This is a genomic window from Streptomyces capitiformicae (assembly GCF_002214185.1).
GTDB lineage: Bacteria > Actinomycetota > Actinomycetes > Streptomycetales > Streptomycetaceae > Streptomyces > Streptomyces capitiformicae.
In genome coordinates this window covers 8586944-9048316 of the sequence record NZ_CP022161.1, presented here as the reverse complement: position 1 = coordinate 9048316, position 461373 = coordinate 8586944, and the positions used below count along the sequence as shown (strand labels likewise).

Genomic DNA, 461373 nt, shown 5'->3' with positions numbered 1-461373 from the left:
CTGAGCTACGTCCGCATTGCATCCGATCGGCTCCCACCGATCGGCGCGGAGACCACTTTACCTGATCCGGAAGGATGCTCGGTAAGCGATCAGAGCGGGTGACAGGAATTGCACACTGCGCCTTCCCCCTGGAAGGGGGATGTTCTGCTACTGAACTACACCCGCGTGACTCCGTTGAGCTGGGCCTTTCGACCTTGCCCCTCGGCGTGCTCCAGACTCTAGCTGACCGGGAGGGGTGCAGCGCAAGTCGGTTCCTCCGAGGGGCGGGTGACCGGTCGTCGGCCCTTGGCTCACCGGGGACTCACTGCGCCTCGGCGAACGCCTCGTAGACCTTCTTCGGGATTCGGCCGCGCGCGGGGACCTCCATCTTGTTGGCCTGTGCCCAGGCGCGGACCGCCGCCGGGTCCGGGGCGACCTGGGTCTGCTTGTACGCCTTGCCCGACTTCGACCGCTTGCGGCCGGCCTCCACGTAGGGCGCGAGCGCCTTGCGCAGTTTCTTGGCATTGGCTTCGTTCAGGTCGATCTCGTACGACTTGCCGTCGAGTCCGAAGGCGATCGTCTCCGCCGCTTCCGAGCCGTCGATGTCGTCGGAGAGAGTGACCACGACACGCTGCGCCACGAATATCGGTCCCTTCGTGCGACATCTCTCCGTTGACGTGCCCTTACGTCCCGGGGATGTCGGTTGTCCGGCTGTTATTTGGGCAAAGTATCGGCTATTGCCAATTCATTTGTACAGGGCCCGGCAATGCAAAGTGAAGACCAGACTTAATCCGTCCGTGTGTCCTTCGCGCAATAGGGTGCGGGGATCTTTCCCTGAACTTTTCGCGAAGAGGATCACTTGATACCGGATCGTGACCGCCATCACGCGGATTCTCTGTAGATTCCTACGAATCTACTCGCGTAGAAATTTTGTGCGGGTAGTCTGAAGGAACCTGCTCAGCACCACACACCGGGAGTGCCAGTGGCACGCGTCGTAGTCGACGTCATGCTCAAGCCGGAGATCCTCGACCCCCAGGGCCAGGCGGTGCAGCGCGCGCTGCCGCGCCTCGGTTTCGAGGGTGTCTCCGACGTACGTCAGGGAAAGCGATTCGAACTGGAAGTGGATGGACCGGTGGACGACGCCGCGCTCGCCCGCATCCATGAGCTGGCGGAATCCTTCCTCGCCAACACCGTGATCGAGGACTTCACCGTGAAGGTGGAGGAAGTCGTGGAGGCAGGAAAGTGACCGCTCGTATTGGCGTCGTCACTTTTCCGGGCAGCCTCGACGACCGGGACACGCAGCGCGCGATCAGGCTCGCCGGTGCGGAACCCGTCGCGCTCTGGCACAAGGACAAGGACCTCAAGCAGGTCGACGCCGTGGTGCTGCCCGGTGGTTTCAGTTACGGCGACTATCTGCGCGCCGGTGCCATCTCCCGCTTCTCGCCGGTGATGGAGACGGTCATCGAGCAGGCGAAGGCCGGACTGCCGGTCCTCGGTATCTGCAACGGCTTCCAGATCCTCACGGAGGCCCACCTCCTCCCGGGCGGGATGCTCGGCAACGACCACCTCCACTTCATCTGCCGCGACCAGAAGCTGCGGGTGGAGAACGCGGAGACCTCCTGGACCGCCGACTACGAGGCCGGCCAGGAGATCCACATCCCGCTGAAGAACATGGACGGCCGGTACGTCGCCGACCAGTACACGCTGGACAAGCTGGAGGCCGAGGGCCGGGTCGCGTTCCGGTACCTGGACTTCAACCCCAACGGCTCGCTCAACGACATCGCCGGCATCACCAACGAGGCGGGCAACGTCGTCGGTCTGATGCCGCACCCGGAGCACGCCGTGGAGCCGCTCGTCGGCACCGGCCGCACCGACGGCCTCCCCTTCTTCACCTCGATCCTCAAGAAGCTGGTCAACGTATGAGCCGGACGCCTCTGGACACGGTCGAGCACGCGGCCGAGACCCCCGACGTCGAGCTGCCCTGGGCCGAACTCGGCCTGAAGAAGGACGAGTACGAGAGGGTCGTCGAGATCCTCGGCCGCCGGCCCACCGGTGCCGAGCTCGCCATGTACTCCGTCATGTGGTCCGAGCACTGCTCGTACAAGTCCTCGAAGGTCCACCTGCGCCAGTTCGGTGAGAAGGCGCCGCAGAGCGATGCGCTGCTGGTGGGCATCGGTGAGAACGCGGGCGTGGTGGACGTCGGCCAGGGTTACGCCGTGACCTTCAAGGTCGAGTCCCACAACCACCCCTCCTACGTCGAGCCGTACCAGGGCGCGGCCACGGGTGTCGGCGGCATCGTCCGCGACATCATCGCGATGGGCGCGCGCCCGGTCGCCGTGGTCGACCCCCTGCGCTTCGGCGCGGCGGACCACCCGGACACCAAGCGCGTCCTGCCGGGCGTCGTCGCCGGCATCGGCGGCTACGGCAACTGCCTGGGCCTGCCCAACATCGGCGGCGAGGTCGTCTTCGACTCCTGCTACCAGGGGAACCCGCTGGTCAACGCCGGTGCCATCGGCGTCATGCGGCACGAGGACATCCACCTCGCGAAGGCCTCCGGCGCGGGTAACAAGGTCATCCTCTACGGGGCCCGTACGGGCGGCGACGGCATCGGCGGCGCGTCCATCCTGGCCTCCGAGACCTTCGACGACGCCAAGCCCTCCAAGCGTCCGGCCGTCCAGGTCGGCGACCCCTTCCAGGAGAAGCTCCTCATCGAGTGCACCCTGGAGGCGTTCAAGGAGAAGCTGGTCGTCGGCATCCAGGACCTGGGTGCGGCCGGCCTGTCGTGTGCCACGTCCGAACTGGCCTCGAACGGCTCCGGCGGCATGCGCGTCACCCTCGACGACGTACCCCTCCGCGACTCCACGCTCTCGCCCGAGGAGATCCTCATGAGCGAGTCGCAGGAACGCATGTGCGCGGTGGTGGAGCCGGAGAAGGTCGACCGGTTCCTGGAGATCTGCGCGAAGTGGGACGTCATCGCCACGGTCATCGGTGAGGTGACCGACGGTGACCGCCTGGAGATCTACTGGCACGGCGGCAAGATCGTCGACGTCGACCCGCGGACCGTGGCTCACGAGGGCCCGGTCTACGAGCGCCCGTACGCCCGCCCGTCCTGGCAGGACGAGCTGCAGGCGGACGACGCGAACAAGCTGCCCCGCCCGGAGACGTCCGAGGAGCTGAAGGACCAGGTCCTGAAGCTGGTGGCGTCCCCCAACCAGGCCTCCAAGTCCTGGATCACCTCCCAGTACGACCACTTCGTGCAGGGCAACACGGTTCTCGCGCAGCCCGAGGACTCGGGCATGATCCGCGTCGACGAATCGACCGGCCTGGGTGTCGCCATCGCGACGGACGGCAACGGCCGCTACGCCAAGCTCGACCCGTACGCGGGCGCGCAGCTGGCGCTGGCGGAGGCGTACCGGAACGTGGCGACGACCGGCGCCAAGCCGCTCGCCGTCTCCGACTGCCTGAACTTCGGTTCCCCCGAGGACCCGGCGGTGATGTGGCAGTTCGCGGAGGCCGTACGCGGTCTCGCGGACGCCTGCCAGCAGCTGGGCACCCCGGTGACCGGCGGCAACGTGTCGCTGTACAACCAGACGGGCGAGGTGGCGATCCACCCCACCCCGGTGGTGGCGGTCCTGGGTGTCATCGACGACGTCGCTCGCCGCACGCCGGTCGCCTTCCAGGAGGAGGGGCAGCTGCTCTATCTCCTCGGCGACACGCGTGAGGAGTTCGGCGGTTCGGCCTGGTCGCAGGTTGTCCACGATCACCTGGGCGGGCTGCCCCCGCAGGTCGACCTGGAGCGCGAGCGTCTCCTCGCCGAGATCCTCATCTCCGCCTCCCGTGACGGCATGATCGACTCCGCGCACGACCTGTCCGACGGCGGCCTCATCCAGGCGGTCGTCGAGTCGGCCCTGCTGGGCGGCAAGGGCGCGCGTCTGATCGTCCCGGACGGTCTGGACGCGTTCACCTTCCTGCTGTCGGAGTCCGCGGGCCGCGCCGTCGTCGCCGTGCCGCGCTCCGAGGAGGTCCGCTTCAACGACATGTGCGGCGCGAGGGGCCTGCCCGTCACCCGTATCGGTGTCGTGGACGGTGACTCGGTGGATGTCCAGGGCGAGTTCACGCTGACGCTGGACGAGCTGCGCGAGGCGCACGAGGGCACCATCCCGGCGCTGCTGGCGTAAAGCCCGGTCGTACGACGGCGAAGGCCGCCGCTCCAGGTATCCCTCGTGTGCCTGGGGCGGCGGCCTCGCGTCATGTGGGGTGCGGGGTCAGCTGACGACCTTGAGCGTGCGGGGGAAGCCGACGCTCTTGGCTGTCTTGTAGACGCTCCGGATGTCCGACGGCTTCAGCTTGATGCAGCCGGCCGACTTGTAGTCGCTGTTGCCGTCCCAGCGCGTGGCCTCGGTGTTGCCCGCGTTGCCGTCCTTCTTCATCTCGCTGTGGATGAAGAGTTCGTTGCGCAGGGTGCCGCCGGGCTTGCACCTCTTGTCGGACAGCTGGAAGGCGTAGCCCTTGATGAGGGACCCGTTGTAGTTGGTGTTGTACCGCTTGATCTCGTACGTGCCGTTCGGCAGCCAGCCCTTGTTCTTCGCGCAGCTGTCCGTGGTGGTCCCCGAACCGGCCCGCCACGAGGCGACCTTCTTCGCGGGCTTGTTGGGCTGCGTCTTGACCAGAATGAGACGTGAGTCAGTGTTCGTCTTCTTGTCGAACACGAAGTGGTACTTGATCGCCTGAGCCCCGCTGGGCGCCGCCTGGGCGGGCGTCAGCCCGGCGATGAACCCGCCGAGCGCGAGAACGCCGCCCGCGACGGCAACTCGCTTGCTGATACGCATAGTTGCTCCTCCCGTTTTGTCTGCCTTGTGTAGATCCGTGCTGTTCCGCTCAGCACGACGTAACGGTCTCAGCGGCCGTGGAGGAGGGGCCATGACTTTCGACGCGCCTCAAAAGACCCTGCTCACCCCGGTCGGAGCCGAGCAGTGCCGCGCCGGTCGGGGTGAGGGTGTGCAGCATGGTGTTGGCGTTGCGGTGGCTGGTGACGAGGCCCGCGTCGCGCAGCACGGTCGTGTGGTGGGTGGCAGTGGCGGGCGAGATCCCCAGGATGCGGGCCAGCTCCGAGGTGGTGGCCCCGCAGGCGAGGGTGCGCAGTACGGCCGCCCTGGTTCGACCGAGCAGCGTGGCCAGGGGCGCGTCGTCGGCCGGGCGCTGGGGCGTGGGCGCCGGTGTGTGGTGCAGCGGGTAGACGAGGACTGGGGGCAGGTTCGGGTCGGCGAGTGAGGTCGGTGTGCGCCAGCAGAAGTACGAGGGGAGGAGGCGCAGCCCGCGTCCGTCGAGGTGCAGGTCGCGGTCGTCGCGGTAGTCGACCTCCAGTACCGGGGGCCGCCAGCGGATTCCGGGGGCGAGGCCGGTGAGCAGGCCGTCGACCCCGCCGTCGAGGAACGCGCGGGTGCGCAGGGCGCGTTCGTTGTCGACCCGGGCCTGGATGGTGTCGAGGTGCGGGGCGAGCACCGCCTCGTAGTAGGCGCGGAGGACCGCGGTGAACTCCCCACGGGACTTCGGCTCCGCGAGCCGGGTGACCCACGCGGGCGCTCCGACGACTCGACGGAGGGTCTCCGTCTCGTCCCGCACCCGGGCGGGCGGTGTGTCGAGGACGGCCGACAGGCCCTCGTCCAGGCCCCCGTCCCCCGCGTGCGGAGTCAGGAAGTCGGGGAAGTAGACCGCGCGTGGCAGTACGGGCATCAACAGCTTCTTCACCGCCGTACCCAGCGGGGTGCCGGCCAGCGCGGGCCGGGCGTCGTGGAACCAGTGGGCGTAGGCCCGGCGTCCTGTCCTGCTCTGCAGGCGGTGCAGGCTGTGTGTGATCTCCCAGAGTGGGTCGGGGCCCGCCGCTACGCGCAGCCGGGCCAGGTCCTCCGGTCCGAAGTGAATACGTAACACGCCGAACGTCCCCCGTTCGTCCCGTGCCGTGTGCCTGTGCTGTGGGCCGGCCCCCGTGGCCGGCCATGCACGCGACACCTGTTTCAGGACAGATCCTGTGGGTCACGACAGGGCGGACCAAAGCGGCGCGACAGGTGCATGGGGTTCGTTTCGGGCGTGTTGTGGAGGTTGCCGCGCCGAGTGTGGATGCCCTGGGGTGAGTGTGGTTTTCCTACGCCCGCACCCCCGCCCGGTGAAGGCGTAGCCCAAGGCCTCAGCACCTCATCGCGTCATCCCTGGAGCCCTCCACCTCCCGGCACGGCAGGAACCCCTGGCCCTCCAACAGCTTCGACACGCCCCGACTACGGAGGAAGCCGAGGAAGTTGCGGGGCAGGCCGGTCGCGCCGGGCTGGGTGTAGAGGACCTCGGAGGCCCAGAACCTGTAGTTGCCGTTGAGGACGTTCTCCGTGGTGGGGGCCGTGCTGTTGATCGGTACGGTCCGCACCTTGGGGAAGAAGGGGAGGGCGTCGGCCTCGGCGTACCCGATGGCGTTCGGGGTGCGGTTGACGTAGTCGAGCAGTTCCAGCGTGGAGCGGACCCAGCAGATCCGGGACGGGTTCTCGTTGCCGGTGTCCTCCCCTCCAGGGGCGGGGCGGGGGCAGGCGTCGGCGCCGGGCAGGGCGGGGACGGGGCCGAGTACCCGGTCCTCGAAGACGTTACGGGTACCCGAGCTGTTGGAGCGGATCACCGCCACGGGGGTCTCGGTGAAGCGGCCGTCGTCGTCGCTGACCGTGCCTCCGGAGAAGATCTGCCGGAGCTGCGGCTGGGTAAGGCCCTTCTCCCAGAGGGACTCGCCGTTGGTGAGGTCCTTGCCGAGCGATTCGTTGGCCACGACCGTGAAGACGAGGACGCCGACCCGGTGGGCGTCGTAGCCCTGCTCCGGTTTCTGACCGGCCACGGTGTCCGCCATGGCAATGATCTCGTCGGCGGGATGCGCCTCCAGTGCCCGCAGCCCCTCCTCGCTGCCGGTCGCCGACAGCACCACCTTGGTTCCGGGGCACTGCACCTCGTACGCCTCTTTGACCTGGTAGGCGAGCGGCGAGAACGCGGTCGAGCCCGTCAGGGTGAGGGTGCCGGGGGAACAGGTCGCGCGGAGTTCCAGGCTCTTCTGGTTGGCGTACACACCGGTGCCGACGCTGAGGGAAGCCACGAGGAGGATGACGATGGCGGTGGCGAGTCTGCGTCCGGCGCGCCCGACGCTCCGCTTGATGCGGCCGCCCCTCAGCTTGCCGGCGTGGGTGGTCTTGGGGGGCTTGCCCGCGGTGCCGTCGCTCTCGTCGTCCTCCTCCAGCAGGACCAGCTGCCGGAAGTGCTCATGCTTGTTGAGGGTGAACTGCGGCAGGGTTATCGAGTCGGTCGGCCGGGCCGTGCTCTGCCGTGTCGTGGTCTGCCGCTGGTCGCCGCCACCGTCGCCGTCGGCCTGCTCGGGCGTGACGGCGGCGCGTACGAAGGGGCGCAGGGCCGTCTCCAGTGGCTCCTCGGCGTCGCGCACCTTGAAGTGGACGACCTTCCTGCCCTCGAACCGGAAGCTCAGCGGGGCGGCGAAGTGCTCCTTCTCCAGCGTCTGCACCCCGGAGTTGCGCACCTCCAGGATGACCAGGCTGCCCTCGCTGATCTGCCGACCCTGCCAGTGGATCTCCCACATGCCGGGCGGTGGCTGGCTGTTGATGTGCTTGTTGATGGGGCCGTTGTAGACCTCGCTCCAACTGATCCGCCGCCACCCCTGGTACTTGTCCAGCCAGTACGCCGCGAGGCTCGCGGCCAGGGCGCACACCAGGACCCCCGCCCACATCTGCCCGTTGCTGAGCCCGTTGAAGAAGTCGGCGACCGTCTCGAGCACCTCTCGCCCCCTGATCGAGCATGCGTCCCAAGAGGAACGAATGGTCGACAGAAAAGGCTTACTCCGGCCACGTGCCCCTGACCTCCCCATGAACAGACTGAGCCGATCACGTGACAGTCTGTGCATGCCTGCCCTGAGTTCGTCGCCGGGCTACGCTCGCCCTCATGCCCCCGGCCAAGAAGCGCCCCCGTACCTACGACCCCGCCAAGACCCGCAAGGCCGTACTGGCCCAGTTCGGGAACGTACGAGACGCAGTCCGCACCCTCACCCCCGAGCAGCTCACGGATCCCACGCGCCTCGGTGACTGGACCGTGCGGGAACTGGCCGCGCATATCGCCATGGCCGTCGAGAGCGTCAGCCGGACCATCGACCTGGAGCCACCCGCGAAGGCCGAACTCTCCCTGTTCGACTGGCCGTTCGCGACCGCCGCTCTGGCAGCCGCGGGCGCCGACCTGGGCCGGGACTTCGCCCGCGAGCACCCTGACCTCGATGCGCTGTACGCCCGCACCGAGCAGCGGCTGACCGAGCGGCTGGCCGCCACCCCGGGCGAGCGGCTGCTCGCCACCCGTCCCGGCTTCATGACCCTGGCCGACTACCTGGTCACACGGACCGTCGAACTGGCCGTCCACACCGACGACCTGAACGCCGCCGTGCCGGGCCTCGACATCCCGTACGACCGTCAGGCCCTCGCCGCCTGCACCCGCCTGCTCGCGGACGCGCTCGCCGTGCGGGCGCCCGGCGCGGCCACGGAGGTGCGGATCCCGCCGTACGCCGTCGTGCAGTGCGTGGAGGGGCCGAGGCACACCCGGGGCACCCCGCCCAACGTCGTCGAGACCGACCCGCTGACCTGGCTCCGCCTCGCCACCGGCCGCCTGGACTGGGCCTTTGCCCTGGACGAGGCGAAGGTCAGCGCGAGCGGCGAACGGGCCGACCTCGGCGGGCTGCTCCCTCTCATGGGCTGAGCACCGGGCGCGAGAAGACCGGTGGAACCGCCCACGCACCCCACCCGTCCCACCGGCATGGACAAGCTGCGACTGACCCGCACCGCCCTCCCGGTGGCGGCCCTGACCCTGTTTCCGCTCCTCGTGGCCTGCGGCACCGAGTCGGCCGGCGACTCCGGCAGCGGCACCGTCGGCTCGGGTACGAACACGACGAAGTCGTCCGTCACCGGCGTCCGCTGGGCCGTGGACAGCCTCACCGTCGACGGCAGGACCGCCCAGGCCCCCGACGGCGCCTACCTGAAGATCGACGACAAGGGCGAGGTCGAGGGCAACTACGGCTGCAACACCTTCGGCAGCACCGCCACCTTCAAGGACGACGGCATCGACTTCGAGGTCGCCCGGTCCACCGAGATCGCCTGCGGGGACGTCTCGATGAAGTTCGAGGAGACCTTCGCCCGCGCACTCGACACCGGGACTTTCACCCCCGAGAAGACCAACGGCAAGCTCACCCTCAGCACCACCGAGGGCGACACCGTGAAGCTCAGCGAGGAGAAGCCCGCGGAGCTGTACGGCACCAAGTGGCAGGTCGAGTCGCTCCTCGACCACGACGTCGCCTCCTCGCTCCCCGAGGGCGCCGACGGCAAGGCCTGGTTCACGCTCGACGAGAAGGCCGGGACGATTCAAGGCAGCGCCGGGTGCAACGAGGTCTCGGCGAAGGCAACCGTGAGCGACGGGAAGATCACCCTCGGTCCGCCGCGCACCACCCGACGGATGTGCTCCGACTCACTCATGGCCGTCGAACGGAGCGTCCTGGAGCTCTTCAAGGGCACGGTGGAGTATCGAGTCGATCACCGCAGCATCACGCTGACCAGCGGAAACAACACGGGTATCGCCGCCGTCGCCGACAAGTGACATGCGACGTCCCGCAGTCGGGGACCGGGTCGGGCGAGATCACCGGATTCGGACCGGTGCACGATCTCGCCTACACTCGATGGCGTGCCACGTGGTGACGGACGACTCAACCACGACCTTCTCCCCGGTGAGAAAGGCCCCCAGGACGCGTGTGGCGTCTTCGGTGTCTGGGCCCCGGGCGAAGAGGTCGCCAAGCTCACATACTTCGGGCTGTACGCCCTCCAGCATCGGGGCCAGGAATCCGCGGGTATCGCGGTCAGCAACGGCTCCCAGATCCTCGTCTTCAAGGACATGGGCCTCGTTTCCCAGGTCTTCGACGAGACCTCCCTCGGCTCCCTCCAGGGTCACATCGCGGTCGGTCACGCCCGCTACTCGACCACCGGCGCCTCCGTATGGGAGAACGCCCAGCCCACGTTCCGTGCCACCGCGCACGGTTCCATCGCGCTCGGCCACAACGGCAACCTGGTCAACACGGCCCAGCTCGCCGAGATGGTCGCCGACCTGCCCAAGCAGGAGGGCCGTACGCCCCGCGTCGCGGCCACCAACGACACCGACCTGCTCACCGCGCTGCTCGCGGCCCAGGTCGACCCCGACGGCAAGCCGCTGACCATCGAGGAGGCCGCCCACGCGGTCTTCCCGCAGGTGCGCGGCGCCTTCTCCCTCGTCTTCATGGACGAGCACACCCTCTACGCCGCCCGTGACCCGCAGGGCATCCGCCCGCTGGTCCTCGGCCGGCTGGAGCGCGGCTGGGTCGTCGCCTCCGAGTCCGCCGCCCTCGACATCTGCGGTGCCTCCTACGTCCGCGAGATAGAGCCGGGCGAGTTCATCGCCATCGACGAGAACGGTCTGCGCAGTTCCCGGTTCGCGGAAGCGAAGCCCAAGGGCTGTGTCTTCGAGTATGTGTACCTGGCCCGCCCGGACACCGACATCGCCGGCCGGAACGTGTACCTCTCCCGCGTCGAGATGGGCCGCCGCCTCGCCAAGGAAGCCCCCGTCGAGGCCGACCTCGTCATAGCGACCCCGGAGTCCGGCACCCCGGCCGCCATCGGCTACGCGGAGGCGAGCGGCATTCCGTTCGGTGCGGGTCTGGTGAAGAACGCGTACGTCGGACGTACGTTCATCCAGCCCTCCCAGACGATCCGCCAGCTCGGCATCCGCCTGAAGCTGAACCCGCTGAAGGAAGTCATCAAGGGCAAGCGCCTGGTGGTCGTCGACGACTCGATCGTCCGCGGCAACACCCAGCGCGCCCTGGTCCGCATGCTCCGCGAGGCGGGAGCGGCGGAAGTCCACATCCGGATTTCCTCTCCCCCCGTGAAGTGGCCCTGCTTCTTCGGCATCGACTTCGCCACCCGCGCCGAGCTCATCGCCAACGGCATGACCGTCGACGAGATCGGCACCTCCCTGGGCGCCGACTCCCTGGCGTACATCTCCATCGACGGCATGATCGAGGCGACCACCATCGCCAAGCCGAACCTCTGCCGCGCCTGCTTCGACGGCGAGTACCCGATGGAGCTGCCCGACCCCGAGCTCCTCGGCAAGCAGCTCCTCGAGACCGAGCTGGCCGCCGGGCCCGCCGCCACGGCCGCGACCGACGCGATCCGTCGCCCGTAGCGGGCCCGCATCACCTGCTTATCTGCAGTACGACACGAAAGTTCTCACCGTCATGTCTGAGACAACTGGTGCCAGCTACGCAGCCGCGGGCGTCGACATCGAGGCGGGCGACCGCGCCGTAGAACTCATGAAGGAGTGGGTGAAGAAGACCCAGCGCCCCGAGGTCCTCGGCGGCCTCGGCGGTTTCGCCGGCCTCTTCGACGCCTCCGCCCTCAAGCGCTACGAGCGCCCGCTGCTCGCCTCCGCCACGGACGGCGTCGGCACGAAGGTCGACATCGCGCGTCAGCTCGGCGTCTACGACACCATCGGCCACGACCTGGTCGCGATGGTGATGGACGACATCGTGGTCTGCGGCGCCGAACCGCTGTTCATGACCGACTACATCTGCGTCGGCAAGGTCCACCCCGAGCGCGTGGCCGCCATCGTCAAGGGCATCGCCGAGGGCTGTGTCCTCGCCGGCTGCGCCCTCGTCGGCGGCGAGACCGCCGAGCACCCCGGCCTCCTCGGCCCGGACGACTTCGATGTCGCCGGCGCGGGCACGGGCGTGGTCGAGGCGGAGCACCTGCTGGGCCCGGATCGTATCCGGACGGGTGACGCGGTGATCGCCATGGCGGCCTCCGGCCTTCACTCGAACGGGTACTCGCTGGTCCGCCACGTCCTCCTCAACCAGGCCGGCCTCTCCCTGGACGCCGAGATCGCCGAACTTGCCCGCCCCCTCGGCGCGGAGCTCCTGGAGCCCACCAAGATCTACTCCCTGGACTGCCTGGCGCTCACCCGGACGACGGAAGTACACGCGTTCAGCCATGTGACGGGCGGCGGCCTGGCCGCCAACCTGGCCCGTGTGATCCCCGACACCCTCCACGCCACGGTCGACCGCTCCACCTGGACCCCGGCCCCGATCTTCGACCTGGTCGGCAAGACGGGCCAGGTAGAGCGCTTGGAGCTTGAGAAGACCCTGAACATGGGTGTGGGCATGATCGCGATCGTGCCCCAGGAATCCGCCGATGTGGCCCTGACCACATTGGCGGACCGCGGCGTGGACGCCTGGGTCGCAGGCGAAATCACCGACCGCGCCGACCACACGACAGGCGCAGAACTGGTGGGCGACTACGCACGAGGCTGAGCGGCAACGCGCCCCAAAGGGGCGCGCGGCTGTGACATGTGCGGCTCCGCCGCGTGGGCGTGAGCAACCTCAACGCACCCGCGGTGTGAAGGCATCGCAAAACCCGGTCCGGTGGTGGAACCACTCGGACCGGGTGAAGCGCAGCTAGAGCGTCAAGCGCCCCGACGATGCGACGCGGGACCGGACTGATCGTCCTCGTCGTCATCGTCGTCATCGTTGTAGAGATCCGCGTACTGGGCGTACGGGTTGTCGTCGTCTTCGTCGTCCTCGAACGGCTCGCCGTTCGGAGGCTGGCTCGAAGTCGATGCGCCCAGCTCGCTGGCCAGACGCGACAGGTCAGTCCCGCCGCTGTTGTACTTCAGCTGGCGGGCGACCTTCGTCTGCTTGGCCTTGGCCCGGCCGCGCCCCATGGCTCGACCCCCTCGGTGACGGGGCTCGACGGCCCCAGAGTCTTGACACGCGTTCATGATCTGGAACGGGCTCTCCGTGGAGAGACCGGTCCGTAGGGCTTCCACGGTACCTGAGCCCGCGCCCATACGGTACGTCGCCCGCAGCACGCGCCTGTGCCCAGAACCTGCGAGGAGCCCTGTCCCCGCTGGTCAACCGCGATTTTAACCGTTTCTCGGCGAGCGACCCGCCGGTCGAAGTGAGAGTTCTCTCCAAATCCACCGGCGGGTACCAGCCCAAGATGTGCGACCCTCGCGCGGAACGAGCGGAAACGATCAGCGTCCGCGTTTCGCGGCCGCCTCATGCATCCGCTGCTCGGCGATCCGGTCGGCCGCGGCGGCCGGCGGAACACCATCCGCCTTCGCACGTGCGAAGATCGCCAGCGTGGTGTCGTAGATCTTCGCGGCCTTCGCCTTGCACCGCTCGAAGTCGAACCCGTGGAGCTCGTCGGCGACCTGGATGACCCCGCCGGCGTTCACGACGTAGTCCGGCGCGTAGAGGATCCCGCGGTCGGCGAGGTCCTTCTCGACACCGGGGTGCGCGAGCTGGTTGTTGGCGGCGCCGCACACCACCTTGGCGGTGAGCACGGGCACGGAGTCGTCGTCGAGCGCGCCGCCCAGCGCGCAGGGGGCGTAGATGTCGAGCCCCTCCACCCGGATCAGCGCCTCGGTGTCGGCGACGGACGTGACGCCCACCGGATGGCGGTCGAGGATCCGCCGTACGGCCTCCTCGCGGACGTCCGTGATCACGACCTCGGCGCCCTCCGCCCGCAGATGCTCCACGAGGTGGTGGCCGACCTTGCCGACGCCCGCGATGCCGACTCTGCGGTCGCGCAGCGACGGGTCGCCCCACAGGTGCTGGGCGGAGGCCCGCATGCCCTGGTAGACGCCGAAGGCGGTCAGGACGGATGAGTCGCCGGCGCCGCCGTTCTCGGGGGACCGGCCCGTCGTCCAGCGGCACTCGCGTGCCACGACGTCCATGTCGGCGACGTACGTGCCGACGTCGCACGCGGTGACGTACCGGCCGCCCAGAGAGGCCACGAACCGCCCGTAGGCGAGCAGCAGCTCCTCGGTCTTGTCGCGGTCCGGATCCCCGATGATCACGGCTTTGCCGCCGCCGTGGTCGAGCCCGGCCATGGCGTTCTTGTACGACATTCCGCGCGCGAGGTTCAGCGCGTCGGCGACGGCCTCGGCCTCGGTCGCGTACGGGTAGAAGCGGGTGCCGCCGAGGGCGGGGCCCAGCGCGGTGGAGTGGATGGCGATGACGGCCTTGAGGCCGCTGGCCCGGTCCTGGCAGAGCACGACTTGCTCGTGACCGCCCTGGTCCGAGTGGAACAGGGTGTGCAGGACGCCGTCAGATACTTCGGTCACTGTGGTGACTCCTGGGTAAGAAGCGGCGGTTGAATACAGGCTCCCGTGCGGGTGGCGGGATCTGTGAGCATGAGACTAGAGCCTGCGCCCGCCCGACAGCGGCGCAGCTTCAGGATCACCCACTCCTGGAGTACGGCCGTGGTGCGATCCGTACAGTTTTCCGGCCCGCTCATGTGCGGGTTCCGCAGGTTTCCCCGGTAGCTGCCGGGGGAGGGAGCAGGCGTGCCCAAGGTGTCCTCGGTGATCGTCCCGTACGCGTCGTACCTCCGCGTGTACGAGCCGCTGGCGGCCTTCCCCGAGCCCGAGCGCACCCACTGGGCGCGCTACGCCCGGCGCACCGACCGGCCCTCGTACCAGGACGAGCTGCGCCGCTCGCTGGCCGATCTGCTGCCCACGCCGCCGGTGCCGGTGCCGGTGCACGAGAGCAGCGACGCCTTCGTGCTGGACGCCGACGGCGTGCTCTGCGTCTGCCCCTGGCGTACCCGGCTGCGCGGCTGGCAGGCGCTCGGCGACCTGGCCGAGGAGCTGCCCGCGCCGGTCCTCGACGCGGTGCTGCCGCCGCTGGTGCGGCGGCAGGCGAGCCAGGACTACGAGCGCTGGATGGCCCGCAACCCCGACGCCCGCCCGTGGATCCGCACCTCCACCTGGCACGTCCCGCTGAACTGGTTCGTCCTCGTCTCGGACGAGGAGCGGACGTATGAGAAGGGCTCGGGCGAGACCTCGCCCGTGCTTCGCTATCGCACGCCCATGGTGCAGGCCCGGCGGCGCGTGGCGCGCGGGCTGCGGGCGCTGCGGGACACCATCGACGAGGGGCCGCTGATCGACGGTCTCATCGACGTGGGCCGTTGGCTGGAGGAGTTCCACCCGCGCTCGTTCGTCGAGCTGGACTACGGCGGCCTCGTGCATGTGCTGCCCGCCGACGAACTGGACGGTGATCATTCGGCCGCCGATGTGGCCGAGGGCATCGAGGCACTTCGCAGCGGCGACGGGTTGGCAGCAGGGGAGGCGTACGGGCGTCTGGTCGAGCGGTGGCGGGCGGTGCGGGACCGGCGCTCGGCGAACTGAACCGCTTGAACCTCCCGCCCGAACGTTCCGGATGAACCACCCGAACCTTCCCTCCGTACCTGTGACTTGTGGGGCGGCTGGGAAAAGGCTTTCCACAAAGGCTGAAGCATGGTGAACTGTCCACCCTTGGCCCAGGCTTGACGCACTGAAGTTCCGTATGGGCGTCATCGTGGGACTTAGGCCCTGATCCGGGCTTTTGTATCAAGGTGGTGCCAAGCGTGACGGATTGCACTTACGCGGGCCTTGCCTCTTACGCATCTCCTCGTGTCAAAATAGGACAAGGAGTCCGGGGGAGGCTCCTTCTGCCCACCTGTGGGCGGAATCTCAGCATTGCGCGCTTTGGGGGGTCTGGTGACTCCTGCACGCCAGTGTGACTGATCGTCACACTGGCGTGACTGTCCGCTATGGCATGGTCCATCGGCATCCGTCGCTGATGAACACCTGGGAGGGCAATTCCATCGGTTTGGCCGACGCGGCTGGACAGATGGTGTAGTTGTAGTGCCGAGGACAAGCCGTTCGTCCTATAACCGACTCGACTCGCGTCCGCCATTTCGGGCAACGCGGGTCAAGGTGCAGAATTTAGAGGAAAGAACCGAGAAGGTTCGGTTCTCCCGAGGAGGCCGCTCATGACCGCTCGCACCCCTGATGCCGAGCCGCTGCTGACCCCGGCTGAGGTCGCCACCATGTTCCGCGTCGACCCCAAGACGGTCACGCGGTGGGCGAAGGCCGGCAAGCTCACGTCCATCCGTACGCTCGGCGGGCACCGCCGTTACCGCGAGGCTGAGGTCCGCGCACTGCTCGCGGGCATTCCGCAGCAGCGCAGCGAGGCCTGAACAGTCGCATAACAGGGCATTTCGGCTGGTCCCCCCATCGGCCGAACCGTCCGAAGCCACAGCTCAACCGCTCCAAGCGACGCGGGCCCTGCCCCAACAGGGACCCACGCCCAAGCCATACAGAGCCTTGCAGCAAGGGTGCGTCGTAGATCGCGCTGGACTCCGCCGGGTCCAGCGCGATCTTTTTGTGCCCCCGAGGACGCGGGCCTGTTCCTGCGGGGGTGCGGAACGCCGGCTTCCGAGTGAGCTTGTGCGCGCCCGTGTCAGAGTCTGGGGAGGGCTGTTGGATCTCCTGTGTGGGCCTTCCGGGACTGGTGCAATTGCACATATTAAATTGACCAGTTGTAGGAGCCCGGTAAGAGTCGACGCTCTGGAAACTTATACGGTGACACCCGTCACATGCCGAGACGCTTGTTGCCAGTGGCTCATCTGCGGTAATGGGGAAGGGAGTTGAGGAAGAAACGTTCCCCTGCGGGAGTGTGTTCCCCGATCCGCCCGTCTCACGCCTTGGGTCGTATGGCCGGGCTCTCCCCCGCCGCCGGGCCCTCGGAGCCGTCCTCGCCGCCCGCCACGGGCTCCGACGCCAGCCGCAACAGCCGGTGGCAGATCGGGCAGTGGCGGGTCGCGTGGCGATACGAGGAAGCGGCCGACAGGTGAGCACGGAGCAGTGCGCGGGTCTCGTGCCGAGCGGTCGCCGCCATATGCCACCTCCGGGGTCGTGGAGCCCTGTTTCCTGAGGTACCGGGGGAATGTGACGCCGTCAAGAGCCGCGGCGCTCCGCTTGGGGTCCGGGGGAGCTCGGGTGGGTGGGCTGCGTTGGCGGGTGCGGGTGAGTTGGGGTGCTGGTCGCGCCCACGCGGCGGAGCCGCATATGTCACAGCCCCGCGCCCCTGAAAGCACGACCCTGCGGGCCGCTGAAAAGACTGGGGCGCAGCCCTGTCTTTTCAGAGGCGCGGGGAACTGCGCGAGCAACCACACACCACCCGCACCCGCCAATGCGCCTCCACCCCCGAGCTCTTGGGCGGCTTCGGCGCACAGCGAAGAGGGCCCGCATCCTTCTCGGATGCGGGCCCTCTCGTCATCACTGCGGTCCTGACGGGATTTGAACCCGCGGCCTCCACCTTGACAGGGTGGCGAGCACTCCAAACTGCTCCACAGGACCAGGTTTCGCAGTCAGTGCCTTTCCGCGCTGGCCTGCGAGAAAAGACTGTACAGGAGCAGCGGCCCCCGGGTCGAACTCACCCAGCGTACAGACCCCGTTACCGGCCACCGCCTACGGCGCAAGCGCGTCGATCGCCTTCACGATCCGCTTGTCGGAGACCGGGTACGCCGTCCCCAGCGCGTGCGCGAAGTAGCTGACCCGCAGTTCCTCGATCATCCAGCGGATCTCCAGGACAGCGGAGGGGACGGGCCGTCCCTGCGGGAGCTGTTCCAGCAGCCAGGCGTACTCGTCGCGCATCTCGTGGACCTTCTCCATACGGGACGTGTCCCGCTGGACGCCGGTCGGCATCTGCTGGAGGCGCCGGTCGGCCGCCACCAGATAGCGCATCAGGTCCGGGAGGCGGCGCAGGCCCGCTTCCGTGACGAAGCCGGGCTTCACGAGGGCGTCCAGCTGCGTCCGTACGTCCGCGAGGTTGGCCACGAGGGCAGGGCTGCGCGTGGACTTCAGCCGGCGCTCACAGGCCTGCCAGGCGGCCAGCACCTGCTGCACCTGGCCCACCGTACGGACCGTCATGCCGACGATCTCGGCGCGGACCTTGTCGTACAGCTTGCGGTACGACGACTCGTCCCACGCCGGCCCGCCGAAGTCGGCGATCAGCTTGTCCGCCGCGGCCATCGCACAGTCGTCGAACAGGGCCTGGATCGAACCGTGCGGATTCGCCGACAGCGCCAGCTTCTGCGCGTTCGTCAGCTTTTCGCTCGCGAACTTCGCAGGGTTGACCGGAATGTTTCGGAGAATGAGCCTACGGGTGCCCTTCCACATGGCCTCCTGCTGCTCTGCCTCCGTGTCGAAGAGGCGTACGGAGACGGTGTTCGCCTTCGGTCCGTCGTCGACGAGCGCGGGGTACGCCTTCACCGGCTGGCCGGCGCGACGGGTCTCGAAGACGCGGGTGAGGGAGCCGATCGTCCAGTCCGTCAGGCCCGTCCGTTCGAGGGACTCGCCGCCCTGGCGTTCCGCGGTGGCCGCGGCCGCCTGGGAGAGGGCCTGGCGGGCCTTCGGCTTCAACTGCAGCCGAAGCGCCTCCAGATCCTTGTCCTCGGCCAGCTTCCGGCGCCGTTCGTCGACGATACGGAAGGTGATCTTCAGGTGATCGGGGATCCGGGACCAGTCGAAGTCCTCGGGCGCCACCGGTACGCCCACCATGCGCTTCAGTTCGCGGGCGAGGGTCACGGCCAGCGGCTCCTGCAGGGGCACCGCCGTGTCCAGGAACCGCTTGGCGAAGTTCGGGGCCGGTACGTAGTTCCTGCGGATCGGCTTGGGGAGGGAACGGATCAGTTCCGTCACCACGTCCTCCCGCAGGCCCGGGATCTGCCAGTCGAAGCCCTCGTCCGTGACCTGGTTCAGCACCTGCAGCGGGATGTGGACGGTCACGCCGTCCGCGTCCGCGCCCGGCTCGAACTGGTACGTCACACGGAACTTGAGCTGCCCCTGGCGCCACGAGTCCGGATAGTCGGCCTTCGTGACCGCCTCCGCCGACTCCCGGATGAGCATCTCCCGCTCGAAGTCCAGGAAGTCGGGCTGCTCGTGCCGCTTGCGCTTCCACCAGGAGTCGAAGTGGGCGCCGGAGACCACGTGTTCGGGAACCCGCTGGTCGTAGAAGTCGAAGAGGGTGTCGTCGTCGACCACGATGTCCCGGCGCCGGGCCCGGTGCTCCAACTCCTCGACCTCGCTGAGGAGTTTGCGGTTGTCGGCGAAGAACTTGTGGTGCGTACGCCAGTCGCCCTCGACAAGTGCGTTGCGAATGAAAAGCTCACGGCTGGCTTCCGGGTCGATCCGGCCGAAGTTGACCTTCCGCTGGGCGACGATCGGTACGCCGTAGAGCGTGACCTTCTCGTACGCCATCACGGCCGCCTGGTCCTTCTCCCAGTGCGGTTCGCTGTACGTCCGCTTGAGGAGGTGCTCGGCGAGCGGCTCGACCCACTCGGGCTCGATCTTGGCGTTGACGCGGGCCCAGAGTCGCGACGTTTCCACCAGCTCGGCGGACATGACGAAGCGCGGGGGTTTCTTGAAGAGGGCCGAGCCCGGGAAGATCGCGAACTTGGCGTTGCGGGCGCCCAGATACTCGTTCTTCGCTGTGTTTCTCCCGCCCTCTCCCGCTGTGTTTCTCCCGCTCTCCCTCCCGGCCTCCTTCACGTCCTTCATACCGATGTGGGAGAGCAGACCGGCCAGCAACGACACATGGACCTGCTGCTCCGGGGCGTCGTCCTCGTTCAGATGGATGCCCATCTGCTTGGCGACCGTGCGCAGCTGGCTGTAGATGTCCTGCCATTCGCGAATGCGCAGGAAGTTCAGGTACTCCTGCTTGCACATCCGGCGGAACGACGACGAGCCGCGCTCCTTCTGCTGCTCGCGGACGTACCGCCAGAGGTTGAGGAACGCGAGGAAGTCGGAGGACTCGTCCTTGAAGCGGGCGTGCTGCTGGTCCGCCTGGGTCTGCTTGTCGGCGGGTCGCTCGCGTGGATCCTGGATGGAGAGCGCGGCGGCGATCACCATGACCTCGCGGGCACAGCCGTTCTTGTCGGCCTCCACGACCATACGGGCCAGCCGCGGGTCGACAGGCAGCTGGGAGAGCTTGCGGCCCATCGGGGTCAGGCGCTTGCGTACGTCCTTCTGGGCCGGGTCCAGCGCACCGAGCTCCTGGAGGAGCTGAACACCGTCGCGGATGTTGCGATGGTCCGGCGGGTCGATGAACGGGAACTTCTCGATGTCGCCGAGGCCGGCCGCGGTCATCTGGAGGATGACGGAGGCGAGGTTCGTACGGAGGATCTCGGCGTCGGTGAATTCGGGCCGCGCGTTGAAGTCGTCCTCGCTGTACAGGCGGATGCAGACACCGTCGGAGGTACGGCCGCAGCGGCCCTTGCGCTGGTTGGCGCTGGCCTGGGAGATCGCCTCGATGGGCAGCCGCTGGACCTTGGTGCGGTGGCTGTAGCGGGAGATGCGCGCGAAGCCCGGGTCGATGACGTACTTGATGCCGGGGACGGTCAGTGAGGTCTCGGCGACGTTCGTGGCCAGAACGATCCTGCGGCCGGTGTGCGGCTGGAAGACGCGATGCTGCTCGGCGTGCGAGAGCCGGGCGTAGAGAGGGAGTACTTCCGTGAAGCGGTACTGCTTCTTGATCAGCGCGTCGGCGGTGTCACGGATCTCCCGCTCACCGGAGAGGAAGACGAGGATGTCGCCCTTGCCCTCGGCCTGGAGCTCCTCGACGGCGTCACAGATCGCGGTGATCTGGTCGCGGTCGGTGTCGTCGGAGTCCTCTTCGAGGAGGGGCCGATAGCGCACCTCGACCGGGTACGTACGGCCGCTGACCTCGACGATCGGCGCGTCCCCGAAGTGCCGGGAGAAGCGCTCCGGGTCGATGGTCGCCGAGGTGATGACGACCTTGAGGTCGGGGCGCTTGGGCAACAACTGGGCGAGGTAACCCAGCAGGAAGTCGATGTTGAGGGACCGCTCATGGGCCTCGTCGATGATGATCGTGTCGTACGCGCGCAGCTCGCGGTCCGTCTGGATCTCGGCGAGCAGGATGCCGTCCGTCATCAGCTTGACGAAGGTGGCGTCCTGGTCGACCTGATCGGTGAACCGGACCTTCCAGCCGACGGCCTCGCCGAGGGGAGTCCGCAGCTCTTCCGCCACGCGCTCGGCGACGGTACGGGCCGCGATTCTCCTCGGCTGCGTGTGCCCGATCATGCCGCGTACGCCACGCCCCAGCTCCATACAGATCTTCGGGATCTGGGTCGTCTTCCCGGAGCCGGTCTCACCCGCGACGATGACGACCTGGTGATCGCGGATGGCATCCGCGATCGCGTCCTTCTTCTGGCTGACGGGCAGTTGCTCGGGATACGTGACGGCCGGCACGCGCGCGGCGCGCTCGGCCATACGGGCCTCGCCCTTGGCGACCTCCGCCTCGATCTCGGCGAGCACGGCGGCCCGGGCCTCGGGCTTACGGATCTTGCGCGCACCTTCGAGCCTGCGCCCGAGCCGGTGCGCGTCGCGCAGGGACAGCTCGGCCAGACGGGGGGCGAGGGCGCCGAAGGCGGGGGCAGGTGGCGTAGACATACGGGACCCAGGATCTCACCTCGACGAAACGAGGGGCGAACGCTTTTGCGTCCGCCCCTCGTCGCATGTGTGTCGTGTGCGTCACCGCACGTCGACGTAGTCCTCCGCGCCGCTGCCGACGAAATGCCTGCTGTCGGGGTAGAGGAAGACCGGCACCCAGGTGCCGTCCTGCTGGGCCTTGAAGCCCTTGCTGAACGATCCGTTGGACTTCGAGGTGACCGTCGTCATCAGGTACCAGGTCTTCTTGCCCTTGGGCCGGAAGAGGATCTGGACCTTCTTGGCGCCGTACGCCTTCCAGGTCGACGTGTCGGCCTTGCGCTCCTGGAGCACGCCCTTGACGGTGATCGTCCGGCCCTTGCGAACCGGCTCCGGCGAGGCGTTCGCGTCCTTGATCCGGGTCAGGGCCCGGTTCTTGCGCAGGGCGCTGCTGGTGGTGCCCTTGACGTCGTACGTGGTGGAACCGGCGTACTTCAGTCGCCAGTAGCCGTCCGTGTATCCCGGCAGGGTGGTGTGGAACTGCGAGTCGAAGCCGGTCTTGACGGTCTTCTCGGTGGTCCAGCCGGTCTTGCCGTTCGGCGAGTACTGGATGGCGACGCTCACCCGCTCGCTGTGGTCGTCCCCGACGATCCCGAGGGTGCCGGAGACGCTGAGCTCGGCGTACTTGTCGAGCGAGGCCGTGAACTCCCGGAACTTGGTGGTCGCCGTGACCGCGACGGAGACGTCGGCGGTCGCGGTGCGCTGGATCCAGGGGTTGTACGGGTACGGCGGGAAGGCCACCTCGTACACGGTCTTCTGGTACGGACTGGCGACGAAGCTGAAGCGGCCGTCGGCGCCCGTGGTCGCCTCGATCGGGTTGACGGTGCTGCTGTTCTTGTGGTCCATCTCCAGCGGGATGCCGGACAGTGGCTTCCACTCCGAGCCGCTCTGGTACTGCAGCGTGCCGGAGACCGTGATCTTGTCGCCCGCGGTGGGGTGGAAGCTCGTCTTGTCGAGGACGAAGCGGGTCGGCGCGGCCTTGGGGTCGATGCTCACCCAGGGGACCGTGGCGTAGCCCAGGTCGCCGTTGTACGTGGCCCAGGCCCAGCCGCCCTCCTCCAGCTCACGGGAGACGGAGAAGTGGCCCTTCTCGTCCGAGGTGGTGGTCGTCTCGATCCGCTGGCCGATCCTGAGGTCCACGGAGGCGCCCGGAAGCGGCTCGGTCGCGCGGGTGCTCGGGTCGCGTACGACCATGTCACCGCTGACCGTGACGTTCTTGTCCTCGATGGTCGGCGCGGTGGGTGTGACGGCGAAGCCCTGGATGACCGGCTGCTTGCGGTACCGCAGTGTGCCCGCGCTCTTCTGGACGGTGGTCTCGCCCGCGCTGGTCGTGGCCTCGACGTCGATCGTGTAGTCGCCGAGGGTGTCCAGGTGGACGGGCGGGGAGGACCAGACGCCCTCCCAGGAGCTGACCCAGTACGTCTGCGTGAAGTCGGTGATCGTGGCCACCGGGGCGTCCGACTCGGAGCCGCCCAAGGGCCGGAGCGTCGCGGTGATCTTCGCGACGTCCTCGCCGATCGCGCTGCCGTGGTTGAGGCGTACGTCGATGACCGACCAGTCGGCCGAGTCGCTGGACGCCTCCTTGACGACGGGAGCGGCGGCGTGCGCTATGCCCGGTATCGCGAGTGTGGAGAACAGGACGGCCCCCGCCGTCACGAGTCCCCTGGCTATGTGTCTCAAGAACCCCCCATGGCTCTCGGCGAGCGGCCTTGGCCCATATGGCCTCGGCTCGCTGTGAGCGACGAAAACCCCCACCAGCTGCCCGGTGGGGGTTTTCGTGCGATGTGGCTGGGGCCGGGGTCGAACCGGCGACCTATCGCTTTTCAGGCGATCGCTCGTACCAACTGAGCTACCCAGCCGTGAGGTTTCACGTGAAACATGTAACCTCAGCGGTCCTGACGGGATTTGAACCCGCGGCCTCCACCTTGACAGGGTGGCGAGCACTCCAAACTGCTCCACAGGACCTAGCGTGCGTACGACAGTGTCGCACACGGTGTTGCGTGCCCCCAACGGGATTCGAACCCGTGCTACCGCCTTGAAAGGGCGGCGTCCTAGGCCGCTAGACGATGAGGGCTATCGGCCCGCCTGGGCGCTTCTCAGCGCGTCGGGGACGTGAGAAGCATATGGGATGGCGGGAGGTATCGCCAAAACGGTTTACGGGGCGCCGGGGGGTACGCCGGTTGACGTGCTCGGAGACCCGTTGGAGGACCCACGCGGGGACCTGCTGGTTGACGTGTTTCCCGAGGGAGACGGGGAGAGGTCGTCGTCGGGGGTGGCTCCCGGCTGGTTCTCCTTCGGCAGGTGGCGGCTGACCTCGGCGGTCGTCAGGCCCAGGCCGCCGAGTTTGATCTCGTCCCACGCCTGGAGGCGGTGGGTGTCACGGTCGAGGTAGAGGACCGAGGTCTCGATCGGGTCGGGGTACTGCCCTTCCAGCGCGCGCAGGCCGCTGCCGCCGGTGGAGCCCTCGATGCGCAGGCGGGTGCCCTTGTCCAGGATCTCCATCTCCGAGTGGTGCAGATGCCCGGCGAGGACGAGGGGGACCTGGCCGTCCGTCTCGCGGGCGGCGTCCGGGTTGTGGGCGATGGCGATGTCCACGGGGGTGCCGGCCGCCTTCTGGGCGCGCAGAGCGTCGGCCAGGCGCTGCCCGGCCGTCTCCTCCGAGGGGAGGTTCTCCTTGTCGCCCGAGCGGTCGGGGGTGAACTGCGGGTCCCCCATCCCGGCGAAGCGCAGGCCGCCCACGGTCACCGCCCGCCCCTCGTCGAGGACGTGGGCGTTGTCGATGCCCTCCAGATACCGCTGGGTCTCCCGTGAGTCGTGGTTGCCGCGCACCCAGACGTACGGCGCCCCGAGGTCGGCGATCGGGTCGAGGAAGCCGTTCTCGGCGGCGGAGCCGTGGTCCATGGTGTCGCCGGAGTCGACGATGACGTTGATCTCGTACTGCTCCACCAACGAGGCGATGATCTTCCAGCTCGCCGGGTTGAGGTGGATGTCGGAGACGTGCAGGACGCGGATGGTCGTCGGGTCCGGCTGGTACGCGGGGAGGGTGGACGTGGCGTCGTACAGCTTGGTCACGTTCGTCACCAGGCGCGCCAATTCCTGCTGGTAGACGTCGAACTCGGTGACGATGCTGCGTGCGTTGCCGACGAGGGAGGGCGCGGAGGAGAGCAGCCCGGAGAACTTCGGCTCCAGGACCGAGTTCGGGTTCCAGGTGGCGGCCGCCGCGCCGCCGGAGGCGGTGAGGAGGGCCAGGGCGAGGCCGCCGGCGGCCAGAGCGCGGCGGGGGCGGCGGTAGACGGCGAGGCCGAGGGCGGTGGCCCCGGAGACGACGGCGACGCCCGAGCGTACGGCCAGGTCCAGGGTGCCGTGCTGTACGTCGGAGGCGATCTCGTCCTGCAGGCCGGAGATCCGCTCCGGGTGGTCGACCAGGGCCTGGGCGCGTTCCGGGTCGAGCTGGTCGACGTTCACGTCCAGGCGTACGGGGGCGTTGTGGCTGCGCAGTTCCAGGGCGCCGAGCGGGGAGACGTTGATCTTCGTGCCGCCGGTGACGGACGGGCGGAGGGTCATCGTGGTGTTCATGGGGCCGACCGGGGTGCGTACGTTGCCCACGATCAGCAGACCGAGCCAGGCGCCGATCAGTACGACGGTCACCAGGCCGAGGGCGCGGGCCCAGGGGTGGGGGTGGTGGACCAGCTCGGCGGTCGGGTGCGGGTGCCGGGAGCGGTAGTGGCGGGCCAGGGCACGGGGGGTCAGGGCTCGGAGGGCTCGGGACATGGCTTGGCGGGGCATGGCTTGGCGGGGCATGGCTTGGCGGGCGCGGCGCAGGGGCGTACGGACGGCCATTGGTCCCGTATGCCCAGGGGCGGGGGTCGATATGCGACGGGGTGGGGTGCGGGAACTTCCATGGGGGCGGGTGCTGGAACTTCCTTGGGTGGGGAAGTCCAGATATCGCCCCTGGTCAAGGGGTGAGGGGGCCTCCGGGACGCCGGGAGGTCAGCCCCAGCCCAGTTCGTGGAGCCGCGCGTCCTCGATGCCGAAGTGGTGCGCCACCTCGTGGACGACCGTCACGGCCACCTCGTGCACCACGTCTTCCGGCGTCTCGCAGTAGCGCAGTGTCGGGCCCCGGTAGATCGTGATCCGGTCGGGGAGAACTCCGGCGTACCACTCCCCGCGTTCCGTGAGCGGGGTCCCCTCGTACAGGCCCAGTAGCTCGGGGTCGTCGGCGGGCGGTTCGTCCTCGACGAACACGGCCACGTTGTCCATCACCCGCGCCAGCTCAGGCGGGATCTGGTCCAGGGCCTCACTCACCAGTTCTTCGAACCTGTCACGCGTCATCTCCAGCACAGGGCCATTGTCCGTGAGAGGTCACGTAATCGGAGGAGAAAGGGAAGCCCCGTCTGTCCGCCACGGGGGAACGACGGACAGACGGGGCCGACAGGAGGCCGCTCGGATGGAGAACGTCCAGGGTCTGTCCAGTTGCTCGCGCCACGTGGCGGAGCCGTACCTCGATACCGCCGCGCGCCTCTGCAGGGCGCGTGTGGGCGCTGTTTAGGAACGGGCGGCGCGTGTCTTCTTGCGGGCGGCGGGAGTTGGGCAGGGGGACTTCCTTTCACGCCCCCTCGGAGGTGGCTGCCGTGCGCGCCTTGTACGTACCTGTCCGTCTGGCCGCCACGGTCATGGCCGTCGCCGCGGCCGCCGGCTGTATGAGCGTGGGGGACGACGGGCGGAAGCCTGGGCCCTCGCCCTCCGCCGCGCAGCGGGGTGGTGAGGCGCCGGACGGGGGTTCCGCGGTGGCGGGCGGCGGCGATACGGGGTACTCGGCCGGGAAGGGCGGGAAGGGGAAGCGGCGCGCTTCGGCCTCGCCCGACGCCTCCGCTTCCGGGGCGCCGTCCGCGTCGGCTTCGGCGTCCGGGCGGGCGAAGCCGTCCGGGAAGGCGGTGCCGCCGAAGGGCGGGAAGGGGGGCGGGAAGGGGGATGAGCGGCCGGAGGTGCCCGAGCCCACGAAGGAGCATCCGACTCCTACGCCGACTCCGACTCAGCCGGAGCAGCCGTCGCCTTCGAAGCCGGTGGAGTCGGCTACGCCGCCGACCTCGGCCGAGCCGTCGTCGTCCGCGCCCGGGCAGGGGGCGCAGTTGGTGGAGCGGGAGCCGGCGCCTGTGGCGGGGGATGCGGCCTAGGGCTTCGGCGGGGTGTCTGTTCGGTGGGGCTCGCCCTCAGGAGTTCCCCCCGCCGCCCCCACCCGTCCCATCCCCAGGGGCTCCGCCCCTTCGACCCCGCACCGACACGGGGCTCCGCCCCTTCGACCCCGCACCGACACGGGGCTCCGCCCCTTCGACCCCGCACCGACACGGGGCTCCGCCCCGGACCCCGCCAGGGGCGCTGCGCCCCCTGGATCCCCCGCTGAATTGCACGTGCTGCGCCCTCTGGAACCCCGCCCAGTGACCTTCCCTGACCTGCGGATACGAGCTCAGTTTGCCTTGGAGGGTGGTGGGTGCGTATGGTGGTAGATCGTTTGATCCCATTTGCCCGGCGCCATCGCAGAGCGCGCCGTGTGGCGCGTACTCTCCCTTGCCGTGGCGGACCGCATAGAGGCGGTCGTGTGCGAATCACGGAGTTGACGGGCGCGTGCCGACGAGACTCCGGAAGGTTTCGCATACGCATGTCCATTTCCAGTACTGATCACGTCGTCGTGCCCGAGAGCACGGAGGAGACCAGTTCCCCCGAGATCACCTTCGCGGACCTCGGTCTCCCCGAGGGCGTCGTGCGCAAGCTCGCGCAGAACGGCGTGACCGTCCCGTTCCCGATCCAGGCCGCGACCATCCCGGACGCGCTGGCCGGGAAGGACATCCTGGGGCGCGGTCGTACCGGCTCCGGCAAGACGCTGTCGTTCGGTCTGCCGACCCTGGCCACGCTGGCCGGCGGTCGCACCGAGAAGCACAAGCCGCGTGCCGTCATCCTCACGCCGACCCGTGAGCTCGCGATGCAGGTCGCGGACGCGCTGCAGCCGTACGGGGACGTCCTCGGGCTGAAGATGAAGGTCGTGTGCGGTGGTACGTCGATGGGGAACCAGATCTACGCCCTGGAGCGGGGCGTGGACATCCTCGTCGCCACGCCGGGGCGCCTGCGCGACATCATCAACCGCGGTGCCTGCTCGCTGGAGAACGTCCAGATCGCCGTGCTCGACGAGGCCGACCAGATGTCGGACCTGGGCTTCCTGCCCGAGGTGACCGAGCTGCTCGACCAGGTGCCGGCGGGCGGTCAGCGGATGCTGTTCTCCGCGACGATGGAGAACGAGATCAAGACCCTCGTCGACCGGTACCTGAACGACCCGGTCTCGCACGAGGTCGACGCCGCGCAGGGTGCCGTGACGACCATGTCGCACCACATCCTCATCGTGAAGCCGAAGGACAAGGCGCCGGTCACGGCCGCGATCGCCTCCCGCAAGGGCCGCACGATCATCTTCGTCCGTACGCAGCTGGGCGCCGACCGCGTCGCCGAGCAGCTGCGCGACGCCGGTGTGAAGGCCGACGCGCTGCACGGCGGTATGACGCAGGGGGCGCGGACGCGGACCCTCGCCGACTTCAAGGACGGATACGTCAACGTGCTCGTGGCCACCGACGTGGCCGCGCGCGGTATTCACGTCGACGGCATCGACCTCGTGCTGAACGTCGACCCCGCCGGTGACCACAAGGACTACCTGCACCGGTCCGGGCGTACGGCTCGTGCCGGGCGCTCCGGCACCGTCGTCTCCCTGTCGCTGCCGCACCAGCGCCGCCAGATCTTCCGGCTGATGGAGGACGCGGGCGTCGACGCCGGGCGTCACATCATCCAGGGCGGTACGACGTTCGACCCCGAGGTCGCCGAGATCACCGGCGCGCGGTCGATGACCGAGGTCCAGGCCGAGTCGGCCGGCAACGCCGCGCAGCAGGCCGAGCGTGAAGTCGCTCACCTCACCAAGCAGTTGGAGCGGGCCACCCGCCGTGCCGCCGAGCTCCGCGACGAGGCCGACCGGCTCACCGCCCGTGCGGCGCGCGAGCGGGGCGAGGACCCGGAGGCGGCCGTTGCCCAGGCGCGGGCCGAGGAGACGGGCGACGCTGCTCCCGCCGAGGCGACCGACGTTCCGGTGATCTCCGAGGTGTCCGTGCCGGAGCAGCCCGGCGCGCAGGACGTCGAGACGATCGAGAAGGCCCCTTCGTCTTCGTACGGTCGTTCCTCGTCGTACGAGCGTCGTGAGCGTCGGGACGACCGGGGTGGTTTCCGCCGGGACGACCGTCGGGACGACCGTCGGGACGGCGACCGGGGGTTCGACCGTCGGGATGACCGTGGTGGGCGTTCGTTCGAGCGCCGGGACGACCGGGGTGGATTCAACCGGGACAGCCGGGACAGCCGGGACAGCCGCGACGGCCGCGACCGGGACCGCGGGGACCGTGGCGGTTTCCGTCGGGACGAGCGTCGGGATGACCGTGGTGGGCGTTCGTTCGAGCGCCGGGACGACCGCGGTGGATTCAACCGGGACAACCGGGACAACCGCGACCGGGACCGTGGCGACCGTGGCGGGTTCCGTCGCGATGACCGTCGGGATGACCGTGGTGGGCGTTCGTTCGAGCGCCGGGACGACCGTGGCGGATTCAACCGGGACAACCGGGACCGCGGGTTCGACCGTGACCGCGGTGGGCGTTCCTTCGAGCGCCGGGACGACCGTGGCGGCCACCGCGGCAGCGACCGTCCGTTCAACCGTGACCGCCAGGGCGACCGTCCGGGTTTCCGCTCCGGCGGCCACGAGCGCCCGTACGGCCGTCGTGACGACCACCGAGGCTCCGGCACCGGCACCGGCACCGGCTCCTTCGGTCGCCGCGAGGACAAGCCCCGCTGGAAGCGCAACGGCTGACAAGCGCAACGGCTGACACCGGCCGGCGGGACGAGTGACCGCTGACGCCGACTGGCAGGGAAGGGTCCGTACGACTTCGGTCGTACGGACCCTTCCGGCGTTTGTGGCCGCGGTGACGCGCCGGAGTTGTTTTCCGGCCACGGTGTGGCGCATGTCACGCCCCCGGTGAGGGAATTGCTGGGGGCATGACAGATGACGACATAGCCCGTGGGGCGCCCGGGGTCTCGGCCCCGGTCTCGGTGTCGGTCCCGGTGTCTGACGAGGAACGGCTGGCCCAACTGGGCTACACGCAGGTCCTCGCCCGCCGGATGTCCGCGTTCTCGAACTACGCGGTCTCCTTCACGATCATCTCGGTGCTGTCGGGCTGTATGACGCTGTACCTCTTCGGCATGAACACCGGCGGGCCCGCGGTGATGACCTGGGGCTGGGTCGCGGTGGGCCTGATGACCCTCTTCGTGGGCCTGGCCATGGCCGAGATCTGTTCGGCGTATCCGACCTCGGCGGGCCTGTACTTCTGGGCGCACCGGCTGGCGCCGGAGCGGAGCGCGGCGGCCTGGGCGTGGTTCACGGGCTGGTTCAACGTGCTCGGACAGGTCGCGGTGACCGCCGGCATCGACTTCGGCGCGGCGTCGTTCCTGGCCGCGTATCTGAACCTCGAATTCGGCTTCGAGGTGGCCCCCGGCCGGACGATCCTCCTCTTCGCCGCGATCCTGCTGCTGCACGGCCTGCTGAACACGTTCGGCGTCCGGATCGTCGGCCTCCTCAACAGCATCAGCGTGTGGTGGCACGTGGTCGGTGTCGTGGTGATCGTCGGCGCGCTCGCGATCGTCCCCGACAGTCATCAGTCGGCGTCGTTCGTGTTCGGGGAGTTCGTCAACAACACGGGCTGGGGCAGCGGCGTGTACGTCGTCCTGCTGGGCCTGCTGATGGCGCAGTACACCTTCACCGGGTACGACGCCTCCGCCCACATGACCGAGGAGACCCACGACGCGTCCACGGCCGGCCCCAAGGGCATCGTGCGCTCGATCTGGACGTCCTGGGTCGCGGGCCTGGTCCTCCTGCTGGGCTTCACCTTCGCGATCCAGTCGTACGACGGTGCCCTCGGCTCGGCGACCGGCGTGCCGCCCGCGCAGATCCTGATGGACGCGCTCGGCGCGACGGCGGGCAAACTGCTGCTCCTCGTCATCATCGGCGCGCAGCTGTTCTGCGGCATGGCGTCCGTGACGGCCAACAGCCGCATGATCTACGCCTTCTCGCGCGACGGGGCCCTGCCGTTCTCCCACGTCTGGCACACGGTCAGCCCTCGTACGCGCACCCCCGTGGCGGCGGTCTGGCTGGCGGCTGGCGGCGCGCTGGTGCTCGGACTCCCGTACCTGATCAACGTCACGGCGTACGCGGCCGTGACGTCGATCGCCGTCATCGGCCTCTACATCGCCTACGTCATTCCGACCCTGCTACGGCTCCGCAAGGGCGACGCCTTCGAACGGGGGCCCTGGCACCTCGGCCGCTGGTCCCGGACGGTGGGCGTCGTATCCGTCGCCTGGGTCCTCACGATCACCGTCCTCTTCATGCTCCCCCAGGTCTCCCCGGTCACCTGGGAAACCTTCAACTACGCCCCCATCGCCGTCCTGGCGGTGCTCGGCTTCGCGGCGGCGTGGTGGGCCGCGTCCGCCCGCCACTGGTTCCTCAACCCCGAACACGAGCGGAACGTGGCCCGGGAGGCGGCCCGGAAGGGGGCGGCGGAGCCGGTTGATCCGTAGGGGAGGGGCGCGGGGACGGACGGTTGGAGTGGGGGGCGGATTCCCAGGCCCTCCGTCCCCTCCATTTCGCTCTCCTCCCGCCAATCTTCCGCCCGTTCTGTTCTGCGGCGGACCTTTTTGCGGCCTCCGACGCGGCCGGGTCACCGATACCCGATCGGACTCCCGGCCGCGTCCGGCTATGCTCGGGTAGGCAACATCGCCTGGGCCCTTAGCTCAATTGGCAGAGCAGTGGACTTTTAATCCATTGGTTGTGGGTTCGAGTCCCACAGGGCCTACCCGACGATCAGCCCCTCACCTGCGACGGAAGCCGTAGGAGAGGGGCTGATTCGCGTTCTGGGCCCCTTTGAAGATCGTTAGCTCAGCCGACGCTCAACCGAAGCGCAGGCGATCACGGATGGCTCAGCCGGTCGCCGGAGCTCATGGAGGGGCCCCGGCCAGGTGCGCCCACCGGCTCAGGCAACCCCAGTCTCTAGCCATGACGCCATTAGATGTTCGCCACGCGACGTAACGATCGGCGAGATGCGCGCCCGCGCATCGGCCGGAAGAGTGAGATCCATGGGACTGGCCGTTCGATGTGTCTGGTTTGTCAGAAACCTGGATTCGAAGTTGCTGCCGGGTCGTCTAGTGTCCGAACTCGTGAGGCGCTGGCCGTAAGAAAACGGCACTCCACCCCCCTTCAAAAGATCAGGGGTGACCCATGTCCAAAGAGGGGTCGGGGGCGCCCAGCAACGAAAGGTGCTGCCCGTTGAAGTGGCTTGTGGCCATGCATAGGGAGCGTGAGCGGACGATCCGGGATGCCTTGGGAGGGAATGCCCGGACCGCCCGCCTCATCGCCATCCTGCTGACCTACGCTGTGATCATCGGGATCATTGCGATCCTGGCGATCATCGCCTACGTCGTCTACCGCCTCGTTTGATCCCTGCCGGGATCTGACGGCGCTGCGGTGGCGAACCCACCATAGGCCGAGAGGACCCGAAGCCCCGCATCGGTTAACCCGTGCGGGGCTTCGAGCTGCCCGGAAAGCGGCGGCCCCGGCCGCGACGCGCTACGACCGGGGCCTGGTCCCCGCCCACCCTCAGAGCTCCGGGGTGTAGGGACTGTCGCCCCTTCCCGGTACGCCGGCACCGGGGGTTCAGGGGCTGAAGCGCGCGGCCTGTCTCTGTCAGCACTTCTTGTCGTTGATGTACTCGGCCAGGGCGTCCAAGTCCACCGACGGGTCGTCGAGGGTTTCGCGCAGCAGGGTACTGGCGGACTTCTGGTCGTCCGCTGCCAGCAGCTTGCACACCGTTGCCTGCATCCCGGGGCTCCGGGCGTTCCAGATCTCGTCGTACCGTGCTTCGTCCCCCGTGGGGGCCGTGCTGCTGGGCGTCGAGTTGGTCGTGTCGTCGCTGTTGCTGCAGGCGGCGAGGAGCAGGCTGGCGGCGATCAGGATGGTTGCGGTGCGGCGCACGGGTCCCCCTGTGATGCGGCTGTCAGGGAGCATCATGCGCGTCGCACGGGTGCGGCAACGGCTGTGTGGCCATGTTGTGACCCAGCGGGCGGCCCCGGCCGGGATCGGCGTCCGGCCGGGGGCCTGGTCCCGCCCGCCCCCGATGAGCTCTCAGGGAGGCGTGCGATGCCGTCGAGCGTGCCGACGTTCGATGAGTTGATGGCGAGCTGCCGGTCAGCCGTCCATCTGGAGATGCGTGACTCTTACGCCGTCGACTACGAGGAAGGTCCGTTTGCCCAGTGGCGGGCTGGCTTCCGCCACAACCGGGCCGACCGCGCATCCTGGTGGCGGCCGTGGCTCGACCTGATCCAGCACACCGTGGACCGCGGGGCCGTAGTGCGCCGGGCCCGCATCGTCTCCGAGCCGGTCAGCGAGTACACCCGGTTCCTGTACGACGGCACGTTCACGAACGTCGCCGTCGGCGAACAGGTGCGGTGGCTGCCTCGCCGCCGGGCCTCCGATATCGCCCTGCCGGGCAACGACTTCTGGCTGTTCGACGAGCAGTGGGTTCACTGGAACCACTTCGCCGGCGATGGCTCGTGGCTCGACGAAGAGATCACTGATGACCCGGCCGCAGCCAAACTGTGCGCCGACGCCTTCGAGGCGGTGTGGGCGCGAGCCACCCCGCACGACCAGTACGACATCCGCTGACAGGAAAGCATCGGTAGGCCAGTTCATGCCCGTCTCCCCGTCCTCGTCGGCTCAGTGGGCCGCGCGCAAGGTCGTTGCCTTGCGTCTGCGTGACCTTCGCAAGACGGTCGGGCTGACGGTCGTCGAGCTGGCCAGCCGGTGCGGCTGGCGTCACTCCAAGACGTCCCGCATCGAGAACGCCGTCACCGCGCCCTCGGCCAAGGACATTCGTGCCTGGGCAGCCGCCTGCGATGCGGTCGACCAGGCGGAAGACCTCGTCGTTCAGTCGCTGAACGCCGAGTCGATGTACAGCGAGTGGCGCCACCAGGTGCGCCGCGGTATGAAGCAACTCCAAGACAGCATGGTGCAGTTCTTCCACGACACCGAGCTGTTCCGGATCTACTCGTCGACGATGGTCCCTGGCCTGCTGCAGGCCGAGGGATACGCGGCCGCGCTGCTGAGCAACATCGCCGACTTCCGGGGTATCCCGTTCAACGACGGCGCGACGGCTGCAGCCGCCCGGGTCGAGCGGTCCCGCATCATTCATGAGCCCGGACACCGGTTCGTGATGCTCATCGAAGAAGCGGTCCTGTACTCCCAGTTGGGGGACGAGGACGCGATGGCTGCGCAGCTCGGGCACCTGCTCACCGCGGGGGCCCTGCCTCAGGTGTCGCTGGGCATCATTCCGATGTCGACGCGTGCGCGGCGGCAGTGGCCCGTGGAGACGTTCCACGCACGTGTACGACGACAGCCTCGTGTCGGTGGAGTTCCTCTCTGCGGAGGTCAACATCACCCAGCCCTCTGAGATCGCCGTCTACCTGAAGGCGTTCGAGCAGTTGCGAGGGATGGCCGTGTATGGGGCCGACGCCCGTGCTCTGATCCTGAAGGCCATCGAGGCGCTGAACTGATCCCGGGCATGACGAAACGCCCCCTGCACGGCCGCATGGACCGTGCAGGGGGCGTCGTCATATGTACAGGCGGCGCGTGGGGCCGAGGGCCGCGAGCGGGCCGTTGCCGTCGCTGTTGCCGGGCTCGTCGGGTGGCGGGGCGCCGTCTCGTCGGCAGATGAGGGCGTCGGGGTCGTCAGCCGGGGCCTGGAGGCTGTAGCCGTCCGGGCAGGTCTGCCCGTTCTTCCCGTCCTCTCCGGGCTCGCCCTGGGGCCCGGACGGTCCTGGAGGTCTGTCCTGCCGACTCAAGCCGGACCAGATGCCTGGCACAGCACTCCGCCGGGTCCGTGCCGACAGCCGCCACGAACCCGGGGTCTGTCCTGCCGACTCAAGCCGGACCAGGGAGTCGGGCACACACTTCCCTGGCCTCGTGCCGGCCGTCGGCGCGTGACACTACTCCCCCGCCTCTTCGAGCGGGGGCTCCAGGGCCGCCGCGCCGGGCATGGTCGCCGGCGTGCCGCGTCGTCCACCCCGGCAGAGGCCAGCGTCACGGCCTCCTCCGTCTCGCGGTCACCTGTGCCGGCCCCGCTCGGCCCGGCACAGAAGCCCCGTCGGCCGGAACCGGCCCGGTCCGAGGGGCAGGCCCCCCGGCGCTGCCGGGGTGTCAGCGCTTGAGCAGGCTCCGCAGATCGGTGCTCTCGTCGGCCAGTTCGGCCGGGTCGACGGCGACGCCCCGGTCGACGATCCTGCGGACCGCCTTGATGTCGCGGGTGCGGTCGATCGCCGCGGCGGCCACCATTCGGTCGCCGCGCAGGCCGAAGGCGAGGAAGGCTCCGCTTTCCACGGTTCCGCGCAGGACGGTCCGCTCGGCGTCCGCCATGGTGCCGATCGCCTCCAGCCGACTGCCGTACCGGTCGGACCAGAACCAGGGCGCGCCCGCGTCCACAGCGGGCAGACCGAGGATGCCGCGCCCCACGGCCTCGCCGTCCCGCAGGGCGGCCTCCCAGTGTTCGTGCCGTGTCCGTTGGCCGTCGCCGCGGGCGACGTCGCCGATGGCGTGGACGGCCGGGTGCGAGGTGCGCCGGTCCGCGTCCACGACGATGCCGTTGTCCACGCGCAGTCCTGCCGCCTCGGCGAGCTGCGTGGCGGGGCGGATGCCGATGCCGGCCACGACCGTGTCGGCGGTCACGGTCCCGCCGTACCCGGACAGGTGGATCAGGAATCGGCCCTGCCGACGCTCGATGCGTTCGACACCCGCGGTGATCACGTCGATGCCCTCGGCACGGTGGCGGTCGTGCAGCGCCGTCGCGATGTCGTCGCCGACGGCCGCGGCGAGCGGCACACCGACCGGGTCGACGAGGGTGACCCGGCAGCCGAGCGCCACGGCCACGGCGGCGGTCTCGGCGCCGATCAGCCCGGCGCCGACGACGAGCACCCGGGCACCGGGCAGCAGCCGTTCGCGCAGCCGCTGTGCGTCCTCCCAGGTGCGCAGCAGGCAGATCTCCGGGTCGGCGCCGCCGGGTACGGGCAGCGCGCGGGGCGTGCCGCCGGTGGCCAGCACGATCCGGTCGGCCGTCTCGACCACGCCACCGGCCAGTTCGACGCCGCCCGGCTGGGGACGGATCGCCTGGACGACGACGCCTTCGCGGAGTCGGACGCGCTGGTCGTCGTACCACTGCCCGGGGCGTAGCAGCACGTCCTCGCGACGGTCCTTGCCGAGCAGGACGTCCTTGCTGAGCGGGGGGCGGTCGTACGCCAGGCCGTGCTCGGCGGAGTACAGCACCAGATCGCCGTCGTAGCCGTGGGCGCGCAGGGCGTCGCACGCGGAGACCGCGGCGAGCCCGGCGCCGACGACGGCGATCCGCTGGGGCGTGTTCATCCGGTGGCCCCCTGACCGGGGTACACCCAGATGGCGTCGTCGCGGACCTCGACGCGGTGGGCGGCGACGGGGAGGGTGGCGGGCATGCACTGCGGTTCGCCGGACTTCAGGCAGAAGCGCGCGGCGTGCAGCGGGCATTCGACCTCGCCGTTCTCCACCCAGCCCTCCGCCAGCGACGCCTTGCCGTGGGAGCAGGTGTCGTCGAGGGCGAAATAGGCGCCACCGTCGTGGAAGACGGCGATGTCGGCGCCGTATCCGGTGGTCGCGGCAGGCACGCGCAGCCCCTCGCCGTCCTCGATGTCGCCGACGGAGGCGACCTGGATGCCGGTGGTGGTGTCGCTCATGAGGTGGTGTCCTTCCCTGGCTTCTCGTGCCAGGCGGGGGTGTTCATCAGGTCGCGCCAACGGGTGTAAAAGCCGCGGGCGGCACCGTCGGAGTAGAGGCGCCCGGTGGTGCCGGGGTGCACGCCGTCCTCGGCCTGAAGGTCCAGTCCCATCTGGTAGTTGAGGGTCATGGAACCGGACATGAAGCCGTGGGCGGTGGCCTGGCACTCCGACCAGTTCTCGCCGTCGTCCTGCTCGAAGATGCCGGTGGGTCCGAACGTCCGCAGGTTGTAGAGCCGTTGGGCGTCCTTGACCTCGTCGGGCATCGACCTGTCGACCAGGGTCCAGGCCCAAACCTCCATCCGGTTGGGCCCCTTGGGGTGCCAGACCCGGATGGAGCCGTTGACCGGGAGGTAGGAGAAGTTGGGGAAGACGGTGGCGTGGCCGGTGGTCATCGGTCCCTCGACCCGGGTGTCGCCCAACCGTTCGCGCAGCGCGTCGTAGTCGTACCAGTCGTGCACGACCCGGTCGTCGAAACGGCTCTTGGGGTGGGTCGGGAAGCCGTGGCCGTGGCCGAGCGGGTCGGAGTACTGCCGGCCCGGGGTCTGCACGATCTCGTCCTTGGGGCCCTTGCCGTTCGGGGACATGACCATCAGCGCGGAGGCGTGCGAGATGTTGACGTGGTACCAGTCGGAGGCGAACTGCTCGGCGGCGAGCTTCCAGTTGCCCTCCAGCGCCCACTTGTGGACACCGCCGACGACCTCGGTGCCCTCCGGGTCGCGGTCGAGCATGGCGTCCATGTACCAGGTCATGCCGCCCAGGGCCTCGGCGAGCGGGGGCGCCTCGGGGTTCCAGGTGGCGAAGATCAGGCCCTTGTAGGTGTCGAGCTGCGCGACCTCGACCAGACCCCAGCGGTCCTGCTCGAAGTGGTCCGGGTAGTCGCCCTGGTTGGGGACGTTGACGAGCTTGCCCGAGGTGTCGTACGACCAACCGTGGTAGCTGCACGTGAACGCCTTGGTGGCGCCCGCGTCGGCGCGGCAGATCCGCATGCCGCGGTGGCGGCAGGCGTTGAGGAAGGCGCGAATCCTGCGGTCGCGGCCCAGGGCGACGATGACCGGGTCCTCGCCCATGTACGTGGTGAAGAAGTCGCCGGGTCGCTTGAACTGGCTCTCGTGGGCGAGGAACAGCCAGCTCGGTGCGAAGACGCGGCGCAGTTCCTGCTGGTACAGGGACGGGTCGCTGAAGACGGTGCGGTCGACGAGCCCGTTGTCCAGGTCGAAGTGCGCGCTCACGTCGACGGACGGGTGCGGAACGCGGGCGAGACGATCCATCGGCCGCGCTGGCGTGGATGTCATCGATGGAACTCCTCGGCGTGGGTCGGGTCGAGGCGGCGGAGCGATCGGCTCGGTCGCACGGCGGCTTTCCGTTCTGTTCGTTCGTGGTCGAGGGGACGTTCGGACGGGCTCAGGCGGGTGTGCCGATCCGGCACGGCTACAGGAGACGCGGGGTGTGGGCGTTCGGCCCAGTCGGCGTGCCAGGGTGCGGCACGCCGAGATGTCCGATGGTGCTTCGTCCGGGCCGTTTACAACCTCGAAACGGTCTTCTATGTTGGACGCGCGTCTATTTTGATAGCAACTTCGGTACCATTCGGGAGCCCCCCATGTCTGCTCACTCCCTCGCGTTCGAGCGCCCCGTCACCCCCCCTCCCGGCACAGCCGCAGCCCTGTCCGACCAACAGACCGCGGTGGACAAGGCGCTCGTCCTCCTCAAGGCGCTCGCTGACCAGGACGGGGAGATCGGTGTGAGCGAGCTGGCCCGCCGCAGCGGCCTCACCAAGTCGACGGCCTTCCGGCTGCTCGGCATACTCCAGCGCAACGACATGGTCGAGCGCGTCGGCAGCGACTACCGGCTCGGCACCCGGCTCTTCGACATCGGCGCCCGTGTGTACGGCCCGGTCTCCCTGCAGTTGCGGGAACGGCTGCTGCCGCACCTCGCCGACCTGTACGTGCTGACGCGGGAGACCGTGCACCTCGCGGTGCTGCACGACACGGACATCGTGTACGTCAACAAGCTCCACGGGCACCGCGCGACCCGCTCCCCCTCCCGCATCGGCGCCCGGCTGCCCGCCTACTGCACTGCCGTCGGCAAGGCACTGCTGGCCTTCGACCACGACGCCGCGGAGGCCGCCGTCCTGGCGGGGCTGCCACAACTCACCGAGTACACCATCACCGACCCCACCACCTTCCGTGCCGAGCTGGACTACATTCGGCGCACCGGCATCGCCTACGACCGTCAGGAAGCCGCCCACGGCCTCACCTGCGTCGCCGTACCGATCATGGGGCCCGGCGGTCGACCGGTCGCCGCGTTCTCCGTCGCGGGTGCCGAGCACCGCTTCGACCGGGCCCGCTTCGCCCCGGCGCTGCGCCGAGTGGCCTACGAGGCAACGCGGGCCGTCGCGGCGCTCACCAGGGCGCAGCCGAGCACGGCCCTGGTCTGACCGAGGCGGGGCCGGTCAGCGCCGGGCGTCCGAGTGGGTGCGCTGAGAGGTCGACGTCCCGGGATGCGCGCGGGGCACGCTGACGACGATGTGCACCAGACTCTCACCCTCCAGGGACTCGAACACGTGTGGCCGGTCGCCCGGGTAGCGCACGAAGTCACCGGCGGACAGCTCCACCGGGCTGTCCGCCGGCCCGACCCGCACCCGGCCGGTGATGACGTAGAGGTGCTCCAGCGTGCCCACCGGGTGCGACTCGGCGGGCCGGTTCGCACCGCGTCGTTCCTCGATGCGCACCAGGTAGTTCTCGATGACGCCGGAGCCGTAGACGTGGTCGAGGGCCCGGGAGGCGTACCCGTTGCGTTCGTTCCAGACGACGTCAGCACCACGCTGGACCGTCATCACCTGCTCCCGCTCCGCCACCAGCCTGGTCACCGGCACGCCAAGCGCCGTCGAGATCGAAAACAAGGTGTCCACGGTGGGATTGCCCGCACCCTGCTCCAATTTGGACAACGTCTGCTTGGCGAGCCCGGCCTGGCGGGCCAGCTCGGCGAGGGAGAGACCCCGCTGCTCTCTGAGAAGCCGCACGTTCCGTGCGACCACATCGTTTCCTGAGGACACACCACCACTCTAAGTGGGCACCAGTACCCGGACACGGATTCGGGCGGCATCTCCACCCCGTCGTCGCCGTTAGAGCGGGTCAGGGCGCGTCCAGGGTTGGTGAGGATCAGCACCCGTAGGCGCGCACCTCGTACCGCCCTCACGCCCGCAGCCTGGCCTCGGTCGCTGTTTTCTCGATGATCACCCCGAAGCGCCCGCCGTCGGCCATAGTGACCACGACGCCGATCGCCCCGGCCTCGCCGGCCCCTCTCAGGCGGTCGAACCACCCGGGCCCTCCGCACGCGTACCGGCCGAACAACCGCCCGTCCCGCTCGCGGCGACCCGGGTCTTCCTGCCCCGGTGGTGATCTCCTTCCCGGCTTGGGCGGACGCCGCAGCGGTCCGTGCCGCTGGGTGTACGGACGACGTAACACCGCCGTCGGCAACACGCTCCGGCGGCCGCTCAGGTTCGTACGCTGACTCCCTCGCCGTCCGCCAACCACGCCTTGAGTTCACGCCCGTCGCCCCAAACTGGCGTGGATGCCGCCCTCGTCGTCCACGCGTTATGGTCACCAGCTCGTCCAGCGGCGCGGGTTCCCGCTCAGCGTCCAAGCCTGCGACCGGTCGGATTTCCGCACGTACGCCGTCCCGGCAGGCCCAGCCGGTGATCCGCACCGGCCTTCCCGCCGCCGCGCCCGCCACCAGGTGGACCCGCACCTCCACGGCCCCGTGTGCCGGCGCGAGGCCGGTCACCCGGGCTCCGTCGGCCGCCGAGTGCCGGGTGGCCGCCCAGCCCCCACCTTGACCGAGTCAAGGTGCGCTTCAGCCCAGCCAACTGCGCTGGCCCCCAACCGGTCCCCAAGAATGATCAAAAGGCCGTTTCAGATCTCCTCTGAAATGGCCTCTGACCTGCGACTTCGTAAAGTCGGGACGACAGGATTTGAACCTGCGACCCCTTGACCCCCAGTCAAGTGCGCTACCAAGCTGCGCCACGTCCCGTTGCGCTGTTCGCGGGTGGGCCGCGTGATCGCGCAGACACAACTTTACCGTACGTCGGGTGCTGCCTCGCAGCCGGTGAGGGGCGAGGGACAATCGGGGCATGAGCTCGACATCGGACGACGCGACGACGCAGGGGCGGGACCGGGACGCGGAAGGGCGGGCGCGGAACGCGCGACCACGGGACGGGCTGGGGCGGCCGCTGCCGTACGGGGCGCCGGGGGTGGAGCGGCAGCCGGAGGGGGTCGTCCGGAAGCCCGAGGAGACGGTCGCCGAGGCGCAGGCGCTGCTGGACGCGGGGAAGCCGTTCCATGCGCACGAGGTGTTCGAGGACGCCTGGAAGTCGGGGCCGGACGAAGAGCGCGCGCTGTGGCGCGGGCTCGCCCAGCTCGCGGTGGGGCTGACCCACTCGGCGCGCGGGAACGTCAGGGGTGGCGCCCGCCTGCTGCGGCGTGGGGCCGACGCGGTCGAGGAGTGGGCGGCCAGGAGCGGGCGCGGACGGCCGTACGGTGTCGATCTGGTGGCGGTGGGGGCCTGGGCCCGGGAGTTGGCCGATGTCGTGGAGTGGGAGAGGGCCGCGGTGGACGCGGGGGCCTGGGCGCCACGGTTGCGTGGGGGCACGTCGCCCGGCTGACCGACGGCCTGCCTGGCCTCCGCCCCCAGCCCACAGCCGGTGCGGGCATTGTCAGTGGTGTGCGGCAGACTCGGGGCGTGCGAAAGATTCATGTCATCGGTATCGGGGCGGGCGACCCGGAGCAGCTCACCCTGCAGGCGGTCAGGGCGCTGCGGAGCACGGACGTGTTCTTCATCCTCGACAAGGGCGAGGTGAAGTCGGACCTCACGCGGTTGCGCCGGGACATGCTGGACGCGCACATACCGGAGGGGTCGTACCGGCTGGTGGAGGCCCGTGACCCGGAGCGGGACCGCAAGGCGGGCGGGACCGCGTACTCGCCGGCCGTCGGGGACTGGCGCAGTGCGCGCGCGGACATCTATGAGCGGATGATCGCCGAGGAGTTGGGCGAGGAGGAGACCGGGGCGTTCCTGGTGTGGGGCGATCCCGCGCTGTACGACAGCACGATCGGGATCCTGGAGGAGGTCCTGGAGCGGGGCGCGGTGGACTTCGAGTACGACGTCGTGCCCGGGATCAGCAGTGTCTCGGCACTGGTCGCCCGGCACCGTACGGGGCTCAACCGGGTCGCCCGGCCGGTGCAGATCACCACGGGGCGGCGGCTCGCCGAGGGCTTCCCCGAAGGGGTCGACGACGTGGTCGTGATGCTCGACGCCCAACAGACCTTCCGGCAGTACGCCGATCAGGACATCGACATCTACTGGGGCGCCTACATAGGCACACCGGACGAGATCCTCGTCTCCGGCCCGATCGCCGAGACCGCACCGCGCATCGAGCGGCTGCGCGCCGAGGCCCGGGAGCGCAAGGGCTGGATCATGGACACGTACCTGCTGCGCAGGCATCCGGAGGGATGAGCCACCGCCGCGCGTCACCGTGAGTCCAGGTCCAGCCGGGCCAGTACCCCCGGCACGTCGGGCACCGCTGTCACGCCCTCGGGCAGCGGCGGACGTCGTACGACGACGACCGGCAGCCCCAGTTCCCGGGCGGCGACGAGCTTCGCGGCGGTCGCCTCTCCCCCGCTGTCCTTGGTGACGAGGACGTCGACGCGGTGCTCGCGCAGCACGGCCCGCTCGCCGGCGACCGTGAACGGGCCGCGTGCGAGCAGGACGTGCGTGTGCGGGGGCAGCGGCGGTTCGGGGGCTTCCACCGACCTTACGAGGAAGTGGAGTTCGGCCAGGTGCGCGAAGGCCGCGAGGCCCAGGCGGCCGGTCGTCAGGAAGATCCGACGGCCCAGCGCCGGCAACTGGGCCGCGGCTTCGGTGAGGGAGCCCGCGTCGTGCCAACGGTCGCCGGGGCCGGGCCGCCAGCCCGGTCGGCGCAGGACGACGGCAGGGGTGCCGGTGGCCCTCGCCGCCTCGGCCGCGTTCACGGTGATGGCCGTGGCGAAGGGGTGCGTGGCATCGACGACCGCGTCGACGTCGTGCTCGCGCAGCCAGTCCGCCAGCCCGTCCGCGCCGCCGAACCCACCGATCCGTACGTCCCCTTCGAGCGCCCCCGGCCGGGAGACCCGCCCGGCGAGGGACGTGGTCACCCGTATGTCGGGCCGGGCCACGAGCGTCGTGGCGAGTTCGCGGGCCTCGGTGGTGCCGCCGAGGACCAGGATGTGCGGGGCCATGACGTCGAGCGTACGGGGGCGGCCTGACGAGTAGGACGCCAGTGCGACGCGTCTGCCGTGGCTCCCGGGACCCCGTGGATATACGTGGGTATCGTCCGGGTATGGCCTCGAAACGTGCCGTCCTCATCGACATCGACGGAGTGCTCACCGTCTCGTGGAAGCCGCTGCCCGGCGCGGTCGAGGCGTTGGCGGAGATCCGCGGGGCCGGTCTGGCGGTCGCCCTGGTCACCAACACGACGTCCCGCACCCGTGCGTCGATCGCCGAGACGCTGGGCGGCGCGGGGTTCCCGGTGAGCGCCGAGGACATCCTGACCGCGCCCTCCGTGACCGCCGCGTACCTCGCCGCGCACTGTCCCGGGGCGCGCTGCGCGCTGCTGAACAGCGGTGACATCCGCGAGGACCTCGCCGAAGTGAACGTGGTCGACTCCCAGGACATGGACTTCGAGGACATCGACGTCAAGGACATCGACGTCGAAGACACCGACACCGTGCCGGATGTCGTGATCGTCGGTGGTGCCGGTCCCGAGTTCGACTACGCCTCGCTCAACCGGGCCTTCGGGCACCTTCAGCGCGGTGCCCGGCTGGTCGCGATGCACCGCAATCTCTACTGGCGGACGGACGAGGGGCTGCAACTGGACGCCGGTGCGTTCCTCGCAGGGCTGGAGCAGGCCGCCCGTACCGAGGCCGAGATCACCGGGAAGCCGGCGCCGGCGTTCTTCGAGGCGGCACTGGCGCACGTGGGCGTCGGCGCAGAGGAGGCGCTGATGGTGGGCGACGACATCGAGTCCGATGTGCTGGCGGCGCAGCGGGCCGGGGTCACCGGAGTCCTTGTGCGGACCGGCAAATATCTGCCGGAGACCCATCGGGCGGCGAGCGGCAGACCCGACCATGTGATCGATTCCTTCGCGGACCTGCCCGCCCTGCTGAGCGGCTCAGCGCAGCAGTAGCTGCAAGCCGCCCACGACCGTCGCGGCGATCACGATCTGCTCGAACAGCCGCTGGTTGATGCGGTCCACCGCCCACTTGCCGAGCAGCGCGCCCGGCAGGACGAACAGGGCGAGCGCCGCGTCCAGCAGCAGGGACGGGCCGTCGATGAGGCCGAGGCCCACGCTGAAGGGCACCTTGGAGACGTTGACGATCAGGAAGAAGAAGGCCGACGTGCCCAGGAAGCCGAGCTTCCGGAAGCCGGCCGAGAGCAGGTACATGGACATCACGGGGCCGCCGGCGTTGGCGACCATGGTGGTGAAGCCGCCGAGCACGCCGTACGAGCGGGCCTTCGCGCGGCCGGCGCGGGTCGTGACCGCGTCCGGTTCGTCCTCCTTGTCGGCGGTGCGGCGGCGCCAGACTGTGACGGCCGTCATCAGCAGCAGGATCGCGCCGATCGAGGTCCGTACGATCTGGTCGTCCGCCCACATCAGGAACAGCGTGCCGAACACGACGCCCGCGCCGACCGCCGGGAACAGCCGCCAGAGGGTGGGCCAGTGGGCGTGCCGGCGGTAGGTCAGCACGGCGAGGACGTCGCCGACGATCAGGAGCGGCAGCAGGACACCCGTCGAGGCGCGGGCGGGCAGGACCGCCGCGAAGATCGCGAGACTGACCGTGTTGGCACCGCTCACAGCGGTCTTCGAGAAGCCGACGAGCAGAGCGGCGAAGGCGAGGATCGCGAACTCGGCCGCGGACAGGTGCCAGAGAGTCATCGTGTTCATGCGGAGTCCGATGCTATGCCCACCTATCGGAGTGCGACAGGAGCGTCTCGCCTGGTGTCCCCTGCCACCGACGGTGCGGGATTCCGGCACCGGTTCCGGCCTGCGGCGCTCGGCACCATGGACCAGCGCCGGGCCGCCTGGCAAGATCCCCGGGGTACCTTCACCGACCCAGTGGGAGAAGCCATGGCCGACTCGCGCGAGCACACCTTCGCCGGTACCCGGGGCGGTGTCACCGCACGGGAGTGGCCGTGCGAGGACCCGAGGTACATCGCGCTCCTGGTCCACGGCTACGGCGAACACATCGGCCGGTACGAGCATGTGGCCGACACCCTGGTCGCCCACGGGGCGGCGGTGTTCGGCCCCGACCACATGGGGCACGGCAGGTCGGCCGGCGAGCGGGTGCTGATCGAGGACTTCGAGGACGTGGTCGCCGATGTGCACGCGGTGGAGCAGTTGGCCCGGACCGCGTACCCGGGGGTGCCGCTGGTGCTGATCGGCCACTCCATGGGTGGGCTGATCGCCGCACGGTACGCCCAGCGGTACGGTGCCGGGCTCACCGCGCTCGTCCTGTCCGGCCCGGTGATCGGCATCTGGGAGCCGCTGGGGGTGCTGTTGGCGCCGCCGGAGGTGCCCAACATCCCGCTCGATCCGAAGCAGCTCTCGCGCGACGCGGCGGTCGGGGCCGCGTACGCGAACGATCCGCTGGTGTGGCACGGCCCGTTCAAGCGGCCGACGTTGGAGGCCTGGGGCCGCATGCTGGAGACGATCTCCAAGGGCGGGAGCATCGGTTCGCTCCCGTTGCTGTGGATGCACGGCGACGACGACCGGATCGTGCCGCTGGCCGGCAGCCGTACGGGCATCGAGGAGTTCCGCGGCGTCGACTGGACCGAGCGGGTGTATCCGGGCGCCCGGCACGAGGTGTTCAACGAGACGAACAAGGACGAAGTCCTGTCGCACGTCAAGGAGTTCGTGGACGGCGTACTGGCCCGCTGACACTCCGGAGGGCTCGGCTCCGCCGGGCCCGGATGCCGTGTTTTCCCCCATCCGTCCTGGGCACCCGGCCCCGCATGGAGTGGTTGCGGGAAGCGGCCTGCGTGGGAGAGGACCCCGAACTGTTCTTCCCCGTGGGCACCACAGGACCGGCGCTCGACGACATCGCCGCCGCCAAGCGCGTCTGCGCCCGCTGCCCGGTGACGAGCGATTGCCTGAACTGGGCGCTCGGCAGCGGGCAGACGGCCGGCGTGTGGGGCGGCATGGGCGAGGACGAGCGCACCGCACTGCTCCGCAAGGACCGCGAACGCCGACGACGACGCCCGGCACATGACGATCGTCCGACGCACAGCGATCGTCCGACGCACAGCGATCGCGCGGCATGAGGCGATCGCGCGGCATGAGGCGATGAGGGAGTAAAGGGGAGTAACACGTCATGACGACGGTGAGGAGCACCCTGCCCGAGCCCGCCCGTAGGGTCGCCGGGGAGGCACTTCAGGAGAGTCTCGTGGACCTGCTGGGGCTCTCGCTGATCGGTAAGCAGGCCCACTGGAACATCGTGGGCCCTAGGTTCCGCTCGATCCACCTCCAGCTCGACGAGGTGGTCTCGACGGCACGGTCGTACGCCGACCAGGTCGCCGAACGCGCGGCCGCGCTCGGCGTCGCCCCCGACGGCCGCCCCGAGACCGTCGCGGCACGGTTCGCCCTGCAGGGGACGAAGGACGGCTGGCTGCGGGACACCGAGGTGGTACGGCTCCTGGTGGAGGCGCTGGAGACGGCCATCGGGCGGCTGCGCGGGCGTATCGACGCCACGGAGGACGCGGACAGGGTGACGCAGGACCTGCTGATCTCCCTCACCTATGAGTTGGAGAAGCAGCGGTGGATGTTCGATGCGGAGAACCAGCACGTGGAGGAGTAAGCGCTTCTGCGGGCCCGTCGCGGAGGATGGTGCGCCGCGTCGGCCCGGCGCTCGCCGAGCGCGGCTACCGGGTCGTCGCCGTGGACCTGCGCGGCGATGCCGAGCCGGCCGTCGCGCATTCGCTCGGCGCGCCGGCCCTCTCCCTCCCGGTGGCAGCGAGGCCTGGGTCCGAGCGTGTTCGTCGCCGCCAAGGACGCCGCCCGCGACGACTTCGCCGGCTTCGTGAAGTCACTGGACGGCTGGATCTGAGTCCGAGGGGTGGTCAGTTCCGGTCCTCCTCGCCACGGCTCGCGACCATCCGCTCCAGGCGGTCGAACCGCTCGTGCAGGGCGTGGGCGGTCTCGTCGCACAACTCATGGGCTCTGTGGGCGAGTTGGTGACGCTTCTGCTCCCGGCCCACGAACCACGCGGCAATGGCCGCCGTGACCATGCCGTACGTCGTGATGCCGACGACCATGACGACCGCGCCGACGACACGGCCCCAGAGGGTCACCGGGTAGAAGTCGCCGTAGCCGACGGTGGTGGCCGTCTCGATGGACCACCACAGGGCCTTCGGGTACGAGGTCAGGTTGGCGCCCCTGGCTCCGTGTTCGGCGGCGATCACCGCCCACGAGCCGAGGAGCATCACGACGACGAGGACGGCCGTGGCGCCGCCGGCCGCCTTCAGATGGAGCGGGCGGCCCCGGCCGTCCCGGCCGAGCAGCAACTCGACGGCCCTCGTGAGGAATCCGGGCACCACGGTCACTCCTCCGCCGCCCGCGACGGCGCCTCGGTGGGGCGGCCGCGGCGGGCGTGGGTGGCGTGGCGGTCGAGTTCGTAGGCGACCCGGATGAGCGGGACGTGGGTGAATGCCTGGGGAAAGTTGCCGAGTTGGCGGCGCGCGAGGGGGTCGTACTCCTCGGCGAGCAGTCCGACGTCGTTGCGCAGGCTCAGCAGCCGCTCGTACAGGGCGCGGGCCTCGTCCTCGCGGCCGAGCGGCAGCAGGGCGTCCGCGAGCCAGAAGGAACAGGCGAGGAACGCGCCCTCGCCGCCGGGCAGGCCGTCCGGGGAGTCGGCGCGGCCCGCCGAGTAGCGGGCCACGAGCCCGTCGGTGAGCAGCTCGCGCCGCACGGCATCGACGGTGCCGATCACCCGGGGGTCGTCCGGCGGCAGGAACCCGGTCTGCGGGATCTGGAGCAGCGCGGCGTCGAGTTCGCGGGAGCCGTACGACTGGGTGAAGGTGCCGCGTTCCGGGTCGAAGGCCCGCTCGCAGACATCCCGGTGGATGAGGTCCCGGACCTCCCGCCACCGCTCCACCGGGCCGGGGCGGGCGTGGTCCTCGGCCAGGCGCACCGCCCGGTCGAAGGCCACCCAGCACATCACCTTGGAGTGCGTGTAGTGGCGTGGGGCGCCCCGCGTCTCCCACAGGCCCTGGTCGGGCTCGCGCCACGCCTGTTCCAGGTGGTCGAGGAGGACCGCCTGCAGTTCGACCAGATGCCGGCGCGGGCGCAGTCCGCAGCCGACGGCCAGATGGATGGCGTCCATGACCTCGCCGGGTACGTCGAGCTGCCGCTGGGCGGCGGCCGCGTTGCCGATCCGTACCGGGCGCGAACCCTCGTAGCCCGGCAGCCAGTCCACCTCCCATTCGGTGAGCCGCCGCTCCCCCGCGATCCCGTACATGATCTGCACGTCCTCGGGCCGCCCCGCCACCGCCCGCTCCAGCCAGCCCCGCCAGGCGTCCGCCTCGGCGGTGAACCCGCTGCGCAGCAGCGCCTCCAGGGTCATCCCGGCGTCGCGCAGCCAGCAGTAGCGGTAGTCCCAGTTGCGGACTCCGCCGATCTCCTCCGGCAGGGACGTGGTCGGCGCGGCGACGATGCCGCCGGTCGGCTCGTAGGTGAGGGCCTTGAGCGTGATGAGCGAACGGGCGACGGCGTCGCGGTACGGGCCGTCGTATGTCAGCCGGCGCAGCCACAGCCTCCAGTACGCCTCCGTGGCGTGCAGCGCGTCGAAGGGGTCGACCGGGTCCGGGGTCGGCAGGTGGGAGGGGCGCCAGACGAGCACGAACGGGACGCGTTCGCCCGGGGTGACCCGGAAGGAGGAGATGTGGGCCGGGCCGTGTGCGGTCAGCCGGACGGGGGTGCTCAGCCACACCGCGTCGGGTCCGGCGATGCCGGTCAGCTGACCGTCCTTGTGCCGCATCCACGGCAGCAACCGGCCGTAGTCGAAGCGGAGGCGTAGCTCCATGCGCATGTCGACCGTGCCGGAGAGGCCCTCGACGATGCGGACGACGCAGGGGGCGTCCTCGCCTCTTGGGGGCATGAAGTCGGTGATCAGGACCTGGCCGGTGGATGTCTCCCATGCGGTGTCCAGGACGAGGGTGTCGTCCCGGTAGCGGCGGCGGGGGTACGGGCCGTCCTGCTCGGCCGGGGCGATGCGCCAGCGGCCGTTGTCCTCGTCGCCCAGGAGGGCGGCGAAGCAGGCGGGTGAGTCGAAGCGGGGGAGGCAGAGCCAGTCGATGCTGCCGTCTTTGCCGACCAGGGCCGCGGTCAATAGGTCGCCGATGAGGGCGTAGTCCTCGATGGCGGCGGGTTGTGCTGGCATGGGGTCAGTTTCGGGGGGACTTGGAATTCGGGCATTCGGGGTGGGGCGTTCGAGTTGTCGCCGTAGGGGTTTCCGTGGTTGGTCGGCTGCGGGTCGTCCGTGGCTTGTCGCGCCCACGCGGCGGAGCCGCATATCGGCACAGCCCCGCGCCCCTTAGGGGCGCTCCCCCCCTGGCCCTTGTTTGTTAGGGAACCCGGTACGGCAGGATCGTCACCGCCACCGATGGGAGTTGCTCCAGGGTGTGGACCAGGTGTTCGGCTGTGCCGCTGTGGAGGAGGCGGCCGAGGATCGTGCGGTAGGTGCGGTGTGGGATGAGGAGGGTCAGGGCCGTGCGGCCGTCGGCGGTGGTCTCGGTGGCGAGGCGGGTCAGGGTATGGGCGACTCGGCGGTCGGGGCAGTCGACGACTTCGAGGGGGACGTCTGTGGCGTGAGTGGCTCGCCAGCGCCGGGTCAGGTGGTGGGCGCGGGTGGTGTCGACGGCGACGTGGACGGCCCGTACCTCGTCCGGGCGTAGTTCGTGGGCGTAGCGCAGGGCGTGGAACGCCGCCGGGTCGAAGGCGTCGACGAGGACCAGGACCACGTGGTGTCGCCAGCGGGGGCGGTCGCTGTGTTCGGCCGGCGGGAGGGCCGCCAGGGCAGCCGATTCGGCGCGGTATTCGCGGTTGACGCGGACCAGGGCCCAGACGCCGACGGGGAAGACGACCACGACCAGCCAGGCGCCCTCGGTGAACTTGGTGACGGCGAAGATCAGGACGACTGCGGCGGAGACGGTCGCGGCGGTCGCGTTGACGGCGATCTTCCATGTGCGGCCCGGTTCGCGGCGCCGCAGATGGTGGGCGGTGAGTCCGGAGCCGGTCATGGTGAACGCGGTGAACACGCCGATGGCGTAGAGCGCGACGAGCTTGTCGACGTTCGCGTCGGTCACCAGCAGAAGGGCGAGCGCGACGGCGGAGAGGGTGATGATGCCGTTGGAGAAGGCCAGCCGGTGTCCCCGGCGGGTGAGCGGGCGGGGCAGGAAACGGTCCTCCGCCACGAAGCTGGCGAGGTACGGAAAGCCGGTGAAGGGGGTGTTGGCGCCGGTGTAGAGGATCACGGCCGTGGCCAGCTGGACGAAGACCAGGCCCGCGCTGCCCCACGAGTCGCCGCCGAAGACGAGGTGGGCCTCCTGGGCGATGACCGTGGGGGTGCCGTCCGTGTAGGGGGTCGCGTGGGTGAGGTGGGCGAGGCCCGAGACGCCCAGGACCAGGACGCCGAGCACGCAGCTCATGGTGATCAGTGTGCGGCGTGCGTTGCGGCCCTGTGGCTCCCGGAAGACGGAGATGCCGTTGGAGATCGCCTCCAGGCCGGTCAGGGACGAGCCGCCGTTGGCGAACGCCCGGAGCACCATGAACAGCGAGGCGCCGTACAGCCAGCCGTCCCCCGCCGTGCCGACGGGCACGGTGCCGCTCGCGTGGAGGTCGGCGTGCGGCAGGTCGCCGAAGGCCCAGCGGGCGATCCCGATGACGAGCATCAGCCCCACGGCCGCCATGAACAGGTAGGCGGGCAGGGCGAACATCCGGCCGGCCTCACGCAGTCCGCGCAGGTTGCCGTAGGCGAGAAGCAGGACGACGCCGATGCTGATGGGGAGTTGGAGGTGGTCGATGCCGGTCCAGTCGTCGCCGATCAGATGGGCGAGGGAGATGATCGCGTTCGTGCCCGCCGAGACCTGGACGGCGACCGTCACGACGTAGTCGACGAGGAGGGCGACCGCCGCGACCTGGGCGATGTCGGGTCCCAGGTTCTCGCGGGCGACGACGTAACTGCCGCCCGCCCGCGTGTAGATCATGACGACGTCGCTGTAGCAGAGCGTCAGCAGCACGAGGACGAACAGGATGGCGCCGGTCACCGGCATCAGCAGGGTGAAGGCGGCGACGCCGACCACCGGGACCAGCACCCGCAGCATCTCCTCGCTGCCGTACGCCGAGGAGCTGAGGCAGTCCGACGCCAGCACCCCGAGGGCGGTCCGGTTGTCCAGTTTCTCCTTGGCGATCCGCTCGGTGACCAGGGGCGGGCCCAGGACGAGGCACTTGAGGCGGTAGCCGTACGACTCGGGTGGATCGGGGGCGGGTGGCAGGGGGTCGCGGGCCACGGAGTCGGTCATGCGGCCATCACACCCGCGTACGGGGCGACTTCCCAGAGGCCACCCCGGTGCTCGGCCGAGCGGGTGATGTGGGGCGTGATGTGGGGCGGGATGTGGGTGCCGCTCGGGAGGGCGACTTCCGCCTTCCCATTCATCGTTGGTTAATCAGCCCGCATAACCAGGGTTGAAGCGGGATCGGACACTGTTGCGTCAACTGCGACACCGGCGGACGCGTCAGCCTTGGACGCCCCACGGAAAGGACCGGTCCATGAAAGCCTCGGAAACCACCCCGACCGACATCTCCGCAACCGACATCTCCTCTGCCGGTATCTCCCCCACCGGCTTCTTCCCGACCGGTGGAATCCTTGTTCTCGCGGACGTCCTCTCCGGCAGGCTCGCCGCGAGCCCGGCGGTGGCGTCGGCCGATCGAACCGCCGGCCCGCCCGACGTGGTGGCGCCCTCGCGGTCGGAGCGGCGGCCGCTGCCCCGGTGCCGGTTCGTCGTCGACGACATGGTCCAGGGGCTCGGACTCTGAGTACGCTCCTCGCCATGAGACTGCGCAGAACACACGTTCCCTGGACGTCGGTTCGACCCATGTGATCGTGACCGGCGGGTCGAGCGGCATCGGCCTGGCCACGGCCCGGCTGCTCGCGGCACGTGGTGCGAAGCTGTCGCTGATCGCACGGGGAGCGGAACGCCTGGAGGCGGCCGTGAAGACGGTCTCGGCCGCCTCGCGAGCGGTCGACGTGGCCGACCGGGTGGCCCTCACCCGTGCCATCACCGAACTGGAGGCGGAACAGGCGCAGCCCTGCGACATCCTGATCACCTCGGCGGGGCTCGCCCGCCCGGGGCACTTCCTGGAGCTGTCGGACGAGGTCTTCCGGTAGATGATGGAGGTCGACTACTTCGGCACGCTGTACGCCCTGCGGGCCGTCGCCCCCGGCATGGTGGAACGCGGTACGGCAGCGTGGTCGCGGTGTCGTCCGCCGCCGGACTGCTCGGCATCTTCGGCTACAGCGCGTACGCACCGGCCAAGTTCGCCGTGCGTGGGCTGATGGAGTCGCTGCGGGCCGAACTCGTACCGCACGGGGTGCACGTCGGTGTCGTCTTCCCGCCGGACGTGGACACCCCGCAGCTCGCCGAGGAGAACCGGTGGAAGCCGGAGGAGACCCGGGTGGTCGGCGGAACGAACAAGCCCCTCACGGCGGAACAGGTCGCGGCGGCGATCGTACGGGGTATCGATCAGCGGCGTTTCATGATCTGCCCGGCTCCGGGCCCGCGGGCGCTGGCCCGGTTCGGCGGCGTCCTCATGCCGTTCCTCAACCGCGAGTTCGACCGCAGGGTCAGGGCGGTCCACAGGTCGACGTCCACGACCAAGGCCTGACCCGCGCTCCCTCGGGCCGGTGAATCGGCGTTCGTCTGTTCAGACCGTCGTCTGTTCAGAGCTTCGTCTGTTCAGAGCGTCGCCGCGACGCGGAAGCCGATGTTGCCGGCCGAGCTGTCGGGGGTGTTGGAGGAGCGGGCGGCCACCCGGTAGCGATTGCAGTAGGAGGCGTGGCACATGTGGGAGCCGCCGCGCATGACGCGCGAGGGGCCGTCCGGGGGGCCGGTGGGGTCGGCGCGGGGGCCGGTCCGGTGGAAGTCGGGGCTGAAGTGGTCGGCGCACCACTCCCAGACGTTGCCGACGGTGTTGTGGAGGCCGTAGCCGTTGGGGGCGAAGGCGTCGGCGGGGGCTGTGGAGCGGTAGCCGTCGGCGGCGGTGTTGTGGGTGGGGAAGGTGCCGCGCCAGATGTTGCAGGTGGGGCGGCCGTCGGGGGCGAGGTCGTCGCCCCAGGGATAGCGCTTCTGTTCCAGGCCGCCGCGGGCCGCGTACTCCCACTCGGCCTCGGTGGGCAGCCGGGTCCCGGACCAGGCGCAGTAGGCCTGCGCGTCATTCCAGGAGACGTGCACGACGGGGTGGTCGAGGATCGCGTCGACGCAGGAGCCGGGGCCTTCCGGGTGCCGCCAGGTCGCGCCTCGGACGCCGCGCCACCACGGGGTGCCGGGGACGCGTGGGGAGAGGGCGAGCAGGTCGTCGGCGAGGAAGCCCTCGAAGACGAAGGAGAAGTCGAAGTGCTCGGCCTCCGTCACATGGCCGGTCGCGTCCACGAAGGCCGCGAACTGTTCGTTGGTGACGGTCGTCGCGGCGATCCGGAACGGGCTCAGCTCCACCTCGCGGACCGGGCCCTCGCCGTCCGCGGGGTAGCCGACCTCGTCCTCGGTGCCCATGAGGAAAAGGCCGCCGGGGAGTTCCAGCAGCCGTTCGGTGTGCCGCGCCTTCTGTGGTTCAGCCGAGGTCATGTCCCTCGGCACCTCCGACGGCACAGCCACCGGCTCCCGACCGGGGGCGCAGCAGGGCCTGTCGTGTGCCATCGCGTGGTCCTTCGAGGTGACTTGTGCCGGGGCGTGCAGGGTAGCCCGACGGCGCCGACGGCTCGCACGCCGGGGTTTCGCGGTATTCCCGTGCACAGCACCATGTGACATAGTACTGGCGTGACCGAGCGACTGACCTGCGACGTCGTGGTTGTCGGAGCGGGAATGGTGGGCGCGGCCTGCGCCCTGTACGCGGCCCGGGCGGGGCTGGCCGTCACCGTGGTGGACCGCGGCCCGGTGGCGGGCGGCACGACCGGCGCCGGCGAGGGCAACCTCCTGGTCTCCGACAAGGAACCGGGCCCGGAGCTCGAACTCGCCCTGCTGTCCAACCGGTTGTGGGCCGAGCTGGCCGCCGAGCCGGGTCTCGGCCCGGCGTTCGAGTACGAGGCGAAGGGCGGCCTCGTCGTCGCCTCCACCCCGGACGGGCTCGGCGCCCTGGAGGACTTCGCGGCCGGGCAGCGTTCCGCCGGGGTCACGGCGGAAAGCGTCGCCGCCCATCAACTCACCGACCTGGAGCCCCACTTGGCACCCGGCCTCGCGGGCGGCGTGCACTACCCGCAGGACGCCCAGGTCATGCCCACCCTGGCCGCCGCCCATCTCGTACGGGCCTCCGGCGCCCGTCTGCTCACCGGCCGCACCGTGACCGAGGTGCTGCGCGCGGCCGACGGCACCGTACGCGGCGTGAGAACCGACCGGGGCGACATCCACGCACCGGCCGTCGTGAACGCCGCCGGCACCTGGGGCGGCGAACTGGCCGCGCTCGCCGGAGTCGGTCTGCCCGTCCTCCCCCGGCGCGGCTTCGTCCTCGTCACCGAGCCGCTCCCGCCCCTGGTGCGGCACAAGGTGTACGCCGCCGACTACGTGGCCGACGTGGCCAGCGACTCGGCGGCACTCCAGACCTCCCCGGTCGTCGAGGGCACGGCCGCCGGGCCGGTGCTGATCGGGGCGAGCCGGGAGCGCGTCGGCTTCGACCGGTCGTTCTCGCTGCCCGTCGTAAGGGCGCTGGCGGCGGGCGCCACCCGGCTGTTCCCCTTCCTGGAACGGGTGCGGGCGATGCGGACGTACCTCGGCTTCCGGCCGTACATGCCCGATCATCTGCCCGCGATCGGGCCCGATCCCCGGGTACCGGGGCTGTTCCACGCCTGCGGCCACGAGGGCGCCGGGATCGGGCTCGCCACCGGCACCGGGCGGCTGATCGCCCAGGTACTCGGCGGGAAGACGCCCGATCTCGACCTGACGCCGTTCCGGCCGGACCGGTTCGAGGAGCACGAAGAGGACTACGAAGGTGACGAAGGTGACGAAGGTGACGAGGGGGACGAGGGGGACGCGGCATGAACCCGCTGGAACTCGCGGAAGCGGAACCGGGGCCCGCCTTCACCGTCACGTTGGACGGTCGTGAGATCGACGCGCTGCCCGGTCAGACGGTCGCCGCCGCGCTCTGGGCCGCCGGGGTCACGTCCTGGCGCACCACCCGGGGCGAGGGTCGGCCGCGCGGGGTCTTCTGCGGCATCGGTGTCTGCTTCGACTGCCTCGTCACGGTCAACGACCGCCCGGGTCAACGGGCTTGTCTGGTCCCGGTCCGGCCGGGAGACGCGATCCGCACCCAGGAGGGGACGGGCCATGAACGCTGAGGAACCCCGTCTCGCGGTGATCGGCGCGGGCCCCGCCGGGCTCGCAGCGGCGCTGGCGGCGGCCGGGCGCGGCGTACGGGTCACGCTGGTCGACTCCGCGGAGGCTCCCGGTGGCCAGTTCTACCGGCAGCCCTCGGCCGGGCTCGGCGCGCGGCGGCCGGAGGCCCTGCACCACCAGTGGCGGACCTGGCGGCGGCTGCGCGAGGGCCTGGATCAGTACATCGCCGCCGGACGCGTCGGCCACCGGGCGGACCACCACGTCTGGTGCGTCGAGCGGGAACCCGAGGGCTTCACCGTGCACGCGCTGCTCGGCCCCGAGCAGGAGAAGCCGGCCGTGGTTCACGCGGACGCCGTCCTCCTCGCGACGGGCGGCTACGAGAAGGTACTCCCCTTCCCCGGCTGGACCCTGCCCGGCGTCGTCACCGCTGGGGGCGCGCAGGCCATGCTCAAGGGCGGGCTCGTGGTGTCGGGCCGTACGGCGGTCGTCGCCGGGACCGGTCCGCTGCTGCTGCCGGTGGCGACGGGGCTCGCGGGGGCCGGTGTCACGGTGGCCGCGCTGGTGGAGTCGGCGGATCCGAAGGCGCTCGTACGACGGGCCGGGGCGCTGGCGGGCCGGGCGGACAAGCTGGCCGAAGGCGCCGGGTACGCGAGGGAGTTGCTGCGCCGCCGGGTGCGGACGCTGGTACGCCACACCGTGGTCGAGGCGCACGGCACGGACCGGCTGACGGCCGTGACCGTCGCCGCGCTCGACGCCGAGGGGCGCGTCCGGCCCGGCACCGAGCGGCGCACCCCCTGCGACACGCTCGCGGTCGGACACGGCATGCTGCCGCACACCGACCTCGCCGAGGCGCTCGGCTGCCGGATCATCGGGCCGAACGTCCACGTCGACGAGGAGCAGCGCACCGACGTGCCGGGCGTCTGGGCGGCGGGTGAGACCACCGGCATCGGCGGCGCGGCCCTCGCGCTCGCCGAGGGGCACATCGCCGGGCGGTCGGCGGCGGCCCGGCTGCGGGGCCGGGATCCCGACCCGCGGGAGTGGGCGGCGGCCGCCAAGTCCCGTGCGGCGCTACGGGGGTTCTTCGCCACGCTCGACTCCGTGTACGCGCCGCCGGCGCACTGGACCGAGCAGGTCACGGATGCCACCGTCGTCTGCCGGTGCGAGGAGGTCACCGCCGGGGCGGTCCGCGAGGCTGTCGGCGAGCTGGGCGCCGGGGACGTACGGACCGTGAAGCTGCTCACCCGGGCCGGAATGGGCTGGTGCCAGGGGCGCGTGTGCGGGCCCGCCGTCGCGGGGATCGCCGGGTGCCCGGAGAGCGTGGGCCGGAGGCCGTTCGCACGGCCGGTGCCGCTGGGGGTGCTGGCGGATCAGAACGGCGACCAGGCAGAGGCCCGGTAAGACCAGACAGAGGCCAGTAATATGTCACACCCTACTCAGATGGGATGCCCCTCATGACCGAGCACCGCCCGTGGCACGGCGTTCTCGTCGCCACCGCCCTCCCCCTGCGGGACGACCTGTCCGTCGACTACGACCGGTACGCCGAGCACTGCGCCTGGCTGGTCGAGAACGGCTGCGACGGTGTCGTACCGAACGGTTCGCTCGGCGAGTACCAGGTACTGACGCCCGAGGAACGGGCCAAGGTCGTCGAGACGGCGGTCGCGGCGATCGGCGGCTCGCGGGTGATGCCGGGGGTCGCCGCGTACGGGTCCGCCGAGTCCCGGCGCTGGGCCGAGCAGGCGCGGGACGCGGGCTGCGCGTCGGTGATGCTGCTGCCGCCGAACGCGTACCGCGCCGACGAACGCTCCGTGCTCGCCCACTACGCGGAGGTCGCGAAGGCGGGTGTGCCGATCGTGGCGTACAACAACCCCATCGACACCAAGGTCGACCTCGTCCCCGAGCTGCTGGCCAAGCTGTACGGCGAGGGGTACATCCAGGGTGTGAAGGAGTTCTCCGGGGACGTCCGCCGCGCCTACCAGCTCGCCGAACTCGCCCCGGAACTGGACCTGTTGATCGGGGCGGACGACGTCCTGCTGGAGCTCGCGCTGGCGGGCGCCAAGGGCTGGGTCGCCGGGTACCCGAACGCGCTGCCGGCCGCGACCGTGGAGCTGTACCACGCGGCGGTGGACGGCGACCTCTCGACCGCCAAACACCTCTACGCGCAGCTGCACCCGCTGCTGCGCTGGGACTCCAAGGTCGAGTTCGTGCAGGCCATCAAGTTGTCCATGGATGTCGTGGGCCGCCATGGCGGACGCTGTCGTCCACCCCGGGTGGAGCTGCTGCCGGAGCAGGAGGCCGCGATCCGCGCGGCCACCGAGAAGGCCGTCGCGACGGGGCTCGCGTAACTCGGGCGGGAAGGGAGACCGGCTCATGCGCAGCAAACTCGTCCTGCACGCCGTCGACTCGCACACCGAGGGCATGCCCACCCGGGTGATCACCGGCGGAATCGGCACGATCCCCGGCGCGACCATGAACGAGCGTCGGCTGTGGTTCCGTGAACACCGCGACGACGTCAAGCAGTTGCTGATGAACGAGCCGCGCGGGCACGCGGCGATGAGCGGCGCGATCCTGCAGCCGCCCACCCGCCCCGACTGCAACTACGGCGTCGTCTACATCGAGGTTTCCGGCTATCTGCCGATGTGCGGCCACGGCACGATCGGGGTCGCGACCGTGCTCGTCGAGACCGGCATGGTCGAGGTCGTCGAGCCGGTGACCACGATCCGCCTCGACACCCCGGCGGGGCTGGTCGTGGCCGAGGTGGCGGTGGAGGACGGCGCGGCGAAGGCGGTCACCCTGCAGAACGTGCCGTCCTTCGCGGTCGGCCTCGACCGCAAAATCGCACTCGCCGACGGGCGGACGGTGACATATGACCTCGCGTACGGCGGCAACTTCTACGCCATCCTGCCGCTGGAGCAGTTCGGGCTGCCCTTCGACCGCTCCCGCAAGGACGACATCCTCGAGGCGGGCCTGGCCCTGATGGACGCGATCAACGCCGAGGGGGAGCCCGTCCACCCCGAGGACCCGTCGATCCACGGCGTCCACCACGTCCACCTCCATGCCCCCGGCGCCACCGCCCGGCACTCCCGGCACGCGATGGCCATCCACCCCGGCTGGTTCGACCGCTCACCCTGCGGTACGGGCACCAGCGCACGTATGGCACAACTGCACGCGCGGGGCGAACTGCCGCTGCACACCGAGTTCGTGAACGAGTCCTTCATCGGCACCCGGTTCACGGGACGGCTGCTCGGCGAGACCGAGGTGGCCGGCGTACCGGCCGTGCTGCCCAGCTTCACCGGCCGCGCCTGGATCACCGGCACGGCCCAGTACCTGCTCGACCCGTCCGACCCGTTCCCGGCCGGCTTCGTCCTCTAGTCCGTCTTTCGGTTCGTTGTCTGGAGAGTCCCATGGCCTCGTCCGCCCTGGCCCTGCCCACGCTGGGCGGCAAGAAGCGCAGCTACCGCGAGCGGGTCGCCGACGCGCTGCGGGCCGCGCTGATCGCCGGTGAGCTGCGGCCGGGCGAGGTGTACTCCGCGCCGGCGCTCGCCGCCCGCTTCGGCGTCTCGGCGACACCGGTGCGCGAGGCCATGCTGGATCTGGCCAAGGAGGGACTGGTCGACACCGTGCCCAACAAGGGGTTCCGGGTCACCGAGGTCACCGAGAAGCAGCTCGACGAGTACACCCATCTCCGCTCGCTCATCGAGATCCCGACCACCGTCGGCCTGGCCGGGACCGCCGACCCGGTCTCCCTGGAGGCGCTGCGGCCCGCCGCCCGGGAGATCGTCGCCGCCGCGGCCGCCGGGGACCTCATCGCGTACGTCGAGGCCGACACCCGCTTCCACCTCGGTCTGCTCGCCCTCGCGGGCAACGCGCACCTCGTCGAGGTGGTCGGCGACCTGCGTAAACGCTCACGGCTCTACGGTCTCACCGCCCTCGTCGAGGCCGGCCGGCTGCTGTCCTCCGCCCAGGAGCACCTGGAACTCCTGGACGCACTCCTCGACCGCGACGAGGACGCCGTACGGGCGGTGATGACCCGGCATCTGGGTCATGTGCGGGGGATGTGGGCCGCCCACGACTGATCGTCGGCGGGGCGCATGTGATCGCCGAGAGCCGGGAATGTGTGATCGGAGCGACGCGCACACCCGATGACGATGAAAGTATGATCAGCCAATGTCTGACTTGACCGAAACCACGCCCGGCTGGCTGAGTTCCGACGAACTCGAATCGGCGCGCGCCCGGATGCCGATCCTGTACGTCGAGGCCGTGCCCGTGCGCGTCGACGACAGCGGCGAAGTCACCAGCATCGGCCTGCTGCTGCGCATCGGCCCGGACGGAACGGTCAGCCGCACGCTGGTCTCCGGCCGCGTGATGCACCACGAGCGGGTGCGCGACGCCCTGCTGCGTCATCTGGAGAAGGACCTCGGCCCGGTGGCGCTGCCCCGGGTCCCGGCCGCGCTCCAGCCCTTCACCGTCGCCGAGTACTTCCCGACGCTGGGCATCACGCCGTTCCACGACCCGCGCCAGCACGCGGTGTCCCTCGCGTACATCGTCCCGGTGTCCGGCGACTGCCGTCCCCGGCAGGACGCGCTCGACCTGGTGTGGTTCAGCCCGCAGGAGGCCGCGTCGGAGTCGGTCCAGAGCGAGATGCCGGGCGGCCAGGGAGTCCTGCTGAAGCAGGCCCTGGCACATGTGGGCTGCCTGTCGTAGGCCGCCGGGCCGGTTGACGGGTGAGGTGAGCGGGCGGCGCCTCCGCGTGCCGCCCGCCGGTCCGAAACGCCGGTCGTCGCGACGCCGCGAAGATCCATCAGGAACCCCCTACCCTCAACTCCGTTGCTCCGTAAGGAGATCGACGGTGTTGGGAGCGGGCCCCTCGTGGGCCGGGGAGGCGGCGACATGGAGCACGACGAGTTGATACGGCCGCTGCCGGAGCTGCTGAAGGCGCACGCCGCGGCAGCGCCCTCGCGGGTGGCGTTCGCCGACGACGTGCGCGGTGTCACGTATGCCGAGTTGGAGCGGCGTACCGGGCTGCTGGCCGCGTATCTCGCCCGTACGGGGCTGGCACGTGGTGACCGGGTCGCGATCTGCCTCGGCAATCGCGTCGAGATGGTGGAGAGCGTCCTCGCGGTCCTCCGTGCCGGAGCGATCGGGGTGCCCCTCAATCCCCGCTCCTCCGATGCCGAGCTCGCCCACTTCCTTCAGGACAGCGGTGCCTCGGTCGTCGTCACCGACTCCGCGCAGCTCGCGCGACTGCACCGCCTCGCCGCTCCCGGAGAGGCCCGTCCGCGTGTACTGCTGACCGGTACGGGGCCGGTTCCCGTGGACGCCCCCGAGGGCACGGTCCTCTTCCGGGCCGTGGCGGAGGGCGACGGGGCACCCGCCGACCCTATGGCTCCGGCGCCCCGGGACGACCTCGGCCTCGACGAGCCGGCCTGGATGCTCTACACGTCCGGCACCACGCACCGCCCCAAGGGCGTGCTGTCCACGCAGCGCGCCGCCCTGTGGTCGGTGGCCGCCTGCTACGCCCCGATCTTCGGGCTCTCGGCGGAGGACCGGCTGCTGTGGCCGCTGCCGCTGTTCCACAGTTTCGGGCACTCCCTCGTGATCCTGGGTGTCACCGCGGTCGGCGCGAGCGCCCGGATCACCGGCGAACTCCTCCCGCCGGACGGCCTGTGGCGGGAGCTGCGCGCCCCGCACGAGTCCCTCGGCGGTCCTTTCACCGTGCTCGCCGGGGTGCCCGCGACCTACCACCGGCTGGTGGCCGCGGCGGCCGAGGACTCCTCGGTCGCCTCGCCGCCACCGAGCATGCGGACCTGTCTCGTCGCCGGTGCGCCGAGTTCCCCGGAGTTGCGGCGGGCGGTGGAGGAGGCGCTGGGCGCGCCCCTGCTCGACGCGTACGGCAGCACCGAGACCTGCGGCATGATCGCGGTGAACCGGCCGGACGGCCCCAGGGTCGACGGTTCCTGCGGGCCCCCGGTCCCGGGTGTCGACGTACGGGTCGTCGATCCGCGTTCCGGCAACGATGTCGGGGACGGCGCCGAGGGCGAGATCTGGGTGCGGGGGCCGGGCCTCATGACCGGCTACCACAACCGGCCCGAGGCAACCGAGGCGGCGCTGAGGGACGGCTGGTACCGCACCGGCGACCTCGGCCGCCGCGTCGCACACGGCCATCTGATCCTCACCGGCCGGGTCAGTGAACTGATCAACCGCGGCGGCGAGAACATCCACCCCACCGAGGTCGAACAGGCCCTGCTGCACAGCCCCGGTGTGACGGACGCGGTCGTCGTGGGCCGGGCGCACGAGGTGCTCGGCGAGGTCCCGGTGGCCTTCGTCGTCCCCGGAGCGGAGGGGGTCGATCCGCAGCGTGTACTGGCCGCGTGCCGCACCCGGCTGGCCGAGTACAAGCTGCCGGTCGAGATCCATGAGATCGCCGCCGTCCCTCGTACGGCGTCCGGCAAGATCGCCCGGCACGCGGTGGTCCTGCCGGAGCCGTCCCGGCCCGTCGCCGGGCCCACCACCACGACCACTGCCGACGAGGGTGCCCTGCGGGGGCGGCTGCTGTCCCTGCCGCCGGAGGGACGGGAGCGGGCGCTGCGTGAGGCGGTGCTCGCCGAGACGGCCGAGGTGTGCGGCGGCGTCCCGTACGAACGGCTGGACGCCGAGAGCCCGTTCACCGATCTCGGACTGACGTCCGCCGGTGCCGTCGCGCTGATCGAGCGGCTCGGCGCGGCGACCGGACTGCGGCTGCCCTCGACGCTGGTGTACGACCGTCCCACCCCGGCGGAGCTCGCCCGGTACGTCCACAGCACCCTCTTCGGCACGATGCCCGACGCCGGGCTGCGGGCCGGGGCGGCGGGGTCCACGGACGACGACGATCCGGTGGTGATCGTCGCCATGGGCTGCCGCTACCCCGGTGACGTCCACTCCCCCGAGGACCTGTGGCGGCTGGTGTCGGAAGGCCGGGACGCCACCTCGGGCTTCCCCACCGACCGGGGCTGGGACCTGTCCGCCCTCCACGACCCCGACCCGGACCGGCCCGGCACGTCGTACACGAACCGCGGTGGATTCCTGCACCGGGCCGCGGAGTTCGACGCGGGGCTGTTCGGGATCTCGCCGCGCGAGGCACTGGCCATGGATCCGCAGCAGCGGCTGCTGCTGGAGACGTCGTGGGAGGTCTGGGAGCGGGCGGGCATCGACCCGGCCGCATTGCGGGAGAGCGACACCGGGGTGTTCGTCGGGGTGATGCACGGCGACTACTCCGCCCGCCTCGACCGCAGCGACCTGGAGGCGCATCTCGGGCTGGGCTCGGCGGGCAGTCTGGCCTCCGGCCGGATCTCCTACGTGTACGGGCTGCGCGGGCCCTCGATCACGCTCGACACGGCCTGCTCGTCCTCGCTGGTGGCGCTGCACTGGGCCGCGCGGGCGCTGCGCTCCGGCGAGTGCGCGCTGGCCCTGGCGGGCGGGGTCACCGTGATGGCGACGCCCAAGCCGTTCACCGCGTTCAGCCGGCTGCGGGGGCTGTCGCCCGACGGCCGCTGCAAGTCGTTCGCGGCCTCGGCGGACGGCACCGCCTGGGCGGAGGGCGCCGGACTGGTGCTGCTGGAGCGGCTCTCCGACGCCCGGCGAGGCGGTCACCCGGTGCTGGCCGTGCTGCGTGGCTCCGCCGTCAACTCCGACGGCGCGTCCAACGGGCTCACGGCCCCCAACGGCCAGGCCCAACAGCGCCTGATCACCTGGGCGTTGACCGAGGCCGGACTCCACCCCGACGAGGTGGACGCGGTGGAGGCGCACGGCACGGGCACCACGCTGGGCGACCCCATCGAGGCGGCTGCCCTGCTCGCCACGTACGGGCAGGGGCGGACCCCCGAGCGACCCCCGCTGTGGCTGGGGTCGGTCAAGTCCAACCTCGGGCACACCCAGGCGGCCGCCGGGGTCGCCGGGGTCATCAAGATGGTGCAGGCCATGCGGCACGGGGAACTGCCCCGGACCCTGCACTCCGAGACCCCCTCACCCCACGTCGACTGGGCCTCCGGCCGGGTGGAACTGCTCACCGCCGCCCGGCCATGGCCCTCGACGGCCGCCCGTCCGCGCCGGGCCGGGGTGTCGGCCTTCGGCATCGGCGGGACCAACGCGCACGTGATCCTGGAGGAGGCGCCGCAGCCGCCTTCCGGCACCGCGCCACCACCGCCTTCCCGCACCGCGCCACCACCGCCTTCCCGCACCGCGCCACCACCGCCTTCCGGCACCGCGCCACCACCGCCTTCCCGCACCGCGCCACCACCGCCTTCCCGCACCGCGCCACCACCGCCTTCCCGCACCGCGCCACCACCGCCTTCCGGCACCGCGCCGCAAGCCACGGCCCTGTCGATGCCCTGGCTGCTCTCCGGCGCCGATGAAGATGCCTTGCGTGCTCAGGCCAGGCGGCTGGCGGAGCATCTTGTGGCGCGGCCCGAACTGTCGTCGGCCGACGTCGGTTCCTCCCTGGCCGTGTCGCGGTCGGCGCTGACCCACCGGGCGATGGTGCCGACCGGCGACCGGGCGCGGATGCTCGCGTCACTGGAGGCGCTCGCCGGGGGCACCGGCAGCGTCGGCATCGAGCGGGCGGTCGCGGATCCGGGGCTCCGTACGGCCTTCCTCTTCACCGGCCAGGGAGCCCAACGCGCCCGTATGGGAGCCGGGTTGCGGGCGGCCTTCCCCGCCTTCGCCACGGCGTACGACGACGTCTGCCGGGCACTGGACGGCCGGCTCGAACGCCCGCTGGACGTGGCGCTCTCCGCCGAGCCGGGTTCGCCGGAGGCCGCCCTGCTCGACCGTACGGACTTCACCCAGGCGGGACTGTTCGCCTTCGAGGTGGCGCTGTTCCGGCTGCTGGAGTCCTGGGGAGTACGCGCCGACTTCCTGGCCGGGCACTCCGTGGGCGAACTCACGGCGGCCCACGTCGCCGGCGTTCTGGGCCTCGCCGACGCGGCGACGCTCGTCGCGGCCCGTGGCCGGCTGATGCACGCCCTGCCCGAGGGCGGCGCGATGGTGGCGCTGCACGCGATGGAGGAGGAGGTTCGCGCGGCGGTCACGGAAGCGGGGCCCCAGGTGGCGATCGCCTCGGTCAACGGGCCGCGCTCGGTGGTGATCTCCGGCGTACGGGACGCGGTACTCGCCGTCGCCGCCGGCTTCGAGGCGCGTGGCCGGAGGACGGTACGGCTGGCAGTCGGCCACGCCTTCCACTCACCGCTGATGGAGCCGATGCTCGACGACTTCCGCCGGGTCGCCGAGGGGCTCACCTTCCGGCCGCCCCGCATCCCGGTGATCTCCACGGTCACAGGCCGTCCCGCCGATGCCGAGGAGTTGTGCTCCCCGGAGTACTGGGTGCGGCACGTCCGGGTGCCGGTGCGGTTCGCCGACGCCGTGCGGTGGCTGGGCGGTAGTGGGGTGTCGGCGTTCCTGGAGATCGGCCCCCGTCCGGCGCTCATCGGCGCGGCCGAGGAGTGTGTGACCGGCGACCCGGACGACGGGCCCGGCCCTCTCTTCGCCGCCGCCTCCCGTGAGGGCGAGCGCGAGTCGGAGACCCTGCTGTCCGCCGTGGCGCGGCTCCATGTGCGCGGGGTGCGCGTCGACTGGCCCGTGGTGTGCGCGGACACCGGTACGCGACGCGTGGACCTGCCGACGTACGCCTTCCAACGGCAGCGGTACTGGCTCGACGGGCAGCGCCACCTGGGCGGCCCCACGGCGGACCCGCACAGTCATCCGCTGCTCGGGCCGGCCTTCACGGTGCCGGACACCGACCGGACCGTGTTCTCGGGCCGTCTCTCCCCCACGACCCATCCATGGCTCACCGACCATGTGATCGGCGGGTCGGTCCTCGTCCCCGCGACGGTGTTCGTGGAACTGGCCGTCCGTGCGGGCGACGAGACCGGCTGCGGCACGCTCGACGAACTCGTGATCCTCGCGCCGCTCGCCCTGCCCGCCGCCACAGGCGTGCATCTCCGGGTCGTGGTGGGCCCGGCGGACGGCTCCGGCCGACGACCGGTCGACATCCACTCCCGGCCCGAGACGCCCGTCGACGACGACACGGAACCCACGTGGACCCGGCACGCGACGGGGCAGCTGGTCGACGGGGCGGCACGGGCCTCGACACCTGAGCCGGATACGGGCCTCACGGTGTGGCCGCCCCAGGGCGCGACCGAAGTCGACCTCACCGACGCCTACGACACCCTCGCGGAGGACGGTCTCGCCTACGGCCCGGCCTTCCGGGGCGTACGGGCAGCATGGCGGCGCGGCGACGAACTGTTCGCGGAGGTACGGCTGCCCGAGGCGGCGGGCGCCGCCCGGTTCGGGATCCATCCGGCGCTGCTGGACGCGGCGGCACACGCCCCGCTGCTGATGGGCGCCGGGGCGGCGGGGCCCGAGGCCGACTCGATCCGGGTGCCGTTCTCCTGGAACGGCATGCGCCTGTACGCGTCAGGCGCGTCGGAGGTACGGGTACGGGTGGCCCCGGCCGGACCGGACAGGGTCGCGCTGACACTCGCCGACCCGGCGGGCCGCCCGGTGGCCCGGGTGGACTCGCTGACCACCCGTGAACTCCCCGCCGAAGCAGCCGAGTCCGCGCACGATGTGGTGCGACGGGGCCTGTTGCGCCTCGACTGGGAGGCCGTCGAGCCGTCGCTCGGGCACGAGCACCACGCGGAGAGCGGGCGGCGCTGGGAGCTGGTTGGCCCGGACGAGCTGAACCTCCGCGAGTCGCTGTCCGCGCTCACCGAGACGGTCACCCGCGATCCGGACACCGTCGTCGTCACCGCCGTCGGGCCGGCCACGCATGACGATCCGCCCGCCGCCGTACGCCTGCTGACCGACCGGGTACTGCGAACCCTCCAGGACTGGCAGGACGATCCACGGACGCCGGGTTCCCGCCTGGTCGTGGTGACGCGGGACGCCACCGCGCCGGAGCCGGACCTGGCCGGTGCCGCGGTGTGGGGGCTGGTGCGAGCGGCCCAGGCGGAGCTGCCCGGACGCGTCGTGCTGGTCGACGTGGACGGACAGCCCGAGTCCCTGCGGCTGCTCCCGGTGGCCCTGACCACCGGTGATCCCCAACTCCGTGTAGCCACAGGCCAGTTGGCTGCGCCTCGGCTGGCGGCGACCGATGGCCGCCGCCCCGCCTCCGGCACCTTCGACCCGCTCCGCACCGTGCTGATCACCGGCGGTACCGGCGCGTTGGGCGCGGAACTGGCCCGGCACCTCGTCACCTCGTACGGGGTACGCCATCTGCTGCTCACCTCACGCCGTGGACCAGAGGCGCCCGGCGCCGAGGAACTCCGCATCACGCTGGAGGAGTTGGGCGCCGAAGTCGGGATCGTCGCGTGCGACACGGCGGACCGGGCGGCGCTGGCCGAGGTGGTCAAGGGCTGTCGGCCCGAGCCGGGCGCCGTGGTGCACGCGGCCGGGGTGCTCGACGACGGCGTACTGGCGGCGCTGACCCCCGAGCGGATGGCGGCGGTGCTGCGGCCGAAGGTGGACACGGCCTGGCATCTGCATGAGCTGACCAGGGATCTGGAGCTGTCGGCGTTCGTCCTCTTCTCCTCGGCGTCGGGTCTGCTGGGCCGGGCGGGCCAAGCCAACTACGCGGCGGCGAACTCGTTCCTGGACGCCCTCGCCCACCACCGCACCGCACAGGGCCTGCCCGCGATCTCCCTGGCATGGGGCCCCTGGGAACACGGCGGGGGCATGGCGGCCCCCCACCTCCGTGAGCAGCCGCGGAGCCCCGAGACCGGCGGTGACCTGCTGCGGGCCCTCTCCACGGAGCAGGGCATGGCACTCTTCGACGCGGCGATGCGCGAGGGTGTGCCGGTGGCGGCACCGATCCTGGTGGACCGTGCCGCCCTGCGGGCCGCACAGAGCCCCCGGCCCCTGCCACCGCTGATGCGTGGGCCGGTCCGACGCCGCCGCCCGGTCGCCGAGGCCGGACAGACCGCCGTCGGCAGCGGTCCGGGCCAGCAGCCCGGTGAGCCAGAGCTCCTGGAGCCGGGAGCGTGGCGGCAGGTGCTGGCGGAGCTGCCCGCCGCGCGACGCGAAGGCGCGCTCGCGGAGCTGATGCGCGAGGACGTGGCCGCGGTGCTCGGGTATCCGAGTGCCGACGCGCTGCCGGTCGGCAAAACCTTCGACGAGTTGGGCTTCGACTCCCTGATGGCGGTCCAGATCCGCAACCGGCTGAGCCTCGCGCTACGGCTCAGGCTCTCCGCCGCCGTGATCTTCGAGCACAACACGGCGGACGGTCTGGCCCGGCACGTACTCGGTCTGCTCGACCTGCCGCAGTCGACGACAGCCGAGGACTCCACGGCGGAGCACGCCCCCGAGTCCCTCGGATCGATCGACGAGTCAACACCGCGGACCCTGTCCTCGCTCTACCGGCGGCTCTGCGAGGCCGGTCATGTGGTCGCCGCGATGCACATGCTGGTCTCCGCCTCCTGGGCCGTGCCGACCTTCGGCGCGGCCGACAGTAGGCGGCACGCGCTGCCGCCGCTGCGGCGGGCCGAGGGGGCCGGCGACGCTCCGGTAGTGGTCATCGTCAACGGCTTCCATCCCGCGTTCCCCGGTGGAACGGCCGCTCGTTTCCACGACTGTTTCCGGGGCGACCGGGAGGTCCTGGAGTTGCGGCATCCCGGTATCGGTGAGGGAACGGCCGTAGCGGTGGACCGGGAGACACTGGCCCGCACGCACGCCGAGACGGTGCTGCGGCATGTGGGCGACCGGCCCTTCGTGGTCGTCGGCTCGTCCACGGGCGGCGCCGTCGCGCACGTCCTGACCCGGCGGTTGGAGGCCCTGGGCTCCGCTCCCGTCGGCCAAGTGCTGCTCGACACCTATCTCGTCCATCAGGGCAACTTCGGCACGGACTGGCTGCTGGCCCTGCCGGCCACCCTGATCCCGCACTTGGCCGAGGGCCCGTCGACCGGTGACAACGACCACGCCGTCGCGGCGATGGGCGCGTACACGCGCATGTTCCTCGACTGGGATCCGGAACCCGTCGCCACGCCGACCCTGCTGGTCCGGGCCACGCGGCCGACGCCGGAGATGGCGGCGGGCGCGGACGGCGACGCGTGGCGGACGTCCTGGCCGCTCCCCCACGACGCCGTCGATGTCCCGGGCGACCATTTCTCGCTCCAGGGTGAACACGCCCCGGCCACCGTGACCGCGATCCGTACCTGGCTCGCCTCCCTCGGCCACCAGGACTCCCCCTCACCTCTCAGCGCACAAGGAGACCAGTGACTGCCACAGCCGTAGAGGAGTTCGACGCGATCGTCGTGGGCGGCGGCCCAGCCGGGTCGACCGTCGCCTCGGCCGTCGCCCTGCGGGGCCACCGCGTACTGCTGCTTGACCAGCAGACGTTCCCCCGGTACCAGATCGGCGAGTCGCTGCTGCCGTCCACCGTGCACGGGGTGTGCCGCATCCTGGGCGTCGAGGAGGAGGTGGCCCGGGCGGGCTTCAAACTCAAGCGGGGCGGCACCTTCCGCTGGGGGCGGAACCGGGAGCCGTGGCAGTTCTCCTTCGCGCTGTCGCCCCGGCTGTCCGACCCCACCTCGTTCGCGTACCAGGTGGAGCGGGCCCGGTTCGACGCGATCCTCCTCGACAACGCGCGCCGGATCGGCGTGGTCGTACGGGAGGGCTGCCGTGTCTCGGACGTGATCGCCGACGAGGAACGGGTCAGGGGCGTGCGCTGGACCGACCCGGACGGCGCGCCGCGCGAGGCCCGGGCCCGGTATGTCGTGGACGCCTCCGGCAACACCAGCCGGATCCATACGCACGTGGGCGGGAAGCGGACGTACTCCGAGTTCTTCCGGAACATCGCGGTCTTCGGGTACGTCGCCGGGGGCGGGCGGCTGCCGAAGCCGAACGACGGCAACATCTTCTGCGCGGCCTTCGACGAGGGATGGATCTGGTACATCCCGCTCCGGGACGACCTCACGAGCGTCGGGGCGGTGGTGAGCCGGGAGAACACGGCCGCGGTCCAGGGGGATCCGGCGGCGGCCTGGCGACGGCTCATCGACGCGTGCCCCGAGATACGGGACCTCGTCGACGGGGCGCCCCAGGCCACCGAGGCGCCCTACGACCAGGTCCGGATCCGCAAGGACTGGTCGTACTGGAAGTCACAGCTGTGGCGGCCCGGCATGGTCCTGGCCGGTGACGCGGCCTGCTTCGTCGACCCGGTGCTGTCCTCCGGGGTCCATCTGGCCTGTTACGGCGCGCTGCTCGCGGCCCGGTCCATCAACACCTCTCTGGCCGGGACGGTGGACGAGGCCCGCTGCTTCGAGGAGTTCGAGGCCCGCTACCGGCACGAGTACGGCCTGTTCTACGAGTTCCTGATGTCCTTCTACGACATGCACCAGGACGAGCGGTCGTACTTCTGGAAGGCGCGCAAGGTCACCAACGTCCGGACGACGGAGCTGGAGGCCTTCGTGGAGCTGGTGGGCGGGCTGGCCTCGCGGGACGCGGCCCTCGCCGGTCCCACGCAGGTGGGCACGCGGCTGACCGCCGCCGCCACGGATCTCGACGAGGTGGTGGGCCGGCTCCCGGACTCCGACGGACTGCGCAACCCGCTCTACGAGGCGCCCACCTTCCGTCAGACGTTCCGGGAGGGCTCGGTGCTGCAGGAACGGGGCGTGTTCGGCGGGCCGTTGGAGGAGGAGACACCGTTGCGCCCCGGTGGGCTGGTGCCCTCGGACGACGGGCTCGACTGGGTGGCCACCGGCCCCTGACCGGATACGGCGGCACCGGCCCGCTCGGGCCCAGGGGCCGGGTCGGCATGACGCAGCGGCTAGGGCCTGTCGTCACCTTCCCGTCGTCGCCCGGAGGGCGGCCCCGCGCCCGCCGCGGCAGCGGCTGATGTCCGCGTAGGCGCGTGCTCTCGGCGTGCCGGGCATACACCCTCGTACTGGATGTACTCGGGTGTGTGCCCGGTGCGGCGGTGGGGCCCCCTCCCGCTCGAGCGGAGTCGAGCGTGGGGGAGCGTGCATGGCGTCGCGGGGCAGACGGGAAGGTGACGACAGGCCCTAGTGGTCGGCCGCACCCGGCGTCGTCAGGTACGGCCGGTGCAGTTTCCGGCTCAGCATGCGGGCGGCGGGAGCGGCCAGTTCGGCTGCCGTGTCGCGGGCTACGGCCGCTCGGGCCGCCTCGCCCAGGGAGTCGGCGAGTCGGGCCTGGCCGAGCCAGTTGTAGGGGCTGTGGGGGCTCAGGCCCGTGCGTTCACCCAGCAGCCGGCGGGCCAGGTCGTGTCGGTTCGCGCGCAGGGTCGCTTCCAGGAGGGTCCGCTGGATCGCGTCCCGCTGGGCGTGGCTGCCACCGAAGGTGTGCACGCGGCGGCGGATCGGCCAGAGCAGGTCGATCACCGCCGGGTACTCCCCGCGGACGTGGGCGACCAGTGCCTCGCAGACGGGCAGGCCGATCTCGGCGGTCATCACGTGGTTGCTGGTGGGGCGGGTGCCGTCCAGGGTGAGCCGGCGCCGCCGCTCGGCGATGAACTCGTCGGCCGCCTTCAGCCGTCCCGCCCCGGCGAAGGCCATGACGGCGTGTACGTCGTTGAAGGCGTAGTACGGCGGGTCCGCGCGCTCGGCCCACGCGTCGGCCAGGGTCTGCCAGCGGGTGTCCTGGTCGAGGTCGGCGAGGAGGAACCGCCACAACAGGGCCGCGGCGTCGAGGAGTTCCATGACGAACCCGGTCGAGTCCTTGTGGTGCAGTACGGCGTCGTAGATCCGGGTGGCCGTGTCGGTGTCGCCCGCCTCCAGCGCGTAGAGGGCGTAGTGCCACCAGTTGTGGACGGTCAGGAGGGTGCCGCTCGCCCAGTCGTCGAGGCGGGCGTCGAGATAGTCGATGCCCTCGGCGAACCGCCCCTGCATCTCGTGGACGTGCACCACGGCGTGGATGGCCCAGACGTCGCGGGGGTTTCGCTCGACGGCGGCGAGGGCCACTTCCCGGGCGCGGTCGTAGTGGCCCGACTCCTCCAGGCCGAAGGCGTACATGCCCATCAGCGGGCCACGATGGGGATCGTCCGTCTCCCAGGCGGGCAGTGCCCCGCCGATCCTGTCCCGCAGCCGGGTCGCGTCACCGGTGAAGAAGTCGAGCTGATGGCCCACCGCCAGGGCCAGCGGATCACGAGGGCTCTCCACTACGAGGTCCTCCAGAACCTGCGCGGCCCGCCCCATGTCTCCCCCGAGCCAGGCCCGCGCCGCCGCCATGTGCATCCGCTCGCGGCGCGGCAGCGCCGAGTGGTCCAGCCCGGCGCTGAACTCGGCGAACCGGAGCCGGGCCTCGACGGCGTCGCGCGACTCGGTGCCGAGCACGCCCAGGTAGGCCGCGAACGACTGGGCCAGGGGCGAGGCCGGGCACGCCGCGACGGCGTCCTGGACCGCGTCGGGGAAGTCCGGGCGGAAGAACAGCAGCCCCTCCACAGCCCGGTCCAGATGCCCCGCCGCTTCGGCGGTGCACTCGTACAGGCGGTTGCCGTACCGGTCGGTCACCATGGCAGCTCATCTCCGGTGCGCACGCGGCGTCGTTGACGTGTGGCGGCACGACGGCCGTGCCGCCACCATCAAAGCCACCGGCACTCGGCCGGTCCAGCGGGAACGCCCGAAAGCATGGCGAGTTCGCCTCCACGCGCCCGCCCGCGCCACCGTGCGCGCCGCAGGCCGCCGACCGGGACGGACTGTCAGGCGGCGGCGCAGGTACCGCCGTTGAGGGTGAAGGCGGTCGGGGCGGTGTTCGTGGCACCTTTGCTCCCGATGAAGCCGACGGTCACCGAGCCGCCGGCGGGGATGCCGGCCGTGTAGGAGGCGGCGGCCACGCGCACGTCGGCGCCCGTCTGGGTCGGTGTTCCGCCCCACATGTTGGTGATGGTCTGACCGTCGGCGAAGGCGAAGGCGAGCGTCCAGCCGTTGACGGCGGTGGTGCCGGTGTTGCGGATGACGATCTCGCCCTGGAAGCCGCCGGGCCACTCGTTGGTGGCGCGGTGGACGACGGAGCAGGTTCCGCCGGGTGTGTCCTCGGTGGTGATGTTCACCGGGGCCGAGCGGGGCGAGCGGTTGCCGGCCGCGTCACGGGCGTAGACCGCGAAGGTGTACGCGGTGCCGGCGGTGAGGCCGGTCACCGTGACGGAGTTGGTGGTGGACGCGGCGACCCCAGGAGCTGAGCTGGTTGGGGTCGAAGCCGATCGACAGGTCGAGGATCGGGTCGGTGTTGCCGCTCCAGGACCAGGCCAGGTAGCCCAGGTCGAGCTGTTCGGCGGTGGCCATCATCGTGTCCTCGTCGGGGTCGCCCCACTGGTCGGCGGGGCCGCCGAACTCGCCGATGAAGATGGGCAGTTCGGATCGTCAAGGAGTTCCACGAACTGCTGATCACCCGGCGCCGACAACGCCAAACTCGAGGCGCACCACCGCATCCTCATGAACCAACTCGCCTACTCCCGCCTCATGACCACCTCCCTCAGCCAGCCCGGCCGTCCCCCTCCAGTCCGACCGCGAACACCACAACGTCCTCGAACTGATCATGGCCAAGGACGGTGACAGCGCGGAAGGTGTCATGCGCGACCACGTCCGCGCCAGCCGCCTGGCCCTCATGGCGGGCCTGCACGCCATGGGCGGCGCCTGACCTTCTTGGGCCACAGCAAGGGCACCGGGATCAGGCCGCTGACCCCGGCGCCCTTGAAGCGCGGCGAGCACCGTCGTCGAACAGGCCGCGGCGGTAACGGCCGTCGTCAGGCGGACGGCGCGCCGGTGAGGACTTCCACTCGGCCGGTGTCGAGCGAGTAGTAGGCGCTGACCACGGCCAGGGCACCCTTCTTGACCATCGGGGCAAGGTCGGCGTTGGACCGCAGGGCGGCGGAGGTCTGCTTGGTGTGGATGCGGATCATGGCGTCGACCGGGTCGGAATGCTTGCCCTTCGCCGTCTCGTCGTAGGCCGGCTTCAGGGCCTCGGCGATGGCCTGCAGATTGCCGGGCAGTTCCTTGCCCTCCTTCAGTGCCTTGTACGCCGCCTTGATGGCACCGCAGCGCTGGTGCCCGAGGACGACGATCAGCGGGGTTCCCGACGTCATGGGCCCGTACTCGACCGACCCGGTGACCACCGAGTCGACCACCTGCCCGCCGGTGCGCATCACGAAGACGTCGCCGAGGCCGGTGTCGAAGAGGAGCTCCGGCGGCACCCGGGAGTCGATGCAGGAGAGGATCACACCGAAGGGGTCCTGCTCCTCGGCGACGAACTCGCGGCGGCCGGGGTCCCGGTCGGGATGCTGAAGCGTCCCGTCGACCCAGCGCTTGTTGCCGTCCATCAGTCTCGCGAACGCCGCCCAGGGGGAGTCCGGCTGCCCGCTCGCGGCGGCTGAGGAAGCCTTCGCCGCGGCCGCCGTCGTCTCGGTGCTCGCGCGCTTCGCGCTCTCCGTCTTCGACGAACAGCCGGTGATCAGGGCCGCGGTGCCTACCAGCCCTCCGGTGAGGATGGCCCTCCGCTGAAGATGTCCAGTTCCGTGCATGGGTCTTCCGCTTTCAGTTCGTACCGCCGCTTTAGAGCGTTTGACATCGTGAGGGCGCACAGTTGTGGCAGATAGCTGTGGGGCTGCCATGAGCGATGCGACATCCGATGTTCACCCGACGGCGACGGCCGCACGACCGACTCCCCGATACTTCACTCGAGAAGGGGGCGATCAATGCCGACGTACGGATTCGGGGGACCCCCTAGAGGACCGCGGGACCAGCGGCAGACAGTCGGGCGGTCCTCCGGGCGGACGACGGACTTTGACGACAGGGTCTAGCTCAGCACATCCGGGTTGTGGACATTGATCGGCTCACCCTGGGCGAAGGCCATGATCTGGTCGAAGGCGTTGCCGTAGAAGAACTCGTAGTTGTCGCGCTCGACGAAGCCTATGTGCGGGGTGCACAGGGCGTTCGGCAACCGCAGCAGGGGGTCGTCCGCGTCGGTCAGCGGCTCGTGTTCGAACACGTCGACCGCCGCCTTGCCGGGCCGGCCGGCCCGCAACGCCTCGACGAGCGCCCCGGGCCGGATCAGCTCCGCCCGACTCGTGTTCACCAGCAGGGCCGTCGGCTTCATCAGGGCGAGGTCGTCGGGGCCGATCAGACCGGTCGTCGCCTCGTTCAGACGCAGATGCAGACTCAGTACATCCGACTGCTCGAACAGGGCCTGCCTGCTCTCGGCAACCCGGAAGCCCGCTTCCCTCGCCCGGTCCAGCGAGCCCTGCCGGCCCCAGACCAACAGCTCCATACCGAACGCCACACCGACCTGAGCCACCATGGAGCCGATCCGGCCGAAGCCGTGGATACCCAGCGTCCGACCGCGCAGCCCCAGCCCCACGGTGCTCTGCCAGCGGCCCTCCCTCAGCGCGGCGCTCTCGAACGGGATGTCGCGCATGGCGGCGAGGATCAGGCCCCAGGTGAGCTCCACTGTGGGATAGGACGGGCGTGCGGTCAGGGCCGAGGAGACGATCACACCATGCCGGGTGCACGCATCGAGGTCGATGTGCGGTATCTGGCCGCTCTGACTGATCAGCTTGAGATTCGGCAGACGACTGAGCAGTGCTTCGTCAACCTTGGTGCGCTCGCGCAGCAGCACCAGAACGTCGGCGTCGGCCAGGCGCTCGGCCAGCACGTCCACGTCGGACACGAAGTCGTTCCAGATCGTGACGTCGTGGCCCTCCAGCTCGCCGAAGCAGTCCAGCGTACGGACGACGTCCTGGTAGTCGTCGAGGACGGAGACACGTAGCCTCCGCGGTGATTCGGTCATGGCACGCATTCGTCATTGCCTCACGCGTTCGTCGAAAGGTCGGCTACGAAGGTACCGGCGTAGATCGTGAGACACCTCTGTTCACGTGGGTCTGCGACTCCTTCGAGTCGGGACGACAGGTCCTCGCCCGCCGGCTCCGAAGTCCAGCGGTCCTCGCCGGTCGCGGCGTCGAGCACCACGACCACGAGCGTCGGCGCCGGGCTGATCCGCAGGGCCACGATCGAACCGGCGAGCAGCGCGCACGGTCGCAGGCTGGGCCCGTGGCGCCACAGCAGTGCGCCGTTCTCCAGGTCCAGTGCCATCAGTGCACCGTCGTGATCGTGCACGACAGCCTGCCTGCAACGCGCATCGACCACGCCGCGCGGAACTCTCGCCATCCTGGCTCCCAGTGGGTGTCGCAGGAACGCGGATGCGGGATCACGGGCCGGGCGGTGAAGCGTGCGGGCCGCCCAGCGCGACCAAGAAGGTCCGGGCCCGGCCGTGGGCCGCAGCGCACTCTCATCGTCCCCCCGGCCGGGGAGGGCGGCAAACGGGTCTGCCCCGTCATCCCGCTCGTCCTCCCGTCAGTTGACGCATACACCACCTGGCACCGGGGTCAGCGGGGTGCGTGCGAGGGCGAGGTGACGGCGCGTGGGTTCGAGGACGGCCCCGGCGTCGTCGAGGATCCGGGACAGTTACGCGGCCGTCTCCGCCTCGCGCTGGGCGGCCGTCAGGGCGTGGGCGCCTTGCAGCCGGCTCTGCTCGACGTGTGGGTGTCGTGGCCGAGCAGCCGACCGCGCTCAGCCGCGAGGCAGTGAACTCGGCGATCGCTTCGCCGGTGCGGCCGACGCGGGCGGCGAACGCCGCCTGGGTATCGAAGGCGACATCGTCCTGGACGACTGCTGCGTACCCGCCGCCGACCTGCTGGGCGAGGACACGACGACCTCGTGATGATTCTCCAAACAGGGGCAAAACGGCATACGGGTTGAAGGAGTGGTGAATAGCCGATCATCCTTGGCGCCATGAGTCTCGCCTCCGCCTCATTCACCGTGCCCGCTAGGGGCGACTACGCGCACGACTGGGCCTTGGTCGACGTGGAAACCTCGGGGCTCATGGCCCGGCGAGACCGAGTCCTGTCGGTCGCGGTGGTGACGATCGGTCCGGACGGCGAGCAGACCGGGGAGTTCTCGACGCTGCTCAATCCGGGTTGCGACCCCGGGCCGGTGGAGGTGCACGGGCTGACCGCCGAGCGGCTGCAGGGTGCGCCGACCTTCGACCAGGTCGCCGGTCGGATCGGGGCGATGCTCCAGGACCGGGTCCTGGTCGCCCACAACGCCCAGTTCGACTACGACTTTCTGGCGCACGAGTTCGCCCGCGCGCGGATGTGGCTCCCAGTGTCGCAGCGGCTGTGCACCCTGGCCCTCAACCGCCAGGTGGATCCACCTACGGATGACATGAAACTGGGCACCCTCGCGGCTCACTACGGTGTTCCCCAGCAGAACGCGCACGATGCGCTGGACGACACCCGGGTGCTGGCCGGGATCCTGCGGGCGTCCCTGCGCGAGGCGGCGCGGCTCGATCTGCCGTTGCCGCTTGTGGCCTGCCCGCCCCGGGCAGAGTCCCACTTCACGCCTCAGCCGCCCAAGAGTCCGTGCGCCTACCGCAATCCGGGGCGGCTGACTCCCGGCGGGCCGCTCCAGCAGGGGATGAAGATCGCGATAACCGGTGAGACCGCCCACGCCCGGGCGGAGCTGGTCGGGCGGGCGGTTGCCGCCGGGCTGAACATGATGACCTCCGTGAGTCGGCACACCAGCGTGCTGGTCACCAACGAGCCGACGTCCGCTTCGGCAAAGGCCCGACGCGCAGCCGCCGAAGGCGTGCCGGTCATCGAGGAGCACACCTTCCTGCGGCTGCTGGCCGACGTACAACCCGGGACAGCGCATGAGGCGTCGGCCAGTTCCGCCGTGATCGCCCCGGTGGCGGCGCCGGCGACGGCACGAGTCCGGGCCACCGAGCCCGAATCCACCACTGCACCTGTGCCGGAAGTGCCGGTCCTGCCGCCGCCCTCCTCCGACGTATCTGTCCCCGCTCCGCGCCAAGCCCGCGACTCGGCCAGCACGTTGAACAAGCCGCTGACGGGCCACCGGGTACTGGTGCTCGGCGGTATCCATGCCGATGCCGCCGCGGCCCGTACCCACGTCGTCCGGCTGGGTGGATCCGCGGCCATCAACCTGTCGGCCAGTGTCACCGACGTCGTTCTTCTCACCGGTGGCGAGAAGGACCGCCGCATGAACCGCATCACCGCCCTTGAACTCCCCGTGCACGACGAGCATTGGCTCACCGCACCGACAGCCGCCGATCAGGGCACGACGCCCGTCCGGGCACAAGCACCACAGGTGATGCCGAGGGGCGGCGTCATCGACCTGCCCATGCCCCACGGCACACCCGCGCCCGAGTGGTACGTCACGGCCAGCTGGGCTCCGCAGACCGGCTGCGAGATCGATGTCGTCGCCTTTCTCCTCGACGAGGATGAACAGGTCACTTCGGACGAGGAGTTCATCTTCTACGGCGCCCCGGAAAGCCCCGTCGGCACCGTGCGGCTCCTCACCGGCGGCCCCGCCGAACAGACCATCGCCGCCGACCTCGCGTCCCTGCCGCCCGCGACCCGCAAAATAGTCATCGCCGCGGCCATCGACGGCGCCGCCACCTTCGGGGCCGTCGGCGCGATCCAAATCGGTGCAGCCCCCAGCAGCAGCGGAGCACCCATCGCCCGGTCCACCCTGGACGCCGCCACAACCGAACGCACCATGCTCCTCGCGGAGATCTACCGCAGAGGTCCACTCTGGCGCCTGCGCACCGTCGGCCAGGGCTACAACCACGGCCTCGACACCCTCGCACGCGGGTACGGCGTGGATATCGCTGATTGAACGACGGTGCCTGAGGTGCAAGTCTGGGCGTCCGCCAGATCAGGCACGGCGACGCGGTGCCAGTGAGACAGCACTCGTTCGTCGTGGGCGCGGGGCGCGCGCCCGAGGTGGACCAGGGGATCCAGCAGATGGTCAGTGGCTCCGTCGGCATCTCGCGCGTGAGACGAACCCGAAGCGCTCCGCCTCGTAGGGCAGGTGGTTGAGGGAGCCGGTGACGACTTCGATCAGACCGTCCAGTCCGCGGCGGGCGTTGGCCGCGCGGTGGCGCCGGTTGTGCTCCTCGCTGAGGTTGAGGGCCACCACCCGGCAGCCGAAGCGCTCGGCGAGCGCTCGGGCTGAACCGCCGCACCCCGAACCGAGGTCGAGTAACGTCGCGCCAGGCTGAGGAGGCCCGCGATCCGGCCTGCGGCCTGCTGCACGGTGCCGCGGGAAGCTTCCGATTCACGTCCGGGTAGGAGGAATTCGAACCGGTGTGGTGCGTTGTGCGCAGCAGCGAGAGTGATGCGCCCGCGTCGGTTCACCTGGCTCTGACGGTGATCCGCGCGTGGTCGTACCCACCAGGGTCGGGCGACGGGTAGTAGGTGATCGTGAACGTTCGCCGTACGTCGCCGGAGCGGTCGGAGTACGTCACCTCGGACGGGCTGGTGCGCTTCGGCCGGGCGGTGATGTCGTACGTGCGAAGGAAGTCCTTGACGCTTGAGTCCTGGCCGTTGCCCACCTCGTACCGGGGCACCGCGGTGCCGTCCTTCTCCACCTTCGCGTACGTCGGTATGTAGTAGCGCCCCGCGGCTTGATGCTGATCGTGGTGCATCCCCGCCTTGCGCTCCACCGCCTCCTCCGGGCCGTCACCGACTGTGGAGTTCCTGCGCGTTCGGTGCGGATATGGGTGTGACGGAATCGGGCTCTGCACTCACGACTTCCCCCCGTGCTCGACGCGGACCCGCTGTGGAGCGGCACGCTTCGACGACTGTGCGATCACTCGTCGTGGGACCCTAGCCGCTCGGAGCTCAGTGCGCGGACAACACCAGGCGGCGGGAGTCGTTGCGGTACCCGACGCGCTCGAAGGCCGCGGCCATCGGAGTGTTCGTGAGGTCGGTCTCGGCGCGGACCTTCTCCGCTGTGGTCTCGGTCACCAGGATCCGGGTGATCTCGGCCAGGATGTCGTCCGCGTATCCACGGCCGCGGTGTTGGGGCAGCACACCCAGGTAACCGACCACGGGGACGGCGTGGTTGCGCGAGGGGAGGCCAAAGCCGACGGGTCGGCCGTCGGGCGTACGGGCCACTCGCCACCAGGACCGGTCCCCCAGCATGGTGTCGCGGTAGAACGTCACGTCCCGGCGGGCCTGTGCGTCGGCTCCGATGCTCGCGGCCCCCTTACGGGAGTGGGTGTCCAGGGTGCGTGTCAGGACCCGGCGGAGGAGGTCGACGAAGACCTCGTCGTCGGGTTCGGCTACGAAGGCCAGGCGTCCGGTGGGTTCCGGGAGACGGGTGCACGGTGTCCATTCGTAGCGCAGCCGTTCCAGCGTCACCACGAGCCCGGAGAGCCGGGCGGCTTCCTGACGCCAGGCCACGGTCTCGACCGAGTCGGGCCGGGCGCGCCAGTCACCGGGGAGGGTCAGGTGGTAGTCGGGCGCTGTGTCCACACCGGCTTCGGCGAAAGCCGCGTGTGCGGTGGTGAGCAATCCGGATGCCAGGGCCGTACGTTCGTCGGCCGACCGGATGGAGTCATGGACGAACAGTCCGTCGAGAGTGCCGGGCAGGTCCGCGTCCGGGGCGCCCCACCAGACGGCTAAGGCCGACGGCACGGCGCCGGGGGCGTCTTCCGCGATCCAGGTGCGGGCGAGGCGGTACTCGCCGGTGGAGAGCCGGGCCGTGTAGGTGTCGGCCGTGATTCCGCCGGCCTCGTCGGCGACGATCAGGGGGAGGAAGCGGTCGAGGTCGGATGCGGTGGTGGGGCGGAAGAGCACAGTGACTCTGCTTCGTTGGAGGGGTGGTGGGGCTGGGGCCGGGCCGGGGGCCGAGCGGGTGTCCGGAGTGTCCTTCAAGGGCGGGCCGGGGGCCGGTCCGGTCCGGGCGGGGCCGTGTTCATCGCGCACTGCCGGTCGGCGGGTGGCGGACCCACGGTAGATGACGGGCACTCGGCGAGCGACGGGCACTCGGCGAGGGACGGGCACTCGGTGGGCAGGGCGGTGACGATGTGGTGGCGCCCGATCAGGGCGGTCACGGCCACGATCAGGCCGGTGCAGCACAGGAGCAGGGCGCTGCCACGGTCGCGGGTCGTGTCGAGGAGGCGGCCCACGGTGTCTGCGAGCGGTCCGCCGGGATTTACCAGCGGGCCGAAGACGTGGGAGGCGAGCGGTCCGGCCACCAGATAGCCCAGCATGATGCCGCCCTGGGTGAACATGCGGCGCAGAGCGAAAACTCGGCCCTGGGCCTGCGCGGCCACCGCGGACTGCCAGAGGACCTGGGCACAGCTGCTGACCACCGGCAGGCCGAGGAAGAAGACGAAGGCGGCTGCTGCCAGAGGGACCGGCCGCGGGAAGAACCCGGCCTGTAGGACCGCGACCCCGCTGAGGACGGTGGCCACGGTGACCCAGGGCAGCGGACGGCGCGGGGTGCCCCGCACGGACAGGGCGATGCTGCTGATCGCCAGCCCCAGTCCCCCGGCGGTGCTGACCATGGCCACCGCGGCAGTCTGCTCCGCCTCGGGGGTGGCGGCGAGGACCAGGGGCAGTAGCAGGGCCGTGGCGATGGCCTCGGCCGCGTTGAGGACGGTGACCAGGCGCAGCAGGCGTTTCAGGGCGGGCTGTTTGGTGAGCTCCCGTCGGCCTTCGGTCAACTCGACCCGCCAGCCGGGGCGTTCCCGGCGGCTCCCGGCGCTCTTCGGCCGGCCGGTGAGCTCGGGGAAACGGGCGAGGAGCAGGGTGAGCACCCCCAGCCCGAACGAGACGACGTCGGCCACCAGTACGGCGCGCAGTCCGCCCACTTCGAGCAGGACGGCGGCGAGCATGGGGCCGAGCAACTGGGCGGCGGCCAGGGCTGTCTGGGTCATCGCACTGGCCCGGCCGCGTTGTTCCGGCCGGACCATGCCGGTGACGGCGGCGGCGAGTGCGGGCCACTGGAATGCGGCGCAGCAGGACTCCAGGACGATGACCGCATACACCTGCCACACGGCGAGGTGTCCGGTCGTCTGGGAGACAGCCAGGGCCACGGCGCCCAGCATCGCCGCCGCGTCCGCACAGAGCAGCACGGTACGGCGCCGGTGACGGTCCACCAGGACCCCTGCGGCCGGCGCGGCCAGTATGCCGGGGGCGAAGGCGAGCAGCAGGCCGGTGGCGAACTGGGTGACGGATCCCGACTGTTGGTAGATCCAGAGGCCGAGGGCAAATCCGGAGATGCTGGACCCGAGTGCGGTGACCAGTCGGCCCGCCCAGACGAGGACGAAGGTGGTCATGGCAGGGCCACAGGGGACGGGGCGAGCGGCAGGGGCAGGGGCAGGGTCATGGGCGGCTCCGTTCGGAGGCGGCTGCGGCGGGCCGGACGGGGAGACAGGTGGCGGTGCGGGGGTGCGGGGGTGGCGCGGCCGAGACCGGGGCCCGGATCAGCCGGGGTCGGGCCATCCGAGCCCAGGCCGGCGACCGGGGTCGAGCGGGTCCGGGCTCGGCGAAACACCTCCGACGCCTCCCCCGGTCAGCGCAGGTGGGTGGCGAGTATCGGGCCGATCTGTGCCAGGGCCTCCGGCGTGGTGAAGTGGCTGTGCGGGATGTCCAGCGGGTGGTTCTCCAGCGGGCCGTCCACGTGCGCGGCCCACCGGTCGGGCAGTGGGGTGCCGTCGGCGCCCCGCCCCGGCAGGGCCTCGAAGAAGAGCACGGGGCCCCGATAGCGGCCCGGCCGCTCGCCCTGGGTCAGCGCGATGTTGTTGGCGGTCACCTTCACCAGCCGGCGCAGGGCCACCGGGTCCAGCCCGCCCAGTACGCTGCCGCGTTCCCGCAGCAGCTCCAGCACGGCGTGGGCGCCGGGGAGTCCGTCGCCCAGGACGTCCGTGGCGTCCGCGGGAGCGGTGGCGGTGGCGGTGGCGGCGAGCGCGTCCAGCTCGTCGAGGCCCAGTCCGTCCAGTGCCAGGGAGAGGATCTCCGCCGCACCGGGCTGTCCGGCATGCCGGACGCGTCCGGTCGGGTGCGAGTCGAGCATTGCCAGCAGCGCCACCTCTTCGCCCGCCTCCTGGAGCTGACGGGCCATCTCGTGCGCCACCGTGCCGCCGAAGGACCAGCCGAGCAGGTGGTACGGGCCGGCGGGCTGCACCTCGCGGATCAGCCGCAGGTAGTCGGCCGCCATGTCGGTTACGGAGGTGGGCAGTTCGCCGTTACCGTCGAGCCCGCGCGCCTGCAGTGCGAACAGCGGCCGGTCGTGGTCCAGGTGCCGGGCCAGCCCGGAGTAGCACCAGCCGAGGCCGCCACCGGGGTGTACGGCGAACAGCGGCGGACGGGTTCCTCCGGTGCGCAGCGGCAGCAACTGGCCGAGCCCGTCTGAGGATCCGTTGCCGGAATCGGCACTCATCCGCTCCGCGAGCAGGGCCACGGTGGGCGTCTCGAACAGGGCCCGCAGGCCGATCTGGACACCCAGTTCCTCGCGTACCCGGGCGGTCAACCGGGCGGCCAGCAGCGAGTGGCCGCCGAGGTCGAAGAAGTTGTCGTCGATGCCCACGTGGTCGACGTCGAGGATGGTGGCGAAGAGCCCGCGGAGGTTCTCCTCCCAGGGCGTCCGGGGAGCCCTGCCGGCAGAGGTGGAGTTCGTGCCGGGGGCGGGCAGGGCACGCCGGTCGAGCTTGCCGTTGGGGGTCAGTGGGAGGGTGTCGAGGACGACCAGCGCGGAAGGCACCATGTAGCCGGGCAGCGCCTTCGCCAACTCCCGCCGCAGGTCGGCCGGTTCGACGTCTGCCTCGGTGCGCGGTACGAGATAGCCGACGATCTGCCGGTCACCCGGCCGGTCCTCGCGGACCACCGCTGCGGCCGCCGCCACCGGTTCCAGGGCTGCCAGGGCACCGACTTCACGGAGGCGGTGCGGCTGGGTGAGGAGATCGCCATCGGCGTGCTGCGCGAGGCGAAGGAAGTCACCCTGGAGGACGCGGTGTTCACCCTGAGCCGGTTCGACGGCAGCACCCTCGCCGTCTGACGCTTCGGCCCTCTCGCCCGGGCCGGCTCACCGGCTCGCCTCGTCGACCCTCCGAGGGAAGAGCGGGGCGCGCCGACGAGGCCGTGCCGGAGCCGCCCGGGAGCCCGAGAGCAGCGCCTTGGGGCTGGGCCCGCACAGCGGGTCCGGGCCCAGGCTGTGAGAAGGCGGGCCCTCCGGCGGACTTCCAGCTGTCCGGGGCCGCTTCAGGATGCGCGGCCGGGCGCTTGCCGGCCGCCGGTTTCCGTACCACGTGTCCTGCGGGTCCTCCGGCGGCGGGCGAGCGCTGCCACTGTGATCAGCAGCCCCGCGAAGACGACGGCGATGGCCGCGGTGCCGAGGGTGTCCAGGAACTCGGCGATGGCGCGCTGGACGGTGCCCGCGGCGTCGATGACCGGGTCCTGGGTGGTGGGGTCGTGCTGGACGCGGATCTCGTACCAGCCGTAGTACGCCACGTCGCGCCCACGCCCAGGAGCAGCGCGCCGCCGAGCCGGGGCGCGACGGCGCCGAGACGGCGCAGCCGCGTGACCGCGGTGGTGCGGGTGAGGGCGACGGTCAACGAGGCGGCACCGGTTCGGTGACGTCATCCGGCGGTGACCGGCTGGGCGGAATCACGGACGGTGACGCCGCCATGGGCACGCCGGAGCAGACCTTGGCCGGCGTTGGATGGCGCAGCCGTGCGGGACCTTGGTGCGGATCTCACATGGAAGGCGGGAAGCAGCGGTCACACCGTTCGCGGCGGCGCCGTGGAATCAGCGCACGTTCGGCACGCTGTCGCCCCACCCCGGCCCGCGCTATGTGTTGCGGGGCAGGGTGGGTACGGATACCGCCGTGCACGGCTTGGAGCGGACGCGGACAATGTGGACATGGACCGTCGACTCTGCGACGTGAGCGCATCCGCCCGGCTGGCCGGACCGGACGAGGGCATCGGCCGGGACGAACTGGCGCTCGCCACCCGCAACCACGGCCTGCCGCTGGAGGCCCTGCGCTACGACGTCACCCCGCCCGGGCTGCACTACGTCCTCACGCACTACGACATCCCGTACGTCCCCGGCGACGAGTCCTGGGAGCTGACCATCGGCGGCCGCGTCCGCCGTCCCATGAGCTTCGAACCGGCTGACCTGCGCGCGTACCCCGCCGTCACCCTCCGCGTCACCCTGGAGTGCGCGGGTAACGGGCGGGCTCTGCTGACGCCCCGGCCGGTCAGTCAGCCGTGGCTGGTCGAGGCTGTCGGCACCGCGGAGTGGACGGGCGTACCGTTGCGGCTGCTGCTTGCCGATGCCGGAGTCGAGGACGGTGCCGTCGACGTCGTCTTCACCGGCGCCGACCACGGTGTGGAGCGCGGCGTCGAACAGGACTACCAGCGCGCCCTCCCCGTGGACGTGGCCGTCGGCGAGGAGTCCGACGTGCTGGTCGCCTACGGGATGAACGGTGCCCCGCTGCCCCCGCAGCACGGCCTCCCGCTGCGTCTGGTGGTGCCCGGCTGGTACGGCATGGCGCATGTGAAGTGGCTGCGCGACATCACCGTCACCGACAGGCCGTTCACGGGGTTCCAGCAGTCCGTGGCCTACCGGCTCAGACGGCACCCAGAGGAGGAGGGCGAGCCGGTCACCCGGATCGCGCCGCGCGCCCTGCTGGTCCCGCCCGGCTTTCCGGACTTCATGTCCCGGGCACGGGTCGTCCGGCCCGGCACGCTGACGCTGGAGGGGCGCGCCTGGTCGGGGCGGGCGCCGGTGACGCGGGTGGAGGTCAGCACCGACGGCGGACTCGGCTGGGGCGAGGCCGAGGTCGAGCCGGCGGGCACGCATCGCTGGGCCTGGGGCCGGTGGCGCTTCGCGTGGGCGGCCACCCCCGGCGACCATGTCCTGACGGCGCGGGCCACCGACGCCGAGGGACACACCCAGCCCCTGGAGCAGCCCTGGAACCGGGGCGGTTTCGCCAACAACCTCGTCCAGCGCGTTCCCGTCGTGTGCCTGGAGCCCGACGACTGAACGGGTGGAGCAGCGGGCTCGGCCACCCCGTCAGAGCGGCAGGTCCCCACGTCCCACGCCCGTCGTTGACCGGCCTCGCCGACGACCTCACCCCATTCACGTACCAGCGTGGAGAACTCCTCCCCCCAGCGGCCCGGGCACTCTCCGCCGTTGGGGTAGGCCAACCCCTACGCTTCCGAGTAGATCCAGGACGCCCGGCAGCGGACCGCCTCCTTGAGCGGGTGGCAGAGATCTACGGGATGGGGATGCCGGGACCTGTCACCTCCCGTCACCTCCCGTCACCAGCCGGTCATCAGCAGGTGATTCAGAAGCAGAGCGAGCGCGGCCTGCGCCGCGAGCCAGGCCCGGGGGCGGGTCAGGAACGCGCCTGCGGCCAATAGCCACAGGGCGAACGGCAGCCAGATGCGCTCGGTCTCCGCCTTGCTCATCCCCGACAGGTCGGCGATGAGCAGAGCAGCGAATGCGGCGGTGACCAGCAGGGCGAGGCGGAGGTCAGGGGAGGTGCCGGACCAGCCCGCCCGGGGCACGACGCGCCGACGGAGGAGAGAGACAACACGTACGGGAGTGCCGTGGCGGTCGTCTGTCCGCACCCCCGTCTCTGGAGCGTTGAAGGGAGAACGTGCCTTGAGGCGTGCCGGAGACCCAAGGAACGTGGCGCCGGTTCGCCGCAGGCCGGCTACTGTCGCCGGGCCCACGATCAGGACCGTGCAGGCGAGGTTGGCCCACACCCAGTAGCCGTAGGGCCGGATGCCGCCGGCCCCTTGGTAATAGCGCTCGACGAGGAGGTGGTACGCCTCCCACCAGTTGAAGCCCGCGAGGGTGAACACGAGCGGGACGACAGTGACTCCGGCGAGGGCGTAGGGCAGGGGCCGGGTTCGTCGAGGGCCGCCGAGCAGCAGGACGGCGCCCGCGATCACGGCGAAGAGGGTGAGGCCGTAGGAGAGGTAGCAGGTGAGGCCGAAGAGGAGACCGGAGGCGAAGCCGGTGAGCCGCGGCCGGTGTCCGGTCACCGCGAGGGCGAGGAACGCGATGGTCCAGGCGGCGACCGCCGCGAAGTACCCGTCCGCGGACGTGCCCATCCACACCGCGGCCGGCGTCAGAACCAGGAACGGCGCCGCCCGGCGCGCGAGTGCCTCGTCCGCGAGCGCCCGCACGGCGACGAGTATCGCTACGCACGCCGATGCGCCGACGGTGATGCACCAGATTCCGGCCCAGCCCCCGCCGCCGAGCCCGGCCCGGTCGAGCAGGACGAACGTGACCGTCGCCGCCGGAGGGTGGCCCGCGACATGCGGGGGCCAGTGGTCGGGGGAGTGGAGCAGGATGTGTCCGGTGAAGTCCCGCAGTGTCGCGGGGATGTCCTGGAAGCGGTCGATGACCTGCAGGTACTCGTACCTGCTCGTGAGCCGCACCGCGATCCCTCGCTGCCAGCCGTCGATCAGCGCCAGTGACCACGTCCACGCCATCGCCGCACCCCAGGCGGTGCCCAGCAGCGCGCGCCACGGCAGCCGGGCGGCCACGCGCGGGCCGTACGCCACGACGCCGACCGCGACGACCAGTGCAGCCGGGGTGCCGGGGCCGACGTGGGGGCCCCAGTTGGCGTACAGGGGCGGCCAGCCCACGTGCAGGTTGTCGTAGGTGAAGTGGAGGTGCCGACCGACCAGGACGGCCGCCACGACGAGGAGGACGGCGGCCAGGACAGCGGCCAGGTCGCGGAACGGGGTGCGGATCACACACGGAACGCTAGGGCGGAAGGGGTCGAACAGGGTCGCCCGCGGTGCTGACGTCACAGTTTCGTCATGGGTCGCGCACCCCTGTACAGGCACGTTCCTGCCTAACGTCGGAACATGCCCGACCAACGACTGCCTTCCTCCCCCGGATTCTGGCGCAGTCCCCTGCGCGGTCCGTGGTTCACCTCGGTCCTCGGTGTCGTGCTGCTCGTCGGGATCACCGTGCTGTTCGCGACCGGGCTGCTGTCCTACGCCGCGTACAACCCCGACCTGTCGCCGGTCAACGACAAGACCCCGGACAAGGGACTGCTCGGCTTCTACCTCTTCGCCTGGCCGACGCGTCCGTACTGGCTGTACCGGCTCAACCAGGGCGTCCACGTCACGCTCGGGATCATGCTCGTCCCTGTCCTGCTGGCCAAACTGTGGTCGGTGGTGCCCAAGCTGTTCGCGCTGCCGCCGGCCCGGTCGCTCGCCCACGCCCTGGAGCGGATCTCCCTGCTGCTCCTCGTCGGCGGTGTGCTGTTCGAGTTCGTGACGGGCGTGCTCAATGTCCAGCTGGATTATGTCTTTCCCGGTTCCTTCTATCCGCTGCACTTCTACGGCGCCTGGGTGTTCTTCGCCGCGTTCGTCGTTCACGTGGTGCTGCGGGCGCCGGCTGCCGTACGCAATCTGCGTCGCATGAGGGAGGGGAAGGGCCCGCAGGAGGAGGCCGGTATGGAGCCGGACTTCCCGCTGGTCTCCCCGCGGCCTGAGGAGCCCACCGTGTCGCGGCGCGGGGCGCTGTGGTTCGTCGGGGGTGGTTCGCTGCTGTTGTTCGGGACGACCGTGGGGCAGAACTTCGACGGTCCGCTGCGGCGGACGGCCCTCCTTGCGCCGCACGGGGGTGCCGATCCGGGCAGTGGCCCGGGCGGCTTCCAGATCAACAAGACGGCCGCGTCCCGGGGTATCAGCGCCGCCGAGACGAGCGACGCGGCGTGGCGGCTGGTCGTCAGGGGGCACTCCGGGACCGTCCGGTTGAGCCGGGCCGAGCTGCTGGCACTTCCCCTGCACAGTGCGGCGCTGCCCATCGCCTGTGTGGAGGGCTGGTCGACCTCCGACCAGTGGTGGCGGGGCGTACGGCTGCGGGATCTCGCCGCCTTGGTGGGATACGACGCGGACGCGGCGCCCGACGTCCTGGTGGAGTCCCTCCAGCGGCGAGGAGCGTTCCGCTCGGCGGCCCTGCGCGCCAACCAGGTGCGCGACCCACGCTCCCTGCTCGCCCTGGACGTCAACGGCGAGCCGCTCACCCCCGACCACGGCTACCCGGCCCGCATCATCGTCCCCGCCGCTCCCGGCGTGCTGAACACCAAGTGGGTGGCCCGGATGACGTTCGGCGACCTCTGAGAGGACTTCCGATGAGACCTGTGACGCGCATCCGTGCGAAGGTGGGCAGCCCGCTGCAACTCCTGCTTCTGGCCTGCTCGTTCGCGTTGGCCGGTTATGCGGGTGTGCGGCTGCTGGCGGACGACTGGTTCCAGGTGGCGGTGTGGTTCGTGGGGGCGGCACTCCTCCACGACCTGGTGCTGCTGCCGCTGTACGCGGTGGCGGACCGCGCGGTCATACGGTCGCTCGGTGCGGCCGGCCGCCGGGAGTGGGCCCTGTACGTCCGTGTGCCGGCTGCTCTGTCCGGGCTGCTCCTGCTCGTGTGGTTCCCGCTCATCAGCGGCCGGGTGGCGGACCACTACCCCTCGGCGACCGGCCTGTCCGGAGACGGCTTCCTCGCCCGCTGGCTGTTGATCACGGCCGTGCTCTTCGGCGGGTCGGCGCTGCTGTTGGTGCTGCGGCTGTGGTTGGGCAGGGCGACGAAACAGCGGCCGCCGACCGACCACTGATCGACGGTACGCCAGCCCAGCGGGCGGGCGTGCCGGAGCAGCGCCGGGGTGCCGAGCCGGGCCCAGGGGAACATGGCGCCGGCGGTCCCCGAGGCATCGGTGCCGCGCACGATGTGGACGTTGATGCGCTCGTCCACGTCCACCGGGACCGTCTCGGCGTTCAACAGGCCACCCGGCAGCAGTTCGGCCAGTCCGCGGAGCAGGGCGTGAGGGTCGCCGCCGATGCCGAGGTTCTCGTCCAGGAGCAGGGCGGTGTTCCACCGGCCCTCGCCAGGGAGCGGTTCGAAGACAGAGCGCCACAGGGCCTGCCCGCCGAGGCCCAGGGTATGGGCGACGGCGGCCTCGCTGATGTCGATGCCGAGCGCGGTCCGGCCGCGGGCGGCGAGTTCCGCCACCAGTCGTCCCGGTCCGCACCCGACGTCGAGCACGGCACCCTCGCACCGGTCCAGGATCCGCAGGTCCACGGCGTCGGCGGGCCCGCACCACCGCTCGACGTCCAGGGGCAGCAGCCACCCGTCGCTGCGGCGGAGGAAGAGCGGTCCGTGGCCGGTCCGGAGGGCGTCGGCGTAGGGGGCAGCGGACCAGCTGTGCTCCGCGGTGTCCCGCGCTCTCACCTCGTGTGCCGTGCTCATCGGCGGGCGACCGCCCGGAGCCGGTCAGCTCTGCGGCGGAGCAGCTGTGTGGCGCTGTGGCGGCTACCGCTTCGGCGTCGGCGGCGGTGTCGACGTCTCTCAGGCGCGGCAGGTCGCGCACGCGCAGTCCTGCGGCGACGAGCCGGGCGCGCTGCTCGGCGCCGGTGGTGGGCGTCGACATCGGGACCCCGCGCAGCAGCGCCGGGTCCGGGTGGGCCAGCCCGAGCGCCCAGAAGCCGCCGTCCTCGGCCGGACCGAAGCAGGCGTCATACCCATACCCGTCGAAGCCCACGGTGAGCAGCTCCTGTGTCACCTGCGGGGTGTCCATCCCGATCAGCAGGGCCGCTCTCCTGCCCCGTTACACCGAGGCGGACCTCGGCTAGGGTAGCCCGCTGGATCTTGGCCGGACGCTGATGGATCCTTGACGGAACGTTGGCAGGCAGGAAGGCCAGGGAGTGGCAGGGCGCGCGGGGCGGATGTGGCACTCGCTGTTGGCGGCACATCCCGCTCGTACGGTGGTCATGGGCTTCGCTGCCGTGATCCTGCTGGGGACGGTACTGCTGATGCTGCCCGTCGCCGTCTAGGACGGTCGGAGCGCCAACGTGGTGACGGCGCTGTTCACTTCCACGTCCGCGGTGTGCGTGACGGGTCTGGTCGTGGTGGACACCGGCACGTACTGGAGCGGCTTCGGCGAGGGCGTGATCCTCGTGCTGTAAGTCCGTCGCCCCGGCCGTCTCCACCGGTATGCCGCTTGGCGAAGAGCCAGGTGCGCAGCAAGTACGGGGTGACGGTCGTCGGTATCAAGCGGCCGGGCGAGGGCTTCACCTACGCCGCCGCCGAGACGGTCATACAGAAAGGGGACGTCATCGTCGTCACCGGCAAGATCCACGATGTGGAGTCGTTCGCCGAACTCAGCTGAGTGCACCGCGAGCCGCCGTATCGCTGCTCTTCGCTCCTTCGCCACCGGTCGCGCGTCCAGGGAAGCCTTGCTCGCACTGAGTTCGTTAAGAAAGGGCGGTCACCCGGCGCGGAACCGTCCTGGAGGCGCCGTCATGGGAGCAGCGCAGGTGACGCGGGGAAGGATGAGCTCATGGTGGAGTGGCGACCGTTGCGGGCTGCGGTCAGGCCGGTACCCGAGCCTGTTCCTACGCCCTTCGTCTGGGTGGCGGCCTTCATCGGGGCGCTGCTGACGGTGGGGGTGCTCAGCGTGGCGAACGGGCTCGCCGAACCGCTGCACGCCCTGCTGGTGCTGTGCGTCCTGGCGGCGCTGCTGGGAGTGTGCGCCCGCTTCGTCGCGGCGCCGGGCACCGCCGCGGTGTGCTGGCTGTTCCTCAACGGCTTCGCGGTGCCGCCACATGGCGAGCTTGCGTGGCAGGGGTATCCGGATGCGGGGCGGCTCGTCTTCCTGATGGGCGCGGCGCTGCTCGGTACGGTGATCGCCCGCCTCGTCAACGCCCGGGGCGCGCATCGGCGGATCACCCCCGGTGGGGACCGCGGCGCGAGCTCGTGAGCGGCCGCCGAGGCCGTTACGAGGTGAAGTGGGCGGGCAGGTCGGGGGGTACAGGTGGACGGCCTGGCGTGCTCTTGAGGGTGAGGACCATGGTCATACCGCCGCCGGGGGTGTCCTCGGCGATGAGCGTGCCGCCCATGGCCTCGGCGAAGCCGCGGGCGACCGCGAGGCCCAGGCCGACTCCCGCGCCGCGAGGCACATCCCCGTACCGCTGGAACGGCTCGAAGATCCTCTCCTTGGCCTCGTCGGGCACCCCGGGGCCGCGGTCGACGACCCGCAGCTCGACCCGGTCGCCGAGCGTGCTGGCGGAGACCAGCACCACCTCGTTCTCCGGGCCGTACTTCACGGCGTTCTCCACGACGTTGGCGACGGCCCGTTCCAGCAGCCCGGGGTCGGCCGCGACCATCGGCAGGGTTTCGGGGATCTCCAGGACGACGGAGCCTTCGGGGACGCCGCCGAGGGCCATCGGTACCACTTCGTCCAGGTCCACGTCGCGGATCAGCGGTGTGACGGTGCCGGTCTGCAGCCGGGACATGTCCAGCAGGTTGCCCACCAGGTGGTCGAGCCGGTCGGTGCCTTCTTCGATGCTCGCCAGCAGTTCCGCCTGGTCCTCTTCGGACCATTCGATGTCGTCGGAGCGCAGCGAGGTGACCGCGGCCTTGATGGTGGCCAGCGGGGTCCGCAGATCATGGCTGACGGCGGCGAGCAGCGCGGTGCGGATGCGGTTGCCCTCGGCCAGCTCGCGCGCCTGCCCGGCTTCCTGCTTCAGCCGCTGGCGGTCCAGGACGACGGCGGCCTGAGCGGCGAAGGCGGCCAGCACACGCCGGTCCTCGGCAGGCAGCACCCGCCCGGACAGGGCGAGTACGAGGTGGTCGCCGACCGGCATGTCGACATCGGCGTCCACTGGGCGCTCGATCGGACGGGCCGTCCCGACCCTGCCCGCGCAGGTCCACGGCTCGACCTCGCCGCCCCGCTCCAGCAGTGCCACCGACTCCATCCCGAAGGTCTCCCGCACCCGCTCCAGCAGCGCCTCCAGACCGTCCTCGCCCCGTAGCACGCTGCCCGCCAGGAACGACAGGGTCTCGGACTCGGCGCGAAGCCGGGCCGCTTGGTGGGTCCGGCGGGCGGCCAGGTCCACGACCGAGGCGACCGAGACACCGACTGCGAAGAAGACGATGATGGCGAGGACGTTCGCCGGATCATCGATGATCCAGGTGTGAGTGGGTGGGGTGAAGAAGTAGTTCAGCAGCAGCGAGCCGGCCGTGGCCGCGGCCAGCGCGGGCATCAGTCCGCCGAGCAGTGCGGCCCCCACGGTCAGGGTCAGGAACAGCAGCACCTCGTTGGCGAAGCCGGGACCGTCGTCGGCGGGCCGGGTGTTCCACACCGAGGTGAGCAGCAGGGTGAGCACCACCGGGCCGACCACACCGACCAGCCATCCGGCGATGATGCGGGAGCGGCCGAGCCGGCCGCCGCGCGCCACCGGCAGTCCGCGGCCCTTGGCGGCCTCCTCGTGGGTGACGATGTGGACGTCGAGGTCCGGTCCGGACTCGCGGGCCACCGTGGCACTCACCCCGGGCCCGAAGGCGTACTGCCAGGCGCGCCGCCGGCTGACGCCGAGCACGATCTGGGTGGCGTTGACACTCCGGGCGAAGTCCAGCAGCGCCTGCGGTACGTCGTCGCCGACGACCTGGTGAAACGTGCCGCCCAGGTCCTCGACCAGGGTGCGCTGTACGGCGAGTTCCTTGGGCGAGGCGGAGGTCAGCCCGTCGCTGCGGGAGATGTAGACGGCCAGTACCTCGCCGCCCGCGCCCTTCTCCGCCAGCCGGGCCGCCCGCCGCAGCAGGGTCCGTCCTTCAGGGCCGCCGGTCAGCCCGACCACGATCCGCTCGCGGGCCTGCCAGGTGGAGCGGATGTCGTGTTCCCCGCGGTACTGCTGCAGGTACTCGTCGACCCGGTCCGCGGTCCACAGCAACGCCAGCTCCCGCAGCGCGGTCAGATTGCCCGGCCGGAAATAGTTCGACAAGGCCGCGTCGACCTTGTCGGGCTTGTAGATGTTGCCGTGCGCCATCCGGCGGCGCAGCGCCTGCGGTGACATGTCGACCAGCTCTATCTGGTCGGCGCGCCGCACCACCTCGTCCGGTACGGTCTCCCGCTGCCGCACCGTGGTGATCGACTCGACGACATCGCCGAGCGACTCCAGGTGCTGGATGTTGACGGTCGTTATGACGTCGATCCCGGCCTCCAGCAGTTCCTCGACGTCCTGACACCGCTTGGAATTCCGGGAGCCCGGCACGTTGGTGTGGGCCAGCTCGTCCACCAAGGCGACGGCCGGCCGGCGCTTCAGCACGGCGTCCACGTCCATCTCGGTGAACACCGCGCCCCGGTACTCCAGCTCCCGGCGCGGGATCTGCTCCAGGCCGTGCAGCATCACCTCGGTACGCGGCCGGTCGTGGTGCTCGACGAAGGCCACCACACAGTCGGTGCCGCGCTCCACACGGCGGTGCGCCTCCGACAGCATGGCGTAGGTCTTGCCGACGCCCGGCGCCGCACCGAGGTAGATCCGTAGCTTGCCGCGTGCCATGGTTCAGGGTTCCGATCGTTCTGCGCTCGCCGGGCCGGTTCGGGACAGCAAGGAGATCACTTCTCGACGCGGTGTCCCATGGCCGGCCCGGTGATGAGGTGGCGTGGATGCGATGGGTCTGCCTCCAGTTTGCGCCGCGGCCGTGTCGCGTAGACCCGCAGGTTGTCGGTGTGTGTCTTGTACGAGGGTCCCCACACCTCCTGCAGCAGATGCTTCTGGCTGCCCAGCCGCCCCGTGCCGTGCTCAGAACCTATCTGGAAAGATCAGCGCGCGGATCAGACAGCCCAGCAGGGCCACGGCCACGGCCAGCCCGACGATGTTCTCGGCGCTCACAGCCGACCCACCCGCCGGGCGATGAGAGACGCCAGCGCGAACACCGCGACCGTGGCGCAGACGAAGGCCACATCGGCCATCGCGAGCTCCTAGACGAGATTCGGAAGGAACGGACCTCTAGAAGTAACCCCGCCGCAACGCCGATCAACCCGCCGTTGACACGGCTATTTCGTCCCTGGCCGCTTCCTTGACGCTTTCCTGACGCGGCCGGGCCCGACTTGCCGAAGCCAGGAGGGGCCTGCGCCACCTGGTGTGTTTCGCGTAGTACCGGGCGGCTCCACCGCAGTTTGATCACTTCGGGTAGACGGCCGGCCGGTGCGCGCGGGTACTCCGCGAGTTAAGACGCCCGTTGGAGCTGCATGCGAACAGGGGAACTGTGCTGTGCCCCGAAGCCGCCTCCCCTCACCACTCCGGAGGCTTGTCCAGGTCCTCCTGGTCACACTGGGGTGTCCGCTGGCCGCTCCTGCAGGGCGCGCGGCGCAGACTCCGACTGTGCTGGCGACGCGGATCGACGACAGCATCACGCTGGTTGTCGCCGAGCACCTCGAGGAGGGGCTGCGCGTCGCAGAGTGCTTCTCCAGCGAGCGGAACTCCACGCGCATCTTCCCGCTGCCGATGGAGGTACTGCGGCTCGTCGACACGCTCCGGCCCTCCGACGGCGCGCAGAGCGGCACCCGCGCCGCTTAGGCGAGTCAGGTGATCGGTATGAACCCCTCGATGGACGACCGGCGCATCCTCGCGGAGATGGAGCGACACCTCGCCCGGGACGACCCCGAGCTGGTCTCGCTGATGGACGCACTGAACGACCAGTTCTCCCACAACCAGGATGACGCCGACGGTCGTGACGACGACGCCGCACGGCACAGTCGACGCCGGAAGGCGGCCGTGGTGCTCATCATCGCCCTGGCGGCCCTGATCCTCACGGCCATCGTCACCTCGCCCCTGCCGACGACACGCCCCGACCGACGAAGAGCCTCGCTGTGGCCGCATCCGTCCATACGCGGTGTCGGGACCCCGGTACGGGGGACACTGCCAGTAGGGGGCCCACACCGTCCGCAGGAGATGGTGATGAACGGCTCGGTACGGATGGGACGCCTGCTCGGGGTGCCGCTGCGCCTCCACTGGACCGTGCCCCTGCTCGTGGTGCTGTTCGGGTACAGCCTGGGCAGCCGCACGCTCCCCGCCGGGGTTCCGGACCAGTCGAACGCCGCCTACACGGTCGCCGGCCTGGCCGGGGCTCTGCTGCTGCTCGGAAGTCTGCTGGCTCATGAGGCCGCGCACGCGATCGCGGCCCGGCGAAAAGGCATCCCGGTCCAGAGCATCACGCTGTGGGCGTTGGGCGGGATGACCGAGATGGGCAAGCCGCGCGCGGCCGGGGCGGCCTTCCTGGTGGCTGTGAGCGGGCCGCTCGCCAGCCTGGCCGTCGGTGGGGCCGCGCTCGGTGCCGGTGTCGGGCTGGACGCCCTCTCCGGCTGGGAGGTTCCCGCGGCGGTCCTGGTCTGGCTCGGCTGGGTGAACTGCGTCCTGGCCATGTTCAATCTGCTGCCGGCCGCGCCGCTCGACGGAGGACGCGTCGTGCAGGCACTGATGTGGTGGCGTACCGGAGACCGGGACCGGGCCGAACGGGCGGCCGCACGCAGCGGGCAGGTCCTCGGCATGCTGCTGATCGCCGTCGGCTGGATCTCCGTCCTGTACGGCGTGTGGAGCGGCCTGTGGCTGGCGGTCATCGGCTTCTTCGTCCTGATCGTCGCCAACGCGGAACGTCAGCACGCCCGGATGGCCCCGGCCCTGCGCGGAGTGCGAGCGGCGGATGCCATGTCGAGTCCCGTGGAGGCATGCCAGGACTGGCTGACGGTGGAGCGGTGCATCGCGGATGTGGTCGTGCGGACCCGCCACACGGTGCTGCCCCTGATCGACTTCGACGGACGCCCCAGCGGCCTGCTCAACCTGGCGCGGCTCGCGCGGGTCCCCGCGCAGCAGCGGGAGACACTGCGGGTGCGGGACGTGGCGACACCGTTGCCGCAGAACGCCACGTGCGCGCCGGACGACCTCCTGGAAGACGTACTCGAAAAGCTCTCCTCGGGCATCGGCATACGCATCCTCGTCATCGACGGGCAGCGCCTGGTGGGCATCATCACCGCACGTGACATCTCCCGAATCGTCCAGCGCCATGCACTTCGCGGCACGGAGAGCCGGTGAGCACTCAAGGGCTGGGGAGAGAAGTCGCAGGCGTGTGCAACGCGGAGCGTCGGCAGCCCGCGACTGGAGCGTCGGCAGCCCGCGACTGGGTGGGGCTCGAACCTGAGTGTGTTCTGCCGGACGGGATGTGAAGAGCACGGCATCAAAGCCGTGTGAAGACTGCCGGAACAAGGCAATGTGCTTGCGCTTGTCCACATGCGAGCATGCGCTCAACCGGCACGAAGGAGTCGAGGAGGGGACGGTGAACGCGGATGGCCTGGTTTCTCGGTCTGGGCATTGCAGGGGTCGTACTCCTCGTACTGTCGCTCGTCTTCGACGGCGTCCTTGAGGGACTCTTCGACGGTGTCGACGTGCTGGACGGCCTGTTCGACGGCTGGCTGTCGCTTCCGGTCATCGCCGGGTTCCTCTCCATGCTCGGCTTCTCCGGTGCGATCGCCATGGGCACCACCGGGGTGGGTGCCGTCGGCGCCACCGTGATCGGCGTGCCGGCCGGAGTCGGCACGGGCTGGCTCGCCTATCGCCTCAGCCGTGCCCTGATGAGCGACCGGTCCGGCGCCGCCCCGCGCGACGACGACCTGATCGGTGCTTCGGGCTCCGTCGTCACCGCCATCCCGGCAGGCGGCTACGGCGAGGTACTGGTCCACCTGGCCGGACAACCCGTGAAGCTCGCGGCGAAGAGTTCCGCCCCGGTGGCGCGAGGCGCCGAGATCTGGGTGGAGGAGACGCTGTCGCAGACATCGGTCTCCGTACGCCTGGTGGAACGCTGATCGACCGCTCCGCTGTACACATCCGGCACCGAGTCGGCGGTGCCCTTTCGTCCACGTGAACCCATCGATCTGCCGTCCCCTGGGAGGGCTGAGGGGAATTGTCATGAGCCCAGTTGTGATCGCTGTGATCGGAGTCGTCGCACTCCTTGTCCTGCTCGGTCTAGTCGTGGTCACCCGCTACAAGGTGGCGGGGCCGAGCGAGGCGTTCATCGTCACCGGGCGGCGGGGAAAGAAGTCCACCGACCCGGAGACGGGCCGCGTGTTCACCGACAACAGCGGGCAGAAGGTCGTGGTCGGCGGCGGGGTGTTCGTCGTGCCGTTCGTGCAGCAGAAGTTCACCCTCGACCTCTCCTCCCGGCACATCCCGGTCGCGGTGCGCGGCGCGGTCACCCTGCGGGGCGTCAAGGCTCACCTGGAGGGGGTCGCGATCGTCAAGGTCGGCGGCACGGAGGACTCGATCCGCGCGGCGGCCCAGCGGTTCCTGATGCAGCAGGACGGCATCGTCGGCTTCACCCAGGAGGTGCTCTCCGGCGCGCTGCGCGCCATCGTGGGCCGGATGTCGGTGGAGGACATCATCCGCGACCGGGCCGCGTTCGCCGGGCAGGTCGCCGAGGAGGCAGAGGCGAGCCTGTCCGGGCAGGGCCTGGTGCTGGACGCCTTCCAGATCCAGGACATCACCACCGAGGGCTCCTACCTGGAAGACCTCGGCCGCCCGGAGGCCGCGCGCGCCAAGCAGGAGGCGGACATTGCCGAGGCCGTCGCCCGCCGTGCCGCCGAGCAGGCCCGGTTGAAGGCGGAGGAGGAGATCGCGATCGCGCAGCGGACCTTCGCCCTGAAGCAGGCCGAGATCAAGGCCGAGACCGACGAGGCGGCGGCGCGTGCCGCGGCCGCGGGTCCGCTGGCCGAGGCGGCGCGAAACCAGGAGGTCCTGGCCGAGCAGGAGAAGGTCGCCGAACGTCAGGCCGCGCTGACCGACCGCGAGTTGGACACCAAGGTCCGCAAGCCCGCCGACGCCGCCCGCTACCAGGCCGAGCAGGAGGCCGAGGGCCGTCGTATCGCGCTGGTCAAGGAGGCCGAGGCGGCGGCCGAGCGGGCCCGGCTGACCGGTGAGGGTGAGAAGGCGCAGCGCGCCGCGCTCGCCGACGCCGTACGACTGGAGGGTGAGGCGGAGGCCGCCGCGATCGGGGCCAAGGGCGCCGCCGAGGCCGAGGCGATGCGGAAGAAGGCCGACGCCTTCGCGCAGTACGGCGACGCGGCCGTGCTGCAGATGCTCGTCGAGGTGCTGCCGCAGGTGGTCGCCAAGGCGTCCGAGCCGCTCAGCGCGGTGGACAAGATGACGGTCATCTCCACGGACGGGGCCAGCCAGCTCTCCCGTACGGTCGCCGACAACGTCGCTCAGGGTGTCGAACTCCTCAGCTCCACGACGGGAGTCGACCTCGCCGAGCTACTGAAGGGCATCACCCAGCGTGCCGGCGGCGCGCAGCCCGCGACCACGGCACCCGCCGAGGCCAACGGGAAGGTCGAGATCACCGGCTGACATAGGCATTGAGCAGCGGCGCGAGTCCGGGCGGCCCTTGAGCTGCCCGGGCTTGTGGTCGCGGGTGGTTGGCCCGGAAGTGGAGTGTGAGTGGTGTTCCTGTGGCTTTGGCCGATCGGCTGGTCGGCGTTCGCCCTGCCCCTGGCGATCGCCTCTTTGCGCGGCTGGGCGCCCAAGTCGGTCCGGCGACGGATCACTCCGTGGGGCATACGCGTACGGGGCGTCGCTCTGCTGGTCATCTGGGTCGGCGGCCTGATCGTTCCGCTTCTGCAGCACAGCGGCCTGGATACCGATGACGCCGCGTTCCTCGGGGCCGTCGTGCAGGTCGGATTCTTGATGTTCGCGGCAGGTCTGATGGGCGGCTCGCAGCTGGGGGAGTGGTTCTACCGAAGGGCTGTTCAGCCGAAGGAACTTGATGAGACGCTCAGCACCGCTGGGCGGCCGTGGTGAGCCCGGATTGGGTCCGGAATCGTACGACGCACGTCGCCCAGGTCGTCGGGCGGATCACAGACCAAATGGAGAAGCAGTGAGCCCGCTGCGCAAGTCACACCCAGTGGCGCACACGACCGGGATTGCGCATCCCGCGACGGCGCTTGCTCTCACCAGGTTCCGCCGGCGCGCCTGGGGCTGGCTCGGAGGCGGCCTCGGGGCCGTCATGGTCGGGCTGACGGTCGGTCCGCCCGCCGACGAAGCCGGAATCGGCTGGCTGAACGACATCGCCGTCTTCTGCGTCGGAGGCGGCCCGGTCGCCGCCATCGTCGGCGTGGCGGCCCTCGTCAACTACCGCCGTATGCGGCGGTCCTTGTCCACCCACCCATGGATCGCCTGCTCCGCTGTGGCCATTTCATCCCAGGGCAAACCCCGTACGGTACTGCGCCACCCGCAGACGGGTGACGTGATCCCGCTGTCGGTCCGGACGCTGCAGCCGCGATACCACCTGGCCAACCCCGACCCCGGAGGCGTGCTGTGGTGGTGCGGCGACGCGCGCACCGGCGGTGTGCTCGCGCAACCCGGCGGCGAGCACCTGCTGTGGGCACGCCGCCCTCGAACTGGGCGGACCCGTCGCAGGGACGTCTTGACGGCGGAACGACAGGGGCTCCTGAACAGGCCGCAGCCCCGGCAGCCGCAGGCCGGCGTGGACGACCAACTCATCGAAGGCCGGGAGCCGGACCTGTCGTACGCGGCCATGGCCGAAGCGGCCCGTCGGCAGGCGATCGAGGACGAGGACGGAACCGCCCCGCGCCGCGAACCCGACATCCGTGCCGTGCCCTGGTGGCGCGTGCCTGCCCTACTGGAGATTTCGTACGTCTGGCCGGCCGTGGTCAATGCGGCTTTCGCCATCGCGATGGTGGTGACGTGGTGGCTTCTGGCGAAGGACCAGGACGTCCTGGTGCCGCTGATCCTCGCGGCCCTGTCCGGCATCAACGCACTCCGGTTCGGCCGCCGGATGATTACTCAGGGGATGCCCGCGGTGAGAGGCTTGGTGCAGGCAGCCCGGGCGCCCGTTCCCGTACCCAAACGCTACGTGTTGCTGCCTGGCCTCGACGACGGACTGGTCCTGGTGCTCTTCGCCGCCCACGGAGGTCCGGAGGATCTGCCGGAAGCCGCCATGGAAGTCAACCCGCCAGGCACGCCCAAGCATCCGAGACGCGGTATGCCCCCAGCGGTCGGCACGGTCGATCTGCACGGCTGGCTCGACGCCGGGCCCACCGTCGTCCCATGGATCGACGGCCGCCCCCTGTGGCCCCGGGACGAGTACGAGGCGGTGAACCTCAATGACCGGAGGGACCGTGACTACTTCGCAGCCCTGGTCGGAGGTGTGGGTGCGAAGGCGACATGAGTCGGCCAGGTCCGGGGCTCCTCGTTGGTGAGGATGAAGCCGCTGGTGAGGGTGAAAGACCCCGCTCAGCGGTCGAGTACCGGCCCTGCGGTGTCGAGTGCGGCACCGACATGGTCGGCGAGGCTTACGGTCACTAGGGCGTGTTGCGAAAGTCCCGCCTGCCGCCCGACGCCTGGCACGCTCCCCCACTCTCGGCTTCTCCCCTACTCTCGGCTTCTCCCCTACTCTCGGCTTCTCCCCCACTCTCGGCTTCGCTCGAGCGGGAGGGGCCCCCATGAGCGGGAGGGGCCCCATGAGCGGGAGGGGCCCCCACCGCCGCACCGGGCGAAAGCCCAAGTACATCCAGTCCATCTACGGGGCCTTCCGCCCGGCACGCCGAGAGCACGCTCCCCCACTCTCGGCTTCGCTCGAGCGGGGGGGGGACCCCCATGACGCCGCTCGGCCCGCCCTCCGGGCGGACGACGGGACTTTCGCAACACGCCCCAGGCGTGCCTGAAGAGGCGGTGGTACGGCGCCGGGCTCTGGCAGGAGCATGAACCGGCCGAGGTAACGGCCGCCCACCGAGGCCCGCAACTCGATCTCCTCGCCGGGCCAGCCGTCCTTGTCCAGGTCCCAGTTGGCGCGCCCGACGGTCAGCGAGCCGTCCTGCTCCAGGCGGGGGTGCCGGCCGAGCAGCGTGCCGTGTTCGAAGCGGCAGCCGCGCAGGCCAAGGATCTCGACGAGTTGCTGCCCGACCTGGTCCACCACGGCATACGGCGAGGCACCAGCCTGTACTAGGCAGGCAGTCTCGTGGATCCGTGCCAGATGTGCCGCGTCGGTGACGGTGACCAGCTTCAACGTACGGGCGTGGGCCGCCAGTTGGGACACGGCCACGCCCACCGCCAGCAGCAGGAGGGTGGTGGTGATGTCGTCGCCGTCGGAGATGGTGAACCGCTGGTAGGGGCGAGTGAGGAAGCCGTATCAGATTGCGGCTGCGCCGCGGGCGAACCAGGCCGCCGCCGAGAGCGCGGCCAGCACTCCTGCGACCCGGCTGCCCAGGGCGGCGACCGCCACCACGACCACGACCAGGGCCAGGGCCAGGGCCAGGGCCAGGGCCACGACCACGACCACGACCAGGACCAGGACCAGGGCCAGGTTCGCGGACGACAGATGGGCGCGGAACGGTGCCAGGGCCAGCGCGACCACGAGTGGCGCGAGCAGGGCGGAGGCCGGGACGATCCGGTCACGGAACGAACTCTTCATGGTCCACCTCGCTGGAGTGGGGTTGGTCCCCATGGGCGGGAGATGGAGATTGCGGCGTGCCGGCCGACCGGGCCAGCGTGGCCCCTGGCGGTCACGGTCGGCCATACCGGCGCGCGTTCTTGACGCATCTCTGACATCGCGCGCAGGCAGTAGTGGGTCTGCGGCGGCGTGCGTCGATTTGACCCACTGGCCGGCCGGCTGCCTACGAGGTGGCCGTTGCGGGAAGACCGGGCCGTGCCGACGGAGGACTGGTCGCCGCCGGCAGGGTGAGGACCATGGTGAGGCCGCCGCCGGGAGTGTCCTCGGCGGTGAGGGTGCCGCCGATGGCCTCGGCGAAGCCGCGGGCGACTGCCAGGCCGAGGCCGACCCCGGCGCCGCGCGGGGCGTCGCCGTAGCGCTGGAAGGGTTCGAAGATGCGGTCCTTGGCCTCGTCGGGGACGCCGGGGCCGCGGTCCACGACACGGACCTCGACCCGGTCGGCGTGGGCGCTCGCCGATACGACGACCGGCTTGCCGTCGGGGCTGTACTTGACCGCGTTCTCGACGATGTTGGCGACCGCCCGCTCCAGCAGACCCTTGTCGACGGCGACCATGGGCAGGGTTTCGGGGATGTCCAGGACGACGGTCGACTCGGGGTCCGGGATGCCGCCCAGCGCCATGGGGACGACCTCGTCCACGTCGATCTCACGGATGAGCGGGGCAAGTGTGCCGGTCTGCAGGCGGGACATGTCCAGAAGATTGCCCACCAGGTGGTCGAGACGGTCGGCGCCCTCCTCGATGCCCGCCAGCAGCTCCGCCTGGTCCTGTTCGGACCACTCGACGTCGTCCGAACGCAGAGAGGTCACCGCCGCCTTGATGCCCGCGAGCGGGGTGCGCAGGTCATGGCTCACGGCGGCCAGGAGCGCGGTGCGGATGCGGTTGCCCTCGGCCAGTTCCTTGGCCTGGTCGGCCTCGGACTGCAGCCGCTGACGGTCCAGGACGACGGCGGCCTGGACGGCGAAGGCGGCGAGGACCCGGCGGTCCTCGGCGGGCAGGACCCGGCCGGACAGGGCGAGCGCCATGTGGTCGCCGACCGGCATGTCGACGTCCGCGTCCTCGGGCCGTTCGACAGGCCGTCCGGTGCCCACGCGACCGGCGCAGGTCCATGGCTCGACATCGCTCTTGCGTTCCAGAAGGGCGACCGACTCCATGGCGAAGGTCTCCCGGACTCGTTCCAGGAGGGCTTCCAGGCTGGTCTCGCCGCGCAGCACGTTGCCGGCCAGGAAGGAGAGGATCTCCGACTCGGCGCGCAGCCGGGCGGCCTGGTGGGTGCGGCGGGCCGCCAGGTCCACCACCGACGCCACCGAGGCCGCGACCAGGATGAAGATCGCCAGTGCGAGCATGTTCTTGGGATCGGCGATGGTGATGCGGTGCACCGGGGGAGTGAAGAACCAGTTCAGGAGCATGGTGCCGACCGCTGCCGAGGCCAGTGACGGCAGCAGGCCGCCGAGAAGTGCGGCCCCCACGGTGAGCGTCAGGAACAGCAGCATGTTGTTGGTGAGGCCGAGGTCGGCGTCACTGTGGGTCAGCAGCAACGTGAGCAGTGCCGGGCCCCCGATACCGGTCAGCCAGCCCCAGATGAGCCGGGATCTGCCGAGTCGCGCGCCCCGGGACACGGGCAGTCCGCGGCCCTTGCCCGCCTCGCTGTGCGTGATCAGGTGCACGTCGAGGTCGGGCCCCGAGTCCCGGGCGACCGTCGCGCCGACACCGGGTCCGAAGACGTACTGCCATCCCTTGCGGCGTGACACCCCGAGGACGATCTGGGTGGCGTTCACCCCGCGTGCGAAGTCCAGCAGCGCCACCGGGACGTCGTCGCCGACGACGTGGTGGAAGGTGCCGCCGAGGTCCTCGACCAGGGTTCGCTGTACGGCCAGCTCCTTGGGGGAGGCGGAGGTGAGCCCGTCGCTGCGGGCTATGTAGACGGCCAGGACCTCGCCGCCGGCGCCCTTCTCCGCGAGCCGGGCGGCGCGCCGGATCAGGGTCCTCCCCTCCGGTCCGCCGGTGAGGCCGACCACGATGCGCTCCCGCGACCCCCAGATCTTCGACACCTGGTGCTCGCTGCGGTACTGCTGCAGGTACTCGTCGACCCGGTCGGCCACCCACAGCAGTGCCAGCTCTCGCAGCGCGGTGAGATTGCCGGGCCTGAAGTAGTTGGACAGCGCCGCGTCGACCTTGTCGGGCTTGTAGATGTTGCCGTGTGCCATGCGCCGGCGCAGGGCCTGCGGGGACATGTCGACCAGCTCGATCTGGTCCGCTCGCCGCACGACCTCGTCCGGCACGGTCTCCTTCTGCCGGACGCCGGTTATCGACTCGACGACGTCGCCGAGCGACTCCAGGTGCTGGATGTTGACGGTCGATACGACGTCGATCCCGGCCGCGAGCAACTCCTGGACGTCCTGCCACCGTTTGGCGTTGCGCGAGCCGGGGATGTTGGTGTGCGGCAGCTCGTCGACGAGGGCCACGGCGGGGGCGCGCCGCAGCACCGCGTCCACATCCATCTCGGTGAACGTCGTGCCGCGGTACTCGATCTCCTTGCGGGGCACCTGCTCCAGGCCCTGCAGCATCACCTCGGTGCGCGGCCGGTCGTGGTGCTCCACGAAGGCGACCACGCAGTCGGTGCCCCGCTCGACGCGGCGGTGGGCCTCGGAGAGCATCGCATACGTCTTGCCGACGCCGGGTGCGGCGCCGAGGTAGATCCGGAGCTTGCCGCGTCCCATCGTCTCGTCTCTGAAGTCGTGTGTGGTCAGGAGGATCGAGAGCGCGTCATGACTCGAAGCGGTAGCCCATGCCCGGCTCGGTGATGAGGTAGCGGGGGTGGGAGGGGTCCGCTTCGAGTTTTCGTCTCAACTGGGCCATGTAGACCCGAAGGTAGTTCGTCTTGTCGCTGTAGGTGGCCCCCCAGACCTCCTGGAGGAGTTGCTTCTGGGTGACCAGGCGGCCGGGGTTGCAGACCAGGATTTCCAGCAGGTGCCACTCGGTCGGGGTCAGCCGGATGTCGCGGCCGCCTCTGGTGGCCTTCTTGGCCAGCAGGTCGATGGTGAACTCGCTCGTCGTGACCATCGTCGTCTCGGGTGCCATCGGCAGGGCCTCGGTACGGCGGACGGCGGCCCGCAGCCGGGCCAGCAGCTCGTTCATGCTGAACGGCTTGGTGATGTAGTCGTCGGCGCCCGCGTCGAGGGCGGCGACCTTCTCGTCGGACGCCGTCCGGGCGGACAGGACCAGCACGGGCACTCGGGTCCAGCCGCGCAGCGCCTTGATCACCTCGACGCCGTCCATGTCGGGCAGGCCCAGGTCGAGCACCACCACGTCCGGCTGGCGGGCGGCGGCCAGTCGGAGCGCGGTGGCGCCGTCCGGCGCGGCGTCCACTCCGTACTGGCGGGCTTGCATGTTGATCACGAGGGCTCGTACGAGCTGTGGATCGTCCTCCACCACCAGCACCCGGGTCATCGGTGTGCGGCCTTCCTGTCGTCGGTGGGGTCGGGGCCGTCAGGGCGGCGGCGGGAGCCGACGGGGCCGGATGTTCCGGTCTGCCGACTCCCGGCCGCTGTCCCTGCTGCTAACTGCATCAGTGGTCGGCCAGTTCCTTGAGCGCGATGTTGAGTTCGAGGACGTTGACGCGCGGCTCGCCCATGAAGCCGAGGGCGCGGCCGTCGGTGTGGTCCTTGACCAGCTTCTCGACCTGAGTGACGGTCAGCCCGTTCGCCTCTGCGACCCGCTTGACCTGGATGTCCGCGTAGTCCGGGGAGATGTCCGGGTCGATGGCGGAGGCGGAGCCGGTGACCGCGTCGGCGGGCACCTCGGACTCGGGTACGCCGTTGAACTCGGCGACCTGCTTCTTGGCTGCCTTCACCATGTTCACGAGCTCGGGGTTGCCGGCGCTCAGCTGGCTGGAACCGGTGGCCAGCGGGTCGTAGTCGCTGTTGGACGGCCGCCCCTGGAACCACTTCGGGTCCGGCTTGTTGGTGCCCTTGATGTTCCAGCTTTGGCCGATCAGCTTGGAGCCGACCTCCTTGCCGTCGGCCTTGACGATGGAGCCGTTGGCCTTGTCGTGGAAGGCGAGTTGGCCGATGCCGGTGACGACGAGGGGGTAGAGGATGCCGGTCACGACGGTGAGGACGAGCAGCATGCGCAGGGCCGCCCACAGCATCCGTGCGGTGTTGGTTACGGAGTTGTTCATGTCCTTCACCGGATCCCGGGGATCAGCGAGATGAGCAGGTCGATGATCTTGATGCCGATGAACGGGGCGATCAGCCCGCCGAGGCCGTAGATGCCGAGGTTGCGGCGCAGCATCCGGTCGGCGCTCATCGGCCGGTACTGCACACCCCGCAGGGCGAGCGGCACCAGGGCGATGATGATCAACGCGTTGAAGATGACCGCGGACAGGATCGCCGACTCCGGGCTGGCCAGGCCCATGATGTTGAGCTTGTCCAGTGACGGGTAGGCGACCGCGAACATCGCCGGGATGATCGCGAAGTACTTCGCGACGTCGTTGGCGATGGAGAACGTCGTCAACGCGCCCCGCGTGATGAGGAGTTGCTTGCCGATCTCGACGATCTCGATGAGCTTGGTCGGGTTGGAGTCGAGGTCGACCATGTTGCCGGCCTCCTTGGCGGCCGACGTACCCGTGTTCATCGCCACGCCGACGTCCGCCTGGGCCAGCGCGGGTGCGTCGTTCGTACCGTCGCCGGTCATCGCGACCAGCTTGCCGCCGGCCTGTTCCCGCTTGATGAGGGCCATCTTGTCCTCGGGGGTCGCCTCCGCGAGGAAGTCGTCGACTCCGGCCTCGTCCGCGATGGCCTTCGCGGTCAGCGGGTTGTCACCGGTGATCATGACGGTCTTGATGCCCATGCGGCGCAGTTCCTCGAACCGCTCCCGCATGCCCTCCTTGACCACGTCCTTCAGGTGGATGACCCCCAGGATCCGGGTGCCCCGGTCGTCCTGGACCGCGACCAGCAGCGGCGTACCGCCTGCCTCCGAGATGCGGTTGGCGATCTCGTCGGCGTCCTCGGCGACCGACCCGCCCTGCTCCCGCACCCAGGCGATGACCGACCCGGCCGCACCCTTGCGGATCTTGCGCCCGTCGACATCCACACCCGACATCCGGGTCTGGGCGGTGAAGGCGATCCATTCGGCGTGCGCGAGCTCGCCCTGGTGGCGTTCGCGCAGCCCGTACTTCTGCTTCGCCAGTACGACGATGGAGCGGCCCTCGGGCGTCTCGTCGGCCAGCGACGACAGTTGGGCAGCGTCGGCGACCTCGGCCTCCGTCGTGCCGCGCACTGGCACGAACTCGGCGGCCTGGCGGTTGCCGAGGGTGATAGTGCCGGTCTTGTCCAGCAGCAGCGTCGAGACGTCGCCGGCGGCCTCGACTGCCCGGCCGGACATGGCGAGGACGTTGCGCTGGACCAGGCGGTCCATGCCCGCGATGCCGATGGCGGAGAGCAGTGCGCCGATCGTGGTCGGGATGAGGCAGACCAGCAGAGCTGTCAGCACGATCATGGAGGTCTGCTTGTCGGCGCCCGCGTAGATGGCGAACGGCTTCAGCGTCACGACCGCGAGCAGGAAGACGATGGTGAGCGAGGCCAGCAGGATGTTCAGCGCGATCTCGTTGGGCGTCTTCTGCCGTGCCGCGCCCTCGACCAGGTTGATCATCCGGTCGATGAAGGTCTCGCCCGGCTTGGTCGTGATCTTGATGACGATCCGGTCGGAGAGCACCTTCGTGCCGCCGGTGACGGCGCTGCGGTCGCCGCCGGACTCGCGGATGACGGGCGCGGACTCGCCGGTGATCGCCGACTCGTCGACGGACGCGACTCCTTCGACGACGTCACCATCGCCGGGGATGATGTCGCCGGCCTCGCACACGACCAGGTCGCCGACCTTCAACTCCGTACCGGGCACGCGCTCTTCGGAGTCCCCGACGAGTCGGCGCGCCACGGTGTCGGTCTTGGCCTTGCGCAGGGTGTCCGCCTGCGCCTTGCCGCGGCCCTCGGCGACGGCCTCCGCCAGGTTGGCGAAGACGACGGTCAGCCACAGCCAGGCGGCGATGACCCAGCCGAACCAGTCGCCCGGGGTCTTGATCGCCAGCACGGTGGTGACCACCGAGCCGATGAGCACGACGAACATCACGGGGGACTTGACCATCACCCGCGGGTCGAGCTTGCGGAAGGCGTCGGGCAGTGACTTGACGAGTTGCTTGGGGTCGAACAGGCCCGCGCCGACGCGGCCCTCGGCCGGCTTGTGTCCGGTCGGTACGTCCTGGTGCGGTGCCCGGGTCGGGGTAACCGTGGACATCGGGTCCTCTTGCTTGTCGATACGAGTGGTCATGTCGCCAGCCCCTCGGCCAGCGGGCCCAGCGCCAGGGCCGGGAAGAACGTCAGACCGGTGATGATCATGATGGCGCCCACGAGGAGTCCGGTGAACAGCGGCTTCTCCGTGCGGAGCGTGCCCGCGGTGGCGGGGATCGGCTTCTGCTCGGCGAGCGAGCCGGCCAGCGCCAGCACGAACACCATCGGCAGGAACCGGCCCAGTGCCATGCACAGGCCCAATGTCGTGTTGAAGAACTCGGTGTTGGCGCCGAAGCCCGCGAACGCGGAACCGTTGTTGTTCGAGGCGGAGGTGTAGGCGTACAGGACCTCGGAGAAGCCGTGCGCCCCGACGTTGGTCATGGCGTCCTTGCCGTCGGGCAGGGCCATCGCCACTGCGGTGCCGATCAGCACCAGCGCGGGGGTGATGAGGATGTAGCAGGCCGCCAGCTTGATCTCGCGGGTGCCGATCTTCTTGCCGAGGTACTCGGGCGTGCGGCCGACCATCAGCCCGGCGAGGAACACCGCGATGATCGCCATGATCAGCATGCCGTAGAGGCCGGAGCCGACACCTCCGGGCGCGATCTCGCCGAGCATCATGCCCAGTAGCAGTACCCCGCCGGACAGGCCCTGGAAGGAGTCGTGGAAGGAGTTCACCGAGCCGGTCGAGGTCATCGTCGTCGACACCGCGAACAGCGACGACGGGCCCTCGCCGAACCGCTGTTCCTTGCCCTCCATCGACCCGCCCGCGATCTGCGAGGCGGTGCCCGGGTGGGCGTACTCGATCCAGGTCACCGCGACCACGCCGAGGAACCAGATGATGCCCATCGCGGCGACGATCGCGTAGCCCTGCTTGACGTTGCCGACCATCTTGCCGAAGGTGCGCGGCAGCGAGAACGGGATCACCAGGAGCAGGAAGATCTCCAGCAGGTTGGTGAAGCCGTTGGGGTTCTCGAACGGGTGGGCGCTGTTGGCGTTGAAGAAGCCGCCGCCGTTCGTGCCCAGGTCCTTGATGGCCTCCTGGGAGGCGACCGCGCCGGGGCTGATGGCCTGCTTGTCGCCGGTCAGCGTGGTGATGGTGTGGATGTCGCCGAAGTTCTGGATGGCGCCGGCAGCGATGAGGATCACGGCGGCGACCACGGAGATCGGGACCAGGATGCGGACGACGCCGCGCACCAGGTCCGCCCAGAAGTTGCCCAGGTCCCCGGTGCGGGAGCGGGCGAAGCCGCGCACCAGCGCCACCGCCACGGCGATGCCGACAGCGGCGGAGACGAAGTTCTGCACCGCGAGGCCGGCGGTCTGGGTGACGTGGCTCATCGCCGCCTCACCCGAGTACGACTGCCAGTTGGTGTTCGACACGAACGACACGGCCGTGTTGAACGCCTGGTCCGGGGTGATCGGCTTGAAGCCGAGCGACAGCGGCAGCTTGTCCTGCACCCGCTGCAGCAGGTAGAGGAACAGCACGCTCACCGCGGAGAAGGCCAGTACCCCACGCAGGTAGGCAGGCCAGCGCATCTCCGTGTCGGGGTTCGCGCCCACCGAGCGGTAGATCCAGCGCTCGACGCGAAGGTGCTTCTTGGAGGAGTAGACGGCGGCCATGTAGTCGCCGAGGGGACGGTGCACCAGGGCGAGCGCGCCGATCAGCGCGGTCACCAGGAGCACGTCAGCGAGGACGGGGCTCATGACGCGGCTCAGAACCTCTCCGGGAAGATCAGGGCGAGGACGAGATAGCCCAGCAGGGCGACGGCCACGACCAAGCCGACAATGTTCTCGGCGGTCACAGCTTCGCCACCCCCTTGGCGATGAGAGCCACGAGCGCGAACACCGCGATCGTGGCGACGACGAAGGCCACGTCGGCCATCGCAAGCTCCTGAATGAGGTTCGGAAATCCGTAAGAGGATCGGACCGCAACAGGAAACCTGCTGCCTCGACCGGATTCGACCGCCCTTAACGGCTTCCATACGGAGGCACGTACACCTTTGACGCACCCCATACGGCGCGACCCGCGCCGCACCGTTCTGCGCGCGGCGGAACGAGACGTCAGGGTTGGATCGCCGCCTCCGTTGGCGACGCGCGAAGAAACGTGGAAAAGCACTGCCGCGGACCTGCCACTGGGGGCTGTGCCCGCCGAGGTGCATGGCCCCCTCATTTGCGATTTGCGCCATTTATGCGCATCGTGCGAAACCCTAACGGCCCCTTAACGCCTAACCGACGGGTCAGCACTCCCCATGCGACCCCCCCTCGCGGCTTGACCTCGCGCGTGTGCTCAACGTGACCGGTCTGCTCAAACGCCTGGTGATCGGCCGGGCCAAGCGCAGCGAGGAACTTCACGAGACGCTGCTCCCCAAGCGGCTTGCCCTGCCGATCTTCGCGTCCGACCCCCTGTCCTCGGCGGCGTACGCGACCCGGGAGATCCTCCTGGTCCTCAGCCTCGGCGGTCTGGCTTACCTGCACTTCACGCCGTGGATCGCGGCTGCCGTCGTGATCCTGCTGACGGTGGTGGTGCCCTCGTACCGGCAGGTGGTGAGCACCTACCCGAGTGGCGGTGGCTCGTACGAGGTCGTCTCCACCAACCTGGGCCTCTCGGCCGGGCTGGTGGTCGCCGCCTCGCTGCTCGTCGACTACGTCATGACGGTGGCCGTCTCCGTCGCCTCCGGTGTCGACAACATCATCTCGGCCATCCCAGAACTTGCCGACCACCGTGTGGCCATGGCCCTCGGCTTCGTCGCGCTGCTCACCGCCATGAACCTGCGGGGCGTACGCGAGTCAGGGCGGGCCTTCGCCGCGCCGACCTATCTGTTCGTCGGCGGCGTCCTCATCATGATCACGACCGGGCTGTTCCGCTACCTGGTCGGGGACGCGCCGGTCGCCGAGTCCGCCAAGTACGGCATCACGGCCGAGCCGCACGAAGCGAATCTGACCGGACTGGCGCTGGTGATGCTCGTGCTGCGTGCCTTCTCCCAGGGTTGCACCGCGCTGACCGGCGTGGAGGCGATCTCCAATGGGGTGCCCGCGTTCCGCAAGCCCAAGCCGAAGAACGCGGCGACCACGATGGCGGTCATGGGCGCCATCTCCATCACCATGTTCGTCGGGGTCACCACCCTGGCGCTGGTGGCGAAGGCCGCCTGACCGGTCTCGACGGCAATTGCGACAGCCACACCCAGCGCACCGTCATCGCCCAGGTCGCGGCCGCCGTCTTCGGCGGCGAGCACAGCATCGGCTTCTACTACATCCAGGCCGCCACCGCGCTCTTCCTCATCCTCGCCGCGAACACCGCTTTCAACGGCTTCCCGCTACTCGCCTCGATCCTGGCCCAACACCGCTACCTGCCCCGCCAACTGCACAACCGCGGCGACCGTCTCGCCTTCTCCAACGGCATCCTCGCCCTCGCGATCGTCGCCGGCCTGCTGCTGTACGGCTTCCAGGCCAACGTCACCAATCTCATCCACCTCTACATCCTGGGTGTGTTCACCTCCTTCACGCTCTCCCAGACGGGCATGGTCCGGCACTGGAACCGCGAACTGCGTACCGAGACCGACCCCGCCCTGCGTCGCCACCACAAGATCACCCGGGTGATCAACGGAACCGGCGCGGCGGTCACCGGTGTGGTCCTGCTGATCGTGCTGGCCACCAAGTTCACGCAGGGTGCTTGGCTCGCGGTCGTCGCCGCGATCGTGCTGTGGGTGACAATGCGCGGCATCCGCCGCCACTACGACGCCACCGCCGCCGAACTCGCGGTCACCGACCCGAGGGGCGAACTCGCCCCGCCCAGCCGGGTGTTCGCGATCGTCCTCGTCTCCACCATCCACAAACCGACCCTGCGCGCCCTGTCGTACGCCCGCTCCTTCCGTCCCGACCACCTGGAGGCGCTCACCGTCTCGGTCGACCGCGACGAGGCGGCCCGGCTGCGCGACCGCTGGGAGGCGTATGGCATCGAGGTCCCCCTGAAGATCCTCGACTCCCCCTATCGGGAGGTGACCCGCCCGGTCGTGGACTACGTGCGCTCCATCCAGCGCGAGAGCCCGCGCGACATCGTGGCCGTCTTCATCCCCGAGTACGTGGTGGGTCACTGGTGGGAGAACCTCCTCCACAACCAGTCGGCCCTCTGGCTCGAGAGCCGTCTGCTTTTCACTCCTGGTGTGATGGTCACCAGCGTCCCCTGGCAGCTGACGTCCTCGGCCCGCGCCGACCGCCCGGCCGCCCGCGCTCCCGGCTCCGTCCGCCGCGGCGAGCCTCCGTCTCCGGCAGTACATCTGGAGAGGCACCCGGGATCACGTCGGTCCCGGCAGGGTGAACGCGGTGGGTGATCGGAGGGGAGCGATCCGTGTTTATCGAGGTCGCTGCGTATGTTTCGCGTCAATGGCCTGGCCGACACCAGGAATACGTACGACGCTGAGCACAGGAACGTTTCCAGTAGATGAGGAGCCCGCCGTGCGCGCTCGTGACCTGGCGGTCGAATACGAAACGGTGAGCGTCGACAGCGACGCCATGGACGCGGCCCGGCTGATGGCCGAGCACAAGCTGCCCGGCCTGTTGGTACTCGACGAGCGGGGTGAGCCGAAGGCGATCCTGCCGGCCTCCCAGATGATCAAAGTGCTGGTGCCCGCCTACGTGATCGAGGACCCCACCCTTGCCGCGGTCGTCGACGAGAAGCACGCCGACCGGCTCTGCCAGGCGCTGGCCGGCCGCCGCGTGGGGGAGTGCCTGTCCAGCACGGCGGCCACGCCGCCGGTCGCCGACCCCGACGACACCGCGCTGGAGGTGGCCGCGCTGATGGCGGAGGTGCGCAGCCCGTTGGTGGCGGTGGCGGAGAAGGCGAAGGACGGTACGCATCTGCTGGGTGTGATCACGGCTTCTCACCTGCTGCATGAACTCCTCGGCGCAGCGGGAGTGGTGAGCCCCGAGTAACCGTATCCGGGCACTGCGGCGCGCAGGCTATTCCATGCCGGAGGCCCGGAGGGTTCCGCGGCACAGCTCGCCGTCGATCCGCCGCCCCAACCGCTCCAGCACCGGCGTGCCGGACCGCAGGGTCCCCTGTTCCAGAGATCGGCGTGCACCTTGATCCAGTTGGTGCCACAGCAACGGGTTGGCGATCAGGACGCGTGGATCCAGCATCAGCCGCCCGCCGGACGTATCCGTGAGAATCACCCGCTGGCTTACGCCTTCGGATATGCGCACCGCCGCGAGGCGGTCGGTCCGCACCCGGCGGTGGGTCACGAGCCCGCGCGCGGCGAGTGCGCCGGCAGCCGCACTCACCCGCGGCGGCGTCAGGATGATCAGGAGCAGCACGGCGAGCGCGGCCCACCATCCGGCGCGCACGGCGGTGAGCCGCGCGAACCCGCAGTCGAGCAGTACCAGTGCCCCGAAGAGCAATACGCCGTAGAGCACCGCGCTGCGGAACTCCCGCGCCCAGTAACGGTCATGGACCGTCCGAACGGCATCCGCACGCGGACTACCGTCCACCAACGCGCGCTTCTTGATGCGCCGTCCCATACGGGCCACATTAGGCACGGCACCGGCTTGTGTCTCCGGCTGTGACAAACCCGGTTTCGAACTGCCCGGTCAGCCGACTGATCTCCTGACGGCAGCGCGCGGGCCTTCCCCGGCGATCACGGCCCAGGGATCTCAGCTCCGGGCCCCGTTGTCCTTGACCGCAGCCAGGAGGAACAGAACGGCTGCAAGGCCGTAGAACCCGATACCGAGAAGCATGGCGGCCATGACCACGTCGTACGAGGCGTTCGCCAGGCGGGGCACACCGTTGGCCAGCACGCCGCCGTACAAGCACAGAATTCCGTAGGCACGGGGGCGCAGACCTCCGGTGCCTCCTCGCGTCCACGGAGGAACCCAGCCCCGCAGGAGCGCGATCGGCAACGGCAGCATCAGGACGCTGGCAACGGCCAGAGCGATGCAGTGGTAGAGCGGATTGCCGTGCATCTCGGCACCTTCGTTCACTTGGGCCGGTTGGTCAGCCGAAGCGCTCCGGCGACCGCGAGGCAGAGGATGCCGAGCAGCAGTACGGGAAGACCGGGCCCGGGCAGGACCCACATCACCACGCCGCAGAGAGCGAGCGCCGTACCGGCGGTCGCAAGTGAGCGCGCGACTGTGCGCCTGGTGAGGGGGCTGCCCATCAGGTGGCTCCAGGAAGGACGAAGGGGCGGTGACCGTGGCGGAAACGTATCGCGTATGCCAGTGGCATCTCAGTGGCTCTCGCCGTCGGGTACGGGGTGGGCCGCGTGGCGGGCGTTCGGATTCGCGAGCAGGTCGCGTGGGTCGGCGGCCCGGGAGATGGCCGACTCGACTGCGGCGATCCGGTCGGCCAACAGGCCGAGGGCGGCGACCGCGCGGGCGAGCGTAGCGAGATGGAGGTCCCCCCGGCCGAAGGCTGGGGGATGGTCGTCCTCGGGGCCGCCGAGGGCCTGGGTACGGACGTGCGCCGTGTTCAACTCGGCCCAGCGGGCGGCCTGTCCGGTGGTGAGCGTGCCACGCAGTTCGGCCAGCTTGAGCAGGTTGGACTCGGCGCCGGTGGTGAGGGTCTGGGCCTCGGCCGTGTAGTGGTCGTCGATCAGCGCGGACAGTTCGGTGTCGTTCATGACCGGCTGGATGCGCTGGGCGATCTTGTTCATGTTGCGGTACGAGCCTTGGAGCTGGAAGGGCGGTTCGGTGCGGGTGGTGTCGGACTGGGACGCTGAGGCGATGTAGGCCGCGTTGACCGCCAGGACCGTCTCGCGGGCCGTCAGCAGGTGGCGCAGTACGGCGAGGATGTGCTCCAGCTCGGCGGGGGCGTACGGGTGGGTGAGCCGGTCGGCGCGGGCCGTGGAGTCGTCCTCGGCCAGGCGGATCAGCAGGTCGAGGTCGGTGCGGTCGCGGCCGGCGAGCGGGGCCAGCACCGGGTTCGCGGTGAGGGCGTTCTCGATGAAGCTGAGCGCGAAGGCGTCCTCCTTGCCGGTGAGGACGTCGCCGAGGTTCCAGACGTCGGCGCGGTTGGCGAGCATGTCGGGGACGCGGAAGCGGCTGCCGGACTCGGTGTAGGGGTTGCCGGCCATGCACACGGCGAACCGCTTGCCGCGCAGGTCGTAGGTGCGCGGCTCGCCGTCCCGTACGCCCTCGATGCGGCGGGTGGCGTCGCACAGCGGGATGAACTTCTGCAGCAGTTCGGGCGAGGTGTGCTGGATGTCGTCGAGGTAGAGGAGGGTGTTGCTGCCGGCCTCCAGCGCGAAGTTGATCTTCTCGATCTCCTGGCGGGCCGTGGCATTCGGAGCCTCGGCCGGGTCGAGCGAGGTGACGGCGTGGCCCAGCGCGGGGCCGTTTGCCTTGACCAGGATCAGGCCGAGGCGGTCGGCGACGTACTCCATGAGCGTCGTCTTGCCGTAGCCGGGCGGGGAGATGAGCAGCAGCAGGCCGCCTGTGTCGGTGCGTTTGGCGTCGCCCGTGGTGCCCAGCTGCTTGGCGAGGCTGTCGCCGATCAGCGGCAGGTACACCTCGTCGATCAGCTTGCTGCGCACGAACGCCGACATCACCCGCGGCTGGAACTCGTCCAGGCGGATGCGCGAGCGCTCGGCGGCCACCAACTCGGTACGGCGTCGCTGGTAGGCGCGGTGCGCCGGAACTTCGTGGGTGCGGAACTCTCTGATTCGGGCGAGGAGTTCGTCAATGCGGACGGTGAGTGTACGGCCGCTGATGTGTGGGTGGGTGCCGAGCAGTCCCTCGACGGTCTCGGTCAGCGGCGCGTCGGACTCGTAGCGGGGCAGGTCCGGGCAGAGCTCGGCGGCCACGGCCTCGGCGAGGTCGCCGGGGGTGAAGTCCGCGCTGGTGGAGGAGGCGTACGACGTCAGCCACGCCTCGACCAGTTGCTTGCGGGCGGCCAGGTCGGGGAGCGCGGTGAGGTCGTCGTCGTAGGCCGACGTACCCACCGTACGGCGGAACTTGTCGAGCAGGGTGCGGGCGCCGGTGCTGATGACGAAGCCGTCGGGGCCGGTCGTCAGCTCCTCGAAGAGGTACGTGGCAGCGCCGTCTGCGCCGATCACTTCTGCCAGCTCTCGTTGCAGGTCGGCGATGGCCGGCGCCAGCCCGAAGGTGTCACGAGCGCGGGCGAGTGACACCGCACGCCGGGTCCATGCCTCGCGCTCCCCGGCCGTCGTGCCGTGCACCCAGAACAGCTGGGCGGCGGCGCGGGCGGCGGGCTCGTGGCGGAGCAGGCCGGCGCCTTCGTACAGACGCAGCAGTGCGGTGAGGATCAGGGTCGTGTCGTGGTCGTGGACGCCGCGCTCGTACCCCTCGTCGTATGCCTCCTCGGCCGCGCGCCGGACGAGCGTTGGCAGCTCGGCCTCCGCGAGTACCGCCGGGCCGTGTTCGTCGAGCAGGCGGGCGGCGAGGTGCTCGGCGCGGTAGACCTCCGGGGACTCCGACGGCAGCGGGCGGTCCCAGTACGGCCGGGTGGCGGCGAAGTCGGGGTCCGTGATCGGCGCGCGGTAGTCCGTGCCGGTCAGGGCGAAGGCGAGGGTGTCGCCGTGCGGGACCAGCGTCAGGTCGAGGGGCTGGGTGTTGACGGCGAAGCGGTGGCTGCCGAGGCGGATCGTGCGGCCGTCGTCGGCGTACAGGTCGGTGCGGTCGCGCAGGGCACGCAGGGCCTCCTGGCGTGCGGACTTCAGGCGGCCGTCGAGCTCCTCCGCCCTGACCTGGTCGCCGAGTTCGCGCAGTTCGTCGGCGATCCGGCGGACCTTGGCGGGCATCGGGTCGGAGGTGAAGTACGTGGCGACGGCGTCCACGTCGGCGAGCGTGGCGGCGCGTCGGTTGACCGTCTGCAGGACGCGTGCCGCCGAGTCGGCGAGCCGCTCAGCCCTGCGGGCACGGGCGTCGGCCAGAGTCTGCTTGCGGGCCGAGAACGCCTCGTGGATCTCGTCGCGCTTGTCTGCGAGCTCGCCGAGGAAGTCGTCGAACTCGGCAAACTCCGAGAACTGCGCCTCCAGGTTCTCCACCTGGACCAACGTGCGGGCGAGCTGCTCGTCGCACGCCTCGGGGCTGTCGGCGACCGCGAGCGCGCCTATGACCGCCTGGCCCAGCAGGGCGAACTCGGCGGCGAATTCGGCACGCCCCTCACGGTCGAGGAGCTCGCGGCGGCGGCCGTCGAGGGTCGCGCGGGCCCGGTTGACACCACCGAGGACCTCGGCGATCCGTTCCAGAATGGCGGTGCGGACGGTGGCGTCGCCGATGTCGAGGCCGCCGACGACCTCGGTCACCGTGTTCAGGCCGTCGGCGAGTTCGTCGAGACGGCCGGCGACGGGCGCTGCCTCGGCGACGGTGGCGATCGCGTCGGCGTCGGCGACGAGCCGCTCGATGTCGGCCTGGTGGTCGGCGAAGGCGTCCTCGCGGGACAGGTGGTCGACCGCCCGCCGGCCGAACGCGGCGAGGTCGGACTCGACGTCGGCGGCGAGTTCGTCGATGCGGGCGGTGTCCGCATACCGAATGTCCTTGAGGGTGAGCAGGTGGCCCTGGGCGTGGCGGAGTTCGGTCAGCCCGGTCACCCAGGCAGCGGCGCTGCGGGGCGCCCCGCCGCGCAGGCGTCGTACGACACCGGCGACCTGCGCAGCGGCCTCGGCGAGCGCGTCGGCGGCCTGTCGGGTGAGGGCTTGGACCGTCTCGAACTCGGCCAGCACCTGCTCGGCGGTGGTCCGGACCTGCTTCAACGGGCCGAGCAAATCCCCGAGTTCGTCCTCGCCCAGCCAGTGGTAGGAGTCCGCTGCCCGGACGCAGGAAGCGGCCAATGCCTCGTAGACCTCGGTTGTCGGCGTCGTCTCGGCGACCGCGCGCGTGATGGACAGGCAGTCGGAGATGCCGCGCACGAGGTCGGCGTTGCCGACGCGGGCGAGCGGGCCGGTGCCGACCGGCTGGGCGGCGGCGTGGGTGTCGGAGACGTACGGGGAGTTCCACAGCTGGACGGGGTGCACGCGCTGCGGCTCGTCGCTGTCGGCGCGCAGGACGACAAGCGCGCCGTCGCCGAACAGCGCCCAGCCGTGACAGGACAGCGGGGTGGCCACCTCCTTGCGGATCATGTTGTACGGCAGCAGGAGGCTGCGGCCCTCCACACGCGCGTGGAACGCGAAGAGGACGTCCTCGCCGTTGGGCGAACGGACCACTCGCTCGAACTCCAGGTCACCGGTGTCGGTGCCGTCGAACGTCTTGTACGCCCCGGTGGCCAGGCAGTAGCCGCCGGGGAAGACGATGCCCTGGTCCTCGGGCAGCCTCCGGCAGGCCCAGCCGATGCCGTCAAGACGGACTACTGTCCTGGTGAGCGTGTTGAAGACCAGGTAGCGGTGGACATCCTCCTTGTAAGGGAGGACGTCCAACAGGATCAGGGCGCCCACGCGCGCGTAGGCGATGTCCGCGTCGGCGAGGGACTGCAACGGCTCGTCGACCGGCTCGGCGTAAATGCCCGCGCCCGTCTCGGTGTTGTCCTCGACCTTGACCGTCAGCGTCCCTCCGAGCGTCTCGACGAAGACCTCGCCCTCGATGGAGACGTGCGGGTGGCGGCCGAGAACGTGGTCCTCGCGGGTCGCAGGTGTCCACTCGAAGTCGTGGGAGGGCGGGAAGACATGGTCGCGGTCGCCGCGCGCGTCCAGGAAGGTCGCCCGCCCGTCGTCAGTGAGTGCCCAGCGCAGGACGCGGATGTCGCCCGGCTTCTCGCCGGTCTGGAAGACGGCCAGCAACTTTCCTTCGACGCGGCGGAGTTCGAGGAGGTGGGCCTGGCGGTAGTAGCGGTAGAGGGCGGCGAACTCGCGGACGAAGGCAGGGTCGTCGAGCAGGCCGGGCACGGCGTTGTCGGGCAGCCGGTTCAGGTCGCGGTCATGCAGTGCGAAGACGTCGGCGACCGTTGTCTCGGGCTTGAGGCCGAGGAAGACGTTGTGGCCGAAGAGCAGGACGTCGCCGACGGACACGATGTCGCGGGGCACGCAGTTGTGCTCGGTACGCAGCCGCTCGGTGCCGGCGAGTTCGAGCCGGGTGGAGCCGAACTCCTCGGTGCGGCGGGCGTTGAGCGCCTCGGCGCGCCGGGCGAGCTCGGCGGCCTGCGTGGTGAGGCGGTCGCGCAGCACCTCGTACGTGCCGGTGTCCAGACCGGTGGTCATGGGTCCCTCTCAGGAAGTCGGAGAAAACGCGGTCCGGAGCTGCTGTCCCCTCGTGCGGCAGCTCCGGACCGCGGGTCGGTCAGCCCTTGGCGTTGCCGTTCAGGGCGGTGAGGGAGGTGTCTGCGAGACCCAACTCGCCTGCCTTGTCCAGCAGTTGCTGAAGCTGTCCGGCGTTTGCGCCGCCGGTCTTCATCAGCTTCATCAACAGCGCGGAGACGGTCAGGTCCCGCACGTCGGCCGTGGAGACCGAGCCGAGGACGCGGCTGAGGTCGTCCGTGAAGCTCGCTGTGCCGTCCAGCCAGGGCCCTGCCAGTGCCCGCGCGGTCTCGGAGTGCTGGACGAAGCCGTCGACGCCCTTGCCGAGCGCGATCGAGGAGACGAGGCGGTCGAAGAAGACCGACTCGCCGCCGACGATGTTGATGTCGGCGTTCTCCAGCCCGGTGGCGAGCACGGTGGCCTGTGCCTCGGCGACCTGCCGCTGCACGTCCAGTCCGGCGAGCCGGACTTCCTTCTCCGCCTCCAGCCGCAGCCGGTACTCCTCGTGGCCGCGCGACGCCTCGTCCAGGGCGGCCATCGCGGCGGCCTTTTCGGTCAGGCCCGCTGCCTCCGCCTTCAGCTTCTCGCCGATGCCCTCGGCCTCGGCCAGCGCCTTGGCCCGAGCGCCCTCCGCCTCGGCCCGCATCCGGGCCTCGGCTGCCTCGGCCTCCGCACGCCCGGCCTTCTCGATGACCTCGGCCTCCTTGTCGCGGACCTGGACGGCCGCCAGCCCTTCGGCCGCGGACTCGGCCTGGATGCCCTCGGCGAGCCGCAGCTTGGCCTGGGCGTCGAGGTCGGCGCTCTTCAACCGGGCCTCGGCCAGGGTGAGTTCCTCGGCGGCCCGGTGCACGGCGGCCTGCTCGGCGGCTTCGGCGGCCTTGATGTCCTTGACCAGCTTCTCCTGCGCCTCCGCCTCGGCGGCGATGATCACCGCCTGCCGCTGCCGCTCGGCCTCCTCCACCGCGCGCAGCTTCTTGATGGACTCCTCCTGCTCGGCGACCGTACGGTCCACCGCGACCCGCTCGCGGACGACCTCGGCGATCTCCCGCTTCTCCGCCTCGACCTCCTTCTCCGCGGCGATCTGCGTCAGCTGCGTCTCCCGTTCGCGGGCGATGACTTCGAGGAGACGGTCCTTCTCGATGCGCTCGTTCTCGATGGCGATGACCCGTTCGCGGTTCTTCTGCGCGACGGCGACCTCACGGGCCTGGTTCTCCCGCTGCACGCCGAGCTGCTCCTCGGTCTTCAGGAAGGCGCTCTGAGCCCGCAGCCGCTCCTCCTCCACGACCCGCGCGGTCTCGGCCTCCTCGCGGGCCCGCACGGTCTCGATCTCCCGCCGCTGCTTGATCTCGGCATCCGCCTGCCGGCGCTCCAGCTCCAGGATGGCCTCGCGGGCGTCGACGTTCTGCCGGGTGATCTCCTTCTCCTCGTGGCGCTGGAACTCGTTGGTGCGCACGTGCTCCACGGCCGTCAGCTCGGTGATCTTCCGGATGCCCTGGGCGTCGAGGACATTTGCCGGGTCCAGCTGGGACAGTGGTGTCTGCTCCAGGTAGTCGATCGCCGCGTCCTCCAGGTGGTAGCCGTTGAGGTCGACGCCGATGACCTCGATGATCCGGTACCGCAGCTCCTCACGCTTGGTGTACAGGTCGGTGAAGTCCAGCTGCTTGCCGACCGTCTTCAGCGCCTCGGAGAACTTCGCGTGGAACAGCTCCTGCAACGTGTCCCGGTCACTGGCCCGTGCCGTGCCGACGGCCTGGGCGACCTTGATGACGTCCTCGACGGTCTTGTTGACCTTGACGAAGAACGAGATCCGGATGTCCGCGCGGATGTTGTCCTGGCAGATCAGCCCGTCCCGGCCGGCCCGGGTGATCTCGATGGTCTTCACCGAGATGTCCATCACCTCGGCCTTGTGCAGCACGGGCAGCACGACCTGCCCGGTGAAGGTCACGTCGACCTTGCGCAACTTGGAGACGATCAGTGCCTTGCCCTGCTCCACCTTGCGGAACAGGCGGGAGACTGCGAACAGCACGGCGACCGTGACGAGCAGGACAGCGGCGACGGTCACGCCGATGCCCACAGAGGTGGCATCCATAGGAAATCCTTGAAGTCTGCGAAGAGGCGACGCCTCGACAGCGAGGCGAAGCGGCCCGCTGGGCCGCGGGCAGGGGCGTCAGAAGGGGGCCAGCGGTTGCACCGCGGGCGGTCGGCTCAGCGGCGGGCGCGGCGACTGCCGGGGTCAAACGGAGTGCCGTTCGCCAAGTCCCGTTGGCGCGGCCCAGGTTGGTGGCGGAACAGCTTGGTGACCGGACCCGCGAGAGCATGTGCCACCGCCCAGGCGGCGAGCGTGGACAGCGCGAGCAGCATGACGCGGGCCAGGGCAGCACCGAACCCCGTCACGCCGATCCACTCCATCACGAGCATCCCGGCGAGGCTGACGAGCCAGCCGCTCACCGTGACGACGGAGGCGGCGACGGCGACTGGTGCTCCTCCGAACGCCCTGGCCAGCGCGGGGGCGTCGGCATCGAAGTCGCGTACACCGACCCGTCCCAGCAGGACCGGGAACCAGAAGCAGAGCGCGACGACCAGAGCAGACGTGAAGATGACGGTGGGGAACCGCGCGGCGGCGCCGATGACCTCCAAGATCCCTCACCCCCAAGTCTCGCCGTAGTGTCCGGGCCATCCGCAGCCGTTGCCGGGGCCGGGCACCAGGACACACCCGTGTGTGCGCCAAGGTCATTGTGAACTGGCGCTGCTCCTCACCGCATTGCCGTGTTCCGGCAGTCTTGACGTCTCGTTGATGCCGGACTGCGATACCCGGGGCCGACCGAGCCGGCTGTGACCACTCGGCTCATGCGTCATGATCAGTCCCGGTCACGGCGGTGTGCGCTTTGCTGTCGCTGTGTCGTTGATACCGGCATCGAGGGAGGGAGAAGGGCGGGCCGACTCGTATACGGCGCCGCAGGAGATGGCCGCCGGACACTACCTTGCCGCCCCCGCGTTCGCCGGCGCGATGATGGGCCGCCGGATCCTCGGCGCCATCCCCGTCGAGCGCAGAGTCCTCGTGTTCGCCGCCCTCGACGTGGCGGGCCATCCGCAACTGGAAGGCCGTACGGTCGCCGAGTCGTTCGGCGCTGGCGCGTGGCGCATCCTGGCCATCGACTCCGCCGCCCCGGACGAACGCCTGCCCGACTTCGCGGCCTCACCGTCGGACGACGGTACCGAGCATCCCAGCGGCCTACTCTGGGACCTGCACCCTGGCTACGTCCTACGCCCGCAGGACCGCGTGGTCCTCGCCGCCACCCGCCGGGGCCTCGCCGAACTCCTCGGGACTCACCCGCTCACGTTCTTTACGCAGGCTTGGGTGACCCAAGTCACGCAAAAGTGCCCCTGGGACACAGAGGATCAGGGGTGGTGATGCGATCGTTATCCGGATTTGAGCGTCCGTTGAGGGAACGTAGCCGGACATTGAGTTGACAGGTCAGCGCACAAATGCGTCGACGGTCATGACGCGAAGGGCTCGGTCGTCACGGCACGAGCCCCGGTGTGACACACGCCCAACTCCTGTCGCAGGCCGACGATTTGGGGCCGATTGCGGTGCCAAGGCGTAGTAGGAAGCGCCGGGCCGCGTGGGGCGCGATCGTTCGTCGTGCTGACGGACGGGGGGTACATGGGGACAAATTCGGCAAGGTCCGCAGCCGGGCGCATGGACGGCGCCGCATCACTGCTGAAGGTACCGGCTGCTGCACCGAGGTGCGGCCGGGCGGCGGCCGTCCCCGGCCGGTGCTGCTTCAAGCCGGCCACGGGCGCCGGCCCTTACGGCACGCTGCTCTGCCTCCTCACCGGCGAGCTCCTGATCGGCACGGTGCCAATCGCCCGCCGCTCGCCCCAAAGTGAACAGGCTCACCATGAGACCGGGGCGGCGGGAGAAATGGGCCGCACGGCGGGCTTCTGCCTCCGCCCGCAGCGTTTCAGCCCGATTCAGGGCCTGCTCGGCACCGGGCACCACGGCGCGGCACTCCCGCAACCGCGCAACGGCACGGTCCGCAGCCTGCTCGGCCGCGAGCAAACTGGCCTGCGCGGCGGGTAGGTCGCGCAGCGCGACCGCGGCGGCCTCCCGCTCGTTGCGCAACCGCTCGATGTCGGCGAGCGCCGAGCGGAAGCGTTCCTTGGCCTCGCGCCACACTCCGCTGTGCGGTGTCTTGAGGGAGCCGCGCAGGAGGTGCGCCACACCGCGTTCGCTGTCGATCCAGGCGTCGCGGCCGCGACCGCGATGCCCGCGCGGCGGGGGCGGCGCATCCTGGTCCGTGAGTTTGTACTTGCCGTGCCAGAGCCGGTAGCACGCCCCGTGGCCCAGGCGCACGTGGACAGCACGGGAGAGTCGAGCAGCAGCCGCCCCTCGTCGGTGACCGTCAGGGCGAACAGCGCGCTCTCGCCGTCCATCCGCCCGTCGTGGTCCTCCTCCCTCTCGCCGAAGACCTGCAGCAGGGTGTCGCGGACCGCGCGGAGTGCGTACGCACCGCCGTAGACCACGTGCTGCCACACGAAACCGGTGTCCAGCGGCACCGAGCGCAGTGCGTGTCCCGCCTCCCATGGAAGGGGACTGTCCGCCGTCACCGCGTACACCCGGTCTCGTGCCGAGACGGCCGGAATCTTCTGCGGGCTGAACAACTCAACGGCACGCCAATAGCCCACGATCCGGGACCGCCGGACCCGCTCGTCCGCCATACCCCGCCCAGGCCCCTGAGATCAGTGTCCCGCTGCCTCCGACACCCTACGCAACTGCCCGGAGGTGGAGCGAGACGGATCCATGCCCCGTCTGCGGACAGCTATCGGCTTCACAGCCCAGCCAACGGCCCGGATGCCGCCGCCCACAGCAACCAGTCCTCAGCAGGTTCCGCCCCGCTGCGTCGGGCGGCGCCGCCACACCGCGTTACCGTGACGTGCCTGCTTTGTCCTGATCGTCAGCACTGCCGTCGCGGTCGTGCCCCGTGCAGGACTTGTCGGCGTGGTGCGCATCGAGCGGCTGCCAGAAAGGAGGGGCCCGTGAGTTGCGAAAACCGCGGGAGATCGAGCACGGGTGCCGTGCATGGCACGGGAGAGGAGAGACCTCGGCCCGGTTCGCGCTGGAACAAGCCAGTGCACCTGCGGCCTCTCGCTGCCCGGGGCACAGCCGAGTCATGGCGGCGGTCCTGGTCCCGGCGGAAGCGACCAGGTCCGGGATCCCTCGGCAGCGGGCGCCCCGTTCGTACGCCAGTCGTCCGCCACCACAGCTCAGCGAGGTGCCTGCGGGACAATCTGGACGTGGAGGCGGCCCTGTGACATTGCAGGACCTCTACCTGACCCTGCTCGTCGGCGGCACCGTTCTGCTGGCCAGCATCGCCGCTGCCCGCACCGCCCATCGCGCCGGCCTGCCCAGCCTGCTGCTGTTCCTGGCCGTCGGTGTCATCGTCGGTGAGGACGTGATCGGCCTCCACTTCGACGACGCCCAGCTGGCGCAGGCCCTGGGCACGGCCGCCCTGGCCGTCATCCTCGTCGAGGGCGGTCTGACCTCGGAGTGGGCCGACGTACGGCGCCTGCTGCTGCCGGCCGGCGTGCTGGCCACTGCGGGGGTGGCCGTCTCCGTACTGGTCACCGCGTCCGGCGCGCACTGGTTGCTGGGCATGAACTGGCACTTGTCGCTGCTGCTGGGCGCGATCGTGTCGTCGACCGACGCCGCCGCGGTGTTCGCCGTCCTGAGGTCCCTGCCGTTGCCGCAGAAGGTCGCCGGGTTGCTGGAGGCCGAGTCCGGCTTCAACGACGCGCCGGCCGTCATCCTGGTGTTGGTCCTGAGTACGGCCGACGTGCCCGGTCCGGCACACATCGCCGGGCAGGTCGTCTACGAGCTGGTGGTCGGCGGTGTGCTCGGGCTGGCGATCGGGCGCCTGGGTGCCGCCGCCCTGCGGCATATCGCGCTGCCCGCCACCGGCCTGTACCCGCTGGCCATCGTCGGTTTCGGCATCGTGGCTTTCGCTGCTGCCGGAGCCGCGCACGCCAGCGGCTACCTCGCCGCCTATCTGGCCGGACTCGTCCTGGGCAACGCCCAGTTGCCGCACCGTGCCGCCACCCGTTCCTTCGCCGAAGGCGTGGGCTGGCTCGCCCAGATCGGCCTGTTCGTCATGCTCGGCCTGCTGGTGGACCCCAGCGAACTGCCCGCCGCGATCGGCCCGGCCGTAGCCGTCGGCCTGGTCCTGCTGCTGGTCGCCCGGCCCCTGTCCGTTCTGGCCTGCCTGCTGCCCTTCCGCGTCCCCTGGCGCGAGCAGGGCTTCATCTCCTGGGCGGGACTACGCGGTGCCGTGCCGATCGTGCTGGCCACCTTTCCCATCGTCGAAGGTCTCAGCGGCGCCCGGGACCTGCTGAACATCGTGTTCGTACTGGTCGTCATCTTCACCGTCGTCCAAGGCCCCAGCCTGCCCGTCGCCGCCCGGTTGCTGCGCCTGACCAGGCCGGGCGCTCTGCGCGAGATCCAGGTGGAGACCGCCCCGCTGGACGTGCTGGACGCCGACCTGCTCACCGTGAGCATTCCCGCCGGATCACGCCTGCACGGCGTCGCCATCTTCGAACTGCGGCTGCCGCCGCCGACCGTGGTCACCCTCATCGTCCGTGATGGCGCCACCACCGTCCCCGGTCACGACACCGCGCTGCGTGCGGGCGACGAACTCCTCCTGATCACCACCCCCAAGGTGCGGCAGGCCGCCGAACGCCGGCTGCGCGCAGTCGGCCGACGCGGCAAGCTCGCCCGCTGGCTCGGTGAGCACGGCGACCCAGAGATCAGCCAACAGACGGGCTCCTGACGACCGGGAACACCAAGGAGAACGCCCGGAACCCGGCAACCAAAGCAGCAGCCAGAATCCGGCGACCACGACGAGCGCGACGGTGAGCGCGACTGAGGGAAGTCGACGGCGGCGTCGGCGATCTCCAGGACCTGCCTCACTCGATCCGTCGGCGGCCAGGGAGGACTGGCGCCGGATTTCCGTGGTCCGGCACCGGGCTCGCCACTGCTCCTGTCAAGAGCTCCTTGGCAACGAAACCGCCCATTCTGGATTGCCCGACACCGGCAATCTTGCTGCGCTCTTCATGCCGGGCTCTCTCACCGGCCCGGGGGTCTGACACTCTTGTCCGGCGTGCGTGAGGAACACGCCGGCAATGCGTCAAGAACAGAGGAGGCCGGGTGACCGGGCGTGAGGTACCCGACGAGTATCTGGAGGGATATGCCCAGATACTGGCCGAGGCGTGCGTGACAGGCCGCCGTCTCACGCGGGACGAGCTGGAGTCCCTGCGCACCCGGGGAGAGCGCGCCGCCGAAGCCGGCCTCGGGCTGCGGGCCCTCGTCCGCCGGCATCTGTCCGTGACCCGGGAGAGCTGGCCCACCCTCTCCGTCACGGAAACCGATCGCGTGCTAGCCGTCGTCGAGCAGGCGATCGACGCCTTCGCCGAAGGCCATGAACGGGCGCAGCGGCTCGCCGTACGGCAGGAGGAAGGCGTACGGCGAGAGTTCATCGACGACCTGCTCTACGGCCGTAGCGACCTCGGGCGCCTGGCGGAGCGGGCCGAACGCTTCGGGCTGCTCCTCTCCCGGGCCCATGCGGTCGCCGTCGCCCAGGGCAGCAAGCCGGTGGAGGACATGCATCCGGCGACCCGGCAGGTGGAGAGCGCTGTGATCAGCAGATTCGGTGAGCGGCGCATCCTGCTCACCACCAAGGACGGGCGGCTGGTCTGTATCGCCCCCGGAGAACAGGACGAGGTCCTGGCATTCTTCGCCAAACAGGCGCACGCCGCCACCGATGGAGGCCAGGTCGCCATCGGACGCCCCCACCCGGGCGCCGGGGGAGTCGTCCACTCGTACGAAGAGGCCCTCAACGCCCTCGATCTGGCCGACCGGCTGCACATCGAAGAGCCGGTGCTGCGTGCCGCCGACCTCCTCGTCTACCCGGTACTGACCCGCGACCGGCAGGCCATGGCCGACCTCGTGCGCAATACGCTGGGCCCCCTGCAGTCCGCGCGCGGCGGCGCCCGGCCGCTCGTCGACACACTCACCGCGTACTTCGACTCGGGGTGCGTCGCGGCCGAGGCGGCCCGCCGCCTGAGCCTGAGCGTGCGCGCCTTCACCTACCGCCTGGAGCGCATCCACAAGCTCACCGGCGCCAACCCGGCCGACTCCGTCCACCGTTACACCCTGCAGACCGCGGTGATCGGCGCCCGGCTCCTGGGGTGGCCGGACAACGACGTGTGACCTGGTGGCCTGCATTGCGTCGAGCGCTTTCACGGAGGGACTCCGACCGGATTCCACCATGAGCTGATCACCCTCCCCGCGGACGGAGTCACCCAGATTGCCTCCCGTGCTGGAGCTGAGCGCCATCCAGAGGGCGCCCGCGGCTGTGGTCGCCGCGCATAGGGCGAGGGCGGTGTCGGTGTAGGGGGAGCGTGTCCAGTGGGTTTGGGTGTGGAGGTCGGGAGTTGGTGGGTGGGGGGCATGGGGCCAGGTGGTTATGGTGTGGGCCGCTTCCTCGCTGGTGCCCTTGATGCGGTCGACGAGTGAGCCGCCGAACGCGAACGACGGGATGCGCTTGTCGTCGTGGAGGTGAAGCTCCAGGGTGCCGTGGTCGTCCACCTCGGCTCGGGCGAGGGCGGGCCGTGGGATGGTGTGGGCGCGCAGGGGGTTGATGACGACCAGTGTGGCCTCGTGCAGGACGACCTTGCAGGTGGCGATTCGGCCCAGGACTGCTGCCAGGGCCAGGTAGACGGGGATTCCCTGCCAGCCCATTCGGAAGCCGTTCACCGAGGTGACCTTCCAGACGGCCGCCCGCATTCCGATGCCGAGAACTGCTATGTCGTGCTCCACCGGTAGCCGGGGCGAGGGGCGAGCAGGCAATGAACGAGCTCGCGTCCCAGTCCCTGTCGTTGCCAGGCCTCGCAGACCCAGATCTCCAGGATCCGCCCTGTACGGCACGTCGGGCAGGCACGGAAACGCAGGCACGGAAACGCAGGCACGGAAACGCAGGCGCCCAATGACGCGACCATCATCGTTGAGCAGGACGATCTCAGTTGGTGCCCTCACAGCGGCGGCAGGCTCGTTCGACCGCGCAGACGGACCCACCCGGATCACCTCTCCCAGAGTGAGGCACGCGCAGGCGCGACCCGCCAGTTCAATGACGTCCACCGTTCCGGTTCTCCGTCTTGTCCGCTTCCGGCCCGGTGGACAGGTGGACGATGTGGGCGACGAGTGTCCCGGCCAGCACGGTCCACGCCACGGAAGCGATCCCGGCTGCCCGCCAGCCGCCGACGCTGAGAAGCACCGCCACGGCGGCTCCCGCAGTCATCGGTCGGCGGCGGGCAAGGAAGCACCATTGTCGGCGTGCGCTTCCCGGGTGGCGCATCTCCACCAGAGCGGTTCGGATCACCAGCATGGCGACGACGGTCACGGGTGCCACCAGTGATGCGTCCATGCGCATGCCTCCTTCCGGGGCCATACGGCCGCTCCCGTGGTGGCTGCGGCAGACGACATGTCAGGCGAGCGCGAAGTAGCGCAGCCACACATAGCCGAGGGCGATGACCACGGTGACGGCCGTGACGACAAGCCCGTACTTGGTGAACTGCCAGAAAGAGATGGGCTGGCGGTTGCGTTCGGCGATGCCGAGCACGACCACGTTGGCGCTGGCGCCGATCGCGGTGGCGTTGCCGCCCAGGTCGGCACCGAGGGCGAGGGCCCACCACATGACGTGGTCGCTTCCGCCGCCCATGTTCTGGACGAGGTCGCTGGTGATGGGGGCCATGGTGGCGACGTAGGGGATGTTGTCGACGATGCCGGAGAGAACGGCGGAGGCGCCCAGCAGGGTGATGGAGCCGCCGAGTTCGTTGTCGCCGATCGCGTCGGCCAGGGACTTGGAGACCTCGCCGATCACGCCGGTCTCGATCAGGCCGCCGATCATGATGAAGAGCCCGGCGAAGAAGGCCAGGGTGGGCCACTCCACCTCCTTCATCACGTCACCGGTGTCCGCCGAGGAGACGGCGATGAGCAGTCCGGCGCCGAGCAGGGCGACGACGCTCGGTTCGTAGTGCAGCACCGGATGCAGGACGAAGCCCGCCACGACCAGCAGGAGCACGATCAGGCCCTGAACGAGGAGCCGGGGATCGCGAATGGCCTCGCGTTCCTCCAGCTCCATGATCTCGGCGGCGCGGTCCTCGTCGTAGATGAAGGACTTGCGGAACATCACGCGGCACAGCAGGACGAGGACGACGAGCAGGACCGCCGAGATCGGGGCGAGGTGGACCAGGAAGTCGTTGAAGGTCAGCCCGGCCCGGCTGGCGATGATGATGTTCGGTGGGTCGCCGACCAGTGTCGCGGTGCCGCCGATGTTCGAGGCCATGACCTCGGCGATGAGGAAGGGGGCGGCCGGGAGGGCCAGGCGCTCGCACACCAGCAGCGTGACGGGCGCGATGAGCAGGACCGTCGTCACGTTGTCCAGCAGCGCCGACGCGACCGCCGTGATGACGACGAGCATGGCCATCACCCGGAAGGGTTTGGCCCGTGCCCGCTTCACGGACCAGATTGCCAGGTACTCGAACATGCCGGTCTTCTTCAGCACGCCGACGATCATCATCATGCCCAGCAGCAGGAAGATGACGTTCCAGTCGACGCCGCTGTGCTCGGAGTAGAAGGCCGACTTGTCGTCGGTCGCCCCGATCGCCAGCATGAGGGCCGCGCCGCCCAGCGCCACGGCGACGCGGTGGATCTTCTCGCTGATGATCAGGGCGTACGCGCCGACGAAGACGACGATGGCTGCCCAGCTGTGCCAGTCGTTCACGATCCTCCGATGATGTGCTCCAACAGCGCGGTCGCGGTGACCGCGCCGATCAACGTGGCCTTGTCGCCGTTGCGTTCGACGACCGCGGCGATTGGGGTGTCCTTGCGGGCCATCAGCGCGGCGATCTGCGAAGGCGGAGCGTCCGGGCCGACGACCGGGGGCGTGATACGGCCGCGTGGCAGCCACTCGGTCACCGACCGTCCGGCCATCGCCTCCGTGGCCTCCTCGTCGAAGTGGTCGTCGACCAGGGTGGTTGGAATCGGCCCTTCCCGCATGTACCAGGGCAGCAGGGCGTCGATCACGCGAGCGGACGGCACGACTGCGTACGGATAGCTGTCCCGGTCGAGGATCAGCAGTGCGGGCAACTGTGCCCGCACGAGCAGGCGGGCGGCGTCGCGTGCGTCGTCGTCCGTGGACACGGTGGGGTAAGGGCCGGCCAGATCACGTGCGCGCATCGGCGGGGGTCTCCTTCGGCTGTGCGTCGGTGTCCTCGCGCCCGGCCGGGATGCCGGCCAGCTCTTCGATGTCGAAGGCGCGGGCGACCGGCACGTCCGTCGAGCTGTGCGCGATGATCGAGAAGGCGATGCACACCGCTATCAGCGTGAACGCCTCCTCCGCCTGCGGGATGCCGGACTGCAGCACCAGTAGTCCGTAGACCACCGAGGCGAAGCCCTTCGGGCCGAACCAGGCCGCAACCAGCTTCTCCTTGCGGGAGAGGCTCGTGCCGATCAGCGACAGCAGCAGCGATGCCGGCCGGATCAGCACGATCGCCAGGACCACCGCCACGTAGCCACCGAACGACAGGTCGCCGAACAGCTGCGGGGTCAGCAGCGCGCCGAACACCAATAGCGCCGCGAACTTCGCCAGCTCCGCCAGCGCCTCGCCCAGTGGTCCGAAGGACTCCTTCGCCTCCGGGGACACGTGCACCAGCGCCGCGCCCGCCGAGAACGCAGCCAGGTACGGGTTGGCGTGGGTGAGGTGGCACACCGCGTACAGGATGATCCCGGTCGCCAGCGGCAGCAGCGGCTGCAGCTTCGGCTCGGCGCCCAGCAGGCGGAAGCGCACCAGGGCGTTGACGAGCAGCGGCAGCGTGACACCGAAGACGAGGCCGAGCAGCAGTTCCAGGACGATCTTCCCCGGCGATGCCTCAGCGCTGTCGGCCGTCGGACCCGCGGCCGCGATCAGGATGAGCACGACCGGCAGGGCGAGCCCGTCGTTAATGCCGCTCTCCACGTTCAGCAGCTGCCGCAGCTTCGCGGGCACCTCCCTGCGTCCGACGATTGCCGAGGCGAACACCGGGTCGGTGGGAGCCAGGACGGCTCCGACCAGGAACGAGGTCGTCCAGTCCAGGCCCACCAGGAAGTGCGTGATCAGGGCCATGAAGACGAACGCCAGCGGCATGCCCAGACCGAGGGCACGGGCGGGGTTCTTCCAGTTGGCCCGCAGCTTGGGCAGCGACACGTGCATGCCGTCGGTGAACAGCACCGCGAACAGCGCCAGATCGGCCGTCACGGAGACGATCTCGCTGTCCGGTGTGATGTGGATCAGTCCGAGGAACCCGTCGCTGACCAGGGCTCCGCCGACCAGGAAGAGGAAGGAGGTGGAGAGCACCGTCCGTGCCGCCAGACCTGACAACAGCACCGCCACCAGCAGCGCGGCACCGAACACCGCCACGAGCTCCATGACGGACACCCCCGACCGGAAGAGAGATTGATCCTCTGCTCGCCGACCAGGCTTCCCGGCACACCGGGGGGAACCCTACCTGCCTTTGACGCGTTTTTGACAGATCACTCATAGGCGCAATGGACTCCGTGACATTGCCGGAACCCGGCAATGGTGACGACAGGGATGGAGCCGAAGCCCGCAGATCCCGATCGGCTCAACCGCCGGCCGCCCAGGCGGCGGGCGCGGCGACCTGTGCCTACGCCGATCCTCAGATGCGCCGGGAAGCCTGGTTGGCAGTCGGCCGCCCTCTGCCCTGGAGCCCTGGATGCCAGACCCTTCTCCGGCACGGCAACATCATGGGCGCCATAGGCTGCTGAGTGCGGGAAGCCCTCTGTTGCATCCGTTCACTCGTCGCCAGTTCAGAGCCGCATCAACCCCTGACCATGCCGTCGTTCATCTCTCGGGGGAGATCACCTCTAAGTGGGCGGTTCGTGAGTCTTTGAGTGGTTCTGCTGTCGCCTGATGGTGTGGCGGCGGGGCGGAATCTGCCGGTCCGCGGTTGAACCCGGAAGCTAAGCCTTACAGCGCCGATGGTACTGCAGGGGGGACCCTGTGGGAGAGTAGGACACCGCCGAACAAATATTGATAGAGCTGGTCCCTGAACTTCGGTTCGGGGGCCAGCTCTTTTTTGTTGTGCGTCACTTGGCGTTCACGTTGCGCGACCATGATCCGCAGCATGAGTACCGTTGCAATGCTCAGGGCCGCAGGTGCCGGCGTCGGCGACGAGGTGGTCGTGCCGGCGTTCGGGAACACCGAGGTCGCCCAGGCGGTGAGTCTGGCAGGGGCAGTACCGGTCTTCGCCGACATAGACCCGGTGACGTACTGCCTGGATGCCTCGGCCGTCGAGGCCGCGGTGACTTCGCGGACGGTGGCTATCGTCGTCGTACACCGGTTCGGCCGGTCGGCCGACATCGCCGGACTGCACAGGCTCGGGCAGCGACACGGGCTGCTGGTGCTTGAGCAGGGCGAATCGGAGACGCCGTACAGCGAAGTCGGGGAGCGCAGGCAGCGGGCCGCGTATCTCAGCGCGAAGCTGAAAGGCGTGTGGACCCCTGATGAGGGCGATGGACACACGTTTCAGCAGTACGTCGTGCGGGTGCCGGGCAACGGGCGGCCGGACCGGGACGCCTTCGCACGGGCGATACGGGCCAAGGGAGTTGAGTGCAGCGTGCCGGTGAAGACACCAGTGCACCGGATGCCCGGGTTCCGGCGGGACGTGTGTCTACCGGAGACCGAGCGGGCCGCCGACGAGACGCTGGCGCTGCCCATCGCCGGTGAGATGTCGCGGCGGCAACTGCACCGGATGGTGTCCGCCTGCAACGCGCTCGGTGGTCTGCTGCAGCTGGCTTTCTAGGTCGACTCCGCTCTCAGCGCCTGTCTCTCGGGTGGTTCGAAGCATCCGCGGATTCGGGGTATGATCTATCTCGTTGCCGCGGGGGAAGCCTCGAACAGGCGACAGGCCCCTATAGCTCAGTCGGCAGAGCGTCTCCATGGTAAGGAGAAGGTCAACGGTTCGATTCCGTTTGGGGGCTCCAGCCAAAAGGCCCTGCCCAATCGGGCGGGGCCTTTTTCGTGCCTCCAGGGCTTTCGCTCAGTCCTTGTGGAGGCCAGGCACGCGCATCGCCAGGATCGCCATGTCGTCGGACGGGGCGTCGGAGGCGAAGCGTTCGACCGCGCGCATCACGCGGGCCGCGACCGCGCCGGCCGTGAGGCCCGTGCAGGTCGTGAGGACCTCGATGAGGCCGTCGTCGCCCAACATGCGGGTGCCCTCGCGGCGTTCGGTGACGCCGTCCGTGACACAGAGGAGGACATCGCCCGGGTCGAGGGTGACCGTCTGCTCGTACAGCTCCAGGTCCTCCATCACGCCGAGGAGGGCCTGGGGTTCGGCGGCGGGTTCCACCGTGCCGTCCTGGCGCAGGCGCAGCGGGAGCGGGTGGCCGGCGCAGACGACCTTCAGCAGGGCGCTGCCGTCGTCCTGGGGCCACAACTCGCCGTACAGGAGCGTCAGGAAGCGGCTGCGGGCGCCCTCGTCGATGATCGCGGAGTTGAGGCGGTCCAGGACCGCGGGGCCGGCGTAGCCCTCGCGGGCCAGCAGGCGCAGGGCGTGGCGGGCCAGGCCGGTGACGGCGGCGGCCTCCGGGCCCGTGCCGCAGACGTCGCCGATGGCGAAGCCGTACGCGCCGTCGCGGATGGGGAAGAGGTCGTAGAAGTCGCCGCCGACCTCGTTGCCCTCGCCGGCCGCGCGGTAGATGACCTCGACCTCGACGCCGTCGATCTGCGGGAGTTCGGGCGGGAGGAGGCTGCGCTGGAGGGACTGGCTGATGGCCACGCGCTCCGAGTACAGGCGGGCGTTGTCCAGGGCGAGGGCGGCCCTGCGGGAGAGGTCCTCGGCCAGTTCCAGGATCTCCTGGCGGAAGTGCTCGTCCGTCGGCTTGCCGAGGGTCAGCATGCCGATGACGCGGTTGCGGGCCACCAGCGGGAGAACGACCGTCTCGCCGCCCACCGCCGAGGCGGTCGCCAGGGTCGTGCCGATGCCCGAGCTGACCGTGGCGGGCTCGCCGAGGCCCAGGCTGCGCATGGAAGTGCGCAGGGCCGCGCGGTGGGCCGCCTCGGCCGGAGCCGTCCAGACGCGGGCGCCCGGGGTGGGGATCGGCTCCGGCGGGGGGATCTTGGCGAGTAGGGCCTTGAGGCCGTCGATGAGGTCCTCGTCCTCGTGCAGGACGTAGGAGAGGTACGGGTCCGAGGCCTGGTCGGCGATCGTGTAGACCGCGCACCAGGTGGCGAGGGTCGGGATCGTCATCTGGGCCATCAGCGCCAGGGTCTGGTCGCGGTCCAGGGTGCCCGCGAGGAGGTCGGAGGCCTCGACGAGGAACGACAGAGAGCCGCGGCGCAGGCGTTCCAGCTCGCCCAGGCGGGCCGACTCGACGGCGAGCGCGATGCGGTCGGCGGCGAACTGGAGGCGCAGGGCCTCCTCGTTCGAGTAGCGGCCCGGGGCCTCGGCGGCGACGCCGAGGGAGCCGGTGAGGCGGCCCTCGACCTTCAGCGGGACCGTGACGACCGAACGCATGCCCGTGCCGCTCAGCAGCGGTACGGCGCCGGGGACGGCCGTGAGGTCGTCGTGGACGGCGGGCATACGGGCCGAGCCGTAGCGTCCGGGGCCGGCCTCCACGGGGACGCGGGCGAAGCGCTGGCGGGCCGAGGGGAGGCCGGTGGAGGCCCGTACCTCCAGCTCGGTCTCGTCGTCGGTGGCCAGGAGAAGGAAGGCCGAGTCGCCGTCGAGCATGTCGCGGGCGCGCTCGACCGTGCGCTGGAGGAGGCCGTCGAGGTCGTCGGGGGCCGGGGAGCCGATGAAGACCTCGAAGGGGTCCGTGGCCTGTCCCTCGCCGGAGCCCGACGAGTCGCCGGCCGGGACGCGGAGCGGGGTCTGGAGCACGGCGCGCTCGTGGTCCCGTACGAGAAGGCAGACCGTCGAGGGGTCGCCGGCCGTGTCGCGTACCCGGAGGTGGGAGGCGTAGACCGGCGTCACACGGCCGTTGACGCCGCGGATGCCGTAACTGCCCTCCCAGCGCGAGAGTTGGAGGGCCTCGGCGACGCCGGTGCTGGTGCCGGGAGTGTGGGGCCAGGCGGCGAGATCGGTGAGGGGTTTGCCGATGACCTGGTCGGGGGCGTATCCGAAGAGTTCCTCGGCGTCCTCGTTCCAGGCGCCGATCGCGCCCGTGCGGTCGATCTGGACGACGGCGACGCGGACGCGGCCGTCGGCGAGCGGGAGCAGGTCGGCGGGGAGGGACGGGCCGGCCGTGCGGGTGCCCACCGGGCGGTCGGGGAGATCGAGTTGGAACCAGACCTGCTTGTGGGTGGAGGTGTACTCGACGCCCCAGCGGGAGGCCATCGCCGCGCACAGCTGGAGGCCGCGGCCGCCCTCGCGGTCGGGGTTGCCCATGTTGATGTGGCTGCCCTGGAGGGGGATCTCACGCTCGGGATATCTGTCGGCGACCTCGATGCGGGCGCCGTCCTCCGTACGCAGACAGAGGATGTCGGCGGAGGTACCCGCGTGGACGACCGCGTTGGTGACCAGTTCGCTGGTCAGGACCACGGCGTCGTCGACGATGTCGGCGAATCCCCAGCCCTGGAGAGTGTCGCGGACGAACGAGCGGGCGGTCGCGACGGATCGTGAGACGGGCTCGAAGCTGGCGGCCGCGCGCGCGGTGATCACAGAACTCCTTGTCCGGTTCTCGACGTGCGGGGACCCGCGGCCGACCTCCTGCCGTGGCAGAGCCTGGTTCTCCGTCGGCCTGGGGTCCCGGGGGGCTTCCCCAGGATGCAGTCCGGTGGTCATGGTGCGGCCGCCCCTCCGATGCCTGCCCGCTCGTGCTCGTGCGCCACCGCCCAGGCCGGACGGGACCGGCATGGCTGGACAGCCGCATGCAAGGTTACTTACCTTCGCCGTCCATGCGGATGCCGGTCGTCTGTGTTTCCGCCCGGAGGTGTGCGGACCGTGTGCGAAGCTGCCGAACTGTTATGGCCTGGTTCAGGCATGGTGAAACACTGGGCAGGCTTCCAGGAGAGTGTCTCGGCAGGCCGAGTACCTTCCGAGTGCACCCAGGAGTGGCATCCGGTTTGGCGAGCAGAAGTATCCGAGTACGAAGTAGTGCGAGTGGTACGAGCAGGGCAAGCAGTACGAAGCGTCCGAGTACGGCGAAGTACGTCGAGCAGGAACGGTCGACCCTTGCGGGAGGGACACAGTGGAGTCTGGCGCAGCGACGCGGGGCACTAAAGCGCGCGCGAAAGGCGGACAGTCCCTGAGCGATCAGCGCAAATCACGCAATCCGCGTAATGGGACCACCACGGTGGACACGGCTGCCCTGAACCGCCTGTTGACGGCGTTGGAGGCGATGCGGGACGGCAACTTCCGTAAGCGTCTGACCGTCTCGGGTGACGGTGTCATGGCCGAGATCGCCGCCGTGTACAACGAGGTGGCGGACCGGAACCTGCATCTGACCGGCGAGTTGTCGCGGGTGCGGCGCATGGTCGGGCGTGAGGGCAAGCTCACCGAGCGGCTGGAGACCGGTGCGACCGAGGGCTCCTGGGCGGCCGCGATCGACGCCTCGAACGCGCTGGTCGACGACCTCGTACGGCCTGTTTCCGAGGTCAGCCGGGTGCTGTCCGCCGTCGCGGAGGGTGATCTGTCGCCGCGTATGGAGCTGCGGACGCAGGCGCCGGACGGGACCGGGCATCCGCTGCGCGGGGAGTTCCTGAAGGTCGGGCGTACGGTCAACAACCTGGTCGACCAGCTGTCCACGTTCACCGACGAGGTCACCCGGGTGGCCAGCGAGGTGGGCACCGAGGGCAAGTTGGGCGGACAGGCCAAGGTGCGTGGAATGTCCGGTTCGTGGAAGGATTTGACGGAGTCCGTCAACACCATGGCGCACCGGCTCACCGCACAGGTGAGGGATATCGCGCTGGTGACGACCGCGGTCGCGAAGGGTGACCTGTCCCGGAAGGTCACGGTTCATGTGGCCGGCGAGATGCTTGAGCTGAAGGAAACCGTCAACACGATGGTGGATCAGCTCTCCGCGTTCTCCTCCGAGGTGACGCGAGTCGCCCGCGAGGTGGGCACCGACGGACAGCTCGGCGGTCAGGCCGAAGTGCCGGGTGTGGCCGGCGTGTGGAAGGAGCTCACCGATTCGGTGAACACCATGGCCGGCAATCTCACCGCGCAGGTGCGGGGGATCGCCCAGGTCACCACGGCCGTCGCCAACGGTGATCTGTCGCAGAAGGTGACCGTTCCCGCACGTGGCGAGGTCGCGAAGCTCGCCGAGACCATCAACCAGATGACCGAGACGCTGCGGATCTTCGCCGACGAGGTCACGCGGGTGGCCAACGAGGTCGGTGCCGAGGGTCGGCTGGGTGGTCAGGCGCAGGTGCCGGGCGCGGCCGGTACGTGGAAGGACCTCACCGATTCGGTGAACACGGTCTTCCGGAACCTCACCACTCAGGTGAGGGACATCGCGGCGGTGACGACCGCCGTGGCCGACGGCGACCTCTCGCAGAAGGTCACCGTCGACGTGGCCGGCGAGATGCTGGAGCTGAAGAACACCGTCAACGGGATGGTCGACCAGCTCTCGTACTTCGGCGCCGAGGTCACGCGGGTGGCCAACGAGGTCGGTGCCGAGGGCCGGCTGGGTGGTCAGGCGCAGGTGCCGGGCGCGGCCGGTACGTGGAAGGACCTGACGGACTCCGTCAACACGGCGTTCCGGAATCTCACTGGACAGGTGAGGAACATCGCGGCGGTCACCACGGCCGTGGCCAACGGTGACCTCTCGCAGAAGGTCACCGTCGATGTCGCGGGCGAGATGCTCGAACTGAAGAACACCGTGAACACGATGGTGGACCAGCTGTCGTCGTTCGCCGACCAGGTCACGCGGATGGCCCGGGACGTGGGCACGGAGGGCCGCCTCGGCGGTCAGGCCCGCGTGGACGGTGTGTCCGGCACCTGGAAGGAGCTCACCGACTCCGTCAACTCGATGGCCGGCAACCTCACCTCGCAGGTGCGCAACATCGCGCAGGTGACGACCGCTGTGGCCCGCGGTGACCTCTCGCAGAAGATCGACGTCGACGCGCGCGGCGAGATCCTGGAGCTGAAGAACACCATCAACACGATGGTGGACCAGCTGTCGTCCTTCGCCGACCAGGTGACCCGCGTTGCCCGCGAGGTGGGTACGGAAGGGCGGCTGGGCGGTCAGGCGCAGGTGCCCGGTGTCGCCGGTGTGTGGCGCGACCTCACCGAGTCGGTGAACGGCATGGCCGGCAACCTGACCGGCCAGGTGCGGAACATCGCGCAGGTGGCGACCGCGGTGGCCAGGGGTGACCTGTCTCAGAAGATCACCGTGGACGCGCGCGGCGAGATCCTGGAGCTGAAGAACACGCTGAACACGATGGTGGACCAGCTGTCGTCGTTCGCGGAGGAGGTCACCAGGGTCGCCCGTGAGGTGGGTACGGAGGGCCAGCTCGGCGGTCAGGCCGAGGTGCAGGGTGTCTCCGGCACCTGGAAGGACCTCACGCAGTCGGTGAACTTCATGGCGAACAACCTGACGATCCAGGTGCGCCAGATCGCCGAGGTCACGACCGCCGTCGCCAAGGGTGACCTGTCGAAGAAGATCACGGTCGACGCGAAGGGCGAGATCCTCGAACTCGTCACCACCGTCAACACGATGGTGGATCAGTTGTCGTCGTTCGCCGAGCAGGTGACCCGGGTGGCGCGCGAGGTGGGCACCGAGGGCATCCTCGGCGGCCAGGCGCACGTGCCGGGCGTCACCGGCATCTGGAAGGACCTCAGCGGCAATGTGAACCTGATGGCCAAGAACCTGACCATGCAGGTGCGGAACATCTCCCAGGTCGCGGCGGCCGTCGCCAACGGTGACCTCACCCGTACGGTGACGATCGAGGCGCGCGGCGAGGTCGCCCAGCTCGCCGACACCTTCAACAGCATGGTGAAGACGCTGAGTTCGTTCGCCGACCAGGTCACCAAGGTGGCCCGTGAGGTGGGCACCGACGGCATCCTCGGCGGTCAGGCGCACGTCCCGGGTGTGGCCGGCACGTGGAAGGACCTCACCGAGTCCGTGAACTCGATGGCGTCCAATCTCACCGGACAGGTCCGCAACATCGCGATGGTCACGACCGCCATCGCCAAGGGCGACCTGACCAAGAAGATCGACATCGACGCGCGCGGCGAGATCCTGGAGCTCAAGACCACCATCAACACGATGGTCGACCAACTGTCGTCGTTCGCCGAGGAGGTCACCCGCGTGGCCCGCGAGGTGGGTACCGAGGGGCAGTTGGGCGGTCTGGCCCGTGTACGTGACGTCGACGGCACCTGGCGCGACCTCACCGAGTCGGTGAACGAGATGGCCGGGAACCTGACCCGGCAGGTGCGCGCCATCGCGCGCGTGGCCACCGCGGTGACGCGGGGCGACCTGAACCTCAAGATCGACGTCGACGCGTCCGGCGAGATCAAGGAGTTGCAGGACTACATCAACAAGATGATCGCCAACCTGCGCGACACCACGATCGCCAACCAGGAGCAGGACTGGCTGAAGGGCAACCTCGCCCGTATCTCCGCGCTGATGCAGGGCCGCCGGGACCTCGACGACGTCGCCTCGCTGATCATGAGCGAGCTGACGCCGGTGGTATCCGCCCAGCACGGCGCGTTCTTCCTGGCGATGCCGCTGGTCGACGGTCAGGATCTGGCTCCGAACAGCGAGGACCAGTACGAGCTGCGCATGCTCGGCTCGTACGGGTACTCGATGGGCTCCATGCCGACGTCGTTCCGGCCGGGGGAGGCGCTGGTCGGTACGGCCGCGAAGGAGAAGCGCACGATCCTGGTGGAGAACGCGCCGAGCGGCTATCTGAAGATCTCCTCCGGGCTCGGGGAGGCGCCCCCGGCACAGGTCATCGTGTTGCCGGTGCTCTTCGAGGGGAAGGTGCTGGGCGTCATCGAGCTGGCGTCGTTCAACTCGTTCACGCAGATCCAGAAGGACTTCCTGAACCAGATCGCCGAGATGATCGCGACGAGCGTCAACACCATCTCCGTCAACACCAAGACCGAGGTGCTGCTCAAGCAGTCGCAGGAGCTGACCGAGCAGCTGCGTGAGCGCTCGGACGAACTGGAGGTCCGGCAGAAGGCCCTGGAGGCGTCCAACACCGAACTGGGCGAGAAGGCCGAGCTGTTGGCCCGGCAGAACCGCGACATCGAGGTCAAGAACACCGAGATCGAGGAGGCGCGGCAGGTCCTGGAGGAGCGCGCCGAGCAACTCGCCGTCTCCATGCGGTACAAGAGCGAGTTCCTCGCGAACATGTCGCACGAACTGCGTACTCCGCTCAACTCCCTGCTGATCCTCGCCAAGCTGCTCGCCGACAACGCCGAGTCGAACCTGACGCCCAAGCAGGTCGAGTTCGCCGAGACGATCCACGGGGCCGGTTCCGACCTGCTCCAGCTGATCAACGACATCCTGGACCTGTCGAAGGTCGAGGCGGGCAAGATGGACGTCTCGCCGACCCGGATCGCGCTCGTCCAGCTCGTCGACTATGTGGAGGCCACCTTCCGGCCGCTGACCGCGGAGAAGGGCCTCGACTTCTCCGTACGCGTGTCGCCGGAGCTGCCCGCCACGCTGCACACGGACGAGCAGCGCCTGTTGCAGGTGCTGCGGAACCTGCTGTCCAACGCGGTGAAGTTCACCGACTCCGGCGCCGTCGAGCTGGTCATCAGGCCGGCCGGGGCGGATGTGCCGGTGGCCATCCGGGAGCAGCTGCTGGAGGCGGGCTCGCTGAACGACCCGGACGCCGACATGATTGCGTTCTCGGTGACGGACACCGGGATCGGTATCGCGGCCAGCAAGATGCGGGTGATCTTCGAGGCGTTCAAGCAGGCGGACGGCACCACGAGCCGCAAGTACGGCGGTACGGGTCTGGGGTTGTCCATCTCAAGGGAGATCGCCCGCCTGCTGGGCGGCGAGATCCACGCCCAGAGCGAGCCGCGCCGCGGTTCCACCTTCACCCTGTATTTGCCGCTGCACCCGAGTGAACTGCCCCCGCAGGGTTACGCGCAGACCGCGCCCGCCGCCCTGGAGGCCGGGGAGCTGCTGGCCTCCGAGAACGAGCTGACCGAGCCCGCCGAGACGCCGGCCGAGGTGAAGTCGTACCGCGAGACCCAGAACGGGGCCGCCGCGCTCTTCAGGCGGCGCCGCAGGGCCGTGTCGGCCGCCGCCGCACCGTCCGCGCTGCCGGGGCAGGGCGGCCAGAGTCAGGAGCACTGGGCGCAGCAGGACGCCCAGGAGACGGGGCAGCAGACGCGTCCAACCGTCCGGTTCGAGGGCGAGAAGGTGCTCATCGTCGACGACGACATCCGTAACGTCTTCGCGCTCACCAGCGTCCTGGAGCAGCACGGCCTGTCCGTGCTGTACGCGGAGAACGGCCGCGAGGGCATCGAGGTGCTGGAACAGCACGACGACGTGACGGTCGTGCTGATGGACATCATGATGCCCGAGATGGACGGTTACGCGACGACCACGGCGATCCGTCGGATGCCCCAGTTCGCGGGACTTCCGATCATCGCGTTGACGGCCAAGGCGATGAAGGGCGACCGGGAGAAGGCGATCGACTCGGGCGCCTCCGACTATGTGACGAAGCCGGTCGATCCGGATCATCTGCTGTCGGTCATGGAGCAATGGATGCGGAGTGAGTGACGCGAGGGATGGCAGGTGGTCACAACCCGGAGCGGTGGACGCCGAGTTGCTGACTGAGTGTGGCCGGGGCCGTGTAGAAGTGCGGGATTCGGGGAACCTTCTGGTCCCCTGCTGCGTTTCTGCTACGAGCACAGTGACATCATGGTGACAGGGTGTGGCGACGGGCGGGGTGCGGCTACGATGACCGGCACAAGGACGGGCGGCGCAAGGGAGTCGTCCCCGGGGGTGGCTCCCAGTTGTGCCACCTCTAGTCCTGCGGACAGGGGAGGCCCCAAGCCGGGGCGAGGAGGGCGGGCCATGGTGCAGAAGGCCAAGATCCTCCTGGTCGATGACCGGCCGGAGAATCTGTTGGCGCTGGAGGCCATCCTCTCCGCGCTCGATCAGACGCTGGTGCGGGCATCGTCCGGGGAGGAAGCGCTCAAAGCGCTGTTGACGGACGACTTCGCGGTCATTCTGCTGGACGTCCAGATGCCGGGCATGGACGGATTCGAGACGGCCGCGCACATTAAGCGGCGCGAACGGACACGTGACATCCCGATCATTTTCCTCACCGCCATCAACCACGGGCCGCATCACACGTTCCGTGGGTACGCGGCGGGTGCGGTCGACTACATCTCCAAGCCCTTCGACCCATGGGTGCTGCGCGCGAAGGTCTCCGTTTTCGTCGAGCTGTACATGAAGAACTGCCAGCTCAGGGAGCAGGCGGCGCTGCTGCGGCTCCAGTTGGAGGGTGGCGGCAAGGGCGCGGCGGGCGGTTCCAAGGAGCCCTCCGGCGGTATCCTCGCCGAGCTCTCCGCGCGGCTCGCGGCCGTCGAGGAACAGGCCGAGGCGCTCTCCAAGCAACTCGACGACGACTCCGCGGACGCCGCCGCGGTGGCGACGGCAGCCCATCTCGAACGCAAACTCACCGGCCTGCGAAGGGCGCTGGACGCGCTGGAACCGGGCACGGGCGGACCTGCTTCGGTGCCGTTGCAGAACTGAGCGCGGGCCGACCCGTAGGACTGAGGGGGGCCAGGTCACCGAAGTGATCGGGCCCCACGCCGAGTTGTGGTCGGTCGGCATCGGAGTTGAAGGCCGTAGAGCTCGTCAGCTTTGGGACTTCGGGCATGCGACACGAATGGGTGAAGCAGTAGGCACACGTGTCCGCTGTGGCCTCCACCGGTAACCTCACACACATGGCCTCACGTCAGTCCGCAGCGAAGAAGCCGCCCGCGAAGAAGGCGGCCGCTCCGACGAAGGCTCCGGCGAAGAAGGCCCCCGCGAAGAAAGCCGCCGCCAAGAAGGCACCCGCCAAGAAGGCGGCGGCGAAGAAGACGGCCCCTCCGAAGCCGGCGCCCAATCCCACCGGGGGCGTGTACAAGCTCGTACGCGCCATCTGGCTCGGTGCCGCGCACGCCGTCGGCGCCGTCTTCCGCGGTATAGGGCAGGGCGCGAAGAATCTCGACCCGGCGCACCGCAAGGACGGCATCGCCCTGCTGCTGCTCGCGTTCGCCCTGATCGTCGCCGCCGGAACCTGGTCCAATCTGCGCGGACCAGTCGGCGATCTGGTCGAGATGCTCGTGACCGGCGCCTTCGGCCGGCTCGATCTGCTCGTGCCGATCCTGCTCGCGGTCATCGCCGTACGGTTCATCCGGCATCCCGAGAAGCCCGACGCCAACGGACGTATCGTCATCGGTCTGTCCGCGCTCGTCATCGGTGTGCTCGGCCAGGTGCACATCGCCTGTGGCTCGCCCGCGCGCACCGAGGGCATGCAGGCGATAAGGGACGCCGGCGGGCTCATCGGCTGGGGCACGGCCACCCCGCTGACGTACACCATGGGTGAGGCCCTCGCCGTGGCGATGCTCGTCCTGCTCACGGTCTTCGGGCTGCTCGTCGTCACCGCGACCCCGGTGAACGCGATTCCGCAGCGGCTGCGGCTGCTCGGGCGAAAGCTCGGCATCGTCGCGGACGACCAGAACGACGAGGAGTACAGCGAGGACGACGCGCGCTACGACGAACAGTGGCGTGAGTCGCTTCCGGCGCGCCCCCGCAGGCGCGGATCCGCCCCTCAGCAGTTCGACCCCGACGGTGCCGAGCAGGAGGCGCTCTCCAAGCGCCGTCCCCGGCGCTCTGCCGTACGGCAGCCCGATCCGGACCGGCCGATGGACGCCGTGGATGTCGCCGCGGCGGCCGCCGCGGCGCTCGACGGGGCCGTGCTGCACGGGATGCCGCCCTCGCCGGTGGTCGCCGACCTCACCCAGGGGGTGAGTGTGGGGGACCGCGAGGAGACCACGCCCGTCCCGGCCGCGCGCACGAAGCCGCCGAAGCAGGAACCGACGGCCGCCAAGCCGCCCAAGGGGGCCAGGCAGGAAGCCCTGGTGCCGGACCTCACCAAACAGGCCCCCGACGAGCCCCGCGACCTGCCGCCGCGTGCCGAACAGCTCCAGCTCTCCGGCGACATCACCTACTCCCTGCCCTCGCTCGACCTCCTGGAGCGCGGCGGCCCCGGCAAGACGCGCAGCGCCGCCAACGACGCGATCGTCGCCTCCCTCACCAACGTCTTCACCGAGTTCAAGGTCGACGCCTCCGTCACCGGCTTCACCCGCGGCCCGACGGTCACGCGCTACGAGGTCGAACTCGGCCCGGCGGTCAAGGTCGAGCGGATCACCGCGCTGACCAAGAACATCGCGTACGCCGTCGCCAGCCCTGACGTGCGGATCATCAGCCCGATCCCCGGCAAGTCGGCCGTCGGCGTCGAGATCCCCAACACCGACCGGGAGATGGTCAACCTCGGCGACGTACTACGGCTCGCGGACGCGGCCGAGGACGACCACCCGATGCTGGTCGCGCTCGGCAAGGACGTCGAGGGCGGCTATGTGATGGCCAACCTGGCGAAGATGCCGCACGTGCTCGTCGCAGGTGCGACCGGTTCGGGTAAATCGTCGTGCATCAACTGCCTGATCACGTCGGTCATGGTGCGGGCGACCCCCGAGGACGTGCGCATGGTCCTCGTCGACCCCAAGCGCGTGGAGTTGACGGCCTATGAGGGCATCCCGCACCTGATCACGCCGATCATCACCAACCCCAAGCGGGCCGCCGAGGCACTGCAGTGGGTGGTGCGCGAGATGGACCTGCGCTACGACGACCTGGCGGCGTTCGGCTTCCGGCACATCGACGACTTCAACGAGGCCATAAGGAACGGCAAGGTCAAGCTGCCCGAGGGCAGTGAACGTGAGCTCCAGCCGTACCCGTATCTGCTGGTCATCGTGGACGAGCTGGCCGACTTGATGATGGTCGCGCCGAGGGACGTCGAGGACGCGATCGTCCGCATCACCCAGCTCGCGCGTGCGGCCGGCATCCACCTGGTGCTCGCCACACAGCGGCCGTCGGTCGACGTCGTGACCGGTCTGATCAAGGCGAACGTCCCGTCGCGGCTCGCGTTCGCCACCTCGTCCCTCGCCGACTCGCGCGTCATCCTCGACCAGCCCGGTGCGGAGAAGCTGATCGGCAAGGGCGACGGGCTGTTCCTGCCGATGGGGGCGAACAAACCGACCCGTATGCAGGGCGCGTTCGTGACCGAGGACGAGGTCGCGGCGATCGTCCAGCACTGCAAGGACCAGATGGCGCCCGTCTTCCGGGACGACGTCACCGTGGGCACCAAGCAGAAGAAGGAGATCGACGAGGAGATCGGCGACGACCTCGATCTGCTGTGCCAGGCGGCCGAACTCGTCGTCTCCACCCAGTTCGGGTCGACCTCCATGCTCCAGCGCAAGCTGCGCGTCGGCTTCGCCAAGGCCGGGCGGCTGATGGACCTCATGGAGTCCAGGGGTGTCGTGGGGCCGAGCGAGGGCTCCAAGGCGCGTGACGTTCTCGTGAAACCTGATGAGCTGGACGGCGTGCTGGCGGTGATCCGGGGGGAGACTGAGGCATAGGAGGGGCGCGACGGGGGCGTGAGGCGGCAGCGTCTCGTGAAATCCGGTTGTCCGGCGGGCAGAACGCGGGTGGGATGGCGGGGCGAACGCCGGATGGGATTAGGGCATCCGGGTATTCGAACGTGACTTACCCGTAAGGAATTCGTGAGCAACCGTTTCCCTTCGGCGTACGTCAAGTTGGAGGAGGGGACAATCCCCTGCCTCACCATCACCACCAGCAGGATGACCGGCCATTCTGATGGCGTACAAAGTCCCACCGCCCGGTTGCCCCACCCTTTCGTACCCCCCCTAGACTGAACTTCCAGCACAGGTGGCTACACGCTCGAAAGGCGCCCCCGTGTCCATCGGCAACTCCCCTGACGGCAACTTCCCCGAAGACGAGCGTCCGTTCGAAGACAACCGTGACGAACGCGCGGCGGAACGCCCTTCGATCGGCCGTGCCCTTCAACAGGCACGCATCGCGGCCGGGCTGACCGTCGACGACGTCAGCAACGCCACCCGGGTCCGCATCGCCATCGTGCACGCGATCGAACAGGACGACTTCGCCGCCTGCGGCGGCGACGTCTACGCGCGCGGTCACATCCGCACCCTCGCGCGCGCGGTGCGCATCGATCCCGCTCCGCTGCTCGAACAGTACGCCGAGGCCCACGGCGGGCGCCCCGCGCCGACGCCGGCGGCCCCGCTGTTCGAGGCGGAACGCATTCGCCCCGAGCGCCGCAGCCCCAACTGGACCGCCGCCATGGTCGCCGCGATCGTCGCGGTGATCGGCTTCGTCGGCTTCACCGCGTTCAACGGCGGCGACGAGGACGGCGACACCACGCAGATCGCCGAGGGCTCCACGCCGACCACCAGCAAGCCCGGCTCGCCCACCCCGAAGAACGACAAGCCCGACGTCGATCCCAAGCCGGAGCCGTCCGACAGTGCCATCGCGGCCGCGCCCCGCGACAAGGTGACCGTCCAGGTCAGCGCCGCCGACGGCCGCAGCTGGATCTCTGCCAAGGACCACAACGGCCAGCTTCTGTGGGACGGCCTCCTCAAGCAGGGCCAGACCAAGACCTTCCAGGACAGTTCCAAGATCGACCTCGTCCTCGGCGATGCCGGAGCCATCCAGCTCTACGTCAACGGCAAGAAGATCGAGGACGACTTCCAGCCCGGCCAGGTCGAACGCCTGACGTACACGAAGGGCGACCCGGAGGTCGGCTGAGCCTTCGGGTTCGTACAGACGGTCAGACGGTTCAGGTTCAGGTTCAGGGTCAGGTTCAGGTTCAGGTTCGGGTTCAAAGGGAAACGCCGGTACGGGGTTGGCCAACAAGGGCCAACCCCGTAGACGTGGGGTGTCAGCGGGACGAAGTAGTCTTGAGCCCATGCCTGAACGCCGTACCGTCGCACTCGTCACCCTTGGCTGCGCCCGTAACGAGGTGGACTCGGAGGAGCTCGCAGGCCGCTTGGAGGCGGACGGCTGGGAGCTCGTCGAGGACGCCGAGGAAGCGGACGTCGCGGTCGTCAACACGTGTGGCTTCGTGGAAGCCGCCAAGAAGGACTCCGTCGACGCGCTCCTGGAGGCGAACGACCTCAAGGGGCATGGCAGAACCCAGGCCGTCGTGGCGGTCGGCTGCATGGCGGAGCGGTATGGCAAGGAACTCGCGGAAGCGCTTCCTGAGGCCGACGGCGTGCTCGGCTTCGACGACTACGCGGACATCTCCGACCGCCTCCAGACCATCCTGAACGGCGGCATCCACGCCTCGCACACCCCGCGCGACCGGCGCAAGCTGCTGCCGATCAGCCCGGCCCAGCGGCAGGAGTCCGCAGCCGATGTCGCGCTTCCGGGGCACGCCCCCGTCGATCTGCCGGAAGGCCTCGCTCCGGCTTCCGGGCCGCGCTCGCCGCTGCGCCGCCGCCTCGACGGCTCGCCCGTCGCCTCGGTGAAGCTCGCCTCCGGCTGCGACCGCCGCTGCTCGTTCTGCGCCATCCCCTCCTTCCGCGGCTCCTTCATCTCGCGCCGCCCCTCGGACGTGCTGAACGAGACGCGCTGGCTGGCCGAGCAGGGCGTCAAGGAGATCATGCTGGTCTCCGAGAACAACACCTCCTACGGCAAGGACCTGGGCGACATCCGGCTGCTGGAGTCGCTGCTGCCCGAGCTGGCCGAGGTCGACGGCATCGAACGGGTGCGCGTGAGCTATCTGCAGCCCGCCGAGATGCGGCCCGGCCTCATCGACGTGCTCACCTCCACGCCCAAGGTCGTGCCCTACTTCGACCTGTCCTTCCAGCACTCCGCGCCCGCCGTGCTGCGCGCCATGCGCCGCTTCGGCGACACCGACCGCTTCCTGGAACTGCTCGACACCATCCGCTCCAAGGCCCCCGAGGCCGGCGTGCGGTCCAACTTCATCGTGGGGTTCCCCGGCGAGACCGAGGACGATCTCGCCGAGCTGGAGCGGTTCCTGAACGGCGCGCGACTGGACGCCATCGGTGTCTTCGGGTACTCCGACGAGGAGGGCACCGAGGCGGCGACGTACGAGAACAAACTGGACGAGGACGTGGTCGCCGAACGGCTCGCACGCGTCTCGCGGCTGGCCGAGGAACTGGTCTCGCAGCGTGCCGAGGAGCGCGTCGGGCAGACCGTGCGTGTGCTGGTCGAGTCGGTCGGCGGCGACGAGGGGGACGAGAGCGCGTACGGGCGTGCTGCGCACCAGGCGCCCGAGACGGACGGCCAGGTGCTGTTCACGAGCGGCCAGGAACTGAGCGTCGGCCTTGTGGTCGAGGCGAAGGTGATCGGCACGGAAGGCGTCGACCTGGTGGCCGAGGTGCTTCCGGGTTCGCTCGCACGTGCTGAGGAGGCGGCCAGATGACGGGAGTCCCGGCATCCGCGGCGGGCGGCTCCTCCGGCGCCACGAGCGCCACGAGTGCCACGAGTGCCACGAACGCCAAGAGCGCCACGGATGCCAAAGGCACCCAGGGCGCCATGGGTGCCCAGAGCGTCGCGAGAGCTTCCGGTGCTCCCGGCGTTCCTGACGGTGCGTGGCCTGTGCGCGGCGGGAAGCTGGGCGCTGCCGCCGTCAACCAGGCCAGCCTCTGGAACATCGCCAACATCCTGACCATGGTCCGCCTGGTCCTGGTCCCGGGCTTCGTCGTGCTGATGCTCATGGACGGCGGGTACGACCCGGCCTGGCGGGCCTGGGCCTGGGCCGCCTTCGCCGTCGCCATGATCACCGACATCTTCGACGGCCACCTGGCGCGGACGTACGACCTCGTCACCGACTTCGGGAAGATCGCCGACCCCATCGCCGACAAGGCGATCATGGGAGCCGCGCTGATCTGCCTGTCCTCCCTCGGTGATCTGCCGTGGTGGGTGACCGGCGTCATCCTCGGACGGGAACTCGGGATCACGCTCCTGCGTTTCATCGTCATCCGGTACGGAGTGATCCCGGCGAGCCGCGGCGGCAAGCTGAAGACCCTCGCCCAGGGCACCGCCGTCGGGATGTACGTCCTGATGCTGGAGGGGCCCCTGGCCACCTTGAGGTGGTGGGTGATGGCTGTGGCGGTCGTCCTCACCGTCGTCACCGGACTCGACTATGTGAGACAGGCCATTGTGCTGCGCCGACGCGGAATCGCCGAGCGCGAGGCCGCTACGGAGGGAGCGGAACGGTGACGTCCACCGCCGCCGACGTGCTGCGACTACTGAGGGTGAGGGGCGAGACGCTCGCCGTCGCCGAGTCGCTGACCGGTGGTCTGGTCGCGGCCACGATCACCGCGGCCCCCGGCTCCTCCAAGGCGTTCCGGGGCTCGGTGACGGCGTACGCCACCGACCTGAAGCACCAGTTGCTCGGCGTCGACGCCACCCTCCTGGATCAGCGCGGAGCAGTGGACCCGCAGGTCGCGGCCCAGATGGCGGACGGTGTACGCAAGGCGCTCGGCGCCGACTGGGGAATTTCGACCACCGGCGTCGCGGGCCCGGAAGAGCAGGACGGCCAGCCCGTCGGCACGGTCTACGTGGCCGTCGCCGGTCCGTCAGCAGCGGATTCTGGCGTCTCGGGTGGCGGGAAAGTGGCGTCGTTGAGGTTGAACGGCGGCCGGACGGAAATCCGTATGGAGAGTGTACGGAGCGTACTCGCACTGCTCCTCGAGGAGCTCGCGGGCGAACAGACCGGGAATGAGCGGGCACAGGATACGGAACAGAACGGGGGGACTTGATGTTTGCAGCCCTGAGTGAACACAACAGCGCTCCCCGCACGGCCGCAGCGCAAGGCGGTACGGTGGGGCGTGAAGGATGCGGCTACACGGTCCGAGGAGGGAGCCACCGATGATTCTGCTCCGTCGCCTGCTGGGTGACGTGCTGCGTCGGCAGCGCCAGCGCCAGGGCCGTACTCTGCGCGAAGTCTCCTCGTCCGCCCGAGTCTCACTCGGCTATCTCTCCGAGGTGGAGCGGGGGCAGAAGGAGGCTTCCTCCGAGCTGCTCTCCGCCATTTGCGACGCGCTGGACGTACGGATGTCCGAGCTCATGCGGGAAGTGAGCGACGAGCTCGCCCTTGCCGAGCTGGCCCAGTCCGCAGCGGCCACCGAGCCGGTGCCAGCACCAGTGCGTCGAACCATGCTCAACTCCGTGTCGGTGGCCGGTGTGCCGCCGGAGCGGGTCACGATCAAGGCGCCCACGGAAGCGGTGGACGTCGTGGCGGCGTGACGACCACGCCTGTGTGCCCGCGTGCGTGAGGTTCGGCACGCGCCGATGAAGTGAAGCGGAGCCCCGGGCCGGGGCCTCCAGGGAGACCTGGGGGCGTCGGCCCGGGGCTTTTTGTTGTCCCGGGCCTCTGGGGGGTGGGCGTCCCCGTTTGCCGGGGTGGTGGTGTGCGGTCATGGTGGAGGGGCGGGCTCGGGGGCCGTGCGCGCGATGTGTTCGTACGGCCGTGCCTGGTGGTGCCGAGAACCGGAGCGTGCTGATGTACGTCGTGAAGAGCCCGTTGTCCGATGCCGACCTCAAGACGGTCTCCGAGGCTCTGCAAGGAGCCCTCGTTGACCTCGTGGACCTGTCCCTCGCGGCCAAGCAGATCCACTGGAACGTGGTCGGGCCGCGCTTCCGCTCCGTCCACCTCCAGCTCGACGAGGTCGTGGACACCGCGCGACTGCACTCCGACACGGTCGCCGAGCGCGCCGCCACCCTCGGCGTCTCACCCGACGGGCGGGCCGCGACGGTCGCCGGGAGCATCGGCGTCGGCAAGGTCCCCGACGGCTGGGTCAAGGACACGGACGCCGTCGGGACACTCGTGGACGCGCTCGGCGCGGTGATCACACGGATGCGGGCGCGGGTGGAGAGCACCGCGGAGGCGGATCCGGTGAGTCAGGACATCTTCATCGCGATCACCGCCGATCTTGAGAAGCATCACTGGATGTTCCAGGCGGAGAACGGGTAGCGCGGGCGGATGCGTCGCGGTGGCTGGTGGCTGGTGGCTGGTGGCTGGTGGCTGGTGGCTGGTGGCTGGTGGCCGGCGGTCGGTGGGTGCGCCGGGGGCGTGGTGAGGGCGGGGTGGTGCCGCGGGGCGCGCAGGGCGTCGTGTGCGTGCGGGCTTCGTGAGTGAGCCGTGCGTCCCTGTGCCGGTGGTGCGCCCTCCCTGGCCGTGTCGTGGGCCGTCTAGCGTCGTTCTGGGGGGCCCGAAGGCCTGGAGGTGGCGGCTATGCGGATAGTGCGCTGGGGGGCGGCTCTGGGACTCGGTGCGCTGTGGTGGTGGGGAGTGCTGCGGCTCGCGCTGGCGCCGGATGCCGGTGCGGTGGAGGGGGCGGTCGCGGCCGGGGGGTGGGGGCTGAGTCTCCTGCCCGTGCACTGCGTGCCGAAGGGGTCGGGATCGGGGTGGGGGACGGGGGCGTTCAGGGGGCGCACGGCTGATCCGGTTCGGGGGGATGTGGTCGATACGGAGAGCGCCACGGCATCCGGTACGGGTGATACGGGGGTCACCACGGCATCGCCACCCCGCCGTTCGGGCGGATGATCTGGCCGGTGGTGAACGCCGAGGCGTCGGAGGCCAGGTGCAGCACGGCGTGCGCGATGTCGTCGGGCTCGCCGACCCGGCCCAGCGGTGAGAGACGGGCCATGAAGGACTCCGTCCGCTCCTGTGCCGCACTGTCGTGGCGGTCGGTCATGGGTGTACGGATCCATCCCGGTGCCACCGCGTTGACGCGGATGCCGTGCGGGCCGGCCTCGGTCGCCAGGGTCTTCGTCAGCTGGACCACGGCCGCTTTCGTCACGCCGTAGCAGAGGAGTCCGGGGCCGCCGGTGTCGACGGCGCCGGAGGCCATCGTGACGATGCTGCCCTGTGTCCCGTCGGCGATCATCCGTCGGGCGGCCTCCTGGCAGGCGTACAGCACGCCCTTGAAGTTGACGCTCCACACCCGGTCGAGATCCTCGTCCAGGGTCTCCAGCACCGGGCTGCTGTGCATGATCCCGGCGATCGCCGCCATGACGTGGAGGGACTCGCAGGCGGCCACCGCCTGCGCCAGTTGAGCGCGGTCGGTGACGTCGAGGTGGTGGGTGTGGGCGGTGCCGCCGGTGGACTTGATCAGTGTCGCCGTCTCGTGCAGGCCCTGCGTGTCGCGGTCCGCGCAGTGCACGGTGGCGCCCGCCTCGGCGAGGAGCACGGCCGACGCACGGCCGATGCCGCCGGCGGCGCCGGTGACGAACGCGGTGCGGCCGGTGAGGTCGTACGCCGTCATGGGCATGAGTCGACGGTACGAGCATTTCTGACGGGTCGTCAATTGTGCCGCAGTGGTTGGGGCTGGGCGTCAGTTGGGTGTACGGCGTCCGGGGCGTGGGCGGGCGGTGCGGGGTGTGCCCGGGGCCGGGGCTGGGCCTGTTTGGCAGGTTGGGCACCAGTAGGTGGGGCGAGCGCGGGAACCGTCGCCCTGGTCGGCTGCGCGGACGGGGGTGTGGCAGCGCAGGCAAGGGCGGGGCGCGCGGCCGTACACGAAGAGGTCGTGCTGGCGGTGGCCCGTGGTGCTGCGGATCGGGCGGTCGCGGTTGGCTTCGAGGAGCCGTCTGGCGAGCGCCGGGAGCCGGGCGGCGGTGTCCTGTGGCAGGGAACCGATGGGCAGCCAGGGGGTGACCCGGAGGAGGAAGCAGAGCTCGCTCTTGTAGACGTTTCCGATGCCGGCGAGATTGCGCTGGTCCAGGAGGGCCTCGCCGAGGGGGCGGGCGGGGTCGCTCAGGAGGTTGGCGAGTGCCTGGTCGGGGTCCCAGTCCGGGCCGAGGAGGTCGGGGCCCAGGTGGCCGACGGCTCGGTGCTCTTCGGTCGTGCGGAGCAACTCCAGTACGGGGAGGCGGTAGCCGACCGCTGTGCGGTCGGCTGTGCCGAGGATCGCGCGGATCTGGTGCGCCGGGCCGCCGCGCCAGCGCTCGCCGTTGCCGTACACCTTCCAGGAGCCGTCCATTTGCAGGTGCGAGTGGAGTGTCAGGCCGCCTTCGATGCGGGTGAGGAGGTGTTTGCCTCGTGGGGTGACGTCCAGGACGGTACGGCCGGTGAGGTCGGCCGTGGCGTATTTCGGGACGCGCAGGTCGAAGCGGGACAGCATGTTGCCGGCAAGGGCCGTGTGCAGCCGTTTCGCTGTCTGCCAGACGGTGTCACCTTCGGGCATGGGTCAAGGGTGGCATGGGTTTGGGGGAGGTGGCTGGGGGAGGTGGTCGGTGGCGCCTGAGGGGTCGGGTGGTGCGGTCGGTTCGGCGGGTGCGGGTTCGGGGTGGCTGGTCGCGCGGTTCCCCCGCGCCCCGATCGGGGCTGAGCCCCGGCTTGGAGCGCTGCCCCGGTCAGGCGCGGATGCGTAGGCCGCGAGGCGTTGCTATGAAGCCTGCTCCTTCCAGGAGGGTGCCGTAGGGGGAGGTGAGGGCTGAGGTGCCGTTCACGCGTTCCACGGTGACTGTGCCGAGGGAACCCGCGCGGGCGGCTGCGGCGAGGGCTTCGGCGGCTGGGCGGAGGCGTGGGTCGTCCGTGGGGGTGCTGTCCGGGTCGGTGGGCCAGGCCAGCAGCGTCTTGCCGCCGCGCTCCATGTAGAGGGTCAGTTCGCCGTCTACGAGGACGACCAGTGAGCCCGCCTTGCGGCCCGGTTTGTGTCCGGCGTCGGTGGGCGGGTCGGGCCAGGGGAGGGCGGCACCGTAGGCGTTCGCGGGGTCGGCGGCGGCCAGGACCACGGCTCGGGGGGAGGAGGTGGGGCGGCGGGTACGGTGCGGGGGGCCGCCTCGGCTGTACGAGCCTTGGCCGCCGTAGCCGCCGTCACTGCCGTGGTTGCCGTACGACGGGAGGCGGGGGTCGGTGGCCTGGGACGGATCGCCGTCGGCGAAGGCGGCGATCTCGTCGGGTGCGGTTCCGAAGGGGGTGTCGAGCCCGGCGTCGAAGTCGGCGGCGGTCGGGGCCTCGAATCCGATGGGGTCGTAGGGGGCGCGGGGGAAGCCGTCCCCCTGGGGCGGAGTGGAGCCGGGGCCGGGGAGGGCCTCGCCCCTCTCGCGGGCATTGGACACGGCGCGCAGCCGGTCCACCGCGCCGTCCATCGCGAACTGTGCCGCGCCCAGCCCCTCGACCACATAGCCGCGCCGGGCCTGGCCGCTCTCCTCGAAGACGGACAGGACGCGGTAGGTCGCCGAGAAACCGCCCTCGACGCCCTCGGCGGCGACGGCGCCCCGGGTCACCACGCCGTGCCGGTCGAGGAGGGTGCGGGCGAGGGCGTGCGCGCGGACGGTGGGATCGGGCTCGTGGGCGGGGAGGAGGGACCAGCGGCCCGCGACCGTGGGTGGGCCCGTACGGGACTGGGGGCGTGCGGCGGCGGTCAGGGAGCCGTACCGGCCGCGCGGGACCGCGCGCTTGGCGCGGTGGGCCGTGGAGCCGGCCGTGCGGCCGGAGCCCAGCAGGGAGCGCATGGGGGCGAGGGTGTCGTTGGTGAGCCGGCCCGACCAGGCCAGGTCCCAGACGGCATCGGCCAGTTGGGGATCGGTGGCGTCGGGGTGCGTCGTGGCGCGGACCTGGTCGGCGATCTGGCGGAAGAACAGGCCGTAGCCGCCTGAAAGGGCGTCGAGGACGGACTGGTGGAGCGCCGTCGGTTCCAGGGGGTGCGGGGGCGGGAGGAGGAGTGGGGCCGTGTCCGCCAGGTACAGCGAGACCCAGCCGTCCTTGCCGGGGAGGGCTCCAGCGCCCGCCCATACGACTTCGCCGGCCGCGGTGAGTTCGTCGAGCATCGCAGGGGTGTAGTTGGCGACGCGGGACGGCAGGACCAGCTTCTCCAGGGCGGAGGCGGGCACGGAGGCGCCCTGCAACTGTTCGATCGCGCGCACCAGGCCGTCGATTCCGCGCAATCCGTGGCCGCCGCCCACGTGCTGCCACTGCGGTAGGAACTGCGCGAGCGCTGCGGGTGGCACCGGCTCCAGCTCGTGCCGCAGGGCTGCCAGCGAGCGGCGGCGCAGACGGCGCAGCACGGCCGCGTCGCACCACTCCTGGCCGATGCCCGCCGGGTGGAACTCGCCCTGCACGACCCGGCCGCCGGCCGCCAGCCGATGGAGCGCGCCGTCCGTCACGGCCACGCCGAGGCCGAAGCGGGCGGCTGCCGTGGCCGAGGTGAACGGGCCGTGCGTGCGCGCGTACCGGGCGAGGAGGTCGCCGAGCGGGTCCTTGACCGGCTCGGTGAACGCCTCCGGGACACCGACGGGCAGGGCCGTGCCGAGTGCGTCGCGCAGACGGCCCGCGTCCTCGATCGCCGCCCAGTGGTCGGTGCCGGCGATCCGGACCCGGATGGCGCGGCGGGCCCCGGCCAGCTCCGGCGCCCACTGCGGCTCGGCGCCGCGCTCCGCCAACTCGGCGTCCGTGAGAGGGCCGAGGAGCCGGAGCAGGTCGGCGACGCCTTCGGCGTCCTTGACGCGTCGGTCCTCGGTGAGCCACTGGAGCTCCCGCTCCAGCTCGACGAGTACCTCGGCGTCGAGCAGCTCGCGCAGCTCCGCCTGGCCCAGCAGCTCCGCGAGCAGTCGTGAGTCCAGCGACAGGGCGGCGGCGCGGCGCTCGGCGAGCGGGGAGTCGCCCTCGTACAGGAACTGGGCGACGTATCCGAAGAGCAGGGAGCGCGCGAAGGGTGAGGGCTCCGGGGTGGTGACCTCGACGAGGCGGACCTTGCGGGACTCGATGTCGCCCATCAGCTCGGCGAGCCCGGGAACGTCGAAGACGTCCTGGAGGCACTCGCGGACGGCCTCCAGGACGATCGGGAACGAGCCGAACTCGCTCGCCACCTGGAGCAGTTGGGCGGCGCGCTGCCGCTGCTGCCACAGCGGGGTGCGCTTGCCCGGGTTGCGGCGGGGCAGCAGGAGAGCGCGGGCGGCGCACTCGCGGAAGCGGGACGCGAACAGCGCCGAGCCGCCCACCTGGTCGGTGACGATCTGGTCGACCTCGCCCTTGTCGAAGGCGACGTCCGCGGCGCCGACGGGCGCCTGCTCGGCGTCGTACTCCATGCCCGCCTTCGTGGGTTCCTGGTCGAGCAAGTCCAGGCCCATCAGATCGGTGTCGGGCAGACGCAGCACGATGCCGTCGTCGGCGTGCATGACCTGGGCGTCCATGCCGTATCGCTCGGTGAGCTTCGCGCCGAGGGCGAGGGCCCAGGGGGCGTGGACCTGGGCGCCGAAGGGGGAGTGGACGACGACCCGCCAGTCGCCCAACTCGTCCCGGAAACGCTCGACGACGATCGTGCGGTCGTCCGGGACATGGCCGCAGGCTTCCCGTTGTTCGGCGAGGTAGGAGAGCACGTTGTCCGCGGCCCAGGCGTCGAGACCGGCGGCCAGAAGGCGGAGCCGGGCGTCCTCCTGGGACAGGGACCCCACCTCGCGCAGGAACGCGCCCACCGCGCGGCCCAGTTCGAGCGGGCGGCCGAGTTGGTCGCCCTTCCAGAAGGGCAGGCGGCCCGGGACGCCCGGCGCGGGGGAGACCAGCACCCGGTCGCGCGTGATGTCCTCGATACGCCAGGAGCTGGTGCCGAGGGTGAACACGTCGCCGACCCGGGACTCGTACACCATCTCCTCGTCGAGCTCGCCGACCCGGCCGCCGCCCTTCTTGGGGTCGGCGCCCGCGAGGAAGACCCCGAAGAGGCCGCGGTCCGGGATCGTCCCCCCGGAGGTGACCGCGAGGCGCTGGGCGCCGGGACGACCCGTGACCGTACCGGCGACCCGGTCCCACACCACGCGCGGGCGCAACTCCGCGAAGGCGTCGGACGGATAGCGGCCCGCGAGCATGTCGAGGACCGCCGTGAACGCGGACTCCGGGAGAGAGGCGAAGGGGGCGGCGCGGCGGACCGTGGCGAGGAGGTCGTCGACCTGCCAGGTGTCCATCGACGTCATGGCGACGAGCTGCTGTGCCAGGACGTCCAGGGGGTTGCCGGGAATCCTCAAGGACTCGATGGAGCCGCTGCGCATCCGCTCGGTGACGACGGCGGCCTGGACGAGGTCGCCCCGGTACTTGGGGAAGACCACGCCGGTGGAGACCGCACCCACCTGGTGTCCCGCACGGCCGACGCGCTGCAGGCCGGAGGCAACCGAAGGGGGCGACTCCACCTGGACGACGAGGTCCACCGCGCCCATGTCGATGCCCAGTTCGAGGCTCGAGGTGGCGACCACGGCCGGCAGCCGACCCGCCTTCAGGTCCTCCTCGACGAGGGCGCGCTGCTCCTTGGAGACCGAGCCGTGGTGAGCCCGCGCGAGCACCGGGGGTGCCCCTTGGGCCGCACCCGAGCCGCCCATCAGCTCGGCCGGGGCATGGTGTTCGTCCAAGGACTCACCGGTGGCCCGCTCGTACGCGATCTCGTTGAGCCGGTTGCACAGCCGCTCAGCGAGGCGGCGGGAATTGGCGAACACGATCGTGGAGCGGTGGGCCTGGACCAGGTCGGCGATGCGCTCCTCGACGTGCGGCCAGATCGACGGCCGTTCCGCGCCCTCGTTGCCGTCGGCCACCGGGGAGCCACCCAGTTCGCCCAGGTCCTCGACCGGGACGACCACGGAGAGGTCGAACTCCTTGCCGGACGGCGGCTGGACGATCTCCACCCTGCGGCGCGGGGAGAGGTAACGCGCGACCTCGTCGACGGGGCGCACGGTGGCCGAGAGACCGATCCGGCGTGCGGGCTTGGGCAGCAGCTCGTCGAGCCGCTCCAACGACAGCGCGAGGTGGGCGCCGCGCTTGGTGCCCGCGACCGCGTGCACCTCGTCCAGGATCACCGCCTCCACGCCCGTGAGCGCGTCGCGCGTGGCCGAGGTCAGCAGCAGGAACAGGGACTCGGGGGTGGTGATCAGGATGTCCGGCGGGCGCGTGGCCAGGGCGCGGCGCTCGGCGGCCGGGGTGTCGCCGGAGCGGATGCCCACCTTCACCTCGGGCTCGGGCAGCCCCAGGCGCACGGATTCCTGACGGATACCGGTCAGCGGACTGCGCAGGTTCCGCTCGACGTCCACCGCGAGGGCCTTCAGCGGTGACACGTACAGCACCCGGCAGCGCTTCCTGGGGTCGGCCGGGGGCGGGCTCGACGTCAGCTGGTCCAGCGCGGCCAGGAAGGCGGCCAGGGTCTTGCCGGAGCCGGTCGGCGCGACCACCAGCACGTCCGAGCCCTCGCCGATCGCCCGCCACGCCCCGGCCTGGGCCGCGGTGGGCGCGGAGAAGGCCCCCGTGAACCAGCCGCGGGTCGCGGGGGAGAAGCCGTCGAGGGCTCGATGTGCGGAGCTGACCATGCCCCCATCCTGCACCCGCCCACTGACAACGGTCCGGACCTGCGGAAACGGCTCCGCCACGAACGGGAGGAGCGCTGGTGCGCACTCCGGGCCCCGCTGCGCGGCTCACGACGCAGAATGGGGGCATGGCAGGTTCGGCGGAGCGGGCGCGGCACTGGCGGTATGCGGAACTTCCCGGTGTCGACCTGCTGCGGGCCCGCTACGTCGAGAAGAAGTTCGTGCGGCACACCCACGAGAACTTCGTGATCGCCGCCATAGCCGACGGCGTCGAGGTCTTCCATCACGGCGGAGCCGACCAGTACGCGGGTCCCGGCACCCTGGCCCTGGTCAACCCCGACACCCCGCACACGGGCCGGGCGGGCGTGCCGGAAGGCTGGCGGTACGGCGCGGTCTATCCGTCGCCGGACGTGGTGGCCGAGATCGCCGCCGAGACCACCACGATCCGCGGTACCCCCGGCTTCACCAGCCCTGTATTCGACGATCCGTACGCCGTCGGCCTCGTCCACCAGGTGCTGCGGGCCGCGGACGAGGGCAACGCGCTCGCGGCGGACACCCTGCTGCGGGTCGCCGTGACCCGGCTGCTGCGCCTCAACGGCGGGCCGCTTCCCCAGCGCGCCGTCCGCACGGCCGGCACCCGCTTCGCGGCACGCGCGCGTGCCGTGCTGGAGGACCGGATGGCCGACCCACCGACGCTGGAGCGGCTCGCCGCCGACCTCGGGACCAGCCCCTTCGCGCTGCTGCGGGCCTTCCGCACCGCCTACGGCATGCCACCGCACACCTGGCTGACGGACGCCCGCGTCCGCAGGGCCCGGAGCCTGCTCGACGCGGGCACGGCTCCCGCGGAGGCCGCCGTCGCCGTCGGCTTCACGGACCAGCCCCACCTCAATCGCCACTTCAGCCGGATTGTGGGCGTGCCCCCGGGTGCGTACCAGCGGGAACGCAGGGCGGCCACAACGGCGTGAGCGAGCCCCACGACGACGTGCGCGAGTGCAGGAACGTACAAGACCCACAAGGGCGGCTGTTCCTACCGTCCGAGGCGTGGCAGAACAGACAGCTCTCGCAGACATGCACCACGCGGACGGAGCCAAGCCCGACCGAGCCGTCGTCCGGGACGCCCTGGGAGTCGGGGTCGCCGTAGGACTGTCCGGGTTCGCCTTCGGGGTGACCTCGGCCGGCAGCGGGCTCAGCCTGTCCCAGACCTGCGTGCTGAGCCTCCTGGTGTTCACCGGAGCTTCCCAGTTCGCCCTGGTGGGCGCGCTCGCGGCCGGCGGCAACCCGTTCACGGCGGCCGCCGGGGCCTTCTTCCTCGGCGTGCGCAACGCGTTCTACGGGCTGCGGCTTTCGCAGGTGCTGGCCCTCCCGCGCGCGGTACGGCCGTTCGCCGCGCAGTGGGTCATCGACGAGACCACGGTCGTCGCCCTCGCCCAGCCCACCCGCCGTGCCGCCCGTATCGGTTTCACCGTCACCGGGCTCACCCTCTACGTGCTGTGGAACCTCACCACGCTCCTCGGCGCGCTCGGCGCCGAGGCCATCGGTGACATCGACGCCTGGGGGCTCGACGCGGCCGGGCCCGCCGTCTTCCTGGCGCTCCTCGCGCCGATGCTGCAAACGACCAGGGAACGGGCCGTGGCGGGCGTCGCCGTCGTCCTCGGGCTTGCTCTGCTGCCCGTGCTGCCCGCCGGGGTTCCGGTCCTGGTGGCCGCGGCGGCCGCCCCGGTCGTCCTCTGGGCGGAAGGCCGCCGGAAGACCGACGAGCGACGGAACGACCGGCAGAGCGGCCGACGGAACGACCGACAGGACGACCGACAGGACGACCGACAGGACGACCGACAGGACCGCGAACAGGAGGCGGCCGGATGAATGTCTGGATCGCGATCGCTGTGACCGCCATCGGCTGCTACGCCGTCAAGCTCATCGGCCTGCTGGTCCCCGAGGGCGTACTGGAACGGCCGCTCGTGCAGCGCCTCGCCGCCTTGCTCCCCGTGGCCCTCCTCGCCGCCCTCACGGCGCAGCAGACCTTCGCCGACGGCCGCCTCCTCGTACTGGACGCGAGGGCCGCAGGGCTCGCCGCAGCCGCCGTAGCCCTGCTCCTGCGCGCCCCTTTCCTGCTCGTCGTGGCCGCGGCGGTGGTCGTCACGGCGGGGGTGCGGGCGATGACGGGCTGACGCCGCCGGCACGCGCGCGTGTACCCGCGTTCGTACCGCACGCACGCGTGCCCGCCTTGCGCAGCCCCACCCGGCCCCGCCCGGGCTCTCCTCAGCCGATCGACCGACCGTACGCCCGCAACGTACGCAGCGCCTCGATCGTCACGATCGGACGGCTCTCCAGGGCGGTCCCCGGCGCCCACTGGCGCCAGCGGATCGGCCAGCCGCCGTCCTCCTGCTGGTCGCTCTCCAGGAAGTCGAGTGAGCGCGACATCTCTTCGTCGGTGAACCATGCGCGCGAGAGCGACTCCGGGGTACGCGCGAAGTCGTGCGGGAAGTGGTGCTCGCCCGGGGCGTAACCGGCCGGGACCGGGTACTCCTCCAGCCGCTCCGGGTCCAGCGCGGCGAGCCGGTGTTCACGCACCAGGCGGCCCAGCCGGTCGGCGGCGGCCTGCGCGCGCGGGCGATCGGGCACGGAGTCCAGGAACGTCACGGCGGCCTGGACCTCGTAGGGGTGCGACTTCTCCATGGACTCGATCGTCTGCCAGCAGAAGTCGGTGGCCCGGAACAGCCACGCGTGCCACACCTGGTTGCGGTGGAGCAGACCCACCACGGGCCCGGTGGCCAGCAGATCACTGGGCGGGTCGTCGACGATCGGCACGGAAGGGGCCGCCGGATAACCCCGCTGACTGGGATGCACCGCGGGAAGAGCGCCGTCCGGAGTCGACACCGTGGTCAGATAGCGGCACACACGCTCCACCCGCTGCCCGCCGCAACGCCCGATCGAGTCCAGGACCCGCAGCGCGTGTCCGGTGTGCAGCGGCTGGCTCACGGGCCCGCGCAGATCGGGCTCGAGCGCGTGGCCGTACCCCTCGTCGGCGTTCCGATAGGCGGCCAGCGCGGTCTCCACCGCATCGGCGCTCCCGTCGGTCCCGTCGGTCCCATCGGTCCCATCGGTCCCATCGGTCCCGTCGAGGAAGTGGTACACGAAGCGGCGCTGCTCCAGTACACGTGCGGTCAGCCAGACGAACTGCTCGGCGCGGCCCAGCGGGGTGTGCGCCGGGGGCGTCGGGGGGAGTGGGGATGCTCCAGTTTCGGCCATGGGTCAGACCGTAGGACGGAAAGCGGTCTCGGCAGGCCGTCCCGGCCAGGCCCACCCCCTGGGGCGGGATACTGGAGTCATGCGGTTGACGGTCTTCTGGCAGCGGATGGCGGATCACTTCGGTGAGGGATACGCCGAAACCTTTGCGCGCGATCATGTGATGTCCGAACTCGGCGGGCGCACGGTGCACGAGGCGCTGGACGCCGGCTGGGAGGCCAAGGACGTGTGGCGCGTGGTGTGCACGACCATGGGCGTTCCGGCTGAAAACCGCTGAAAGGCCGCGGGCTTTGGAGCCTGTCGCCGGTCACCGGGCGAGAAGATTTCGGAGCCTGTCGCCGGTCACCGGGCGAGAAGATCCGGGGGCGGGGTCTGATTGTCGGTGGAGTGGGCCAGACTTGGTGCGTGGCCCCCACAGACGAGACCTCGCAGGTCGAGCACGAGGCATCCCCGTTCGGTACGACGCCGCCCACCCGGTCCTCGGCCGGTCCCGGTGCCGCGCCGAGCGCACGTATGCCGCGCTGGCTGCCGCGCGCCATGGTGCTGGCGCTCTCGCTCGTCGCCGTCTTCCAGTTGGGCAGCTGGGCGTTCCACCAGCTCATCGGGCTGCTGATCAACATCCTCATCGCGTTCTTCCTGGCGCTCGCGATCGAGCCCGCGGTGAGCTGGATGGCCTCCAAGGGCCTGCGCAGGGGCTTCGCCACCTTCCTCGTCTTCCTGATCACCCTGATCACGGCCGCCGGCTTCGTCACGCTGCTCGGCTCGATACTCGCCGGACAGATCATCAAGATGGTCGAGGGCTTCCCGGCGTACCTCGACTCCGTCATCAGCTGGATCAACATCACCTTCCACACCGAGCTGAAGCGCGTCGACATCCAGGAGGGGCTGCTCCGCTCCGACTTCCTGCAGAGATACGTGCAGAACAGCGCAACCGGGGTGCTGGACATCTCCACACAGGTGCTGGGCGGTCTCTTCCAACTGCTGACGATCGCGCTGTTCTCGTTCTACTTCGCCGCCGACGGCCCGCGACTGAGACGCGCGCTGTGCTCCGTACTGCCGCCCGCCAAACAGGCGGAGGTGCTGCGCGCGTGGGAGATCGCCGTCGACAAGACCGGTGGTTATCTGTACTCACGCGGTCTGATGGCGCTGATCTCCGGCATGGCGCACTACATCCTGCTGCAGTACCTCAACGTGCCCTACGCGCCCGCGCTCGCCGTCTGGGTCGGTCTGGTATCGCAGTTCATCCCCACCATCGGCACCTACCTCGCGGGCGCCCTGCCGATGCTGATCGCCTTCACGGTCGACCCCTGGTACGCGCTGTGGGTGCTCGGCTTCGTCGTCATCTACCAGCAGTTCGAGAACTATGTGCTGCAGCCCAAACTGACCGCGAAGACCGTGGACATCCACCCGGCGGTCGCCTTCGGATCGGTCGTCGCGGGCACCGCGCTCCTCGGTGCCGTCGGCGCGCTCATAGCCATCCCCGCCATCGCCACCCTCCAGGCGTTCCTCGGGGCCTATGTGAAGCGGTACGACGTCACGGACGACCCCCGGGTGCACGGACACCGCAGGCGTGGCTCGATCAACATCCTCGCGCGCCTGCGGAGCCGGTCGCACGGGCCGGGTGAGGAAGGCCGGGCCGACGGAGACGTCCTCACACGCGTGCGCAAGCGGCTGGGCGACAAGTGGGGCCCGAAGCAGCCGGCGGACGACTCCCCCGACGCACAGCAGGACGGCGACGGCGACACCGGGCGACGGGACACAGGGGCCGAGGACGGCGTAGAGCCCGACGACAGTGCCGGGCGCCGGGGCGCCTCGTAAGGCGGCTGTCGCCGTAGCCCTGCACCACCGAAAGCTGAGCAAACGGTGGCGACGGCCAGACGATCTACGACGTCATCCGGCACGCGTAGACAGTGCTCCCGGGACTTTCCTGGCGGTCACGTGGTGCGCTTGACACTAAAATCGAACATCCGTTCTTATGGAGGTCCGGCGAGGCCTGAGGCGGGCGATTCGAGAGGGTTTTCGTGGAGAAGTGCCCGAGTTATCCACAGGCAGGGCGGGCGTCGGGGCCCATTGTCAGTGGCAGGCGTTAGCGTCTTTCACGTGAAGCGATCGACTCAAGCAAACCGGGTGGAACCCATGGCAGGAACCGACCGCGAGAAGGCGCTCGACGCCGCGCTCGCACAGATTGAACGACAATTCGGCAAGGGCGCTGTCATGCGCATGGGCGAGCGGTCGAAGGAGCCCATCGAGGTCATCCCGACCGGGTCGACCGCGCTCGACGTGGCGCTCGGTGTCGGCGGCCTGCCGCGCGGCCGAGTGGTGGAGATCTACGGCCCCGAGTCCTCCGGTAAGACGACCCTGACCCTGCACGCCGTGGCCAACGCGCAGAAGGCCGGCGGCCAGGTCGCGTTCGTGGACGCGGAGCACGCCCTCGACCCCGAGTACGCCAAGAAGCTCGGCGTCGACATCGACAACCTGATCCTCTCCCAGCCGGACAACGGCGAGCAGGCCCTGGAGATCGTGGACATGCTGGTCCGCTCCGGCGCCCTCGACCTCATCGTCATCGACTCCGTCGCCGCGCTCGTCCCTCGCGCGGAGATCGAGGGCGAGATGGGCGACAGCCACGTGGGTCTGCAGGCCCGACTGATGAGCCAGGCCCTGCGGAAGATCACCAGCGCGCTCAACCAGTCCAAGACCACCGCCATCTTCATCAACCAGCTCCGCGAGAAAATCGGAGTCATGTTCGGGTCGCCGGAGACCACGACCGGTGGCCGCGCGCTGAAGTTCTACGCCTCGGTGCGTATCGACATCCGCCGCATCGAGACGCTGAAGGACGGCACGGAGGCGGTCGGTAACCGCACCCGCTGCAAGGTCGTCAAGAACAAGGTCGCGCCGCCCTTCAAGCAGGCCGAGTTCGACATCCTCTATGGCCAGGGCATCAGCCGCGAGGGCGGCCTGATCGACATGGGCGTGGAGCACGGCTTCGTCCGCAAGGCCGGCGCCTGGTACACGTACGAGGGCGACCAGCTCGGCCAGGGCAAGGAGAACGCCCGCAACTTCCTCAAGGACAACCCCGACCTGGCCAACGAGATCGAGAAGAAGATCAAGGAGAAGCTGGGCGTCGGAGTGCGGCCGGAGGAACCCGCCGCCGAGCCGGGCACAGACGCCGGGGTCTCGGCCGCACCCGCCGACGACGCCGCGAAGGCGGTGCCCGCCTCCGCCGCCAAGGCCCCCAAGACCAAGGCCGCGACGGCGAAGAGCTAGTCCGTGACACGCAGAACGGACTGGGGCGAGTACGCATACCCCAGTGCCCCTGAAAGCCAGGGGCGCCGGGGCACCGGGGGAGCCGCCGCAGACGGGTTCGGACCGTACGACGACGGGGCGTCGTACGGCACGCCCGAGCCCTACGACGGCGAACCGCATGACGCCGACCTGCACGGCGGTGAACCGTTCGAGGGCGAGTCGTACGGCAGCGAGCCGTTCGAGGGCGAGTCGTACGGCAGCGAGTCGTACGGCGGTGACGTCGGCCGACCGACCGATGGTGCGCGCGCCGGTGGGGGCTCGCCCGGCGGTGCTCGTCGGCGCGGCGGCGGTGGCGGGCGAGGTGCGGGCGGCGACGAGCGTGGCAGGCGCGGCCGTGGTGGTCGTCGGCGCGGCGGCGGGGAGTCGGCCGACCGCCCGGAGGACGGGGGAACTCAGAACGAGGGCTCGTCTCTCTCGTCGAGGGCCGAGAGAGCGGAGTCCTCAGGGGACCCAGCTGAGCGGGCGCGCGCGATCTGCCTGCGCCTGCTCACCGGGACCCCACGCACTCGGAAGCAACTTGCCGACGCCCTGCACAAAAGAGAGATCCCCGACGAGGTGGCGGACGAGGTGCTGTCGCGGTTCGAGGAGGTCGGCCTCATCAACGACAGCGCGTTCGCGGATGCCTGGGTGGAGTCCCGTCACCATGGGCGGGGCCTGGCCCGGCGAGCCCTCGCCCGGGAGTTGCGCACCAAGGGCGTCGACTCGGCGCTGATCGACGAGGCCGTCGCCCAGCTCGACTCCGAGAAGGAGGAGGCCACCGCACGCGAACTCGTCGCCCGCAAGCTGCGCTCCACCCGAGGCCTCGACCGGGACAAACGCCTCCGCCGCCTCGCGGGCATGCTCGCCCGCAAGGGCTATCCCGAGGGCATGGCCCTTCGCGTGGTCCGACAGGCACTGGAGGAGGAGGGGGAGGACACGGACGGGCTGGAGGACGAGGGGTACTGAAGGAGGGACTCCGCGCTCACTGCCAGTCCTCCGGCCGCTCGACCTGCTCCAGGCGCAGCACCTGTCCCGTACGGCTGTAGCGGCGGATGCGGGGCAGCGGCGGGTAGTAGGCGTGGACGGAAATGGCGTGTTCCGCGGTGGACTCGTTGAGGACCTCGTGCACATGGTGGCGTCCGAAGGAACGGCCCTTGCCGGCGGGCAACTGCCGCTCGCGGTCGACGTCTTCGGTGAGTTCCAGGGTCTTCCAGCCGTCGGTGGGCAGCCGGGCGGCGAGGGAGTTCTCCTTGAGTCGGCCCGCGGCGGTCACGAAGGCGCCGACCGAGTCGGCGTGGTCGTGCCAGCCGGTCCCGGTGCCGGGCGGCCAGCCGATGAGCCATGCCTCGCTGCCGCCGGGGCCGTCGAGCCGCACCCAGGTGCGGCCCTCGGGGTCGAGCGGCAACGAGGCGATCAGCTCGGCGTCGGCGGCGGTCCGGCGCGCGAAGTCGAGCAGTTCGGCCTGCGTGGGGGTGGAGACCGGCGGCGCGGAGGCGGGAGAGACAGACATGGGTACCGTCCTGAAGTGCGTTCGCGTGAAGCGCGCGGCAGCTCACGGGCAGCACACGCGCGGAGGAAGAGAAGAATGCGAATTCAGCAGGACGGACGACACACGCACCCCGCATAGCGGACGAGGTCCATATGGACCCTCCGCCACAGGTGCACACAGGTGTCGGTCACGGAACGGAGTACACCATGACCGCCCGGACCGGTCAACCGAGCGTCACTATGTGGACACACAGTGACGCTCGGCCCGGAGAGCCGGGGAACATCAGCGTGAACGCGCACCCGCCCCGGTGGTCGCGGCCTGCTGCTCCGCCCCGCCCAGCGTCGCCTCCGCCGCCGCGTACAGGTCGGCCGGGCGTACCCCGCTCAGCGCGGTGACGAGGTGTCCGTCGGGACGGAGCAGGAGCACGGTGTGGGCGGCCGCGCCCGGATAGCTCTCGGCGACCAGCAACTCGGCGGGGCGCGGCAGGGCGGACACGGCGGCCGCGAGCCGGGGCATGATCCCGGCGCTCACCCAGTGCTTGCGCTCCCACACCCCCGTACCCGGTGCGATCAGCACCACCAACAGCGCCCCGCGCCCGAGCCGGTCCCGTAGCCGTACGAACGAGCCGTCCTCAGCGGTCACTTGTACGTCGGCGACCTGGGCGCCCGGCAGAGTGTCGACCGGTGCCTCGGAGGCGGCGCGTGGAGGCATGAGCGGCGAGTCGGTGTACGCCCCCGGCGCACCCAGTGGTCCGCGCCCCAAGTGGCCGTCCGCGAGCAGCGCGTCGTGGCCGCGGGACGAGCCGGGGACGTACGACCGCAGCCCCTTGCCGCCGCGCAGCAGCGGCAGCACCTGGTCGGCGGCGCGCAGCCGGGCGGCGACAACCGCGCGCCGTTCCGCCTGGTAGCTGTTGAGCAGCGCCTCGTGCGGGCCGTGGTGCCAGGCCAGCGCCAGCTTCCAGGCGAGGTTGTCGGCGTCCCGCAGCCCCTCGTCCAGGCCCTGGGTGCCGAGCGCCCCGAGCAGATGGGCGGCGTCCCCGGCGAGGAAGACCCGCCCGACCCGCCACCGCCTCGCCAGCCGGTGGTGCACGGTGTGCACACCGGTGTCCAGCAGGTCGTACGGAGGTGTGGAGCCACCCCTCCAGCCCGCGAGCGTCTCCCGGACACGGGCCACGAGAAGCTCGGGCGTCACCAGGTCCTTGCCCGGCGGCAGCAGCCAGTCCAGGCGCCAGAGACCCTCGTCGAGCGGACGCGCGGTCACCTCACCGCCGGAAGGGCCCGACATCCGCCACGGCGGCATCCGGTGCAGCAACGCTTCTCCTGGCCAGGGGAGTTCCGCGCGCAGCGCCGCGACGGCATGCCGCTCCACTGCCGTACGCCCCGGAAAGCGGATGTCCTGCAACTTGCGCACCGTCGAGCGCGGCCCGTCGCACCCCACGAGGTAACTCCCCCGCCACCACGTGCTCTTGGGCCCGCGTGTGTGCGCCGTGACGCCGGACGCCTCCTGCTCGATGGCGTCCACCCGACTCTCCACGGCGACCTTGACGAGCCGCTCGCCGGCGATCGCGTCGCGCAAGGCGGTGGTGAGGACGTGCTGGGCGATGTGGAGCGGGGGGAGGTCGGCGGAGCCCTCGACGACATCCTCCGGGCCGCCGCGGGCGCCCTTCGAACCCTCCCGGGGCGGGACGTCCGTCTCGTCGAAGTCGGCCTCCCCGAACCGGACCTGACGCATCACCTGCTTGCGCCGCAGAGACCGCCATCCGGCCCAGCGGAACCCGGCCTCGGTGAGCGGGACGCCGGACAACCGTTCCAGCAGAGCCGCCGTGTCCTCGTGCAGCACGACCGTCCGCGCGAGCCGCTGCTCGTCCTTCCCCGGCCCCTCGTCCAGGACCACGGAGGGCACCTCCTGACGCGCCAACGCCAGGGCGAGCGTGAGCCCCACGGGCCCCGCTCCGACGATGATCACCGGGTCCACGACGCGGCGCCCCCTGCCCGAGGTGACGTCCTGGCGGACACGGGTGAACAGGAAGTTGGAGCAGGGTGCACGATCACAGAACGTATGCAACCCATTGCCGGGGTTTGCGTCAAGTGACGGAGTGATCTTTAACGGGGCGGGTCACGTCAGGTCGTGACGGCTGTCGGGGGCTGCTCTATGCCTGGAGGACGGCTACCCCGATGGGCGGTGGACTGACGGCCAAGGAACGGGCTCGGTGTGAGCAAGTCCGGCTGGCGGCCGTGGATCTGATCTAGGCCGGGGGCAGGGACCGGGAGGTGGCCCGGTGGTTCAGAGTTCCCCGGATGTCGGCGAACCGTTGGCGGCTGGCGTTACTGATGATCTTCGCGTGGTGTCGCGCTGGTGCTGGCGATCGCTGCAGCTCAGGCACGCTGTCGTCAGCGACATCACGCGGCGAAATTCAGTAGCTGCGGGCGGCCGGCAAGGCCTGGCCTCCAGGGGCCCGGGCAGCGTCCGCTGCCAGCTCGATGCGGAACAACTCCGCATTGGCGAGGATTGTCGAGGTCGTGCGCGGCCGGTTCGGGTCGAGTACACCTTGGCAGGCTGTATGTGCTGCTGCACCGCATCGGCTGGAGTGTGCAGTTCCTCTCCCACAAGGTCACCGGGCGAGACGAGGCGAAGACCGCCGATGGATACCTGGCTCTGCTCCGAGGACGAAGCCGGCCAGGGCCTGAGGCCACCCAAAGACCGCACCTGGGGTCGGCGCGGCCGAACCCAGGTGGTGGGGGTCACCGCCCAAGGCGCCAAACGGGTCTCCATACCTTACGGAACTGCCGACATTCATCTGTAAGGCTCCCTCCTTGCGCATACCCTCATGACGACAGGTGTACTGCGAGGATCAAGCTCTGCCAGCAGCTGCGACAACCGAGTTCAAGCTCAGTGGCCCGAACCGGCATCGAGGGTGTGGGTTGTAAATCCTCAATGCCGCTTTGGGGTGTGTTTCGGCGATGCTGGAATCAAACGCGCATGGTGACACCACCGAGCCAGATTCTTTGATAGTTGTAGGAAAAAACGGCCCGCCGAGTATTCCGGTGGGCCGTTTTGGCGTTCATGTCAGACATTTATGCATGAAGTCTTCATGCTTTTCGTGACGTAGTCACCCGGCCCGTGAATAAATACCATGAAGAATGCCTGGTAGCATTGCTTTCCGCGCTTGTTGGCCTTGAACTCCCGCCAGGATATGGCATGGTTGTAATCGATGGTCTCGGCCCCGAAGGGGGCCTTCAGGAAGAGTTGCCTGCCATCCCGCCACATGGCAAGCGACGGGGTGATGGACAGGCTGCTTCCCCTCTTGCACCAAGCGGCGAAGGATGCCCGAATGCGGCCCGCTGTGTTGTCGTTGGAGATCTGCACTTCCGCGTAGCAGCCACCGCCTATCCGCATTTCCTTTATCTTTGCTGCCGCCTGCGCATCGGTGGCTGTGGCTCCGAGCAGGCCAAGAGTCATCACGCTGGCAGCGAAGGAGCTCTTAAGCTTATTGTTCACTGGTTCCCCTCGTTTTGGTCTCGGTAACATGATTGTTGCACCGTCGATCACCCTGTCGTAAGAGATTAGTGAGATTTTTGAGGAACATCTGAGCTTCTGTCTCCTGTGTTGTGCTGATCAGCGCTCCGCGCGCCACCCAGGGGGTTTCGGGCTGGGGAGCAAGCATGGAGAGAATGCAAGAGGAAAATGGGTCAGGCGGTTTCGGTCGCCGATCTGCCCTGCCACGCAATGGCATCTTCGCCGTCGGCACCGAAACAGATTCCCAGCTTGAGGTCAGCGGAGACGCCGTTACTTCGGTGCGTGGGAGTGACGGATCCGGCTATCGCTGCTCCGGGCGTACTCCGCGAGGTGCCATCGAGCAGGACATAGTCGGGGGCGGCTAGCAATGGGCCGAGCGCGCGAGCAGCGTGCATTGTGGGGTCGCAGGTGTAGGTACATGACTGTGCCATTGGGGACGCTGAGCCCGGCCGCGATTTGCATGAGCGTGCCGCGCTTGCCTAGGTGTAACAAGCAGGTCGGCCTTGTCGGAACTCATCAGTCGGCCCGACCGTTGCCTTGCCGCAGACGCCGATGGCTGCCGCGGATACGGCGGCGCATAGCCCATTGTCGAGTTTGGGCGGGTGCCCCCTTTGTGGATTCAATGCTGCAGAAAGCAACGGAGGCAATGGCCTCATGCCATTGCCTCCGTTGCTCATCTCACTCGATTGCTGTGAGGCCCGTCAGATGGAGCCGCCGGCGCCGGTTCCATGAGTACCACCGATCCCGGCGGGGTTGAGTTCCTCCAAGTCGTCCTTTCCGAGAACGACGCCCGTGCCCTTCTTCCTCCGGCGCAGCCTGCCCTCCAGCCAGCTCGCGAAGGTGGTGAGCGCGAAGTTGACGGCGATGAAGACGACGGCTACGACGGTGAAGCTGGCGATGGTGTTCGCGCCGTAGAACGAGCTCATCGGGCGAACCGCCGCCAGCAGCTCGGAGAAGTTGAGCAGCGCGCCGCCAAGCGCAGTGTCCTTCACGATGACGACCAGCTGGCTGACGATCGCGGGCAGCATCGCCGTGACCGACTGCGGCAGCAGGACGAACCGCATCGTCTGGTTCTTGCGTAGACCGATCGCCATCGCGGCTTCCGACTGGCCCTTCGGAAGGGACAGGATGCCGGCCCGCACGATCTCCGCGAGCACCGAGGCGTTGTACAGCACGAGTCCGGTGACGACCGCGTAGAGAGGGCGGTCCTCCGAGCTGATGTCGGTGAACTCGGCGTACGCCGCGTTGGCGAAGACCATCAGGATCAGCACCGGGATGGCGCGGAAGAACTCCACCACGGCGCCGGAGGGCCACCGCACCCACGAGTGATCCGAGAGGCGCGAGACGCCGAAGACGGCACCGAGCGGCAGGGCTATCACCATGGCGAGGGCGGCCGCGATGAGCGTGTTCTCCAGGCCCGGCAGGATGTACGTGGTCCACGACCGGGAGTCCGTGAAGAAGGGCGACCACTTCGCCCAGTCGAGCTGGTTCTTCTCGTCGAGTTTGGCGTACACCCACCAGAGCGCGGCGGCGAAGGCGACCACGAACAGCACCGAGAGGATGACGTTCCGGCGCTTGGCCCGGGGGCCGGGGACGTCGTACAGGACCGAACTCATCGTTTCACCGCCACCTTCTTGCTCACCCAGCCGAGGAACAGACCGGTCGGGAGGGTGAGGCAGCAGAACCCGAACGCGAAAATGGCGGAGATGAGGATGAGCTGGGCTTCGTTCTCGATCATCTCCTTCATCAGCAGCGCTGCCTCGGCCACGCCGATCGCAGCGGCGACCGTGGTGTTCTTGGTCAGTGCGATCAGTACGTTTGCCAGCGGCCCGACGACGGAGCGGAACGCCTGAGGAAGAATCACCAGGCTCAGCACCTGGCTGAAGTTCAGCCCGATGGCGCGGGCGGCCTCTGCCTGGCCGACCGGCACGGTGTTGATACCGGAGCGCAGTGCCTCGCAGACGAACGCCGCGGTGTAGGCGATCAGACCGAGTACGGCGAGCCGGAAGTTGATGGTCTCGAACCGCTCGGCGCCGAGGTCGATACCCAGCGTCTGGAAGAGGCCCAGCGAGGTGAAGACGATGATGATCGTCAGCGGGATGTTCCGCACCACGTTCACATAGGTGGTGCCGAATCCGCGCATCAGGGGGACAGGGCTGACCCGCATGGCAGCCAACAGAGTGCCCCAGATCAGGGAGCCGATGGCCGAGTAGACGGTGAGCTGCACCGTCGTCCAGAACGCCTCTAGCAGGTCGTAGCCTTCAAGAAAGTCGAACACGATCTCCCGCGCTTCCGCATATGGGGAGGGCGCGGCGCGCCGCCACGGAGAGCGGCGCGCCTACCCTGTCGCCCTGCCTCACTTGACGATGTCGCCGATCTTCGGCGCGGGCTCGTTCTTGTAGTTCGCCGGACCGAAGTTGGCCTGCACGGCCTTGTCCCAGGACTTGTCGGAGACCATCTTCTCCAGGGCCGTGTTGATCTTGGCCTTGAGGTCGCTGCCCTCCTTGACGCCGATGCCGTAGTTCTCGTTGCTCAGCTTGAAGCCGGCGAGCTTGAACTTGCCCTTGAACTGCTCCTGCGCGGCGTAGCCGGCGAGGATGGAGTCGTCGGTGGTCAGCGCGTCCATGGCCTTGCTCTCCAGGCCGGTGAGGCACTCCGAGTAGCCGCCTGCCTGCTGCAGGTTGGCCTTCGGGGCGATCTTTTCCTTGACATTCTGCGCCGAGGTCGACCCGGTCACCGAACAGAGGTTCTTGGAGTTCAGGTCCTCCGGCTTCGTGATCGAGTTGTCGTCGGAGCGGACCAGGATGTCCTGGTGGGCGAGGAGGTACGGACCGGCGAAGTCGACCTTCTTCTCACGCTCGTCGTTGATCGAGTACGAGGCGGCGATGAAGTCGACGTCACCACGCTCCAGCATCGTCTCGCGGTCGGCGCTCTTCGCTTCCTTCCACTCGATCTGATCCGCGTCGTAGCCGAGTTCCTTGGCGACGTACGTCGCCACGTCGACGTCGAAGCCCGTGTACTTGCCGTCAGCGGTCTTCTGGCCGATGCCCGGCTGGTCGAACTTGATGCCGATCGTGATCTTCTTGCCGTCGCCGGAGTCGGACCCGCTGTCCTTGCTGTCGTCACCACCACAAGCGGTGGCCGTAAGAGCGAGGACGAGGGCGGTGGCCGCTGCGGCGGAGACCTTGCGAAGCTTCATGGTGAACATCCTTTGCTGGTGAAGAGATGCGGGCCCTTGGCGGCCCTGTGCGGTGAGTCGGTGGTATACGGCACAGGCGCCGTCAGTGGTGCAGGATCTTCGAAAGGAAGTCCTTGGCCCGGTCGCTGCGGGGGTTGCTGAAGAACTGGTCCGGCACAGCCTCTTCGACGATGCGGCCGTCAGCCATGAATACGACCCGGTTGGCAGCCGATCGGGCGAAGCCCATCTCGTGGGTGACCACGACCATGGTCATGCCGTCGCGGGCGAGCTGCTGCATGACCTCCAGGACCTCGTTGATCATCTCGGGGTCGAGCGCGGAGGTCGGCTCGTCGAAGAGCATGACCTTCGGGTCCATCGCCAGCGCTCGCGCGATCGCGACGCGCTGCTGCTGGCCGCCCGAGAGCTGAGCGGGGTACTTGTCCGCCTGGCTGCCCACACCGACCCGGTCCAGCAGATTCCGGGCCTTCTCCTCGGCCTTCTTCTTGTCGGCCTTGCGGACCTTGATCTGTCCGAGCATCACGTTCTCGAGCACGGTCTTGTGCGCGAAGAGATTGAACGACTGGAACACCATGCCGACATCGGCCCGCAGTCGCGCGAGCGCCTTGCCCTCCGCGGGCAGCGGCTTGCCGTCGATCAGGATGTCGCCGGAGTCGATGGACTCCAGGCGGTTGATGGTGCGGCACAGGGTGGACTTGCCGGACCCGGAGGGCCCGATCACCACGACGACCTCGCCCCTGGCGATGGTCAGATCGATGTCCTGGAGCACGTGCAACGCGCCGAAGTGCTTGTTGACGCTCTTCAGGACGACCAGATCCTCGGTCGCGGCCACTGCGTCCTTGGCCACCGAAACTTCGGTCATCGCTTTATGGCTCCGTCCTCCTCGGTTTCGGAGGACAGTAGTGACCGGTGGCGACCAGCGTCATTACATCTGAGGGAAGTTTGAGCATAACGATCTGGTAGCCGGACGGGCACTGCCCGTAGTGGCCCCGCAGAAGGCGTTTCGGCTGGGTAACGGAACCCTCGGGGAACCCCGTACGGCCTTGACGGCGTCCTCACTCATCAGTCTGACTGCGAGGGGCCCGCGCGCGCGTGCCGGCCGTTCGCATGCGCGTAATGTGTGCCAGTCGAGACCGTACGTATGACCGAACGTTTACGACCGACCGAACCGGAGGGGGCCGGAATGAGGCTGCTCCTCGTCGAGGACGACAATCACGTCGCGGCCGCCTTGTCCGCGGTCCTGGCCAGGCACGGCTTCGACGTCACGCATGCCCGCAGCGGCGAGGAGGCCCTCCAGGCGCTCGTCCCGGAGGGGAACGGCTTCGGCGTCGTCCTGCTCGATCTCGGCCTGCCCGACCAGGACGGTTACGAGGTCTGCGGCAAGATCCGCAAGCGCACCAGCACCCCGGTGATCATGGTGACGGCGCGCTCCGACGTTCGCTCCCGGATCCACGGCCTCAACCTCGGGGCCGACGACTACGTGGTCAAGCCGTACGACACCGGCGAACTGCTCGCCCGTATCCATGCCGTCGCCCGGCGCAGGGCCCCCGACGAGGCCGTGGTTCCCGGCGACGCGGGGCTGCGCCTCGGGCCCGTGCTCATCGAACTGCCCACGCGTCAGGTCAGTGTGGACGGTTCGGTCGTCCAGCTGACCCGCAAGGAGTTCGATCTGCTCGCGCTGCTGGCCCAGCGGCCCGGGGTGGTGTTCCGCCGGGAACAGATCATCAGCGAGGTGTGGCGCACCAGCTGGGAGGGGACGGGGCGCACCCTGGAAGTGCATGTCGCCTCCTTGCGGTCCAAGCTGCGCATGCCCGCCCTGATCGAGACGGTGCGCGGGGTCGGCTACCGGCTGGTGGCCCCGACGCCGTAGCGTTCGGCGGGTGCGCACTCGTCTTCTTCCGCTGCTCATCGTCCTGATGGCCGCCGTGCTGCTGGCACTCGGCATGCCATTGGCGGTGAGTCTGGCGGCGGCGCGGCAGCAGGAGGTGGTCGTCGACCGTATCGACGACACGGCGCGCTTCGCGGCCCTCGCGCAGTTCGTCACCGACTCACCCAGTGGCTCGCGGCTGGACGACACGACCGACGGCCGCCAGGCGACCCTGCAGCGGGAACTCGATCAGTACTTCCGTGTGTACGGCATCAAGGCCGGCGTCTTCTACCGCGCCGAGGACCGGCCGCCCATGGCCAACGCGCCCTACGACTGGGGGGTGCCCACGGAGGGCGAGGGCAAGGACGCGTTCGAGGAGGCGCTGCTGGGGCGCCGGCCGCACGATCCGGAACAGGTGTGGCCCTGGCAGGACGGCCGCCTCGTCGTGGCGTCCCCGGTCATCCACGACGGTGACGTCGTCGCGGTCGTCGTCACCGACTCGCCCACCGACCAGATGCGCTCGAAGATCCTGCGCGGCTGGCTGGTCATCGGCGCGGGCGAGATCGCCGCGATGCTGCTCGCCGTCGGCGCCGCGCTGCGGCTGACGGGCTGGGTCCTCAAGCCGGTCCGCGTCCTCGACGTCACCACCCACGCCATCGCCTCCGGCCGGCTGAAGTCCCGGGTCGCGGTGGCCAGCGGTCCGCCGGAACTCCGGCGCCTGGCCCGGTCGTTCAACGAGATGGCCGACAACGTCGAGGACGTACTGGAGCAGCAGCGCGCCTTCGTCGCGGACGCCTCGCACCAGTTGCGCAACCCCCTCGCCGCGCTGCTGCTGCGCATCGACCTCCTCGCCCTCGAGCTGCCCGAGGGCAACGCGGAGATCGCCTCCGTGCGGACCGAGGGCAAGCGCCTCGCCCAGGTCCTCGACGACCTGCTCGACCTGGCGCTCGCCGAGCACGCCGAGTCCGACCTGCGCCTCACCGACGTGGGCGAGCTGGCCGCCGAGCGGGTCGCCTCCTGGTCGCCGGTCGCCGACGACAAGGGCGTGACACTGGTCGGCACCTGCCCGGCCACCACGGCCTGGGCCGACCCGGTCGCCCTGTCCAGTGCCCTGGACGCGGTGATCGACAACGCGCTGAAGTTCACGCCCGCCGGCGAGACCGTCGAAGTCGAGGTCGCCACGAACGGCGACCTCTGCACGGTCGTCGTCACCGACGGCGGCCCCGGGCTCAGCGACGAGGAACTGGAACGCGTCGGCGACCGTTTCTGGCGCAGCACCGCCCACCAGAACATCAAGGGCTCGGGCCTCGGGCTCTCCATCTCCCGGGCCCTCATAGCGGCGGGCGGCGGCTCCATCTCGTACGCCCACCACGAGCCGCACGGACTGAAGGTGACCGTGACGGTGCCCAGGTCGCGTCCGGCGGCCTGAGAGGCCTTCCGGCTTCGTCGAGCTACTTCAGCCACTCCCGGCTGCTTCCGGTGCGCGGGCATGACCGGCCGGTGGTCATGGCTTGACCGAGGTGTAGTACCGCCGCGCGCCCTCGTGCAGCCGCAGCGGGTCCGTGTAGATCGCGGTGCGCAGGTCCACCACCTGGGCCGCGTGGACCTCCTGGCCGATCGCGTCCCGGCTCTTGATGACCATGCGGGTCAGCCACTCCGTCAGCCGGGGATCCATGTCGTCGCGCGTGATGAGCAGGTTCGCCACGGTGAGGGTGGGCACGGTGGAGCCGTCGAGGATGTCCGGGTAGGCGTCGGCGGGCATCACGGATGCCCGGTAGTGGGTGAAGACCCCGCCCTGGTCGTGCAGCTTCGCCACGAGGGCGCCACTGATCGGGACGAACCGGAATTCGTAGCCGTCATCCGCGAGGTCGGTGAGGCCCCTGGTGGGCAGGCCGCCCGACCAGATGAAGGCGTCGATCCTGCCGTCGCGGAGTGCGCCGGGGCTCGTACCGATGGTGTCGTCCCGCGGGTCGATGTCCTTGTCGATGTCCAGGCCGGCCGCCGCCAGCAGACGTTCGGAGATCAGCCGCACTCCGGAGCCCTCGGGCCCCACGGCCACCCGCTTGCCCTTGAGGTCCGCGATGGTCTGGATGCGTGAGGTGGCGGGGACGACGACCTGCACGTAATCGTCGTACAGCCGTGCCAGGCCGCGCAGCCGGCTGGCGCCGGGCTTGCCGTCGTCCAGGTACGCCTGCACGGCGTCGGCCGCGGCGATGGCGAAGTCGGCCTGCCCGTGGGCCACCAGGCTGACGTTCTCCTGGGAGCCGTTGCTGGGCTCCAGGTCGATCTTCAGGCGCGGCATGTCGTCGGCGATCGCCGTCCGCAGCCGGGTGCCGTACTCCTGGTAGACGCCCCGCTCGGCTCCCGTGCTGAGCGTGACCGTCCCGCTCGGGGGCTCCTCATGCGGCCAGAGCCACCATGCCAGCAGCCCGAGGACCACCAGCAAGGCCGCCGAGCCCAGTAGCGCGCGACGCCCGCCGATGCGGGGGAGTACCTGGACCATGCCGAGATCCTGCCAGGTCATCCCGAGGGGCGGCCAGGACCTGGCCCATCCGGTGCGAGCTCGTGACAAGGGGGTGATGTCGGGCGGGCCGCACGCGCGCGTGCAGGGCGCTGGTCTCCTGTGCGGCACGCGCGCGTGCGATGCGTGGCCTCCGGCGCGCACGGCCAGTGGTCTCCGGCGCGCACGGCAGTGGTCTCCGGCGCGCACGCGCGTGTACGGCAGTGGTCTCCGGTGCCGGGCCCGTCGAGCGCGAGCCCGGTGCCGGATGCCGGATGCCGGAGAAGGGTCAGCGGCCGGTCGCCACGGCCGTACGAAGCCGGTCGAGCTCCTGGTACATGACCTCGCCGGGGCACTCCGTCGACATCCAGTCCCGGTGACCGCTGATCTCCGAGACCTCCTTCTGCGTGCCGTTGACGGGGTTCGTGTACGTCACGCGGGCCTGCGGGTCGACGCCGTGCAGCCGGACCAGGACGCGGACGAGCCGGGTGAGCGCCTGGCGGGCCGCCTCCTTCGGGCCCTGCTCGGTGAAGGTGCCGAGCAGCGCGATGCCGAGGTTCCCGGAGTTGAAGCCGCCCACGTGGAAGCCGGTGACCACCTTGCCGTCAGCGTCGTGCGCGGGCATCCCGTCCTCACCGGAGTAGCGGCCCTCGTAGATGCGGCCCGCCTCGTCGATGAGGAAGTGGTAGCCGATGTCGCCCCAGTCGTTGGTGATGGCGTGCAGATGGTAGATCGCGCGGACCGTGGCGGCCGGGTCCGGGGCGTCGTTGGCCCCGGCCGTGTGGTGCACGGTGATGGTCTGGAACGGGTAGAAGGCGGTCGGCGAGTTCTCCGACCCGTCCGGCTTGAACCGCAGCGACTCGTCGGCGCCCCAGGCCGCCCGGGAGAGGTACTGGACGCCTCGGACGCGCGTGGGGTCGCTCGGTACCTTCACCTTGCGGTCCGGCCCGTGTGTGCAGTCGAGCGCCACCGAACGCAGTCCGGTGGCCCCGTCGGGCGCCTTCAGTTCGTAGCCCGAGGCCTGGTCGGCCGCGATCAGCAGACCGCCGCCGTTGGCCACTGAGCAGCCGCCGTCGCCGAGCGGCTTCCAGGCGCCCTGGCTGCCGTCGGCGTCCCGCAGCCGGATGCCGCCGCCGGTGGTCTCGTCGGTGCCGCCCCAGCGGAGGCCCACGTAACCGATGGGGATGGCGGTCTCTACGGGTGCCTGGCCGGTCGCGGTCTCGGAGCGGGTCTTCGGGAAGGTCTCGGTCGTCGTACCGGCCTTGGTGTCGTCCGTCCCGGCCGCGGCGGGGTCGGTGTCGTTCGTCGTGGCCATCACGGTCGGTGTGATCACGGCACCGGCGGCGACCGCGCCGGCGGCGCCGATCACGGTGCTGCGGGTCACTCGGGACTTGGCCCGGTGCGTTGGGGAGGTGGGGGGAACTGTCACGGTGGGTCCTCAATCGTTTCGGGGTCATGCTTGAAGACTCAACGGAGGGTACGGACCCCGGTCACCGCCTTCGAGGGCGGCCCCCGATACTGATGAGGCGTCAGAATGCCATAGTCCACAAAGGGGTGTGGGTGACAGGACCTCACGAGGGAGACGGGTCTGTCGGGGCGCCGCAGCGGTCTCGCCGTAGTTGCCGCACACGATCTCGATACGGCCGCCGCATCGGGCCTCGATATGGCCGCCGCAGGGCCTCGATAGGGTCGCCGTATGCGTCCCTCTCCCGCCCACCTGGTCCGTGAGTTCCACCTGGCCTTCGGGCTCGACGCCCGCACCGCGCCGACCGAGGTCTCGCCCGAACTGGCGGCCCACCGCGGCGAGTTGCTGGCGGAGGAGGCCGCAGAAGTCGCCGAGGTGGCCGTCGAGGGCTCGCTGGACCGGCTGGCGCACGAGCTGGCCGACGTCGTGTACGTGGCGTACGGCACCGCTCTCGTCCACGGCATCGATCTCGATGAGGTGATCGCGGAGATCCACCGCTCCAACATGACCAAGCGGGGACCCGACGGCCGTGTCGTCCGCCGGGCCGACGGCAAGGTGCTCAAGGGGGACCACTACCGGGCGCCCGATGTCTCCGGGGTGCTGCGCGAGCAGGGGCGGACCGGCTGAGACCGGGGTGGATGGGGTAACGGGCGGGACGTACTACCGCGTGGTTGCATGACCAGCAGCGACCGGAGCCAGGCAGTGGGTGTCAAGACATACGAAGTACGCACGTACGTGTGCTGACTTTTCGCAAACGCACGCAGCTGTTTGACCGGCAACGATGTCCAGCCGAGGGCAGCTGAGGGTCAGGAGGAGCGCCGACGGCCGGAATGTGCACCCCGGCCGAGCGGCTGCTGTGGAACCGGCTCTCGGTGTTCGCCGGCGGCTTCGGCCTGGACACGGCCGAGGCGGTCGGTGCCAGGGAGGGCACCACGACCGATGACCTTGGGCTTCAGCTCCCGTACGCAGGTCGCGGCCTGGATGGCGGAGAACCAGGTACCCACACCGTAATCTCACCAATAGCCCCGCGTCGGCCCCCCGCCGATGGTTGCTGCGTGGTGCACATCGACGTGGACGAGGGCCGCTACGCTGCGACGGCTTCGGCTGCTGTGAACAGGCCGCGCCCGAGGTCTTCGGGCTCGACGAGGACGGCGTCGTCACCGTCCTGCTGGACGACATCCCGGAGGCACTGGCCGAGCGGGCCGAGGCAGCCACCCACCCCTGTCCGGTGGCTGCGCTGAGGACTGTCGGATGAGGGCGGTTGTGGTTGGCGGCTCCTCGCCGGGGTGACCGCTGTCGACGAGCTGCGGCGCCAGGGCTGGGACGGAACGATCACGCTCGTCGGCGAGGAGCCGCGGGCCGCATACGCCCGCCCACCGTCGTGTCGACGACCGGCGGCGACCGCGCCCACGCCGCCCGCGCATGGCGGCTCGGTGCTGGTCGGCGGTATCGCCGATGGAAGTCGCAGGCGGCCGACGCCCGTTGCGGCGAAGCGGCTTACGGCATTACCTCAGCGGACCTGCCGCGCGTACGGGGCGACGGTGATCCGGTCGATCAGCGGCGCGTAGCGGGAGCGGAGCAGTACCCCGGGGAAGGTGTCCGAGGCGTAGGTGGTGCCGTCGAAGTTGGGCAGTTCCTCGGAGCGGAAGGTGATCGTGTTCTGTCCCTTCTGGAGGCGGACCGGGACGGTCAGCTCCCAGAAGTTGTTCGCGTGGAAGCTGTGGGGGAAGCCGACGCGCCGCATGTCGCCGCCGTTGACGGTGATGTCGGTGTGGCGGGCGACGGGGTCCGGGTTGTAGTGGGTGGCCTTGGACTGCTCGGGGTTGGAGTAGCGGACGCGCAGCGCGTGCAGGCCGGCCCGGTCGGCCGTGACGGTGAACGTCGCGGTGTTGCCGTTGCCGGGGTCCCCGCCGATGCCCGTGATCGCCGTGCCGTCGGTGGCCAGCGAGAGCGGGGTCAGCGTGGCAGTGCCCGCGAGCTCGGCGTCCTGCGCCTTGTACGTACGTGCCTTGAGTGTGCCGTTGGTGGGTGTGACCGTGAGGCGGTCGACGAGGGTCGTGGCTGAACCTCCGGTCAGTGTCACTTTGTTGACGCCGCCGGAGAGGGAGACCGCGACGCTGCTCCTGTCTTTGGTCAGGCGCAGGACTTTGTGCTCGTTGACGGAGAGCCGGGCGTCCGTGCCGCTGAGGGTGTCGATGGTGAGGGTGGCCTCGCGGTCGGCGGGTGAGTAGACCCAGAAGGTGGCGGTCTGGCCCTTGGCGAGCCGGGCCGCGCCCGATCCCGTTGCCGCCGGCTTCGCCGGCTGGTAGACGGGGCGCGCCCCGCCGCTGAGCCAGGCCAGCTCGCCCTCGTACACCTGGGTGGCGGCCGAAGCTTGGGGCAGAGTGAGGGTGAGGCGGTCGACGATGGCGTCACCCTTGGTGGCGCGCTTGCCGTCGGCGCTCTTCGCGGCGAGCGTGAGGGTGTGCGCGCCCTTGGTGAGCTTGATCTTGGTGTCGGTGTGGTCCCACACCACCCACTTGTAGCCCAGCGGCAGATGCAGTTCCTGCTCGCTGTCCGGCTTGCCGTCCACACCGAGGGCGCGGGACCCGACTCGTCATGACGTCCTGAAATCAGTCCTCAACTTCACCGACGACCGTGCAGAAGTTGCCGACGTTCGTCTGGTTGTCACCACCGGCGGCACCACCAGTGATCGCGGAGGTGTTGGGCTCGAACGTCTGGTCGCACTCCACGACCTGCAGGTTCTCGATCGCCACGCCCGGGTACGGGTACGGGTCGTCGTAGTCGCCGGCGCTGGCGACCCCGCCACCGGCGAGGCTGATGCCGCCGACCATGGCCGCCACGGCCGCAGCCTTCTTCAGCTTGTGCATGCTGTCTCCGTTTTTCTCACGCACACGACCCTCCTTACGGACCGTGCCCGACTGGTCACAGACGATAACACGCACCTCACTTAACCCCTCATTTCCGACACATCCGATTGGGTGTATTAGTCAACTTCCGCAGGATTTAAGGCCGTTGCGGACGACGCCTGGAGGCGCGCCGTCAGGGAGCGCAGATCTCGGTGCTGTCACTGCCGCTCGTCACCTTGGCGCAGACCTTCGCGGGCCTCGGCACATTGACGCTGACGCTCTGTTGGACGTTGGCCTGAACGGTCTGTTGGAACGTCACGACCTCGACGCCGTCCGCGGTGATGGTCGTGGTGACGGTCCGGGCCTCGGCGCACCAGAGGTTGACGGTGGCCCTGCTGGTCACGGTGCTGCTGAACTTCTGGACGCCGACTGAGCAGGGAAACGCCTGCTGCGCGGCGGCCTGCGCCGGCATGGCGGCCAGCAGCGACGCGGAAGCCAGCGTCACGGCGGCCGCCGAATGGAGCATGCGATGGGGCATTAGTCCTCCCAGGTGGTGCTTCAGGTGCTTTCGGGGAGATATGACCACTGCCGTATCAGGCATGCAACACAGGGGGGCCGAGTGTGAAAGGGCGTCAGCCCCGGTACAGCGCCTCTATCTCGTGGGCGTATGCCGTCGTCACCGCGTGGCGTTTGACCTTCATGGATGGGGTGAGCAGGCCGTTATCCTCGGTGAACTCGCCTTCCACCAGCCTGAACTCACGGATCGACTCGGCACGGGAGACCGCCTGGTTGGCGTAGTCGACGGCCTTCTGGACGTCGGCGCGCATGCGGGGGTCGTCGACGAGCTCGGAGAGCGGGGTGTCCGGGGACATGCCGCGGACGTGGAGCCAGTGGCTGACGTCCTCGGGGTCGAGGGTGATGAGGGCGGCGACGTAGGGGCGGTTGTCGCCGACGGCGATGCACTGGCCGACCGGGGGGCGGCTGCGCAGGCGGTCCTCCAGGACGGCGGGGGAAACGTTCTTGCCGCCGGAGGTGACGAGGATGTCCTTCTTGCGGCCGGTGATGGTGAGGTAGCCGTCCTCGTCGAGCGCGCCGAGGTCGCCGGTGGCGAACCAGTCGTCGGTGAGGGCGACGTCGGTGGCGACCGGGTTGTTCCAGTAGGTGCCGAAGACGATGGAGCCCTTGATGAGGACCTCGCCGTCGTCGGCGATACGGATCGCGGTGCCGGGGACGGGCTGGCCGACCGTGCCGGGGCGGGGTTTGAGGGGCGGCACGATGGTGGCGGCCGCGGTGGTCTCGGTGAGGCCGTAGCCCTCGTAGACGATGACGCCGGCGGCGTAGAAGAAGAGGTTGAGGTCGCGGTCGAGGGGGGAGCCGCCACTGATGGCGTAGCGGAGGCGGCCGCCGAGTTCCTTGCGGACGCGGCGGTAGACCAGCAGGTCGTACAGGGCCCAGGCGGCGTAGAGGCCCGGGGTCGGGCCGGGGCCTCGGTCCAGGAACTTGTCCAGGTAGGACTCGGCGAAGCGGACGCCGATGCGGTGGGCGCGGTCGAAGGAGGCGCCGCGGCCGATGCGTTCGGCGGTGGCGCGGCCGGTGGCGTGGATCCGCTCGAAGAGGTAGGGGACGCCGACGACGAAGGTGGGGCGGAACCTCTTGAGCGCGGGTCGCAGTTCGGCGGGCTTGATGCTGGGGTTGTGGCCCAGCTCGATACGGGCCATCAGACAGGCGATCTGGATCGTGCGGCCGAGGATGTGGGCCAGGGGGAGGAAGAGAAGGGTGGAGGCGACCTGGTCGGTGACCGCCTTGAAGACGGGGTGGAGCAGTTCGACCGTGTTGGCGGCCTCCGCGTGGAGGTTGGCGTGGGTGAGGACGCAGCCCTTGGGGCGGCCGGTGGTGCCGGAGGTGTAGCAGATGGTCGCGGCCGTGTCGGGGGTGAGGGCGGCGCGGCGCTTGGTGACCTCCTCGTCGGCGATGGTCCGGCCCAGGTCGGCGAGTTGGGGCAGGGCCCCTTCGTCGAGTTGCCAGACGTGCGGGGGCTGGGTGTGGCGATCGGTGGCGGTGGCGACGGCGGCCGCGTTCTCCGGGGTCTCCACGATCACGAAGCGGGAGCCGGAGTCCCGGACGATCCACTCGATCTGGTCGGGCGAGGAGGTGGCGTAGATGGGGACGGACTGGCCGCCGGCCGCCCAGATGGCGAAGTCGAGGACCGTCCACTCGTAGCGGGTGCGGGACATCACCGCGACCCGGCCGCCCGGTTCGAGACCGGCGGCCATCAACCCCTTGGCGGTGACGGTGACCTCGCGGGCGAAGGCGGCGGCCGTGACCGGGTGCCAGTCGCCGTGGTCGTCGGCGCGGCGCAGGATCACGGCGTCGGGGGCCTCGGTGGCGTTGACGAAGGGCAGGTCGGCGATGCTGCCGCTGGTCGCGCGGGGTGCGAGCGCGGGCGTGCGGGCCTCACGGACGACACCGTGGGCGTCCTTCACGACTTCGACCTTGATCCGTTCGGCGAGGTCGGTGCGTTGTCTCGCCTGGTTCAGGTCCTTGCGTACGCCCATGGCAGCTCCCCGAGGCCGACGACCGTTTCATTACTGACGAGTTAACTTACCGATGCGTAAGGAATTTTCAATGGGTTCGGGTCATTCCGGGGTGCCGGCTCGTCCGTGTCTCCCGAACCCACTCGTACGGTTACGGGCGGGGGCGGGTTTTCGCTCACCGGCGTTCGCCGGGTGCCGCTGCGCTACGTCAGCAACTCGTCCGCCCTCTCGATCGCGTCAGCCAGGTCGTACAGGTCCTTGTCCTCGCGGTCTCGGGCCAAGTCCTCGGCGCGGTGGGAGAGTTGGCTCAGCGTCGGGCTGCTCGGGAGGTCGGACCAGCGGCTGTCGCCTTGGCGTAGGGCGTCGGCGAAGTAGGCGGCTACGGCGGCTACTTGGAGGCCGTGCGGTGATGTGGCCCAGAGGTCGTCGTGGAGGGTGGAGGCCTCGATGTCGGACGATTCCTCGTGCGGGGTGCGGGTGTCGGGGTCGAGCCAGCGGACGGTGGCGGTGGCGAGGTGGCCGGTGGCGTTCTGCTCGGTGCGGACGGCGTACAGGGCCGTGACGGTGTGGCCGGGGCCTACCTCGCCGCCGTCGACTCGGTCGTCACGGAAGTCCTCGTCGGCGACCTGGCGGTTGTCGTAGCCGATCAGGCGGAACTCCTCGACCGTCTCCGGGTCGAAGGCGACCTGGGCCTTGGCGTCGCGGGCGGTGAGGTCGATGTGGCGCGGGAGTTCCTCGCAGAAGAGCCTCTCGGCCTCCTCCTCCGTGGAGACGTAGGTGGTGTGGCCGTCGCCCTGGTCGGCGAGCTGTTCCATGAGGGCGTCGCCGTAGTCGCTGCCGACGCCGACGCCGAAGAGGGTGATGCCGTGCTCGCGGCGCTCGGTGCCGATGCGTTCGAGGATGGTGTCGGCGTCGGTGTCGCCGGTGTTGGCGAGGGCGTCGGAGAGGAGGACGACGCGGTTGGTCGCGCCCTTGCGCAGGCCCTCGACGGCGGTTTCGTAGCCGGTCTCGACGCCCGCGCCGAGGTTGGTGGAGTCGGTGGGTTCCAGGCTGTCGATGGCGTCGTGGATCTCGCCCCGGTTGTCGTCGAGGCGGGTCATCGGCAGGACGGTCTCGGCCTCGTCGCTGAAGGTGACGATCGCGACGGAGTCGTCGTCGCGCAGTCGGTCCGTCATCGTGCGCAGGGCGTCCTGGGCGAGGTCGAGGCGGCCCGGTTCGGACATGGAGCCGCTGACGTCGATGACGAAGGTGAGCGCGGCGGGCGGGCGTTCGCCGTCGTCCCCGGCGGTGCGGGTGGCGAGGCCGACGCGGACCAGGGACCAGTTGTCATCGTTGGTGCGGGCGCCGTCGACGGTGACCGAGAAGCCGTCGCCGCCCGGGCGTTCGTAGTCCTGGCGGAAGCTGTTGACGAATTCCTCGGGGCGGATCGTGGTGGGGTCCGGCAGGGTTCCGTCCCCCAGGGTGCGGCGGGCGTAGCCGTAGGAGGCGGTGTCGACGTCGAGGGCGAAGGTGGAGAGGTAGTCGGGGGACGGGGCGATGTCGCGGGACTCGTCGTCCGGTTGCTCGCCGCGCTGTTCGCCGGTGTCGGTGCCCTCGGGGGCGGGGGCCGGGAAGCCTCCCGTGCTGTTGCCGCCCCCTTCGCGGTCGTACGCCGACGAGTCGCCGCGCCCGCTGTCGCCGCTCTGACCGCAGCCGGTGAGGAGCAGGGCGCCCGCCGTGCCCAGGGCGAGGAGCCCTGTGCTCAGCCGCCGTCGTGTCGGTCCTGTCCTGAGTGTCCTGCGATACGAACGCATCCGGGCCCCCTCGTCAGTCAGCTGTCGCCTTTCTGTGGGCGACTGTTGTGACTGTGACGGCGGAGGGGGCCCGGATGTGCGCTACGGGGTGTTGCGGATGCGTCTCGAAGCGGCCACGACCAGGGCCGGTCGAGACCGGTGGGTGATCTTCCGGTGACCTACGAGACCACGTCCTTGCGGCCGAAACCGCGGAAGGCCAGGGCGAACAGGACGAGTGCGTACGTTATAGAGAGGGACGTGCCCTGGATCATGTCGGAGTAGTCGGGCTGTGAGCGGACGACGTCCAGCCAGGCGTACTGGTAGTGCGCGGGCAGGAAGTCGCGCCAGTCGCCGAGGGCGGTCACCGCGTCGAGGACGTTGCCGATGATGGTGATGAAGACGGCGCCGCCGACCGCGCCGAGGGGGGCGTCGGTCCGGGTGGACAGCCAGAACGCCATGGCGGCGGTGACCAGTTGGGACACGAAGATGTACGCCACGGTGATCAACAGCGCCCGGGCGGCGGCCCCCGGAGCCAGCTCGCCGCCCGTGGGCAGCTCCAGCGGGCCCCAGCCGTAGGCCACCGTGCCGATGGCGAGGGCGATGACCGGCAGCAGCACCAGCGCGGCCAGGCTGAGGGTGAGGCCGACGGCGAGCTTGGACCACAGCAGGCGGGCGCGGGGCACCGGAGCGGCGAGGAGATAGCGCAGGGAGGACCAGCTGGCCTCCGAGGCGACCGTGTCGCCGCAGAACAGCGCGACGGGGATGACCAGCAGGAATCCCGCGCCGGCGAACAGGTTCACCGCGGCGAAGTTCGTCCCGGACGCCGTCGCCGTGTCCATCAGGTTGACCCGGCTGTTGCCCTCGCCCGGGGTGCCGCCGATCTGGAAGGCGATCAGCAGGATGATCGGCAGGGCGAACAGGACGCCGCCCATGATCATCGTGCGCCGGCGCTTGAGCTGCCGGACCAGCTCGACCCTGAGGGGCAGGGTGCGGCCGGCGCGGTAGCCGTCGGCGACCTCGACGGGGGGCTCTGTGCGACCACCGGGCTCGCCCTGCCCGCCGTGCCGGCCGTCCTCGGCACGGTCGTCGCGTTCGGCGCGCTCGGTCAGCGTGCTCATGCGGACTCTCCGATCAGAGTGAGGAAGGCGTCTTCGAGGCGGCGGTGCGGGCCCACCGACTCCACGGGCACTTCCAGCCGTACGAGTTCGGCGACCAGGCGCCGCGCGCTGCCGCCGGCGTCGAGGCGGACGACCAGGCCGTCGTCGGTGCGCACGGCCGAGTCGATGCCCGGCAGTGCGGCGATCTTCTCGACGATGGGCTCCTCCACGGGTACGGAGGTGCCGACCAGCAGGGTGTCGCCGGAGCCGACGATCTCGCCGACGGGGCCCGCCTGGACGAGCTTGCCGTGGTCCATGACGACCAGGTGGGTGCAGGTCTGTTCGACCTCCGCCAGCAGGTGGCTGGAGACGATGACCGTACGGCCGGCCGCCGCATACCGGATCATGACCTCGCGCATCTCGCGGATCTGTGGCGGGTCGAGTCCGTTCGTCGGCTCGTCGAGTATGAGCAGGTCGGGCAGGCCGAGCATGGCCTGGGCGATGGCGAGGCGCTGGCGCATGCCCTGGGAGTAGGTGCGGACCGCGCGGGCCAGCGCGTCGCCGAGGCCGGCGATCTCCAGGGCCTCGTCCAGGTGGGCGTCCTCGGCCGGGCGGCCGGTGGCCCGCCAGTACAGCTCCAGGTTCTCGCGGCCCGACAGGTGCGGGAGGAAGCCCGCGCCCTCGACGAAGGCGCCGACCCGGGAGAGGACCGGGGCGCCCGGCACGATCGCATGGCCGAAGACGCGGATCTCGCCGCCGTCCGGCTGGATCAGCCCCATCAGCATGCGCAGGGTCGTCGTCTTGCCCGCGCCGTTCGGCCCGAGGAGGCCGAGGACCTGGCCCTTCTCCACGCGGAAGGAGAGGTCGCGGACGCTGTACCGGTCGCCGTTCTTGTACTTCTTGCTCAAGTCCGTGATCTGGAGCGGGACTTCGGCCAGCGCCGGGTCGGGGGCCGGGGTCGCGATGCGGCGCCGTCCCGTCAGCAGCAGGGCGGCCGCGATCACCGCGCCGCCGATCGGCATGTACCAGACCCAGGCGGGCAGGGCGCCCGTACGGTCGGCCGCGCCGAGCGGCGTCGGCACCTCCAGGTCTCCCTTCAGGGAGACGGTGTACGTCGCCGGGGCGGCCGGGGAGGCGTAGCCGAGGTCGGTGGAGGCGAGGACCAGGCGGAGGCTGTGGCCGTCGTCCAGTTGGTAGTCGATGGCCGGGAGGGTGAGCTCGACGTCCTTGCCGGACTTGGCGCCCTCCACGCGGATGGGCTCGACGAGCTGGGAGGGCAGGACCTGCGACCTGCCGTCCGGGCCGACGTCGTAGACCTTCGCGAAGAGCACGGCGTCCTCGCTGGTCGACTTCACATGGACCGTGGCCGTGGGTGAGCCGGTGATCTGGAGGTCGTCGGCGACGGGCTTCGACTGGAACGCGGCGAACTGGCCGGGGAAGTCGAGGGAGATGCTGACGCCGAGCGAGGACAGCTGGGCCAGGCCGCCGGCGGCGGAGCCGAGGCCGGGCAGGGCCGACACGGCGGGCGGGTTGGCGCCGGCCGGGTTGCTGAAGCTCTGCTCGCGTCCGGCGAGGGCGATGGACTGCCGGTCGCTCGTGAGGCCCGGGTACGCGTCGTCGGTCGTACCGCTCAGTCGGGTCTCGCCGTCGCCGGAGCCGGCGCCGAGGGTGCGGGTGACGCGGAACGCCGAACCGGTGTCCGCGCCCTTGTCGTCCTTCAGGTAACGGTCGAACCATGCGTTGACACGGGACTGCAGGCGGCTCGTCTCCATGTCGCCGCCGTCGTGGCCGCCGGAGATCCAGTCGACCTCCACCGGCGCGCCGCCCGCCTCGATCGCCTTGGCGGCCTCGTCGGCCTGGGCGAGCGGGAAGAGGGAGTCGGTCTGGCCCTGCATCAGCAGGGTGGGCACCTTGATGCGGTCGCCGACGGCCTCCGGGCTGCGCTCCTGAAGGAGCCTCACCGCCGCCGCGTCCGGCTCACCGGACTCGGCGACCCGCTCGTACATCTCGCAGAGCTCGGCCTCGAACTTCTCGCAGCCGCCGCCGGTGTTGAAGAAGATGCCGGTCCACAGCTTCTTGTAGACGCCGTTCGGGAACAGGGCGTCCGCGAGGTTCCAGTACGTGATCGCGGGGGCGATGGCGTCGACCCGGTCGTCGTACCCGGCGGCCAGCAGCGAGATCGCGCCGCCGTACGAGGCGCCGGCGGCGCCCACGCGCGGGTCGCCGTCCTTGTCCAGCTGGACCTCGGGGCGCTTCGCGAGCCAGTCGATCAGCTGGGAGACGTCGGCGACCTCGGCCTTCGGGTCGTTCAGCCCGATCTTGCCGGTGGACTCGCCGAAGCCGCGGGCCGACCAGGTCAGCACCGCGTAGCCGTCACGGGCGAGGTCCTCGGCCTGGCCACGTACGTCGTCCTTGTCGCCGCCGAAGCCGTGGCCGAGGAGGACGGCGGGGCGGCGGTCGTCCGAGCCGGAGGTGAAGTACGAGGTGTCGATGCGCACGCCCTCGGCCGTGTCCATGACCTGGTCGGTGCGCTTGACCGGCACGGCCTCGTCCGAGGCGGTGGCCGTCCACGTGCCGGCCCCCGCGATCACCACGACGGCGGCCGCGGCGGCGAGGGTCCGTCGCGGCCTCCGCAGCAGTGCCCGCCGGAGTCCGGGCAGTCGAAGATCCATGCGTCAACGGTACGGGGAAACAGTGACAGCCCAGGGCCATCTTCGGGGGGAGGTGTGTGCCATCCCACGGTCGTACGGGGGGATTTCCGCATACAGCGGTTGCGGTATGCGGGGGCGTGCGGCGGACTGACAGCAACCTGATAAGTCGCCCCCGCCGCCCCTGCCCGTCCCTCCCCCACTCTCGGCTTCGCTCGAGCGGGGGGACCCCCATCCAGGGGCTGCGCCCCTTCGACCCCACGGGAGTGATTTCAGGTGCGGGTGGGTGGGGGCTGGTCGCGCCCACGCGGCGGAGCCGCAAATCGACACAGCCCCGCGCCCCTGAAAAGCCGGGGCTGCGCCTCGCGTGCGCCTTCGGCAGCTGCGCGATGGGCTGACCGCGGACACGGCGGTGCCCCGCCCCCTCCCGCGTGGAAAGAGACGGGGCACCGTACGGGCTCAGTGGTTGCGCGGGAAGCCCAGGTCGACGCCTGCCGGGGCCTCGGACGGGTCCGGCCAGCGGGTGGTGACGACCTTGCCGCGGGTGTAGAAGTGCGTGCCGTCGTTGCCGTAGATGTGGTGGTCGCCGAAGAGCGAGTCCTTCCAGCCGCCGAAGCTGTGGTAGCCGACGGGGACCGGGATCGGGACGTTGACGCCGACCATGCCGGCCTCGACCTCCAGCTGGAAGCGGCGGGCGGCGCCGCCGTCACGGGTGAAGATCGCGGTGCCGTTGCCGAAGGGCGAGTTGTTGATCAGCGTCATGCCCTCCTCGTACGTGTCGACGCGGAGGACACACAGGACCGGGCCGAAGATCTCGTCCTGGTAGGCCTTGGCGGACGTGGGCACCTTGTCGAGGAGCGAGATGCCGATCCAGTGGCCGTCCTCGAAGCCGTCGACCGTGTAGCCGGTGCCGTCGAGGACGACCTCGCAGCCCTCGGCCGCAGCGCCCTCGACGTAGGACGCCACCTTGTCGCGGTGGACCGCCGTGATCAGCGGGCCCATCTCCGACGTCGGGTCGTTGCCGGGGCCGATCTTGATCTTCTCGGCGCGTTCGCGGATCTTGTCGACCAGCTCGTCGCCGATCGCGCCGACCGCTACCACCGCCGAGATCGCCATGCAGCGTTCGCCCGCCGAGCCGTAGGCCGCGCTCACCGCCGCATCCGCCGCCGCGTCGAGGTCGGCGTCCGGGAGGACCAGCATGTGGTTCTTGGCGCCGCCCAGGGCCTGTACGCGCTTGCCGTTCGCGGAGGCCGTGGTGTGGATGTAGCGGGCGATCGGGGTCGAGCCTACGAACGACACCGCCTTGACGTCCGGGTGCTCCAGGAGGCGGTCCACCGCCACCTTGTCGCCGTGGACGACGTTGAAGACGCCGTCCGGGAGGCCCGCCTCGGACAGCAGTTCCGCGATCTTGATCGACGCCGACGGGTCCTTCTCGGACGGCTTCAGCACGAACGTGTTGCCGCACGCGATGGCCATCGGGAACATCCACATCGGGACCATCGCCGGGAAGTTGAACGGCGTGATGCCCGCGACGACGCCGAGGGGCTGGCGGATCGAGGAGACGTCCACGCGGCTGGCGACCTGCGTGGACAGCTCGCCCTTCAGCTGGACGGTGATGCCGCAGGCCAGGTCGACGATCTCCAGGCCGCGCGCGACCTCGCCGAGCGCGTCGCTGTGCACCTTGCCGTGCTCGGCGGTGATCAGCTCGGCGATCGCGTCACGGTTGGCGTCGAGCAGCGCGCGGAACTTGAAGAGGATGGACGTGCGCTGGGCCAGCGAGGACTGGCCCCAGGTCGCGTACGCCTCCTTGGCGGTCGCCACGGCCGCGTCCACCTCGTCGACCGTCGCGAACGCGACCTTCGTGGTGACCGCGCCGGTCGCCGGGTCCGTGACCGGCCCGAACGTACCCGACGCGCCTTCGACGGTCTTGCCGCCGATCCAGTGGTTGACGATCTTCGTCATGCCGAGAAACTCCTTCTTACAGATGGCGGCGTCGGGCAGAGACGTGCCGGTCGTACTCCTCGCGGGCCTTGACCGCCGACGGGCGGGTCGCGGTCTCGGCCACAGGAACATCCCACCAGGCCTGCGCGGGAGGCGGGCCCGACACTCTGTCTGTCGTTTCGGTCTCCACGTAGACACATGTGGGAGTGTCGGCGGCCCGCGCCTCGGCGAGAGCCGCCCGCAGGTCGCGAACGGTCCTGGCGCGCAGGACGCGCATGCCGAGACTGGCCGCGTTGGCGGCGAGGTCCACGGGCAGCGGGGCGCCTGTGAACGTGCCGTCCTCGGAGCGGAACCGGTAGGCCGTGCCGAACCGCTCGGCGCCGGTCTCCTGGGACAGGCCGCCGATGGAGGCGTACCCGTGGTTCTGGATGATCAGCACCTTGATCGGGACGTTCTCCTGCACGGCCGTGACGATCTCAGTCGGCATCATCAGATACGTGCCGTCGCCGACCAGCGCCCAGACCGGCCGCCCGGGGGCCGCCATCCGGACGCCGATCGCGGCCGGGATCTCGTACCCCATGCAGGAGTAGCCGTACTCCAGGTGGTACTGGTCGCGCGACCGCGCCCGCCACAGTTTGTGCAGGTCACCGGGGAGGGACCCGGCCGCGTTGATGAGGATGTCGTTCTCGTCGACGAGCTCGTCGAGGAGCCCGAGGACCTGGGCCTGGGTGGGCCGGGTGTCCGGCTCGTCGGCCTCGTAGCAGGCGTCGACGCGGTGTTCCCAGCGCTGCTTGTCCTCGGAGTACTCGGCGACATAACCGTCCGCGACCCGGTGCCCGTGCAGTTCGAGCGCCTGGGTCAGCTCCTCCAAGCCGACGCGCGCGTCGGCGATCAGTGGCAGCCCGGAGAGCTTGTGACCGTCGTACGGCGCGATGTTGAGGTTGAGGAAGCGGACGCCGTCGGCGGCGAAGAGGGTGCCGGAGGCGGTCGTGAAGTCCGTGTACCGGGTGCCCACACCGATCACCAGGTCGGCGGTGCGGGCGAGTTCGTTGGCGGTCGCGGTGCCGGTGTGGCCGATGGCGCCGACGTCCTGCGGGTGGTCGTACCGGAGGGAGCCCTTGCCGGCCTGCGTGGACGCCACGGGAATGCCGGTGGCGTCGGCGAGTTCGGCGAGTGCCTCCTCCGCGCGGGCGTGGTGGACACCGCCGCCGGCGACGATCAGGGGGCGCCTGGCTTCGCGGATCGTCCCTACGGCGGCGGACAGTTCGGAACCGTCGGCCGCGGGACGGCGTACGTTCCAGGTCCGCTCGGCGAAGAACTCCTCCGGCCAGTCGTACGCCTCCGCCTGCACATCCTGCGGGAGGGCAAGCGTGACGGCGCCCGTCTCGACCGGGTCGGCGAGCACCCGCATCGCCTGGAGCGCGGCCGGGATCAGGGCCTCGGGGCGGGTGATCCGGTCGAAGTACTTCGACACCGGGCGCAGGCAGTCGTTGACGCTGATGTCGCCCGCGTACGGGACTTCGAGCTGCTGGAGCACCGGGTCCGCGGGGCGGGTGGCGAAGATGTCGCCGGGGAGGAGCAGGACCGGGAGGTGGTTGATGGTGGCGAGGGCGGCGCCGGTGACGAGGTTGGTGGCGCCGGGGCCGATGGACGTCGTCACGGCGTGCGTGGAAAGGCGGTTCGACTGCCGAGCGTAGCCGACGGCCGCGTGCACCATCGACTGTTCGTTGCGGCCCTGGTAATACGGCATGTCGTCGGCGTACTCGATCAGCGCCTGACCGAGCCCCGCGACGTTGCCGTGGCCGAAGATGCCCCAGGTGGCGCCGATCAGCCGCTGTCGCTCACCGTCGCGTTCGGTGTACTGGGCGGCGAGGAAGCGTACGAGCGCCTGCCCGACCGTCAGTCTCGTCGTGGTCCCGGTGCTCATCGGTAACCCTCCGTGTGGTCAGGGTGGAAGCAGATCCGCCACTGGCGCTCGGAGCCCGGGCCTGCCATGACGTTCAGGTAGTACATGCTGTGGCCGGGCTGCGCGATGGACGGCCCGTGCCAGCCGTCGGGAACCAGTACGGCGTCACCGGAACGGACCTCGGCGAGCACGTCGGATCCGCCCTCGCGGGAGGGGAACACGCGCTGGTAGCCGAAGCCGTTCGGGCCGTCGATCTCGAAGTAGTAGATCTCCTCGAGTTCGGTCTCCTCCCCCGGCCGGTTCTCGTCGTGCTTGTGCGGCGGGTACGAGGACCAGTTGCCACCGGGGGTGATGACCTCGACGGTGATGAGCTTGTCGCACTCGAAGGCGTCGGCGGAGGCGAAGTTGCGCACCTGGCGGGCGCAGGTGCCGCTGCCCCGGTCCTCGACGGGGACCTCCGGCGCGGGGCCGTAACGAGCGGGGAGTCGTCGCTCGCACTTCGCTCCTGCCAAAGCGAAGCGGCCTCCCGCGCCGGAGGCGATCTGTACCCTGGAGTCGCGTGGCGCGTAGACGAAGTCGGAGACTCCGGCGAACACGCTCTCCCGGCCCAGGATTTCAAACTCGGCTGTCTCGGTGCCGTCGGCCACCTGAACAGTGCAGGCACCGTTCAGGGACAGCACGATCCACTCACTGTCACCGGCGGTGAAGGTGTGGGTGCCGCCCGGTCGGAGTTCGACGATGCGCAGGCTGCTGTGGGTCCAGCCCGCCCGCTTCGGGTCGATGTCGACGGCGTATTCCGTGCCCGCCGTCGCCCCCTTGGGGACGTAAAGCTCGGTCTTCTGTGTCATGCGGCCCTCACAACAGTCCTACGGCGGTGTCCACGGCGGCGGTCACATCGTCGTCCGCCGGGTAGAGCAGCGAACGGCCGACCACCAGGCCCTGGACGGTGGGGAGTTGCAGCGCGCCCCGCCATTTCTCGTACGCGCCCTCCTGGTCCTCGCCGACATCGCCGCCGAGCAGGACGGTGGGCAGGGTCGAGGTCTCCATGACGCGGGCCATGTCGTCGGGGTTCTCGGTGACGGGCACCTTCAGCCAGGTGTACGCCGAACTGCCGCCGAGCCCGGCGGCTATGGCGATCGACCTGGTGACGGCGTCGGCGCTCAGGTCGTTGCGGACCTTGCCGGTGGCGGGGTCGCGGCGGCTGATGAACGGCTCGACGAACACGGGCAGTCGGCGCTCGGCCATCGCGTCGACGGCGTGCGCGGTGGACTCCAGGGTGTCGAGGGAGCCCGGGTCTTCGTAGTCGATGCGCAGGAGCAGCTTGCCCGCGTCGAAGCCGAGGCGCTCGAGGTCCTGCGGGCGGTGGCCGGTGAAACGGTCGTCCAGTTCGAAGGAGGCGCCCGCGAGACCGCCGCGGTTCATCGAGCCCATGACGACCTTGTTGTCGAGGGCGCCGAGGAGAAGCAGGTCGTCGAGGATGTCGGCGGTCGCGAGGACGCCGTCGACGCCGGGGCGGGACAGCGCCAGGCACAGCCGTTCGAGCAGGTCGGCCCGGTTCGCCATGGCGAGCCTGCGGTCGCCGACGGAGAGGGCGCCGCGGGCCGGGTGGTCGGCTGCCACGATCATCAGCCGGCCGGAGTGACCGATCAGGGGGCGGCGGGTACGGCGGGCCGCGGCTTCGGCGATTGCCTCGGGGTGCTGGGCGCGGGTACGGGCGAGGGCGGAGATGTCGATGGGGGTGAGGGGGCCGGGGGCGGTGGCGGAAGCGCCGGTGCCGCCGGGGTCGGTGGCGGTCACAGGACTGCCCCCGCCTTGACCGCGGCCTCGATCTCCTCGGTCGTGGGCATCGCGGACGAGCACTCCAGGCGGGAGGCGACGATCGCTCCGGCGGCGTTGGCGTGGCGCATGATCCGCTCCAGGTCCCAGCCGGCCAGCAGGCCGTGGCAGAGGGAGCCGCCGAAGGCGTCACCGGCGCCGAGGCCGTTGAGGACGTTGACGGGGAGGGGCGGGACCTCGGCGGACTCGCCCTTGCTGTTGACCGCGAGGACACCCTTGGGGCCCTGCTTGACGACCGCGAGCTCGACCCCGGCGTCGAGGAGCGCGCGGGCGGCCGCCTGCGGCTCGCGTACGCCGGTGGCGACCTCGACCTCGTCCAGGTTGCCGACGGCGACCGTCGTGTGGCGGAGGGCCTCCTCGTAGAAGGGGCGGGCCTCGGCCGGGTCGGTCCCGGCTGTGTCATTCCAAAGATTGGGACGCCAGTCGAGGTCGAAGACCGTCGTGCCGGCCTTGGCCCGGTGGGCCAGGGCCGCCAGCGTCGCCGTACGGCTGGGCTCCTCGCTCAGGCCGGTGCCGGTCACCCAGAGGATGCGGGTGTCGCGGATGGCGTCGAGGTCGAGCTCGTGGGCGTCGATCTCGAGGTCCGGGGCCTTGGGGCGGCGGTAGAAGTAGAGCGGGAAGTCGTCCGGCGGGAAGACCTCGCAGAACGTGACCGGCGTCGGCAGGCCCGGCACCGGGGTCACCCACCGGTCGTCCACGCCGAAGTCGCGCAGGGCCTGGTGGAGGTACTCCCCGAAGGGGTCCTCGCCCGTGCGGGTGATGACCGCGGTGCTGCGGCCGAGGCGGGCGGCGGCCACCGCGACATTGCTCGCCGAACCGCCGAGGAACTTCCCGAAGGTCGTCACCTGCGACAGCGGGACCCCCGTCTGCAACGGGTAGAGGTCCACACCGATCCGCCCCATGGTGATCAGGTCGTACGCCATCGAGTTCCCTTCACGCTCCAGTTCCGTCAAGGTCTAGCTCCGCCGGAGCGACCCTGTCAATGTTTTGTCCAGACATTCGGACTACCTATTGACACCATTCCTTTCCGGCCTGAAGCTGACGCCCATGACGTCGTTGTCACCTCAGTCCCAAGTTTCCGGTGTCTCACGCATCCGCATCGGCTCGGCGCCCGACTCCTGGGGCGTATGGTTCCCCGACGACCCTCAGCAGGTCCCCTGGCAGCGCTTCCTCGACGAGGTCGCTGCGTCCGGCTACGAGTGGATCGAGCTGGGCCCGTACGGCTATCTGCCGACCGACCCGGCCGTCCTCACCGAGGAGACCGCCAAACGTGGCCTGAAAGTGTCGGCCGGCACGGTCTTCACCGGGCTGCACCACGGCCCCGACGTCTGGGAGAAGACCTGGGCGCACGTGGCCGACAACGCGGTCCTCGCGCAGGCGATGGGCGCCAAGCACCTCGTCGTCATCCCGTCCTTCTGGCGGGACGACAAGACGGGCAAGGTACTGGAGCCGAGCGAGCTGACCGCCGAGCAGTGGCGGCACCTCACCCAGCTCACCGAGCGGCTCGGCCGGGAGGTGCGTGAGCGGTACGGGCTGCAGATCGTCGTCCACCCGCACGCGGACACCCACATCGACAGCGAGGAGAACGTCGTCCGGTTCCTCGACGGCACGGACTCGTCGGTCGTCTCGCTCTGCCTCGACACCGGGCACTACGCCTACTGCGGCGGCGACAGCGTCAAGCTGATCGAGACGTACGGGGAGCGCATCGGGTATCTGCACCTCAAGCAGGTCGATCCCGAGATCCTCGCCGAGGTCCGCGCGAACGGGATTCCGTTCGGGCCGGCTGTGGCGAAGGGTGTGATGTGTGAGCCGCCGGCGGGTGTGCCGGCGCTCGAGCCGGTGCTGGCCGCTGCGGCGAAGCTGGATGTGGATCTGTTCGCGATCGTCGAGCAGGACATGTATCCGTGTGCGCCGGACAAGCCGTTGCCCATTGCTCAGCGGACTCGGGCGTTCTTGCGCTCCTGTGGGGCGTGAGCGCTCCGCTGGGTTGAGCCGTGCAGCGCCGTTGGGGTGCGGGTCCGTTTCGGGTTGCGGGTTCGTCGTGGCTGGTCGCGCAGTTCCCCGCGCCCCTTTTTGGGCCTGCGGCCCATTCGGGGCGCGCTGGCACTCGGCTGCGTCACAAAGGCACCCTTCTGTCACAGGTGTCACGGGTGCGCGGGTGTGGTGTCACAGGCAGCCGACAGCGGGGCCCTGGTGATCACTGTGTGTCGTTGAGGGGGCACAGGTTTTGTGATCGCCAGCGCGAGGTGCCATTGATGACCGACCGATGCCTCTGGTCGTACAAGGACATCGCGGCGCACATCCGTGTGCAGCCCGACACCGTCCGCTCGTACCGCAAACACGGGCTGCTGCCGCCGCCCGACCATGTGGAGTGCGGCAAGCCCTACTGGTACGCCGACACGGTCCGCGCCTGGGTCGCCTCCAGACCGGGAAACCGGGGGCGCAAGGTCGACTGACCGGCTCCGCACGCCACTTGTTCACTTGTCCCTTTGTCCCTCTGTCCCCTTATTCGTTTGTCCCCGGGTCCGTCCGCTGGTCAGGATCCGGGGATGAGCTTTTCCGAGAAACCCGTGCTCACCGGTGAGCGGACCGTGCTGCGGCCGTTCACCGAGAACGACGTGCCCGTGATGGCCCGGATCCTGTCCGATCCGGAGGTCATACGGCTCACCGGCAGCCCGGCCGAAGCGCTCGGCCTGGACCGGCTGCGCTCCTGGTACGGCACTCGCAATGACCAGAGCGACCGTCTCGACCTCGGCATCGTGGACCGGGCGAGTGGCGAACTCGTCGGTGAGGCCGTGCTGAACATGGGGGTCCCCCCGGTTCGAGCGAAGCCGAGAACTGGGGGAGGGACGAGGACAACCGCAGCTGCTCGTTCCGGATCCTGATCGGGCCCGGCGGGCTGGACCGTGGCCTGGGCACGGAGGCCGTGCTGAACATGGGGGTCCCCCCGGTTCGAGCGAAGCCGAGAACTGGGGGAGGGACGAGGACAACCGATCCTGATCGGGCCCGGCGGGCTGGACCGTGGCCTGGGCACGGAGGCCGTGCGGCTGACCGTCGGCCACGCCTTCGAACGGCTCGGCCTGCACCGCGTCTCGTTGGAGGTGTTCACCCACAACCCCCGGGCGCGGCGTGCCTACGAGAAGGCCGGTTTCGTGGCCGAGGGTATCGAGCGGCAGACCCTGTGGCAGGACGGGGAGTGGATCGACGCCGTACGGATGTCGATCCTCGCCCCCGAGTGGGCCGCCCATCGGGGGCGGCCCGAGATCGGTCGGGTCAGCTCCACGGCTGGATGACCGTCACTCCGCTGCCGGGTGTCGTGTCCATCGCCGCGAGGGCGGCCGGGGCCGTGGCCAGCGGGATCGTCGAGGTCACCAGGAGGTCGGGGCGCAGGACGCCCGCGCGGACCAGTTCCAGCATGTCCGGATAGGCGTGGGCCTGCATGCCGTGGCTGCCCAGGAGTTCGAGTTCCAGGGCGATCGCTCGGGCCATGGGGACCGGGGTGGTGCCGGTCTCGGAGGGGAGCAGGCCGACCTGGATGTGGCGGCCTCGGCGGCGGAGGCTGTTGACCGAGGCCGCGCAGGTGAGCGGGGAGCCCAAGGCGTCCAGGGAGAGATGGGCGCCGCCGGCGGTGAGGTCGCGTATCGCCTCGGCCGTGTCCGGTACGCCGGAGGCATCCACGCACTCCGCCGCGCCGAACTTCCTCGCCAGGTCCAGGGCCTGGGCGGAGACGTCCACGGCGATCACACGGGCGCCGGAGGCCGCCGCGATCATCACCGCCGACAGGCCCACGCCACCGCACCCGTGCACCGCGACCCATTCGCCCGCCTTGACGCGGCCCTGTGCCACGACCGCGCGGAACGCCGTGGCGAAGCGGCAGCCCAGGGAGGCCGCCGTGCCGTACGACAGTTCCTCGGGCAGGGCCACGAGGTTCACGTCGGCGTGGTCCAGTGACACGTACTGGGCGAACGAGCCCCAGTGGGTGAAGCCCGGTTGGGTCTGCCGCTCGCACACCTGTTGGTCGCCTGCGGCGCAGGACGCGCAGGTTCCGCAGGCGCAGATGAAGGGGACGGTGACGCGGTCGCCGGGGTGCCAGGCGGTCACCCGGGCGCCGACCGTCTCCACGACTCCGGCGAGTTCATGGCCGGGGACGTGGGGCAGGGTGATGTCCGGGTCGTGGCCCTGCCAGCCGTGCCAGTCGCTGCGGCAGAGGCCGGTCGCTTCGACTCGTACGACTACGCCGTGGGCCGGTGGGGTCGGGTCCGGCACGTTCCGTATCTCGGCCGGCTCGCCGAACTGCTCGAACACCACCGCGCGCATCTGCCTCACCTTTCGACCGGCCGTCGTGCTGCCGAGCAGTATTCTCGCCCCCGCCGCCCCTACCCGTCCCCATCCCGAGGGGCTGCCGCCTCTTCGACCCCGCAACGCCTTCGAGCTCGGGTGGGTGGGGTTGTTTGGCGGGTGCAGGTGGGTGGGGGCTTGTCGCGCCCACGCGGCGGAGCCGCACATCGACACAGCCCCGCCCCCCTGAAGGGGCCTGCGGCCCTTCGCGTCCTCAGACCCGGGACGGGCTGGATATCGGCTCCGGGTTCTCCTGCTCCGCCTCAGCGGTCAATGGTGTCGTGGACGCGGGCTCGCCCTCGGTCAGACCGAAGCGTTCGTGGAAGCGCTTGAAGGGGGCGGGGGCCCACCATGTGGCTCGGCCTGTGAGGCGCATGACTGCGGGGACCAGGAGGCTGCGGACGACCATTGCGTCCATCAGGACGGCGAGGGCTATGCCCAGGCCGAGCATCTTGGTGTTGGTGACGCGGGACGTGCCTATGGCGATCATGACCACGGCCAGGATGACGGCGGCGGCCGTGATGAGGCCGCCGGTGCGCTGGAGGCCGAAGCGGACGGAGGCGGCGTGGTCGCCGGTGTGGTCGTACTCCTCCTTGATGCGGGAGAGCAGGAAGACGCCGTAGTCCATGGAGAGTCCGAAGGCCACGCAGAACATCAGGACCGGGAGGGTGGTCTCTATGGAGCCCGGGCTGGTGAAGGCCAGGAGGTCGGAGAGGTGGCCGTCCTGGAAGATCCAGACCATCGCGCCGAACATCGCGGTGAGGCTGAGCGCGTTGAGCAGGACCGCCTGGAGGGGGATCAGCACACTGCCGGTGAGGAGGAAGACCAGGATCAGGGTGACGATCGCGATGAAGGACAGGGCCCAGGGGATGCCGTTCCCTATCGCGGACTTCGTGTCGACCAGGACCGCCGCCGTGCCCGTCACCGAGGTCTCGAAGGGGGCGTCCGTCGCCCTGATGTCGTCCACCAGGCGTTGCGCGCCCTCGTCCACCGGCTCGCCCTTCGGCAGCACCGTGAAGTAGGCCGCGTCGCCCTGCACCAGCGGACCGTCCACCCGGAGCACCTCGGGCAGGTCGGCGATCCGTTCCTTGTACGCGGCGTACTCCGTCTCCGTCGCCTTGCCTTCCGCCAGCACCTCCAGGCCGCCCCCGGGGCTGCCGGGGAATCCGTCGCGGATGTGCTGCTGCACCACGTGGGACTCGGCGGAGGAGGGCAGCTGGCGGTCGTCGGCCGTACCGAACTTCACGCCCAGGAAGGGCAGGCCCAGGAGGACCAGGCCGGCAGTCGTGGCGACCGCGAAGAACGGGGCGCGGCGCATCACGAGCGCTGCCATCCGGCCCCAGACCGCGCCCTCCTCCGCTGCCGAGGAGGCAGCCATGCCCTCGCCCTTCGTCTTCGCCTTCCCGCGCCTGAACAGTCGCCGCATGTCCAGCGCGTTGACCCGCTCGCCCAGCAGCACCAGGGCCGCCGGGAGGAGGATCAGGGCCGCTGCCGCGGCCAGCAGGACCACCGCGATGCCCGCGTAGGCGAAGGACTTCAGGAAGTACTGCGGGAAGACCATCATGGCGGCCAGGGAGACGGCGACCGTGAGGGCGGAGAAGAGGACCGTGCGGCCGGCGGTGCGGAGCGTTGTGGCCACCGCGGTCAAGGGGGTGGCGCCCGTGGAGAGTTCCTCGCGGAAGCGGCGGACGATGAAGAGGGCGTAGTCGATGGCGAGGCCCAGGCCCAGGGCCGTCGTCAGGTTCTGGGCGAAGACCGAGACGTCGGTGACCTCGGTGAGGCCGCGCAGGATCGCGTTGGTGCCGAGGATCGCGACGATGCCCACGCCGAGCGGCAGCAGGGCGGCGACCGCGCTGCCGAAGACCATGACCAGCAGGACGAGGGTCACGGGCAGGGCGATCATCTCGGCCCGCAGCAGATCCTCCTGGATGATCGCCTGCATCTCGTGGCGCACGGCGATGATGCCGCCGATCTTGACGTCCACCGGGCCGTGCGCGCCGCGGAACTCGGGCGCGATGCGGTCCAGGGTCTCGTTCACCGCCGTCTCGTCGCCCGTGAGGCGGGCCGCTATCAGCGCCTCCCGGCCGTCCTCGGCGCGCAGCGTGGGGGCGCCGGACTGCCAGTAGGAACCGACGCCGGTCACGCCCTTCTCGGCGGCGAGTCGCTCGGCCAGCCGCTTCGCCTCGGCGGCGACCTCCGGGTCGTCGACCGAGGCGCTGCCCGCGTCGACCAGCAGCAGGAAGTTCGGCTGGGAGTCGGGGAACTCGCGCTCCAGTGCCTTCGTCGCGTACGTCGACTCGGCCTTCGGATCCTCCCAGCCGCCGCTGCCCAGGCGATCCGCCACATCGCTGCCCGCCACGACCGCGAGGGCCGTGATCAGCAGGGCGATGAGCAGGGAGAGCCGGGGACGCGCGGTCACCAGGCGGGTCCAGCCACCCACTCCGGGCGGCCTGTTGACTTCGGTCATGGTGCGGTGTCCCCTTCACTCTGATCACTCTGGTCCGTGCTGTGCGCAGCCGGGCAGCATGGAAGAGCCAACCCATAGACTGGCAAACACGAGAGATCGCTCGCGTTTCACCAGAATGTGAGCGACCACTCGTGTTTGTCAATCACGTCCGGAAAGCTGGGGATAACCGCGTGCCCACGAACCAGGAGAAGGAGCAGCCGCGCCGCCGTCAGGCCCGCGGCGAGCGCCGCATCGCCCAGCTCCTCGAGGCCGCGGCCGCCGTGTTCTGCTCGACCGGCTACACCGCCGCCAGTACCAACGCCATCGCCCGCGAGGCGGGCGTCTCGCCGGGCACGCTGTACCAGTTCTTCCCGAACAAGGAAGCGATCGCGATCGAGCTGGGCGAGCGGCTCATGCACGAGATGCGCGAGACGTACGGCGAGGCGCTCGCCCCGATCGACCCCGCGACGCCGCTGGAGGAGGCCGTCGCGGCGGCCGTGGACAGGTTCATCGACTTCAACCGCCGACACCCGGTGTTCTTCACGCTGATGCACGGCCCCGACATCCCGGGCCGGATCGCCGAGGAGCACGACGCCCTGCACGCGACCCTGGTCGCGCGGGTGGAGGCCCTGCTCTCGCCATTCCTGCCCGACACGCCCGCGGTCGACATCACCCGTACCGCACATGTCTGCGTGGCCATGTACAAGGCGGGCCTGGAGCTGGTCCTCGCCAGCGAGGGCGCAGAGTGCGACGCGTACATCCAGGAGCTGAAGATCGTCCTGCTCCGCTACCTCGAACCCCTCGTGGGCGACAGGCTCGCCCGAGGCCCTGCCTCGACTCCGGCCACCTGACCGGATCCCAGGGCCGGCGACCTCACTCACTCGACCCCTCTTGGATTCATACCCCCTAGGGGTATAGAGTGGGTGTTCTGAAGGTTACTCGAACCCCACATGCCCCGAAGAGGAGCAACGACATGACCGCCCAGACCGACACCCCGGGTTCCGTCACCACCGTCTACAAGGTGAGCGGCATGAGCTGCGGGCACTGCGAAGGCGCCGTATCGGGTGAGATCTCCGAGATCGCCGGCGTCTCCTCCGTGAAGGCCGTCGCCTCCAGCGGCGAGGTCACCGTGACCTCGGCCGCCCCGCTCGACGAGGAGGCCGTCCGCGCCGCCGTGGACGAGGCGGGCTTCGAACTGGTCGGCCGGGTCTGAGGCCGCACGTTCCCCGGAGCACGGACATGACCAGCACCACGACAGAGCCCGCCATAAGCGGACCCGTCCATGAGGTCGAGCTGACCATCGGCGGCATGACCTGCGCCTCCTGCGCGGCCCGCGTCGAGAAGAAGCTCAACCGCATGGACGGAGTCACCGCCTCGGTGAACTACGCGACGGAGAAGGCGAAAGTCACCTACCCCGTAGGGGTAGAGGTCGCCGATCTGATCGCGACCGTGGTGAAGACGGGCTACACGGCCGAGGAGCCCCCGCCACCGGCTCCGCCGAAGGACGAGGCGACACAGGAGCAGGAACAGGCCGCCGAGGACGACGATCCCGAGCTCGCCTCCCTGCGCCGGCGCCTGACCGTCTCGGCGCTGCTCGCCGCCCCCGTCGTCCTCATGTCCATGATCCCGGCCCTGCAGTTCGACAACTGGCAGTGGCTGTCGCTGACGCTCGCCGCTCCGGTCGTCGTCTGGGGCGGGCTGCCCTTCCACCGGGCCGCGTTCACCAATCTCCGGCACGGCGCGGCCACGATGGACACGCTCGTCTCGGTCGGCACGCTCGCCGCCTTCGGCTGGTCCCTGTGGGCGCTGTTCTGGGGACACGCGGGCATGCCGGGCATGCGGCACGGCTTCACGTTCACGGTGGCGCGTACGGCGGGGCCCTCGACGATCTACCTCGAAGTGGCCGCCGGGGTCGTCGCGTTCATCCTCCTGGGCCGCTATCTGGAGGCCCGCTCCAAGCGCCGCGCGGGCGCCGCCCTCAAGGCGCTGCTGAAGCTGGGCGCCAAGGACGTCTCGGTGCTGCGCGAGGGGCGGGAGGTGCGGATCCCGGTCGACCGGCTCGCCGTGGGCGACCGTTTCGTCGTACGCCCCGGGGAGAAGCTCGCCACCGACGGGACCGTCGTCGAGGGCTCCTCGGCCATCGACGCGTCCATGCTGACGGGCGAGTCGGTACCGGTGGACGTGACCGTCGGGGACTCCGTCACGGGCGCGACCGTGAACGCCGGGGGCCGGCTCGTCGTCGAGGCGACCCGGGTCGGCGCGGACACCCAGCTGGCCCGGATGGCACGACTGGTGGAGGACGCGCAGAACGGCAAGGCGGAGGTGCAGCGGCTGGCCGACCGGATCTCGGCCGTGTTCGTCCCGGTCGTCCTGCTCGTCGCGGTCGCCACGTTCGGCGCCTGGCTCGGTGCCACGGACGACACGACGGCGGCCTTCACGGCGGCCGTCGCGGTCCTGATCATCGCCTGCCCGTGCGCTCTGGGCCTCGCCACCCCGACCGCCCTGCTGGTCGGTACGGGCCGCGGCGCCCAGCTCGGCATCCTCATCAAGGGCCCCGAGGTCCTGGAGTCCACCCGCCGCGTCGACACCGTCGTCCTGGACAAGACGGGCACCGTCACCACCGGCCGGATGACCCTCCAGAAGGTGTATGTCACCGAAGAGAGCGGCGAAGACGTCCTCGAAGAGGACGTACTGCGACTCGCGGGCGCCGTCGAACACGCCTCCGAGCACCCCGTCGCCCGGGCGATCGCGGCGGGCGCCGCGGAGCGGATCGGCGCCTTGCCACCCGTCGAGCACTTCGAGAGCGTGCCCGGGAAGGGCGTACACGGCCACGTGGAGGGCCACGACGTCCAGGTGGGCCGGATCCATGACGGCCCGCTCCCCGAGGCCCTGAAGGCCGCGAAGGAAGCCGCCGAGAACGCGGGGTACACAGCGGTCGTGGTCGCCCGCGACGGCGTGGCACTCGGTGTCGTCACGGTCGCCGACGCGATCAAGGAGACCAGCGCCGAGGCCGTACGACGGCTGCGGGCACTGGGGCTCACGCCGGTGCTGCTGACCGGGGACAACGAGCGGGTGGCACGTTCCGTCGCGACGGCGGTCGGCGTGGACGAGGTCATCGCCGAGGTGCTGCCGCAGGACAAGGTCGACGTCGTACGTCGGCTGCAGGCCGAGGGCCGTACGGTCGCGATGGTCGGGGACGGGGTCAACGACGCGGCCGCGCTGGCCACGGCCGACCTGGGTCTTGCCATGGGCACGGGGACGGACGCGGCGATCGAGGCGGGCGACCTGACACTCGTCCGCGGGGATCTGCGGGTGGCCGCCGACGCCATCCGGCTGTCGCGGCGGACCTTGACCACGATCAGGGGGAACCTGGTCTGGGCGTTCGGATACAACGTGGCCGCCCTGCCGCTGGCCGCCGCCGGGCTGCTCAACCCGATGATCGCCGGGGCCGCGATGGCCTTTTCATCCGTTTTCGTCGTGACGAACAGCCTACGACTGAGGGCATTCTCATGACGGTCGGGTAAAAGTCCCTCTGGAGTCCGGCCTCAGCCTCACATAAGCTCTTCACAAGGCTCGCGCATCATCCTTACGCTGGACCCCTGTCGCCGTATCGGGTCTCTTGCCCATCTTTCAGGACATAGGGCAGGAGACGCAGATCACAGTGACGGGAACGTAACCATCAAAGGGGTTCGTGAGTCTAAGTTGGCGATGTCAGAAGCGTCTTGGGGGGCGTGACTGACATCTGGGGATGTCTTGGGGGATGTTCCCGGAGTTGCGTTGCCGGGGCACGTGCACCGGGGAGCTTTGAGCGGCCCTCCCGTACGTACGCGTCCCGGCAGACCGCAGTAGAACAAGTACAGGCAGGACGAGTTCTGCTCGTTCAGTCCAGCGATTCAGGCGCTGGCCCACCAGACGCCCGGCCGGATCCCGTGGGGGGAATCCGTACCGGGACATGGGAAGGCGCCCTGCTCGCCGGCCCGTGGGGGGACCAGCGGCGCAGGGCGCCTTTCTTCTCACCTGTGCAAAACCTGTACGACACCACCAGGCCCCGTACCGGAGGATTCCGCTACGGGGCCCAGCAGAGCGATCGGTGACTAGCGGGACTCGACCGGAACGAAGTCGCGCTCCACGACCCCGGTGTAGATCTGACGCGGCCGGCCGATGCGGGAGCCGGGCTCCTTGATCATCTCGTGCCACTGGGCGATCCAGCCCGGCAGGCGGCCGAGGGCGAAGAGGACCGTGAACATCTCGGTCGGGAAGCCCATGGCGCGGTAGATCAGACCCGTGTAGAAGTCCACGTTCGGGTAGAGGCTGCGCGAGACGAAGTAGTCGTCGGAGAGCGCGTGCTCCTCCAGCTTCAGCGCGATGTCCAGCAGCTCGTCGGACTTGCCGAGAGCGGAGAGGACGTCGTGCGCGGCGGCCTTGATGATCTTGGCGCGCGGGTCGAAGTTCTTGTAGACCCGGTGGCCGAAGCCCATCAGACGGACGCCGTCCTCCTTGTTCTTCACCTTGCGGATGAAGGAGTCGACGTCACCGCCGGCGTCGCGGATGCCCTCCAGCATCTCCAGCACGGACTGGTTGGCGCCGCCGTGCAGCGGACCCCAGAGGGCGGAGATGCCGGCGGAGATCGAGGCGAACATGTTCGCCTGCGAGGAGCCGACCAGGCGGACCGTGGAGGTCGAACAGTTCTGCTCGTGGTCCGCGTGCAGGATGAGCAGCTTGTCGAGCGCGGAGACGACCACCGGGTCGAGGTCGTACTCCTGGGCGGGGACCGAGAAGGTCATGCGCAGGAAGTTCTCGACGTAGCCGAGGTCGTTGCGCGGGTAGACGAACGGGTGACCGATCGACTTCTTGTACGCGTACGCCGCGATCGTCGGGAGCTTGGCGAGCAGGCGGATCGTGGAGAGGTTGCGCTGCCGCTCGTCGAACGGGTTGTGGCTGTCCTGGTAGAACGTCGACAGGGCGCTGACCACGGAGGACAGCATCGCCATCGGGTGGGCGTCGCGCGGGAAGCCCCGGTAGAAGTTCTTGACGTCCTCGTGCAGCAGGGTGTGCTGCGTGATGTCGTTCTTGAACACGGAGAGCTCGTCGACGGTCGGCAGCTCGCCGTTGATCAGCAGGTAGGCGACCTCCAGGAAGGTGGAGCGCTCGGCCAGCTGCTCGATCGGGTAGCCGCGGTACCGCAGGATGCCCTGCTCACCGTCGAGATAGGTGATGGCGGATTTGTAGGCGGCGGTGTTGCCGTAGCCGCTGTCCAGGGTGACCAGACCGGTCTGGGCCCGGAGCTTCCCGATGTCGAAGCCCTTGTCACCGACGGTGCTGTCGATCACCGGGTAGGTGTACTCGCCGTCGCCGTACCGCAGTACTACAGAGTTGTCGCTCACGTCTTCCCTCACCGACGTAGTGCCTCATCTTCGAGGTGCCCTGACTGTCTCTACCATCCCCCAATTGGCTCAGGAGAGTGCACTCGGGGTCGACCATCGGGCCTATCGGCGGCACTGAGTGCCGCCAACTTGTTCATCCTGCCGCTTCCGTCCGACAACTGGAAGAGCTGTGTGACCTTTACGACTCATTTGATCGATCAAATTTCACTCACGCGTCACCTGGGGCACACGAGAGGTCCTTCCCGGAGATCCTGCGGCCCGCTCGGAGCCTGTCCGGAGATCCTGCGGCCTTACAGGGCCCGGGGCGCGAGCCGGAAGTCGAGGGCCGTGCACCGCCGACCCGCGGAGACCGTGCGCACCGCCTGCCCTATCGCCTTGCGGGAGCCGACGAGGACAACCAGCTTCTTCGCCCGGGTGACCGCCGTATACAACAGGTTCCGCTGGAGCATCATCCAGGCCCCGGTGGTCACCGGGATCACCACGGCCGGATACTCGCTGCCCTGGGAGCGGTGGATGGTCACCGCGTAGGCGTGCGCCAGTTCGTCCAGTTCGTCGAACTCGTACGCCACCTCCTCGTCCTCGTCGGTGAGCACCGTCAGCCGCTGGTCGACGGGGTCGAGCGCGGTGACCACGCCGACGGTGCCGTTGAAGACGCCGTTCTCGCCCTTCTCGTAATTGTTGCGAATCTGGGTGACCTTGTCGCCGACGCGGAAGACCCGGCCGCCGAACCGCTTCTCGGGCAGATCGGGGCGGGCCGGGGTGATGGCCTGCTGGAGCAGGCCGTTGAGGTTGCCCGCGCCGGCCGGGCCGCGGTGCATCGGCGCGAGCACCTGGACGTCGCGGCGTGGGTCGAGTCCGAACTTGGCCGGAATACGACGGGCCGCCACATCCACCGTGAGCCGCCCGGCCTCCTCCGTGTCGTCCTCGACGAAGAGGAAGAAGTCCTTCATGCCGTCGGTGACCGGGTGCTGCCCGGAGTTGATCCGGTGCGCGTTGGTCACCACCCCGGACTGCTGCGCCTGGCGGAAGACCTTGGTGAGCCGGATCGCCGGGATCGGGCCGCCGTCGGCCAGCAGATCGCGCAGGACCTCACCGGCGCCGACGCTGGGAAGCTGGTCGACGTCCCCGACGAACAGCAGATGCGCCCCCGGAGGCACCGCCTTCACCAGCTTGTTGGCGAGGAGCAGGTCGAGCATGGACGCCTCGTCGACGACCACCAGGTCTGCGTCCAGCGGGCGGTCCTTGTCGTAGGCCGCGTCACCGCCGGGCTTCAGTTCCAGGAGCCGGTGGACGGTGGAGGCGTCGGCTCCGGTCAGCTCGGAGAGGCGTTTGGCGGCGCGGCCGGTGGGGGCGGCGAGCACGACCTTCGCCTTCTTGGCGCGGGCCAGCTCGACGATCGAGCGGACCGTGAACGACTTGCCGCAGCCGGGTCCGCCGGTGAGCACGGCCACCTTCTCGGTGAGCGCGAGCCGGACGGCCGCCTCCTGCTCGGGGGCCAACTCCGCGCCCGTACGCCCCTTGAGCCACGCCAGCGCCTTGTCCCAGGCCACGTCCCGGAAGCCCGGCATGCGGTCCTCGTCCGTGCGCAGGAGGCGCACCAGCTGGGCGGAGAGGGAGAGTTCGGCCCGGTGGAAGGGGACCAGGTAGATCGCGGTGACCGGCTCGCCGTGCTCTCCGGGCACCTTCTCCCGTACGACACCGGGTTCGCCGGAGTCCTCGTCCGGCTGGGCCAGTTCCGCCAGGCACTCGATGACCAGGCCCGTGTCGACCTGGAGGAGCTTGACCGCGTCGGCGATCAGCCTCTCCTCGGGGAGGTAGCAGTTGCCCTGGTCGGTGGCCTGCGAAAGGGCGTACTGAAGGCCCGCCTTGACGCGCTCCGGACTGTCGTGCGGGATGCCGACGGACTGGGCGATCTTGTCGGCGGTGAGGAACCCGATGCCCCAGACGTCGGCCGCCAGGCGGTACGGCTGGTTCTTGACCACCGAGATCGAGGCGTCGCCGTACTTCTTGTAGATACGGACGGCGATGGACGTGGACACCTCCACCGTCTGGAGGAAGAGCATGACCTCCTTGATCGCCTTCTGCTCCTCCCAGGCGTCGGCGATCTTCTTGGTGCGCTTGGGGCCGAGGCCCGGGACCTCGATGAGGCGCTTCGGCTCCTCCTCGATGATCTTCAGGGTGTCCAGGCCGAAGTGCTGGGTGATGCGGTCGGCGAAGACCGGGCCGATGCCCTTGACCAGGCCCGAGCCCAGGTAGCGGCGGATGCCCTGGACGGTGGCGGGGAGGACCGTCGTGTAATTCTCGACAGTGAATTGTTTTCCGTATTGAGGGTGGGAGCCCCAACGGCCCTCCATGCGCAGGGACTCGCCGACCTGGGCGCCGAGCAGCGCGCCGACGACGGTGAGCAGATCGCCGCCGCCGCGGCCGGTATCCACGCGCGCGACCGTGTAGCCGTTGTCCTCGTTCGCGTACGTGATGCGTTCCAGTACGCCTTCGAGTACGGCCGACCGACGCTCGCCGGTCCCCGCCGGGGACCCCGTCTGATTGGGCATGATCCGACGCTACCGCCGGGGTACGACAGCGCGGATCGCCTGTGGACAAGTCCGCGCCCCCCACGCGCGCGCCCCATCGTTCAGAGCGCTTCAGATCACCCTAGCCCTACCTAGGTTCCACCTATGTCCCGCCTATTGACTTTCCTGCGCGCCCGTCACTACCGTCTCCCAGAATTTCGAACAGCGTTCGTAATTTCGAACATCTAGAGCCGCCGTATGAGTGCCCAATGGAGGACACCTCGATGCGTTCCCCCTCCAGACGTAGACGTAGCAGCCGCGCTCTGGCCGCCCTGTGCGGCTCGGTGTTGTCCATCAGCCTGTTGTCGGTGGGCCCGGGAGCGAGCCCGGCGCTGGCCGCCGACGACCCCAACGCGGTCGCGCTGGACAAGGACGCGATCCTCGCCGCGAACCAGCTCGACGAGCGCGAGTGGTACAAGGACAACATCCCGTTCCTCGACACCCCCGACGACGACATCGACGAGGTCTACTACTACCGCTGGAGCACCTTCAAGCGCGCCCTCCGCTACACCGTGCCGGGCACGGGGTACGTGTCGACCGAGTACGACGTGCCGATCGGGTACGCCGGGAACCCGTACACCGCGCTCCCGGACGCGACCGGCTACCACCTGCTGGACGGGCGCTGGCTGCACAACCGCGACTACGCCGGTGACTACCTCGACTTCTGGCTGCGCGGGGCGGGCAACTCGGGCGTACGGAACTTCAGCGAGTGGATCACGAGCGCCGCGTACCAGCGCTATCTCGTGACCGGGGACGCCGCGCAGATCAAGTCGGCCCTCCCCCATCTCATCGCGCTGTACAAGCGGTGGGACTCGAACTTCACCAACGACATCACGGTCAACGGCACGGCCTCGACCAGCGACCTGTACCACCAGACCCCGCTGTCCGACGCCACGGAGTACACCGAGACGTCGATGCACAGCAGCAACTGGTTCAGCGGTGGCCGCGGCTACCGGCCCACGATCAACGCGTACATGTTCAGCGCCGCCCAGGCGATCAGCAAGATCGCCACCATGAACGGCGACACCGCTACCGCGAACGAGTACGACGCGAAGGCCGCGCAGCTCAAGGCCGCCGTGCAGAACTCGCTCTGGGACCCGCAGCGCAACTTCTTCATGCAGGTCTACAACACGGACGCCACCAACGGCACGCTGAAGCAGACCAGGACGACCTGGCGCGAGGCGATGGGCTTCGCGCCCTGGGCGTTCAACCTGCCCGACGCGCAGTACTCGTCGGCGTGGAAGTACCTGACCGACTCCAAGCGGTTCAAGGCGCCGTTCGGGCCTACGACGCTGGAGCGGGTGCACGACTTCGAGGCCGAGCAGGCCACCCGCAACCGGGCGAACCTGTTCAACTCGTCGACGGCCTCGAACGGTTCGTACGTCGGGCAGATCGACTTCGACGACAGCCACGTCACGTTCACCGTGGACGCGCCCGGCGCCGGGACGTACCCCGTGACCGTCCACTACGCCAACGGCACGACCAGCACCTCGACCCACAAGCTCATCGTCAACGACGACACCGCGAACCCGATCACGGTCAGCTACGCGCCCACCGGCGCCTGGCAGAAGTTCTCCGAGTCGCAGTCCGTGACCGTGCAGGTCCCCATGAAGGCCGGGGCCAACACTCTGAAGTTCGCCAAGGGCACGGGCTTCGCCGAGCTCGACCGGATCACCGCGAACCCGTACTTCAACTACCAGGCGATACCCGCCGTGCAGAAGCGCGACGACGCCAACTGCTGCCACTGGAACGGCCCGAGCTGGCCGTACCAGACGAGCCAGATCCTGACGGGCCTCGCGAACCTGCTCCAGGACTACCCCGCCCAGAACTTCGTCACCAAGGCCGACTACCAGACGATGCTGGCCCAGTTCGCCGACCTCCAGCACAAGGACGGCAAGCCGTACGTCGCCGAGGCCGCCAACGGTGACACCGGCGAGTGGATCTACGACGGGTTCAACTTCAGCGAGCACTACAACCACTCCAGCTTCAACGACCTGGTGCTGAGCGGTCTGCTGGGCATCAAGCCACAGGCCAACAACACGCTGGTGCTGAAGCCGCTGGTCCCGTCGGGATGGGACTACTTCGCGGTGGAGAGCCTGCCGTACCACGGGCACACGTACTCGATCCGCTGGGACCGGGACGGCTCGCACTACGGCAAGGGCAGCGGCCTGCAGATCTTCCAGGACGGGCAGCGCATCCACCAGTCGTCGACGATCGGCGCCACCACGACCGTGAACGTGGCCACCCCGGTCACCCCGGCGCAGCCGACGCGCCTGATGAACGTCGCCGCCAACCCGCTGACCGCCGAGCAGGACTGGCTGGGTCGCGCGATCACGCAGCCGTACCCGAAGGCGTTCGCCTCCTACACCAACACCGTCTCCAACGGCCCGCACTGCCACAGCGGCCAGACCTGCAAGCCGACGACCTTCGACGCCCCGCTGCGGGCGACGGACGGCTGGATCCGCTACGACAAGATCCCTGACGACCGCTGGACCAACTCCGGCTCGCCGAACGCCACCGACCACCTCGGCGTCGACCTCGGCGCGCCACGGAAGATCAACGAGGTGAAGTTCTACACCTACGACGACGGCGTCAACATCCGCGTCCCGGCGAGCTACACCGTGCAGTACCTCAACAACGGCTCGTGGGTGAACGTCCCGAGCCAGACGAAGAGCCCCGCGACACCCGTCGCGAACAACGCCAACGAGGTGACCTTCCCGACGATCACGACTTCGCAGTTCCGGGTCGTGTTCACACCTCAGGCGGGCAAGTTCGTCGGGGTCACGGAGCTGGAGTCCTGGTACCCGGAGACGCCGCAAGTGAAGATCAGCAACAGGAACAGCGGTCTTGAGCTGGGGATCGCCGGCTCCTCGATCGCCCCCGGAGGCGCCGTACAGCAGCAGACCGCCGACAACACCGCCAACCACTGGTGGAAGATCGTCCCCGCCGAGAACGGCTACTACAAGATCTTCAACACCAACAGCGGTCGGGTGCTCGGCATCAATGGCGGCTCCACGACCGCCGGTGCGACGGCATTGCAGTGGGGCGACACGCTCACGGCCGACCATCTGTGGTCGGTGGTGGACGCCGGTGGTGGCTACGCCAAACTCGTCAACAAGAAGAGCGGCTTGGTGCTGGGCATCGACGGGATGTCCAAGACCTCCGGGGCACAGGCTCTGCAGTGGGACGACAACGGCACGGCGGACCATCTGTGGAGGATCGTCGCGGAGGACGGTTCCACACCGTTCACTTCGTGACGGGGGCTTGATTCGTCACTGGGTTCGCCTGGTGACTGGGTTCGCCTCGTGACTGGGTTCGCCTCGTGACTGGGTTCGCCTCGTGACTGGGTTCGCCTCGTGACTGGGTTCGCCTCGTGACTGGGTTCGCCTCGTGACTGGGTTCGCCTCGTGACTGGGTTCGCCTCGTGACTGGGTTCGCCTCGTGATCAGAGGGCCTCGTGACCGGACGTCCGCCGTGGCTCGCATTGCGGGCTGCGGCGGACGTCGGCGTTTTCGGCCTCACCCGACCTTGCGCAACTCCCCGTCGCCGAAGACCGCCACCATGATGAGGCTCCCGCCCAGCGCCTCGATGTACCTCGCCACGACGTCCGTGCCGGAGACCTGGCCGCTCTCGATCTGCGAGATCCTCCCCTTGCTCACTCCCATACGCTCAGCCACCTGAGCCTGGGTGAAGCGGCGTTCCTGTCGCATGTCGACCAACCGCCAGGCACGGGCCTCGGCGAGCATGCGCTCGGTACCTTCGATGAACGCATCCCGACCGCCGGACAGTTCCTCCGCCCGCTCCCGATGCCCGCTCGCCGACCACCTGACGTGTCCGTTCACTTCCCCGACTCCCTCCTACGGTCAGCCACGTACTCCGCGTACCGACGCTCGGCGAGCGGAATCGCCTCGCCGTACCAGGCGTTCCAGTTCCCGGCCTTGTCTCCGGCCACCAGCAGGATCGCGGAGCGCCAGGGATCGAACATGAACAGGACACGTACCTCGCTCCGACCCGAGGATCCGGGACGGAGCTCCTTGAGGTTGTGCAGAGCCGATCCCTTGATCCGGTCCACGAGCGGACGGCCCTCGGCAGGTCCGTGGCAGGCGAGGATCCAGATCGTCTGGTTCACGAGGACGTACGAGTCCGCATCCGACTTCTCCAGGTCGTGCGGCCACTGATCCACCTCGTCGGTCAGGTAGACGTCCCACTGCTCTTCCACCTTCAATCCTTTCGGGAGTTTAGCATTCACTAAACTTCGAAGCTGTGGCGAGCGAGACGGAATCCCGAGGCCCTTCACTCGAAAGAGGCCGGGGGTCGATCGCGACAGGCGCACCTTCGGCCGCCATCACGATCTGGTCTCGGCGTCTTGCCTGCGGGCGTGTAATCGATTCCAATCCTCCGTACACGTCGATGTAATCGATTCCAAGCGATCGATCACGTGTGGCTCACGAGTCCTACGAGTTCCACGAGGAGGTGGACGGCGATGGCCGGCATCAAGGACGTCGCTGCCGAGGCGAGGGTGTCCGTCGCCACGGTGTCGCGGGTCCTGAACGACCATCCGTCGGTCAGTGCGGAGGCACGCGCGCGCGTGCTGGCCGCCGTGGAGGCGCTGGGGTACCGGCCCAACGCCGTCGCCCGCTCTCTGCGTACCGATCAGACCCACACCCTCGGGCTCGTCATCAGCGATGTGATGAACCCTTACTTCACGGAGTTGGCGCGGTCCGTGGAGGAGGAGGCGCGGGCGCTGGGGTACAGCGTGATCATCGGGAACGCCGATGAGCGGCCCGAGCTTCAGGATCATCATGTGCGGAACCTGCTCGATCGGCGGATCGACGGGCTTCTCGTGTCGCCTACCGATGGTGGGTCGCCGTTGATGTTGGATGCCGCTCGGTCGGGGACGCCCATGGTGTTCGTGGACCGGTGGATTCCGGGCGTCGACGTGCCTGTCGTGCGGGCGGACGGGCGGGGTGCCATACGGGATCTCATGGCGCATCTGCACGGGCTCGGGCACCGGCGGCTCGCGATCATCGCGGGGCCCGCCGCCACCACGACCGGCAGTGAGCGTGTCGAGGCCTTCCGGGCGGCCCTCGCCGAGTACGGGATCCCCCTCCCGGAGGCCTACACAGGGCAGGGCGATTTCCAGGCCGAGAGCGGGCGTCGGGTGACCGAAGGCTTTCTCGACCTGGCCGAGCCGCCCGAGGTCGTGTTCGCGGCCGACAACCTGATGGCGCTGGGCGCGCTGGACGCCATCCGCGCGCGCGGGATGCGCGTTCCGGACGACATCGCACTGGCCGCGTTCGACGACATCCCCTGGTTCGTGCACACCGACCCGCCGATCACCGCGATCGCCCAGCCGACCGGTGAGCTGGGGCGAGCCGCCGTACGGGCGCTCGTCGACCGCATCGAGGGGCGGCCCCCGCAGTCCGTCACCCTCCCCGCCCGTCTTGTCGTACGCCACTCGTGCGGCGAGCCACCGGCTTCCTCAGAGCCGTCCCCCGTAACGAACAGGAGCCATTCGTGAGCAATTCGGACGAGTTGCTGCGCATCGAAGGCATACGGAAGACCTTCCCCGGTGTGGTCGCGCTGGACGGCGTCGACTTCGATCTGCGCCGGGGCGAGGTGCACGTACTGCTCGGTGAGAACGGCGCGGGCAAGAGCACCCTCATCAAGATGCTCTCCGGTGCCTATCGGCCCGACGCCGGGCGCGTCTTCGTCGAGGACCGGGAAGTGACCATCCATGGCGCGCAGGACTCCGAGCGCCTCGGGATCGCCACCATCTACCAGGAGTTCAACCTCGTACCCGATCTGACGGTCGCGGAGAACATCTTCCTCGGACGACAGCCGCGTCGCTTCGGGATGATCGACCGGAAGCGGATGGAGACCGAGGCCGCCGGACTCCTCGAACGCGTCGGTGTGAACGTGTCTCCACGCGCGCGTGTGCGTGAACTCGGGATCGCCCGGCTTCAGATGGTCGAGATCGCCAAGGCACTCAGCCTCGACGCACGTGTGTTGATCATGGACGAGCCGACCGCCGTGCTGACGACCGAGGAGGTCGAGAAGCTCTTCGCGATCGTGCGCAGGCTGCGCGAGGACGGCGTCGGGATCGTGTTCATCACGCATCACCTGGAGGAGATCGCCGCCCTGGGGGATCGGGTCACCGTCATCCGGGACGGGAAGAGTGTCGGGCAGGTGCCCGCCGCCACGCCCGAGGACGAGCTCGTACGGCTCATGGCGGGGCGCTCGATCGACCAGCAGTACCCGCGGCAGCAGCCCGACGCCGGGGAGGCGTTGCTCGTCGTCGAGGGGCTCACCAGGGACGGTGTCTTCCATGATGTGAGCTTCGAGGTGCGGGCCGGTGAGGTCGTCGGTATCGCGGGGCTCGTCGGGGCCGGTCGTACGGAGGTCGTGCGGGCCGTGTTCGGCGCCGATCCGTACGACAAGGGGGCCGTGAAGGTCGCCGGCGCCCCGGTCCGCAAGGACGACGTCAACGCGGCGATGGCCGCCGGGATCGGGCTCGTCCCCGAGGACCGCAAGGGCCAGGGGCTGGTGCTCGACGCCTCCGTCGAGGAGAACCTCGGACTGGTCACCCTGCGGGGCGCCACCAAGGGCGGGTTCGTGGACCTCAGGGGGCAGCGGGCGAACGCGGCCCGGGTCGCCGAACAGCTCGGGGTCCGCATGGCCGGGCTGCACCAGCATGTGCGCACCCTCTCCGGCGGCAACCAGCAGAAGGTCGTCATCGGCAAGTGGCTGCTCGCGGAGACCAAGGTGCTGATCCTCGACGAGCCGACGCGTGGCATCGACGTCGGCGCGAAGGTCGAGATCTACGAGCTGATCAACGAGCTGACCGCGGCCGGGGCCGCCGTGCTCATGATCTCCAGCGATCTGCCCGAGGTGCTCGGCATGAGCGACCGGGTCCTCGTCATGGCCCAGGGGCGGATCGCGGGCGAGCTGCCCGCCGCCGAGGCAACCCAGGACGCCGTGATGGCGCTCGCCGTCTCCAACCCCACCACCCTCACCAGTGAAACGGAGGCCTCCCGTGGCCGCTGACACGCTCAAGAGCACTACGGGCGCGAGTGGCGCCTCGGGGCTTCGCCGACTCCTGCTCGACAACGGGGCGCTCACCGCGCTCATCGTCCTCGTCGTCGCCATGTCGGCGCTGTCGGGCGACTTCCTGACGGCCGACAACCTGCTGAACGTCGGCGTCCAGGCGGCCGTGACCGCCATCCTCGCCTTCGGCGTCACCTTCGTGATCGTGTCGGCGGGCATCGACCTGTCGGTCGGCTCGGTGGCGGCCCTGTCGGCCACCGTGCTGGCCTGGAGCGCCACTTCGGAGGGCGTCCCGGTCTGGATGGCCGTGATCCTCGCGATCGTCACCGGCCTCGCGTGCGGTCTCGTCAACGGCTTCCTCATCTCGTACGGGAAGCTCCCGCCGTTCATCGCGACGCTGGCCATGCTGTCGGTGGGCCGGGGTCTGTCGCTGGTGATCTCACAGGGCAGCCCGATCGCGTTCCCGGAGTCGGTGTCGCACCTCGGTGACACGCTGGGCGGCTGGCTGCCGGTGCCGGTTCTCATGATGGTCGTCATGGGGATCGTCACGGCGGTGATCCTCGGGCGTACGTACATCGGGCGTGCCATGTACGCGATCGGTGGCAACGAGGAGGCGGCCCGGCTGTCCGGTCTGCGGGTGAAGCGGCAGAAGCTCGCGATCTACGCCCTGTCCGGTCTGTTCGCCGCCGCCGCGGGCATCGTGCTCGCCTCCCGTCTCTCCTCCGCGCAGCCGCAGGCCGCGCAGGGCTACGAGCTCGACGCGATCGCCGCGGTCGTCATCGGCGGCGCCTCGCTGGCCGGAGGTACGGGCAAGGCCTCGGGGACGCTGATCGGCGCGCTGATCCTCGCGGTGCTGCGCAACGGCCTCAACCTCCTTTCGGTGTCGGCGTTCTGGCAGCAGGTCGTCATCGGTGTCGTGATCGCGCTGGCGGTGCTGCTGGACACGGTCCGCCGCAAGGCCGGGGCCACTCCGGTCGCGGCCGGTGCCGGTGGCTCCGGGGACCGGCGCAAACAGGCGGCGACGTATGTGCTGGCCGCGGTGGTCGCGGCGGCGGTCGTGGGTGCGACCTCCTTCCTGCACAGCGGTTCGTCGGCGGCGAAGAGCCAGAAGATCGGGCTGTCGCTGTCCACCCTCAACAACCCCTTCTTCGTGCAGATCCGCGCCGGCGCGCAGGACGAGGCGAAGAAGCTGGGCGTGGACCTGTCCGTCACCGACGCGCAGAACGACGCCTCGCAGCAGGCCAACCAGCTGCAGAACTTCACCAGCGAGGGCCTCGGCACGATCATCGTCAACCCGGTGGACTCCGACGCGGTGACCCCGGCGGCCAAGGCCGTGAACAAGGCGGACATCCCGCTGGTGGCCGTCGACCGCGCGGTCAACGGCGCGAACACCGCCGCGCTCGTCGCCTCCGACAACGTCAGCGGCGGCAAACTCGCCGCGAAGGCGCTCGCCCAGAAGCTGGGCGGCAAGGGCGAGATCGTCATCCTCCAGGGCCAGGCGGGCACCTCCGCCAGCCGGGAGCGCGGCGCCGGCTTCGCCGAGGGTCTGAAGGCCTACCCGGGCATCAAGGTCCTCGCCAAGCAGCCCGCCGACTGGGACCGCACCAAAGGCCTCGACGTGATGACGAACCTCCTCCAGGCCAACCCCGACGTCGACGGCGTCTTCGCCGAGAACGACGAGATGGCCCTCGGCGCGATCAAGGCGCTGGGCTCCAAGGCCGGCAAGTCCGTCCAGGTCATCGGCTTCGACGGCACGGCCGACGGACTGAAGGCCGTGGAGAACGGCACGCTGTACGCGTCGGTCGCGCAGCAGCCCGCCGAACTCGGCAGGATCGCCGTGCGCAACGCGGTCAAGGCCGCCGAGGGCGAGAAGGTCCAGAAGTCGGTGATGGTGCCGGTGAAGGTGGTCACGTTGGAGAACGTGGCCGAGTTCAGCGGCTGACGATCAACGGTTGACGATCAACAGATGACGTCATCTGTTGTCTGTCAGCCCCTGTTCCAACCCCCCACAGCACAGGGAGATGTTTCATGTACGACTACGACCTCCTGGTCGTGGGATCGGCCAACGCCGACCTGGTGATCGGTGTCGAGCGGCGGCCGGGCGCCGGGGAGACCGTGCTCGGCTCCGACCTGGCCGTCCACCCGGGCGGCAAGGGCGCCAACCAGGCTGTCGCGGCGGCCCGACTGGGCGCCCGTACGGCCCTGTTGGCCCGGGTCGGCGACGACGGCAACGGCCGGCTGCTGCTCGACTCACTGGGGGATTCCGGGGTCGACACGGCGGGTGTGCTGGTCGGCGGGGCGCCGACCGGGGTCGCGCTGATCACGGTGGACCCGTCCGGGGACAACAGCATCGTGGTGTCGCCCGGCGCCAACGGGAAGCTGACCCCCGAGGACGTCCGGGCCGCCGACGCGCTCCTGCGGGCCTCCCGGGTGGTCTCGGCGCAGTTGGAGATCCCGTTGGAGACGGTCGTGGAGGTCGTACGGCGGTTGCCGGAGGGGACGCGGTTCGTGCTGAACCCGTCGCCGCCGCGGGAGTTGCCCGAGGAGGTGCTGGCCACCTGTGATCCGCTGATCGTCAACGAGCACGAGGCGCGGGTCATCGTCGGGGGTGAGCTGGAGGGTTCGCCGGAGGACTGGGCGCGGGCGCTGCTGGCGCTCGGGCCGCGTTCGGTGGTCGTCACGCTGGGGGCGGAGGGGGCGCTGGTCGCGACCGCCGAGGGCAGTGCGCGGGTGGCCGCCGTGAAGGTGGAGGCCGTGGACACCACGGGGGCCGGAGACGCGTTCACCGCCGCGCTGGCGTGGAAGCTGGGCGCGGGCGCGGCGCCCGCCGAGGCCGCCGCGTACGCGGCCCGGGTCGGGGCCGCCGCCGTCACGAAGGCCGGGGCGCAGGTGTCCTTCCCGACCGCGGAGGAGGTCGAGGCGCTGTGAAGCGGGCCGGGATCCTCAACCGTCATCTGTCGGGCGCCCTCGCCGAGTTGGGACATGGGCACGAGGTGCTGGTGTGCGACGCCGGCATGCCCGTGCCGGAGGGGCCGCGTGTGGTGGACCTCGCGTTCCGGGCCGGGGTGCCGTCGTTCGCCGAGGTGCTGGACGGGCTGCTCGACGAGCTCGTGGTCGAGGGCGCGACCGCGGCGTTCGAGGTCCGCGAGGCGAACCTGGAGGCGGCGGCTCTGCTGGAGGACCGGTTCCCCGAGCTGGAGTTGGTCTCCCACGAGAAGCTGAAGGAGTTGTCGGCGGGGGCGCGGCTGGTCGTACGGACGGGGGAGGCGCGGCCGTACGCGAATGTGCTGTTGCGCTGCGGTGTTTTCTTCTGAGCAGGCTGAAGCAGTCCCAGCAGGGTGCCCCGGCATGCTTCGAGGGGCCCGGTCCAGTGGACCGGGCCCCTCGGTTTCCCCTCCGTATCAGAACCCCCGCGATCCCCCCAGATCCCCCTCCGAGAAGTCCTGATGCCAAGTACGACCTGCGAGTTGGGGGAAGGGTTGTACGGCCTCCGGAGAATTTTTCCGGCTCCCTTCGGGAGAACTTTCCGGGCAGGTTCTCGGGCAGGTTCTGGTTATGTCCCGATCATGTCACTTCACACACTTGTGCGTTGCGGCTGCAACGCGTTGTGGGAGAGCATGTTCGAGACGTAGGTGACCCAGACACACGGGGGTGGACACGACGTGAAGTTCGACATGGGGTCGACGACTCTGGCGGACCTCGGGAAGAGCACACTCGGGTCGAGTGACGACCTGGGAACGCTGATCCAGTTGCTGATCAGCGCGGCGGAGCCACTGGAGGGCAAGTTCAACGGCGCGGGCAAGGTCGCGTTCGACTCGTTCAAGAACCGCGCGGACGAGATCACCGCCGACCTGAACGGCTCGCTCGCCGCGATCCTGGGCGGTCAGTCGGGCATGGACAACGCGTTCGGCACCGGTGATATCGAGTCCCAGGACAACGCCAACCAGAACATGGGCCTGGCCAACTTCGACGCGGCCCGCTTCGGCGCCCGATAAGCAGCTAAGGGGGATTCACCATGGGTCAGAACCAGGACCGCCGTTCGTACGACACCGGCGCCTCGAGTGAGGTGCAGACCGCGCTCGGCACGATCGTGGGCCAGTTGGAGCGGGTGCTCGGCGACCGTGACGCCGCCGTCAAGGCCGCGATGACCGACTTCCAGGCCGACGGGGTCTCGGACGAGTACCACGGCAAGGAAGAGCGCTGGAAGAAGGCCGCGGGCGAGGTCCGCGAGATCATCCGCCTGGTGCGCACCACGCTGGAGCAGAACGACGGCACCGCCCAGGCCACCCAGGCCAAGGCCCGCGCGGCGGTCGACCAGATCGGCTGACGGGCAGGTAGTCCGGGGGTGTTCACGGAAGTGGTAGGGGTCCCGTAGCGGTGGCAGCGCAGGATTACGACAGCCAGTTGCTGGAGTCGGTGTCGGTGCGGCGCCGACGGCTGCGGGACGCCCTGCTGTTCGGGGCCGGGCGGCAGCGGCGTTCGGTCGACGAGCGGGTCGGGAAGGTGTTCGCCGGGATCGTGATCGCGGCGGTGTTGTGCGCGGGGTGTGTGGGGTGGTCTTTCGTGTCGAACCGCATCATCGGCAAGAGCCCGTACGGGAGTTCCGTGCAGCCCTCCGGCACGCCTTCCCCGACGTTGTCCACAACCCCTTCTCCGACGTTTTCCACAGCCCCGACCAGCACTTCTACCCGGTGATAGGTTCGATCGCGTGATGGCTACGGGGGCTCTGGGACAGACAACCGACAGCATGCGTACGGCGCTCAGCCGGGTGACGCTGGTCGGCGAGCGGCGACGCGTCGATCTCGTGCTGCCGTCGCGGGAGCCGGTCGGTCTGCTGCTCCCGGAGATCATGCGGCTGCTCGACGACCGGGTCGGCGGGCGGCCCGAGTTGCGTCATCTCGTCACCGCGGACGGTTCCGCGCTGGCACACGACAGCACGCTGGAGTCGGCCGCGATCCCGGACGGTGCCGTACTGCGGCTCGTGCGCGCCGAGGACGCGCCGTCGGCGCCTGTCGTGCACGACGTCACGGACGAGGCCGCCGAGGATCTCGACGCGCGCGGCCGGCGCTGGCGTCCGGCCGCCCGGCGCGTCACGGCCGGGCTCGCCACGGTCGGCTGGGCCCTGACCGCCGGGGTGTTCGCGCGGGACGCGTACGAGCCGGGGACGGTGGCGGGCGCGCTGCTCGCCGTCTCCGTGGTGGCCGCGCTCGCGGGCGCGCTGCTCGGGCGGGCCGGGAAGCGCGGGCTGGCCACGACGCTGATCGCCACGGCCGGTGCGCTGGGCCTGCTCGGCGCCGCCACCCTGGCCGACGCCGAGGGCTGGTCCGGTATGCCGCAGGTCGCGGCCATGGCGACCGCCGGGGTCGTCACCCTCGTCCTGTTCGGACTGTTCACCCCGCTCGGCCGCGGCGGACTGGTCGGGGCCGGGGCTCTGGCCGGGGCCATCGTATGCTGGCTGGGGGTCGCCGCGTTCGTGTCGGGCACGATGGCGGACTCGGTGCCGGTGGTGGAGCAGGCCGAGATGGGGGCCGTTCTCGCGGTGGTCTCCGTGATCGTGCTCGGGCTGCTGCCCAGGCTCGCGCTGATGGCGTCGGGCCTTTCCGGCCTCGACGACCGGCGCTCCGGCGGTGCCTCGGTGAGCCGCTACCAGGTGGCCGCCGCGCTCACCGCCACGCACCGGGGGCTGGCGCTCGCCACGGTCACCATGGCCGTCTCGGCGACCGCGGCCGGGGGGTTCGCGCTGCGCGCGCCCACCAAGTGGACCGTCCCGCTGGCCGTCGTCACCATGGTCGTTCTCGCGCTGCGCGCCCGGGCGTTCCCGCTGGTCGCGGAGGTCGTGGTGCTGTTCGGCGCGGCGTCGGTGCTCGCGGTGCGGCTCGTCTCGGTCTGGCTGGAGCACTCCGGCGCCGCGGCCGGCCCGCTCGCCGTACTCGCGCTGCTGGCCGCCCTGCCGCTGCTGGTGCTCGCCGTGGAGCCCGCCGAGCACGTACGGGTACGGCTCCGGCGCCTCGGCGACACGCTGGAGTCCATCGGTGTCATCGCCCTGTTCCCGCTGCTCATCGGGGTGTTCGGCGTGTACGGACGACTGCTCGACACCTTCGCGTAGGAGCTGGGGGCCGACATGGCGCAGGCAGAGGACTGGCAGCGGGATGTGCTGCGCGAGCTGGGCCGGGACCGGGAAGGTGCCGGGTCGGGTGGCGACGCGGCGGCCGAGTCGGCGTCCGGGGCGGGGTCGGGCGCGGCGGGGGCTCCCCATGCGCCTGCCCGTCGGGCGGAACCGACGCTGAGGCTGGTGCGGTCGGTGCCGTCCGAGTCGGCTGAGCCGCCCGGGTCGTTCGAGGCATCGTCGGCATCGTCGGCATCGGCATCGGCATCGGCATCGGCATCGGCATCGTCGCAGGGTGCGCAGCCGCCGGTGCGGCCCGTCGTCACACCGCCGGTGCGGCCGGTCGTACAGCCGCCGGTGCCCGCACCCGTCGTACAGCCGCCGATCCACCCGGCGCCTTTCGTGGACCCCCGTACGGGCCTCCCCCACGCCGCCGCGCAGGCGCACGCGCAGCCGCCGGGGGATCCCCGGCAGCCCGGCCGGCCCGCTGAGCCCACCTCGCCTGCCCAGCCCGGCGATCCCCGGCCCGCCGCCCCCGGCGCTCCCCCGGCCTCCGCGCCGGCCCCGCGGGGCTCCCGTATGCCGCAGTCGCCCGCCCACGCACCCGAGTCCGTGCCCACCATCGACCCCCGGCTCGCCCACGCGCTCGGTCGCCCGCAGCACGGCGACTCCGTGGCCCGGCGTACGGGGCGGTCGCTGCGGAAGCTGGCGTCCTCCGCCGCGCAGGACGTGGCGGAGGAGACGCGGATCGCTCAGGAGTTGCAGCAGCCGGTGACGACGGGGCGGGTGATCGCCGTGACGTCGATCCGGGGCGGGGTCGGGAAGTCGACCGTGGCCGCGCTGCTGGGGCGGACGTTCAACCACTACCGGCACGACCCGGTGCTCACCCTGGAGGCGGACGCCGCGCTCGGCACGCTGCCGGTGCGGATGGGGGCCGACTCCGTGCGCTGGGCGGCGGCCGATCTCGCCCAGATCCTCAACCCGGCGATGCAACTCACCGATGTCACCGGCTACTTGGTGCCCGTGTCGGACGGGGGCTGGTTGCTGCCCGCCAGTCAGGGGCGGGTCGGGGCGCCGCTGGACATCACCACGTACCGCACGGTGACGCTCGCGCTGCGGCGCTACTTCGCGGTGACCGTGGTGGACTGCGAGACGCTGCCGGGTGAGGTGGCCCGTACCGCGATGGACACGGCCCACGCGCGCGTGGTCGTCGCACCCATGACCGCCGAGGGCGTCAACGGCACCCGGCAGGTCCTGGACTGGCTCGGTCAGTTGCCGCACTCCGCGCTCGCCTCGACCGTCGTCGCGCTGACCGCCAACTCCCCCGACGTCACGCTGGACCGGAAGACGGCGGTGGCGCACCTCAAGGAGTCCGGCGTGCACGTCGTCTCCGTCCCCTACGACCGGCATCTCGCCCAGGGCGGCCCCATCCGCACCGCCCTCCTGGGCCAGGAGACCCGCGACGCGGCCGTCACGCTGGCGGCGGAGGCGATGACCCGGGCGGTGAGGATGCGATGACCCAGCAGCTGATCCACCGGCCCGCGCGCAGCACCCGCCCGCTCGCGTCCGCCCCGGCCCGCACGATCGAGCCGCCGCCGAACCTCCCGGAGGGCAAGGCGGGCAGCCCGGCGACGGCGTTGCTGCCGATGGCGGGTGTCATGGGCTCGGTCGTGATGATGACCGTGATCCGCAGCAGCCAGTTCGCGGCGCTCGGCGCGATCGTGCTGGTCTTCGCCCTGCTCGGCGCGGTCGCCCTCTTCCTCTCCCAGCGCGGCAAGGCGCAGCGCACGCGGCGTACGCAGCGCGAGCGCTACCTGGAGTATCTGGAGGAGCTGCGCGAGGAGTTCGGGAACGAGGAGCGTGACCGGCGGCGGTTGGCACGGGAGCTCAACCCGCCCCCGGAGGCCCTCTACGACCTCGTACGCGACCCCGCCCGGCTCTGGGAGCGTCGGCGGCGGGATGCGGACTTCCTCCGGGTGCGGGTCGGTACGGGTGATGTGCCCGTGGCGGAGCTGGCCATCGGGCAGAACCAGGGCGGGGTGCTGACGCCGCCGGACCCGTTCATGCTGAACGAGGCCCGCGCGCTGCTGGCCCGCTACTCGATGGCGAGCGACTGCCCGATCACGGTGCCGTTGGACCGCGTGGGCAACGTCAGTGTCGTGGGCGACCGGGAGGGCGTGCTGCGGGTGGCCCGGGCGCTGCTCGTCCAGGTCGCCGTCACGCACGCCCCCGATGACGTGGCCGTCGCGCTCGGGGTGCCCGGGGAGCGGTTGGGCGACTGGGAGTGGGCCAAGTGGCTGCCGCATGTGCTGGATGGCCAGGAGCACGACGGTCCGGTCGCCGCCCGCCGTATCGCGCCGAGTCTGCCGCAGCTGGCCCGGCACTTCCGTCATGAGCTGGGCCGGCGTGCCTCGTACGCGGCGGAGGTCCGCCGGGGACTGGCCGACCGGAACGCCCTGCGGCTGGCCTCGCGCATGCTCGTGGTGAGTGACGAGTACGGGGAGACCGCGACCGAACTGCCGCTGCCCGACACGGCGGTGGGGCTCGGCGACATGGGGGTGACCGTGCTGCATCTGCTGGCGGAGCAGGTGCACGAGCCGGACCAGGTGTCGGTGCGGATCACGGTGCGGGGCGACGAGGTCGTCGTCGAGGACCTCAGGCAGACCCCTACGGTCGCCGAGGGCACGTCCGACGACGTGACCGCCGCCGGTGCCGAGGGCCTCGCCCGGCTGCTGGCGCCGCTGCGTCTGTCGGCCGAGTCGGCGGCGGAGGGCGCCCCGGTCACCGGGCCCGTCGACTTCCCCGGCCTGCTCGGCGTCGACGACCCGGCCCTGCTGGATCTGGCCCGGTTGTGGGCGCCGCGCGGCGAGCGGGAGTTCCTGCGCGTGCCGATCGGTTTGACGGACCGTCATGAGCCGGTGCTGCTCGACCTCAAGGAGTCGTCCGAGCTGGGCATGGGCCCGCACGGGCTGTGCGTGGGCGCGACCGGTTCCGGCAAGAGCGAACTGCTGCGCACCCTCGTACTGGCCCTCGCCGCCACCCACTCCCCCGAGGATCTCGCCCTCGTCCTGGTCGACTACAAGGGCGGCGCGACCTTCGCCCCGTTCACCGAACTCCCGCACGTCGCGGGCGTGATCACCAACCTGGAGAACCAGGCCGGGCTCGTCGAGCGCGTGCACTCCAGCCTCGCGGGCGAGGTCAAGCGCCGGCAGCAGGTACTGAAGGACGCCGGGAACGTGGCCGACATCGGGCACTACGCCGCCCTGCGCGCGACCCGGCGCCCGGACCTCGAACCGCTTCCGCATCTCTTCGTCGTGATCGACGAGTTCGGTGAACTCCTCACCGCCAAGCCGGACTTCATCGACCTGTTCCTGTCCATCGGCCGCATCGGCCGTTCCATCGGCGTCCATCTGCTGCTCTCCAGCCAGCGCATCGAGGGCGGCAAGCTCAAGGGCCTGGACACCTATCTCTCGTACCGGCTCGGGCTGCGGACCTTCTCCGCCGACGAGTCGCGGACCGTCCTCGACACCACGGATGCCTTCCATCTGCCGCCGCTGCCGGGCTTCGGCTATCTGAAGGTGGACACGTCGACGTACGAGCGGTTCAAGGCGGGGTACGTCTCCGGCGCCTACCGGGGGCCGGCGCTCGCCCAGCAGGAGGAGGACGACACGCCGCTCGCCTGGCCGTATCCGACGTACAACACGCTCGACAGCGGCGCGCCCGCCACGGGCGACACGGCCGAGGAGCCCAAGGCGACGAAGCGGGAGACGGGGCCGACGGTGATGTCGGTGATGGTCGGCCAACTCGCCTCCGCCGCACGGCCGGTGCGCCGGATCTGGCTGCCGCCGCTGCCGGACGCGATCACGCTCGACGCGGCGGCCGGCCCCGTGCAGGTGGACGAGCGTGGACTTCAACTCGCCGTCAAGGAAGGCCCGTTGCGGGTGCCGCTGGGTGTGCTGGACGATCCGGCGAAGCAGTGGCAGGGCCACTGGTTGCTCGATCTGACGGTCGCGGGCGGCCATGTGGCGGTGATCGGCGGCCCGCAGTCCGGCAAGACGACCCTGCTGCGCACCCTGGCCCTGTCCCTGGCGACGACCCACACACCCGCCGAAGTCGCCGTCTACGGTCTCGACCTGGTCGGCGGGGGCCTCTCCGCCCTCTCCGGGCTGCCGCACGTCGGCGGGATCGCGGGCCGCGCCGACCGGGAGCGGGCCGCGCGCACGGTCGCCGAGGTGCGCACGATGCTCATCGAGCGCGAGGAACTCTTCCGCGAGCACGGCATCGACTCGATCGACCAGCTGCGCCACCTGCGCGCCCAGGGCAGGCTGCGTGAACTCGGCTCCACCGACGTCGTGCTCCTCATCGACGGATTCGGCGCGCTGCGCGACGAGTTCGCCGAGCTCGACGACACGGTCGTGGACCTCCTCAAGCGCGGCGGCGGCTACGGCATCCATGTCGTCGGCGGCATGCTCCGCTGGAACGACGTACGGATCGCCACGCAGTCGATGTTCGGCACCCGGGTCGAGCTGCGGCTCAACGACCCGAGCGATTCGAGCGTCGACCGCAAGCTCTCCGAGACGCTCTCGCCCGACACACCGGGACGTGTCCTGACCGACGGCAAGCTGTTCGCGCAGACCGCGCTCCCCCGCCTCGACAGCCGTCCGTCGACCGGCGACCTCGGTCCGGCGCTGGAGGAAGCGGCCCGTACGATCCGCTCCACCTGGCACGGCGAACTGGCCCCGCCCGTAAGGGTGTTGCCGACCCGGCTGCCGGTGGCACAGCTGCCGTCACTCGTCGCGGAGCCGCAACGGGTGCCCATCGGCGTGGACCAGGACGCCCTCGCCCCCGCCGTCCTCGACCTCTTCGGCTCGGACCAGCATCTGCTGATCCTCGGCGACAACGAGTGCGGCAAGACCAACCTGCTGAAGCTGATCGCGGACCGGCTCGTGGAGCGGTACTCGGACGAGGAGCTGGTCTTCGGCGTCTTCGACCCCCGGCGCGGTCTGCGGGGCGTGATCCCCGAGCCGTACCGGGGCGGCTACGCGCACAACGCCAAGCTCGCGGTCGGCCTGGCGTCGGGCATCGCGAGCGAGCTGGAGAAGCGGATGCCGGAGACCGCCGACCCGGACGCGATGACCGACGAGCCGTCCTTCAAGGGCCCGCGGATCGTGATCCTGGTCGACGACTACGACATCCTGACGACGGCCGGTCAGCAACCCCTCGCGCCTTTCCTGCCGTACGTGTCCTCGGCGCAGGACATAGGCCTGCACTTCGTGATCGCGCGGCGGGTCGCGGGCGCGTCGCGGGCGATGTACGAGCCGCTGCTGCAGACGCTCCGCGAAACGGGCACGGCGGCCCTGCTGATGACCGGTGAGCGCAGCGAGGGCCAGCTGTTCCCCGGCCTGTACGCCTCCGCCCAGCCGGCCGGGCGGGGCACGCTGGTCCGCCGGGGCCGGGCCCATCAACTGATCCAGACGGCGCTCAACAGCGAGGAGGGCGAACGCCCGTGACCAAGGACGTCATCGCCCTCACCCCGAAGATGCCCAACGTCTGGGCGCTCATGGCGAGTCTGTACGCCGGCGGCTCCGACCTGGACCTGTCGGCGGCGGCCGACGGAGCGGTCGTACAACTCCACGGCCCCGGTGGGCGGCCGCTGGTGTCGGTCGAATCGCCGCTGCTGGTGCAGGTGCCCGGCGAGGCGGAGCGGCTGCTGGGGCAGGCCGTGCAGACGCCGTACTGGTGGACGGAGGCCCGTGCCTCGACGGCCGTACCGGAGGCGGAGAAGCTCGCCGGTTCGGTGTGCGGCCGTCTCAACGCTCTGCTCGGCGGGACGACTTGGCCGCCGGACGCCGCGACGACGGAGATCGTGGACGTGTCCGCGGTGCCGTCGGCGGGCGCGGGACAACCGGCGGTGGATGTCGTGACCGACAATGCCGCCGTGGTGCTGATCGACCGCCCGGTGGTCGCTCTGACCACCTGGCTCGCGGAGATCATGCGCACGGCCGTGGCCTCCCGCCGCGCCCTGCAGATCGTCACCCCGCCCCACGTGCGGCTGTCCTCCGCCGCCCGTACGACCCTCGCCCGCGTCCCCAACCGCTGGGTCGTCCAGGACCCCGAGTGCGGCTACTACGACGGTCTGTCGGGGGCGGTGCTGCGCTGGCAGGACGGGGCGTTCGCGCCCGCGCTGACGAAGGCGTCCGGCGAGGCGACGGTGGCCGGGGCCTTCACACGAACACCGGAGAGCCCCCTCGGCCGCCAGCTGATCCTCGCCATCCGCACCGTCCACAAGGCGGACGAACGGCTGCTGCTGGGCGGGGCCCTGGAGACCGCCTGGTCGGCCATGACCGACTCGCCCCCCACCGGCTGGGGCACCGCCGAGCCCGTCAACCTCCCCTGGTCACCACGCCAGTTGACCGACCTCGCCCGCGAACGTGCCCCCGAACCCTCGCACCTGGTCGTCGTCGGCGGCCCCGGCCGCCCGGCCATGGCGACGGTCCGCGTGACCCGCACGACGAAGGGTGTGGAGGAGGAGGTGATCCTGACGATCGGCTACGACGCCGACGAGGAACTCCCCCTGGACCGCATCCAGCCGCTGGCCGAGACCCTGGTCAAGACCCACGCCCTGAAGACGATGCTCACCTCCGTCCGCCGCGCCCGCCCCGACCTGACGACCGCGCCCCGCCTGGAGGGTCCGCCGATCCCGTACGCCTTCACCCTCGGCCCGGACGATGTGGATGCCATCGGGTTCGATCACGCCCGCCGCCCGCCGGTCGCCGTCCGGCCGACGGGCCTGGGGACACCGGCCCGGCCGGGGCTGCACTTCCCGCTGGGGGAGGCGGAGGATCCGGAGGCGTGGGGGCGGTTGCAGGGCGTTACGGCGCATCTGCGGGCGGGGGCGTCCTGAAGGCCGGCCCTGGCTGACGCCGACCGGCAGCTCACCACCACACCGCACCACCTCACGTGACAGAAGCGACCGCATGCCATCCGCCGACGAGCTCATCGGCCGCGACACCGTTGAGCCTTATCAGCGCCATGGAGAGCGCCGCTCCGGACTCCGGCCTCGGATCACTGCGCCCAGCGCCGCGGCAGATCGCCCCGCTGTCCCTCCGGGAACGCACCGACCTGCTGCGGGATGCCCTGCTGGCGGACCTGCCCGGCGACTACGCCGCACTGGCCCGGGCCGTACGCTCCGCCCGGGACAACGCCCCGGACTTCCGGGTGGCTGATCTGGCCGGTCACAGTGAGGTTCGGCCGCTCAGCGGCCCGGAAGCCAATGCCAATGCACCTTCGGGAAAACCGACTTACGATCGCGGGGATGACCAGTCGTTTGTCATGTCAAAGGGGCTCTTATGGCCGAGCTTGTCCGGCAGCAACATCTTGATGCGGATGTCGAGTATCACGGCTTCGGGTTCCAGGAGTCCGATGACGGTGATCTGCCCGTCCCGTTCCCTGACGACTTCGCGGACGAGGTGTTCCTGAACGCCTTCCCGGGGCGTCTCGACATCTACAGTGCCGGCCACACGCACACCGCTTCGGTCACCGTGGAGGTGTGGGACGGGGAGCCGCCCGTGCAGGATTCCTCGCGGTGGGACGAGCAAGCTGAGGCCGACTTCGAGTCGACCAGCGGTGAAGTGGCCGTGTGGTCAATGGGTCTGGGGCGCGCCGATGATGTGATCACGCTTGCTGATTCGGGAGGCTCCTGGCATGTGCGGGTGAACTGCGCCGGGCGCAGCGAGGCCGCGGCACTTTCCGAGCAGGAAGGTACTGGCGAAGGCGTGGAGAAGTACCTTGTGCAGTTCTGGCCCACGACGACCTGAACACGGCAGGGTGGGGGCCCGGCAGCGCAGCACCCCCACCCTCGGCACATCAAGAGACGATCTTCACGATGAAGCCGTCCTCCATTCCGTCGATGATCCGGTTCTTTGCATAGAAGCCGAGCAGCAGGTTGCCGCCCGCACCGTTGTCTGCCTTTGCGATCGGCTTGACGGAGAAGTTGAACTTCTTCGCGTCCGCGTCGTAGTCGGGCTCCGCGGAGCCCTCATAGGTGGTGGCAAAGGGGTACTCGTCGCACTCCCGAAGTTTCCCCGTGATCTTGGACACTCGTTCGTTATGCCGCGAGGGCGTGTTGGTGCCGCTGTCTGGTCTCGGCCGGTGTGAGGCCCGCTCTACTTCATGTGCATCCACATCCCCCGAGTGCCCTCAGACAGGACCGATACGCACACCTAACGGAGCCCTACTAGAAGAACCCAAGTTTCTTAGGGCTGTATGAACAAAGAACGTTCTTCGTCTGCTGATAGTGGTCCAGCATCATCTTGTGAGTCTCACGGCCGATGCCCGAGCCCTTGTAGCCGCCGAACGCCGCGTGGGCGGGGTACGCGTGGTAGCAGTTCGTCCAGACGCGGCCCGCCTGGATGGAACGGCCGGCGCGGTAGGCGGTGTTGGCGTCCCGCGTCCAGACCCCCGCCCCAAGGCCGTACAGTGTGTCGTTGGCGATTTTGATCGCGTCGTCGAAGTCGTTGAACGACGTGACGGACACGACCGGTCCGAAGATCTCCTCCTGGAAGATCCGCATCCGGTTGTCACCCTCGAAGATCGTCGGCTGGACGTAGTAACCGCCCTTCAACTCGCCGTCGTGTTCGATGCGTTCACCTCCGGTGAGGACCTTGGCGCCCTCCTGCCGGCCGATGTCCAGGTAGGAGAGGATCTTCTCCAACTGGTCGTTGGAGGCCTGGGCGCCGATCATGGTGTCGGTGTCCAACGGGTGCCCCGTCTTGATCTGCTCGGTGCGGGCGACGGCCGCCTCCATGAACTCGGCATAGTGGCCGCGCTGCACCAGCGCCCGCGACGGGCAGGTGCACACCTCGCCCTGGTTGAGCGCGAACATCGTGAAGCCTTCGAGGGCCTTGTCGCGGAAGTCGTCGTTCGACGAGCACACATCGTCGAAGAAGATGTTCGGGGACTTGCCGCCGAGTTCGAGCGTCACCGGTGTGATGTTCTCCGAGGCGTACTGCATGATCAGCCGCCCGGTCGTGGTCTCGCCCGTGAACGCCACCTTCGCCACCCGCGAACTCGACGCCAGCGGCTTGCCCGCCTCCACCCCGAACCCGTTGACGATGTTCACCACACCCGGCGGCAGCAGGTCCGCGACGAGGCTCAGCCAGACATGGATCGACGCCGGGGTCTGCTCGGCCGGCTTGAGCACGACCGCGTTGCCGGCCGCCAGCGCGGGTGCCAGCTTCCAGGTCGCCATGAGGATCGGGAAGTTCCACGGAATGATCTGGGCGACCACCCCGAGCGGCTCGTGGAAGTGGTACGCCACCGTGTCGTTGTCGAGCTCCGCCAGCGAACCCTCCTGCGCGCGGATCGCCCCCGCGAAGTACCGGAAGTGGTCGATCGCCAGCGGAATGTCGGCGGCCAGCGTCTCACGCACCGGCTTGCCGTTCTCCCAGCTCTCCGCGACCGCCAGCTTCTCCAGGTTCGCCTCCATGCGATCGGCGATCTTTCGCAGGATGTCCGAACGCTCGGTCACCGAGGTACGACCCCAACCGGGCGCGGCAGCGTGCGCCGCGTCCAACGCCCGCTCCACGTCCTCGCTCGTACCCCGCGCCACCTCGGTGAACGGCAACCCGTTCACCGGACTCGGGTTCTCGAAGTACTGCCCCCGCGCCGGCGGCACATACTCACCCCCGATGAAGTGGTCGTACCGCGCCTCATAGGAGACGACCGCGCCATCCGTACCGGGCGCTGCGAAACGGGTCATGGAATACCTGCCTCCCAAGAAGCGCCACCCGCCATTGGGCGGCTCTCGCGAGGAGGCTAGGAACCCGAATGTTGCAACGACGTTGCGGCGCCTTGCCTCGTGGGCTCAGCTATCCGCCGAGGCCCTGCGAGCCGAGCGACACTCGCCGCAGCCCTCCTCCACCTCGCTCCCACCCCGGCGGTGCCGCCAGCTCCGCCTCCAGTTCGCGCAGCCTCGCCCGTACGGCCGCCGTCGGGCGTACGGCGGCCAGGGCCCGCCATACGTCGAGGTCGTCCTCGCCCCAGGGAGCGTGGGCCCAGTCCGCCAGGAGGTCGGGATCGCGGCGGGCTATGAGCGCCGAGCGCAGTCCGTCTGCGAGCCGGTGCCGCAGCCGTACGACGGCCGGGGCCTGCGAACCGGGCAGCAACGGACCCCCGTACGCCGTCACGGCCGACATGACCGCGCCCGTCTCCAACCTCCGCTCCACCACAGCGACATCGGACTCCACCGGAACCGTGAGCCGGTACGGACGCGACCCCAGCAGACCCGCCCCGAGTCGTCGGCGCAGCCGGGCCAGCTCTGCCCGCAGTGTCACCGGCGTCACCGACTCGTCCTCGTACAGCGCGCAGAGCAACTCGTCGCCGGACAGCCCCTCCGGGTGCCGGGCCAGCAGCACCAGGATCTCGCTGTGCCGCCGACTGAGCCTGACCTTTCGCCCGCCGACGAGAAAGTGGGCCTCGTCTCGGCCGAGGGCGGTGAGCTCGACCCCGTCGGCCGTGCTCCCCGGCGGTTCGAGCAGCGCCAGTTGTGACTCGGCGGCCCGTGCCACCGCTTGCACGAAGCCGAGGCTGTGCGGATGCGCCAGTCCGTCGCCGCCGGTGATGTCGACCGCGCCGAGCACCCGCCCGGTGCGCGGATCGTGCACCGGCGCCGCCGCGCACGTCCAGGGCTGCACCCGCCGTATGAAGTGCTCGGCCGCGAACACCTGCACGGGCCGGTCGACGGCGACCGCGGTCCCCGGCGCGTTCGTGCCGACGGCGGACTCCGCCCAGCGCGCTCCCGGCACGAAGTTCATCCGGTCCGCCCGCCGTCTGGTCGCCGGATCACCCTCCACCCACAGCAGCCTGCCCTGTGCGTCGCACACGGCCAGCAGATGCTCGCCGTCCGCCGCGAACGTGCCCAGCAACTCGCGGACCAACGGCATCACCCTGGCCAGCGGATGCTCCGCGCGATAGGCACCGAGGTCGCCGTCCGTCAGCTCCACAAGCGCGGTGCCCTCCGGCCCCACGCCGGCCTTGGCCGAACGCCGCCACGAGTCGGCCACCACGGAACGGACCGGCCGCGCCACCGCGCCGCCCTCGGTGAACGCCTCATGGGCACGGCGCAGCACCCGCACCCGCTCGACGGGGTCGGCTCCCGGCTCCAGAGCCACCCATGGATCGGTCAACTCGGCCTCCCGACAGACATCCGCGAGACCTTCGCAAGGTATCCGCGGCAAGGACCATCGTCACCGCCGGACCCTTGCCCCGACAAGCCGCGCGACATCGCCCGCGTTGTTCGGCCGCACCACTGGTGTCCGCCGTCCCGCTCCCCGCCTCAGACGGCGTTGACCAGACGTATGTAGCGCGCCCAGTCCCAGTGCGGCCCGGGGTCGGTGTGGTCGGTGCCCGGCACCTCGTGGTGACCGATGATGTGGGCACGGTCCTTGGGTATGCCGTATTTCTCGCAGATCGCCGCGGTGAGCGCCGCCGACTGTTCGTACATGGCACCGGTGAAGTACTCGGGCCGGTCCACCCAGCCCTCGTGCTCGATGCCGATGCTGCGCGCGTTGTAGTCCCAGTTGCCCGCGTGCCAGGCGATGTCGCGCTCACGGACGCACTGGGTGACCCGCCCGTCGGCCGACCGGAGGACGTAGTGCGCGGAGACCTGCTTCGCCGGGTTCCAGAAGACGGGCAAGGTGTTCCTGTACGTCGTCTGCGTCACATGGATGATCACCAGGTCGACCGAGTGGCTCGTCGGACGCTCGGCCGCGGTGTAGCTGGCGGGGCTCGCCGGCTCCCATCCGGCGTGCGTGTAGTCGATGGCCGCGGACTGAGCACCGGCCCGAGGGCTCGGCAGCAAGGCGTAAGGGATCGCGATGAGGGTGGCGCCCTTCAACATCCGCCGCCTGTTCGGCGACGATCTGTCTCGCTCCATGGAGTGCGCCTTTCCGGGGTGGCTGGTGAGTTGTCCTGTTCTGAAGACGCAACCGCAGGTCGAGTGGCTGCGCCTCACGTGAATCACCGTACGGCGAATGCCGGTCGAGCTGTCGGAGCGTGTGGAAAACAGTGGAAAGCCAGCCCATTGTGGATAACTTCGTCACCCACAAGAGGTAAGTACCGGGCAGGCCGGTGAGTTGAGAAGTCGGCTCTCCCGGCTACGGCCGTATCCCGACCGTCGCCGGATCGTCCAGCACCGCCCGCACCACCGAATGCGCCGCCCCCAGCAGCGGCCCCTCGGAGCCCAGCCGCGACACGGTCACCGCGCACGCGGGTCCGGCCGTGCGCCGGGCCAACTCCCGTTCCAGTGACGGAAGCAGCCAGGGCGCGAGACCGGCCAACGCGCCGCCCAACACCACGGTCTCGGGATCCAGCAGATTGACCGCGCCGGTCAGCGCGATGCCGAGCGCGGTGCCGGCATCGCGCAGCGCCCGGCGTACGTCCTTGTCACCGGCGGCGGCCCGCTCGGCGAGCAACTCGACACGGTCCTCGCCCGGTTCCAGCCCGGCCGCCCGGAACACGGCCTCCTCACCGGCGTACTGCTCCAGACAGCCACGCCCACCGCAGGCGCATGCGGGCCCCTCCGGACGCACGGGCACATGGCCCAACTCGCCCGCGAAACCACGGGTTCCGCGGAGCAGTCGGCCGTCCACGACCACCGCGCCACCGATGCCGATCTCCGCGGAGACGTGCAGGAAGTCGGACGGCGCCCCGTCGCCGAGCCAGAGTTCGGCGAGGCCGCCGAAGTTGGCCTCGTTGTCCACCGTCAGCGGCAGATCGCCCGGCAACAGGGTGCCGAGGTCGGTGTCGTGCCAGTCGAGGTTGGGGGTGCGGACCACGGTCCGGGCGTCGCTCGCCACGAGTCCGGGCACGGCGACCGCGAGGCCCGCCGGCCACAGACCCTCGCCTTCCGCCTCGGCGACGACCCTCCGCACGAGCGCGGTCAGCTCGTGGATGACCGGCTCGGGCGACCGGCCGCGGTTGGTGCCGTGCCGCACCGCCCGCGCCCGTACCTCACCGCGCAGGTCCACGGCACAGACCGCGAGATGGTCGACGCCGATCTCCGCGCCGATACCGGCGGGACCGCGTCCGCTGAGAGCGAGCGCCGAGCCGGGCCGCCCGACCCGTCCGGGCCGCTCGGGACCCAGCTCCTCCAGGAGCCCCGAGCGGATCAGCTCGTCCACGAGCGTCGACACGGCGGCCCGGGTCAGACCGATGTGCGAGGCGACCGCGGCACGCGACAGCGGCCCCTCGGTGTTGAGGGTGTGCATCACCCGGGAGAGGTTGCGGCGGCGCATCCCCTGCTGGGTGTCGGGCAGCCCGCGCCCGGGACTGCTCGGATGCGCCTCGTGCAGCGGTGCGCTCATTCCTCCCTCGGTTCCCGTCGGCGTGTCCTGGCGGGTGTCCCGTAGATCATGCCGGAACCGGCTTTCCCCACGTCGGACACCCCTTTCCCTTGTCAGCGCCCGCCGGGCCCGCGCTCCAGCAGCGGAGCCGCGTCGGAGAGTACCCCGCTGATCCTGGCCAGCGTCTCCTCGTCCCGCTCCACGGCGTCCAGCACCGGCCCACGGGCGGTGTCCCAGCGGCGGGCGACCGCGGCCGGGTCCTCGCCGGTGAGCAGCCCCGCGGCCTGTGCGGCGGCGCCCAGCGCAACCAGTTCCTTGGCCTCGGGGACCTGCACGGCGCGCCCTGACAGCCGCCGTACGGTCTGCTGCCAGGCCGTGCCCCGCGCGCCACCGCCGATGAGCAGCAGCGGCGCGGAGGTGTCCGCGTCCGCGTCCAGCACCAGGTCGAGGGCGCCGAGCAGGGAGTGGACAGCGCCGTCGTACGCGGCCTGGAGCAGTTGACCGCCGGTCGTGTCGTGTCGCAGCCCGTGCAGCAGGCCCGAGGCGTTCGGCAGGTTCGGGGTGCGTTCGCCGTCCAGGTAGGGGAGCAGGGTGACGCCCGTGCCGGGCTCCACGGCCTCGCGGTCCAGGCCCAGCAGGGCGGCGACGCGGTCGACGGCCTGGGTGCAGTTCAGGGTGCAGGCCAGCGGAAGCCAGTCCCCGTGCGCGTCGGCGAAGCCCGCCACCGTGCCGGTCGGGTCGGCGGGGCGATGCTTGGAGACGGCGTACACCGTGCCGGAGGTGCCGAGGCTCAGCACCGGGGTGCCGGGCCGCAGCCCGAGCCCCAGCGCGGCGGCCGCGTTGTCACCGGTACCGGGAGCGACCAGGGTGCCCTTGGAGAACGGCAGGTCGTGGGCGTCCCGCACGGTCCCGGCCACCTCGCCCGGCCGGACGACGCGGGGCAGCAACGTCGGGTCAAGCCCCACGTGAGCGAGGACCTCCTCGTCGTACGCCTCGGTCGCCGACGCCCACCAGCCGGTTCCGGAGGCGTCTCCGCGGTCGGTCGTGCCCTGGCCCGTCAGGCGCTCGGTCAGGTAGTCGTGCGGGAGTCGTACGGCGGCGGTGGCCCGGACCGCCTCGGGCTCGTTCTCGGCCAGCCAGGCCCACTTCGTCACGGTGAACGACGGCCCTGGCACGCTTCCGGCACGCTCGGCCCAGGCCTTGGCGCCGCCCAGCTCCTCGACCAGGCGGCTCGCCTGCGGCGCCGAGCGCACGTCGTTCCACAGCAGGGCCGGGCGGACCGGCTCGCCCTGGGCGTCGAGGGCGACGAGGCCGTGCTGCTGGCCGCCGATCGACACCGCCGCGGCCTCGCGTGCCGCATTCCCGCACTGGCTCAGCGCCTCGCACAACGCGTCCCACCACTGGCGCGGATCACTCTCACGGCCCGCCCCGGAGGACACGGTGTGCGGCGCCTGCCCACTCGCCACCACCCGTCCGGTCGACACGTCGACGACCAGGGCCTTGGTGGACTGTGTGGACGAGTCCACACCGACGACGAGCGGACCCTCGGCTGCTGACATCGGGCTCTCCCTCTCACGCGGCTCATGACTGCCGCTGGCGCGGCTGACGCCTCCGTCCTGCGACATCTTGTCTTCCCAGAGACGCGTCCGCATACTAATTTGTAAATCGCCATGACGAAATAGTCGGAGCGCAAGGAGCCGCGGCATGAACTACCAGCCCACCCCCGAGGACAGGTTCACCTTCGGCCTGTGGACCGTCGGCTGGCAGGGAAGGGACCCGTTCGGCGACGCCACCCGGCGCGCCCTCGACCCGGTCGAGACGGTGCAGCGTCTGGCGGAACTGGGCGCCTACGGAGTGACCTTCCACGATGACGACCTGATCCCCTTCGGGTCCTCGGACAGCGAGCGCGAGGCGCACATCAAGCGCTTCCGCGAGGCCCTCGATTCGACCGGCATGACGGTCCCGATGGCCACCACCAACCTGTTCACGCACCCCGTCTTCAAGGACGGCGCGTTCACCGCCAACGACCGCGACGTACGCCGCTACGCACTGCGCAAGACGATCCGCAACATCGACCTGGCGGTCGAGCTCGGCGCCAAGATCTACGTCGCCTGGGGTGGCCGCGAGGGCGCCGAGTCCGGCGCCGCCAAGGACGTGCGCGTCGCGCTCGACCGGATGAAGGAGGCCTTCGACCTCCTCGGCGAGTACGTGACCTCACAGGGCTACGACCTGAAGTTCGCCATCGAGCCCAAGCCGAACGAGCCGCGTGGCGACATCCTGCTGCCCACTGTCGGCCACGCCCTCGCCTTCATCGAGCGCCTGGAGCGCCCGGAGCTGTACGGCGTCAACCCGGAGGTCGGCCATGAGCAGATGGCCGGACTGAACTTCCCGCACGGCATCGCCCAGGCCCTCTGGGCGGGCAAGCTCTTCCACATCGACCTCAACGGCCAGTCCGGCATCAAGTACGACCAGGACCTCCGCTTCGGCGCGGGCGACCTGCGCTCGGCCTTCTGGCTGGTGGACCTGCTGGAGAGCGCCGGCTACGCGGGCCCGAAACACTTCGACTTCAAGCCGCCGCGCACCGAGGACCTCGACGGTGTGTGGGCGTCCGCCGCGGGCTGCATGCGCAACTACCTCATCCTGAAGGAGCGCGCTACCGCCTTCCGCGCCGACCCCGAGGTCCAAGAGGCCCTGCGCGCCGCGCGTCTGGACCAGCTGGCCCAGCCGACGGCCGCCGACGGCCTGAAGGCGCTGCTCGCGGACCGTACGGCCTTCGAGGACTTCGACGCCGAGGCCGCCGCCGCGCGCGGCATGGCCTTCGAGCAGCTCGACCAGCTGGCGATGGACCACCTGCTGGGCGCACGCGGCTGACACGCGCGCGTGGGAGGCCCCTTCCGCCGATGCGGTAGGGGCCTCTACTCGTACGGCATGCAGCTGATACCGTCCCAGCCCCCTCGGCCGCCGGACTGCACACCGTCGGCGGTGACCCCGGCGGGGGATGCACACGCCCCCCGAGACTCAGCTACCGGCGGGCGCCGGAACGTCCTGTTCATCCTGCTCGCCGTGATCATCGCCCTGGCGCCGTCGCGGCAGTCGTACTGGTGGCCATCGGGGACGAGGGGTCACCGGGCGAGAGCAACTATGGATCACGCCCGTGCACGGCATGCGGTTCGCCCTGACCGGCACTCAGGCGTCGGCGCCGACCGATGCCAGAGCCGTCGCCGGATCCTGGGCCGCGGGGCCGGCCGGCGCCCAGCGGCCCCGTTCCCTGCGATAGGGCCACCAGCGGCCGTCGCGGCCCAGCCGCAGCTGGGCCGTGCCGTCGACCACGGTCCAGCGGTTGTACGTGGAGCGCAGCCGAGGCCGCTCGTCCTCGTCCCAGGCGGCATGCAGGGCGGCACGCGCGCGTGCGAGCGACTCCGCCGGTACGTGCCACTCCTCGTCGAGCACGGCGAGTCCCGCCACACCGCCGTACCGCCAGGCGCGGACGGCGAGCGCCAGTCCCTCTCGGTCACGCTCGGACCCGCGGGCCAGCCGTACCGCGACGCCTGGTTCCGGATCACCGGCGGCCAGGCGCACCGCGTCCTGGTGGAGCGTCAGCTCGTCGTCCAGGGCCTGTTGTTCGTGACCGGGACTCAGGGCCTCGGCCAGCATTCGGTGGGCCTCCCGGGCGGTCCGCGCCGCCAGGAAGCCGAGCGCGACCGGGTCCACTCCGGGCGCGGGCGGGACCTCCGTGTCCAAGGAAGGCGGCAGACCGGGCTCCGCGGGCAACTGGGGCGGATCCGGGAGCGGCGGAAGGATGTCGCCTGCCATGTACGCCTCGGCGGCGTCCAAACCGTCCTGGACGGCATCCGGCGCCCCCTGCTCTGCCGCCGCGGGGGCGATGCTGCGCACCTGGAGCTCGTCCAGGAGCTTGCGCTCGCCGCGCCCCCGCATCAGCAGCAGGAGGAACGGATCCTGGTCCAGCAGCCTCGCCACCTGGTAGCAGAGCGCCGCTGTGTGCCCGCAGTGGTCCCAGGCGCCGCAGTCGCACTCGGCCTCCAGATCGCCGAGCCCGGGCAGGAGCTCGACTCCGGCCGTCGCGGCGTCCTCGACCAGATGCGGTGGCATTTCCCGGTCGAGCAGGGCGGCGATGTGACCGGCACGTTCGACGGCCATGTCCAGGAAGCGGTCCCAGTGGTCCTCGGACAGTTCCTGGAGCAGGACGTCGGCGCGATGGGCGGTGCCGTCGCGGTCCTGGACGACCGCCGTCACCCGACCGGGGCGCACGGACACGCCGCCCACGGCTCCCGCGCGCGCGAGCCGGCGTCCCGCCTTCACCTGCTCCGAGTCCAGCGCGGCGTCCTCCAGGGCCTTCAACCAGGCCTGGCCCCACCACGTCTGCGCGAAACCCCGCCCGCGCACGGGCGCCAGTGCCGCGAATGTGCGTTCCTCGTCGTGCTCGTGGTGTTCCGTCATCGTGCGCCCCCTCGCAACTCCACCAGATCGGCCAGTTCGGCGTCGGACAGCTCGGTGAGCGCCGCGTCGCCGGAGCCGAGCACGGCCTCGGCCAACTCCCGCTTGCGCGCCAGCATGTCCGCGATGCGGTCCTCGATCGTCCCCTCCGTGATCAGCCGGTGCACCTGAACCGGCCGTGTCTGTCCGATGCGGTACGCCCGGTCGGTGGCCTGCGACTCGACGGCCGGATTCCACCAGCGGTCGTAGTGCACGACATGCTCGGCCCGCGTCAGGTTCAGGCCGGTGCCGGCGGCCTTCAACGACAGCAGGAAGACGGGCACTTCGCCTTCCTGGAAGCGTTCGACCATCGCCTCGCGCTCGGGGATCGGGGTCCCGCCGTGCAGGAACCGGGTCGGCACACCACGCGCCGCGAGATGCCGTTCCAGGAGCCGCGCCATCCGAACGTACTGCGTGAACACCAGAACACTCGCCCCCTCGGAGAGGATGGTGTCCAGCAGTTCGTCCAGCAGCTCCAACTTCCCCGATCTACCGGGGATCCGGGGGCGGTCCTCCTTGAGGAACTGCGCCGGGTGGTTGCAGATCTGTTTGAGCCCGGTCAGCAGCTTCACGATCAGTCCGCGCCGCTCCATGCCGTCGGCCGCGGCGATCTCCGCCGTCGTCTCGCGGACCAACGCCTCGTACAGGCCGACCTGTTCCCTGGTGAGCGACACGGCTCGGTCGGTCTCGGTCTTCGGCGGGAGTTCCGGCGCGATGCCCGGATCCACCTTGCGGCGGCGCAACAGGAACGGCCGGACGAGACGGGCGAGCCGCTCCGCCGCCGCGGGATCCCGACTGCCCTCGACGGCCTGCGCGTACCGGGTGCGGAATGTGCCGAGTCGGCCGAGCAGGCCCGGAGTGGTCCAGTCGAGGATCGCCCACAGCTCGGACAGGTTGTTCTCCACCGGAGTGCCGGTGAGCGCCACACGCGCGCGTGCCCCGATCGTGCGCAGTTCCTTCGCCGTTGCCGAGTAGGGGTTCTTCACGTGCTGGGCCTCGTCCGCGACGACCATGCCCCACGGCACATCGGCGAGCCGTGGGGCATCGAGCCGCATCGTGCCGTACGTGGTGAGGACGAACTCCCCGTCGGCGAGCCCCTCCAGGCCGCGCCGGGACCCGTGGAAGCGACGCACCGCGATGCCGGGCGCGAACTTCTCGATCTCGCGCTGCCAGTTGCCCATCAGCGAGGCCGGACAGACCACGAGGGTGGGGCCGGCGGACGAGACGTCGGACTGCCGATGCAGATGCAGGGCGATCAGGGTGACCGTCTTGCCCAGACCCATGTCGTCGGCCAGGCAGCCGCCCAGCCCCAGGGAGGTCATCCGGGCCAGCCAGTTGAGGCCGCGCAGCTGGTAGTCCCGCAGCGTCGCGGCGAGCCCGGACGGCTGCCCGACCGGCTCCTGCCCCTCGGGGTCCGACAGCCGCTCCCGCAGCGTCGCCAGCCACCCCGTGGGCCGTACGTCGACCATCTGCCCGTCGACCTCAGTGGAGCCCGTCAGAGCGGCACTGAGCGCTTCGACGGGCGACACCTTGTGGTCCTGCTGCGTACGGGCGCGGCGGATCTCCTCCGGGTCCACCAGGACCCACTGGTCGCGCAGCCGCACCATCGGGCGGTTCGCCTCCGCGAGCAGGTCCAGCTCCTGACGGGTGAGCCGCTGCTCGCCCAGCGCGAACCACCAGTCGAAGGCGAGCAGCGCGTCGGCGGACAGGAACGACGGAGTGTCCGACGCGGCCTTGTCCGGGCCCCGCTCGTCGTCCGGCGGGCCGATAACCGCGCGGGCGGTCAGCTTGCGCGCCAGTTCCTTGGGCCAGTGCACGTCGACACCGGCGCCCGCGAGCATGCGGGTGCCCTCGCGGAGCAGTTCGGTGATCTCCTCGTCGGCGAGTTCCACGGTGTCCGGCACGGCGGCCGAGAGCAGCGGGGTGAGCGGGGTCCAGGCACGGGCCGCGCGGCGCAGCGCGACCAGGGCGTCCATCTGCGCGCGCGAGCCGAAGGCCTCGGCGCCGGCCCACACGGCGGAGGCGTCCGCGACCAGCGCCGGGTCGCTCACACTGTGCACCTGCAGGACGGCACGGAACGGCAACCGTGTCTCGTCCGACGTTGCCGACGCGAGCCCGGGGATCTCCAGGCGCAGCGAGAGGCGGACCCCCGCGTCGTGCCCGGCGGCGACATCGGCGGCCCAGGCGCGCTGTTCGGGCACGTGCTGTGGTTCGGGCACCGCGAAGGCCGGGCCGCCCACCACGAGAGCCGCGGCGGGGGAGCGGGGCAGCGAGTCGGCGACCGCGTCGAGGAACCCGCGCACCAGTCGCTCCGGATCCGGCAGACGCAGCGGCACACTGTGGTCCAGGGGCACCGCGTGCGCCTCGGGCGGCATCGCTGCCGCCAGCGCACGGACCCGTTCCAGGTCCTCGGCCCGCAGCGGGCCGACCCGCCAGGCGTCATGGCCGCTCGCGGTCACTCCGGGCAACAGCAGCCCCCGCGCGGCGAGTTGGAGCGCCAATACGGCGGCCGCGCCCCAGAACGCGGTCGACCGGTGGGTTCCCGTGGCGGCACGCGCGCGTGTGAGCACGGGCAGAGCGGCGTGCACGGGGAGGGACACGGCGGGCACCCTCACCAGTTCGACACCCTCGGTTCCCGGCAGGACGACCGCCGTCTCCTCGGCGGAGCCGGGCGCCACCAGGGGCGGTGTCGTGCCGTCCGGCCGCCAGAAGACGACACGGCCGGTGCGGGCCGGCTCCTCGGCCATGAAAACGGCCTGGCAGCGGGTCAGCTCGGAGACTTCAGAGGGGATGATCGCTGCTTCGGAAGGGGTTGCCGCGAGATGTATGGGCACAGAGATACCGGACTCCTCAAATTTGACTACCGCAGACAGGATCGCCGAGGTTACATCACTTCAAACGTCCGGCAGGAATGACGGGAGGTGACTTGGGTCACTCTCCGGCGGGCAGGCAAGGGCATCTCAGGGTTGCGCCGGGGTCGTACTCAGGGTTACGTCAGGGGCGTGGTCCGGAACCGCGGGGAGCTCGAACCCGTTTTCAGGACAGAGAGCGGCGATGGCCGCAAAGGAGGCGACGGAGATGTCGAAAAGCACGAAGATCGTCGCAGGGGGTGTGGCAATCGGGATCGTCCTGCTGATCCTGCTGCCCTTCCCCTTCTGGGCCAATCTCCTGATAGTCCTGGGGATCCCCACGGCCGCGTACCTCATGCTGGACCCCTCGCAGCGGCGCAGGCTCCGCAGGGTCAGCCGTAAGGAGCTCGGTCGCTGAGATGTGTCACCGGCCCGCTGGTGCGCGCCGGTGACACCAGGCCGTTGCGGTGCAGCGCTCAGTGATGCGCCTGGGCTCAGTTGGGGCGTACCGCGATCTTGTCGAGGGACTCCAGGAGGCGCGGCAGTTCCTCGCCCCGGCCCACCGGGAGCACTTCTCCGGGCTCCTCGTCGAGAAGGATGAACGCGATGTCGTCGGTCCTGGCCACCATCGACCAGCCGGGGCCGTCGGCACGGAGCGTGCGGGCGTCGCCCGGTGCGAACGACGAGCGGACCCGTCCCAGGGGCGGCGGCGACTCCACGTACGCGCGTGCCTCCGCGAGAACCCGGCGGATGCCCGTGCGAACGGTGCCCTGGTCGTCCCCGCTGTCTGCCGCCTCCACGGCCTCGGCCGCTTCTCCGGTCCCGGCCTCTCCCGCACCGCCCCCTCCGGCGAACGCGGCGTCGTCGATCTGTTCCCGCCACATGCTCCACTGCAGCGCGATCTCATCCGCTCCCAGACGCCGCTGGGCGGGGCCCCAGGTATCGGTGTCCGGCGGGCTCAGCGGCGGCCGGTCCGAGACCTCCGGATCGGGATCGTGCGGAGCGGGCACGCCAGGAGCCGCGACGGCGACCGCGAGCGGCCAGCCGGGAAGCGCGGCCACGACCGAGTCCTCGTCGGGCGAGAGGTCGTACTCCATGCCGCAGTCCCACGACGCGATGGCCACGGCGACCAGTGACACGTCGTCGACCGCCACCGTCCACCGGGCACCGTCGCCGTCCTGGCCCAGGACGATTCCGTATCCGTCGGCGAGCGGCGCGAGGTCGAGCGCCGCGCAGGCCTCCGGATAGTCGTCGCCCAGTACGCTCGGGAAGTTCGCGGGCGTGAGCAGTACCGCCGTCAGGACATACAGCGCGTCGTCGTCCCCCGCGGTGACGGCGTCGTCGTCCGTCCCGGCCATCCCGGTCTCCCCTCGCTCTCGCTCGCCCGTCGGCGCACCCTAATGCGCCCGGCGGGCGCTTGTCACGGGCCGGAATCCCATGCGGAGCTGCAGTTATCCGGGTGGACAGGGGCGAATCGACCGGCGACCTCACTCGTTCAGGCTGCGGGCAGCCCCAGAAGTGACCGCGCCACCGTCTGCGGCGACTCGTCGCGCTCGCGCGCCAGCGCGATGACCGCCCGGCACGCCAGCTCGCTCACCCCGAACGACAGTGCCTCGGGCGACACCCAGGTCACGGCTTCGTCGATCTGGTCCTGATCGTCCTCGGCGTACGCCGAGATGTAGACGGCGGCCGCCTCGAACAGGTTGTGCGTGCGCTTCGCTTCCCGCGCGGTCGTCTCCGCGCGCATCGAGGTGCGGAATCTGCCGAAGGACTTGCGGAGCCTGCCGAGCATGTTGGCTACCTTCCCCCCGAGTCGATATCACAGATCGTTCACATGTTCCTACTCAACGTAGAGATGGAGCTGCGACGACAGAAGAGGGTCGGCGTCGTGAAGCGCTTCGAACGACAGGTTCAAGACCGTGCCCGGCGCCGGCTCGGCGATGGTCCGGGGCTCAGCCGACGCGCTCGGCCAGCACGAGGAAACGGGTGTCCTCGTCGACGTACGACGTCATACGCCAGCCCGAACCGGCGAGCAGGGGACCGAGGTTCGCCTCCGCACGCAGGTCGTCCGGGGTGATCTGCCGCCCGTGGCGCGCCGCGAGCGCCGCCCGGCCGATCGGGTGGAAGAGCGCCAGGATGCCGCCCGGCCGGACCACCCGTGCCAACTCCCGCAGATTCTCGGCGGGAGTTGGCAGATGTGCGATGAGACCCGCCGCGAACACCGCGTCCAGCGACTCCGTACACAACGGCAGCCGGGCCACGTCGGCGAGCAGCAACTGCCCGTCGCGGTCCCGCCCGGCCCGTACGGCGGCCTCGAGCATGGCCGGTGTCAGATCGGCCCCCAGCACCACGCCGGAGGGTCCCACGGCGGTGCGCAGGGGCGGCAGGGCCCTCCCCGTGCCGCACCCCGCGTCGAGCACACGGTCACCCGCGCGCAGGCCGAGCTCGGCCACCGCGGTCGCGTACACGGGCCCGTCGTCGGGGAACCGGGCATCCCAGTCGGCGGCCCGCGCGGTGAAGAACTCCTGGACGTGTGTGTGGTCGTCGCTCATGCTCCGCATGATCCCTCACCGGCACGGGGGAGCCTGCGGTGCACACGTTCGAGCGTGAGGCGATCGTTCCAGCGCACATATGCGCCACATTCCACCACCTTTCGAAATGCGCCCCCGTCGTGCGCCTGTGACCCCACTAGCGTCCCGGAGCCATGGGACACCTGGACCACGCCACCTTCGGCTGGCTGACCCCCGTACTGTCGTACGCCATGGCCTGCATGGGCGCCGCCCTCGGACTCCGCTGTACCGTCCGTGCGCTCGACGCCACCGGCAGGACCCGCCGCAACTGGCTCGTCACCGCGGCCTCCGCGATCGGCACCGGCATCTGGACCATGCACTTCGTGGCGATGCTCGGCTTCGGAGTCAGCGGCACCGAGATCCGCTACGACGTGCCGCTCACCATCCTGAGCCTCCTCGTCGCCATGGCCGTCGTCTGCGGCGGAGTCTTCGCCGTCGGCCACAGCCGGGACCGCGGCCGGGCGCTCCTCCTCGGCGGGCTCACCACCGGCCTCGGCGTCGCGAGCATGCACTACCTGGGCATGGCCGCGGTGCGACTGCACGGCGACGTGACGTACGACCCGGCCCTCGTCGCGCTCTCGGTCGTGATCGCCGTGGCCGCGGCGACCGCGGCCCTGTGGGCGGCGCTCAACATCAAGTCGCCCATCGCGGTCACCGTCGCCTCCCTCGTCATGGGCGGAGCGGTGAGCAGCATGCACTACACCGCGATGTGGGCGGTGCGAGTGGAGGTCGCCCCGTCCGGCGAGGCCCTGCCCGGGGCCACGGCGATGCAGTTCATCTTCCCCCTCGCCGTCGGCCTCGGGTCCTACCTCTTCCTCACCTCGGCGTTCGTCGCGCTGTCGCCGACGACCGGGGAACGCGAGGCATCCGCGTCGGCCCAGCGACCGGTCGACAACGCCGTCGCCCACTAGCCACGCCCACGCACGCGTGGCGGCCGTCGAAGGCCCGCCCGAACCACTCCGATCGAGGAGGCCATGCGTACACCCCGCAGGACCCCGACAGCCGGCGCCGAAGCGCCGCAGCAGCCCGCGGTACGTGGCCGCCGCGCCCACGCGGGACCCCCGGCCGACGAGCGCGTCGAGCCCGACGAGACCGGCACCGTTCCGAAAACCGGCCCACCCACGCGCGCGCGACGATGGCACATACGCCCCCGCACCGTCCGAGCCAGGATCATCTGCCTGCTGATGGTGCCCGTCGTCTCCCTGCTCGCCCTCTGGGCCCACGCCACCGTCACCACCGCGCAGGACGTCGCCCGGCTCCGTCAACTGCAACGCGTGGACGCCTCGGTACGCGCCCCGGTCGCCGACGCCGTCGCCGCGCTCCAAGCCGAACGCGTGGCCGCGATGCGATACGCCACCAGGCCCTCCACCGAGCGGGAGAGCGAGCTGAACCGGCTCTCGCAGCGCACCGACCGGACCGTCGCCGCACTGCGCCTGGGCGACCGGCACACCGTCGCCGACGGCACCGACCTGCCCGCACATGTGGCCGCGCGCCTTGCGAGCTTCGTCGCCGGAGCCGAACAACTGCGCACACTGCGAACCTCGGTGCTCGACCGCCGCACCGGATGGGGCGAGGCGTACGAGCGCTACACCACGACCATCTCCAGGGCCTTCGGCGTGGGCGGCGCGCTCACCGGCGTCCAGGACGCCGATGCGGGCTCCGACGCGCGCGTGCTGCTCGAATTCTCCCGCGCGGCCGAGGCCCTGGCCCAGGAGCACGCGCTCTTGGCCGCTGCCCGTCTCGCAGGCACCCTCGACGGCGAGCGGCTGCGCCTGTTCACCGGCGCCGTCGACACCCGCCGCACCCTGACCGAAGCCGCCGTCGCCGATCTGCGCGGAGCCGAGAGCACCGCCTGGCGTGCACTCGCCGGGACAAGCGCTTACGTCGATCTGCGAGCCGTCGAGGACAAGGTGCTCGCGAGTCACCCCGGCAGCAGGGCGCTCCACGCCGCGCCCGACGCGACCTGGCAGACGGCACACGCGCGCGTGCAGGACGCCATGAGGGCCATCGAGGCCGACGCCGGACGCGATGTCGCCGACCGGGCCGACCCGTTCACCCGTGCCCTGCTCACCCCGGCCGGAGCCGCGGTGCTCCTCGGTCTCGCCGCCGTCGCCGCCTCGCTCGTCATCTCCGTACGCATCGGACGCGGCCTGGTCGTCGAACTGGTGAGCCTGCGCAACGACGCCCTGGAGATCGCCCGCCGCAAACTCCCGCACGCCATGCGGAAACTGCGGGCCGGAGAGGAGATCGACGTCAACACCGAGGCCCCGCCGGGACCACCCGCCGAGGACGAGACCGGTCAGGTCGCCGAGGCCCTGGGCACCGTGCACCGGGCCGCCCTCCGCGCGGCGGTCGAGCGCGCCGAGCTGGCCAGCGGAATCTCCGGGGTCTTCGTCAACCTCGCCCGCCGCAGCCAGGTCCTCGTCCACCGCCAACTGAGCCTGCTGGACAGCATGGAACGCAGGTCCGAGGACCCCAACGAGCTCAGCGACCTCTTCCGGCTCGACCACCTCACCACCCGTATGCGTCGCCACGCGGAGAGCCTGATCATCCTCTCCGGAGCCGCACCCGGCCGTGCCTGGCGTATGCCGGTCTCCCTGACGAACGTGGTCCGCGCGGCCGTCTCCGAGATCGAGGACTACGCGCGCGTGGAGGTACGACAACTCCCGGAGGCACAGATCGTCGGTGGGGCCGTCGCCGACCTCACCCACCTTCTGGCCGAACTCGTCGAGAACGCCGCCCAGTTCTCACCGCCCCACACGCGCGTGCGGGTCACCGGGGAACCAGTGGGCAACGGGTACGCCATCGAGGTCGAGGACCGGGGACTCGGCATGGGCAAGGAGACCCTCGCCGAGGCCAACCGCAGGATCGAGCAGTCCGAGGCCCTTGACCTGTTCGACAGCGATCGGCTCGGCCTGTTCGTGGTGAGCCGACTCGCCTCCCGCCACGGCGTCAAGGTCCACCTGCGGACCTCGCCCTACGGCGGTACCACCGCGGTGGTGCTCCTGCCCACCGCCCTTCTGCACAGCGGCATGACGGAACGTTCCCCCCGAGCCGTCGCCGAAGCGCAGCGGCAGCCCGAGGAACGCGAGTACGCGCGCGTGTCCGCCGTCCCTGAACACGAACCCGTCGAGCAGTCCGCCGACCGGCCCGCGCTGATGGCCCCCGTGGCCTCCGTCGCCGAGACCACCGCGGACGGCCCGTCCGAACAACCGCCCGGCGTCACCGCCCTGCGACCTCACCACCCTCCACAGGACCAGGAGAGCGCCGACGAACTGCCGCGCCGCGTACGACAGGCGCATCTCGCTCCTCAGCTGCGCGAACAGGGCACTGCGGAGGGAGAGCCGACGACCAGTCCCCGGACGGGCGGCGAACGCACCCCCGAACTCGTACGTGACCGTATGGCGGCCTACCGCGACGGCTGGGCGCGCGGCGGCGGCAGAGCACCCGGCCGAGGTGGCACCCAGGGCCCCGCCACGGGCAGCGACAGCAGCGAAGGAGATCCCGCATGATCCAGGACCGGAGCACCAGGGCCACCGGACGGTCCGGTGAACTCGACTGGCTGCTGGACGACTTGGTGATGCGTGTGCACGAAGTACGACACGCAGTGGTGCTGTCCAACGACGGACTTGCGGTCGGCGCCTCCAGCGACCTCGCACGCGAGGACGCCGAGCACCTCGCCGCGGTCGCGTCCGGATTCCACAGCCTGGCCAAGGGCGCGGGCCGCCACTTCGGCGCCGGCGGCGTCCGCCAGACGATGGTGGAGATGGACGACGGATTCCTGTTCGTGGCGGCCGCCGGTGACGGCTCCTGCCTCGCGGTCCTCACCGCCGTCACCGCCGACATCGGCTTGGTGGCGTACGAGATGGCACGGCTCGTGAAACGCGTCGGCGAGCACCTCTACACGCCGCCCCGCGAGGGCGCGCGCCCGCCCGTGGCCGGATGAGCCGGGAACGGATCGTGCTCATGACCGAGGACAGCGCGGGCGCTCCGCATCGGCCGCCGGACAGCCAGTGGTACGACAACGAGGCCGGGCCGCTCGTCCGCCCCTACGCGATGACGGGCGGGCGCACCAGGCCCGGTCCGAGCGGGGTCCGCTTCGACCTGATCGCCCTGGTGTCCCCAGACATCGGCGCCCCCGACGTCCTCGACGACACCTCGCTCGGCCCGGAACACCGGGCACTGATCGAACTCTGCCGTACCGAAACCCAGTCGGTCGCCGAACTCGCCGCCGACACGGACCTCCCCGTCGGCGTGGTCCGGGTACTCCTCGGCGACCTCCTGGAACTGGGCTGTGTCACCGTCAGCCGCCCCGTGCCGCCCGCGCAACTGCCGGACGAGCGGATCCTGCGCGAGGTGATCGAAGGGCTCAGGGCACTGTAGATGAACCACGACATGGACCTGTCCCGTACGGACTTGCGCCTCCAACCGGGCACCGAACGGGCACGAGACGGTCGATGCCAGGAAATTGCGGTCCAACGCCCCCTGCGGAAGCGGTAGTTGCCATGATGCTGACTCCGCACAGCTCCACTGACGCCGATCGTTGCCGAAACTCCCGGGAGAACTGATCGATGGCCTCCGAGCAAACCGACGCGACCGACGGAGACACGGGCGCCCTGGCATTGAAGATCCTTGTAGCCGGCGGATTCGGCGTGGGAAAGACCACCCTGGTGGGCGCGGTCAGCGAGATCAGGCCGCTGCGCACCGAGGAACTCCTGAGCGAGGCGGGCGCGTCGGTGGACGACACCGACGGGGTGGACCAGAAGGTCACCACCACCGTGGCCATGGACTTCGGCCGTATCACCATCCGGTCCGGCCTCTCGCTCTACCTGTTCGGCACACCGGGACAGGACCGGTTCTGGTTCCTGTGGGACGAGTTGGCACAAGGGGCGCTGGGCGCCGTCGTACTCGCGGACACCAGGCGACTGCAGGACTGCTTCCCGGCGGTGGACTACTTCGAGCACCGGCACATCCCGTTCGTGGTCGCCGTCAACTGCTTCGCGGGAGCCCGCTCGTACGGCGCCCACGACGTGTCCCGGGCACTGGACCTCGACGACGGTACTCCCGTGGTGCTCTGCGACGCCCGCGACCGCGACTCCGGGAAGGAAGTGCTGATACGCCTCGTCGAGTACGCCGGGCGGATGCACACCGCCCGGCTGCTCGACTCCGTGGGCTGAAGTCAGTCCGACACGCCGGAGTAGGCCAGTACCTTGTCTATCCGCACCCGGACGAGAAGTTCACCCGGAACGCCGTTGCGGTCCCCGAACTCCTCGGCCCGCTCCTCACCCATGTATCGAGCGGCGATGCGCGTGGCCCAGCGCCGCACCTCGTCGAGATCCTCGGAGAGTTCGGCCCGCCCCTCCAGCATCACGAAGTCGTACGGCGGAATATCGGCGTCGACACAGAGCGCGACCCGGCCGTCCCTGGCCAGATTCCGCCCCTTCACACTGCTCTTGCCGGTGTTGAAGACCACGTTGTCACCGTCCAGCAGGAACCAGATCGGTGTGACGTGGGGCCGTCCATCAGCGCGGGCGGTCGCCAACTTGCCGGTGCGGGTCCCGTATGAGACGAAGTCCCGCCATTCCTTGTCGGTCATCTTCTTTGCCATGTCCCCATCCTGCTTGCTCCTACGGCAGCAGTGGGGAAGGCTGAACCGTCGGATCCGCCTTGCCAGGGGGAACGACACAACGGGGAGTACGAACCATGGCACAGAACACGGGACTTGGCTGGCTGTTGGACGACCTGACCGAGCGCGTGGAACCCATACGGCACGCACTGGTGCTGTCCAACGACGGACTGGTGACGGCGGTCAGCACCGGCCTCAGGCGCGAGGACGCCGAACACCTCGCCGCGGTCTCATCCGGTCTGCACAGCCTCGCCAAGGGCTCAGGACGCCACTTCGGCGCCGGTGATGTACGGCAGACGATGATCGAGTTCGACGACGCGGTGCTCTTCGTCACCGCGGCCGGCCCGGGCAGCTGTCTGTGTGTGCTCAGCGCCGCGGAGGCGGACATCGGCCAGATCGCCTACGAGATGACCCTGATGGTCAACCGTGTCGGGGAACACCTCGGCGTGGACGCCCGACACCCCGAACACTCGGCGGCGATGGACCGCTGACCTGCGGATTTGTCGTTGCGAGCAGAGTTATCCACAGGCCCGCCACGACTTCCGGCAAACGGGCTACGGTTTTTCCCGAGGCGAGCGCGAACCAGCGCCGACGCAGCATCGTACGGGGGAGAACCACCATGTCAGGCAACACCATCACGCAACCCACCACGCACACCACGTCGATCAAGCCGACCGTCGTCCCGGCACCGGCCGGGGCGACCGGCCGCCCCTTCGCCCAGAGCCGCGCCGCGCGGGAACTGGGCCTGAAACGGGGTGAGTTCGACCTTGCCGTACAGCTCGGGTGCGTACGAACAGTCGTCGATGACGGAGGCGGGGATCGCCGCGTCGCCCGTACGGAGATCGACCGGCTCCGTGCCGAGAAGGGCTTCCCGGAGGCGCTGCGGGAGCGGGTCGAGACCGTGGGCTCCACAGCAGCCGCCGAGATCCTGGACGTGACCTCCGCACGGTTCGTGCGCCTCGCACGCCTGGGATTGGTTACGCCGGTCAAGTTTTATGTGAACCGCTATCGCGCCGTGGTCTGGCTGTACCTGGCCGAGGAACTCCGGCAGTTCGCGGCCGACGAGAACAACGTCCCGTGGCTGAAAGGCCGCATTCCCGAGGAACTGAGGGCTCGGCTGGACGCCGGCCTCGACCTGCGCCCCAAGAACTGGCGAGGGCGTCATCTCGGATTCCTGCTGCGGCAGGCCGACGACCCCTGGACGAGGGCCGCCGCCCCGGCATCGCTCCTCGACCTGGTCCAGGTGGCGGAGATCGTCCAGGACCCTTACGAGCGGGCCTACTTGAACCGTCACCGGGTCACACGGCCCGACTCCGGCCCGCCCGACTCGCCCGCCGCGCAGCTCACCGCGAGGATCATGACGGCGGACGACTCCGATGAGATCGAATGGCTGCGCGCCGACCTCAGGCAGGCTCTCGCCGCGGCCCGAGCGCACCGACTCGCACCGAGGCCCCTCCGGCCGGGGGCGGCGCCGCAGCTGCCTCCGGACATGAGGCGTTCTGCGAAACAACAGCCGACGCCGACCACAGGCACCGAGAAGCGACACGGCTTGCTCGGCTGGCTCAGGCGCAGACACCCCTGACCTGTCGACCGGACACGGTGCGGCCGTCGGTGCCGTGTGACTGGCCTTGCTACGCGGCCGTCGGTCAGGCGCCGAGCTTGCGGAACAGTCCTTCCTGGACGACCGACACCAGCAGACGGCCCTCCAAGTCGTAGATGCGGCCACGGGCCAGACCTCGCCCGCCCACCGCGATCGGTGACTCCTGGTCGTACAGGAACCACTCGTCCGCGCGGAACGGCCGGTGGAACCACATGGCGTGGTCCAGCGACGCCATATCGAAGCCACGGGGTCCCCACAGGGGCTCCACCGGGATGCGGACGGCGTCCAGGAGGGTCATGTCACTGGCATACGTCAGCGCGCAGGTGTGCACGAGCGGGTCGTCGCCCAGGGAACCCACGGCCCGCATCCACACCGCGCTGCGCGGCTCGGCGTTCTCGACCTCCTCGGGCGTCCACCGCAGCCGATCGACGTACCGGATGTCGAAGGGCTGCCGCCGGGCCATGCGCTCCAACTGTTCGGGGAGCGCACCCAGATGCTCGGTGATCTCCTGCGTCACTGTCGGCAGCGACTCGGGGTCCGGCACCTTGCGCGCCGGCGGCAGCTGGTGCTCGAAGCTCCCCTCTTCAGGCCTGTGAAAGGAGGCGGTCAGATTGAAGATCGTGCGGCCCTGCTGCACGGCGGTGACCCGGCGCGTGGTGAAGGACCGCCCGTCGCGGACCCGCTCGACCTGGTACACGATCGGCACGCCCGGGCGGCCCGGGCGCAGAAAGTACGCGTGCAGCGAATGCACCGGCCGGTCGCCCTCCGTGGTGCGCCCGGCGGCGACCAGGGCCTGGCCGGCCACCTGGCCGCCGAAGACCCGCTGCAAGGACTCCTGCGGGCTGCGACCGCGGAAGATGTTGACCTCGATCTGCTCCAGGTCGAGCAGGTCGACGAGCCGCTCGGCGGGGTTGGTCGTCATGTGCTGGCCTCTCCAGTACTCACAGCTGGCCGACGTCGGTGACCTTGACGACGGCGCGTCCCTCGGCGTCGGAGGCCACGAGGTCGATCTCCGCGCTGATGCCCCAATCATGATCGCCGTTCGGATCCGCGAAGGTCTGACGGACGCGCCACAGCCCGTTCCGCGGCTCCTCCTCGATCATCAGCAGCCGGGGGCCGCGGGCGTCAGGACCGGTGCCCAGCTCGTCGTACTCGTCCCAGTACTTGTCCATCGCCTCACCCCACCGCTCGGCGTTCCAGCCCGACTCGGCGTCCATCTCGCCCAGCTCGTCCACCTGGTCGAGGGCGGCGAGCTCGACGCGGCGGAACATGGCGTTGCGGACCAGGACACGGAAGGCACGGGCGTTGGAGGTGACCGGCTTGACCTCGTCGGCCTTCTCCTGGGCCTCCTCGGCCGTCATCTCCTCGGGGTTGGCGAGCTGCTCCCACTCGTCGAGAAGGCTGGAGTCGACCTGGCGGACCATCTCCCCGAGCCACTCGATGAGGTCCTGAAGGTCCTCGGACTTGAGATCGTCGGGGATGTTGTGGTCGAGGGCCTTGTAGGCGCTCGCGAGGTAGCGCAGCACGATGCCCTCGGTGCGGGCCAGTTCGTAGAAGGACACCAACTCCGTGAAGGAGAGGGCCCGTTCGTACATGTCCCGGATCACGGACTTCGGGGACAGCGGATGGTCACCGACCCAGGGGTGGCTCTTGCGGTACGTGTTGTACGCGTGGAAGAGCAGCTCTTCCAGCGGCTTGGGGTAGCTGATGTCCTGGAGCCGCTCCATGCGCTCCTCGTACTCGACACCGTCCGCCTTCATCGCCGCCACGGCCTCACCGCGCGCCTTGTTCTGCTGGGCGGCGAGGATCTGGCGCGGGTCGTCCAGTGTCGATTCGACGACGGACACCATGTCCAGGGCGTACGACGGCGACTCCGGGTCCAGCAGTTCGAACGCGGCCAGCGCGAACGTGGACAGCGGCTGGTTGAGCGCGAAGTCCTGCTGGAGATCGACCGTCAGACGGACGATGCGGCCCTCGCCGTCCGGCTGGTCGAGCTTCTCGACGATGCCGCCGTCGAGAAGCGAGCGGTAGATGGCGATCGCGCGGCGGATGTGACGCAGTTGCTGCTTGCGCGGCTCGTGGTTGTCCTCCAGCAGCCGCCGCATCGCCTCGAAGGCGTTGCCGGGCCGGGCGATCACCGACAACAGCATCGTGTGGGTGACCCGGAAGCGGGAGGTGAGCGGCTCCGGATCCGAGGCGATGAGCTTCTCGAAGGTGTTCTCCGTCCAGCCGACGAACCCCTCGGGGGCCTTCTTGCGGACCACCTTGCGGCGCTTCTTCGGATCGTCGCCCGCCTTGGCCAGCGCCTTCTCGTTCTCGATGACGTGCTCGGGAGCCTGCGCGACCACGAAGCCCGCCGTGTCGAATCCCGCCCGCCCGGCACGGCCCGCGATCTGGTGGAACTCTCGGGCCCGCAGGGTCCGCACCCGGTTGCCGTCGTACTTGGTGAGGGCGGTGAACAGCACGGTGCGAATGGGCACGTTGACGCCGACGCCAAGGGTGTCCGTGCCACAGATGACCTTCAGCAGACCGGCCTGGGCCAGCTTCTCCACCAGACGCCGGTACTTGGGCAGCATGCCGGCGTGATGCACACCGATGCCGTGCCGCACGTAACGCGAGAGATTGCGGCCGAACTTGGTGGTGAAGCGGAAGTTGCCGATCAGCTCGGCGATCTGGTCCTTCTCCTCCCGCGTGCACATGTTGATGCTCATCAGCGCCTGAGCTCGCTCCACGGCCTGCGCCTGGGTGAAGTGCACGATGTAGACAGGCGCCTGCTTGGTGGCGAGCAGTTCGGTGAGCGTCTCCGTCAAGGGGGTCAGTACGTACTCGTAGGAGAGGGGCACCGGACGGGTCGCCGAGCGGACGACGGCGGTGGGGCGGCCGGTGCGCCGGGTGAGGTCCTTCTCGAACATCGAGACGTCGCCGAGCGTCGCCGACATCAGGATGAACTGGGCCTGCGGAAGCTCCAGGATCGGGATCTGCCAGGCCCAGCCGCGGTCTGCCTCCGCGTAGAAGTGGAACTCGTCCATGACGACCTGGCCGACGTCGGCGTCCTTGCCGTCGCGCAACGCGATGGACGCCAGCACCTCGGCGGTGCAGCAGATGACCGGAGCGTCGGCGTTCACGGACGCGTCACCGGTGAGCATGCCGACGTTCTCGGTGCCGAAGATCTTGCACAGCTCGAAGAACTTCTCCGAGACCAGCGCCTTGATCGGAGCCGTGTAGAACGTGACCTCGTCCCGGGCGAGGGCGGCGAAGTGAGCGCCCGCCGCGATCATGCTCTTGCCCGAGCCGGTGGGCGTCGACACAATCACGTTCGCGCCGGAGACCACCTCGATGAGCGCCTCCTCCTGGTGCGGATAGAGGGTGAGACCGCGTTCCTGGGCCCACGACTCGAAGGATTCGTAGAGGGCGTCGGGGTCGGCGGTCCGCGGCAGCTGATCGATGAGGGTCACACCCCCATCTTGCCTGCCCGCGAACCCGATGGGGGAATCGGATGTCGGACCGAAGATCGCGAACGCTACGCTGTGGCGCCGACGAAGCGTCAGCGCACTCACACAACTGGACAGCGGCACAGGGCAACTGGACAGCGGCACAAAGGGAATGGGGCGGGGCACGGCCATGATGGGACCAGCACACTCACTGTCCGGGGCCGCGGCCTGGCTCGGCGTAGGAGCGGCGGCCGCCGCGGCCGGGCACACGATGCCCTGGCCGGTCCTCCTGGCCGGTGCGTTGATCTGCGCGGGCGCCGCGCTCGCCCCGGACCTGGATCACAAGGCGGCCACGATCTCCCGGTCCTTCGGCCCGCTCTCCCGCTGGGTGTGCGAGATCGTCGACAAGCTCTCCTACGCCGTCTACAAGGCGACGAAGAAGCAGGGCGACCCGCGTCGCTCCGGCGGGCACCGCACGCTGACGCACACCTGGCTGTGGGCGGTGATGCTCGGCGGTGGCGCCTCCGTCATCGCGATCGCGGGGGGCCGCTGGGCGGTGCTGGCCATCCTGTTCGTGCACATGGTGCTGGCGATCGAGGGGCTGCTGTGGCGGGCGACCCGCGGTTCGAGCGCCGACGTGCTGGTGTGGCTGCTGGCCGCGACCAGTGCCTGGATCATCGCGGGGATGCTGGACAAGCCGGGCAACGGGGCGGACTGGCTGTTCAGCGAGCCGGGCCAGGAGTACCTGTGGCTCGGGCTGCCGATCCTCCTCGGCGCGCTGGTGCACGACATCGGGGACTCGCTGACGGTGTCCGGCTGCCCGATCCTGTGGCCGATACCGGTGGGCAACAAGCGCTGGTATCCGGTGGGCCCGCCGAAGGCGATGCGGTTCCGGGCCGGCAGCTGGGTCGAGCTGAGGGTCCTCATGCCTGTGTTCATGGTGCTCGGCGGAGTGGGCGGCGCGGCCGCGCTCAACTTCATCTGACGTCGCGCCTTCGTCGGACGCCCCGCCTTCGTCGCACGCCGCGCCTTCGTCTGACGTGCCGGACCAGGTCCGGCAGGGGCGGCGGCCCGATGCTCGGGGGAGGCTCAGCCCGACAGCGAGTCCTCGTCCACGATGTGCATGGCAGCCTCTTCGGCGGACGCGGCGGCGCCGTCGATACCCACGTCGGTGGCGATCAGCCCGCTCTCCTCGTCCTCGTGCGCTCCCTCGTCGGGGGCGACCAGGCGACCGGAGCGGAGGGCTCCCACCTCGTTGTCCAAGGGCTCCCCGTCGGTGTCCTGGGAGTCACCGATGCCGTCCCCGTCGAGCGACTCCACGTCCGGCAGCTCCTCGGCGAGCCGCTGTTCCAGGCTCTCGCCCCGCAGACGCTCCGCGGCGGTCACACCGGTGTGCTCCACCGCCCATGGCCGCTCCGGCGGCGACCAGCCCCGGTCGAGAGGGTCGGCCACACCGTCGGCGACCAGGGTGTCCTCGGCGTCCAGCAGCCCCGCGTCGTCCTGGACCTCGGATTCGTCAGGCTGGTAGACGTCGTCTCCCCATCCGCCGGCTCTCTCCACGGGTACCTCCAGTGGTGGGACGGGCCCGGTGCCGCTGTTCGGCGACAGTGGGCGCGCGGGCCGCTGGGCAACGGCCCGAACCCCGCGAACCGGGCGGTTCACGGGCGTCCCCCGAATCTCTGCCCACCACCAGCCTTCCACTCGCGTTCGGCACCGCGCAACGGCAGGGGAGCCGCCGCAGCACATTGCCGACACCGCCCCCACGAGGGGGAGGCGACCTCGGCCCGCCGGCCGCCCGTGCCGACGTCGTCGCCGCCCCGACGGCCGTCCACGCCGGAGCCGCCCCGACCGCCGTCCGTGTCGGGGTCGCCCCCGCACCGGCAGGTGTCCAGGTGCGGGCCGGCCCCGAGGTGGTCGCGTACCGAAAGAGTGGCCCCGTACGGGTCAGCCGTGCCAGGACCTCCACAGTGCGGCGTACGCGCCGTCGGCCTCGACCAGCTGGTTGTGGCTGCCCAGTTCGCTGATGCGGCCGTTCTCGACGACGGCGATGACATCCGCGTCATGGGCGGTGTGCAGCCGGTGGGCGATGGCGACGACGGTACGGCCGTCGAGGACGCGGGCGAGGGAGCGTTCCAGGTGGCGGGCCGCGCGCGGGTCGAGGAGCGAGGTGGCCTCGTCCAGGACCAGCGTGTGCGGGTCGGCGAGGACCAGCCTGGCCAGCGCGATCTGCTGAGCCTGTGCCGGGGTGAGCGCCAGCCCGCCGGAGCCGACCTCCGTGTCCAGACCGTCGTCCAGTGCCCGCGCCCAGGAGTCGGCGTCGACCGCGCCCAGTGCCGCCCACAGCTCGGCGTCCTCGGCACCCGTGCGCGCGAGGAGGAGGTTGTCGCGCAGGGAGCCGACGAACACGTGGTGCTCCTGGTTGACGAGGGCCACATGGGAGCGGACGTCCTCGGCGGGCATCCGGGACAGTTCCGCGCCGCCCAGGGTGATCCGGCCGTCCCGGGGCGCGTAGATCCCGGCGAGAAGCCGGCCCAGGGTCGACTTGCCCGCGCCGGACGGACCGACCAGGGCGAGCCGGGTGCCGGGCGCCACCTCCAGGGACACCTCGCGCAGGACGTCGACGCCCTCGCGGTAACCGAAGTGCACCTGGTCGGCGTGGACATGGCGTCCGTCGGGGGCCACGGAGGGGTCGCCCGCGTCCGGTTCGATGTCCCGTACACCGACCAGACGGGCCAGCGACACCTCGGCGACCTGCAGTTCGTCGTACCAGCGCAGGATCAGGTTCACCGGGTCGACGAGCATCTGGGCGATGAGCGCGCCCGTGGTCAGCTGGCCGAGCCCGATCCAGCCCCGCAGGACGAACACCCCGCCGATGATCAGGACCGAGCCGAGGACCATGATGTGGGTGAGGTTGATGACGGGGAAGAGCACCGACCGAAGCCACATCGTGTACCGCTCCCAGGCGGTCCATTCCCGGACGCGCTGGTCCGACATTTCGATGCGGCGGGTGCCGAGGCGGTGGGCCTCGACGGTGCGTCCGGCGTCCACGGTCTCGGCGAGCGCGGCCGCGACGGCGGCATACCCGGCGGCCTCCGAGCGGTAGGCGGAGGGGGCCCGCTTGAAGTACCAGCGGCAGCCAGCCACCAGCAGCGGCAGGGCCAGCAGTACGGCGAGCGCCAGCGGGGGCGCGGTCACGGCGAGTCCACCGAGCAGCAGCCCCACCCACACCACGCCGATGGACAACTGCGGTACGGCCTCGCGCATGGCGTTGGCGAGGCGGTCGATGTCCGTGGTGATCCGGGACAGCAGGTCACCGGTACCGGCCCGCTCCAGGACACCAGGCGGCAGGCCGACCGACCGTACGAGGAAGTCCTCGCGCAGGTCGGCCAGCATCCGCTCGCCGAGCATGGCACCGCGCAGCCGTACCTCTCGTACGAACACGGCCTGGACGATGAGGGCGGCGAGGAACACCGCGATCGTGAGTTCCAGATGGAGTTCGCGTGCGCCGTCGGAGACCCGCTCGACGAGTCCGCCCAGCAGGTAGGGACCCGCCATCGAGGCCACGACGGCGACCGTGTTGACCGCGATGAGCAGGACGAAGGCCCGCCGGTGCCGGCGGAACAGTTCGGCCACGTAGGCGCGTACGGTCGCGGGGGCGCCGATGGGCAGGGTGTTGGCCGTTGTCGGGGCGGCCGGGTCGTACGCCGGTGGCGCCACGCCGATCATGCGGTCTCCTCGATCTCTTCCAGTTCGTCCAGTACGTCGCTGAGGGTGGCCTTCCGGCCCTTGGGCCCGGAGTCCATGGCGGCCTCCACTGCGGCTTCCTCGTCGGTCTCGCGGGTGACGACGGCCCGGTACCGCGGCTCCTTGTGGACCAGTTCGCGGTGTACGCCGACTGCCGCGACCTCGCCGTCACGGACCAGCACGACCCGTTCGGCGAGGTCCAGCAGGAGTGGCGAGGAGGTGAAGACGACCGTCGTGCGGCCCGTCCGCAGCGATCGGATGCCTTGGGCGATCCTTGCCTCGGTGTGCGAGTCGACGGCGGACGTCGGCTCGTCCAGGACGAGGACCTCGGGATCCGTGATCAGGGAGCGGGCCAGGGCCAGTCGCTGGCGTTGGCCGCCGGACAGGGACCGGCCGCGCTCGGTGATCCGCGCGTCCAGCGGGTCCTCCGCGTGCAGCGAACCCTGCGCCAGCGCCTCCAGCACGTCTCCGCACTGTGCGGCGTCCAGCGCCTCCTCGGCGGTGACCTCGCCGGAGGCGGGCACGTCGAAGAGTTCGCGCAGGGTGCCGGAGAGCAGCACCGGGTCCTTGTCCTGGACGAGGACGGCGGTACGGGCGGCGTCGAGCGGCAGTTCGTCGAGCGGTACGCCACCGAGGAGCGCCGACGTGCCCTTCTCGGGGGCATGGCCGCCGAGCCGTTCCGCCAGCCGCCCGGCCGCGTCGGGGTCGCCGCAGACCACCGCGGTGAGACACCCGGCGGGCGCGAGCAGCCCGGTCGCCGGGTCGTACAGGTCCCCGGAAGGCGTGACGGCCTCGCGTGACCCCTCGGTGTCCGTGGCCCGCTCCAGGGACAGCACCCGGGCCGCCCGCTTGGCGGACGGACGGGAGAAGGAGTAGGCCATGGCGATCTCGTCGAAGTGCCGCAGCGGATACGTCAGCAGCATGACCGCGCTGTACACGGTGACCAGCTCTCCGACCGTGATCCGGCCGTCGCGGGCCAGACCCACGCCGTACCAGACGACCGCGATCATCAGCAGCCCCGGCAGCAGCACCTGGATGCCGGAGATCAGCGCCCACATACGGGCACTGCGCACGGCGGCGTGGCGGACCTCCTGAGAGGCACGGCGGTAGCGTTCCAGGAAGAGGTCCTCGCCGCCGATGCCGCGCAGGACGCGCAGGCCCGCGACGGTGTCCGAGGCCAGCTCGGTGGCTCGGCCCGCCTTCTCGCGCTGGACGTCGGCGCGCCGGGTGGCGCGGGGCAGCAGGGGTAGCACGGCGAGTGCGAGAACGGGCACGCCGACGGCGACGACGATGCCGAGCGCGGGCTGGTAGAAGACCAGCCCGACACAGACCAGCACCACCGTGAGCGCCGCCGCGGTGAAGCGGGAGACGGCCTCCACGAACCAGCCGATCTTCTCGACGTCGCCCGTGGACACGGCGACGACCTCACCGGCCGCTACCCGGCGCGTCAGCGCCGAGCCGAGCTGGGCCGTCTTGCGGGCCAGCACCTGCTGGACACGCGCGGCGGCGGTGATCCAGTTGGTGACCGCCGCCCGGTGCAGGAAGGTGTCGCCCAGCGCGACGGCGAAGCCGCACAGTGCCAGCAGCCCGCCCGCCAGGGCGAGCCGGGTGCCGGAGCGGTCGACCACCGCTTCGATGGCGAAGCCGACACAGAAGGGCAGCCCGGCCACGGACGTGAAGTGCAACAGCCCCCACGCCAGCGACTTGAACTGCCCGCCGAGCTGATTCCGGCCGAGCCACCACAGGAATCTGGGACCCGAGCGCGCGTCCGGCACACCTGGGTCTTGATACGGAAGGTCTTGAATTCGCATGACGTCCCAGTGGCTCGTCTCAGGAGGGGGGAAGAAGGGGAAGGCGGGCGGGCCCGGCAACCGGCTGTGAAAGGTTCGCGTCACAGCGTGGTCGGAGGCAAACGGTTTTCCGTCGAGGGGCAAAGTTTCGGCCTGGACCGGCCCGCGCGAGGCCCGGTGGTGGGGGTGACGGGCGATCCCGCCCGGGACACGGTGCGACGATGGACCGATGCGCATAGGCGGTACGAGGCACGAACGAACCGGCGACACGAGCGAGGCGAGGGGCGCCCGGCGCCCCCTGGTCGCGGCCGCCGTCTGCGGCGCCCTGGTGATGTCCCTGGCAGCGTGCGGCGGTTCGGGCGAGACGGGCGACAAGGCCAGGGCCGAGGCGGGTTCCGGCGGTAAGGCCGAGCGGACCGAAGCGAAAACCGTCGACCCGACCCGTATCCCGGATGTCGGTGACCGTCTCCAGAAGCAGATCCCCGCCGAATCCCGCCAGGTCGTGGCCGTCTACGGCGAGGGCAAGGACGACGCCGACGCCACGATCGTCCTCTACTCGAAGAGCGGTTCCCACTGGAAGAAGACCCGTGCCTGGCAGGGGCACAACGGCAAGAAGGGCTGGACCACCGACCACCGGGAGGGCGACAAGCGCAGCCCGGTCGGCGTCTTCACGCTCACCGACGCGGGTGGCGTCCTCGCCGACCCCGGCGCCAAGCTCCCGTACAGCCAGTCGGCGTCCTTCCAGGCGCCGCACTATTGGGCCAAGTCGCACTGGCACGACTTCGACTACGTCATCGCCATCGACTACAACCGCGTCAAGGGCACCTCGCCGATCGACCCGACGCGCCCCGAGGGCCAGTCCAAGGGAGGCGGCATCTGGCTGCACATGGACCACGGCAGTGGCACCTCGGCCTGCGTCAGCCTCTCCAAGTCGGGCATGGAGTACCTGCTGAGCACCCTCGACCCGGCCGCGCACCCGGTGATCGTGATGGGGGACAAGGCGGAGTTGATGGCCTGAGACACCGGGAGCGTCCGCTCCCCGAAGTGGCCTGAGGCCTCATTGCGGATCGGGTCGACTGCCCGTAGAACACCGCCCATGAGAAGTCGAATTATCATGTCCATGCTCACCGGGGGGACTCTCCTGGTGAGCGCGCTGCTCGGGGCCGCCCCCGCCCAATCCGCCGACCTCCCCGCCCAATCCGCCGACGTTCCCGCCGAGTTCGGCGCCGACTGGCACGACCCGATCACCGCCGCCCCACCCGTGACCAGACCCGAGAACACCACGTCCTGCCAAGTGACGGTCGCGGAGGCACAGTTCAAGGACTTCACTGCGTACCAGGGCACGTACGCGCCCCCGGGTGACTGCGGAAAGAGCTGGAGCAAGGTCGTCCTGCGCCTCGACGGCAAGGTGAAGGGCCGCCAGTACGACCGCCTCGGCTATCTGCACATCGGCGGTGTCGAGGTGTTCCGCACGTCCACCCCGCAACCCTCGCCCGACGGTATCGAGTGGTCCGTGGAGAAGGACGTCACGCGCTACAGCGACACCCTGCGCCGCGCGCAGCCCGTGGAGATGCTCATCGGCAACGTCGTCGACGACACGTACACCGGCATCCTCGACGTCAAGGTCACCCTGACCTTCTACGCGGGCGGGCCCGACGCCAAGACGGCGAAGGACACCCCCGACCGCGTCCTCACCCTCCAGGACGGCAACACGCTCACCACCCCGCGCAACAGCGAACGTGTCATCGCCGAGGTGTACGCCACCGGGTCCGGCGGCGGCTGCGAGGAGTACTGGTATCTGACGGTGCCCGAGGCGGCGCCGTACTCCTGCAAGGCGGACGACGGGCCGTACCGCGAGGTCCGGATAGAGGTCGACGGGCAACTGGCCGGAATCGCCGCGCCGTTCCCGACCGTGTGGACCGGCGGCTGGTCGAACCCCTTCCTCTGGTACGTGGTTCCGGGGCCTCGCGCCTTCGACATCCAGCCCATCCGCTATGACCTCACCCCCTTCGCGGGCCTCCTCAACGACGGCCGCCCGCACCGCATCGAGGTCTCCGTGGTCGGTGTACCCGAGGGGCAGGTCGGGTGGAGCACCCCGGTCAACGTCCTCGTCTGGCAGGACGAGAAGAGTGAGCACGTCACCGGCGCCCTCACCAAGGTCCAGGCGGGTGACCTCGCCAACTCCTCCACCTACACGCCCGGTACGGAGCACCGTCTCGACACCGAGGGGAGTCACCGGCTGGCGGTCGCCGGATACGTCGACACCTCGCACGGCAGGGTGACGACCACGGTCCGCCGGAGCATCGCCAACACCTCCGCGCACACCTGGTCGGACGGCGAGAACCCCGACGCGCTCGACGCGACGTGGGTCGACGGCGAGACGGTCACCGTCGACGGGCGCGGACCGGCCCGGACGACGCGCACGCAGCGGTCGTACACGATGGACGGAAAAACGACGCTCGGGGCGGGCGACCGGCTGCGGACCGTGCTCACGCTCGGCGACCGGGCGACGGTCACCGAGACGTACGGCGGTCGGCGCGTCGCATGGTCCCGGCTCGACGACACGTACACCGGTGACGCCACGTACACGGCCTTCGTGCCCCGTGACCAGCGGCACGCGGTCGGGACGACGAGCGAGCGCTACCGGCTGTACGGATCGGGCGGCTGCTACGACCGTTCGCTGGTGACCGTACAGGGAGTGCTGACGGAGGACAGTCGGGGCTGTTGACGAACCATGCGTGAGCTGTGACGACAGGCCGATGATTTACATGCCTGAAACACCGCGGTCTTCCCCGCGAGCGACAACTCCCCGATAGTGATCCGCGCGGAACTGCTTTTCCGCATGACAGAAAAGTCCCTTCGGAGGAGTGCCCGTGCCGCAGTCCGTACCGTCCCTGCCGCGACGCGTCGCACGCTTGCTGCGTACCTCACTGTTCACGCAGGTAGCCATCGCGCTCGTACTCGGAATCGTCGTCGGAAAGGTGTGGCCCGACACGGCCACGACCTTCCAGCCGCTCGGCGACGGTTTCATCCGTCTCATCAAGACGGTCATCTCGCCGCTGGTGTTCTGCGTGGTCGTCGTCGGCATCGCCAAGGCCGGCAACCTGAAGGCCTTCGGGCGGATCGGGCTCAAGGCCCTGATCTGGTTCGAGGTCGCCTCCACGGCCGCGCTGCTCATCGGTCTGATCGCCGCCAACGTCTTCAGCCCCGGCGCGGGCATGAACGTCGACCCGTCGAAGCTCGACACCTCGGCCGTCGAGGCGAAGACGGCCGGTGGCTCGCTGCCGTCGACCAGCGAGTTCATCCTGAACGCGCTGCCGCAGAGCGCGATCGGCGCGTTCGCCGAGAACTCCCTGCTCCAGGTGCTCGTGCTCGCCTGTCTCACCGGCGCCGCGCTGCTCCACCTCGGCCACACCAAGGTGCCCAAGATCCTGCCCGCCATCGAGCAGGCCCAGGAGGTCATCTTCGCGATCGTCGGCTTCGTCATGAAGCTGGCCCCGCTCGCCGTGTTCGGCGCGATGGTGCACCTGGTGGGCCAGTACGGCCTCGGTGTGATGGAGACCTACGCCAAGCTCATCATCCTCTGCTACGCCGTCGCCGCCGCCTTCCTGGTGCTGCTCGGCATCGCGCTGAAGCTGATGACCGGGCTCAACCTCTGGAAGTTCGTCCGCTACACCCGTGAGGAGATGCTGCTCGCGCTGGGCACCGCCTCCAGCGAGAGTGTCATGCCCCGCATGATGCAGAAGCTGCGCCAGGCCGGGGCCCGTGACGACGCCGTGGGTCTGGTGCTGCCCACCGGGTACTCCTTCAACCTCGACGGCGCGTCCATCTACCTCTCCATCGGCACGCTCTTCATCGCGCAGGCCGTGGGTGTGGACCTCAGCCTCAGCCAGCAGGTCACGGTGATCCTGGTGCTGATGCTGACCAGCAAGGGTATGGCCGGCATCCCCGGCTCGGCCTTCCTCGCCCTGTCGGCGACCGCCTCCGCGCTCGGGGCCATCCCCGCCGGCGCCGTCGCCCTGCTCCTCGGCGTCGACCGCATCATGGACTCGATGCGCGTCGCCACCAACCTGCTCGGCAACTGCGTCGCCGTCTTCGCGGTGTCCAAGTGGGAGGGTGCGCTGGACGCGGACCGGGCGAAGAAGATGCTGGACGGGGAGATCCAGTTCGTGGAGGAAGAGGACGAGCCCGAGGAGGGGGCGCCCAAGCCTCCCGAGACGGGCGAGGCCAAGGCTCCCGAGGGCACGGCCGACGACGCGTCCGTCGGCACCGTCAAGGCCGGGGTCCCCGCCCAGCCGACGGCTGATGCCAAGGAGCCCGCTTCCGAGGTCGGTTGACCGCTCCCTGATTGACGCGACAGGGCCCGGCGCACTACGTGTGCGCCGGGCCCTGTCGTACGTTCCGCATGCTCAACAGCTGTTCCGTGTGTTCAACAGCGCTGCTCGGCCCCCGGCGCCCCGTCGATCAACGTGTCGAGCAGCCGCCCGAGCACCTCCCGCTGCCCGTCCGACAGCGGCGCCAGGATCTCCTCCGCCGCGGACCGTCGAGCGTGGTGCAGTTCCTGCAGAGCCTTGCGGCCCTCGTCCGTGACCTCGATCCGGATGACCCGTCGATTGGTGGGATCGGGCACCCGGCGCACCCGCCCGCTCCCCTCCAACCCGTCGACCAGGGTCGTCACGGCGCGCGGTACCACCTCCAGGCGCTCGGCGAGATCGGCCATGCGCGGGGGCGCGTCGTAGTGCGCGAGGGTGCGCAACAGTCGGGACTGGGCAGGGGTGATGTCCAGTCCGCACTGCAGAAGGTGGCGTTTTTGGATCCGGTGCACACGGCGGGTCAGTTGCAACAACTGCTCGGCGAGCAAGCCGTCGGCGTCGGGGGCGGTCATGCGGGAACAATATCAGGATGATGTTCATTGTGAGCATAGGTAACAATGAGTTAGTCTCCGTCAGTCCGCTCCATCTCACTTCCCGTAGGAGCTCATGCATCCCGACAACGAATCCACCTGGGCACCGCCCGGCGACTCGAAGGAACAACCCCGGCAGGTGCGCCGCATCCTGAAGCTCTTCCGCCCCTACCGCGGCCGCCTTGCGATCGTCGGCCTGCTGGTCGGCGCCGCGTCACTGGCTTCGGTGGCCACCCCTTTCCTGCTGAAGGAGATCCTCGACACCGCGATCCCCGAGGGCCGCACCGGGCTGCTGAGCCTGCTCGCGCTCGGCATGATCCTCAGCGCAGTGCTCACCAGCATCTTCGGCGTACTGCAGACCCTGATCTCCACGACCGTCGGCCAGCGCGTCATGCACGACCTGCGCACCGCCGTCTACGGCCGGCTGCAGCGCATGTCGCTCGCCTTCTTCACCCGGACCCGCACCGGCGAGGTCCAGTCGCGCATCGCCAACGACATCGGCGGCATGCAGGCGACCGTCACCTCCACGGCCACCTCCCTGGTCTCCAATTTCACCAGCGTGGTCGCCACCGTCGTCGCCATGGTCGCGTTGGACTGGCGGCTCACCGTGGTCACGCTGCTCCTGCTGCCGCTGTTCGTGTGGATAAGCCGCCGGGTCGGCGACGAACGCAAGAAGATCACCACCCGGCGTCAGAAGCAGATGGCCGAGATGGCCGCGACGGTGACCGAGTCGCTCTCCGTCGGCGGCATCCTGCTCGGCCGCACGATGGGCCGCGCCGACTCGCTCACCAAGTCCTTCGCCGACGAGTCGGAGGGGCTTGTCGACCTGGAGGTCAGGGCGAACATGGCGGGGCGCTGGCGCATGGCCATCATCACGATCGTCATGGCCGCCATGCCCGCCGTCATCTACTGGACCGCCGGCCTCGCGTTCCGGTTCGGCGGCCCGTCCGTCTCGGTCGGCACGCTCGTCGCCTTCGTCTCGCTCCAGCAGAACCTGTTCCGGCCGACCGTGAGCCTGCTGTCCACCGGCGTCCAGGTCCAGGCCTCGCTCGCGCTCTTCCAGCGCATCTTCGAGTACCTCGACCTGCCCATCGACATCACCGAACCCGAGCACCCGGTCCGTCTGGGCCAGGTCAAGGGCGAAGTCCGCTTCGAGAACGTCGAGTTCCGCTACGACGGCGGTGACGGCCAGGGCGGCCGGGGCGCCCCGATCCTCGACGGCATCGATCTCACCGTCCCGGCCGGCGGCAGCCTCGCCGTCGTTGGCCCCACCGGCGCCGGCAAGTCCACGCTCGGCTGCCTGGTGCCGAGGCTGTACGACGTCACGGGCGGCCGGGTCACGCTCGACGGGGTCGACGTACGCGATCTGGACTTCGACACCCTGTCCCGCGCGGTCGGCGTGGTCTCCCAGGAGACGTACCTCTTCCATGCCACGGTCGCCGACAACCTGCGCTTCGCGAAGCCGGACGCCACCGACGAGGAGCTGTACGCGGCGGCGCGGGCGGCCCAGATCCACGATCACATCGCGTCCCTGCCCGACGGCTACGACACGGTCGTCGGCGAGCGCGGCCACCGATTCTCCGGCGGCGAGAAACAGCGCCTCGCCATCGCTCGCACCATCCTGCGCGACCCGCCCGTCCTCATCCTCGACGAGGCGACCAGCGCCCTGGACACCCGTACCGAGCACGCCGTGCAGGAGGCCATCGACGCGCTCTCCGCCAACCGCACCACCCTCACCATCGCCCACCGGCTGTCCACCGTCCGCAGCGCCGACCAGATCGTGGTCCTCGACTCAGGGCGTGCGGTCGAACGCGGCACGCACGAGGAACTACTGGAACGGGACGGCACGTACGCGGCGCTGGTACGGCGGGACGCGCAGCTGGAGCCGATGGAGCCGATGGAACCGATGGAGTCGAACATGGCTCCGGCATTGCGGCCGATGGAGTCGACAAGATGAAAATATGCCGGGTTTGAGGTGATATGCGGGTTACCGTGCCCGCATGCAGATGAACACTCCGCCACGGAACACGATTCGACTGACACGCCGGGGCCGGGCCGTCCTCATCGCGACCGGAGCTGTCGTGGCGGCCACCGCCGTGGCCGTGCCGCTGCTGCTGACCCTGGGGAGCGGTGACGACGAGGGCGAAAACCGCACGACACTGGTGATCCCGGAGGGCTGGCGCTCCGCCCAGGTCTACAAAGCCGTGGACAAGGCCCTCGCCCTGCCCGCCGGATCCACCAAGAAATCCCTGGCCAAGGCCCGGCTGTCCCTCCCGGCGGACGCCGAGGGCAACCCGGAGGGCTACCTCTTCCCGGCGACGTACACCTTGGCGGAGAAGGTGGCGCCGGAGTCCGTGCTGACGACCATGGTCGAGACCGCGGCCAAGAGGTTCAACGGCGGTCAGGTCACGGCCGGGGCCCAGCGCAACGCGATGAACGTCTACCAGGCGGTCATCGTCGCGAGCATCATCCAGGCCGAGGCCGCCACCAAGGCGGACATGGGCAAGGTGGCACGCGTCGTCGTCAACCGGCTGGAGCGCGGCATGCCGTTGCAGATGGACTCCACCCTCAACTACGCGCTGAACCGCTCCACCCTGGACACCACCGTCGCCGACACGAAGATCAACAGCCCCTACAACTCGTACCAGCGCATGGGCCTGCCACCCACACCGATCGCCAACCCGGGCGAGGACGCGATGCGCGCCGCCGTCAATCCGACCCCGGGCGACTGGCTGTACTTCGTCACCGTCAAGCCGGGCGACACTCGCTTCACGGCGAACTACGAGGAACACCTGCGCAATGTCGCCGAGTTCAACGAGAACCGGAGGAAGCCGTCGGCAACGACCGGTGCGAGCTCCGCCACGCCACGTGCGTAGACCTCCGCCTGACGGCCGGGAACCTTGGTGGGGGACCGGGCATCAGGCGCCGGCCGAACCTGGACCGTGCGGGGCGTCGGGTGGCAGTCGAGCCGGGACCGTACGGGGATACGGGGCGGCAGCCGGGCCGCAGGGCCGTGCGGGGCGTCAGGCGTCGGTCGGACCTGGACCGTGCGGGGCGTCGGGTGGCAGTCGAGCCGGGACCGTACGGGGATACGGGGCGGCAGCCGGGCCGCAGGGCCGTGCGGAACTCAGGTGTGGTCGAACCTGGACCGTGGGGAACTCAGGCGGCGGTGACCCGCTCGCCCGCCAGTAGTCGTCTGATGTCCCGTACCGCCGCGCGCCCGGCGCGGTTGGCTCCGATGGTGCTCGCCGACGGGCCGTAGCCGACCAGGTGGATCCGGGGGTCGGCGACCGCGCGGGTGCCCTCGACGCGGATGCCGCCGCCGGGCTCGCGCAGCCGCAGCGGGGCCAGATGGTCGATGACGGCACGGAATCCGGTCGCCCACAGGATGACGTCGGCGTCCACGCGGCGCCCGTCGTCCCACTCCACGCCGTCGGGCGTGATCCGGTCGAACATCGGCAACCGGTCCAGGACGCCGTCCGCGATGCCCTGCCGGATCGCGTCGTTGAGCGGCAGCCCCGTCACCGACACGACGCTCTTCGGCGGCAGCCCCTGCCGCACCCGCTCCTCCACGAGGGCGACTGCCGCACGGCCCACGTCCTCGGTGAAGGGCCCCTCACGGAACACCGGCGGCCGCCTGGTCACCCACGTCGTCGCGGCGGCGTACGGGGCAATCTCCAGCAGATGCTGGGTCCCGGACGCGCCACCGCCCACCACGATCACCCGCAGCCCCGCGAACTTCTCCGGCCCCGGGTACTGCGCGGTGTGCAACTGCCGCCCCCGGAAGGTCTCTTGGCCGGGGTAGCGCGGCCAGAACGGCCGGTCCCAGGTGCCCGTCGCGTTGATCAACGCCCGCGTCGACCACGTACCCTCCGAGGTCTCCACGAGTAGCCGCCCGCCCTCGCCCTCACGTACCACGCGCACATCAACCGGACGCCGTACCCGCAAGTCGAAGGTGCGCTCGTACGTGTCGAAGTACTCCCTGAGGACCTCGGAGGAAGGGCGAGCCGGATCGGCGCCGGTGAGCTCCATGCCCGGTAGCGCATGCATCCCGTGCACCTTGCCGTACGTCAGCGACGGCCAGCGGAACTGCCATGCGCCGCCCGGGCCGGGGGAGTGGTCCAGCACCACGAAGTCGCGCTCCGGTTCGAATCCGGTGCGGCGCAGGTGATAGGCGCCGGCCAGCCCTGCCTGACCGGCGCCTATGACGACGACCTCGACCTCACGCATATTGTTCACGCTTCTACTAACTCCGGAGAAGTCACGGATCTTCCCGAAGGACTTCCGAGGGGCGGGGCGAGGTGGTCGACGGCGGGAGGCCGCCGCTGAACCGAGGATCCGTGAAGGCAGCGAAGCCGACCTTGCGCGGGATGAGTTTCAGCTCGGTGAAGGCGTGCACGTCCTCGGGCAGACCGGTGTCCTTCGCCCAGACCTTCGCCCACTCCTCCTCATAGGAGTACACCCACGCGTAGGCGCGCCGCAGCCGTTCCAGATAGTCCTCGATGGCGGCGGGCTTCTTCTTGTCCCGCAGCGCGCTCGGCGCCGCCACCTGGAAGGTGAGGCCGTTGGTGACACCGTCGCCGGTAGCCAGGACGCGTCCCTGCTTCGCCTTGAGGTCCTGCGAGGTGTACGGATCCCAACACCGCCCACGCGTCGACCTTGCCGGAGGCGAACGCGGCCAGCGCGTCGGCCGGCTGGAGGTACTTGACCTTCACGTCGCTCAGGCTCAACCCAGCCTTCTCGAGCGAGGCGACCAACTGGTGGTTGGCGGAGGAACCCTGCGCCACAGCGACCGACTTGCCACCCCCGCGACCTGTGCGATCCCCCCGTAGAAGTGAGGACGTCCGCAGTCAACAGGCCGGTGGCGCTGAGGAGTTGCCTCAGCGCGAGCAGCAGTACGGGCCCGGAGGCGCGTCGCCGCAGCCGGCGCGGGACGCGGGTGCTGCGGGCGGAGCTGGGGAACAGGAGTTCGAGAGCGAGTTCGCGCGAGAGTCCGAGTCCGTTTCCATGGGCCTCGGGCGAGCCGGGTGGGGCATGGCTGATGCTCATGGGAGCTCCATGGGAGGAGGGCGGCCGGTGGCGAGGTGGCCGAGGGGAGGAGGGAATGCCTCAGCGCCGCCACGCCGCAAGCGGGTGTACGTGTGCGGGCAGGCGTGGCTCAGGGGCGCGGGTGAGCCGCGAGGAGAAGAAAGGAAAGGAAAGCGGAGGCGTCAGCAGTCGTGGCGACACACGGCGGAGGCCACCCGCAGCAGGTCGATGTGACCGCGCGAAGTGAGCACGGCTGAACGCAACATGCCGCAGAACGTAGCCAGATGGCCCGCACATGGTCAATGGCGCCTCGCGCACTGGACGTCACGTATCACGAGGCGGTTGCCGGCCGCCGGCTCGCCGCTTGCTGGTCGTCGGTTCTCCGGTCGATGGTGCTTGCGTCGGGCCTTCCGCTGCGTGGGGACGGGGGTGCGCGAGGATGGGGGCATGTCCGATGCGTTCACCACCCGAGTCCTGAACATCACCTCCGGCTCCCGCGAGAGGGTTGTCGACCTCACCCCCGACTGCGAGGCGTTCCTCCGCGAGGCGGCCGCCGGCCGGGACGGTCTCCTCAACGTCTTCGTCCCGCACGCCACCGCCGGCGTCGCGATCATCGAGACGGGCGCCGGCAGCGACGACGACCTCCTCGCCGCCCTGCGCACCCTGCTACCCGCCGACGACCGCTGGCAGCACCGCCACGGCACCCCCGGCCACGGCCGCGACCACGTCCTCCCCGCCATCGTCCCGCCTCACGCCACCCTTCCGGTCATCAACGGGCAGCTGCAATTGGGGACTTGGCAGTCGGTGTGCCTCGTGGACACCAATAAAGACAATGTCAACCGTCAGGTTCGACTGAGCTTCCTGGGTTGAGCAAGATCGTCCTGGGTGTGGCCGCCAAATCTCCGTACCTTGCGTGTTCGAAACGGAGAAGTCTTGCGCGGTACGGACCTGAACATGATCGAACGCCCCTACGACGGATGCGGCAAGTGCCTGCTCGGCGTGCGGCGGCTGTCGCGGATGAAGCTTGCGACGTCGTCCCCGGAGCGCCGGCGTGAGGACATCCTCACTGCGGCTGGCGCCGTCGGCGGCCACATCATCGGCTGGCCCGATGACTGGGAGGTCTCAGCACGCCAACTGTGGGAAGACTCAGATCCTGGCGACCTACCAGGGCCCAGACGGCGTCGTATCCAAGACTGTGACGAGTCTTGGCGACTCGCGCCCTGCGGTCCCGATCGTCGACGCTCTCAGTCGGATCTCTGGCCTCGCCACCGTCCCTGTCAGTGTCCACGACTGCCGGGAACAGCGTGCGGACTACTACCCGCGTATGCACCTTGTGGCACTGACAGACGTTGCTGCCAGTGCCGATCTTCTCCGTGGCGCCCACAGCCTGTGGTACGAGTACGTCTGTCTGCGGCTTCATCAGGCGCTGGCCGATTCTGGAGAATGCCTTGGTGAGTGTGCCCGATACGGTCAGCCGGGCGATCCGTTCCGAACTGGAGCTAGAAGAAGCCGAGTTGTGTGCGGCACTCGACGATTTCTCGGGCACTTCTTCGGGGCCTGAGACGGAGAACGCACGTCACTGGGAATTCGACCATCCCAGGCAAACCGTTGCTACGGACAGACGCGGCCTGACTGCTGTGCACCTCACTGCAGCTCCCGCCGCCGCGGCCAGCCCATGAGGGGAGCGCCGCGGCACCGGTGCTGGCCCGCGTTCGCAATCCAGTTAAGGTGGGGTTGTCCTAACGGAGGTTGGCGGAGTCGAGGGTTAGCAACCTGGACAACCTGGGGCATCGACCTGCCGCAGATCGCGGTCAAGCACCAGTGGTGTACCTCAACCAGACGCAGAGCACCTTCGGTGAACTCCCGGCCCGGGTGGCGCACCATGTGCCTGCTCGGCTTCTACACGGGCCTGCGCTGAGGCGAGCTCGCCGACTTGCATCGCCATCGGATCGACCAGCGCCGTTCCCGCTTGTTCGTGGAGCCCCGCGCATGGAGGCTCGCAAGAAACGGTTGGGCGAGGTCCACATCGCCCGCAACACCTTCGGCGCGAACATGCTGCGCCTCATCTCCGCCTGCTGACTGCTGCAGAGGTTCGAGCTACCGCCGATCGACGATCCCGACTGGACGCCCATCATGCGCGAACAGCTGACGGGCGAGCGGAACCGCTGGCTGCGTCAGCTCGACGAGGCCACCTTGTGGCTGCTCGACAACGCCGCGACGTAGGCCAGCAGCTGGCCTTGCTCCCGCATCATCCGGTTCGCCATCGACCACGCCGGTCACACGCGTGCGGTCGTGCTTTCCGAACGGGAGGGAGGCCACCAACGTGGAAATGCTGCTCGCGCTGACCGTGCCGGTTCAGCGGCAGTTTTCCTGGAGCGCTACCCGTCCTACGGCGGCCCGTTCCTGATCGACATCGGCAACGAGTACCTCTTCGGCACCCAGGGCGCATGAAACCCCGTCATTTTCCACACGCAAGGGTCTGACCGCCGGGGGCCGGACGTGGTGTCCACCAGTGCCTGGAGTTGTGGCCCGTCAGGCTGCCTGTGCCGGGGGCGGGGCCACTCCTGCTGAGGCTTGCTGTCCGTTCTCGGCGAGGACGTCACGCGCCTCCGGAGATTTGCGCAAACTGGGCGCGTGGCGGAGTCGATCTCCCGCTATCACTGGGGACGTGGGCGCTGACGATTCGGTGACGGGCGATAACTTGTGCGGCAGTACAGCAGGTCGGTCGACAACGGGGGATCCATATGCGGTACCGCTTCACGTCCTACCATCCGGCGAGTGACGCCGAGGCAGCCGTCACGGACGGCACCCGGCTGGGCGGTCTGCCGCACTGGCTGGAGGAGCCGCAGTGGCCGGTCGACCCGTATGAGAACGAACTCGCCCCCTTTATGGGGCAGTTCCGGGTGCCGGCGGCGGACGGTAGTGGGAACGGGGACCGGATGGTGTACCTGTTCGCCATCGGGTTCTCGGGTGAACACGCCACCGTCGTCCAGCCGGGCGGGCAGGTCACCGAGTCCTTCGAGGCACGGGCGGCGGCCACCGGGCCGACCGACCTGGACCGGGTCCACCTGCTCCGGGTGGACGAGGAGGTCGACTTCTCCCACGTCGAGCGGGAAATGGAGCCGGTCGAGGACGAGGACGAGGACGACCGGGAGGAGCGGCTGGAGGAACTGCTCGAAGAGCGCCAGAAGGACGCCGCGGGCAGCATCCGGATGAACCAGCTCGGCGGCCCCGACGTGGTACCGGTCTGGCTACAGAACGACGACCTGCCGGGCGAGGGCTGGCAGCTGGTCGCCCAGCTCGACTCCTGCCAACTGCCCTTCGACGTCAACTTCGGTGACACCGGGGTCGGTTACCTGTTCCTTTCGCCGGACGGCAAGAACGCCGAGTTCTTCTTCCAGAGCTGCTGAGGGGTCGGGCACGGAGCATTCCCGGTTCCGCCCCGCGGTCTTCGAGCCCGCCCCGCCGACGGTCCCGTCCCCGACCCGGCCGCCACCCGGCTGGGTGGCAGCCGCACTGGCTGGGTGGCAGCCGCACTGGCTGGAGGAGCCGCAGCGGCCGTACTCGGAGGCCACCCCGATGGATTTTCCTCGGGCTTCAGGGGAAGGGGCGGGTGAGCCGCCGCGCCTGGCCTATGTGTTCCTCTCCCGGGTGACTTTTGCCAGAGCCCATTTCTCGTGAACATTTCCCGGCTCGTCGACCTCCAGCTGCCGCCCAAAGTGCCGGACAGACGCTGCTGCTGGAAGTGAACGAAGTCAGTCGTGAGTACCTCCGTCGGGACTACCGTTTCCGCTGCGTGCCGGTGGAATGGGAGCAGCCGGGGCCCTGGGGGAGGCTGCCGTGACGGCGAGGCGTTGGCGCCGACGATCGCCCAGATGGCGGAGCAGGTCGGCGAGGAACGGTACCGCCGAGGACAGCATTCCGGAGGCCGGCGCGCAGGCGAGGGCGGCAGGGGGCTGCTGCCAGAGCGCGAGGGCGCCGACGGTGCGGTTGAGCAGGATGTAGCAGCCCCAGCACGCTGCGGCCAGCAGCATGAGGCCGATGCCCAGCGGCCCGCTGATCCTCATGTGGGCCACCCCGGGCCGACGGCAGTGCCCCCGAGACGGTCGAGGAGGTCCTCCGAGCGGAGACCATCCGCGGCGGCATCACGCGCTTGCGCTGGTACCACTTCTGCCCGGATGTCCTGCCCGGTGCGGGCCGGGAGTCCAGCTGCCCGACCGGGGGTGCACCTGGGGCACACCCCCGGGGACGTACCGGGAAGGGTCAGAACCTGAGGACGAAGTTGTGGATGGTGCCGGTGTTGCCGGGCAGGACGTCGTCGACGCGGAGTTTCCACACGCCGTTGGCGGGCTGGCCGCTGGTGTCGACGGTATACGTCTTCTTGATCACGCCTGGCCCCTCGGGCGATCCGGAGCCCTTGAGGAGGTGTAGTGAGCCGTCCGGGGCGACGAGGTCGATCTTGAGGTTGGCGAGGTTGGCGTGTTCGACGTGGACGTAGACCTGTGTGCGGGCCGAGCCGGTGCCGGTCAGGCCGGTGACCGTGGTCCAGATCTGCTCGTAGTTGTCGTCGGGGATCTGCTTGACGGTCTGGTTCTCGTACGAGAGGAAGCCGAGCGACCAGGCGTTGAGCTTCCCGGTCGAGTCGCCCGTGGAGTCGGTGACCTTCAGGGTCCAGGTGCCGGCGGCCGTCGCGGCGGTGGCGTCGATGCCGTACGTGGTCTTCAGGGTGCCGCCGGCCTCGGAGCCGTACGACTTGAGCGTGAAGGTCTTGTTGTCGGGGCTGGTCAGAGTCAGCGCCAGGTCGCCGATCTTGGTGTGGGTGAGGTCGGCGTACACCTGAAGGGGGCCGGAGGCCTTGCCGGTGACGCGCGAGACGGCGATGGCGGAGGTGGCCGTGCCCGTGTCGGGAATCGTCGTGGCCGTGGTGTTCTCGAACGGGGTCGGGAAGAGCAGCGACCAGGTGTTGAGGCTTCCGGTGGAGCCGTCGTCGATGTCGACGGCGCGCACGCGCCACTTCCCGTCGGAGGGCTGTCCGGTGGCGTCGACGGTGAAGTTGTTCGTGTAGGTGGTGCCGCCGGTGCTCAGGTTCGCGCTCTTGAGCAGGTACGTCTTGCCTGTGGGTGAGATGAGTTCGAGACGGACATCGCCGATCCAGGCGTGGCTGTAGCTCACCTTGACCGCGAGGTCGTTCGGTGCGCCCTCCGGGTGTCCGGTGACTGTGATCGGGGAGTCTGCGGGCGCGCCGGCGACGTTCGCGCCGGCGCCGTCGGGGATGGCCACTGGCACGTCGTTGGAGAAGCGGAAAGCCAGCGGCTTGCCGGTGCCGTCGCCCGGCTCGGGCGTGACGGTGCCGACGGCGGCCCGGACGTCGATACGGGGTGTGGTGGCGCCGGTGTAGGTGAGGGGGGTGCCGTTGCTCGCCAGGCGCGAGACGAGGCCGGCGATCGCCTCGGCGGGGTAGGCCTGCCGGAGGACCGCGAGGGCTCCGGCGACGTGCGGAGCGGCCATCGAGGTACCGTTCCTGCTGCCGTACGTGCCTCCGGGCAGCGAGGAGACGATGCTGGTGCCGGGAGCGAGCAGGTCGAGCAGCGGGCCACGGTTGGAGAAGGTGGAGAGCTGGTCGTCGTCCGTGGTGGAGCCGACGGTCACGGCCGTGGACACGCAGCCCGGGTTGCTGACGGCGTCGGCGAAGCCGTTGTTGCCGGCGGCGATGACGGTGGCCACGCCTTCGGCGAGCAGGTCGTCGATGACCGCCTTGCGGGGGTCCGTGTCGCAGGCGCTGGTGTGACGGTTCCCGCCCAGGCTCATGTTCGCGGCGACGATGGGCGTTCCGGCCCGCTTCAGCGCGAGGACCTTCTCCAGTCCCTTGGCCTGGGAGCTGGCGAAGCTCAGGATGCAGGGGCTCGCGCCGGGGCCGCAGTACTTGTCGTTGTCGAACCTGGTGAACACCTGGATGGCGGCGATGTCCGCTCCCGGGGCGACGCCGTGCGCGGGTGCGCCGCTGGCGCCGGTGCCGTCACCGGCGACGATCCCGGCCACGTGTGTGCCGTGGGCGCAGACGGCGGCCGCCATGGCGGCGCAGGGACCGGTGCCGGTGTCCGCGGCGCCGGGGCCTTCCTCCGCGATGCCTCCGCCGGGGCAGAGGCTGGTGGCCTTGATGGCGGGATCGTTGACGGAGAAGCAGGCCTCGGACGTGACCCGCCCGGAGAGGAAGGGATGGCGGGCGGACACGCCGGTGTCGAGGACGGCGACGGTGGAGCCGACTCCGGTCATACCGGCGGCGGTGGTCGTGTCGCTGCCGATGACGGCGGTGGATTCGTCGAGCGTGGGGGCAACGGGGATGTCCTCGGTCACGCTGACGACGCCCGGCGTGGTGGACAGCTCCGTCAGGCCCGCGCCGTCGACGCGGAGCGTGACCAGGGGGAGGGTGTCGTAGGAGACGAGGGTCTCGCCGGCCTGGGAGGCGGAGGAGAGGTCCGCGCGCTGGTCGGTGACGACGTTGACGCGGACGGTGGAGCCGTCCTGCGTGGCGTCGAAGAGCGGCGGGTCGACCGGACCCTGGCCGTCGGCGGTGGGGGTGAGGTCGTCGGTGAGGGTGGCGCTGTGTGCGGGTATCGCGGTGAACAGCAGGGCCGCTGACACGGCCGTCACCAGAGCCCATGCGGGTCTCTTCACTGGTGCTCCATCGGATCGGAGGATCGGGGGATCAGGTCATCGGGGTACGTATGGAAGTCCGGGCCGGGACGCGGAGGGGCCGGGCCGGGACGCGGAGGGGTCGGGCCGGGACGCGGAGGGGTCGGGCCGGGACGCGGAGGGGCCGGGCAGCAGGGCGCTGCCCGGCCCTCGTCAGTCAAGAAGGATCTGACGTCACGTCACTACGTTGCGTCTGCACCGTTCTTGGGGTCGCCCTGCGACTTGACTGCCTGGTAGTAGGTCCAGGCGTAGCCGCGGCAGATCGACTTGTGCCGGTAGTCGCTGCACACGTCGTCCTTGAGGGTGTTGTAGAAGACCGTGTCCACGGCGCTCTTCTTCGACGTGTCGAGGTAGTGGCTGTGGCTCGTGTACGAATTGCCGATCACGCCGTAGCCGTAGTCGTGCATGTCGCACGCGGCACGGAAGTCAAAGCCATCGGGCTTGTCCGAGCTCTTGGTGCAGTGGTCCTTGTAGATGCCCCGGACCTTCCGGCCGCTGGGAGTCGTCTTCCACTCGGGCCAACGCCAGCCGTAGTGGGCGACCTTCGTTGTGCAGCCGCTCTTCGTGTAGCGCATCCAGTGGTTGGCGGCCGAGCACTTCGCCGGATAAGCGGACGCACCGACGGGCTCCTCCGCGGGCGGGATGACGTCCTCGCCGTCGACCTCGGCGCCGGGCTCGGGACTGCCGGTGGTCTCCAGAGCCTGGGGGGCGGCCGCGTCCCCGGTGAAGGACAGCTCCCACCGTGTTCCGTCGTCGCTGGTCATCGAGGCCAGGCGGTCGCCGCCGTCGTAGGTGTAGCCGGCGAGGTCGATTCCTTCGGCGGGATTGGTGACCTGCTTCAGCAGGCCCGAGGCGTCGTAGTGGTAGCGGGCCAGGGTCTGCACGGTGGCGCCGGTGGTCACGGTGATGTCCTTGACCTGCCCGGCGACATCGCCGAGGGTGTCGCCGACGGCGGTGCTGATGCCCGCGTACGTGACACGGACTGTCTTGGCCGGGTCCGTGGCGGTCGCGGTCTCCGACACGGTGGAGACGCGGCCGACGCCGTCGTAGGAGACGGTGGTGTCGCCGAACGCCTTGCTGCCCAGGGACGTCACGCGCCAGGCGTCGCCGCTGACGGGGAGCCGGGTCCACGTGTAGGACGGCTTCAGGTCGGACGCCGGAACGGCGTTGCCCTGCTCGTCGGTGAACGTGTCGTCATCGGTGGCGGTGGTGGTCAGATCGAGGTTCGGGGTCTCCACGACCGTGGCCTTCATCTCACCGGCCAGGTCGTCCCACACGACGGTTTCGACGAGCGTGGAGCCGTCGGCGGCGGCGTAGTCGTTGACGGTGCCGCCATCGGGGCGGTCGAACGAGTTGGTGAGCTCGTACCGGGTGGCCTCACCGGTGTCCAGGTCCTTGGTGGTGATGCTCCCGGCGTCCTGGGTGAGGGAACGGTTCAGCTGACCGCCCACGAACTCGGCTTCCCAGCCGGGGCCGAACACGCCGAGGTCGGAACGCCCGGTGGGGGCGTCCTGGGCCAGGGCCAGCCCCTGGGGCTGCCCGGCGACCGTGTGGGAACGGGCCATGAGTCCGCCGTCCACGTCGTTCTCGTAGACCTGGTAGGTGTCGCTCGCGGAGAGGTACAGGCCGGGGCCTATCTCCTGTACCTCGCCTGCAGCGAGGGGCGCGTCGGGGACCTCGGACGTCGTCGATGCCGATGCGAACTGCTGCGGGAGCAGCAGCGCGATCGAGGCGACGGTCACGAGGGAGAGCGCGGCTTTGCGCACGGTGGTCCTCCCGTTGGGTCGATCCTTGGTGTTCAGGGGCCGAGGGACCAAGGGGAACCGGACGTACGTGTACGACGCGTTCCGTGCGGACGGTGAACCACCCCCGGAGCCCCCCGGCTTCGAGCCGGCACTCCCCGGTGGGGGTGCCGGTGTGAGCCTGCTCCGTGAGGGGGCCGCGAGGAACCTCGAATGTTTCAGGTAGCCGTCCGCTCACCAGTGGGTGAGGGTGTCGATGATCGCGGTGAAGGCGAAACAGTCGGAGACCAGTCGGTGGGATCGTGGGGCGTAGGTGCCGGAGAGGTTGCCCATGCTGTTGATGGAGGTGCAGCCGGTGCGCTGGACGGGGCGGCGGCGGTCGTCGCCGGCGGGGCTGAAGTCGGGGCCGCGAAAGTAGGCCACGCCCACCACGTCCCGCGCGGCGGCGATGTTGTTGTAGACGGACCGGACCGGTCGGTCTCCGGCCCATGCGCAGGTCTCCTCACCCGACAGCCACTCGGTGTCATCGCCGCGCCAACTGCACATCTTCCCGGTGCCGTTGTGTTCGCTGAAGAAGCAGACCGAGTCCTCGGGGCAGCGGTGGTAGCCGTAGGTGACCTTCCCGTCCGGGCCGACCGGGGCCTTCGAGGCCGCAGGCAGCGCCGCGTACACCGGTGTCCCGTCGTCGTGGTTCACGTACGCGTACCCGGCGACCGTCGCGCACGCCGTCGCCAGGAGGACGCTCGCGAGGGCCGCGGCCAGCACGGGGTGCCGGCGCCGGAAGCCCGCGCGGCGGCGGGGCCGGCGTACGGGGCCGGCCCCGTACGCGGCCTGCTCCACCCGCGACAGGAGGGCCTCCGTATCGTGCGCGGCGGCACGCTCCTCGTGGGTACGGGCCAGACAGTCGGAGATGATGTGCCGCCAGACCTCGGGCAGGTCGGGCGACAGGCGCAACTCCTCCGTGCCCTGGGCGTAGCGGGCGGCCGCGTCGCAGCGGGCTTCGGGGGTGGCGCCGGGCAGGGGGTGCGTGCCGGTGAGGACGAGATGGGCCAGGACGCCGAAGGCCCAGATGTCGGCGGTGGGCCTGATCAGCGTGCCGCGGGCGCTGGTCTCGGGCCAGAGGAGTTCCGGCGGGGTGTAGTCGCGGGTGGCGAAGGCCGGGGAGTAGGCGTGGGTGCCGTCGAGTTCGGCGGAGGTGCTGAAGTCGGCGAGGCGGGCCGTTCCGTCCTGCATCAGCAGGACGTTGGCCGGCTTGAGGTCGCCGTGGACCCAGCCCGCCTGGTGCAGCTGGTGCAGGCCCGCGCAGACCTGGGCGAGGAGGAGGGGGCCGGAGGCGGGGTGCGGGGTGCGGTCCAGGACGGCGTCGAGGGAGTCCTCCGCCCGTTCCAGTACGAGTACGGTGGCGCCGTCGAGTTCCGGGTGGTGCGGGTCGTCGACGGTGAGCGTCTCGAACATCCGGACGAGGCGGGGTGCGTGCAGGCGGCTGAGGAGGTCGACCTCCCGCTCGGCCAGGTCGCGCAGGTGGCGCACCTGGCGCGGTGTGCGGGTGCCGGTCGCCAGGAACTTCAGCGCCACCCGGGCCGGAAGCCCGTCGGCGGGCGTGGTGGTACGGGCCTCGTAGACCGTGGCGAACGCGCCGGATGCGATCGGCCGTCGTATCTCCCAGCGGCCGACGCGGTAGCCCTTCGGCACGGGGACGACATGCGGCGTCTCCTCGTGTCCTGTCACAGGGATACCTCACGGCCGGCGGAGGCTTCGAGCACGATCAGGTCGTCCTCGCGGACCAGGTCGAAGCGGAGCGCGAGGGAGACCAGGGACTCCTTCTTGCCGTTGAGACGCCGGCCCGCCTCGGCGGTGTCCGGTTCCGGACGGAGGCGGAGCTTGACGGCGAGGTAGTCCACGTTCCAGTAGACGGAGGACCGGTTGGCGGCGGGCCAGGTGGGACGCAGCCGCTCGACCAGTTCGTCGACCGTGGGCAGCGGGGCGTGCGGGGCGCCCCGCAGCCGGGGCTCACACAGGGCGGCCAGCACGGCGAAGTACCGTTTCGTACGGTCCAGGGCGAATGCCGGGGTCGTGGCGGCGCCGGGACCGATAGCGAGGTGCCGGTAACTGTGACTCGGTGCCCATACGTCGAAGCCGAGCAGGTCTCCGGCGGCCGGCAGGACCACTCGGGCGAACTCGAAGGGAACCGGAGCGTCCTGGCGGCCGGGGGCGACCTTGACGTGCTCGCCGGCTCCTTCCGGGTTCTCCACGACGTACGTCTGACCGCTGGTGTCGTTGCTCAGGATCCAGAACGAGTGGTGAGCGGTGATCGTCCCGGCCGTCCGCGACACGCCGGGGTGCGCGATGACGAGGTCATTGTCCGGCGCCCGCCCGAAGGTGAGGCTCTGCCCCGGGGCGATCCTGAGCTGGCCCGCGGGCCCGTCGCAGCCGGGCGGCACCACGATGATGCTGTGCACGGAGTGAAGACCTCCCCCTCATCCCATGCACGAGGCGTGGGCATCCATTTGATAGGGCAGGACGCCTGGTCTGGACGGCGTGCTCGGTCCTCGTTGAGCGAGCCCGTCCAGCAGCCATCCGGTGGCGCATTGTCCCTGCCCACAACTCCGTCGTTGTGCCTGCCCGTCCTGTACGGCGCTGCGGAACGGTCCGCGGCAGCGACGGCCCGGTCGTTGCACTCCGACCGAGCACGCAAGGAGCGTGATCGCGGCATGTCGGGTGATCATCGCGCTCAGTCTACGGGCCCGGACTGTGTGGTCGCGAGCCTGGCGGCCGCTGGATCCTCGGAGTTCGCGGAGTCGACGCTCACGGAGGAGGAACGTCGTGAGCGTGCGGAGCGGACGTGTTTACCTGACGGAGGACTTCGGGTTGATGAAGGGAGAGCGGCGATGGGGTCATGGCTTCAGGAGGCATTGGCGGCCTGTCGAGGGGATGCGGCCGCGTGATCCCGCACCTCCTTGTGCTGGATACGCCGCCGATGTCGGCGCTAATGGGGAATCGGCAGGTGTCAGGGTTGATCCACCGGGCGCATTTCGAGCCGGAAGACTATGCTGTGGGTTCCGGTGCTGTCAGTTCTTGAGGCGGACGCGGAGCATCCCGGGATGGCCGAGTACGTCGGTCGGCTCGAGGCCATCCACATGTTCGACCGGCCTGCCGTGTATTGGACAAGGCATGCTTCCACCGGTGGGCCATCGAGGAGAACGTAGTCACGTTCAGGATCACGAGTCCGGACCACGATCGGCACTGATCCGCGGGGTCCTGGAGGCGATGCCCTCCAGGACCCCAGCGCGGTGGCTGAGTCCCCGGGCAACCAGCGTGATCGGAGAGACAGAACCTAGTACTGCAACGGTGCTTGCCGTGACTGCTGGCCAGCTCAGTCGTTGGTGTGGTTATGGGTGGGGACCTTGCTGATGTCAGGCTCTGGGCCGGCGAACTGGACGTGCTGCATGAGCGGTTCGTGCACCGGTTCAATCGGGAGGAGCCGCGTCAGTCGGCGCTGGCTTACATGCGGGGACTGGTTGCGCCGCTTGAGCGGAAGAACGGCTGGACGCTGGCGTCTCGTGCCGCGCCACCACGTCATCCAGGGCCACCTGCAACGCATCGGCGTCCACCGCCTCGGCCAGCCGCAGCACCACCGGCATCGTGTACGCGCTGGTCTCGCCCTCCATCCCGTTGAGGAACCGGAGTCGGCGCTGGGCGAAGGAGAGCGGCAGGATCTCGGGGCGCTCGGCCCTGACCAGCGGCGGCAGTGCGGCGGCGGGCGCGGCCCCGCCCAGCCGCTCGGCCAACGCGGCCACCGTCGGCGCCTCGAAGACGTCCCGGACACCGGCCTCCTCCCCCAACTCGGCCCGAACCGCCCCGACCAGCCGCATCGCCAGCAGCGAATGACCACCGAGGTCGAAGAAGCTCTCGTCGATGCCCGGCTCATGCTCGGCGCCCAGCACCTCGGCGAAGATCCGGCACAGGGTGGTCTCCCGCTCGTCGCGCGGGGGCCGCCCGGTCTGCGTGTCCTGGCGCGGCGGGGCAGGCAGGGCGCGCCGGTCCAGCTTGTTGTGCGCGGTGAGCGGGAGGGTGTCGAGGAGGACCAGTGCGGAGGGCACCATGTAGCCGGGCAGCGCTTTCGCCAACTCGCCCCGCAGCTGGGCCGGTTCGACGTCTGCTTCGGGGCGCAGGACGAGGTAGCCGACGATCTGCCGGTCACCCGGCCGGTCCTCGCGGACCACCGCTGCGGCCGCCGCCACCGGTTCCAGGGCTGCCAGGGCCGCTTCCACCTCGCCCAGTTCGATACGGAAACCGCGGATCTTCACCTGGTCGTCGAGTCGGCCGAGGAACTCGACGGCGCCGTCGGGCCGTCGGCGGGTCAGGTCGCCGGTGCGGTACATGCGTGCGCCGGGCGCGCCGGCCGGGTCGGGGACGAACCGCTCGGCGGTCAGACCCGGGCGGCCCAGGTAGCCCCGGGTGACCTGAGCGCCGCCGATGAACAGTTCGCCGGGCACTCCGACCGGCACCGGTTCGCCGCAGCCGTCCAGTACGTACGCCCTGACGTTGCCCAGCGTGTGGCCAATCGGCACTGTCGTGGCGGTGGCGAGTTCCGCGGCCCGGGGGCGGTGGGTGGTCACGCCGACGGTGGTCTCGGTCGGCCCGTAATGGTTGAAGACCTCGCATTCGGCGCGGCCCAGGAGGTCGCGTACGAAGGTGCTGGTCGAGCTCTCGCCGCCCAGGATCAGGCCTCGGCGGGGCAGTACCCGGTGCACGGCGTGCGGCCCCTCCAGGGCGGCCAGGTGCGAGGGGCTGATCTTCAGGTAGTCGATCGTGTGCTCGGCGAAGTAGGCGGCCAGCAGCCGTCCGTCCGAGGCGATGTCGGGGTCCACCATGTGCAGCGTCCCGCCGCCGAGGAGCGCGGCCGAGAGGAACGTGACGCAGGAGTCGAAGGTGAAGGGCTGCACCATGGCGTACCCGCCCGCTTCCAGGCCCAGCGTGGAGACCACGGCGGTGTGGTAGTTGAGCACCTGCCGGTGCTCGACCACGACGCCCTTGGGCCGTCCGGTGGAGCCGGACGTGAACAGCACGTAGGCCGCCTGGCCCGGGTCCACGGCCACGTCCGGGGCGGTGTCGGGCAGTGCGTCCAGGGCGAGTTCCTCCACCGCGACGGCCCGCACGCCGGACGGCAGCCGGCCGGCGAGGGCGGCGTGGGTGATCACGACGGGGGCGGCGGTGTCGGCGAGCATCATCGCCATCCGCTCCCGTGGCTGGGCCGGGTCCACCGGCACGTAGCAGCCGCCGGCCTTGACGGCGGCGAGCAGCGCGACCACCGTCCAGGCGCCGCGCTCCAGGCAGATGCCGACGGGGGTCTCGCTCACCACGCCCAGCCCGCGCAGGTGGTGGGCCAGCCGGTTGGCGAGCCGGTCCAGTTCGGCGTAGCTGTGGGTGGCGTCGGCGCCGACCACCGCGACGGCGTGCGGGGTGCGGGCGGCCTGCTCGGCGAAGCGGCCGTGGAAGGTCGCGGAGGGCACCTCCGGCGTGGTGGTGTTCCAGGTGTCCAGCAGCGCGCGCTCACCTGCGCTCAGCAGCGCCAGGCGGCCGACCGGGCGATGCGGGTCGGCGCAGACCTCGCGCAGCAGGGTGGCGTAGTGGGCGAGCAGGCGCTCGGCGGAGCGCTGTTCGTAGCGGTCGGTGCGGTGGACCAGGGTCAGTGTGAGGGTGTCGCCGGTCTCCGACACGGTGAAGGTCAGGTCCCGTTTGGCGTCGGCCGGGCCGCCTGCGGCGAGCGGGCGCAGGACCAGTTCGCCGGAGCCTGCCGCGTCCGGGGAGGTGTCCGGGGTGGCCTGGTCGAGCACCAGCATGGTGCGGGCCAGGCCGTCCGGCGAACCGGCCCGCAACTGGTCGGCCAGCTGCTCGAAGGGGACTTCCTGGTGCTGGAAGTCTCGCCGGGTGGCCTCGGTGGCCCGGTCCAGCAGCTCGGCAAAGGTCGGGTCGCCGGACAGGTCGCCGCGCAGCAGCAGGGTGTTGACGAAGCAGCCGATCAGGCCTTCCAGCTCGCTGTGCCCACGGCCGCCGACCGGGGTGGCGACCACCGGGTCGAGCCCGGCGCCGTACCGGTGCAGAAGCACCTGGAGCGCCGCCAGGGACACCGTGAACAGGGTGGTCCGGTGTCGTGCGGCCAGCGTGCGCAGACCGGCCGCGACCTCGGCGGGCAGCTCCAGACCGTGCGTTGCCGCAGCCGGGGCGCCCTCCGGCCGGCCGGTGGCGGTGGCGGGCGGCGGGACGTCGGTCAGGCCGGCCAGCCGCTGTTGCCAGTAGTCGAGGCTCTCCTGATGGGCGACGCCTTCGAGTCGGCCGCGCTGCCAGAGGGCGAAGTCGCCGTACTGCACCGGCAGCGGCGGCAGCGCGTCGGCGGCGGAGTCGTCCGCGAGCCGGTAGGCCGTCGCCGCCTCGGCCAGGAGGACGTTCACCGACCAGGCGTCCGCAGCGATGTGATGGATCGTCAGGGCCAGGATGTGTTCCTGATCGTCGGTGCGCAGCAGCGCGGCCCGCAGCAGCGGCCCGGCCGCGAGGTCGAAGGGGGTGTGCGCCTCTTCGGCCAGCCGGGCGCGCACCCGCACCTGCGCCTCGTCGGCCGGCAGGCCCCGCAGGTCGCTCACCGTGAGTTCGAACGCGGAGTCCGGATGCACCAGTTGGACCGGCAGGCCGTCGGCTCCCGCGGCGAACGTGGTGCGCAGCACCTCGTGCCGGGCGATCACCCGGCGGAACGCCTGCCTCAGCCGGTCGGTGTCGAGCGGGCCGGAGCAGGTCACCGCCATCGGCACGTTGTACGCCGCCGACTGAGGGGCGATCTGCTGGGCCAGCCAGATCTGTTCCTGGGTGAAGGACAGCGGCACCGGTGTCCCCTCGGGGCGTCGCGGCACCCCGGCGGGCGAGCCCGCACGCCGGGCCGACCGCTCGCGCAGCCGTGCCTCCAGCCGGGCCCGCTGGTCCGGCGACAGCTCGGCGATGCGGCGGGCGGTGTCGGCGGCGGTGGCCTCGGCGACGGCGGTCTGGGGGGTGCTCACGGTGCTCTCCTCGGAGGAATCGGGCGGGCCCTGGGGCCCTGAGGCCGTGGGTGGAGGAACGGAGTCCAGGGGCCGGTGACGACGGGTGGGGCCCTGGTCAGAACAGGACGCGGGAGGCGGCGGTGGCCCGCGCGTCCCGGGACTTGCGCAGGTCGCGGGCGACGTTGACCCGCTTGAGCCAGCGGTCGGTGCCGTCGAAGCGCGCCGCGAAGGAGCTACGGCCGTGCACCGCCCGGTAGTTGTCGACGAACACGATCTCGCCGGGGGCCAGTGCGGCGCCGCCGAGGCGGCGGTCGATCTCGTCCGAGAGGCGCTGAAGAGCTTCCCGGGCCCGTGGATCCAGCCGGCCCAGGTCCATGAAGTACGGGTCCAGGCACAGGTACGGATCGGCCGGCGAGCCGAACAGCACCGGTACGGGTGCGGCGTCGTCGCGCATCCGCTTCAGGCGCTCGTGCGCCGCGTCCAGCAGACGCGGACCACCCTCCAAGGGGCGTCCGGGACCGGCGTCGAGCACCTGGAGGTGCGAGTGGTCGGGCAGGATGTAGAAGCGCGGCTCGGCCAGCACCCGCCGGTCCTCGGCCGAGATCTCCAGGTCCTGCACTCCGACGAAGGTGGTGGGCACCCGGTCCGGGTTGCGCAGGCAGAGCAGGCCCACGTAGTCGCCCCGGTAGGGGTGGAAGGCGTCCTCGACGTGCCAGAAGATGGTCTGGTTGCTGCCGGTGCCGATCTGTTCGTTCTCGTGGCCCTTGACCGGCAGGACGTCGTGCACCAGGTAGCCGTCCTGCTGGGTGGCCCAGGCCACCGGTTCGCCGAGCAGCGCCCCGCACAGCAGCAGGAGGATCTCCTCGCGCAGCGCCGGGGAGACACCGGTGCGGTGCTGCCAGTGCGCCGGGGTGGCGCCGATCCGGTCGTGGTCGACGCGGTAGCCGGAGACCACACAGGCGCCCGCCGGTTCGCGCAGCCGGAAATTCGTGAGGAACCGGCGGAGCGCGAGGGGCAACCGATGCGACTGGAGGGTCAGTTCGTCCTGGAGGGTCCGGTCCTCCACGCTGTCGTGACGCGCGGCCAGTTCGTCGAGCAGAACGGCGATGGCTTCGGCGTCGGGGGGGTCGAGGGTGAGGGTGTGCATGGGGTGGATCACCTCGGTCATCGGGTTTGCGGAAGGGGGCGGCGAGGGGCGGGCAGCAGCGCGGCGAGCCGGTCGAGTCCGGCGGTGAGCTCCTCGGCGGCGCCGCCGAAGCCGAGCCGGATGTGCCGCGGGGCGCCGAAGCAGACGCCCGGTACGACCAGCACGCCGTGCTCGCGGTCGAGCCGGTCGGCGAAGGCGGTCACGTCCGCCACCGTGGTCAGCTCGGGGAAGGCGGTGACACCGCCGACGGGCAGGTCGGCGGAGACTCGGTCGCCGTGCGTGGTCAGCCAGTCGGCCAGCACCGCGCGGTTGGCGGTGGCCTGGGCGAGGCGGGGGCGCAGTAGCGCGTCGGCGTGCCGTACGGCGTGCGTGGCCACCGCTTCGACGAGCGGGGAGAGGGCCAGGCTGGTGTAGTCGCGGCGGCGCACGCAGCCGGCCAGGACCTCGGGCGCGGCGAGCGCCCAGCCGACCCGCAGGCCGGGCAGGCCGTAAGCCTTGGACAGGGTGCCGAAGGAGATGGCCCGGGGGTAGCGGGCGGTCGGGTCGGGCAGCGGGGGCCGGTCGTAGACCAGTTGCTGGAAGGCGTTGTCCCAGGCGAGCCAGGTGCCGTACCGGGCACAGGTGTCGACGATCGCGGTCTGCTGGTCCTCGGTCACCGTGGCGCCGGTCGGGTTGTGCGGGAAGTTGACGACCACCATGGCGGTGTCCGGGCCGATCAGGGCCAGCAGTTCGTCCTCGTTGGTGACCACGCCGTGCTCGGTGCGCATCGCCCAGGGCACGATCCGGCAGCCCAGCGAGGCGGCGACCTCGACCAGCGCGTGGTAGGCGGGGGCCTGTACGACGACCTCGTCGCCGGGCTTGAGCAGGGCGTGCATGACCAGGTAGATCGCCTCGCTGGAACCCTGGGTGGCGATCACCGAGCCGGGGTCGGTGTCGTACCGCTCGGCGAGCGCGGCGCGCAGTGGTTCGCCGCCCAGCGAGTGGCTGTCGCGGAACATGACGTCGCCGAGCGAGGCCGCGCTGGTGCCGGCCAGGGCGAGGACCTGGTCGACGGTGTAGTTCTCGACGCCGCTGCTGCTGATGTCGTAGGTGGTGGTGAAGTACCGCTCGCGGAGCCAGTCCTCCAGCAGGGCAGGGGCGATGGGCATGGGGTTCCTCCACTGGCCGGGTGAGCCGGGGTTCGAGGTGAACGGGGGCGGGTGGGGCGACCGGGCCCGGCCGACCGGGTGCGCCAAGGTCCGGGTTCAGGTCGCGCCGGAATCCGGCGGACGGGGCTCAGGCGGTCATGGGGCCTTCCTCGGCCTCCACTTCGGCGAGCAGCCGCAGCAGCTCGTCCTGGTCGGTCCCCTCGGCCTGGAGCTGCACCACCCGCAGGGCCAGCTCGCCCACGGTGGGCGCCTCGTAGAACACCCGGAGGGGCACCTCGACCTGGCAGCTCTCGCGCACCCGGGCGGCGAACCGGGCGGCCAGCAGCGAGTGCAGGCCCAGGTCGAAGAGGTTGTCGTGGACGCCGACGGCCGGCAGGCCGAGCAACTCCCCCGCCAACTCCGCGATCTCCGCCTCGGCGGGGGTACGGGGTGCCACCGCCTCGGCGCCGGTCAGCTCGGCCCGGCCGGGCCGGGGCAGTGCGCCGCGGTCGAGCTTGCCGTTGCCGTTCAGGGGCAGCGCGGGCAGCAGCACGATCGAGGACGGCACCAGGGAGGCGGGCAGTCTCTCGCGCAGCGCGGCGCGCAGCTCGAAGGCGTCGGGCTCGGTGCCCGGGGCGGCCACCACGTAGCCGACGAGCCGCTTCTCTCCCGGCTCGTCCTCGCGGACGACCACCGCGGCGGCTCCCACCTCGGGCAGTCTGGCGAGTTGCGCCTCCACCTCGCCGGGCTCGATCCGGTGGCCGCGGATCTTCACCTGCTGGTCGGCACGGCCGATGAACTCCACCTCCCCGTCGGCCCGGTGGCGTGCCAGGTCGCCGGTGCGGTAGAGCCGGGCGCCGGGCTCGCCGAACGGGTCCGGGACGAAGCGTTCGGCGGTCAGGCCGGGGCGACCCAGATAGCCGCGGGCCAGGCCGACGCCGCCCAGGTGGAGTTCGCCCGGGGAGCCGATCGGTACGGGGGCTCCGGCCGCGTCCAGCAGATAGACGGTGGTGTTGGCGAGGGGGCGGCCGATCGGCAGGCCGTCGCCGGTCACGGGCTCGGCGTCGACCCGCCGGGTGGTCGAGGTACAGGTCACCTCGGTCAGCCCGTACACGTGGACCAGCGGGACCCCGAGTCGCTGCCAGGCGGCCAGCCGGTCCCGGCGCACCCGCTCGCCGCCCATCGCGACGAACCGGAGGTCCGGGGGGAGCGCGGCGCCGGTGCGCTGAAGTTCGGCGGTCCAGTCGTGCCAGTAGGCCGTGGTCAGTTCCAGGCCGGTGATCCGGTGCTCGGCCAGGTAGCGGGTCAGGTCGACGCCTTCGGCCAGCAGCCGGGCGCCGGGCAGCACCACGGTGGCGCCGACGGCCAGGGCCGGGAACAGCTCTTCGAGCAGCACATCGAAGCCGGTGGAGGCCAGTTGCAGGAAGCGGTCGCCGGGGGCCAGGCGGAATTCGCCCGCCATCGCGAGGGTGAAATTGACCAGGCCCCGGTGGGTGAACATCGAGCCCTTGGGGGCGCCGGTGGTACCGGAGGTGAAGAAGACGCAGGCCAGCGCGTCCGGTGATGTCCCGGTGCCGGTCGCCGCCCTGGCCGGAGTGTCGGCCGCGGCGTCGGCCGGGACCTCGATCGGGGCCACGGGGACCGAGTCCAGGAGTCCGCCGGACAGGCTGCCGTCGGTGAGTACCAGCTGTGCGCCGGACAGCTCCAGCAGCAGCCGCAGCCGCTGTTCGGGGAGCGCCGGGTCGAGCGTGGTGAAGGCCGCGCCCGCCTTCAGTACCCCGAGCAGGGCGGTGACCAGTTGGGGCGTGGGGGCCGCGTGCACCGCGACCACGCTCTGTCCGCCGACGCCGAGACTCCGCAGGCGGGTGGCACACCGCTCGGCGGCGGCCTCCAGCGCGGCGTAGCTCGTCGTACGGCCCTCGTGCTCCAGCGCCGGAGCGTCGGGGGTACGGGCGGCGGCCGCCGCCACCAAGTCGTGCAGGCCGCCGGCCGGGAGGGGGCGGGCGGTGGCGTTCCAGTCGGTGAGCACGGTGCGGCGCTCCGCGTCGTCCAGGAGCGGGAGCCGGGACAGGGCGGTGTGCGGCGCATCGGCTGCGGCTTCCAGCAGCACACCGAAGCGGTGCGCCAGGCGGACGACGCTCTCCTCGTCGAAGAGGTCCGTCGCGTACTCGACCGTGAAGGCCAGTCGGCCGTCCCGCTCGGTGGCGGTGAACATCAGGTCCATCAGGCAGGAGGCGGTCCGCGCAGCCACCGGCTCGACGTCCAGCCCGTCGAATCCGGTGCGGGGCGGGCGGGCGTTCTGCAGGGTCAGCATGGTCTGGAAGACCGGGTGCCGGGCGGGGTCGCGGTCGGCACCGACAGCGTCCAGCACCTGCTCGAACGGCACGTCCTGGCAGTCGAAGTCGGTGAGCGCCCGGTCACGGGTGCGCTCCAGCAGCTCGGCGAAGGCCGGGTCGCCGGAGAGGTCGCCGCGCAGTGCGAGGCTGTTGACGAAGCAGCCCACCAGGCCGTCCAGTTCGCGCTGTCCGCGGCCCGCGACGGGGGTGCCGACGATGACGTCCTCGGTGCCGGAGAGCCGGCCGAGGAGCGTCTGGTAGCCGGCGAGCAGCACCATGAACAGGGTGGCGCCGTGCCGGGCGCCGAGGGCCCGCAGCCGTTCGGTCAGCTCCGCGGACAGGGTGAACTCGTGGGCTGCCCCGGCCAGGCTCGGGGTGGCGGGACGGGGCCGGTCGGTGGGCAGTTCGAGTACCGGCAGAGGTCCGGCCAGCCGTCCGCGCCAGTGCTCCAGCTGCTCGGTCCAGCGGCCCTCGGCGGCCCGGTCGGCCTGCCACACGGCGTAGTCGGCGTACCGCACGGACAGCGGGGGCAGGGCGTGGCCGTCGTAGAGCGCGGCGAGGTCCTCGACCAGGACGCCCATCGACCAGCCGTCGACCGCGATGTGATGGATCACCAGGACCAGCAGGTGTTCGGCGGGACCGGTACGCAGCAGCAGGGCGCGCAGCGGCGCCTCGGCCGCCAGGTCGAAGGGGACGGTGACGAACGCGTCGACCAGGTCCTCGGCCCTTTCACCGGAGCCAGGTCGACGGACGGTCAGCGGGGCCTCGTCGATGGGCAGGACGCGCTGTATCGGGGCGCCGTCCTTCTCGGACACCACCGTGCGCAGCACCTCGTGCCGGGCCATCAGCGCAAGCAGAGCGTCGGCCAGGGCCACCGGGTCCAGGTCGCCGCCGATGCGTACGGCGGTGGGCACGTGGTAGGCCGGGTTGCCGGGGGCGAAGCGGTCGAAGAGCCACATCCTCTGCTGGGCGAAGGACAGTGGCAGGGGCCGGGAGCGGTCCGCGGGGGTGATCGGCGGCAACGGGGCCACGGCCGCCGGGCCGCCGGCGGAGCGCAGCCGCCCGACCAGTGCGGCCTGCGCGGCCACCGTGGGCGCGGCGAACACCTCACGCAGCCGCACATCCACGCCGAACTCCGCGCGCACCGCGCTGACCAGCCGATTGGCGAGCAGCGAATGGCCGCCGACGGCGAAGAAGTCGTCGAGGACACCGACTTCGGGCCGCTCCAGCAGCCGTTGCCAGATCTCGGCGAGGGCGGCCTCATCGGGGGTGCGGGGGGCGAGCCGGTCCGCGGTGCCCTCCACCAGCGTCGGCGTGGGCAGCGCGGCCCGGTCCACCTTGCCGTTGGGCGAGAGCGGCAGGGCGGCCAGCTCCGTCCAGAGCGTGGGGACCATGTGGCCGGGGAGGAGTTCACGCAGCCAGGCGGCCAGCTCGGTGCCGGAGACCGGGACGCCGTCCGGGCTCGCGGCGGGCACCCAGTAGGCGGCCAGGCACCGGTCCCCCGAGGTGGTCTCGCGGGCCACCACGGCCGCGTCGGCCACGGCCGGGTGTCCCAGCAGGACTCCGGTCACCTCGCCCGGCTCGACCCGGAAGCCGCGGATCTTGACCTGGTTGTCGGCCCGGCCGAGCAGTTCCAGTTCGCCGTCGGCGCGGCGGCGGGCCAGGTCGCCGGTGCGGTAGAGACGCTCGCCCGGCACCCGGCCGTAGGGGTGCGGCAGGAAACGCTCGGCGGTCAGGCCGGGGCGGCCCAGGTAGCCGCGGGCCAGGCCCTCGCCCGCCACGCACAGTTCGCCGCGGACCCCGGCCGGTACCGGGCGCAGCAACTCGTCCAGCACCAGCAGGCGTTGGTTGAGCAGCGGGCGGCCGTAGGGCACCGGGCCGATTCCGGCGTCCTCGGGGACCAGGTACTCGTTGTTGCAGAAGGCGGCCTCGGCCACTCCGCCGATATTGATCACGCGGCAGCCGGGGGCGGCATGGCGCATTCGCCGCGGCAGCGCGGGCGGCATGACGTCGCCGCCGACCATGACGGTGCGCAGGCTGTCCAGGGGCAGGTCGTGTTCCTCGGCGGCGGCCAGCATCGCCTCGGTCCCGGCCGGCGCCATCGCCCACACGGTCACTTGGTGGCGCCCGATCAGTTCGGCCCAGTGCCGCGGGTCGCGGACCATGCCCTGGGCGGGGAAGACGACGGTGGCTCCCGCCACCAGCGGGGCCAGACAGTCATGCACGGTCGCGTCGAAGCCCGGCGAGAACAGCGCGGTCATCCGGTCGCCGGGGCCGAAGCCGTGCGAACGGGCCAGTCCGGCAAAGGTGTTGACGATGGCGCGGTGGGACACGGCGACGCCCTTGGGGCGTCCGGTGGAGCCGGAGGTGTACACCAGGTAGGCCAGGTTGGCCTCGCCCGCCGTCGTCGACCCGCCTGCGACCGCGTCGCCTCCGCCGTCCGTACGGCCGTACTCGGGCCCGTCGGCGGGGATCTCCTCCAGCAGCAGCGGCACGGTGCCGGGCGGGAGCGTGCTCGCCGTGGAACGGTGGGCCAGGACCACGGCCGGGCCCGCGTCGGCGAGCATGAAGGCCAGCCGTTCGGCCGGGTAGGACGGGTCCAGTCCGAGGAAGGCGCCGCCCGCGCGCATGGTGCCCAGCATGGCGGCGCTGAGTCCGGCCCCGCGTTCCAGACAGAGCGCCACCGGCACGTCCGGCCCGACACCGGCCCGGCGCAGCCGGTGGGCGATGCGGGCGGCCCAGGCGTTCATGGTCCGGTAGTCGAGGGTTCCGGCCGCGTCGATCACGGCGGGGGCGTCGGGGGTGAGGGCCGCCTGGCGGGCGAACAGTTGGTCCACTCGCAGTCCGGTGGGGAACGGGCCGTCGGTGTCGTTCCAGCCGTGCAGCTCCTGCTCCAGCTCGGCCGCGGTGAGCATGGGCAGTGCGGACAGCCGGGTGCCGGGTGCGCGGACGGCCGCCCCGAGCAGGGTCGTCCAGTGGCCGAGCAGCCGGGCAATGGTGGGCGCGTCGAACAGGTCGAGGGCGAACTCCGCGAACCCGGTGAAGCAGCCGTTCTCCTCGACCAGTTGGAGGTCCAGGTCCAGGTGTGCGTTGTTGCGGGCCACGGGCACCGGCTCGACGGCCAGGCCGGTCAGGGTGGGGGTGGTGGCGGGCGCGTTCTGGAGCACGAAGCCGACCTGTGCCAGCGGGTTGCGCGACAGGTCGCGGCTGGGCGCCAGCTCCTCGACGAGCCGGTCGAAGGGCAGTTCCTGGTGGTCGAAGGCGTCCAGCGCGGTCCCCCGCACCCTCTCGACCAGCTCGGCGAAGGTGGGGTCACCGGCCAGCGAGGTCCGCAGCACCACCGTGTTGATCAGTGAGCCGACCAGCAGCTCGGTGCCCGGGGCCCGGGTGGCGGGCCCGGTCACCACCGCCACGTCCCGGGTGTCGGCGTGCCGTGCCAGCACCGCCTGGAAGGCGGCCAGCAGCACCATGAACGGGGTGGCCCCCGCCGTCCCGCACAGGTCGCGCACGGCCTGGGAGGTGGCCGCCTCCAGTCGGACCGGCACGCTGTCGCCTCGGAAGCTGCGCACCGGCGGCCTGGGCCGGTCGCCGGGCAGTTCCAACGCCGCTGGCGCGTCGGCGAGTTGGCCGCGCCAGTATGCGAGCAGTCGGTCGCCGAGGGCGCCGTCCAGCAGGGCCTGGCGGGTGGCCACGTGGTCGGCGTAGCGCAGCGGCAGCTCGGGCAGGCGGGCCGGCCGTTGTTCGACGAGGGCGGCATAGGACTCGGAGAGTTCGGACATCAGCAGGCCGAATGACCAGCGGTCCACCACGATGTGCTGGAGGACCACGACGAGCAGGTGCTCTTCGGGGCCGAGTGCGATCAGTTCGGCCCGCATCAGCGGGCCCTTGGTCAGGTCGAACGGCTGCTGGGCGAGTTTCCCGGCCAGGGCGCGGAACGTGTCCTCGTCGGCGTCGGGGGCCTCGGTCAGGCCGAGTTCGAAGGCGCGGCGCGGTAGCACCAGCTGGACCGGGGCGCCGTCGCGGGCCGGGAACACCGTGCGCAGGGCCTCGTGCCGGTCGACCAGCGACTGGAACGCCCGGTGCAGGTGCTCGCGGGCCAGCGGTCCGCGCAGCCGCAGCGCGGCGGCGCTGTTGTAGACGCCGCTGGGGCCCTCCAGCCGGTCGATCAGCCAGAACCGGCGCTGGGTGGCGGAGGTCGGCAGCACCTCGGCGGTGCGGGCAGCGGTGGCCACGGGGTGCTCCTTCGCGGGGGTGGGGGTGGGGACGGGGATACGGGCGGCGGTGCTCACAGGTCCCCTCCCATCAGCGCGGCCAGGTCGTCGGCGGACAGGTCGTCGAACCCGGCGTCGGCCGGTACGGCCTCGCGCACCGGTCCGGCCGACGCGTCGGGTGTCTCGGCGGCCGGGGCGCGGCGCACCGTTTCGGCGTAGTCGCCCAGGACCGGCGCCTCGAACAGCGCCCGCACCGTCAGCTCGCGGCCCAGCGCTTCGCGCACGGCGGCGGTCACCTGGACGGCGAGCAGGGAGTGGCCGCCCAGGTCGAAGAAGTTGTCGGCCAGGCCGATCCGCGCCACGCCCAGGACGGTGCTCCAGATCTCGGCGAGGGCCTGCTCGGTGTCGTCCCGCGGGGCGAGCACAGCGGTGGAGCCGGTGGACCAGTCCGGTGCGGGCAGTGCGGCCGTGTCGAGCTTGCCGTTGGCGGTCAGCGGGAGCGTGTCCAGCGTGACGAAGGCCTCCGGGATCATGTACTCGGGCAGCCGCTCCCGCAGGTGGGTGCGGAGCCGGGGCACCAGGCCCCGGGCGGCGCGGCCGCGGTGCGGGTCGTTGGCCCAGTGCGGCCAGGGCAGGTGCGCGCCGTCTCCGGCGGGCGCCGGAGTCCGCGCCGGGTCGGTTCCGGCCGGGCGGAAGACCGCGTCGAAGCGCCCGAGCGGGTCGCCGCCCGCCCAGCTCAGTTCGACGGTCAGACCGAGGTCGGCGGCCAGTTCCCGCAGGTCCTGCGGGTCGAGGGCGGCGAGGTGCTCGCCGGCTCGGGCGGCCGGATCTTCGGCGGCGCCTTCCGCCGGGTCCGTGCCCGGGGCCGTGGCGGCGAGCCGGGCGGCGGTGCGGGCGTCGGCGTCCACCCGGGCGTTGGGGATGCCGGAGATCACCAGCGGGGCGCCGTCCAGCAGGGTCCGCGGGTCACCGCCGGTCCACGGCACGGTGCGCACCTGCGCGGCGAGGGTGGGCGCGGTGTCCAGGTGGAGCACCACGTCGTAGCGGTACCGGGTCATCTCGTTGCGGTCCCGGCCGGGCTTGAGCAGCACCTCTACGCGGCCGAGCCGGGGGATCTCGCGGCGCAGCGCCTGGAAGAAGCGCGGGTCCAGCAGCAGTTCGTCCTCCTGCCGTTCGGCGAGGCGGACTCGGCGGGCCAGTTCGGCGTCGTCGGCCCCCGCGGTCGGGCCGTGCCGGAGTACCGAGACCTGGAAGGCGTCGAGGAGAGCCAGGTGGCGTACGTCGCCGACCACGATCCGGCCGCCCGGGGCGAGCACGGCGGCAGCCTTGGTGAGCACCTCGACCAGGTAGGCGGCGCTCGGCAGGTACTGCGCCACCGAGTTGACGATCACGGTGTCGAACTCCTCGGCCGCCAGGTCGTCCACCTCGTGCCCGGCCCGGTGCAGCAGCCGTACGTGCTTCCAGTCGGCCGGGAGGTGGCGGCGCACGTGGGCGACGGCGGTCTCCGACAGGTCCAGGCCGGTGTAGCGCTCGCACGCGTCGGCCAGCCGGAAGAGGAGCAGGCCGGTTCCACTGCCGATCTCCAGGATCCTGCGCGGGCCGGTGCGGCGGACCAGGGAGACGGTGTCCTCGACCCAGCGCCGCATCTCCTCGGCCGGGATCGGCTTCCCGGTGTAACTGCTGGTCCAGCCGCGGATGTTGAAGGTGGGGTCGGCGCCGCCGACCTGCTCGTACTGGTCGTACGCGGTGTCGAAGACGGTGCGCCACCTGGCGACCTGCTGGGCGTCGGCGGCGCGCTCCGCGTCCGGCGCCCGCTCTCCGGTCTCCTGGTCGGGGACCAGGTAGGCGACCAGCCCGGTGCCGCCGTCCGGGGCCTCGCGGGGCAGCACGGCCACGTGCCGGACGCCCGCGTGGGCGCCCAGCTCCGCCTCGATCTCGCCGATCTCGACCCGGTGCCCGCGGACCTTGACCTGCTGGTCGATGCGGCCCAGGTACTCCAGCGCGCCGTCGGGCAGTCGCCGAGCGAGGTCGCCGCTACGGTACAGCCGCGCGCCGCCGCCGAGCGGGGAGGGGACGAAGCGTTCGGCGGTCAGGCCGGGACGGTCCAGGTAGCCGCGGGCCAGGCCCGGTCCGCCGACGCACAGCTCGCCGGGGACGCCGGGCGGCACCGGTTCGCCGCGCCGGTCCAGCAGGTGCACCGCCAGGTCGACGAGGGGGCGGCCGATCACACTGCGGGAACCGGCCAGGTCGGCCGGCCCGAGGGTGTGCACGGTGACGTGCACGGTGGTCTCGGTGATGCCGTACATGTTCACCAGCCGCGGACCGTCGGGGTGTCGGGCGGTCCAGTCGCGCAGCATGCCCGGCTCCAGTGCCTCGCCGGCAAACACCACGTACCGCAGCGCGAGCGGCCGGGCCTGCGGCCCACCGGCCACCGCGTCGGCATCGGCGAACTGGCGGAACGCGGTCGGCGTCTGGCTGAGCACCGTGACACCCTCGGCTCGTACCAGCGCGTGGAAGGAAGCCGGGGTACGCCGGTCCTCCTGCGGAACCACGGCGATCTGACCGCCGTGCAGCAGCGCGCCCCAGATCTCCCAGACCGAGACATCGAAGGCGGCCGAGTGGTAGAGCGACCAGACGTCGTCCGGGCCGAAGGACATGTCCGCAGCGGCCGCGTCGAACAGCCGCAGCACGTTGGCGTGGGTGAGGAGCGCGCCCTTGGGGCGGCCGGTGGTGCCGGAGGTGTAGATCACGTACGCGAGGTGGTCCGGGCCCAGCGGGGCCGGTTCCAGCGGGCTCTCGGCCGACGGCCCCTCGGGCAGCAGCGGGTCCGCGTCGAGGACGGCGATCCCGTCGGCGAGCGCGGCGTGTTCCGGGTCGGCGACCAGCGCCACCGCGCCGGAGTCGGCGAGGGTGAAGGCCAGGCGCTCGGCCGGGTGGCGCGGGTCGAGCGGGACGTAGGCGCCGCCGCTCTTGAGGATGCCCAGGATCCCGGTGACCAGCCGCACCGAGGGCTCGACGCAGATCGCCACCCGGCTCTCGGGACCGACGCCCAGGTCGCGCAGCCGCCGGGCCAGCGCGTCCGAACGGCGGTCCAGCTCGGCGTATGTCAGGCGCTGCGCACCGCAGCCGACCGCGACCGCGTCGGGCCGCAGCCGGACCTGTTCGGCGAACGCCGCCGGGAGGCTGCGCGCGCCCGCCTCCGTCGCGGGCCGGGCCGCGGTGCCGGCCGCCAGTTCGGCGCTGCGTTCGGCGCCGCTCAGCAGCGGCAGCGCCTCCAGCCGGGTGTCCGGGTCGGCGACCGCGGCGGCCAGCAGGCGCAGCCACTGGTCGATGAAGCGGCGTACGGTGCGCTCCTCGTACAGCTCGGTGCTGTAGTCGGCCAGGCCGGTCAGGCCCTGCGGGGTCTCGGTGACCTGGAGGTGCAGGTCGAACTTGGCGGTGCCGGTGTCCACGGCGGCCACGTCCATCCGCAGCCCGGGCAGCTCGATCCGGGTCTGCGGGGTGTTCTGCAGGACCAGGAGCAGATTGGCGAAGGGGGTGCGGCCGCCCGCGTCCCGGTCCGGGCGGACCTCCTCGACGATCCGCTCGAACGGCACGTCCTGGTGGGCGTACGCGGCGAGCGCGGACTCCCGTACCCGGCCCATCAGTTCGCGGAAGGTCGGGTTGCCGGAGAGGTCGGCGCGCATCGGCAGCATGTTGACGAAGAAGCCGATCAGGCCCTCGGTCTGCGGGTGGTTGCGGTTGGCGACCGGCGAGCCGACCACCAGGTCCTCCTGGCCGCTCCAGCGGTGCGCCACGGCCATGAAGCCGGCCAGCAGGGCCATGTACAGGGTGGCGTCGTGCTCGCGGGCCAGCGTGGTCAGCCGGGTGGCGAGGTCGCCGTCGAGCCGCCAGGGGAAGCTGGCGCCGGCGAAGCTCTGCCGGGCGGTGCGCGGCCGGTCGGTGGGCAGGTCCACGGTGCTGGGCGCGCCCGCCAGCCGCTCCCGCCAGTGGGCCAGTTGGGCCTCCAGCGCGTCGCCGGACACCCGCTCGTGCTGCCAGAGCGCGAAGTCGGCGTACTGGATGTCGAGTTCGGGAAGAGCGGAGGGCTCCGCCTGGCCGGTCCGGTAGTGGTGGGCCAGTTCGCGCACCAGAATGTCCAGGGACCAGCCGTCCGCCACGATGTGGTGGATGGCGAGCAGCAGCACATGCTCCTCGTCGGCGAGCTTGGCCAGGCTGCCGCGCAGCAGCGGTCCCGCGACGAGGTCGAAGGGGCGGCGGCTCTCCTGTTCGGTCAGCTCGGCGAGGGCGGTGTTGCGGGCGTCGTCGGCCAGGTCGGACAGGTCGGTGAGCGGCAGTGCGACCCGGGCCGGGACGTGCACGACCTGCTCGGGGCTGCCGTCCGCCATGCGGAAGGTGGTACGCAGCGCCTCGTGCCGGGCCACCACCCGGCCCAGGGCCCCTTCGAGGGCGGCGGTGTCCAGCCGGCCGGTCAGCCGCACGGTGCAGGCGATGGTGTAGAGCGGGCTCGGGCCGGTGAACTGCTCGACGAACCAGAGGCGCTGCTGGGCGAAGGACAGCGGCAGCCGGGCCCCTTCGGGGCGGCGGGCGATCAGGTCGGCGGTGCGGGTGAGTCCCTGCTGCTGGAGCAGCTTGGCGAGCAGACGGCGCTTGTCGGAGGAGAGCGCGGTGCGCTGGGGTGACTGGCTCATGAGGTGATCCCGGGTGGGTTCGGTGGCGGGAGGCGGATCAGGCCGGCAGGTGGTGCGGCAGCGGGAACTCCCGGCAGAGCCGGGTGACTTCGCCGCGCACTTCGGCGCGTACGGCGGGATCGAGGGTGAACTCGCGCTCGCCGTGGGGCACAACGGCCCCGAGCACTCTGTCGACCAGTGCGGCGCAGCGGCGCATCTCGGCCGGTCCCATGGCGCGCAGCGCGAGGGTGTTGGTGCCGAAGCGGATGCCGCTGGTGACCCGGGGTCCGTGCGGGTCGTCGGGGATCCGGTTGCGGTTGACCACGATCCCGCAGTCGGCCAGTGCGGTCTCGGCGATCGCGCCGGTCAGGCCGCTGGGGCCGAGGTTCAGCAGCACCAGGTGGTTGTCGGTGCCGCCGGTGACCAGGGTGTGGCCGAGGCCGGTGAAGGCGTCCGCGAGTTCCCGCGCGTCCGACACGACGCGCTGGGCCAGGGTTCGGAACTCCGGCTGCGCGGCGATGTCGAAGGCACGTGCCTTCGCCGCGACCGCGCCCAGGTCCGGGGTGCCCTGGAGGAAGGGGAAGGTGCCGTGGGAGATCGCCTGGGCCAGGGTGCGCCGGGTGCCGGGCAGCGGTACGTCGGCGTCCCGGCCGAGCAGGATCAGGCCGCCGCGCGGCCCGTAGAGCTGCTTGTAGGTGCTGGTGGTGGTGGCGTGGGCGTGGTCGACCGGGCTGGGGTGCAGTCCCGCGGCGACCAGGCCGGCGATGTGCGAGATGTCGGCGAGGAGATAGGCGCCGACCTCGTCGGCGATCCGGCGGAAGCGGGGGAAGTCCACGGTGCGCGGGTAGGCGCTCGCTCCGCAGACGATCACCTTGGGCCGGTGCGCGCGGGCCAGTTCGGCGACCTGGTCGTAGTCCAGTGTGCCGTCGGCGCCGGTGCCGTAGCCGACCGCGTGGAAGAAGCGGCCGGTGACGGAGGCCGGGGAGCCGTGGGTGAGGTGTCCGCCGGCACTCAGCTCCATGCCGAGCAGGGTGTCGCCCGGCTTCATCAGGGTGCACAGCACGATCTGGTTGGCGGTGCTGCCGGAGTGCGGTTGCACGTTGGCGTACCGGGCGTCGAACAGGGACCGGGCCCGGGCCACCGCCAGTCGTTCGACCTCGTCGACCAGCTCGCAGCCCGCGTGGTAGCGGGCGCCGGGGTAGCCCTCGGTGGTGACGTTGGAGATGGTGGCCCCGGCGCAGGCCAGGACCGAGGGGTCGGCGCTGCTGGAGGCGGCCACCATGGCCAGGGTGTCGTTCTGCCGGGCGTGTTCGCGCTCCAGCAGGCCGGAGAGCTGCGGGTCCGCGGTGGCCAGGCGCCGCGCGCCGAGGCTCGCGTAGCCAGCCAGGACGCCGCTGCTCGACGTGGTGGTTGTCATGCGTTGCTCTCCTCGTGTGCGGCGAGCAGCCCGTGGGCCTCCTCGTCGGTCATCTGAAGCAGTCCGGCCGCGATGTGGGCCACGGCGGCGACGTCGGTGCCGCGCTCTCGGCCCCGGGCCGTGAGGCGCGCCGCCTGTTCGGCGAGGGTGGGTGCCTCGAACAGGTCGCGCAGCGGCAGTTCGACACCGAAGGTCTCCAGCAGCGCCGAGGCGAGCCGGGTGGCGAGCAGCGAGTGCCCGCCGAGGGCGAAGAAGTCGTCCTCGGCGCCGACCCGGTCGGTCTCCAGCAGCTCGGACCAGAGCGCGGCGAGCACCAGCTCGGTGTCGTCGCGGGGGGCCACGTACGCGGCGGCGGCGCGGTCGGCCCGTGCGTCGGGCTCCGGCAGCGCGGAGCGGTCCACCTTGCCGTTCGGCGAGAGCGGCAACGCGTCCAGGGTCACGAAGGCCGCCGGGACCATGTGGGCGGGCAGGTCCGCCGTGAGCAGGGCGCGCAGCTCGGTGGCGGACGGGACGGCGCCGGCGTCCCGGGCGGGGACCAGGTAGCCGACCAGGCGCCGGTCGTCGCCGTTGCCTCGGGCGGTGACCACGGCCCGTTCGATGCCGGGGTGTCGGCGCAGTACGGCCTCGATCTCGCCCAGTTCGATCCGCAGGCCGCGCAGTTTGACCTGGTGGTCGAGGCGCCCGATGAGTTCGATCACGCCGTCGTCGCGGGTACGTGCGAGGTCACCGGTGCGGTACAGCCGCGCCCCGGCCGGTACCGGCCCGGTGCCGGCGCCCGGGTGGGGGCGGTAGCGGTCCGCGGTCAGACCCGGGCGACCCAGATAGCCGCGGGTCAGCCCGGTTCCGGCCAGGCAGAGTTCACCCGGGACGCCGACCGGGGCCGGTTCCAGCGCGGGGGTCAGGACGACGGCCTGCTGGTTCACCATGGGGCGGCCGTACGGGATGCTCGTCCACGCCGGGTCGCTGTCGCCGACCGGGTAGGTGATCGAGTGGATGGAGGCCTCGGTGGCTCCGCCGAGCGCGATGAAGGCCATGTCCGGCGCCAGGCGGCCGAAGCGCCCGGGCAGGCCGACGGGGATCCAGTCCCCGCCGAGGAAGGCCGCCTTGAGCGCGGGCAGCCGTACGCCCCGCTCCTCCCCCGCCCGGACGAACGCGTCGGCCAGGGCCGGGGCCGAGTTCCACACCGTCACCTGGTGGCGGCGCACCAGGTCCACCCAGTGGTGCGGGTCGCCGGCCCGGTCCGGGTGCGGCATGACCACGGCACCGCCCGCCGCGAGGATTCCGAGCGTCTCGTAGACGAACATGTCGAAGCTGGGGGACGACAGGCCGAGCACCCGGTCGCCGGGCTCGATGCCGTAGGTGCCGCCCAGGTCGAGCAGGTTGTTGACGACGCCCCGGTGGGGGACGGCGATGCCCTTGGGCGTGCCGGTGGAGCCCGAGGTGTAGATGACGTACGCCAGATGGTCCGGGTGCGGGCCGGCCGGGCCCCGCCGGGCTGTGGGCCAGTGCTCCGCGTCCTCCACCTCCAGCACCTCGGCCTGGGCGGCGGGCAGCAGACGGGACAGGGCGCGTTCGGTGAGGACCACCGGTGGCGCGGCGTCCTGGAGCATGAAGGCCAGCCGCTGCGCCGGGTAGGCCGGGTCCAGCGGCAGGTAGGCGCCGCCCGCCTTGAGTACGCCGAGAACGGCGGCCACCAGGGCCGGGCCCTTGGCGAGGCAGAGGCCGACAGTGATGTCGGGGCCCACGCCCAGCTCGGTGAGCCGTGCGGCGATCCGCTCGGCGAGCGCGTCGAGTTCCGCGTAGTCCAGCTCTCCGGCGGGGCCGACGACGGCCGGTGCGTGCGGGCGGCGGGACAGCTGCTCCTCGAAGAGTTCGTGCAGACAGGATCCGGCCTGCGGGTACGCGTGGGCCGTGTTGTTCCATTCCACCAGGGCCCGCCGCCGCTCCGCCGCGGTGAGCATCGGCAGGGCGGACAGCCGCGTGCCGGGGGCCTCGACGGCGGCGGCCAGCAGGGTGTACCAGTGTCCGAGCAGCCGCTCGACGGTGGCCGCGTCGAACAGGTCGCTCGCGTATTCGACGGTGCCGGTGAACACACCGTCCGCTTCGCGTATCTGGAGGTTGAGGTCGATCTGCGTGCCACCGCGCGGCACTTCCCGCACGGTGACCGTCAGACCGGGCAGTTCGGGCGGCGTCAGCGGCGCGTTCTGCACCAGGAGCAGCGACTGGACCAGCGGGTTGTGGCTGAGTGCCGGGCCCGCCACCCGCTCCGGAAGCATCCGCTCGAACGGCAGTTCCTGGTGCTCGAAGGCGCCCAGTGCGGCCGCGCGGACCCGGCCGAGCAGCTCGTCGAAGGTGGGGTCACCGGCCAGCGAGGTGCGCACCGGCAGGATGTTGATGAAGCAGCCGATCAGTGCCTCGGCCTCGGCCGGGCGGACCGCCGCGCCGGTGCCGACCACGATGTCCTCGCTGCCGCTGTGCCGTGCCAGTACGGCCTGGAAGGCGGCCAGCAACGCCATGAACGGGGTGACCCCGGCCCGTCGGCACAGGGCGCGGACCCCGGCCGACAACTCTGCCGGGAAGGCCACGGGCAGCGCCTCCCCACGCAGCGACTGCACGGCCGGGCGCGGCCGGGCGCAGGGCAGTTCCAGCAGCTCGGGCGCTCCGGCGAGGGCGCGCCGCCAGTACGCGCGGTCTGTCCCGTCGATGTCGGCGGCGGCGAGCGACTCGCTCTCCCAGACGGCGAAGTCGCCGCACTGGAAGGGCAGTTCGGGCATGTCAGCCGCTTGTCCGGCATAGCACTGGGCCACTTCGGCCAGCAGGATGCCGATCGACCACATGTCGGCCACCAGGTGGTGCAGGGTGATCGCCAGCACATGCCGCTCGGGCGCGGCCCGGTGCAGTACCGCGCGCAGCAGTGGGCCGCGTGCGAGGTCGAAGGGCCGCGTGGCGTCGGCGGCCAGGACACCCTCCAGCACGGTGTCCTCGGTCTCGCGGACCTCCAGCTCGAACGGGGCGTGCTCGCCGACCAGTTGGACCAGCTCGCCGTCCACCTGATCGAAGCAGGTGCGCAACGACTCGTGCCGCCGGACGACTTCGGCGAGCGCGGCTTGCAGTGCGGCGGCGTCGAGCGGGCCGTCCAGATACAGGGCGAACGGCAGATGGTAGGCGCTGGTGCCGGGGATCAGCTGCTCCACCAGCCAGATCCGGTGCTGGGCCGAGGTGGCGGGGAAGGCGAACTGCTGCATGGTCTGCTCTGCTCTCTGCCGGCCGAACGGGCTGGGGTCCAAGTCGGATGCGTGGTCGGGGGCAGGGCCCGAGGGCGTCATGCGCCGGTCACCAGGCAGGCGGCCTCGGCTCCGAGTCCGGCCGGGAAGCTCAGGTCGGGAAGGACCGGCACGGGTGGGTGGGCGGCGGCGCGGCGGGCCCGGCCGCCTCCTGTGATGTGCAGCAGGACGGTCTCCCGGTGCCGGACGCGTCCGGCGGCGATCGCCTGTCGCAGTCCGGCCAGGGCGACCGCCGCCGCGGGTTCGATGTCGGTGCCCTCGGTCGCGGCGAACAGCCGTCCCGCAGCGGCCGCTTCGTCGTTGTCCACGGCGCGCATCTCCCCTCCGCTCTCCGTGAGGCACTCGCGCACCCCGCCGGCCACCGCGTACGGCGGTTTGCGCGTGGTCAGTTCCGGGGCGTGTACGGCGGCCACCGCGGCCCGTGTCTCGGGGCCGGTGCCGATGAGCGGCTCCTCCCGGCCGTCCTCCCAGGCCCGGACCATCGGCGCGAACGGGGCGCTCTGGCAGAGCGTCAGCCTCGGCAGACCGCCGGGCGCGGCAGCCTGGTGGTGCCCGGCCGGGTGGTGCGACGCGGGGAAGCCGGCCGCCAGCAGCCGTCGGGCCGCCTGGTGCGCGGCGATCGCCCCGGCCCCGCTGCCCACCGCCTGCACGTAGTGGTCGGGCAGGCGGCCGATGGTCTCGGCGGCGGCCAGCAGGGCCGTGCCCAGGCCGTCGCGGCGGGCCACGTTGCGGGTGCCGCCCTCGGCCCGGAAGCCGGGCCGGGCGCCGATCGCGTCGGCCAGCTCGATCGCGTCGGTGTAGTCACCGGCCACCGTCACCAGCCGTACGCAGTCGGCACGTTCCCCCGCGATGGCGAGTGCGGGCAGCGCCACCTCCGGTACCACCAGCACACAGTCCACCCGCTGCCGCGAGCAGGCCCGCAGGAAGGCGGCGGCGGTGTTCCCGGCGGAGGCCACCACCAGAACCGGCGGGCGCTCGGGCAGCCGGGCCAGTACGGCCTGTGCCTCCAGCTCCTTGAAGCTGCCGGTCTCCAGGGCCGCGCCACGCTCGGGCCAGTAGCCGCTGAAGGCGACCCACAGCTCGGTCAGCCCCAGTTCGCGGCCGAGCCGCTCGGCCCGGTAGGTGGCGCCCATGGCGCCCTCGGGCAGCTCCCGGCCCGCGGTCGGCAGCCAGCAGGCGTAGCGGAAGGGGCCGCTGCCGGGGCCGGGGGCGAAAGCGCGGGCGTACTCGGTGCTCAGCAGACCGGGCCGGTGCGCCGCGCCGCAGTCGAGCCGCAGCCCGTCGTCCTGGTGGCCCGTCCGGCAGACGGGACATCGCAGCAGGTACGGGCGGTCCGCCGAGGCGGCGACGGTGCCGCCGGCCGACAGGTCGGCCCGCGCGGCCGGAAGGGAGGGGACGGCGGCCATCAGGCGTCCACCTCGTCCACCTCGTCGACCGCGCCGGCGAACACCGGGCGCAGCGCGCCGTCCGCGCCGCGGGTGACGGCGTAGCGGGCACGGTCCACCCGGGCCGGGGCCGGGCGGGTGGCCGGCGCGGCCTCGGCCGATGTGTCGACCACCGCGGCCACCGCGGCCACTGTCGGCCGGTCGAAGAGCAGGTGCAGGGGTGGTGCGGTGCCGAACTCGGCCCGCAGACGCTCGGCGAAGCGGGCCAGCAGCAGCGAGTGCGCGCCCAGCTCGAAGAGGTCCTCGTGGCGGCCGACCGGCTCCGCCCCGAGCAGTTCCGCCAGCAGTACGGCGATCCGCTGCTCGGTCGCCCCGACCGGCTGCTCCACCGGGCCCGTCGGGCGGGTGGCCTCCGGCTCGGGGAGCGCCCGCCGGTCCACCTTGGCGTTGGCGGTGAGCGGCAGCTCGTCGAGGGTGACCAGCAGCGAGGGGACCGCGTACCCGGGCAGGGTGCGCCGTAGCAGTTCACGCAGTTCGACGGGGGCAGCGGGCGTCCCGTGCTGCTCCAGGTAGCCGACCAGCCGGGCCCGCGCGCCCTCGCCGTCGACGACGACGGCCGCCCGGCGTACCGAGGGCAGCCGCTCCAGCGCGGTCTCGATCTCGCCGAGTTCGATCCGGTGCCCGTGCAGCTTGACCTGGGTGTCGGCGCGGCCCACGAAGAGCAGCGCACCGTCGGGCCCGCGCCGCACCAGGTCTCCGGTGCGGTAGAGCCGCGCGCCGGGAGCGGCGGTGAAGGGGTCGGGGATGAAGCGTTCAGCGGTCAGGCCGGGCCGGTCCAGGTAGCCGTGGGCCAGGCCGTCACCGCCGATCAGCAACTCGCCGGTGACCCCGGCCGGGACCGGGTGCAGGAAGGGATCGACGAGGTACAGCCGGGTGTTGGCGAGCGGCTTGCCGAGCGGCAGTTCCCGGTCGGCGGTGGTCAGCTCACCGCGCGCCGACCAGACCGTGGTCTCGGTCGGGCCGTAGACCTGCCAGAGGCGCGCGCCGCGAGCCAGCAGCTCGGCCGCCTGCTCCACGGGCAGCCGCTCGCCGCCGCACAGCGCGGTCAGCTCCGGGGTGCCCGGCCAGCCCGCGTCCAGCAGCAGCTGCCAGGTCACCGGTGTGGCCTGGAGGTGGCTGATCCCGCCGTTCTCCAGGCAGGCCCGCAGCCGTGAGCCGTCGCCCGCCGTCGCCGCGTCCGCCAGGTGCACGGTCGCGCCGTTCACCAGCGGCAGGAAGTACTCCAGCGCGGCGATGTCGAAGGCCGGCGTGGTGACGGAGAGCCAGCCCGCGCCGGGGGCGAGTCGGAGGTCGCGTTGGAAGGAGGCGAGCAGGTTGGCCAGGGCCCGGTGCGGGACCACGACGCCCTTGGGGCGGCCGGTCGAACCGGAGGTGTGCAGGACGTACGCCGCGGACTCGGGGACGATCGGCGTGTCGGCCTCGCGCCGCGCCTCACCGATGGTGTCGAGCGCCAGCACCGTCCAGTCCCCGGCGGGGACCCGGTCGGCGAGCAGGTCGGTGAGGACGGCGGCGGCGGCGCCGTCGGCCAGTACCAGGGCCAGCCGCTCCGCGGGGTGACTGGGGTCCAGCGGCAGGTAGGCCGCGCCGGACTTCAGCACGCCGAGCAGTGCGGCGAGCAGCCGCGGGGTGCGGGGCAGCAGGACGGCGACAGTGCGGCCGGGGCCGATGCCCAGGGCGCGCAGGCGTGCGGCGACCCCGTCGGCCAACCGGTCCAGGGTCGCGTAGTCCAGTTGCTCGCCGCCCGCGGGGCCGGCGGCGCGGACCGCCACAGCCAGCGGGGTCCGCGCGGCCTGGGCTTCGAAGCCGCGTACCACCCCGTCGGCCGGGTCGTAGGTGAGGGCGGTGTCGTTGTCCTCGGCGAGGACTGCCGCCCGCTCGGCCGGGGCCAGCAGCGGCAGGTCGCCGACCGGTCGGGCGGCGTCGGCCGCGATCTCCGCCAGCAGGGTGACGAAGTGGGCGGCGAAGCGCTCGGCGGTCGCCGGCAGATAGCGGTCGGTGTCGTAGCGGACCGCACCGGCCAGGCCGCCCGACCTCTCGCCCAGGGTCAGCTGGAGGTCGAACTGGCTGCCGCCGGTAGGCAGCGCCAGCGTCGAGCAGTCCAGGGCACCGAGGCCGAAGGGGACGCCGGCCTGGCCGGTGGCCATCGCCACCAGCGCCTCGGCGTGCTCGCCGGGGGCCTGCTGGAAGCTGAACAGGCTACGTACCAGGGGCCGGCCGCCCTGGTCCCGGTCCGGGCGGATCAGCTCGACGAGGGAGGGGAACGGCACGTCGGCGCCGTCCAGCGCGTGCCGCACGACGTCGCGCACCCGGGTCAGCAGGGTGGTGAACGGCTCCGCGGCCTCGATCCGGGTGCGCAGCGGCACCGTGTTGACCAGGCAGCCCACCGTCCGGGCGAACGCGGCCTCGTCCCGTCCGTGGGTCGGGGTGCCGACGATCACGTCCTGCTCACCGGTGCTGCGGGCCAGCAGGAGCTGGAAGGCGGCCAGCAGCACCGTGTACAGGGTGCTGCCCGCACGCCGGGCCAGCGCGGTGAGCGCTTCGGTGGTGGCGGCGTCCACGACGAGCGGTATCGACGCGCCGCGCAGCCGCTGGGGCCGGGCCGGCAGGTCTGCGGGGAGCGAGGTACCGGCACGAACCCCGGCCAGGGTGGTACGCCACCGGGCCAGTCGGCGCTGCCCTGCTCCTGTGTCCGGCAGCCCGGTCTGGCGGTGGGCGAACGCCGTGAACGGGGCGAACGGGGCGTTGGCGGAGGCCGTGGCGGCGGACTTCTCACCGGCGACCGACTCGCCGCGCACCACCGCCGGGTAGGCGGCGGCCAGCTCGTCCAGCAGCAGGGACAGCGACCACAGGTCGGCCACCAGGTGGTGGACGGTCAGGACCAGCCGGTGCCCGTCCCCGGCCCCGGTGTACAACCGGGCCCGCAGCAGCGGTCCGGCCTCCAGGTCGAAGGGCTGCTCGGCCGCCGCGGTCATGCGCGCGGCGAGCTCGGTCGCGCTCCAGCCGGACGCGTCGACCTGCTCGAAGACGGGCGGCAGTTCGGCGTGCACCCGCTGGACCGGGCCGCCCGTCTCGGACCGGGGGAAGGTGCTGCGCAGCACGGCGTGTCGCTGGGTCAGGCGGGTCAGGGCGGTGCTGAGGGCGGCCGGGTCGAGCGCGCCGTGCACGTGGAAGGCGGTGGAGAGCAGGTAGGCGGGGCTCTCGGGGGCGATCTGGTGCAGGAGCCAGAGCGCGGCCTGGTTCGGGGAAAGCGGGTGGTCACCTGGTTCGGTGGGATCAGCGGGATCGGTGGATTGGGCGGGTTCGGTGAGATCGGTGAGATCGGCCGCCGCGTCCGGTCCGGGCAGCCTGGCCGCCGCGTACGTGCCGGGCATCCCGGCTGCCGCGTACGCTCCGGGCATCCCGGCTGCCACGTACGCTCCGGGCCTCCCGGCTGCTGTGTCCGCTCCGGACACCCCGGCCGCCGCCTCCTCGACCTGCTCGGCGAGCAGCGCGGCCAGGGCGCCCAGGTCGAGGGTGAGCGCCTCGGGCAGGGTCAGGTCCACGCCCAGGGCGGTGTGCAGTTCGTGCCGCAGCCGTACCGCGCCGAGCGAGTCAAGGCCCAGTTCGGTGAGCCGGTGCTCGGGGGCGAGGTCCGCCGCGGCCAGTCCGAGCCGGGCGGCGAGCAGCCCGCGCAGCGCGGTCAGCAGGAGCTCGGGGCGTTCGGCCGGGTCGGTCGAGCGCAGCGCGGCGGCGTCCAGTGTCAGCGGCCGTTCGTCGGCGGCGCCCTGCGGTCGGCCGCTGTGCGCCAGCACGGTCAGGTCGCCCTCCTGGTAGGCGGTGGCGCAGACATGGCGCTGCACCTTGCCGCTGGAGGTACGCGGCAGCGTCGCGGCGCGGATCAGCACCACCGCGGCGGGGCGTATCCCGTGCGCCTCGGCGACGGCCTGGCGCACATCCCGGGCCAGCGCGGGCAGATCGACGGCCTCGTGGTCCCGGGACACTTCCTGGACGATCACGAGCTCGGCGGTGCCGGCCAGTTCGACCTGGACGGCGGCACCGCAGTTGGCGCGCAGCGCGGGGTGGACGGCGTAGACGGTCTGCTCGATGTCCTGCGGGTAGTGGTTACGGCCTCGGACGATGATCAGGTCCTTGAGGCGCCCGGTGACGTAGAGCTCGCCCTCGCGCAGCAGGCCCAGGTCGCCGGTCCGCAGGAAGGCCGGACCGGGCTCGGCGGCGGTGTCGTCGTCGGTGGTGTCCCCGTGCGGGGCGAGACGGGCGCCGAAGGTGGCAGCGGTGTGCTCGGGCCGGTTCCAGTAGCCCTGGGCCACGCTCGGGCCGGAGAGCCAGATCTCGCCGATGGCCCCGGCGGACACCGGCCGCCGGGTGACCGGGTCGACGATCTCCAGCAGCTGGGACTCGTCCGGGCGTCCGCTGCTGACCAGTTCGGTGGTCCCCGCCGGCGCGTCCGCCCCCGCCATCGCCTCGCCGGTTCCGGCGAGCAGCGCGTTCGGGGCCGAGTAGCGGGCCGGGGCGGTGCCGTGCGGCTTGCACGAGACGATCAGGGTGGCCTCGGCCAGCCCGTAGCACGGCGTGAGTGCCTCGGCGCGGAAGCCCGCCGGGGCGAACGCGGCGGCGAACCGCCGGAAGGTGTCGGCGCGCACCGGCTCCGCCCCGTTGAACGCCACCTCCCAGCTGCTCAGGTCGAGTTCGGCCAGTACCTCGGGGGTGGCCAGGTCCGCGCACAGGTCGTAGGCGAAGTTGGGGCCGCCGCTCACGGTGGCCCGGGTACGGCTGATCTCACGCAGCCAGCGCAGCGGGTCCTGTCCGAAGGAGGTGGGGGACATCAGCGAGCAGGAGCCCGCGTAGTACAGCGGCTGGAGCATGCCGCCGATCAGTCCCATGTCGTGGAAAAGCGGCAGCCAGGACATGCCGCGGGTGCTTGCGGTGGTGCGGAACGCTCGCTGGATCAGGGCCGAGTTGTGCAGCAGGTTGCCGTGCGTCAGCACCACGCCGCGCGGGGCCGAGGTGGAGCCCGAGGTGTACTGGAGGAAGGCCACGGTGTCGGCGCCGACCCTCGGGCGCACCCACTCCCCGGCTTCCTCCTCGGGCACCCGGTCGGTCGCCAGCAGCCGCAGCACGTCCATGACCGCACCACCCGGATCGTCGGGCAGCAGCCGGTCACGTACGGCGGCGGTGGTCAGCGCCACCGTCGCGCCGCTGTCCGCGACGATGTCGACCAGCCGCTCCAGCGAGCGCGGCCGACGGTTGGGCGGGTACACCGGCACCGCGACGGCCCGGGCGTACAGGCAGCCGATGAAGGAGACAACGTAGTCCAGGCCCGGCGGTTGGAGGAGGAGCACCGGGCGGTCGGTCAGACCGAGCCGTTGCAGCCGGGCGGCGACCGCGCGGGCTCGTCGGTCGAGCTGTCCGTAGCTCAGCCGCTCGGCCGGCGCGTCCTCCCTTCCGGAGAACTCGAAGGCCGTACGGTCCGGATCCGCCGTCGCGGTGGCCGCGATCGCCGAGATCCAGTCCTGATGCTCAAGTCGCGGGTCCACGCGTTCTTCCCTAACCGTTCGGTGTCCGATGCCCTGTTGCCGCCACCGCCGTCGGCGACCGTTTCCATTCAGGCGCCCGCGCTCAGTCCGCAGCGGACTCGGCGGCCTGCCGGTCCATGGCCACGCGCAGGCTCAGCGGCCGCATGTCGGTCCAGACCTCGTCGATGTGGGCCAGGCACTGCGCCTTCTCGGCGCGGGGGCCCTCAGCACGCCACCCGGCCGGCAGCTCGCGGTCGGCCGGCCAGATCGAGTACTGCTCCTCGTCGTTGACGACGACCTGGTAGACGGTGGTGTCCTCGTTACTCATCACTGCGCTCCGATTCGATGCAGAGGTGGGGCCGGCGGGCCCGCCGTTATGTCTTCGATGCTGTCGTTCCGCCCTGACCGCGCCCTTGGCCCGCCCTGAGCGGGCGCGGATGCCCTTCCGGCGGTTTCCGGGCGGCGAACCGGCGCCGGGCTGAGGTCTCACTGACAGCTCACTGAACGTCGGCCGTTCCCCGCCCTCGGCTCAATCCACCGTGCCCGCCGGGGCCTTCGGACCTTGACGGCGTCGCCTCGCGCGGCTGGCGGAATCAGGCGCGATATCCGTCCGGGTCGGCCAGTACGTAGCCGTCGCCTGCCCGGTGGGCGCGCGAGCGGCGCAGGTCGGCGAGGACGAAGGTGCGCTGGAGCCAGCGGTCGGTGCCGTCGAAGCGCGGAGTGAACGCCGTGCGCCCGTGCACGGTGATCCGGTTGTCGACGACGGCGAGGTCGCCGGGCTCCAGCCGGGCAGTCCGGGCGGTGCGTTCGAAAAGGAGCCCCAGTGCGGCCAGTGCGGCCGCGGCCCGTTCGGTGAGCGGTTGGGTGGCGGCCATGTCCACCCGCAGGTCCGGGTCCTCGTACGCGCCGGTGAGCACCGGATGCGGCTCGGCGGAACCGTCGACGGCACCGAACGACGGCGGCGGCGCGGTGCGGTACTCCGGCCGTCGCAGCGCCGCCCGGGTGCCCTCGTCCATCAGCGGCAGGACCTCACGCACGCAGGAGGTGCGCAGTCCGGCCAGCCCGTCCGGATCGGCACGCAGGCAGAGCAGCATGACGAAGTCCGGCCGGTGCGGGTGGAAGGCGTTCTCGTTGTGGAAGGTAAGCAGTACCGAGCCCGCGTTGCCCTGGGATTCCTCGCGCCCGGGCACCGGGACGACGTCCTGCACCAGCGCGCCGCTCTTCTCCGGCCGGAAGGCGGCGGGGTCGCCGAGCCCGCACGCGGCGAGCAGCAGCAGCGACGCCGGTACGGTGGCGGTGCGCTGCACCGAGCCGTCGGTCAGCGGGGTGCCGCCGAGCGCGGGGCCATCGACCGGCAGTCCGCGCACCAGCAGGGCGCCGCCCGGCCCGGGGTCCCGACGGAAGCCTCGCAGGGCCCGGCGCAGGCGGGTCGGCAGTTCCTCCCAGCGGTCGCGGGCCGAGGCCACCCACGCCGGCTCGTCGACCAGGTCCCCTTCCGGTCTGCCGCAGAGCTGTGCGGCGGTCCCTTCGGTGGCGGCGGCCTCGGCATCGCTGAGCACCAGGTCCGGGGCCGAAATGTCTATGTCGATGTCCTGTGATACCGGCACGGGTGCCAGCCTTTCTCTCAGCGGTCGGGGGCCAGCCGGTCAGCGCGAGACGACCCGGTCGAGCTGCCGCTGTCCTCAGCTCCTTGCGGGACGCCCAGGGCGACTGGCGGGACCATGTTTTCGTCCGCCGCCTGTCGCGCGGTTGCCCCACGCTGACGGACCGTTGGTGCCGCTCTGCCCGCCGCCCGGTCACGCGCCGGTGCCCGGCTGCCGGCCCGTCTGCGCCGGACTGAGGCCCGGCTGACCCCCGACTGAAGCTCCCCTGGAAGCCTGCTGAACACCGGCAGGGAGCCCCATCGGAAGACCTGCAACCGCTGGCGGAAAGGGCGGTTCAGGGAGTGAGACGCAGCCGATCGCGGGCCGCCGCGTCCACCTCTTGCGGTCCGTACGGCCAGGGCAGACTGCCGCCCTCGGCCCAAAGGCCGACCTGGTCGGTGTAGGTGTCCGCACCGGTGTGGCCGGACGCGCCGGTCAGGTTGACCCAGCGGGAGCGCTCGAAGTCCCCCAGGTCCACCACCATCCGCATGGAGGGCACCCAGATCACCTCAAACCCCTTCTGCGGGACCCAGCCATTGGCCAGCACAGAGTCCGTGCCGCCGCCGACCTCGACCGGGTCGGCGTTCAGCAGCCACCGCAGCGGGGCCGGGCCGCCGGTGCCCAAGGTCGGGTTCTCCAGCGTCAGGGTGTGCAGGGCGCCCCAACGCCACTTCCGAGGATCGTCGCCGAGGCGCCGCCGCAGGTCGCCGGCGGCCTGCTCCATCGACTCGCGCAACATCGCGTCCCGGCCGCGCACGGAAGGGTCGGTGGCGCTGGTCCACCAGATGCTGTCCGGCTCGTCGAGCAGGCCGCGCACCACATCGAACCAGCGGCCCCCGCCGTCCGGGTAGGCGTACCTCTTGACGCCGGCCCGGGACAGCCGGTCGGTGAACGCGTTCTTCAGCAGTGCGCGCCACACCGAGTTGAAGTAGGCGGCCGGTGCCGAGTCGGCGCCCTGGGTGAAGTCCCAGCCGCGCAGCAGGTCCTGGGCGGGTTCGGTGTCGTCGCCGACCTCGGTCCTGAGCAGCGCCGGCACCAGGTTGGCGGCGTTGCCGTTCCAGCTGTCCTGAGTGATCCGCTCCATCGCCGCGACATCCAGCCTGCCGCCCTGCTCGATGAGTTGGGCGATCCGCCGGCTGCGGTAGCCGGTGCCCCAGTTGCTGCCGATCAGGTGCGGGTACTCGGGCCCGACCACCGCGTTGTTGGCGGTGACGATGTAGCCCTCCGGCGGATTGAAGCTCGTGGGCAGTTTGTCGAAGGGAAGGTACCCGGTCCAGTCGTAGGCCCCGGTCCAGCCCGGCACCGGGTGGCGACTGTCGCCCGCCTTGCGGACGGGTATGCGGCCCGGCGTCTGGTAACCGATGTTGCCGGCCGTGTCCGCGTAGATCATGTTCTGCACCGGTGAGGCGAAGACCTCGGCGGCCGCTCGGAACTCGTCCCAGTTCTCGGCCCGGTTCAGGGCGAAGAGGGCGTCCATGGTGGGCGCGGGGTCGAGTGCGGTCCACTGCATGGCGACCGCGTAGTCGTCCCGCGGGCCGCGTGGTGGGACGCCGGGCTCCTTGCCCTCGTCCGCCACCTCGTCGGCCGACTTGAGCACGTCGGAGATCAGCGGGCCGTGCAGGGTCGAGCGGACGGTGATGTCGACGGCGGGGGCCCCGGCCACTTCGATCCGCTCCTTACGGACACCCAGGGGCTTCTGCTTCCCCCGGTGTTCGTAGGTGGACCCGCTGATCTTCTCCACGAACAGGTCGGAGTCGGCGGCGCCCAGGTCTGTGAAGCCCCAGGAGATATGGGCGTTGTGGCCGAGCACCACGCCCGGCATGCCGGCGAAGGTGAGGCCGGTGACGTCGTACGGGCAGTCGGGGCCGGTCCGGGTGCAGTGCAGTCCGACCTGGTACCAGATGCCCGGTAGCGAGGGGGCCAGGTGCGGGTCGTTCTCCAGCAGCGGCTTGCCCGTGGTGGTACGACTGCCCGCCACCACCCAGGAGTTGGAGCCGATGCCGATGCCCTGCGGGCCGAGAACTGCGGCCAGCACATCGCGTACCCGCGCGCTGTCGGCCAGCGCGGGAGCGGCCTCGGCGGAAACGCCGGGCGGCGCTCCGGCAGCTGCCGTCGAGGGAGCGGGGGCCGAGGCAGCGGGGGCCGAGGCCTGGGTCGCCGCCGTGCCGGACGCGGCCCCTGGTACGCGGTCGGGGACGATCGGCGACCAGCGCGTGTAGTCGTAGCCGGGGAAGAGGTCGCCGGCCGCACCGGCGGGCAGCCGGGCCGCCAGCATCGCGTGCTGGAACTGGTCGATCATGCCGGTGTTGAGGTTCCAGGCCATGGTCTTCAGCCAGGACACCGAATCGGCCGGGGTCCACGGCTCCGGCCGGTAGTCGCCGGAGACGAAGCCGAGCACCGGGTACTCCACCGACAGCTCGGCCCCCTCGTTCTGGGCGAGGTAGGCGTTCACTCCGTCGGAGAAGGCCCGAAGGTACGCCCGGGTCTGCGGCGACAGCAGGGTGACCTCCTGCTCGGCCACCCGGTACCAGCCGAAGGTGCGCGCCACCTTGTCGGTCTGTACCTGGCTCGGGCCGAACATCTCGGCGAGCCGGCCCGAAGTGACGTGCCGTTGGGTGTCCATCTGCCAGAACCGGTCCTGGGCCATGGCGTACCCCTGGGCCATGAACAGGTCGTGCGCGGTGCCGGCGTAGATCTGCGGGATGCCGGAGCCATCCCTGACGATCCGGGCCTCGCCCGCCAGACCGGGCACGCTGGTGCTGCCGGACAACTGCGGCAGCGACTGCCGGACGGTCCAGTACGCGTACCCGAATACGCTGCCGGCCACCAGCAGCACCAGGGCGGTGAGGACGACCGCGGTACGGACGAGGATCCGCCGCAGGCGTCTGCGCCGGACGGGGAGCGCGGGCTTGCCCTCGTCGCCGTCGCTCCCGGCTGTGCCGCTGTCGGCCGTGGCCTCCGCGGCGGCCTCGGGTTCGGTGGCGGGACGGGGATCGTCCGGCGGGGCCGTGTCGGACTGGACTGTCATGGGGTGGCGCTTCCTTGTCTTGACGGGCTTCCGGCCATGGCGAACACCGCCGCGGACGAACCCGGAGGCGCGGCCCACGGCGGTGGGAGGGCAAGGGGAAGAGGGAAGGGGGCTGGCGGTGGCTCAGCGGGCCAGGCGGGTCGCCCCGGCGCTCCCGGGGCCCCGGGTCGTGGAGTGCGGTGCCGACGGGGTGGCGAGCGGGGCGGGGCCCACCAGGGTCAGGTGGGGGTGGCGAGGTTCCGTAGCCCTGCCCGGGCCTTCGGCCGGGGTGGTGACGCGGGCGAACGGATCGGGGCGCCGCGCCAGGATCGCCTCCTCGACCCCGCGCAGTTCGGGGCCGGGCAGCAGGCCCAGGTTCTCCATCAGAGCGTGCCGGGCCCGCTGGTAGGCGGCCAGTGCGTCGGCCTGTCGGCTGCCGCGGTAGAGCGCGGCCATGAGCAGCGCCCAGAGCCGCTCGCGGTACGGGTGTTCGGCGGTGAGGACGAGCAGGTGCGGCACCAGCCGGGCATGGCCACCGAGTTCGAGCGCGAGCTCGGTGTGCTCCTCGACGACCGCCAGCCGCAGCTCCGCGAGCCTGGTGCGTTCGACATCGAGCAGCGGGCCGGTCACTCCGGTGAGCGCGGGGCCGGGCCACTGCGACAGGGCGGCCGCCAGGGTCCGTTCGGCGGCGTCGAGCTGCCCGGCGTCCCACAGCGCCCGGGCGTCGGCCACGGATTGCTCGAACCGGCCGAGGTCGCACTGCTGGAGGCCGATGGACAGCCGGTAGGAGGCGCCGACCCGGGTGAGCACGCCGCCGGCGGTGCGCGGCCTCCGGTCGGGTTCGAACAGCTTGCGCAGCTTGGAGACATACGCCTGCACCAGGTTGGCGCCGTCCAGCACAGTGGAGTCGCCCCAGATCCCGTCGATCAGGTAGTCGCGGCCCACGGGGGAACCGGCCCGCAGCAGCAGGACGGCGAGCAGGGCCCGTTGGCGGGGCGCGCCGAGCGGCAGCTCGATGCCGTCGCGCCAGCCCCGGACCTCGCCCAGCAGTTCGAAGCTGAGATCGGCCGGGTGCGCAGCAGAGGAGGAGTGGTGCGGGGTCGAAGGAGACAGAAGGTCAGTCATGGCAACCTCCGCTGGCCCGGATCCATCGTGTGGCGGTTCGGGTGCAGCTGTGGGAGTACGGTGCGGTGGTCTGGCCGACCGGGGCCGGTGCGGTGCGGCGTCCGGACGGCCCGGGTGGCTTGCCGTACTGCTCCTCCCGGCCCTGTTCTTCTGCCCCCTAATCGTCCGGTTCCTCGGATTCTGTGAACTCCGTTGATCACGGCACCCCCTGGTCTCGGTGGCCTACCGCGAATGTACGGACTCCACCCGCCCACCGGTCCCTGTCATTTGTCAGGATGCGAACCGCCCGCACCGCGGCCGTGACGGGCTGTCAGCGGCAGGGAGTCACCCCTGTCGCGTCACCCGTTTCATTGCGAGGGTCAGCCCGGTGCCCGCCGGCTTCAGCGAGAGCAGGAAGACAGGCACATCGCCGCGCTGGAAGCGGTCCACCACAGCCTCCCCTCACCGGCCAGTTGCAGCACCACCGTGGCGACGAACGTCTTACTGGCGCTGGCGATCCGGAACTCGTCGCCGGGGCGGACGGTCTCGCCGGTGGGCGGTGTCGGCGGCACCGGCGGTGGCGGAGCGCTGCCGGCCGTGCGGGCGAGGCGAGCGGGCGAGGCGAGCGGGCGAGGCGAGCGGGCGAGGCGAGCGGGCGAGGCGAGCGGGCGAGGCGAGCGGGCGAGGCGAGCGGGCGAGGCGAGCGGGCGAGGGCGCCGACCGTCCCGGTCTCCATCACGGCGGTCACCCGGTCGCGCAGGTCGTCCTCGGGGGGCTGCGAGGACCTGGTGGCGGCGGACGCGGCGGGGATCGTCAGGACGGAAGCGGCGAGCGCGGCGACCAGGGCAGTGGCGGTGGTGCGCATCATGGCGGGAGCTCCTTGCGGGTAGGGCTCCGCGCCGCTGACTGCGTCGCGGACGCCAACCCAGGAACGCGGTCACGCCCGCACGATCACGCCAACTGGCCTGTCCGGGTGGTGGTCTGGGCCGTGACAGCGTCCTCGCCGATCAGTACCCGACAATCCGGCGGTGGCCGGGCACGGTTCGAGCGGCTCGGCTACGAAGGGCAGCGCCGTTGGGGCCACTTGTTCGCTGGCCTGCCTCGTGTTCAGCGTGGAATGATCAGGGGTTCGCCCGACGTGGGGCTCTTGGCACGATAAGGGTCGGCGAGCAGCTTCTGCATCGCCCGCTGCGCTCCCCAGCGTGCGGCGGCCGTACTCGGGGCACGGCCGCCCTTGTAGTGCACGTACGAGCCGTATCCTCGCGTTGCCAGTCAAGTGACCATCCCCACAGCCCGACGGTCGGGCCTGGCTCCACAACGGGCGCCCGTCGAGCGGATCCCGTACCTGGTGCTTTCGCGGGTGGGGAGACGTGTGCTGCCGTCCTGCCGGTCAGCAGTTGCGGATCGACCAGACCGGCTCCCAGTCCACGTCGGGTGCGTCGGTGCTGACCGGGAAGGTCTGGATCACGTTGCCGTTCTGCCCGTACAGCGTCGCCTGGGCGTTGTCGGTCTGGCTGTTCTTGACTTCGCCTGTGCCGTGCCAGTTCGACAGGTAGTAGCGGTTGCAGTTGTACAGGGAGAAGACCCGCCACTGGTTGACCGTGGGGTCCCAGACACCGGCGCAGAAGTTCCCCGTGTCACAGGTGACGTGGTCGCCGGAGGCCACCAGTTGCGAGGGGGCGGCCGGTGAGATCGTCGGAGAGACGGCGGACGCGGCGGAGGACGCCGCCTGGGCCGAGCCGGAGGCGCAGACGGGGCCCAGCAACAGGGTCATGGTGCCGATCGCGCCGAGAAGGGATCGCTTGGTGCGCATGGGTTCGGTTGCTCCTGCGAATGTCGAGCGGTGGGAGGGAGGACGGGCGGATGCCGGTCGTGGCGCCGACGGGACTGCGTGCGGAGGGGCACTCTATGAGGTCGGGCTGTTGCGGACTCGCAGAGTGGTGCGCACCGCAGCTTAGAGGGCCGCCGGTCCCGACGGTCCCTGACAGGTGTCAGGGCCCCGGGCACCGAGTCCGGAACGACAGAGCAATGCGGAGCCAGATGACCAGGGTGGCTGCGACGGCAGTGCCGAGGAAGACGTAGGGCGCGTTTGTCGTAGCGGGTGGCCACGGCCCGGGACTGCTTGAGCCGGTTGATCGCCCGCTCGCCGGTAAGCACTTGTTGTGGTGCTCTTCGTCAAAGCCGGGCAGCCGTCCGCCGCGTGAGCCCTTGCACAGGCGGGCGACCCGGCTGTGGGTCGTACTCCGACTGTCAGCACTGTTACGAGTCTCCATAGTGGTTTCATCTTCGGCCCCCGTGTCTGAGCGTCAGTCCATCCCAGTCGCTGCCGCAGAAAGAAGGCAGCCGTCGACGAGGGTCCGGTCACTGTGCCCGCCCGCAGCGATTCCAGCGCAAGAGATGGCCAGTGCCGTCATCCGCCATGATGCTGTGAGAGCGCTTACGCGCCGGGAACCGGGATGATCGGCCGATCGTCCTAGTGGACGTGCCTCGCGCCTCTCGCCTCTGGAATCGACCCGCATGCGGTGCCGGGCATGGCAACGATGTCACGTGTGCGGCTTTTGACCAGAAGCCGGCATGTCGTGGCGAACGATCCATGGACGCATTCACGGCTGGGACGGGCGAGCCGGCGGAGCGGCGACTGTGGCCAGGAGACGCGCCTTACCCGGTGCAGAGACGCCGGGCCGGCGGCAACCGGAATCGCCTGTACGATCCTGGCGACCACCTCGGGGAAAGTCGGTATGGAAACGATCATTGTGCACCCGCCCGGCCCGTCACGGCCGGGTGAAGTCGACGCGGCCGGGCCCGAGTTGCTGCATATGGGACCGGGCGACGTGGCCGACTTCGGACGCGGAGTGCCCGGCGGACGGGACATCTCCATCGTTCTGCCCGATCCCGGGATCTCCCGGCGGGCGGGGCGACTGGAGGCGGCCGAGGACTACTGGCGGCTGTCGAATTTCAGCCGTGACACCGCGTATGCGATCGAGAACTTGGAGGGTGCCGGCGAGTACATCACCGTCGCGCCCGGCCGGCTCGGAGCGCCGGTCCCCTTCGAGTTCTCCCGAGTTGTCCTGCCCGCGCTGTCCGGGACCGTCGACTTCAAGGTGTTCGCCCCGCAGCACGCCTATCTGGACGAGCGGTCCTCGCCCGGCGCAGGGGAGTTGACCGTGCATCCCTACGCGCTCGATGCGACGGCGAAGTACTTCCTGGTGCTGGTGGCCCTGTGCGAGCCGCGGCTGCGCGACACCTCGGACAGCACGCTGCCGGGCGCCGGGGACATCGCGGAGCGGCTCCGCCCGCTGGAGAGCTGCCGTGGTCTGACCCGCTCCGCGGTGAACTACCACATCGACTATCTGGCCTTCGCCAAGCTGCGTCTGGACGTCGGCGACGAGCCCGGAGCGGACGGCAACGCTCGCACGGGTGCCAAGCGTGCCCGACTGGCCTCCCTCGCCCTGCGCTTCGGCCTGGTGCGCGAGGAGCATCTCGCCCTGTTGCCGTCCCGCAGACGGCCCGTCCCGCAGACGAGCGACGCGTGAGCACGTCAGGCGCCGAGGAGGGCGCCCCCGAGATGCCGCGGCTGCCGGCAGGTTTCCGCATCGACGGCTGGGAGTTGAACGCCGTCATCGGGTCGGGCGGCTGGGGGACCGTGTACGAGGCCCGCGCGGTCGCGGACGGCACGATCGCGGCGGTGAAGGTGCTGCCGACCGGTGCCCTGGCGCCCGGTCAGCGTGCCGCGCTCGGTGAACTGGTCGCGCGCGAGGTGCGGTTCAGCGCTGAAGCGGACCATCCGCACCTCGTACGGACGCATGCCGTGTGCACCGTGGACGCGCCGGATCTGCCCGCGCTGGACGGGGCGATCGCGCTCGTCATGGACCGTGCCGAGGCCAGTCTGCGGCAGGCACTGGACGCCGCCGGGACGGGCGGCCCGATCCCGGACGCCGAGCGGATCCTGCGCGGCGTCGCCGCCGGGCTCGCCCATATGCACGGCGCCGGTTGGGTGCACGGCGACCTCAAGCCCGCCAACGTGCTGCTGGGCGCGGCCGGAGCGGTCTGGCTCGCCGACTTCGGCCTTGCCACCGAACTCGAGGGCACCCACGCCTATGTGCCGCCGCTCGGCACGCTCGACCATGTGCCGCCCGAGTGGTGGTCCCAGCGCACCGGAGCCGACGGGACGGTGGTGCGGCCGACCGCCGACATCTGGGCCTTCGGTGTCCTGGCCCACCAGGTGCTCACCGGCGGCCTGCACCCGTTCCCCGGCGCCACCGCGCGCGCCCGCTCGCTCGCCGCGCAGGCCTACGCCCGCGGCACCGTACCGCTGCGTCTGGACGCCGGACTCGACGAGAACTGGCGCCGAATCATCGCGGACTGTCTGGTCCCCGACCACGCGGGTCGCATGCGCCACACCGCCGCGAGCCTCTCCGCCCGCATCGAGCAACTGGCAAGCCCGCGTGGCCGACGCCGGCTGCTGCCGGTCGCCGCCGGGGCGCTCGCTGCGGTGTCGGCCGCCGCCGTCGCCGGCGCCGTGCTGCTCGGCGGCGGGGCTGACGACGAGGACGACAAGGGGCGCGGCACACCGGCCGTCGTCACCGGCGCGCGCAGCCCGGCCGCCGGGGAGATCCCGGAGGACTCCGACGTACCCGAAGCACTGCGGCCGGTCATCGCGAAGGCCGCCCACCGCTGCACCGACGCGGAGGTCACGCCCGCGTTTCTCGCCGCCATGCTCAAGGCGGAGAGCGGGTTCGACGTGAACGCAGCCCGCCCGGCGAGCGACGAGTACGGCATCGCCATGTGGACGCCGTCGGTGTTCCGGGCCTGGGCGGTCGACGGCGACGGCGACGGGGACAAGGACTACCGGTCGCCACCGGACGCGATCTCCACGATGTCGCTGTACGTGTGCTGGCTCGACCAGCAGTTCAAGAAGGCCGACATGCCCGCCAAGGATCTTCCCGCGCTGATGGCGGCCGGCTACCGCACGAGCGACCGCACGGTCATCACGGAGGGCGGCGTCCCCGAACGGGTGCGGCCCCACGTCGAGAAAGTGCTCCGCTACCTCGCCGACTACGAGCGGTGAGGTGGCGGGGCTGCCGCTCAAGGCCGTTCAGCAGTCCCTGACGTCCGGCATCTTGTTGTCGGGCGACCTGATGTAGATGTTGGAGATCCAGCCGTTGTACTGGGGAGGTACGCCCACCATTCGTTGGTGCAGGGCGGTACGTTGACCACCTCGCCCCTGGCCTGGCAGCCCACCAACACCTCGACGCCTGAGGGGAGTTGGCTGATCGGTGAGTTGCCCGTGTCGGAGTTGGGGCGGACGTTCACATGGTCGCTCCACGTGCCGTACCACCATCCCGCGGGCCGCGCGGTTCCGGGGACGTTCAGGGAGCGGGTCAGCCGGCCGATGCCGGTGTACGCCTTCCCGTACGACGTGCCGACGGGATGCAGCGTGAACACGGCCACGATGGAGCGGTCACCGGCCCCGACGGTCCCGTGCTGTGCAACACCGGCCTGGTCAGGTCCACGTCCGCGGCGGCGGCCGGAGCCGGGCCCGCCGTGTCCGTCGCGGTAGCGGTGCGCGGCGGGCCGCAGGGTGCCTTTCTCGTACGAGGATCCCGCCCAGCCCTGCATTCACCGCCGTCGTTCACCGCGGTGGTCTGCCTGTGGGAGCCGACGCGCACCGCGCCGCAGTCAGCCGCGCGGCGGTACCAGTCCCTGCCGTACGGCGAACAGCGCCGCCTGGGTCCGCGACGTGAGACGGAGTTTGCGCAGCACATTGCTGACGTGCGTACGGGCCGTACGCTCGCTGATCACCAGCTCGTCGGCGACCTGCTGGTTGGACCGTCCCTCGGCGACGAGGACGAGGACGTCTCGCTCGCGGCTGGTGAGCGAGACGAGCCCGGTCGGCGGCGAGACGATCTCCTGGGTGAGCCCCCGAGCCACCGCGGGGTCGAGGAAGACCTCTCCGCGTGCCGCCGCGCGGATCGCGGAGACCACCTCGCCGGCCTCCGCGTCCTTGAGCAGATAACCCGCGGCCCCCTGCGCGAGGGCGGCGTGGACGCGCTCCATCTCGCCGAAGCTGGTGAGCACCACGACGCGCACCCCGGGGTGCCGTTCCTTGATCAGGCCGATCGCGGTGGAACCGTCCATCCGGGGCATGAGCAGGTCGATCAGCACCACGTCCGGCAGTTCGCCGTGGGCCGCCATCGTGTCCAGCCGGGCGAGCGCCTCCTGCCCGTCGGCCGCTTCCGCGGCGGCCTCCATGTCGTCCAGGACTTCCAGGTAGGCGCGGATGCCACGGCGTACGACGGCGTGGTCGTCCACGATCAGCACCCGAATCGGCTGGGGCTCCCCGCTGCTCAGAGCGGCACCGTCAGTGGGGTGTTCGCGGAGCTGTCCGGGTCCTCGGGGGACGAGTCCGGCACCTGTACGGGCAGGGGTATGACCACGCGCACGGTCGTACCCTTCTCCGCGCGCGACCTGATCCTCATGGTGCCGCCCCATCGTTCCGCCCTTTCCCGCATGGTCGTCAGTCCGTAGCCCGCCATGTCTCCCCCTGCGCCGATGCTCCGGCCGCCCTCGGGAGGAACCGGGTGCCCGCTCGGGTCCCGCAGTCCGCGACCGTTGTCGGAGACGCTCGCGGTCAGTGTGTGACCGTGGACGTCGAGGCGGACGACGGCGAAGGTGGCCTCCGCGTGTTTGACCACGTTGTGGATGGCCTCCGCGACGATCCGGTAGGCGTCCTCGGCGAGTTCGGGGTCGATCGTGTCCAGCCCTTGTCCGAACCGGAGCCGGAAGTACAGACCGGTCCGGTTCTCGGTGCTCTTGACGAGCGTGTTCACCGTCTCCTCCAGTCCGAGGTCGGCGGTGGACGACGGGCGCAGTTCGTGCACCATGGCCCTCAGGTCGGCAAGGACGGTCCGCGAAAGCGTTCCGATCTCGTCCGCGAAGCGCTGGACGGCCTCGGCGGGCACCGGCACACCACGCGTCCCCAGTACTCCCACCGCGTTGGCCTGCATGCCGATCGAGAACACCTGCTGGACGATCGAGTCGTGCAGATCCCGGGCGAGGCGCTGGCGTTCGTCCTGGCGCGCTCCGTCGCGCTCGCGCTGCAGCAGTGTGGCGTAGTCGACGGCGAGGGCAGCTTGTTCGGCCATGGCGGCGAGGAACTCCAACGTCCGGGTGCCGACCTCCTGTCCCGGTGCGAAGTACGCGTTCAGCACGCCTTCGGCACGGCCGCGCACCGTCAGCGGCATGCTGACGAAGGAGTCCCACGTCAGTTCGCCGAGGTAGTCGTGCAGCGGTTCCCAGGACGGGTCCTCGCGGATCTGGGCCCACCGGTGGGGGACGACGATCGGTGTGCGTTCCCTCAAGGTGTCGAGCATGCACAGCCGGGCGCCTCGGTCGCGGCACTCCAGCAGGCGGTCGAGGAACGTGTCCGAGCGTCGTAGCCCCGCGGAGCCCATCAGCCGCAGTTCCCGGCCCGTGCTGTCCAGGGTCAGGATCTGCACCCCGGCCAGTCCGTCGGTCTGGACGATCTGCCGGGCGACGGCGTCCAGGGTGGAACCCAGTGATCCTTCGGAGGCCAGGGCTACGGAGGTCCGTGCGATCGCCGCGACCCTGCGGTAACGGTGTCCCTCGTCGGTCACGTCACGAAACGAGACGACCTGCAGACTCGGGTCTCTCGGCAGGCCGCGGGCCCGGTAGGCGAACGCGCGCCGTTCTCCCGAGCCGGTCGCCCAGTAGGCCACCTGCTCGTCCGGCTCGTCCTCCAGCAACCCCGGGCAGGCGGTGGGCTTCCTCGTGAGAGCGAACGGAGAGGGGACACCGATCAGGTCGGCCTCCCTGCGCTCGCCGCACAGCGCGACCGCCGCGGGGTTCAGCTGGACGAAGCGGCCGGCGCTGTCCACCACGGCGAGGCCGTCCATCGCCGCGGCCGCGACATCCCCCCACCCGACGAGTGATGAACCGGGCATGGCCTACCTCCTCAGCTGCGCGACGCCCCACGGGATGAGGTGCTCTGGATTTCGCGGACGGCCTGGTGGCCGGGGAGAGGGGTCGGGGCACGCCGACGGCAGCATCGTAGCCCGGCACGCCCGGGGCGGTGCTACGTCATTTGACCTGTTCATCGCCTGTCGAAGCGCCGAGCGGGTTCAGTCATTGCTCGCTTTCCCCGTCGGGCCTCACGTGCCTAGCCTGACTTCCACCTCGCCGTATCCCGCTGCCCCCCGGACAGGATGCGCGAGGCAGCCCACGGGGTGGACTCGGCCGCACGGTCGGTCCGAGTTCGCGCTGCCCGGGTGCCCGAACCCTCAGGACGAGGAGGTCCGAGCATTGGACGTGTCCATCGGCACCATCTGGGAGGCGGTCTCCCGCGCCCTGCCCGATGCCGTCGCCATCGTCGAGCCCGGTCGTGAACTGACCTACCGGGAGTTCGACGATCGCGCGTCACGGCTGGCCGCCGCGCTGGAAGATGCCGGGGTGCGGGCGGGCGACACAGTGGCCTGCTACCTGTACAACGGCGCCGCGTATCTGGAGACGGTCTATGCCGCGTTCAAGATCGGCGCCGTCCCCGCGAACGCCAACTACCGCTACACCGGTGAGGAGTTGTCCGAACTGCTCACGGACGCCGACGCGGCGGCACTCGTCTTCGGCGGCGCCCTGGCCGACCGGGTCACGCACGCCGCCCGACACGTCCGCACACTGAAGCTGCTCGTGAGGGCGGGGGATCCGCCCGCCGAAGGCCCGGCCGGGCCGGACGTGCCCGAGCTGGAAGAGCTGCTCGCGGCGTACGCACCCCGCGCGGCCCGGCCCCGGCCCGGATCGGACCGGCTCTTCATGTACACCGGCGGCACCACGGGCAAGCCCAAGGGCGTGATGTGGCAGCTCGGCGACCTGCTCCACTCCATTCCGATCCTCCGGCAGGCCGGCGTCACAGAACTGCCGAAAACGCTCGACGAAGCCGCGTCGGTCGCGCTCGCCGCCCACAACGAAGGCAGAGCTCCCACCACGATGCCGGTCGTCCCTCTGATGCACGCCACCGGACTGTTCAACACCATGGGCACCCTGCTGGTGGGCGGCCGGGCGGTCATGGCACGGCAGGGCGGACTGGATCCGGCCCACGTCTGGCAGACGCTCGCCGAGCGCGAGGTCGACACACTGCTCGTCGCGGGCAACGCCGTCTGCCGACCGCTCGTCGACGAACTGGTGCGCGCCGAAGACGCCGGCACACCGTACGACCTGGGTTCCCTTCGCACGATCCTCAGCTCCGGCACCGCGCTCGACGACCGGCTGAAGGCGGCGCTGCACGAACGCTCCTCCGTCACGGTCGTCGACGCCATCGCCTCCAGCGAGGGTGGTCCCTTCGCCCTGGCGGTCACCTCCTCGGTACGGGAGCTGCCGGCCCGGTTCTATCCGGTGTCCGCGACCAGGGTGATCGGCGACTGCGACCGTTTCGTCGAGCCCGGCAGCGGTGAGACGGGGATCCTCGCCTACTGCGGGCCGATGCCGCTCGGCTACTACAAGGACACCGGGAAGAGCGCGCGGACGTTCCGCACCATCGACGGGGTCCGGTACTCCATTCCCGGCGATCTCGCCCAGATCGAGGCCGACGGCGCGATCAGGTTCCTCGGGCGGGGCTCGGGCGTGATCAACACCGGTGGGGAGAAGGTGCACCCACAGGAGGTGGAGAACGTGCTGCTGACGCACCCCGATGTGACGGACTGCGTGGTCGTGGGTGTACCAGACGAGACATGGGGTGAGCGGGTTGCGGCCGTCGTGGCGGTCGCGCCGGGTGCCGCCACCACCGGTGAGGAACTCTCCGACTGGGTCCGGCGGAGCCTCGCCGGCTACAAGGTCCCGCGGTCCGTCGTGCTGACGGGAGCCCTGCCCCGTACGCCGACGGGCAAGCTCGAACTCGCCTGGGCCAGAAGAACGGTCCAGAAGGCCGACTGGTCCGGAAGCTGACGGTCGGGCCACCAGCGGCACCGTCACCGTCGACCTCGCCTCGGTGGAGAGCGCCGCCGTCCAGCGCGACGGCCAGTTCCGCGGTCAGATCATGAAAGGTCTCCGCGAAGCCGGGGCGACAGGCGACCAGCGACCTGACCATCCACGTGAGACCAACCCGGTCTCCTTCGACCAGTTTCTCACCCCGCCGCGGTCCTGCTCGCCTCCAGTGCTCTCAGCGCCTCGATCACGCCGGCGAGGTGGTCCCGCATGGCGGCTTCGGCCTTCTGCGGGTCGCCGGCGACGATCGCCTCGATGATCCGCTGGTGCTGGGGCAGCGAGGCACGGGCCCGGCCGGGCACCAGCGAGAGCATGAACCGGTGCCGGACCACCTGGGCCCGCAGCTGCTCGATGAGCCGGTCGGCGGTCTCGTGCCCGGCGATGTCGCGTACACAGCGGTGCAGGCGGGCATTGAGGTCGCTGTAGGCCGTCACTTCTCCGTCGGCGACCGCCTTCGCCATGTCCGCGCCGATACCGCGCAGCGTCTCGGCCTCCGCCGGGCCGATCCGCTCCGCCGCGCGGGCGGCGATCAGCCCTTCGAGGACCATCCGGGCCTCCGTGATCTGGACGGCCTCGGCGAAGGTGATCTCCCGGACGCGGGCGCCGCGGTTGCGCTGGATCTCCACCAGCCCTTCCGCCGTCAGCTGCTGGAACGCCGCACGCACGCCGGCGCGGCGGACGCCGAACTGTTCGCAGAGGTCCGTCTCCACCAGGCGCTGTCGCGGCGCGTACTCGCCGCGCAGCAGCGCGTCCCGGATCGCTCCGGTGACATCGATTCCGACGGGAGTGCTGGGAGTGCTGGGAGTGCTGGATGTGCTCATTGCGGCGAGGTCAGTCCTGGTAGGTGACGCCCAGTCCGGCGAGTCGGGCGCGCAGTGCGTAGTGGTCGACCTCCAGCGTCCCGGAACGCAGTACCTCCCGGGTAGCGACTTCCTTCGCGATCCGCTTCTCCGCGAGCTCGGCCGCCTCCTCCGCCTCCGCGAGCGGTACGACGGCCACGCCGTCGTCGTCGGCGACCACGACGTCACCGGGCCGGACGGATACCCCGCCGAGCGTCACGGGCACGTTCACAGAACCGGGGGACGCCTTCACCGTGCCTTGGGCGGACACGGCCCGCGACCAGACGTGGAAGCCCATCTCCCGCAGTTCGGCGGTGTCGCGCACCCCGGCCGCCGTGACCAGGCCGATGACACCGCGGGCGGCCAGGGACGTCGCCAGCAGTTCGCCGAACATGCCGTCCGTGGACGGGCAGGTGGTCGTGACCACGAGGACGTCCCCGGGACGGCACACTTCGACGGCCGCGTGAATCATCAGGTTGTCCCCGGGGTGCGAGCTGACGGTCACCGCCGGGCCCGCCATCCGTACGTTCCGCTGGTTCGGCCTCAGGCCGGTCCCCGCGAAGCCACGGCGGCCGATGGCCTCGTGCACCGTGGACACCCCGGCCTCGGCGAGCCGGGCGACCACGTCCGGGGCCGGTCGGTCGATGTTCCTGACGACGACATGGCGGTGGGACATGTCTCCTCCGAGCTCCTCCAGGAATGCTGGCAGGAGGTTGCTTGAAGTCAACACTATTGTCAACAAAAAATTTCGCGATATGGTGCCAACGCGGTCGGCCGGTGCCGACCCGTTCTCTTCGTGTCAACGCCGTGCCACCGGGGCGGACTTCGTAGGGTGCTCGCCCTCACGCACGGCATCACTTCGCAGCCGCATTTCCCGGCGGACCCGCTTCCGCCAGATCTGCGGGCACGCGACTCGGCGATCCGCCGCCCGGCATACGAGCTCGTCGGCACAGGAACTCGTCGACATCCCGGCACGCGCCGACCGTCCGGCCGACGCGCTGGTCCCGTCCGACCCCATCCGCTCCCGTCCGACCCCATCCGCTCCCGTCCGATACCAAGGAGTCCCGATGACCCCCACCGCGTCACCATCGTCCGACGGCGCCCTGCTGGTGATCAGCGCCCACGCCGGCGACTTCGTCTGGCGGGCCGGCGGCGCCATCGCCCTGGCCGCCGAACGCGGTCAGCGCGCCAAGGTGCTGTGCCTGAGCTTCGGCGAACGCGGAGAGTCCGCCCGTGCCTGGCGGGAGGGCCTCCGCCTCGACGAGATCAAGGAACTCCGCCGTACGGAGGCCACCAATGCCGCCGCCGCGCTGGGCGCGGAGATCGAGTTCCTGGACGCCGGGGACTATCCCCTGCTGGAGAAACCGGAGTTGGTGGACCGCATCGTGCGCGTGTACCGGGAGGTGAACCCCGCGGTCGTTCTCACGCACACCCTCACCGACCCCTACAACGGCGACCACCCCGCCGCCGCCCGCATGGCGCTGCAGGCACGTGTGCTGGCTCAGGCGGTCGGCTACGACGCGCCCGGTGAACCGCTCGGCGCTCCCCCGGTGTTCTTCTTCGAGCCGCACCAGCCCGAGCAATGCGACTTCAAGCCGAACGTCCTGCTCGACATCACGACCGTCTTCGACAGGAAACGCAAGGCCATGGAGTGCCTGGCCGCCCAGCAGCACATGTGGGACTACTACACCGACCTGGCCAAGCGCCGCGGGGTCCAGCTGAAGCGGAACGCCGGCCCCAATCTGGGGCTTTCGCACGGGACCATGGGTGAGGCGTACGTGCGGCTCTACCCCGAGACGACCGGGGTGCTGGCATGACGTCGGCGACGCACATCTGGGTGCCCTTCCGCGACACGTCCCTGTTCGTGGAGTTCGCGCGGGGGACGGACGATCCGGACCGCGCGCCCGGTCACCAGAAGCTGCTGGCCGACGTCGTTCCGTCGGGCGGCGTCACGCGGGACGACCGCTACGGCGAACCTCTGTGGCGGGTCGACGCCGAGTATCTGCACGCCGTGGTGGAGGCCCTGTGGACCACGGACCACCCGCTGTACATCCACCTCGACCAGACCCCACGGCACGGCCGGGAGCACGGCGGGCACGACGAATGACGTAGGCGGATCGTGACCTTCCGCCGTCCGGGTCCGGTCATTAGCGCGACGACCTGCGCGTTCCCCCCGACTAGCGTCGAACGTGCCACCGCACCACCGACCGTGCCGAGGAGATGACGCACATGACGAGCCCGTCGCCCGCAGCCCTGGACGCGCTCCCGCTCGGGACGGCCGCAGCCTCGACCACCCCGGCGCCGCGCGAGACCGAGTACGACGGCACCGTCACCGTAGTGTCCCGACAGACGGCGGCGGACGGTGTCACGTCCCTGGTGCTCGCACGGCACGACGGGGTACCCCTGCCGCGCTGGCAGCCGGGCGCGCACATCGACGTGGTCCTCCCGACGGGCACCGTCCGCCAGTACTCGCTGTGCGGCCCGACGGCCGTCACCGACTGCTGGCGCATCGCGGTGCTGCGGGAACCCGACGGACGCGGCGGATCGCGGTGGGTCCACGACAACGTCCGCGAGGGAAGCGAGCTGCGGATACGCGGCCCGCGCAACAACTTCCCACTGCGGCAGGCCAGGCGGTACCTGTTCGTCGCCGGCGGCATCGGCATCACCCCCTTGCTGCCGATGATCGCCGAGGCCGACGCGGCCGGGGCCGACTGGTCCCTGCTCTACGGGGGCCGGAGCCGCACCTCCATGGCGTTCCTGTCCGAGCTGGAGGGCTACGGCGAGCGCGTGACCGTACGGCCGCAGGACGAGTACGGTCTGCTCGACCTCGCCGGCCACCTCGGCGAACCCGCCCCCTCCACCCTGGTGTACTGCTGCGGCCCGGCCGGGCTGATCGACGCGGTCGAGGCCCACTGCGCCACCTGGCCGGCGGGATCGCTCAACGTGGAGCGGTTCGCCGCGGCCCCGGGGCAGCACTCCGGTGACGGCGAGGGCGACGAACCGTTCGAGGTGGAACTGCGCTCGACCGGGGTGACGCTCACCGTACAGCCGGGACAGTCCGTACTCAGGGCGGTGGAAGCGGCGGGCGCGCAGGTCATGTCCTCCTGCGAGGAGGGCATCTGCGGCTCCTGCGAGACCGCCGTCCTGGCGGGCGAGATCGACCACCGGGACTCCCTGCTCACCGATGACGAGCGGGCCGCCGGCGACACGATGCTGATCTGCGTCTCCCGCGCCCGCGGCGGCCGCCTCGTCCTGGACCTCTGACTCCCGGGCCTCAGCCCACCCTCAAGGAAAGTCTTCGAAGAGAAAGGCATCGCCGTCATGCTCTCCTCACACGTGCGCAACGGCTGGTACCTGGGAGCCTGGTCCGACGAGATCGGCCGGACCCTCACCCGCCGCTGGATCACGGACATCCCGGTCTGCTTCTACCGGCTGCCCGACGCCACCGTGACCGCCGTCGAGGACCGCTGCCCCCACCGCAAGTACCCGCTGTCGCTCGGCCATCTCGACGACGACGGCACCCTCCAGTGCGACTACCACGGCTACCGCTTCGACGCCGGGGGCGTGTGCGTCGGGGTCGCCGAGCAGGCCGACCTGCCCAAGGCCACGCTGCGCCGCTTCCCGCTGGTCGAGAAGGACGGCGCCATCTGGATCTGGCCCGGCGACCCCGAACTGGCCGACGCGAGCCTGCTGCCGGACACCTCGTGGCTGACCGATCCGGACTGGACCCATGTGCACGGCGTCGTCCCGCTGAAGGCACGCCACCTGCTGCTGGTGGAGAACCTGCTGGACCTCACCCACGAGACGTTCCTGCACCCGACGAGCATCGGCAACGCGGCCGTCGCCGCCACCCCGATCGACGTCACCGTGGACGGCGACCGGGTCGCCTTCAGCCGCCGCATGACCGGCATCGAGGCCCCGCCGTTCTACGAGAAGTCCTGCGGACTGACCTCCCCGGTGGACCGCTGGCAGGACGGGGAGTTCTACCCGCCGGGCATCTTCATCCTCCACATCCGCGTCGCGGCCACCGGCACCGAGGAACCGGAGGGCTTCCACATGAAGGTGCTGTACGGCATGACGCCCGGCCTGGGCAACGAGACCCACGACTTCTACGCCCTGGCCCGCGACTACCTCATCGACGACGAAGAGCTCACGGAGTTCCAGCACAAGCAGCAGCTCGCGGTGATGCAGGAGGACGTCGACGCCCTGGAGGCCCAGGAGTTGATGTACGCCACGGACCCGGGCGGCACCGTCGAGTCCAGCATCCGCTCCGATCTGGCCGCCCTGCGCGGACGCCGCGCGCTGGCGAAGATGCTCGCCCACGAGCAGCGAGGAAACGTGTCGGCATGAAGGTCTTCGTCCTCCTGCACGGGGCCTGGCACGGCGGCTGGGTGTGGCAGCGCGTGACACCGGGGCTGCGCGCCGCCGGGCACGAGGTGCACACCCCCACGCTCACCGGGGTGAGTGACCGCGCCCACCTGCTCAGTCCCCAAGTGGGTCTGACGACGCACATCCAGGACGTCGTGGCCCTGATCGAGGCCCATGACCTGCGGGATGTGGTGCTCGTCGGGCACAGCTACGCCGGCCAGGTCGTCACCGGGGTCGCGGACCGCGTCCCCGAGCGACTGGCGAAGCGGGTCTACCTGGACGCCTTCGTCGGCGACGACGGGGACGCGGCGATCGACCTGCAGCCCGCCACCATCGCGGGCCACTACCGGGAGTCCGTGGCAGGACCCGGCTTCGGCTGGCTCATTCCGGTGCGCTCACTGAGCGTCCTGGGGGTGGAGGAACAGTCGGACCTGGACTGGCTCGGCCCCCGGCTGACCCCGCACCCATGGCTGACGTACACCGAGCCGCTCCGGCTGACCGGCAAGGCGGACCAGGTGCCCGGCGTCTTCGTCGAGTGCACCGCCTGGATGCGGGTGTTCACCCCGCACGCCGAGCGGGCCGCCGCCCGGGGCTGGCCGGTCCACGAGATCGCCACCGGCCACGAGGCCATGGTCACCGCCCCCGGCGAACTGGCTGACCTGCTGCTGGATCTGGCCTGAAGCCCTGAAAGACAGGAGGACACCACATGGAATTCCTCGTCCGCACCGAGAACACCCTGCCACCCGACACCCCTGACGACGTCCGCGAGAACCTGCGCAAGGGCGAGCGCGCACGGGCGCAGGAACTCCGCGAGGCCGGCATCCTCAAACGGCTGTGGCGGGTGCCGGGCCGCAACGCGACCATCGGTCTGTACGAGGCGGCCGACCCGGCGGAACTGCACGACGCCCTGGTGTCGCTGCCGATGTGGAAGTGGATGGACATCACCGTCGAGGCCCTGGCCACCCACCCGCAGGAGAAGGCACCGTGACCACGCGGGGCCCGCGTGTCGCGGTGGTCACGGGAGCGGCGGGCGGACTCGGCGGGGCCATCGTCCGCCGACTGAGCGCCGACGGATTCACCGTCGCCGCCCTGGACATCACCGAACCGGACGACGAGGCGGACATCGCCGGCGTACGAGCCTGGCGTTGCGACGTCAGCGACCCGGACGCCACGCGCCGCACCGTCGAGGAGATCGCGGAGACCCACGGCGGCGTTGACGTCCTGGTCAACAACGCGGGCCTGCTGTCCGGCCGGAACAGTCTGCTGGAGACCACCCCGCAGGAGCTGCACCGCTTCTTCGACGTCAACGCCGTCGGCCCCCTGCTCATGGTGCAGGCGTGCGTACCGTGGCTGGTCAAGAGCGCACACCGCGGACGGGTGATCAACGTCGCCTCCCGCACCTTCTTCACCGGCTCACCGGGCCAACTCGCCTACGTCGCCAGCAAAGGCGCGCTGATCGGCATGACCCGGGTGATGGCGCGCGAGCTGGGCGAGCACCGGATCACCGTCAACGCGGTGGCCCCCGCCCAGGTCGCCACCCCCGGCACCCGGGCCCACTCCGGCGACGAGGCCTTCGCCGCGACCATGCGGCAGCAGGCGATCCACGAGTACGTCACCCCCGATCACTTCGCAGGGCTCGTCTCGTATCTGGCCTCGCCGGACGCGGCCATGGTCACCGGCCAGACGCTCGTCTGCGACGGCGGCGGTCTGCTCCACTGACCGGCCGTGGCACGGCAGCAGAAGAAGAGGAGGGAGAGGAAGAGCCATGTCCACCAGCACACCCCGGGTTTCGGGCACCTACGTCTTCGACATCGCCGACAACCGTCGGGGCCGGGCCCTGAACCGGCTCTGCGGGTCGTTGAAGGACGCCGACAACCGGGCGAGGTTCAGCGCGGACGAGGACGCGTACTGCGAGGCGTACGGACTCACGGCCGAGCAGCGGAAGGCGGTCCTGAACCGGGACTGGACACGGATGCTGGAGCTCGGCGGCTCCATCTTCTACGTCTTCAAACTCGCGGTCCTGGACCAGAAGTCCATGCAGTACCTCGGCGGCGTGTTCACCGGCATGACCACCGAGGAGTTCACTCAGGCGCTGAAAGCGGGAGGGCGGAGCTTTGGCTGAGGTGATATGGGGTCTGGCCACCTCGCACGTACCGTCGATCGGCGCGGCGATGGACCGCCAGAAGACCGAGGACCCGTACTGGAAACCACTGTTCGACGGGTACGCGCCGGCCCGGGAGTGGATGGCCCGGCACACTCCGGACGTGGCGGTGGTCGTTTACAACGACCACGCCAACGCCGTCGACATGTCCGTCACACCGACCTTCGCGATCGGTGCGGCGGCCTCGTACGAGGTGGCGGACGAAGGATGGGGCAGCCGCCCCGTCCCCACCGTCGTCGGCGCCCCGGAGTTCTCCGACCACCTCGTCGAAAGCCTGGTCGACTCCTCCTTCGACATCACGGTGTTCCAGGAACTCGCCGTCGACCACGGCCTGACCGTGCCGCTCTCGGTGTACTGCCCCGACCCCGGGGAGAGCTGGCCGTGCGCTGTGGTACCCCTGCTGGTCAACGTCATCCAGTACCCCCAGCCCACAGCCGCACGCTGCCTGGCCCTCGGGAAGGCCCTCGGCGCAGCGATCCGGTCCTTCCCCGAGGACCTCAAGGTCGCCGTCTTCGGTACCGGCGGCATGTCCCACCAGCTCGCGGGCGCCCGCGCCGGACTGATCAACCAGGACTTCGACCGGATGTACCTCGACGCCATCGAGCACGACCCGGAGAAGCTGGCCGCGCTGACCCGCGAGGACTACATCCGCGAGGCCGGCTCCGAGGGCATCGAGCTCATCATGTGGCTGATCATGCGCGGCGCCCTCGGGCCACGGATCCGCCGCGTGCACGACGCCTACCACGTCCCCGCGTCCAACACGGCGGCCGGGATGGTCCTGTTCGACAACCTCGGCGCGTGAGGCGCGACGCGGATCGTCTCCTCCTTGTCCTGGCTCTCCGTGCACCTGACAGCCGCTTCGGTCCCGGAGGAGGGGGCTATGTGGTGGGGCGTCGCGGTGTGTTGTCTCAGGGCTGAGATTTGTGCGGGCCTCGCGGGCCTGCGGACCTGTGTTTCGCGTCAGGACCGGCCGCGAAGGGATGACATGGCCCAGCGCAGGGCGAAGCAGGCGGATGCCGTTGCGCGGATCGTGGAGGACCGGCACGTGAGCGCCCCGACCTGGACACCACGCCACTGGAGGCGCTCGCCCGGCTGCACGCGCCTACCTGCACTTCAATCTCGGCTTGCCGAGCAGATGGACGACTCGCCCGGACCGCGAGCGTGTCCGCCAGGCGGGCGCCGGCCCAGCCCGCCAGCATCACCCCTACCTGTTGCAGCACCGTCTGCAGCCCGGTGCTTCGCCGCCCGTGCCGGAAGGTGAGTCCGTCGACCTGATCGACGAACTCACCTTCCGGCAGGCGCGGTCACGGCAGCGGAACCGCCGCACCTGTAACTCGATCACCACGGGACGCCCGGCGACTGCAGTATCGGCAAGGCGGCACACGTATCGGCTGTGCACCCGGCCCGACACCGTCCCGCAGTCGGGACATGCGGCCCGCTCCTCCGATGCGCGAGCCCGCACGATGCCCAACTCGCCGTCTACCACTGCGTTTTCGATCACTACGCCGTCGACCTGGTGGAACCACAGGTCCTGGAGGAACACATCACCCACGGCCGTTCATGATCGCGGTTGTGGTGACCCTCCGTGGCTCCGGCACTGAAAGTGATCCAGAACCACCAATGCGTCGTCGACCGCACCGTGCAGAACCGGATCGCCGACGAGCACAGCCGCTCGACGGTGAAGAACACCATCGCCGTTGCGGCACCCCTGCCCTGTTCCCGCCGCGCTCGCCCAATGATCCCGCGCGAGGGGTCTCGGTCCGGTTCGGCAGTCCGGTATCCGTCATCTTCGGTCACCACTTTCCGACGCAACAGGCAGCCTGCCGTGCCCCTTCCTTCACGCTAACGGCGATTGCCCGACGTCGCTCAGGCAAGTGGCATGCGAGCGATGACGGGTGCGGCGCCGGGAGACGGCGGTGATACCCACGCAGAAGGGCAGGTCGGGTGGCCGGCCGGGCCGCTCTACCGGACGCGGGGCCTGCGGCCGCGCCCCATCCGCGTTCTGAGGAGGACAAGATCGGCGATGAGCACCATCACCCCGATGATCAGCAGGTAGAGAGTGACCCTGCCTAAGGGCGGTTGAGGCGGGCGGGCATGGTGTCCCCGGCCGACTACAGGGCTGGATTCGCGAACACGCAGGTCCGAGTGCCCTCAGCCGCCGCACTTCAGACGGCCGCACCAGTCACCCCCTGGGAGAGCCCGGCCAAGATCTTCTCCCAGATTTCTCCCAAACGATCTCCAGAAACCCGTCAGGGGCCTGATCCACTAGCTGGATCAGGCCCCTGACCTGGTACTTCACTGTCGGGGTGGCGGGATTTGAACCCACGACCTCTTCGTCCCGAACGAAGCGCGCTGCCAAGCTGCGCTACACCCCGATTGTCGCTGCTTGTCGCGGCGACGTCGTTTACTTTAGCCCACTGGTGGCTGGAGGCGAAATCCGGTTTTCGGGGCGGCGGTCGTGGCGGCTGGAGTGGCCCCGGCGGGGGTGTACGGGGTCGGGGCGGAGGTGGTCGGCGGCGATGAGGAGGAGGCCGAGGGCGTAGATGGCGAGGCCCAGGAGGAGGGCGTTGGCGAGGGCGCCCTTGTAGCCGTGGCGGGCGGCGTCCAGGAACGGGTACAGGTACGGGTCCGGCCAGTCGGGGGTGAGGACGGCGGCGCGGCCGAGGGTGAATGCCAGGTACGCCATCGGATAGAGCAGCCAGGCCACGGACTGGCTCAGGCGGGGCGGGGACGGGCGGGTCAGGAGGAGCCAGTCCGCCACCACCGCCAGGGGGATCGCCGTGTGGAAGGCGAGATTGGTCAGGGCCTGCCAGCCCGTGGGCGGCGGGGCCGGCACCAGGATCAGGTGGTACGCCAGGGCCGTGGTCATCGCGTAGAGCACCACGCCGCTCGTCACCAGGAACGGCAGCGGGCGGCGGGCCGACCATGCGCGGCGGGACGAGGTCGCGAAGACCAGCGCCACCAGGGCCGTGCTCTGGACCGAGAAGTGGGCCATGGCCCGTACGGGGCTGCCCACCACCATCTCGATCACTACGGCCGCTGCCGCCGCCAGCGCCACCAGGGCGCGGAAGGCCGCCGTCGGCCGGCGTGGTGCCGGTGCCACCACTGCCGCCGCGGGCACGACGGATGGCACCAGCGTGGGGATGCTCGAGATCGCCGGCAGCTCGGGGATGTCCCTGGGTATCGGTGCGGTCATGCGCTTCACGCTAGGCCGCCCCGACGAAACGGGCCTTTCGGGGTGATCCGTATGGGTGGTCCCCCTTACGCCCCCCGCTCCACCAACGTCAGCAGCGAAGCCTCCGGGGGGCAGGCGAACCGTACCGGCGTGTAGCGGTTGGTGCCGCAGCCCGCCGATACGTGCATGTACGCGGTGTGGCCCGCCGCTGTGTGGGTGGAGAGGCCCTTCACGCGGTCCGTGTCGAGGTCGCAGTTGGTGACGAGGGCGCCGTAGAAGGGGATGCAGAGCTGGCCGCCGTGGGTGTGGCCGGCCAGGATCAGGGGGTAGCCGTCGGCGGTGAAGGCGTCGAGGGAGCGGAGGTAGGGGGCGTGGACGACGCCCAGGGAGAGGTCGGCCGACTCCGAGGGGCCGCCGGCGACCTGGGCGTAGCGGTCCCGCTTGATGTGCGGGTCGTCGAGGCCGGTGAGCTCCACCGACATGCCCTCGACCTTCAGCGTGCCTCGGGTGTTCGTGAGGTTGAGCCAGCCCGCCCCGTCGAAGCCGTCGCGCAGGTCCTCCCAGGGGTTGTGGATCGCGCCGACCACGGGCTTGTTGCCGTTCAGGCCGTGGCGGCCCTGGACCTTCTCCAGGAGGTAACGGGCCGGGTTGCGCAGCTTGGGCCCGTAGTAGTCGTTCGAACCGAAGACGTACGCCCCCGGGAACTCCATCAGTGGGCCCAGCGCGTCCAGTACCTCCGGGACGCCCTCGGGGTCGGACAGGTTGTCGCCGGTGTTGATCACGAAGTCTGGGCGCAGCCCGGCCAGGGAGCGCAGCCAGCGCTGCTTCTTGCGCTGCCCGCTCACCATGTGGATGTCGGAGACCTGGAGTATCCGCAGCGGCCGCATGCCCGGTGGCAGCACCGGCACCGTCACCCGTCGCAGCCGGAAGGAGCGGGCCTCGATACCCGCCGCGTACACCACACCGGCGGCACCGACCGCCGCGATCCCCAGAGGTACTCCGTATCGCGCTCGCATGCGTCCATCGTGTCAGACCCCGCCGAGCCTCCGTACAGCCTGTGGACAACCACGGCCCGACCACCGGCGATCGTCAACTCCCCCTGTGGACAACCCACTCCGGTTCCCGCCTCCACTCCGCACACACCAGCGAAATCAAGGCGCGCTTCCCGCAGCACACCTGCGACAATCGACCCATGACCACGCTCAAGTCGAAGCTGCACGAAGACCTCAACGCCGCGATCAGGGGGCGCGACGAGCTCCGCTCCTCGACGCTCCGGCTGACGCTCGCCGCGATCACCAAGGAGGAGGTCGCGGGCAAGGAGAAGCGTGAGCTCTCCGACGACGAGGTCCTCAAGGTGATCACCAAGGAGGCGAAGAAGCGCCGCGAGGCCGCGGACGCCTTCGCGCAGGGTGGTCGTACCGAGTCGGCCGAGCGGGAGAAGGCGGAGGGCGAGGTCCTCGCCGAGTACCTGCCCAAGCAGCTGTCCGACGAGGAGCTGACGCGGATCGTCGTCCAGGCCGTCGAGGAGGCCAAGGCCGCCGGCGCCGAGGGTCCGCGCGCGATGGGCCAGGTCATGAAGATCGTCAACCCGAAGGTGGCCGGGCTGGCCGAGGGCGGCCGCGTCGCCGCCGTCGTCAAGCAGCAGCTCGCGGGCGGCTGAGCAGCAGCCTTCCCGTACATACGGCGGTGGGGCGCCCCTCGTCACAGAGGGGCGCCCCACCGCCGTATGCGCTCAGGGACTCAGCGGGTCTCCCGTCACCCGAAGCCCCCGTTGCCGTTCCCGTTGTTCCCGCCGTTGCCCTGTCCCTGGATGAAGCCCTCGGGGATCGTGAACTCCGGGGTCGGGAAGGTGCCGCCGTCGATGCCGCCGATCAGGCCGCCCTCGTCGTCACCGTTGCGGTTGTCGTTGCCGCGACCGTTGTCGTTGTCGTTGTCGTCCCCGCGACCGCGGTCCGGCCGCTCTTCGGGGATGTAGACGAGGTTGAAGTCGGGGGCGGGCTCGCCCTCCAGCGCGCCGGACATCATGTCGCGCCAGATCGGGCCGGGGACCTCACCACCGAAGACCTTGGGGTAGGTGCGGCCGCCGATCGTGACGTTCACCATGCGGCGCTCGTGCGCGGGGTCGCCGACCCAGACGGCGCCGGCCATGTTCGGGGTGTAGCCCACGAACCAGGCCGCGTACCGGAAGTCCGTCGTACCGGTCTTACCGGCGTTGTCGCGGCCGTCCTGGAGACCGGCCTGCGTACCCGTACCGTCCTCGACCACGCCACTGAGGAGGGTGTTGATGGTGTCGGCGGTGTTCTCGGACATCGCGCGCGAGCAGGTCGACTTCGGGACCTCCAGCGACTTCGACTGCTCACCGACCCGCTGGGTGATCGACTCGATGGCGATCGGTGTGCAGTACATACCGCGTGCGGCGAAGGTCGCGTACGCGTTCGCCATGGTCAGCGGGGACATCTCCTGGGTGCCCAGCGCGATCGACGGGTTCTGGCCGATCTTGTCGCCGTCGGCCCGCTCGACGCCCATCTTCCCGGCCATCTCCGTCACCGGGCAGATGCCGATGTCCGCGATCATCTGCACGAAGTAGGTGTTGACCGAGAGCGCGGTGGCCCGCTTCATCGAGTACGGCCCGACCTCGGACTCGTTCTCGTTGGTGAGCTTCGTGCCGTCGGTGTTCACCCAGTTCTTGCCGCCGCAGACCGAGATCGGGCTCGGGTACTCCATCTCGTACGGCGCGGAGTACGACTTCGTCGCGGGCATGCCGCCCTCCAGGGCGGCCGCGGCGACGATCGGCTTGAACGTCGAACCGGGCTGGTAGCCGGCGCCGCCGCCCATGGACTCGTCGACCGAGAGATTGATCGTCGTCTCGTTCTGCTTGACGTCCATGCCGTACGGCCGGGACTGGCCCATCGCGAGGATCTTGCCGGTGCCGGGCTCCACGATGGTGGCGGCCGTGGCCACCTCGTCCTTCTGGTTGACGTGGTCCTTGATGGAAGCCTGGACCGACTTCTGGGCCTTCGGGTCCATCGTCGTCTGGATCGTCAGGCCGCCCTGGTTCCAGATCTTGGCCCGGTCCTCCTTCGTCTTGCCGAAGACCGGGTCGTTCAGGAAGACCTCGCGGACGTAGGCACAGAAGAAGCCCCCGTTCTTGACGGCCGTGATGCAGCCGTTCTTGGGCTTGCTGATGTCCAGGCCGAGCGGTGCCTTCTTGGTCTTGTCGGCCTCCGCCTGCGAGATGTCGCCGACGTCCGCCATGCGCTGCAGCACGACATTGCGGCGCTTGGTGGCCTCCTGCGGGTCGTTCACCGGGTCGTACCGGCTCGGCGACTGCACGATGCCGGCGAGCAGCGCGGCCTCCCCCAACTTCAGGTCCTTGGCGGACTTGGAGAAGTAGCGGCGGGAGGCGGCCTCGACGCCGTAGGACTGCTGGCCGAAGAAGGTGATGTTCAGGTAGTTCTCGAGGATCTTCTTCTTGCCGAGCTCCTCTTCCAGCTGGATCGCGTGCCTCAGCTCCTGGATCTTGCGGCCGAGGGTCTGCTGGGTGGCCTGGGCGACCAGCGTCGGGTCGTCACCGGCCTCCTCCACCGCGACGTTCTTCACCAGCTGCTGCGTCAGCGTGGAGGCGCCCTGTGTGACACCGCCGCTCTGCGCGTTCCGGTTGAGCGCGCGGAGCACACCCTTCAGGTCGATCGCGCCGTGCTGGTAGAAGCGGGCGTCCTCGATGGCGATGATCGCCTGCTGCATGTACGGCGAGATCTCCTTGAGATCGACCACCGTACGGTCGCGCGAGTAGACAGTGGCGATCTGGTCGCCCTGGCTGTCCAGGATCGTGGTGCGCTGGCTCAGCGGAGGCTGCTTGAGGTTGGCCGGGAGCTCGTCGAACCCCTCGACCGAACCCTTGGCCGCCAGCCCCAGGGCGCCGACCGCTGGCAGCGCGATGCCCGCCATGACGGCACCGGCGAGGACGCTGACACCTAGGAACTTGGCGGCCTGCTGTGTGGGGGACAGGCCACCACCCGAGCGCTTGTTTGGCATGAGGGCAGCCTAATCCGTAGCTCTGACCGTTCCGAAGGAGCGGGTGCCTCTGGAGGGGCACAAGTGCAGGATCGTGACATCCGTTCGGCCCGCGCGGCGTCAAAGAACCTTAACGCTTGCCTACGTTCGCATTTCCCGGACAGGTGCACAGGCGTTGGCCTAAGCTGTTTCCGACTGTCACAGCAGTAGGCCCTTGTATCAAGTACGTCCGCCGAGCCCGAATCGTTCTGACGTTCTTCAGATTTTTTTCCGAGGTCATGTCCGAATTCGCCTTGTGTGTCATTCGGTGTCCGTTGTGACGCATGTCAACTGCCCCGTTATGCCGGGATAGTCACGTATGCCCTGGGGTCACTCCCGCGGGTGATCTGCCGCTTACGCATAGTCCGTTCGGGCCATTCAAGATTGGGCCCGAAGGGGGTGTTGCGCTGTGCCCACCTTCCGTAACGTCCTCAACTGGCGGCGGTGAATATGCCGCTGCCGCCGTGGGGGAGCCTCGATTCGGGAGAGGACGGCGCCGGTATGGGCTGGGTAACCGACTGGAGTGCGCAGGCTGCCTGCCGCACTACCGATCCGGATGAACTGTTCGTTCAAGGAGCAGCGCAGAACAGGGCCAAGGCGGTGTGCACCGGATGCCCGGTGCGGACGGAGTGCCTGGCGGACGCGTTGGACAACCGCGTCGAGTTCGGCGTGTGGGGAGGAATGACGGAGCGTGAGCGCCGCGCACTGCTGCGCAGGCGTCCGACCGTCACGTCATGGCGCAGGTTGCTGGAGACCGCGCGCACGGAGTACGAGCGTGGCGCGGGCATTCTGCCGCTCGACGATGACGAGATGTACGAGAACTACGCGGCGGTGAGCTGAGGGCGAGGCCCTTTCCGGGCCCTTTCCAGGTCACGTCGGTCGAGGGCGCCCTTGAGGTGTCGGCGCGTCGGGCAGGTGTGCCGGCTCTCGGGTGCCCCGAGGCGTGACTCAAGTCGCCTTCAAACGTCGGGGCACTGATCGGTCGTCGGTCGGTACTCCGTCGGTCAGTCGTCGGTCGGTACTCCGTCGGTCAGTCGTCGGAGGTGGGCAGCTCCGGCTGTACGGCCGCGAGCCGGTCCCCGATGTCTCGCAGACCCGCCAGGTCGTGGACATCGCCGGGCAGCGCGGCCACCTCGGCCACGGCCACCTCGGGGTGAAGCGCGGTGAAGCGGTCACGCGTGCGCTGCTCGCGGGAGAGCAGCCGCATCCGCTCGGCGTGCAGCCTGAGCAGACCTGCCGTGAGTTGTTCGACGGTCCGGTCCTGGGCGGGGGAGCCGTCCTGGACACCGGCGGAGTCGGCCTGGGCGCCGATGGGGGCGGGAGATTCTGAACTTCCGTACGTTTCGGGAGAGTTACGAACTGCTTTCCCGTTCATCTGATCCACAATGCGGGGCTCGTCAAGATTTTCCGCGGCGGCGAGCGCGCGCTCGGCGGACAGCTGGGCCGCGCCGCTGCCGTGGACACGGTTGAGCACCAGACCGGCCAGCGGCATGTCCTCGGCCGCCAGCCGCTCCACGAAGTACGCCGCCTCCCGCAGCGCGTCCCGCTCGGGCGCCGCCACCACCAGGAACGCCGTACCCGGCGCCTGGAGCAGCTTGTACGTGGCGTCCGCGCGCGTACGGAAGCCGCCGAACATGGAGTCCATGGCGGCCACGAACGTCTGTACGTCCTTCAGCAGTTGACCGCCGAGCAGCTTGCCCAGGGCGCCCGTCATCATTGACATGCCGACGTTCAGGAACTTCATCCCGGCCCGCCCGCCGACCTTCGCGGGCGCCAGCAGCACGCGGATCAGCTTGCCGTCGAGGAACGAGCCCAGCCGCTTCGGGGCGTCCAGGAAATCCAGCGCCGAGCGCGACGGCGGGGTGTCGACGACGATCAGGTCCCACTCGTCCCGGGCCCGCAACTGGCCCAACTTCTCCATCGCCATGTACTCCTGCGTGCCCGCGAAGCCCGCCGAGAGCGACTGGTAGAAGGGATTGCTCAGGATCGCGGACGCCCGGTCGGGGTCCGCGTGCGCCTCGACGATCTCGTCGAACGTGCGCTTCATGTCGAGCATCATGGCGTGCAGTTCACCGCCCGCCTGTCGCCCACCACCATCCTCAACCGAATCGCTGCGCGATGCCCCTCTGTGATCCTCGATGCCCTTCACCCGCCGCGGAGTGTTGTCCAGCGAGTCGATGCCCATGGACTGGGCGAGCCGCCGGGCCGGGTCGATGGTGAGCACGACCACCTTGCGACCACGCTCCGCGGCGCGCAGGCCGAGGGCCGCCGCCGTGGTCGTCTTGCCGACGCCACCGGCGCCGCAGCACACGACGATACGGGTCTTGGGGTCGTCGATCAGTGGGTCGAGCGCGAGAAGCCGGGGCGCGGTGATCGCGCGGTGTGCGTCGCGGTGTGTGTCGTGTTCGTCGCGGGCGTCATGGGTGTGGGCCGGGTCCGGAGTCATGAGATCCCTTGCTGACGCAGTTCCGTGGCCAGTTCGTACAGGCCCGCCAGGTCCATGCCCTCGGCGAGCAGCGGCAGTTCGTGCAGCGGCAGGCCCAGATCGCCCAGTACGCCGCGCTGTTCGTGCTCCAGGGCGTATCGCTCGGCGTACTCCTCGGCCTGTCTGAGCAGCGGCTTCACCAGGCGCTCGGCGATGCCGCCGCGCCGGGCGCCGCCGAGGCCGGCCGTGGACAGCGAGCGGGCGACGGCCGTACGCGGCACCGTGCGCGCGAACTCCAGCTCGTCGGCGTCCAGCACCTCGGGCCGGACCATGTTGACGATGATCCGCCCCACGGGCAGCTTCGCGGCCCGCAGCTCGGCGATGCCGTCCGCCGTCTCCTGGACGGGCATCTCCTCGAGGAGCGTCACCAGATGCACGTCCGTCTCGGGCGACTTCAGCACGCGCATGACCGCCTGGGCCTGATTGTGTATCGGGCCGATCTTGGCGAGCCCCGCCACCTCGTCGTTGACGTTCAGGAAGCGGGTGATGCGCCCGGTGGGCGGCGCGTCCATCACCACGTAGTCGTACGTGAACCGGCCGCTCTTCTCCTTGCGGCGCACCGCCTCGCAGGCCTTGCCGGTCAGGAGGACGTCCCGGAGGCCGGGTGCGATGGTGGTCGCGAAGTCGATGGCGCCGAGCTTCTTCAGGGCCCGGCCCGCCCCGCCGAGCTTGTAGAACATCTGGAGGTAGTCCAACAGGGCCAGTTCGGGGTCGATGGCCAGCGCGTACACCTCCCCGCCCCCGGGTGCCACCGCGATCTTCCGCTCCTCGTACGGCAACGCTTCCGTCTCGAAAAGCTGTGCGATGCCCTGCCTGCCCTCGACCTCGACCAGGAGGGTGCGCTTCCCCTCGGTCGCGAGGGCGAGCGCGAGTGCGGCGGCGACCGTGGTCTTTCCGGTCCCGCCCTTGCCGCTGACGACCTGGAGCCTGCTCACGTATTCGAGACTAACCAGTCCGCGCGCGGCATACGCGGGAGGCTGTGGACAACTTGGCCCTTCCCGCCGGTCCCGGCCGGTCCGCGGCCCGGCCGAACCGGTGCGGAGCCAGTGCGGCGCCCATGCGGAGTCCGTGCCGGGCCGCGGCCGGACAGCGGATAAAGTCGGCCACATGACCAAGTGGGAATACGCAACCGTGCCACTGCTCGTCCACGCCACGAAGCAGATTCTGGACACCTGGGGCGAGGACGGCTGGGAGCTCGTCCAGGTCGTGCCCGGACCGAACAACCCCGAGCAGCTGGTGGCCTACCTGAAGCGCGAGAAGTCCGCGTGAGCGCCGTCGAGGCCAAGCTCGCCGAACTCGGGCTGACCCTGCCCGAGGTGGTCCCGCCGCTCGCCGCGTACCAGCCGGCCGTCCAGACCGGCGTGTACGTCTACACCGCCGGGCAGCTCCCCATGGTGGACGGCAAGCTTCCCGTCACCGGCAAGGTCGGCGCCGAGGTCACCCCCGAGGAGGCCAAGGAACTCGCCCGCACCTGCGCGCTGAACGCCCTCGCCGCCGTCAAGTCGGTGGCCGGTGACCTCGACCGCGTCGCGCGCGTGGTGAAGGTCGTCGGCTTCGTCGCCTCGGCCCCGGACTTCACGGGCCAGCCGGCCGTGCTGAACGGCGCCAGCGAACTCCTGGGCGCCGTCTTCGGCGACAAGGGTGTGCATGCGCGCAGCGCGGTGGGCGTGGCGGTACTGCCGCTGGACGCGCCGGTGGAGGTCGAGATCCAGGTGGAGCTCACGCAGTCCTAGCTGCGGGGGGTCGTGCCGCTGGGGCGGCAGCTCCGGTTGCCAAGATCACGCAGGCTCACTCGAACATCCGCCACGAACGGGTTAGCCTCCGCCCATGGCAAACGGGCAGTGGTACCCACCCGAGTGGCCGGACCGCATCCGCGCACTCGCGGCCGGCACGCTGACACCGGTGACCCCCAAACGGGCCGCCACTGTCATGCTGCTCAAGGACACGGCCGACACCCCGGTCGTGCACATGCTGCGCAGACGCGCCTCCATGGCCTTCGCCGGAGGCGCGTACGCGTATCCGGGCGGCGGCGTGGACCCCCGCGACGACGACCACCAGATCCGCTGGGCGGGCCCCACGCGCGCGTGGTGGGCGTCCAGGCTCGGCGTCGACGAGACCGACGCCCAGGCGATCGTCTGCGCGGCCGTACGCGAGACGTACGAGGAGGCGGGCGTGCTCCTCGCCGGCCCCACCCCCGACACGGTGGTCGGCGACACCACCGGCGACGACTGGGAGGCGGACCGCGCCGCGGTGGCCGCCCGAGAGCTGTCCTTCGCGGAGTTCCTGGAGCGCAGGGGTCTGGTCCTGCGGTCCGACCTGCTCGGCGCCTGGGCCCGCTGGATCACCCCCGAGTTCGAGACCCGCCGCTACGACACCTGGTTCTTCGTGGCCGCCCTCCCCCAGGGCCAGCGCACCCGCAACGCCTCCACGGAGGCCGACCGCACGGTGTGGATCCGCCCCGGGGACGCCGCCGCCGGCTACGACAAGGGCGAGCTGCTGATGATGCCGCCCACCATCGCCACCCTGCGCCGACTCGCCACGTACGCCACGGCCGCCGAGGCCCTCGCCGCCGCGCCCGCCTGCGATCTGACCCCCGTCCTCGCCGAGGCCCGCCTGAAGGACGACGCGGTGATCCTCACCTGGCCGGGCCACGACGAGTTCACCAAACGCATACCGGCCGGCGGAGGCCCCGGTGGAGGCCCCGACGGCGGCTCCGACGGCGGCTCCGGTGGAGGTTCCGCATGACGGACGCAGCAGCTCTCCCCGGCCAGCCGAGGGGCGGGGTCCTGTCAGGCCCCGCCACCGCGCGCGCGGTCAACGTCCTCGCGCCGAACGCGTCGGTGATGACCCTGGACGGCACCAACACCTGGATCGTCTCCGAACCGGACTCCGCACTGGCCGTCGTGATCGACCCGGGCCCGCTGGACGACGGCCATCTCCGCAACGTCGTCGATACGGCGGAGAAGGCCGGCAAACGGGTCGCGCTGACCCTGCTCACGCACGGCCACCCGGACCACGCGGAGGGCGCCGCGCGCTTCGCCGAGCTGACGGGGACGAAGGTACGGGCCCTCGACCCGGCGTTGCGGCTCGGCGGCGAGGGGCTGGGCGCGGGTGACGTGATCTCGGTCGGCGGCCTGGAACTCCGTGTCGTGCCCACGCCCGGCCACACCGCCGACTCGCTGTGCTTCCATCTCCCGGCCGATCAGGCCGTCCTGACGGGCGACACCGTCCTCGGGCGCGGTACGACGGTCGTGGCCCACCCTGACGGCCGTCTCGGGGACTATCTGGACTCCCTGCGGCGCCTGAGGTCCCTCGCGGTCGACGACGGCGTTCACACCGTCCTCCCCGGTCACGGCCCCGTACTCGAACACGCCCAGGGCGCCGTCGAGTTCTACCTCGCCCACCGAGCCCACCGACTCGCCCAGGTCGAGACGGCGGTCGAGAACGGCTACCGGACGCCCCGCGAGGTCGTCGCCCACGTGTACGCGGACGTCGACCCGTCACTCTGGCCGGCGGCGGAACTCTCGGTGCGGGCTCAACTGGAGTACCTGACGGAGCACGGCCTGATCTGACCGACCCCTCAGCGCGGGGCTTTGACGCCGTGCACGCGCGCGTACTCCTCTGCCAGCCAGGGCCCCAGGTCGTCCACGTACGACCGCAGGACGGCGGCGTGGCTCCCAGGGTCGGCCCACGGTTCGTACGCCGCGACCGCCGCGGCCCGCATCTGGGCGGCCCGCTCGGGGTAGTACCGGCCGAACACCTCCGCCATCTCGTGCAGATCGCTGGTCCAGCCGTTCCAGCGGGGCATGACGAGGGTGAAGCCGGTGCGGACGAGGCGCCGGGAGCAGCCGCGGACCAGTGAGCGACGGGCAGCCTCGGACTCGGCTTCCGCGATCCGCTCACGCCAGCGGGGCAGGAGCAGCGCCAGGTCGCCGTTCGTCTCGCGCGCGAGACAGGAGTCCGGCCGATACCGGGGCAGGTCCTCGGCCAGATCCTCGCCGAGCAACGGCGTACACAGACAGGCCACGAACCATCCCAGGTCGTACCGTTCGAGGTCGCTGAGCACCTGCCTCCGGCTGACCAGCAGCGTCCCCGCCCCGTCGATCTGCGGGAACTCCTTGTCGAGCGCCTCGTCCAGCGCCCGCGCCTTCGCGCGGTCCGCCTCCGTGGGCTCCTCGCGCAGGGCCAGCAGCAGGTCGAGGTCGCTGTGCCCGGGGCGGGCCGTGCCCCGAGGGATCGACCCGTAGAGGTACGCGCTGTGCAGCCGCTTCCCGAAGACGTGCAGCACCTGATCGTGGGCCGCCGCCACGACCGGCCGGAACACATCGGGCACCCGCCCGAGCGACCCCTCCCGCTCGATGTACCCCCGACTGTCCAGCCCTCTCCGGGACCGTGTTTCAGCCATGCGACCACTGTGCCCCTGAGGGGCGCGGCGGAGCAGGCTTTTTTCCCGCGCCCCTAAGGGGCGCGGGGAACTGCGCGAGCAACCCAACACAACCCGCGCGAACAAACTCACCGCACCCACCCCATGACCCCCGGCGGCGTCGAAGGGGCGGCAGCCCTTGGTGACGGGACGGGCAGGGGCGGCGGGGGCGACAAACGAAACCGCAGGTCAGCGCGACCGCTTCGCCAGGCGCTCCACGTCCAGCAGGATCACCGCGCGGGCCTCCAGCCGCAGCCATCCCCGCTGCGCGAAGTCGGCGAGCGCCTTGTTGACGGTCTCGCGGGACGCGCCGACCAACTGCGCCAGCTCCTCCTGCGTGAGGTCGTGCACCACGTGGATGCCCTCCTCCGACTGCACACCGAAGCGCCGGGAGAGGTCCAGCAGCGCACGGGCGACCCGGCCGGGCACGTCCGAGAAGACGAGGTCGGACATCTGGTCGTTGGTCTTGCGCAGGCGCCGGGCGACGGCGCGCAGCAGCGCGGCGGCCACCTCGGGCCGTGCGTTCAGCCACGGCTGGAGGTCGCCGTGGCCGAGGCCGAGCAGCTTGACCTCGGTCAGCGCGGTGGCCGTGGCCGTCCGCGGACCGGGGTCGAACAGCGACAGCTCGCCGATGAGCTCACCGGGGCCGAGTACGGCCAGCATGTTCTCGCGGCCGTCTGGCGACGCGCGGTGCAGCTTGACCTTGCCTTCCGTGACCACGTAGAGGCGGTCACCGGGGTCGCCCTCGTGGAAGAGGGCGTCACCTCGCGCGAGGGTCACCTCACTCATGGAGGCGCGGAGCTCCGCGGCCTGCTCGTCATCGAGCGCCGCGAAGAGCGGGGCGCGCCGCAGAACGTCGTCCACGAGTTCTCTCCTTGTCGACCTGCTCAGGGGATCTTGCTCCCCGTGGTACCAGGGGACCGTGTTCCCCATTTTGCCGGACGGTCCAAACAGTGTGATCTATCACAAGGATGCCGCACACATGTCCTGAGGTAAGCGTCAGGGGTCCAATTGGGGGCCGATCTTCTGCGCCCGGGGCGGATGTCGGTGCCGGGCTTTAGGCTGGCCGGGTGTCCAAATCGCCGGTGAGAGCACAGGCCAAGGGGGCTGGGCGGGTGGTTGTACGTCGCGATTCCGCTGTGGGCGAACAGGGCCCCGTGGGAGCGAAGAAAACGGCAAAGGCGACGAAGGTGTCCGAGCTGTCGGAGGCGGAGAAACCCGCCGAGGCGACGTCGGCGCCGGTGGAACGGCCCGCGTCGGCGGAGAAGGCTGTGCCGGTGAAGAAGTCCGCGCCCGCGAGGAAGGCGGCGGCGAAGGCGGCTGCGGCGAATGCGGCTGTGGCGGAGACCGCCCCCGTCGCCCCCGCGAAGCCCTCCAAGCCCAAGCCCAAGCACAAGCCCGAGTCCCGCACCGCTCTCGTCCGCCGGGCCCGCCGTATCAACCGTGAACTCGCCGAGGTGTACCCGTACGCCCACCCGGAGTTGGACTTCGAGAACTCCTTCGAGCTGATCGTTGCCACGGTCCTCTCCGCTCAGACGACTGACCTGAGGGTCAACCAGACGACACCGGCGCTCTTCGCGAAGTACCCCACCCCCGAGGACCTGGCCGCGGCGAACCCGGAGGAGGTCGAGGAGATTCTGCGTCCGACCGGGTTCTTCCGGGCCAAGACCAAGTCGGTGATAGGGCTCTCCAAGGCGCTCGTGGAGAACTTCGGAGGTGAGGTCCCGGGCCGCCTCGAAGATCTCGTCAAGCTGCCCGGCGTCGGCCGCAAGACCGCCTTCGTAGTCCTCGGCAACGCGTTCGGCCGGCCAGGAATCACCGTGGACACGCACTTCCAGCGGCTCGTACGACGCTGGCGGTGGACCGAGGAGACCGACCCGGACAAGATCGAGGCGGCCGTCGGCGCGCTCTTCCCGAAGAGCGAGTGGACGATGCTGTCGCACCACGTGATCTTCCATGGCCGCCGCATCTGCCACGCCCGGAAGCCGGCCTGCGGCGCCTGCCCCATCGCCCCGCTCTGCCCGGCGTTCGGCGAGGGGGAGACGGACCCGGAGAAGGCCAAGAAGCTCCTGAAGTACGAGAAGGGCGGCTTCCCCGGCCAACGCCTCAAGCCCCCGCAGTCGTACCTGGACGCGGGCGGCATCCCGGCCCCGCCGCTGGGAGTCACCGGATGACGGGCCGCACGGAGCGCCCCGCCGCGCCTCGTCCCCGCGCCGGCATGTACACCGCCGCGCCCCTTCCTCGCACCAGCGCGCACACCGCCGTACCTCGTCCCCGCGCCGGCGTGCACGCCGCCGTGCCTCTTCCTCGCACCGCCGTACCTCGTGCCCGCGCCGGCGCACCGACCGCCGTACCTCGTGCCCGCGCCGGCGCGCACACCGCCGTACCTCGTCCCCGCGCCGGCGTGCACGCCGCCGTGCCTCTTCCTCGCACCGCCGTACCTCGTGCCCGCGCCGGCGCACCGACCGCCGTACCTCGTGCCCGCGCCGGCGTGCACGCCGCCGTGTGTCCTCCCCGCACCGCCGCGCACGCTGCCGTGCCTCTTCCCCGCACCGGCATGCACGCCGCCGCGCCCCTTCCTCGCGCCGGCGTGCACGCCGCCGTGTGTCCTCCTCGCACCGGCGCGCCCCCTGCCACGCCCCCGCCCCGCCCCGGCGTGAGCCACCCATACGGGGGACTCGCGGGGCGAGCGGAACGATCAGCCGTCCGCCGAGCGTTGGGACCGGAAGAACGACGGGGGTGGCAATGACACGCACGAGCCGGACGGGCGACGGCACGCACACCGACAACGGACGACATCTCACACGGCCCGGGTACGACTCGCGGGACGGGCGCCTGCGCCTCGACAAGACCGGTCTGCCCGCCTGGCTGGACCCGGTGGTCCGCGCCGCCGAGACGGTCGAGCCGTTGCAGCTGAGCCGCTTCCTGCCGCCGGAGAACGGCTCGGGACGGCAGTCCGCGGTCCTGATCCTGTTCGGCGAGGGCGACAACGGGCCCGAGCTGCTGCTCATGGAGCGCGCCGGCTCCCTCAGGTCGCACGCCGGCCAGCCGTCCTTCCCCGGCGGCGCCCTCGACCCCGAGGACGGCGACCCGGCCACCGACGGGCCGCTGCGTGCCGCTCTGCGCGAGGCGGAGGAGGAGACCGGCCTCGACCCCGACGGCGTCCAGCTCTTCGGCGCGCTGCCCAAGCTGTACATCCCGGTCAGCGGCTTCGTCGTCTCGCCCGTGCTGGGCTGGTGGCGAGAGCCGAGCCCGGTCCGGGTCGTCGATCCGAACGAGACGGCACGCGTCTTCACCGTCCCCGTGGCGGATCTCACGGATCCGGCCAACCGCGCGACCACCGTTCACCCCAGCGGCCACCGAGGTCCGGCATTTCTGGTCGAATCGGCCCTGGTGTGGGGTTTCACGGCCGGGGTGATCGACCGTCTGCTGCACTACTCGGGCTGGGAGCGCCCTTGGGACCGCGACAAGCAGGTCCCGCTCGACTGGCGCTCATGACAGGGTGTCTGCCGTGCTGCGTCTTTTGGGGAGTGATGTGATCCCCTGTCGTCACGCGGCGGGCCGGACCCCTGGCCGACCTGGAGTGAACGCGAAGTGACGAGGCGAGGCTTGAAGCGGTGAACGTGCTGGACATCCTGTTGCTGGTCGCCGCCGTGTGGTTCGCGATCGTCGGCTTCCGACAGGGCTTCGTCGTCGGCATCCTGTCGGTGATCGGCTTCCTCGGCGGCGGCCTCGTCGCCGTCTACACCCTGCCCGTCATCTGGGACTGGATGACGGACAACTCGGAGGTGAGCACGGCCGCCGCCGTCGTCGCGGTTGTCATCGTCATCGTCTGCGCCTCCGTCGGCCAGGCCCTGACCACTCACCTCGGCAACAAGCTGCGCAGGTACATCAGCTGGGCCCCGGCCCGCGCTCTGGACGCCACCGGCGGCGCCCTCGTCAACGTCGTGGCGATGCTGCTGGTCGCCTGGCTCATCGGTTCCGCGCTCGCGGGGACCACCCTGCCGACACTCGGCAAGGAGGTGCGCAACTCCAAGGTGCTGCACGGCGTGTCCCAGGCGTTGCCCGACCAGGCGGACACCTGGTTCGCGGACTTCTCCTCGGTCCTCGCGCAGAACGGTTTCCCGCAGGTCTTCAGCCCGTTCTCGAACGAGCAGATCACCGACGTCGCGCCCCCCGACCCCGCCCTCGCGGGCAGCCCGGTCGCCCAGCGCGCCAAGCGGTCCATCGTCAAGGTCATGGGCACCGCCCAGAGCTGCGGCAAGGTCCTGGAGGGCACCGGCTTCGTCTTCGGCGAGCGCCGTGTGATGACCAACGCCCACGTGGTCGGCGGAGTCGACGAACCGACCGTCCAGATAGGGGGCCAGGGCCGCAAGTACGACGCCACGGTCGTCCTCTACGACTGGGAGCGTGACATCGCCGTACTGGACGTGCCGGACCTGAACGCGCCCGTGCTGCGGTTCACCACCGAGGACGCCGCCAGCAGCGACGACGCGATCGTCGCGGGCTTCCCGGAGAACGGCGCGTACGACGTCCGCCCCGCGCGCGTGCGCGGCCGCATCACGGCCAACGGCCCGGACATCTACCACCGCGGCACGGTCCGCCGCGATGTCTACTCGCTCTACGCGACCGTCCGCCAGGGCAACTCCGGCGGCCCGCTGCTCACGCCCGACGGCAAGGTCTACGGCGTGGTCTTCGCGAAGTCCCTCGACGACCCGAACACGGGCTACGCGCTCACCGTGGACGAGGTCCAGGAGGACATCACCAAGGGCCGTGCAGCCAACCAGCGGGTGGACAGCGACAGCTGCGCACTCTGATCGTCACTGGGTCAAGGGCGAGGGTGGCGCAGCCGGGCCGAGACCCAGCGGGCCCGGCGGCGCAGGATGCGTGGAATGCCCAGCCGGGGATCCGTGTCCGTGCCCGGGAACTGCGGGGTGCCCCTCTGATGGGAGCCCAGGCCCCCGGCCGAGCGGCGGTTGCGTGCTGCGTCACTGTAGTCGTGCGTCCAGCCCATACCCCGACGTGTGCCCCCGCCCCAAGGTCGATAACCGCCCCCACGCCCCCCAATTGGCCTATGCGCCAGGCAAGTGGCTATCCATGGAACAGGTGTTCATGCCGGACGGTGAAACGACCCGCCGGGACCTCACCGGTCGGGCTACCGGTCGGGCTCTGGATCCTTGAGCCAGTTGATGAGTTCGGCGGAGAACGCGACCGGGTCCTCCTCGTGCGGGAAGTGCCCGAGCCCGTCGAACAGCCGCCAGCGGTACGGCGCTTCGACGTACTCCCCGGACCCCGCCGCGCTGCGCGTCCGCATCACCGGGTCGAGTGAACCGTGCAGATGGAGCGTCGGCACGCGCACCGGCCGCTTCATGCGCCGGTTGAACTGGATGCCGTCCGGGCGGGCCATGGACCGCACCATCCACCGGTACGGCTCGATCGAACAGTGCGCCGTCGAGGGGATGCACATCGCCCGCTGATACGCCTCCACGGCCTCGTCGTCGGGCAGCCGCGGCCCCGACCAGTCCCGGATCAGACGGCCCACCAGGGCGCCGTCGTCGGCGGTGAGTTGCCGCTCGGGGATCCAGGGCCGCTGGAACCCCCAGATGTACGCCCCGGCGGCCGTCTGCTTCACGTCCGACAGCATCGCCGAGCGCCAGCGCCGCGGATGCGGCATCGAGGAGACCGCGAGCCGCCGTACGAGCTTGGGGCGCATCACGGCCGCCGTCCAGGCCAGATAGCCGCCCAGGTCGTGGCCGACCAGAGCGGCGTCGGGCTCGCCGAGGGACCGTACGACGCCCGTGATGTCGAGGGCGAGGTTGGCCGGGTCGTAACCCCGGGGCGTGCGGTCGCTGCCGCCGACCCCTCTCAGATCCATGGCCACGGCCCGGAAGCCCGCGTCGGCTAGGGCGACCAGCTGGTGCCGCCAGGTCCACCAGAACTGCGGGAAGCCGTGCAGCAGCAGCACCAGCGGCCCGTCGCCGCTCTCGGCGATGTGGAAGCGCGCGCCGTTGGCCGCCACGTCCCGGTGGATCACCTCTTTCGCACCGGGCACGTCGAGTCGTACGACCGAGGCGGGCTGGCCGGAAACAGCTCCGGAAGCAGGCGAGGTGGCGGGGTCCGTCATGAGGTCGAGCGTGCCACAGCCTCGACGCCGCCGTCGGTCCGGGCGGGCTGACGGGGGTGCGGCTTGGCGTTCTGCAGCACGCCCGCCGTCTCCTTCATGGAGGCGGCGACCTTCTGCGGGCCCTTCCCCTTCTTGGCCTTCTTCGAGAAGGCGACGCCGATGAGCGCGAGGACGACGGCGACCAGCACGTTCGCCGCGAACGACAGCAGGAAGCAGATCGCCAGGTTCCAGTCGCTCCAGGTGCGGATGCCGTACGCCAGGGCGAAGCTCAGCATCGGCAGGGAGAAGATCAGCACTGCGCCGGCCGCCGTGAACGCCCCGCCGCCGACCACACCGCGCTTGACGTCCTGCCTGAGCTGGGCCTTAGCCAGCGCGATCTCGTCATGCACCAGCGCCGACATCTCGGCCGTCGCCGAGGCGAACAGCTCACCGACACTGCGTTCGGCACCGACCGGGCTGCCGTCGGGTGCGGTCATCGGGGTCTCCCTCATATGCGTCCGGAAGCGCCCCGCGCCCGTACGGTCCGTGAACTCAGCGGTCCTCGTACGGTGTCGCGGGGCGCCCTGCGTTTTGTACGGTCCTGTCAGATCATGCCGGACCGTCGTCACCGTCGCCTGCCCCGCCCGCCACTTCGGCAAGCCTGCGGTGCTCGGCGGCCTTGCGCTCGTACATCTCGGCCATGCGGAGGTGGTACGCCGGGTCGTCCTGTTCGTAGATGTCGGGGATGCCGTCGAGGTCGTCGTCGCGCTCCTCGGCGGCCCACAGCGCCTGGTACTTGGCGTTGCGCAGCTTGAGCAGGACGGTCGCCAGGACCGCCGCGATGAGCGAACCGATGAGGACGGCGGCCTTGACGCCGTCGGTGAGCGCCGGGTCGCCCTCGAAGGCCAGTTCGCCGATGAGCAGCGACACGGTGAAGCCGATCCCGGCGAGCGAGGCGACCGCGAAGACGTCCGGCCACACCAGGTCCTCGGAGAGCGAGGCCCGGGTGAAGCGGGCGGTCAGCCAGGTCCCGCCGAAGATCCCGACCGCCTTGCCGACGACCAGCCCGAGCACCACGCCGAGCGTCTCCGGCTGCGTGAACACCTTGCCCAGCGAGCTGCCCGACACCACGACACCCGCGCTGAACAGGGCGAACAGCGGCACCGCGAGTCCGGCCGACAGCGGTCGTACGAGGTGTTCGATGTGCTCGCCGGGGGAGTGCGCCTCCCCTTCGTGCCGGGTGCAGCGCAGCATCAGGCCCATCGCGACACCGGCGATGGTGGCGTGGACGCCGCTGTTGTACATCAGCCCCCAGACGACCAGCGCGAGCGGCACATACACGTACCACCCGCGGACGCCCTTCCTGAGCAGCAGCCAGAACACGGTGAGGCCGACGAGCGCGCCGCCGAGCGCGGCGAAGTCGAGGTCGGAGGTGAAGAAGACGGCGATGATCAGGATCGCGAACAGGTCGTCGACGACGGCGAGGGTGAGCAGGAACGCGCGGAGCGCCGACGGCAGCGAGCTCCCGATGACGGCCAGTACGGCGAGCGCGAACGCGATGTCGGTCGCTGTGGGCACCGCCCAGCCGACCAGGGAACCGCCGCCGGTGACGTTGGTGAGGATGTAGACGAGCGCCGGTACGGCCATGCCGCACAGGGCGGCCACGACGGGCAGCGCGGCCGCCCTGGGGTCCTTGAGATCACCGGCGACCAGCTCGCGCTTGAGCTCGATGCCGGCGACGAAGAAGAAGATCGCGAGGAGTCCGTCGGCGGCCCAGTGCGCGACGGACAGATGGAGGCCGAGGGCCTCGGGCCCGAAGTGGAAGTGACTGAGGCTCTCGTAGCTGTCGTGCAACGCGGGGACGTTCGCCCAGATCAGCGCGGTGATGGCGGCCGCGAGCAGAAGCACCCCGCCTACGGTCTCGGTGCGCAGCGCGTCCGCCACGAAGGTCCGCTCGGGAAGCGAAAGCCGTCCTAGGACCTTGCGGGTGGGGGTGGTGGGGGGCGCGGGCACGGCGGGGACCTCCGGTCGGTGGGCAGGACGGAACACATGCCGACCAGACTTCCCGGCGCACCTTTTTTACTTAGCTTACCTAAAGTGCGTGGGAGGCTTTTGTGACACCACATTATGGGCGAAGGGCACCCGGCGCACTGGTCGCTGGGTGCCCTTCAGGTACGCGACTACGCTCAGTCCTCGCTGGGCGCCGCGGGCAGCTTGGCCTGGATCAGGTCCATCACCGCGGAGTCGGTCAGCGTGGTGACGTCACCGAGCTGGCGGTTCTCCGCCACGTCACGCAGCAGGCGCCGCATGATCTTCCCGGAGCGGGTCTTGGGCAGCTCCGCCACCGGCAGAATCCGCTTGGGCTTGGCGATGGGGCCGAGGGTGGCGCCCACATGGTTGCGCAGCTCGCCGACCAGGTCCTCGGTCTCGGCCGCCGTACCGCGCAGGATCACGAAGGCCACGATCGCCTGGCCGGTGGTCTCGTCGGCGGCACCGACGACGGCCGCCTCGGCGACCGACGGGTGCGAGACGAGCGCCGACTCCACCTCGGTGGTCGAGATGTTGTGGCCCGAGACGAGCATCACGTCGTCGACGCGCCCGAGGAGCCAGATGTCGCCGTCGTCGTCCTTCTTCGCCCCGTCACCGGCGAAGTACTTGCCCTCGAACCGTGACCAGTACGTGTCCAGGAACCGCTGGTCGTCGCCCCAGATCGTGCGCAGCATCGACGGCCACGGCTCGGTGAGGACCAGGTAACCGCCACCGCCGTTGGGGACTTCCCGGGCCTCGTCGTCCACGACCGTGGCCGAGATGCCCGGCAGCGGCGTCTGCGCGGAACCCGGCTTGGTCTCCGTCACGCCCGGCAGCGGCGAGATCATCATCGCGCCGGTCTCGGTCTGCCACCAGGTGTCCACGATCGGCGTCGCGTCGGCCCCGATGTGCTTGCGGTACCAGATCCAGGCCTCGGGGTTGATGGGTTCGCCGACCGAGCCCAGGATGCGCAGGCTGCCGAGGTCGAACTTCGCGGGGATGTCGTCGCCCCACTTCATGAACGTACGGATCGCCGTGGGCGCCGTGTACAGGATCGTCACCCCGTACTTCTGCACGATCTCCCAGAAGCGCCCCTGGTGCGGGGTGTCCGGCGTGCCCTCGTACATGACCTGCGTCGCGCCGTTGGCCAGCGGTCCGTACACGATGTAGGAGTGGCCGGTGACCCAGCCCACGTCGGCCGTGCACCAGTACACGTCCGTCTCGGGCTTGAGGTCGAAGACGGCGTGGTGGGTGTACGACGCCTGGGTGAGGTAGCCGCCGGAGGTGTGCAGGATGCCCTTCGGCTTACCCGTGGTGCCCGACGTGTAGAGGATGAACAGGGGGTGCTCGGCCCCGAACGCCTCCGGAGTGTGCTCGGTGGACTGCCGGTCGACGATGTCGTGCCACCACACGTCACGGCCCTCGGTGAACGCGACCTCCTGGCCGGTACGCCGTACGACGAGCACATGCTCGACGTTGTCCACCTTGCCGATCGCCTCGTCGACGGCCGGCTTGAGCGCGGAGGGCTTCCCGCGCCGGTAACCACCGTCGGAGGTGATGACCACCTTGGCGTCGGCGTCCTGGATCCGCGTCGCGAGCGCGTCGGCGGAGAAGCCGCCGAAGACGACGGAGTGCGCGGCGCCGATACGGGCGCACGCGAGCATCGCCACGGCCGTCTCCGGGATCATCGGCATGTAGACGGCGACCCGGTCGCCGGCCTGAACCCCCAGCTCCAGCAGGGCGTTGGCGGCCTTGCTCACCTCGTCCTTGAGCTCGGCGTAGGTGATGGCCCGGCTGTCCCCGGGCTCGCCCTCGAAGTGGATGGCGACCCGGTCACCATTGCCCGCCTCGACATGCCGGTCGACGCAGTTGTACGCGACGTTGAGCTCGCCGTCCTTGAACCACTTGGCGAACGGCGGGTTCGACCAGTCCAGCGTCTCGGTCGGCTCCTTGGCCCAGGTCAGCCGCCGGGCCTGCTCCGCCCAGAAACCGAGCCTGTCAGCCTTGGCCTGCTCGTACGCCGCTGCCGTGACGTTGGCGTTCGCGGCCAGGTCAGCGGGCGGCGCGAAGCGTCGCTCCTCCTTCAAGAGGTTGGCCAGGCTTTCGTTGCTCACGACATCTCCCTTTCCCAGGGTGTCCGTTGTGTCCCAGGCCACAGCTCATCAGACGCGGACCCTCGATGACAAGGGCCTTCGTGGGAATGGTTTAGACCTGTGGAACGGGTGGCCCCGCACGTCGGGGGGCCACCCGTTGTCACGGACCGGGCAGGGAATCGGTTCACGCACGCGTGTCGTTCGGTTCACGCGCGCGTGTCGTGCAGAAGCGTCCCGGTGGGGCCGGCTGTCCCGGCCGTACCGGCGACCCGGTCGAAGACCCCGCTCTCGGGTGCCTCTTCCGTCAGCAGATACGCCTGGGCCTCGCCCACGTGGAAGTACATCCCGTGCAGTTCGAGCGCGCCCTCGCGCAGGGCGCGGGCCACGGACTCGTGCGCGCGCAGATGCTCCAACTGCTGGATGACGTTGGTCAGACAGAGCTGTTCGACCATGTCGGCCGGTTCGCGGCCCGAGAGCCGGGCCCATGGTCTGTTGTTGTCGGTCGCGCGCTCGAGGCTGGGCAGCCCGTGGCGCAGCCACCGCTTGAGGGGGGTCCGGGCGCCGCCGGGGTCGGTGGTGAGCAGCGCCTGCATCGCGCCGCAGCCGGAGTGCCCGCAGACTGTGATGGACCGCACCTTCAGCACGTCCACCGCGTACTCGATGGCCGCCGCCACCGAGTCGTCACCGCTCTCCTCGCCGGGCAGCGGCACCAGGTTGCCGACATTGCGGACGACGAAGAGGTCGCCGGGGCCGCTGGAGGTGATCATCGAGGTGACGAGCCGGGAGTCGGCGCAGGTCAAGAAGAGCTGCGAGGGCTGCTGTCCCTCACGCGCCAGCCGGGCCAGCTCGCTGCGGACCAGGGGGGCGGTGTTGCTCTGGAACGCGCTGATGCCACGCGCCAGTTGATGACCGCTCGGGCCCTCGCCCGTCTCCTCCGGCGCGCTGCCGGTGGCCGCGGGTGCCGGGGCCTCGCACTGGTGGTTGCGCCACGGCGTCCATGGCCGACAGCGGCAACCGGCCGCCGAGACCCTGGCGGGTTCGGCGATACGGGTACCGGCCCGGCCGGTGATCTCCACGGAGCCGCCGAACGTACGGTGCGCGTGCCGCCAGTCCTGCAGCGACTCGTACGCCGCATGGTCCATGAACGACCCGTCCAGCTCCACCACGGCATCGGCCCCTTGGGGGACCTGGTGCAGGGCACGGCTGAGGCGCGGCACGGCGAGGAACGTCAACTGCCCTCGTACGTGGACGTGGTGGACTCCTTCCTTCTCCTCGTGGGTGATACGGGTGCGGGTGAGGCGGTGCAGGGCGACGCCGACGGCCACGGCGATGCCGAGTGCGACGCCTTCCAGTACGCCGAGGAAGACGACGCCGAGCGTGGTGACGGCGTAGACGAGCACCTCACGGTGGCGGGTGACCGTGCGGATGTGGTGCAGGGACACCATCTGGACCCCGACGGCCATCACCAGGGCGGCGAGTGAGGCGAGGGGGATCAGCTCCAGGACGGGGATCAGGAGCAGTGCGGCCGCTACTACCCAAACGCCGTGCAGCATCGTGGAGTTCCGGCTGGTGGCACCGGAGGCCACATTGGCCGCGCTGCGTACGGCGACGCCGGTGATCGGCAGGCCGCCGAGGGCGCCGGAGACCACGTTGGCGGTGCCCTGGCCGCGCAGTTCCCGGTCTAGGTCGGCGCGCGGAACGCGCGGTTCGCCGCGGGCGGTGACGAGCTTGTCGACGGCCACGGCGGAGAGCAGGGACTCGACGCTGCCGACCAGGGTGATGGTGAGGACGGCCGCCGTGAGGCCCAGGACGGGGCCCTCGGGCAGCTGCGGAAGGGCGTGGCTGGACCAGGAGGGCAGGTCCACCCGGGCCAGGCGCAGTCCGGCGAGTGAGGCCACCGCGGTGGCGGCGGCCACGGCGACCAGGGCCGCGGGGAGTCCACGTACGGCCCGGCCGACGCGACCCGGGATGCGGGGCCAGGCCAGCAGGACGGCGAGGGTGAGCGCGCTCAGCGACAGCGCGCCGGGGTGCAGGTCGGCCAACTGGGAGGGCAGGGCCCCGACGTTGGCGACGACCGAGCTCTGCGGGGTGCCGCCGAGCACGATGTGGAGCTGGGCGACGGCGATGGTGACGCCGATGCCGGCGAGCATGCCGTGCACGATCGCGGGGCTGACGGCGAGCGCGGAGCGGGCCACGCGCAGGTAGGCCAGGCCCAGTTGGGTGAGGCCGGCGAGGACGGTGATAGCGCAGGTGGTGCGCCAGCCGTACTGGTGGATGAGATCGGCGGTGACGACGGTGAGACCGGCCGCCGGGCCGCTGACCTGGAGCGGCGAGCCGCCCAGACGCCCGGCGACGAGACCGCCGACGGCGGCGGCGACGAGGCCGGCCTGGAGCGGGGCGTCGGTGGCGAGGGCGATGCCCAGCGACAGGGGCAGGGCGATCAGGAAGACCGCGATCGAGGCGGACAGGTCGGCCCCCGCGATGCGGAACCGCCGGCGCGGTTCCTTCGGGGGGCTGTGGGGTTGGTGGTCACGCTCCGCTCGATTCGGTTCCGAGTCGGTGGCGTGGGTGGGGACGCAGGCGGTCATGGTCTCCCGTCTCCTCCGGGGCTGCGCGGTCGCATCGATTCGCGGCCGTGGGTCACGGCATACATCGGCGGGAATTCTCAACACTCAGTAAATGAACCGTAATGCAGAGTAAAGGGAATGCAAGGACATTCATGGCAATCAGGTGATGAGATCGCTCAAGAGGGTGAATGAAGCCATTCATCGGCTTGTCGTATTAATTTGACCGAGACTCTGTGTGATCTTGGCCGCTCTGCCCCTGAGCAAAGGAAGAGGGTGGGCGGAAGATGGCTGTTACCCAGAGGATCGCCGTCGGTGTCACGCTCGCCGCGACCTGCGCCGTGGCGCTCGCCGGCTGCGGGTTCGGAGAGAAGAGGGAGGCCGGCCGGCAGGGGGTGCCCGGTGCGACGAAGGGCGCCCCGGCCCCGCCCAAGGCCACGGTCCGGCTGATCGGGGACGGCTCCACCGCGTACACCGGAGTGCAGCCACACCTGCGGCGACCGGAACGGATGAAGCCCGGTCAGCGGCCACCGCAGTTCGTGATCTTCTCCTGGGACGGCGCGGGCGAGGACGGTCAGCGGCTCTTCTCCCACTTCCGCGAGGTGGCCCGGGCCAACGGCGCGACGATGACGTACTTCCTCAGCGGCGTATACCTGTTGCCGGACGAGAAGCGGGACCTGTACCGCCCCCCGCAGCACTCACCGGGGCGCTCGGACATCGGCTTCAACGACCTCCGGGGAATCAAGGACACCGTCGGACAGCTGCGCGGCGCGTGGCTGGAGGGCAACGAGATCGGCACGCACTTCAACGGCCACTTCTGCGGCAAGGGTGGCGGGGTCGGCGAGTGGTCGGTGGAGGAGTGGAAGAGCGAGATCGCCCAGGCCAAGGCGTTCGTGCGGGCCTGGAAGACCAACACCGGCACAAAGGAGGCCGAACCACTTCCCTTCGACTACGACAAGGAGCTGATCGGCGGCCGCACACCGTGCCTCGAAGGCCGGAAGAACTTCATGCGGGCCGCCCGCGAACTGGACTTCCGCTACGACACCAGCGGCGTCAACAACCAGGTCTGGCCCGACAAGGAGGACGGCCTGTGGGACCTTTCCATGCAGCTCGTCCCCGTCCCCGGCCACGCCTACGAGACGCTGACCATGGACTACAACTTCTACATGAACCAGTCCGGGGCCCGTACGGGCAAACCGGCGAAGCGGGAGCGCTGGGGCGACCAGTTCCGTGACGGACTGCTCGCGGGCTTCGAGCGCGCCTACCAGGGCAACCGCGCGCCCCTGATCATCGGCAACCACTTCGAGTCCTGGAACGGCGGCGTCTATATGCGCGCCGTCGAGGAGACCATCGAGGCGGTCTGCGGCAAGCCCGAGGTGCGCTGCGTCTCCTTCCGGCAACTCGCCGACTGGCTCGACGCCCAGGACCCGAAGGTCCTGGGCAGGCTGCGCACCCTCGACGTCGGTGAGTCCCCCAAGCAGGGCTGGAAGACCTTCCTGTCGACCGATCCGGCTCCGGCCCCGAGGGGGGTCCCCGGCGCTCCGGCGGCCAGGCCGAAGGGGCCGAAGGGGTAGAGCGGCAGGATCAGACCGTGGCCACGAGGCCCTCGTCCAGGACGAACTCGGGGTCGATCTGCGCGGCCAGGTCGGCTCCGGTCCGCTCGTTGCCCCAGCAGCTCGCGTTCTTCAGGTGGAAGTACACCATCTGGCGGGTGTACCGCTCCCAGTCGCGCAGTTCGTACGTGGCGTCCGCGGCCTCGTGAAGGGCGCGCAGGGCACGGCGGTTGGGCTCCTCCAGGTGCTCGAAGCGCGGCGGGCGGCCCTTCTCCAGGGCGCGCACCCAGTCCGAGTGGCCGACGGTGACCAGCAGGTCGTCCCCGACCTCGGCACGCAGGAATTCCAGGTCGTCCTGCCCGTGCACCTTGTTGCCCACGACCTTCAGGGCCACGCCGTAGTCACTCGCGTACTCCTTGTACTGCCGGTAGACGGAGATGCCCCTGCGGGTCGGCTCGGCGACGAGGAACGTCATGTCGAAGCGGGTGAACATGCCGGACGCGAAGGAGTCCGAACCGGCCGTCATGTCGACCACCACGTACTCGTCGCGGCCGTCCACCAGGTGGTTCAGGAACAGCTCCACCGCTCCCGTCTTGGAGTGGTAGCAGGCGACTCCCAGGTCGGCGTCGGTGAAGGGGCCGGTGACCATCAAACGGATGGCCCCGCCGTCGAGTTCCACCGGGCGCGCGCAGGCGTCGTAGACCGGATTGGGGTCGCAGATCCGCAGCAGGCGGGAGCCCTCGCCGGGCGGCGTCGTCTTGATCATCGTCTCGGCGGAGGCGATCCGCGGGTTCGAGCCGCGCAGATGGTTCTTGATCAGCGACAGCCGGTCACCCATCGCGGGCAGCTCGGCGGCCTCCGACTCGTCGAGGCCGAGGGCGGCGCCCAGGTGCTGGTTGATATCGGCGTCGACGGCGACGACCGGAGCTCCGGAAGCGGCGAGATGGCGGATGAACAGGGAGGACAGCGTGGTCTTGCCACTCCCGCCCTTCCCGGCGAAAGCAATTTTCATGTTCACCAAGGGTAGTGGGATGATCGCCAAGGGTGTCCATATGGCGGTGGAAGACCACTCCTTCGAGGGGTTGGTCGCCAGTGCGCGTTAGGGTCGTACTCATGAGTACGACAGGTGCGACCGCCGATCCGCTCGCGGCCCTGGGTGAGCTTCCCGGTGTGGCGGAGTCCGTGGAGTCCGTGCGCAAGTCCGTGGACCGGGTCTATGGCCACCGCGTGATGCGGCGGCGCAGCAACGCGGTCACCTCCGAGGCGGCCCTGCGCGGCGCGCGCGGCTCCGCGGCGCTGTCCGCCGCCGACTGGGCCCTCGAAGAGGTGCGCCGTCGTACGGACTTCAGCGGCCAGGACGACGACGAGGCGCGCACCATGGGCGCCGCCCTGCGGCTGACCGCCGAGGCGGGCCAGTTGCTGTCCATCTGGCGGCAGTCGCCCCTTCGGGTACTGGCCCGGCTGCACCTGGTGGCGGCAGGTGAGGACCACGCGCGCGTGGGGCGGCCCCGGCAGGAAGGTGAGCCGGTCGACGAGCCGCTGGTCGAGTTGCCGCTGCCGACTGCCGTCGAGGTCTCCGGGCGGCTGGACGGCCTCGCCGAACTGATCATCAAGGGCAGTTCGGCCCCCGCCTTGGTGACCGCGGCCGTCGTCCATGGCGAACTGCTCGCGCTGCGGCCCTTCGGCTTCCACAACGGCCTCGTCGCGCGCGCGGCCGAGCGGATCGTGCTGATCGGTAGTGGTCTCGACCCCAAGTCCGTCTGTCCCGCGGAGGTCGGTCACGCGGAACTCGGCCGGGCCGCCTACCTCGCCGCCCTGGACGGCTATGCCTCCGGCACTCCGGAGGGTATGGCCGCCTGGATCGCCCACTGCGGCAGGGCGATCGAGTTGGGCGCGCGCGAATCGACGGCCGTGTGCGAGGCGCTGCAGCGGGGAGCCGCGTAACACGTCTCGGAAGGTTCCGGAAAGTCTCGGAAGGTTCCGGAAAAGGGTTGCGGCGGTACGAGAATTCGTACCGCCGCTGGCATGTCCACCTGGTTACCAAGCGTCCTCGATATGTGCCCATCAGGTCGGGAACTTTGCCCGTCACCTGGTGCGGCTGGCCCGTAATCGACGGGTCGACGTCGCGTGGGTGCCTGGTGTTCATGCTGGGTCCGTGGGGCCAAAATGAGTATTTAAAGGTGATCCTTTCGGATGTCCTTTGGTCTCGCGGGCCTTGAGTCCTTTCTACTCCAGGACCGGAGCAACCGGAAGGCCTCGATGCGCTTCTTTACTTTTGCCTTCAAAGAGGGGGAATCGGTCCTGCGTGTGGTGTCCGCAGGTCAGGCGGTTGCCACACGGCGCCGGCTCGCGTACCAGACGAGCCCCGCGGTGGCGGCGGCGGCTCCTATGGCGGCGGCCGCGAGCAGCGCGGGGCGCGGCGGTACGGCCAGCCGCTGCTTCAGACGCACCGGCCGATGGAAGTCCAGAATCGGCCACCCGCGCGCGAGGGCCTCCTTGCGGAGCGTCCGGTCCGGGTTCACCGCGTGCGGGTGCCCCACGACCTCCAGCATCGGCAGATCGGTCGCCGAGTCGCTGTACGCGTAGCAGTGTGCCAGGTCGTACTCCTCGGACTCGGCCAGCTCTCGGATCGCCTCGGCCTTGGTCGGGCCGTAGGCGTAGTACTCCACCTCGCCGGTGAAGCAGCCGTCGTCGCCGACGACCATGCGGGTCGCCACCACACGGTCCGCCCCGAGGAGTTCACCGATCGGCTCGACCACCTCGGCACCGGAGGTGGAGACGATCACGACGTCCCGCCCCGCGATGTGATGCTCCTCGATGAGGGAGGCGGCCTCGTCGTAGATGATCGGGTCGATCAGGTCGTGAAGGGTCTCGGCGACGATGTCCTTCACTTGTTGGACGTTCCAGCCCCGGCACAGCGCGGACAGATACTTCCGCATCCGCTCCATCTGGTCGTGGTCGGCGCCGCCCGCGAGGAACACGAACTGGGTGTATGCCGTACGCAGGGCGGCCCTGCGGTTGATCAGGCCGCCTTGGTAGAACGACTTGCTGAACGTGAGCGTGCTCGACTTCGCGATGACCGTCTTGTCCAGGTCGAAGAAGGCCGCTGTGCGAGGCAAGGAGTGGTTTTCCACGACGCTGAGCATAGGCGCCCGCCATTCGGGCTAGTGTGGGGCGCGTGGGTTTGCCTGGGAAGCCTCTCGGGTACACCATGGAAGTCACGGATCGTTCGCGACCGTGCTAACCCGGCCCGACTCCTCCCCCCCCCCCCGAGTCGGCCGTGGAGACGACCCCCACTCTCCCCCCCGGTGGGGGTCGTCGCATGTCCGGGTGTGTTTTCCCCTCCTCTCTCCCGCCCGCGAGGCCGTTCCGTGCCCTCGTGGGCATTTCTCTGCTCCTCCATAGGATTCGTTACTGTCCGTAGCTGTTGGGCTGCGCTGTGGAAGTCGCACACAGGTCGCCTGTTCGGGTGACGGTGATATTCACAACCCTCGAGTTGTCCACAGTTATCGACCAAGATCCACACGATTTCCGGGATCGCTGCACCGTGATTCCAGCGCGTCCCGACGGCGGCGAGTTCATGGCCGGTTCGGTTTCTCGGACGCGTTCGGCCGGTTCCGTCGGCCGCCTCTATGGCGGCCGATCGCCGGTTCTTCACACAGGACTTGAACACGGGCGCCCGACAGCCGGGCGTCCTTGAACGGGCGAACGGGCGGGAATCGCGGATGCGCCGAGGGGGCGCCGTGTATCCCGCGCGGAACGCAGCGAAGGGGGCTGGAGATCGTGGCGGGAGCCATCACCGACGACCGGACGTCCGCTGCCGAGGGGCGGCAGGGCAGGCCGTTGATCGTCACCGAGGACATGGAACTGCTGGACGACCTGCTGCGCCTGTGCGCGGCCGCCGGCGCCAGAGCGGAGGTCCACCACGGGATGCCGGAGGGGCGGGGCAGATGGGAGGCGGCGCCGCTCGTGCTCGTCGGCGACGATGCGACGCGCCGACTGCGCGGGGCCGTGCGCAGACGCGGAGTGGTGCTCGTCGGCAAGGACCAGGACGACTCCGGGGTCTGGCAGCGGGCCGTGGAGATCGGCGCGGACCACGTCCTGATGCTGCCGGACGGCGAACAGTGGCTCGTCGACCGTATCGCCGACGTGGCCGAAGGGGTGGGCAGGCCCGCGCTCACCGTCGGCGTGATCGGCGGCCGCGGCGGCGCCGGGGCGTCCACGCTGGCCTGCGCGCTCGCCGTCACCTCCGCGCGACAGGGCAGGCGCACGCTGCTGGTCGACGCCGATCCGCTGGGCGGCGGCCTGGACGTCCTCCTGGGCGGCGAGAGCGCCGAAGGGCTGCGCTGGCCGGCATTCGCCGCCTCACGCGGCCGGGTCGGCGGCGGCGCCCTGGAGGAGTCACTGCCCGAACTGCACTCCCTGCGTGTCCTCAGCTGGGACCGCAGTGACACCGTCACCATCCCGCCCCAGGCCGTACGAGCGGTCCTCGCCGCCGGCCGACGGCGCGGCGGAGCGGTCGTCGTCGACCTGCCGCGCCGCATCGACGACGGCGTCGCCGAGGCCCTCGCCCAACTCGACCTCGGCCTGCTCGTGGTCCCCGCCGAACTGCGCGCCGTCGCGGCCGCCTCCCGGGTCGCCTCCGCCTTCGGCATGGTCCTGCGCGACCTCCGCGTGGCCGTCCGGGGGCCGTACGCCCCGGGCCTGGACGATCACGAGGTGGCCCGCCTGCTCGGGCTGCCACTCGCGGGTGAGGTGCCGGTCGAGCCCGGGCTGCCGGACGGCGGCAGACCACCGGGAGGCATCCCACGCGGCCCGCTCGGGCGGTTCTGCGAAGGCTTCTGGGAGCGCGTGCCGGCCGGGGGTGAGGGCGGATGAGCGCGGTGTCGGACGTGTGGCTTGTCCACGGGAAGGAGCGGGGCGGTGAACGGAATGCCTGACGAGGGGTTGTTGGACGGTGTCCGGCAGTGGCTCGTCGAGAGCGGTGCCGAGCCGACGCCCGCGCGGGTGGCGCAGGCGTTGCGGGAACGGGGGCGGGTGCTCGGGGACGCCGAGGTGCTCGGTGCGGCCGAGCGGCTGCGATCGGAGCTGGTGGGGAGCGGGCCGCTGGAGCCGCTGCTCGCCGACCCCTCGGTCACCGATGTGCTGGTGTCGGCTCCGGACCGGGTGTGGGTGGACCGGGGCGGCGGCCTGGAGCTGACCGGGGTCTCCTTCCCGGACACGGCGGCCGTACGGCGGCTCGCGCAACGCCTGGCCGCTGTCGCCGGACGCCGGCTCGACGACGCCCGGCCGTGGGTCGACGCACGACTCCCGGACGGCACCCGGCTGCACGCGGTGCTGCCACCGGTGGCGGTGGGCTCGACCTGCCTTTCCCTACGGGTCGTACGACCACGGGCGTTCACACTCGACGAGCTGGCGGCGGCGGGCACGGTGCCGCCGGGCGGCGACCAAGTGCTGCGGGCGTTGATCCGAGCCCGGCTGTCGTACGTCATCAGCGGCGGGACCGGGACCGGCAAGACCACGCTCCTGAGCGCGCTGCTCGGTCTGGTCGACCCGGGCGAGCGGATCGTGCTCGCCGAGGACTCCGCGGAGCTGCGGCCCGACCATCCGCATGTGGTGCGGCTGGAGGGCAGGCCCGCCAACCAGGAGGGCGTGGGGCTCGTCGAGCTCCAGGATCTGGTGCGGCAGGCGCTGCGGATGCGCCCGGACCGGTTGGTGGTCGGTGAGGTGCGAGGGCCCGAGGTCGTATCCCTGCTGGCCGCTTTGAACACCGGGCACGAGGGCGGGTGCGGGACGTTGCACGCCAACGCGGCGGGGCAGGTACCGGCCCGCCTGGAGGCCCTCGGTACGGCCGCCGGGCTCGACCGGGTCGCGCTGCACAGCCAGTTGGCGGCCGCGCTGTCGGTGGTCCTGCATCTCGTACGGGACCGGGACGGGCGGCGGCGGATCGACGAGGTACACGTGCTGGAACGGGACGAGTCGGGGTTGGTGGTGACCGTGCCCGCGCTGCGCTGGGGCGCGGAGGCGTTCGTGTACGAGCGGGGGTGGGAGCGGCTGCGGGGGCTGCTTCAGGGCGACCTGCGGGACGGGGCCCGGCAAGGGAGTGGGGCGTTGTGACGGGGGTCGGGGAGATGTCGGTCGGGTTGGCTGTGGCGTGTGCCGGGGCGGCGGGCTGGATGTGGGGCGCCGGGTGGGGGAGCGGGGCTCGGCGGGCTCGGTTGCTGCTGGCGGGCGGCGGGGCGGTGGGGCCGCCGCGTTGGGAGTGGGCGGTCGACCGGGTGCGACGGCTGGGAGCCGAGTGGTGGGCGCCGGTGGTCGGGTCGGTGATCGCGGTGCTGGGGGCCTCGGTGCTGCCGGTGCTCGCGGGCGCGGCCGGGGTGCCGTTGCTGAGGCGGGTGCGGCGGGCGGCTCAGGAGCGCCGGGAACGGGAGCGGCGGGGCGATGCCGTGGTCGCGTTGTGCGCGGCGCTCGCCGGGGAGGTGCGGGCCGGGCGGCAGCCGGGTGAGGCGTTGACCCGGGCCGCGCGGGACTCGGGCGGGCTCGGCGAGGCGCAGGCGGTGGTGCTGGCGGCGGCGAGATTCGGCGGGGATGTGCCGGGGGCGCTCGCGGACGCGGCACGGCAGCCGGGCGCCGACGGGCTGCTGGGGCTCGCCGCGTGCTGGCGGGTGGCCGTGGACCGGGGCGCGGGCCTCGCCGCGGGGCTCGACCGCCTGGAGGGCGCCCTGCGCGCCGAGCGGGACCAACGGGCCGACCTGCGTTCTCAGTTGGCGGGCGCCCGGTCGACGGCGGTGATGCTCGCCGGGCTTCCGGTGCTGGGGCTGCTGCTGGGCACCGCGCTCGGTGCCGACCCACTGCACGTGGTGCTGCACAGCACCGCCGGGCTGGGCTGTCTGCTGGTCGGCGCGGCACTGGAGGGCGCTGGCCTGTGGTGGGCGCTGCGGATCGTACGGGGAGCGGAGGCGGCGTGAGCGGGGAAGTTGTCCACAGGCTGGGGGGTGTCGTGTGCGTGGTCCTGGGACTGTGGTGGCTCGCCCGGTCGCTCGGCATCGCACGACGCGAACGACGGCTGCGCGCCCGCCTGCGTACGGTGCTCGTCCTGGCCGCCGAGCCACCCCGGCGGAACCTCGTGCCACGGGATGCCGTGCGGCGGTGGTTGCCGGTCGCCGGGGCGGTGTGCGCCGGCTGGGTGCTGGTCGGTGGCTTCTGGGGGCTGTTGCTGGGACTGGCCGCCGGCGGCGGGGTGTGGTGGTGGCTCCGGCGGACGTGGAGCAAGGGCAGCGACCCGGCGGGCGCGTACGACGCGGCGGCTGCCGCCCGCCAACTGCCTCTCGCCGCCGATCTCCTGGCGGCCTGCATCACGGCCGGGGCGAGCCCCGTGGTGGCCGCACAGGCTGTCGGAGAAGCCCTGGGCGGGCCCGTGGGCGAGCGCTTGGCCAAGGGTGCGGCCGAGGCCCGGCTCGGGGGTGAACCGGCCGAGGCGTGGCGGGCGTTGGGCGCGCTGTCCGGCGCCGGGGCACTGGCACGGCTTCTGGAACGCGCCGACCGGTCCGGCGTACCGGCGGCCGCTCCGGTCGCCCGTCTCGCCGCCGAGGCCCGCGCCGAATGGGGGCGCGCGGCGACGGAACGGGCCCGCCGAGCCGCCGTGATGGTCACCGCACCGGTGGGGTTGTGCTTCCTGCCCGCGTTCATCGCGGTCGGGGTGCTGCCGGTGGTGATCGGGCTGGCGGACAGCCTGTTGGGAGGGGGTGGGGGTTGACGGGACGGGCTTGAACGAGCGGTGAGCGGAAACGACCGGCCACGAACGAGGTCGGCCTCAGTAGTCGAAGGTCGGCCTCGGTGGTCAGACGAGCAATGACCAGCCATCGGCAGTCAACGGAACAGAGCCTCACGGGGGTTGAGATGTACAAGGCAGTGCGAGAAGCGGTACGGGTTCGGGTGGTGCGGGCCCTGATGTGCCGGGTGCGGGCGGCGCGGAGGGACGCCGGAATGGTGACTTCCGAGTACGCCGTCGGAATCATCGCGGCGGTGGCCTTCGCCGCGGTGCTCTACAAGGTGGTGACCAGCGGGCAGGTCCAGGAGGAGCTGCAGCAGATCGTCGGGCGGGCACTCAGTGGCGGGGCGTAGGCCGCGACGGCGCGGCAGGGCCCTGGGCGGTGATCACGGCTTCGTGACGGCCGAGGCGGCCATGGCCCTGCCCGTGCTGGTCCTCTTCGCGATGGCGCTGGTGTGGGCCCTGCTCGCCGCCTGCGCCCAGATCCAGTGCGTGGACGCGGCGCGGGCCGGTGCCCGGGCCGCCGCCCGGCAGGACCCGCCGGGCGCGGTCGCGGCGGCGGCCCGTCAGGTGGCACCGGACGGGGCGGAGGTCAGCGTGGGCCGCAAGGGCGACTTCGTGCACGTGCTGGTCTCGGCCCGGTCGCCGGGCCTGGACGGCCTCGGCCTCGACCTCGGTCATGAGGCCGTGGCGTTGGCGGAGGAGACGGTGGGGGTGGAGAGCGGATGAGGACGACGAGGTTTTCGTGGCCTGCCCGGCTGGCCAAGGCCACCCGGTCGGACAGAGGCTCCGCCACCGTCTGGGTCCTCGGCGCGATCGCCGTGCTGTGCGTCGTGTTCGGCGCCGTCCTGGGGATGGGCCAGTCCGTCGTGATCCGCCACCGGGCGGCCGGCGCGGCCGACCTTGCGGCCCTCGCCGCGGCCGACCACTGGATGAAGGGCGGCGAGGCCGCCTGCGCGACGGCGGAACGGGTGGCGAGGGCCCAGGGCAGTCGACTGGTGGGCTGCGAGGTCGAGGGAGAGATCTCGGACGTGACGGCGGCGTCGGGCACCGGACTGCTCACCGCCGAGGTGAGGGCGAGGGCGGGCCCACCGGGGCCGGCCGGCGCACCGCCGGGTCAGGGAACCCGGGGCCGCTCCAAGGCGCCCCCGCCCTACCGCGAAGCCGGGGGTGCCCCCTTCAGCAACTCGGCCAGCAACCGCACGGCCCCCCGCTTGTGCAACGGCTCGTTCCCGTTGCCGCACTTGGGGGACTGCACACAGGACGGGCACCCGGCGTCGCACTCGCAGGAGGCGATGGCCTGGCGGGTGGCGGTGAGCCACTCGCGGGCCGTGTGGAAGGCACGTTCCGCGAAGCCCGCGCCGCCGGGGTGGCCGTCGTAGACGAAGACCGTCGGGAGCAGTGTGTCGGGGTGGAGTGGGACGGAGACCCCGCCGATGTCCCAGCGGTCGCACGTCGCGAACAGCGGCAGCATGCCGATGGACGCGTGCTCGGCGGCGTGCAGGGCGCCGCCGAGGATCTCCGGGGCGATCCGGGCCGCGTCCAGCTGGTCCTCGGTGACCGTCCACCACACGGCACGGGTGCGCAGCGTACTAGGAGGGAGGTCGAGTTTGGTCTCGCCCAGCACTTCACCGGTGATGACACGTCGACGGAGGAAGGAGACGACCTGGTTGGTGACTTCGACGGAGCCGTAGCACAACCGGCCGTCCCCCCAGGGGATTTCGGTGTCCGTCTCCAGGACGGAGATGGCGGTCGTGTCCCGGGCGACCGTCGAATACGGCGGGTCGGCCTGTTCGACGAGGGCCACGGAGTCCTCCAGGTCCAGTTTGCGCACCAGGTACGTACGGCCCTGGTGCAGATGGACCGCGCCCTCGTGGACGGAGGCATGGGCGGCGCCCGCGTCGACGGTGCCGAGGAGCCGGCCCGTGCCGGTCTCCACGACCTGGACGGGGCGGCCGCCCTGGCCCCGGATGTCCGTCAGGTCGGCTGCCCGTTCGCGGCGTGTCCAGTGCCAGGCCTTGGCGCGGCGGCGGAGCAGTTTCGCGGCTTCCAGCTGCGGCAGCAACTCCTCGCACGCCGGGCCGAACAGCCCGAGGTCCTCCTCGGTCAGAGGCAGTTCCGCGGCGGCCGCGCACAGGTGGGGAGCGAGGACGTAGGGGTTGTCGGGGTCGAGGACGGTCGACTCCACCGGCTGATCGAACAGGGCTTCCGGATGGTGGACCAGGAACGTGTCCAGCGGGTCGTCGCGGGCGACGAGGACGGCCAGGGCGCCCTGGCCCGAGCGTCCGGCGCGGCCCGCCTGCTGCCACAGGGAGGCGCGGGTGCCCGGGTAGCCGGCGATGAGGACGGCGTCCAGGCCGGACACGTCGACGCCGAGTTCCAGGGCGGTCGTCGCGGCGAGGCCGAGAAGCTCGCCGGAGTGCAGGGCGCGTTCGAGGGCGCGGCGTTCCTCGGGGAGGTAGCCGCCCCGGTAGGCGGCCACACGGCGGGCCAGGGAGCGGTCGCCCGCGGCGTCAGCCGCTGATGTCACTGCTGCCAGGCGTTCCTGGGCGATCACCGAGATCAGTTCGGCGCCGCGCCGGGAGCGTACGAAGGCGACCGAGCGGATGCCCTGGACGACCAGGTCGGTCAGCAGGTCGGCTGTTTCCGCGGTCGCCGTACGCCGGACCGGCGCGCCCTTCTCCCCGTGCAGCTCGGTGAGCGGGGGCTCCCAGAGGGCGAACACCAGTTCGCCTCGGGGTGAGGCGTCGTCGGCGACCTCGGTGACCCGGACGCCGGTGAGGCGGCCGGCGGCCACGGAGGGCTCGGCGGCGGTCGCGGAGGCCAGCAGGAAGACGGGATCAGCGCCGTACCGGGCGCACAGGCGGCGCAGGCGGCGCAGGACCTGGGCGACGTGGGAGCCGAAGACGCCGCGGTAGGTGTGGCACTCGTCGATGACGACGTACTTGAGGGCGCGCAGGAAGGAGGACCAGCGGGGATGGGAGGGCAGGATGCCCCGGTGCAGCATGTCGGGGTTGGTGAGGACGTAGTTGGCGTACTGGCGGATCCACTCGCGCTCCTCGACGGGCGTGTCGCCGTCGTACACAGCCGGGCGTACCGCATTGCCGAGAGATTGTGAAAATTCCTTCACGGCTCGGCACTGATCCGCCGCGAGCGCCTTGGTGGGGGCGAGGTAGAGCGCGGTCGCCCCGCGGCCGTTCGGGGCCTCGGTGCCGTCCAGCAACCCCGACAGCACCGGTACGAGATAGGCCAGCGACTTGCCGGAGGCGGTGCCGGTGGCGACGACGACCGAGTCGCCGTCCAGGGCGTGCTCGGCGACGAGTGCCTGGTGGGCCCAGGGGTGTTCGATTCCCGCGGCCTGGACGGCGGCGACGACCTCCGAGCGGATCCGGTCGGGCCAGACGGCATGGCGGCCCGCACGCGGGGGCACATGCTCCGTATGAGTGATGCGCGAAGCCCGGCTCGGCCCCGAGGCGAGCCGGTCCAGGACCGTGCCCGGCGAGGGGCTGGTAGGGGTGTCCGTCGAGGATCGATCGGATCGGTGATTCTTGGCCATCAGCACCGAGTGTGTCACCGGCGTGACGGACAATGGACCCAAGGCGTCGTGCACGCCTGCCGGTAAGTGATTGAATGCCATCGCGGCTGGCGAACCGTCCCGGGGGCTTCAAGCCGAGGTGTCCTGAGGGGCGAACGCTCGATAGCAAGGTGCTGGAGGATCCGTGGACCTGTCCCTGTCGACCCGTACCGTCGGCGATCGTACGGTCGTCGAGGTCGGTGGCGAAATCGACGTTTATACCGCGCCCAAGCTGCGTGAGCAGCTGGTCGAGCTGGTCAACGACGGGAGTTTCCACCTCGTCGTCGACATGGAGGGCGTCGACTTCCTCGACTCCACCGGGCTCGGCGTTTTGGTGGGCGGACTGAAGCGAGTACGGGCCCACGAGGGCTCGCTGCGCCTGGTGTGCAACCAGGAGCGGATTTTGAAGATCTTCCGCATCACCGGTCTGACCAAGGTGTTCCCGATTCACACCTCGGTCGATGAAGCGGTGGCGGCCACCGACTGACCCCGCCCGCCCGGGCCCGTGCCCGGAACGGCTGAGACAAATGAGGGGGGACCGGGCCCGAGTGGCCCGGTCCTCCAACAGCACGCCCAGTTCCGAGGGGGATGCATGGCCACCGTTGAACTCCGCTTCAGCGCGCTGCCCGAGCACGTCAGGACCGCCCGACTGGTGGCGGCAGCGGTGGCGCGCAGGGCCGGAGTGGACGAGGCCGTCCTCGACGAGGTCAGGCTGGCCGTCGGTGAGGCCTGCACTCGCGCCGTCGGACTGCACCAGAACAGCGGTGTCTCGGCACCGGTGCGGGTGTCGCTGATCGAAGAGGAGAAACAGTTCTCCATCGAGGTCGGCGACGAGGCGCCGCATGCCGTCCCCGGCGACAAGGAGTCGGGTGCCGGTGGCGACGCGGACGTGGACAGCGAGGAGGACGACATGGGCCTCGCCGTCATCAGCGGTCTCGTCGACGACGTGGAGGTCTCCACCGGGGAGAACGGCGGGCTGATCCGTATGAGCTGGCCGACGACGCCACCCACCGCGGTGCTGCCGTAGCTCCTCACCACATCAAGTAGTACCGCGAGGGCCCTGCTGAGCAGGGCCCTTTGCTTTTGTTGCGATCATTATTGCGATCAACGTTCATCGGAACTCCGGAATTCGTGAAGGAATTCACGATCAATCGCGCGATTATTTGATCAAGTGTCAATGCCTTTGAGGTGTTACCTCTTTCGAGTAACGTGGCTGTGCGCGGATCGTTTGCTGAAGGGCATGTGAAGGCTAATTCCGTTTGCCGTGCACTGTTTTGATCAGGTTCCGCTCCCTAGAATCCGTCCACATCTTGAGCTCAGCCCAAGCGTCAAGGAGGACGAATGGCGGGGCTTTCTACCCCTCAACGGTTTGACCACCCCACGAACTTCGCAGCCGCAGTGCTGACCGACGACAACCGGATCATCGTCATGGTGATCGGAGTCGTGGCGCTGGCCGCACTCGTCGTGGCCGGGGTCCTGGTACGCCAGGTGCTCGCGGCAGGCGAGGGCACCGACAGCATGAAGAAGATCGCGGCGGCCGTACAGGAAGGCGCGAACGCCTATCTGGCACGGCAGTTGCGCACGCTCGGCGTATTCGCCGTCGTCGTGTTCTTCCTGCTCATGCTGCTGCCCGCGGACGACTGGAATCAGCGCGCCGGACGATCGGTGTTCTTCTTGATCGGCGCGGCGTTCTCGGCGGCCACCGGTTATATCGGTATGTGGCTCGCCGTGCGCAGCAATGTGCGCGTGGCCGCGGCCGCCCGGGAAGCGACACCGGCGGAAGGCGAGCCGGAAAAAGATCTCACCACCGTCTCGCACACAGCAATGAAGATCGCTTTTCGGACGGGCGGCGTCGTCGGCATGTTCACGGTGGGGCTCGGTCTGCTGGGCGCCTCCTGCGTGGTGCTTGTGTACGCGGCCGACGCACCGAAGGTGCTCGAGGGCTTCGGCCTCGGGGCCGCGCTCATCGCCATGTTCATGCGTGTCGGTGGCGGCATCTTCACCAAGGCCGCCGACGTCGGCGCCGACCTGGTCGGCAAGGTCGAGCAGGGCATTCCGGAGGACGATCCGCGCAATGCCGCGACCATCGCCGACAATGTGGGCGACAACGTCGGCGACTGCGCGGGCATGGCGGCCGACCTCTTCGAGTCGTACGCCGTGACGCTGGTCGCCGCGCTGATCCTCGGCAAGGCGGCCTTCGGCGACTCCGGTCTCGCGTTCCCGCTGATCGTGCCCGCGATCGGCGTGCTCACCGCGATGATCGGCATCTTCGCGGTCGCGCCACGCCGCAGCGACCGCAGCGGGATGAGCGCCATCAACCGCGGGTTCTTCATCTCCGCGGTGATCTCGCTGGTGCTCGTCGCCATCGCCGTCTACGCCTATCTGCCGTCGTCGTACGCCGACCTAGAAGGGGTCACGGACACGGCGATCGCTGGGCACGGCGGCGACCCGCGCGTCCTCGCGGTCGTCGCGGTGGCGATCGGCATCGTGCTGGCCGCGCTGATCCAGCAGCTGACCGGCTACTTCACCGAGACCACCCGGCGCCCCGTGCGCGACATCGGCAAGACCTCGCTCACCGGCCCGGCCACCGTCGTCCTCGCCGGCATCTCCGTCGGCCTGGAGTCGGCCGTCTACACCGCCCTGCTGATCGGTCTCGGCGTCTACGGGGCGTTCCTGCTGGGCGGTACGTCGATCATGCTCGCCCTGTTCGCGGTGGCGCTGGCCGGCACCGGCCTGCTCACCACGGTCGGTGTGATCGTCGCCATGGACACCTTCGGACCCGTCTCCGACAACGCGCAGGGCATCGCCGAGATGTCCGGCGACGTCGAGGGCGCGGGCGCGCAGGTGCTCACCGACCTGGACGCCGTCGGCAACACCACCAAGGCCATCACCAAGGGCATCGCCATCGCCACCGCCGTCCTCGCGGCGGCGGCGCTCTTCGGCTCGTACCGCGACGCGATCCTCACGGCCGCGAACGACGTGGGCGAGAAGGTCTCCGGAGCGGGCGCGCCGATGAACCTGATGATGGACATCTCACAGCCCAACAACCTCGTCGGGCTCATCGCGGGTGCCGCGGTCGTCTTCCTCTTCTCGGGGCTGGCGATCAACGCGGTCTCGCGGTCCGCCGGTTCCGTGGTCTACGAGGTGCGGCGGCAGTTCCGTGAGCGGCCCGGGATCATGGACTACACCGAGCAGCCGGAGTACGGCAGGGTCGTCGACATCTGTACGAAGGACGCCCTGCGGGAGCTGGCCACACCGGGTCTGCTCGCCGTCATGGCGCCCATCGCGATCGGGTTCACGCTCGGGGTCGGCGCGCTGGGCGCGTATCTCGCGGGGGCGATCGGCACCGGCACCCTGATGGCGGTGTTCCTCGCCAACTCCGGCGGTGCCTGGGACAACGCCAAGAAGCTCGTCGAGGACGGTCATCACGGCGGCAAGGGCAGCGAGGCCCATGCCGCGACCGTCATCGGTGACACGGTGGGCGACCCGTTCAAGGACACCGCGGGCCCCGCCATCAACCCGCTGCTGAAGGTGATGAACCTCGTCGCGCTGCTCATCGCGCCCGCGGTCGTCCAGTTCAGCTACGGCGAGGACAAGAGCGTCGGGCTGCGCGTCGCCATCGCCGTGGTCGCGATCGCCGTGATCGTGGGCGCGGTGTACGTGTCCAAGCGGCGCGGAATCGCCGTGGGTGACGAAGGCAACTCCGAGCAGATGACCAAGTCGGCGGACCCAGCGGTGGTTTCGTAGACGGTCTTACGAACGGTCCTGCGAGGCCCCAGCTCAAAGGGCGGGCGGATGGTGCGTGTTGACGCGTCGGCCGCCCGCCCCGCTGTGTGCGGCGACGGCTCGGTGAGCCTTCTCTCGCTTGGTGCAAAGGGGTACAAAAGATACTTAGAGGGTGCTCGGCGCACGGGTGTCGCCCATTCGGCGTGTATGTTCCGGGGCCGAGAGCCACGGAAGGGACCAATCCGGTGAACAAGAAGCTCGCGGCCGCACTGTCCGGCGGTGCGGTACTGGTACTGGCGCTGTCCGGCTGCAGCAGCGACGACACGAATGATCAGCTGAACTCCTGGGCCAAGAAGGTCTGCGACTCCGTGCAGCCGCAGATCAAGAAGATCGCGGCGGCCAACGCCTCGATCCAGAAGGAGACCTCGGACGACAGCGCACCGGCGGACGTGCAGAAGGCCGACTCCCAGGGCTTCCAGGACATCTCCGACGCCTACAAGGCGATGGCCACGGCCATCCAGAAGGCGGGAGCACCGGATGTCGAGGACGGTGCGACGAAGCAGAAGAACGCGGTGACCGAGCTGAATCAGCTGTCGGCCGCGTATGCCGAGCTGAAGAAGAAGTCGGACGCGCTGAACACGAAGGACCAGGCGAAGTTCGCGGACGGGCTCGAAGGGGTCGCGACGGAGCTGGAGAAGTTGAGCCAGACCGGGAGTGACGCGTTGAAGGAGCTGGAGAAGGGGGAGGTGGGGCAGGCGATGGCCGAGCAGGAGAGCTGCAAGTCGGCGACCGTGTCCGGCACCGCCTCGGCGCCGGCTTCCGCGGCGAAGAGCTGACCGGGCGGGAGCTGAGCGAGGGCTGACTGGGCCGGGGGCCTCTGGGTGCCCGGCGGTCGGAGCTGGGCGGGGGTGGGACGCGCTTGCCGGCGCTTACAGGGCGCCGCTGCGCCCGCCCTCCCCCACTCCCGGCTTCGCTCGAGCGGGAGGTGCCCCCATCGTCCCAGCGGCACGATTGCCCGCAACCAGGGCGATGGGTGTGGGCAGCCGCCCCAGCGGCACGACGGTATCCAACGGCGCGACCGGGCGCGGCTAGGGTGAGGAGTGTGAGCAACTCCAGGCTGTCCTCCCTGCCCTCCACCGACCGTCCCGAAGTCACTCAGCGGCTTCGGGAGGCGTTTCTCGGTGTCGACTTCACCGCCGACGGGCTCCTCGAACTGCTCGGGGCGTCCGCGTACGCGGCGTTGGCCCGGAGTGAGGTCGTGCCGGCGCTCAGGGCTACGCGAGGGGAGACGCCGCTCGAGGCGCTCGTGCGGCTGTTTCTGTTGCAGCAACCGGTGGCACGCGCGCGCGTGGACGGCGTTTTGCCCGTGGACGAGTGCGTGGAGTGCGGGTGGCTGGATCAGGTCGGTGACGGCGAGGTCGTCGCCACCGTGGATGTGCGGCCGTACGGCGGGTCCGCCGGCGAGGACTGGTTCATCGTGTCCGACCTCGGGTGTGCCGTCGGCGGGGCCGGGGGGATCGGGAGCCGGGACGAAGGGGTTGTGCTCGGAGTGGGCGGGGCGTCCACCACGCTCGCCGGGATCACCGTGCGGACGCCGGTCGAGGCCGCCCTCGACCTCGGGACCGGCTCCGGGATCCAGGCGCTGCACGCCTTGCAGCACGCCACCCGGGTGACGGCGACCGACCTCAACCCGCGCGCGCTGCACATCACGGCGCTCACGCTGGCACTCTCCGGCGTGCCCGCCGCCGATCTGCGCCAGGGCTCGCTCTTCGAGCCGGTGGGGGAGGACGAGACGTACGACCTCATCGTGTCGAATCCGCCGTTCGTCATTTCTCCCGGTGCCCGGCAGACCTATCGCGACGGCGGGATGGGCGGGGACGATCTGTGCCGCTCGATCGTTCAAGGGGTGGGGGAGCGGCTGAACGAGGGCGGCTTCGCGCAGTTCCTCGCCAACTGGCAGCACGTGGAGGGGGAGGACTGGCAGGAGCGGCTCAGGTCGTGGGTGCCGCGTGGGTGCGACGCGTGGATCGTGCAGCGCGAGGTCCAGGACATCACGCAGTACGCGGAGTTGTGGCTGCGGGACGCGGGCGACCACCGGGGTGACATGGCCGAGTACCAGGCGCGGTACGACGCCTGGCTCGACGAGTTCGAGGCGCGGAAGGTGAAGGCTGTCGGGTTCGGCTGGATCACCCTGCGGAAGTCGGCCGCCGCGGACGCCGCGCCGTCGATAACCGTCGAGGAATGGCCGCATCCGGTCGAACAGCCGCTCGGCGAGACCGTACGGGACCACTTCTCGCGCATCGACTACCTGCGGTCCAACGACGACGCGGCGCTGCTCGCCGCGCACTTCCGGCTCACCGCCGAGGTCGTCCAGGAGCAGGTCGGGCTGCCCGGCGCCGAGGATCCCGAGCATGTGGTGCTGCGTCAGAACCGTGGCATGCGCCGGGCCGCGAAGGTGGACACGGTCGGTGCCGGATTCGCCGGTGTGTGCGACGGGACGCTCAGCGCGGGACGGATTCTGGACGCCATCGCCCAGCTCGTGGGCGAGGACCCGGTGGCGCTGCGCGACCGGACGCCGCTCCAGATCCGACTGCTGGTGGAACAGGGGTTCCTCGAACCGGCCCAGTGAGCAGACTCGTACGGCTTCCGACGCCCCGTCCCTGTCGTGGACGGGGCGTATCCGTACCCCTGAGGCGCATGTGCCCGGTCTGACTGGATTGATCCGCAAAAGGGCTCCTGTCAGTGGCACGTGCGAAGCTATTTTCAAGAGACGGATTCGACGTGTCCTCGGGGGAGGCACGCGCTGTCTCTGGGGGGATCGGGGGATCGCGATGGGGGATACGCCGGAGCAGGGCCAGGGAAGGGTCATCAACGGCCGGTATCGACTGCTGCGCACGCTCGGTGTGGGCGGCATGGGCCGGGTCTGGCTCGCGTACGACGAGGAGTTGGCCTGCGAGGTCTCGATGAAGGAGATCTCCCTGCCCGACGTCCCGATGGATGCGACCGAGCCCGTACAACGCATCGCCCGGGCCCGCAGCGAGGCCCGGCACGCCGCACGCCTGCGCGGTCATCCGCATGTGGCCACGGTCCACGACGTGGTGCTGCACGAGGGCCTGCCGTGGATCGTCATGGAGTACGTGCCGGACGCGATCGACCTCCAGGCGGTCGTACGGCAGCGGGGGCCGCTCTCGCCCGAGCAGGTCGCGCGGATCGGGCTCGCCGTCCTCGACGCGCTCACCGCCGGCCACCGGATCGGCATCCTCCACCGGGATGTGAAACCGGCCAACATCCTCCTCGCGGCCGACGCCTCGGGCGACCCGTACGCGCGTGTGCTGCTCACCGACTACGGCATCGCGCTCCAGCCGGAGTCCCGCGAACCCCGGCTCACCGCCACGGCCGGCATTCTCGGTACGCCCGGGTACCTGGCGCCCGAGCGGGCGCGGGGTGAGCCGCCGACCCCGGCCGCCGACATGTTCTCGCTCGGCGCCACGCTGTACGCGGCGGTCGAGGGCCGTGGCCCCTTCGACCGGCACGGCGAGTACGCGACACTCACGGCCCTGCTGGGCGAGGAGCCCACGCCCCCCGTCCGCGCCGGTGAACTGGCGCCCGTCCTGCACGGGTTGCTCATCAAGGACCCGGTGCGGCGGCTGTCGCCGGAGGCGGTGGCGCGCGGCCTGGAGCGGGTGGCGGACGAGGGCGGCGCCGCGACACCGCCGGGCTGGGGAGCCACCCCGGCGTCGGCGCCCGAGGGCTTCGGACCCGTTGCCGGTACCCCCGGCGGCCATGCGACCGCCGGCCCGCCCCAGGGTTACGCGGCGGGCGCACCGCCCGGCTATGTGGCCGCCGCGCAGGCAGGCAACGGGGGAACGCCGAACACACCGCACACGCCGGGCGCCGGGTACGCGCCGCACACACCCGGGGCGCCGCCGACGCCGAACACCCCGGCGGGAGGTCCGCCCACGCCGGGCGACCCGTCGCCGTACGGCCCTTGGCAGCAGGCGCAGCCCCGGGGCCCGTACGACGGCTACAACCCGTACGGGGGCGGCCAGTCCGGGTCGTACGGGAGCGTCGCCGGCAACCAGTCCGGGCCGTACGGCGGCACCGTGGGCAACCAGTCGCTGCCCTACTCGGCCAACCCGTCGACGCCCTACGGCGGTGGCGGCGCCGCTCCGCCGGGCAGCGCGGGGTTCCCGACCATCACGGCCGGTGCTCCGGCGCCCAGTGGGCCGAAGCGGAAGGTGCCGGCGGCCGGGATCGTCGCGATCGTCGTGGCCGTCCTGCTGGTGGCGGGCGGCGGGACCTGGCTGACGGTCAACATGATCGGTGACGACAACCCGCCAGGCCCATCGCCGTCCGAGAGCCCGGAGGCGCTCGCTTCGCAACCGGGCTCGGAATACCCCTACGGCAAGAACGCGGCCCTCAGGAAACCGCTGGAGGTGGGGGACTGCGTCAAGGCGGTCTGGACGGGGACGGCGTTCAAGTCGGTGCCCGACCTGGGCGTGGTGGACTGCGACGAGGACTGGCCGGACGGCCAGGTCGTGGCGATCGAGACGGCGTCCGACCACGAGGAGGCCCGCACCAGCGGCGCGCAGCGTTGCGCCAACCAGGCCGACCCGATGGCCGAGGCCCTGCCCGACGCGGACGTCTACGCACTCGTCCCGACGAAGGCGGGCTTCACCACGGCCAAGGGTGGTACGGCATGTCTCGTACTCGGCAAGCACGTCCCGATCGGCGGCGAGGTGGGCCGGCTCCGTGACGTGGGCATGAACCTGTGGCCCACCCAGATGGCCATAGGTGACTGCTGGGACTACACCACGAGGGACGACGAGGGGTACGACGCACCGCTGACCGACTGTGCCGAAGCGCACACCGACCAGGTGGTCGGATCGGTGCAGGCGCCCGACAGCATGACCTTCCAGGGCGCCCTCGACGAAGGCGGCAAGCTGTGCACCAACAGGTTCGAGTCGACTTGGGCGCCCGGGGCTGACCTGATCGTGTCGGGATGGGTGACCGACAAGAACGAGTGGGAGAAGGGCTTCAACAAGGTGGTGTGCACGGTGCGCAACGCCGACGCCTCGAAGACGGCCGGGAAGATATCCACGCCGGGCTCGGTCTGAGAGCCGGACCGGGAGCCCGGATGCCTGGCGTTCACCTCGGGTTCGCGTGCCCGCTTCCCATACGTGCCAGCCTCCCGTCGCTGGGTGACAAGGGCGGGAGGACGGGACATGGAGAGCGGACCGGCGATCTTCACGGGAGTGGTGTTCGCCCTGTTCGGGGGCGGGCTGCTGCTGTGGACCACGATCCGGGTGCGCCAGGGCGAACCGGTCGCCCACGGGGTGCGTCCTGTGATGTCCGCAACGCTCGCGAGCGTCGTGGCGGTCGCCGCCCTCGCGCTCGGCGCGTGGTGCTTCACGCGGCTCTGAGCAGGCGCCGGAATCCTGGGCCGGGAAGCTCGTGGGGTAACCGAGACGTGACGCTCCGTATCGGTCGGAAGGGGTCGATGCACACGCCGGGCGGCAGGAATGGCGGTAGTCGGGTTACCGTTCGAGTGGCCGTTGCGGGCTTTTCCCGTTTGACACGGGGGCGGGATGTACCGTCACACTCCGCAGCGTCAGCATGACCCGACCCCCGGGCAGCAGGCTGAGCCTCCATGTGAGGCACAAGCCACTGGGGGTGCCCGACCCCGGGACGTAGCCTGGGGAGACCCAGCGTCGACCGGAGAGAAGAGCGAAGTTGTCCCCGACCAGCGAGACCGCGAAGGGCGGCCGCCGACTCGTCATCGTCGAGTCGCCTGCCAAGGCGAAGACGATCAAGGGCTATCTCGGCCCCGGCTACATCGTCGAGGCGAGCGTGGGGCACATCCGCGACCTTCCCAACGGCGCCGCGGAGGTGCCCGAGCAGTACACCGGCGAGGTGCGCCGCCTCGGCGTGGACGTCGAGCACGACTTCCAGCCCGTCTATGTGGTCAACGCGGACAAGAAGGCGCAGGTCAGGAAGCTCAAGGACCTGCTGAAGGACTCCGACGAGCTCTTCCTCGCCACCGATGAGGACCGCGAGGGCGAGGCCATCGCCTGGCACCTCCAGGAGGTCCTCAAGCCCAAGGTCCCGGTCAAGCGGATGGTCTTCCACGAGATCACCAAGGCCGCGATCCAGGCCGCCGTCGCCAACCCGCGCGAGCTGAACCAGAAGCTGGTCGACGCCCAGGAGACCCGTCGCATCCTCGACCGCCTCTATGGCTACGAGGTCTCGCCGGTCCTGTGGAAGAAGGTCATGCCGCGGCTGTCGGCGGGCCGTGTCCAGTCCGTCGCGACCCGGCTCGTGGTGGAGCGGGAGCGCGAGCGGATCGCGTTCCGTTCCGCCGAGTACTGGGACCTGACCGGCACCTTCGCGACCGGCCGCGCCGGTGACGCCTCCGACCCGTCGTCCCTGGTCGCGCGCCTGCAGTCCGTCGACGGCCGCCGTGTCGCCCAGGGCCGTGACTTCGACTCGCTCGGACAGCTCAAGGGCGCGAACGTCCTGCACCTGGACGAGGCGAACGCCCGCGCGCTGGCCGCCGCCCTGGAGAGCACGCGCTTCTCCGTCCGGTCCGTCGAGTCCAAGCCGTACCGCCGCTCGCCGTACGCCCCGTTCCGTACGACGACGCTCCAGCAGGAGGCCTCGCGGAAGCTGGGCTTCGGGGCCAAGGCGACCATGCAGATCGCGCAGAAGCTGTACGAGAACGGCTTCATCACGTACATGCGTACGGACTCCACGACGCTCAGCGACACCGCGATCGCCGCCGCCCGCGCCCAGGTCACGCAGCTGTACGGCGCCGACTATCTGCCGGCGCAGCCGCGTACGTACGCCGGGAAGGTCAAGAACGCGCAGGAGGCGCACGAGGCGATCCGACCCTCGGGCGATCGTTTCCGTACCCCGGCGGAGACAGGGCTGACCGGCGAGCAGTTCAAGCTGTACGAGCTGATCTGGAAGCGGACCGTCGCCTCCCAGATGAAGGACGCGACGGGTAACTCCGTCACGGTGAAGATCGGTGGCACGGCCGCCGACGGCCGGGACGCCGAGTTCAGCGCCTCAGGCAAGACGATCACCTTCCACGGCTTCCTCAAGGCCTACGTCGAGGGCGCCGACGACCCGAACGCCGAGCTCGACGACCGCGAGCGCCGGTTGCCGCAGGTCAACGAGGGTGACGCGCTCTCCGCCGAGGAGATCACGGTCGACGGGCACGCTACGAAGCCGCCCGCCCGCTACACCGAGGCGTCGCTGGTCAAGGAGCTGGAGGAGCGGGAGATCGGCCGTCCGTCGACGTACGCGTCGATCATCGGAACGATTCTCGACCGGGGCTATGTGTTCAAGAAGGGCACGGCTCTGGTGCCGTCCTTCCTGAGCTTCGCCGTGGTCAACCTGCTGGAGAAGCACTTCGGGCGGCTCGTCGACTACGACTTCACCGCCAAGATGGAGGACGACCTCGACCGCATCGCGCGGGGCGAGGCCCAGGCGGTGCCGTGGCTGCGCCGGTTCTACTTCGGTGAAGCTGCATCTGATAGCGACTCCGTCGCGGGCGTGGCGAACGGCAGCGCGGCCGAGGCGGGCAACGGCGACGGGGACCACCTTGGTGGTCTGAAGGAGCTGGTGACCGACCTGGGCGCGATCGACGCGCGCGAGGTCTCGTCGTTCCCCGTCGGCAACGACATCGTGCTGCGCGTCGGGCGCTACGGCCCCTACATCGAGCGCGGCGAGAAGGACACCGAGCAGCACCAGCGCGCGGACATCCCCGACGACCTCGCGCCGGACGAGCTGTCCGTCGAGCTGGCGGAGGAACTGCTGGCGAAGCCGAGCGGTGACTTCGAGCTGGGGGCCGACCCGGTCACCGGCAACCAGATCGTCGCCAAGGACGGGCGCTACGGTCCGTACGTCACGGAGATCCTGCCCGAGGGCACGCCGAAGACCGGCAAGAACGCGGTCAAGCCGCGGACGGCCTCGCTGTTCAAGTCGATGTCCCTGGACACGGTGACGCTCGAGGACGCCCTCAAGCTGATGTCGCTGCCGCGGGTCGTCGGCGCGGACGCCGAGGGGCAGGAGATCACCGCGCAGAACGGGCGGTACGGGCCGTATCTGAAGAAGGGCACGGACTCGCGTTCGCTGCAGTCCGAGGAGCAGCTCTTCACCATCACCCTCGAAGAGGCGCTGGAGATCTACTCCCAGCCCAAGCAGCGGGGGCGGGCCGCGGCCAAGCCGCCGCTCAAGGAACTGGGTGCCGACCCGGTCAGCGGGAAGCCGGTCGTGGTGAAGGACGGGCGCTTCGGGCCGTACGTCACCGACGGCGAGACCAATGCGACGCTGCGGTCCGGGGACAGCGTGGAGGCGATCACGCCGGAGCGTGGGTTCGAGCTGCTCGCCGAGAAGCGGGCGAAGGCGCCGGCCAAGAAGACCGCGAAGAAGGCGCCGGCGAAGAAGACGGCGACCAAGGCTGCGGCGAAGAAGGCAGCACCGGCGAAGAAGGTGGCCGCGAAGAAGACGGCGACTTCCAAGACGGCTGCGGCGAAGAAGGCCGCGCCGGCGAAGAAGGTGGCCGCCAAGAAGGCTGTGCCGGACGCCTGACGGCTCGGGGTGCGGGTGGGTCGGCGACTGCCGGTTGGTCGTGGTGGAGCGCGCCCACGCGGCGGAGCCGCACATCGACACAGCCCCGCCCCCCTTGGGTCGGCCGCCGGTGACCTTGGCCTGAATCTTCACCTCGCCTTCGCTGAACGTGCGTGTTGTGTGTGCGTTTGGGCGTCGGTTCGGCGTGTCGGTGGGTGCCGATAGGCTGAAAGCATGATGCGAGGCGAGCAGCCGATGGCCCAGACTCCGGCCCCCGATGACGCCCTGGCCGCCGACTCCAGGGAGCGTGCGGTACGGGCGCTGTTGCGTCAGCCACAGCTCAAACGGCTGTGGAGCGCACAGCTCGTGGGTGGTGTCGGGGACGTCCTCGCGCTGTTCGTGCTGGTACTTCTCGTTTTTCAGACGGCGATCGCCGAGGGCGCCTTCGGGGGTGGGTACCGGGGCGTCGCCCTCACCGTGGCGGCCGTGTTCGGTACGCGCGTGCTCGCGACGCTGCTCTTCGGCGCCGTACTCCTCGGACCGCTCACCTCGCTGACGTCTCAGGAGGGGCTGCTCGACCGACGCTGGACCATGGTCGGTGCCGACGGGCTGCGGGTGCTGCTGCTGATCGTGGCGCCCCTGTGGATCGACTGGACGCCGGACAACGCGCTCGCGGTGCTCCTGGTGACCGTGTTCGTCGCCGGGGTCGCCGAGCGGTTCTGGACGGTCTGCCGGGAGAGCGCGGCGCCCGCGCTGCTGCCCACGCCGCCGCTGGAGGGCGCGACCGTACGTCCGCTGCCGGACCACATGGACGCGCTGCGGCGACTGTCCCTGCGTACCGGATTCGTGGCGGTGCCCTTCGCGGCCGCGGTGCTCGTCGTCGCGTCGCTGCTGAACAATCTGCTGGGCGCGGGCATCGACTGGTTCGGTCAGCATCAGGCGGCGCTCGCGTCGTACGTCGCCGCCGGGCTCTTCGCCGCCTCGCTGTCCGTGGTGACCTTCCTCGAACTGCCCAAGACGCGTACACCGCGCGCGCGGTCGCCGCTGGAGGGGCTGCGTCGGCCCAAGACCGGTACCGGTGTCGACAAGGGTCGTACGGGTGCGATTCCGATCCTGGTGCTCGCGTGTGGCGCTGTTGCCGGTGCCGTCGCTGCGGCCGTCGCCGTCGCCGTGCTGCACGCCAAGGACCTGGGCGGCGGGCCGGTGATGTACGGGCTGCTCGTCGTCGCGCTGACCGGTGGGGTCGTATTCGGGATCCGTCGGGCGTCGGCTGTGCTGCCCTCGCTGTCGCGACGTCGGCTGCTCGCGCTGGCGATCGCCTTCACGGGGATCGCGCTGCTCGCCGCCGGGCTCGTGCCGGATGTCACCAGTGTGGTGCTGATCTTCGGTCTTGCGGGTGTGGGCGCGGGCATCGCCGCGAACACCGGGCACACGCTGCTCGACCAGGAGGCCGAGGACTTCCGGCGGGCGCGGACGACCGATCATCTGCATGCCGTCGTACGGGTGTTTGTGGCGCTGGCGGCTCTGGTGGCGCCGCTCTTCGCCGCGCTGATCGGGCCGCACCGGCTCGAGAGCGGGAAGTTCGTCTTTGCGCACGGGGGCGCGGCGTTCACGTTGATGCTGGTGGGGGCGTTGCTGCTGCCGGTGGCCGCGCTGCTGCTCGCCAAGGTCGACGACCGGTCCGGGGTGCCGCTGCGGCATGACCTGCGGGACGCGTTGCTGGGCGGGGACGATCCGGTGCAGGCGCCGGCCGCGTCCGGGTTCTTCATCGCCGTGGAGGGCGGTGACGGTGCCGGGAAGTCCACCCAGGTCGAGGCGCTCGCCGAGTGGATCCGGGCCAAGGGGCACGAGGTCGTGGTCACGCGGGAGCCGGGGGCCACTCCGGTGGGGAAGCGGCTGCGGTCGATTCTGTTGGACGTCAGCAGTGCCGGGTTGTCGCATCGGGCCGAGGCGCTGCTTTACGCGGCTGATCGGGCCGAGCACGTGGATACGGTGGTTCGGCCTGCTTTGGAGCGGGGCGCTGTTGTCATTTCGGATCGGTACATCGATTCGTCCGTGGCTTATCAGGGGGCCGGGCGGGATCTCTCGCCGACTGAGATCGCTCGGATCTCGCGGTGGGCCACCGATGGGCTCGTGCCTCATCTGACTGTGCTGCTGGATGTTTCGCCGGAGGCCGCGCGGGAGCGGTTCACCGAGGCGCCGGATCGGTTGGAGTCGGAGCCGGTCGAGTTCCATGAGCGGGTGCGGGCCGGGTTCCTGACGTTGGCCGCGGCGGATGCCGGGCGGTATCTGGTGGTGGACGCCGGGCAGGATCCGGAGGCCGTGACGACCGTTGTCCGGGCTCGGCTGGATGTGATGCTGCCGCTGTCCGAGGCAGAGGTGAAGGCGCAGGAGGAAGCGCGGCGCAAGGCCGAGGAGGAAGCGCGGCGCAAGGCCGAGGAAGAGGCCGTGCGCAAGGCCGAGGAAGAGCGGCTGGAGCGTGAGCGCCAGGAGGAGCTCGCGCGGCTCCGTGCCGAGGAAGAGGAGCGCAAGCGGCGCGAGCTGGAGGAGGCTCAGCGGCGCGAGGCGGAGCGGCAGGCCGAGGAGGCCCGGCAGCGGGCGGAGGAGGCCCGTCGTCGTGCCGAGGAGGAGCAGGCGCGGCTCCTCGCCGAGGAGAAGGCCCGGGCCGAGGAGGAAGAGCGGCGGCGGGTCGAGGAGGAGCGTCGCCGTCAGCAGGCCGCGGAGGAGCAGCGGCTGCGGGAGGAGGCGGAGGCGCGGCGCCTCGAGAAGCAGCGGAAGGCCGAGGAGGCATTGCTTCGGGCCGAGGAGGCTCGGAGGGTTGCGGCCGAGAGCGCGGCTGCGGCTGAGACTGAGCGGGTGGCTCAGGCCGAGCGGGACGCTGCGGCTGCGGCTGAGGCCGAGAGGGTGGCTGAGGCTGAGCGGGCCTCGGGGGCTTCCCGGGCCGGTGGGGCCGGTGGGGCTGATGAGCAGGCGACTGTGCCTACGCCGGTTGTGACGCCGACGAACGCGTCTGGTGGACCGGTGGATGAGACGGCTGTGTTGCCGCCGGTGCGGCCGGTGCGGCCGGGTGGGGCAGAGGGGGCGGATTCGGAGACCACGGCGAAGTTGCCGTGGCCGCCGGCGCCGCCTGTGGGGGCGGAAGAGGAGACCGCGGTGTTGCCGCCGGTGCCTCCGGGGGCGGCTGACGAGACCGCCGTGCTTCCTCCTGTGCGTGACGATCGGGTGCCGCCGGGGTTCTTCCGGGATGAGCGGCCGGGGGCGGGGACGGAACCGAGGCCTGATGGGGCGGAGGATCGGACTCGGGAGATACCTCAGGTCGATGCGGAGGGGGCTCCTCGGCGTCGGCAGCGGTCCGACTGGGCCGAGGAGACGCCGCTGGACGATCTGCCGACGCTGGCGGATGAGCTGCTGGGGCCGCATGAGGACGACGACGGCGGTGAGGGGCGGCGGGGCTGGGGGCGGCGGCGCCGGGGCTGAATCGCTGCGGGCCCGTTCTTGGGGTTCGGCGCGTGCTGCGGTTGGGCCGGTTCACGTGGGGTGTGGATGGGGTCGAGGCTCGCGCTCCACGCGATGGGCATGACGTACCGGCACGGCCCCTTCCGCCGTCTCGCGGCTGACCCGCCCGTGGTGGTGGCTGTCCTACGCCGCTGCCCCCTCGCTGCGGACAGTCGTGCGTCGCCCCGGCGGGAGTTGACCCGCCGGGGCGACGCCTGCTGTTCGGCCGTCATGTGAACTACGGGACGGTCCGCCGGCTCACGGGAACGTCAGGCTCCAGCCGTTGATCCGGCCCGTGTCCTGCGCCGCGTTGTCCTGGACCCGCAACTGCCAGACGCCGTTGGCGACTTCGGAGGACGCGTTCACCGTGTACGTGGTGGCGATGTTGTCCGAGCTGCCGCCGGTGCCGTACGCCTTCATCGTGTACGCCGTGCCGTCCGGGGCGATCAGCTGCACCTGGAGGTCACCGATGTAGGTGTGGGTGATGTCGACCCCCACCGCGAGGTTGGAGGGCGCGTTGCCCGTCCGGCCCGAGACGGTGATCGAGGACGTGACCGCCGCTCCGTTGTCCGGAATCGATACGTCGGTGCCGTTCTCGAAGGAGGTGCCGCCGCCTCCGCCACCGCCGGGCCGCGTGCCCACGTTCACGCCCGCCCACGCGTTCTGCACCGCCGTGTACTCGGCGGACGTGGTGCCGTACAGCTCACCGGCGACCGCGAGGGTGCCGGTGCGGGCGCCCGCGTAGTTGGTCGTCGACGTGAACTTCGTCGTCAGTGCCTTGAACCAGATCTGCTCCGCCTTGGCGCGGCCGATGCCGGTCACCGGCAGGCCGTCCGAGGTGGGCGAGTTGTAGCTGACGCCGTTGACGGTCTTGGCGCCGCTGCCCTCGGAGAGGAGGTAGAAGAAGTGGTTCGCGGGGCCCGACGAGTAGTGCACGTCGATCGAGCCGATGCCCGAGTACCAGGCGTCCTTGGACGAGCCGTCCTTGCTCGGCTGGTCCATGTAACGCAGCGGCGTGCCGTCGCCGTTGATGTTGATCTCCTCGCCGATGAGGTAGTCACCGACGTCGGAGGAGTTCGCCGCGTAGAACTCGACCGTCGAGCCGAAGATGTCCGAGGTGGCCTCGTTCAGGCCGCCGGACTCGCCGGAGTACCGCAGGCCGGCCGTGTTGGACGTCAGGCCGTGGGTCATCTCGTGCGCGGCGACGTCGATCGACGTCAGCGGGTTGGCGTTGCCCGAGCCGTCGCCGTACGTCATGCAGAAGCAGGTGTCCTGCCAGAACGCGTTGACGTAGTTGTTGCCGTAGTGCACGCGGGAGTAGGCGCCGACGCCGTCGCCGCGGATGCCGTTGCGGCTGTGCACGTTCTTGTAGTAGTCCCAGGTCAGTGCCGCGCCGTAGTGGGCGTCGGCGGCGGCCGACTCCAGGTTCGACGGGCTGCCGTTGCCCCACACGTCGTCGGAGCCGGAGAAGAGCGTGCCGGTGCCGGAGGTGCCGCGGTTCAGGTTGTACGTCTTGTGGCCGCCGCGCGCGCCGTCGGTGAGGTTGTACGTCGACCCGGACTGCGTGGTGCCGAGGGTGACCTGGCCGCTGTACACCGTGTTGCCGGTGCCGGTCTCGATCGCCTCCCACTCGTACAGCTTCTCGCCGGTGGTGGCGTCCATGATGACGTGGAGCTCCTGCGGGGTGCCGTCGTGCTGGAAGCCGCCGACGACCGTCTCGTACGCGAGGACCGGCTTGCCGCCGGCCGCCCAGACGACCTTGCGGGGCGCCCGGTTGACGTCCGGGTTCTTGGCGTCCTCGGCCTCGGCCGCCTTCAGGGCCTGCTTCTCGGCCTTCGCGGCCGTGACGGTGGGCTTCAGCGACTTGACCTCGATCGTCGCCTTGGTGGCCTTGACGATGCCCTCGGTCTCGCCCGCCTTCGACGTCTCGACGACCAGGTCGCCGCCGAGGACCGGGAGGCCGTCGTACGTCCGCTCGTACCGTGTGTGCACGGTGCCGTCGCGGTCCTTGACCACGTCACGGACGACCAGCTTCTCCTTGGCGCCGAGGTTCAGCTCCTCGGCCGTCCGGGCCTTCGTGGCGTTGGCCTCGCGTATCAGCTCGGCGCGCTGTGCGGGGGTGAGCTTCACCGGGAGCGCGCCCGGGTTGGCCTTGCTCGCAGCCGACGGTGCCTTCTCCGGGGCGGCGGTGGCGGCGCCCGACTGGACGGCCGCGGCCAACAGGGCGGTCACGGCGACGAGCGCGCCGGCGGCGGCCCTTCGCTGGGTGGTGCGGGTGAAGGTGTTGCGGGTGTGGGAGGTGCGTCTGTGGGACTGGCGTCTCAACACTGACTCCTTCTGCGTGGCCGCGGGTCGCACGGCCGGGGAGACCGGACGGTCGGACGCCGCCCGGGCAGAACGGTGTGTCACGCGAAAACCACATGCGTGGGGGTGCTTCGCGCCACGGCAACGGGGTTTGTGAGGTTGCTGTGCCGCGGTTGTGGGCAGAGTGGCAGGCGTGTGCGGGTTATGTCAGGACCGCGTCAAAAGGTTGGCCGGAAGTCGTCCGTTGGCCGGGTGGTCATGTTCGGTATACGGACTGTTCGCCCTGGGTTCGGCTCCAGATGTGCCGCATCGCCTCTGCGGCCGTCAGGTCGGGATCGCGCTCAAACGGCCGATGGCCGCTCCCCGTGCCACGAGTGCCACAGCGCCGCGTACGCCCCCTCCGCCGCCACCAGTTCCTCGTGCGTGCCGAGTTCGGTGAGGAGTCCGTCCTCCATCACGGCCACGCGGTCGGCGTCGTGGGCGGTGTGGAGGCGGTGGGCGATGGCGATGACCGTGCGGCCCTGCAGTACGGCGGCCAGGGCGCGTTCGGTGTGGCGGGCGGTCGCCGGGTCCAGCAACGCCGTGGCCTCGTCGAGGATGAGGGTGTGGGGGTCGGCCAGGACGACGCGGGCCAGAGCGAGTTGCTGGGCCTGGGGTCCGTCCGTGCGGTGGCCGCCCTGGCCGAGGCGGGTGCCGAGGGCGTCCGGGAGGTCGCGGACCCAGATGTCGGCGCCCACGGCCGTGAGGGCGGCCCACAACTGCTCGTCCGTGGCGGTTGGTTCGGCGATGAGGAGGTTGTCGCGGACCGTGCCGAGGAAGACGTGGTGCTCCTGGGTGACCAGGACGACCTGGCGGCGCAGGCGCTCCGGGCCGAGGCCGACGACCGGCACCCCGCCCACCGTGACCGTGCCCGACGTCGGCGCGTCGATGCCGGCCAGGAGCCTGCTCAGGGTGGTCTTCCCGGCACCGGACGGGCCGACGACGGCCAGGCGTTCCCCGGGGCGAACGGTCAGGTCGACCCCGCGCAGCACCTCGCCGCCCCGGTCGTAGGCGTAACGGACACCGGTCACGTCGATGCGGTCGTCCGCCGGTTCCGGGGAGTCGGCGGAGTCCGCCCGCGGAGCCCCGGCCAGGCCCTCCACGCGGGCGAACGAGGCGCCGCTGCTCTGCAGTTGCTCGACCCGCATCAGGATCTCGTCGAGCGGACCGCTGAGCTGCTGCAGATACAGGGCCGCCGCCACCACCGCGCCCAGACTCATCGAGCCGCGCTCGTGCAGCACCCCGCCCAGCAGCAGGATCGTCACCACGGGCACGAAGTAGGAGATGTCCACGCCCGGGAAGAACACCGAGCGCAGGAAGAGGGTGTGGAAGCGCCGGCGCCGGGACGTCTCCAGCGCCTTCCGGCTCGCGGCGATACGCCGCCGCTCCAACCGCAGCGCCTCGACCGTACGGGCGCCGGACGCGGTCGCCGCGACGATCTCCGCGACCTCGGAGCCCGCCGCGCCCTCCGCGAGATAACCGGCGCGCGCCCGGCGCAGATACCAGCGCAGCACGATCCAGATGCCGGTCAGACCGAACAGCCCGCAGACACCGAGCAGCGGGTCCAGCGCGAACACCGCACCGAGCAGGAACAACGCCTGCACCGAACTGATGAGCAACTCGGGCCCGACATCGCGCAGCGTCTTGCCGACCGTGTCCACGTCCGCCGTGCCGCGCGCCGTCAGATCACCGGCGCCGGCCCGTTCCACGACCGACGCGGGCAGCGCCAGCGTCCGGTCCACGAACTCCTCGCGCACCCGTGCCAGGATCCGCTCCCCGAACCGGTGCCCCACATACCGGGCCCAACGCGCCAGCAGCAACTGCGCCACCGCGCACAGCAGGAGCGTGAGCGCCAGCCGGTCCACTGCCCCGACGCCGCCCCCGCCGCGCACCTCGTCGATGATCCGCCCCAGCAGCCAGGGCCCCGCGAGCCCCGTCCCGGCCGCCGCCGCGTTCAGCCCCAGCACGGCGAGAAAGGCCCGCCCGTCGGCGCGCACCAGACGGACGGCGGCCCGCCGCACATCGGCGGGGCCGGCGATGGGCAGGCGGCCCACCATGCCGGGGGTCGGTTCGCCGGCGTCGGTGGTGGGTTCGCCGGCGTCGGTGGTGGGTCCCTTGGTCACCGTACGACCTCCTCGCTCGCGGCCTCGTCCGTGTCGTCCTCCGCCTCGCCCGCGTCCCGCGCCACCAGTGCCCGGTAGCCCGGCTCGCCGGCCAGCAGTTCGCGGTGGCTGCCCGTGGCGGCGACCTTGCCCTCGACCAGGTAGTGGACGGTGTCCGCGTGGTCCAGGACAAGGGGCGAGGTGGTGGTGACGACGGTCGTACGGCCCTCGCGGGCCGCCCGCAGCCGCTGGGCGACCCGGGCCTCGGTGTGGGCGTCCAGCGCCGAGGTCGGCTCGACGGCGAGCAGGACCTCGGGGTCGGCGAGCAACGCCCGGGCCAGCCGCAGGCGTTGCCGCTGGCCGCCGGAGAGGTTGCGGCCCTGGGCGTCGATCGGCGAGTCCAGGCCGTCCGGCAGGCCCTGGACGATGTCCTCGGCCACGGCCGCCCGTAACGCCTCCCGCACGGCGAGGTCGTCGTCCCGCTCGCCCAGCAGCTCGCGCAGCCGCCCCGCGAACAGGTCGGCCTCGTGGTCGGCGACCAGGATCCGTGCGCGGACCTGCGCCAACGGGATCTCGTCGAGGGGGATTCCGCCCCAGGTCGCCGCCGTCGGAGCGTACCGCCCGAGCCGGTCCACGACGGCCGTGGCGTCGCCCGGCCGGTCGCCGGCCAGCGCGGTCAGCCGGCCGGGCGACACCCGAACGCCCGACTCGGGGTCGTGCAGCGCCGCCGGCTCGGCGGGCGCGTCCTCGGTGCCGTGGTCCGGCAGGGGCTCCAGAGTCAGGAACCGGATGACGCGCCGTGCCGCCACCACCCCGCGGCTGACCTCGTAGCCCCAGTCCACGAAGTACGACACCGGCCGCACCAGCACCGTCACATACCCGTACACCGACACCAACTCGCCCACCGTGATGGACCCTTGCGCGGCGAGCCGGGCCGCCAGCCAGGTCACCACCGCCAGGAACAGGGTCGGCAGCCCCACCCCGATCGCCTGCACCCAGCTGGTCACCGACCCCACCCGGTACCCCTGCGCCCGCAGCCGCTGTGAGTCCCGGTGGAACGCGTCGGCGATCAGGCCCTTGCCGCCGAGGCCGTTGAGGACGCGCAGCCCGCCCGCGAGGTCCGCGATCCGCGCGGTCAGCACGCCCTGTCGTTCGCGGTACTCCGTCTCCGTGCCCTGCAGACGGCGCAGCAACGGGCCCACGAGTACGGCCATCAACGGCATCCCGAGGAGTACGACCGCGGCGATCGGCAGCGAGACCGACACGAGCAGGCCGGCGACCACCAGATACGCGGCGATCGCGCCGACGCCGGGGCCGATGACGGTCAGCGAGGAGGAGATCGTGTTGACGTCGCCGACGCCGATCGTGACGACCTCGCCGGTGCCGATGCGGCGGGGGAGGGCCGCGCCCAGTCTCACCGCGTGGGCGATCACGACCTTCACCGTGCGGAAGTTGGCGTCCATGCGGACGCGGGTCATCGTGCGGTGGCGCATGACGCTCAGCCAGGCGTTGAAGGCGCCCACGGCGAAGAGTGTGGCCGTCCAGGTGGCCAGGGCCGGGTAGTCGCCGGGTTGGAGGCCCTCGTCGATGGCGCGGGAGAGGAGGTACGGGGTTGCCGCCAGCAGCACCATCCATACGCAGGAGATGAGGGAGCCCATTGCGGATCGGGCCGCCTGTTGTTTGACCAGCCACCACAGGTAGCGGGCGCCGCCGCGGCAGTCCGGTGTGCCGGGATCCTCGTACGCGTCGATCATCCGCCCCCGCTTTCCTGTTCCGTCCATGAGTTGTCTCGCCCCCGCCCCAGCGCTCCGCTTGGGGGGCCGGGGGAGCTCGGGTGGGTGGGTGTGTTGGCGGGTGCGGGTTGTGTGGGGTTGCTCGCGCAGTTCCCCGCGCCCCTTGAAAGCACGGGGTGCGGCCTTGTCTTTCAGGGGCGCGGGGAACTGCGCGACAAGCCCCCACCGGCCCGCAGTCGAACGTGCGACCTCACCAGTCCGTTGCCTACGCCAAGCTGTCCCTCCACGCCCGGTGCAGGTCCGCGAAACGGCCCGTTCCCGCGATCAGTTCCGCCGGGCTGCCGTCCTCCACCACCCGGCCCTGTTCCATCACCAGTACCCGGTCGGCGATCTCCACCGTCGACAGACGGTGGGCGATGACCACGGCCGTGCGGCCGCGGAGCACCGTGGCCATCGCGCGCTGCACCGCCCGTTCGCCGGGGATGTCCAGGGAGCTGGTGGCCTCGTCGAGGATGAGGACGGCGGGGTCGGCCAGCAACGCGCGGGCGAAGGCGACCAGTTGGCGTTGGCCGGCGGAGATGCGGCCGCCGCGTTTGCGTACGTCGGTGTCGTAGCCCTCGGGCAGGGCGGTGATGAAGTCGTGGGCGCCGATGGCCTTGGCGGCCCGCTCGATCTCCTCCCGGGTGGCGTCGGGGCGGCCGATGGCGATGTTCTCGGCGACCGTGCCGGAGAACAGGAACGACTCCTGGGTGACCATGACCACCCCGCGCCGCAGCTCGGGCACGGGGAGGTCGCGCAGATCGACGCCGTCGAGCAGGACCCGGCCGGCCGTGGGGTCGTAGAAGCGGGCCAGCAGTTTGGCGAGGGTCGACTTGCCGGCGCCGGTGGAGCCGACCACCGCGACCGTGCTGCCCGCCGGGAGGGTGAGGTCGAAGCGGGGCAGGATCTCGCCACCGGTGCGGTAGGCGAACGTCACGCCCTCGAACACGACCTCGCGGCCCGGGAGTTCGGAGGCCGGGGGAGGCAGTTCCCTCGGCTCGGCCGGCTCCGGGACCGAGGGGGTCTGGGCGAGGAGGCCCGCGATCTTCTCCAGTGACGCCGCCGCCGACTGGTACGAGTTGAGGAACATGCCGAGCCGGTCGATCGGGTCGTACAGGCGCCGCAGATACAGCACCGCGGCCGCCAGCACACCCAGTGCCAGCGACTCCGACGCCACCCGGTAGGCGCCCCACAGCACGATCGCCGCCACCGTGATGTTCGCGACGACACGGGAGCCGACCACATAGCGGGCCATCTCCAGGATGGCGTCGCCGTTGGTGCGTTCGTGGTGCCGGTTCAGGCGCCCGAACTCCGCGTCGTTGACGGCCTCCCGGCGGAACGCCCGCACCGGCCGGATGCCGTTCATCGTCTCCGCGAACTTCACGATCACCGCGGCGATCGCCGTCGACCGGGCGGCGTAGACGCTCGCCGCGCGGCGCTGGTACAGCCGCACCAGCCCGTACAGCGGCACGAACGACGCCAGCGCCGCCGCACCGAGGCCCAGGTCCAGCCAGAGCAGCATCGCCGAGATGTAGGCGCAGGCGAGGATCACGCCGACGAGTTCCTGCAGCCCCTCGTTGAGCAGCTCGCGCAGCGACTCGACGTCCGTGGTGGAACGGGAGATGAGCCGGCCCGAGGTGTACCGCTCGTGGAAGTCGATGCTCAGCGCCTGCGCGTGCCGGAAGATCCGGCCGCGCAGATCGAGCAGCACGTCCTGGTTCACCCGCGCCGACGCCCCGATGAACGCGTACTGCAACCCGCCCGCCGCCACCGCGCACAGCAGATACCCGACCGCCACCGCGACCAGCGGCCCGTGCCGGCCGTCGCGGAACGCCGGTACGGCACTGTCGATCGCGTACGCCACCAGCAGCGGGCCCGCCTGCACCGCCGCCTGCTGGAGCAGGAGCAGCACACTGGTCATCACCACGCGGGCCTTCATCGGCGCGAGCAGGGAGCGGAGGAGGGCGAGGGTGGCGCCCGGGGGAGTGGGCAGAGCGTCTCGGTCGAAGGGGTCGCCCTTGTGCGGCTGCGGGCCGTGTGAGTCGGCGTTGTTGTCGTTGTCGTCGGCGGCCGGCGCGGTGGTCGTGGGCGCCGTCATCGGTCGTCCTCCTCGGTCCCGGACATCAGATGCGCGTACTCGGCGTTCGTGCGCAACAGTTCGTGGTGGGTGCCGACCGCGGCGATCCGGCCACCCGAGAGCAGGGCCACGCGGTCGGCGAGCAGGACCGTCGACGGGCGGTGCGCCACGATCAGCGCGGTCGTCTCTGCCAGCACCCGGCGCAGCGCGGCCTCCACCGCGGCCTCCGTGTGCACGTCCAGTGCCGACAGCGGATCGTCCAGCACCAGGAAACGGGGCCGGCCCACCACCGCCCGCGCGAGCGCCAGCCGCTGCCGCTGGCCGCCGGAGAGGCTGAGGCCCTGCTCGCCCACCTGGGTGGCGGTGCCCTGCGGGAGGGCGTGCGCGAAGTCCGCCTGGGCGATGGCCAGGGCGCGGTCCAGGTCGGGGGTGCCTGCGTCGGGGCGGGCGCCCATGAGGACGTTCTCGCCCACGGTCGCGGAGAAGAGGGTGGGTTCCTCGAAGGCCACGGACACCTTCGCGCGCAGCTCTTCCCGGGACATCTCGGTGATGTCCTCGCCGTCCAGGGTGATCCGGCCGCTCGTCAGCTCGTGCAGACGGGGGACGAGGGCGGTGAGCGTCGTCTTGCCGGAGCCGGTGGCGCCGACCAGGGCCATGGACTCGCCGGGGCGGATGTGGAGGTCGATGTGGTCGAGGACGGGGGGCGTGTCGGGGGCGGCGTCGGGGTAACGGAACCGGACGTTGTGGAACCGGAGGCCGCCCGTCGCAGCTGCGGGCAGTCGTGCCGCTGGGGCGGCACGGGTGGGCGCAGCGGCACCTCGAACCGCCGAGCTGCGGAACCTCCCCCCGGCCGACACCAGCTCCGGCACACTCGAAGCCTCGGCCGAGGTAACCCCCGGTCCCGAAGACTCCGGCTCCGCGTCCATCACCTCGAAGTACCGTTCCGTCGCCGTCGCCGCCTCCTGGCTCATCGCCAGCAAGAAGCCGATGGAGTCGACGGGCCACCGCAGTGCGAGGGCCGTGGAGAGGAAGGCGACCAGCGTGCCCGCCGACAGCTGCCCGTCGGCGACCTGCACCACACCGACGATCAGCGCCGCCCCGATCGCCAGTTCGGGGAGCGTCACGATGACGCCCCAGATGGTGGACAGGAGGCGGGCCTTGCGCAGTTCCGTGCCCCGCAGCGTCCGCGACAGTTCCCGGAAGGCCCGAGCCTGGCTCCGGTGCCGCCCGAACCCCTTGATGATGCGGATCCCGAGCACGCTCTCCTCGACGACCGTCGTCAGGTCGCCCACCTGGTCCTGCGCGAGCCGCGCCACAGCGGCGTACTTCTTCTCGAAGACGACGCAGGTGACGACCACCGGCACGGCGGGACCAAGGATGATCAGCCCGAGCGTCCAGTCCTGCCCCAGCATGATGATCACGCCGACGACGATGGTCACCGCGTTGACCAGCAGGAACGTCAGCGGGAAGGCGAGGAACATCCGCAGCAGCATCAGATCCGTCGTACCGCGCGACAGTAACTGCCCCGAGGCCCACCGATCGTGGAAGGCGACCGGCAGCCGCTGCAGATGCCGGTACAGATCCGCGCGCATCGATGCCTCGACCCCGGCGAGCGGCCGTGCGATCAGCCACCGCCGCAGCCCGAACAGCAGCGCCTCGGCGAGCCCGAGCAGCAGCAGATACAGCGCCCCGAGCCACACGCCCGCCGGATCCCGGTCCGCGACCGGCCCGTCCACCATCCACTTCAGGACGAGCGGGATGACCAGCCCCAGGCACGAGGCGATGATCGCGACGAACGCGGCGGTGAACAGCCGCGCCCGCACGGGCCGCACATACGGCCACAGCCGCAGCAGTGTGCGTACGGCGGAACGGTCCTTGATCTCTGTCTCTTGGTCGGCTTCTTCGGCGGTTGCACGTGTCGTGGGCATCAGCAGCGAGCCTACGGACCGCCACTGACAACGCCCACCGAGTTTCGGCCGGGTGCGGGGTTACTCGGCTGCGGCCAGGGCGGCGCGCAGGGGATTGTTGATCTTGCCATTGATGCGTGAGGTACGGATGCACGCTGCCGTGCAGAGCAGGGTGAGGAAGCCCGCGACCAGAAGGGTCACAGGCCAGCCGACCAGGTCTCTGCCCGATGCGAGTGCCAGCCAGAAGACGTGGGCCATACGAGCGGGTCGGCCGATGTGGCCCCGCCCCGCCCGCCGGGACTCTGGCACGCCAAGTCGGGCGTCAAGGACTGGGCGACGGCGGTGGCGACGGCGTACGAGCGCGGAATCCCGCCGCTTCCTCAGCTGACTACCTTCAGCAGCAGCACCGCCCGCGCCGGCACCGTCACCGCCTCCCCCGCCCGGTGCACCACCCCCGGTCCCTCCGTCTGCTCCTCCCGCGTGGTGTCCACGACGACCTCGTACCGCTCCGCCCACGGCGTCCCCGGCAGCACGAAACTCACCGGGCGGTCCCCGGCGTGCAGCACGGCGAGGAAGCTGTCGTCGACGATCGGCGCCCCGCGCGCGTCCCGGCCGGGTATGTCGCGGCCGGACAAGTACATGGCGAGCGTGGCGGCCGGGGCGTACCAGTCCCCTTCCGTCATCTCGGTTCCGCGTGCCGTGAACCAGGCCAGGTCCCGCAGCCCGTCCGCCGAATGGGCCCGCCCGGAGAAGAAGGCCCGCCGCCGCAGCACCGGATGCTCGTGCCGGAGCGCGATCAGACGTGCGGTCAGGTCGAACAACGCCTTCCAGCCCGGATCCTCCAGCAGGCCCCAGTCCACCCAGCTGATCTCGTTGTCCTGGCAGTAAGCGTTGTTGTTGCCTCCCTGGGTGCGGCCCATCTCGTCCCCGGCGACCAGCATCGGGACACCCGTCGACAGCAGCAGCGTGGTCATGAGGTTCCGCAACTGCCGCCGCCTGAGCGCGCGTACCCGCTCGTCGTCCGTCTCGCCCTCGGCCCCGCAGTTCCAGGACCGGTTGTCGTCCGACCCGTCCCGGTTGCCCTCCCCGTTCGCCTCGTTGTGCTTGCGCTCGTACGACACCAGGTCGCGCAGCGTGAAACCGTCGTGCGCGGTGATGAAGTTGACCGAGGCGTACGGCCGCCGCCCGCCCCAGGCGTACAGGTCGCTGGAGCCCGAGAGCCGGTAGCCCAGGTCCCGTACGTCCGGCAGCGCGCCCCGCCAGAAATCCCGTACGGCGCCCCGGTAGCGGTCGTTCCACTCGGTCCACAGGGGAGGGAAGGCGCCGACCTGGTAGCCGCCGGAGCCGACGTCCCAGGGTTCGGCGATCAGCTTCACCCGGCGGAGCACCGGGTCCTGGGCGATCACCGCGAGGAACGGGGACAGCATGTCGACGTCGTGCATCGAGCGGGCCAGCGCCGCGGCCAGGTCGAAGCGGAAGCCGTCCACGCCCATCTCCGTCACCCAGTACCGCAGGGAGTCGGTGATCAACCGGAGGACGTGCGGCTGGACGACGTGGAGGGTGTTCCCGCAGCCCGAGTAGTCCGCGTAGCGGCGCGCGTCGCTCTGCAGCCGGTAGTAGCCCCGGTTGTCGATGCCCCGCAGCGACAGGCTCGGCCCGCGCTCGTCCGCCTCCGCCGTGTGGTTGTAGACCACGTCGAGGACGACCTCGATCCCGGCGGCGTGCAGCGCCCGCACCATCCGCTTGAACTCCCCGACCTGCTGCCCTCCCGTGCCCGACGCCGCGTACGCCGCGTGCGGGGCGAAGTAGCCGATCGAGTTGTAGCCCCAGTAGTTCCGCATGCCTCGGCGCAGCAGATGGTCCTCGTGGGCGAACTGGTGCACGGGCAGCAGCTCCACCGCCGTCACGCCCAGCTTCACCAGGTGCTCGATGGCCGCCGGATGCGCGAGCCCCGCGTACGTGCCGCGCAGCTCCTCGGGGATGCCGGGATGCGACCGCGTGAATCCCCGGACGTGCAGCTCGTAGATGACCGAGTCCGCCCACGGCGTCTTGGGACGGCGGTCGTCCATCCACTCGTCGTCGGTGGCGTCATCGTGCACGACGACACCCTTCGGGACGTACGGCGCCGAGTCCCGGTCGTCGCGCACGGTGTCGGCGACATGCTGATCGGGCCAGTCCCGGACATGCCCGTACACCTCCGGCGGCAGGCTGCTGTAATCATTCCCTTTGGCGCCGTCCACCGCCCGGGCGTAAGGGTCGAGGAGGAGCTTCGCCGGGTTCCAGCGGGCGCCGGTCCAGGGGTCCCAGCGGCCGTGCACGCGGTAGCCGTACCGCCGGCCGGGAAGGACGCCGGGCACGAAGCCGTGCCAGATCTCATGGGTCAGCTCGCCGAGGCGCAGCCGGGTCTCCTCGCCGTCCTCGGAGAACAGGCACAGCTCCACGGCCTCCGCCCCGCCCGCCCACAGCGCGAAGTTGGTCCCGGCGACCCCGTCCGGCCCCACCCGGAACCGCGCGCCGAGCGGCGTCGGCGCCCCCGGCCACACGGGTTGCGAAGGCTCCTCCCGGCTCTGCCTGCCGCCCAGCACGGCCGCCTGACGCGCGGCCGGTACCGCACGCATCTTCTGCACTGTCTCCTGCTCGGCTGCGCTCGACACCTCAGGCCTCCCGCGGCTCGGTGGGCGACAGAAAGGGGAGGTCAGGCGTCCCTACCTTTGGACCTCTCGTTCGGATCAGGCCTGGGGCGCGGGGCTTGGCACGCACATCTGCCGCGTTGTCGTCGGTTGCCGACGCTACGCGTCGACGCCCTCCTCCGCCCTGCAGCTGCACGCACCAAGCCCCGCTCACCGGCAGCCATCAGGCGCCGTCGCCCGAAGCCTGCCTGATCCCAACGACAGGTCCCTCCTCCACGTCGCGTCGTCCTCCCAAAGGTTCTGCCCAGACCACGCCTCGCACTCACGTTTCCCGGGGGCGTGCGCCGTCGTTGGGCCGCACGTGAACCACGCACAGACGCACGCGCGCCGCGCCGGTGCCGCGCTGACCGCCGTACTGACCTGGGCCGGCCTGCTGGCCTCAGCCGCGGGCTGCACCGCCGGCTCACCTCTGACCAGCGGAAAGGCACCCGACGACACGATCCGGGTCACACCGGAGGACGGCAGCAAGGGCGTGCGCCCGGAGCAGCGCTTCGAAGTCCGGGTGCCCAGCGGGCGCCTGGAGTCGGTCAAGGTCGTGAAGTCCCAGGACGCCCAGGAGTCACCCGTACCGGGCCGCCTGTCCGCCGACGGGCTGACCTGGCGCCCCACCGGCTCACAGAAGCTCGCGCTGGCCGCCGAGTACACCGTCGACGCGGTCGCGTTGGACGGCCACGGCCGCCGCTCGGCACGGCATGTCACCTTCACGACGTACGTCCCCGAGGAGCGCTTCGTCGCGTACGTCACCCCCGAGAACCGCGCCACCGTCGGCACCGGGATGATCGTCTCCCTGGGGTTCAACCGGGACATCGAGGACCGTGCGGCCGTCGAACGCGCCGTCGACATCACCGCGCGGCCCGCCGTCGAGGTCCGCCCGCACTGGTTCGGCGGGAACCGCCTGGACTTCCGCCCCGAGCACTACTGGACGCCCGGCACCGAGGTCACCGTCGGCCTGCGGCTACGGGACGTGGAGGGCGCGCCCGGCGTCTACGGCCAGCAGTACAAGACGTTCTCCTTCACCATCGGCCGCCACCAGGCCAGTCTCGTCGACGCGGCCCGGCACACCATGCGCGTCGAGCGCGGCGACGGCGTGCTCGCCACGCTGCCCATCACGGCCGGGGCGCCCAGGACGACGACGTACAACGGGAAGATGGTCGTCACCGAGATGCTCGAAGTGACCCGGATGAACGGCGCCACCGTCGGCTTCAAGAAGGCGAACGGCAAAGGTGAGTACGACATCCCGGACGTCCCGCACGCCATGCGCCTGACCACCTCCGGCACCTTCCTGCACGGCAACTACTGGGCCCAGGACGTCTTCGGCAGGGCCAACGTCAGCCACGGCTGCGTCGGTCTGCGCGATGTGAAGGGCGGCAGTTCGCAGACCCCGGCGGGCTGGTTCTTCGACCGCAGCCTCGTCGGCGATGTCGTCGAGGTGGTCAACAGCAACGACAAAACGGTCGCTCCCGACAACGGACTCGGCGGGTGGAACATGGGTTGGAAGGAATGGAAAGCGGGTGCTGCGGTGAAGTAGACCGACATGGTCCAAGTTGGGACTGAACAGTGACATTCCCCAAGGTCAATCCAAGCCGACCATCTGGTTAATGTACGTGCGTACGCGCACGTCGCGCGTAGGGGGCGGGCCTGATCAGGCCGTGCGAGGGGAGACTGGAAGTTGAACGGGCGACCGATATCGGGGGCGTCGGTTGGTGCGCGGACTCGGGGAAGCAAGGGGCTACTGGCGCTGGTGCTCGGCCTGATGCTGCTCGCCGTCACCGCGTGCAGCGGAAGCGGAGCTTCGGGCTCCGGCAGTGACAAGGCGAAGGGCTCGGACAAGAGCGCGTCCGACAAGGCGGCCACCAAGGCTTCGGAAGCGGTGGTCTCCATCGCCCCGAAGAACGGTGCCGACTCCGTGGCCACCAGTGGCGCCCTCAAGGTCACCGCCGCCAAGGGCAAGTTGACCGAGGTCACGGTCGAGAACGACAAGGGCGAGAAGATAGCCGGGGAGATAGCGAGTGACGGCGCCAGTTGGACGCCGTCCATCCACCTCAACTCGGCCACCGAGTACAAGGTGCACGCCGTCGCGAAGGACTCCGAGGGGCGTGAGGCGGCCGAGGACTCGACCTTCACCACCCTCACCCCGAAGGACACGTTCGTCGGCATCTTCACTCCCGAGGACGGTTCCAAGGTCGGCGTCGGCATGCCGTTCTCGATCCGCTTCACCCGCGGCATCACGGACCCCGAGGCCGTCGAGAAGGCCATCACCATCAAGACCGAGCCGGCCGTCGAGGTCGCGGGCCACTGGTTCGGCAACGACCGCCTCGACTTCCGCCCCGAGAAGTACTGGAAGGCCGGTACGAAGGTCACCGTCGACCTCAACCTCGACGGCGTCGAGGGCCGCGACGGCGTCTACGGTGAGCAGAACAAGAAGATCTCCTTCACCATCGGCCGCAGCCAGGTCTCCACGGTCGACGTCAAGAAGCTCACGATGAAGGTCGCCCGCGACGGCAAGGTCATCAAGACCATCCCCGTCACCACCGGTAAGCCCGGCATGGAGACCTGGAACGGCCAGATGGTCATCAGCGAGCGCCTCCGCGTGACCCGGATGAACGGCGAGACGGTCGGCTACGGCGGCGAGTACGACATCAAGGACGTCCCGGACGCGATGCGTCTGACCACCTCCGGCACCTTCATCCACGGCAACTACTGGGGCGGCGGCGCCTTCGGCAACTACAACGCCAGCCACGGCTGCATCGGCCTGCGCGACACCCGCGGCGGCTACGACCGCGGCGCGCCGGGCGCGTGGTTCTTCGACAGCTCGATGGTCGGTGACGTGGTGGTCGTCAAGAACTCCAACGACCGCGTCGTGGACCCGGACAACGGTCTCAACGGCTGGAACATGTCGTGGGACAAGTGGAAGGCGTGAACGCCTCCGCTTGAGTACAGCTGAGTCGCGCGACTTCCGCGTACGGCCCCGGTGTGACGCACTGCACCGGGGCCGTGCCGTTAGTCCCCGTTAACCTGCCTCCATGACTGTGCATCTTGAAGTGGCCGAAGGTGTTGGCACCATCCGCCTGGACCGCCCGCCCATGAACGCCCTGGACAAGGCCATGCAGGACGGCCTCAAGGACGCGGCCGAGGAGGCCACGCACCGCGACGACGTACGGGCGGTCGTCGTCCATGGCGGCGAGAAGGTGTTCGCGGCCGGCGCGGACATCAAGGAGATGCTGGGCATGGACCACGCGGCGATGATCGCGTGGTCCCGGCCCCTGCAGGAATCCTTCACCGCCGTGGCCCGTATCCCCAAGCCGGTCGTCGCCGCCGTCACCGGCTATGCGCTGGGCGGCGGTTGCGAGCTCGCCCTGTGCGCGGACTACCGCATCGCCGCCGAGAACGCGAAGCTCGGCCAGCCGGAGATCCAGCTCGGGCTGATCCCGGGCGCGGGCGGCACCCAGCGGCTGTCGCGCCTCATCGGCCCCTCCAAGGCCAAGGACCTGATCTTCACCGGCCGTATGGTCAAGGCGGACGAGGCGCTCGCCCTCGGTCTGGTGGACCGGGTCGTCCCGGCCGACGAGGTCTACACGCAGGCCCACGCCTGGGCCGCCAAGCTGGCCCAGGGCCCGGCGATCGCGCTGCGCGCCGCCAAGGAGTCGATCGACGCGGGTCTTGAGACCGACCTGGAGACCGGACTCGCGATCGAGCGGAACTGGTTCTCGGCGCTGTTCGCCACGGAGGACCGCGAGCGCGGGATGCGGAGCTTCGTGCAGGAGGGGCCGGGCAAGGCGAAGTTCCTCTGATCCACTGGCAGTTGACGCGATGTCCTCCTCGCGTCGCGTTACCCGTTCCCCCGAAGGGGCGGTTTGTCCGAGCCTTGAAGCAGCCTTAAGGCATCCTTGCCCAAGGCTCGTTCCGTCGACCCGAGTTCAGCTGGTTCGCGCAGCTCAGGTATGTTGTCGCGGGGTGTGGAATGCCTCCGGCATATGTCATGCGAAACCCCCGGAATGGTTGGTTCCGGGGGTTGTATTCCTGCGGAACGGCCCCGAACCGCGCTCCGGGCGGCCATGATGGGGGCATGGCGGGGCTGGAGGGTATCGAACAGCCGCGGCGGCACGCGAGTGCGACCGCGGCGCGTTGGTCGCCTGCGATCGAGGACGAACGGGCGCTGAAGGCACTGGAGTTGTTCGGCAACCCCACGGAGGCGGAGGTCCCGCTGCCGTCCCGCCCCGAGTCCGCGGCCACCGCCCGGCGTCTCGCCCAGGTCGTCGTACTCCGCCACTGGGGGCTGTCGCCCAAGCTCGCCGAGGACACGGTGTTACTCGTCTCCGAGCTCGTCGGCAACGCCGTACGGCACACCGGGGCGAGGGTGTTCGGACTGCGGATGAAGCGGCGGCGGGGGTGGATCCGGGTCGAGGTGCGGGATCCCTCGCGTGGGCTGCCCTGTCTGATACCGGTGCAGGAGATGGACATCAGCGGGCGGGGGCTGTTCCTCGTGGACAAGCTGTCGGACCGGTGGGGCGTCGATCTGTTACCGCGCGGGAAGACGACGTGGTTCGAGATGAGGGTCGCGGACCGGTAGGCCGCCGGTTGGCCGTACGTCATCGGTTCGTCGTACGTCACCGGTTCGCACTCGGTCTCTTCGCGCGCCCCTCCGTCAATCGGGCCAATCGCCAGGTTTTCCGGCAAGCCTCTCTATAAATGGTGCGCGTGACGACGCCCTCTCTCCTCATCCCGCGCGCCCCCGGGCAGCGCGTCCTCGTGCGGCGTGCCCTCCTCGCGGCCGCCCTCCTCTCCGCCGTGGCGGCCTGCGGCACCGAGGCCAAGGAACAGGCCGAGCGGACCCGAGCCTCCCAGGCCGCGGTGAAGGCCGCGGAGGCCGCCGAAGCCGCCGAGCGGAAGAAGAAGCAGCGGCCGGCGGTGCAGGGCCTGCACGGCATGCCGCCCGTGCTCGATCCCAAGGACGTCTACGCCGCCGACCGGCCGGGCAAGCTCTCCCCGGTCGTCAAGGACTTCCCGTCCCGGGTCTACGTCCCCAACACCGAGTCCGACACCGTCTCCGTCATCGACCCGAAGACGTACGAGATCATCGAGACCATCCCGGTGGGCCGCCAGCCCCAGCACGTCGTGCCCTCCTGGGACCTGAAGACCCTGTGGGTCAACAACAACCGCGGCCACACCCTCACCCCCATCGACCCGAGGACGGGGAAGGCGGGCAAGCCGGTCGAGGTGCACGACCCGTACAACCTGTACTTCACCCCGAACGGCAAGTACGCCGTGGTCATGGCCTCCCTCGACCGCGAACTCGTCTTCCGCGACCCGCACACCATGAAGCGCGTCAGGACCGAGCCGGTCACCTGCTACGGCGTCAACCACGCCGACTTCTCCCTCGACGGCAGGTACTTCATCGTGTCGTGCGAGTTCAGCGGCGAGTTGCTCAAGGTCGACACGGAGAAGATGAAGGTCGTCGGGCAGCAGAAACTGCCCTTCGACGGAGCCATGCCGCAGGACGTGAAGATCTCGCCGGACGGCAAGCGGTTCTACATCGCCGACATGATGGCCGACGGCATGTGGGTCCTCGACGGCGACAAGTTCGACACACCGACGCTGCTGCCCACCGGCAAGGGCGCCCACGGCCTGTACGTCGGCCGCGACTCCCGCGAGATGTACGTCTCCAACCGGGGCGAGGGCTCCGTCTCCGTCTTCGACTTCACCAAGAACAAGCTCACCAAGAAGTGGCACCTCCCCGACGGCGGCAGCCCCGACATGGGCGGCGTCTCCGCCGACGGCAAGGTCCTGTGGCTCTCCGGCCGGTACGACTCCGAGGTGTACGCCATCGACACCCGCAGCGGGGAGCAGCTCGCCCGCATCCCCGTCGGCAGCGGCCCGCACGGCCTCGCGGTGTACCCGCAGCCCGGCCGCTACTCGCTCGGCCACACGGGCATCTTCCGCTGACGTGTCCGCCGACGTAAAGCCACATGGGTGACACGCCGTCGTACGGGTGACGGTCCCCGGCCCGGTCGCACGCCACCGAGATCGTGCTCTTCATGATCACAACTCGTCTGCGGCGCCGGGCCGTCGCCGTCGCCCTCTCCCTGTCCGCCGTCCTCGCGACCTCCGCCGCGACCGTTCCGGCACAGCCGACCGCCAGAGCGGCGGCGCCCGCCTGCCCCCGGTTCGACGATCCCGTCAAGGCCGCCGCCGACCGCCGCGTCGACGTGGACCGCATCACCCCCGACCCGGTCTGGCGCAAGACCTGCGGCACGCTCTACCGCGCCGACGGCCGCGGCCCGGAGATCGTCTTCAACGAGGGGTTCCTCCCGAAGGACGTCATCAACGGCCAGTACGACATCGAGAAGTACGTCCTGGTCAACCAGCCCTCCCCGTACGTCTCCACGACGTACGACCACGACCTGTACAAGACGTGGTGGAAGTCCGGCTACAACTACTACATCGACGCCCCCGGCGGCATCGACGTCAACAAGACCATCGGCGACACCCACAAGTGGGCCGAACAGGTCGAGGTCGCCTTCCCCGGCGGCATCCACCGGAAGTACATCATCGGCGTCTGCCCGGTGAACAAGGCGACCAAGGTCGAGATCATGAGCGGCTGCCAGAGCAACCCGCACTACGAGGCCTGGCACTGAGTAGCGCCTCCGCCCCCACCGGCAGATAACCCGCCGCCTGGAACGCCCGCGTACTGCGGGCGTTCCCCGGCGCCACCTGCGCCCACAGCGGCTCCGTGACGAGATGCCGGGCGGCGGTCACGAGCAGCCGCCCCAGCCCCCGGTGCCGTACGTCGTCATCGACCTCGACCGAGACCTCCAGGCGTCCACCGATCCCACGCCCCGTCACGAGCACCCCGCCCTCCGTGGTCCACGCGCGCACCTCGTCGCGGCGTCCGCGGGCGTACACGACGCGGGGATGGCCGGCGTCCTCGATCTCCTTCAGCGGCAGCGGCGGCCCTCCCGGCAGCGGGGAGCCGACCAGCATCGTGTCGATCGTCTCGGTCCCGCGCCCCGTCCGCTCCATGAACGCGGCCAGGAACCGCGGGTTCATGGTCGCGGCCAGCGCGTCGCAGTCGACGGCGCGCAGGGTGTCGTACACCCAGTCCGGATCCTCGTCCGTGAAGACGATGGAGTGCGCGGTGAACGCGAGGACCCCGGCGTCGCGGTGGCAGTGCTGGGGGACCACGGTCGTACCGCCGTCCGCCGGCGGGAAGACACCCCGGGCCGCCGCGTCCAGAATGTCCCGCAAGGTCTCCATCATCGAACTCCTCCACCGTACTTGGGGAGTTCTCCCCTTGAGTCTCCACCCACTGGAAGGCCCAGACTCGCAGACATGCTGAGTTCTCTGAGGGGGCACCCCCCAGACCCCCCGAAGAACGGCACCGGCCTTTTCACTATCGGGCAGCTCGCCCGTGGCTCCGGTCTGTCCGCCCGTACCATCCGCTACTGGTCCGACGAGGGCGTCCTGCACCCCGTCACCCGCAGCGCGGGCGGCTACCGGCTGTACGACGCCGAGTCCGTGGCCCGGCTCGAACTCATCCGCACCCTGCGGGAGCTGGGCCTCGGCCTGGACCAGGTACGCCGGGTGCTCGCGGGTGAGACGACTGTCGCGGAAGTGGCGGCCGCGCATGTGGTGGCGCTGGACGCGCGGATCCGGGCCCTGAAGGTGACGAGGGCGGTGTTGTCGACCGTGGCACGACGCGGCTCGACCGCGGAGGAGATGACGCTGATGAACAAGCTGGCGCGACTGTCCGCCGCCGAACGAGGGCGGATCATCGACGACTTCATGGAAGAGACCTTCGGGGGCCTGGACACCGCCGACCCCGACATCCGGACCCGGCTGCGGTTCAGCATGGCCGATCTGCCGGAGGACCCCACGCCGGAGCAGGTGGACGCGTGGGTGGAGTTGGCCGAGCTGATCCAGGACCCCGGGTTCCGGGCGCGGATGCGCAGGACGGTCGAGTTCAACGCGGCGGACCGGGGGCCGGACGTGGCGGCGGGCACCTCCCTGTGGTTCATGAGCCGCCTGGTGCAGCTCGCGGGGGAGGCGCTGCGGGAGGGCGTCGACCCCGCCTCGCCCGCCGCTGAGGAGATCCTGACCGGGCTGCTCGGCGACGCCGACCGGGCCGACCTGCTGGAACGCGTCACGTCGGCGGCCCACGCCGAGCTGGCCCGGTTCCGGGAACTGGCCTCGCGGGTGCGGGGCGTGGAGCCGCTCTCGGCGCACACCGAGGAGTTCGCGTGGGTGGTCGCCGCACTGGGCGCTCGTGTGGCCGGTTAATCTGACCTGCGTCAGTAGGACTGTCGGCAGGACTGCCTGGAAGAGGCAGGGCACCAAGAAGGGGCGGATCGGTGGCGGACATCGAGACAGCGCGCAAGGAGTTCCAGCGGATCGACGCGGACGGTGACGGGTTCATCACCGCCGCCGAGTTCAAGACCGCCCTGGCCCAGGAGGGCGACTGGAACGTCACCGAGTCTGTGGCGGAGGTCATCATCCGCATCCGCGACCTCAACGGCGACAAGCTCCTGTCGTTCGACGAGTTCTGGGCCCACCTGAGCAAGTGAGCCGCAGGTGACAGGGGCGCCCCCACCGCGCGAGGCGGGGGGCGCCCCTTTCGGCATGTGAGGGCCGGAATAGGGGACGGGAATCCGAGGGTGAGGCGGACAGGTGCATGCATGTGCATGCACCTGTAGTGCGAGTGAACCCCTGGAACTCCGCAATGGCGAAGGACGGCCTGAAATGAAGATCGGCATCATCGGCGCGGGCAACATCGGCGGCAACCTCACCCGGCGGCTCACCGCCCTCGGTCATGACGTCTCGGTCGCCAACTCCCGAGGCCCGCACACACTCACCGCGCTGGCCGAGGAGACGGGCGCGACCCCGGTCCCGGTCGAGGACGCGGCGCGTGGCGCGGAGGTCGTGGTGGTCACGATCCCCCTGAAGGCAGTCCCGGACCTGCCGTCCGGCCTGTTCGACGAGGCGGCGGACGGCGTCGCCGTCATCGACACCGGCAACTACTACCCCCGGCAGCGCGACGGCAGGATCGCCGCCATCGAGGACGACGGCCTCACCGAGAGCCGCTGGACCGAACGTCACTTGGGCCATCCTGTCATCAAGGCCTTCAACGGCACCTACGCTCAGGACATCCTCGACCGCCCCCGCCCCGCCGACGACCCCGACCGCATCGCTCTCCCGGTCGCCGGCGACGACGAGGCGGCCAAGTCGAAGATCCGCTCCCTCATCGACGAACTCGGCTTCGACACCGTTGACGCCGGCGGCCTCGACGACTCCTGGCGCCAGCAGCCCGACACCCCCGTCTACGGCCTCCGGGGCGGCGTCGAGGCCGTGACCAAGGCCCTGGCCGAGGCCTCACCGGAGCGCAAGCCGGAGTTCCGGGGCTAGGGCGGCCAGGAAACCCGCGGCCCCGTCACTCCGACGCCAGGCGGGCGTGCAGCAGTGCCGCTCGGCTGAGTTCGGTGCCCGGAGGGTGCTCCACGTTGAAGAGGGTGACGAGGCCGCGTGGGGCCGACGCCCATTGTTCTCCGAATCTGGGACAGCCCGCAGATCATCGAGGAGCAGGGACGTCACGTACGCGAACTCGGTGGGGAGGCTGGCCCATCCGTCGCGCGGGCATGCCGGTCAGCGGGTCGACGTGGCGTCCTCGTGCAGGGCGGAGCGCGACGCCGCGGCGTTGATCTATTCTCACGTGCGGTGACCCTTCAGGACCCGGCCCACGACTTGAGCGCGGCCTTGCTGGTGAAGTCCGCCGCGTTCTTGTCGATCGGGTTGTCCGTGTACTGGTGGAAGCGCCACCTGGCCTTGATGCGGGGCTTGCCGGCGGTGACGTAGTCGGCTATCCACAGGCCGTCTCCCGCGTAGGACGTGGAGTCGATGGTCAGCCAGTAGTTGCGGTTGCAGTAGAGGATCACCCGGTGCTTCGGGCGCAATTCCTTGACCTTGCGGATGAAGCGGTCTTTCTCGGCGTTGGTGGCGTGGGTGCCCTCGCCGGTCGTCTCCCAGTCGACGGCGAGGATGTCGCCCGCCTTCTCCGGGGCCTTGGCGACGAAGTGCTCGGCCTGGGCGGTCAGGTTCCCGGGCCACAGGAAGTGGTAGAAGCCGACGACCAGGCCGACGTCGCGGGCGGTCTTGGTCTGGGCGGTGAGTTTGGGGTTGGTGTAGGTGCGGCCCTCCGTGGCCTTGATGAAGACGAAGGAGAGGCCGGTGGTGTCGTAGGAGGAGGACTGGTAGGAGCTGACGTCTATGCCGCGCAGCATGAGGTCTCCGGGAGCGTGGGGGGGCAGACGGAGGGCGGGGGCGGTGATGGTGACGCCGGATCGGCGGACCACGTGGGCGGGCGGTGGGGGTGACGTATGTGTACTTCGCGTCCGCCACGGAGAGGGGGGTGGCCCGCGCGGGCCGCTGCCACGACAGCGGTGCCGTCCGGCCTTCCTGCCACAGTCCCACCCGTCCCTCGCACGTTCCCAATGCCCACCCTGGAAGGGAGTTGGACTCGTCATGAGGAGGGACGGGCGGATGCCGCAGGCCGGTTCTAGGTGTTGCTGTTCGAGCGGCCGAAGAACTCGATTTCGGCGATGGCCACCTGCTTCTTGGCGTCGGCGCCGTATGCGGAGCGGAGGATGAAGCGGACGGCGGTGACGTCGCCGACGCGGAACTTGCGGCGCTGACCGCCGGCGCCCTGGTCGAGGGTGATGATCTTGGTGGAGGTGGAGCCGTCGGCGGCGGTGATCCTCGCCTCGATGCGGTGCGGGAGGGCCGACTCGGTGAGTTGGTCCACCTTGGTCGAGACGCCGGGCGTGATGATCACGTCCAGCAGCCTTGTCGGCTGGTCGAACCGGGCCTCCAGCCACTCGCCTTCGCCGGACTGCGTGACGCCCGGGCCCCACCACGTGTTGCTGCGCTTGTCGAAGGCGAGCTTCGCGTCGTGGGCGGGGTACGAGCGGGACGCCTTGAAGGTGTCCGGGGCGACCGGGGCGCGCTTGGCGAAGTGGTCGCGGGTCGCCTGGTAGCCGTCGTCGGCGTAGAAGGCGAGGGTGACGATCAGGGCGATCACGAGGGCGCCGACCACCCAGTTCAGGATCCGGCCGAAGCCGCGGCGCAGGCGGGGGCGATCGCCCGCCCACGGGGTCTCCGTGTTGCGGCCGTTCAGCATCCGGCGCCACCACGGCAGCCGTCCCGGTGCCTCCGCGCGGCCGGCCATCGGCATGGCGCAACGCGCGCAGAAGTGCCGGTCCGGCCGGGTGGGTGTGCCACACCATGGGCAGGGCACGCCGCCCTCCGTGCCGAACTCCGGGCCAGGGGTACGGACTTGGGGCCGCTGCACCTCGGGGCGGCCCGGCAGCACGGGCGCGACGGCCGGCTCCGGGGCGGTGCGGGGTTCGGGGTCGGCGACGGGGACGAGGAGGGACCTGGCCCGGTCGGCGGGGTCCGGGACGGGGGTGGGGGCGGCTGCCGGCAGGGGGTTGGTGGGGGCCTCGTCCTCGGTCTCGTGGTGGGGGGACGGGGGTGCGGCGGCGGTGGGGGCCGCGGCTGTGGTCGCGGGTGCTGTTGTGGGTGCCGTGTCCGTATCCGTATCCGTGTCCGGGCGGGCTGCTGTGGCGGGCTCTGGGGCGGAGGGGTCGGCGACGGGGGTTCCGGACCAGCCGAGTACCGCGCCGCAGGCGTCGCAGAAGGACTGGCCGGGCTCCCCGCGGGTTCCGCATTCGGCGCAGCTCTCGGCCCGGCCGGTTTCGGGGGTCTGGCTGGTCATTGCTCGGGGATCCTTTCGGCGGCGGTCACCTGGACCGTGTAGGGCATGTGGGCGGGGCGGGCGGCGGCCACGAGGGTGTCCAGGCGGTGTTCGTCCGCGGGGGTGGGGTCGGGCAGGCGCAGGGCGACGTGGAGGCGGGGGCGGTGTTCGCCGGGGACCGGGCCGAGAGGGCGGGCGTCCCAGGAGGCGGCGCCGCTCTCGGTGATCTCCGGGGTCACGCCGAACACCAGGCGTACGGCCTCGGACAGGCCGCGCCGGGTGCCCCGTACACGGTGCAGGTGCGCTGCGGCGGCGACGGCGGCGCGCAGGCGGGCCTCCGGTTCCGTGCCGTCGGTTTCGGCGCCGACCCAGCCGGCGAGCCACTGGGTGAAGTCGACGGGGGCGAGGGACGGGGTGAAGTAGGAGTCCAGGCAGTCGAGGACGGAGAGGATGGGCGCGAGTATGTCGTCCAGGCCTCCGACGAAGCGTTGGGCGAGGTCGTCGTCGGCGAATACGGCGGGGAGCATGTGGCCTATGGGGGCGGAGGAGCCGAGGCCGTCTATGGAGCCTCTCATCGACGGCCTCGCGGCATGTCTGGCCGGTGGCCTTGGGAGGCCGGTGCTTCACAGGCGCCCGGCGCTGCAGGCTGTGCCCACCCGTTCCGCCCTGCGGAACGATTGCCCACAGCGGGAACAGCGGGAACAGCGGGCCTCACTGTTTGTCCCCGATCACTCGCACCCTGTGGTCGAAGGAGAAGACCAGGGACGGAGGGGCGAGGTCGATGCGGTTGGTCGCCTCGCCCCGTTTGCCCGTCAGGGGGTCCGCCGGGTGGAGTTGGACCTCGTCCACCAACTCCACGCCGGGGACGCGTTGGAGGACGGCGAAGACCTCACCGGACTGGACAGGGCGGCCGAAGGGCCAGCCTCGGCCGTCGGCGCCGCCCGTCAGCGGGTCGAGGTGGCGGTAGAGGGCGTCGTGGGCCTGGCGGCGGACCCGGTCGGTGTCGACGCCGCGGAAGGCGTGCAGGGTGGCGACGACGGTGACGCCCTGGTAGAAGGGCGGGCCGACGGCCAGCCGGGTGCCGATCAGGCGGCGTTCGTCGAGGTGGCGGGTAATGCGGTGCAGCAGGGCGTCGCCGGGCACCAGTTGCTCGAAGCGGAGGCGGCCGCCGGGGTCGGGTACGGCCTGGGGGACCACCAACACCCGCACCGCGTACGCCCCGTGCTCGCCCTCGTCGCCCTCCAGGCAGGTGATGCGGGCCGTCTCGGGGGCGGCGCGGCGGGCGAGTTCCTCGTAGTCGCGCAGGGTCACCGCACGCTCCTGGGCCCGCAGGGTGATGGGTGCCCGGACCTTCGCCTCCTCCACGGTCTCGGCGTCGACGCCGCCGCGCGCGGCCTCGCGGTTGACGACCTCGGAGACGTACGGGACGGATGTGCGCAGGACCTGTACGGCGCCCCGGGCCACGTTGCCGGCCCGGCCGCCGCCGGTGCGGTAGCGGCGGGCGCGGATGACGGCGCCCTTCGGGGCTACGGCCCCGTACTGGCGCAGGGTGCCGTCCGGTTCCCGTACCGCCGGGCCGAAGGCGATCTCGCCGGTGGCGGCGTCGAGGGTGATGTGCCGGTCGTACGGGGCGGACGCGGCGAAATTGGGCACGACCTCCCAGTCGGCCCAGCCGTCGTGCTCGGCGGTCTGGAGCAGCACGGGAGGGGTGTCGCCCACGACCGGGAAGTGGGCCAGACGCAGGCGCTGACCGGGCAGGCCCGTGGACTCGCCGAGCGCCTCGTCGTACACGGTCTCGGCGTGTACGACACCGGTGGTGCCGCCGATGGTGAAGGCCTCGGCGGCGCGGACGGTCGGCGAGGTGGTGTAGAAGGGCTGGCCGGCGAGGGGTTCGGTGACCCGGCAGCGGAGCCAGCCGGCCTCCTGGCCGCCGGTGCGGGAGAGGGTGTGGCCGCCGGGGACGTGCAGGATCACCTCGCCGGGGCGGTTGAGGCCACCGGTGCCGTCGCGGTCGACCTCGCACGTGGTCCAGCCGTCCTCGGTCCACGCCTCCCAGACCAGCGGCGGCTGCCGCGGGTCCACGCCGACGCCGTCGACCCGGCTGTCCAGCTCCAGCGCGACCGCGCAGTGCGGTACGGCCACGCTCAGACCGAACAGCATGCAGTCGCCGGGCCGCGGGGCCTCCGCGAAGCACATCAGGTCCTTGCCCTCGGCGAGGTCGGTGGTCCGGTCGCTGACCGGCTCACCGCTGAGCTGCACCACCAGGTTCCGCAACTCGCAGGGGACGACGGTCAGTTCGCGCTCCGTGGCGAAGACGACCGCCTCCTCGCTCTCCGTGCGCACGGTCGCGACCTCCGTGCCGACGGGGAGCAGGATCGGCTCCTCCTGCGGCGCGGAGAGCCAGAACGTGACGTCCGTGCGCGCGGCCGAGGGCGGGAACAGGGTGATGCCGACCAGGTCCAGGAAGGCCAGGTGGTTCTTCTCGGGGACCCGGTTGAGGCGGTAGACGATCTGGTCCGCCATGTGCGCGACCGTCTCGACGAGCGTGACGCCCGGGTCGGAGACGTTGTGGTCGGTCCACTCCGGGGCGCGCTGCTGGATGTAGCGCTTGGCGTCGTCGACGAACTGCTGGAAGCGGCGGTCGTCGAGGTTCGGGGAGGGCAGGGCCATCAGCGGTCGCTTTCGGAAGCCGTACCCGTGGAGTCCGGGGAGTCCGGATCGTCGTGGGACGGGATGACGTAGAACGGGAAGACCAGGCTGCGCGGGTTGTTGGTGCCGCGGATCGCGTAGCGGACGTCGATGAAGAGGACGCCCTGATCGGCGCCCGCGGTCACCTCGACGTCGCTCACCTCGATCCGCGGTTCCCAGCGGTCGAGGCTCGTGTACACCTCGTGCTGGATACGGCCCGCGGTGGCCTCGTTGACCGGCGCGAACACCAGATCGTGGATGGCGCAGCCGAACTCGGGGCGCATCGGCCGCTCGCCCGGCGCGGTGGCCAGGATCAGCCGGATCGCCTCCTCGATCTCGCGCTCTCCACTGACCAGGGCGATGCCCCCGGTCGGCCCGATCCGCAGCGGGAACGCCCAACCGGACCCGACGAACTGCTCGGCCATCGTGGGCCGCCCTCCTTCCTGAAGTACGTGAGTAGCTGATGGGCAGTAGCTGGTGGGCTCTCGGCCGTCACCCGAACGGATACTTGACCGTGTTGACGAAGAACCCGCCGAAGATGTCGACCTTGACGGCCTTGAGGCCCAGATTGCCCACGGCGTTGATCTGCACGGTCCCGGCCGCGTTGAGCGTGGCCGCGCCCGACGCGCTGAGGTTGAGCGCGCCCATCGCGCTCACGTTGACGACGCCGGCGAGCGATCTGAGGCTGACCAGCCCCTGCCCCTGGAGGTTGAGCGGGCCGCCGCTCCTGATGGTCACGGCCCGCCGCGCGCTCAGCGTCAGATCCGTACCGGCCTGTACGGACACCGAGGTGCCGCCGGTGATACTGACGGCGCCCTTGCTGTCGATGGTGATCTCGGTCTTCGTACGGTCCAGGTTGATGATCAGCCTGTCGTTGCCGGTGGCGAGCCGTACGCCCTGTTTGCGCAGTCCGGTCTGCTGGCTGAGCAGGTCGACGCGGTTGCCCTCCCGGTCGGACAGGGTGTGCCGGATCGCCTTCTTCTTGACCGGGTCGTGCAGCCACACGTCCTTCACGACGGTCGGCTTGTCGACGCCGTTGTAGAGGCCGCCGATGACGAACGGATGGTCGAGGGCGCCCCGGTCGAAGGCGACGAGCACCTCGTCGCCGACGTCCAGCGGGAAGATGCCGCCGCCGCCCTTGCCTCCCATCTGCACCGTCCGGGTCCAGTCGCTGACGTACGTGTCGTCCAGCCACGGGAACTGGAGCTTCACCCGGCCCTGCTTCAGCGGATCCTGTACGTCGGTGACGAGGGCGTTGGCCACACTGGGCAGCCGGGGGGCCGCCGTACCGCCACCCGACGTCAGCCCGAACAGGGAGCGCCACTGCCGGCCGGTGACGTTCACCCAGGTCTCGTAGTGGCTGCCGTCGCCGAAGACGTGCCGTACGGAGGTGCAGGTGTACTTGCCCTCGAACGGGGCGCCCACCTCGGTGAGCGTCACCGGCACACCGGGGCGCAGCTTGGGATTACCGCGCACCGTCACCTCCAGCTCGGCGAAGGCGGAGGTGATGTCGTCGGCGAGGGAGCCGGCGGCGTGTGTGACCTCGCTCTGGAGGTCGTACGGGGTGTCCGTCTCGACCAGCTTGGCGGCCTTGAACGCGCCCGCCGCCTTCTGCGGGGTGGTCCCGATGGAGATACCGGGGTTGGCGTTCGCCGGGGTCGTCGCGGTGAGCTTCTTCTTCGTCGTGACGTTCCAGCCGCGCGCCTCGACCTTGCCCACCTGGTCGGCGGCGGTGACGGCGGCCCGGCAGCGCAGAATGTCGACACCGGCCTGGAGCACGAAGGGGCTCTTCTCGCCGGGGGTGCTCGTCGGGGGCGCGCCGGACGCCGGCTTCGGCTTGACGAACTGGAACTTCCCCTCGGCGTCCAGCGACATCACCATCTCGTTCTCGTCGGCGAGCCGCGCCAGGAAGTCCCAGTCCGTCACATTGGACTGGGAGATGAAGTCGTAGACCGTCTTGGTGGACTGCACCTGTCCGACCGGGATGCCGTTCATCGAGGCCAGCTTGCGGGCGATGTCGGCGGCCGTCTGATTGCGGTACGCCGCCACCCTGCGCACCCGCATCAGCCGGTGCCCCGGGTCGTAGCCCCGCACGACGGTGAAGGTGCCGGTGCCGTCGTAGTCGGTCTCCATGCCGGTGACCTCGCCGGTGAGCAGCGGGGAGCCGACGCCCTGCCCGTCGGCGACGGGGGCGATGACGACCTTGGTGCCGAACCTGACGTTCAGTTTGCCGAGCAGCAGCCCGTGCGGGTCCCGGAAGGTGAGCCGGAACGCGCCCGGCACCCCGGCCCCGAGATCGACCCAGCCGCCGACCAGCAGATCGGCGTACTCGGTCGGCAGTTTCGCGCCGTCGAGGGTGACATGGATGACGTTGGAGAAGGACGGCTTCACCATCAGTGGCCCACCTCCTCGGCCGCCGGGAGGACGAGTTCGATGCCGGTGGGCAGCCGCGTGGGGTCGTCGATGCCGTTGGCCTCCGCGATCGCCCGCCACGCGGCCGCGTTCCCGTACTCCCGCCACGCCAGCGACTGCAGCGAGTCGCCCGCGACGACCCGGTGCACACTCCGCGCCGTGAGCGCGCCCGACGTCGGGTTCTGCCCCTTGGTCGTGCTCGGGATCTCGTGCAGCGTCATCCGACAGGTGGCCCGGATCGGCACACCCGTCGTCCCGAACAGCGAGTACGTGACGTCCACGGAGCTGACGTACGCCGTGAAACGGGCCGTCGAGAACGACCCCCACTGGAACACCACCCAGGGCGGCGACGGCTGCTTCGCGGCGAGGCTCTTGGCCGTCACCTCACAGCACGACAACAGGGACTCCACCTTCTTCAGCACCGTGGTGCCGCTCGGCTTGTCGGAGGAGTCGAGGAAGATCTCGACGTTCATCTCCCGCGGCTCGGGCCCCATGAACTCCGGCAGCGCGCCGTCGCGTACGGCCGCGCTGGTCGTGGTCTTCCACTGGGCGCGCCGGCTCAGCGTCAACTGGCTCGGATTGAACTCGAAGTTGAACGTCTTCATCAGCCCGCCCGGCGTCGTGCTCGTCCCGACCGGCGGCTCGTGAATGGCCAGCGTGGCCCGCACGAGACTCTTGCCCGCGCCGCCCCTGCTTCCCTTCGCCATGTCCTGTCCCCGCTCCTCAGTCCGTGAACCCGTGGTGCGTGATCTCCAGGACCTCCGTCGCCACGCCCGGGTTCTCCGGGTCCAGGGACGGCCCCTGCCAGCTCACCGGCAGCACGTCGATCAGCCCCCAGTGCGCCACCTCCGAGCCGTCCGCGCGAAGCGCCGCGATCTGGGCCGTCGGCCGCTTCACGCCCGTCGCCACGGAGGAGATCCACGCCGCGACCTTCGCCGTGTCCGGCGTCAGCGGCCTCGTCAGCCGGATGTTCGAGAACGTCACACGCGACGGGAGCTGCCAGACGAACCCGTTGTTCCCGCCCTCCTGGCGGTGCTCGATCTCCACCGTCGACGACAGCCCTTCACACCCGTTGAAGTAACCGAGGCTCTCGCCGTCGATCGTCAGCGTGAAGAAGATGGTGGAGCCCGGGTCGAGATCGCGGGGCATCGGGGAGGGCCTTTCTGCGGACGGGGGTGGTGCGGGGTGGTCCCCTGCTGGGACCGGGTGTCAGTGGCGGGGGTCGCGGAGTTTGCCGATTCGTTCGCGGTCGAGACGTAGTTCGGTGCGGACGAGGCGGGTGACGCGGCCGATGAGCTTGTGTGTCAGTTCGTCGAGCTGGAAGTCGGTGAGGGATCGGGGGTCGAACTGCGGGTCGGGGGGCGGGGTGGTCGTGGTCGTCGTGGTCGTCGTGGTGGGGGTGGTGGGGGTGGGGGTGGGGCCTTTGGGCGTGGGGGTGGGGGCGGGCCGGAGGGGGGGTGCCGGGGCTCGCTGGATGGGTGTGGGTGTGGGAGCGGATGCGGATGCGGGGGTGACTGGGGGTGCCTGGGGGGTGGTGGGTGGTGGTTTGGGGGTGTTGGGGAGTCGGCGGTGGGCGACTTTTGTGACGGGGGATGGGGTCGAGGGTGGGTTCTGCGGTTGCGTGGGTTTGGCGGCCGCGATGCGTTGTACGGCGTGCGGGGCGGCCGTTGGTGAGGGGCGGCGCAGAGGGACGGCCGCTGGGGGTGCCTCACGTCGGGTGGTGGTGGGGAGGGCCGAGGTGAGGGCGCGGGTCGGGGTCAGTGGGCGCACCGCCGCCTTGGTGATGGGTGCGGGCGCGGAGGGGGAGGGCGTGGCTCGCTGTACGGTCGGGGGTGTCAGGGGGACGGCCGGTGTGGTTGCGGGTGCGGGAGTTGTGGGGGGCTGAAGGGCGGCCGGACCGGGGGCAGGCTTCGCCGTTCCCTGGTGCGGTGTTGTCGCTCGCGGTACGGGAGGGAGTACGGCGGGGCTCGACGTGCCGGGAGCGGTTTTGCCGGAGAGGGGCTTCGCGTCCTGGGGCGGGGTGGAGAGGGGGGCGCCGAGAAGGGGGCGCTGACGTGGGGTGGTGGCGCGTTGTGCCGTGGGAGCCGTGGGAGCCGTGGGAGCCGTGGGAGCCGTGGGAGCCGTGGGAGCCGTGGGAGCCGTGGGAGCCGGGTGGTGCGATGGGGTGGTCGCCCGGCCGGTCGGCTCGGTGGAGGGAGGCGAGGCGGTGGGTGGAGCCGCCGGGGTTGGGCGTGTCGCCGCGGCACCGGTGGGCGGCACGTTTCCCGAGGTCGGCGCGCCGAGGCCCAGGCGCCTCGGGTTGCGGGAGGTGCTTCGCTGCACGGGGGCTGTGCTGGGCAGGGGCGGTGTGGTGACGGGGGTGTTGGGGGCAGCCTGAATCGGCCGGGCGACAGGTGAGCTCTCGGCGGCGGTCGTGGTCGGGATGGCGGGGGTTGGGGGATTACCGATGCCGGTGTTGGCGCTGCCTGTTCCGCCGGTGTTGGTGGCTGTGCCGACGGCGTGGGTCGGTGCGTTGCTGGGGTCCGTGGTAGCTCGTTGGATGCCAACCACCGCATCACCGGTGCCGGTTGGTGCGCCACTGGGTGCCGTCGTAGCGCGGCCGCCTGTCGCCGCGCCTGGACCGGTTGCCGGTATGCCGTGACTGTCCGCCGGCCCACCGGTGCCGGTCGGCGTTCCGGACGGACCGACCGGCGTTACGGAGGGCGCGGCTGCCGTACGGCCGGGACCGGCCGCCGCCCGCTGGACGTCGACCGTTCCGCCGGTGGTGCCGGTGGTGCCGGTCACCGTAGGAACGGGGGCACTCACCGTCCTGCGGGAGCCGGAGCCCGTGGTGCTGGTCGGTGTGCTGCCGGGGTTGGCCGTTGCCCGCTGGATGCCGAGTGCCGAGTTGTCCGGGCTGGTCGGTCTCGTCGGCCTCGCCGCAGGGCGACCCGGTGTTGAACCGGGGCCCGTCGTCGGGTCGGCGGCATCAGCCGTCGTGGGGCCACGCTCGACCGTCGTCGGTCGGACGTGGCCTGTCGCGTTGTTCGGGGTGATCGGCGCGCTGTCGGGGGCGTCCTCAGCCCTGTGTCGACCGGTCGATGTTCCGGTGGCGCCGACAGCGGTCGCGTCGGGGGTGGTCGCCGTACGGCCGGGTCCGGTCGTCGCTCGTTGGACACCGACGTCGGTTCGGCCGGGGGCGACGGGGGTGCCGTCGGGATTCGTGACCGGGCCGTTGGGCGCGGCCGTTGTTCGGGCGGAGGCGGAGGCGGAGGCCGTACGGCCGGGTCCTTTCGTCGCCGCTCGTCGGACGCTGATCTCTGCCCGGCTGGGGGCGACAGGGATGTTCTCAGGAGCCGTGACCGCGCCGCTTGGCCCCGTCGCCGGGTCGGCGCGGTCGGCCGCCGCAGGATCAGGTCCCGGTGTTGTCGCGCGTTGGACGTCGGTCTCCGCCAGGCTGGGCGCGAGGGGGCCGCTCTCCGGGCCGGTCGCGGTTCCGGCGGGGCCGGCTGCCGCTCGGCTACGGTCGGTCGCCGCCCGTTGGACGTCGGTCCCCGCGCGGCTCACGCCGGCCGCCGTACCGCCGGGTGCGGTGCGCATACGACTGCCGGAGGCCAGGCCGCCGGAGCCGCTCGGCCGGGGGCTGCCGGAAGCGGACGAGGCGCCCACCGGGTTGTTCCCCGTGACTGGGGCGCCGTTCCCCGAGGCGTCGGTACGGCTGGCCGCCCCCGCGCGGGGCGCCGCCCCGCGCGGGTCGGCAGAGCCGCCGCTGGACGGACTCGTGCCGGCCGAACTCGCCCTGGCATCGGCCGAGCCCGCCGACGCCGTCCGCCCCGGCGCGACACCACTCGACGCCGTACCGCCGGACACCTCACTCCCTCGTGCCGTGCCGCCCCACGCCGTGCTGCCGGACGTCGTGCCGCCCCACGCCGTGCTGCCGGACGTCGTGCTGCCCGACGCTGTGCTGCTGGATGCTGTGCTGCCCGATGCTGTGCTGCCCGATGCTGTGCTGCTGGACGCTGTGCCGCCCGACGCCGTGCTGCTGGATGCCATACCGCCTGATGCCGCACCGCCCGGTGCCATGCCGCCGGACGTCGTACCGCCTGATGCCGCACCGCCCGGTGTCCTGCCGCCGGACGTCGTACCGCCCGCTGCCGCCTGCCCCGACACCCCAGTGACCGCGGAAGCCTGCGGACTCGCCGTCGGCAGCGTTCGGCGCTGCACGGCAGGTGCGGCAGGTGCCCTGGTCAGGGGGGTCGGACGAGGGGCGCGCGGTGGTACGGGAGTCAGTCGGGGGCCGGTCGGGCGGGAGCCGGTGACCTGGTACGGGGCGCGCTGGACCGGCAGCGCGTCGCCGTGCATGCCCGCGGCCGGGGTCTCGAAGTCGTCGCTCGCCACCGGGAGGGTGCGCGCGGGGAGTTCGAGGCCGGAGACGGGTGTCGTCGACGTGGTGAGGACGTCCTTGACCAGCCCGCCCGGCGCTCCCGGCAGCACGGCGTGGGACAGGGTTCCGGTGAAGGACGGGTTCTGCCAGGTGGCCAACCGCCCACTGAACCCGGCGTCCGCGACAACGGCCCGCCCGTCCAGGGCCCGCTGAATCGGAGCGAGCCCCTCCCAGCCACCGACCGAAGCCCCCCGGCCGCCGGAGAGGGCCCCGCTCACCTGGGAATCTCCGGCAGCGGAAGCCGCCACGGCCCCGGCAGCCGTACCCGAGCCACCGCCTGCACCTGAGCCCACCCCGGCGCCCGAACCGGCCCTGGCATCCGAGCCTGCCTCAGCTCTGGAGTCGGCTCCGGCGCCCGAACCGGCCCCGGCACCCCCGTCGTCCGCACCCCGGCGTCCGGCCGGGCCGGCGCCGCGTAGGCGGTTGAAGAAACCCATGTCAGGCCTCCGGCCCGGACCGGGTCACGAGGGACGCGATCTGTTCGGTGTAGCGGCGGCGGTCGTGGTGTTCGAGGTCGAGGATCTCCTCCAGGCTCCAGTGGAAGTGGTAGGCGACGTACGCGATCTCCTCGTGCAGCCGGTCGGTCGCGTACGTCACGATTCCCCCAGGCGGCTCCCGCCGAGTTCGACCTCGAAGGGCTCGGAGCAGTGCGGGCACTCCACAGCGGCACGGGTGTGACCCTCGGCGTTGACCTGGCGGTAGAAGTCCTGCAGGAACGCGAGGTCGGAGGCGAACATGTTCTCCACGATCCCGTCGTGGACCATCGGCAGGTTGCCGAGGCGGGTGATGACCCGCCCCAGCAGCACGACCGACAGATACGCCGGGTTCTCCTGGACGCGGACGTCGCGGAGCGGGATCAACTCGTCCCGGGCGGTGGCGAGACGCATCACGCCCTCCCGGTGGACGTTCCCCGCCTCGTCGACGTAGCCGCGCGGCAGCTCGAACGGGAACTCCGTCCGCAGCCGCTGCTGCGCCATCGGCGCGGCGGCCGGAGCCGGAGCCGGATCCGGGGCGGGGGAAGGGACGGGGGCCGTCTGCTCCGGCCCCGGACCCGCTACGCCCATGATCGCGCCCGCGCCCGCACTCGCGCCCGCCCGAGCAGCCGTACGCCGCATTACTCGATGACCAGTTCTTCGAAGACGATGGTCACGGTCTCGGTGAGCGCGGAGGCCTCGCCGGCCTTGAGGGTGCTCGCGTCGATCTTGCTGCACCAGGCGTTGCGCATGTTGTACCGCTTCACCGGATTGTTCTGATAATCCATCATGATGATGGATGCGTTCTTGCGGGCCGAGCCCATCTGACCGTTGATGGAGTCGTTGATCCACGTCGTGAACGCGGGCGACTGGGTCATGCCGCGGACCACCGTGCACTGCCCGTTCTTCTGCACACCCGGCAGCAGGTTGACCTCGGGCCGGCCCTGTGCGGAGTTCTGCTGGTACGTGATGACGTCCTGTTCGAGGGTCAGGCCGCTGACCTCCGCGAGGTACTCGACCATCACACCGTCGATCTGGAGGCCGAAATTATGTGAGGTAAGGGCGTCACCCGGCGCGAGACTCATCTGTTCTCTGTCCTTCTAGGGGTTGTGGCGATGGCGTACGAGGGCTGAGAGGGCGCGGAACTGCTACTCCTCCAGCTCCCCGCTGCCGCTGGAGAACTGGGCCAGCCGGAAGATCACGAACTCGGCGGGCTTCACCGGGGCGATGCCGATCTCGCAGATGACCCGGCCGAGGTCGACCGACTCCGGCGGGTTGGTCTCCTCGTCGCACTTGACGTAGTACGCCTCCTCGGGCCGCTGGCCGAAGAGGGCGCCCTGCCGCCACTCGTTGACGAGGAACGCGGAGACGTTGCGCCGGATCCTGGCCCACAGCGCGTGGTCGTTCGGCTCGAACACCACCCACTGGGTGCCGATGAGGATCGACTCCTCCAGGTAGTTGAAGTACCGGCGGATGTTGAGGTAGCGCCAGGCCGGGTCGGAGGACATGGTGCGGGCGCCCCAGACGCGGATGCCGCGGCCCGGGAAGGCGCGGATGCAGTTGACGCCGATGGGGTTGAGGAGGTCCTGCTCGCCCCGGGTGATCTGGAGTTCGAGGTCCACCGCGCCGCGTACGACCTCGTTGGCGGGCGCCTTGTGGACACCGCGCTCGAAGTCGTTGCGGGCCCAGACGCCGGCGACGTGGCCGCTCGGCGGGATCACCCTGGACTGGCCGGAGGCCGGGTCGAAGACCTTGATCCAGGGGTAGTAGAGGGCCGCGTACTTGGAGTCGTAGCCGGCGGTCTCCTGGCGCCAGACGCGGATCTGGCGGGCGTTGAGACCGGGCGGCGGGTCGATGACGGCGACCCGGTCGCCCATCAGCTCGCAGTGCGCGATCAGGCCCAGCTGGACGGCCTTGACGGCCTCCAGGTCGATCGCGCCGCGCTGGTAGGCGGCCATCAGGTCGGGCACGGCGACCATCGAGATCTCGTCCACGGCCTCCAGGCCGCCGAAGCCGGTGCGGTCGGCGGAGTCGCCGAGGTACTCGGCCGGACCGGGGTGGGCCTCGCTCGTCCCGGTGGGGGCGACGGGGGCGGGAGCGGCGGGGGCCGGCAGCGCCACGGTCTGGTTGTCGGGGCGCGCGAGCTGCGCGGCGGGCGTCGCCTCCGTGACGGTGATGAGCTTGGAGCGCTCCTTGACCTGGGTGACGACGTAGTTGCGGCCGCCCTTCTTCGCGGTCACGTCGAACGTCTCCACGGCCTTGTCGCCGTCCTTGACGATCAGCTTGAACCGCTCGGCCGGGCCCTCGCCCTCCGGGTCGGCGACCTCGACGCTCAGCGAACCGCCCGCGATCGCGGTCACGTTGAAGGTGCCCAGCTGCTTGGGCTCGCCCGGCGGCAGCGCCGCCGGCGCGGCCGATCCCGTCACGGCGGCCGGTCCGCCTGCGGCCCCACTCTCGTCGGTGCCGCCGACCCGTACGACGTACGCCGCGCTGCCGCCGTTGTTGAAGAACCCGTACACCGAGTGCGCGAGGTAGTACCCGTCGGTGAACTCGCCGAAGGCCGCGACGTACTGGGACCAGTTGGTCACCAGGGTCGGCTCGTTCAGCGGACCGGTCGGGGCCAGGCCGACGAAGGCCGCCACGGACGTGCCCACACCCTCGATGGGGCGCGAGCCGCTGGCCACCTCCTCGACGTAGACGCCGGGCGACAGGTAGGAAGGCATGCTCTGCGCTCCTCGGGGTACGAGACAGGTCGCCTCCCACCCTCACGCGCGAAGCGCGTGCCTGAAACGTCCTCCGGTACCTGATCGAGGGCATCGCCGTTGCCCCCAGGGGCAGTCCGCCGGGCTCTCTCGCCTCCCGATCCGCCCGTTCTGCCCCCGGAGTTGCCCCCGAGGACCTCCCCGTGACCGGGGCGACGCGGTACGGCTTGGAGGCCAACCGTGGAGGGGAGCATCATGCGCGCACAGGACCAGCGGGTCGAGCGGAACGCCCAACAGCAGAACACCCGCCGGGCAACGGCGATGTCCACCCACACGCGGCGGATGCTGGCGCTCCAGCGACTGGCGGGCAACGCGGCCGTGGCCCGCGCGGTCGAGGAGGAGCGGCACGAGCACGGCGCGGGCTGCGGCCACGGCCCGCAGGCGCAGCGCTCGGCGGACGTGCAGCGGTCGGCCGTGCACGAGGTTCTGCGCTCTCCGGGGCAGCCCCTGGAGACCGGACTGCGCACCGAGATGGAGACCCGGTACGGCGGCGGTGTCGACTTCAGCGGCGTACGCGTCCACACCGACGCCGTGGCCCAGAGGTCCGCGGCGGACATCGGCGCGAAGGCGTACACATCCGGGGCCCACGTGGTCTGGGACGGCCGGGACAAGCCCACGCTCGCCCATGAGCTGAAGCATGTCCTCCAGCAGAGCGAGGGCTCCGTGCCCGGCACCGACAACGGCTCCGGGCTCAAGGTCTCCGACCCCGGCGACTGGGCCGAGCGGGAGGCGGAGGAGACCGCGCGGCAGGTGATGTCCGCTCCTGTGCAACGGGCCGTGCCGGAGACGTCGGCCGCCGAGCGGCACGGCGCGGGCGCGCACGGGAGTCCCGTCGGCCGGAGCGCGGACCACGGTGGCACCGCGGTGCAGCGTGTGAAGAAGAAGCCCGACTGGAAGAACGGTGACACGAAGGCGGAACTGAAGAACTACAAGACGAGCAATCCCGGCGTCGCCATCGTGGACACGTTGCACCACATCGTGCCCAAGTCGGATCTCAAACTCCTGAGCAGCCTGCTCACGCCCGCTCAGCAGCAGCATGTCGCCGACGAACTGCGCCCCCTCGCACCGACGGCGTCGTTCCCCGTGACCGGGGTCACCGCGGACTCCCTGAGCAAGGCTCTGGCCAACGTGCCCGCGAACTATGTCATCGGTCCCCGGCCGGAGGAGCGCACCGACGACCCGGGGAACAGCGGCCCCGACCTCAACTACAGCGGGGGCGCCACCACCCCGCGCTCGGCGGAGCTGCAGAAGGCGTACGACTTCGTCAACACCCATCGGGGCGCCACCCCCGGCACGATCCCGACCGCGGCTCTGCAGACGGACTTCATCGATCCGCTCAAGGCCGCCTGCACCAGCCACGGTACGGCGGTCGGCCTGGACATGACCCGGGCCGGCTGGTCCCAGGACGCGGCCCTGATGTGGAGTCGCGCGAAGTGACGTGACACCCGCGGTGGACCGGGCGAGCCACATCCGCCCGGTCCGCCCGATGTCCTTTCGGGCAGTGCGGCCCTGCACCTTCGCCTCCTGACCGGGCTTCCGCTCTGCCGGTAGCGTCCCGATGTGAGCCTTTGGACTTCCCTCGAACCCGCCTCCGCGACCGTGGACCCGGGGAGCAGTACGACCGTGAGACTGCGCCTTCGCAACACCGGTGACGTCGTCGACGAGTACCGCTTCGAGCCCGTCGGTGACATCGCGCCCTGGACCACCGTGGAGCCGCAGTCGCTGCGGCTGTATCCGGGGACGACGGGGACGGTGGAGCTGACGTTCGCGCCGCCGCGCACGTCGGACGCGACGGCCGGGCCGAACGCGTACGCGATACGGATCACGCCGACCGAGCACCCGGAGGCGACGACCGTTCCCGAGGGGAATCTGACGATCACGCCGTTCACGGAGGTGCGGGCGGAGCTCGTGCCGCCGACGGTGAAGGGGCGTTTCCGGGGGCGGCCGAAGCTGGCCGTGGACAACCTCGGCAACACCAAGGTCACCGCGTCGGTCAGCGGCAGCGACAACGGCGACCAGTTGTCGTACGACATCCATCCGAGCAACATCCAGATCGAGCCCGGTCGTGCCGCGTTCGTGAAGGCCACGCTGAAGCCGCGGCAGATCATCTGGTTCGGGTCCAAGGAGGAGCGGCCGTACACCTTCGCCGTGAAGCGGTCGGGGGTGACGCCGCTCGACGTCGAGGGCACCTATGTGCAGCGGAGCTTCCTGCCCGGCTGGCTCGCCACCTTCCTCGGGGTCTTCCTGGCGCTGGCGATCACCTTCCTGACACTGTGGCTCGCCTACAAGCCGCAGGTCCGCAGCACCGCGACGGCGATCGAGGAGGCCGGCGTCAGTACGCTGCCGCCCAGTCCCTCGGCACCGGCGGCGCCCCCCGCGCCGCCCGCGACCTCCGCGCCGCCCGTCGCCTCGGCACCTCCGCAGACGTCGGAGCCGGAGAGCGACAGCGGGAGCGGCGGTGGCAGCGGCGGCGGGTCCGGCGGTGGTTCCGAGCAGCAGGAGAAGAAGAAGGCGCCCACGGCCGCGACCGCCGTCCAGCAGTTGGCCGCGTCGGACCCGGGCGGCAGGCACATCTGCTACCGGGCCTATCTGACGGGCAAGGGGTGGACGTCCCCCGAGTGCGACGGGGACATGGCCGGCACGGTGGGCCAGAACAGGGCGATCAAGGCCCTCAACATCGCGGTGTACGGCGTCAACGGAACGGCCGGCGTCGCCTTCGTCCACGACCCCGACTCGACCAACGGCCAGGGCACCTACAACGACGTGCCGTGGACCAGCGCGACCGACGGCAACGACAACTACATCGGCACCGCCAAGCAGAGCGCCCCGGACATGCTGGGCTTCACCATCAACGTCGACAACGGCAACAAGGCGGTCTGCCAGTCGGTTCACCAGCACAACAGGGACTGGCAGAACACCGCCTGCGACAAGCCCAATGAAGGAGAGCACTACATCTTCGCCGGCACCCTCGACAACGGAATCTGGCTGGAGGCCGTCAAGTTCACTGTCTGACCCGGACCCTCCGGGGCGGTCCCGGTTGCCCTCCGGGGCAACCGGGCCTGCCCCGACGACTCCTGACCGGCTCCCCCCGCCCCCGTAGCGTCGAACAGTGAGCCTTTGGACTTCCCTCGAACCCGCGTCGGCCACCGTGGATCCCGGCGGCAGCACGACTGTACGGCTGCGGTTACGCAACACCGGTGACGTCGTCGACGAGTACCGCTTCGAGCCGGTCGGCGACATCGCGCCCTGGACCACCGTGGAGCCGCAGTCGCTGCGGCTGTATCCGGGGACGACGGGGACGGTGGAGCTGACCTTCGCGCCGCCCCGCACCCCGGACGCGACGGCCGGGCCGAACCCGTACGCCGTGCGGATCACGCCCACCGAGCACCCGGAGGCGACGACCGTTCCCGAGGGGAACCTCACCATCACGCCCTTCACCGAGGTACGGGCGGAACTCGTCCCGCCGACGGTGAAGGGCCGCTTCCGGGGGCGGCCGAAACTGGCCATCGACAACCTCGGCAACACCAAACTCACCGCTGCCGTCAGCGGAAGCGACCACGGCGACCAACTGTCGTACGACATCCATCCGAGCAACGTGCAGATCGAGCCGGGGCGGGCGGCGTTCGTGAGGACGACGCTGAGACCGCGGCAGATCATCTGGTTCGGGTCCAAGGAGGAGCGGCCGTACGCGCTCGCCGTCCAACGGGCGGGGGTCGAGCCGCAGTCCGTGGACGGCACCTATGTCCAGCGGGGGTTCCTGCCGGGCTGGCTCGCCACCTTCCTGGGGGTGGCCGTGGTGCTGGCCGTCACCTTCGTGACGCTGTGGCTCGCGTACCAGCCGAAGGTCACCAGTGCCGCGACCGAGATCCGGGAAGCCGGTACGAGGGTCCTGCCGAGCGCCAGTCCGTCCGCGATGGCCCCGGCGCCGAGCGTTTCGGCGGCGCCGCTGCCCTCGGACACGCCTCAGGCCCCCGAGCAGGAGGGTGAACAGCCCGAGGACCCCGGTTCGGGCTCGGACTCCGGTTCGGGCTCGGGTTCCGGGTCCGGGTCGGACAAGGAACCGGACACCAAGGCCCCGCCCAAGCAGCCCGCCGCCAAGGGGTTCCTGATCATCGGCAAGGGCTCGGACCGCTGTATCGACGTCACGGACGCCCAGGGTGGCGAGGGCAAGGACGGCACTCCCCTCCAGCTCTGGGACTGCGCCGGCTCCGCCAACCAGAAGTGGGACTTCCGGGGCGACGGCACCGTGCGCTCCCTCGGGCTGTGCATGGACGTCGCGTGGGGCTCCCGCGACGACGGAGCCGTCATCCAGCTGGCCCGGTGCAGCGGCAACCCCGCCCAGCAGTTCGTGCTCAGCACCGAGGGCGACCTGGTGAACCCGCAGGCCGACAAGTGCGTCGACGCCAAGGACAACGGCACCCGGAGCGGAACGAGGCTCCAGCTGTGGACATGCTCGGGCACGCCCAACCAGAAGTGGCGGGTCGAGTGACCCATTGGGGAGGGGGCCGCTACCAGTTCCCTTCGCCCGGTACCAGCCGTCCGGCCTTGCGGTATTCGCGTTCCGCGCCCTCGCGCAGGTCGGCCGTGGTGACCGGTCCGGCGCGGCCCGCGGCGGCGTAGGCGGCGGTGACGACCGTGTTGCGGATGGAGCCGCGGGCCGGCGTGAGTTCGTGGGTGTTCGCATGGCGGGTCGAGTGACCCATTGGGGAGGGGGCCGCTACCAGTTCCCTTCGCCCGGTACCAGCCGTCCGGCCTTGCGGTATTCGCGTTCCGCGCCCTCGCGCAGGTCGGCCGTGGTGACCGGTCCGGCGCGGCCCGCGGCGGCGTAGGCGGCGGTGACGACGGCGCTGCGGATGGAACCCCCGGCCAGTTCGAAGTCGCGGGCGACCGCCGCCGGGTCGGTGTCGTCCGCGCACGGCACCGCGGTGAGGCTGTGCCGCCACAGGGCGAGGCGCTGGGCGGTGTCCGGGAACGGGAAGTCGACGACGAGGTCCAGCCGCCGGGTGAATGCCTCGTCGATGTTGGCCCGCAGATTGGTGGTGAGCACGGCGATGCCGTCGAAGGACTCCAGCCGCTGGAGCAGATAGGCGCTCTCCATGTTGGCGTACTTGTCGTGGGAGCTGCTGACCTCCGAGCGCTTGCCGAACACGGCGTCCGCCTCGTCGAAGAGCAGTACGGCGTCGGTGCGATCGGCCTCGGTGAAGATCCGTTCGAGGTTCTTCTCGGTCTCGCCCACGTACTTGTCGACGACCGAGGAGAGCTGCACGACATAGAGGTCCAGGCCGAGTTCGGCGGCCACGACCTCGGCGGACAGCGTCTTGCCGGTGCCCGACTCGCCCGCGAAGAGCCCGAGCACCCCACGGCCCCGGCCGCCTCCTGCGCTCAGCCGCCAGTCGCCGAGCACCCGGTCGCGATGGCGGGCCCGCAGGGCGAGTTCCCGCAGCTGGGCGAGGGGTTTGCCGGGCAGCACGAGGTCGTCCCAGCCGACGTCGGGCCGGATCCGCCGGGCGTGCCGCTCCAGCCCCGAGGCGGACTGCAGCCGCGCGGCGAGCCGCAGATGGGCGGCGGTCACCGGGGTGCCGTCGAACGCCGCGAGGTCACCGGCCACCCGGGCCGCCCGCTCGATCCGGTCACCGCCGAGCCGGTACGGGGCGACCGTGGCGGCCAGGTCGAACCCGGGCCCCTCCGCCCCGCCACCGAGCGCGGCCGCCCAGGCGTCCACGGCACCCGCGGCCGACCGGGGCACGTCGAGGACCAGCGGATCGCGGTCGCACCACTGCGGGTCGTACGGCCGGGACCCGGTGACCACCACGCGTACGTCGGCCGCCGTCAGCGCCCGCAACAGCGGCCCCGGCGCCTCCGGCAGCGGTGACACCACGATCGCGCGGTCGCACAGCCGGGCCTCGCGCAGCAGGTCGGGGAGGAGCCCGGTGAGTTCGTCCCCGGCCGCCGGGGGCGTGAGGTGCAGGGCCTCGATCCCCGCCGCGCGCAGGGCGGCCGAGGCGCGCACCAGCCCGTCGCCGTCGCGGTGTTCGCGCAGGAACACGGTGAGCGGGGCGCCGGCCAGCCGGGCGGCCAGCCTGGAGGTGAAGCCGCCGTCCTCCGGCAGGGGGGCCGAGGCCGACACCAGCGGGCGGACATGGCCGGCGAGCGCCGCGTCCAGGGTGTCGTCGCCGAGCAGATGGGCCACGAGCCGGTCGGGCACCCGCAACGCACGGCTGAGGAAGGGCCGTTCGGGCTCCTCGACGGTCAGCAGTCCCAGCGCGGTCAGCGGCGCCGAGGGACGGAACCGGCCCCGCGCCTCGGCCAGGTGCACGGGCAGCCCGCACAGATCGAGCGCGAGCCCTACGGTCGCCCGGCGTCTGCTGACGTCGTCGTTGAGGTACCCGTACAGCTGCTCGAAGGACCGGTCCAGGTCGGGGGCGAGGGCGATGAGCAGGATCCGGGTGTCCAGCTCGGTCAGCCCGAGCCGCACCGCGAGCCGCTCCAGCCGCCCTTCCGGGACCGTCTCCGTGTCCTCGAAGACAGGCGCGTACGACGCGGTCGCGGGCGCCAGCAGATGCCGTACCGCTTCCTCGGACAGGTACAGCCCGCGCAGCGGGTCGTCCGCCGTGGGGTCACCGGCGCTGCGGTCGGCGACCGTCCCGGCGATGCGGTCGCGCAGTCGGGCGAGGCCGAGCAGGAGCGAGTCCGTCGTGCGGGAGGCGTGGGTGGTCACCGCGGCCGCTCTCCGGTGTCGGGCGCGGGGCCGAGGTGCCGCCGCCGTTCCCCGGCGCGTGGCGCGGACGCCAGGTGGTGCGGCCGGTGGGCGCGCTCCTGCGAACCCTCCAGGGAGCCGTCGATGCCGCGGACGCGGACGGCCGCGCCCTCGGTGACCGGGGGACCGGCGTCGTACTCGGGGAAGGCCGGGAAGGGCGCGGTGACCACGAGGTCGAGGGACGGCTTGAGCTCGCCGCCCAGCGCGGACCAGATCTCCGCGAGGGACCGGGACTCCGAGTGCAGCCCCGCCACCGACACGGGCACGGACAGCCCCAACGAACCGAGCGCGCCCGGGAGCTCGTCGGGGGGCAGCAGCTCGCGCGGCAGCAGGGTGGCCAACACGGCGGACAGCAGCCGGTGTTCGTCCTGGGGCGCTTTCGTCCAGGCGGTGACCAGGTACGACAACCGGAACCAGCGGGGCGGCTGACGGCGGCGTACGACGATGTCGCGCTCGTCGCGGACCGGCTGCTGGCCGCGCTGGCGGCGGGAGACGTCCTCGCGGATGTCGTACAGGTAGGTGTTGACGGTGGGCGCGTTGCGCCGGGCCGCCCAGTCGCGGGTCGGGGCCTCGAAGGACACGTCGATGCCGGAACCGGCCAGGGCGCCACCGCCGATCAGTCCCTTGAGGACCTCGTCCACCTCGTGGATCACGGTCGTGCTCCTGCTGTGTCGTGTGCCTGTCCACCGATCGTGCCCGCCGCGGGCGCCGCCCTTGTAGACGCGCTGGGGACGTCGAGGGGGCAAAGTGTGGTGCCCAACTGTGCTGGTTCGGCTGCCCGTTCGATCAGATGTAGCCTTCCCTGAGGGCATAGGCCACGGCGTGTGCCCGGTTGCGAAGGTGCAGTCGGGTGGTGAGCCCGTGCATCACGTTCTTGACGGTGCGTTCGGAGTAGGAGAGCTTGCTCGCGATCTCACCGGTGTCCATCCCCTCGGCGACGAGTCGGAGGACGTCGATCTCACGCGGCACCAGACCGGACAGCGGTGCCCCGGGCCGGCCGGCCACCGAGCGCTGCAAGGTGCCGACCTGGTTGATCAGCCGGCCGAGCAGATCGGCGGGCAGGTCGCCGTCTCCCCGGGAGGCCGCCAGTACGGCCTGCGACAGCCGGTGCGCGGTGGCCTCCTGGCGCCACACGATGGCCCCGACACCGCACTCGATGACGTCGAGCAGTTCGGTCTCCCGGATCAGGCTCACCACCAGCACGGCTCTCGCGCCCTCGCTGCGCACCACTCTGCGCAGCGTGGCGAGCAGGGCCTCGTCCGGCGTCTCCCCGACCAGCACCGCCACGGTGCCCGGCCTGACCTCACCGTCCTCGACCAGGTCGATCACCGGGTGCCCACGCAGCTGGCTGAGCACCCCGGCCCGGGAGAGCGGGTCGGGGGTGTGGACCACCACCGGGATACGGCGCTGGGACTCCGAGGGCTCCGGGGACCGTGCCCTGCCGGTGTCCGAGGGCCGGAATGTGCTGCTCAACCATTTCTCCCGTAGGCGCGAAATCGCCGCTCCCGTACGGGAAGTGGCGGATGGGCTCGATCCACACTTCTGTGCGGCGTGTGCCTCGCGCAATCGTGGAGGACCACGAGACCTACCACGAGATCGGCCACGAGTTCGGCCACGGCACTTCCACGCCAAACGCCCGCGACCAGTGCACCGCGCGGGGCGATGCCCCGTCTACGGGAGCGCAGCACGACGCGTAGAACGACCCGTGAAACGCCAGGTCCACGACAGGAGGCCGTGATGTGCGTACCGGAACCGCTTCTCGAACGCTGGGAGCCTCTGGAGCTGCTCGCCGCCGAGGCCGCCCGCGCCCGGACCGGCTCCGGCCGCCTGGTGCTGCTCAGGGGCGCCACCGGCACCGGTCGCACCGCGCTCCTGGAGGCCGCCGCCGACCGCGCCACGGAACACGGCATGCGCGTACTGCGGGCCCGCTGCTCGCCCGAGCACACCTCCGTGCCGTTCGACACCGTTGTCCAACTCCTCGCGTGCGGCCCCGAGTTCGACCTGGGGGGTGAGACGCCGGACCCGCCGGGCACCCCGCCGCACCGGGGCAGGGCCGCGCGGCTGTGGCGGCGCTTGAGCTCCTACGCCGCCGAGTCCCCGCTGCTGCTCGCCGTGGACGACGTGCACTTCGCCGACGACGACTCGCGCCGCTGGCTCGTCGAGGCCGTCCGCCGTATCGACCGCCTGCCGGTGCTCCTGGTGGCCACCGAGCGCAGCCAGTACGACATCGACCCCCCGGCGGACGGCCTCGCGCACACCCTCTCGCCTGCCCTCGTCCGCACTCGCACCCTGGCCCCGCTGAGCGCGGACTCCGCGGCCGAGCTGGTCCGTTCGGCCCGGGGCGGCGCCGCCCCGCCGGAGTTTGTGGACGCGTGCTTACGAGCGGGCGCCGGCCATCCCCTGCTGCTGCGCGCCCTGCTCGACGACCTCCACGGCGCCGGCCCGGACGCTCTCCAGGCCACCTCCCTTCCGGACACCTGTGCGGCGCTCTACCCCGGCGGCTACTCCGCCGCGGTGTCCTGGTGGCTGGACAGCGCCGGGCCCGCCACCACGGAGACCGCCCGCGCGCTCGCCGCGCTAGGGGGTGTTGTGCAAGTTCCGCACAGCACCCACGGCGCCCGGCACGCACCCTCGCCGCACCGGACGAAGGCCCAAGTAGCTCCGCTACGAGGGCCTTCGTCCGGCACGCCGAGGGCACGCACCGAACACCGCGGGCACCGCACGGGACTTGCACAACACCCCCTCGCCGAGGACGACCCGGTGGCCGCCGACGCGGAGCTGCTCGCCCGTACGGCGGACGCCGACCCCGCCCGCGTGGCGGGCTGGCTCACCGCGATGACCCGCCTTGGCCTGCTCCGCCCCGACACCGAAGGGCGGCTCCGCTACGCCCATCCCCTGCTGCGGGACGCCGTGTTGAGCGGCTGGGCGAGCGACCGGCGGCAGGCCGCGCACCGCAGGGCCGCCGAGGCGATGCTGCACCGCGGCGACCCCGCCGAAGCGGTGGCCGGACAACTGCTGCGCTGCGGCCCGGTCGGCGAGGCATGGGCGACCAGCGTCCTGCTCGACGCCGCAGAATCGGCCGTACGGGACGACCGCAGCGACGACGCCCTCGCCTGTCTGCGCCGCGCGCTCGACGAACCGATGCCGACCGCGCGCCGAACCGTGGTCCTCACCGAACTGGGCTCCCTGGAATACGCCACCGTGTGCTCGACCGCCGGAATCCCCCGACTCGCCGAGGCGATGCGGCTGCCCGGCCCACCCCGGGAACGCGTGCACGCGGCGGTGGCCCTCGGTACGGCCCTGGCCCGGCGGGGCGAGGCCCGCGCCGCCGTCGACGTCCTGCGCGGTCTGCGCGACGAACACCTCACCGACCACCCGGACCTGGTCCGCACCGTACAGACCGCCTCCGCGCTGCTGTCCGACCACGACCAGGGCGTACGGCAGGAGGTGTACCGCTGGCTCCGCGAGACCGCCGAACGGTCACCGCAACTCGTCGGCACGGCCGGCCAGGCACTGCTGGTGCGCTACGAGTCGACGGCGGGCCTCACCTCGGCCGCGTTTGCGATGAGCCGCATCCGCGCCCTGCTCGCCCAGCCGGCCGACCCGCTCGCGGAGGCCTTCCTGCTGGGCACGGCCGCCGCGGTCGCCCAGTGGGCCGACCAGCTCGACGAGGCCGAACGGCTCGTCCAGCGCGGCCTGGCCGGCCAGCGGGTCTCCCTGCTGCACCCCATGCACCTCGCGCTGGTGAACACACGGATCGACATCGCCGCCGCCCGCGGCGCCTACGAGGACGTGCTCGCCGACCCCGCGGTCCGGTGGCCCGACGGGGGCCGGCCGGAGTCGGCCAACGCCCTGGCCCAGGCCGTCGTCGCGCTGGTCGAGACCGGCCGCACCGAGGAGGCCACCCGTCTCGCGGACGGCTTCGACGTCCAACGCGCCCACGAGACCTGGGAGCTGAACCGCTTCCTGTACGCCCGAGGTGTCCTGCGCGCCGCCACCGGCGATCCGGCGGCCGCGCTCGACGACTTCCTGGAGTGCGGCCGCCGCCAGTCGGCCCGAGACGTGGTGAGCCCCGTCGTCACCCCGTGGCGAACCGCCTCCGCCGAGTGCCACCTCGCCCTGGGCCGCCCCCATGAGGCCCTCGCCCTCGCCGAAAAGGAACTCTGCCTGGCCACGGTCTGGAACACCCCCCGCGTCCTCGGCCGAGCCCTCAGCACCCTCGCCACCGCCACGGCCGGCCGCCGCGGCCTCGACTTGGCGGACCGGGCGGTACGACTTCTGCGGCAGGGGGTGGTGGGGACGCCGGGCGGAACTCCGGTGAGGGCAGCGGCGGTTGGAGTGCCGGACGGTACCTCGGCGTCCAAGGCGGGCGGGGGGTCCGTCGACACGGAGTTGATCCCGGCTCTCGTCGCCCAGGGGCGCGGCCTCGCCGCGGCCGGTGAGCGGGCGCGGGCCCGTGAGGCCCTGCGGGAGGCGGCGGAACGCGCCGAACGGCTGGGCGCGTCACGGATCCGCGTGATCGCGGAGGCCGCCCTGCGCGACGGCGGCGCCCGCCGCACCACCACGGCCCTCACCGGCCCCTCCGCGCTCACCGCCGGCGAACGCCGCATCGCCGAACTCGCCGCCCAGAGCCGCACGAACACCGAGATAGCCCAACAACTCCACCTCGCCCGCCGCACCGTGGAGACCCACCTGACCAGCACCTACCGCAAGCTGGGCATCCGCCGCCGAGCCCAACTCGCCACGGCGCTCATGGGCGGAGGTTCTCCGGAGAAAGGCTGAGCGGCTCCCGAGGGCGTGTGACCCGCTCACCACCTCATTGAGGCGGTCCCCCCGCGCCTTCGGCTCGCGGGGCAGGACGAGTCGACCGCGGAAGCTTGTCGGGCTGGGGTGGTTGGTGGGGGTGGTATTCCCCCGAATGTGCGCCAGTGCGCCCCGGCGTGGGCTCTGGTGTGGCGCGGTGATGTCAGCTCTGCTGGCTGTGCGGAGGCGGCCCGGGCTCTGGCAGTGGCCCGGATCCCGGCCCGTGCCTGGTGTGCCGGCGGTGCCGGGCGTCTTGCGTCGCGCTTGACCACGGGCAAGGAGGCCAGATGACCACTGAGGTCACCATTCCGAGGATCGACATCCCCTTCGCCCCCTCGCGGGAGAATCCCCTGGCGGGCCATCTGTATTCCGCCACACTGGAGTGGGCCCGCCGCTTCGGTCTGGTAACCACCGAAGGGGCCGCGGAACGTCTCAGGAGGTACCGCGTCGATCTCATGGTTTCCTACTACGCTCCCACCGTCGACGACTGGCCCGCATTGCGGCTGTTCACTGACTGGATGACCTGGGCAGCCGTGTTCGAAGACCAGATCGACGAAGCCACCGTGGGCCTGCGGCCCGATCTCCTGGCCTCGGTGCTGGACGAATTCCGCGCCATACTCCTCCACGACACTGACATTCAGGCCCGGTCGACACCCGCCGCTACGGCATTGACAGACCTGTGGCAGCGCACCGGACGTGACAGCCCGTCTCAATGGCGCCGACGTTTCTATGAGCACATGTCCGACACATTCCGCTGCCAGCTGCAAGCCTCAATCCACCGGGCCACTCAGATGCCGATGGACGTCGCCACCTGCCTCGAACTGCGCGGCAGAATCGGCTGGGTCTCCTTCGCACATGACCTTCAGCACCACATCCACCATGTATGGCTCCCTGACACCGTGTACTGCAGCACCACGTATCAGACCCTGCTGAGGAGCGCGGCCGACACCATCATGTGGACCAACGACCTTGTCAGCTACACCAAGGAGGCAGCCTTCGGAGAGACGAGCAACCTTGCACTCGCCGTCCAGACCCAGCAGGACCTCGCCCCCCAGCGGGCAGTGGAGCACGTCCACACCATGATCGCTGACAGGCTCCGAGACTTCCTCGAAGCCGGCCAGGAACTTCCTGGTCTCGTCCAGTCACTGCAACTTCCCAGTGACGTCGAACTCGTTGCTGAGCAGTGCCTCACACACCTGCGCACACTGGTCCGCGGATCCCATGACTGGCACATGAACTGCGGGCGTTACCGCCCTGGGACCGACGTCGCAGCGGACCGGCACACTTTCGACGATCTCTTCGGGGCCGCTCAAGAGGACACCAAAGGCCCGACGGCGCCGTGACGGACCTGATGTCCGAGCATGTCAGTTCCGGCCGGTCAGCGGGCGCCTTGAGCGTGGTGACCGACGCCGGCCACTTGCTCGGTGCGCGCGAGGGCTGTGCGGTGAAGTACGGGCACGAGGGGGCGCAGGCAGTACAACGTCTTACCGAGCCATAGTGGGGTCTCCTGGGGCTGGTGGGTGATGAGGTAGGCGTGAGCGATGCCGAGAGCGTCGGTGGCCTGGAGGGCGTATGCGTGGCCGTGGCTTTGAGCTGCGGCTGCCAGACCGTGCACGGCGTAGGCGGTCTCCTCGGTTGTGGAGCCGTGCAGCCCCCATCCGCCGTCCGGGTTCTGTGCAGCCAGCAGACTCCTGGCCGCCTGCGTGCAGAGGAGGGGCGCCAGGGGGTGGTCGATCCCCGCCGTGATCCGGGCAAGTTCTCCGTGTGCGTAGATCGGGGACAGGTGCCATTTGCACAGTGTTCGGCCTTCGTTGACCGCGTGGATGAGCCAGCGCAGGACCTGCGTCAGGCGGTCGTGGCGCGCGTCGAGGGCGAGCACGGCCGCCACGTGCATGTTGGTGGTGATCGATGCGTCGTGTTCGAACAGGAAGGTGCGGTAGCACCCCTGGGACGGCGCGTAAAGGCTGTCGAGGAGGGTGGAGTCGGGAACCTGCCGGCCCATGATCCGTGCGGCCAGCATGGCGCAGGCGGTGCTGTCGGTGTCACCGGGAATGGTGACTCCTCCGTCCAGGGTGCTGACCGTGCAGAGCAGGCCGGACGGGTGGTTCAGATCTTCGCAGAGCGCGTCCATCGCTGCCTGCTCGATGTCGGGGACGCTTCCCGGCGCGTGCTCGAACATGATGGTCCACGCGGTGGTGAAGTGGGGGACCCAGTCCAGGTAGCCGGCCGGGATGGGACGGGTACGCAGGTAGTGACGGAGCCTGTCGGCACGCTCGGATGCCGCACTTTTGCCACGGCGTTCCACTTCCAGGAGGAAAAGAGCTGAGGCGGCAGGTGCGTTGGCGACGGATCCGTTGGGAGCCTGAAAGGCTTCCAGGAAGGCGTCGGTGTCGATGTCCTCGTCGCCGTAGACGCGTTCCGCGCAGTAGCCGGCGATGGACTGGTCCGGGTCGAGGAAGCGGTCCCAGGCGCGCATCCGGCTCCACTTGCCGCGTTCACGGTCGATGACGGCGTGCACGGGCCCGGGGTGCCGGGGTACCGGCCAGCCGCGGTAGGCGCAGAAGCGGTCCAGCGCATCCACCAGGCCGCCGAAGGTCAGGGTCTCCAGAACACCGGTAGGAGCCCGGGGAACCAGCGCGGCCAGCGCCGACAGAGCGGGCTCGGCCAGGGAACGCCGGCCCGCGTTGTACAGGGCGAGGGCGGCGGCGTAGGTCGACAGGTAGCTGTCGTACCAGTTGATCTGGGGAGGAACGCCCCAAGTGGTGCGGGTTGTGCGGTTTTCGGTGAGCCATTGCACGCACGCGGACTGCTGCGGGCCGTCGACGAGGGACACAGCGGCGACGTCGTATACCGAAGGGGACAAGTCATCCTGATGGGGCAACGCACCATCTGTCATGATTCCTCCTGCTTGCCGTTTGGCAATACTGCGGTGCCGGTTGCGCTCCGGGAGATGGCGTGCATCCGCAGCCCGCTGGGGTTCAGTGCGATGCCACGGGCGGGGCGCACGCGCGCACCGGGCAGGTGTCGCAGTTGCCAGCGGGCGGCGATGGTGGCCAGGGCAAGCACGGTCATCGTGGTGCTGAAGCGGTCCCCGATGCACTTGCGGGCTCCGACCCCGAAGGGGATGAACGCCTCACGCCGGGGAGGATGGGGGTTTTCGGGTGTCCATCGGTCGGGGTCGAAGCGGTCGGGGTCGGGAAACAGGTCGGCTCGCCGGTGGAGGAGGTAGGGGCTGTAGACGATGGATGTCCCGGCAGAGACCGCGTGTGGGCCCAGCTGGGTGTCGGTCGTGCAGGTACGGGTGACGACCCAGCCGGGAGGCCACAGGCGCAGGGTCTCGGTGAGAATGCGGCCGGCCAGCTCCAGGCGGGGCAGGTCGGCGTGAGTGGCCGGACGCCCCCCAAGGACGGCGTCCGCCTCGGCGTGCAGCCGTGCCTCGATCTCGGGATGCTGTCCCAGCAGGTGCAGCGCCCATGCCAGGGCGGCTGCGGAGGTATCCGCCCCGCCAAGAAAGAACGTGACGACCTGATCGATGATCTCGGCATCGCTCAGCATCTCTTCAGCGGGGCCGGAGTCGGTATCGCGGGCCGTCAGCAGCATCGACAGCAGATCACCGTGGTCGGTGCCAGTGGCCCGGCGTTCGGTGACGAGGCGGAACAGGGTGCGGGTCAGGCGGGCCTGCGCTCGATGGTAGCGGCGGTTGCTGCGGGTGGGCAGCCGGTCCAGCGGAGGCGGTGTCATCATCCGCACGGGCATGGCGTTGAGAATGGCGTTGACGTCGCCGAGGGTCTGGGTGAGCAGGTCGGGCGACGTTGTGGTGGAGAACAGGGTGTCGACCGTGATCCTGGCGGTGAGCCCCTGCATTTCGGCGACCACGTCGAGGACCTGGCCGTCCTGCCAGGATTCGGTTGTCTCAGCGGCCCGGGCGGTGATGGCCTGGGCGTAGCCGGGGAACCGGGCGGGGTGGAAGGCCGGCTGGATCAGACGCCGCTGACGGCGGTGTTCAGCGTGCGGACAGGTGGCCAGCCCGTTGCCCGTGACCTCCCGGAGCCGGTCGGAGAGCGGTCCGCCCTTGTCGAAGGTCCGTTCGTCGCGCAGGACGTGACTGGTCAGGCCCGGGTCGCAGACCACGAGCGCCTGCAGCGGGCCCAGACGGACCCGTACAAGGTCTCCACGTTCGGGCAGACGAGCCAGGAACCTCAGGGGGTCGCGGAGCAGTGGCAAGAGGTGGCCCAGCAACGGCTGCCGCCCGGCGGCCGTGGGGATCGGACTGGGGTTCTTCACATTGGCTCCCGGGTGGCTGATCCGGCTGAGACAACCGGCGCGGAATCGGTGCAAGGTGCGGCCGTGCGTCAGGGCCTGTGTCGAAAGTGGCGTCGTCCGCCCGGAGGGCGGGCCGAGCGGCGTCATGGGGGTCCCTCGCTCGAGCGAAGCCGAGAGTGAGGGAGAAGCCGAGAGTGGGGGAGCGTGCCAGGCGTCGGGCGGCAGGCGCCACTTTCGACACAGGCCCTAGGGCGGGGAGTCTGACGGTGAGTGCGGTGGCGCCGTAGCCGTGTTCCACATGCGTTTTCGACAGGCCGCGATACAGACGGTGTGAAAGGCCTGGGCCGGCGCACAGACGGTGTGAGCGTTGGCCCCGTGACCCAAGGCCCAGGCGGCAGAAGCCGGTTTCATGAGGTCCTCGCCGTGGCGGCTTCGGTGAGCTGCCGCAGGTGGGCGACGGCACGGGGTGGAAAGGGCGCGGTCTCCAGCACGCGCAAGGCCTGAGCACGGCGCGCGTCGATCAGGTCCTCCACCGCGTCCCGGGCGCCGGTGGCGGTGAGCAGTTCACGGATACGGTCGGCTCCCGCCGCGTCGAGACGGGGAGTGCCGAGCAGGGTGCGCAGGACGCGTTGTTGGCGGGCATCGGCACGCTGAAGCGCGAGAGCCACCAGGACGGTGTGCTTACCCTCGCGCAGATCGTCCAACGACGCTTTGCCGGTCATCTCGGGGGCGCCGAAGACGCCGAGGAGGTCATCGCGCAGTTGGAAGGCCTCGCCGACGGGCAGAGCGTAGGCGCTCAGCGCCTCGTGCATCGCGAGCGGGGCACCGGCGAGGGCTGCGCCGATGTGCAGGGGGCGCTCCACGGTGTACTTGGCGGTCTTGTACCGGACGATGTGCAGCGCCTGCTCCACGTCCGCGGTGAGTCGGCCGGCGGCGGTGACGTCCAGGTACTGGCCGTACATCACCTCACTGCGCATGTCGTCGATCAGCGGCAGCACCGCGTCGAGTTGACGAGGGGTGAGGCCGGCCGTATGCAGGAGTTCATCCGACCAGGCCAGAGCCAGATCACCGACGAGGATCGCGCCGCTGGTCCCCACACGCTCGGCGGCCGACGCACTGCGTCCGTGCCCATGACGCCGCGCGAGACGGCAGTGGACGGTGGGTGCACCGCGGCGGCTACCGCTGTCGTCCATGATGTCGTCATGGACGAGACAGAAGGTGTGGAACATCTCCAGTGACGCCGCAGCCTTGATCACCGTCTCAGGGATGCCAGTGCCGCCGGCGGCCTGCCAGCCGGTCACACACAGCACGGGCCTGAGCCGCTTTCCGCCGACGGCCAGGAAATCACGCAGACACTCGGCCACCTCGGCGGGCATCCTCAACTTTGCAGCGGCACCGGCCTTGCGCTCCAAAAAGCCGTCGAGCACGTTCGTGACCTGCTTGCGCAGAGCATCTGCGTCCGGCAGCCCGGCAACAGCCGCGGTCATACCGCCCCCGCCACGTTCCGGTGGTGGACACCCAGCGCCTGATACGTCATCTCACACGCTCATAGGCGGACAGGAGCGGGCCCCGCGTAAAGCCCGGGACGCGGCATATGAAGGTTTCGACACGCATCCAGGAAAAGCAATGACCAACAGACTGAACAGCCGCGCATAAGGGGCGCATGAGCGCATGCCTGCGCGGCCACCGCCTGTCCCGCAACTCCTTCCCCTTCAGCGCCACACAGTCACAGCCAACGCGTACACCGACGTGCCTCGGGGATTTTTCGGGGACTTTCGAGCCTGTCCCACGGAAATTCCGGGGACTTTCCGCCGCGTGGACAGGGAAGGCCCCGACAGCGCTGAAAGCAGCGAACGCGCTGGTCAGGGCCGATTCCTCTAACACTCGATGATGTTCACCGCCAGCCCGCCGCGGGCGGTTTCCTTGTACTTCACGCTCATGTCGGCGCCGGTGTCCTTCATGGTCTTGATGACCTTGTCGAGGGATCGGGCTCCGCCGCCACAGGCTCCGGCTCGGTCACCGGCGCGGCGGCCGCCGCCTCGGGCTCGGGCTCGACGACCGGCTCCGCTTCGGCCGTCGTGGTCTCGGTCTTCGTCTCTGCCTCGGCGCTCGCCGCTGCCTCCGCCTTCACAGGCTCGGGCTCGGCCACCGGCGCCACAGCCGCCGGCTCGGCCTCGGCCTCCTGACCCCGCGCCTTGGGCACCGTCACGTTGTCGAAGGCCGCGGAGACGAGGTCGTCGGCGACGGACGAGGTCGGCTTGGGCTCGGTGGACAGTGAGGCGGCCGTCTCCGCGACCGTCTCCGCGGCCGCCGGCTGGGGCTCGGTCGCCGGCTGGGGCTCGGTCGCCGGGGCCGGAACCCTCGGCTCGGCCTCCGGAAGGGAACCCCGCTCCGCCTCCGGCAGGGAACCCGGCAGGGAAGCCTCCTGCGAAGGAACCGAGTCCCGCCCCTTGCGTGTGCGGCCGAACGCGTTCCGCAGGAGAGAGAGAATGCCCATGTGCGCAACCCTTCGCGTGAGTTGAAGCCCGTCAATCCCTGGCCAGGACGGACACGTAAGGTTAGCGGCCGACTGTGGCGATCTTGGGGTGGGGCGGGTGGTTTCACTATCCCTGCCACACGGCGCTGTCAACACCGCCTCAACAGCCGCAGGTTCACTCCTTGTTCACCCTGCAGCCTTGTTCTCGAACGCGCGCGCCCCTAGCGTCGCGCTCACATCAAAAAGGCACATAAACAGACGAGCAAGGAGCGCGCTGTGCGCAAGCTGCTGCCCATGATCGGCTCGCATTCCGGCGGCCGTTCCGCCATGACCTGTCGGTTCCGCTGTGGTGACGCCTGCTTCCACGAGGTCCCGAACACCAGCACCAACGAATACGTGGGTGATGTCATCGCGAGCGCGCTCAGCCGCCGCTCGGTGATGAGAGCCGCGGCCGTCGTCTCCGTGGCCACCGCGGCCGGTACAGCGACGACGCTCGGCACGGCCATGCCCGCCGCCGCTGCCACCGAGGCCACCACCACGACGGCGTCCACCAAGCCCAAGGGCGCCCGCGGCCTCCGGTTCACCGCCGTCGCGCCGAACACCACCGACGCCGTGACCGTCCCGGACGGCTACCAGCAGAACGTTGTCATCCGCTGGGGCGAGCCCATCCTGCGCGGCGCCCCCGCCTTCGACCCGGAGAACCAGACCGCCAAGGCGCAGGCGGGCCAGTTCGGGTACAACTGCGACTTCCTCGCCCTGCTCCCGCTCCCCGGTGAGCGCTGCCGCAAGCTCCTCGTCGCCAACCACGAGTACACCGACGAGGTGCTCATGTTCCGCGGCTACGACGCCGCCAACCCCACCCGTGACCAGGTCGAGGTCGCGTGGGCCGCCCACGGTCTCTCCGCCGTCGTGGTCGAGGAGGACCGGCGCACCGGCAAGCTCACCGCCGTGCCCCGCCACCACCTCAACCGGCGTGTCACCGCCACCACCGAGTTCAAGCTGACCGGCCCCGCCGCCGGCTCGGACCTCCTCAAGACCTCTGCCGACCCGACCGGCACCAAGGTCTACGGCACCCTCAACAACTGCGCCGGCGGCACCACCCCGTGGGGCACGACCCTCCACGGCGAGGAGAACTTCAACCAGTACTTCGCCAACAGCAGCCGGGCGACCGACAAGCGGTACGGCATCGGCACCGGCGCCACCGAGCGCAAGTGGGAGCGTTTCGACAAGCGGTTCGACGTCGCCCAGGAGCCGAACGAGGTGCACCGCTTCGGCTACATCGTCGAGCTCGACCCGTACGACCCGACCTCGACGCCCCGCAAGCACACCGCCATCGGCCGCTTCAAGCACGAGGGCGCGACCGTCCGCCTCACCCACGACGGCCGTCCCGTCGTCTACTCCGGTGACGACGAGCGCTTCGACTACTTCTACAAGTTCGTCAGCAGCAAGCGGATGAAGCACGGCACCTCCCGTGCCGTCCGCGAGCACAACATGTCCCTCCTCGACGAGGGCACCCTCTACGTCGCCAAGCTCACCGGCGACTCCCCGGCGATCGAGATCGACGGCACGGGCAAGCTGCCCAGCGACGGCGAGTTCGACGGCAGCGGCGAGTGGATCCCGCTGGCCACCGCGACCGCCAAGGGCGCTGTCTCGCACGTCGAGGGCATGACGGCCGACGAGGTCTTCGTCTTCACGCGGCTCGCCGGTGACAAGGTCGGCGCCACGAAGATGGACCGCCCCGAGGACGTTGAGCCCAACCCGGTGACCGGCAAGGTCTACGTCGCCCTCACCAACAACTCCAACCGGGGCAAGACGGGCTTCGCGCCTGCCGACGAGGCCAACCCGCGCAACCTCAACAAGCACGGCCAGGTCCTGGAGCTCACCGAGCGCTGGAACCGGCCGGAGAGCACGAAGTTCGCCTGGCTGCTCTTCCTCGTCGCGGGCGACCCGAACGACCCGGCGACCTACTTCGCGGGCTTCCCGAAGGACAGCGTCAGCCCGATCTCCTGCCCGGACAACGTCGCCTTCGACCCGTACGGCAACCTGTGGATCTCCACCGACGGCAACCAGCTCGGCTCGCACGACGGCCTCTTCGGTGTCGCCACGCGTGGCGAGCGGCGCGGTGAGCTGAAGCAGTTCCTGACCGTGCCGAGCGGTGCCGAGACCTGCGGCCCGATCATCACGGACCGCCGGGTCCTGGTCGCGGTGCAGCACCCGGGCGAGATCGACGGCGCCACCGTCGAGAACCCGAAGAGCACCTGGCCCGACGGCCCGGGCACGTACGTCCGCCCGGCGGTCGTCTCGGTGTGGCGCACGGACGGCTGCGACATCGGCGTCTGATCTGGGGCAGTTATGTCGGGCGTGCCCGCACGCCCTGATCGTCCCCTGATGCATGGCTGTGGGCCGCCTTCCCGATCGGGAAGGCGGCCCACAGTCGCTTCGCGAAGCTCAGGGAGCCAGGCAGCTCACGCCGGGGGCGCCGGCCGGGTCCAGCAGGGCGGCGGGGTCGGCGAGGGCTGCCGGGTCGGCCGCGAGCTCCGTCGCGGCGGTCGGCGTCTCGGCGAGACAGGTGACGGCGACGGTCGGGTCCGGCACCGCCGCGGTGGCGGCCGGCGCCATGACACCGGCGAGGGCGAGGGTTCCGAGCAGGACGGTTGCGGTACGCCGCATGGCGAACATCCCCTTGTCAGAAAGAAGGTGAATAGGGCGGACATAGGGATCATTGCCCCTGCCCGGCCGTGGGCTCGCCTTCCGTCACTCGCACGGGGACGACGTAACGATTCGGCGCCTGCGGCGAGTTGACCGGGATGTGTTGATAGCAGTTTGACCCGGGATACGTTGATATGAGTGCTGTCAGTGCGGTGACGTGATCGCCCGAGCCGCCGCCACCTCCTGCCGCAGCGGCTCCAGCACACTCTCCTGCGGCCCGCTCAGATCGGACCTCACCTCGTAGAGGACGTCCGTCTCCCGCAGCCCCTGTGCCAACTCCCGCAGGTGAAGCGTCACTTGGTCCACCTCGGCGGTGGACGGCGGCTCGGCGCCCTGTTTGACCCGGACCCGCGCGGCGGTCGTCGCGTCCACGATCCGCTCGACCGCCACCACCAGCGGCCACCAGGCGGCTGCCCGGCTCCCGGTGGGCGGCGGCTCGGTCAGTGCCCGCTGGAACTCCGTACGGATCGCGGAGAGATCCCGGTAGAGCCGGCGCCGCATCCGGGCGCGGTCGGCGTGATCCGCCGAACCCTCCCTGCCTTGCTTGAAGGCGCGCTCCACGTACGCGGCCGTGTCGGCGACCGCGTCGGCCAGCCGGTCGCCGACACGGGCGTGCCAGCTCTCCGGCCACAGCAGATACCCGGCGACGAGTGCGATCGCGCAGCCCATGAGGGAGTCGACGAGGCGGGGCAGCAGCAGGTCGGTGCCCTCGTGGTTGAGGACGTCGGAGAGGAGGAGGATCACCGGGGTGATGGCGGCGGTCTGATAGCCGTAGCCGCGCGGGGTGAACACAGGAATGAGCGGTGCGAGGAGCAGCATCACCGGTACGTCCCACCACCCGCGCGGCACCTCCGCGAGGATCCCGGCCGCCACCACCAGCCCCACGACCGTGCCGAGGGCCCGCAGCAGCGCCCGGGAGAAGACGGAACCGAAGTCCGGCTTCAGTACGAAGGTGATGGTCAGCGCGACCCAGTACGAGCGCGGCACGGCGATCAGCGACACGAGCGCCTGGGCGAGGCCGATGCAGAGGGCGAGGCGCAGGCCGTAGCGCCAGGAGGCGGCGGAGAGGGCGACGTCACGGGCGGCGCGGGCGGCGCGTACGCGCAGCGGGGCGTAGCGGCCGCGGCGGTCGACGGTGTAGGCACCCCCAAGGGCATCCGGGGACTTCTCGGTGACGACGTCGGCGGCGTGCCGCAGCGCCTGGTCGACCGCTCGCCCGATCCCGCTGCCGGGCTCGGGCAGCCGCAGCCCCAGCGGCCCCGAGTATCCGGTCTCGATCGACTCCGCGAGATGGCGTACGGCGGTCGGGATCTCGGTGGGCAGCGGCCGGGCGGAGAGACGTACGGCGGGGGCGGCCTCCACGAGCGGGGTGATCGCGTTCAGCTGGGCGAGGAGCCGGACGAGTTCGGGGCTGCGGCCGTGGTGGCGGGCGCGGCGGCCGAGGACGAGGTCGTAGGACTGGTTGAGGGACTGGGTGACGGCGTGCCGGGCCTCGTCGTAGGCCTCCGCGGTGTCGGCGGTGACCGCGAACAGGTCGGCGACCTTGAGGTACGTCTCCGCGACGGAGGCCCGTTCCGGTACGCCCGCCCTGAGCGGCCAGGCGAGGAGGGCCTGGACGAGGACGAGGAGACCACCGCCGGTCATCAGCAGCGGGGCCAGCCACCAGGCGCCCGGCAGGGGCAGGCCCGCGCCCACGACGGAGTTGAGGAGCAGCAGCAGCCCGGATACGGAGGCCACGGCGCCGATCGTCGAGATCATCCCGGAGACCAGCGCGAGCCCGGTGAGCGCGGCGACGGTGACCCAGCCGTGCCCGAAGACGAGCGAGCCGAGGGTGATGCCGACGGCGGCGAACATCTGCGGGATCGCGATGCCGAGCAGCCGCATGCGATACGCGTCCGCCGTGTCGCTGATGACTCCGGAGAGGGCACCCATGGAGGCGAGGGCGCCGTACGCGGGCCGGTCGAGGGCGATACCGAGGGCGAGCGGCAGGGTCAGCGCGATCGCGGCGCGCACGACGGCGGGCCGGTTGACGGGTGCCTGCTGCGGTCGGAGGTTCCGCACCAGCCAGTCGGGTGGAGTGAGGCCGATGGGGAAGGGGCGGGCCATGGGGCCATTATCGCGACGGACCAGGTGGCGTCATTTCCGCTGGTGGAGGGTGAGGTCGACGGTGACCGCGTGGTGGTCGGTGCCGGAGAGTTCCTGGAAGCGGACCTTGCGGGCGGAGAAGTCCTTGGCCGAGACGAGGACGTGATCGATCTGGGCGCCGATCGTCGGGGTCGTGCGGGCGGGCCAGGTCGGGGTGCGGTCCTCCCCGAGCAGCCGGGCGGCGTCGCTGAGGCCGGTGTCGAGGAGGGCGCGGAAGGCCGCGTGGTCCTGGGTGGCGTTGAAGTCCCCGGCGATGATCGTCGGGGTGCGGGTGTCCGCCGCCGCGTCCGCGCGCAGCGCGCCCAGCTCCCGCCGCCAGGTGCCGAGCTCCCCCGGCAGGGGCGGCATGGGGTGCGCCAGTCGCAGCCGTACGGGGTTGCCCTCGACGTCGGCGACGGCGCCGGGCATGCCCATGGTGGCGGGGATCGGATCAGCGGCCTTGAGGGGGAAGCGGCTGAGGATGACGGAGCCGTCGGACCCGTAACCCTCGACGGCCTGGCGATACGGATACGCCGGATTCTCGCCGCTGAGGTCGCCGAAGGTGTCGCGGAGGTCGGCCATGCAGGTGGCCTGGCACTCCTCGACGAACACGATGTCGGGGCGGTCGCGGTCCACGGCCCTGATGAGCGCGTCGGTGCCCTGGCCGAACTGCACGTTGGACGTCATCACCCGCACCCGGGCGAGCGGCGTGCCGTCCGGCTGGGCCGCCTTCCCGTACGGCTCGATGTACCAGGCGAGCGCCCCCAGCAGCACGACACCCCAGGTCAGCCCGGTCCAGGAGCGGGCCAGGGCGGACAGGAGCAGGGCGAGTCCGGTGGGGGCGAGCAGCCACGGCAGGAACGCCAGCAGCTGGGTGACCGGGGTGAACCCGTCGATGTCGGCGACCCGACAGCCGACGACCACGGTCACGCCGAGCAGGAACAGAACGGCGAACCCCTTCTTGCCGCCGTGCCTCCTCCGCCGCGCCGCCGACTCCGGCACCGGCCGCTCGATGGTCGTACTCTCCACGGGCCGGGCCTCTCCGCTCACCTCGGGGCTGTTCGGTACTTCACTTCCTTCTAATGACGGGGCGGGTGGGGCGAAGGTTGCGCCGGGGGCGGGGTCACAACCGGTCACGAATGGTCACGAGTTGGTGTCGTGGTGCTCACGTCTGTGTGCACGGCCACAGCAAAAGGGATGCACGTGGGCGCATACTGGGCGCAATGACTAAGCCTGCTGCACCGAAGCGTCATTTGCCCACGAGCCCCTTCAAGGCCCCGGTCGCACCGGTTCCCAAGCACTTCGCTGTGGGCGACCAGGTGACACACGACATGTACGGCCTCGGCCGGGTGATCGGCATCGAGGACGGAATCGCGGCGCTCGTCGATTTCGGCTCGGCGCAAATGCGGATCGTGAGCCCGTACGCCAAGATGACCAAGCTGTAGGACCGCTGTGCCCGGTCAGGGCACGCCAGGCCCTACAACGACCTGTAACGACCTGTAACGAAAGAGGGCCCCCTCATCGACTCGACATCGCTGTTCTCCGCTGCGGAAGGGCAGCCCCGCCGTTCCACCGCAGCATCGCCGCCTCCGGCGACGAACCCCTTCCAGGCCCCGGACTTCGGGGAGGACGAGACCTTCCTGCTCGAGGACGCACACGAGCCTGCCTCGGGCATGAGGCGCTGAGGCCCCTCACCTCTACGGGCCTCTCTTCGGGACAGCCTGGACCGGCAGGATGTGCGGCCGTTGACATCAGGTGTCGTAGACGGTGGAACGGTGTCCGACGTGGACGACCCACACCACGAGTTCGCCGTTGTCGATCGTGTAAACCACGCGGTAGTCGCCGACGCGCAGCCGACGCCGGTCCGGCTGGGAGACGAGTGCGGTGGTGTTGAAGCCGAGCGGGTCGGTCTCCAGCTCGGTCAGCCTGGCAAGGATGCGGAGCGCCACGTCGCGGGGAATCTTGCGGAGCTCGGCCTGGGCCTCGGGCCGGAAGACGACGGTGCGGTACTCACTCACTGCGCGCCAGTGTCTCCCTCATGACGTCCTCGATCGGGACACCGGCCGCCGGACTGGCCATCCGTTCGTCGATGATCCGGTTGATCTCGCGCTCTTCCCACTCCTGGTACCTGCGCAGCACCTCGATCGACACGACGGCGGCCACTTCCTTGCCCCGCCGGGTAATGACCGTGGGCACGTCGTACCGGTCGGCCCGCTCGACCACCTCGGCCAGATGGGCACGCACGTCACGGATGGACTCTATGGGCATCCGCGTCATGAACCGAAGGTACCGAGTGTCCCATGTGTACACAGCTTGGGGGCGGTGGAGCCTTGAGGACATCCGCTCCGGGCGATGGAGCTGCGTCGAGCCGTCCACACGATCGGTGACGAAGAGCTCGCCGAGCTCGAACTGGTCGAGCAGGGTACGGACTGGGTGGCGCCGAGAACCTGGCTGCGCGTGGAGCCGAACGGAACAACTCCGCCAGGACAGTGAGGGCGAACGGATGCAGGCCCAGCTCGGTTTCGTCCAGCACGAGCAGTGATCACCCGCCTTCCGGGGCGTGGCGATACACGGCGCGCGGGCTCGGGACGGTTCCCCCGGCTGCCGTTGCAGGTGTCGGCGTCCTCGGTGTGTCCTCGGTGTTCTCTTGGGGGACGCTGCCGGCGAATTCAGACGGCAGGCACCAATTGGCGGCTCCGTCTCAGCGACCTGCCCCGCTTGCCGCGTGTCGCTGAGACAGATCCGCCAATCGTTACGTGCGGTCGGGCTTCGCCCACGGCGCCCTGGAGCAGAGGGGCCTGACACTCGGGTTTGGGTCAGGCCGCCGCGAGTGCGGATATGGCGCGGTTCCAGGGGTATTCGTCAAGCTGGCCCTGTCCAGGCGGGCGCGGTACGTATCCGCCCTCGCCGAGCAGCACAGTCACACCTGCCGCACGCAGGGTTGCGATGCTCCGTTCGAGTGCGGGGTGTTTGGCCTGCGCGGTGTTGAAACTGGGCAGAGCAACGATCGGCAGGCCGAGCCCGATGGCCTCGGTGATCAGGCCGAGGGCGAGAGTGTCCGCGGTGCCTGCCGCCCACTTGTTCAAGGTGTTGAAGGTGGCGGGTGCGACAAGGATGGCGTCCGGCGGAGGCAGCACGTCAGGCTGTGAGGGAAGCTTGTAGGAGTGGCGTACGGGGTGGCCCGTGAGTTTGCACAGCTCGTCGATCTTGCCTTCGGCGTCCTCGACGGCCCACCGGTACGCGGCTGGGTCACCCCGCCCGGAAATCTTCAACATGCTCTGTATGTAGGCGAGTTCGTGGAGGCGGGCCAATGAGTGGCGGACGAGTCGGGGCGGCTGTGCGGCAGACCGAGATCCCCATGCTGCGCGCCTACCGCCTGTGGTTCGAGCACACCCGCAAGTGCAGCCACTGCAAGGGTATGCGCAAGGCGCAGGACGGCTGTACGGACGGACGGGAGCTTTGGGGCGCGTACCGCCTCGCGCGGATCGGAGGCACGTCATGACCTGGACCATCGAACGGACTCCGGGACGCCCTGTGCACCGCACCGAGGCGGGCCAACTGACCCTTCCCTTGCGGCTGTCCAGGAACGGCGAACACGCGACGGACGCCGAACTGGTGCTCTCCCTGGCCGACGCCGAGCACCTGCACGCGGCGCTGTGCCGTGCCCTCGACGGGCAGCCGGCGCCCCCGTCCGCGCCGGACTGCCGCGACGCGGTCCCCGCAGCCGACGTCGTCGAGGCCGCGCACGCACTGAGCGCGAGGGTGGCCGAGGCGAACCGCCGCAGCAGGAGGCGGCTGTGACTCGCTGGATCATCAAGGCCGCCGAGTGGACTCTGACCCCGGAGACCGACGAGGGCACTCCACAGGGCATCTACTCGGCCGTGTGCCTGACCTGCGGCTCGGAGTCACCCGCGTCGGACGGCGAACGCCTGCCCGTAGAAGTCTGGGTGCTCAAGCACACCGGCTTGAACCCCCGGCACCGGCAGTTCAAGGCCGGAGCTGAGACGTTCTGGCGCGTGACTCCGGCGGAAGGCAACCCGCACCGCGAGACCGACACCCGCAGCGCCCAAGCGCTCGCGTAGCGCACTCCATGGCCGAGTTCCCGCTGAGGCTCACGCTCGCCGTGAGCCTCAGCGGGAACCGCTGGCACGGCACGCTGAACAACGGCCGCCGCACATTCGACCTGACGACAGATCAGCTTTCAAGTCAGACCTCGTTGATGCGCCAGGCAACCATGCCTGTTGCGCCAGGCTTCCCTTCAACGTCGAGTTCGAGAGAGTCCTTGGCTGCGAAGCGTTGGAAGACGACGGCCCCGTCGCAGGGAACCGGCTTCTTCGAACCCGCGGCGGTGTTCGAACCCGCGGCGGTGGGGGTGAAGACGATCTCCGCGTCCCCCTTGCCGGCGCACACCACGGACACCTTCTACGTGACGCTTCCCGCCAAGTCGGGCTGTGTATGGACTCCCTCGGAGAGACGCTCAACGCCGGACTCGACCATCAGTCAGGTGAGAAGCCTGTGTCGGTCGAGGCGCCTCAACTTCACAGGCCAGGCGATGTGCGCCGGGGCAGTGCCACGAGCACCTCGGCTGCTTCGCGGGTCGTCGAGAGGGACCTGCCGTCGAGAATTCCCGGCCTCCCTCTCTTCTCTCATGCACTCTCTTCGCTGAGGCGGTCGACTGCCCACGGCAGGAGCTCCTTGGCGACCGCAAGGCTGAACGGCCTCACCAGCGAACGAAGTTCGGCGCAGGCGGCAGGACCGAGCGTGATGTAAGGGAGGGCGGCCAGCCTGTCGGTGGTGTGCTCGATCTCCGCCCTGCGCCGCGTACCGTCCTCGGTCAAAGCCAAATGGGGTCCGTCGCCGAGCCATCCACGCTCACGCAGGTTCTGCACGGCCTGTTCCCACTGCTCCGGCGTCCATGCCCGCGAGTCGCGCAGCACCCCTGCGTCGATGTCGCCTGTGGCGGCGTGCGTGACGAGAGACTCGAGCCCGCTCAGTCCGGCAGTCAGTAGTGCCGCCACGTGACCGTCGCCACGGAACTCCCGCAGCAGAGTCTGCGCGTGCCAGAGCACGAGGTGGGGTGCGCTCGGCCACGGCAGTGCGGCGTGCGCGGCGAAGAGAGGGCGGCCTTGTGGATGGCGCACGGTCACTTCAGCCGCGGTACGGGCCAATTCCGCCGCGCGGGCCAGCGCCGGCGAGGAGACGTCCGCGCCGAGGATGCGGCGGAGCGTGGTATCGATCCCGGTGAGCCGGGCGGCGGCGAACCGCTCGGGCGTGGCGGCTTCCCATGCCGCGGGTATGGCTCGGCGCACCAGTTGGGGATTGAAATTGTAGAACGTGGCGATGACCAGATCCGCCGGAGCGGCGCCGAGCGCGGCAGAGCGGGACGCGAAGTACCCTGTCCTGGCGTCCACGCCCAACTCGGCGTACTGGCCTGCGGCTTCGGGCGAGAAGTAGACAGCCCCGTGGTAGGGCTCGAGAGTTCTCCAGGTCTGGCGTGCGAGGGCCAGGCTGTCGCGGTCCGTGTTCTGCGTCATGAGGGGCTCTCCATCCTGTGGCGGATGAAACGTTGCTGGTCATCGAGCACACGACGGCGTGTGGGCACTCCCCCCAGACGTACCGTCTGGTTGGTATGTTATCGGAGAGTGACTCCGGCAACTACTGTCCTGCGACCAGTTCTCGGTACCGGTCCCCTCGACCTTCGCAGGGACCGCCTGAAGCCCCACGGCCACGGTCACGGCCGGCCAGCTGCTGGCGGCGCATGCCCTCCCGGCCCGCATCCGACTCCAGCACGGACATGATCCGCTGGTAGTCGGGGGCAGGAGCGACGCAGTCAAACCCTCGCCCCGTCGCGGCACCACCGACCCCGCCACCGCGTTCCCCACCGGCCCCGCCACCGCGTTCCCCACCGGCCCCGCCACCGCGTTCCCCACCGGCCCCGCCACCGCGTTCCCCACCGGCCCCGCCACCGCGTTCCCCACCGGCTCCGCAACCGCGGACGCCGGCTCAGCCAGCACCTCGGTGACCGTCTGACGGGCATCCACAAGACGCTGAAGTGCCGCGGAGTAGGGTGCCTGCCCGGTCGGCTTGCACTTCCGTACCTCCTCCTCGCTCGCTTCGCGGACCTAGCGGGACACCATGTCGGACGTGCTTTCCTGCTTGTCAGGAAACATCAGCCGTGCGCCGCAGCTGATCACTGCCAGGGACGCCAGTGCCAAGCCGTGACGTAGCCACCTCATGCCGCCCTCCCAGTCATGGGGAGAGCCGAAGACCAGCCATGCCGCGACGGCGATGCCGACCAGCACGCTTGTTATGCCGGCTATGCGATGTAATCCAGGAGTCATAAGCTCATGATCTCCTGTGGCCTCCAGCACCCACCACCGAAAAAGCGACAAGTGCCATGCCGCTGGGATCGCGTGACCACCCGTGTCCGCCGGCGCGGGGAATCACGGGGAACGTCGATTGTCAACGGGTAGCCGACAACCCAACGACCCCTGAACCACCGCCAAGTGAAACGGCTCCTGACCAGGAAAGACGGTTGCGGTTGTGGCCCTTCTTCCGTGAGGGCGGCGCGGATGCTGCCGACTGCGAGCTCGGTTGCGACCCCGCTCCAATTGGCGGTTCTGTCTCAGTGGCCCGGCCCGTTTGCGGCGTGTCGCTGGGACAGATCCGCCAATCGTCCTGTGCCTTCGGGTTTCGCCAAGGCCGACCGCGTCGATGTCACGTGACCCTCGACGGGCCCGCGACAGGAACATGAGCGTGAGGCAGGCTGCCGGGATGAGATCTCGAAGCGGTGGCATGTGGTGGGGAACGACGATCGAAGCGCCCGACCCCGGCGGCTTGGCGAAGTTCTACGCCGAACTCCTCGGTTGGCACATCGGGCACGAGGAGCCGGGGACGGCCGTCGTCGCCGCCTCTCCGCAGGGACCGTTCTTCGTGTTTCAGCAGGCGGACGGCTATCGGGCTCCGGTGTGGCCTCCGGTCGACGGGGAGCAGCGCCCGATGATGCACTTCGACTTCCAGGTCGGCGATCTGGACGCGGCGGTTGCCGAGGCAGTCGCCTTGGGCGCCACTGTGGCGGAGTTCCAGCCACAGGAGAACGTCCGGGTGCTGTTCGACCCCGCCGGACACCCCTTCTGCCTGTGCTTCGACGAGGCATGACCGAGCAAAGTCGGACGGACGACAACTGGCGGAGGGGGCGCCCCGGTCGGCTGTCTACGTCGTGGTGTCGCGGTCGCGGTCGTGGGACGTGGCCAGGGACCACATCACGAAGACGGCTACGGCGATCGCGATGACGGACCAGACGGGGGCGTAGGGGAGGAACATGAAGTACTCGATGGCGAAGAGGGACGCGAAGGCCATGCCCAGGCCGCGGGCCCAGTCCTTGCCCTGGAGGATGCCCCAGCCGGTGACGGTGACGACGACGCCCATGACGAGGTGGATCCAGCCCCAGGTGGTGAGACTGAACTCGAAGACGTAGCTGCCGATGGACGTGTACACGTCGTCCGTGGCTATCCCCGCGATGCCGTTGAGGATGCCCATGATGCCGCCGACCATCATGAGGACGCCGGCGAAGACGGTGCCGCCGAGGGCCCAGGCCGAACCGGAGTGCCTCGCGTACGACGGGGTCGGCGTCGAGATGGTCTGGTCGGACCGGGGGGTCTCGCGCGGGGTGGTGCTGTGCTGGAACTGGGACATGAGGGCCTCCTCGAACGTTCTCGAACGGATGGACAACTCATCCGCAGGGTCGCGCCATGCGAGGAGGGGCGCATGTGGTGTGGGCCGAACGGGTGACGTCAGTGACGTGAGTCGATCTTTGTCAGGTAGTCCGCCAGGACCTTGTTGAAGTCTTTCGGGCGTTCCAGGTTCGGCAGGTGGGCCGCGCCTTCGACGATCCGGAGGGTGGAGTCGGGGAGGGCCGCGTGCATGGCCTCGGCGTCCGCGACGGGGGTGTACTCGTCGTCCGCGCCCACGACGACCAGGGCCGGGACGGTGACTGTCGTGAGGAGGCCGCGGTAGTCGGGGCGTTCCGCTCGGCCGCGCAGGGCCGCTGCCGCGCCCTCGGGGGCGGTGGCGGTCATCATCCGGTGCACGTGCGCCGCGACTTCGGCGTCCGCGTACGGGGCGACCATCTTGTGCAGGACCTCGTCCGCGTAGCCGGTCATTCCCTCCTGTAGGAGGCGGTCCGCCATCGCGTTTCGGGTTCGCTTGCCCTCCGTCGTCTCGGCGGCCGGGAAGGTGTCCGCGAGGACGAGACCTCGGATCCGGTGCGGGAACTGTCGGTAGCACTCCATCGCGATCTGGCCGCCCATGGACAGCCCCGCGAGGACGAAGTCGTCTACGCCGAGGTCGTCCAGGAGCGCCGCGATGTCCTCGGCGAAGGAGGAGAGCGGGGTGATGCCGGGGATGACCGGGGAGGCGCCGTAGCCGCGCAGGTCGGGGGCTATGACACGGCGGGAGGTGGCGAACTCGGTGATCTGGGGGTGCCACATCGTGCGGTCGAAGGGGTGGCCATGGATGAGGACCAAGGGGGACGTGTGCGAAGTGACGTCTCCTTTGTCCTCGTATGCGAGGAAGGGTGCCATGTGTTCGACCCTAGGGTTCCTCAACTCCTCGGCGCAATAAGATCTTTGCCCTCGGTGCAATGTCGAGGGGGAGGGAGCCGGGGCGTGAGTGGGGCTGACTACCGGCTGATCGCTGATCGCATCGCGGGCGATATCGCCGCCGGGCGGTTGAAGCCCGGGGACCGGTTGCCGCCGCAGCGGGTGTTCGCGCGGCGGCGCGGGATCGCCGGGTCGACGGCCGGGCGGGTGTACGGGGAGTTGGTGCGGCGCGGGCTGGTCGTGGGGGAGGTCGGGCGCGGGACGTTCGTACGGGCGGCGCCGCCGGTGTCGGCGGGGCGGGCGTTGGCGGAGCCGGTCTCGTCGGCGCCGGTGAACCTTGAGCTCAACTACCCTTCCGTGCCGGGTCAGTCGGAGCTGTTGGCGGCCGGGCTCGCGCCGTTGCTGCGGGCGGATGTGCTGGGGGAGGCGTTGCGTACGGCGCCGGCGGCCGGTACGGCGGCCGCGCGGGAGGCGGCGGCCGGGTTGCTCGCCGTGCCCGGGTGGGAGCCGGTCCCGGAGCGGTTCCTCTTCGCCGGGAACGCCCGCCAGGCCATCGCGGGGGC

357 protein-coding genes, 10 tRNA genes, 1 rRNA gene and 20 pseudogenes (2 of these 388 only partly in view) are annotated in these 461373 nt (G+C 70.6%); 181 read left to right on the top strand and 207 right to left on the bottom strand.

Going from position 1 to position 461373, the window contains the following annotated elements:
• From CES90_RS40590 to CES90_RS40580, 3 genes are all read right to left on the bottom strand, one after another.
• Positions 1-15: transfer RNA gene (locus CES90_RS40590), tRNA-Gly, on the bottom strand (it extends 58 nt beyond the left edge of the window).
• 78 nt (positions 16-93) lie between these two features.
• Positions 94-165: transfer RNA gene (locus tag CES90_RS40585), tRNA-Gly, on the bottom strand.
• A gap of 136 nt (positions 166-301) precedes the next feature.
• The gene (locus tag CES90_RS40580; RefSeq protein WP_189781040.1) at positions 302-619 is read right to left on the bottom strand and encodes a histone-like nucleoid-structuring protein Lsr2; all 318 of its coding nucleotides are present in this window, start codon (positions 617-619) and stop codon (positions 302-304) included.
• A 342-nt stretch (positions 620-961) separates the two neighbouring features.
• Here CES90_RS40580 and purS point away from each other — a divergent pair, with 342 nt between their 5' ends.
• Genes purS through purL form a run of 3 tightly spaced genes read left to right on the top strand, consistent with a single transcriptional unit; the run spans position 962 to position 4157 of the window.
• Entirely contained in the window at positions 962-1225 is a 264-nt protein-coding gene (gene purS / locus CES90_RS40575; RefSeq protein ID WP_055514060.1) for a phosphoribosylformylglycinamidine synthase subunit PurS, read from the top strand.
• Positions 1222-1902 carry a phosphoribosylformylglycinamidine synthase subunit PurQ gene (gene purQ / locus CES90_RS40570; protein ID WP_189781041.1) on the top strand — a complete coding sequence of 227 codons (681 nt, stop codon included), beginning with the start codon at positions 1222-1224 and terminating at the stop codon, positions 1900-1902. The genes purS and purQ overlap by 4 nt, the downstream gene beginning before the upstream one ends.
• Entirely contained in the window at positions 1899-4157 is a 2259-nt protein-coding gene (gene purL / locus CES90_RS40565) for a phosphoribosylformylglycinamidine synthase subunit PurL (protein WP_189781042.1), read from the top strand. The genes purQ and purL overlap by 4 nt, the downstream gene beginning before the upstream one ends.
• 87 nt (positions 4158-4244) lie before the next feature.
• Here the strand turns inward: purL and CES90_RS40560 are convergent, their stop codons facing one another.
• The 3 genes from CES90_RS40560 to CES90_RS40550 form a co-directional block, all read right to left on the bottom strand.
• On the bottom strand, positions 4245-4808 hold the full coding sequence (locus tag CES90_RS40560; RefSeq protein ID WP_189781043.1) for a L,D-transpeptidase family protein: 564 nt from the start codon (positions 4806-4808) through the stop codon (positions 4245-4247).
• A 49-nt stretch (positions 4809-4857) separates the two neighbouring features.
• Complete coding sequence (locus tag CES90_RS40555; protein ID WP_189781044.1) at positions 4858-5910, bottom strand: ArsR/SmtB family transcription factor; 1053 nt, start codon at positions 5908-5910, stop codon at positions 4858-4860.
• Positions 5911-6163: 253 nt separating this feature from the next.
• Complete coding sequence (locus CES90_RS40550) at positions 6164-7789, bottom strand: substrate-binding domain-containing protein (protein ID WP_189781045.1); 1626 nt, start codon at positions 7787-7789, stop codon at positions 6164-6166.
• Positions 7790-7953: 164 nt separating this feature from the next.
• On the opposite strand from CES90_RS40550, the gene CES90_RS40545 reads away from it, so the two are divergent.
• The 4 genes from CES90_RS40545 (at position 7954) to purM (ending at position 12376) form a co-directional block, all read left to right on the top strand.
• A complete protein-coding gene (locus tag CES90_RS40545) occupies positions 7954-8751 on the top strand; it encodes a maleylpyruvate isomerase family mycothiol-dependent enzyme (RefSeq protein WP_189781046.1) in 798 nt (265 codons plus the stop codon).
• 57 nt (positions 8752-8808) lie between these two features.
• Positions 8809-9642 (top strand): META domain-containing protein, encoded by an 834-nt coding sequence (locus tag CES90_RS40540; RefSeq protein ID WP_189781120.1) that lies wholly within the window; start codon positions 8809-8811, stop codon positions 9640-9642.
• Between the two features lie 84 nt (positions 9643-9726).
• Positions 9727-11253 (top strand): amidophosphoribosyltransferase, encoded by a 1527-nt coding sequence (gene purF, locus CES90_RS40535; protein ID WP_189781047.1) that lies wholly within the window; start codon positions 9727-9729, stop codon positions 11251-11253.
• A gap of 52 nt (positions 11254-11305) precedes the next feature.
• Positions 11306-12376, top strand: coding sequence for a phosphoribosylformylglycinamidine cyclo-ligase (gene purM / locus CES90_RS40530; protein WP_189781048.1), 1071 nt, complete (start codon positions 11306-11308; stop codon positions 12374-12376).
• Positions 12377-12528: 152 nt separating this feature from the next.
• Here purM and CES90_RS40525 read toward each other — a convergent pair whose 3' ends face one another.
• Together CES90_RS40525 and CES90_RS40520 are read right to left on the bottom strand one after the other, a co-directional pair.
• Positions 12529-12786, bottom strand: a complete 258-nt coding sequence (locus tag CES90_RS40525; RefSeq protein ID WP_189781049.1) for a DUF3073 domain-containing protein — start codon at positions 12784-12786, stop codon at positions 12529-12531.
• Between the two features lie 312 nt (positions 12787-13098).
• Positions 13099-14193: a Leu/Phe/Val dehydrogenase gene (locus CES90_RS40520; RefSeq protein ID WP_189781050.1), complete on the bottom strand. Its 1095-nt coding sequence runs from the start codon at positions 14191-14193 to the stop codon at positions 13099-13101.
• Positions 14194-14415: 222 nt separating this feature from the next.
• Here CES90_RS40520 and CES90_RS40515 point away from each other — a divergent pair, with 222 nt between their 5' ends.
• A complete protein-coding gene (locus tag CES90_RS40515; protein WP_189781051.1) occupies positions 14416-15258 on the top strand; it encodes a hypothetical protein in 843 nt (280 codons plus the stop codon).
• A gap of 626 nt (positions 15259-15884) precedes the next feature.
• Positions 15885-16091: a developmental transcriptional regulator BldC gene (bldC, locus tag CES90_RS40510; RefSeq protein ID WP_003949541.1), complete on the top strand. Its 207-nt coding sequence runs from the start codon at positions 15885-15887 to the stop codon at positions 16089-16091.
• A 500-nt stretch (positions 16092-16591) separates the two neighbouring features.
• Here the strand turns inward: bldC and CES90_RS40505 are convergent, their stop codons facing one another.
• From CES90_RS40505 to CES90_RS51745, 10 genes are all read right to left on the bottom strand, one after another.
• Positions 16592-16792 (bottom strand): DUF6274 family protein, encoded by a 201-nt coding sequence (locus CES90_RS40505; RefSeq protein ID WP_189781052.1) that lies wholly within the window; start codon positions 16790-16792, stop codon positions 16592-16594.
• Positions 16793-17178: 386 nt separating this feature from the next.
• Positions 17179-17253 (bottom strand) — tRNA-Asp (locus CES90_RS40500).
• 111 nt (positions 17254-17364) lie between these two features.
• Positions 17365-21366 (bottom strand): ATP-dependent RNA helicase HrpA, encoded by a 4002-nt coding sequence (gene hrpA / locus CES90_RS40495; RefSeq protein WP_189781053.1) that lies wholly within the window; start codon positions 21364-21366, stop codon positions 17365-17367.
• Positions 21367-21447: 81 nt separating this feature from the next.
• Complete coding sequence (locus CES90_RS40490) at positions 21448-23082, bottom strand: hypothetical protein (RefSeq protein ID WP_229913598.1); 1635 nt, start codon at positions 23080-23082, stop codon at positions 21448-21450.
• 105 nt (positions 23083-23187) lie between these two features.
• Positions 23188-23261 (bottom strand) — tRNA-Phe (locus CES90_RS40485).
• A gap of 31 nt (positions 23262-23292) precedes the next feature.
• Positions 23293-23367 (bottom strand) — tRNA-Asp (locus CES90_RS40480).
• Between the two features lie 36 nt (positions 23368-23403).
• Positions 23404-23476 (bottom strand) — tRNA-Glu (locus CES90_RS40475).
• 80 nt (positions 23477-23556) lie between these two features.
• Complete coding sequence (locus CES90_RS40470; protein ID WP_456300566.1) at positions 23557-25188, bottom strand: metallophosphoesterase family protein; 1632 nt, start codon at positions 25186-25188, stop codon at positions 23557-23559.
• A gap of 204 nt (positions 25189-25392) precedes the next feature.
• Complete coding sequence (locus CES90_RS40465) at positions 25393-25743, bottom strand: metallopeptidase family protein (protein WP_189781054.1); 351 nt, start codon at positions 25741-25743, stop codon at positions 25393-25395.
• A 265-nt stretch (positions 25744-26008) separates the two neighbouring features.
• Entirely contained in the window at positions 26009-26401 is a 393-nt protein-coding gene (locus tag CES90_RS51745) for a hypothetical protein (RefSeq protein WP_189781055.1), read from the bottom strand.
• A gap of 657 nt (positions 26402-27058) precedes the next feature.
• Here CES90_RS51745 and CES90_RS40455 point away from each other — a divergent pair.
• The 4 genes from CES90_RS40455 (at position 27059) to CES90_RS40440 (ending at position 31963) form a co-directional block, all read left to right on the top strand.
• On the top strand, positions 27059-29287 hold the full coding sequence (locus CES90_RS40455) for a DEAD/DEAH box helicase (RefSeq protein WP_189781056.1): 2229 nt from the start codon (positions 27059-27061) through the stop codon (positions 29285-29287).
• 185 nt (positions 29288-29472) lie between these two features.
• A complete protein-coding gene (locus CES90_RS40450) occupies positions 29473-31047 on the top strand; it encodes an amino acid permease (protein WP_229913600.1) in 1575 nt (524 codons plus the stop codon).
• A gap of 202 nt (positions 31048-31249) precedes the next feature.
• Positions 31250-31322: transfer RNA gene (locus CES90_RS40445), tRNA-Lys, on the top strand.
• Between the two features lie 470 nt (positions 31323-31792).
• The gene (locus CES90_RS40440; RefSeq protein ID WP_189781057.1) at positions 31793-31963 is read left to right on the top strand and encodes a hypothetical protein; all 171 of its coding nucleotides are present in this window, start codon (positions 31793-31795) and stop codon (positions 31961-31963) included.
• 246 nt (positions 31964-32209) lie between these two features.
• On the opposite strand, the gene CES90_RS40435 is transcribed toward CES90_RS40440, so the two are convergent.
• The gene (locus tag CES90_RS40435) at positions 32210-32497 is read right to left on the bottom strand and encodes a hypothetical protein (RefSeq protein WP_189781058.1); all 288 of its coding nucleotides are present in this window, start codon (positions 32495-32497) and stop codon (positions 32210-32212) included.
• 165 nt (positions 32498-32662) lie between these two features.
• Here CES90_RS40435 and CES90_RS40430 point away from each other — a divergent pair, with 165 nt between their 5' ends.
• Both CES90_RS40430 and CES90_RS40425 read left to right on the top strand, forming a co-directional pair.
• Complete coding sequence (locus CES90_RS40430; RefSeq protein WP_189781059.1) at positions 32663-33187, top strand: DUF6879 family protein; 525 nt, start codon at positions 32663-32665, stop codon at positions 33185-33187.
• Positions 33069-34074, top strand: a pseudogene (locus CES90_RS40425) (helix-turn-helix domain-containing protein). The gene CES90_RS40430 and the pseudogene CES90_RS40425 overlap by 119 nt, the downstream one beginning before the upstream one ends.
• A gap of 57 nt (positions 34075-34131) precedes the next feature.
• Here the strand turns inward: CES90_RS40425 and CES90_RS40420 are convergent.
• From CES90_RS40420 to CES90_RS40405, 4 genes are all read right to left on the bottom strand, one after another.
• Positions 34132-34362: a hypothetical protein gene (locus tag CES90_RS40420; protein ID WP_332836412.1), complete on the bottom strand. Its 231-nt coding sequence runs from the start codon at positions 34360-34362 to the stop codon at positions 34132-34134.
• A 355-nt stretch (positions 34363-34717) separates the two neighbouring features.
• Positions 34718-35932 (bottom strand): NAD(P)/FAD-dependent oxidoreductase, encoded by a 1215-nt coding sequence (locus CES90_RS40415; RefSeq protein WP_189787775.1) that lies wholly within the window; start codon positions 35930-35932, stop codon positions 34718-34720.
• Complete coding sequence (locus tag CES90_RS40410; protein ID WP_189787776.1) at positions 35929-36276, bottom strand: bifunctional 3-phenylpropionate/cinnamic acid dioxygenase ferredoxin subunit; 348 nt, start codon at positions 36274-36276, stop codon at positions 35929-35931. The genes CES90_RS40415 and CES90_RS40410 overlap by 4 nt, the downstream gene beginning before the upstream one ends.
• Positions 36273-37610, bottom strand: a complete 1338-nt coding sequence (locus CES90_RS40405) for an aromatic ring-hydroxylating dioxygenase subunit alpha (RefSeq protein WP_189787777.1) — start codon at positions 37608-37610, stop codon at positions 36273-36275. Before CES90_RS40405 ends, CES90_RS40410 begins: the two co-directional genes overlap by 4 nt.
• Before the next feature lie 305 nt (positions 37611-37915).
• Between CES90_RS40405 and CES90_RS40400 the strand changes: the two genes are divergently transcribed.
• A complete protein-coding gene (locus tag CES90_RS40400; RefSeq protein ID WP_189787778.1) occupies positions 37916-38752 on the top strand; it encodes an IclR family transcriptional regulator in 837 nt (278 codons plus the stop codon).
• Between the two features lie 15 nt (positions 38753-38767).
• Here the strand turns inward: CES90_RS40400 and CES90_RS40395 are convergent, their stop codons facing one another.
• Complete coding sequence (locus tag CES90_RS40395) at positions 38768-39352, bottom strand: helix-turn-helix domain-containing protein (protein ID WP_189787779.1); 585 nt, start codon at positions 39350-39352, stop codon at positions 38768-38770.
• A gap of 921 nt (positions 39353-40273) precedes the next feature.
• Positions 40274-40347: transfer RNA gene (locus CES90_RS40390), tRNA-Pro, on the bottom strand.
• A 100-nt stretch (positions 40348-40447) separates the two neighbouring features.
• Here CES90_RS40390 and CES90_RS40385 point away from each other — a divergent pair.
• Both CES90_RS40385 and cobF read left to right on the top strand, forming a co-directional pair.
• A complete protein-coding gene (locus CES90_RS40385) occupies positions 40448-40978 on the top strand; it encodes a DUF309 domain-containing protein (protein ID WP_189787780.1) in 531 nt (176 codons plus the stop codon).
• A gap of 77 nt (positions 40979-41055) precedes the next feature.
• Entirely contained in the window at positions 41056-41826 is a 771-nt protein-coding gene (gene cobF, locus CES90_RS40380; protein WP_189787781.1) for a precorrin-6A synthase (deacetylating), read from the top strand.
• Positions 41827-41840: 14 nt separating this feature from the next.
• On the opposite strand, the gene CES90_RS40375 is transcribed toward cobF, so the two are convergent.
• Positions 41841-42587, bottom strand: coding sequence for a cobalt-precorrin-6A reductase (locus tag CES90_RS40375; protein WP_189787782.1), 747 nt, complete (start codon positions 42585-42587; stop codon positions 41841-41843).
• 101 nt (positions 42588-42688) lie between these two features.
• Here CES90_RS40375 and CES90_RS40370 point away from each other — a divergent pair, with 101 nt between their 5' ends.
• Positions 42689-43534, top strand: coding sequence for an HAD-IIA family hydrolase (locus CES90_RS40370; RefSeq protein ID WP_189787783.1), 846 nt, complete (start codon positions 42689-42691; stop codon positions 43532-43534).
• On the opposite strand, the gene CES90_RS40365 is transcribed toward CES90_RS40370, so the two are convergent.
• Positions 43520-44293, bottom strand: coding sequence for a sulfite exporter TauE/SafE family protein (locus tag CES90_RS40365; protein ID WP_189787784.1), 774 nt, complete (start codon positions 44291-44293; stop codon positions 43520-43522). The two genes, CES90_RS40370 and CES90_RS40365, sit on opposite strands and share 15 nt — an antisense overlap.
• Before the next feature lie 183 nt (positions 44294-44476).
• Here CES90_RS40365 and CES90_RS40360 point away from each other — a divergent pair, with 183 nt between their 5' ends.
• The 5 genes and pseudogenes from CES90_RS40360 to CES90_RS40345 all read left to right on the top strand — a co-directional run bounded on the left by CES90_RS40360 (position 44477) and on the right by CES90_RS40345 (position 46451).
• The gene (locus CES90_RS40360; protein ID WP_189787785.1) at positions 44477-45286 is read left to right on the top strand and encodes an alpha/beta hydrolase; all 810 of its coding nucleotides are present in this window, start codon (positions 44477-44479) and stop codon (positions 45284-45286) included.
• 74 nt (positions 45287-45360) lie between these two features.
• The gene (locus CES90_RS40355; protein WP_189787786.1) at positions 45361-45669 is read left to right on the top strand and encodes a WhiB family transcriptional regulator; all 309 of its coding nucleotides are present in this window, start codon (positions 45361-45363) and stop codon (positions 45667-45669) included.
• Between the two features lie 50 nt (positions 45670-45719).
• Positions 45720-46202 (top strand): Dps family protein, encoded by a 483-nt coding sequence (locus tag CES90_RS40350; protein ID WP_189787787.1) that lies wholly within the window; start codon positions 45720-45722, stop codon positions 46200-46202.
• A 23-nt stretch (positions 46203-46225) separates the two neighbouring features.
• A pseudogene (locus CES90_RS50520) lies at positions 46226-46354 on the top strand (alpha/beta hydrolase); the annotation flags it as partial.
• On the top strand, positions 46299-46451 hold the full coding sequence (locus CES90_RS40345) for a hypothetical protein (RefSeq protein WP_189787788.1): 153 nt from the start codon (positions 46299-46301) through the stop codon (positions 46449-46451). The pseudogene CES90_RS50520 and the gene CES90_RS40345, both read left to right, overlap by 56 nt.
• 13 nt (positions 46452-46464) lie before the next feature.
• Here the strand turns inward: CES90_RS40345 and CES90_RS40340 are convergent, their stop codons facing one another.
• From CES90_RS40340 to CES90_RS40325, 4 genes are all read right to left on the bottom strand, one after another.
• Positions 46465-46941 carry a potassium channel family protein gene (locus tag CES90_RS40340; protein WP_189787789.1) on the bottom strand — a complete coding sequence of 159 codons (477 nt, stop codon included), beginning with the start codon at positions 46939-46941 and terminating at the stop codon, positions 46465-46467.
• Positions 46942-46943: 2 nt separating this feature from the next.
• The gene (locus CES90_RS40335; RefSeq protein ID WP_189787790.1) at positions 46944-48782 is read right to left on the bottom strand and encodes a glycoside hydrolase family 15 protein; all 1839 of its coding nucleotides are present in this window, start codon (positions 48780-48782) and stop codon (positions 46944-46946) included.
• Positions 48783-48966: 184 nt separating this feature from the next.
• Positions 48967-50922 carry an APC family permease gene (locus tag CES90_RS40330; RefSeq protein WP_189787791.1) on the bottom strand — a complete coding sequence of 652 codons (1956 nt, stop codon included), beginning with the start codon at positions 50920-50922 and terminating at the stop codon, positions 48967-48969.
• Entirely contained in the window at positions 50919-51056 is a 138-nt protein-coding gene (locus CES90_RS40325) for a hypothetical protein (RefSeq protein ID WP_189787792.1), read from the bottom strand. The genes CES90_RS40330 and CES90_RS40325 overlap by 4 nt, the downstream gene beginning before the upstream one ends.
• A gap of 113 nt (positions 51057-51169) precedes the next feature.
• Here CES90_RS40325 and CES90_RS40320 point away from each other — a divergent pair, with 113 nt between their 5' ends.
• The 3 genes from CES90_RS40320 (at position 51170) to CES90_RS50515 (ending at position 52285) form a co-directional block, all read left to right on the top strand.
• Entirely contained in the window at positions 51170-51436 is a 267-nt protein-coding gene (locus CES90_RS40320; protein ID WP_229914406.1) for a hypothetical protein, read from the top strand.
• 67 nt (positions 51437-51503) lie between these two features.
• Complete coding sequence (locus CES90_RS51440; protein WP_208921574.1) at positions 51504-51788, top strand: SDR family NAD(P)-dependent oxidoreductase; 285 nt, start codon at positions 51504-51506, stop codon at positions 51786-51788.
• A gap of 80 nt (positions 51789-51868) precedes the next feature.
• Positions 51869-52285 carry an SDR family NAD(P)-dependent oxidoreductase gene (locus CES90_RS50515; RefSeq protein WP_332836411.1) on the top strand — a complete coding sequence of 139 codons (417 nt, stop codon included), beginning with the start codon at positions 51869-51871 and terminating at the stop codon, positions 52283-52285.
• A 71-nt stretch (positions 52286-52356) separates the two neighbouring features.
• Here the strand turns inward: CES90_RS50515 and CES90_RS40305 are convergent, their stop codons facing one another.
• Positions 52357-53313 carry a formylglycine-generating enzyme family protein gene (locus CES90_RS40305; protein ID WP_444545340.1) on the bottom strand — a complete coding sequence of 319 codons (957 nt, stop codon included), beginning with the start codon at positions 53311-53313 and terminating at the stop codon, positions 52357-52359.
• 120 nt (positions 53314-53433) lie between these two features.
• Here CES90_RS40305 and CES90_RS40300 point away from each other — a divergent pair, with 120 nt between their 5' ends.
• The 9 genes from CES90_RS40300 (at position 53434) to CES90_RS40260 (ending at position 69674) form a co-directional block, all read left to right on the top strand.
• Positions 53434-54648 carry an NAD(P)/FAD-dependent oxidoreductase gene (locus CES90_RS40300; protein ID WP_189787794.1) on the top strand — a complete coding sequence of 405 codons (1215 nt, stop codon included), beginning with the start codon at positions 53434-53436 and terminating at the stop codon, positions 54646-54648.
• The gene (locus CES90_RS40295) at positions 54645-54944 is read left to right on the top strand and encodes a (2Fe-2S)-binding protein (protein WP_189787795.1); all 300 of its coding nucleotides are present in this window, start codon (positions 54645-54647) and stop codon (positions 54942-54944) included. Before CES90_RS40300 ends, CES90_RS40295 begins: the two co-directional genes overlap by 4 nt.
• Positions 54934-56340, top strand: a complete 1407-nt coding sequence (locus CES90_RS40290; protein ID WP_189787796.1) for an FAD/NAD(P)-dependent oxidoreductase — start codon at positions 54934-54936, stop codon at positions 56338-56340. Before CES90_RS40295 ends, CES90_RS40290 begins: the two co-directional genes overlap by 11 nt.
• 53 nt (positions 56341-56393) lie before the next feature.
• Entirely contained in the window at positions 56394-57284 is an 891-nt protein-coding gene (locus tag CES90_RS40285; RefSeq protein WP_189787797.1) for a dihydrodipicolinate synthase family protein, read from the top strand.
• A gap of 25 nt (positions 57285-57309) precedes the next feature.
• Positions 57310-58311, top strand: coding sequence for a proline racemase family protein (locus CES90_RS40280; protein ID WP_189787798.1), 1002 nt, complete (start codon positions 57310-57312; stop codon positions 58309-58311).
• A 32-nt stretch (positions 58312-58343) separates the two neighbouring features.
• Positions 58344-59015 carry a GntR family transcriptional regulator gene (locus CES90_RS40275; protein WP_189787799.1) on the top strand — a complete coding sequence of 224 codons (672 nt, stop codon included), beginning with the start codon at positions 58344-58346 and terminating at the stop codon, positions 59013-59015.
• 91 nt (positions 59016-59106) lie between these two features.
• Entirely contained in the window at positions 59107-59643 is a 537-nt protein-coding gene (locus tag CES90_RS40270) for an NUDIX hydrolase family protein (protein ID WP_189787800.1), read from the top strand.
• A gap of 186 nt (positions 59644-59829) precedes the next feature.
• Complete coding sequence (locus tag CES90_RS40265) at positions 59830-68187, top strand: type I polyketide synthase (RefSeq protein WP_208921572.1); 8358 nt, start codon at positions 59830-59832, stop codon at positions 68185-68187.
• Positions 68184-69674: a tryptophan 7-halogenase gene (locus tag CES90_RS40260; protein WP_189787802.1), complete on the top strand. Its 1491-nt coding sequence runs from the start codon at positions 68184-68186 to the stop codon at positions 69672-69674. Before CES90_RS40265 ends, CES90_RS40260 begins: the two co-directional genes overlap by 4 nt.
• Positions 69675-69968: 294 nt before the next feature.
• On the opposite strand, the gene CES90_RS40255 is transcribed toward CES90_RS40260, so the two are convergent.
• From CES90_RS40255 to CES90_RS40230, 5 genes and pseudogenes are all read right to left on the bottom strand, one after another.
• Positions 69969-71435 carry a tetratricopeptide repeat protein gene (locus tag CES90_RS40255; protein WP_189787803.1) on the bottom strand — a complete coding sequence of 489 codons (1467 nt, stop codon included), beginning with the start codon at positions 71433-71435 and terminating at the stop codon, positions 69969-69971.
• Positions 71436-71620: 185 nt separating this feature from the next.
• Positions 71621-72278: pseudogene (locus CES90_RS40250) on the bottom strand (cellulose binding domain-containing protein); the annotation flags it as partial.
• Between the two features lie 386 nt (positions 72279-72664).
• A complete protein-coding gene (locus tag CES90_RS40240) occupies positions 72665-73438 on the bottom strand; it encodes a carbonic anhydrase (RefSeq protein ID WP_189787804.1) in 774 nt (257 codons plus the stop codon).
• A 275-nt stretch (positions 73439-73713) separates the two neighbouring features.
• A complete protein-coding gene (locus CES90_RS40235; protein WP_189787805.1) occupies positions 73714-74703 on the bottom strand; it encodes a D-2-hydroxyacid dehydrogenase family protein in 990 nt (329 codons plus the stop codon).
• Between the two features lie 20 nt (positions 74704-74723).
• Positions 74724-75005, bottom strand: coding sequence for a PQQ-binding-like beta-propeller repeat protein (locus tag CES90_RS40230; RefSeq protein ID WP_189787806.1), 282 nt, complete (start codon positions 75003-75005; stop codon positions 74724-74726).
• Positions 75006-75333: 328 nt separating this feature from the next.
• On the opposite strand from CES90_RS40230, the gene CES90_RS40225 reads away from it, so the two are divergent.
• Both CES90_RS40225 and CES90_RS40220 read left to right on the top strand, forming a co-directional pair.
• A complete protein-coding gene (locus CES90_RS40225; protein WP_189787807.1) occupies positions 75334-75633 on the top strand; it encodes a hypothetical protein in 300 nt (99 codons plus the stop codon).
• A gap of 71 nt (positions 75634-75704) precedes the next feature.
• The gene (locus CES90_RS40220) at positions 75705-77609 is read left to right on the top strand and encodes a TerD family protein (RefSeq protein WP_189787808.1); all 1905 of its coding nucleotides are present in this window, start codon (positions 75705-75707) and stop codon (positions 77607-77609) included.
• Between the two features lie 132 nt (positions 77610-77741).
• Here the strand turns inward: CES90_RS40220 and CES90_RS40215 are convergent, their stop codons facing one another.
• The 6 genes from CES90_RS40215 to CES90_RS40190 form a co-directional block, all read right to left on the bottom strand.
• A complete protein-coding gene (locus CES90_RS40215) occupies positions 77742-78050 on the bottom strand; it encodes an SAM-dependent methyltransferase (RefSeq protein WP_229914408.1) in 309 nt (102 codons plus the stop codon).
• Between the two features lie 76 nt (positions 78051-78126).
• Positions 78127-78438, bottom strand: a complete 312-nt coding sequence (locus CES90_RS40210) for a hypothetical protein (RefSeq protein ID WP_189787809.1) — start codon at positions 78436-78438, stop codon at positions 78127-78129.
• A 178-nt stretch (positions 78439-78616) separates the two neighbouring features.
• Positions 78617-79576: a GNAT family N-acetyltransferase gene (locus CES90_RS51435; RefSeq protein WP_189787810.1), complete on the bottom strand. Its 960-nt coding sequence runs from the start codon at positions 79574-79576 to the stop codon at positions 78617-78619.
• A 74-nt stretch (positions 79577-79650) separates the two neighbouring features.
• Positions 79651-81063 (bottom strand): MFS transporter, encoded by a 1413-nt coding sequence (locus CES90_RS40200; protein WP_189787811.1) that lies wholly within the window; start codon positions 81061-81063, stop codon positions 79651-79653.
• Between the two features lie 236 nt (positions 81064-81299).
• A complete protein-coding gene (locus tag CES90_RS40195; RefSeq protein ID WP_269801997.1) occupies positions 81300-82637 on the bottom strand; it encodes an alpha/beta fold hydrolase in 1338 nt (445 codons plus the stop codon).
• Between the two features lie 347 nt (positions 82638-82984).
• Positions 82985-83233 carry a hypothetical protein gene (locus CES90_RS40190; RefSeq protein WP_229914416.1) on the bottom strand — a complete coding sequence of 83 codons (249 nt, stop codon included), beginning with the start codon at positions 83231-83233 and terminating at the stop codon, positions 82985-82987.
• 411 nt (positions 83234-83644) lie between these two features.
• Between CES90_RS40190 and CES90_RS40185 the strand changes: the two genes are divergently transcribed.
• Entirely contained in the window at positions 83645-84769 is a 1125-nt protein-coding gene (locus CES90_RS40185) for a sulfite oxidase (protein ID WP_189787886.1), read from the top strand.
• Between the two features lie 278 nt (positions 84770-85047).
• Here the strand turns inward: CES90_RS40185 and CES90_RS40180 are convergent, their stop codons facing one another.
• A complete protein-coding gene (locus CES90_RS40180) occupies positions 85048-86499 on the bottom strand; it encodes a hypothetical protein (protein ID WP_189787887.1) in 1452 nt (483 codons plus the stop codon).
• A 114-nt stretch (positions 86500-86613) separates the two neighbouring features.
• On the opposite strand from CES90_RS40180, the gene CES90_RS40175 reads away from it, so the two are divergent.
• A complete protein-coding gene (locus CES90_RS40175; protein ID WP_189787888.1) occupies positions 86614-87879 on the top strand; it encodes a molybdopterin-dependent oxidoreductase in 1266 nt (421 codons plus the stop codon).
• Positions 87880-87890: 11 nt separating this feature from the next.
• Positions 87891-88367, top strand: a complete 477-nt coding sequence (locus tag CES90_RS40170; protein WP_229914417.1) for a hypothetical protein — start codon at positions 87891-87893, stop codon at positions 88365-88367.
• 188 nt (positions 88368-88555) lie between these two features.
• Here the strand turns inward: CES90_RS40170 and CES90_RS51740 are convergent.
• A pseudogene (locus CES90_RS51740) lies at positions 88556-88999 on the bottom strand (class I SAM-dependent methyltransferase); the annotation flags it as partial.
• Positions 89000-89024: 25 nt separating this feature from the next.
• A pseudogene (locus CES90_RS40160) lies at positions 89025-89342 on the bottom strand (TIGR04282 family arsenosugar biosynthesis glycosyltransferase); the annotation flags it as partial.
• Between the two features lie 112 nt (positions 89343-89454).
• Here CES90_RS40160 and CES90_RS51430 point away from each other — a divergent pair.
• From CES90_RS51430 to CES90_RS40150, 3 genes are all read left to right on the top strand, one after another.
• Positions 89455-89583 carry a hypothetical protein gene (locus CES90_RS51430; RefSeq protein WP_268257069.1) on the top strand — a complete coding sequence of 43 codons (129 nt, stop codon included), beginning with the start codon at positions 89455-89457 and terminating at the stop codon, positions 89581-89583.
• 167 nt (positions 89584-89750) lie between these two features.
• A complete protein-coding gene (locus tag CES90_RS50500; protein ID WP_229914418.1) occupies positions 89751-89918 on the top strand; it encodes a cation:proton antiporter regulatory subunit in 168 nt (55 codons plus the stop codon).
• 171 nt (positions 89919-90089) lie between these two features.
• On the top strand, positions 90090-90509 hold the full coding sequence (locus CES90_RS40150) for a hypothetical protein (protein WP_189787891.1): 420 nt from the start codon (positions 90090-90092) through the stop codon (positions 90507-90509).
• Between the two features lie 16 nt (positions 90510-90525).
• Here CES90_RS40150 and CES90_RS40145 read toward each other — a convergent pair whose 3' ends face one another.
• The 3 genes and pseudogenes from CES90_RS40145 to kdpF (CES90_RS40135) form a co-directional block, all read right to left on the bottom strand.
• The gene (locus tag CES90_RS40145) at positions 90526-93090 is read right to left on the bottom strand and encodes a sensor histidine kinase (protein ID WP_189787892.1); all 2565 of its coding nucleotides are present in this window, start codon (positions 93088-93090) and stop codon (positions 90526-90528) included.
• A 56-nt stretch (positions 93091-93146) separates the two neighbouring features.
• A pseudogene (locus CES90_RS40140) lies at positions 93147-93326 on the bottom strand (winged helix-turn-helix domain-containing protein); the annotation flags it as partial.
• A 7-nt stretch (positions 93327-93333) separates the two neighbouring features.
• Complete coding sequence (kdpF, locus tag CES90_RS40135; protein WP_189787893.1) at positions 93334-93423, bottom strand: K(+)-transporting ATPase subunit F; 90 nt, start codon at positions 93421-93423, stop codon at positions 93334-93336.
• Between the two features lie 492 nt (positions 93424-93915).
• On the opposite strand from kdpF (CES90_RS40135), the gene CES90_RS40130 reads away from it, so the two are divergent.
• The 7 genes and pseudogenes from CES90_RS40130 to CES90_RS40105 all read left to right on the top strand — a co-directional run bounded on the left by CES90_RS40130 (position 93916) and on the right by CES90_RS40105 (position 99766).
• A complete protein-coding gene (locus CES90_RS40130) occupies positions 93916-94110 on the top strand; it encodes a hypothetical protein (protein WP_189787919.1) in 195 nt (64 codons plus the stop codon).
• A gap of 18 nt (positions 94111-94128) precedes the next feature.
• Positions 94129-94347, top strand: a pseudogene (locus CES90_RS51425) (DUF3040 domain-containing protein); the annotation flags it as partial.
• A 144-nt stretch (positions 94348-94491) separates the two neighbouring features.
• Entirely contained in the window at positions 94492-95622 is a 1131-nt protein-coding gene (locus CES90_RS40125; RefSeq protein WP_229914421.1) for a site-2 protease family protein, read from the top strand.
• A 251-nt stretch (positions 95623-95873) separates the two neighbouring features.
• Positions 95874-96389, top strand: coding sequence for a hypothetical protein (locus CES90_RS40120; protein WP_189787895.1), 516 nt, complete (start codon positions 95874-95876; stop codon positions 96387-96389).
• Between the two features lie 103 nt (positions 96390-96492).
• Positions 96493-97926, top strand: a complete 1434-nt coding sequence (locus CES90_RS40115; protein WP_189787896.1) for a flotillin family protein — start codon at positions 96493-96495, stop codon at positions 97924-97926.
• A gap of 93 nt (positions 97927-98019) precedes the next feature.
• Positions 98020-98376, top strand: a complete 357-nt coding sequence (locus CES90_RS40110; protein ID WP_189787897.1) for a hypothetical protein — start codon at positions 98020-98022, stop codon at positions 98374-98376.
• Between the two features lie 76 nt (positions 98377-98452).
• Positions 98453-99766, top strand: coding sequence for a hypothetical protein (locus CES90_RS40105; RefSeq protein ID WP_189787898.1), 1314 nt, complete (start codon positions 98453-98455; stop codon positions 99764-99766).
• A gap of 351 nt (positions 99767-100117) precedes the next feature.
• Here the strand turns inward: CES90_RS40105 and CES90_RS51735 are convergent.
• The 8 genes and pseudogenes from CES90_RS51735 to kdpF (CES90_RS40070) form a co-directional block, all read right to left on the bottom strand.
• Positions 100118-100708, bottom strand: a pseudogene (locus CES90_RS51735) (hypothetical protein); the annotation flags it as partial.
• Positions 100709-100726: 18 nt separating this feature from the next.
• A complete protein-coding gene (locus CES90_RS51730; protein ID WP_308437931.1) occupies positions 100727-101008 on the bottom strand; it encodes a hypothetical protein in 282 nt (93 codons plus the stop codon).
• Between the two features lie 202 nt (positions 101009-101210).
• A complete protein-coding gene (locus CES90_RS40095; RefSeq protein WP_189787899.1) occupies positions 101211-103763 on the bottom strand; it encodes a sensor histidine kinase in 2553 nt (850 codons plus the stop codon).
• 46 nt (positions 103764-103809) lie between these two features.
• Complete coding sequence (locus CES90_RS40090) at positions 103810-104493, bottom strand: response regulator (protein WP_189787900.1); 684 nt, start codon at positions 104491-104493, stop codon at positions 103810-103812.
• Between the two features lie 118 nt (positions 104494-104611).
• The gene (kdpC, locus tag CES90_RS40085; protein ID WP_189787901.1) at positions 104612-105223 is read right to left on the bottom strand and encodes a potassium-transporting ATPase subunit KdpC; all 612 of its coding nucleotides are present in this window, start codon (positions 105221-105223) and stop codon (positions 104612-104614) included.
• Between the two features lie 5 nt (positions 105224-105228).
• Positions 105229-107367 (bottom strand): potassium-transporting ATPase subunit KdpB, encoded by a 2139-nt coding sequence (gene kdpB / locus CES90_RS40080; RefSeq protein WP_189787902.1) that lies wholly within the window; start codon positions 107365-107367, stop codon positions 105229-105231.
• Positions 107364-109028 carry a potassium-transporting ATPase subunit KdpA gene (kdpA, locus tag CES90_RS40075; RefSeq protein ID WP_189787903.1) on the bottom strand — a complete coding sequence of 555 codons (1665 nt, stop codon included), beginning with the start codon at positions 109026-109028 and terminating at the stop codon, positions 107364-107366. Before kdpA ends, kdpB begins: the two co-directional genes overlap by 4 nt.
• A gap of 8 nt (positions 109029-109036) precedes the next feature.
• A complete protein-coding gene (gene kdpF / locus CES90_RS40070; RefSeq protein WP_016434100.1) occupies positions 109037-109126 on the bottom strand; it encodes a K(+)-transporting ATPase subunit F in 90 nt (29 codons plus the stop codon).
• Between the two features lie 481 nt (positions 109127-109607).
• Here kdpF (CES90_RS40070) and CES90_RS40065 point away from each other — a divergent pair.
• Both CES90_RS40065 and CES90_RS40060 read left to right on the top strand, forming a co-directional pair.
• Positions 109608-111652, top strand: a pseudogene (locus CES90_RS40065) (APC family permease).
• Between the two features lie 124 nt (positions 111653-111776).
• On the top strand, positions 111777-112253 hold the full coding sequence (locus tag CES90_RS40060; RefSeq protein WP_189787904.1) for a CBS domain-containing protein: 477 nt from the start codon (positions 111777-111779) through the stop codon (positions 112251-112253).
• Between the two features lie 27 nt (positions 112254-112280).
• Here CES90_RS40060 and CES90_RS40055 read toward each other — a convergent pair whose 3' ends face one another.
• The 6 genes from CES90_RS40055 to CES90_RS40030 all read right to left on the bottom strand — a co-directional run bounded on the left by CES90_RS40055 (position 112281) and on the right by CES90_RS40030 (position 121138).
• Complete coding sequence (locus CES90_RS40055) at positions 112281-112838, bottom strand: hypothetical protein (RefSeq protein WP_229914419.1); 558 nt, start codon at positions 112836-112838, stop codon at positions 112281-112283.
• Between the two features lie 132 nt (positions 112839-112970).
• Positions 112971-113279 (bottom strand): hypothetical protein, encoded by a 309-nt coding sequence (locus CES90_RS40050; RefSeq protein ID WP_189787905.1) that lies wholly within the window; start codon positions 113277-113279, stop codon positions 112971-112973.
• A 14-nt stretch (positions 113280-113293) separates the two neighbouring features.
• Positions 113294-113473, bottom strand: coding sequence for a PGPGW domain-containing protein (locus CES90_RS40045; protein WP_189787906.1), 180 nt, complete (start codon positions 113471-113473; stop codon positions 113294-113296).
• 69 nt (positions 113474-113542) lie between these two features.
• Positions 113543-118465 (bottom strand): DNA repair ATPase, encoded by a 4923-nt coding sequence (locus CES90_RS40040; RefSeq protein WP_189787907.1) that lies wholly within the window; start codon positions 118463-118465, stop codon positions 113543-113545.
• A 79-nt stretch (positions 118466-118544) separates the two neighbouring features.
• Positions 118545-120590: a flotillin family protein gene (locus CES90_RS40035; protein WP_189787908.1), complete on the bottom strand. Its 2046-nt coding sequence runs from the start codon at positions 120588-120590 to the stop codon at positions 118545-118547.
• Between the two features lie 116 nt (positions 120591-120706).
• Positions 120707-121138, bottom strand: coding sequence for a hypothetical protein (locus tag CES90_RS40030; protein WP_189787909.1), 432 nt, complete (start codon positions 121136-121138; stop codon positions 120707-120709).
• A gap of 340 nt (positions 121139-121478) precedes the next feature.
• Between CES90_RS40030 and CES90_RS40025 the strand changes: the two are divergent.
• Positions 121479-121913: pseudogene (locus tag CES90_RS40025) on the top strand (hypothetical protein); the annotation flags it as partial.
• A gap of 303 nt (positions 121914-122216) precedes the next feature.
• Here CES90_RS40025 and CES90_RS40020 read toward each other — a convergent pair.
• Positions 122217-122858 (bottom strand): hypothetical protein, encoded by a 642-nt coding sequence (locus CES90_RS40020; protein ID WP_189787910.1) that lies wholly within the window; start codon positions 122856-122858, stop codon positions 122217-122219.
• Positions 122859-123813: 955 nt separating this feature from the next.
• Between CES90_RS40020 and CES90_RS40015 the strand changes: the two genes are divergently transcribed.
• Both CES90_RS40015 and CES90_RS40010 read left to right on the top strand, forming a co-directional pair.
• Complete coding sequence (locus CES90_RS40015; RefSeq protein WP_189787911.1) at positions 123814-125328, top strand: potassium/proton antiporter; 1515 nt, start codon at positions 123814-123816, stop codon at positions 125326-125328.
• A 377-nt stretch (positions 125329-125705) separates the two neighbouring features.
• Entirely contained in the window at positions 125706-126767 is a 1062-nt protein-coding gene (locus CES90_RS40010) for a PucR family transcriptional regulator (protein WP_189787912.1), read from the top strand.
• Between the two features lie 913 nt (positions 126768-127680).
• Here CES90_RS40010 and CES90_RS40005 read toward each other — a convergent pair.
• From CES90_RS40005 to CES90_RS39990, 4 genes are read right to left on the bottom strand one after another with little or no spacing between them, the layout of a single operon-like run.
• Positions 127681-127980, bottom strand: a complete 300-nt coding sequence (locus CES90_RS40005) for a hypothetical protein (RefSeq protein WP_229914420.1) — start codon at positions 127978-127980, stop codon at positions 127681-127683.
• A gap of 60 nt (positions 127981-128040) precedes the next feature.
• A complete protein-coding gene (locus tag CES90_RS40000) occupies positions 128041-129339 on the bottom strand; it encodes an ArsB/NhaD family transporter (RefSeq protein WP_189787914.1) in 1299 nt (432 codons plus the stop codon).
• A complete protein-coding gene (locus CES90_RS39995) occupies positions 129336-129794 on the bottom strand; it encodes a CBS domain-containing protein (RefSeq protein WP_189787915.1) in 459 nt (152 codons plus the stop codon). Before CES90_RS39995 ends, CES90_RS40000 begins: the two co-directional genes overlap by 4 nt.
• Complete coding sequence (locus tag CES90_RS39990) at positions 129781-131022, bottom strand: cation:proton antiporter (protein WP_189787916.1); 1242 nt, start codon at positions 131020-131022, stop codon at positions 129781-129783. The genes CES90_RS39995 and CES90_RS39990 overlap by 14 nt, the downstream gene beginning before the upstream one ends.
• A 508-nt stretch (positions 131023-131530) precedes the next feature.
• Here CES90_RS39990 and rrf point away from each other — a divergent pair.
• From rrf to CES90_RS39975, 3 genes are all read left to right on the top strand, one after another.
• Positions 131531-131641: ribosomal RNA gene (rrf, locus tag CES90_RS39985) — 5S ribosomal RNA — on the top strand.
• Between the two features lie 114 nt (positions 131642-131755).
• Positions 131756-132418 carry a DegT/DnrJ/EryC1/StrS family aminotransferase gene (locus tag CES90_RS39980; protein ID WP_189787885.1) on the top strand — a complete coding sequence of 221 codons (663 nt, stop codon included), beginning with the start codon at positions 131756-131758 and terminating at the stop codon, positions 132416-132418.
• Between the two features lie 105 nt (positions 132419-132523).
• Positions 132524-132599, top strand: a tRNA-Thr gene (locus CES90_RS39975).
• A 56-nt stretch (positions 132600-132655) separates the two neighbouring features.
• On the opposite strand, the gene CES90_RS39970 is transcribed toward CES90_RS39975, so the two are convergent.
• Positions 132656-135400 carry a SpoIIE family protein phosphatase gene (locus CES90_RS39970; protein WP_189787881.1) on the bottom strand — a complete coding sequence of 915 codons (2745 nt, stop codon included), beginning with the start codon at positions 135398-135400 and terminating at the stop codon, positions 132656-132658.
• Positions 135401-135806: 406 nt separating this feature from the next.
• Here CES90_RS39970 and CES90_RS39965 point away from each other — a divergent pair, with 406 nt between their 5' ends.
• From CES90_RS39965 to CES90_RS50490, 10 genes are all read left to right on the top strand, one after another.
• A complete protein-coding gene (locus tag CES90_RS39965) occupies positions 135807-141305 on the top strand; it encodes a HAMP domain-containing protein (protein WP_189787880.1) in 5499 nt (1832 codons plus the stop codon).
• A 297-nt stretch (positions 141306-141602) separates the two neighbouring features.
• Complete coding sequence (locus tag CES90_RS39960) at positions 141603-142286, top strand: response regulator (protein ID WP_189787879.1); 684 nt, start codon at positions 141603-141605, stop codon at positions 142284-142286.
• Positions 142287-142480: 194 nt separating this feature from the next.
• On the top strand, positions 142481-145216 hold the full coding sequence (locus tag CES90_RS39955) for an FtsK/SpoIIIE family DNA translocase (protein ID WP_189787878.1): 2736 nt from the start codon (positions 142481-142483) through the stop codon (positions 145214-145216).
• Positions 145217-145553: 337 nt separating this feature from the next.
• Positions 145554-146420: a helix-turn-helix domain-containing protein gene (locus tag CES90_RS39950; RefSeq protein WP_189787877.1), complete on the top strand. Its 867-nt coding sequence runs from the start codon at positions 145554-145556 to the stop codon at positions 146418-146420.
• Positions 146421-146580: 160 nt separating this feature from the next.
• Positions 146581-148062 carry a 30S ribosomal protein S12 methylthiotransferase RimO gene (gene rimO / locus CES90_RS39945; RefSeq protein WP_189787876.1) on the top strand — a complete coding sequence of 494 codons (1482 nt, stop codon included), beginning with the start codon at positions 146581-146583 and terminating at the stop codon, positions 148060-148062.
• The gene (gene pgsA, locus CES90_RS39940) at positions 148059-148862 is read left to right on the top strand and encodes a CDP-diacylglycerol--glycerol-3-phosphate 3-phosphatidyltransferase (RefSeq protein WP_189787875.1); all 804 of its coding nucleotides are present in this window, start codon (positions 148059-148061) and stop codon (positions 148860-148862) included. Before rimO ends, pgsA begins: the two co-directional genes overlap by 4 nt.
• Entirely contained in the window at positions 148859-149404 is a 546-nt protein-coding gene (locus CES90_RS39935) for a CinA family protein (protein WP_189787874.1), read from the top strand. Before pgsA ends, CES90_RS39935 begins: the two co-directional genes overlap by 4 nt.
• Before the next feature lie 109 nt (positions 149405-149513).
• A complete protein-coding gene (locus CES90_RS39930) occupies positions 149514-149891 on the top strand; it encodes a helix-turn-helix domain-containing protein (protein WP_149828339.1) in 378 nt (125 codons plus the stop codon).
• 256 nt (positions 149892-150147) lie between these two features.
• On the top strand, positions 150148-150618 hold the full coding sequence (locus CES90_RS39925) for a Dps family protein (protein ID WP_189787884.1): 471 nt from the start codon (positions 150148-150150) through the stop codon (positions 150616-150618).
• 261 nt (positions 150619-150879) lie between these two features.
• Entirely contained in the window at positions 150880-151191 is a 312-nt protein-coding gene (locus tag CES90_RS50490) for a hypothetical protein (protein WP_229914414.1), read from the top strand.
• On the opposite strand, the gene CES90_RS39920 is transcribed toward CES90_RS50490, so the two are convergent.
• The 3 genes from CES90_RS39920 to CES90_RS39910 form a co-directional block, all read right to left on the bottom strand.
• Positions 151154-151918: an SDR family NAD(P)-dependent oxidoreductase gene (locus tag CES90_RS39920; RefSeq protein WP_189787873.1), complete on the bottom strand. Its 765-nt coding sequence runs from the start codon at positions 151916-151918 to the stop codon at positions 151154-151156. The two genes, CES90_RS50490 and CES90_RS39920, sit on opposite strands and share 38 nt — an antisense overlap.
• Before the next feature lie 63 nt (positions 151919-151981).
• On the bottom strand, positions 151982-152830 hold the full coding sequence (locus CES90_RS39915; RefSeq protein ID WP_189787872.1) for an Fpg/Nei family DNA glycosylase: 849 nt from the start codon (positions 152828-152830) through the stop codon (positions 151982-151984).
• A gap of 169 nt (positions 152831-152999) precedes the next feature.
• Positions 153000-157928 carry an ATP-dependent helicase gene (locus CES90_RS39910; protein ID WP_189787871.1) on the bottom strand — a complete coding sequence of 1643 codons (4929 nt, stop codon included), beginning with the start codon at positions 157926-157928 and terminating at the stop codon, positions 153000-153002.
• 125 nt (positions 157929-158053) lie between these two features.
• Here CES90_RS39910 and CES90_RS39905 point away from each other — a divergent pair, with 125 nt between their 5' ends.
• The 3 genes from CES90_RS39905 to CES90_RS39895 all read left to right on the top strand — a co-directional run bounded on the left by CES90_RS39905 (position 158054) and on the right by CES90_RS39895 (position 160093).
• Positions 158054-158890 carry an AraC family transcriptional regulator gene (locus CES90_RS39905; protein WP_189787870.1) on the top strand — a complete coding sequence of 279 codons (837 nt, stop codon included), beginning with the start codon at positions 158054-158056 and terminating at the stop codon, positions 158888-158890.
• A gap of 76 nt (positions 158891-158966) precedes the next feature.
• The gene (locus tag CES90_RS39900) at positions 158967-159788 is read left to right on the top strand and encodes an AzlC family ABC transporter permease (protein WP_189787869.1); all 822 of its coding nucleotides are present in this window, start codon (positions 158967-158969) and stop codon (positions 159786-159788) included.
• Positions 159785-160093: an AzlD domain-containing protein gene (locus CES90_RS39895; RefSeq protein ID WP_189787868.1), complete on the top strand. Its 309-nt coding sequence runs from the start codon at positions 159785-159787 to the stop codon at positions 160091-160093. Before CES90_RS39900 ends, CES90_RS39895 begins: the two co-directional genes overlap by 4 nt.
• Positions 160094-160184: 91 nt before the next feature.
• Here the strand turns inward: CES90_RS39895 and CES90_RS39890 are convergent, their stop codons facing one another.
• A complete protein-coding gene (locus CES90_RS39890; RefSeq protein WP_189787867.1) occupies positions 160185-161174 on the bottom strand; it encodes a hypothetical protein in 990 nt (329 codons plus the stop codon).
• A 79-nt stretch (positions 161175-161253) separates the two neighbouring features.
• Here CES90_RS39890 and CES90_RS39885 point away from each other — a divergent pair, with 79 nt between their 5' ends.
• The 4 genes from CES90_RS39885 to recX all read left to right on the top strand — a co-directional run bounded on the left by CES90_RS39885 (position 161254) and on the right by recX (position 165419).
• The gene (locus CES90_RS39885) at positions 161254-161448 is read left to right on the top strand and encodes a DUF3046 domain-containing protein (RefSeq protein ID WP_189787866.1); all 195 of its coding nucleotides are present in this window, start codon (positions 161254-161256) and stop codon (positions 161446-161448) included.
• 128 nt (positions 161449-161576) lie between these two features.
• A complete protein-coding gene (locus tag CES90_RS39880; RefSeq protein WP_189787865.1) occupies positions 161577-162989 on the top strand; it encodes an AI-2E family transporter in 1413 nt (470 codons plus the stop codon).
• A gap of 318 nt (positions 162990-163307) precedes the next feature.
• A complete protein-coding gene (recA, locus tag CES90_RS39875; protein WP_189787864.1) occupies positions 163308-164435 on the top strand; it encodes a recombinase RecA in 1128 nt (375 codons plus the stop codon).
• Positions 164436-164438: 3 nt separating this feature from the next.
• Positions 164439-165419, top strand: coding sequence for a recombination regulator RecX (recX, locus tag CES90_RS39870; RefSeq protein ID WP_189787863.1), 981 nt, complete (start codon positions 164439-164441; stop codon positions 165417-165419).
• Positions 165420-165435: 16 nt separating this feature from the next.
• Here the strand turns inward: recX and CES90_RS39865 are convergent, their stop codons facing one another.
• The 3 genes from CES90_RS39865 to CES90_RS39860 all read right to left on the bottom strand — a co-directional run bounded on the left by CES90_RS39865 (position 165436) and on the right by CES90_RS39860 (position 167916).
• The gene (locus CES90_RS39865; RefSeq protein ID WP_189787862.1) at positions 165436-165963 is read right to left on the bottom strand and encodes a cupin domain-containing protein; all 528 of its coding nucleotides are present in this window, start codon (positions 165961-165963) and stop codon (positions 165436-165438) included.
• A gap of 83 nt (positions 165964-166046) precedes the next feature.
• Complete coding sequence (locus CES90_RS51725; RefSeq protein ID WP_311710492.1) at positions 166047-166118, bottom strand: putative leader peptide; 72 nt, start codon at positions 166116-166118, stop codon at positions 166047-166049.
• Positions 166119-166224: 106 nt separating this feature from the next.
• The gene (locus CES90_RS39860; RefSeq protein WP_189787861.1) at positions 166225-167916 is read right to left on the bottom strand and encodes an FAD-dependent monooxygenase; all 1692 of its coding nucleotides are present in this window, start codon (positions 167914-167916) and stop codon (positions 166225-166227) included.
• Positions 167917-168116: 200 nt separating this feature from the next.
• On the opposite strand from CES90_RS39860, the pseudogene CES90_RS52510 reads away from it, so the two are divergent.
• A pseudogene (locus tag CES90_RS52510) lies at positions 168117-168715 on the top strand (hypothetical protein); the annotation flags it as partial.
• 293 nt (positions 168716-169008) lie between these two features.
• On the opposite strand, the gene CES90_RS39855 reads toward CES90_RS52510, so the two are convergent.
• The 5 genes from CES90_RS39855 to CES90_RS39835 all read right to left on the bottom strand — a co-directional run bounded on the left by CES90_RS39855 (position 169009) and on the right by CES90_RS39835 (position 173516).
• Positions 169009-169440 carry a hypothetical protein gene (locus CES90_RS39855; RefSeq protein WP_189787860.1) on the bottom strand — a complete coding sequence of 144 codons (432 nt, stop codon included), beginning with the start codon at positions 169438-169440 and terminating at the stop codon, positions 169009-169011.
• A 719-nt stretch (positions 169441-170159) separates the two neighbouring features.
• The gene (locus tag CES90_RS39850; protein WP_189787859.1) at positions 170160-171074 is read right to left on the bottom strand and encodes an amino acid ABC transporter permease; all 915 of its coding nucleotides are present in this window, start codon (positions 171072-171074) and stop codon (positions 170160-170162) included.
• Positions 171071-171736, bottom strand: coding sequence for an amino acid ABC transporter permease (locus CES90_RS39845; RefSeq protein WP_189787858.1), 666 nt, complete (start codon positions 171734-171736; stop codon positions 171071-171073). The genes CES90_RS39850 and CES90_RS39845 overlap by 4 nt, the downstream gene beginning before the upstream one ends.
• Positions 171737-171814: 78 nt before the next feature.
• Positions 171815-172657, bottom strand: coding sequence for a glutamate ABC transporter substrate-binding protein (locus tag CES90_RS39840; protein WP_189787857.1), 843 nt, complete (start codon positions 172655-172657; stop codon positions 171815-171817).
• 82 nt (positions 172658-172739) lie between these two features.
• Positions 172740-173516, bottom strand: a complete 777-nt coding sequence (locus CES90_RS39835) for an amino acid ABC transporter ATP-binding protein (protein WP_189787856.1) — start codon at positions 173514-173516, stop codon at positions 172740-172742.
• A 321-nt stretch (positions 173517-173837) separates the two neighbouring features.
• On the opposite strand from CES90_RS39835, the gene CES90_RS39830 reads away from it, so the two are divergent.
• A complete protein-coding gene (locus CES90_RS39830) occupies positions 173838-174524 on the top strand; it encodes a response regulator transcription factor (protein WP_189787883.1) in 687 nt (228 codons plus the stop codon).
• Between the two features lie 10 nt (positions 174525-174534).
• A complete protein-coding gene (locus CES90_RS39825; protein ID WP_189787855.1) occupies positions 174535-175950 on the top strand; it encodes a HAMP domain-containing sensor histidine kinase in 1416 nt (471 codons plus the stop codon).
• Between the two features lie 75 nt (positions 175951-176025).
• Here CES90_RS39825 and CES90_RS39820 read toward each other — a convergent pair whose 3' ends face one another.
• Together CES90_RS39820 and CES90_RS39815 are read right to left on the bottom strand one after the other, a co-directional pair.
• Complete coding sequence (locus CES90_RS39820; protein WP_189787854.1) at positions 176026-177024, bottom strand: TAXI family TRAP transporter solute-binding subunit; 999 nt, start codon at positions 177022-177024, stop codon at positions 176026-176028.
• Positions 177025-177310: 286 nt separating this feature from the next.
• Complete coding sequence (locus tag CES90_RS39815; RefSeq protein WP_189787853.1) at positions 177311-178450, bottom strand: peptidoglycan recognition protein family protein; 1140 nt, start codon at positions 178448-178450, stop codon at positions 177311-177313.
• A gap of 267 nt (positions 178451-178717) precedes the next feature.
• On the opposite strand from CES90_RS39815, the gene CES90_RS39810 reads away from it, so the two are divergent.
• Positions 178718-179113: a pyrophosphohydrolase domain-containing protein gene (locus CES90_RS39810; protein ID WP_189787852.1), complete on the top strand. Its 396-nt coding sequence runs from the start codon at positions 178718-178720 to the stop codon at positions 179111-179113.
• Positions 179114-179292: 179 nt separating this feature from the next.
• Here CES90_RS39810 and CES90_RS39805 read toward each other — a convergent pair whose 3' ends face one another.
• Complete coding sequence (locus CES90_RS39805; protein WP_189787851.1) at positions 179293-179490, bottom strand: hypothetical protein; 198 nt, start codon at positions 179488-179490, stop codon at positions 179293-179295.
• Between the two features lie 44 nt (positions 179491-179534).
• Here CES90_RS39805 and CES90_RS39800 point away from each other — a divergent pair, with 44 nt between their 5' ends.
• Positions 179535-179741, top strand: a complete 207-nt coding sequence (locus tag CES90_RS39800) for a ferredoxin (RefSeq protein WP_229914413.1) — start codon at positions 179535-179537, stop codon at positions 179739-179741.
• 255 nt (positions 179742-179996) lie between these two features.
• Here the strand turns inward: CES90_RS39800 and CES90_RS39795 are convergent.
• From CES90_RS39795 to iolC, 12 genes and pseudogenes are all read right to left on the bottom strand, one after another.
• Positions 179997-181064: pseudogene (locus tag CES90_RS39795) on the bottom strand (LamG-like jellyroll fold domain-containing protein); the annotation flags it as partial.
• Positions 181065-181098: 34 nt separating this feature from the next.
• Positions 181099-181380, bottom strand: a complete 282-nt coding sequence (locus CES90_RS39790; RefSeq protein WP_229914410.1) for a hypothetical protein — start codon at positions 181378-181380, stop codon at positions 181099-181101.
• Between the two features lie 148 nt (positions 181381-181528).
• Positions 181529-181861 carry a hypothetical protein gene (locus CES90_RS39785; protein ID WP_189787814.1) on the bottom strand — a complete coding sequence of 111 codons (333 nt, stop codon included), beginning with the start codon at positions 181859-181861 and terminating at the stop codon, positions 181529-181531.
• Positions 181862-181967: 106 nt separating this feature from the next.
• Positions 181968-183890 carry an AMP-dependent synthetase/ligase gene (locus CES90_RS39780; protein ID WP_189787815.1) on the bottom strand — a complete coding sequence of 641 codons (1923 nt, stop codon included), beginning with the start codon at positions 183888-183890 and terminating at the stop codon, positions 181968-181970.
• 182 nt (positions 183891-184072) lie between these two features.
• Positions 184073-185662, bottom strand: coding sequence for a vWA domain-containing protein (locus CES90_RS39775; protein ID WP_189787816.1), 1590 nt, complete (start codon positions 185660-185662; stop codon positions 184073-184075).
• Between the two features lie 158 nt (positions 185663-185820).
• Positions 185821-186759: an ABC transporter permease gene (locus CES90_RS39770; RefSeq protein ID WP_229914411.1), complete on the bottom strand. Its 939-nt coding sequence runs from the start codon at positions 186757-186759 to the stop codon at positions 185821-185823.
• Positions 186756-189410 carry an alpha/beta fold hydrolase gene (locus CES90_RS39765; protein WP_189787817.1) on the bottom strand — a complete coding sequence of 885 codons (2655 nt, stop codon included), beginning with the start codon at positions 189408-189410 and terminating at the stop codon, positions 186756-186758. Before CES90_RS39765 ends, CES90_RS39770 begins: the two co-directional genes overlap by 4 nt.
• Positions 189411-189845: 435 nt before the next feature.
• Positions 189846-191348: a CoA-acylating methylmalonate-semialdehyde dehydrogenase gene (gene mmsA / locus CES90_RS39760; RefSeq protein ID WP_189787818.1), complete on the bottom strand. Its 1503-nt coding sequence runs from the start codon at positions 191346-191348 to the stop codon at positions 189846-189848.
• 16 nt (positions 191349-191364) lie between these two features.
• Positions 191365-193254 carry a 3D-(3,5/4)-trihydroxycyclohexane-1,2-dione acylhydrolase (decyclizing) gene (gene iolD / locus CES90_RS39755; RefSeq protein WP_189787819.1) on the bottom strand — a complete coding sequence of 630 codons (1890 nt, stop codon included), beginning with the start codon at positions 193252-193254 and terminating at the stop codon, positions 191365-191367.
• Positions 193251-194081 (bottom strand): 5-deoxy-glucuronate isomerase, encoded by an 831-nt coding sequence (iolB, locus tag CES90_RS39750; protein WP_189787820.1) that lies wholly within the window; start codon positions 194079-194081, stop codon positions 193251-193253. Before iolB ends, iolD begins: the two co-directional genes overlap by 4 nt.
• A gap of 7 nt (positions 194082-194088) precedes the next feature.
• Positions 194089-194967, bottom strand: coding sequence for a Cgl0159 family (beta/alpha)8-fold protein (locus CES90_RS39745; protein WP_189787850.1), 879 nt, complete (start codon positions 194965-194967; stop codon positions 194089-194091).
• 59 nt (positions 194968-195026) lie between these two features.
• Entirely contained in the window at positions 195027-195992 is a 966-nt protein-coding gene (gene iolC, locus CES90_RS39740; protein ID WP_189787849.1) for a 5-dehydro-2-deoxygluconokinase, read from the bottom strand.
• Positions 195993-196116: 124 nt separating this feature from the next.
• On the opposite strand from iolC, the gene CES90_RS39735 reads away from it, so the two are divergent.
• From CES90_RS39735 to CES90_RS52175, 3 genes and pseudogenes are all read left to right on the top strand, one after another.
• Positions 196117-197043, top strand: a complete 927-nt coding sequence (locus CES90_RS39735) for a sugar phosphate isomerase/epimerase family protein (RefSeq protein ID WP_189787821.1) — start codon at positions 196117-196119, stop codon at positions 197041-197043.
• A gap of 281 nt (positions 197044-197324) precedes the next feature.
• Entirely contained in the window at positions 197325-197525 is a 201-nt protein-coding gene (locus CES90_RS39730; RefSeq protein WP_189787822.1) for a helix-turn-helix transcriptional regulator, read from the top strand.
• A 93-nt stretch (positions 197526-197618) separates the two neighbouring features.
• Positions 197619-198362, top strand: a pseudogene (locus tag CES90_RS52175) (GNAT family N-acetyltransferase).
• On the opposite strand, the gene CES90_RS39715 reads toward CES90_RS52175, so the two are convergent.
• Positions 198343-199386, bottom strand: coding sequence for a zinc-dependent alcohol dehydrogenase family protein (locus tag CES90_RS39715; RefSeq protein WP_189787823.1), 1044 nt, complete (start codon positions 199384-199386; stop codon positions 198343-198345). The pseudogene CES90_RS52175 and the gene CES90_RS39715 overlap by 20 nt on opposite strands.
• A 235-nt stretch (positions 199387-199621) precedes the next feature.
• Positions 199622-201874, bottom strand: coding sequence for an MMPL family transporter (locus CES90_RS39710; protein ID WP_189787824.1), 2253 nt, complete (start codon positions 201872-201874; stop codon positions 199622-199624).
• Positions 201875-202044: 170 nt separating this feature from the next.
• Between CES90_RS39710 and CES90_RS39705 the strand changes: the two genes are divergently transcribed.
• The 3 genes from CES90_RS39705 (at position 202045) to CES90_RS39695 (ending at position 205366) form a co-directional block, all read left to right on the top strand.
• Positions 202045-202704, top strand: coding sequence for a TetR/AcrR family transcriptional regulator (locus tag CES90_RS39705; RefSeq protein ID WP_189787825.1), 660 nt, complete (start codon positions 202045-202047; stop codon positions 202702-202704).
• A 122-nt stretch (positions 202705-202826) separates the two neighbouring features.
• On the top strand, positions 202827-203066 hold the full coding sequence (locus tag CES90_RS39700) for a heavy-metal-associated domain-containing protein (RefSeq protein WP_189787826.1): 240 nt from the start codon (positions 202827-202829) through the stop codon (positions 203064-203066).
• Between the two features lie 26 nt (positions 203067-203092).
• Positions 203093-205366 (top strand): heavy metal translocating P-type ATPase, encoded by a 2274-nt coding sequence (locus CES90_RS39695; protein WP_189787827.1) that lies wholly within the window; start codon positions 203093-203095, stop codon positions 205364-205366.
• A gap of 581 nt (positions 205367-205947) precedes the next feature.
• On the opposite strand, the gene CES90_RS39690 is transcribed toward CES90_RS39695, so the two are convergent.
• On the bottom strand, positions 205948-207237 hold the full coding sequence (locus tag CES90_RS39690) for a citrate synthase (RefSeq protein WP_189787828.1): 1290 nt from the start codon (positions 207235-207237) through the stop codon (positions 205948-205950).
• A 290-nt stretch (positions 207238-207527) separates the two neighbouring features.
• On the bottom strand, positions 207528-209789 hold the full coding sequence (gene recD2 / locus CES90_RS39685; RefSeq protein WP_189787829.1) for an SF1B family DNA helicase RecD2: 2262 nt from the start codon (positions 209787-209789) through the stop codon (positions 207528-207530).
• Between the two features lie 242 nt (positions 209790-210031).
• Between recD2 and CES90_RS39680 the strand changes: the two genes are divergently transcribed.
• Positions 210032-213064: an MGH1-like glycoside hydrolase domain-containing protein gene (locus CES90_RS39680; protein WP_189787830.1), complete on the top strand. Its 3033-nt coding sequence runs from the start codon at positions 210032-210034 to the stop codon at positions 213062-213064.
• A gap of 261 nt (positions 213065-213325) precedes the next feature.
• On the opposite strand, the gene CES90_RS39675 is transcribed toward CES90_RS39680, so the two are convergent.
• On the bottom strand, positions 213326-213649 hold the full coding sequence (locus CES90_RS39675; RefSeq protein WP_189787831.1) for a helix-turn-helix domain-containing protein: 324 nt from the start codon (positions 213647-213649) through the stop codon (positions 213326-213328).
• Positions 213646-214026, bottom strand: coding sequence for a type II toxin-antitoxin system RelE/ParE family toxin (locus CES90_RS39670; protein ID WP_189787832.1), 381 nt, complete (start codon positions 214024-214026; stop codon positions 213646-213648). The genes CES90_RS39675 and CES90_RS39670 overlap by 4 nt, the downstream gene beginning before the upstream one ends.
• Positions 214027-214290: 264 nt before the next feature.
• Here CES90_RS39670 and CES90_RS39665 point away from each other — a divergent pair, with 264 nt between their 5' ends.
• The 13 genes from CES90_RS39665 to CES90_RS39600 all read left to right on the top strand — a co-directional run bounded on the left by CES90_RS39665 (position 214291) and on the right by CES90_RS39600 (position 230777).
• Positions 214291-215328, top strand: coding sequence for a LacI family DNA-binding transcriptional regulator (locus CES90_RS39665; RefSeq protein WP_189787833.1), 1038 nt, complete (start codon positions 214291-214293; stop codon positions 215326-215328).
• A complete protein-coding gene (locus tag CES90_RS39660) occupies positions 215325-216854 on the top strand; it encodes a sugar ABC transporter ATP-binding protein (RefSeq protein WP_189787834.1) in 1530 nt (509 codons plus the stop codon). The genes CES90_RS39665 and CES90_RS39660 overlap by 4 nt, the downstream gene beginning before the upstream one ends.
• On the top strand, positions 216844-218796 hold the full coding sequence (locus tag CES90_RS39655; RefSeq protein WP_189787835.1) for an ABC transporter permease/substrate-binding protein: 1953 nt from the start codon (positions 216844-216846) through the stop codon (positions 218794-218796). Before CES90_RS39660 ends, CES90_RS39655 begins: the two co-directional genes overlap by 11 nt.
• An 86-nt stretch (positions 218797-218882) precedes the next feature.
• On the top strand, positions 218883-219782 hold the full coding sequence (locus tag CES90_RS39650) for a ribokinase (RefSeq protein WP_189787836.1): 900 nt from the start codon (positions 218883-218885) through the stop codon (positions 219780-219782).
• The gene (gene rbsD, locus CES90_RS39645) at positions 219779-220168 is read left to right on the top strand and encodes a D-ribose pyranase (RefSeq protein ID WP_189787837.1); all 390 of its coding nucleotides are present in this window, start codon (positions 219779-219781) and stop codon (positions 220166-220168) included. Before CES90_RS39650 ends, rbsD begins: the two co-directional genes overlap by 4 nt.
• Positions 220169-220516: 348 nt before the next feature.
• Positions 220517-220849 carry a hypothetical protein gene (locus tag CES90_RS39640; RefSeq protein WP_189787838.1) on the top strand — a complete coding sequence of 111 codons (333 nt, stop codon included), beginning with the start codon at positions 220517-220519 and terminating at the stop codon, positions 220847-220849.
• Between the two features lie 20 nt (positions 220850-220869).
• Positions 220870-221181, top strand: a complete 312-nt coding sequence (locus CES90_RS39635; RefSeq protein WP_189787839.1) for a pore-forming ESAT-6 family protein — start codon at positions 220870-220872, stop codon at positions 221179-221181.
• Between the two features lie 50 nt (positions 221182-221231).
• On the top strand, positions 221232-221549 hold the full coding sequence (locus CES90_RS39630; protein WP_208921570.1) for a hypothetical protein: 318 nt from the start codon (positions 221232-221234) through the stop codon (positions 221547-221549).
• Between the two features lie 52 nt (positions 221550-221601).
• Entirely contained in the window at positions 221602-222960 is a 1359-nt protein-coding gene (eccD, locus tag CES90_RS39625; RefSeq protein ID WP_189787841.1) for a type VII secretion integral membrane protein EccD, read from the top strand.
• Positions 222961-222975: 15 nt separating this feature from the next.
• Positions 222976-224478 (top strand): hypothetical protein, encoded by a 1503-nt coding sequence (locus CES90_RS39620; protein WP_189787842.1) that lies wholly within the window; start codon positions 222976-222978, stop codon positions 224476-224478.
• Positions 224475-228470: a type VII secretion protein EccCa gene (gene eccCa / locus CES90_RS39615; RefSeq protein WP_189787843.1), complete on the top strand. Its 3996-nt coding sequence runs from the start codon at positions 224475-224477 to the stop codon at positions 228468-228470. Before CES90_RS39620 ends, eccCa begins: the two co-directional genes overlap by 4 nt.
• A complete protein-coding gene (locus CES90_RS39610) occupies positions 228467-229864 on the top strand; it encodes a DUF6177 family protein (RefSeq protein WP_189787844.1) in 1398 nt (465 codons plus the stop codon). The genes eccCa and CES90_RS39610 overlap by 4 nt, the downstream gene beginning before the upstream one ends.
• 445 nt (positions 229865-230309) lie before the next feature.
• Positions 230310-230777, top strand: a complete 468-nt coding sequence (locus CES90_RS39600; RefSeq protein ID WP_189787845.1) for a hypothetical protein — start codon at positions 230310-230312, stop codon at positions 230775-230777.
• Positions 230778-230826: 49 nt separating this feature from the next.
• On the opposite strand, the gene CES90_RS39595 is transcribed toward CES90_RS39600, so the two are convergent.
• From CES90_RS39595 to xylB, 6 genes are all read right to left on the bottom strand, one after another.
• Positions 230827-231144: a NucA/NucB deoxyribonuclease domain-containing protein gene (locus CES90_RS39595; RefSeq protein ID WP_456300563.1), complete on the bottom strand. Its 318-nt coding sequence runs from the start codon at positions 231142-231144 to the stop codon at positions 230827-230829.
• Positions 231145-231196: 52 nt separating this feature from the next.
• Positions 231197-232720, bottom strand: a complete 1524-nt coding sequence (gene exaC / locus CES90_RS39590) for an acetaldehyde dehydrogenase ExaC (protein ID WP_189783436.1) — start codon at positions 232718-232720, stop codon at positions 231197-231199.
• A gap of 109 nt (positions 232721-232829) precedes the next feature.
• On the bottom strand, positions 232830-234146 hold the full coding sequence (locus CES90_RS39585; RefSeq protein WP_189783437.1) for a helix-turn-helix domain-containing protein: 1317 nt from the start codon (positions 234144-234146) through the stop codon (positions 232830-232832).
• A gap of 149 nt (positions 234147-234295) precedes the next feature.
• Complete coding sequence (locus tag CES90_RS39580) at positions 234296-234895, bottom strand: N-acetylmuramoyl-L-alanine amidase (RefSeq protein WP_189783438.1); 600 nt, start codon at positions 234893-234895, stop codon at positions 234296-234298.
• A gap of 220 nt (positions 234896-235115) precedes the next feature.
• Positions 235116-236324: an ROK family transcriptional regulator gene (locus tag CES90_RS39575; protein ID WP_189783439.1), complete on the bottom strand. Its 1209-nt coding sequence runs from the start codon at positions 236322-236324 to the stop codon at positions 235116-235118.
• A 92-nt stretch (positions 236325-236416) separates the two neighbouring features.
• The gene (gene xylB / locus CES90_RS39570) at positions 236417-237862 is read right to left on the bottom strand and encodes a xylulokinase (protein WP_189783440.1); all 1446 of its coding nucleotides are present in this window, start codon (positions 237860-237862) and stop codon (positions 236417-236419) included.
• A gap of 145 nt (positions 237863-238007) precedes the next feature.
• Between xylB and xylA the strand changes: the two genes are divergently transcribed.
• Positions 238008-239174 (top strand): xylose isomerase, encoded by a 1167-nt coding sequence (xylA, locus tag CES90_RS39565; RefSeq protein WP_189783441.1) that lies wholly within the window; start codon positions 238008-238010, stop codon positions 239172-239174.
• A gap of 315 nt (positions 239175-239489) precedes the next feature.
• Here xylA and CES90_RS39560 read toward each other — a convergent pair whose 3' ends face one another.
• On the bottom strand, positions 239490-240761 hold the full coding sequence (locus CES90_RS39560) for an SWIM zinc finger family protein (protein ID WP_189783442.1): 1272 nt from the start codon (positions 240759-240761) through the stop codon (positions 239490-239492).
• Positions 240758-243544, bottom strand: a complete 2787-nt coding sequence (locus CES90_RS39555; protein ID WP_229913890.1) for a DEAD/DEAH box helicase — start codon at positions 243542-243544, stop codon at positions 240758-240760. Before CES90_RS39555 ends, CES90_RS39560 begins: the two co-directional genes overlap by 4 nt.
• A gap of 307 nt (positions 243545-243851) precedes the next feature.
• Between CES90_RS39555 and CES90_RS39550 the strand changes: the two genes are divergently transcribed.
• A complete protein-coding gene (locus CES90_RS39550) occupies positions 243852-244064 on the top strand; it encodes a hypothetical protein (protein WP_189783444.1) in 213 nt (70 codons plus the stop codon).
• 76 nt (positions 244065-244140) lie between these two features.
• Here CES90_RS39550 and CES90_RS39545 read toward each other — a convergent pair whose 3' ends face one another.
• From CES90_RS39545 to CES90_RS39535, 3 genes are all read right to left on the bottom strand, one after another.
• A complete protein-coding gene (locus tag CES90_RS39545) occupies positions 244141-245004 on the bottom strand; it encodes a hypothetical protein (RefSeq protein ID WP_189783445.1) in 864 nt (287 codons plus the stop codon).
• A gap of 137 nt (positions 245005-245141) precedes the next feature.
• Positions 245142-245438, bottom strand: coding sequence for a hypothetical protein (locus CES90_RS39540; protein WP_189783446.1), 297 nt, complete (start codon positions 245436-245438; stop codon positions 245142-245144).
• Between the two features lie 160 nt (positions 245439-245598).
• Entirely contained in the window at positions 245599-246198 is a 600-nt protein-coding gene (locus CES90_RS39535) for a class I SAM-dependent methyltransferase (RefSeq protein ID WP_189783447.1), read from the bottom strand.
• 152 nt (positions 246199-246350) lie between these two features.
• On the opposite strand from CES90_RS39535, the gene CES90_RS39530 reads away from it, so the two are divergent.
• From CES90_RS39530 to CES90_RS39510, 5 genes are all read left to right on the top strand, one after another.
• Positions 246351-247127 (top strand): MHYT domain-containing protein, encoded by a 777-nt coding sequence (locus tag CES90_RS39530; protein ID WP_189783448.1) that lies wholly within the window; start codon positions 246351-246353, stop codon positions 247125-247127.
• A 63-nt stretch (positions 247128-247190) separates the two neighbouring features.
• Positions 247191-249728 carry a sensor histidine kinase gene (locus CES90_RS39525; protein WP_189783449.1) on the top strand — a complete coding sequence of 846 codons (2538 nt, stop codon included), beginning with the start codon at positions 247191-247193 and terminating at the stop codon, positions 249726-249728.
• A complete protein-coding gene (locus CES90_RS39520) occupies positions 249725-250162 on the top strand; it encodes a roadblock/LC7 domain-containing protein (protein ID WP_189783450.1) in 438 nt (145 codons plus the stop codon). The genes CES90_RS39525 and CES90_RS39520 overlap by 4 nt, the downstream gene beginning before the upstream one ends.
• Before the next feature lie 20 nt (positions 250163-250182).
• Complete coding sequence (locus CES90_RS39515; RefSeq protein WP_189783451.1) at positions 250183-250599, top strand: DUF742 domain-containing protein; 417 nt, start codon at positions 250183-250185, stop codon at positions 250597-250599.
• Positions 250600-250787: 188 nt separating this feature from the next.
• Complete coding sequence (locus CES90_RS39510; protein ID WP_189783452.1) at positions 250788-251393, top strand: GTP-binding protein; 606 nt, start codon at positions 250788-250790, stop codon at positions 251391-251393.
• 2 nt (positions 251394-251395) lie between these two features.
• On the opposite strand, the gene CES90_RS39505 is transcribed toward CES90_RS39510, so the two are convergent.
• Positions 251396-251824, bottom strand: coding sequence for a PPOX class F420-dependent oxidoreductase (locus tag CES90_RS39505; protein WP_189783453.1), 429 nt, complete (start codon positions 251822-251824; stop codon positions 251396-251398).
• Between the two features lie 95 nt (positions 251825-251919).
• On the opposite strand from CES90_RS39505, the gene CES90_RS39500 reads away from it, so the two are divergent.
• Positions 251920-252333, top strand: coding sequence for a roadblock/LC7 domain-containing protein (locus tag CES90_RS39500; protein WP_149823118.1), 414 nt, complete (start codon positions 251920-251922; stop codon positions 252331-252333).
• 128 nt (positions 252334-252461) lie between these two features.
• Positions 252462-253424, top strand: a complete 963-nt coding sequence (locus CES90_RS39495) for a DUF6397 family protein (protein ID WP_189783454.1) — start codon at positions 252462-252464, stop codon at positions 253422-253424.
• Between the two features lie 64 nt (positions 253425-253488).
• Here CES90_RS39495 and CES90_RS39490 read toward each other — a convergent pair whose 3' ends face one another.
• Both CES90_RS39490 and CES90_RS39485 read right to left on the bottom strand, forming a co-directional pair.
• The gene (locus CES90_RS39490) at positions 253489-254364 is read right to left on the bottom strand and encodes an acyl-CoA thioesterase (RefSeq protein ID WP_189783455.1); all 876 of its coding nucleotides are present in this window, start codon (positions 254362-254364) and stop codon (positions 253489-253491) included.
• 19 nt (positions 254365-254383) lie between these two features.
• On the bottom strand, positions 254384-256897 hold the full coding sequence (locus CES90_RS39485) for a DEAD/DEAH box helicase (RefSeq protein WP_189783456.1): 2514 nt from the start codon (positions 256895-256897) through the stop codon (positions 254384-254386).
• Between the two features lie 166 nt (positions 256898-257063).
• On the opposite strand from CES90_RS39485, the gene CES90_RS39480 reads away from it, so the two are divergent.
• Entirely contained in the window at positions 257064-257858 is a 795-nt protein-coding gene (locus CES90_RS39480; RefSeq protein WP_189783457.1) for a metal-dependent hydrolase, read from the top strand.
• A 104-nt stretch (positions 257859-257962) separates the two neighbouring features.
• Here the strand turns inward: CES90_RS39480 and CES90_RS39475 are convergent, their stop codons facing one another.
• From CES90_RS39475 to CES90_RS39465, 3 genes are all read right to left on the bottom strand, one after another.
• Entirely contained in the window at positions 257963-258433 is a 471-nt protein-coding gene (locus CES90_RS39475; protein ID WP_189783458.1) for a DUF5709 domain-containing protein, read from the bottom strand.
• A 384-nt stretch (positions 258434-258817) separates the two neighbouring features.
• Positions 258818-260599, bottom strand: coding sequence for an ABC transporter ATP-binding protein (locus tag CES90_RS39470; RefSeq protein WP_189783459.1), 1782 nt, complete (start codon positions 260597-260599; stop codon positions 258818-258820).
• A complete protein-coding gene (locus CES90_RS39465; protein ID WP_189783460.1) occupies positions 260596-262428 on the bottom strand; it encodes an ABC transporter ATP-binding protein in 1833 nt (610 codons plus the stop codon). Before CES90_RS39465 ends, CES90_RS39470 begins: the two co-directional genes overlap by 4 nt.
• A gap of 310 nt (positions 262429-262738) precedes the next feature.
• Here CES90_RS39465 and CES90_RS39460 point away from each other — a divergent pair, with 310 nt between their 5' ends.
• From CES90_RS39460 to CES90_RS39450, 3 genes are all read left to right on the top strand, one after another.
• Positions 262739-263425, top strand: a complete 687-nt coding sequence (locus CES90_RS39460) for a L,D-transpeptidase family protein (RefSeq protein ID WP_189783615.1) — start codon at positions 262739-262741, stop codon at positions 263423-263425.
• A gap of 78 nt (positions 263426-263503) precedes the next feature.
• Entirely contained in the window at positions 263504-265135 is a 1632-nt protein-coding gene (locus CES90_RS39455; RefSeq protein ID WP_189783461.1) for a peptide-N4-asparagine amidase, read from the top strand.
• Positions 265136-265280: 145 nt separating this feature from the next.
• Positions 265281-266744, top strand: coding sequence for a cation:dicarboxylate symporter family transporter (locus tag CES90_RS39450; RefSeq protein WP_189783462.1), 1464 nt, complete (start codon positions 265281-265283; stop codon positions 266742-266744).
• A 92-nt stretch (positions 266745-266836) separates the two neighbouring features.
• On the opposite strand, the gene CES90_RS39445 is transcribed toward CES90_RS39450, so the two are convergent.
• A complete protein-coding gene (locus CES90_RS39445) occupies positions 266837-267292 on the bottom strand; it encodes a MarR family winged helix-turn-helix transcriptional regulator (RefSeq protein ID WP_189783463.1) in 456 nt (151 codons plus the stop codon).
• A gap of 94 nt (positions 267293-267386) precedes the next feature.
• On the opposite strand from CES90_RS39445, the gene CES90_RS39440 reads away from it, so the two are divergent.
• Together CES90_RS39440 and mltG are read left to right on the top strand one after the other, a co-directional pair.
• A complete protein-coding gene (locus CES90_RS39440; protein ID WP_229913862.1) occupies positions 267387-269267 on the top strand; it encodes an ABC transporter ATP-binding protein in 1881 nt (626 codons plus the stop codon).
• Between the two features lie 43 nt (positions 269268-269310).
• Positions 269311-270186, top strand: a complete 876-nt coding sequence (mltG, locus tag CES90_RS39435) for an endolytic transglycosylase MltG (protein WP_189783464.1) — start codon at positions 269311-269313, stop codon at positions 270184-270186.
• A 283-nt stretch (positions 270187-270469) separates the two neighbouring features.
• Here the strand turns inward: mltG and CES90_RS39430 are convergent, their stop codons facing one another.
• The 3 genes and pseudogenes from CES90_RS39430 to CES90_RS52170 form a co-directional block, all read right to left on the bottom strand.
• Positions 270470-271549, bottom strand: coding sequence for an NAD(P)-binding domain-containing protein (locus CES90_RS39430; RefSeq protein WP_189783465.1), 1080 nt, complete (start codon positions 271547-271549; stop codon positions 270470-270472).
• 22 nt (positions 271550-271571) lie between these two features.
• Positions 271572-272112, bottom strand: a pseudogene (locus CES90_RS39425) (ABC transporter substrate-binding protein); the annotation flags it as partial.
• Positions 272113-272520: 408 nt separating this feature from the next.
• Positions 272521-272604, bottom strand: a complete 84-nt coding sequence (locus CES90_RS52170; protein WP_373313366.1) for a putative leader peptide — start codon at positions 272602-272604, stop codon at positions 272521-272523.
• Positions 272605-272785: 181 nt separating this feature from the next.
• Here CES90_RS52170 and CES90_RS39420 point away from each other — a divergent pair, with 181 nt between their 5' ends.
• Entirely contained in the window at positions 272786-273208 is a 423-nt protein-coding gene (locus tag CES90_RS39420; protein WP_189783466.1) for a secondary thiamine-phosphate synthase enzyme YjbQ, read from the top strand.
• Positions 273209-275082: 1874 nt separating this feature from the next.
• Positions 275083-275748 carry a DUF1963 domain-containing protein gene (locus CES90_RS39410; protein WP_189783467.1) on the top strand — a complete coding sequence of 222 codons (666 nt, stop codon included), beginning with the start codon at positions 275083-275085 and terminating at the stop codon, positions 275746-275748.
• 471 nt (positions 275749-276219) lie between these two features.
• Here the strand turns inward: CES90_RS39410 and CES90_RS39405 are convergent.
• The 5 genes and pseudogenes from CES90_RS39405 to CES90_RS39385 form a co-directional block, all read right to left on the bottom strand.
• A pseudogene (locus tag CES90_RS39405) lies at positions 276220-276387 on the bottom strand (EamA family transporter); the annotation flags it as partial.
• A gap of 214 nt (positions 276388-276601) precedes the next feature.
• A complete protein-coding gene (locus CES90_RS39400; protein WP_189783468.1) occupies positions 276602-279013 on the bottom strand; it encodes a proprotein convertase P-domain-containing protein in 2412 nt (803 codons plus the stop codon).
• 200 nt (positions 279014-279213) lie between these two features.
• Complete coding sequence (locus CES90_RS39395) at positions 279214-280797, bottom strand: phospholipase A2 (protein WP_229913863.1); 1584 nt, start codon at positions 280795-280797, stop codon at positions 279214-279216.
• Between the two features lie 210 nt (positions 280798-281007).
• Entirely contained in the window at positions 281008-282501 is a 1494-nt protein-coding gene (locus CES90_RS39390; RefSeq protein ID WP_189783469.1) for a serine/threonine-protein kinase, read from the bottom strand.
• Complete coding sequence (locus CES90_RS39385) at positions 282498-283232, bottom strand: FHA domain-containing protein (RefSeq protein ID WP_189783470.1); 735 nt, start codon at positions 283230-283232, stop codon at positions 282498-282500. The genes CES90_RS39390 and CES90_RS39385 overlap by 4 nt, the downstream gene beginning before the upstream one ends.
• Before the next feature lie 932 nt (positions 283233-284164).
• Here CES90_RS39385 and CES90_RS50485 point away from each other — a divergent pair.
• Positions 284165-284377: pseudogene (locus CES90_RS50485) on the top strand (IS701 family transposase); the annotation flags it as partial.
• 10 nt (positions 284378-284387) lie between these two features.
• Here the strand turns inward: CES90_RS50485 and CES90_RS39380 are convergent.
• The 16 genes and pseudogenes from CES90_RS39380 to CES90_RS39305 all read right to left on the bottom strand — a co-directional run.
• Positions 284388-287651 (bottom strand): annotated as a pseudogene (locus CES90_RS39380) (amino acid adenylation domain-containing protein); the annotation flags it as partial.
• 268 nt (positions 287652-287919) lie between these two features.
• Positions 287920-288972, bottom strand: coding sequence for a guanitoxin biosynthesis L-enduracididine beta-hydroxylase GntD (gene gntD / locus CES90_RS39375; RefSeq protein ID WP_232791361.1), 1053 nt, complete (start codon positions 288970-288972; stop codon positions 287920-287922).
• Entirely contained in the window at positions 288969-290099 is a 1131-nt protein-coding gene (gene vioD / locus CES90_RS39370) for a capreomycidine synthase (protein WP_208921567.1), read from the bottom strand. Before vioD ends, gntD begins: the two co-directional genes overlap by 4 nt.
• 127 nt (positions 290100-290226) lie before the next feature.
• Positions 290227-296703, bottom strand: a complete 6477-nt coding sequence (locus CES90_RS39365) for a non-ribosomal peptide synthetase (RefSeq protein ID WP_208921566.1) — start codon at positions 296701-296703, stop codon at positions 290227-290229.
• Complete coding sequence (locus CES90_RS39360) at positions 296700-301316, bottom strand: non-ribosomal peptide synthetase (protein ID WP_208921565.1); 4617 nt, start codon at positions 301314-301316, stop codon at positions 296700-296702. The genes CES90_RS39365 and CES90_RS39360 overlap by 4 nt, the downstream gene beginning before the upstream one ends.
• Before the next feature lie 37 nt (positions 301317-301353).
• Positions 301354-302712, bottom strand: a complete 1359-nt coding sequence (locus tag CES90_RS39355) for a serine hydroxymethyltransferase (protein WP_208921564.1) — start codon at positions 302710-302712, stop codon at positions 301354-301356.
• The gene (locus tag CES90_RS39350) at positions 302709-305957 is read right to left on the bottom strand and encodes a non-ribosomal peptide synthetase (RefSeq protein ID WP_208921563.1); all 3249 of its coding nucleotides are present in this window, start codon (positions 305955-305957) and stop codon (positions 302709-302711) included. The genes CES90_RS39355 and CES90_RS39350 overlap by 4 nt, the downstream gene beginning before the upstream one ends.
• Positions 305958-306034: 77 nt before the next feature.
• On the bottom strand, positions 306035-307402 hold the full coding sequence (locus CES90_RS39345; protein WP_208921562.1) for a cysteate synthase: 1368 nt from the start codon (positions 307400-307402) through the stop codon (positions 306035-306037).
• The gene (locus tag CES90_RS39340) at positions 307402-312975 is read right to left on the bottom strand and encodes a non-ribosomal peptide synthetase (RefSeq protein ID WP_208921561.1); all 5574 of its coding nucleotides are present in this window, start codon (positions 312973-312975) and stop codon (positions 307402-307404) included. Before CES90_RS39340 ends, CES90_RS39345 begins: the two co-directional genes overlap by 1 nt.
• 82 nt (positions 312976-313057) lie before the next feature.
• Positions 313058-313282: an MbtH family protein gene (locus CES90_RS39335; protein WP_208921560.1), complete on the bottom strand. Its 225-nt coding sequence runs from the start codon at positions 313280-313282 to the stop codon at positions 313058-313060.
• A 265-nt stretch (positions 313283-313547) separates the two neighbouring features.
• Positions 313548-314570: a TauD/TfdA family dioxygenase gene (locus tag CES90_RS39330; RefSeq protein WP_408646664.1), complete on the bottom strand. Its 1023-nt coding sequence runs from the start codon at positions 314568-314570 to the stop codon at positions 313548-313550.
• Positions 314571-314892: 322 nt separating this feature from the next.
• Entirely contained in the window at positions 314893-317625 is a 2733-nt protein-coding gene (locus CES90_RS39325; RefSeq protein ID WP_208921559.1) for a penicillin acylase family protein, read from the bottom strand.
• Between the two features lie 123 nt (positions 317626-317748).
• Positions 317749-318729 (bottom strand): AfsR/SARP family transcriptional regulator, encoded by a 981-nt coding sequence (locus tag CES90_RS39320; protein WP_208921558.1) that lies wholly within the window; start codon positions 318727-318729, stop codon positions 317749-317751.
• A 380-nt stretch (positions 318730-319109) separates the two neighbouring features.
• Entirely contained in the window at positions 319110-319280 is a 171-nt protein-coding gene (locus tag CES90_RS39315; RefSeq protein ID WP_208921557.1) for a serine hydrolase, read from the bottom strand.
• Between the two features lie 535 nt (positions 319281-319815).
• Complete coding sequence (locus CES90_RS39310; protein ID WP_208921556.1) at positions 319816-319953, bottom strand: hypothetical protein; 138 nt, start codon at positions 319951-319953, stop codon at positions 319816-319818.
• Positions 319954-320098: 145 nt separating this feature from the next.
• A complete protein-coding gene (locus CES90_RS39305) occupies positions 320099-320521 on the bottom strand; it encodes a hypothetical protein (RefSeq protein WP_208921555.1) in 423 nt (140 codons plus the stop codon).
• A gap of 925 nt (positions 320522-321446) precedes the next feature.
• Between CES90_RS39305 and CES90_RS39300 the strand changes: the two genes are divergently transcribed.
• Together CES90_RS39300 and CES90_RS39295 are read left to right on the top strand one after the other, a co-directional pair.
• Complete coding sequence (locus CES90_RS39300; protein WP_208921554.1) at positions 321447-322241, top strand: serine/threonine protein kinase; 795 nt, start codon at positions 321447-321449, stop codon at positions 322239-322241.
• Complete coding sequence (locus tag CES90_RS39295) at positions 322238-323776, top strand: serine/threonine-protein kinase (RefSeq protein WP_208921553.1); 1539 nt, start codon at positions 322238-322240, stop codon at positions 323774-323776. The genes CES90_RS39300 and CES90_RS39295 overlap by 4 nt, the downstream gene beginning before the upstream one ends.
• Before the next feature lie 611 nt (positions 323777-324387).
• Here the strand turns inward: CES90_RS39295 and CES90_RS39290 are convergent.
• Positions 324388-325029, bottom strand: coding sequence for a response regulator (locus CES90_RS39290; RefSeq protein ID WP_208921552.1), 642 nt, complete (start codon positions 325027-325029; stop codon positions 324388-324390).
• 26 nt (positions 325030-325055) lie between these two features.
• Entirely contained in the window at positions 325056-326672 is a 1617-nt protein-coding gene (locus CES90_RS39285; RefSeq protein ID WP_208921551.1) for a sensor histidine kinase, read from the bottom strand.
• A 364-nt stretch (positions 326673-327036) separates the two neighbouring features.
• Between CES90_RS39285 and CES90_RS39280 the strand changes: the two genes are divergently transcribed.
• Positions 327037-328662 carry an AMP-binding protein gene (locus CES90_RS39280; RefSeq protein ID WP_232791430.1) on the top strand — a complete coding sequence of 542 codons (1626 nt, stop codon included), beginning with the start codon at positions 327037-327039 and terminating at the stop codon, positions 328660-328662.
• A 179-nt stretch (positions 328663-328841) separates the two neighbouring features.
• Here the strand turns inward: CES90_RS39280 and CES90_RS39275 are convergent, their stop codons facing one another.
• Positions 328842-329522, bottom strand: coding sequence for a GntR family transcriptional regulator (locus tag CES90_RS39275; protein ID WP_232791359.1), 681 nt, complete (start codon positions 329520-329522; stop codon positions 328842-328844).
• A gap of 10 nt (positions 329523-329532) precedes the next feature.
• Complete coding sequence (locus CES90_RS39270) at positions 329533-330216, bottom strand: 4-carboxy-4-hydroxy-2-oxoadipate aldolase/oxaloacetate decarboxylase (protein WP_208921549.1); 684 nt, start codon at positions 330214-330216, stop codon at positions 329533-329535.
• 391 nt (positions 330217-330607) lie between these two features.
• On the opposite strand from CES90_RS39270, the gene CES90_RS39265 reads away from it, so the two are divergent.
• The 9 genes from CES90_RS39265 (at position 330608) to CES90_RS39225 (ending at position 336871) form a co-directional block, all read left to right on the top strand.
• On the top strand, positions 330608-331357 hold the full coding sequence (locus CES90_RS39265; protein ID WP_208921548.1) for a PIG-L deacetylase family protein: 750 nt from the start codon (positions 330608-330610) through the stop codon (positions 331355-331357).
• On the top strand, positions 331354-331647 hold the full coding sequence (locus CES90_RS39260) for a hypothetical protein (protein WP_208921547.1): 294 nt from the start codon (positions 331354-331356) through the stop codon (positions 331645-331647). The genes CES90_RS39265 and CES90_RS39260 overlap by 4 nt, the downstream gene beginning before the upstream one ends.
• Positions 331648-331769: 122 nt before the next feature.
• Positions 331770-332804, top strand: a complete 1035-nt coding sequence (locus CES90_RS39255) for a PDR/VanB family oxidoreductase (RefSeq protein ID WP_208921546.1) — start codon at positions 331770-331772, stop codon at positions 332802-332804.
• A 57-nt stretch (positions 332805-332861) separates the two neighbouring features.
• Positions 332862-333890, top strand: a complete 1029-nt coding sequence (locus CES90_RS39250; protein WP_208921545.1) for an aromatic ring-hydroxylating dioxygenase subunit alpha — start codon at positions 332862-332864, stop codon at positions 333888-333890.
• On the top strand, positions 333887-334588 hold the full coding sequence (locus CES90_RS39245; RefSeq protein ID WP_208921544.1) for an alpha/beta hydrolase: 702 nt from the start codon (positions 333887-333889) through the stop codon (positions 334586-334588). The genes CES90_RS39250 and CES90_RS39245 overlap by 4 nt, the downstream gene beginning before the upstream one ends.
• A gap of 26 nt (positions 334589-334614) precedes the next feature.
• Complete coding sequence (locus CES90_RS39240) at positions 334615-334896, top strand: muconolactone Delta-isomerase family protein (RefSeq protein ID WP_208921543.1); 282 nt, start codon at positions 334615-334617, stop codon at positions 334894-334896.
• Positions 334893-335627, top strand: coding sequence for an SDR family NAD(P)-dependent oxidoreductase (locus tag CES90_RS39235; RefSeq protein ID WP_208921542.1), 735 nt, complete (start codon positions 334893-334895; stop codon positions 335625-335627). Before CES90_RS39240 ends, CES90_RS39235 begins: the two co-directional genes overlap by 4 nt.
• A 46-nt stretch (positions 335628-335673) precedes the next feature.
• Positions 335674-336030: a protocatechuate 3,4-dioxygenase gene (locus CES90_RS39230; protein WP_208921541.1), complete on the top strand. Its 357-nt coding sequence runs from the start codon at positions 335674-335676 to the stop codon at positions 336028-336030.
• A 1-nt stretch (position 336031) separates the two neighbouring features.
• A complete protein-coding gene (locus CES90_RS39225) occupies positions 336032-336871 on the top strand; it encodes a class III extradiol dioxygenase subunit beta (RefSeq protein ID WP_208921907.1) in 840 nt (279 codons plus the stop codon).
• Between the two features lie 402 nt (positions 336872-337273).
• Here the strand turns inward: CES90_RS39225 and CES90_RS52165 are convergent, their stop codons facing one another.
• The 4 genes from CES90_RS52165 to CES90_RS39205 all read right to left on the bottom strand — a co-directional run bounded on the left by CES90_RS52165 (position 337274) and on the right by CES90_RS39205 (position 340260).
• A complete protein-coding gene (locus tag CES90_RS52165) occupies positions 337274-337531 on the bottom strand; it encodes a transposase family protein (protein WP_408646663.1) in 258 nt (85 codons plus the stop codon).
• 839 nt (positions 337532-338370) lie between these two features.
• Positions 338371-338444: transfer RNA gene (locus tag CES90_RS39215), tRNA-Pro, on the bottom strand.
• 29 nt (positions 338445-338473) lie between these two features.
• Positions 338474-339265 (bottom strand): Pr6Pr family membrane protein, encoded by a 792-nt coding sequence (locus CES90_RS39210; protein ID WP_189787077.1) that lies wholly within the window; start codon positions 339263-339265, stop codon positions 338474-338476.
• 65 nt (positions 339266-339330) lie between these two features.
• Positions 339331-340260 carry a metallophosphoesterase gene (locus tag CES90_RS39205; RefSeq protein WP_189787076.1) on the bottom strand — a complete coding sequence of 310 codons (930 nt, stop codon included), beginning with the start codon at positions 340258-340260 and terminating at the stop codon, positions 339331-339333.
• A gap of 176 nt (positions 340261-340436) precedes the next feature.
• Between CES90_RS39205 and CES90_RS39200 the strand changes: the two genes are divergently transcribed.
• Complete coding sequence (locus CES90_RS39200) at positions 340437-340904, top strand: GatB/YqeY domain-containing protein (protein ID WP_189787075.1); 468 nt, start codon at positions 340437-340439, stop codon at positions 340902-340904.
• Positions 340905-340999: 95 nt separating this feature from the next.
• Here the strand turns inward: CES90_RS39200 and CES90_RS39195 are convergent, their stop codons facing one another.
• Positions 341000-343279: a transglycosylase domain-containing protein gene (locus CES90_RS39195; RefSeq protein WP_189787074.1), complete on the bottom strand. Its 2280-nt coding sequence runs from the start codon at positions 343277-343279 to the stop codon at positions 341000-341002.
• A gap of 519 nt (positions 343280-343798) precedes the next feature.
• Between CES90_RS39195 and wblA the strand changes: the two genes are divergently transcribed.
• On the top strand, positions 343799-344137 hold the full coding sequence (wblA, locus tag CES90_RS39190) for a transcriptional regulator WblA (RefSeq protein WP_033524587.1): 339 nt from the start codon (positions 343799-343801) through the stop codon (positions 344135-344137).
• 190 nt (positions 344138-344327) lie between these two features.
• On the opposite strand, the gene CES90_RS39185 is transcribed toward wblA, so the two are convergent.
• Both CES90_RS39185 and CES90_RS39180 read right to left on the bottom strand, forming a co-directional pair.
• Positions 344328-345743 (bottom strand): ArsA family ATPase, encoded by a 1416-nt coding sequence (locus CES90_RS39185; RefSeq protein ID WP_189787073.1) that lies wholly within the window; start codon positions 345741-345743, stop codon positions 344328-344330.
• Entirely contained in the window at positions 345740-346717 is a 978-nt protein-coding gene (locus tag CES90_RS39180) for an ArsA family ATPase (RefSeq protein WP_189787072.1), read from the bottom strand. The genes CES90_RS39185 and CES90_RS39180 overlap by 4 nt, the downstream gene beginning before the upstream one ends.
• A gap of 172 nt (positions 346718-346889) precedes the next feature.
• Between CES90_RS39180 and CES90_RS39175 the strand changes: the two genes are divergently transcribed.
• The 4 genes from CES90_RS39175 (at position 346890) to CES90_RS39160 (ending at position 349354) form a co-directional block, all read left to right on the top strand.
• A complete protein-coding gene (locus CES90_RS39175) occupies positions 346890-347051 on the top strand; it encodes a DUF4177 domain-containing protein (protein ID WP_075033571.1) in 162 nt (53 codons plus the stop codon).
• Entirely contained in the window at positions 347048-347515 is a 468-nt protein-coding gene (locus tag CES90_RS39170) for a RidA family protein (protein ID WP_189787071.1), read from the top strand. Before CES90_RS39175 ends, CES90_RS39170 begins: the two co-directional genes overlap by 4 nt.
• A gap of 94 nt (positions 347516-347609) precedes the next feature.
• Positions 347610-348527: an NUDIX hydrolase gene (locus CES90_RS39165; RefSeq protein ID WP_189787070.1), complete on the top strand. Its 918-nt coding sequence runs from the start codon at positions 347610-347612 to the stop codon at positions 348525-348527.
• A complete protein-coding gene (locus tag CES90_RS39160) occupies positions 348524-349354 on the top strand; it encodes an MBL fold metallo-hydrolase (RefSeq protein WP_189787069.1) in 831 nt (276 codons plus the stop codon). The genes CES90_RS39165 and CES90_RS39160 overlap by 4 nt, the downstream gene beginning before the upstream one ends.
• An 8-nt stretch (positions 349355-349362) precedes the next feature.
• Here the strand turns inward: CES90_RS39160 and CES90_RS39155 are convergent, their stop codons facing one another.
• Together CES90_RS39155 and CES90_RS39150 are read right to left on the bottom strand one after the other, a co-directional pair.
• Complete coding sequence (locus CES90_RS39155) at positions 349363-350187, bottom strand: nucleotidyltransferase domain-containing protein (RefSeq protein WP_189787068.1); 825 nt, start codon at positions 350185-350187, stop codon at positions 349363-349365.
• Positions 350188-350394: 207 nt separating this feature from the next.
• Positions 350395-351069 carry a Crp/Fnr family transcriptional regulator gene (locus CES90_RS39150; protein ID WP_005476003.1) on the bottom strand — a complete coding sequence of 225 codons (675 nt, stop codon included), beginning with the start codon at positions 351067-351069 and terminating at the stop codon, positions 350395-350397.
• 335 nt (positions 351070-351404) lie between these two features.
• Between CES90_RS39150 and nth the strand changes: the two genes are divergently transcribed.
• The 3 genes from nth (at position 351405) to CES90_RS39135 (ending at position 355022) form a co-directional block, all read left to right on the top strand.
• Positions 351405-352379 (top strand): endonuclease III, encoded by a 975-nt coding sequence (gene nth, locus CES90_RS39145; protein WP_229914314.1) that lies wholly within the window; start codon positions 351405-351407, stop codon positions 352377-352379.
• 571 nt (positions 352380-352950) lie between these two features.
• Positions 352951-353703 (top strand): NUDIX hydrolase, encoded by a 753-nt coding sequence (locus CES90_RS39140; RefSeq protein ID WP_229914312.1) that lies wholly within the window; start codon positions 352951-352953, stop codon positions 353701-353703.
• A 119-nt stretch (positions 353704-353822) separates the two neighbouring features.
• Positions 353823-355022 carry a MarP family serine protease gene (locus tag CES90_RS39135; RefSeq protein WP_189787066.1) on the top strand — a complete coding sequence of 400 codons (1200 nt, stop codon included), beginning with the start codon at positions 353823-353825 and terminating at the stop codon, positions 355020-355022.
• 11 nt (positions 355023-355033) lie between these two features.
• On the opposite strand, the gene CES90_RS50475 is transcribed toward CES90_RS39135, so the two are convergent.
• The 6 genes from CES90_RS50475 to CES90_RS39110 all read right to left on the bottom strand — a co-directional run bounded on the left by CES90_RS50475 (position 355034) and on the right by CES90_RS39110 (position 363017).
• A complete protein-coding gene (locus CES90_RS50475; RefSeq protein WP_229914311.1) occupies positions 355034-355219 on the bottom strand; it encodes a hypothetical protein in 186 nt (61 codons plus the stop codon).
• 141 nt (positions 355220-355360) lie between these two features.
• Complete coding sequence (locus CES90_RS39130) at positions 355361-356329, bottom strand: alpha/beta fold hydrolase (RefSeq protein WP_189787065.1); 969 nt, start codon at positions 356327-356329, stop codon at positions 355361-355363.
• The gene (locus tag CES90_RS39125; protein ID WP_189787064.1) at positions 356326-356805 is read right to left on the bottom strand and encodes a phage holin family protein; all 480 of its coding nucleotides are present in this window, start codon (positions 356803-356805) and stop codon (positions 356326-356328) included. Before CES90_RS39125 ends, CES90_RS39130 begins: the two co-directional genes overlap by 4 nt.
• Before the next feature lie 112 nt (positions 356806-356917).
• A complete protein-coding gene (nhaA, locus tag CES90_RS39120; RefSeq protein WP_189787063.1) occupies positions 356918-358321 on the bottom strand; it encodes a Na+/H+ antiporter NhaA in 1404 nt (467 codons plus the stop codon).
• A 173-nt stretch (positions 358322-358494) separates the two neighbouring features.
• Positions 358495-360492: an acetate--CoA ligase gene (acs, locus tag CES90_RS39115; protein WP_189787062.1), complete on the bottom strand. Its 1998-nt coding sequence runs from the start codon at positions 360490-360492 to the stop codon at positions 358495-358497.
• A 143-nt stretch (positions 360493-360635) separates the two neighbouring features.
• On the bottom strand, positions 360636-363017 hold the full coding sequence (locus tag CES90_RS39110; protein WP_189787061.1) for a SulP family inorganic anion transporter: 2382 nt from the start codon (positions 363015-363017) through the stop codon (positions 360636-360638).
• Positions 363018-363280: 263 nt separating this feature from the next.
• Here CES90_RS39110 and CES90_RS39105 point away from each other — a divergent pair, with 263 nt between their 5' ends.
• On the top strand, positions 363281-364567 hold the full coding sequence (locus CES90_RS39105; protein WP_189787060.1) for a polysaccharide deacetylase family protein: 1287 nt from the start codon (positions 363281-363283) through the stop codon (positions 364565-364567).
• A 10-nt stretch (positions 364568-364577) separates the two neighbouring features.
• Here CES90_RS39105 and CES90_RS39100 read toward each other — a convergent pair whose 3' ends face one another.
• Entirely contained in the window at positions 364578-365558 is a 981-nt protein-coding gene (locus CES90_RS39100; RefSeq protein WP_189787059.1) for an ATP-binding protein, read from the bottom strand.
• Positions 365559-365659: 101 nt separating this feature from the next.
• Between CES90_RS39100 and CES90_RS39095 the strand changes: the two genes are divergently transcribed.
• Complete coding sequence (locus CES90_RS39095; RefSeq protein ID WP_189787058.1) at positions 365660-366490, top strand: Fic family protein; 831 nt, start codon at positions 365660-365662, stop codon at positions 366488-366490.
• A 377-nt stretch (positions 366491-366867) separates the two neighbouring features.
• On the opposite strand, the gene CES90_RS39090 is transcribed toward CES90_RS39095, so the two are convergent.
• Positions 366868-367692: an HAD family hydrolase gene (locus tag CES90_RS39090; protein WP_189787057.1), complete on the bottom strand. Its 825-nt coding sequence runs from the start codon at positions 367690-367692 to the stop codon at positions 366868-366870.
• 637 nt (positions 367693-368329) lie between these two features.
• Between CES90_RS39090 and ssd the strand changes: the two genes are divergently transcribed.
• From ssd to CES90_RS39055, 7 genes and pseudogenes are all read left to right on the top strand, one after another.
• A complete protein-coding gene (ssd, locus tag CES90_RS39085) occupies positions 368330-369424 on the top strand; it encodes a septum site-determining protein Ssd (RefSeq protein ID WP_189787056.1) in 1095 nt (364 codons plus the stop codon).
• 45 nt (positions 369425-369469) lie between these two features.
• On the top strand, positions 369470-370663 hold the full coding sequence (locus tag CES90_RS39080) for a TadA family conjugal transfer-associated ATPase (RefSeq protein WP_189787055.1): 1194 nt from the start codon (positions 369470-369472) through the stop codon (positions 370661-370663).
• 14 nt (positions 370664-370677) lie between these two features.
• Positions 370678-371514, top strand: coding sequence for a type II secretion system F family protein (locus CES90_RS39075; protein ID WP_189787081.1), 837 nt, complete (start codon positions 370678-370680; stop codon positions 371512-371514).
• Complete coding sequence (locus CES90_RS39070; protein WP_189787054.1) at positions 371511-372302, top strand: type II secretion system F family protein; 792 nt, start codon at positions 371511-371513, stop codon at positions 372300-372302. The genes CES90_RS39075 and CES90_RS39070 overlap by 4 nt, the downstream gene beginning before the upstream one ends.
• A gap of 143 nt (positions 372303-372445) precedes the next feature.
• Positions 372446-372670 carry a DUF4244 domain-containing protein gene (locus tag CES90_RS39065; protein WP_189787053.1) on the top strand — a complete coding sequence of 75 codons (225 nt, stop codon included), beginning with the start codon at positions 372446-372448 and terminating at the stop codon, positions 372668-372670.
• A complete protein-coding gene (locus CES90_RS39060; RefSeq protein ID WP_229914310.1) occupies positions 372657-373046 on the top strand; it encodes a TadE family type IV pilus minor pilin in 390 nt (129 codons plus the stop codon). Before CES90_RS39065 ends, CES90_RS39060 begins: the two co-directional genes overlap by 14 nt.
• Positions 373043-373348 (top strand): annotated as a pseudogene (locus CES90_RS39055) (Rv3654c family TadE-like protein); the annotation flags it as partial. The gene CES90_RS39060 and the pseudogene CES90_RS39055, both read left to right, overlap by 4 nt.
• A gap of 122 nt (positions 373349-373470) precedes the next feature.
• On the opposite strand, the gene CES90_RS39050 reads toward CES90_RS39055, so the two are convergent.
• Positions 373471-375954: a DEAD/DEAH box helicase gene (locus CES90_RS39050; RefSeq protein WP_189787052.1), complete on the bottom strand. Its 2484-nt coding sequence runs from the start codon at positions 375952-375954 to the stop codon at positions 373471-373473.
• Positions 375955-376036: 82 nt separating this feature from the next.
• Here CES90_RS39050 and bldG point away from each other — a divergent pair, with 82 nt between their 5' ends.
• From bldG to tmk, 9 genes are all read left to right on the top strand, one after another.
• Positions 376037-376378, top strand: a complete 342-nt coding sequence (bldG, locus tag CES90_RS39045) for an anti-sigma factor antagonist BldG (RefSeq protein WP_005475923.1) — start codon at positions 376037-376039, stop codon at positions 376376-376378.
• A gap of 105 nt (positions 376379-376483) precedes the next feature.
• Positions 376484-376918: an ATP-binding protein gene (locus tag CES90_RS39040; protein WP_189787051.1), complete on the top strand. Its 435-nt coding sequence runs from the start codon at positions 376484-376486 to the stop codon at positions 376916-376918.
• A 314-nt stretch (positions 376919-377232) separates the two neighbouring features.
• On the top strand, positions 377233-379638 hold the full coding sequence (locus CES90_RS39035; protein ID WP_189787050.1) for a sodium-translocating pyrophosphatase: 2406 nt from the start codon (positions 377233-377235) through the stop codon (positions 379636-379638).
• Positions 379639-379862: 224 nt separating this feature from the next.
• The gene (locus CES90_RS39030; protein ID WP_229914309.1) at positions 379863-380453 is read left to right on the top strand and encodes a small secreted protein; all 591 of its coding nucleotides are present in this window, start codon (positions 379863-379865) and stop codon (positions 380451-380453) included.
• 266 nt (positions 380454-380719) lie between these two features.
• Positions 380720-382246: a DUF7059 domain-containing protein gene (locus CES90_RS39025; RefSeq protein WP_189787048.1), complete on the top strand. Its 1527-nt coding sequence runs from the start codon at positions 380720-380722 to the stop codon at positions 382244-382246.
• A gap of 202 nt (positions 382247-382448) precedes the next feature.
• Entirely contained in the window at positions 382449-384734 is a 2286-nt protein-coding gene (locus CES90_RS39020; RefSeq protein ID WP_189787047.1) for a serine/threonine-protein kinase, read from the top strand.
• 108 nt (positions 384735-384842) lie between these two features.
• Entirely contained in the window at positions 384843-385040 is a 198-nt protein-coding gene (locus tag CES90_RS39015; protein ID WP_189787046.1) for a hypothetical protein, read from the top strand.
• Positions 385041-385350: 310 nt separating this feature from the next.
• A complete protein-coding gene (gene topA, locus CES90_RS39010) occupies positions 385351-388212 on the top strand; it encodes a type I DNA topoisomerase (RefSeq protein WP_189787045.1) in 2862 nt (953 codons plus the stop codon).
• Positions 388213-388425: 213 nt separating this feature from the next.
• Positions 388426-391668 (top strand): dTMP kinase, encoded by a 3243-nt coding sequence (tmk, locus tag CES90_RS39005; RefSeq protein WP_189787044.1) that lies wholly within the window; start codon positions 388426-388428, stop codon positions 391666-391668.
• Between the two features lie 276 nt (positions 391669-391944).
• On the opposite strand, the gene CES90_RS39000 is transcribed toward tmk, so the two are convergent.
• The 7 genes from CES90_RS39000 to glgX form a co-directional block, all read right to left on the bottom strand.
• The gene (locus tag CES90_RS39000; RefSeq protein WP_189785793.1) at positions 391945-394014 is read right to left on the bottom strand and encodes a M4 family metallopeptidase; all 2070 of its coding nucleotides are present in this window, start codon (positions 394012-394014) and stop codon (positions 391945-391947) included.
• 317 nt (positions 394015-394331) lie between these two features.
• Positions 394332-396086, bottom strand: coding sequence for an ABC transporter ATP-binding protein (locus CES90_RS38995; protein ID WP_189785858.1), 1755 nt, complete (start codon positions 396084-396086; stop codon positions 394332-394334).
• A 62-nt stretch (positions 396087-396148) separates the two neighbouring features.
• Positions 396149-397885, bottom strand: coding sequence for an ABC transporter transmembrane domain-containing protein (locus CES90_RS38990; protein ID WP_189785857.1), 1737 nt, complete (start codon positions 397883-397885; stop codon positions 396149-396151).
• A 244-nt stretch (positions 397886-398129) separates the two neighbouring features.
• The gene (locus CES90_RS38985) at positions 398130-400001 is read right to left on the bottom strand and encodes an ABC transporter ATP-binding protein (RefSeq protein WP_189785792.1); all 1872 of its coding nucleotides are present in this window, start codon (positions 399999-400001) and stop codon (positions 398130-398132) included.
• Positions 399998-401908 carry an ABC transporter ATP-binding protein gene (locus tag CES90_RS38980; RefSeq protein ID WP_189785791.1) on the bottom strand — a complete coding sequence of 637 codons (1911 nt, stop codon included), beginning with the start codon at positions 401906-401908 and terminating at the stop codon, positions 399998-400000. Before CES90_RS38980 ends, CES90_RS38985 begins: the two co-directional genes overlap by 4 nt.
• A 60-nt stretch (positions 401909-401968) precedes the next feature.
• Positions 401969-402145 carry a hypothetical protein gene (locus CES90_RS38975; protein WP_208921539.1) on the bottom strand — a complete coding sequence of 59 codons (177 nt, stop codon included), beginning with the start codon at positions 402143-402145 and terminating at the stop codon, positions 401969-401971.
• Positions 402146-402267: 122 nt separating this feature from the next.
• A complete protein-coding gene (gene glgX, locus CES90_RS38970) occupies positions 402268-404541 on the bottom strand; it encodes a glycogen debranching protein GlgX (RefSeq protein ID WP_189785789.1) in 2274 nt (757 codons plus the stop codon).
• A 337-nt stretch (positions 404542-404878) separates the two neighbouring features.
• Between glgX and CES90_RS38965 the strand changes: the two genes are divergently transcribed.
• The 6 genes from CES90_RS38965 (at position 404879) to CES90_RS38940 (ending at position 411212) form a co-directional block, all read left to right on the top strand.
• A complete protein-coding gene (locus tag CES90_RS38965; protein WP_189785788.1) occupies positions 404879-406105 on the top strand; it encodes a L,D-transpeptidase in 1227 nt (408 codons plus the stop codon).
• 141 nt (positions 406106-406246) lie between these two features.
• Positions 406247-407497, top strand: a complete 1251-nt coding sequence (locus CES90_RS38960; protein ID WP_189785787.1) for a L,D-transpeptidase — start codon at positions 406247-406249, stop codon at positions 407495-407497.
• Between the two features lie 103 nt (positions 407498-407600).
• A complete protein-coding gene (locus CES90_RS38955; protein WP_189785786.1) occupies positions 407601-408368 on the top strand; it encodes an enoyl-CoA hydratase/isomerase family protein in 768 nt (255 codons plus the stop codon).
• A 170-nt stretch (positions 408369-408538) separates the two neighbouring features.
• Entirely contained in the window at positions 408539-409147 is a 609-nt protein-coding gene (locus CES90_RS38950; RefSeq protein ID WP_189785785.1) for an ATP-binding protein, read from the top strand.
• Positions 409148-409275: 128 nt separating this feature from the next.
• A complete protein-coding gene (locus CES90_RS38945) occupies positions 409276-410520 on the top strand; it encodes a YncE family protein (protein ID WP_229914151.1) in 1245 nt (414 codons plus the stop codon).
• Between the two features lie 92 nt (positions 410521-410612).
• A complete protein-coding gene (locus tag CES90_RS38940; protein WP_189785783.1) occupies positions 410613-411212 on the top strand; it encodes an ADP-ribosyltransferase in 600 nt (199 codons plus the stop codon).
• On the opposite strand, the gene CES90_RS38935 is transcribed toward CES90_RS38940, so the two are convergent.
• Complete coding sequence (locus tag CES90_RS38935; RefSeq protein WP_189785856.1) at positions 411166-411831, bottom strand: GNAT family N-acetyltransferase; 666 nt, start codon at positions 411829-411831, stop codon at positions 411166-411168. The genes CES90_RS38940 and CES90_RS38935 overlap by 47 nt on opposite strands.
• 75 nt (positions 411832-411906) lie before the next feature.
• On the opposite strand from CES90_RS38935, the gene CES90_RS38930 reads away from it, so the two are divergent.
• From CES90_RS38930 to CES90_RS38920, 3 genes are all read left to right on the top strand, one after another.
• Positions 411907-412854 carry a MerR family transcriptional regulator gene (locus tag CES90_RS38930; protein ID WP_189785782.1) on the top strand — a complete coding sequence of 316 codons (948 nt, stop codon included), beginning with the start codon at positions 411907-411909 and terminating at the stop codon, positions 412852-412854.
• A 71-nt stretch (positions 412855-412925) separates the two neighbouring features.
• A complete protein-coding gene (locus CES90_RS38925) occupies positions 412926-413138 on the top strand; it encodes an EF-hand domain-containing protein (protein ID WP_189785781.1) in 213 nt (70 codons plus the stop codon).
• 175 nt (positions 413139-413313) lie between these two features.
• Positions 413314-413976: an NADPH-dependent F420 reductase gene (locus CES90_RS38920; RefSeq protein ID WP_189785780.1), complete on the top strand. Its 663-nt coding sequence runs from the start codon at positions 413314-413316 to the stop codon at positions 413974-413976.
• A gap of 317 nt (positions 413977-414293) precedes the next feature.
• On the opposite strand, the gene CES90_RS38915 is transcribed toward CES90_RS38920, so the two are convergent.
• The 9 genes from CES90_RS38915 to CES90_RS38875 all read right to left on the bottom strand — a co-directional run bounded on the left by CES90_RS38915 (position 414294) and on the right by CES90_RS38875 (position 423190).
• The gene (locus CES90_RS38915; protein ID WP_189785779.1) at positions 414294-414848 is read right to left on the bottom strand and encodes a glycoside hydrolase family 25 protein; all 555 of its coding nucleotides are present in this window, start codon (positions 414846-414848) and stop codon (positions 414294-414296) included.
• Between the two features lie 275 nt (positions 414849-415123).
• Positions 415124-416341 (bottom strand): NADase-type glycan-binding domain-containing protein, encoded by a 1218-nt coding sequence (locus tag CES90_RS38910; RefSeq protein ID WP_189785778.1) that lies wholly within the window; start codon positions 416339-416341, stop codon positions 415124-415126.
• Positions 416338-416895 carry a phage tail protein gene (locus CES90_RS38905; protein ID WP_189785777.1) on the bottom strand — a complete coding sequence of 186 codons (558 nt, stop codon included), beginning with the start codon at positions 416893-416895 and terminating at the stop codon, positions 416338-416340. The genes CES90_RS38910 and CES90_RS38905 overlap by 4 nt, the downstream gene beginning before the upstream one ends.
• Positions 416896-417031: 136 nt before the next feature.
• Positions 417032-418990, bottom strand: coding sequence for a putative baseplate assembly protein (locus CES90_RS38900; protein ID WP_189785776.1), 1959 nt, complete (start codon positions 418988-418990; stop codon positions 417032-417034).
• On the bottom strand, positions 418990-419433 hold the full coding sequence (locus CES90_RS38895) for a GPW/gp25 family protein (RefSeq protein WP_189785775.1): 444 nt from the start codon (positions 419431-419433) through the stop codon (positions 418990-418992). The genes CES90_RS38900 and CES90_RS38895 overlap by 1 nt, the downstream gene beginning before the upstream one ends.
• A gap of 67 nt (positions 419434-419500) precedes the next feature.
• Entirely contained in the window at positions 419501-421402 is a 1902-nt protein-coding gene (locus tag CES90_RS38890) for a VgrG-related protein (protein WP_189785774.1), read from the bottom strand.
• Entirely contained in the window at positions 421402-422127 is a 726-nt protein-coding gene (locus CES90_RS38885; protein ID WP_189785773.1) for a CIS tube protein, read from the bottom strand. Before CES90_RS38885 ends, CES90_RS38890 begins: the two co-directional genes overlap by 1 nt.
• Before the next feature lie 16 nt (positions 422128-422143).
• The gene (locus CES90_RS38880; protein WP_189785772.1) at positions 422144-422569 is read right to left on the bottom strand and encodes a phage tail protein; all 426 of its coding nucleotides are present in this window, start codon (positions 422567-422569) and stop codon (positions 422144-422146) included.
• 60 nt (positions 422570-422629) lie between these two features.
• On the bottom strand, positions 422630-423190 hold the full coding sequence (locus CES90_RS38875; RefSeq protein WP_208921538.1) for an extensin: 561 nt from the start codon (positions 423188-423190) through the stop codon (positions 422630-422632).
• A gap of 889 nt (positions 423191-424079) precedes the next feature.
• Between CES90_RS38875 and CES90_RS38870 the strand changes: the two genes are divergently transcribed.
• On the top strand, positions 424080-425996 hold the full coding sequence (locus tag CES90_RS38870; RefSeq protein ID WP_189785770.1) for a hypothetical protein: 1917 nt from the start codon (positions 424080-424082) through the stop codon (positions 425994-425996).
• A 285-nt stretch (positions 425997-426281) separates the two neighbouring features.
• Here the strand turns inward: CES90_RS38870 and CES90_RS38865 are convergent, their stop codons facing one another.
• The 4 genes from CES90_RS38865 to CES90_RS38850 form a co-directional block, all read right to left on the bottom strand.
• Entirely contained in the window at positions 426282-426440 is a 159-nt protein-coding gene (locus CES90_RS38865; RefSeq protein WP_189785769.1) for a DUF6760 family protein, read from the bottom strand.
• Positions 426437-426958 carry a hypothetical protein gene (locus CES90_RS38860; RefSeq protein ID WP_189785768.1) on the bottom strand — a complete coding sequence of 174 codons (522 nt, stop codon included), beginning with the start codon at positions 426956-426958 and terminating at the stop codon, positions 426437-426439. The genes CES90_RS38865 and CES90_RS38860 overlap by 4 nt, the downstream gene beginning before the upstream one ends.
• Entirely contained in the window at positions 426958-427401 is a 444-nt protein-coding gene (locus CES90_RS38855; protein WP_149828890.1) for a phage tail protein, read from the bottom strand. Before CES90_RS38855 ends, CES90_RS38860 begins: the two co-directional genes overlap by 1 nt.
• Before the next feature lie 63 nt (positions 427402-427464).
• Complete coding sequence (locus tag CES90_RS38850) at positions 427465-429039, bottom strand: phage tail sheath subtilisin-like domain-containing protein (RefSeq protein ID WP_189785767.1); 1575 nt, start codon at positions 429037-429039, stop codon at positions 427465-427467.
• Between the two features lie 234 nt (positions 429040-429273).
• Here CES90_RS38850 and CES90_RS38845 point away from each other — a divergent pair, with 234 nt between their 5' ends.
• The 3 genes from CES90_RS38845 to CES90_RS38835 all read left to right on the top strand — a co-directional run bounded on the left by CES90_RS38845 (position 429274) and on the right by CES90_RS38835 (position 433567).
• Positions 429274-430515, top strand: coding sequence for an eCIS core domain-containing protein (locus CES90_RS38845; protein ID WP_189785766.1), 1242 nt, complete (start codon positions 429274-429276; stop codon positions 430513-430515).
• A gap of 123 nt (positions 430516-430638) precedes the next feature.
• Positions 430639-432090 (top strand): hydrolase, encoded by a 1452-nt coding sequence (locus tag CES90_RS38840; protein WP_189785765.1) that lies wholly within the window; start codon positions 430639-430641, stop codon positions 432088-432090.
• Between the two features lie 97 nt (positions 432091-432187).
• Entirely contained in the window at positions 432188-433567 is a 1380-nt protein-coding gene (locus tag CES90_RS38835; protein WP_189785764.1) for a ricin-type beta-trefoil lectin domain protein, read from the top strand.
• 19 nt (positions 433568-433586) lie between these two features.
• Here the strand turns inward: CES90_RS38835 and CES90_RS38830 are convergent.
• The 4 genes and pseudogenes from CES90_RS38830 to CES90_RS38815 all read right to left on the bottom strand — a co-directional run.
• Positions 433587-433736 (bottom strand): annotated as a pseudogene (locus tag CES90_RS38830) (ATP-binding protein); the annotation flags it as partial.
• A 59-nt stretch (positions 433737-433795) separates the two neighbouring features.
• A complete protein-coding gene (locus tag CES90_RS38825; protein WP_189785763.1) occupies positions 433796-435796 on the bottom strand; it encodes an ATP-binding protein in 2001 nt (666 codons plus the stop codon).
• Positions 435793-436488, bottom strand: a complete 696-nt coding sequence (locus tag CES90_RS38820; protein ID WP_189785762.1) for a DUF4255 domain-containing protein — start codon at positions 436486-436488, stop codon at positions 435793-435795. The genes CES90_RS38825 and CES90_RS38820 overlap by 4 nt, the downstream gene beginning before the upstream one ends.
• Before the next feature lie 133 nt (positions 436489-436621).
• Entirely contained in the window at positions 436622-437308 is a 687-nt protein-coding gene (locus CES90_RS38815) for a helix-turn-helix transcriptional regulator (protein WP_373313514.1), read from the bottom strand.
• Positions 437309-437572: 264 nt separating this feature from the next.
• On the opposite strand from CES90_RS38815, the gene CES90_RS38810 reads away from it, so the two are divergent.
• Together CES90_RS38810 and CES90_RS38805 are read left to right on the top strand one after the other, a co-directional pair.
• Positions 437573-440617: an AAA family ATPase gene (locus CES90_RS38810; protein WP_189785761.1), complete on the top strand. Its 3045-nt coding sequence runs from the start codon at positions 437573-437575 to the stop codon at positions 440615-440617.
• A 308-nt stretch (positions 440618-440925) separates the two neighbouring features.
• Positions 440926-441981 carry a terpene synthase family protein gene (locus CES90_RS38805; RefSeq protein WP_189785760.1) on the top strand — a complete coding sequence of 352 codons (1056 nt, stop codon included), beginning with the start codon at positions 440926-440928 and terminating at the stop codon, positions 441979-441981.
• Between the two features lie 35 nt (positions 441982-442016).
• On the opposite strand, the gene CES90_RS38800 is transcribed toward CES90_RS38805, so the two are convergent.
• The 5 genes and pseudogenes from CES90_RS38800 to CES90_RS38780 all read right to left on the bottom strand — a co-directional run bounded on the left by CES90_RS38800 (position 442017) and on the right by CES90_RS38780 (position 447398).
• Positions 442017-443501: a prenyltransferase/squalene oxidase repeat-containing protein gene (locus CES90_RS38800; RefSeq protein ID WP_189785759.1), complete on the bottom strand. Its 1485-nt coding sequence runs from the start codon at positions 443499-443501 to the stop codon at positions 442017-442019.
• A 29-nt stretch (positions 443502-443530) separates the two neighbouring features.
• Positions 443531-444922, bottom strand: a complete 1392-nt coding sequence (locus CES90_RS38795; RefSeq protein WP_229914149.1) for a cytochrome P450 — start codon at positions 444920-444922, stop codon at positions 443531-443533.
• A gap of 386 nt (positions 444923-445308) precedes the next feature.
• A complete protein-coding gene (locus CES90_RS38790) occupies positions 445309-446388 on the bottom strand; it encodes a polyprenyl synthetase family protein (RefSeq protein ID WP_189785757.1) in 1080 nt (359 codons plus the stop codon).
• 390 nt (positions 446389-446778) lie between these two features.
• Positions 446779-446886: pseudogene (locus CES90_RS38785) on the bottom strand (L-serine ammonia-lyase, iron-sulfur-dependent, subunit alpha); the annotation flags it as partial.
• Positions 446859-447398 (bottom strand): hypothetical protein, encoded by a 540-nt coding sequence (locus CES90_RS38780; RefSeq protein ID WP_208921537.1) that lies wholly within the window; start codon positions 447396-447398, stop codon positions 446859-446861. The pseudogene CES90_RS38785 and the gene CES90_RS38780, both read right to left, overlap by 28 nt.
• 255 nt (positions 447399-447653) lie before the next feature.
• Between CES90_RS38780 and CES90_RS38775 the strand changes: the two genes are divergently transcribed.
• Entirely contained in the window at positions 447654-449717 is a 2064-nt protein-coding gene (locus CES90_RS38775) for a PhoX family protein (RefSeq protein WP_189780794.1), read from the top strand.
• 108 nt (positions 449718-449825) lie between these two features.
• Here the strand turns inward: CES90_RS38775 and CES90_RS38770 are convergent, their stop codons facing one another.
• The 3 genes from CES90_RS38770 to CES90_RS38760 form a co-directional block, all read right to left on the bottom strand.
• Positions 449826-450047, bottom strand: a complete 222-nt coding sequence (locus CES90_RS38770) for a hypothetical protein (RefSeq protein ID WP_189780793.1) — start codon at positions 450045-450047, stop codon at positions 449826-449828.
• A 183-nt stretch (positions 450048-450230) separates the two neighbouring features.
• Positions 450231-452192 (bottom strand): FUSC family protein, encoded by a 1962-nt coding sequence (locus CES90_RS38765; RefSeq protein WP_189780792.1) that lies wholly within the window; start codon positions 452190-452192, stop codon positions 450231-450233.
• Between the two features lie 30 nt (positions 452193-452222).
• Positions 452223-453239, bottom strand: coding sequence for an endonuclease/exonuclease/phosphatase family protein (locus CES90_RS38760; protein WP_189780791.1), 1017 nt, complete (start codon positions 453237-453239; stop codon positions 452223-452225).
• A 194-nt stretch (positions 453240-453433) separates the two neighbouring features.
• On the opposite strand from CES90_RS38760, the gene CES90_RS38755 reads away from it, so the two are divergent.
• Positions 453434-453655 carry a hypothetical protein gene (locus CES90_RS38755; RefSeq protein ID WP_189780790.1) on the top strand — a complete coding sequence of 74 codons (222 nt, stop codon included), beginning with the start codon at positions 453434-453436 and terminating at the stop codon, positions 453653-453655.
• 306 nt (positions 453656-453961) lie between these two features.
• On the opposite strand, the gene CES90_RS38750 is transcribed toward CES90_RS38755, so the two are convergent.
• Complete coding sequence (locus CES90_RS38750) at positions 453962-454228, bottom strand: type II toxin-antitoxin system RelE family toxin (RefSeq protein WP_189780789.1); 267 nt, start codon at positions 454226-454228, stop codon at positions 453962-453964.
• The gene (locus CES90_RS38745) at positions 454221-454487 is read right to left on the bottom strand and encodes a type II toxin-antitoxin system Phd/YefM family antitoxin (protein WP_189780788.1); all 267 of its coding nucleotides are present in this window, start codon (positions 454485-454487) and stop codon (positions 454221-454223) included. The genes CES90_RS38750 and CES90_RS38745 overlap by 8 nt, the downstream gene beginning before the upstream one ends.
• 75 nt (positions 454488-454562) lie before the next feature.
• On the opposite strand from CES90_RS38745, the gene CES90_RS38740 reads away from it, so the two are divergent.
• On the top strand, positions 454563-454703 hold the full coding sequence (locus CES90_RS38740; RefSeq protein ID WP_189780787.1) for a hypothetical protein: 141 nt from the start codon (positions 454563-454565) through the stop codon (positions 454701-454703).
• Positions 454704-455026: 323 nt separating this feature from the next.
• Here the strand turns inward: CES90_RS38740 and CES90_RS38735 are convergent, their stop codons facing one another.
• Positions 455027-455485 (bottom strand): flavoprotein, encoded by a 459-nt coding sequence (locus tag CES90_RS38735; protein WP_189780786.1) that lies wholly within the window; start codon positions 455483-455485, stop codon positions 455027-455029.
• Between the two features lie 35 nt (positions 455486-455520).
• On the opposite strand from CES90_RS38735, the gene CES90_RS38730 reads away from it, so the two are divergent.
• The 3 genes from CES90_RS38730 to CES90_RS38720 are packed head-to-tail and all read left to right on the top strand — an operon-like array spanning position 455521 to position 456292.
• A complete protein-coding gene (locus CES90_RS38730; protein ID WP_189780785.1) occupies positions 455521-455712 on the top strand; it encodes a hypothetical protein in 192 nt (63 codons plus the stop codon).
• Positions 455709-456011 carry a hypothetical protein gene (locus CES90_RS38725; protein WP_189780784.1) on the top strand — a complete coding sequence of 101 codons (303 nt, stop codon included), beginning with the start codon at positions 455709-455711 and terminating at the stop codon, positions 456009-456011. The genes CES90_RS38730 and CES90_RS38725 overlap by 4 nt, the downstream gene beginning before the upstream one ends.
• Positions 456008-456292, top strand: a complete 285-nt coding sequence (locus tag CES90_RS38720) for a DUF7848 domain-containing protein (RefSeq protein WP_189780783.1) — start codon at positions 456008-456010, stop codon at positions 456290-456292. The genes CES90_RS38725 and CES90_RS38720 overlap by 4 nt, the downstream gene beginning before the upstream one ends.
• 124 nt (positions 456293-456416) lie before the next feature.
• On the opposite strand, the gene CES90_RS38715 is transcribed toward CES90_RS38720, so the two are convergent.
• The 3 genes from CES90_RS38715 to CES90_RS38700 all read right to left on the bottom strand — a co-directional run bounded on the left by CES90_RS38715 (position 456417) and on the right by CES90_RS38700 (position 458512).
• Positions 456417-456620, bottom strand: coding sequence for a hypothetical protein (locus CES90_RS38715; protein ID WP_189780782.1), 204 nt, complete (start codon positions 456618-456620; stop codon positions 456417-456419).
• A 236-nt stretch (positions 456621-456856) separates the two neighbouring features.
• Positions 456857-457744 (bottom strand): SCO6745 family protein, encoded by an 888-nt coding sequence (locus tag CES90_RS38710; protein ID WP_189780781.1) that lies wholly within the window; start codon positions 457742-457744, stop codon positions 456857-456859.
• 588 nt (positions 457745-458332) lie between these two features.
• Positions 458333-458512 carry a hypothetical protein gene (locus CES90_RS38700; protein ID WP_229913577.1) on the bottom strand — a complete coding sequence of 60 codons (180 nt, stop codon included), beginning with the start codon at positions 458510-458512 and terminating at the stop codon, positions 458333-458335.
• Between the two features lie 472 nt (positions 458513-458984).
• On the opposite strand from CES90_RS38700, the gene CES90_RS38695 reads away from it, so the two are divergent.
• A complete protein-coding gene (locus tag CES90_RS38695; protein ID WP_229913576.1) occupies positions 458985-459368 on the top strand; it encodes a VOC family protein in 384 nt (127 codons plus the stop codon).
• Between the two features lie 54 nt (positions 459369-459422).
• Here CES90_RS38695 and CES90_RS38690 read toward each other — a convergent pair whose 3' ends face one another.
• Positions 459423-459905 carry a DUF7144 family membrane protein gene (locus CES90_RS38690; protein WP_229913575.1) on the bottom strand — a complete coding sequence of 161 codons (483 nt, stop codon included), beginning with the start codon at positions 459903-459905 and terminating at the stop codon, positions 459423-459425.
• Positions 459906-460003: 98 nt separating this feature from the next.
• Positions 460004-460792, bottom strand: coding sequence for an alpha/beta fold hydrolase (locus CES90_RS38685; protein WP_189780779.1), 789 nt, complete (start codon positions 460790-460792; stop codon positions 460004-460006).
• An 84-nt stretch (positions 460793-460876) separates the two neighbouring features.
• Here CES90_RS38685 and CES90_RS38680 point away from each other — a divergent pair, with 84 nt between their 5' ends.
• Positions 460877-461373 carry the 5' portion of an aminotransferase-like domain-containing protein gene (locus tag CES90_RS38680; protein WP_189780778.1) on the top strand. It continues 949 nt past the right edge of the window, so 497 of the gene's 1446 nt are visible here — the first part of the coding sequence; its start codon is at positions 460877-460879; its stop codon lies beyond the right edge, outside the window.

Bases quoted from the DNA above. Each gene is read 5' to 3' on its own strand.
- purL (WP_189781042.1), top strand. From the start codon at position 1,899: ATGAGCCGGACGCCTCTGGACACGGTCGAGCACGCGGCCGAGACCCCC.
- CES90_RS40560 (WP_189781043.1), bottom strand. From the start codon at position 4,808: ATGCGTATCAGCAAGCGAGTTGCCGTCGCGGGCGGCGTTCTCGCGCTC.
- CES90_RS40545 (WP_189781046.1), top strand. From the start codon at position 7,954: ATGCCCCCGGCCAAGAAGCGCCCCCGTACCTACGACCCCGCCAAGACC.
- CES90_RS40540 (WP_189781120.1), top strand. From the start codon at position 8,809: ATGGACAAGCTGCGACTGACCCGCACCGCCCTCCCGGTGGCGGCCCTG.
- purM (WP_189781048.1), top strand. From the start codon at position 11,306: ATGTCTGAGACAACTGGTGCCAGCTACGCAGCCGCGGGCGTCGACATC.
- CES90_RS40525 (WP_189781049.1), bottom strand. From the start codon at position 12,786: ATGGGGCGCGGCCGGGCCAAGGCCAAGCAGACGAAGGTCGCCCGCCAG.
- bldC (WP_003949541.1), top strand. From the start codon at position 15,885: ATGACCGCTCGCACCCCTGATGCCGAGCCGCTGCTGACCCCGGCTGAG.
- CES90_RS40505 (WP_189781052.1), bottom strand. From the start codon at position 16,792: ATGGCGGCGACCGCTCGGCACGAGACCCGCGCACTGCTCCGTGCTCAC.
- hrpA (WP_189781053.1), bottom strand. From the start codon at position 21,366: ATGTCTACGCCACCTGCCCCCGCCTTCGGCGCCCTCGCCCCCCGTCTG.
- CES90_RS40470 (WP_456300566.1), bottom strand. From the start codon at position 25,188: ATGCCCCGCCAAGCCATGTCCCGAGCCCTCCGAGCCCTGACCCCCCGT.
- CES90_RS40455 (WP_189781056.1), top strand. From the start codon at position 27,059: ATGTCCATTTCCAGTACTGATCACGTCGTCGTGCCCGAGAGCACGGAG.
- CES90_RS40450 (WP_229913600.1), top strand. From the start codon at position 29,473: ATGACAGATGACGACATAGCCCGTGGGGCGCCCGGGGTCTCGGCCCCG.
- CES90_RS40430 (WP_189781059.1), top strand. From the start codon at position 32,663: ATGCCGTCGAGCGTGCCGACGTTCGATGAGTTGATGGCGAGCTGCCGG.
- CES90_RS40415 (WP_189787775.1), bottom strand. From the start codon at position 35,932: ATGAACACGCCCCAGCGGATCGCCGTCGTCGGCGCCGGGCTCGCCGCG.
- CES90_RS40410 (WP_189787776.1), bottom strand. From the start codon at position 36,276: ATGAGCGACACCACCACCGGCATCCAGGTCGCCTCCGTCGGCGACATC.
- CES90_RS40405 (WP_189787777.1), bottom strand. From the start codon at position 37,610: ATGACATCCACGCCAGCGCGGCCGATGGATCGTCTCGCCCGCGTTCCG.
- CES90_RS40400 (WP_189787778.1), top strand. From the start codon at position 37,916: ATGTCTGCTCACTCCCTCGCGTTCGAGCGCCCCGTCACCCCCCCTCCC.
- CES90_RS40385 (WP_189787780.1), top strand. From the start codon at position 40,448: ATGAGCTCGACATCGGACGACGCGACGACGCAGGGGCGGGACCGGGAC.
- CES90_RS40375 (WP_189787782.1), bottom strand. From the start codon at position 42,587: ATGGCCCCGCACATCCTGGTCCTCGGCGGCACCACCGAGGCCCGCGAA.
- CES90_RS40370 (WP_189787783.1), top strand. From the start codon at position 42,689: ATGGCCTCGAAACGTGCCGTCCTCATCGACATCGACGGAGTGCTCACC.
- CES90_RS40365 (WP_189787784.1), bottom strand. From the start codon at position 44,293: ATGAACACGATGACTCTCTGGCACCTGTCCGCGGCCGAGTTCGCGATC.
- CES90_RS40360 (WP_189787785.1), top strand. From the start codon at position 44,477: ATGGCCGACTCGCGCGAGCACACCTTCGCCGGTACCCGGGGCGGTGTC.
- CES90_RS40355 (WP_189787786.1), top strand. From the start codon at position 45,361: ATGGAGTGGTTGCGGGAAGCGGCCTGCGTGGGAGAGGACCCCGAACTG.
- CES90_RS40350 (WP_189787787.1), top strand. From the start codon at position 45,720: ATGACGACGGTGAGGAGCACCCTGCCCGAGCCCGCCCGTAGGGTCGCC.
- CES90_RS40345 (WP_189787788.1), top strand. From the start codon at position 46,299: ATGCCGAGCCGGCCGTCGCGCATTCGCTCGGCGCGCCGGCCCTCTCCC.
- CES90_RS40335 (WP_189787790.1), bottom strand. From the start codon at position 48,782: ATGCCAGCACAACCCGCCGCCATCGAGGACTACGCCCTCATCGGCGAC.
- CES90_RS40330 (WP_189787791.1), bottom strand. From the start codon at position 50,922: ATGACCGACTCCGTGGCCCGCGACCCCCTGCCACCCGCCCCCGATCCA.
- CES90_RS40325 (WP_189787792.1), bottom strand. From the start codon at position 51,056: ATGAATGGGAAGGCGGAAGTCGCCCTCCCGAGCGGCACCCACATCCCG.
- CES90_RS40320 (WP_229914406.1), top strand. From the start codon at position 51,170: ATGAAAGCCTCGGAAACCACCCCGACCGACATCTCCGCAACCGACATC.
- CES90_RS40305 (WP_444545340.1), bottom strand. From the start codon at position 53,313: ATGGCACACGACAGGCCCTGCTGCGCCCCCGGTCGGGAGCCGGTGGCT.
- CES90_RS40295 (WP_189787795.1), top strand. From the start codon at position 54,645: ATGAACCCGCTGGAACTCGCGGAAGCGGAACCGGGGCCCGCCTTCACC.
- CES90_RS40290 (WP_189787796.1), top strand. From the start codon at position 54,934: ATGAACGCTGAGGAACCCCGTCTCGCGGTGATCGGCGCGGGCCCCGCC.
- CES90_RS40285 (WP_189787797.1), top strand. From the start codon at position 56,394: ATGACCGAGCACCGCCCGTGGCACGGCGTTCTCGTCGCCACCGCCCTC.
- CES90_RS40280 (WP_189787798.1), top strand. From the start codon at position 57,310: ATGCGCAGCAAACTCGTCCTGCACGCCGTCGACTCGCACACCGAGGGC.
- CES90_RS40275 (WP_189787799.1), top strand. From the start codon at position 58,344: ATGGCCTCGTCCGCCCTGGCCCTGCCCACGCTGGGCGGCAAGAAGCGC.
- CES90_RS40270 (WP_189787800.1), top strand. From the start codon at position 59,107: ATGTCTGACTTGACCGAAACCACGCCCGGCTGGCTGAGTTCCGACGAA.
- CES90_RS40265 (WP_208921572.1), top strand. From the start codon at position 59,830: ATGGAGCACGACGAGTTGATACGGCCGCTGCCGGAGCTGCTGAAGGCG.
- CES90_RS40255 (WP_189787803.1), bottom strand. From the start codon at position 71,435: ATGGTGACCGACCGGTACGGCAACCGCCTGTACGAGTGCACCGCCGAA.
- CES90_RS40240 (WP_189787804.1), bottom strand. From the start codon at position 73,438: ATGCACGGAACTGGACATCTTCAGCGGAGGGCCATCCTCACCGGAGGG.
- CES90_RS40235 (WP_189787805.1), bottom strand. From the start codon at position 74,703: ATGACCGAATCACCGCGGAGGCTACGTGTCTCCGTCCTCGACGACTAC.
- CES90_RS40230 (WP_189787806.1), bottom strand. From the start codon at position 75,005: ATGGCACTGGACCTGGAGAACGGCGCACTGCTGTGGCGCCACGGGCCC.
- CES90_RS40220 (WP_189787808.1), top strand. From the start codon at position 75,705: ATGAGTCTCGCCTCCGCCTCATTCACCGTGCCCGCTAGGGGCGACTAC.
- CES90_RS40200 (WP_189787811.1), bottom strand. From the start codon at position 81,063: ATGACCACCTTCGTCCTCGTCTGGGCGGGCCGACTGGTCACCGCACTC.
- CES90_RS40185 (WP_189787886.1), top strand. From the start codon at position 83,645: ATGGACCGTCGACTCTGCGACGTGAGCGCATCCGCCCGGCTGGCCGGA.
- CES90_RS40175 (WP_189787888.1), top strand. From the start codon at position 86,614: ATGCCCGACCAACGACTGCCTTCCTCCCCCGGATTCTGGCGCAGTCCC.
- CES90_RS40170 (WP_229914417.1), top strand. From the start codon at position 87,891: ATGAGACCTGTGACGCGCATCCGTGCGAAGGTGGGCAGCCCGCTGCAA.
- CES90_RS40150 (WP_189787891.1), top strand. From the start codon at position 90,090: ATGGTGGAGTGGCGACCGTTGCGGGCTGCGGTCAGGCCGGTACCCGAG.
- CES90_RS40145 (WP_189787892.1), bottom strand. From the start codon at position 93,090: ATGGCACGCGGCAAGCTACGGATCTACCTCGGTGCGGCGCCGGGCGTC.
- CES90_RS40125 (WP_229914421.1), top strand. From the start codon at position 94,492: ATGAACGGCTCGGTACGGATGGGACGCCTGCTCGGGGTGCCGCTGCGC.
- CES90_RS40120 (WP_189787895.1), top strand. From the start codon at position 95,874: ATGGCCTGGTTTCTCGGTCTGGGCATTGCAGGGGTCGTACTCCTCGTA.
- CES90_RS40115 (WP_189787896.1), top strand. From the start codon at position 96,493: ATGAGCCCAGTTGTGATCGCTGTGATCGGAGTCGTCGCACTCCTTGTC.
- CES90_RS51730 (WP_308437931.1), bottom strand. From the start codon at position 101,008: ATGAAGAGTTCGTTCCGTGACCGGATCGTCCCGGCCTCCGCCCTGCTC.
- CES90_RS40095 (WP_189787899.1), bottom strand. From the start codon at position 103,763: ATGGGACGCGGCAAGCTCCGGATCTACCTCGGCGCCGCACCCGGCGTC.
- CES90_RS40090 (WP_189787900.1), bottom strand. From the start codon at position 104,493: ATGACCCGGGTGCTGGTGGTGGAGGACGATCCACAGCTCGTACGAGCC.
- kdpC (WP_189787901.1), bottom strand. From the start codon at position 105,223: ATGAACAACTCCGTAACCAACACCGCACGGATGCTGTGGGCGGCCCTG.
- kdpB (WP_189787902.1), bottom strand. From the start codon at position 107,367: ATGACCACTCGTATCGACAAGCAAGAGGACCCGATGTCCACGGTTACC.
- kdpA (WP_189787903.1), bottom strand. From the start codon at position 109,028: ATGAGCCCCGTCCTCGCTGACGTGCTCCTGGTGACCGCGCTGATCGGC.
- CES90_RS40055 (WP_229914419.1), bottom strand. From the start codon at position 112,838: ATGGGACGGCGCATCAAGAAGCGCGCGTTGGTGGACGGTAGTCCGCGT.
- CES90_RS40050 (WP_189787905.1), bottom strand. From the start codon at position 113,279: ATGCACGGCAATCCGCTCTACCACTGCATCGCTCTGGCCGTTGCCAGC.
- CES90_RS40045 (WP_189787906.1), bottom strand. From the start codon at position 113,473: ATGGGCAGCCCCCTCACCAGGCGCACAGTCGCGCGCTCACTTGCGACC.
- CES90_RS40040 (WP_189787907.1), bottom strand. From the start codon at position 118,465: ATGACCACCGGTCTGGACACCGGCACGTACGAGGTGCTGCGCGACCGC.
- CES90_RS40035 (WP_189787908.1), bottom strand. From the start codon at position 120,590: ATGGATGCCACCTCTGTGGGCATCGGCGTGACCGTCGCCGCTGTCCTG.
- CES90_RS40005 (WP_229914420.1), bottom strand. From the start codon at position 127,980: ATGGACGCATCACTGGTGGCACCCGTGACCGTCGTCGCCATGCTGGTG.
- CES90_RS39995 (WP_189787915.1), bottom strand. From the start codon at position 129,794: ATGCGCGCACGTGATCTGGCCGGCCCTTACCCCACCGTGTCCACGGAC.
- CES90_RS39990 (WP_189787916.1), bottom strand. From the start codon at position 131,022: ATGGAGCTCGTGGCGGTGTTCGGTGCCGCGCTGCTGGTGGCGGTGCTG.
- CES90_RS39980 (WP_189787885.1), top strand. From the start codon at position 131,756: ATGCTCAGGGCCGCAGGTGCCGGCGTCGGCGACGAGGTGGTCGTGCCG.
- CES90_RS39970 (WP_189787881.1), bottom strand. From the start codon at position 135,400: ATGACCACCGGACTGCATCCTGGGGAAGCCCCCCGGGACCCCAGGCCG.
- CES90_RS39960 (WP_189787879.1), top strand. From the start codon at position 141,603: ATGGTGCAGAAGGCCAAGATCCTCCTGGTCGATGACCGGCCGGAGAAT.
- CES90_RS39955 (WP_189787878.1), top strand. From the start codon at position 142,481: ATGGCCTCACGTCAGTCCGCAGCGAAGAAGCCGCCCGCGAAGAAGGCG.
- rimO (WP_189787876.1), top strand. From the start codon at position 146,581: ATGCCTGAACGCCGTACCGTCGCACTCGTCACCCTTGGCTGCGCCCGT.
- pgsA (WP_189787875.1), top strand. From the start codon at position 148,059: ATGACGGGAGTCCCGGCATCCGCGGCGGGCGGCTCCTCCGGCGCCACG.
- CES90_RS39930 (WP_149828339.1), top strand. From the start codon at position 149,514: ATGATTCTGCTCCGTCGCCTGCTGGGTGACGTGCTGCGTCGGCAGCGC.
- CES90_RS39925 (WP_189787884.1), top strand. From the start codon at position 150,148: ATGTACGTCGTGAAGAGCCCGTTGTCCGATGCCGACCTCAAGACGGTC.
- CES90_RS50490 (WP_229914414.1), top strand. From the start codon at position 150,880: ATGCGGATAGTGCGCTGGGGGGCGGCTCTGGGACTCGGTGCGCTGTGG.
- CES90_RS39920 (WP_189787873.1), bottom strand. From the start codon at position 151,918: ATGCCCATGACGGCGTACGACCTCACCGGCCGCACCGCGTTCGTCACC.
- CES90_RS39915 (WP_189787872.1), bottom strand. From the start codon at position 152,830: ATGCCCGAAGGTGACACCGTCTGGCAGACAGCGAAACGGCTGCACACG.
- CES90_RS39910 (WP_189787871.1), bottom strand. From the start codon at position 157,928: ATGGTCAGCTCCGCACATCGAGCCCTCGACGGCTTCTCCCCCGCGACC.
- CES90_RS39905 (WP_189787870.1), top strand. From the start codon at position 158,054: ATGGCAGGTTCGGCGGAGCGGGCGCGGCACTGGCGGTATGCGGAACTT.
- CES90_RS39895 (WP_189787868.1), top strand. From the start codon at position 159,785: ATGAATGTCTGGATCGCGATCGCTGTGACCGCCATCGGCTGCTACGCC.
- CES90_RS39890 (WP_189787867.1), bottom strand. From the start codon at position 161,174: ATGGCCGAAACTGGAGCATCCCCACTCCCCCCGACGCCCCCGGCGCAC.
- CES90_RS39885 (WP_189787866.1), top strand. From the start codon at position 161,254: ATGCGGTTGACGGTCTTCTGGCAGCGGATGGCGGATCACTTCGGTGAG.
- recA (WP_189787864.1), top strand. From the start codon at position 163,308: ATGGCAGGAACCGACCGCGAGAAGGCGCTCGACGCCGCGCTCGCACAG.
- CES90_RS39865 (WP_189787862.1), bottom strand. From the start codon at position 165,963: ATGTCTGTCTCTCCCGCCTCCGCGCCGCCGGTCTCCACCCCCACGCAG.
- CES90_RS39850 (WP_189787859.1), bottom strand. From the start codon at position 171,074: ATGAGTTCGGTCCTGTACGACGTCCCCGGCCCCCGGGCCAAGCGCCGG.
- CES90_RS39840 (WP_189787857.1), bottom strand. From the start codon at position 172,657: ATGAAGCTTCGCAAGGTCTCCGCCGCAGCGGCCACCGCCCTCGTCCTC.
- CES90_RS39835 (WP_189787856.1), bottom strand. From the start codon at position 173,516: ATGACCGAAGTTTCGGTGGCCAAGGACGCAGTGGCCGCGACCGAGGAT.
- CES90_RS39830 (WP_189787883.1), top strand. From the start codon at position 173,838: ATGAGGCTGCTCCTCGTCGAGGACGACAATCACGTCGCGGCCGCCTTG.
- CES90_RS39820 (WP_189787854.1), bottom strand. From the start codon at position 177,024: ATGGTCCAGGTACTCCCCCGCATCGGCGGGCGTCGCGCGCTACTGGGC.
- CES90_RS39810 (WP_189787852.1), top strand. From the start codon at position 178,718: ATGCGTCCCTCTCCCGCCCACCTGGTCCGTGAGTTCCACCTGGCCTTC.
- CES90_RS39785 (WP_189787814.1), bottom strand. From the start codon at position 181,861: ATGCTCCATTCGGCGGCCGCCGTGACGCTGGCTTCCGCGTCGCTGCTG.
- CES90_RS39780 (WP_189787815.1), bottom strand. From the start codon at position 183,890: ATGGGCGTACGCAAGGACCTGAACCAGGCGAGACAACGCACCGACCTC.
- CES90_RS39775 (WP_189787816.1), bottom strand. From the start codon at position 185,662: ATGCGTTCGTATCGCAGGACACTCAGGACAGGACCGACACGACGGCGG.
- CES90_RS39770 (WP_229914411.1), bottom strand. From the start codon at position 186,759: ATGAGCACGCTGACCGAGCGCGCCGAACGCGACGACCGTGCCGAGGAC.
- CES90_RS39765 (WP_189787817.1), bottom strand. From the start codon at position 189,410: ATGGATCTTCGACTGCCCGGACTCCGGCGGGCACTGCTGCGGAGGCCG.
- mmsA (WP_189787818.1), bottom strand. From the start codon at position 191,348: ATGACGAAGATCGTCAACCACTGGATCGGCGGCAAGACCGTCGAAGGC.
- iolD (WP_189787819.1), bottom strand. From the start codon at position 193,254: ATGAGCACCGGGACCACGACGAGACTGACGGTCGGGCAGGCGCTCGTA.
- iolB (WP_189787820.1), bottom strand. From the start codon at position 194,081: ATGACACAGAAGACCGAGCTTTACGTCCCCAAGGGGGCGACGGCGGGC.
- iolC (WP_189787849.1), bottom strand. From the start codon at position 195,992: ATGGCGTACGACCTGATCACCATGGGGCGGATCGGTGTGGACCTCTAC.
- CES90_RS39735 (WP_189787821.1), top strand. From the start codon at position 196,117: ATGACGTCGTTGTCACCTCAGTCCCAAGTTTCCGGTGTCTCACGCATC.
- CES90_RS39730 (WP_189787822.1), top strand. From the start codon at position 197,325: ATGACCGACCGATGCCTCTGGTCGTACAAGGACATCGCGGCGCACATC.
- CES90_RS39715 (WP_189787823.1), bottom strand. From the start codon at position 199,386: ATGCGCGCGGTGGTGTTCGAGCAGTTCGGCGAGCCGGCCGAGATACGG.
- CES90_RS39710 (WP_189787824.1), bottom strand. From the start codon at position 201,874: ATGACCGAAGTCAACAGGCCGCCCGGAGTGGGTGGCTGGACCCGCCTG.
- CES90_RS39700 (WP_189787826.1), top strand. From the start codon at position 202,827: ATGACCGCCCAGACCGACACCCCGGGTTCCGTCACCACCGTCTACAAG.
- CES90_RS39695 (WP_189787827.1), top strand. From the start codon at position 203,093: ATGACCAGCACCACGACAGAGCCCGCCATAAGCGGACCCGTCCATGAG.
- recD2 (WP_189787829.1), bottom strand. From the start codon at position 209,789: ATGCCCAATCAGACGGGGTCCCCGGCGGGGACCGGCGAGCGTCGGTCG.
- CES90_RS39680 (WP_189787830.1), top strand. From the start codon at position 210,032: ATGCGTTCCCCCTCCAGACGTAGACGTAGCAGCCGCGCTCTGGCCGCC.
- CES90_RS39665 (WP_189787833.1), top strand. From the start codon at position 214,291: ATGGCCGGCATCAAGGACGTCGCTGCCGAGGCGAGGGTGTCCGTCGCC.
- CES90_RS39650 (WP_189787836.1), top strand. From the start codon at position 218,883: ATGTACGACTACGACCTCCTGGTCGTGGGATCGGCCAACGCCGACCTG.
- CES90_RS39635 (WP_189787839.1), top strand. From the start codon at position 220,870: ATGGGTCAGAACCAGGACCGCCGTTCGTACGACACCGGCGCCTCGAGT.
- eccD (WP_189787841.1), top strand. From the start codon at position 221,602: ATGCGTACGGCGCTCAGCCGGGTGACGCTGGTCGGCGAGCGGCGACGC.
- CES90_RS39620 (WP_189787842.1), top strand. From the start codon at position 222,976: ATGGCGCAGGCAGAGGACTGGCAGCGGGATGTGCTGCGCGAGCTGGGC.
- eccCa (WP_189787843.1), top strand. From the start codon at position 224,475: ATGACCCAGCAGCTGATCCACCGGCCCGCGCGCAGCACCCGCCCGCTC.
- CES90_RS39600 (WP_189787845.1), top strand. From the start codon at position 230,310: ATGGCCGAGCTTGTCCGGCAGCAACATCTTGATGCGGATGTCGAGTAT.
- exaC (WP_189783436.1), bottom strand. From the start codon at position 232,720: ATGACCCGTTTCGCAGCGCCCGGTACGGATGGCGCGGTCGTCTCCTAT.
- CES90_RS39580 (WP_189783438.1), bottom strand. From the start codon at position 234,895: ATGGAGCGAGACAGATCGTCGCCGAACAGGCGGCGGATGTTGAAGGGC.
- CES90_RS39575 (WP_189783439.1), bottom strand. From the start codon at position 236,324: ATGAGCGCACCGCTGCACGAGGCGCATCCGAGCAGTCCCGGGCGCGGG.
- xylB (WP_189783440.1), bottom strand. From the start codon at position 237,862: ATGTCAGCAGCCGAGGGTCCGCTCGTCGTCGGTGTGGACTCGTCCACA.
- xylA (WP_189783441.1), top strand. From the start codon at position 238,008: ATGAACTACCAGCCCACCCCCGAGGACAGGTTCACCTTCGGCCTGTGG.
- CES90_RS39560 (WP_189783442.1), bottom strand. From the start codon at position 240,761: ATGACGGAACACCACGAGCACGACGAGGAACGCACATTCGCGGCACTG.
- CES90_RS39555 (WP_229913890.1), bottom strand. From the start codon at position 243,544: ATGGCCGAGGAGCCGGCCCGCACCGGCCGTGTCGTCTTCTGGCGGCCG.
- CES90_RS39550 (WP_189783444.1), top strand. From the start codon at position 243,852: ATGGCCGCAAAGGAGGCGACGGAGATGTCGAAAAGCACGAAGATCGTC.
- CES90_RS39545 (WP_189783445.1), bottom strand. From the start codon at position 245,004: ATGGCCGGGACGGACGACGACGCCGTCACCGCGGGGGACGACGACGCG.
- CES90_RS39540 (WP_189783446.1), bottom strand. From the start codon at position 245,438: ATGCTCGGCAGGCTCCGCAAGTCCTTCGGCAGATTCCGCACCTCGATG.
- CES90_RS39535 (WP_189783447.1), bottom strand. From the start codon at position 246,198: ATGAGCGACGACCACACACACGTCCAGGAGTTCTTCACCGCGCGGGCC.
- CES90_RS39530 (WP_189783448.1), top strand. From the start codon at position 246,351: ATGGGACACCTGGACCACGCCACCTTCGGCTGGCTGACCCCCGTACTG.
- CES90_RS39525 (WP_189783449.1), top strand. From the start codon at position 247,191: ATGCGTACACCCCGCAGGACCCCGACAGCCGGCGCCGAAGCGCCGCAG.
- CES90_RS39520 (WP_189783450.1), top strand. From the start codon at position 249,725: ATGATCCAGGACCGGAGCACCAGGGCCACCGGACGGTCCGGTGAACTC.
- CES90_RS39515 (WP_189783451.1), top strand. From the start codon at position 250,183: ATGACCGAGGACAGCGCGGGCGCTCCGCATCGGCCGCCGGACAGCCAG.
- CES90_RS39510 (WP_189783452.1), top strand. From the start codon at position 250,788: ATGGCCTCCGAGCAAACCGACGCGACCGACGGAGACACGGGCGCCCTG.
- CES90_RS39505 (WP_189783453.1), bottom strand. From the start codon at position 251,824: ATGGCAAAGAAGATGACCGACAAGGAATGGCGGGACTTCGTCTCATAC.
- CES90_RS39500 (WP_149823118.1), top strand. From the start codon at position 251,920: ATGGCACAGAACACGGGACTTGGCTGGCTGTTGGACGACCTGACCGAG.
- CES90_RS39495 (WP_189783454.1), top strand. From the start codon at position 252,462: ATGTCAGGCAACACCATCACGCAACCCACCACGCACACCACGTCGATC.
- CES90_RS39490 (WP_189783455.1), bottom strand. From the start codon at position 254,364: ATGACGACCAACCCCGCCGAGCGGCTCGTCGACCTGCTCGACCTGGAG.
- CES90_RS39480 (WP_189783457.1), top strand. From the start codon at position 257,064: ATGATGGGACCAGCACACTCACTGTCCGGGGCCGCGGCCTGGCTCGGC.
- CES90_RS39470 (WP_189783459.1), bottom strand. From the start codon at position 260,599: ATGATCGGCGTGGCGCCACCGGCGTACGACCCGGCCGCCCCGACAACG.
- CES90_RS39465 (WP_189783460.1), bottom strand. From the start codon at position 262,428: ATGCGAATTCAAGACCTTCCGTATCAAGACCCAGGTGTGCCGGACGCG.
- CES90_RS39460 (WP_189783615.1), top strand. From the start codon at position 262,739: ATGTCCCTGGCAGCGTGCGGCGGTTCGGGCGAGACGGGCGACAAGGCC.
- CES90_RS39455 (WP_189783461.1), top strand. From the start codon at position 263,504: ATGAGAAGTCGAATTATCATGTCCATGCTCACCGGGGGGACTCTCCTG.
- CES90_RS39445 (WP_189783463.1), bottom strand. From the start codon at position 267,292: ATGACCGCCCCCGACGCCGACGGCTTGCTCGCCGAGCAGTTGTTGCAA.
- CES90_RS39440 (WP_229913862.1), top strand. From the start codon at position 267,387: ATGCATCCCGACAACGAATCCACCTGGGCACCGCCCGGCGACTCGAAG.
- mltG (WP_189783464.1), top strand. From the start codon at position 269,311: ATGCAGATGAACACTCCGCCACGGAACACGATTCGACTGACACGCCGG.
- CES90_RS52170 (WP_373313366.1), bottom strand. From the start codon at position 272,604: ATGTTGCGTTCAGCCGTGCTCACTTCGCGCGGTCACATCGACCTGCTG.
- CES90_RS39420 (WP_189783466.1), top strand. From the start codon at position 272,786: ATGTCCGATGCGTTCACCACCCGAGTCCTGAACATCACCTCCGGCTCC.
- CES90_RS39410 (WP_189783467.1), top strand. From the start codon at position 275,083: ATGCGGTACCGCTTCACGTCCTACCATCCGGCGAGTGACGCCGAGGCA.
- gntD (WP_232791361.1), bottom strand. From the start codon at position 288,972: ATGACCGAGGTGATCCACCCCATGCACACCCTCACCCTCGACCCCCCC.
- vioD (WP_208921567.1), bottom strand. From the start codon at position 290,099: ATGCCCATCGCCCCTGCCCTGCTGGAGGACTGGCTCCGCGAGCGGTAC.
- CES90_RS39360 (WP_208921565.1), bottom strand. From the start codon at position 301,316: ATGAGCCAGTCACCCCAGCGCACCGCGCTCTCCTCCGACAAGCGCCGT.
- CES90_RS39355 (WP_208921564.1), bottom strand. From the start codon at position 302,712: ATGACAACCACCACGTCGAGCAGCGGCGTCCTGGCTGGCTACGCGAGC.
- CES90_RS39350 (WP_208921563.1), bottom strand. From the start codon at position 305,957: ATGCAGCAGTTCGCCTTCCCCGCCACCTCGGCCCAGCACCGGATCTGG.
- CES90_RS39345 (WP_208921562.1), bottom strand. From the start codon at position 307,402: ATGGCCGCCGTCCCCTCCCTTCCGGCCGCGCGGGCCGACCTGTCGGCC.
- CES90_RS39335 (WP_208921560.1), bottom strand. From the start codon at position 313,282: ATGAGTAACGAGGACACCACCGTCTACCAGGTCGTCGTCAACGACGAG.
- CES90_RS39325 (WP_208921559.1), bottom strand. From the start codon at position 317,625: ATGACAGTCCAGTCCGACACGGCCCCGCCGGACGATCCCCGTCCCGCC.
- CES90_RS39320 (WP_208921558.1), bottom strand. From the start codon at position 318,729: ATGACTGACCTTCTGTCTCCTTCGACCCCGCACCACTCCTCCTCTGCT.
- CES90_RS39305 (WP_208921555.1), bottom strand. From the start codon at position 320,521: ATGCGCACCAAGCGATCCCTTCTCGGCGCGATCGGCACCATGACCCTG.
- CES90_RS39300 (WP_208921554.1), top strand. From the start codon at position 321,447: ATGGAAACGATCATTGTGCACCCGCCCGGCCCGTCACGGCCGGGTGAA.
- CES90_RS39285 (WP_208921551.1), bottom strand. From the start codon at position 326,672: ATGCCCGGTTCATCACTCGTCGGGTGGGGGGATGTCGCGGCCGCGGCG.
- CES90_RS39275 (WP_232791359.1), bottom strand. From the start codon at position 329,522: ATGAGCACATCCAGCACTCCCAGCACTCCCAGCACTCCCGTCGGAATC.
- CES90_RS39270 (WP_208921549.1), bottom strand. From the start codon at position 330,216: ATGTCCCACCGCCATGTCGTCGTCAGGAACATCGACCGACCGGCCCCG.
- CES90_RS39265 (WP_208921548.1), top strand. From the start codon at position 330,608: ATGACCCCCACCGCGTCACCATCGTCCGACGGCGCCCTGCTGGTGATC.
- CES90_RS39260 (WP_208921547.1), top strand. From the start codon at position 331,354: ATGACGTCGGCGACGCACATCTGGGTGCCCTTCCGCGACACGTCCCTG.
- CES90_RS39255 (WP_208921546.1), top strand. From the start codon at position 331,770: ATGACGAGCCCGTCGCCCGCAGCCCTGGACGCGCTCCCGCTCGGGACG.
- CES90_RS39250 (WP_208921545.1), top strand. From the start codon at position 332,862: ATGCTCTCCTCACACGTGCGCAACGGCTGGTACCTGGGAGCCTGGTCC.
- CES90_RS39245 (WP_208921544.1), top strand. From the start codon at position 333,887: ATGAAGGTCTTCGTCCTCCTGCACGGGGCCTGGCACGGCGGCTGGGTG.
- CES90_RS39240 (WP_208921543.1), top strand. From the start codon at position 334,615: ATGGAATTCCTCGTCCGCACCGAGAACACCCTGCCACCCGACACCCCT.
- CES90_RS39230 (WP_208921541.1), top strand. From the start codon at position 335,674: ATGTCCACCAGCACACCCCGGGTTTCGGGCACCTACGTCTTCGACATC.
- CES90_RS39210 (WP_189787077.1), bottom strand. From the start codon at position 339,265: ATGACCGCACCGATACCCAGGGACATCCCCGAGCTGCCGGCGATCTCG.
- CES90_RS39205 (WP_189787076.1), bottom strand. From the start codon at position 340,260: ATGCGAGCGCGATACGGAGTACCTCTGGGGATCGCGGCGGTCGGTGCC.
- CES90_RS39200 (WP_189787075.1), top strand. From the start codon at position 340,437: ATGACCACGCTCAAGTCGAAGCTGCACGAAGACCTCAACGCCGCGATC.
- CES90_RS39195 (WP_189787074.1), bottom strand. From the start codon at position 343,279: ATGCCAAACAAGCGCTCGGGTGGTGGCCTGTCCCCCACACAGCAGGCC.
- wblA (WP_033524587.1), top strand. From the start codon at position 343,799: ATGGGCTGGGTAACCGACTGGAGTGCGCAGGCTGCCTGCCGCACTACC.
- CES90_RS39185 (WP_189787073.1), bottom strand. From the start codon at position 345,743: ATGACTCCGGACCCGGCCCACACCCATGACGCCCGCGACGAACACGAC.
- CES90_RS39175 (WP_075033571.1), top strand. From the start codon at position 346,890: ATGACCAAGTGGGAATACGCAACCGTGCCACTGCTCGTCCACGCCACG.
- CES90_RS39165 (WP_189787070.1), top strand. From the start codon at position 347,610: ATGGCAAACGGGCAGTGGTACCCACCCGAGTGGCCGGACCGCATCCGC.
- CES90_RS39160 (WP_189787069.1), top strand. From the start codon at position 348,524: ATGACGGACGCAGCAGCTCTCCCCGGCCAGCCGAGGGGCGGGGTCCTG.
- CES90_RS39155 (WP_189787068.1), bottom strand. From the start codon at position 350,187: ATGGCTGAAACACGGTCCCGGAGAGGGCTGGACAGTCGGGGGTACATC.
- CES90_RS39140 (WP_229914312.1), top strand. From the start codon at position 352,951: ATGACACGCACGAGCCGGACGGGCGACGGCACGCACACCGACAACGGA.
- CES90_RS50475 (WP_229914311.1), bottom strand. From the start codon at position 355,219: ATGGGCTGGACGCACGACTACAGTGACGCAGCACGCAACCGCCGCTCG.
- CES90_RS39130 (WP_189787065.1), bottom strand. From the start codon at position 356,329: ATGACGGACCCCGCCACCTCGCCTGCTTCCGGAGCTGTTTCCGGCCAG.
- CES90_RS39125 (WP_189787064.1), bottom strand. From the start codon at position 356,805: ATGACCGCACCCGACGGCAGCCCGGTCGGTGCCGAACGCAGTGTCGGT.
- CES90_RS39110 (WP_189787061.1), bottom strand. From the start codon at position 363,017: ATGACCGCCTGCGTCCCCACCCACGCCACCGACTCGGAACCGAATCGA.
- CES90_RS39105 (WP_189787060.1), top strand. From the start codon at position 363,281: ATGGCTGTTACCCAGAGGATCGCCGTCGGTGTCACGCTCGCCGCGACC.
- CES90_RS39100 (WP_189787059.1), bottom strand. From the start codon at position 365,558: ATGAAAATTGCTTTCGCCGGGAAGGGCGGGAGTGGCAAGACCACGCTG.
- CES90_RS39095 (WP_189787058.1), top strand. From the start codon at position 365,660: ATGAGTACGACAGGTGCGACCGCCGATCCGCTCGCGGCCCTGGGTGAG.
- CES90_RS39090 (WP_189787057.1), bottom strand. From the start codon at position 367,692: ATGCTCAGCGTCGTGGAAAACCACTCCTTGCCTCGCACAGCGGCCTTC.
- CES90_RS39075 (WP_189787081.1), top strand. From the start codon at position 370,678: ATGTCGGTCGGGTTGGCTGTGGCGTGTGCCGGGGCGGCGGGCTGGATG.
- CES90_RS39065 (WP_189787053.1), top strand. From the start codon at position 372,446: ATGTACAAGGCAGTGCGAGAAGCGGTACGGGTTCGGGTGGTGCGGGCC.
- CES90_RS39050 (WP_189787052.1), bottom strand. From the start codon at position 375,954: ATGGCATTCAATCACTTACCGGCAGGCGTGCACGACGCCTTGGGTCCA.
- CES90_RS39040 (WP_189787051.1), top strand. From the start codon at position 376,484: ATGGCCACCGTTGAACTCCGCTTCAGCGCGCTGCCCGAGCACGTCAGG.
- CES90_RS39035 (WP_189787050.1), top strand. From the start codon at position 377,233: ATGGCGGGGCTTTCTACCCCTCAACGGTTTGACCACCCCACGAACTTC.
- CES90_RS39020 (WP_189787047.1), top strand. From the start codon at position 382,449: ATGGGGGATACGCCGGAGCAGGGCCAGGGAAGGGTCATCAACGGCCGG.
- CES90_RS39015 (WP_189787046.1), top strand. From the start codon at position 384,843: ATGGAGAGCGGACCGGCGATCTTCACGGGAGTGGTGTTCGCCCTGTTC.
- tmk (WP_189787044.1), top strand. From the start codon at position 388,426: ATGATGCGAGGCGAGCAGCCGATGGCCCAGACTCCGGCCCCCGATGAC.
- CES90_RS38995 (WP_189785858.1), bottom strand. From the start codon at position 396,086: ATGGTGGGCCGCCTGCCCATCGCCGGCCCCGCCGATGTGCGGCGGGCC.
- CES90_RS38990 (WP_189785857.1), bottom strand. From the start codon at position 397,885: ATGATCGACGCGTACGAGGATCCCGGCACACCGGACTGCCGCGGCGGC.
- CES90_RS38985 (WP_189785792.1), bottom strand. From the start codon at position 400,001: ATGACGGCGCCCACGACCACCGCGCCGGCCGCCGACGACAACGACAAC.
- CES90_RS38980 (WP_189785791.1), bottom strand. From the start codon at position 401,908: ATGCCCACGACACGTGCAACCGCCGAAGAAGCCGACCAAGAGACAGAG.
- CES90_RS38975 (WP_208921539.1), bottom strand. From the start codon at position 402,145: ATGGCCCACGTCTTCTGGCTGGCACTCGCATCGGGCAGAGACCTGGTC.
- CES90_RS38955 (WP_189785786.1), top strand. From the start codon at position 407,601: ATGACTGTGCATCTTGAAGTGGCCGAAGGTGTTGGCACCATCCGCCTG.
- CES90_RS38950 (WP_189785785.1), top strand. From the start codon at position 408,539: ATGCCTCCGGCATATGTCATGCGAAACCCCCGGAATGGTTGGTTCCGG.
- CES90_RS38940 (WP_189785783.1), top strand. From the start codon at position 410,613: ATGATCACAACTCGTCTGCGGCGCCGGGCCGTCGCCGTCGCCCTCTCC.
- CES90_RS38935 (WP_189785856.1), bottom strand. From the start codon at position 411,831: ATGGAGACCTTGCGGGACATTCTGGACGCGGCGGCCCGGGGTGTCTTC.
- CES90_RS38930 (WP_189785782.1), top strand. From the start codon at position 411,907: ATGCTGAGTTCTCTGAGGGGGCACCCCCCAGACCCCCCGAAGAACGGC.
- CES90_RS38920 (WP_189785780.1), top strand. From the start codon at position 413,314: ATGAAGATCGGCATCATCGGCGCGGGCAACATCGGCGGCAACCTCACC.
- CES90_RS38915 (WP_189785779.1), bottom strand. From the start codon at position 414,848: ATGCTGCGCGGCATAGACGTCAGCTCCTACCAGTCCTCCTCCTACGAC.
- CES90_RS38910 (WP_189785778.1), bottom strand. From the start codon at position 416,341: ATGACCAGCCAGACCCCCGAAACCGGCCGGGCCGAGAGCTGCGCCGAA.
- CES90_RS38905 (WP_189785777.1), bottom strand. From the start codon at position 416,895: ATGAGAGGCTCCATAGACGGCCTCGGCTCCTCCGCCCCCATAGGCCAC.
- CES90_RS38900 (WP_189785776.1), bottom strand. From the start codon at position 418,990: ATGGCCCTGCCCTCCCCGAACCTCGACGACCGCCGCTTCCAGCAGTTC.
- CES90_RS38895 (WP_189785775.1), bottom strand. From the start codon at position 419,433: ATGGCCGAGCAGTTCGTCGGGTCCGGTTGGGCGTTCCCGCTGCGGATC.
- CES90_RS38890 (WP_189785774.1), bottom strand. From the start codon at position 421,402: ATGGTGAAGCCGTCCTTCTCCAACGTCATCCATGTCACCCTCGACGGC.
- CES90_RS38885 (WP_189785773.1), bottom strand. From the start codon at position 422,127: ATGGCGAAGGGAAGCAGGGGCGGCGCGGGCAAGAGTCTCGTGCGGGCC.
- CES90_RS38880 (WP_189785772.1), bottom strand. From the start codon at position 422,569: ATGCCCCGCGATCTCGACCCGGGCTCCACCATCTTCTTCACGCTGACG.
- CES90_RS38860 (WP_189785768.1), bottom strand. From the start codon at position 426,958: ATGCGGCGTACGGCTGCTCGGGCGGGCGCGAGTGCGGGCGCGGGCGCG.
- CES90_RS38855 (WP_149828890.1), bottom strand. From the start codon at position 427,401: ATGAGTCTCGCGCCGGGTGACGCCCTTACCTCACATAATTTCGGCCTC.
- CES90_RS38850 (WP_189785767.1), bottom strand. From the start codon at position 429,039: ATGCCTTCCTACCTGTCGCCCGGCGTCTACGTCGAGGAGGTGGCCAGC.
- CES90_RS38845 (WP_189785766.1), top strand. From the start codon at position 429,274: ATGCGCGCACAGGACCAGCGGGTCGAGCGGAACGCCCAACAGCAGAAC.
- CES90_RS38810 (WP_189785761.1), top strand. From the start codon at position 437,573: ATGTGCGTACCGGAACCGCTTCTCGAACGCTGGGAGCCTCTGGAGCTG.
- CES90_RS38805 (WP_189785760.1), top strand. From the start codon at position 440,926: ATGACCACTGAGGTCACCATTCCGAGGATCGACATCCCCTTCGCCCCC.
- CES90_RS38790 (WP_189785757.1), bottom strand. From the start codon at position 446,388: ATGACCGCGGCTGTTGCCGGGCTGCCGGACGCAGATGCTCTGCGCAAG.
- CES90_RS38780 (WP_208921537.1), bottom strand. From the start codon at position 447,398: ATGGGCATTCTCTCTCTCCTGCGGAACGCGTTCGGCCGCACACGCAAG.
- CES90_RS38770 (WP_189780793.1), bottom strand. From the start codon at position 450,047: ATGCGGCGTACCGCAACCGTCCTGCTCGGAACCCTCGCCCTCGCCGGT.
- CES90_RS38765 (WP_189780792.1), bottom strand. From the start codon at position 452,192: ATGGCCCGCCCCTTCCCCATCGGCCTCACTCCACCCGACTGGCTGGTG.
- CES90_RS38755 (WP_189780790.1), top strand. From the start codon at position 453,434: ATGACTAAGCCTGCTGCACCGAAGCGTCATTTGCCCACGAGCCCCTTC.
- CES90_RS38745 (WP_189780788.1), bottom strand. From the start codon at position 454,487: ATGACGCGGATGCCCATAGAGTCCATCCGTGACGTGCGTGCCCATCTG.
- CES90_RS38740 (WP_189780787.1), top strand. From the start codon at position 454,563: ATGGAGCTGCGTCGAGCCGTCCACACGATCGGTGACGAAGAGCTCGCC.
- CES90_RS38735 (WP_189780786.1), bottom strand. From the start codon at position 455,485: ATGTTGAAGATTTCCGGGCGGGGTGACCCAGCCGCGTACCGGTGGGCC.
- CES90_RS38730 (WP_189780785.1), top strand. From the start codon at position 455,521: ATGAGTGGCGGACGAGTCGGGGCGGCTGTGCGGCAGACCGAGATCCCC.
- CES90_RS38725 (WP_189780784.1), top strand. From the start codon at position 455,709: ATGACCTGGACCATCGAACGGACTCCGGGACGCCCTGTGCACCGCACC.
- CES90_RS38710 (WP_189780781.1), bottom strand. From the start codon at position 457,744: ATGACGCAGAACACGGACCGCGACAGCCTGGCCCTCGCACGCCAGACC.
- CES90_RS38695 (WP_229913576.1), top strand. From the start codon at position 458,985: ATGAGATCTCGAAGCGGTGGCATGTGGTGGGGAACGACGATCGAAGCG.
- CES90_RS38690 (WP_229913575.1), bottom strand. From the start codon at position 459,905: ATGTCCCAGTTCCAGCACAGCACCACCCCGCGCGAGACCCCCCGGTCC.
- CES90_RS38685 (WP_189780779.1), bottom strand. From the start codon at position 460,792: ATGGCACCCTTCCTCGCATACGAGGACAAAGGAGACGTCACTTCGCAC.